The organism is Undibacterium sp. 5I1, assembly GCF_034314085.1.
Taxonomy (GTDB): domain Bacteria; phylum Pseudomonadota; class Gammaproteobacteria; order Burkholderiales; family Burkholderiaceae_D; genus Undibacterium.
Window position 1 is genome coordinate 807,401 of record NZ_JAVIWI010000001.1, and the last position, 461,373, is coordinate 1,268,773.

The 461,373-nt window shown below is 46.6% G+C and carries 446 protein-coding genes, 14 tRNA genes, 3 rRNA genes and 7 pseudogenes (2 of these 470 only partly in view); 334 read left to right on the forward strand and 136 right to left on the reverse strand.

Features of this window, described 5'->3' with window-relative positions; translation table 11 throughout:
* The 8 genes from RGU72_RS03400 to RGU72_RS03435 all read left to right on the forward strand — a co-directional run.
* Positions 1–608: the 3' end of a serine hydrolase gene (locus RGU72_RS03400; RefSeq protein WP_322121558.1), read on the forward strand. Its footprint begins 655 nt before the window's first position; the window shows 608 of its 1,263 coding nt (coding positions 656–1,263); its start codon lies beyond the left edge, outside the window; it ends in the stop codon at positions 606–608.
* A 7-nt stretch (positions 609–615) separates the two neighbouring features.
* On the forward strand, positions 616–1,617 hold the full coding sequence (locus tag RGU72_RS03405) for an NADP-dependent oxidoreductase (RefSeq protein ID WP_322118387.1): 1,002 nt from the start codon (positions 616–618) through the stop codon (positions 1,615–1,617).
* Positions 1,618–1,752: 135 nt separating this feature from the next.
* Positions 1,753–2,688 carry a glutathione S-transferase family protein gene (locus tag RGU72_RS03410; RefSeq protein ID WP_322118388.1) on the forward strand — a complete coding sequence of 312 codons (936 nt, stop codon included), beginning with the start codon at positions 1,753–1,755 and terminating at the stop codon, positions 2,686–2,688.
* A 74-nt stretch (positions 2,689–2,762) separates the two neighbouring features.
* Positions 2,763–3,665 (forward strand): SDR family oxidoreductase, encoded by a 903-nt coding sequence (locus tag RGU72_RS03415; RefSeq protein ID WP_322118389.1) that lies wholly within the window; start codon positions 2,763–2,765, stop codon positions 3,663–3,665.
* A 272-nt stretch (positions 3,666–3,937) separates the two neighbouring features.
* Entirely contained in the window at positions 3,938–4,834 is an 897-nt protein-coding gene (locus tag RGU72_RS03420; RefSeq protein ID WP_322118390.1) for an alpha/beta hydrolase, read from the forward strand.
* 1 nt (position 4,835) lies between these two features.
* On the forward strand, positions 4,836–5,285 hold the full coding sequence (locus RGU72_RS03425; protein ID WP_322118391.1) for a thioesterase family protein: 450 nt from the start codon (positions 4,836–4,838) through the stop codon (positions 5,283–5,285).
* Between the two features lie 179 nt (positions 5,286–5,464).
* The gene (locus RGU72_RS03430) at positions 5,465–5,908 is read left to right on the forward strand and encodes a GNAT family N-acetyltransferase (RefSeq protein ID WP_322121559.1); all 444 of its coding nucleotides are present in this window, start codon (positions 5,465–5,467) and stop codon (positions 5,906–5,908) included.
* 72 nt (positions 5,909–5,980) lie between these two features.
* Positions 5,981–6,436 carry a hypothetical protein gene (locus RGU72_RS03435; protein WP_322118392.1) on the forward strand — a complete coding sequence of 152 codons (456 nt, stop codon included), beginning with the start codon at positions 5,981–5,983 and terminating at the stop codon, positions 6,434–6,436.
* 124 nt (positions 6,437–6,560) lie between these two features.
* Here the strand turns inward: RGU72_RS03435 and RGU72_RS03440 are convergent, their stop codons facing one another.
* The 5 genes from RGU72_RS03440 to RGU72_RS03460 all read right to left on the reverse strand — a co-directional run bounded on the left by RGU72_RS03440 (position 6,561) and on the right by RGU72_RS03460 (position 10,895).
* Entirely contained in the window at positions 6,561–6,875 is a 315-nt protein-coding gene (locus RGU72_RS03440; protein WP_322118393.1) for a DUF962 domain-containing protein, read from the reverse strand.
* 34 nt (positions 6,876–6,909) lie between these two features.
* Entirely contained in the window at positions 6,910–8,022 is a 1,113-nt protein-coding gene (locus RGU72_RS03445; protein ID WP_322118394.1) for an FUSC family protein, read from the reverse strand.
* Between the two features lie 44 nt (positions 8,023–8,066).
* Positions 8,067–8,678 (reverse strand): LysE family translocator, encoded by a 612-nt coding sequence (locus tag RGU72_RS03450; RefSeq protein WP_322118395.1) that lies wholly within the window; start codon positions 8,676–8,678, stop codon positions 8,067–8,069.
* A gap of 98 nt (positions 8,679–8,776) precedes the next feature.
* Entirely contained in the window at positions 8,777–9,583 is an 807-nt protein-coding gene (locus RGU72_RS03455; RefSeq protein WP_322118396.1) for an alpha/beta hydrolase, read from the reverse strand.
* Position 9,584: 1 nt separating this feature from the next.
* A complete protein-coding gene (locus RGU72_RS03460) occupies positions 9,585–10,895 on the reverse strand; it encodes an O-acetylhomoserine aminocarboxypropyltransferase (RefSeq protein ID WP_322118397.1) in 1,311 nt (436 codons plus the stop codon).
* Between the two features lie 275 nt (positions 10,896–11,170).
* On the opposite strand from RGU72_RS03460, the gene RGU72_RS03465 reads away from it, so the two are divergent.
* The 3 genes from RGU72_RS03465 to RGU72_RS03475 all read left to right on the forward strand — a co-directional run bounded on the left by RGU72_RS03465 (position 11,171) and on the right by RGU72_RS03475 (position 12,845).
* Positions 11,171–11,620: a CBS domain-containing protein gene (locus RGU72_RS03465; RefSeq protein WP_322118398.1), complete on the forward strand. Its 450-nt coding sequence runs from the start codon at positions 11,171–11,173 to the stop codon at positions 11,618–11,620.
* Positions 11,620–11,784 (forward strand): hypothetical protein, encoded by a 165-nt coding sequence (locus RGU72_RS03470; protein WP_322118399.1) that lies wholly within the window; start codon positions 11,620–11,622, stop codon positions 11,782–11,784. The genes RGU72_RS03465 and RGU72_RS03470 overlap by 1 nt, the downstream gene beginning before the upstream one ends.
* 62 nt (positions 11,785–11,846) lie before the next feature.
* Positions 11,847–12,845, forward strand: coding sequence for an NAD(P)/FAD-dependent oxidoreductase (locus RGU72_RS03475; protein ID WP_322118400.1), 999 nt, complete (start codon positions 11,847–11,849; stop codon positions 12,843–12,845).
* A gap of 225 nt (positions 12,846–13,070) precedes the next feature.
* Here the strand turns inward: RGU72_RS03475 and RGU72_RS03480 are convergent, their stop codons facing one another.
* The 6 genes from RGU72_RS03480 to RGU72_RS03505 form a co-directional block, all read right to left on the reverse strand.
* The gene (locus tag RGU72_RS03480; RefSeq protein ID WP_322118401.1) at positions 13,071–13,544 is read right to left on the reverse strand and encodes a cupin domain-containing protein; all 474 of its coding nucleotides are present in this window, start codon (positions 13,542–13,544) and stop codon (positions 13,071–13,073) included.
* Positions 13,541–15,349, reverse strand: a complete 1,809-nt coding sequence (locus RGU72_RS03485; protein WP_322118402.1) for an ABC transporter ATP-binding protein — start codon at positions 15,347–15,349, stop codon at positions 13,541–13,543. The genes RGU72_RS03480 and RGU72_RS03485 overlap by 4 nt, the downstream gene beginning before the upstream one ends.
* A gap of 113 nt (positions 15,350–15,462) precedes the next feature.
* Positions 15,463–17,001, reverse strand: coding sequence for a lysine--tRNA ligase (gene lysS / locus RGU72_RS03490; protein WP_322118403.1), 1,539 nt, complete (start codon positions 16,999–17,001; stop codon positions 15,463–15,465).
* A gap of 121 nt (positions 17,002–17,122) precedes the next feature.
* Positions 17,123–18,227, reverse strand: a protein-coding gene (prfB, locus tag RGU72_RS03495) for a peptide chain release factor 2 (RefSeq protein ID WP_322118404.1) whose coding sequence is annotated in 2 segments (ribosomal slippage) — positions 17,123–18,145 and positions 18,147–18,227 — 1,104 coding nt in all. Because the reading frame shifts where the segments join, the coding sequence is not laid out codon by codon here.
* Positions 18,228–18,490: 263 nt separating this feature from the next.
* Complete coding sequence (locus RGU72_RS03500; RefSeq protein WP_322118405.1) at positions 18,491–18,781, reverse strand: hypothetical protein; 291 nt, start codon at positions 18,779–18,781, stop codon at positions 18,491–18,493.
* A 293-nt stretch (positions 18,782–19,074) separates the two neighbouring features.
* A complete protein-coding gene (locus RGU72_RS03505) occupies positions 19,075–21,156 on the reverse strand; it encodes a M13 family metallopeptidase (RefSeq protein ID WP_322118406.1) in 2,082 nt (693 codons plus the stop codon).
* Between the two features lie 475 nt (positions 21,157–21,631).
* Between RGU72_RS03505 and RGU72_RS03510 the strand changes: the two genes are divergently transcribed.
* Positions 21,632–22,033, forward strand: a complete 402-nt coding sequence (locus RGU72_RS03510; RefSeq protein ID WP_322118407.1) for a nucleotide pyrophosphohydrolase — start codon at positions 21,632–21,634, stop codon at positions 22,031–22,033.
* Positions 22,034–22,126: 93 nt separating this feature from the next.
* Positions 22,127–22,498 carry a hypothetical protein gene (locus tag RGU72_RS03515; protein ID WP_322118408.1) on the forward strand — a complete coding sequence of 124 codons (372 nt, stop codon included), beginning with the start codon at positions 22,127–22,129 and terminating at the stop codon, positions 22,496–22,498.
* A gap of 55 nt (positions 22,499–22,553) precedes the next feature.
* On the opposite strand, the gene RGU72_RS03520 is transcribed toward RGU72_RS03515, so the two are convergent.
* Positions 22,554–22,787 (reverse strand): hypothetical protein, encoded by a 234-nt coding sequence (locus tag RGU72_RS03520; RefSeq protein ID WP_322118409.1) that lies wholly within the window; start codon positions 22,785–22,787, stop codon positions 22,554–22,556.
* A gap of 194 nt (positions 22,788–22,981) precedes the next feature.
* Positions 22,982–23,629: a DUF4272 domain-containing protein gene (locus RGU72_RS03525; RefSeq protein WP_322118410.1), complete on the reverse strand. Its 648-nt coding sequence runs from the start codon at positions 23,627–23,629 to the stop codon at positions 22,982–22,984.
* Positions 23,630–24,244: 615 nt separating this feature from the next.
* Between RGU72_RS03525 and RGU72_RS03530 the strand changes: the two genes are divergently transcribed.
* From RGU72_RS03530 to RGU72_RS03580, 11 genes are all read left to right on the forward strand, one after another.
* Positions 24,245–25,773, forward strand: a 16S ribosomal RNA gene (locus RGU72_RS03530).
* 124 nt (positions 25,774–25,897) lie between these two features.
* Positions 25,898–25,974: transfer RNA gene (locus RGU72_RS03535), tRNA-Ile, on the forward strand.
* Between the two features lie 52 nt (positions 25,975–26,026).
* Positions 26,027–26,102 (forward strand) — tRNA-Ala (locus RGU72_RS03540).
* Between the two features lie 413 nt (positions 26,103–26,515).
* Positions 26,516–29,391 (forward strand): 23S ribosomal RNA (locus tag RGU72_RS03545).
* Between the two features lie 229 nt (positions 29,392–29,620).
* Positions 29,621–29,733 (forward strand): 5S ribosomal RNA (gene rrf / locus RGU72_RS03550).
* Together the 16S, 23S and 5S rRNA genes with 2 tRNA genes alongside form the textbook arrangement of a ribosomal RNA operon.
* 414 nt (positions 29,734–30,147) lie before the next feature.
* Positions 30,148–30,729: a type IV pilus modification protein PilV gene (gene pilV, locus RGU72_RS03555; protein ID WP_322117781.1), complete on the forward strand. Its 582-nt coding sequence runs from the start codon at positions 30,148–30,150 to the stop codon at positions 30,727–30,729.
* Positions 30,730–30,732: 3 nt separating this feature from the next.
* Entirely contained in the window at positions 30,733–31,782 is a 1,050-nt protein-coding gene (locus tag RGU72_RS03560; protein ID WP_322118411.1) for a PilW family protein, read from the forward strand.
* Positions 31,783–31,865: 83 nt separating this feature from the next.
* Positions 31,866–32,474 carry a pilus assembly PilX family protein gene (locus RGU72_RS03565; RefSeq protein ID WP_322118412.1) on the forward strand — a complete coding sequence of 203 codons (609 nt, stop codon included), beginning with the start codon at positions 31,866–31,868 and terminating at the stop codon, positions 32,472–32,474.
* Between the two features lie 41 nt (positions 32,475–32,515).
* Positions 32,516–36,484, forward strand: coding sequence for a pilus assembly protein (locus RGU72_RS03570; RefSeq protein ID WP_322118413.1), 3,969 nt, complete (start codon positions 32,516–32,518; stop codon positions 36,482–36,484).
* A gap of 11 nt (positions 36,485–36,495) precedes the next feature.
* Positions 36,496–36,954, forward strand: a complete 459-nt coding sequence (locus RGU72_RS03575) for a type IV pilin protein (RefSeq protein WP_322118414.1) — start codon at positions 36,496–36,498, stop codon at positions 36,952–36,954.
* A gap of 4 nt (positions 36,955–36,958) precedes the next feature.
* On the forward strand, positions 36,959–37,498 hold the full coding sequence (locus RGU72_RS03580; RefSeq protein WP_322118415.1) for a GspH/FimT family pseudopilin: 540 nt from the start codon (positions 36,959–36,961) through the stop codon (positions 37,496–37,498).
* Positions 37,499–37,563: 65 nt separating this feature from the next.
* Here RGU72_RS03580 and RGU72_RS03585 read toward each other — a convergent pair.
* A pseudogene (locus RGU72_RS03585) lies at positions 37,564–37,712 on the reverse strand (IS3 family transposase); the annotation flags it as partial.
* Between the two features lie 148 nt (positions 37,713–37,860).
* A complete protein-coding gene (locus RGU72_RS03590) occupies positions 37,861–38,367 on the reverse strand; it encodes a hypothetical protein (protein ID WP_322118416.1) in 507 nt (168 codons plus the stop codon).
* A 210-nt stretch (positions 38,368–38,577) separates the two neighbouring features.
* Between RGU72_RS03590 and istA the strand changes: the two genes are divergently transcribed.
* The 5 genes and pseudogenes from istA (at position 38,578) to RGU72_RS03615 (ending at position 44,339) form a co-directional block, all read left to right on the forward strand.
* Entirely contained in the window at positions 38,578–40,077 is a 1,500-nt protein-coding gene (istA, locus tag RGU72_RS03595; protein WP_322118417.1) for an IS21 family transposase, read from the forward strand.
* The gene (gene istB / locus RGU72_RS03600) at positions 40,067–40,834 is read left to right on the forward strand and encodes an IS21-like element helper ATPase IstB (protein ID WP_322118371.1); all 768 of its coding nucleotides are present in this window, start codon (positions 40,067–40,069) and stop codon (positions 40,832–40,834) included. Before istA ends, istB begins: the two co-directional genes overlap by 11 nt.
* A gap of 446 nt (positions 40,835–41,280) precedes the next feature.
* Positions 41,281–42,399, forward strand: a complete 1,119-nt coding sequence (locus RGU72_RS21370; protein WP_416200099.1) for a glycosyltransferase — start codon at positions 41,281–41,283, stop codon at positions 42,397–42,399.
* 3 nt (positions 42,400–42,402) lie between these two features.
* Positions 42,403–43,167, forward strand: a pseudogene (locus RGU72_RS21375) (IS3 family transposase); the annotation flags it as partial.
* 30 nt (positions 43,168–43,197) lie between these two features.
* Positions 43,198–44,339, forward strand: a pseudogene (locus tag RGU72_RS03615) (IS3 family transposase).
* 307 nt (positions 44,340–44,646) lie between these two features.
* On the opposite strand, the gene RGU72_RS03620 reads toward RGU72_RS03615, so the two are convergent.
* From RGU72_RS03620 to imuA, 3 genes are read right to left on the reverse strand one after another with little or no spacing between them, the layout of a single operon-like run.
* Positions 44,647–47,958: an error-prone DNA polymerase gene (locus RGU72_RS03620; protein ID WP_416200100.1), complete on the reverse strand. Its 3,312-nt coding sequence runs from the start codon at positions 47,956–47,958 to the stop codon at positions 44,647–44,649.
* 6 nt (positions 47,959–47,964) lie between these two features.
* Entirely contained in the window at positions 47,965–49,506 is a 1,542-nt protein-coding gene (locus RGU72_RS03625) for a DNA polymerase Y family protein (RefSeq protein WP_322118418.1), read from the reverse strand.
* Positions 49,433–50,185, reverse strand: coding sequence for a translesion DNA synthesis-associated protein ImuA (imuA, locus tag RGU72_RS03630; RefSeq protein WP_322118419.1), 753 nt, complete (start codon positions 50,183–50,185; stop codon positions 49,433–49,435). The genes RGU72_RS03625 and imuA overlap by 74 nt, the downstream gene beginning before the upstream one ends.
* Before the next feature lie 340 nt (positions 50,186–50,525).
* On the opposite strand from imuA, the gene RGU72_RS03635 reads away from it, so the two are divergent.
* Complete coding sequence (locus RGU72_RS03635; RefSeq protein WP_322118420.1) at positions 50,526–50,753, forward strand: hypothetical protein; 228 nt, start codon at positions 50,526–50,528, stop codon at positions 50,751–50,753.
* 297 nt (positions 50,754–51,050) lie between these two features.
* On the opposite strand, the gene bamE is transcribed toward RGU72_RS03635, so the two are convergent.
* From bamE to RGU72_RS03665, 6 genes are all read right to left on the reverse strand, one after another.
* Positions 51,051–51,563 carry an outer membrane protein assembly factor BamE domain-containing protein gene (bamE, locus tag RGU72_RS03640; RefSeq protein WP_322118421.1) on the reverse strand — a complete coding sequence of 171 codons (513 nt, stop codon included), beginning with the start codon at positions 51,561–51,563 and terminating at the stop codon, positions 51,051–51,053.
* Between the two features lie 543 nt (positions 51,564–52,106).
* Positions 52,107–52,802, reverse strand: coding sequence for a hypothetical protein (locus RGU72_RS03645; protein ID WP_322118422.1), 696 nt, complete (start codon positions 52,800–52,802; stop codon positions 52,107–52,109).
* A complete protein-coding gene (locus tag RGU72_RS03650) occupies positions 52,789–56,841 on the reverse strand; it encodes a Pls/PosA family non-ribosomal peptide synthetase (protein ID WP_322118423.1) in 4,053 nt (1,350 codons plus the stop codon). The genes RGU72_RS03645 and RGU72_RS03650 overlap by 14 nt, the downstream gene beginning before the upstream one ends.
* Before the next feature lie 340 nt (positions 56,842–57,181).
* Positions 57,182–58,507, reverse strand: a complete 1,326-nt coding sequence (gene chrA, locus RGU72_RS03655) for a chromate efflux transporter (protein ID WP_369124354.1) — start codon at positions 58,505–58,507, stop codon at positions 57,182–57,184.
* A gap of 58 nt (positions 58,508–58,565) precedes the next feature.
* Entirely contained in the window at positions 58,566–59,558 is a 993-nt protein-coding gene (locus tag RGU72_RS03660; protein ID WP_322118425.1) for an IS30 family transposase, read from the reverse strand.
* Positions 59,559–59,803: 245 nt separating this feature from the next.
* Entirely contained in the window at positions 59,804–60,451 is a 648-nt protein-coding gene (locus RGU72_RS03665) for a DsbA family oxidoreductase (protein ID WP_322118426.1), read from the reverse strand.
* A 236-nt stretch (positions 60,452–60,687) separates the two neighbouring features.
* On the opposite strand from RGU72_RS03665, the gene RGU72_RS03670 reads away from it, so the two are divergent.
* From RGU72_RS03670 to RGU72_RS03695, 6 genes are all read left to right on the forward strand, one after another.
* Positions 60,688–61,260: a ProQ/FinO family protein gene (locus RGU72_RS03670; protein WP_322118427.1), complete on the forward strand. Its 573-nt coding sequence runs from the start codon at positions 60,688–60,690 to the stop codon at positions 61,258–61,260.
* Positions 61,261–61,416: 156 nt separating this feature from the next.
* Positions 61,417–61,665 carry a GIY-YIG nuclease family protein gene (locus tag RGU72_RS03675; RefSeq protein WP_322118428.1) on the forward strand — a complete coding sequence of 83 codons (249 nt, stop codon included), beginning with the start codon at positions 61,417–61,419 and terminating at the stop codon, positions 61,663–61,665.
* Positions 61,666–61,676: 11 nt separating this feature from the next.
* Positions 61,677–62,315, forward strand: a complete 639-nt coding sequence (locus RGU72_RS03680) for a DUF938 domain-containing protein (protein WP_322118429.1) — start codon at positions 61,677–61,679, stop codon at positions 62,313–62,315.
* Between the two features lie 245 nt (positions 62,316–62,560).
* Positions 62,561–63,679, forward strand: a complete 1,119-nt coding sequence (locus RGU72_RS03685; protein WP_322117783.1) for a transposase — start codon at positions 62,561–62,563, stop codon at positions 63,677–63,679.
* A 358-nt stretch (positions 63,680–64,037) separates the two neighbouring features.
* Complete coding sequence (locus RGU72_RS03690) at positions 64,038–64,460, forward strand: hypothetical protein (protein ID WP_322118430.1); 423 nt, start codon at positions 64,038–64,040, stop codon at positions 64,458–64,460.
* A 37-nt stretch (positions 64,461–64,497) separates the two neighbouring features.
* Complete coding sequence (locus tag RGU72_RS03695; protein ID WP_322118431.1) at positions 64,498–65,676, forward strand: hypothetical protein; 1,179 nt, start codon at positions 64,498–64,500, stop codon at positions 65,674–65,676.
* 148 nt (positions 65,677–65,824) lie between these two features.
* Here the strand turns inward: RGU72_RS03695 and RGU72_RS03700 are convergent, their stop codons facing one another.
* Positions 65,825–67,444 (reverse strand): ATP-binding protein, encoded by a 1,620-nt coding sequence (locus RGU72_RS03700; RefSeq protein WP_322118432.1) that lies wholly within the window; start codon positions 67,442–67,444, stop codon positions 65,825–65,827.
* Positions 67,445–67,887: 443 nt separating this feature from the next.
* Between RGU72_RS03700 and RGU72_RS03705 the strand changes: the two genes are divergently transcribed.
* Positions 67,888–68,124: a hypothetical protein gene (locus tag RGU72_RS03705; protein ID WP_322118433.1), complete on the forward strand. Its 237-nt coding sequence runs from the start codon at positions 67,888–67,890 to the stop codon at positions 68,122–68,124.
* 286 nt (positions 68,125–68,410) lie between these two features.
* Here RGU72_RS03705 and RGU72_RS03710 read toward each other — a convergent pair whose 3' ends face one another.
* On the reverse strand, positions 68,411–70,522 hold the full coding sequence (locus RGU72_RS03710; RefSeq protein WP_322118434.1) for a methyl-accepting chemotaxis protein: 2,112 nt from the start codon (positions 70,520–70,522) through the stop codon (positions 68,411–68,413).
* A gap of 337 nt (positions 70,523–70,859) precedes the next feature.
* Here RGU72_RS03710 and RGU72_RS03715 point away from each other — a divergent pair, with 337 nt between their 5' ends.
* Positions 70,860–71,102 carry a hypothetical protein gene (locus RGU72_RS03715; RefSeq protein ID WP_322118435.1) on the forward strand — a complete coding sequence of 81 codons (243 nt, stop codon included), beginning with the start codon at positions 70,860–70,862 and terminating at the stop codon, positions 71,100–71,102.
* Positions 71,103–71,177: 75 nt separating this feature from the next.
* Here the strand turns inward: RGU72_RS03715 and RGU72_RS03720 are convergent, their stop codons facing one another.
* The 4 genes from RGU72_RS03720 to RGU72_RS03735 form a co-directional block, all read right to left on the reverse strand.
* Positions 71,178–71,969, reverse strand: a complete 792-nt coding sequence (locus tag RGU72_RS03720) for a tetratricopeptide repeat protein (RefSeq protein ID WP_322118436.1) — start codon at positions 71,967–71,969, stop codon at positions 71,178–71,180.
* 190 nt (positions 71,970–72,159) lie between these two features.
* Positions 72,160–74,310, reverse strand: coding sequence for a bifunctional 2',3'-cyclic-nucleotide 2'-phosphodiesterase/3'-nucleotidase (locus RGU72_RS03725; protein ID WP_322118437.1), 2,151 nt, complete (start codon positions 74,308–74,310; stop codon positions 72,160–72,162).
* Between the two features lie 218 nt (positions 74,311–74,528).
* Positions 74,529–74,909 carry a YXWGXW repeat-containing protein gene (locus RGU72_RS03730; RefSeq protein WP_322118438.1) on the reverse strand — a complete coding sequence of 127 codons (381 nt, stop codon included), beginning with the start codon at positions 74,907–74,909 and terminating at the stop codon, positions 74,529–74,531.
* Between the two features lie 308 nt (positions 74,910–75,217).
* The gene (locus RGU72_RS03735; RefSeq protein ID WP_322117783.1) at positions 75,218–76,336 is read right to left on the reverse strand and encodes a transposase; all 1,119 of its coding nucleotides are present in this window, start codon (positions 76,334–76,336) and stop codon (positions 75,218–75,220) included.
* 408 nt (positions 76,337–76,744) lie between these two features.
* Between RGU72_RS03735 and RGU72_RS03740 the strand changes: the two genes are divergently transcribed.
* Positions 76,745–77,746: a hypothetical protein gene (locus RGU72_RS03740; RefSeq protein WP_322118439.1), complete on the forward strand. Its 1,002-nt coding sequence runs from the start codon at positions 76,745–76,747 to the stop codon at positions 77,744–77,746.
* A gap of 63 nt (positions 77,747–77,809) precedes the next feature.
* Here RGU72_RS03740 and RGU72_RS03745 read toward each other — a convergent pair whose 3' ends face one another.
* Positions 77,810–79,066, reverse strand: coding sequence for a DUF1501 domain-containing protein (locus tag RGU72_RS03745; RefSeq protein ID WP_322118440.1), 1,257 nt, complete (start codon positions 79,064–79,066; stop codon positions 77,810–77,812).
* Between the two features lie 296 nt (positions 79,067–79,362).
* Positions 79,363–81,054, reverse strand: a complete 1,692-nt coding sequence (locus RGU72_RS03750; RefSeq protein WP_322118441.1) for a DUF1800 domain-containing protein — start codon at positions 81,052–81,054, stop codon at positions 79,363–79,365.
* 356 nt (positions 81,055–81,410) lie between these two features.
* Between RGU72_RS03750 and fumC the strand changes: the two genes are divergently transcribed.
* Both fumC and RGU72_RS03760 read left to right on the forward strand, forming a co-directional pair.
* On the forward strand, positions 81,411–82,796 hold the full coding sequence (fumC, locus tag RGU72_RS03755; RefSeq protein WP_322118442.1) for a class II fumarate hydratase: 1,386 nt from the start codon (positions 81,411–81,413) through the stop codon (positions 82,794–82,796).
* A gap of 162 nt (positions 82,797–82,958) precedes the next feature.
* Positions 82,959–83,996, forward strand: coding sequence for a zinc-dependent alcohol dehydrogenase family protein (locus tag RGU72_RS03760; protein WP_322118443.1), 1,038 nt, complete (start codon positions 82,959–82,961; stop codon positions 83,994–83,996).
* A gap of 42 nt (positions 83,997–84,038) precedes the next feature.
* On the opposite strand, the gene RGU72_RS03765 is transcribed toward RGU72_RS03760, so the two are convergent.
* Together RGU72_RS03765 and RGU72_RS03770 are read right to left on the reverse strand one after the other, a co-directional pair.
* Positions 84,039–84,848, reverse strand: a complete 810-nt coding sequence (locus tag RGU72_RS03765) for a Crp/Fnr family transcriptional regulator (protein WP_322118444.1) — start codon at positions 84,846–84,848, stop codon at positions 84,039–84,041.
* A gap of 242 nt (positions 84,849–85,090) precedes the next feature.
* The gene (locus RGU72_RS03770) at positions 85,091–85,837 is read right to left on the reverse strand and encodes a Crp/Fnr family transcriptional regulator (protein ID WP_322118445.1); all 747 of its coding nucleotides are present in this window, start codon (positions 85,835–85,837) and stop codon (positions 85,091–85,093) included.
* Between the two features lie 297 nt (positions 85,838–86,134).
* Here RGU72_RS03770 and RGU72_RS03775 point away from each other — a divergent pair, with 297 nt between their 5' ends.
* The 3 genes from RGU72_RS03775 (at position 86,135) to RGU72_RS03785 (ending at position 89,426) form a co-directional block, all read left to right on the forward strand.
* A complete protein-coding gene (locus tag RGU72_RS03775) occupies positions 86,135–86,332 on the forward strand; it encodes a hypothetical protein (protein ID WP_322118446.1) in 198 nt (65 codons plus the stop codon).
* Positions 86,325–88,418, forward strand: coding sequence for an EAL domain-containing protein (locus RGU72_RS03780; RefSeq protein ID WP_322118447.1), 2,094 nt, complete (start codon positions 86,325–86,327; stop codon positions 88,416–88,418). Before RGU72_RS03775 ends, RGU72_RS03780 begins: the two co-directional genes overlap by 8 nt.
* Before the next feature lie 264 nt (positions 88,419–88,682).
* Positions 88,683–89,426 (forward strand): Crp/Fnr family transcriptional regulator, encoded by a 744-nt coding sequence (locus RGU72_RS03785; RefSeq protein WP_322118448.1) that lies wholly within the window; start codon positions 88,683–88,685, stop codon positions 89,424–89,426.
* A gap of 67 nt (positions 89,427–89,493) precedes the next feature.
* Here RGU72_RS03785 and RGU72_RS03790 read toward each other — a convergent pair whose 3' ends face one another.
* The 4 genes from RGU72_RS03790 to RGU72_RS03805 all read right to left on the reverse strand — a co-directional run bounded on the left by RGU72_RS03790 (position 89,494) and on the right by RGU72_RS03805 (position 92,024).
* On the reverse strand, positions 89,494–89,667 hold the full coding sequence (locus RGU72_RS03790) for a DUF1289 domain-containing protein (protein WP_322118449.1): 174 nt from the start codon (positions 89,665–89,667) through the stop codon (positions 89,494–89,496).
* Between the two features lie 25 nt (positions 89,668–89,692).
* Positions 89,693–91,012: a CDF family Co(II)/Ni(II) efflux transporter DmeF gene (gene dmeF, locus RGU72_RS03795; RefSeq protein WP_322118450.1), complete on the reverse strand. Its 1,320-nt coding sequence runs from the start codon at positions 91,010–91,012 to the stop codon at positions 89,693–89,695.
* A gap of 55 nt (positions 91,013–91,067) precedes the next feature.
* A complete protein-coding gene (locus RGU72_RS03800; protein ID WP_322118451.1) occupies positions 91,068–91,343 on the reverse strand; it encodes a metal/formaldehyde-sensitive transcriptional repressor in 276 nt (91 codons plus the stop codon).
* Positions 91,344–91,841: 498 nt separating this feature from the next.
* Entirely contained in the window at positions 91,842–92,024 is a 183-nt protein-coding gene (locus RGU72_RS03805; protein WP_322118452.1) for a CsbD family protein, read from the reverse strand.
* Positions 92,025–92,523: 499 nt separating this feature from the next.
* On the opposite strand from RGU72_RS03805, the gene RGU72_RS03810 reads away from it, so the two are divergent.
* Positions 92,524–101,565 (forward strand): GH36-type glycosyl hydrolase domain-containing protein, encoded by a 9,042-nt coding sequence (locus RGU72_RS03810; protein WP_322118453.1) that lies wholly within the window; start codon positions 92,524–92,526, stop codon positions 101,563–101,565.
* Positions 101,566–102,270: 705 nt separating this feature from the next.
* Positions 102,271–103,332 (forward strand): OmpA family protein, encoded by a 1,062-nt coding sequence (locus RGU72_RS03815; protein WP_322118454.1) that lies wholly within the window; start codon positions 102,271–102,273, stop codon positions 103,330–103,332.
* Between the two features lie 142 nt (positions 103,333–103,474).
* On the opposite strand, the gene RGU72_RS03820 is transcribed toward RGU72_RS03815, so the two are convergent.
* Positions 103,475–104,347, reverse strand: coding sequence for a YihY/virulence factor BrkB family protein (locus RGU72_RS03820; RefSeq protein WP_322118455.1), 873 nt, complete (start codon positions 104,345–104,347; stop codon positions 103,475–103,477).
* A 359-nt stretch (positions 104,348–104,706) separates the two neighbouring features.
* Between RGU72_RS03820 and RGU72_RS03825 the strand changes: the two genes are divergently transcribed.
* Positions 104,707–105,276 carry a BON domain-containing protein gene (locus tag RGU72_RS03825; protein WP_322118456.1) on the forward strand — a complete coding sequence of 190 codons (570 nt, stop codon included), beginning with the start codon at positions 104,707–104,709 and terminating at the stop codon, positions 105,274–105,276.
* A gap of 17 nt (positions 105,277–105,293) precedes the next feature.
* On the opposite strand, the gene egtB is transcribed toward RGU72_RS03825, so the two are convergent.
* The 8 genes from egtB to RGU72_RS03865 all read right to left on the reverse strand — a co-directional run bounded on the left by egtB (position 105,294) and on the right by RGU72_RS03865 (position 116,290).
* Positions 105,294–106,598: an ergothioneine biosynthesis protein EgtB gene (gene egtB, locus RGU72_RS03830; protein ID WP_322118457.1), complete on the reverse strand. Its 1,305-nt coding sequence runs from the start codon at positions 106,596–106,598 to the stop codon at positions 105,294–105,296.
* Positions 106,599–106,685: 87 nt separating this feature from the next.
* Positions 106,686–107,612, reverse strand: a complete 927-nt coding sequence (gene egtD / locus RGU72_RS03835; RefSeq protein ID WP_322118458.1) for an L-histidine N(alpha)-methyltransferase — start codon at positions 107,610–107,612, stop codon at positions 106,686–106,688.
* Positions 107,613–107,635: 23 nt separating this feature from the next.
* The gene (gene gor, locus RGU72_RS03840; protein WP_322118459.1) at positions 107,636–109,018 is read right to left on the reverse strand and encodes a glutathione-disulfide reductase; all 1,383 of its coding nucleotides are present in this window, start codon (positions 109,016–109,018) and stop codon (positions 107,636–107,638) included.
* A gap of 288 nt (positions 109,019–109,306) precedes the next feature.
* Entirely contained in the window at positions 109,307–109,855 is a 549-nt protein-coding gene (locus RGU72_RS03845; protein WP_322118460.1) for a cytochrome b, read from the reverse strand.
* Between the two features lie 54 nt (positions 109,856–109,909).
* Positions 109,910–112,501 (reverse strand): cation-translocating P-type ATPase, encoded by a 2,592-nt coding sequence (locus tag RGU72_RS03850; RefSeq protein ID WP_322118461.1) that lies wholly within the window; start codon positions 112,499–112,501, stop codon positions 109,910–109,912.
* 832 nt (positions 112,502–113,333) lie between these two features.
* Positions 113,334–114,452 (reverse strand): transposase, encoded by a 1,119-nt coding sequence (locus RGU72_RS03855; RefSeq protein ID WP_322117783.1) that lies wholly within the window; start codon positions 114,450–114,452, stop codon positions 113,334–113,336.
* 157 nt (positions 114,453–114,609) lie between these two features.
* Positions 114,610–115,341 carry a hypothetical protein gene (locus RGU72_RS03860; RefSeq protein ID WP_322118462.1) on the reverse strand — a complete coding sequence of 244 codons (732 nt, stop codon included), beginning with the start codon at positions 115,339–115,341 and terminating at the stop codon, positions 114,610–114,612.
* Positions 115,342–115,741: 400 nt separating this feature from the next.
* Positions 115,742–116,290, reverse strand: coding sequence for a sterol desaturase family protein (locus RGU72_RS03865; RefSeq protein WP_322118463.1), 549 nt, complete (start codon positions 116,288–116,290; stop codon positions 115,742–115,744).
* A gap of 214 nt (positions 116,291–116,504) precedes the next feature.
* On the opposite strand from RGU72_RS03865, the gene RGU72_RS03870 reads away from it, so the two are divergent.
* The 5 genes from RGU72_RS03870 to RGU72_RS03890 all read left to right on the forward strand — a co-directional run bounded on the left by RGU72_RS03870 (position 116,505) and on the right by RGU72_RS03890 (position 123,540).
* Complete coding sequence (locus tag RGU72_RS03870) at positions 116,505–117,779, forward strand: acetate/propionate family kinase (RefSeq protein ID WP_322118464.1); 1,275 nt, start codon at positions 116,505–116,507, stop codon at positions 117,777–117,779.
* Complete coding sequence (locus tag RGU72_RS03875) at positions 117,766–120,162, forward strand: phosphoketolase family protein (protein WP_322118465.1); 2,397 nt, start codon at positions 117,766–117,768, stop codon at positions 120,160–120,162. The genes RGU72_RS03870 and RGU72_RS03875 overlap by 14 nt, the downstream gene beginning before the upstream one ends.
* A gap of 343 nt (positions 120,163–120,505) precedes the next feature.
* Entirely contained in the window at positions 120,506–121,627 is a 1,122-nt protein-coding gene (locus RGU72_RS03880; protein ID WP_322118466.1) for an MlaE family lipid ABC transporter permease subunit, read from the forward strand.
* Entirely contained in the window at positions 121,627–122,517 is an 891-nt protein-coding gene (locus RGU72_RS03885) for an ABC transporter ATP-binding protein (RefSeq protein ID WP_322118467.1), read from the forward strand. Before RGU72_RS03880 ends, RGU72_RS03885 begins: the two co-directional genes overlap by 1 nt.
* Positions 122,518–122,529: 12 nt before the next feature.
* Positions 122,530–123,540 (forward strand): MlaD family protein, encoded by a 1,011-nt coding sequence (locus RGU72_RS03890; RefSeq protein WP_322118468.1) that lies wholly within the window; start codon positions 122,530–122,532, stop codon positions 123,538–123,540.
* A 40-nt stretch (positions 123,541–123,580) separates the two neighbouring features.
* Here RGU72_RS03890 and RGU72_RS03895 read toward each other — a convergent pair whose 3' ends face one another.
* On the reverse strand, positions 123,581–123,781 hold the full coding sequence (locus RGU72_RS03895; RefSeq protein ID WP_322118469.1) for a hypothetical protein: 201 nt from the start codon (positions 123,779–123,781) through the stop codon (positions 123,581–123,583).
* Between the two features lie 19 nt (positions 123,782–123,800).
* Between RGU72_RS03895 and RGU72_RS03900 the strand changes: the two genes are divergently transcribed.
* Positions 123,801–124,340, forward strand: coding sequence for an ABC-type transport auxiliary lipoprotein family protein (locus tag RGU72_RS03900; RefSeq protein ID WP_322118470.1), 540 nt, complete (start codon positions 123,801–123,803; stop codon positions 124,338–124,340).
* On the opposite strand, the gene pgm is transcribed toward RGU72_RS03900, so the two are convergent.
* The 10 genes from pgm to RGU72_RS03950 all read right to left on the reverse strand — a co-directional run bounded on the left by pgm (position 124,312) and on the right by RGU72_RS03950 (position 135,510).
* Positions 124,312–125,976, reverse strand: coding sequence for a phosphoglucomutase (alpha-D-glucose-1,6-bisphosphate-dependent) (gene pgm / locus RGU72_RS03905; protein WP_322118471.1), 1,665 nt, complete (start codon positions 125,974–125,976; stop codon positions 124,312–124,314). The genes RGU72_RS03900 and pgm overlap by 29 nt on opposite strands.
* 168 nt (positions 125,977–126,144) lie before the next feature.
* Positions 126,145–128,319: a transketolase gene (gene tkt / locus RGU72_RS03910; RefSeq protein ID WP_322118472.1), complete on the reverse strand. Its 2,175-nt coding sequence runs from the start codon at positions 128,317–128,319 to the stop codon at positions 126,145–126,147.
* A 110-nt stretch (positions 128,320–128,429) separates the two neighbouring features.
* A complete protein-coding gene (tal, locus tag RGU72_RS03915; RefSeq protein ID WP_322118473.1) occupies positions 128,430–129,518 on the reverse strand; it encodes a transaldolase in 1,089 nt (362 codons plus the stop codon).
* A 37-nt stretch (positions 129,519–129,555) separates the two neighbouring features.
* Positions 129,556–130,251, reverse strand: a complete 696-nt coding sequence (locus RGU72_RS03920; RefSeq protein WP_322118474.1) for an HAD family hydrolase — start codon at positions 130,249–130,251, stop codon at positions 129,556–129,558.
* An 85-nt stretch (positions 130,252–130,336) separates the two neighbouring features.
* Positions 130,337–131,422 carry a phosphogluconate dehydrogenase (NAD(+)-dependent, decarboxylating) gene (gnd, locus tag RGU72_RS03925; protein ID WP_322118475.1) on the reverse strand — a complete coding sequence of 362 codons (1,086 nt, stop codon included), beginning with the start codon at positions 131,420–131,422 and terminating at the stop codon, positions 130,337–130,339.
* Between the two features lie 17 nt (positions 131,423–131,439).
* Entirely contained in the window at positions 131,440–131,943 is a 504-nt protein-coding gene (locus RGU72_RS03930; RefSeq protein WP_322118476.1) for a DUF1269 domain-containing protein, read from the reverse strand.
* Positions 131,944–132,110: 167 nt separating this feature from the next.
* Positions 132,111–132,764 (reverse strand): BON domain-containing protein, encoded by a 654-nt coding sequence (locus RGU72_RS03935; RefSeq protein WP_322118477.1) that lies wholly within the window; start codon positions 132,762–132,764, stop codon positions 132,111–132,113.
* A 73-nt stretch (positions 132,765–132,837) separates the two neighbouring features.
* Positions 132,838–133,056, reverse strand: a complete 219-nt coding sequence (locus RGU72_RS03940; protein WP_322118478.1) for a heavy metal-associated domain-containing protein — start codon at positions 133,054–133,056, stop codon at positions 132,838–132,840.
* A gap of 455 nt (positions 133,057–133,511) precedes the next feature.
* Positions 133,512–134,486, reverse strand: coding sequence for a cation diffusion facilitator family transporter (locus tag RGU72_RS03945; RefSeq protein ID WP_322118479.1), 975 nt, complete (start codon positions 134,484–134,486; stop codon positions 133,512–133,514).
* A 328-nt stretch (positions 134,487–134,814) separates the two neighbouring features.
* Positions 134,815–135,510, reverse strand: a complete 696-nt coding sequence (locus RGU72_RS03950) for a VIT family protein (RefSeq protein ID WP_322118480.1) — start codon at positions 135,508–135,510, stop codon at positions 134,815–134,817.
* Positions 135,511–135,899: 389 nt separating this feature from the next.
* Here RGU72_RS03950 and RGU72_RS03955 point away from each other — a divergent pair, with 389 nt between their 5' ends.
* The 8 genes from RGU72_RS03955 (at position 135,900) to RGU72_RS03990 (ending at position 143,001) form a co-directional block, all read left to right on the forward strand.
* Entirely contained in the window at positions 135,900–136,859 is a 960-nt protein-coding gene (locus tag RGU72_RS03955; protein ID WP_322118481.1) for an oxidoreductase, read from the forward strand.
* 89 nt (positions 136,860–136,948) lie between these two features.
* A complete protein-coding gene (locus tag RGU72_RS03960; protein WP_322118482.1) occupies positions 136,949–137,788 on the forward strand; it encodes a universal stress protein in 840 nt (279 codons plus the stop codon).
* A gap of 133 nt (positions 137,789–137,921) precedes the next feature.
* Entirely contained in the window at positions 137,922–138,254 is a 333-nt protein-coding gene (locus RGU72_RS03965; RefSeq protein WP_322118483.1) for a hypothetical protein, read from the forward strand.
* 278 nt (positions 138,255–138,532) lie between these two features.
* Positions 138,533–139,234, forward strand: coding sequence for a PRC-barrel domain-containing protein (locus RGU72_RS03970; RefSeq protein WP_322118484.1), 702 nt, complete (start codon positions 138,533–138,535; stop codon positions 139,232–139,234).
* A 244-nt stretch (positions 139,235–139,478) separates the two neighbouring features.
* On the forward strand, positions 139,479–141,428 hold the full coding sequence (gene dnaK / locus RGU72_RS03975; RefSeq protein ID WP_322118485.1) for a molecular chaperone DnaK: 1,950 nt from the start codon (positions 139,479–139,481) through the stop codon (positions 141,426–141,428).
* A 185-nt stretch (positions 141,429–141,613) separates the two neighbouring features.
* The gene (locus tag RGU72_RS03980; protein WP_322118486.1) at positions 141,614–141,823 is read left to right on the forward strand and encodes a hypothetical protein; all 210 of its coding nucleotides are present in this window, start codon (positions 141,614–141,616) and stop codon (positions 141,821–141,823) included.
* A gap of 186 nt (positions 141,824–142,009) precedes the next feature.
* A complete protein-coding gene (locus RGU72_RS03985) occupies positions 142,010–142,186 on the forward strand; it encodes a helix-turn-helix domain-containing protein (protein WP_322118487.1) in 177 nt (58 codons plus the stop codon).
* The gene (locus RGU72_RS03990; protein WP_322118488.1) at positions 142,159–143,001 is read left to right on the forward strand and encodes an IS30 family transposase; all 843 of its coding nucleotides are present in this window, start codon (positions 142,159–142,161) and stop codon (positions 142,999–143,001) included. Before RGU72_RS03985 ends, RGU72_RS03990 begins: the two co-directional genes overlap by 28 nt.
* A gap of 151 nt (positions 143,002–143,152) precedes the next feature.
* Here the strand turns inward: RGU72_RS03990 and RGU72_RS03995 are convergent, their stop codons facing one another.
* Entirely contained in the window at positions 143,153–143,449 is a 297-nt protein-coding gene (locus RGU72_RS03995; protein ID WP_322118489.1) for a hypothetical protein, read from the reverse strand.
* A gap of 28 nt (positions 143,450–143,477) precedes the next feature.
* Positions 143,478–143,855: a hypothetical protein gene (locus RGU72_RS04000; protein ID WP_322118490.1), complete on the reverse strand. Its 378-nt coding sequence runs from the start codon at positions 143,853–143,855 to the stop codon at positions 143,478–143,480.
* Positions 143,856–144,190: 335 nt separating this feature from the next.
* Here RGU72_RS04000 and RGU72_RS04005 point away from each other — a divergent pair, with 335 nt between their 5' ends.
* The 4 genes from RGU72_RS04005 to RGU72_RS04020 all read left to right on the forward strand — a co-directional run bounded on the left by RGU72_RS04005 (position 144,191) and on the right by RGU72_RS04020 (position 148,266).
* The gene (locus RGU72_RS04005; RefSeq protein WP_322118491.1) at positions 144,191–145,120 is read left to right on the forward strand and encodes a DnaJ C-terminal domain-containing protein; all 930 of its coding nucleotides are present in this window, start codon (positions 144,191–144,193) and stop codon (positions 145,118–145,120) included.
* Positions 145,121–145,131: 11 nt separating this feature from the next.
* The gene (locus RGU72_RS04010) at positions 145,132–145,455 is read left to right on the forward strand and encodes a chaperone modulator CbpM (RefSeq protein WP_322118492.1); all 324 of its coding nucleotides are present in this window, start codon (positions 145,132–145,134) and stop codon (positions 145,453–145,455) included.
* 202 nt (positions 145,456–145,657) lie between these two features.
* The gene (locus RGU72_RS04015) at positions 145,658–146,800 is read left to right on the forward strand and encodes an SLC13 family permease (protein ID WP_322118493.1); all 1,143 of its coding nucleotides are present in this window, start codon (positions 145,658–145,660) and stop codon (positions 146,798–146,800) included.
* 359 nt (positions 146,801–147,159) lie between these two features.
* Positions 147,160–148,266: a hypothetical protein gene (locus RGU72_RS04020; protein ID WP_322118494.1), complete on the forward strand. Its 1,107-nt coding sequence runs from the start codon at positions 147,160–147,162 to the stop codon at positions 148,264–148,266.
* 367 nt (positions 148,267–148,633) lie between these two features.
* Here RGU72_RS04020 and RGU72_RS04025 read toward each other — a convergent pair whose 3' ends face one another.
* Positions 148,634–150,385, reverse strand: a complete 1,752-nt coding sequence (locus tag RGU72_RS04025; protein WP_322118495.1) for a methyl-accepting chemotaxis protein — start codon at positions 150,383–150,385, stop codon at positions 148,634–148,636.
* A gap of 693 nt (positions 150,386–151,078) precedes the next feature.
* Here RGU72_RS04025 and RGU72_RS04030 point away from each other — a divergent pair.
* Positions 151,079–152,065 carry a fumarylacetoacetate hydrolase family protein gene (locus RGU72_RS04030; protein WP_322118496.1) on the forward strand — a complete coding sequence of 329 codons (987 nt, stop codon included), beginning with the start codon at positions 151,079–151,081 and terminating at the stop codon, positions 152,063–152,065.
* Between the two features lie 91 nt (positions 152,066–152,156).
* On the opposite strand, the gene RGU72_RS04035 is transcribed toward RGU72_RS04030, so the two are convergent.
* Positions 152,157–154,427 carry a patatin-like phospholipase family protein gene (locus tag RGU72_RS04035; protein ID WP_322118497.1) on the reverse strand — a complete coding sequence of 757 codons (2,271 nt, stop codon included), beginning with the start codon at positions 154,425–154,427 and terminating at the stop codon, positions 152,157–152,159.
* A gap of 245 nt (positions 154,428–154,672) precedes the next feature.
* Here RGU72_RS04035 and RGU72_RS04040 point away from each other — a divergent pair, with 245 nt between their 5' ends.
* Genes RGU72_RS04040 through RGU72_RS04050 form a run of 3 tightly spaced genes read left to right on the forward strand, consistent with a single transcriptional unit; the run spans position 154,673 to position 157,059 of the window.
* Positions 154,673–155,614, forward strand: a complete 942-nt coding sequence (locus tag RGU72_RS04040; protein WP_322118498.1) for a CysB family HTH-type transcriptional regulator — start codon at positions 154,673–154,675, stop codon at positions 155,612–155,614.
* Positions 155,611–156,420 carry an HAD family hydrolase gene (locus RGU72_RS04045; protein WP_322118499.1) on the forward strand — a complete coding sequence of 270 codons (810 nt, stop codon included), beginning with the start codon at positions 155,611–155,613 and terminating at the stop codon, positions 156,418–156,420. The genes RGU72_RS04040 and RGU72_RS04045 overlap by 4 nt, the downstream gene beginning before the upstream one ends.
* Positions 156,421–156,429: 9 nt before the next feature.
* Positions 156,430–157,059 carry a class I SAM-dependent methyltransferase gene (locus RGU72_RS04050; protein WP_322118500.1) on the forward strand — a complete coding sequence of 210 codons (630 nt, stop codon included), beginning with the start codon at positions 156,430–156,432 and terminating at the stop codon, positions 157,057–157,059.
* A gap of 76 nt (positions 157,060–157,135) precedes the next feature.
* Here RGU72_RS04050 and RGU72_RS04055 read toward each other — a convergent pair whose 3' ends face one another.
* On the reverse strand, positions 157,136–157,603 hold the full coding sequence (locus RGU72_RS04055; protein WP_322118501.1) for a VOC family protein: 468 nt from the start codon (positions 157,601–157,603) through the stop codon (positions 157,136–157,138).
* Between the two features lie 64 nt (positions 157,604–157,667).
* Here RGU72_RS04055 and RGU72_RS04060 point away from each other — a divergent pair, with 64 nt between their 5' ends.
* Entirely contained in the window at positions 157,668–157,964 is a 297-nt protein-coding gene (locus tag RGU72_RS04060; protein WP_322118502.1) for an SCP2 sterol-binding domain-containing protein, read from the forward strand.
* Between the two features lie 137 nt (positions 157,965–158,101).
* Here RGU72_RS04060 and RGU72_RS04065 read toward each other — a convergent pair whose 3' ends face one another.
* Complete coding sequence (locus RGU72_RS04065; RefSeq protein ID WP_322118503.1) at positions 158,102–158,440, reverse strand: hypothetical protein; 339 nt, start codon at positions 158,438–158,440, stop codon at positions 158,102–158,104.
* A gap of 146 nt (positions 158,441–158,586) precedes the next feature.
* Here RGU72_RS04065 and RGU72_RS04070 point away from each other — a divergent pair, with 146 nt between their 5' ends.
* The gene (locus RGU72_RS04070) at positions 158,587–158,913 is read left to right on the forward strand and encodes a 2Fe-2S iron-sulfur cluster-binding protein (RefSeq protein ID WP_322118504.1); all 327 of its coding nucleotides are present in this window, start codon (positions 158,587–158,589) and stop codon (positions 158,911–158,913) included.
* A gap of 107 nt (positions 158,914–159,020) precedes the next feature.
* Here the strand turns inward: RGU72_RS04070 and RGU72_RS04075 are convergent, their stop codons facing one another.
* A complete protein-coding gene (locus tag RGU72_RS04075) occupies positions 159,021–160,028 on the reverse strand; it encodes a CapA family protein (RefSeq protein ID WP_322118505.1) in 1,008 nt (335 codons plus the stop codon).
* Positions 160,025–160,495 carry a hypothetical protein gene (locus RGU72_RS04080; protein ID WP_322118506.1) on the reverse strand — a complete coding sequence of 157 codons (471 nt, stop codon included), beginning with the start codon at positions 160,493–160,495 and terminating at the stop codon, positions 160,025–160,027. Before RGU72_RS04080 ends, RGU72_RS04075 begins: the two co-directional genes overlap by 4 nt.
* Before the next feature lie 334 nt (positions 160,496–160,829).
* Here RGU72_RS04080 and RGU72_RS04085 point away from each other — a divergent pair, with 334 nt between their 5' ends.
* Positions 160,830–161,033, forward strand: a complete 204-nt coding sequence (locus RGU72_RS04085; RefSeq protein WP_322118507.1) for a cold-shock protein — start codon at positions 160,830–160,832, stop codon at positions 161,031–161,033.
* A gap of 132 nt (positions 161,034–161,165) precedes the next feature.
* Here the strand turns inward: RGU72_RS04085 and RGU72_RS04090 are convergent, their stop codons facing one another.
* On the reverse strand, positions 161,166–162,071 hold the full coding sequence (locus RGU72_RS04090) for a LysR family transcriptional regulator (protein ID WP_322118508.1): 906 nt from the start codon (positions 162,069–162,071) through the stop codon (positions 161,166–161,168).
* A 202-nt stretch (positions 162,072–162,273) separates the two neighbouring features.
* Between RGU72_RS04090 and aceB the strand changes: the two genes are divergently transcribed.
* A complete protein-coding gene (gene aceB / locus RGU72_RS04095; protein WP_322118509.1) occupies positions 162,274–163,860 on the forward strand; it encodes a malate synthase A in 1,587 nt (528 codons plus the stop codon).
* 112 nt (positions 163,861–163,972) lie between these two features.
* Here aceB and RGU72_RS04100 read toward each other — a convergent pair whose 3' ends face one another.
* The gene (locus RGU72_RS04100) at positions 163,973–164,233 is read right to left on the reverse strand and encodes a hypothetical protein (protein WP_322118510.1); all 261 of its coding nucleotides are present in this window, start codon (positions 164,231–164,233) and stop codon (positions 163,973–163,975) included.
* A 36-nt stretch (positions 164,234–164,269) separates the two neighbouring features.
* Here RGU72_RS04100 and RGU72_RS04105 point away from each other — a divergent pair, with 36 nt between their 5' ends.
* From RGU72_RS04105 to kdpE, 10 genes are all read left to right on the forward strand, one after another.
* The gene (locus RGU72_RS04105; protein ID WP_322118511.1) at positions 164,270–164,836 is read left to right on the forward strand and encodes a DUF1415 domain-containing protein; all 567 of its coding nucleotides are present in this window, start codon (positions 164,270–164,272) and stop codon (positions 164,834–164,836) included.
* Positions 164,837–165,298: 462 nt separating this feature from the next.
* Entirely contained in the window at positions 165,299–166,549 is a 1,251-nt protein-coding gene (locus RGU72_RS04110; RefSeq protein WP_322118512.1) for an aspartate kinase, read from the forward strand.
* 99 nt (positions 166,550–166,648) lie between these two features.
* Positions 166,649–166,742: transfer RNA gene (locus RGU72_RS04115), tRNA-Ser, on the forward strand.
* A gap of 323 nt (positions 166,743–167,065) precedes the next feature.
* Positions 167,066–167,554: a GNAT family N-acetyltransferase gene (locus RGU72_RS04120; protein ID WP_322118513.1), complete on the forward strand. Its 489-nt coding sequence runs from the start codon at positions 167,066–167,068 to the stop codon at positions 167,552–167,554.
* Between the two features lie 303 nt (positions 167,555–167,857).
* On the forward strand, positions 167,858–167,947 hold the full coding sequence (gene kdpF / locus RGU72_RS04125; RefSeq protein WP_322118514.1) for a K(+)-transporting ATPase subunit F: 90 nt from the start codon (positions 167,858–167,860) through the stop codon (positions 167,945–167,947).
* The gene (gene kdpA, locus RGU72_RS04130) at positions 167,947–169,755 is read left to right on the forward strand and encodes a potassium-transporting ATPase subunit KdpA (RefSeq protein WP_322118515.1); all 1,809 of its coding nucleotides are present in this window, start codon (positions 167,947–167,949) and stop codon (positions 169,753–169,755) included. Before kdpF ends, kdpA begins: the two co-directional genes overlap by 1 nt.
* Before the next feature lie 19 nt (positions 169,756–169,774).
* On the forward strand, positions 169,775–171,925 hold the full coding sequence (gene kdpB, locus RGU72_RS04135) for a potassium-transporting ATPase subunit KdpB (protein ID WP_322118516.1): 2,151 nt from the start codon (positions 169,775–169,777) through the stop codon (positions 171,923–171,925).
* A gap of 13 nt (positions 171,926–171,938) precedes the next feature.
* Positions 171,939–172,517 (forward strand): potassium-transporting ATPase subunit KdpC, encoded by a 579-nt coding sequence (gene kdpC / locus RGU72_RS04140; protein ID WP_322118517.1) that lies wholly within the window; start codon positions 171,939–171,941, stop codon positions 172,515–172,517.
* A 488-nt stretch (positions 172,518–173,005) separates the two neighbouring features.
* A complete protein-coding gene (gene kdpD / locus RGU72_RS04145) occupies positions 173,006–175,756 on the forward strand; it encodes a two-component system sensor histidine kinase KdpD (protein WP_322118518.1) in 2,751 nt (916 codons plus the stop codon).
* Between the two features lie 91 nt (positions 175,757–175,847).
* A complete protein-coding gene (gene kdpE, locus RGU72_RS04150; RefSeq protein ID WP_322121561.1) occupies positions 175,848–176,546 on the forward strand; it encodes a two-component system response regulator KdpE in 699 nt (232 codons plus the stop codon).
* A gap of 322 nt (positions 176,547–176,868) precedes the next feature.
* Here the strand turns inward: kdpE and RGU72_RS04155 are convergent, their stop codons facing one another.
* The 5 genes from RGU72_RS04155 to RGU72_RS04175 all read right to left on the reverse strand — a co-directional run bounded on the left by RGU72_RS04155 (position 176,869) and on the right by RGU72_RS04175 (position 185,113).
* Positions 176,869–177,264, reverse strand: coding sequence for a hypothetical protein (locus RGU72_RS04155; RefSeq protein ID WP_322118519.1), 396 nt, complete (start codon positions 177,262–177,264; stop codon positions 176,869–176,871).
* Positions 177,265–177,457: 193 nt separating this feature from the next.
* Positions 177,458–180,550, reverse strand: coding sequence for a CusA/CzcA family heavy metal efflux RND transporter (locus tag RGU72_RS04160; RefSeq protein WP_322118520.1), 3,093 nt, complete (start codon positions 180,548–180,550; stop codon positions 177,458–177,460).
* Positions 180,540–181,724: an efflux RND transporter periplasmic adaptor subunit gene (locus RGU72_RS04165; RefSeq protein WP_322118521.1), complete on the reverse strand. Its 1,185-nt coding sequence runs from the start codon at positions 181,722–181,724 to the stop codon at positions 180,540–180,542. Before RGU72_RS04165 ends, RGU72_RS04160 begins: the two co-directional genes overlap by 11 nt.
* Complete coding sequence (locus tag RGU72_RS04170; RefSeq protein ID WP_322118522.1) at positions 181,721–183,106, reverse strand: TolC family protein; 1,386 nt, start codon at positions 183,104–183,106, stop codon at positions 181,721–181,723. The genes RGU72_RS04165 and RGU72_RS04170 overlap by 4 nt, the downstream gene beginning before the upstream one ends.
* Positions 183,107–183,571: 465 nt before the next feature.
* Entirely contained in the window at positions 183,572–185,113 is a 1,542-nt protein-coding gene (locus RGU72_RS04175; RefSeq protein WP_322118523.1) for an outer membrane beta-barrel protein, read from the reverse strand.
* A gap of 570 nt (positions 185,114–185,683) precedes the next feature.
* Between RGU72_RS04175 and RGU72_RS04180 the strand changes: the two genes are divergently transcribed.
* Positions 185,684–185,908: a hypothetical protein gene (locus tag RGU72_RS04180; RefSeq protein WP_322118524.1), complete on the forward strand. Its 225-nt coding sequence runs from the start codon at positions 185,684–185,686 to the stop codon at positions 185,906–185,908.
* A gap of 117 nt (positions 185,909–186,025) precedes the next feature.
* On the opposite strand, the gene soxR is transcribed toward RGU72_RS04180, so the two are convergent.
* Positions 186,026–186,487 (reverse strand): redox-sensitive transcriptional activator SoxR, encoded by a 462-nt coding sequence (gene soxR / locus RGU72_RS04185; RefSeq protein WP_322118525.1) that lies wholly within the window; start codon positions 186,485–186,487, stop codon positions 186,026–186,028.
* A 119-nt stretch (positions 186,488–186,606) separates the two neighbouring features.
* Between soxR and RGU72_RS04190 the strand changes: the two genes are divergently transcribed.
* A complete protein-coding gene (locus tag RGU72_RS04190) occupies positions 186,607–187,560 on the forward strand; it encodes a questin oxidase family protein (RefSeq protein ID WP_322118526.1) in 954 nt (317 codons plus the stop codon).
* A 205-nt stretch (positions 187,561–187,765) separates the two neighbouring features.
* On the opposite strand, the gene RGU72_RS04195 is transcribed toward RGU72_RS04190, so the two are convergent.
* From RGU72_RS04195 to RGU72_RS04215, 5 genes and pseudogenes are all read right to left on the reverse strand, one after another.
* On the reverse strand, positions 187,766–189,145 hold the full coding sequence (locus RGU72_RS04195; protein ID WP_322118527.1) for an LLM class flavin-dependent oxidoreductase: 1,380 nt from the start codon (positions 189,143–189,145) through the stop codon (positions 187,766–187,768).
* Between the two features lie 6 nt (positions 189,146–189,151).
* Positions 189,152–190,048, reverse strand: a pseudogene (locus RGU72_RS04200) (MetQ/NlpA family ABC transporter substrate-binding protein).
* A gap of 316 nt (positions 190,049–190,364) precedes the next feature.
* On the reverse strand, positions 190,365–191,027 hold the full coding sequence (locus tag RGU72_RS04205; protein ID WP_322118528.1) for a methionine ABC transporter permease: 663 nt from the start codon (positions 191,025–191,027) through the stop codon (positions 190,365–190,367).
* Positions 191,020–191,976 (reverse strand): methionine ABC transporter ATP-binding protein, encoded by a 957-nt coding sequence (locus RGU72_RS04210; protein ID WP_322118529.1) that lies wholly within the window; start codon positions 191,974–191,976, stop codon positions 191,020–191,022. The genes RGU72_RS04205 and RGU72_RS04210 overlap by 8 nt, the downstream gene beginning before the upstream one ends.
* A gap of 14 nt (positions 191,977–191,990) precedes the next feature.
* Positions 191,991–193,256 carry an acyl-CoA dehydrogenase family protein gene (locus RGU72_RS04215; protein ID WP_322118530.1) on the reverse strand — a complete coding sequence of 422 codons (1,266 nt, stop codon included), beginning with the start codon at positions 193,254–193,256 and terminating at the stop codon, positions 191,991–191,993.
* Between the two features lie 343 nt (positions 193,257–193,599).
* Between RGU72_RS04215 and RGU72_RS04220 the strand changes: the two genes are divergently transcribed.
* The 8 genes from RGU72_RS04220 (at position 193,600) to RGU72_RS04255 (ending at position 201,063) form a co-directional block, all read left to right on the forward strand.
* Positions 193,600–195,450 carry a potassium transporter Kup gene (locus tag RGU72_RS04220; protein ID WP_322121562.1) on the forward strand — a complete coding sequence of 617 codons (1,851 nt, stop codon included), beginning with the start codon at positions 193,600–193,602 and terminating at the stop codon, positions 195,448–195,450.
* A gap of 92 nt (positions 195,451–195,542) precedes the next feature.
* A tRNA-Arg gene (locus tag RGU72_RS04225) sits at positions 195,543–195,619 on the forward strand.
* 244 nt (positions 195,620–195,863) lie between these two features.
* Positions 195,864–196,133, forward strand: coding sequence for a hypothetical protein (locus RGU72_RS04230; RefSeq protein ID WP_322118531.1), 270 nt, complete (start codon positions 195,864–195,866; stop codon positions 196,131–196,133).
* Between the two features lie 14 nt (positions 196,134–196,147).
* Positions 196,148–197,590, forward strand: a complete 1,443-nt coding sequence (locus RGU72_RS04235; RefSeq protein WP_322118532.1) for a DUF2325 domain-containing protein — start codon at positions 196,148–196,150, stop codon at positions 197,588–197,590.
* A complete protein-coding gene (gene fur / locus RGU72_RS04240; protein ID WP_322118533.1) occupies positions 197,590–198,057 on the forward strand; it encodes a ferric iron uptake transcriptional regulator in 468 nt (155 codons plus the stop codon). Before RGU72_RS04235 ends, fur begins: the two co-directional genes overlap by 1 nt.
* 676 nt (positions 198,058–198,733) lie before the next feature.
* Positions 198,734–199,786: a YjgN family protein gene (locus RGU72_RS04245; RefSeq protein WP_322118534.1), complete on the forward strand. Its 1,053-nt coding sequence runs from the start codon at positions 198,734–198,736 to the stop codon at positions 199,784–199,786.
* A complete protein-coding gene (locus RGU72_RS04250; RefSeq protein ID WP_322118535.1) occupies positions 199,786–200,811 on the forward strand; it encodes a M48 family metallopeptidase in 1,026 nt (341 codons plus the stop codon). The genes RGU72_RS04245 and RGU72_RS04250 overlap by 1 nt, the downstream gene beginning before the upstream one ends.
* Before the next feature lie 175 nt (positions 200,812–200,986).
* Positions 200,987–201,063, forward strand: a tRNA-Arg gene (locus RGU72_RS04255).
* 185 nt (positions 201,064–201,248) lie between these two features.
* Here the strand turns inward: RGU72_RS04255 and RGU72_RS04260 are convergent.
* Both RGU72_RS04260 and RGU72_RS04265 read right to left on the reverse strand, forming a co-directional pair.
* The gene (locus RGU72_RS04260; RefSeq protein WP_322118536.1) at positions 201,249–202,346 is read right to left on the reverse strand and encodes an SGNH/GDSL hydrolase family protein; all 1,098 of its coding nucleotides are present in this window, start codon (positions 202,344–202,346) and stop codon (positions 201,249–201,251) included.
* A 183-nt stretch (positions 202,347–202,529) separates the two neighbouring features.
* The gene (locus RGU72_RS04265) at positions 202,530–204,056 is read right to left on the reverse strand and encodes a family 43 glycosylhydrolase (protein WP_322118537.1); all 1,527 of its coding nucleotides are present in this window, start codon (positions 204,054–204,056) and stop codon (positions 202,530–202,532) included.
* Between the two features lie 412 nt (positions 204,057–204,468).
* Between RGU72_RS04265 and RGU72_RS04270 the strand changes: the two are divergent.
* Positions 204,469–204,651: pseudogene (locus RGU72_RS04270) on the forward strand (SDR family NAD(P)-dependent oxidoreductase); the annotation flags it as partial.
* A 25-nt stretch (positions 204,652–204,676) separates the two neighbouring features.
* Here RGU72_RS04270 and RGU72_RS04275 read toward each other — a convergent pair.
* On the reverse strand, positions 204,677–205,138 hold the full coding sequence (locus tag RGU72_RS04275) for a thioredoxin family protein (protein WP_322118538.1): 462 nt from the start codon (positions 205,136–205,138) through the stop codon (positions 204,677–204,679).
* Positions 205,139–205,245: 107 nt separating this feature from the next.
* On the opposite strand from RGU72_RS04275, the gene tsaB reads away from it, so the two are divergent.
* The 4 genes from tsaB to RGU72_RS04295 all read left to right on the forward strand — a co-directional run bounded on the left by tsaB (position 205,246) and on the right by RGU72_RS04295 (position 208,611).
* The gene (tsaB, locus tag RGU72_RS04280) at positions 205,246–205,980 is read left to right on the forward strand and encodes a tRNA (adenosine(37)-N6)-threonylcarbamoyltransferase complex dimerization subunit type 1 TsaB (protein ID WP_322118539.1); all 735 of its coding nucleotides are present in this window, start codon (positions 205,246–205,248) and stop codon (positions 205,978–205,980) included.
* Positions 205,980–206,435, forward strand: a complete 456-nt coding sequence (gene rimI, locus RGU72_RS04285) for a ribosomal protein S18-alanine N-acetyltransferase (RefSeq protein ID WP_322118540.1) — start codon at positions 205,980–205,982, stop codon at positions 206,433–206,435. The genes tsaB and rimI overlap by 1 nt, the downstream gene beginning before the upstream one ends.
* Positions 206,436–206,674: 239 nt before the next feature.
* Positions 206,675–207,547 carry a uracil-DNA glycosylase gene (locus RGU72_RS04290; RefSeq protein ID WP_322118541.1) on the forward strand — a complete coding sequence of 291 codons (873 nt, stop codon included), beginning with the start codon at positions 206,675–206,677 and terminating at the stop codon, positions 207,545–207,547.
* Positions 207,548–207,591: 44 nt separating this feature from the next.
* Positions 207,592–208,611 (forward strand): DUF1853 family protein, encoded by a 1,020-nt coding sequence (locus tag RGU72_RS04295; RefSeq protein WP_322118542.1) that lies wholly within the window; start codon positions 207,592–207,594, stop codon positions 208,609–208,611.
* A 62-nt stretch (positions 208,612–208,673) separates the two neighbouring features.
* Here the strand turns inward: RGU72_RS04295 and lplT are convergent, their stop codons facing one another.
* Positions 208,674–209,954 (reverse strand): lysophospholipid transporter LplT, encoded by a 1,281-nt coding sequence (gene lplT / locus RGU72_RS04300; protein ID WP_322118543.1) that lies wholly within the window; start codon positions 209,952–209,954, stop codon positions 208,674–208,676.
* Between the two features lie 330 nt (positions 209,955–210,284).
* Between lplT and radA the strand changes: the two genes are divergently transcribed.
* Positions 210,285–211,670, forward strand: coding sequence for a DNA repair protein RadA (gene radA / locus RGU72_RS04305; RefSeq protein WP_322118544.1), 1,386 nt, complete (start codon positions 210,285–210,287; stop codon positions 211,668–211,670).
* Between the two features lie 187 nt (positions 211,671–211,857).
* On the opposite strand, the gene hpnE is transcribed toward radA, so the two are convergent.
* Both hpnE and hpnD read right to left on the reverse strand, forming a co-directional pair.
* Positions 211,858–213,240, reverse strand: coding sequence for a hydroxysqualene dehydroxylase HpnE (gene hpnE, locus RGU72_RS04310; RefSeq protein WP_322118545.1), 1,383 nt, complete (start codon positions 213,238–213,240; stop codon positions 211,858–211,860).
* Positions 213,233–214,066, reverse strand: coding sequence for a presqualene diphosphate synthase HpnD (gene hpnD, locus RGU72_RS04315; protein ID WP_322118546.1), 834 nt, complete (start codon positions 214,064–214,066; stop codon positions 213,233–213,235). Before hpnD ends, hpnE begins: the two co-directional genes overlap by 8 nt.
* A gap of 357 nt (positions 214,067–214,423) precedes the next feature.
* On the opposite strand from hpnD, the gene RGU72_RS04320 reads away from it, so the two are divergent.
* Complete coding sequence (locus RGU72_RS04320) at positions 214,424–215,272, forward strand: hypothetical protein (RefSeq protein WP_322118547.1); 849 nt, start codon at positions 214,424–214,426, stop codon at positions 215,270–215,272.
* A gap of 172 nt (positions 215,273–215,444) precedes the next feature.
* Here the strand turns inward: RGU72_RS04320 and RGU72_RS04325 are convergent, their stop codons facing one another.
* The 3 genes from RGU72_RS04325 to hpnC form a co-directional block, all read right to left on the reverse strand.
* Positions 215,445–216,149: a M24 family metallopeptidase gene (locus RGU72_RS04325; protein WP_322118548.1), complete on the reverse strand. Its 705-nt coding sequence runs from the start codon at positions 216,147–216,149 to the stop codon at positions 215,445–215,447.
* Between the two features lie 119 nt (positions 216,150–216,268).
* Positions 216,269–216,478: a hypothetical protein gene (locus RGU72_RS04330; protein ID WP_322118549.1), complete on the reverse strand. Its 210-nt coding sequence runs from the start codon at positions 216,476–216,478 to the stop codon at positions 216,269–216,271.
* A gap of 162 nt (positions 216,479–216,640) precedes the next feature.
* The gene (gene hpnC / locus RGU72_RS04335; protein WP_322118550.1) at positions 216,641–217,450 is read right to left on the reverse strand and encodes a squalene synthase HpnC; all 810 of its coding nucleotides are present in this window, start codon (positions 217,448–217,450) and stop codon (positions 216,641–216,643) included.
* A 344-nt stretch (positions 217,451–217,794) separates the two neighbouring features.
* Here hpnC and RGU72_RS04340 point away from each other — a divergent pair, with 344 nt between their 5' ends.
* The 7 genes from RGU72_RS04340 (at position 217,795) to lon (ending at position 228,526) form a co-directional block, all read left to right on the forward strand.
* Entirely contained in the window at positions 217,795–219,000 is a 1,206-nt protein-coding gene (locus RGU72_RS04340; protein ID WP_322118551.1) for an efflux RND transporter periplasmic adaptor subunit, read from the forward strand.
* Positions 218,997–222,089 carry an efflux RND transporter permease subunit gene (locus RGU72_RS04345; RefSeq protein WP_322118552.1) on the forward strand — a complete coding sequence of 1,031 codons (3,093 nt, stop codon included), beginning with the start codon at positions 218,997–218,999 and terminating at the stop codon, positions 222,087–222,089. Before RGU72_RS04340 ends, RGU72_RS04345 begins: the two co-directional genes overlap by 4 nt.
* 225 nt (positions 222,090–222,314) lie before the next feature.
* Positions 222,315–222,401, forward strand: a tRNA-Leu gene (locus RGU72_RS04350).
* Positions 222,402–222,429: 28 nt separating this feature from the next.
* Positions 222,430–223,773, forward strand: coding sequence for a trigger factor (gene tig / locus RGU72_RS04355; RefSeq protein WP_322118553.1), 1,344 nt, complete (start codon positions 222,430–222,432; stop codon positions 223,771–223,773).
* Between the two features lie 15 nt (positions 223,774–223,788).
* Positions 223,789–224,415, forward strand: a complete 627-nt coding sequence (gene clpP / locus RGU72_RS04360; RefSeq protein WP_322118554.1) for an ATP-dependent Clp endopeptidase proteolytic subunit ClpP — start codon at positions 223,789–223,791, stop codon at positions 224,413–224,415.
* Between the two features lie 216 nt (positions 224,416–224,631).
* Positions 224,632–225,903, forward strand: coding sequence for an ATP-dependent Clp protease ATP-binding subunit ClpX (clpX, locus tag RGU72_RS04365; RefSeq protein WP_322118555.1), 1,272 nt, complete (start codon positions 224,632–224,634; stop codon positions 225,901–225,903).
* Positions 225,904–226,111: 208 nt separating this feature from the next.
* The gene (gene lon, locus RGU72_RS04370; RefSeq protein ID WP_322118556.1) at positions 226,112–228,526 is read left to right on the forward strand and encodes an endopeptidase La; all 2,415 of its coding nucleotides are present in this window, start codon (positions 226,112–226,114) and stop codon (positions 228,524–228,526) included.
* Between the two features lie 391 nt (positions 228,527–228,917).
* Here lon and lexA read toward each other — a convergent pair whose 3' ends face one another.
* Positions 228,918–229,592 (reverse strand): transcriptional repressor LexA, encoded by a 675-nt coding sequence (gene lexA, locus RGU72_RS04375; protein WP_322118557.1) that lies wholly within the window; start codon positions 229,590–229,592, stop codon positions 228,918–228,920.
* Positions 229,593–229,857: 265 nt separating this feature from the next.
* On the opposite strand from lexA, the gene rpsF reads away from it, so the two are divergent.
* The 7 genes from rpsF to RGU72_RS04410 all read left to right on the forward strand — a co-directional run bounded on the left by rpsF (position 229,858) and on the right by RGU72_RS04410 (position 234,851).
* Positions 229,858–230,226, forward strand: a complete 369-nt coding sequence (rpsF, locus tag RGU72_RS04380) for a 30S ribosomal protein S6 (RefSeq protein WP_322118558.1) — start codon at positions 229,858–229,860, stop codon at positions 230,224–230,226.
* 30 nt (positions 230,227–230,256) lie between these two features.
* A complete protein-coding gene (priB, locus tag RGU72_RS04385; RefSeq protein ID WP_322118559.1) occupies positions 230,257–230,556 on the forward strand; it encodes a primosomal replication protein N in 300 nt (99 codons plus the stop codon).
* Positions 230,557–230,565: 9 nt separating this feature from the next.
* Entirely contained in the window at positions 230,566–230,850 is a 285-nt protein-coding gene (gene rpsR / locus RGU72_RS04390) for a 30S ribosomal protein S18 (protein WP_322118560.1), read from the forward strand.
* Between the two features lie 27 nt (positions 230,851–230,877).
* Positions 230,878–231,330 (forward strand): 50S ribosomal protein L9, encoded by a 453-nt coding sequence (gene rplI, locus RGU72_RS04395; protein ID WP_322118561.1) that lies wholly within the window; start codon positions 230,878–230,880, stop codon positions 231,328–231,330.
* Positions 231,331–231,593: 263 nt separating this feature from the next.
* The gene (locus RGU72_RS04400) at positions 231,594–232,982 is read left to right on the forward strand and encodes a replicative DNA helicase (RefSeq protein WP_322118562.1); all 1,389 of its coding nucleotides are present in this window, start codon (positions 231,594–231,596) and stop codon (positions 232,980–232,982) included.
* A 90-nt stretch (positions 232,983–233,072) separates the two neighbouring features.
* Positions 233,073–233,699 carry a DUF47 domain-containing protein gene (locus tag RGU72_RS04405; protein WP_322118563.1) on the forward strand — a complete coding sequence of 209 codons (627 nt, stop codon included), beginning with the start codon at positions 233,073–233,075 and terminating at the stop codon, positions 233,697–233,699.
* Between the two features lie 141 nt (positions 233,700–233,840).
* Entirely contained in the window at positions 233,841–234,851 is a 1,011-nt protein-coding gene (locus RGU72_RS04410) for an inorganic phosphate transporter (RefSeq protein WP_322118564.1), read from the forward strand.
* A 160-nt stretch (positions 234,852–235,011) separates the two neighbouring features.
* On the opposite strand, the gene RGU72_RS04415 is transcribed toward RGU72_RS04410, so the two are convergent.
* The 3 genes from RGU72_RS04415 to RGU72_RS04425 form a co-directional block, all read right to left on the reverse strand.
* Positions 235,012–235,767 carry a LytTR family DNA-binding domain-containing protein gene (locus tag RGU72_RS04415; RefSeq protein WP_322118565.1) on the reverse strand — a complete coding sequence of 252 codons (756 nt, stop codon included), beginning with the start codon at positions 235,765–235,767 and terminating at the stop codon, positions 235,012–235,014.
* Positions 235,768–235,795: 28 nt separating this feature from the next.
* Positions 235,796–237,133, reverse strand: coding sequence for a sensor histidine kinase (locus tag RGU72_RS04420; protein WP_322118566.1), 1,338 nt, complete (start codon positions 237,131–237,133; stop codon positions 235,796–235,798).
* Positions 237,134–237,605: 472 nt separating this feature from the next.
* The gene (locus RGU72_RS04425) at positions 237,606–239,846 is read right to left on the reverse strand and encodes an EAL domain-containing protein (RefSeq protein WP_322118567.1); all 2,241 of its coding nucleotides are present in this window, start codon (positions 239,844–239,846) and stop codon (positions 237,606–237,608) included.
* A 307-nt stretch (positions 239,847–240,153) separates the two neighbouring features.
* Here RGU72_RS04425 and aroC point away from each other — a divergent pair, with 307 nt between their 5' ends.
* From aroC to RGU72_RS04540, 23 genes are all read left to right on the forward strand, one after another.
* The gene (aroC, locus tag RGU72_RS04430) at positions 240,154–241,233 is read left to right on the forward strand and encodes a chorismate synthase (RefSeq protein WP_322118568.1); all 1,080 of its coding nucleotides are present in this window, start codon (positions 240,154–240,156) and stop codon (positions 241,231–241,233) included.
* A gap of 551 nt (positions 241,234–241,784) precedes the next feature.
* The gene (gene leuC / locus RGU72_RS04435; RefSeq protein WP_322118569.1) at positions 241,785–243,188 is read left to right on the forward strand and encodes a 3-isopropylmalate dehydratase large subunit; all 1,404 of its coding nucleotides are present in this window, start codon (positions 241,785–241,787) and stop codon (positions 243,186–243,188) included.
* A 21-nt stretch (positions 243,189–243,209) separates the two neighbouring features.
* The gene (locus tag RGU72_RS04440; protein ID WP_322118570.1) at positions 243,210–243,332 is read left to right on the forward strand and encodes an entericidin A/B family lipoprotein; all 123 of its coding nucleotides are present in this window, start codon (positions 243,210–243,212) and stop codon (positions 243,330–243,332) included.
* Between the two features lie 2 nt (positions 243,333–243,334).
* A complete protein-coding gene (gene leuD / locus RGU72_RS04445; protein WP_322118571.1) occupies positions 243,335–243,982 on the forward strand; it encodes a 3-isopropylmalate dehydratase small subunit in 648 nt (215 codons plus the stop codon).
* A gap of 39 nt (positions 243,983–244,021) precedes the next feature.
* The gene (gene leuB / locus RGU72_RS04450; protein ID WP_322118572.1) at positions 244,022–245,092 is read left to right on the forward strand and encodes a 3-isopropylmalate dehydrogenase; all 1,071 of its coding nucleotides are present in this window, start codon (positions 244,022–244,024) and stop codon (positions 245,090–245,092) included.
* A gap of 54 nt (positions 245,093–245,146) precedes the next feature.
* Positions 245,147–246,274 (forward strand): aspartate-semialdehyde dehydrogenase, encoded by a 1,128-nt coding sequence (asd, locus tag RGU72_RS04455; RefSeq protein WP_322118573.1) that lies wholly within the window; start codon positions 245,147–245,149, stop codon positions 246,272–246,274.
* 368 nt (positions 246,275–246,642) lie between these two features.
* A complete protein-coding gene (locus RGU72_RS04460) occupies positions 246,643–249,351 on the forward strand; it encodes a FimV/HubP family polar landmark protein (protein WP_322121563.1) in 2,709 nt (902 codons plus the stop codon).
* 304 nt (positions 249,352–249,655) lie between these two features.
* Entirely contained in the window at positions 249,656–250,492 is an 837-nt protein-coding gene (gene truA, locus RGU72_RS04465; protein WP_322118574.1) for a tRNA pseudouridine(38-40) synthase TruA, read from the forward strand.
* Between the two features lie 198 nt (positions 250,493–250,690).
* Positions 250,691–252,484, forward strand: a complete 1,794-nt coding sequence (gene lepA, locus RGU72_RS04470) for a translation elongation factor 4 (RefSeq protein WP_322118575.1) — start codon at positions 250,691–250,693, stop codon at positions 252,482–252,484.
* Positions 252,481–253,386, forward strand: coding sequence for a signal peptidase I (lepB, locus tag RGU72_RS04475; RefSeq protein WP_322118576.1), 906 nt, complete (start codon positions 252,481–252,483; stop codon positions 253,384–253,386). The genes lepA and lepB overlap by 4 nt, the downstream gene beginning before the upstream one ends.
* A gap of 22 nt (positions 253,387–253,408) precedes the next feature.
* Positions 253,409–253,807, forward strand: a complete 399-nt coding sequence (locus RGU72_RS04480) for a DUF4845 domain-containing protein (RefSeq protein ID WP_322118577.1) — start codon at positions 253,409–253,411, stop codon at positions 253,805–253,807.
* Positions 253,808–253,818: 11 nt separating this feature from the next.
* Complete coding sequence (gene rnc / locus RGU72_RS04485) at positions 253,819–254,706, forward strand: ribonuclease III (protein WP_322118578.1); 888 nt, start codon at positions 253,819–253,821, stop codon at positions 254,704–254,706.
* Entirely contained in the window at positions 254,703–255,605 is a 903-nt protein-coding gene (gene era, locus RGU72_RS04490) for a GTPase Era (protein WP_322118579.1), read from the forward strand. Before rnc ends, era begins: the two co-directional genes overlap by 4 nt.
* Before the next feature lie 7 nt (positions 255,606–255,612).
* Positions 255,613–256,485 (forward strand): DNA repair protein RecO, encoded by an 873-nt coding sequence (gene recO, locus RGU72_RS04495; protein ID WP_322118580.1) that lies wholly within the window; start codon positions 255,613–255,615, stop codon positions 256,483–256,485.
* Positions 256,482–257,240 (forward strand): pyridoxine 5'-phosphate synthase, encoded by a 759-nt coding sequence (pdxJ, locus tag RGU72_RS04500; RefSeq protein WP_322118581.1) that lies wholly within the window; start codon positions 256,482–256,484, stop codon positions 257,238–257,240. The genes recO and pdxJ overlap by 4 nt, the downstream gene beginning before the upstream one ends.
* 11 nt (positions 257,241–257,251) lie before the next feature.
* Complete coding sequence (acpS, locus tag RGU72_RS04505; RefSeq protein WP_322118582.1) at positions 257,252–257,659, forward strand: holo-ACP synthase; 408 nt, start codon at positions 257,252–257,254, stop codon at positions 257,657–257,659.
* A complete protein-coding gene (gene uvrC / locus RGU72_RS04510; protein ID WP_322118583.1) occupies positions 257,652–259,520 on the forward strand; it encodes an excinuclease ABC subunit UvrC in 1,869 nt (622 codons plus the stop codon). Before acpS ends, uvrC begins: the two co-directional genes overlap by 8 nt.
* Positions 259,521–259,582: 62 nt before the next feature.
* Positions 259,583–260,167, forward strand: coding sequence for a CDP-diacylglycerol--glycerol-3-phosphate 3-phosphatidyltransferase (gene pgsA / locus RGU72_RS04515; RefSeq protein ID WP_322118584.1), 585 nt, complete (start codon positions 259,583–259,585; stop codon positions 260,165–260,167).
* A 41-nt stretch (positions 260,168–260,208) separates the two neighbouring features.
* Positions 260,209–260,284, forward strand: a tRNA-Gly gene (locus RGU72_RS04520).
* A 26-nt stretch (positions 260,285–260,310) separates the two neighbouring features.
* Positions 260,311–260,386: transfer RNA gene (locus RGU72_RS04525), tRNA-Gly, on the forward strand.
* 33 nt (positions 260,387–260,419) lie between these two features.
* A tRNA-Gly gene (locus tag RGU72_RS04530) sits at positions 260,420–260,495 on the forward strand.
* 141 nt (positions 260,496–260,636) lie between these two features.
* Positions 260,637–260,710, forward strand: a tRNA-Cys gene (locus tag RGU72_RS04535).
* 180 nt (positions 260,711–260,890) lie between these two features.
* Positions 260,891–262,075 carry a site-specific integrase gene (locus RGU72_RS04540; protein ID WP_322118585.1) on the forward strand — a complete coding sequence of 395 codons (1,185 nt, stop codon included), beginning with the start codon at positions 260,891–260,893 and terminating at the stop codon, positions 262,073–262,075.
* On the opposite strand, the gene RGU72_RS04545 is transcribed toward RGU72_RS04540, so the two are convergent.
* Both RGU72_RS04545 and RGU72_RS04550 read right to left on the reverse strand, forming a co-directional pair.
* Positions 262,076–262,372, reverse strand: coding sequence for a helix-turn-helix domain-containing protein (locus tag RGU72_RS04545; protein ID WP_322118586.1), 297 nt, complete (start codon positions 262,370–262,372; stop codon positions 262,076–262,078).
* 362 nt (positions 262,373–262,734) lie between these two features.
* Positions 262,735–263,211, reverse strand: coding sequence for a helix-turn-helix transcriptional regulator (locus tag RGU72_RS04550; protein ID WP_322118587.1), 477 nt, complete (start codon positions 263,209–263,211; stop codon positions 262,735–262,737).
* A 318-nt stretch (positions 263,212–263,529) separates the two neighbouring features.
* Between RGU72_RS04550 and RGU72_RS04555 the strand changes: the two genes are divergently transcribed.
* The 65 genes from RGU72_RS04555 (at position 263,530) to RGU72_RS04875 (ending at position 311,926) form a co-directional block, all read left to right on the forward strand.
* Positions 263,530–263,700: a hypothetical protein gene (locus RGU72_RS04555; protein ID WP_322118588.1), complete on the forward strand. Its 171-nt coding sequence runs from the start codon at positions 263,530–263,532 to the stop codon at positions 263,698–263,700.
* Between the two features lie 132 nt (positions 263,701–263,832).
* Positions 263,833–265,800 (forward strand): cobaltochelatase CobT-related protein, encoded by a 1,968-nt coding sequence (locus tag RGU72_RS04560; protein WP_322118589.1) that lies wholly within the window; start codon positions 263,833–263,835, stop codon positions 265,798–265,800.
* Positions 265,801–265,903: 103 nt separating this feature from the next.
* Positions 265,904–267,106 (forward strand): MoxR family ATPase, encoded by a 1,203-nt coding sequence (locus RGU72_RS04565; protein WP_322118590.1) that lies wholly within the window; start codon positions 265,904–265,906, stop codon positions 267,104–267,106.
* Between the two features lie 3 nt (positions 267,107–267,109).
* The gene (locus RGU72_RS04570; RefSeq protein ID WP_322118591.1) at positions 267,110–267,874 is read left to right on the forward strand and encodes a hypothetical protein; all 765 of its coding nucleotides are present in this window, start codon (positions 267,110–267,112) and stop codon (positions 267,872–267,874) included.
* A 79-nt stretch (positions 267,875–267,953) separates the two neighbouring features.
* Positions 267,954–268,544, forward strand: coding sequence for a hypothetical protein (locus tag RGU72_RS04575; RefSeq protein ID WP_322118592.1), 591 nt, complete (start codon positions 267,954–267,956; stop codon positions 268,542–268,544).
* Positions 268,545–268,582: 38 nt separating this feature from the next.
* Positions 268,583–272,014: a DNA polymerase III subunit alpha gene (dnaE, locus tag RGU72_RS04580; protein WP_322118593.1), complete on the forward strand. Its 3,432-nt coding sequence runs from the start codon at positions 268,583–268,585 to the stop codon at positions 272,012–272,014.
* A 70-nt stretch (positions 272,015–272,084) separates the two neighbouring features.
* Positions 272,085–273,014 carry a hypothetical protein gene (locus tag RGU72_RS04585; protein WP_322118594.1) on the forward strand — a complete coding sequence of 310 codons (930 nt, stop codon included), beginning with the start codon at positions 272,085–272,087 and terminating at the stop codon, positions 273,012–273,014.
* A 168-nt stretch (positions 273,015–273,182) separates the two neighbouring features.
* Positions 273,183–273,971, forward strand: coding sequence for a hypothetical protein (locus tag RGU72_RS04590; protein ID WP_322118595.1), 789 nt, complete (start codon positions 273,183–273,185; stop codon positions 273,969–273,971).
* Positions 273,972–274,041: 70 nt separating this feature from the next.
* Positions 274,042–275,058 (forward strand): hypothetical protein, encoded by a 1,017-nt coding sequence (locus RGU72_RS04595; RefSeq protein ID WP_322118596.1) that lies wholly within the window; start codon positions 274,042–274,044, stop codon positions 275,056–275,058.
* A gap of 2 nt (positions 275,059–275,060) precedes the next feature.
* Complete coding sequence (locus RGU72_RS04600; RefSeq protein ID WP_322118597.1) at positions 275,061–276,137, forward strand: hypothetical protein; 1,077 nt, start codon at positions 275,061–275,063, stop codon at positions 276,135–276,137.
* A 60-nt stretch (positions 276,138–276,197) separates the two neighbouring features.
* Positions 276,198–276,548, forward strand: a complete 351-nt coding sequence (locus RGU72_RS04605; RefSeq protein WP_322118598.1) for a hypothetical protein — start codon at positions 276,198–276,200, stop codon at positions 276,546–276,548.
* A complete protein-coding gene (locus RGU72_RS04610; protein ID WP_322118599.1) occupies positions 276,548–276,865 on the forward strand; it encodes a hypothetical protein in 318 nt (105 codons plus the stop codon). Before RGU72_RS04605 ends, RGU72_RS04610 begins: the two co-directional genes overlap by 1 nt.
* Positions 276,865–277,236 carry a hypothetical protein gene (locus tag RGU72_RS04615; RefSeq protein ID WP_322118600.1) on the forward strand — a complete coding sequence of 124 codons (372 nt, stop codon included), beginning with the start codon at positions 276,865–276,867 and terminating at the stop codon, positions 277,234–277,236. Before RGU72_RS04610 ends, RGU72_RS04615 begins: the two co-directional genes overlap by 1 nt.
* 49 nt (positions 277,237–277,285) lie before the next feature.
* A complete protein-coding gene (locus tag RGU72_RS04620) occupies positions 277,286–277,693 on the forward strand; it encodes a cell wall hydrolase (protein ID WP_322118601.1) in 408 nt (135 codons plus the stop codon).
* A gap of 11 nt (positions 277,694–277,704) precedes the next feature.
* Positions 277,705–278,757, forward strand: coding sequence for a metallophosphoesterase (locus RGU72_RS04625; protein WP_322118602.1), 1,053 nt, complete (start codon positions 277,705–277,707; stop codon positions 278,755–278,757).
* The gene (locus RGU72_RS04630; protein WP_322118603.1) at positions 278,754–278,954 is read left to right on the forward strand and encodes a hypothetical protein; all 201 of its coding nucleotides are present in this window, start codon (positions 278,754–278,756) and stop codon (positions 278,952–278,954) included. Before RGU72_RS04625 ends, RGU72_RS04630 begins: the two co-directional genes overlap by 4 nt.
* Positions 278,951–280,903: an AAA family ATPase gene (locus tag RGU72_RS04635; RefSeq protein WP_322118604.1), complete on the forward strand. Its 1,953-nt coding sequence runs from the start codon at positions 278,951–278,953 to the stop codon at positions 280,901–280,903. The genes RGU72_RS04630 and RGU72_RS04635 overlap by 4 nt, the downstream gene beginning before the upstream one ends.
* The gene (locus RGU72_RS04640; protein ID WP_322118605.1) at positions 280,887–281,480 is read left to right on the forward strand and encodes a hypothetical protein; all 594 of its coding nucleotides are present in this window, start codon (positions 280,887–280,889) and stop codon (positions 281,478–281,480) included. The genes RGU72_RS04635 and RGU72_RS04640 overlap by 17 nt, the downstream gene beginning before the upstream one ends.
* A 70-nt stretch (positions 281,481–281,550) precedes the next feature.
* Positions 281,551–282,162, forward strand: coding sequence for a hypothetical protein (locus tag RGU72_RS04645; protein ID WP_322118606.1), 612 nt, complete (start codon positions 281,551–281,553; stop codon positions 282,160–282,162).
* 123 nt (positions 282,163–282,285) lie between these two features.
* Positions 282,286–285,678 (forward strand): ribonucleoside-diphosphate reductase subunit alpha, encoded by a 3,393-nt coding sequence (locus tag RGU72_RS04650; protein WP_322118607.1) that lies wholly within the window; start codon positions 282,286–282,288, stop codon positions 285,676–285,678.
* A gap of 68 nt (positions 285,679–285,746) precedes the next feature.
* Positions 285,747–286,370, forward strand: a complete 624-nt coding sequence (locus RGU72_RS04655) for a hypothetical protein (protein WP_322118608.1) — start codon at positions 285,747–285,749, stop codon at positions 286,368–286,370.
* Positions 286,367–287,371, forward strand: a complete 1,005-nt coding sequence (locus RGU72_RS04660) for a ribonucleotide-diphosphate reductase subunit beta (protein ID WP_322118609.1) — start codon at positions 286,367–286,369, stop codon at positions 287,369–287,371. The genes RGU72_RS04655 and RGU72_RS04660 overlap by 4 nt, the downstream gene beginning before the upstream one ends.
* Before the next feature lie 81 nt (positions 287,372–287,452).
* Positions 287,453–287,707 carry a hypothetical protein gene (locus tag RGU72_RS04665; protein ID WP_322118610.1) on the forward strand — a complete coding sequence of 85 codons (255 nt, stop codon included), beginning with the start codon at positions 287,453–287,455 and terminating at the stop codon, positions 287,705–287,707.
* A 60-nt stretch (positions 287,708–287,767) separates the two neighbouring features.
* Complete coding sequence (locus RGU72_RS04670; protein WP_322118611.1) at positions 287,768–288,277, forward strand: hypothetical protein; 510 nt, start codon at positions 287,768–287,770, stop codon at positions 288,275–288,277.
* A gap of 121 nt (positions 288,278–288,398) precedes the next feature.
* Positions 288,399–289,259, forward strand: coding sequence for an FAD-dependent thymidylate synthase (locus RGU72_RS04675; protein WP_322118612.1), 861 nt, complete (start codon positions 288,399–288,401; stop codon positions 289,257–289,259).
* Positions 289,260–289,321: 62 nt separating this feature from the next.
* The gene (locus RGU72_RS04680; protein ID WP_322118613.1) at positions 289,322–289,945 is read left to right on the forward strand and encodes a hypothetical protein; all 624 of its coding nucleotides are present in this window, start codon (positions 289,322–289,324) and stop codon (positions 289,943–289,945) included.
* 651 nt (positions 289,946–290,596) lie between these two features.
* Positions 290,597–291,235, forward strand: coding sequence for a hypothetical protein (locus RGU72_RS04685; RefSeq protein WP_322118614.1), 639 nt, complete (start codon positions 290,597–290,599; stop codon positions 291,233–291,235).
* 106 nt (positions 291,236–291,341) lie between these two features.
* Positions 291,342–291,593 carry a hypothetical protein gene (locus tag RGU72_RS04690; protein WP_322118615.1) on the forward strand — a complete coding sequence of 84 codons (252 nt, stop codon included), beginning with the start codon at positions 291,342–291,344 and terminating at the stop codon, positions 291,591–291,593.
* Between the two features lie 287 nt (positions 291,594–291,880).
* Positions 291,881–292,297, forward strand: a complete 417-nt coding sequence (locus RGU72_RS04695; protein ID WP_322118616.1) for a hypothetical protein — start codon at positions 291,881–291,883, stop codon at positions 292,295–292,297.
* Positions 292,298–292,306: 9 nt separating this feature from the next.
* Positions 292,307–292,738, forward strand: coding sequence for a hypothetical protein (locus RGU72_RS04700; protein ID WP_322118617.1), 432 nt, complete (start codon positions 292,307–292,309; stop codon positions 292,736–292,738).
* A 7-nt stretch (positions 292,739–292,745) separates the two neighbouring features.
* Positions 292,746–293,033, forward strand: a complete 288-nt coding sequence (locus tag RGU72_RS04705) for a hypothetical protein (RefSeq protein WP_322118618.1) — start codon at positions 292,746–292,748, stop codon at positions 293,031–293,033.
* A complete protein-coding gene (locus RGU72_RS04710) occupies positions 293,030–294,547 on the forward strand; it encodes a hypothetical protein (RefSeq protein ID WP_322118619.1) in 1,518 nt (505 codons plus the stop codon). Before RGU72_RS04705 ends, RGU72_RS04710 begins: the two co-directional genes overlap by 4 nt.
* 36 nt (positions 294,548–294,583) lie before the next feature.
* Entirely contained in the window at positions 294,584–294,838 is a 255-nt protein-coding gene (locus RGU72_RS04715) for a hypothetical protein (RefSeq protein WP_322118620.1), read from the forward strand.
* A gap of 27 nt (positions 294,839–294,865) precedes the next feature.
* Positions 294,866–295,054 carry a hypothetical protein gene (locus tag RGU72_RS04720; RefSeq protein WP_322118621.1) on the forward strand — a complete coding sequence of 63 codons (189 nt, stop codon included), beginning with the start codon at positions 294,866–294,868 and terminating at the stop codon, positions 295,052–295,054.
* An 85-nt stretch (positions 295,055–295,139) separates the two neighbouring features.
* Positions 295,140–295,448, forward strand: a complete 309-nt coding sequence (locus RGU72_RS04725; RefSeq protein ID WP_322118622.1) for a hypothetical protein — start codon at positions 295,140–295,142, stop codon at positions 295,446–295,448.
* A 339-nt stretch (positions 295,449–295,787) separates the two neighbouring features.
* Positions 295,788–296,384 (forward strand): Nmad5 family putative nucleotide modification protein, encoded by a 597-nt coding sequence (locus tag RGU72_RS04730; protein ID WP_322118623.1) that lies wholly within the window; start codon positions 295,788–295,790, stop codon positions 296,382–296,384.
* A 102-nt stretch (positions 296,385–296,486) separates the two neighbouring features.
* Entirely contained in the window at positions 296,487–296,915 is a 429-nt protein-coding gene (locus RGU72_RS04735; RefSeq protein WP_322118624.1) for a hypothetical protein, read from the forward strand.
* A 4-nt stretch (positions 296,916–296,919) separates the two neighbouring features.
* Entirely contained in the window at positions 296,920–297,345 is a 426-nt protein-coding gene (locus tag RGU72_RS04740; protein WP_322118625.1) for a hypothetical protein, read from the forward strand.
* Positions 297,342–297,896 carry a 3'-5' exonuclease gene (locus RGU72_RS04745; protein WP_322118626.1) on the forward strand — a complete coding sequence of 185 codons (555 nt, stop codon included), beginning with the start codon at positions 297,342–297,344 and terminating at the stop codon, positions 297,894–297,896. The genes RGU72_RS04740 and RGU72_RS04745 overlap by 4 nt, the downstream gene beginning before the upstream one ends.
* The gene (locus RGU72_RS04750; protein ID WP_322118627.1) at positions 297,893–298,288 is read left to right on the forward strand and encodes a hypothetical protein; all 396 of its coding nucleotides are present in this window, start codon (positions 297,893–297,895) and stop codon (positions 298,286–298,288) included. Before RGU72_RS04745 ends, RGU72_RS04750 begins: the two co-directional genes overlap by 4 nt.
* Complete coding sequence (locus tag RGU72_RS04755; RefSeq protein ID WP_322118628.1) at positions 298,285–298,512, forward strand: hypothetical protein; 228 nt, start codon at positions 298,285–298,287, stop codon at positions 298,510–298,512. Before RGU72_RS04750 ends, RGU72_RS04755 begins: the two co-directional genes overlap by 4 nt.
* Before the next feature lie 13 nt (positions 298,513–298,525).
* Positions 298,526–299,086: a hypothetical protein gene (locus RGU72_RS04760; RefSeq protein ID WP_322118629.1), complete on the forward strand. Its 561-nt coding sequence runs from the start codon at positions 298,526–298,528 to the stop codon at positions 299,084–299,086.
* On the forward strand, positions 299,073–299,384 hold the full coding sequence (locus tag RGU72_RS04765; RefSeq protein WP_322118630.1) for a hypothetical protein: 312 nt from the start codon (positions 299,073–299,075) through the stop codon (positions 299,382–299,384). Before RGU72_RS04760 ends, RGU72_RS04765 begins: the two co-directional genes overlap by 14 nt.
* Before the next feature lie 25 nt (positions 299,385–299,409).
* Positions 299,410–300,033 carry a hypothetical protein gene (locus tag RGU72_RS04770; protein WP_322118631.1) on the forward strand — a complete coding sequence of 208 codons (624 nt, stop codon included), beginning with the start codon at positions 299,410–299,412 and terminating at the stop codon, positions 300,031–300,033.
* Positions 300,030–300,377, forward strand: a complete 348-nt coding sequence (locus RGU72_RS04775; protein WP_322118632.1) for a hypothetical protein — start codon at positions 300,030–300,032, stop codon at positions 300,375–300,377. The genes RGU72_RS04770 and RGU72_RS04775 overlap by 4 nt, the downstream gene beginning before the upstream one ends.
* On the forward strand, positions 300,331–300,828 hold the full coding sequence (locus tag RGU72_RS04780) for a hypothetical protein (protein ID WP_322118633.1): 498 nt from the start codon (positions 300,331–300,333) through the stop codon (positions 300,826–300,828). Before RGU72_RS04775 ends, RGU72_RS04780 begins: the two co-directional genes overlap by 47 nt.
* A gap of 12 nt (positions 300,829–300,840) precedes the next feature.
* Positions 300,841–301,380 (forward strand): hypothetical protein, encoded by a 540-nt coding sequence (locus RGU72_RS04785; RefSeq protein WP_322118634.1) that lies wholly within the window; start codon positions 300,841–300,843, stop codon positions 301,378–301,380.
* 265 nt (positions 301,381–301,645) lie between these two features.
* The gene (locus RGU72_RS04790; protein WP_322118635.1) at positions 301,646–302,497 is read left to right on the forward strand and encodes a hypothetical protein; all 852 of its coding nucleotides are present in this window, start codon (positions 301,646–301,648) and stop codon (positions 302,495–302,497) included.
* Positions 302,498–302,550: 53 nt separating this feature from the next.
* Entirely contained in the window at positions 302,551–302,889 is a 339-nt protein-coding gene (locus RGU72_RS04795; protein ID WP_322118636.1) for a hypothetical protein, read from the forward strand.
* 494 nt (positions 302,890–303,383) lie between these two features.
* Positions 303,384–303,671 (forward strand): hypothetical protein, encoded by a 288-nt coding sequence (locus tag RGU72_RS04800; RefSeq protein ID WP_322118637.1) that lies wholly within the window; start codon positions 303,384–303,386, stop codon positions 303,669–303,671.
* 88 nt (positions 303,672–303,759) lie between these two features.
* On the forward strand, positions 303,760–304,413 hold the full coding sequence (locus RGU72_RS04805) for a hypothetical protein (protein ID WP_322118638.1): 654 nt from the start codon (positions 303,760–303,762) through the stop codon (positions 304,411–304,413).
* Between the two features lie 35 nt (positions 304,414–304,448).
* Positions 304,449–304,838, forward strand: coding sequence for a hypothetical protein (locus RGU72_RS04810; protein ID WP_322118639.1), 390 nt, complete (start codon positions 304,449–304,451; stop codon positions 304,836–304,838).
* Positions 304,831–305,133 carry a hypothetical protein gene (locus tag RGU72_RS04815; RefSeq protein ID WP_322118640.1) on the forward strand — a complete coding sequence of 101 codons (303 nt, stop codon included), beginning with the start codon at positions 304,831–304,833 and terminating at the stop codon, positions 305,131–305,133. The genes RGU72_RS04810 and RGU72_RS04815 overlap by 8 nt, the downstream gene beginning before the upstream one ends.
* Positions 305,134–305,141: 8 nt before the next feature.
* A complete protein-coding gene (locus RGU72_RS04820; protein ID WP_322118641.1) occupies positions 305,142–305,357 on the forward strand; it encodes a hypothetical protein in 216 nt (71 codons plus the stop codon).
* A 17-nt stretch (positions 305,358–305,374) separates the two neighbouring features.
* Positions 305,375–305,671, forward strand: a complete 297-nt coding sequence (locus RGU72_RS04825; RefSeq protein WP_322118642.1) for a hypothetical protein — start codon at positions 305,375–305,377, stop codon at positions 305,669–305,671.
* A gap of 82 nt (positions 305,672–305,753) precedes the next feature.
* Positions 305,754–306,101: a hypothetical protein gene (locus tag RGU72_RS04830; RefSeq protein WP_322118643.1), complete on the forward strand. Its 348-nt coding sequence runs from the start codon at positions 305,754–305,756 to the stop codon at positions 306,099–306,101.
* Positions 306,086–306,475 (forward strand): hypothetical protein, encoded by a 390-nt coding sequence (locus RGU72_RS04835; RefSeq protein WP_322118644.1) that lies wholly within the window; start codon positions 306,086–306,088, stop codon positions 306,473–306,475. The genes RGU72_RS04830 and RGU72_RS04835 overlap by 16 nt, the downstream gene beginning before the upstream one ends.
* A complete protein-coding gene (locus tag RGU72_RS04840; protein WP_322118645.1) occupies positions 306,472–306,801 on the forward strand; it encodes a hypothetical protein in 330 nt (109 codons plus the stop codon). The genes RGU72_RS04835 and RGU72_RS04840 overlap by 4 nt, the downstream gene beginning before the upstream one ends.
* A 1-nt stretch (position 306,802) precedes the next feature.
* Positions 306,803–307,075 (forward strand): hypothetical protein, encoded by a 273-nt coding sequence (locus RGU72_RS04845; RefSeq protein ID WP_322118646.1) that lies wholly within the window; start codon positions 306,803–306,805, stop codon positions 307,073–307,075.
* 27 nt (positions 307,076–307,102) lie between these two features.
* On the forward strand, positions 307,103–307,375 hold the full coding sequence (locus tag RGU72_RS04850; protein WP_322118647.1) for a hypothetical protein: 273 nt from the start codon (positions 307,103–307,105) through the stop codon (positions 307,373–307,375).
* 628 nt (positions 307,376–308,003) lie between these two features.
* Positions 308,004–308,420, forward strand: coding sequence for a hypothetical protein (locus RGU72_RS04855; protein ID WP_322118648.1), 417 nt, complete (start codon positions 308,004–308,006; stop codon positions 308,418–308,420).
* Between the two features lie 1,096 nt (positions 308,421–309,516).
* Positions 309,517–309,837 carry a hypothetical protein gene (locus tag RGU72_RS04860; protein WP_322118649.1) on the forward strand — a complete coding sequence of 107 codons (321 nt, stop codon included), beginning with the start codon at positions 309,517–309,519 and terminating at the stop codon, positions 309,835–309,837.
* A 2-nt stretch (positions 309,838–309,839) separates the two neighbouring features.
* The gene (locus tag RGU72_RS04865; protein ID WP_322118650.1) at positions 309,840–309,983 is read left to right on the forward strand and encodes a hypothetical protein; all 144 of its coding nucleotides are present in this window, start codon (positions 309,840–309,842) and stop codon (positions 309,981–309,983) included.
* A 485-nt stretch (positions 309,984–310,468) separates the two neighbouring features.
* Entirely contained in the window at positions 310,469–310,696 is a 228-nt protein-coding gene (locus tag RGU72_RS04870; protein ID WP_322118651.1) for a hypothetical protein, read from the forward strand.
* Between the two features lie 537 nt (positions 310,697–311,233).
* Positions 311,234–311,926, forward strand: a complete 693-nt coding sequence (locus RGU72_RS04875; RefSeq protein ID WP_322118652.1) for a hypothetical protein — start codon at positions 311,234–311,236, stop codon at positions 311,924–311,926.
* Between the two features lie 276 nt (positions 311,927–312,202).
* Here the strand turns inward: RGU72_RS04875 and RGU72_RS04880 are convergent, their stop codons facing one another.
* Positions 312,203–313,066 (reverse strand): DUF2806 domain-containing protein, encoded by an 864-nt coding sequence (locus RGU72_RS04880; RefSeq protein WP_322118653.1) that lies wholly within the window; start codon positions 313,064–313,066, stop codon positions 312,203–312,205.
* Between the two features lie 181 nt (positions 313,067–313,247).
* Between RGU72_RS04880 and parA the strand changes: the two genes are divergently transcribed.
* Together parA and RGU72_RS04890 are read left to right on the forward strand one after the other, a co-directional pair.
* Positions 313,248–313,880: a ParA family partition ATPase gene (parA, locus tag RGU72_RS04885; protein WP_322118654.1), complete on the forward strand. Its 633-nt coding sequence runs from the start codon at positions 313,248–313,250 to the stop codon at positions 313,878–313,880.
* Positions 313,873–314,097, forward strand: a complete 225-nt coding sequence (locus tag RGU72_RS04890) for a plasmid partition protein ParG (RefSeq protein ID WP_322118655.1) — start codon at positions 313,873–313,875, stop codon at positions 314,095–314,097. The genes parA and RGU72_RS04890 overlap by 8 nt, the downstream gene beginning before the upstream one ends.
* Here the strand turns inward: RGU72_RS04890 and RGU72_RS04895 are convergent.
* The 4 genes from RGU72_RS04895 to RGU72_RS04910 all read right to left on the reverse strand — a co-directional run bounded on the left by RGU72_RS04895 (position 314,057) and on the right by RGU72_RS04910 (position 317,115).
* Entirely contained in the window at positions 314,057–314,410 is a 354-nt protein-coding gene (locus RGU72_RS04895) for a hypothetical protein (protein ID WP_322118656.1), read from the reverse strand. The genes RGU72_RS04890 and RGU72_RS04895 overlap by 41 nt on opposite strands.
* Before the next feature lie 52 nt (positions 314,411–314,462).
* The gene (locus RGU72_RS04900; RefSeq protein ID WP_322118657.1) at positions 314,463–314,729 is read right to left on the reverse strand and encodes a hypothetical protein; all 267 of its coding nucleotides are present in this window, start codon (positions 314,727–314,729) and stop codon (positions 314,463–314,465) included.
* 201 nt (positions 314,730–314,930) lie between these two features.
* Positions 314,931–315,218 (reverse strand): hypothetical protein, encoded by a 288-nt coding sequence (locus RGU72_RS04905; protein WP_322118658.1) that lies wholly within the window; start codon positions 315,216–315,218, stop codon positions 314,931–314,933.
* A 160-nt stretch (positions 315,219–315,378) separates the two neighbouring features.
* Positions 315,379–317,115, reverse strand: coding sequence for a DEAD/DEAH box helicase (locus tag RGU72_RS04910; protein ID WP_322118659.1), 1,737 nt, complete (start codon positions 317,113–317,115; stop codon positions 315,379–315,381).
* 60 nt (positions 317,116–317,175) lie between these two features.
* On the opposite strand from RGU72_RS04910, the gene RGU72_RS04915 reads away from it, so the two are divergent.
* The 54 genes from RGU72_RS04915 (at position 317,176) to RGU72_RS05180 (ending at position 367,059) form a co-directional block, all read left to right on the forward strand.
* Positions 317,176–317,832, forward strand: coding sequence for a ParB/RepB/Spo0J family partition protein (locus tag RGU72_RS04915; protein ID WP_322118660.1), 657 nt, complete (start codon positions 317,176–317,178; stop codon positions 317,830–317,832).
* A 1-nt stretch (position 317,833) separates the two neighbouring features.
* Positions 317,834–318,040 (forward strand): hypothetical protein, encoded by a 207-nt coding sequence (locus tag RGU72_RS04920; RefSeq protein ID WP_322118661.1) that lies wholly within the window; start codon positions 317,834–317,836, stop codon positions 318,038–318,040.
* Entirely contained in the window at positions 318,040–318,708 is a 669-nt protein-coding gene (locus tag RGU72_RS04925; RefSeq protein ID WP_322118662.1) for a ParB/Srx family N-terminal domain-containing protein, read from the forward strand. Before RGU72_RS04920 ends, RGU72_RS04925 begins: the two co-directional genes overlap by 1 nt.
* 10 nt (positions 318,709–318,718) lie before the next feature.
* On the forward strand, positions 318,719–319,159 hold the full coding sequence (locus RGU72_RS04930; protein WP_322118663.1) for a hypothetical protein: 441 nt from the start codon (positions 318,719–318,721) through the stop codon (positions 319,157–319,159).
* The gene (locus RGU72_RS04935; RefSeq protein WP_322118664.1) at positions 319,156–319,806 is read left to right on the forward strand and encodes an adenylyl-sulfate kinase; all 651 of its coding nucleotides are present in this window, start codon (positions 319,156–319,158) and stop codon (positions 319,804–319,806) included. The genes RGU72_RS04930 and RGU72_RS04935 overlap by 4 nt, the downstream gene beginning before the upstream one ends.
* On the forward strand, positions 319,803–320,150 hold the full coding sequence (locus RGU72_RS04940; protein ID WP_322118665.1) for a thioredoxin family protein: 348 nt from the start codon (positions 319,803–319,805) through the stop codon (positions 320,148–320,150). The genes RGU72_RS04935 and RGU72_RS04940 overlap by 4 nt, the downstream gene beginning before the upstream one ends.
* Positions 320,151–320,159: 9 nt before the next feature.
* Positions 320,160–320,315, forward strand: coding sequence for a hypothetical protein (locus tag RGU72_RS04945; RefSeq protein ID WP_322118666.1), 156 nt, complete (start codon positions 320,160–320,162; stop codon positions 320,313–320,315).
* A 1-nt stretch (position 320,316) separates the two neighbouring features.
* The gene (locus RGU72_RS04950) at positions 320,317–321,279 is read left to right on the forward strand and encodes a hypothetical protein (RefSeq protein WP_322118667.1); all 963 of its coding nucleotides are present in this window, start codon (positions 320,317–320,319) and stop codon (positions 321,277–321,279) included.
* Positions 321,280–321,696: 417 nt separating this feature from the next.
* Entirely contained in the window at positions 321,697–322,014 is a 318-nt protein-coding gene (locus tag RGU72_RS04955; protein ID WP_322118668.1) for a hypothetical protein, read from the forward strand.
* 90 nt (positions 322,015–322,104) lie between these two features.
* The gene (locus tag RGU72_RS04960; RefSeq protein ID WP_322118669.1) at positions 322,105–322,764 is read left to right on the forward strand and encodes a hypothetical protein; all 660 of its coding nucleotides are present in this window, start codon (positions 322,105–322,107) and stop codon (positions 322,762–322,764) included.
* Entirely contained in the window at positions 322,765–324,009 is a 1,245-nt protein-coding gene (locus RGU72_RS04965) for a terminase large subunit domain-containing protein (protein WP_322118670.1), read from the forward strand.
* Between the two features lie 38 nt (positions 324,010–324,047).
* Positions 324,048–325,670, forward strand: coding sequence for a hypothetical protein (locus RGU72_RS04970; protein ID WP_322118671.1), 1,623 nt, complete (start codon positions 324,048–324,050; stop codon positions 325,668–325,670).
* Positions 325,671–325,745: 75 nt separating this feature from the next.
* Positions 325,746–326,630, forward strand: coding sequence for a DUF6651 domain-containing protein (locus tag RGU72_RS04975; protein WP_322118672.1), 885 nt, complete (start codon positions 325,746–325,748; stop codon positions 326,628–326,630).
* A 123-nt stretch (positions 326,631–326,753) separates the two neighbouring features.
* Positions 326,754–327,665, forward strand: a complete 912-nt coding sequence (locus RGU72_RS04980; protein ID WP_322118673.1) for a major capsid protein — start codon at positions 326,754–326,756, stop codon at positions 327,663–327,665.
* Between the two features lie 76 nt (positions 327,666–327,741).
* Entirely contained in the window at positions 327,742–328,005 is a 264-nt protein-coding gene (locus tag RGU72_RS04985; protein WP_322118674.1) for a hypothetical protein, read from the forward strand.
* A complete protein-coding gene (locus tag RGU72_RS04990) occupies positions 328,005–328,427 on the forward strand; it encodes a hypothetical protein (RefSeq protein WP_322118675.1) in 423 nt (140 codons plus the stop codon). The genes RGU72_RS04985 and RGU72_RS04990 overlap by 1 nt, the downstream gene beginning before the upstream one ends.
* 3 nt (positions 328,428–328,430) lie before the next feature.
* Positions 328,431–329,270 carry a hypothetical protein gene (locus tag RGU72_RS04995; protein ID WP_322118676.1) on the forward strand — a complete coding sequence of 280 codons (840 nt, stop codon included), beginning with the start codon at positions 328,431–328,433 and terminating at the stop codon, positions 329,268–329,270.
* Between the two features lie 53 nt (positions 329,271–329,323).
* Positions 329,324–329,947 carry a hypothetical protein gene (locus tag RGU72_RS05000; RefSeq protein WP_322118677.1) on the forward strand — a complete coding sequence of 208 codons (624 nt, stop codon included), beginning with the start codon at positions 329,324–329,326 and terminating at the stop codon, positions 329,945–329,947.
* Positions 329,940–330,290: a hypothetical protein gene (locus RGU72_RS05005; protein ID WP_322118678.1), complete on the forward strand. Its 351-nt coding sequence runs from the start codon at positions 329,940–329,942 to the stop codon at positions 330,288–330,290. Before RGU72_RS05000 ends, RGU72_RS05005 begins: the two co-directional genes overlap by 8 nt.
* On the forward strand, positions 330,287–330,667 hold the full coding sequence (locus RGU72_RS05010; RefSeq protein WP_322118679.1) for a minor capsid protein: 381 nt from the start codon (positions 330,287–330,289) through the stop codon (positions 330,665–330,667). The genes RGU72_RS05005 and RGU72_RS05010 overlap by 4 nt, the downstream gene beginning before the upstream one ends.
* Position 330,668: 1 nt before the next feature.
* Positions 330,669–331,148, forward strand: a complete 480-nt coding sequence (locus tag RGU72_RS05015) for a hypothetical protein (RefSeq protein ID WP_322118680.1) — start codon at positions 330,669–330,671, stop codon at positions 331,146–331,148.
* 94 nt (positions 331,149–331,242) lie between these two features.
* A complete protein-coding gene (locus tag RGU72_RS05020) occupies positions 331,243–331,758 on the forward strand; it encodes a hypothetical protein (RefSeq protein ID WP_322118681.1) in 516 nt (171 codons plus the stop codon).
* Positions 331,759–331,840: 82 nt separating this feature from the next.
* Positions 331,841–332,164, forward strand: a complete 324-nt coding sequence (locus RGU72_RS05025) for a hypothetical protein (RefSeq protein ID WP_322118682.1) — start codon at positions 331,841–331,843, stop codon at positions 332,162–332,164.
* A 74-nt stretch (positions 332,165–332,238) separates the two neighbouring features.
* Positions 332,239–332,493, forward strand: a complete 255-nt coding sequence (locus RGU72_RS05030; RefSeq protein ID WP_322118683.1) for a hypothetical protein — start codon at positions 332,239–332,241, stop codon at positions 332,491–332,493.
* 13 nt (positions 332,494–332,506) lie between these two features.
* Positions 332,507–336,871: a hypothetical protein gene (locus RGU72_RS05035; protein WP_322118684.1), complete on the forward strand. Its 4,365-nt coding sequence runs from the start codon at positions 332,507–332,509 to the stop codon at positions 336,869–336,871.
* Positions 336,868–337,230 (forward strand): hypothetical protein, encoded by a 363-nt coding sequence (locus RGU72_RS05040; protein ID WP_322118685.1) that lies wholly within the window; start codon positions 336,868–336,870, stop codon positions 337,228–337,230. The genes RGU72_RS05035 and RGU72_RS05040 overlap by 4 nt, the downstream gene beginning before the upstream one ends.
* Before the next feature lie 41 nt (positions 337,231–337,271).
* Positions 337,272–337,904 (forward strand): hypothetical protein, encoded by a 633-nt coding sequence (locus RGU72_RS05045; RefSeq protein WP_322118686.1) that lies wholly within the window; start codon positions 337,272–337,274, stop codon positions 337,902–337,904.
* A complete protein-coding gene (locus tag RGU72_RS05050) occupies positions 337,897–338,271 on the forward strand; it encodes a C40 family peptidase (protein ID WP_322118687.1) in 375 nt (124 codons plus the stop codon). Before RGU72_RS05045 ends, RGU72_RS05050 begins: the two co-directional genes overlap by 8 nt.
* The gene (locus tag RGU72_RS05055) at positions 338,258–344,710 is read left to right on the forward strand and encodes a phage tail protein (RefSeq protein WP_322118688.1); all 6,453 of its coding nucleotides are present in this window, start codon (positions 338,258–338,260) and stop codon (positions 344,708–344,710) included. Before RGU72_RS05050 ends, RGU72_RS05055 begins: the two co-directional genes overlap by 14 nt.
* Positions 344,707–345,336 (forward strand): hypothetical protein, encoded by a 630-nt coding sequence (locus RGU72_RS05060; protein WP_322118689.1) that lies wholly within the window; start codon positions 344,707–344,709, stop codon positions 345,334–345,336. Before RGU72_RS05055 ends, RGU72_RS05060 begins: the two co-directional genes overlap by 4 nt.
* 194 nt (positions 345,337–345,530) lie before the next feature.
* Positions 345,531–349,430 (forward strand): hypothetical protein, encoded by a 3,900-nt coding sequence (locus RGU72_RS05065; RefSeq protein WP_322118690.1) that lies wholly within the window; start codon positions 345,531–345,533, stop codon positions 349,428–349,430.
* Positions 349,431–351,950 carry a hypothetical protein gene (locus RGU72_RS05070; protein WP_322118691.1) on the forward strand — a complete coding sequence of 840 codons (2,520 nt, stop codon included), beginning with the start codon at positions 349,431–349,433 and terminating at the stop codon, positions 351,948–351,950. It begins immediately after the preceding gene.
* Positions 351,950–352,285 carry a hypothetical protein gene (locus RGU72_RS05075; RefSeq protein ID WP_322118692.1) on the forward strand — a complete coding sequence of 112 codons (336 nt, stop codon included), beginning with the start codon at positions 351,950–351,952 and terminating at the stop codon, positions 352,283–352,285. Before RGU72_RS05070 ends, RGU72_RS05075 begins: the two co-directional genes overlap by 1 nt.
* Before the next feature lie 370 nt (positions 352,286–352,655).
* Positions 352,656–353,009, forward strand: a complete 354-nt coding sequence (locus RGU72_RS05080) for a hypothetical protein (RefSeq protein ID WP_322118693.1) — start codon at positions 352,656–352,658, stop codon at positions 353,007–353,009.
* 2 nt (positions 353,010–353,011) lie between these two features.
* Complete coding sequence (locus RGU72_RS05085; protein WP_322118694.1) at positions 353,012–353,491, forward strand: glycoside hydrolase family 108 protein; 480 nt, start codon at positions 353,012–353,014, stop codon at positions 353,489–353,491.
* The gene (locus tag RGU72_RS05090) at positions 353,484–353,879 is read left to right on the forward strand and encodes a hypothetical protein (protein WP_322118695.1); all 396 of its coding nucleotides are present in this window, start codon (positions 353,484–353,486) and stop codon (positions 353,877–353,879) included. The genes RGU72_RS05085 and RGU72_RS05090 overlap by 8 nt, the downstream gene beginning before the upstream one ends.
* An 81-nt stretch (positions 353,880–353,960) precedes the next feature.
* Complete coding sequence (locus RGU72_RS05095) at positions 353,961–354,275, forward strand: hypothetical protein (protein ID WP_322118696.1); 315 nt, start codon at positions 353,961–353,963, stop codon at positions 354,273–354,275.
* Positions 354,276–354,373: 98 nt separating this feature from the next.
* Positions 354,374–355,699 carry a metallophosphoesterase gene (locus RGU72_RS05100; protein WP_322118697.1) on the forward strand — a complete coding sequence of 442 codons (1,326 nt, stop codon included), beginning with the start codon at positions 354,374–354,376 and terminating at the stop codon, positions 355,697–355,699.
* A gap of 90 nt (positions 355,700–355,789) precedes the next feature.
* The gene (locus RGU72_RS05105; protein ID WP_322118698.1) at positions 355,790–356,527 is read left to right on the forward strand and encodes a PhoH family protein; all 738 of its coding nucleotides are present in this window, start codon (positions 355,790–355,792) and stop codon (positions 356,525–356,527) included.
* A 164-nt stretch (positions 356,528–356,691) separates the two neighbouring features.
* The gene (locus tag RGU72_RS05110) at positions 356,692–357,402 is read left to right on the forward strand and encodes a hypothetical protein (RefSeq protein WP_322118699.1); all 711 of its coding nucleotides are present in this window, start codon (positions 356,692–356,694) and stop codon (positions 357,400–357,402) included.
* Between the two features lie 59 nt (positions 357,403–357,461).
* The gene (locus RGU72_RS05115) at positions 357,462–357,962 is read left to right on the forward strand and encodes a hypothetical protein (protein WP_322118700.1); all 501 of its coding nucleotides are present in this window, start codon (positions 357,462–357,464) and stop codon (positions 357,960–357,962) included.
* Positions 357,959–359,413 carry a DnaB-like helicase C-terminal domain-containing protein gene (locus RGU72_RS05120; RefSeq protein WP_322118701.1) on the forward strand — a complete coding sequence of 485 codons (1,455 nt, stop codon included), beginning with the start codon at positions 357,959–357,961 and terminating at the stop codon, positions 359,411–359,413. Before RGU72_RS05115 ends, RGU72_RS05120 begins: the two co-directional genes overlap by 4 nt.
* Complete coding sequence (locus tag RGU72_RS05125) at positions 359,413–359,571, forward strand: hypothetical protein (RefSeq protein ID WP_322118702.1); 159 nt, start codon at positions 359,413–359,415, stop codon at positions 359,569–359,571. The genes RGU72_RS05120 and RGU72_RS05125 overlap by 1 nt, the downstream gene beginning before the upstream one ends.
* A 1-nt stretch (position 359,572) precedes the next feature.
* Entirely contained in the window at positions 359,573–360,646 is a 1,074-nt protein-coding gene (locus tag RGU72_RS05130) for a hypothetical protein (protein WP_322118703.1), read from the forward strand.
* Positions 360,647–360,740: 94 nt separating this feature from the next.
* Entirely contained in the window at positions 360,741–361,211 is a 471-nt protein-coding gene (locus RGU72_RS05135; RefSeq protein ID WP_322118704.1) for a hypothetical protein, read from the forward strand.
* Positions 361,212–361,223: 12 nt separating this feature from the next.
* The gene (locus RGU72_RS05140) at positions 361,224–361,877 is read left to right on the forward strand and encodes a hypothetical protein (protein ID WP_322118705.1); all 654 of its coding nucleotides are present in this window, start codon (positions 361,224–361,226) and stop codon (positions 361,875–361,877) included.
* Positions 361,874–363,277: a hypothetical protein gene (locus RGU72_RS05145; RefSeq protein ID WP_322118706.1), complete on the forward strand. Its 1,404-nt coding sequence runs from the start codon at positions 361,874–361,876 to the stop codon at positions 363,275–363,277. The genes RGU72_RS05140 and RGU72_RS05145 overlap by 4 nt, the downstream gene beginning before the upstream one ends.
* Positions 363,278–363,305: 28 nt before the next feature.
* Entirely contained in the window at positions 363,306–363,500 is a 195-nt protein-coding gene (locus RGU72_RS05150) for a hypothetical protein (RefSeq protein WP_322118707.1), read from the forward strand.
* Positions 363,493–364,221, forward strand: a complete 729-nt coding sequence (locus tag RGU72_RS05155) for a hypothetical protein (RefSeq protein ID WP_322118708.1) — start codon at positions 363,493–363,495, stop codon at positions 364,219–364,221. The genes RGU72_RS05150 and RGU72_RS05155 overlap by 8 nt, the downstream gene beginning before the upstream one ends.
* A complete protein-coding gene (locus RGU72_RS05160; RefSeq protein WP_322118709.1) occupies positions 364,218–364,844 on the forward strand; it encodes a guanylate kinase in 627 nt (208 codons plus the stop codon). The genes RGU72_RS05155 and RGU72_RS05160 overlap by 4 nt, the downstream gene beginning before the upstream one ends.
* A 36-nt stretch (positions 364,845–364,880) precedes the next feature.
* Positions 364,881–365,525 carry a hypothetical protein gene (locus RGU72_RS05165; protein ID WP_322118710.1) on the forward strand — a complete coding sequence of 215 codons (645 nt, stop codon included), beginning with the start codon at positions 364,881–364,883 and terminating at the stop codon, positions 365,523–365,525.
* 41 nt (positions 365,526–365,566) lie between these two features.
* Positions 365,567–365,673, forward strand: a tRNA-Cys gene (locus RGU72_RS05170).
* Positions 365,674–365,744: 71 nt separating this feature from the next.
* Positions 365,745–365,837, forward strand: a tRNA-Leu gene (locus RGU72_RS05175).
* A gap of 199 nt (positions 365,838–366,036) precedes the next feature.
* A complete protein-coding gene (locus tag RGU72_RS05180) occupies positions 366,037–367,059 on the forward strand; it encodes a site-specific integrase (protein ID WP_322118711.1) in 1,023 nt (340 codons plus the stop codon).
* A gap of 2 nt (positions 367,060–367,061) precedes the next feature.
* On the opposite strand, the gene RGU72_RS05185 is transcribed toward RGU72_RS05180, so the two are convergent.
* From RGU72_RS05185 to RGU72_RS05255, 15 genes are all read right to left on the reverse strand, one after another.
* Entirely contained in the window at positions 367,062–367,334 is a 273-nt protein-coding gene (locus tag RGU72_RS05185) for a hypothetical protein (protein WP_322118712.1), read from the reverse strand.
* A complete protein-coding gene (locus RGU72_RS05190) occupies positions 367,331–368,752 on the reverse strand; it encodes an RNA-directed DNA polymerase (protein ID WP_322118713.1) in 1,422 nt (473 codons plus the stop codon). The genes RGU72_RS05185 and RGU72_RS05190 overlap by 4 nt, the downstream gene beginning before the upstream one ends.
* On the reverse strand, positions 368,722–369,072 hold the full coding sequence (locus RGU72_RS05195) for a four helix bundle protein (RefSeq protein ID WP_322118714.1): 351 nt from the start codon (positions 369,070–369,072) through the stop codon (positions 368,722–368,724). Before RGU72_RS05195 ends, RGU72_RS05190 begins: the two co-directional genes overlap by 31 nt.
* A 49-nt stretch (positions 369,073–369,121) precedes the next feature.
* Positions 369,122–369,736 carry a DUF1566 domain-containing protein gene (locus RGU72_RS05200; RefSeq protein ID WP_322118715.1) on the reverse strand — a complete coding sequence of 205 codons (615 nt, stop codon included), beginning with the start codon at positions 369,734–369,736 and terminating at the stop codon, positions 369,122–369,124.
* A gap of 33 nt (positions 369,737–369,769) precedes the next feature.
* Complete coding sequence (locus tag RGU72_RS05205; RefSeq protein ID WP_322118716.1) at positions 369,770–370,249, reverse strand: hypothetical protein; 480 nt, start codon at positions 370,247–370,249, stop codon at positions 369,770–369,772.
* Entirely contained in the window at positions 370,246–370,470 is a 225-nt protein-coding gene (locus RGU72_RS05210) for a hypothetical protein (RefSeq protein ID WP_322118717.1), read from the reverse strand. Before RGU72_RS05210 ends, RGU72_RS05205 begins: the two co-directional genes overlap by 4 nt.
* On the reverse strand, positions 370,467–370,664 hold the full coding sequence (locus RGU72_RS05215; RefSeq protein ID WP_322118718.1) for a hypothetical protein: 198 nt from the start codon (positions 370,662–370,664) through the stop codon (positions 370,467–370,469). Before RGU72_RS05215 ends, RGU72_RS05210 begins: the two co-directional genes overlap by 4 nt.
* Entirely contained in the window at positions 370,661–371,506 is an 846-nt protein-coding gene (locus tag RGU72_RS05220) for a DUF2303 family protein (protein ID WP_322118719.1), read from the reverse strand. Before RGU72_RS05220 ends, RGU72_RS05215 begins: the two co-directional genes overlap by 4 nt.
* The gene (locus RGU72_RS05225; RefSeq protein ID WP_322118720.1) at positions 371,506–371,853 is read right to left on the reverse strand and encodes a hypothetical protein; all 348 of its coding nucleotides are present in this window, start codon (positions 371,851–371,853) and stop codon (positions 371,506–371,508) included. Before RGU72_RS05225 ends, RGU72_RS05220 begins: the two co-directional genes overlap by 1 nt.
* 20 nt (positions 371,854–371,873) lie before the next feature.
* On the reverse strand, positions 371,874–372,062 hold the full coding sequence (locus RGU72_RS05230; protein WP_322118721.1) for a hypothetical protein: 189 nt from the start codon (positions 372,060–372,062) through the stop codon (positions 371,874–371,876).
* Between the two features lie 118 nt (positions 372,063–372,180).
* Positions 372,181–372,324 carry a hypothetical protein gene (locus RGU72_RS05235; RefSeq protein ID WP_322118722.1) on the reverse strand — a complete coding sequence of 48 codons (144 nt, stop codon included), beginning with the start codon at positions 372,322–372,324 and terminating at the stop codon, positions 372,181–372,183.
* A gap of 52 nt (positions 372,325–372,376) precedes the next feature.
* On the reverse strand, positions 372,377–373,000 hold the full coding sequence (locus RGU72_RS05240) for a hypothetical protein (protein ID WP_322118723.1): 624 nt from the start codon (positions 372,998–373,000) through the stop codon (positions 372,377–372,379).
* A 175-nt stretch (positions 373,001–373,175) separates the two neighbouring features.
* A complete protein-coding gene (locus RGU72_RS05245) occupies positions 373,176–373,832 on the reverse strand; it encodes a hypothetical protein (protein WP_322118724.1) in 657 nt (218 codons plus the stop codon).
* Positions 373,833–373,863: 31 nt separating this feature from the next.
* A complete protein-coding gene (locus tag RGU72_RS05250) occupies positions 373,864–373,998 on the reverse strand; it encodes a hypothetical protein (protein ID WP_322118725.1) in 135 nt (44 codons plus the stop codon).
* Positions 373,999–374,461: 463 nt separating this feature from the next.
* A complete protein-coding gene (locus RGU72_RS05255; protein WP_322118726.1) occupies positions 374,462–374,911 on the reverse strand; it encodes a helix-turn-helix transcriptional regulator in 450 nt (149 codons plus the stop codon).
* Between the two features lie 97 nt (positions 374,912–375,008).
* Here RGU72_RS05255 and RGU72_RS05260 point away from each other — a divergent pair, with 97 nt between their 5' ends.
* The 32 genes from RGU72_RS05260 (at position 375,009) to RGU72_RS05415 (ending at position 402,851) form a co-directional block, all read left to right on the forward strand.
* Entirely contained in the window at positions 375,009–375,221 is a 213-nt protein-coding gene (locus RGU72_RS05260) for a Cro/CI family transcriptional regulator (RefSeq protein ID WP_322118727.1), read from the forward strand.
* 26 nt (positions 375,222–375,247) lie between these two features.
* Positions 375,248–375,727, forward strand: coding sequence for a YmfL family putative regulatory protein (locus RGU72_RS05265; protein ID WP_322118728.1), 480 nt, complete (start codon positions 375,248–375,250; stop codon positions 375,725–375,727).
* Entirely contained in the window at positions 375,724–376,161 is a 438-nt protein-coding gene (locus RGU72_RS05270; protein WP_322118729.1) for a hypothetical protein, read from the forward strand. Before RGU72_RS05265 ends, RGU72_RS05270 begins: the two co-directional genes overlap by 4 nt.
* Positions 376,158–376,469, forward strand: coding sequence for a hypothetical protein (locus RGU72_RS05275; protein ID WP_322118730.1), 312 nt, complete (start codon positions 376,158–376,160; stop codon positions 376,467–376,469). The genes RGU72_RS05270 and RGU72_RS05275 overlap by 4 nt, the downstream gene beginning before the upstream one ends.
* On the forward strand, positions 376,469–377,254 hold the full coding sequence (locus RGU72_RS05280; RefSeq protein WP_322118731.1) for a hypothetical protein: 786 nt from the start codon (positions 376,469–376,471) through the stop codon (positions 377,252–377,254). The genes RGU72_RS05275 and RGU72_RS05280 overlap by 1 nt, the downstream gene beginning before the upstream one ends.
* Positions 377,255–377,256: 2 nt before the next feature.
* Positions 377,257–378,033 carry a hypothetical protein gene (locus RGU72_RS05285; RefSeq protein WP_322118732.1) on the forward strand — a complete coding sequence of 259 codons (777 nt, stop codon included), beginning with the start codon at positions 377,257–377,259 and terminating at the stop codon, positions 378,031–378,033.
* Between the two features lie 23 nt (positions 378,034–378,056).
* Positions 378,057–378,575, forward strand: a complete 519-nt coding sequence (locus tag RGU72_RS05290) for a hypothetical protein (RefSeq protein WP_322118733.1) — start codon at positions 378,057–378,059, stop codon at positions 378,573–378,575.
* A gap of 128 nt (positions 378,576–378,703) precedes the next feature.
* Positions 378,704–379,282: a phage tail protein gene (locus RGU72_RS05295; RefSeq protein ID WP_322118734.1), complete on the forward strand. Its 579-nt coding sequence runs from the start codon at positions 378,704–378,706 to the stop codon at positions 379,280–379,282.
* Positions 379,283–379,385: 103 nt separating this feature from the next.
* Entirely contained in the window at positions 379,386–379,676 is a 291-nt protein-coding gene (locus tag RGU72_RS05300; protein WP_322118735.1) for a hypothetical protein, read from the forward strand.
* Between the two features lie 117 nt (positions 379,677–379,793).
* Positions 379,794–381,908, forward strand: coding sequence for a phage terminase large subunit family protein (locus RGU72_RS05305; RefSeq protein ID WP_322118736.1), 2,115 nt, complete (start codon positions 379,794–379,796; stop codon positions 381,906–381,908).
* A gap of 3 nt (positions 381,909–381,911) precedes the next feature.
* The gene (locus RGU72_RS05310; protein ID WP_322118737.1) at positions 381,912–382,472 is read left to right on the forward strand and encodes a hypothetical protein; all 561 of its coding nucleotides are present in this window, start codon (positions 381,912–381,914) and stop codon (positions 382,470–382,472) included.
* Positions 382,472–384,145, forward strand: coding sequence for a phage portal protein (locus RGU72_RS05315; RefSeq protein WP_322118738.1), 1,674 nt, complete (start codon positions 382,472–382,474; stop codon positions 384,143–384,145). The genes RGU72_RS05310 and RGU72_RS05315 overlap by 1 nt, the downstream gene beginning before the upstream one ends.
* A gap of 68 nt (positions 384,146–384,213) precedes the next feature.
* The gene (locus RGU72_RS05320; RefSeq protein ID WP_322118739.1) at positions 384,214–386,295 is read left to right on the forward strand and encodes a phage major capsid protein; all 2,082 of its coding nucleotides are present in this window, start codon (positions 384,214–384,216) and stop codon (positions 386,293–386,295) included.
* 104 nt (positions 386,296–386,399) lie between these two features.
* Positions 386,400–386,594: a hypothetical protein gene (locus RGU72_RS05325; RefSeq protein ID WP_322118740.1), complete on the forward strand. Its 195-nt coding sequence runs from the start codon at positions 386,400–386,402 to the stop codon at positions 386,592–386,594.
* 2 nt (positions 386,595–386,596) lie between these two features.
* A complete protein-coding gene (locus RGU72_RS05330) occupies positions 386,597–386,884 on the forward strand; it encodes a hypothetical protein (protein ID WP_322118741.1) in 288 nt (95 codons plus the stop codon).
* Position 386,885: 1 nt separating this feature from the next.
* The gene (locus tag RGU72_RS05335) at positions 386,886–387,314 is read left to right on the forward strand and encodes a hypothetical protein (protein WP_322118742.1); all 429 of its coding nucleotides are present in this window, start codon (positions 386,886–386,888) and stop codon (positions 387,312–387,314) included.
* A gap of 102 nt (positions 387,315–387,416) precedes the next feature.
* Positions 387,417–388,169, forward strand: a complete 753-nt coding sequence (locus RGU72_RS05340; protein WP_322118743.1) for a hypothetical protein — start codon at positions 387,417–387,419, stop codon at positions 388,167–388,169.
* A complete protein-coding gene (locus RGU72_RS05345) occupies positions 388,166–388,507 on the forward strand; it encodes a hypothetical protein (RefSeq protein ID WP_322118744.1) in 342 nt (113 codons plus the stop codon). Before RGU72_RS05340 ends, RGU72_RS05345 begins: the two co-directional genes overlap by 4 nt.
* 246 nt (positions 388,508–388,753) lie before the next feature.
* Positions 388,754–391,417, forward strand: a complete 2,664-nt coding sequence (locus RGU72_RS05350) for a phage tail tape measure protein (protein ID WP_322118745.1) — start codon at positions 388,754–388,756, stop codon at positions 391,415–391,417.
* Positions 391,414–392,013: a DUF2460 domain-containing protein gene (locus RGU72_RS05355; protein ID WP_322118746.1), complete on the forward strand. Its 600-nt coding sequence runs from the start codon at positions 391,414–391,416 to the stop codon at positions 392,011–392,013. The genes RGU72_RS05350 and RGU72_RS05355 overlap by 4 nt, the downstream gene beginning before the upstream one ends.
* The gene (locus tag RGU72_RS05360; RefSeq protein WP_322118747.1) at positions 392,010–392,954 is read left to right on the forward strand and encodes a DUF2163 domain-containing protein; all 945 of its coding nucleotides are present in this window, start codon (positions 392,010–392,012) and stop codon (positions 392,952–392,954) included. Before RGU72_RS05355 ends, RGU72_RS05360 begins: the two co-directional genes overlap by 4 nt.
* A complete protein-coding gene (locus tag RGU72_RS05365) occupies positions 392,951–393,394 on the forward strand; it encodes an NlpC/P60 family protein (protein WP_322118748.1) in 444 nt (147 codons plus the stop codon). Before RGU72_RS05360 ends, RGU72_RS05365 begins: the two co-directional genes overlap by 4 nt.
* Positions 393,391–393,852, forward strand: a complete 462-nt coding sequence (locus RGU72_RS05370; RefSeq protein ID WP_322118749.1) for a hypothetical protein — start codon at positions 393,391–393,393, stop codon at positions 393,850–393,852. Before RGU72_RS05365 ends, RGU72_RS05370 begins: the two co-directional genes overlap by 4 nt.
* A gap of 25 nt (positions 393,853–393,877) precedes the next feature.
* Entirely contained in the window at positions 393,878–398,194 is a 4,317-nt protein-coding gene (locus RGU72_RS05375; protein ID WP_322118750.1) for a phage tail protein, read from the forward strand.
* Entirely contained in the window at positions 398,195–399,187 is a 993-nt protein-coding gene (locus tag RGU72_RS05380; protein ID WP_322118751.1) for a hypothetical protein, read from the forward strand. It abuts the gene before it with no gap.
* Positions 399,184–399,624, forward strand: a complete 441-nt coding sequence (locus tag RGU72_RS05385) for a hypothetical protein (protein WP_322118752.1) — start codon at positions 399,184–399,186, stop codon at positions 399,622–399,624. The genes RGU72_RS05380 and RGU72_RS05385 overlap by 4 nt, the downstream gene beginning before the upstream one ends.
* 10 nt (positions 399,625–399,634) lie before the next feature.
* On the forward strand, positions 399,635–400,762 hold the full coding sequence (locus RGU72_RS05390) for a hypothetical protein (RefSeq protein ID WP_322118753.1): 1,128 nt from the start codon (positions 399,635–399,637) through the stop codon (positions 400,760–400,762).
* Between the two features lie 8 nt (positions 400,763–400,770).
* A complete protein-coding gene (locus tag RGU72_RS05395) occupies positions 400,771–401,334 on the forward strand; it encodes a hypothetical protein (protein ID WP_322118754.1) in 564 nt (187 codons plus the stop codon).
* Between the two features lie 70 nt (positions 401,335–401,404).
* The gene (locus RGU72_RS05400) at positions 401,405–401,572 is read left to right on the forward strand and encodes a hypothetical protein (RefSeq protein WP_322118755.1); all 168 of its coding nucleotides are present in this window, start codon (positions 401,405–401,407) and stop codon (positions 401,570–401,572) included.
* A complete protein-coding gene (locus tag RGU72_RS05405; RefSeq protein ID WP_322118756.1) occupies positions 401,569–402,051 on the forward strand; it encodes a glycoside hydrolase family 108 protein in 483 nt (160 codons plus the stop codon). The genes RGU72_RS05400 and RGU72_RS05405 overlap by 4 nt, the downstream gene beginning before the upstream one ends.
* Entirely contained in the window at positions 402,044–402,457 is a 414-nt protein-coding gene (locus RGU72_RS05410) for a hypothetical protein (protein ID WP_322118757.1), read from the forward strand. Before RGU72_RS05405 ends, RGU72_RS05410 begins: the two co-directional genes overlap by 8 nt.
* 142 nt (positions 402,458–402,599) lie before the next feature.
* On the forward strand, positions 402,600–402,851 hold the full coding sequence (locus RGU72_RS05415; RefSeq protein WP_322118758.1) for a hypothetical protein: 252 nt from the start codon (positions 402,600–402,602) through the stop codon (positions 402,849–402,851).
* 37 nt (positions 402,852–402,888) lie between these two features.
* Here the strand turns inward: RGU72_RS05415 and RGU72_RS05420 are convergent, their stop codons facing one another.
* From RGU72_RS05420 to RGU72_RS05435, 4 genes are read right to left on the reverse strand one after another with little or no spacing between them, the layout of a single operon-like run.
* Complete coding sequence (locus tag RGU72_RS05420; protein ID WP_322118759.1) at positions 402,889–403,107, reverse strand: helix-turn-helix transcriptional regulator; 219 nt, start codon at positions 403,105–403,107, stop codon at positions 402,889–402,891.
* Positions 403,104–403,334, reverse strand: coding sequence for a hypothetical protein (locus RGU72_RS05425; RefSeq protein WP_322118760.1), 231 nt, complete (start codon positions 403,332–403,334; stop codon positions 403,104–403,106). The genes RGU72_RS05420 and RGU72_RS05425 overlap by 4 nt, the downstream gene beginning before the upstream one ends.
* Positions 403,331–403,585 (reverse strand): hypothetical protein, encoded by a 255-nt coding sequence (locus RGU72_RS05430; RefSeq protein ID WP_322118761.1) that lies wholly within the window; start codon positions 403,583–403,585, stop codon positions 403,331–403,333. The genes RGU72_RS05425 and RGU72_RS05430 overlap by 4 nt, the downstream gene beginning before the upstream one ends.
* Before the next feature lie 39 nt (positions 403,586–403,624).
* On the reverse strand, positions 403,625–403,867 hold the full coding sequence (locus RGU72_RS05435) for a hypothetical protein (RefSeq protein WP_322118762.1): 243 nt from the start codon (positions 403,865–403,867) through the stop codon (positions 403,625–403,627).
* Positions 403,868–404,058: 191 nt separating this feature from the next.
* On the opposite strand from RGU72_RS05435, the gene RGU72_RS05440 reads away from it, so the two are divergent.
* The 16 genes from RGU72_RS05440 to nadC all read left to right on the forward strand — a co-directional run bounded on the left by RGU72_RS05440 (position 404,059) and on the right by nadC (position 416,313).
* Entirely contained in the window at positions 404,059–404,397 is a 339-nt protein-coding gene (locus RGU72_RS05440; RefSeq protein WP_322118763.1) for a hypothetical protein, read from the forward strand.
* Between the two features lie 391 nt (positions 404,398–404,788).
* Positions 404,789–405,379 carry an Arm DNA-binding domain-containing protein gene (locus tag RGU72_RS05445; protein WP_322118764.1) on the forward strand — a complete coding sequence of 197 codons (591 nt, stop codon included), beginning with the start codon at positions 404,789–404,791 and terminating at the stop codon, positions 405,377–405,379.
* A gap of 114 nt (positions 405,380–405,493) precedes the next feature.
* Positions 405,494–406,060: a site-specific integrase gene (locus tag RGU72_RS05450; protein WP_322118765.1), complete on the forward strand. Its 567-nt coding sequence runs from the start codon at positions 405,494–405,496 to the stop codon at positions 406,058–406,060.
* 506 nt (positions 406,061–406,566) lie between these two features.
* Positions 406,567–406,707, forward strand: coding sequence for a hypothetical protein (locus tag RGU72_RS05455; RefSeq protein WP_322118766.1), 141 nt, complete (start codon positions 406,567–406,569; stop codon positions 406,705–406,707).
* Positions 406,697–407,026: a transcriptional regulator gene (locus tag RGU72_RS05460; protein ID WP_322118767.1), complete on the forward strand. Its 330-nt coding sequence runs from the start codon at positions 406,697–406,699 to the stop codon at positions 407,024–407,026. The genes RGU72_RS05455 and RGU72_RS05460 overlap by 11 nt, the downstream gene beginning before the upstream one ends.
* Positions 407,019–407,303 carry a helix-turn-helix domain-containing protein gene (locus RGU72_RS05465; protein ID WP_322118768.1) on the forward strand — a complete coding sequence of 95 codons (285 nt, stop codon included), beginning with the start codon at positions 407,019–407,021 and terminating at the stop codon, positions 407,301–407,303. The genes RGU72_RS05460 and RGU72_RS05465 overlap by 8 nt, the downstream gene beginning before the upstream one ends.
* A gap of 6 nt (positions 407,304–407,309) precedes the next feature.
* Complete coding sequence (locus tag RGU72_RS05470; protein WP_322118769.1) at positions 407,310–407,600, forward strand: helix-turn-helix domain-containing protein; 291 nt, start codon at positions 407,310–407,312, stop codon at positions 407,598–407,600.
* Positions 407,601–407,612: 12 nt separating this feature from the next.
* Positions 407,613–408,380 (forward strand): hypothetical protein, encoded by a 768-nt coding sequence (locus RGU72_RS05475; protein WP_322118770.1) that lies wholly within the window; start codon positions 407,613–407,615, stop codon positions 408,378–408,380.
* 107 nt (positions 408,381–408,487) lie between these two features.
* Positions 408,488–408,694 (forward strand): helix-turn-helix transcriptional regulator, encoded by a 207-nt coding sequence (locus tag RGU72_RS05480; RefSeq protein WP_322118771.1) that lies wholly within the window; start codon positions 408,488–408,490, stop codon positions 408,692–408,694.
* Positions 408,691–408,984, forward strand: a complete 294-nt coding sequence (locus RGU72_RS05485; protein ID WP_322118772.1) for a hypothetical protein — start codon at positions 408,691–408,693, stop codon at positions 408,982–408,984. Before RGU72_RS05480 ends, RGU72_RS05485 begins: the two co-directional genes overlap by 4 nt.
* Positions 408,981–409,373, forward strand: a complete 393-nt coding sequence (locus RGU72_RS05490) for a hypothetical protein (RefSeq protein ID WP_322118773.1) — start codon at positions 408,981–408,983, stop codon at positions 409,371–409,373. Before RGU72_RS05485 ends, RGU72_RS05490 begins: the two co-directional genes overlap by 4 nt.
* A 279-nt stretch (positions 409,374–409,652) precedes the next feature.
* Entirely contained in the window at positions 409,653–409,961 is a 309-nt protein-coding gene (locus RGU72_RS05495) for a hypothetical protein (protein WP_322118774.1), read from the forward strand.
* Positions 409,954–410,331: a hypothetical protein gene (locus RGU72_RS05500; protein ID WP_322118775.1), complete on the forward strand. Its 378-nt coding sequence runs from the start codon at positions 409,954–409,956 to the stop codon at positions 410,329–410,331. Before RGU72_RS05495 ends, RGU72_RS05500 begins: the two co-directional genes overlap by 8 nt.
* Positions 410,332–410,409: 78 nt before the next feature.
* On the forward strand, positions 410,410–413,382 hold the full coding sequence (locus RGU72_RS05505) for a DUF927 domain-containing protein (RefSeq protein WP_322118776.1): 2,973 nt from the start codon (positions 410,410–410,412) through the stop codon (positions 413,380–413,382).
* A 925-nt stretch (positions 413,383–414,307) separates the two neighbouring features.
* Positions 414,308–415,441, forward strand: a complete 1,134-nt coding sequence (gene nadA / locus RGU72_RS05510; RefSeq protein WP_416200101.1) for a quinolinate synthase NadA — start codon at positions 414,308–414,310, stop codon at positions 415,439–415,441.
* A complete protein-coding gene (gene nadC / locus RGU72_RS05515; protein ID WP_322118777.1) occupies positions 415,438–416,313 on the forward strand; it encodes a carboxylating nicotinate-nucleotide diphosphorylase in 876 nt (291 codons plus the stop codon). The genes nadA and nadC overlap by 4 nt, the downstream gene beginning before the upstream one ends.
* A 189-nt stretch (positions 416,314–416,502) precedes the next feature.
* On the opposite strand, the gene nadB is transcribed toward nadC, so the two are convergent.
* Entirely contained in the window at positions 416,503–418,107 is a 1,605-nt protein-coding gene (gene nadB, locus RGU72_RS05520) for an L-aspartate oxidase (protein ID WP_322118778.1), read from the reverse strand.
* Between the two features lie 147 nt (positions 418,108–418,254).
* Positions 418,255–419,469 carry a formate-dependent phosphoribosylglycinamide formyltransferase gene (purT, locus tag RGU72_RS05525; RefSeq protein ID WP_322118779.1) on the reverse strand — a complete coding sequence of 405 codons (1,215 nt, stop codon included), beginning with the start codon at positions 419,467–419,469 and terminating at the stop codon, positions 418,255–418,257.
* A gap of 379 nt (positions 419,470–419,848) precedes the next feature.
* On the opposite strand from purT, the gene RGU72_RS05530 reads away from it, so the two are divergent.
* The 4 genes from RGU72_RS05530 (at position 419,849) to RGU72_RS05545 (ending at position 421,705) form a co-directional block, all read left to right on the forward strand.
* Complete coding sequence (locus tag RGU72_RS05530) at positions 419,849–420,121, forward strand: HU family DNA-binding protein (protein WP_322118780.1); 273 nt, start codon at positions 419,849–419,851, stop codon at positions 420,119–420,121.
* 52 nt (positions 420,122–420,173) lie between these two features.
* A tRNA-Val gene (locus RGU72_RS05535) sits at positions 420,174–420,249 on the forward strand.
* A gap of 29 nt (positions 420,250–420,278) precedes the next feature.
* Positions 420,279–420,355: transfer RNA gene (locus RGU72_RS05540), tRNA-Asp, on the forward strand.
* Positions 420,356–420,880: 525 nt separating this feature from the next.
* Positions 420,881–421,705: a formyltransferase family protein gene (locus RGU72_RS05545; RefSeq protein ID WP_322118781.1), complete on the forward strand. Its 825-nt coding sequence runs from the start codon at positions 420,881–420,883 to the stop codon at positions 421,703–421,705.
* 237 nt (positions 421,706–421,942) lie between these two features.
* On the opposite strand, the gene RGU72_RS05550 is transcribed toward RGU72_RS05545, so the two are convergent.
* Positions 421,943–422,620, reverse strand: a complete 678-nt coding sequence (locus RGU72_RS05550; protein ID WP_322118782.1) for a Bax inhibitor-1 family protein — start codon at positions 422,618–422,620, stop codon at positions 421,943–421,945.
* A 178-nt stretch (positions 422,621–422,798) separates the two neighbouring features.
* Entirely contained in the window at positions 422,799–423,344 is a 546-nt protein-coding gene (locus RGU72_RS05555; RefSeq protein WP_322118783.1) for a YybH family protein, read from the reverse strand.
* Positions 423,345–423,870: 526 nt separating this feature from the next.
* Between RGU72_RS05555 and RGU72_RS05560 the strand changes: the two genes are divergently transcribed.
* Positions 423,871–424,836 (forward strand): DUF808 domain-containing protein, encoded by a 966-nt coding sequence (locus RGU72_RS05560; RefSeq protein ID WP_322118784.1) that lies wholly within the window; start codon positions 423,871–423,873, stop codon positions 424,834–424,836.
* 131 nt (positions 424,837–424,967) lie between these two features.
* Here RGU72_RS05560 and RGU72_RS05565 read toward each other — a convergent pair whose 3' ends face one another.
* On the reverse strand, positions 424,968–426,074 hold the full coding sequence (locus tag RGU72_RS05565; protein WP_322118785.1) for an alpha/beta hydrolase: 1,107 nt from the start codon (positions 426,072–426,074) through the stop codon (positions 424,968–424,970).
* Between the two features lie 143 nt (positions 426,075–426,217).
* A complete protein-coding gene (locus RGU72_RS05570) occupies positions 426,218–427,102 on the reverse strand; it encodes a type II CAAX endopeptidase family protein (protein WP_322118786.1) in 885 nt (294 codons plus the stop codon).
* Between the two features lie 417 nt (positions 427,103–427,519).
* Here RGU72_RS05570 and RGU72_RS05575 point away from each other — a divergent pair, with 417 nt between their 5' ends.
* The 4 genes from RGU72_RS05575 to RGU72_RS05590 all read left to right on the forward strand — a co-directional run bounded on the left by RGU72_RS05575 (position 427,520) and on the right by RGU72_RS05590 (position 431,954).
* On the forward strand, positions 427,520–427,969 hold the full coding sequence (locus RGU72_RS05575; RefSeq protein ID WP_322118787.1) for a hypothetical protein: 450 nt from the start codon (positions 427,520–427,522) through the stop codon (positions 427,967–427,969).
* Positions 427,970–428,280: 311 nt separating this feature from the next.
* Entirely contained in the window at positions 428,281–429,291 is a 1,011-nt protein-coding gene (locus tag RGU72_RS05580; protein WP_322121565.1) for a M14 family zinc carboxypeptidase, read from the forward strand.
* Complete coding sequence (locus RGU72_RS05585; protein ID WP_322118788.1) at positions 429,251–430,063, forward strand: alpha/beta hydrolase; 813 nt, start codon at positions 429,251–429,253, stop codon at positions 430,061–430,063. Before RGU72_RS05580 ends, RGU72_RS05585 begins: the two co-directional genes overlap by 41 nt.
* Positions 430,064–430,673: 610 nt before the next feature.
* A complete protein-coding gene (locus RGU72_RS05590) occupies positions 430,674–431,954 on the forward strand; it encodes a haloacid dehalogenase-like hydrolase (RefSeq protein WP_416200153.1) in 1,281 nt (426 codons plus the stop codon).
* 37 nt (positions 431,955–431,991) lie between these two features.
* Here RGU72_RS05590 and murI read toward each other — a convergent pair whose 3' ends face one another.
* The 3 genes from murI to RGU72_RS05605 all read right to left on the reverse strand — a co-directional run bounded on the left by murI (position 431,992) and on the right by RGU72_RS05605 (position 435,230).
* A complete protein-coding gene (murI, locus tag RGU72_RS05595) occupies positions 431,992–432,924 on the reverse strand; it encodes a glutamate racemase (RefSeq protein WP_322118790.1) in 933 nt (310 codons plus the stop codon).
* A 28-nt stretch (positions 432,925–432,952) separates the two neighbouring features.
* Positions 432,953–434,476, reverse strand: coding sequence for a fumarate hydratase (locus RGU72_RS05600; RefSeq protein ID WP_322118791.1), 1,524 nt, complete (start codon positions 434,474–434,476; stop codon positions 432,953–432,955).
* A gap of 142 nt (positions 434,477–434,618) precedes the next feature.
* Positions 434,619–435,230: a TIGR00645 family protein gene (locus RGU72_RS05605; protein ID WP_322118792.1), complete on the reverse strand. Its 612-nt coding sequence runs from the start codon at positions 435,228–435,230 to the stop codon at positions 434,619–434,621.
* 460 nt (positions 435,231–435,690) lie between these two features.
* Between RGU72_RS05605 and acs the strand changes: the two genes are divergently transcribed.
* Positions 435,691–437,673 carry an acetate--CoA ligase gene (gene acs, locus RGU72_RS05610; RefSeq protein WP_322118793.1) on the forward strand — a complete coding sequence of 661 codons (1,983 nt, stop codon included), beginning with the start codon at positions 435,691–435,693 and terminating at the stop codon, positions 437,671–437,673.
* A 208-nt stretch (positions 437,674–437,881) separates the two neighbouring features.
* On the opposite strand, the gene RGU72_RS05615 is transcribed toward acs, so the two are convergent.
* The gene (locus RGU72_RS05615; RefSeq protein WP_322118794.1) at positions 437,882–438,220 is read right to left on the reverse strand and encodes a hypothetical protein; all 339 of its coding nucleotides are present in this window, start codon (positions 438,218–438,220) and stop codon (positions 437,882–437,884) included.
* Positions 438,221–438,262: 42 nt separating this feature from the next.
* Here RGU72_RS05615 and RGU72_RS05620 point away from each other — a divergent pair, with 42 nt between their 5' ends.
* Positions 438,263–439,903 carry an OFA family MFS transporter gene (locus RGU72_RS05620; protein WP_322118795.1) on the forward strand — a complete coding sequence of 547 codons (1,641 nt, stop codon included), beginning with the start codon at positions 438,263–438,265 and terminating at the stop codon, positions 439,901–439,903.
* Between the two features lie 209 nt (positions 439,904–440,112).
* Here RGU72_RS05620 and RGU72_RS05625 read toward each other — a convergent pair whose 3' ends face one another.
* Positions 440,113–441,231, reverse strand: coding sequence for a transposase (locus tag RGU72_RS05625; protein ID WP_322117783.1), 1,119 nt, complete (start codon positions 441,229–441,231; stop codon positions 440,113–440,115).
* A gap of 341 nt (positions 441,232–441,572) precedes the next feature.
* Between RGU72_RS05625 and RGU72_RS05630 the strand changes: the two genes are divergently transcribed.
* From RGU72_RS05630 to thrC, 4 genes are all read left to right on the forward strand, one after another.
* On the forward strand, positions 441,573–443,939 hold the full coding sequence (locus RGU72_RS05630) for an FdhF/YdeP family oxidoreductase (protein ID WP_322118796.1): 2,367 nt from the start codon (positions 441,573–441,575) through the stop codon (positions 443,937–443,939).
* On the forward strand, positions 443,939–444,220 hold the full coding sequence (locus RGU72_RS05635) for a hypothetical protein (RefSeq protein WP_322118797.1): 282 nt from the start codon (positions 443,939–443,941) through the stop codon (positions 444,218–444,220). Before RGU72_RS05630 ends, RGU72_RS05635 begins: the two co-directional genes overlap by 1 nt.
* A 15-nt stretch (positions 444,221–444,235) precedes the next feature.
* Positions 444,236–445,189: a formate dehydrogenase accessory sulfurtransferase FdhD gene (locus RGU72_RS05640; RefSeq protein WP_322118798.1), complete on the forward strand. Its 954-nt coding sequence runs from the start codon at positions 444,236–444,238 to the stop codon at positions 445,187–445,189.
* A 215-nt stretch (positions 445,190–445,404) separates the two neighbouring features.
* Positions 445,405–446,865, forward strand: a complete 1,461-nt coding sequence (thrC, locus tag RGU72_RS05645; RefSeq protein ID WP_322118799.1) for a threonine synthase — start codon at positions 445,405–445,407, stop codon at positions 446,863–446,865.
* 173 nt (positions 446,866–447,038) lie between these two features.
* Here thrC and RGU72_RS05650 read toward each other — a convergent pair whose 3' ends face one another.
* Together RGU72_RS05650 and RGU72_RS05655 are read right to left on the reverse strand one after the other, a co-directional pair.
* A complete protein-coding gene (locus RGU72_RS05650; RefSeq protein WP_322118800.1) occupies positions 447,039–447,953 on the reverse strand; it encodes an EamA family transporter in 915 nt (304 codons plus the stop codon).
* 65 nt (positions 447,954–448,018) lie between these two features.
* On the reverse strand, positions 448,019–448,252 hold the full coding sequence (locus RGU72_RS05655; RefSeq protein ID WP_322118801.1) for a DUF1272 domain-containing protein: 234 nt from the start codon (positions 448,250–448,252) through the stop codon (positions 448,019–448,021).
* Positions 448,253–448,505: 253 nt separating this feature from the next.
* On the opposite strand from RGU72_RS05655, the gene RGU72_RS05660 reads away from it, so the two are divergent.
* From RGU72_RS05660 to pip, 8 genes are all read left to right on the forward strand, one after another.
* Positions 448,506–448,910: an NUDIX hydrolase gene (locus RGU72_RS05660; protein WP_322118802.1), complete on the forward strand. Its 405-nt coding sequence runs from the start codon at positions 448,506–448,508 to the stop codon at positions 448,908–448,910.
* A gap of 336 nt (positions 448,911–449,246) precedes the next feature.
* Positions 449,247–449,639, forward strand: coding sequence for a VOC family protein (locus RGU72_RS05665; protein WP_322118803.1), 393 nt, complete (start codon positions 449,247–449,249; stop codon positions 449,637–449,639).
* 510 nt (positions 449,640–450,149) lie between these two features.
* Positions 450,150–451,871: a 2-isopropylmalate synthase gene (leuA, locus tag RGU72_RS05670; protein WP_322118804.1), complete on the forward strand. Its 1,722-nt coding sequence runs from the start codon at positions 450,150–450,152 to the stop codon at positions 451,869–451,871.
* A gap of 194 nt (positions 451,872–452,065) precedes the next feature.
* Positions 452,066–453,271, forward strand: a complete 1,206-nt coding sequence (glp, locus tag RGU72_RS05675; protein ID WP_322118805.1) for a gephyrin-like molybdotransferase Glp — start codon at positions 452,066–452,068, stop codon at positions 453,269–453,271.
* A 103-nt stretch (positions 453,272–453,374) separates the two neighbouring features.
* The gene (gene moaD, locus RGU72_RS05680) at positions 453,375–453,632 is read left to right on the forward strand and encodes a molybdopterin converting factor subunit 1 (protein WP_322118806.1); all 258 of its coding nucleotides are present in this window, start codon (positions 453,375–453,377) and stop codon (positions 453,630–453,632) included.
* Between the two features lie 5 nt (positions 453,633–453,637).
* On the forward strand, positions 453,638–454,087 hold the full coding sequence (moaE, locus tag RGU72_RS05685; RefSeq protein WP_322118807.1) for a molybdopterin synthase catalytic subunit MoaE: 450 nt from the start codon (positions 453,638–453,640) through the stop codon (positions 454,085–454,087).
* A gap of 183 nt (positions 454,088–454,270) precedes the next feature.
* A complete protein-coding gene (gene crcB, locus RGU72_RS05690; protein ID WP_322118808.1) occupies positions 454,271–454,663 on the forward strand; it encodes a fluoride efflux transporter CrcB in 393 nt (130 codons plus the stop codon).
* Between the two features lie 120 nt (positions 454,664–454,783).
* Positions 454,784–455,743: a prolyl aminopeptidase gene (gene pip / locus RGU72_RS05695; protein WP_322118809.1), complete on the forward strand. Its 960-nt coding sequence runs from the start codon at positions 454,784–454,786 to the stop codon at positions 455,741–455,743.
* 65 nt (positions 455,744–455,808) lie between these two features.
* On the opposite strand, the gene RGU72_RS05700 is transcribed toward pip, so the two are convergent.
* The 3 genes and pseudogenes from RGU72_RS05700 to RGU72_RS21380 form a co-directional block, all read right to left on the reverse strand.
* On the reverse strand, positions 455,809–456,663 hold the full coding sequence (locus tag RGU72_RS05700; protein ID WP_322118810.1) for a hypothetical protein: 855 nt from the start codon (positions 456,661–456,663) through the stop codon (positions 455,809–455,811).
* Between the two features lie 22 nt (positions 456,664–456,685).
* Complete coding sequence (locus RGU72_RS05705; RefSeq protein WP_322118811.1) at positions 456,686–457,204, reverse strand: hypothetical protein; 519 nt, start codon at positions 457,202–457,204, stop codon at positions 456,686–456,688.
* Positions 457,205–457,258: 54 nt separating this feature from the next.
* Positions 457,259–457,627: pseudogene (locus RGU72_RS21380) on the reverse strand (FRG domain-containing protein); the annotation flags it as partial.
* 253 nt (positions 457,628–457,880) lie between these two features.
* Here RGU72_RS21380 and RGU72_RS21385 point away from each other — a divergent pair.
* Positions 457,881–458,030, forward strand: a pseudogene (locus tag RGU72_RS21385) (type II toxin-antitoxin system CcdA family antitoxin); the annotation flags it as partial.
* Positions 458,031–458,061: 31 nt separating this feature from the next.
* Positions 458,062–458,127: a hypothetical protein gene (locus tag RGU72_RS21390; RefSeq protein ID WP_369124344.1), complete on the forward strand. Its 66-nt coding sequence runs from the start codon at positions 458,062–458,064 to the stop codon at positions 458,125–458,127.
* A 111-nt stretch (positions 458,128–458,238) separates the two neighbouring features.
* On the opposite strand, the gene RGU72_RS05715 is transcribed toward RGU72_RS21390, so the two are convergent.
* Entirely contained in the window at positions 458,239–459,093 is an 855-nt protein-coding gene (locus RGU72_RS05715) for a MoxR family ATPase (protein WP_322118813.1), read from the reverse strand.
* Between the two features lie 318 nt (positions 459,094–459,411).
* Here RGU72_RS05715 and RGU72_RS05720 point away from each other — a divergent pair, with 318 nt between their 5' ends.
* Both RGU72_RS05720 and RGU72_RS05725 read left to right on the forward strand, forming a co-directional pair.
* Complete coding sequence (locus tag RGU72_RS05720) at positions 459,412–459,744, forward strand: c-type cytochrome (protein ID WP_322118814.1); 333 nt, start codon at positions 459,412–459,414, stop codon at positions 459,742–459,744.
* A 26-nt stretch (positions 459,745–459,770) separates the two neighbouring features.
* The gene (locus RGU72_RS05725) at positions 459,771–460,127 is read left to right on the forward strand and encodes a cytochrome c (RefSeq protein WP_322118815.1); all 357 of its coding nucleotides are present in this window, start codon (positions 459,771–459,773) and stop codon (positions 460,125–460,127) included.
* Positions 460,128–460,195: 68 nt separating this feature from the next.
* Here RGU72_RS05725 and RGU72_RS05730 read toward each other — a convergent pair whose 3' ends face one another.
* A complete protein-coding gene (locus RGU72_RS05730; RefSeq protein ID WP_322118816.1) occupies positions 460,196–460,624 on the reverse strand; it encodes a DUF1841 family protein in 429 nt (142 codons plus the stop codon).
* Between the two features lie 184 nt (positions 460,625–460,808).
* On the opposite strand from RGU72_RS05730, the gene RGU72_RS05735 reads away from it, so the two are divergent.
* Positions 460,809–461,373, forward strand: partial view of a malonic semialdehyde reductase gene (locus RGU72_RS05735; protein ID WP_322118817.1) — the 5' portion only. Its footprint extends 17 nt past the window's final position; only the first 565 of its 582 coding nucleotides appear in the window; the start codon lies at positions 460,809–460,811; its stop codon lies beyond the right edge, outside the window.

The following is a 461,373-nucleotide window of genomic DNA, read 5'->3' on the forward strand; positions in this document are numbered from 1 at the left end:
CGTATGATGGTCCCAGAACCTTTTATGATTTTCTGGTTAAGCTGAAAAAAGAAGGTCAACACGACGATGCCTTCGCCTATAAAACAGTAAATGCAGAAGTGCTGGCATGGATCATCAAGCGTGCCAGCGGCAAATCGCTGGCGGATTTATTGTCTGAACGTATCTGGCAAAAATTAGGGGTAGAAAATGACGCCTATTTTGCAGTCGATAGCATTGGTACCGAGCAGGGCGGTGGTGGTCTCAATCTTGGCTTGCGCGATATGGCACGGTTTGGCGAGATGATGCGTTTGGACGGCAAGTTTAACGGACAGCAAATTATTCCTAAAGCTGCCATCGATGATATTCGCAAAGGTGGTGATCAGGCCAAATTTGCTAAAGCTGGTTACGCCACTATCCCCGGTTATTCGTATCGCAATATGTGGTGGATAGGTCATAACAGTCACAAAACCTTTGAAGCACGCGGTATTCATGGTCAACGTATTTACATTGATCCGGTGGCCGAAATGGTCATCGTTAAATTTTCTTCTCACCCCATCGCTGCCAATGGCGCAAGTGACCCCATCACTTATCGCGCTTTTCAGGCAGTCGCTAACCAATTAATGAAATGAGATCAACATGAGCACAACAACTTATCAACGTATAGTCCTCGCATCCCGTCCAAAAGGGGAAGTTCAGCCAGATAACTTTCGTCTGGAGACAGTCCCTGTTCCAGAGATCAAAGACGGAGAAGTCTTGATCCGCAATCACTTTATGTCACTCGATCCGTATATGCGTGGTCGCATGGAAGAGTCGAAAAGCTACGCGGTCCCACAAGCCATTGGCGAGACCATGATCGGTGGCACCGTGGGCGAGATCGTCGCGAGTAAAAATCCTCAGTTTGCCGTCGGCGATAAAGTCGTTGGCATGTTGGGCTGGGCAGAGATGGGCGTATCCGACGGCATCATGTTGCGCAAAGTCGATACGACGCATATTCCGTTGTCGGCGTATCTCGGCTCTGTCGGTATGCCAGGGATGACCGCCTGGTACGGTCTAACACAAATCATTCATCCTAAAAAAGGTGAGACGGTCGTAGTCTCCGCAGCCAGCGGCGCGGTCGGTAGTGTGGTCGGCCAGTTAGCTAAACAAATGGGCTGCCGTGTCGTCGGTATCGCCGGTGGCGCAGAAAAGTGCGCTTATGTTGTCAACGAATTAGGCTTTGACGCCTGCATCGATTACAAAGCCGGTAACTTAGAAGCCGACCTCGCAGCAGCGACGCCAGATGGTATTGACGGCGTGTTCGAAAACGTCGGCGGTGAAGTATTCGACGCTAGTCTGGCACGCATGAATCAATTTGGTCGTGTTGCCCTATGTGGCATGATCGCCGGGTACAACGGTGAAGCAATTTCTATCCGTAACGCGCGGGTATTCTTGACCATGCGTGTCACTTTACGCGGCTTCATCGTGTCAGAACATATCGACATGTGGCCACAAGGCTTGAAAGAACTGGGCACGCTGGTTGCTACCGGCAAACTCAAATTCCGTGAATCGATTGCACCAGATTTGGCTGGCGCACCAGAGGCATTTATTGGTTTGCTCAAAGGTAAAAACTTTGGTAAGCAGTTGGTGAAGTTGGTGTAACGGGTCTAACGGATTTAATCAATTTTTCTGCCTCTCACATAAGCGGAGAGGCAGAAAACACAGAAAATTGTTAGAGCTACTGTTGTGCAATTTGATTTGAAAAGCCAATTCCAATAGCCGCAAAAAGAGGTGTTCATGTCCGATATTATTTTTCATCACTATCCAGTGTCACCGTTTTCAGAAAAAATACGTCTGATTTTCGGATTTAAAAATCTGAACTGGAAGTCAGTGATGATTCCGTCCATCATGCCAAAGCCCGATGTGGTCGCGTTGACTGGCGGTTATCGCCGTACGCCGATCATGCAAATCGGCGCAGATATTTATTGTGATACCGCCTTGATTGCTGATGTGTTGGAAACTCTCGCACCAACGCCGTCACTTTATCCAGAAGCGATTGCTGGCTTGTCTAAAACGCTGGCACATTGGGCGGATACGACCTTATTCTGGACTGCGATTGCCTACACATTTCAGCCGGCTGCGATGAGTGGCATCCTGGGTGATGTCACGCCAGAACAGATGAAGGCGTTTGGTGCTGACCGTGCAGCGATGCGCGCCAATGCACCGCGTATGTCTCTGCCAGAGGCGACCGGACAATTGCAAGAGTATCTGCGTCGCTTGGACGCTATGTTGGCGGGTGGTCAAGCGTATTTACTCGGTGATCAGGCGAGTATCGTTGATTTTTCTGTGTATCACGCTTTGTGGTTTATCCGGCGTGTTCCCGCAGTGGCAGGGATTCTGGATGCGCATCCTCTGATTCTTTCGTGGATGGATAAAATCGCTGGCTTCGGTCACGGTCAATCTGAAAAAATGCGCAGTACCGAAGCCATTGAACTCGCCAGTACATCAACGCCAGCTGCTGTCACAGCCAGTTTTATTGATATCCACGGCATTGCGTTGGGTGAGCAAGTCACCATCATGCCTAACGATTACGCACTGGACCCGGTGCAGGGCGAGTTGGTGATATGTAGCGCCAATGAGCTCGCTGTGCAACGCCATGATGAACGCGCTGGTAACGTGACTGTGCATTTTCCACGTGTAGGTTTCCAAATGAAACGCGTAATACCGGCTTGAGCTTTGAGCAAACCAAGTCTTAATTGATCCTTTTGCATTAATCGTTTTTTCCATAAAAATAGCTGGAGACACCCATGAAAAATTTTCAAAATAAAGTAGCCGTTATCACTGGTGGTGGTAGCGGATTTGGCCGTGAATTTGCGCTGATCGGTGCCAAGCTCGGTATGAAGTTGGTATTGGCCGACGTGCAACAAGACGCATTAGATAAAGTCCAAGCCGAGCTAGAGGCAATGGATGCCCAAGTCCTGACAATGCGTTGTGATGTGCGCCATGCGGCAGAAGTGCAGGCTTTGGCCGATGCCACGATGGCAAAATTTGGCGCCGTGCATTTAGTCTTCAATAATGCTGGTGTCGGTTCTGGTGGGCTGATCTGGGAAAACACCCAAGCCGACTGGGAATGGGTATTGGGCGTCAATTTATGGGGCGTGATCCATGGCGTGCGTATCTTCACACCGCTGATGCTGGAATGCGCAAAGACCGACCTTGATTATGAAGGTCACATTGTCAACACAGCGTCCATGGCAGGTTTGCTCAACGCGCCGACGATGGGCGTGTACAACGTTTCCAAGCATGCCGTCGTGTCCTTGTCCGAAACCTTGTTCCAGGATTTAAGCCTAGTCGAAGCACCGATAGGCGCATCCGTCTTATGTCCTTATTTTGTTCCAACCGGCATCAGCCAGTCGCAACGTAATCGTCCCGACGACGTACAAGCATCAGCACCGACAGCAAGCCAAAAAGCCTCGCAAGCGATGTCGGATAAAGCGGTCTCGTCAGGAAAAGTGACTGCGGCAGAAGTTGCGGAAAAAACCTTCAAGGCGATCAGCGATGGACAGTTCTACATCTACTCCCATCCAGCTGCGCTAGGGAATGTACAAGAGCGTATGGAGGATATTATTACGCAACGCAATCCAAGCGACCCATATAAGGCAGTGCCGCACATCCGCGATATGCTGCGCGCAAAGCTGAAGTCCGCCTGATAGCAGTTCCCGATAGTTGACCTGAAGTCTGGCACGGTAATCAAGTTCAATGCCAGACGGATGGGATACAAAATGCGCAGCTTAAGTCGTAAGTAAAACAACGCAAACACGAGATAAGCACAATGGATAATCAATATACTCCTTCCTAGTAATTATAAATCGTCTATATATTATCTGGACAATGAGTTGGTTTTTATAATGATCACGGGGGAGTATGTGTAATTATTAGTTTTAATGCCCAAATATCCAATCAATTTTATGGTGGTGAAATTATGAGTGCAGTCATACAATCAAATCAATTTGCATCACTGTCTAACGGTACTCGTCTGCATTACGCCAGTGCCGGTGAAGCAGGTAAGCCTTTGCTGCTTTTTGTCCATGGATTTCCGGAATTCTGGTACGAGTGGTCGGCTCAGCTGGCCGAGTTTGGTCAGGATTATTTTGCCGTCGCACCGGATCTGCGGGGTTTTAATTTATCGGATATGCCAGCTGATTTGTCTGCCTACAAAGCACGTCACATTGTGGAGGATTTGCGCTTATTAGTTGCGCATCTTGGCTACGAAAAAGTCGTGATCATCGCCCACGATTGGGGCGGTGCGATCTGCTGGAATCTGGCAATCTCCTTCCCGGAGTTGCTGCACAAGTTGATTATCATTAACTCACCACATCCGTACTTGTTTATGCAGGCGCTCAGTTCGGATCCTTCCCAAAAATCGGCAAGCGAATACATGAACTGGTTGCGGGCGGAAGGTTCAGAGAAAGCGCTCGCCAAAGATGATTTTGCTTTGATGGAAGGATTCTTTAACGGAATGGGGCAAGCCAATACGGGCTGGTTTGATGCAGAGACTCGCGCCAAATATCACGAGTGCTGGTCACGTGGCTTGACTGGCGGCGTCAATTATTATCGCGCCTCGCCTTTGCACCCACCGACAGACAGCAATAAAGGACCATTACAACTGCAACTCAATCCTGACGACTTCAAAATCAAAGTGCCGACCCGCGTGATCTGGGGCGAGACCGATAAGGCTCTGCCAAAAACTCTGCTCGATGGGCTAGAGAACTTTATCGACGATTTAGAAGTCGTGCGCATACCAGAAGGTAGTCATTGGGTTATCCATGAACAGCCTGCGCGTATTAATCAATTGATCCGTGGATTTTTAGAGCAATAAAATGGCACGTACTGATTTTACTTTTTTTCATTCGCTGCGGGTACGCTGGTCAGAAGTCGACATGCAAGGCATCGTTTTCAATGGCCACTACCTGACGTATTTTGACGTCGCTTTTACTGAATACTGGCGTGCTACCAATTTGCCTAATGTCACGGTGCAAGCGGAGCAGGGCAAAGAGCTGTTCGCCCGCAAAGCCACTGTCGAATATATGGCGCCCGCCAGATTTGATGATGTGCTGGAGATTGGCGTACGCTGCGCAGCAATCGGCAATTCATCCCTGCGCTTTGTGCTAGAGATATACATCGGCGATCAGCATCTGATTTCTGGTGAGTTGTTCTACGTCTATGCTGACACTGCCGTGCGCAAAGGAGTTGCCGTACCCGAGCAATGGCGTGCGATCATTTCCAAACTGGAAATTTGTAAGCCAGAGACGAATCAGGCTAAAGTCTGAATTGATTGATCCGCTGATATCGGCAGGAGTCCGTTCTCTAGTTGAAAAATCAGTGCCACTACATTTCTGCTGCAAGCGCAGAATGACAGGCTTGATATTCGCTGAACTTCATGTTCAACTCTATCCTCATTGTCGTATGATAATGACAAAATCTTAGATATCCATCCCTAAACAATATGATGACTACAACAGCAGATAAAGACGCAGTGCGCGTCACCTTGGGTTCTTGGGCAGAACTACAAAAAGAAGCACAGGCAATTCGCTATGACGTCTTCGTCATCGAGCAGAATATCCCTGTCGAATTGGAGTGGGACGAGATGGATGCGCAATGCTTGCATGCCGTCGCCTATGACGCACAAGGTACAGCCGTTGGCACAGGGCGATTGCTGCCAGATGGTCATATCGGACGCATGGCGGTCAGAAGTGCCGCCCGCGGTCTGGGTGTCGGCGCAGCGATACTACAAAGCTTGATGCAACAAGCCCGAAACCGCGGCGACAAAGCAGTCAAACTCAATGCACAGACCTCAGCAGAACCGTTTTATGCCCGCAATGGCTACAGCCGTGAGGGTGATGTGTTTGAAGAGGCAGGGATTCCGCATATCAGTATGTCACATGAGTTTTGAGCTGAACTGATTCATTTACCAGATAACCTGATGATGAGAACTCGACTAAAAAGTTGATATTACAAAAGCCATATGTATGTTGTTTTTTTAGATGAAGGCGCAAATAATTTTGTGAAACCATTACAAGTCGGCAGTGCTGCTGCGCTCTTCGCGTTTACTTTTTTTTCTGTTATGTTGAATCTTTCCGGTCCCGGTTGGCTGGGATGGTATGAGATGTCGGAGAAAGGTCAAAAGATTGAAGCAACGATTACTCAGATACAGCCTGAAAATCACCAGCGTTGTTATTTTCGTTATTCCATTGCGGGAAGAAATTTAGATGGGACAGGCGACGGATGCGCAGACCTTGGAGTAAACGGAAAATTACTTGTGATTTATCTGCCTGGCGACCCAAAATTCGTAACAACCCGCAATCCAAACGAAGAGTTAGCTTTGACGATTATTGTTCCGCTCTTATTTTCCATAATTGCTGGCGTAATAGTTGCATTAAGGCAATTTAGGAAAATCGATGTACACCCAATTCGTTATTGAAAATAGACTCTTTTCTCAATAACTTCATTTTGAAATGTTTCCAATGGGGTATAAGTGGATAGGCAAAACATTGAACTTGTTCACCTTTATTATCAGGTGCTACGTTATATGAAAATCTCTTGATTCAACCTGCCTGAAACCCAATCTTCCCAGTCCACAGCTGCCAGTACATCACCCAGTCGCCCATGAACGAATATAGCGGTTGTTTGAATGAGGCCGGCTTATTTTTCTCAAAACCAAAATGACCGACCCAGGCGAAGCCATAACCACATAAAGGTGCGGCGATTAACCATACTCCGGCGCCGGTACCAATAAACATTGCCACACAGAGCAACACTAGGGTTGATCCAATAAAGTGAAGTTGGCGACAGTGGCGGTTGCGATGTTCACTTAAATAGAGGGGATAAAATTCGGCGAAACTGCTGTATTTTTGACTCATGATGGTCTCCTTAGATTGTTTTACGTACGTTTCTTTATTCTAGGTCTTTGTCGGTTTTGACTTGTATTGTCGTCTGTGTTTTTGATTTCACCTTACCAGCAACATAGGTCAAAATTTTAGGATGATGCAATACCCATCCTCCGGCGACGCCGATCAGACTACCCAAAATAATATCGAACAAGCGTGTCAGTACCAACGAATCGGGAGGCACTCTGACAGAGGCACCTTCTGCAAATAACATAGTCAGTGGGGTAATAAAAATCACGGCAACGCCGTAATTTCTGACGATCAGCATTTCAACGATAAATTGTAATACCGTGATGGCCAGTGCATAGGTCCAGACGTTTAATGGCAATGAAAAAATAATGGATGTCAGCCCCATACCCAATGCGGTACCTATAATGCGATGGACTTTCTTATGCCAGATCAAGCGGAAGGTAGCACCTTGCATAATCGCCGCACAGGATACCGGTACCCAATAGGGATTATTTAAATGCAGCAGGCGTGAGAGTAAAAACGATCCGCCGACGAAGCTGGCAATAACCAAGGATTCGAGCAGGATCGCAAAGATGTCGCGGTCTACCGGCGGCACTGGTGAGAGTTTGATGGGTTTGTTTGCGATGGCCAAAGAATAGATCAAAGCGATTAAGCAAGCCAGCATGCCACCGATCGAAATCAGTCCTACCCGCATTGGTATCCCAGCAAGGTTAAACGGCATGGTGCTTCCGACTGCGATCATCAGGATAAAAAAGAAGCTGGCGGGTGGAGGCAAAGAATAATAGCGACAAATGACGTCGATCAGCAGAACGGTGAGCGTCATCACCGCGACTGATACATAGGGATCAAAGCTGGCGCATAAGCCTAAGGTAAAACAGACCGAAAAACCGAATGAACATGCGACTAGCGTCAGCATGCGGTGCGCAATAGACGTCTTAGGCAAGTATAAAATCACCAGCGTTCCCATACCAACCAGAATGCCGAAATCTTGCTTACCAAAATAGGCGCCAGCAAATACGGGAATTCCCATACACAAGGAAACGATTAAGGCGATATGCCAAGATCTGCTAGGCGTATTCCAGACCAGTAATTGTCTGACCTCAGTCAGAATGACCTGCCATATTCGATGCATCGCGTTATCGTTTTGCATGTCGTATCGTGCTCCAACTAAAGCAGATTGATCTAGTTGACGGTTTAAACTAGGGCTACCAATACGCCGGCGGCCAACACCAGACTACCGGCAATTCTTTCTGTAATCACACTGTACTTGGGTTGCGTTGCTAAATGGCTAGCTTTGTTTGCCAGCATGCCGTAGCCCAATAGAATAAAAAATTCTGGAATGATGGAGCATGCAGCAAGGATACTCATTTGTGGGATGATGGGTTTTTGTGGATCAATAAACTGCGGCAGAATCGCGACAAATCCTAGCAGGGCTTTAGGATTCGTCATTTGCAGCATCACTGCGGTGCTGAAGATCCGTTTGCCGCTCTGTGGTTTGCTATCTAATTTGCTCAAGGTGATCGGGGATGGTCTGCCAAAAATAGCGGATAAGCCCAAGTACACCAGATATGCTGCACCTGCATATTTGATCGCCATAAAGATCTTGGGAGAGGCCAAAAGGAGCGATCCTATCCCTGTCGCAGAGATGGCAAAGTAAACGGCATTCCCGGTCAAAATCCCCAAAGTGACGAACAGCGAAATACGCCATCCGCGTGCGATGCCGTAGGCAACGACCATCATCACGGCGGGACCTGGCGATAATGAAAGCGCTGCTTCAGTTGCAGCAAATAATAGCCAGTTATTCATGCAATGCTTTTTCTCTATTTGGCAAAATGATGTGATTTAAGCAGGTCTTGCATTCTCTCCTAACTGCCGCGGGCAGGGAATGCACAACGTACTCGTACTTACGATTTTATAAAATCAAACAAGGCTGTAAGCACTGCGTCGCCTCGTTCTGCCATCAGCGAGTGTCCGCAATTTTCTATCAATGTCGTTTTGCTGTGCGGGATCGCAGTGCGCAGCGTGGCTGCCGCTTTGGGCGGCGTCATCATGTCTTTTTTTCCTAAAACAAATAGGGTTGGACAGCTAACCGCCTGCGCCGCCTGCTCACCGTTAGCATAGGCATTGCATGCTGAAAAATCGGTATAAAAGACTTTATCAGGATTGATCTTAGAAATACGTTGCATCAGACGCTGGCTGCCGCCCATGACATAAAATCCCGGCCCAGGGCAAGATGGTTTATGCGCGATGGAGGTATGGGACCAGATATTCACCATATCGATGGCGGTCTGCTCCTCGTCGCGTGCAGCATTGAGTAAGGTGTCTGATACCTTCATCGGATAGGCAGTACCGATGAGGGCTAATTTGCTGACTTTTTCTGGTGCGCGCGCACTGGTTTCCAAGGCAATCAGAGACCCCATGCTGTGACCAACCAGCATTGCCTTCTGCCCGCCAGCGGCATCTAACAAGGCGATCAGCCAATCTGCCATTTGTTCGACTGTCGTCAGCGCCGCACCTTTGCTGCGGCCATGTCCAGGCAAATCCACTGCCAGAACATTAAAGCCGTGATGAGCGATGTAACGAGTTTGTAATGCCCATACTGAATGGTCGTTTTGTGCGCCATGGAGGAAGACAACGGTTGCTTGCCCTGGATTGAATTGTTTGCCGCCTGTGTAGCAGAATGCGATGTGGTCATGAACGGTGAGTAGCATCTCAGGCTCCTTTCTGAGCAGCTTTTAAGCCACGCGCCAAGTCTTCAATCAAATCATCGACATTCTCTAATCCTATCGATAAACGCATGGTGCCTTCGGTAATACCGGAGGCAAGCAATTGTTCTGCCGGGACGCGGAAGTGCGTCGTTGACGCGGGATGAATCACCAGTGATTTTGCATCACCGACATTCGCGAGGTGCGAGAATAAATTTAAAGATTCGACAAAACGCTGACCAGCGGCGCGGTTGCCTTTAATACTGAAAGAAAATACAGCACCACAACCTTTGGGTAGCAAGGTTTTAGCCAGTTCATAATCAGGATGAGATTCCAGTTCTGGATACGAGACTGATTCGACGGCTGGATGGGCGACTAAAAATTCGACTACTTTGCGGGTGTTAGCAACATGCCTGTCCATGCGTAGTCCCAGCGTTTCTATTCCCTGCAGAATAGCGAAGGCATTGTGTGGGCTCATGCTGGCACCAAAGTCACGCAAACCCTCGCGCCGTGCGCGTAATGAGAAGGCTGCGACGGTGGATTCTTCTGAAAACACCATGCCGTGAAAACCATCATAAGGCTCACACAGCTCGGCAAAATGTCCGGTTTTTTCATACGCTTGTTGCCAGTCGAATGTACCGCCATCGACCAGTAGGCCTCCGATCGCCGTACCGTGACCACATAAGAACTTGGTTGCCGAATGGAATACCAGATCAGCGCCATGATCAAATGGGCGCAGTAGATAAGGCGTCGTGAAGGTGGAGTCCAGCATCAATGGCAAATAATGGCTGTGAGCGATTTCTGCGACCGCCGCAATATTCAAGACATCCAGGCCGGGATTGCCCAAGGTTTCTGCAAACAGCACTTTAGTATTAGGGCGGATAGCCGCACGCCATGCATCCAGATTGCGAGGGTCAACAAAGGTCGTCTCTATGCCAAAGCGCTTCATGGTGTAAGCCAGCAAGTTTTGCGAACCACCGTACAGGGCGCGTGAGGCTACTACGTGAGAGCCTGCGCCGGCAATCGTTGCGAGGCCTAAATGCATGGCGGCCTGGCCGCTGGCAACCGCAATCCCAGCGACACCACCTTCCAATGCGGCAATACGTTCTTCTAGCACGGCATTGGTCGGGTTAGAGATACGGGAGTAAACATGACCAGCGCGTTCCATATTGAATAAGGATGCCGCATGGTCAGAATCTTTAAAGACAAACGAGGATGTCAGATAAATTGGCGTTGCACGTGCGCCGGTTACCGGGTCTGGTGCCGCGCCAGCGTGCAGGGAAAGAGTGTCAAAGCCGTGGTATTTTGGACCGCTCATGATGTTGTTGTTCTCCTGATTTTTAGTGTGCTAATGCTACCATCGAAACACCGATGTTTGGGATGCGCTTGCGCCCCTGTTCTGCTATGAAAATGAGGCGGTTTACTTGAAATTGTTATGCCTTCGTGCAAATTAGTTGGCATCTGTGCTGGATTTTTTGCGATGCTTGCGATACATTGAACATACAACATCAAATGTGTTGACCAATCTTGCGTTCGTTGGCACAAAAAATTAAACATCAGTCAATGTCAACTGATGACAAAGAGGAGAGCGGTATGAAAGTCTCAGAAATTCTTCAGGTAAAAGGCAATATTCTTTACACCATTACTCCCGATACTCCGATTTCAGAAGCGGTCAGTGTGATGGAAGAAAAGGATATTGGTTCGCTGGTGGTGATGGAATACGGCGATTTGTCCGGCATCCTTACTTTCCGCGAAGTGATCCGTGCGATCCATGCCAATAACGGCTCCTTAGGTAACGGCACTGTGCGCAAATATATGGATGATCATCCATTGACTGTCACTCCAGATACCGAGGTCAATGAAGTACGCCGTATGATGCTGGAAAAACATTCCCGCTACCTGCCAGTGATGAATGCGAAAACACTGCTAGGTATTATTTCCTTCTACGACGTGGCAAGAGCAGTGCTCGAAGCGCAAAGTTTTGAGAACAAAATGCTGAAAGCGTATATCCGTGATTGGCCAGTAGAACAGCAGGAAGAATAATGACTTTGCGGATCGACGCAAAACCGCCTTTGCGGCGTGATTTGGCGGTGCAGTACTTTTTGCATTGCCGCCGCCGACGTGCGTTGCAGGGGCAATTTTTCGTCACTCCCCCAGTTCAAGCCTTGCTCAGTTTGTCGCAATTTTTTAATACCCGTACAGAATAAAACGACGCCTGCAGATCTGATTTGCGGGCGTTTTCTTTTGCTCAAATTTTTGAAGGAACTATATGCAAATCGCCATCGTTGGAGCAGGATTAGCAGGACTCACTGTCGCCCGTCAATTACAGTCCCAGGGTCATCATGTGACGGTGTACGAGAAGAGCCGTGGTGTTAGCGGACGTATGAGCACCCGTATGACAGAGCTAGGTGGTTTTGATCATGGCGCACAGTATTTCACGGCGACTTCGGATCGCTTTAAAAAAGAGATTAACGATTGGCGCAAATTAGGTTGGGTTGTGCCTTGGGAAAGTAAGCTAGTGACGTTGGATCATGGTCTGAGTAAGCCAACTGGAAACTCCGCCAAACGATATGTCGCGGTTCCCGGGATGAGTTCTTTGGGTAAGCAACTGGCACATGGTCTGGATGTTCGCACCGAGCAGCAAGTGGTTGCGATTGTAGCTTTCGAAAAGCAATGGATACTATCGATCAAATCCGACATGGTGCCTGTCCCGGCATCGGCAGGGCCTTTTGATGCGGTACTGCTGGCGATTCCGCCAGAGCAGGCAACACCTTTGCTGCGAGTGGCTCCTGCCATGGCGAAGCAAACTGCCAAAGTTCATCTGACACCGTGCTGGACTTTGATGTTGGGTTTTCAGACGCCGCTTAATTTGCCATATGAGGGTGCCTGGGTCAGCAATTCACGCCTGGGCTGGATCGCCAGCGACACTGCTAAACCATCACATCGGGTGGGCGAGCGTTGGGTTTGTCATGCGACGCAAGAGTGGAGCATAGAACATCTGGAAGATGATAACGAGCGTGCCAAAGAGAAGTTGTCCAGGGCTTTTCATGAGGCAACAGGATCACTAATCCAGCCTATTCACGCCGTCGCCCATCGCTGGCGTTATGCGCAAGCAGTGGAGCCAATCGCAGAGGATTGCTTATGGAATGCGAAACAGGGGATAGGCGTGTGCGGTGACTGGTTTGCAGCAGGGCTGGCAGGATCGGGACGTGTTGAGAATGCCTTCACCAGTGCATTGGCATTAGCGAGTAAATTTTCCGCTGCATAGCCCCTAGGATTGATAAAAAAAAGGGGAGTATAGGCATAAATCATGGTTGAAGTCCAGATTATATATGGACGTTTAAAAATACAGTGAGTAGTATATTTCTGAATGATTTGTAGGAATTTGTCGTTTCTGGATCATAGAAACGACAAATTGGTTTTCTGACTTTGGGGCTGCCTTAGTGGTGATTCAGTGCGGTTTCGGTTTGCTTGCCTAGTTGCTTCGACAGAATTATTTACTCAGACGTCCTAGCCAGTGAGCTAGTTTGCCCGGATTGTAAAGCGTCCAGGTTTTTTTGATACCCACTGGCACATGCCACAATGCCACCGTGCCAGCGCGGAAAAATGCCGTATCGCCTTCCTTTAAGGTGAAGTGCTGGCCGAGATAATCAATCTCCACGCCGCCACTCAAGACATAAATCGACTCGTCCAATTGGTAATGCCACTCAAAGGTGGATGGTCCTTCAGCTTCAAAAATGCCTGAGCTTGAGCTGCCGTCCGTTGCCGCTGAAAACTCAACGGCTTTAAAGTTGGGTTGGCCCGACTTGACCCAACTCGGATCGACCGCAAATGCTTGAATCGGCATGCTAACGGTGCTACTGGTCGCAGGCGCTACATGCGTTACATAGGCGACGGCACCGTAAATAGCGACACCGATGACACCAGCGAGTATTCCTACAATCCCGTATTTGAATGATTTGTTCATGTTGTCGTCATCCTTTCGCCTGTTTGTAAACGCCATAATGACGCATAGCCGCCATTGAGCGCCAGCAATTGTTCATGCGTGCCGCTTTCAACGATCTCACCCGATTCTAAGAGATAGATGCAATCAGCCTGACGGATTGTCGATAAGCGATGTGCAATCACGATGGTTGTGCGGTTGCGACTGACGACATCCAGACTGCGTTGGATCGCGGCTTCAGTTTCATTATCGACCGCGCTAGTCGCCTCATCCAAAATAAGGATAGGCGGATTTTTTAAAATTGCTCTTGCCAATGCTAGACGCTGACGCTGACCGCCAGACAATTTTTGGCCGCGCTCACCGATGCGGGTGGCAAATCCTAACGGCAGTTTGTTGATAAATTCAGTCGCCTCCGCCGCTTGTGCTGCATCAGCAATTGCCTGTTCCGATATGCCACTCAGACCATACGCAATATTCTCGGCAATCGTACCATCGGTTAAAAAACTATCCTGTGCTACGTAACCGATCGAACGGCGCAAATCCTGTAAGTTGATGTCATTAATGGGTTGGCCGTCCAGCAAAATCCGCCCCGACTGTGATTCATAAAAACGTAATAGCAGTTTCACTAAAGTTGATTTGCCCGATCCAGTTGACCCGACAAACGCCACTGTTTTGCCTGCAGGAATATGCAGGTTGATATTCTTCAGCGTGGTCGTGTCACCATAGGCAAAGCCGAGCTCTTCAAAGCGTAATTCACCTTGGACCTGATGCGGTGGCAAATGCGCACCCTCATAGGTAATCTTGATCGGCGTGTTCAGTAAATTCATCGCACGATCAATCGCCGACATAGATCGCTGATACATATCGGCCACATCTGCCAATCCGGTCATTGGCCATAGCAAACGCTGGGTTAAAAATACGAGCACAGAATAAGCACCAACTGCCAACTGTCCATGGATTGTCAGCCAGCCGCCATACACCAAGGTCGCGGTAAAACCAGCCAGAATCGCCATCCGTATGACTGGCGTGATGGCTGAATTTATTGCAATCGCGCGCCCATTCGCATCGCGATAGGCGTTACTAGCTTGGGCAATATGGGCGCTTTCAAAATTCTCTGTAGCAAAGGCTTTGATGGTGGCGAGTCCGAGCAGATTATTATTCAGGCGCGCACTGACGTCACCTGCGGCCTCACGCACTTCTGCATAACGTGGTGCCAAGCGTTTTTGGAACCAGAATGCACCAATCAGTATCGCCGGTACGGGCAGCAAAGAAATGATGGCTAGCGAAGGTTGCAAGGCGAAGAACACGGCACTGACCATCAAAGAGGAGCAGATCACCTGAATGATCTGATTAGCGCCGCCATTTAAAAAGCGTTCCATTTGATTGATGTCTTCATTCAGTATCGACATCAGATTGCCGGTGCGCTGATTTTCAAAGTATGCCATCTCCAGCTTTTGCACATGGTCATAAGTATCTAATCGCAAGTCATGCTGCAAATTTTGGGCGAGCTTGCGCCATTTCAGACAAAGTAGATATTCAAACCAGGACTCTCCGCCCCATACAATGGCATTCACAATACCCAGTAATACTAATTGATGCCAGGTATCAACGACGCCAAAGTTACCGAGGATTTTTTTTGCTAAAAAGCTTTTATCACCATTAACGACAATATCAACAGCGACGCCAATCAGAACTTCTGGCAAGACATCAAAAAATTTATTCAGAACCGAATATAGCGTCGCCAGACGAAAATCAGTACGGTATTTTTTTGAATAGCTAAGTAGTTTTTTGAGAGGGTGTATGGGAGTCGTGCCTGCAGTTGCTGTCATCGGAGTTTTTGTCATAGCGCTCGATCAATTTGACGAAGGGTTTTGCAAATGAAGCAAAATAAAAAGGGACTGCAAATTTTACAGTCCCTGAGGATTTCTAGCTTACAGCACGATTATTCTTCGCGACGCAGATGCGGGAACAAAATCACATCACGGATATTGGGCGAGTCAGTGATCAACATCATCAAACGATCAATACCAATGCCGCAACCGCCGGTCGGTGGCAAGCCGTATTCCAATGCGCGGATGTAATCTGCATCGTAATACATGGCTTCTTCGTCACCAGCGTCTTTTGCTGCTACCTGCGCCTGGAAGCGTGCCGCCTGATCTTCCGCATCATTTAACTCAGAGAAGCCGTTAGCGATTTCACGGCCAGTCATAAATAATTCAAAACGCTCAGTGATACCAGCGACGGTGTCAGAGGCGCGCGCTAATGGCGACACTTCAACTGGATAGTCGATGATGTAGGTCGGCTCCCACAGTTGTGCTTCTGCTGTTTCTTCAAACAAAGCTAGTTGCAATGCCCCCAGACCTGCTGTCGTAAACGGTTTTACGCCAAACTTGAGCAATTCTGTTTTGATGAAGTCGGCGTCATGCAGTTGTTCATTGGTGTAACGCGGCGCATATTTGTTGATCGCACCGACAATGGTCAAGCGTTGGAAAGGCTTACTCAGATCCAGCTCTTTGCCTTGGTATGTCAGGACTGCTGTGCCATGCGCATCCTCTGCGGCCTTGCGGATGACTTGCTCAGTAAAATCCATCAGCCATTTGTAATCCACATAGGCTGCGTAAAATTCCATCATAGTGAATTCTGGATTATGACGCGGCGAGACACCTTCGTTGCGGAAGTTACGATTGACTTCAAATACACGATCAAAACCGCCGACCACCAGACGCTTCAGATACAGTTCTGGCGCGATACGCAGATACATTTGCATGTCGAGCGCGTTGTGATGTGTGATGAAAGGTTTCGCCGCGGCGCCGCCAGGGATGACGTGCAACATCGGTGTTTCTACTTCCATAAACTCATTATTGATCATGAAATTACGGATCGAAGTCATCGCAGCGGTACGCGCTTTAAACGTGCGACGCGTTTCCTCGCTCATGATCAGATCAACATACCGTTGACGATATTTCGTTTCTTGATTTGCCAGTCCATGGAATTTATCTGGAAGAGGGCGCAGTGATTTAGTCAGCAAGCGTAATGTCGTGACTTTGATCGTCAGCTCATCTGTCTTGGTTTTGAAGAGCGTACCTTCGATACCTAAAATATCACCCAGATCATAGTGACGGAACGCTTCCATCTCGGCTTCGCCAGTTTTGTCGGAGGTGACGTACAACTGAATACGACCATCTGCTTTAATGCCAGAGGCATCTTGCAGAGTAGCGAAGGCAGCTTTTTTGCCAGCCTCGCGCTTTAGCATCATACGACCAGCAACCACCACCGTAATATTCAACTCTTCCAGCTCTTCACGCGTCGTCGCGCCATATTGCGTTTGTAAAGCAGCAGCTTTATGTTGCGGACGGAAGTCATTTGGGAAAGCAATACCTTGCTTGCGAATGGCATCCAACTTAGCGCGACGCTCGGTGATGATGGAATGTTCATCGACTACGACTTCTGCCGATACTGCGTTATGAGTTTGGTCTGACATGAAATTTCTCTCAGTATGTAATTTATTTACTTATCCGTAGCTGGCAAATTCAGTGATGGACTTTGCAACCACCAAATTTGCGCTGAGCTCGTGCTGAATTTGCACTAGATTGGCACTAGATTTAGACGCCTTGCTTGAGTGAGGCCGCGATAAAGTCATCCAGATCACCATCCAGAACTGCTTTGGTATTGCCCATTTCAAAGTTCGTACGTAGATCTTTGATGCGGGATTGATCCAGTACGTAGGAACGAATTTGATGACCCCAGCCGACGTCGGTTTTAGTGTCTTCCAGATTTTGTTTTTCGCTCATACGTTTGCGCAATTCCAGCTCAAACAATTTGGCTTTCAACATCTCCCATGCTTCGGCGCGGTTACGGTGTTGACTGCGATCATTTTGACACTGCACTACGATACCGGACGGGCCGTGGGTCAGACGCACGGCGGAATCGGTTTTATTAATATGCTGACCACCTGCACCGGAGGCGCGATAGGTATCTACGCGGACATCAGCAGGGTTGATATCAATTTCAAACGATTCATCCACTTCAGGGTAGACAAACAAACTTGAGAACGAGGTATGGCGACCGTTGGCAGAATCAAACGGTGACTTACGAACTAGTCGATGCACGCCGGTTTCGGTGCGCAAAAATCCGTAAGCGTATTCGCCTTCCACCTTCAGAGTTGCGGTCTTGATACCGGCAACTTCACCATCAGATTGCTCCAGAATTTCGACCTTGAAACCTTTACGTTCGCAATAACGTAAGTATTGACGTAACAGCATCGATGCCCAGTCTTGTGCCTCAGTACCGCCAGCACCTGCCTGAATATCGATAAAGCAGTTATTTGGATCCATCGGATTATTAAACATCCGGCGGAACTCCATGCCTTCAACTAAGCCTTTGAGTGTTTGTGCGTCCGCTTCGATCGCTTCTAAAGTGTCGTCATCACTCTCTTCACGCGCCATTGCGAATAAGTCGCTGGCATCACGCAAATCGATATCGATTTTAGTCAGCGTATGCACGATGGCTTCAAGGGATTTTTTTTCTTTGCCCAGTTCTTGGGCACGCTTAGGTTCTTCCCAGACTTTGGGATCTTCCAACTCGGCGTTGACTTGCTCTAGTTTCTCTGACTTGACATCGAAGTCAAAGATACCTCCGAAGTTCGGCTTCACGACCAGTCAGGTCGATGAGCAGGGCGGACAGGCTATTGAGGCGTTCGGCTTCCATATTTTTCTTCTAAAGTATTTAAATCAAACCCTAGATTATACCCGAGGGAGAGCTTGATCTAATTTAGATTGCTGAGGATTCAACCCGAAAAACAAGGACTACATCTGATCGCCACTAATAAAATAATTATTTGTCAATAATACAGTTTGCGGTTGACAGAGCACAGCCGTTCAAAGTCGTTTTAAGATCTAAAGTCAGGCTGAGCTAATAAAGCTTTGTTAATAAGTTCTGTTAATACAGCCCGGTACTAAATAAACTCAGCTTTACCAGACCGACTTTATTTCGCTTGGTTTGTTATTTCTGTGGCTTTCAAACCATTTTGACAAATGATCTTTAAAACATTTTGGGCAAATATGATATTGGGTTTGGGTCGATTGCCCTCCACTGGCGAGAGAAACTTCTTCGTATAACTCGATCGTAGTTGTGACTTTTTGACTTTCTTCAGTGCTCCAGTCCTCATCCCATTTTGACTCTGCGCCGCAGACATCGCAAGTCAATTTTTCAAATACTTCTTCTGTATGTTCCAGTATCAAAATCGTATTCATGTGCTTCATGCTGACCTCCGTTTAGTAGGGTGATGTAGTCTTTCGAACATGTGTTTGCAAAAAAAATTGTACTACTTGATGTCTTAGCTGTGCGTTAATTTTCTGAGAACGGAATTCCCCTTCGTTTCGAGACTTACGTAAAACTGCTCCAAGTGCGTTACATCTCTAAAACATTACCCCGCCGCCATGCCTTACTGAGATAATTTTGAGTAAGTCTTGAGTTTTATAAAAAAGGGACGCAATTTTTGCGTCCCTTTTTGTTGTCTAAACCGCTTAGTTTTTGAGCGATTGAGCAATTTGCGTTACCAGATTGATACGCGCTCTGCTGGCGCCAAATACATCTTGTCTCCTTCTTTCAAATCATAGGCTTTGTAGAATGGGCCCATGTTGCGCAAGCTGCCATTTGCACGGATTTCGCCAGGTGAATGTGGATCCGTCTTCAATTGAACGATCATTGATGCTTCGCGCATTTTGCCGCGCCATACTTGAGCAAAGCCCATGAAGAAGCGTTGGTCACCAGTTAAGCCACCGATGACAGGTGCAGGTTTGCCGCCGAGGGATAAATGGTAGGCTTTGTAAGCGATTGCCAGACCAGAGTTATCAGCAATATTTTCACCCAGAGTCAGTTCACCATTCACGAAATAACCAGGAATAGGGCTGAATGCACTGTACTGCTTGACCAGCGTAGCTGTTTTTGCCGCAAATTTTTCGTGGTCGTCTTTGGTCCACCAGTCACGCAGATTTCCTTTGCCATCATATTGCGCACCTTGGTCATCAAAACCATGGCTGATTTCATGACCGATTACCGCGCCGATACCACCGTAGTTGACTGCGTCATCTGCTTTAGCATTGAAGAATGGAGGCTGCAAAATCGCTGCCGGGAAGACGATTTCATTCATCTCCGGGTTGTAATAAGCGTTGACGGTTTGTGGTGTCATACCCCATTCGTCGCGATCGATTGGCTGGCCTAATTTATTCAATTCCACTTGAGAAGCGAACAAACGAGCATTGCGCAAGTTGGCAACTGCATCACCTTTGACGATGTTCAATGCAGAGTAATCACGCCATTTGTTTGGATAACCAATTTTGGGCATGAAGGTCGCCAGTTTTGCTTGCGCTTCTTTTTTGGTCTCTGGACTCATCCAATCCAATGTGTCGATACTTTGCTTGTAAGCCAGCAGCAAATTATTGACCAGTTTCTCCATCTTCGCTTTGTTCGCTGCAGGGAAATACTGTGCAACATACAGTTTTCCTAAGCTTTCGCCCAAACTAGAGTCGACCAGTCGTACGCCGCGTTTCCAGCGATCTTCTTGCTTTGGTACACCACGTAAAGTCGTGCTGTAGAAACCGAAGCTTTCATCCACGAATGCTTTTGGTAACTGGCTTGCAGCAGAGCTTAACAAATGCCATTTGAAATACGTTTTCCATGTGTCCAGTGATGTATTTTGCAAAAGGGTATTGAACGCCGTCAGATAAGTTGGCTGACTGACGATCAGATAGTCGATCTTGCCTTGCACGCCCAACGTGGTTAGATAGCTTTTCCAGTCGTAACCCGGAGTCAATGCATCAAGTTTGCTGAGTTCAAATTTGTTGTATGCTTTGATCGGATCACGCAGTTCCACTTTACTCCATTGAATCTTGGCGAGTTCTGTCTCTAATACCAAAATTTCAGCTGCATTTTTTGCTGCATCTTTATCGCCAGCCATGCTCAGCATTTTTTCTACATGGATGAGATATTTAGTACGCGCATCTTTGAGTTTGACGTCGTCATCTTTCAAGTAATAATCGCGGTCGGGCAAGCCGAGACCAGATTGACCGATATCCAGTACATATTTAGTGGAGTCTTTGTTATCTTGATGCACACCCACGTCGAGTGGTGCACCAACGCTGATGCGATTGAGGCTAGCGATGAATGCTGGAATTTGCTTTTTATCCGTCAATGCAGCGACTTTGGCAAAGTCGCTTTCCAATGGTTTCAACCCCATAGACTCAATCCTGTCGGTATCCATATAGGTGGTATACATATCACCGATTTTGGCCGCTTCTGTTCCGGCTTTCGGCTTTTGCTTCGCTAGGCCCTCTATGATGCTGCGCATACGTGGAACAGTCGCTTCACGCAAGTCGATGAACGCACCTGCAGACGATTTGTCCGCAGGGATTTCGGCGGTTTTTAACCAGGAGCCGTTGACATGACGATAAAAGTCGTCTTGCGCGCGTACACTTGTGTCATTGAATTTGTTGTCAATGCCAGACAATAAGACTGATGCAGAGGATGAGGCTGCTTTGGCAGGTGTGGCAGGTGAAGCTTTTGCTGGTTCATCAGCATAGACGCTGGTAGCGCCGGCAAACATGAGCGCGATAGCGCTGAGTACGTGAGCTTTCACTAATTGATCTCCTGGGGTGATGGAATGAAGTGTTTGTCTTTATTGCTACGATCTTTTTTACTGAATGCGTTTTCCAACTTGTTTTGAAAATTTTGGTCGGACCTCGCTATTGCTGGCTGATGACTTAATGTCAACCATACTATTAATTGACTTTGTTCGTCAGCTCTATAGCAGACAATTCAGCATCTAATTGACCAAAATACGATCAAAGAGTTCGCCGATTTGCCTAAAAATTCAATTATATTTTCAAGTACGTGACTCTGTTTGAAAATAAAATCAGCAAAGTATAGTAAATCGCGGCAATTCCCCTGTCCATACTTACATTATTTAAAAGCAATGAAAATCAGGTTTGGTGGCGTCGCTTTGCAACATAAGAGTGCTAGATCCCCGAACGCATAGATTACAATGCCGAACTTAAGGACTGATTTATCATGCATAACTCAACAATCTTCCGACAATTAGAACAAAAAACGCCATGTCTGATCTTCAATCGCTGACTGACTCCTTGATCCAGTTTAGAGATCAACGCAACTGGAAGCAGTATCACGATTTAAAAAATCTGATTATCTCGTTGCATTTGGAAACCGGTGAATTGCTGGAACTAACGCAGTGGAAAAGCGAAGAGCAAATCGCTAACTTGCAAGACGACCCACGTTTTCAACAAGAGTTGAGGGAAGAATGCGCTGATGTATTGCATTATCTGCTTCTCATCGCAGAGAAAAATGGGATTGATCTGATCGCTGCGGCAACAGAGAAAATTGCAAAAAACGAGCAGCGTTATCCGGTCGACCAATTTTATGGCTCTGCTGCAAAATATACCGTTTTGGACACGGAGACAGGTGCTGTTTTAGACTTGGCGCCAACAAAGAGAGAATAACGCATCAGGCAGTTCCCTCATTTGCTTAGGGCAGATGAATCGACTGTTTCGAGCAGTAAGCATCGCGAAATACCTCATTTTTAAGGACATACTATGAACGACACCCTCACTATCGACGAATTTAATGCGCTGGAGCTAATCAGCAAATTACGTAAAAATGAGCGCCCCAACGCATGCATCGGCAGAAATTCCAAACGCTTAAACGGTTTGAAATATATCAAACACAATAAGGACGGTAGTTTCGATATGACAGAGAAGGGGCTGCAGACCTTGTTTGTGAAGAAATGTATTGAGGGTTTGCGTTTGATTTCCAACGATCCGATGGCGCAGATTGGTAATGATGTAGCAACGTTTTTAGGTAAAAAAGCACACATCGTTGCATTGCCGGAGGGTGGTTTTGCGATCACCGATAAGGGGCGGGAATCCTTAATCGACATCGATAGCGCACCAGCAGTTCGGGTGTGATTTCTTGTTGTTTAGTTTGGTTTTTCTGCGCGGTCTAAACTACGGAACAGATCGCCTAGTCTTCAATATCGTCTTTGATCAGAGTGATACGTTGGATTAAAAACTCTCCATCGATCACTCTGCGAAATGGCACCCCCGTCACACGAAATCCCTCGCCACCTTCAGCAATCCATTGCTTGGCCTGAAGATCAAAGGCGGGGATGCTCATCCCCAGCATCTCTGCAAAAACGACAAACTTAGCACCCGGCTTTTGTCGCTTTACTATGGCTTCTAATGCGCTGATATTCATATTGTTAATTTAGATACTCATAGTGGGTATATTTAATCGTCCAGATGCTTTCTGCTCTGCAGGTCATTTTTACTAAAATAGAGGGGGAGTATATCTATTTGGTAAGTATTGCGAAGTCGAATCCAGATGATTTTGTGTTTTCTCGTTGTTGTTAGCGTTGGCGCTAAAATTTTAGCCTCCACTTATCTACTTAATCATGTGTCCGTTTCAACCAGATCCCAATTGTCTTCTTCGTTATAGGAAGCGATCCAATTGACTGCATGATGCCACTCTGGAATAACATCGCAACGAATATTGCCGACGGTTGTCTTGCCAATCAAATTAGCATGGTGTACTGCCCAATGCACCCGGTATAGTAAGTCAGCCCAATCCAGAATGCGTGATTTGGATCGCAGCTGTATCGCTTTCTCCAGAACGCTAGCCTGTTCCATCGCTTGCGGGAAAAAACGCTGTAGTTTGCTGACGTCCGATGCATGCAAACTCAATTCAATCTCATCATTGATGCCTGCACACCAAGCGAGGAAAAACAGACGCTCTTTCTGGAGTGCAAATCGCGATCTATCCTGACAAGACATTACATCGCTAAATAAGAATGCGTGTTCTTGTTCAGATAAATACGAAGCCATTTGATGTGTTGTTATGTATTTACGAAAATAGCTTGGGTGCTCTGCCTCTGCTGCCCCAGTCACCGCCCACAATGCTATTAAACGCTGGAATAAGGCATCCTTGCTGCGCAAATCCACCTCCTCATCTGATTCAATCAACGGTAGCTGAAGATTGATGCGGATACCTCGCTTATGCAACATGGTCTCCGAGAGAAATTTACGGCTTTCTGGATTCATAAAAATTCAAAATAGATTGTGGTCAAGCCAGTATTGTCAGGTAAGTAGAAGGACTTTGTTGATTAATTTATGTAATGATTTATAAAATATGAATGGAAAGCGCTTGCCAAAGGGAGGTGTAGTTTGCTATAGTTCGGCTCCCGTCGAGAGGCGGGGAAATAGAGGTAGAAAGACAGTGAAACACGAGAAGTGAGTACGGTAGTTTGAAGGCAGAGAATTGAACAAGATCAGGTAGAAGAAACCGGATGGGATTTAAAAAGAAGCTTCAAAATAGGTATTGACGGAAAGCGGTAAGTGGTTCATAATCTTGCTTCTTTGCTGCTGACAAACAAAACGCTTTGTCAGAAAGTAGAGAGAAAAGAGTGGTTGATTCGCAAGAATCCTAGTCTTTTTAAAGCGACACAGAATACAGATCTTTAACAATTAACAGTCAATAAATGTGGGCACTTGATAGAAGGCACCGTGATTTAATTTATTAGATCATGATACTTAAAAAATATCAAATGTTCGCAAAAGTAATAAATAGGATATCTCGCAAGAGATAGCCTGTCAGTTATTTGAGTGAGCGACACTGTTCGAAAGAACAGAGTTCAGCAATGAACAAAAACAGAGATTAAACTGAAGAGTTTGATCCTGGCTCAGATTGAACGCTGGCGGCATGCCTTACACATGCAAGTCGAACGGTAACGCGGGGCAACCTGGCGACGAGTGGCGAACGGGTGAGTAATATATCGGAACATACCCTAGAGTGGGGGATAACGTAGCGAAAGTTACGCTAATACCGCATACGAACTCAGGTTGAAAGTGGGGGATCGCAAGACCTCATGCTCATGGAGTGGCCGATATCTGATTAGCTAGTTGGTAGGGTAAAAGCCTACCAAGGCGACGATCAGTAGCTGGTCTGAGAGGACGACCAGCCACACTGGAACTGAGACACGGTCCAGACTCCTACGGGAGGCAGCAGTGGGGAATTTTGGACAATGGGCGCAAGCCTGATCCAGCAATGCCGCGTGAGTGAAGAAGGCCTTCGGGTTGTAAAGCTCTTTTGTCAGGGAAGAAACGGTAGTTCCTAATACGGACTACTAATGACGGTACCTGAAGAATAAGCACCGGCTAACTACGTGCCAGCAGCCGCGGTAATACGTAGGGTGCAAGCGTTAATCGGAATTACTGGGCGTAAAGCGTGCGCAGGCGGTTATATAAGTCAGATGTGAAATCCCCGGGCTCAACCTGGGAACTGCATTTGAGACTGTATGGCTAGAGTGTGTCAGAGGGGGGTAGAATTCCACGTGTAGCAGTGAAATGCGTAGATATGTGGAGGAATACCGATGGCGAAGGCAGCCCCCTGGGATAACACTGACGCTCATGCACGAAAGCGTGGGGAGCAAACAGGATTAGATACCCTGGTAGTCCACGCCCTAAACGATGTCTACTAGTTGTCGGGACTTAATTGTCTTGGTAACGCAGCTAACGCGTGAAGTAGACCGCCTGGGGAGTACGGTCGCAAGATTAAAACTCAAAGGAATTGACGGGGACCCGCACAAGCGGTGGATGATGTGGATTAATTCGATGCAACGCGAAAAACCTTACCTACCCTTGACATGGAAGGAATCCCGAAGAGATTTGGGAGTGCTCGAAAGAGAACCTTTACACAGGTGCTGCATGGCTGTCGTCAGCTCGTGTCGTGAGATGTTGGGTTAAGTCCCGCAACGAGCGCAACCCTTGTCATTAGTTGCTACGAAAGGGCACTCTAATGAGACTGCCGGTGACAAACCGGAGGAAGGTGGGGATGACGTCAAGTCCTCATGGCCCTTATGGGTAGGGCTTCACACGTCATACAATGGTACATACAGAGGGCCGCCAACCCGCGAGGGGGAGCTAATCCCAGAAAGTGTATCGTAGTCCGGATTGTAGTCTGCAACTCGACTACATGAAGTTGGAATCGCTAGTAATCGCGGATCAGCATGTCGCGGTGAATACGTTCCCGGGTCTTGTACACACCGCCCGTCACACCATGGGAGCGGGTTCTGCCAGAAGTAGTTAGCTTAACCGCAAGGAGGGCGATTACCACGGCAGGGTTCGTGACTGGGGTGAAGTCGTAACAAGGTAGCCGTATCGGAAGGTGCGGCTGGATCACCTCCTTTCTAGAGTTGTGCTGAAAGTTAAGTGTCCACACTTATTGACTGTTACTGTAAAGAACAAGGTAAGTTGCCAGGAAACTGGCGACAAGCTGTATAACTCACTCACGTGAGAATCGAGCAAGCACCTGGGTCTGTAGCTCAGTTGGTTAGAGCACCGTGTTGATAACGCGGGGGTCGTTGGTTCGAGCCCAACCAGACCCACCAAACTGGTGGAGCAGGTTGCAGGCAAGTGAGTGCAGGAAGACATCCAAGTTTCGGGGGTTTAGCTCATCTGGTAGAGCACCTGCTTTGCAAGCAGGGGGTGAACGGTTCGATCCCGTTAACCTCCACCAAGATTGAAACATTGAAGCAAAGTACAAACCTAAGTCAAGCAGCGCGCTCAACAGCGATAGCGGCAAGCGATTTAGGTTTGATCTTTCAACAGAGATTAAGCAAGACAGTATTACCGTTCTTTAACAATTGAGAAGAAGTAAAGTAGAAATAATCAAAATTATTTCTGTAAAGAGAAGTTAGCAACGACAGTTGTTAATGGAAATTATGGAAGGGTTGTGATTGTATCGAACAAACATAGTATTACAAAGAGTTTGAAAAGCACTGCTGCAAAGCAGAGTTTTAGAAAAAATCAAATTCCTTGAGATACGGCAAACGCTAAAGAAATACTCATAAGTAATAAGAACTATAACCGGTTTTTAGTGATGAACCTGGGTTCAGTAATGAACACAGACACTAGAAGCTAACGTTATAGGGACAAGTGACTAAGTGCACATGGTGGATGCCTTGGCGATATCAGGCGATGAAGGACGTAGTAGCTTGCGATAAGCTGCGGGGAGCGAGCAAACACGCTTTGATCCGCAGATTTCCGAATGGGGAAACCCGGCCGTAAGGTCATTGCAACATGAATACATAGTGTTGCAAAGCGAACGTGGCGAACTGAAACATCTAAGTAGCTACAGGAAAAGAAATCAACCGAGATTCCCAAAGTAGTGGCGAGCGAAATGGGAACAGCCGCAAGTGATAGCAGACTTGATAGTAGAACGGAATGGAAAGTCCGGCCATAGAGGGTGATAGCCCCTTATACGAAATCATATCTGTGGTACTAGGCTTGCAACAAGTAGGGCGGGACACGAGAAATCCTGTCTGAACATGGGGGGACCATCCTCCAAGGCTAAATACTCGATATCGACCGATAGTGAACCAGTACCGTGAGGGAAAGGCGAAAAGAACCCCGGAAGGGGAGTGAAATAGATCCTGAAACCGTGTGCATACAAACAGTAGGAGCGGACTTGTTCCGTGACTGCGTACCTTTTGTATAATGGGTCAGCGACTTACATTCAGTGGCAAGGTTAACCGCATAGGGAAGCCGTAGAGAAATCGAGTCCGAATAGGGCGAAATTAGTCGCTGGGTGTAGACCCGAAACCAAGTGATCTACTCATGGCCAGGTTGAAGGTGCGGTAACACGCACTGGAGGACCGAACCCACTAATGTTGAAAAATTAGGGGATGAGCTGTGGGTAGGGGTGAAAGGCTAAACAAACTTGGAAATAGCTGGTTCTCTCCGAAAACTATTTAGGTAGTGCCTCAAGTATCACCATCGGGGGTAGAGCACTGTTATGGCTAGGGGGTCATCGCGACTTACCAACCCATTGCAAACTCCGAATACCGATGAGTGCGAGCTTGGGAGACAGACGTCGGGTGCTAACGTCCGGCGTCAAGAGGGAAACAACCCAGACCGCCAGCTAAGGTCCCAAAGTATCGCTAAGTGGAAAACGAAGTGGGAAGGCTAAAACAGTCAGGAGGTTGGCTTAGAAGCAGCCACCCTTTAAAGAAAGCGTAATAGCTCACTGATCGAGTCGTCCTGCGCGGAAGATGTAACGGGGCTAAGCGATACACCGAAGCTGCGGATATATCTTAGGATATATGGTAGGAGAGCGTTCTGTAAGCCTGCGAAGGTGTCTTGTAAAGGATGCTGGAGGTATCAGAAGTGCGAATGCTGACATGAGTAGCGATAATGGGGGTGAAAAGCCTCCACGCCGTAAGCCCAAGGTTTCCTGTTCAACGTTCATCGGAGCAGGGTGAGTCGGCCCCTAAGGCGAGGCAGAGATGCGTAGCTGATGGGAAGCAGGTTAATATTCCTGCACCGTCGTATGATGCGATGGGGGGACGGATCACAGAAGGTCGTCAGGCGGTTGGAAGAGCCTGTTCTTGACTTGTAGAAGGCACTTAGGCAAATCCGGGTGCGTAATTCAAGGGGTTGAGACGAGTGAATTAATTCATGAAGCGATCGGAAGTGGTTCCAAGAAAAGCCTCTAAGCTTCAGTCATACGAGACCGTACCGCAAACCGACACAGGTGGGCGAGATGAGTATTCTAAGGCGCTTGAGAGAACTCGGGAGAAGGAACTCGGCAAATTGGTACCGTAACTTCGGGATAAGGTACGCCCTTGTAGTTTGACCCCCCTGCGGGGGAAGGATGAAAGGGTTGCAATAAACTGGTGGCTGCGACTGTTTAATAAAAACACAGCACTCTGCAAACACGAAAGTGGACGTATAGGGTGTGACGCCTGCCCGGTGCTGGAAGATTAAATGATGGGGTGCAAGCTCTTGATTGAAGTCCCAGTAAACGGCGGCCGTAACTATAACGGTCCTAAGGTAGCGAAATTCCTTGTCGGGTAAGTTCCGACCTGCACGAATGGCGTAACGATGGCCACACTGTCTCCTCCCGAGACTCAGCGAAGTTGAAATGTTTGTGATGATGCAATCTACCCGCGGCTAGACGGAAAGACCCCATGAACCTTTACTGTAGCTTTGCATTGGACTTTGAACCAATCTGTGTAGGATAGGTGGGAGGCTTTGAAGCGGGGACGCCAGTTCTCGTGGAGCCAACCTTGAAATACCACCCTGGTTTGTTTGAGGTTCTAACCTTGGCCCGTTATCCGGGTCGGGGACAGTGCATGGTAGGCAGTTTGACTGGGGCGGTCTCCTCCCAAAGTGTAACGGAGGAGTTCGAAGGTACGCTAGTTACGGTCGGACATCGTGACGATAGTGCAATGGCATAAGCGTGCTTAACTGCGAGACTGACAAGTCGAGCAGGTACGAAAGTAGGACATAGTGATCCGGTGGTTCTGTATGGAAGGGCCATCGCTCAACGGATAAAAGGTACTCTGGGGATAACAGGCTGATTCCTCCCAAGAGTTCATATCGACGGGGGAGTTTGGCACCTCGATGTCGGCTCATCACATCCTGGGGCTGTAGCCGGTCCCAAGGGTATGGCTGTTCGCCATTTAAAGTGGTACGTGAGCTGGGTTTAAAACGTCGTGAGACAGTTTGGTCCCTATCTGCCGTGGGCGTTGGAAGTTTGAAGGGGGCTGCTCCTAGTACGAGAGGACCGGAGTGGACGAACCTCTGGTGTATCGGTTGTCACGCCAGTGGCATTGCCGAGTAGCTATGTTCGGAAGAGATAACCGCTGAAAGCATCTAAGCGGGAAACTCGCCTTAAGATGAGACTTCCCAGAGACTAGATCTCTTTAAAGGGTCGTTCGAGACCAGGACGTTGATAGGCTGGGTGTGGAAGTGCAGTAATGCATTAAGCTAACCAGTACTAATTGCCCGTAAGGCTTGTCCCTATAACCTTAGCAGGTTATCTGTTACAAGTATTTGTGAAGTGTTTGCCTGAACCTTACGTCAGTAAGTTGTTCGACAACAGTCACAACCACCACAGCATGCCATGGTCTGGCGTGCTGTGAAAAAAACATTGATTAGTGCGATTCAACCCGTACACTCTACTGCGCTTCTTCCCAATTGGATTTGTTGACCCTCACAGAATAGCGTGACTTAACAGATCAACAAGTTATGCCTGATGACCATAGCAAGTCGGTACCACCCCTTCCCATCCCGAACAGGACCGTGAAACGACTCCGCGCCAATGATAGTGCTGCAACCAGTGTGAAAGTAGGTCATCGTCAGGCTTTTATTCCGCAAAGCCCTTAACTCCATCCGAGTTAAGGGCTTTTGCCTTTTTAGAATTTTGCCTTTTTTTGTCTTTGCTTTCGCCTTCGTCTTTTTAGACGATTCAAACAATACCCCTTCCTTATCACATGACACCGCACTGGCTACGCTGCCGCTGTACCTATCTCTCATTCTTCCTTCTCGGTAAACTCCCCAACCATTTCACCGCCGCTCTCGTATTGGCCTTGAGTGTGTAATCTAATGACGCTACCTGTTCTTGTAGCGCTTCTTTAAACATACTGGATGCATCCGCCGGCAGTAGTTTTGCCAGTTAAATTCTAGATTCGTCGGTAAGTTTCAAGTGATAAGCGGTTGCTGTAGGAAATTATTTATATGTAGAATAGTATTCAATCAAAATGTTAATACGAAATATTATGTTTATTGCAAATATAAAATATAGAGTAGGATTTTCGTTAGTCGAAGTATTAATCGCTGTTTTCGTGCTTGTACTAGGCGTCATCGGTGCGGCAGGATTGCAACTCGCAGCGATACGTACTTCACAACAGACGAATTTCCAGACAAATGCAGTACAACTTGCGAATGAATTAGCCGATAAAATGCGTTCAAATTCCGCCCAGATGGATTTGCCTGACGCTTCTAATTTATTCTTGAACATGAACTACAATTCCGCCACAGACCCAGCTCCCACAAAACCCGTTCTTTGCTATACGAGTAGCGCTAATTGTAGTGGTGCGAATTTGGCAGCAGCTGATATTTATGAGTGGCAAATGCGCCTTAATGCAGCTTTACCGAGCGGACGGGTCGTTGTTTGTCGCGATTCTGCACCATTTGATAGTACCGCCGGTGCTTTAACCTGGACATGTACTCCCGATGCTAACGCAGGCCTTACTATCAAAATAGGTTGGAGAACTAAAAACCCTGATGGTAGTTTTAATGATACCGCTGGAGTTACTCCCCCAGGTTTTGCCCTCACTGTTGAATCTTACGTGAAGTAAATTATGCCTATTGCTTTTTGTCAATTTCGCTCCCCCTTAAGAGCATCTATACGACAAGATGGGCTAACTATTGTCGAATTAATGATTTCGCTTACCCTTGGTCTTCTAGTGATATTGGGTTCTACCGCACTGGTCGTTTCAACTAAAACTTTATTTATTACGCAAACCGATGGAAATGATACGCAAGATACCGCTCGTTTTGCGCTCGACAATATTGCACGTCAGTTACGTCAAACTGGTTACGTGAATTATGACTTTTCTAATCCTAGCAACGTTCAAGTAACCCCATCAACGGCAAGTGCTGATTTGGCCGGAATGGATGCTAATAGTGTTAGTGCTACAAGTACTGATATTTCTACTCCTTTAAATACCTCAGTGAACTCAAGCGATGTACTGGCAATACGGTTTTTTGGATCCGGTACGGGTGCCAGTGGTGATGGCACAATGTCAAATTGCGCTGGTTTTTCTGTCCCAGCACCGATGTCGGCTAGTAAAGCAGATACTGATAGAGGTTGGAGTATTTATTATGTATCGTTGGATGCGAATAATGAACCTCAATTGATGTGTAAATATTTGGGAAGTAATGGAAGTTGGTCTGCTCAAGCACTAGTTAAAGGTGTTGAGTCCTTTCAAGTTCTTTATGGGCTTGATACCAATACTCCATCAGACGGATTGTCGAATCAATATTTAACAGCATCGGGTATCAATGCTTTAGATGCCAATCTGACTTTGACTGGTACTACAGCCGCACAGAAGCAACAAAGTTTATATTTGCAAACCTATTGGAAGAGGGTTTTAGTCGTGAAAATTGCTATTTTGGTAAGAGGTAAGGAAAATTCTCGCACTGATACAACCAGTACTATCTACAATTTATTTGGAGCAGATTATGCCACTGTGAATGGCGCTAACGATCCCGGAACTACCATTAATGAGCAGAGCTTGCCAGCATCCACCATTAATAGAGTAAGGAAAGTATTTTCTTCTACTATACAACTTCGTAATAATTGCCTGGTCGATCCAGCCAGAAATATCTGTCTCCCACCAAATATTTAAATAATATGCAGAATTCTTTTATGGTCAATCGCTATCCATATATCCGAGTAAATCAGTTTAGCTCGTACGAGAGAGGAGCCTCTTTGATTGTTTCTCTATTAATGTTGATCGTTGTTTTAGTACTTGGAGTTTCTTTGGCAAACATGTCTTTGCAAGGAGAAAAATCTTCTCGCAGTGATCGAGACAGACAAGTTGCTTTGTCTGCAGCAGAAGCCGCCGTAAAAGACGCAGAGCTTGATATTGACCCGCAAGGTACTCCCTCAGCAAATTCACGAGGAGCAACATTTGACCCCACATCAAATATTGCATTTGTTGCTGGTTGTGGTTCAGGAACTGGCAATATAACTCAAGGTTTGTGCGCGCCTGCTGTTGTTGGTACAGGTAAACCAATTTGGCAGACCGTAAATCTAGCAGATGATAGTTCTAATGGTATATCTGTTGCATATGGAACATTCACGGGGCAAACCATGGTTTTAAGTAAGGCGTCATTTCCTGTCAAGGTACCCAGATATATTATTGAGGCAGTTCCAGACATCATCCCACCTGGTGTTGCTGATGCCGGACAAGCTGAATACGCTAACGATGCAAAAAGTGGTAAAAAATTTCTTTACCGCATTACCGCAATTGGGTTTGGCGCTAATTTGACTACGCAAGTTGTTTTGCAATCCTTTTATCGTAAAGCAATTAACTAACTGGGCATGTCAAATATATACGCAATATGGAGTGGAAAAAAATGAAATCATTATTAAAGAACGTGCTATTTGGAACGCTAATACTTAGCCACTTACAGGCCTTTGCAGGTGTCCCTACCGTGGCCTTAGCTAATATTCCTCTTTACGCAGGCGGGGGGACTTTACACCCTAATTTGTTGCTTGATTTATCGGTAGAGTTTCCTACCGTGAAGGCTGCATACACCAACTCTAATGACTACAATAAAGCAGTCGAGTATTTAGGTTATTTTAATGCTAAGAAATGTTATGTAAATGGTAGCCAAAAACTTTTTTTACTGGATCAGAACAAAAAAGCCTTAAACAGAACTGTTTGGGTGTCAGATCAGACTAATGGTTATTTCTCAGTCTCTCGAGATGCCGATGCAAACCACGAATGCCCTGCTAATGGTGGTTTTTTTAGCGGTAATTTTATGAACTGGGCCGCTTCCTCGTCGATTGATATGTTGAGGTTAGCATTGACAGGGGGCGATCGTATTGTAGACTCCACAACGCAGACAGTATTACAACGAGCTTACCTATATCCAGGTATTTATAATTCTGGTAATTTCCAAAAGAAATATATAGACGGCTCTGGCAATATGAGCGCACCGTCTGCAGTCACTCCATTTTCTTCCGCGACTATTTATATTTTAAATTGCGATAACAAAATTGTTTTTAGTGATGTCAGTGCGAGCGGTGGGTGCGGAACTAAACGTACTTTACCAAATAATGATTGGACTAAAGATAATCAACTTGATGTGACTACTGATCGCGTCCTTGGTGAATATTTAGCTAGAGTGCAAGTTTGTGACACAGCTGAGGCCACCGCACGTACTGATTTGTGCCAACAATATCCAAATGGCAGTTATAAGCCGGTAGGTCAAATGCAGAGAAATCAAAATACGGTACGTTTCGGTGCTTTTGGCTACCTAATGGATAATTCTGAGTCGCGGTATGGTGGTGTCTTACGTGCGCCGCTTAAATATGTCGGTAGCAAACAATATCGTGCCGTAAATTCGTTTGTTGAGGAGACTAATGATAGGCCTGAATGGGATGCCAATACAGGCATATTTGGTGCGAATCCAGAAAATGATGCTTTAGGAGCTAGTGGTGTAATTAATTACCTTAATCAGTTTGGCAGAACGGATCCCTCTGCTCCAGGCACGTATAAAACTTACGATCCTATTAGCGAACTGTATTACGAAAGTATTCGTTATTTGCAAGGTAAACAGCCTACTCCTGATGCTTACTCCGGTATGACCGATGCGATGAAAAATAAATTTCCTGTGATTACTACTTGGACGGATCCTATAGAAGCATCGTGTCAAAAAAATTATATTATTACTATTGGTGACGTTAACACATGGGACGATTTATATATACCTGGTAACACCAGAACAAATTCCTATCGGAATGCTCGTTCTGCGGATACTGCTGATGCAACATGGCCTGCTTTTAACGTTATGAATCAAACAAGTACTGTTGCTGCAATGGAATCTACAACGACTTACGGTAATTCGGCGCCAAATAGTTCTTTATCTAATTTGGCAAATGCCAATACAGGTGTTGGTAACGCTACTTTTTATGTCGCTGGTACTGCTTATTGGGCACACACAAATGACATTCGTTTTGATAAGCGCGTTCGCGTAACAAGTTTTTCGATCGACGTTGATGAGGGTGGTAATGGCACATTAGATAGCAGTCCACGTGGTGTAAAGCCACGTCAATCGTCATTATATTTGGCAGCCAAATACGGTAGTTTTGTTGATAAAAATGTGGATGCTAATCCCTTTAAAACATTTGATACTGATAATAAGACTGTTATTACCAACAATACAGAATGGACGGGTACTGCTACCGGAACTGATCCATCAAATTATTTTTTAGCGAGTAATCCTAAGCAAATGATTACTGCAATTAATAATATATTTGCGACTCTATCAAGCAACGCAGGTACTCTTTCTGGTGTGGGCATTTCATCAACGAGTAATAAAGATAATCCTTATGTTTATGAGCCCGGTTTTGATGGTAACCGTTGGTCTGGTCATTTATTTAAAAAATCTGCGACGGCTGCCGCAACAGATTTACCTGTTTGGGATGCAGGTTTAATTTTAAGTGGTGATCCAACTAATAATGTTGCCGTGACGGCACCCGCCAGCAGAAAAATTTATACATCTAAAGTTGCCGCTGACGGCTCTTTATCTACTGTTGAATTTAGCTGGGGTAGCAATGGCACTAATTTTAGTACGGCTAACCAAATAGCCTTAAACACCAACCCTCATACTAACGTCGTGGACAATCGCGCTAGCGATAGGATCGATTTTTTAAGGGGTGTAAGGACCTTAGAGCTAGGAAAAGTAGATCCAGTAACTAAAATTGATCCTGGTATTTTTCGTACACGCAATGATAAGACAGGGGCTTTTGGTGACATCGTAAATAGTGCACCACTATTTTATGGTGTTCCCGCACAAAATATTTCAGATGCTGGTTACAGCACGTTTTATGCAAATAATGCATCTAGACAAAAAGCAGTATATGTCGGTGCAAATGACGGTATGTTGCACGCTTTTAATGCCGATGATGGAACTGAATTGTTTGCTTATATTCCTAACATACTGATCCCCAAGCTTAATCAACTGACAGATCCTTATTATCAACATACTGCGTATGTTGATGGGAAAATGACGATAAGAGAGGCGCAGGTCAGCGGTAGTTGGAAAACAGTACTTGTATCTGGCATGGGATCCGGTGCAAAAGGTGTCTTTACGCTTGACGTTACAAATCCGACTAATTTTGTTGGTAATGGCGGCGCGTTATGGGAATTTTCTGACGCAAACGATCCAGATATGGGTTACATCTTAAATCCGCCAGTAATAGGCAAGTTTCTTACGGGAACATCCGGTACAACGCCCATATATGGTAACTTTGTCGTCGTATCCAGTGGATATAATAATTATGATCCCAATTCTACTGCTACTACCGCAGGGGCAGGGGCTCTGTTCATTTTATCTCTCGATAAAAAGCCTGGAGACCCTTGGGTCAAAGGAAGTAATTATTTTAAATTATCTACTCCTATTAGCGATTCTACTAAAGCAAATGGGCTTGCTACTCCAACGATTGTTCTTGATTCAAATGGTGCAGTTCAATATGCTTATGCTGGTGATTTACAAGGTAATTTATGGCGTTTTGATTTTACCTTAGGCAATATATCTGTTGCTAAGTCACCAACAAAGTCAGTTTTTACGGCAATAACTCCAGTTACTAATAAACCACAGCCTATTACCGTTCAACCGAGGGTGATTTTTGCTCCTGGTGGCGGATATATTGTTTATTTTGGTACAGGTAAGTATCTGGAAAGTTATGACACGCTCCCTGCAAACTATGATGTTAGTTCATATTATGCAATTTTTGATACAACTGCCGATGCTGACAGGGTAACGAGTCGAGCACAGTTGGAGCCTCGCACGCTAAATGTTTCAGGTGGAGGATTTACTCTTACCGGAAATAGTTTTACCTACGGCACGGTGTCACCGTCAAAAAAGGGTTGGTACTTTGACTTTAATAATTCTAGTACTACGGGAGAAAGAATTATTACAACGACAGCGATTGCTGGAACTACTCTTTATTTCAATTCTTTAATTTTGAGTTCTGATCCTTGTAGTAGTGGAACTGGTCGTAAGTATCAATTGGATTCACTTACTGGTTTAACGGGTGTTGATTCTAGTGGAAATGCGATTGTTACTGGAACATTGTCAACTATCGGTTTACCTACATCCCCTCTGGTAATAATCACTAGTACAACAGTAACTGATAGAAATAGCGTAGGCTCTCGAAGAATAGTGACAAAAAATAATATCCGTACATCAGGCACTGGTGGGGCAAGTGGTTCTAGCGAAAATGCTACGGCTCAAGATACGATACAGCGTGGTGGGCGTATTAGTTGGCGTGAATTGCAAAATTGGCAAGAACTTCAAAAAGAAGCTAATAAATAATTGGATTTGTTATGAAAAAAAATAATTCAAAAGGTTTCACTTTGATCGAAATGATGATTACAGTTGCTATCATGGCTATTCTTTGTGCGATTGCTTATTCAAGTTATACGTCGAGCGTCGTCAAAGCCAGGCGCTCAGAGGCAAAGACTGCCCTTTTAAAGCGTATGCAACAGGAGGAACAATTTTATACCCAAAATTCAACGTATATTGTGTTTTCAAAAGCGTCAACAAATGCTAATCAGTTAAAATTTAGTTGGTTCAGTGGAGACGCGGCTACAAGTAGTTTGTATGAATTACAAGCGACTGCATGCACGGGTGATGTCATACAAAGTTGTGTTTTACTTACCGCCACCCCTGGCACTAGTAACGTTAACTCGAGCTTTAAAGATCCTATATGCGGGAACTTTACATTGACTAGCACTGGAGTAAAAGCCTACACGGGTACCGGTACAAAAGATACTTGCTGGTAAATATATGAAAACCAAATTTATCCTGCGACCCCCAACTCAAGGTTTTAGTCTGGTGGAGTTAATGGTTACGATATCCGTAGCCGCTATACTTTTAGCTATTGGTGCCCCTAGTTTTTCCAGTTTCATTAACAATCAAAAATTAGTTTCGACCGCTAGTGAGTTTTATGCAGCAATTAATATGACGCGATCTGAAGCTATCAAGCGCGGTAGCAGGGTAGATATGGTGCCAAATGACGGGGCTAATTGGAGTTCAGGATGGACGGTATTTATTGATGCAAATAGCAATCAAATTGTGGATCCAGGAGAAACTATTATTTTTTTTCATGAGGCTTCTGCAAATATAATTACTATCGCAAGTACATTTGTTGCACCATATATCTCATATACGGGTAATGGGCGCACGCGAACAAATGCTAGTAGCCAAACACCTAATCCGGGTACTGTATCGTTTACATCGGGAAGTACTGTTAGGATAGTAATTATCAATTTTCTCGGGCGTTCACAAATTTGTGATCCGAGCAAGTCGGTTTGTACTGCAAGTTAGGTATATTGCATGTTGGCGCGCACTCAATATTGACCAGCGGGGTGCGGCGTAAAACTTGGACTGGTTTATGGCATAAATCCGAGACTTTCTCGGTATTCGATGGGACTAAGTGATCTAAGGGATATCTTAATCCGCTTTTCGTTATACCAGTGAATCCCTCGTGGGCCGCGTTATCCGGTGAACACCCTTTGTGTGACATCGATCGAATCAACTTAGTCGTCCCTGGAATAAACCTCAGCATCAAGCAGGAAGCGGTTTACAAGACGAATAAGAACCTATAAATTCACTAGGAATTGCAAATAACTGTGCGAAATCTGGTGAATTGATGACTCCCAATCAGTCATTTTGTACTTTATAAAAATTTATTTAGAAAATAGATCCATGCTATATAAGCAAGCATAATCTTTTCCCTCAGCAGAGATAAGCGTTAAAGTTTCATTCGTGGATTTCTCATATCTAGTTTCAAATATATCATTCCGCTCTGGATGTCCTTTTGAATGAAACTTCCAACCAGCTTTTTCAAGATCTGTCCTAATTTGATTGACATCGATACACAGACTATCTGGACGAGATTGTATGTATCCAAAGGGTGAATGCTTCCAAGAAAACTTAAAATATTTAGTTATCGACTTTTCTACATCCATTGATAGAGCAAAATACCAATCACGGCCATCAAGGGCCTCAATAACGGTTGGATTTAACTCAGTGCGAGAATTTATTGTCCCGATAGCCTGAACCATTTTTATTCCCCACATTTTTTCAACGTTTTCTCTAGATCCACTCTCAGGGAATTTCGCTGCAATTGTCAGCAAATTTGCCCATAGTTCTTGGGCAGTAAATGGGTATGGCGCATGAAATTTTGTATCCATTGACTCTTCTTTCGTGTGCGTTGATTTACCAGCGCTCAAATCTCCTTGCGACTTCGCCGTGATTGGCAGAGCACATAGGAGAATAGGTAGCATAATCTGTCAAACAGCGTGCAATACTTACCAGATTAGGGGTGGAAACAGCGTCCAAAAGTTTCCACCCTAGTGTGTCACCATCCGGTGTTTTAGCCGGAGGTATCTGGAGTGATTTATATGGACATCATTTACGAAATAAGAAGACGTCATTCAGTACAGAAACAATCGATTTCTGCCATTGCGAGAGAAATGGGACTCTCCCGGCCGACCGTACGCAAACATCTCAATACCGTCGAACAGCCTAAATATCAGCGGCTGCTAACGGTTTCACCCCGCCTCGATGAATATAAAGACCAGCTAACCTCCTGGTTAGAAGAAGAATCCAAACTACCCCGATCACGGCGCCGAACAGCGCAACGGCTATTTGAGGGGCTACAGGAACTAGGTTACGGCGGGGCCTACGACAGCATTCAACGATTTGTAAAACAGTGGAAATCCAGCGCACATGGTCCAAAAATCACCGAAGCGTTTATTCCGTTGGTGTTTCTGCCAGCCGATGCCTGCCAGTTTGACTGGAGCCAGGAACAGGTGGAAATCGCTGGTATCGTGCAAACGATTAAAGTCGCCCATTTCCGGTTAGCCTATAGCCGCCAAATGTTTGTGGCCGCCTATCCCAGAGAAACGCAGGAAATGGTCTTTGATGCGCACATCCGGGCATTTACCTTCTTTGGCGGTGTGCCTGCCCGTCTGATTTACGATAATCTCAAGACCGTCGTCGACACCGTCTTTGTCGGTAAAGAACGTCAATTTAACCGGCGCTTTTTAACGCTGGCCAATCATTATCTGTTTGAACCAGTGGCCTGCACTCCTGCTTCTGGTTGGGAGAAAGGTCAGGTCGAGAATCAAGTTGGCAATGTACGGGAATGGCTGTTTACCCCGTTGGCCCGCTTTGCTTCCTTTGCGGATTTAAATGCGTGGCTCACAACCCGCTGCCAGGAATTAGCGCAACGTATGCACCCGACACAAAGTCAGCGCACCATTGCAGACTGTTATGCTGATGAGCAGCCTTTGCTTCGACCTGTCAGCGCGCACTTTGATGGCTATGTAGAAAAAATGATGCGTGCCTCGTCCACTTGTCTAGTGAAAGTAGACCGGAATAAGTACAGTGTGCCAGCGCGGTTTGCCGGGCAGGCGGTATCTGTTCGCACGACAGCAAATCTGGTGCGGGTCGTCGCACAGGGCGAAGTGATTGCCGCCCATGCCCGTCAATTCAGTCGTGACCAGTTGATTTGTGATCCCTGGCATTACCTGCCTGTTCTGGAGAAGAAGCCTGGCGCTTTACGGAATGGCGCACCATTCGTTGAATGGACATTACCCAGAGCGGTTGTGCAAGTACGCGACCGGATTCTGAAGCAACCGAAAGGAGACCGAGCCTTCGTAGAATTACTGATGCTTGCCGGTGAAGCAGGACTTGATGCGCTTACTGTGGCATGTGAGTTAACTCTGGAGGGCGGCGTCATCAGTGCGCCTATCGTGATGAATGAATTGCGCCGTCTCATTGCGCCGCATTTACCCGCGGCAGCAATCCAACTGCCAGACACCATTGCTTTGACGATGGAACCTCTGGCGAACTGCCACCGTTATGATTATTTGCTGGGAGCGGCCAATGTCCACTGACCACGCTACCAGTTTAAAAACACTGCAACTCTATGGGATGGCTTTGGCATGGAGTGAGCTGCAGGCAGAAAAGCCCAGGCAAGCACATCGACCTGAAAGCTGGATGGAGCGGTTAATCCATGCAGAACAAACCGATAGGCAACTCAAGAGCTTACGCTATCAACTCAAAACAGCACGCTTCCCGATTCACCGTGACTTAACTGGCATTAACTGGGCAGAGACTCCCTTATCGCAAACAGTGGTTGAGCAATTGGCGACCGCAGGATTTATGGAAACAGCGCACAACCTAATTCTGGTGGGTGGTACTGGCACCGGCAAGTCGCATTTGGCCACTGCCATCGGTGTCGCGGCAATCCATCATGGCAAGCGGGTGCGTTTCTTTAATGCGGTCGATCTGGTCAACCAGTTGGAACGAGAGAAGAGTCAGGGAAAGGTCGGCAATCTGGCGAAACAGCTCTGCCTGATGGACGCTGTCATTTTAGATGAGCTGGGATATTTGCCGTTTCCCGCTTCTGGAGGTGCATTGCTGTTCCATCTGATCAGCCATCTCTATGAAAAAACCTCGCTCATCATTACGACCAATTTGTCATTCGGCGAGTGGGTACAGGTCTTTGGTGATGCAAAAATGACTACCGCTTTGCTTGACCGTGTTACGCACCATTGCGACATCTTGGAAACCGGGAACGATTCTTACCGATTTAAGCACAGCAAAAATCGTTCTGAACAAGCCGATAAAGTGGAAAAATTTGGACGCTGACAGGTGGTAAATATTGGACGCTGTTTGACAGCATAATCTCAAAGACGTTTTTTAACTTCATGTACACGAATCTCCGCCGTTTTATCTCTATAAATTATTTATAAAATAATATTAAATCTATTTAACGATGTAACTAAACCTTACTAAATTTACAAAATCCAGTGAATGTATCAAATCACTTTCTTTTCATATGTAAGTTTTTGTAAGGTTTCTTTATTTTGGCTTGGGCACTATTTTTATTGCAACTTAGTTCTTTATTGTTATGATTTTTATGATCTAAATAGGTTGGTAGACTGATAATAGAAGTTATTCTTTTTATGTAGGTTACCTCACTATACTTTTGCTACTAATTCAGCAAAACTTATCTGGGCAGTTCCGGTAATTTCTTTCTAAGTGCGTAAAGCATCATCCACAGTCAATTCATTGGTCTGGGTGAGATGACATAAGTGCGCGATAATTTTCGTGATGCAATGCCGGGTGCTTATTTGGCTGGTTATGAAATGCCAGCAGATGCGATGCTCACGCATCCTTGGCTTGATTCATTAGAGCTCGCTGTTCGTCGAGGGCAAGCGGTCTATCGTGGTTTGCTGGATTTAAAAAAACGGGGTTTCATCCCTGACGTGGTATTGGTCCATCCTGGGTGGGGCGAGGCTTTATTTGTGAAGGATGTGTTTCCTGCTTGTCGACTGGTGAGTTTTTGCGAGTTTTATTATCAGGCGGAAGGACAAGATATAGGATTTGATCCAGCCTTGCCTACGTCTGAGGACGATAAGCTTAAGCTCAGGCTACGCAATATGGTGCAACTGCAATCCTTGTCATGTATGGATGTAGGGATCAGTCCAACACAGTGGCAACGTCAAAGTTACCCTTCAATTGTTCAGGATCGTATTGAGGTTATTCATGATGGGATTGATACAGATACCGTCAAGCCAGATCCTGCTGCTCGGTTCCAATTACCTGATGGTCGTTGGCTAACTTCTAACGATGAGGTCATTACTTTCGTTAATCGCAATTTGGAACCTTGTCGTGGTTTTATGAGTTTTATGCGTTCTTTGCCAGATTTACTGCGTGCCAGACCTCATGCGGAAGTGCTTATTCTTGGGGGAGATAGTGTCTCTTACGGTCAAGGCCTACTCAATATGACATGGCGTCAAGCACTGTTGGAGGAAGTTGGATCGCAACTAGACTTAAAACGCGTTCATTTTTTAGGAAAAATACCCTACACAAATTTCCTTAAAATGCTGCAAATTTCATCTGCCCATATTTATCTGACGTATCCATTTATATTGTCATGGTCAATGCTAGAGGCGATGGCGGCTGGCTGTGTGGTGGTGGGCTCACGTACGGCACCAGTTGAAGAGGTCATCCTGGATCAAGAGAATGGTTACTTGGTGGACTTCTTTGATACGGATGCTTTGGTTCGTATAGTCGCATCCATCTGCAGCGCAAGAGAAAGTCAGGCTCAGATTAGACTCGCTGCGCGCCAAACAATCCTAGACAAATTTGATCTGAAGCGTCATTGCCTGCCAAAACAAATCGTTCTGCTTGAACAAGGCGTCAACTGAAATTTTTACCATAGGTCGCGCCAACAGATTGCTGACAAGTACGCAGAAGTACGGCGCACCATGACCGTAATCTTCGAGGACAATCACCGATCCTACGGATATCGTCGGATACAAGCCTCGTTGAATCGACAAAGGATGTTCGTCTCAGAGAAGGTTGTTCAGCGCCTGATGAAGCAGGACAGTCTCCATGTTGCCGGACCTAAACGACGTAGATTTCGATCCTATGTCGGAGAAATAACTCCAGCCCCGGAAAACATCATCAATCGTGATTTCCATGCTGTAGCACCAAACGAGAAGTGGCTCACAGACATATCTGAGTTCCATATCCCTGCAGGGAAGGTTTATCTATCACCCATGATTGACTGTTTCGATGGCATGGTTGTGAGCTGGTCGATTAGTACAAGCACGGACGCAGAACTGGTGAATGGGATGTTGGATGCTATCGAGACGGTCACTAATGACACTGATAAACCGATTGTCCATTCCGATCGAGGTGGTCACTACCGATGGCCGGGTTGGCTATCACTGGTTGAGAAGGCTTGTCTGATCCGTTCTATGTCCCGTTAAGCATGCTCGCCGGATAATGCTGCTTGTGAGGGATTCTTTGGAAGGTTGAAGACTGAAATGTTCTATCCGAGCGATTGGCGTTCGACCACAATTGCACAATTCATTGAGGCGCTTGACGCCTACATTCGCTGGTACAACGAAAAACGTATTAAGATGTCTCTTGGCTATCTCTGGACTTCCCCTAATTCAGTAGACATTTAATAATGTCAAAAACTGAGAAGGAAGTACATCATGAGAAAAGGTCGATTTACGGAAGAATTTAAAGCGGAAGCGATTAAACAAATAACGGAACGCGGCCATAAAGTAGTCGATGTTGCGCAACGGTTGGGTGTATCTGATAAGAGCCTTTATTTGTGGCTGCGGCAGAGTAGCGGTGAGCAGTCGGCGGCCTCTAGCGAAAATGTTGCCGCACTAAAAGCAAAAATGGCTCGTCTTAAGGCAGAGTTAAGAAGGGCAACAGAAGAACGAGATATCCTAAAAAAGGCCGCTGCGTACTTTGCCAGGGAGTCAGAGTTAAGTACGCATTCATCGATACGCATCGATGCCAATATCGTCTAACGAGCATGTGCCGCGTTCTAAAGGTAAATCACAGCGGATACTACGCTTGGAAGAAAAATCCTTTATCTAAACGTGCGATGGCAAATGCGCAAATTCTGAATGAAATAAAACAATCTTATGTCGAGAGCGGCGGAATTGATGGCAGCCCACCTATCCACAGAGATTGAAAGGAAGCAGGTGTCGCATGCGGTGAGAACCGAGTCGCAAAGCTGACGCGTGATGCTCAACTTAAGTCTGCCCGTGGGTATCGTAAGCCACGATTTAAGGCAGGCAAGCCAATGATTGCAGCACCGAACAGATTAGAGCAGCGTTTTAATATAGACCAAGCCGATACTGCATGGGTAACGGACATTACCTACATTCGCACTTATGAGGGTTGGCTTTATCTTGCGGTTGTGATCGATCTTTATTCAAGAGCGGTAGTTGGTTGGTCGATGAAATCAACGATGGCGACAGAAATTGTTCTCGATGCGTTATTGATGGCTGTTTGGAGGAGACGTCCTAAGCTACCTATCATTATTCATTCAGATCAAGGCAGCCAGTTTGGTAGTGACGATTTTGCACGTTGGTGTAAAGAGCATCAACGTATTCAGAGCATGAGTCGAAGTGGAAATTGTTACGATAATGCGGTGGCTGAATCATTCTTTAGTAATTTAAAGAAAGAACGAGTCAAACGGAAAATTTACGTAACAAGGGAAGAAGCACGATCTGATATCTTTGATTACATCGAAGTGTTCTACAATCGCAAACGGCGACACAGTCATTTGAATCAGATGAGTCCCCTAGCTTTCGAGCAACAACAATTTGGAAGTTAAGAGTTGTCTACGAAATTAGGGGAAGTCCCCTCAGCCCGATCAAATACCGAGAAAGTCTCGGATTTACGGCATAAACCAGTCCAAGTTTATGTCCGCACCCCCAGCTAGTCAATATTGAGTGCGCGTCAACACAATCAGGTCTTCAGGCTTTTTATAGTCGGCCAGCAGTGCATCAAGTAATTCGGCTGGCAGCGGTTTCTTCTCTACGGCCATCATTGCTCCTCGCAATAGGGCAGTTTCCTGCAAAATGTCCGTTTACACAAAATTTCTTACACCCCCTAGTTAGGGCATTTTTACGTAAGTCTTATTAACAAAAGTCTCTGCTTGCAGTTTGTAAAGCACCTAATAGATACGACATATCAACCAAACGTTTTGCGATCAGATGACGTACATCACCTTCGCATTGCCAGATGCCATACACACCAAGTAAGGGTGCATTTAAGACTTCTTGCCGTTGCTGCTCCACCAGACTTGGCCAGATGATGACATTGACTGGGCCGGTCTCATCTTCTATCGTGATAAATAACACGCCGTTGGCGGTGCCGGGACGTTGGCGTACTGTAACGATGCCGCAGCCACGGGCAAATTGACCTTGCTGAAATGTATTGAGCATCTCGGCTGGTAAAAATCGTTTGGCGAGTAATTGTGGACGGATGAGGGCCACCGGGTGACGTTGTAATGTGAGTCCCATCGCATGATAATCGCTGACAATTTCTTGACCCTCTGTTGGTGCTGTCAACATAGGGATGGACTCTTCTACGCTGACGACACCGAGCAAATCTTTATCCGTTACTGCGCCGATGGCTTGCCATAACGCCTGTCGTCTATGACCTGCTAAAGCAACTAAGGTATTGCCTGCTGCCAGGATGTGCAAATCATGGCGTGACAATTGAGCGCGGCGTGCCAGATCGTTTACGTCGCTAAATGGGAGTTGACGACGTGCTTGTGTAATGCGCTCTGCTGTTTGTTCCGACAAACCTGATAGTAGTGACATACCAAGCCTGACAGCTGGATGCTTGCCATCACTTTTTTCTAAGCTGGAGTTCCATTCGCTGAATCGGATGTCGATATCTAATACGATGATCTGATGTCGTTTTGCATCTTGGATTAATTGTGATGGAGAATAAAATCCCAACGGCTGGGAGTTTAACAAGGCGCATAAAAAGACCGCTGGTTCGTGACACTTTATCCAGCTACTGGCATAGACTAATAAAGCAAAGCTGGTGGAGTGACTTTCTGGAAAACCGTATTCACCAAAACCCAGCATTTGTTGAAAAATACCTTCCGAAAATTCTTTCGTATAACCACGCCTGACCATGGTGTCGACGATGCGATCATGATAGTGCTCTAGTCCGCCTTTACGTTTCCACGCCGCCATGGCACGACGTAATTCATCTGCTTCGCCCGGAGAAAATTCAGCCGCGATCACGGCGATTTGCATGACTTGTTCCTGAAAAATCGGGATGCCTAAGGTTCGTCCTAGTGCTTCCCTGAGTTCCTCCTTAGGATAAGTGATTGCTTCTCTATTTTGTCGGCGTTGCAAATAGGGATGCACCATACCGCCTTGAATCGGGCCAGGTCGTACGATGGCAACTTGTACTACGAGATCATAAAATTCTTTGGGACGCAGACGCGGCAACATACTCATTTGTGCACGGGATTCAATTTGAAATACACCTACTGTGTCGGCCTTGCAAATCATCTGATAGGTCAGCGGATCTTCACGTGGAATGTCCTGCAAACGTGATGGTCTGCCGGGTAGCGTGGCCATCAAAGCCAGTGCTCGTTTTAAGGCAGAGAGCATGCCCAAGGCCAATACATCTACCTTAAGCAAACCTAAAGATTCCAGATCATCTTTGTCCCACTCAATCACGCAACGGTCTTTCATGGAGGCGTTTTCTATCGGAACCAAGCGCGATAATTTGTCACGCGCAATGACGAAGCCACCGGTATGCTGCGATAGATGGCGTGGAAAGCCACGTAGTTGGCTGGCCAGGCTTGCCCATTGCTGTGCCAGTGCGCCTTCAGGATCAAGCCCGCTTTCAGCAAAACGTAAGAGCAGATCCTGTTTGCTATCAAACCAGCGATGTGATTTGGCGACGGTATCTACTAGCTCCAAATCTACTCCTAAAGCCTTACCAACATCGCGCAGTGCACCACGGGATCGAAATGTATGTACTGCTGCGGCTAAAGCAGCGCGGTTTCTGCCATATTTGTTATAGATGTATTGGATCACGTCTTCACGTCGCTGATGCTCAAAATCGACATCAATATCAGGCGGTTCATTTCTTTCCTTTGAAAGAAAACGCTCAAACAACATGGTGCTGCTTTCAGGATCGACTTCCGTAATATGCAGGCAATAGCAGACGACAGAGTTCGCTGCTGATCCACGTCCCTGACATAAGATGCCAATTGAGCGTGCATATTTAACGATATCGTAGACCGTTAAAAAATAAGGCTCATAGGCGAGATCGTTAATCAGATGAAGCTCATAGTCGATACGATCTGCGACCTTTTTTGAGATCCCGTTGGGAAAGCGCTGTGCTGCTCCATATGCGACTTCTTGTTTGAGGTAGGCTGCAGGTGTGTAGCCCTTTGGTACTAATTCATCGGGATATTCATAACGCAATTCATCTAAAGAGAATTGGCATAGGGAGGCAATTCGTATCGTTTCGGCCAATGCCGCTGCTGGATAAATATTGGCCAGACGTAGTCGTGAACGTAAGTGTTGCTCTGCATTGGGCGCCAGATCATAACCACATTCTGCAACCGAGCGTTTAAGTCGGATGGCAGTCAGCACATCTTGCAGTGGCTTACGTGAGCGCACATGCATATAGACATGACCTGTTGCTACAAAAGGGATACGATATTGGTTAGCGAGAGCGATGATCGTTTTACGGTGTTGCTCATCCATCGCCTGATAGAGCAAAGTCAGACTGATCCAGGCTCGTTGTGGGAAATGTACCGTCATCCATCGCAGTTGTTTTGTCAAGATCGCCGCATCAGCGGGATAGTCTGGAATCAGAATCAGCAGGCAATCGGGAAGCCCTTTCAGATGCGCATAGTCTTTAGGAGGATGACTAAAATCCTCTGGAGTTATCAGATAACTTCCCTTGGTGGTACGTGTTCTTGCCAATGTGATTAGTTCAGATAAATTGCCATAGCCTTGCCGGTTCTGTGCCAGTACTATCAGGGAAGGCGGTTGCATAGAGTCCTGCTTGTGCGTTTGAGTGTCCGTTTGGAACTCAGCCTGAATCGTCGCAGGATTGTTAGCGGCGCTTTTCATCAAAAAATCAGGAAAATCAAGTGTGCCGGAGAGTTTGAAATAACTACCGACAATCAGAGGGAGCTTAGATTTCTTTGCCGCGACATGCGCACGTACAACACCGGCTAATGAGCATTCATCCGTGACTGCTAAAGCGGAATAATTGAGTTGTGCAGCGCGTGTTGCCAACTCTTCTGCATGAGAAGCCCCTAGCAGAAAACTGAAGTTGGATTGGCAAAACAGCTCAGCATATTCCGGCAGTGTATAGGGCAGCGACAGTTGTGCAGATGTTGACGGCGTGGGTGACGATGGTGGTGTTGGTGGTGTTGGTGGTAATAATGGAGTGGTTGTCATGATAGATCAACCAAAGACACCATGTACAAACCAGCTTGCGTTGGTATCGGTCTGCTCACCTAGACGTTCTCTATAAATCCAATAGCGGATATGTGCTGGATTTTCCGCGACGAAGTAATCACGTGTTACTAACTGCCCATTCCACCAGCCAGCTTCTATTCTTTCTGCACTTGTCAGTAGTTTGAGTGGCGCCTGGTAATAAGGTCTGTGTTGCCGTATTTCGATAGCGATCGCTTTTTCTAAAAGCCACATAGGGCGGGATGCCTGTAGGGGTGGTTGCTGTTGTTGACATTGTTTTTCTGTTGCCTGCTGGTGAATCACCGATGTCCAGTGATTTGCTATTTCAGGCCGATGATCGGCTAGTGGTGCGGCCTGCAAAACCTGATTGTCACCCAAACGTGCTACCAGCAATTCCAGTAAGCGATGGTGATTTTCGGCGTGAGCTTTGGGTTCCGGGAACAGTGTCGCATTGGGGACATGCATTGCTTGAACCTGGCTGGCATCCAAGCTGACGGCGATGACAGGCGCCTCAAGCTTCACTTGTGCCAGACGTTCTTTGAGTAAGCGTATCAGGTGATCTTCGCGCCAAACTGGTTCGGCTAACAAAATACTTAACAGAGTGGGCGCAATAGCTTGTCGACCACGTTCATGTTCTAGTTGTAAATCGACTTGCGATACTGCGAGTTGCTTGGCAGTCAGCCATCCCATCAATTGTGTTAGCAGACTACGAATAAAAGCTAGGACCATTTCTGCATGTTCTATCCGGTCGGGCATGTCAATACGGACTTTGAACTGAGGCGGAATTGCGATCCACTCGAATAGCTCGACTTGTTCACCATAGGCTTGGTCTAGTACATCGAGAATCTGTTTGCCACAACGACGTTTCAATCCGGCGCGTGGTAATTTTTGTAGCGTTCCCAAGTCATCACAGGCAATACCGCGCAGCCAGTCCAGCCAAGGAGTCGCAGCGGGGAGCAGATGCACAGGCAGACTATCCAGACTTTGCACTAGCTTGTTCAATTTTAAAATTCTTGTTGCCGGAGGTCGTTGCCGTCTACTTTTGCTGGAATGCTTGTTGAGCTTGTCGGCAGTGCTAGCAGCATTACGTGCAAGCAGCCATGCACCCATCGCGGTTGGTGCGCAACTGAGTGTGATGGTCATTCCCATCACGCGCATGGTTTCTTTAATCCGGCGACATAAGGCACGGATGCCACCAAACAGCCGCAAGCTCGCTCCGATATCCATCAACAAACAATCATGTCCGGCATAAGCTACTTGCGGCGTGTAGTTTAATAATGCCATCGCCACTTGTTGTAGGGCGCGTGTTTCCAGTGCTGGCTGGCGCTGATAGAACAACGCGGATGGTAGCAACATTTGCAAACCTGCTTTACGCATACCGATCTGCGCGCCAGAATGGCATGCTAATACGGATGCGCAGGTGATCCGATTTTGCTCCAGCACGACTGCAGCCTGCTCAGTTAACCAGTTCGGACGAAAAATTTCTAGCTGCAACAGTGGCAAGTGCAGGGCGATCCAAAGGCGTGTCATTGGTCAATCCGGTAGACAAAACAGGTGAATGGGAGGCAATTGCTGAGTCAGGTAACAAAAGCGAGGGAATTCTCAGCAGCAAAGGCTGTTCTCGCCGGATACCGCGTCGTTTGATAAATTGAATTTGTACGCCTTCTAAGGTAGGTGCGACTTGCAGGCGTAATGGCGCTGGCGAAGGTGTGTCGGCACAAGTGCTTGGTCGCATCATGAAAAAAACTGCTTCCCCACCTTGCGCAGCAAGATGCAGACGACGTAAGGCTTCTGAACGGATCTGCGTTTGCCACAATAACAAGGCAGCGCAACTGCCGCTACGTAAAACCTGCTCAGCCGCCCACAGAGCATCGGCTTGTTTTTTACTCCGTATCCAGACACATTGAGAGAGTGGAATGCCAAAAGCATTTAAGGCTAACAATTGCGGCGCATAAGGCGGCTGTATGAACATAATCGAGCCTCCATCTTGTCTGGCAAGTCTGGACAAAACAGGATGCAATAAGCGCAATTCAGCACTGCCGTGATGCTGGAGCAGTAACTCAATCAAACAACTTCGCGGCCAGCCACCACCGGGCAATTCGGCCGACAGCGTCGGAAAACTGCTTTCTACACAAGCGACATGGCTACGCGCCAACTGCGATGCGCGCCATAAAGAGGGATGAATTTGATCTGGGGTGAGGGAAGACATAGATACTGAAATAAACACTTTAATAGATGGGACTTACGCAAAACCGCCTCAGTTGTGTTGCCGCGCTTAAGCGTACTTAAAGTACTGCTTTCGTCGCTGCGTCTTGCCGGGACAATTTTTTATAAGTCCAAATAAATACTGTATGTATATTTAGTATAATATTTAAATCATCTATTTTTCAATCACTTAGCGAAATAATGAAATAAATAAAATACTGATTGCATATACAGTATTTTGTGCTAAAGTATGTTTTGTCGTATCGCTTTAGCTCTATCGCTTTTTTTATTCAACAAACTTATTACCACTTTTTATTCATTTACTGATTTGGAGACGGTTCAATATGGCACACCTTGATAATTCCTTTGACGGACAATTTAGCTTGCAACTCGCCCCAACATCATTTTTGATGCGATTGGGTAGCCGTGAAATTTTTGTCTGTCGTGATTTCCGCAAACGTTATTACCACGTCAATCCGTTGATGGATTTTTCGACAGGGATAGAGGCGGGACATCTGGAACTATTGTTGTTCCGCAAGTGGTTGATCATCTTCTCTAAGGCAAGATGGTAGTCGGCAGGTGATCACAAGTCACGGGTGTATGTTCCTGCCCTTGCTTCTGATCGTTGGATTAAACCTAGAAACGGCAGTTGGACGAGTTTGAGTGTGCATTTTTTCGGTTCTCCAGCAAGGCGAGACGCAACCTTCATGTTTCAACTAGGAGCAACGCAGTTGGGGGAGCCGAAAAGTATGCAATCAGATTGGTAGCGCTCTCACCAGAACGGCGACGGTGACGGTGAAAACGCTGACATGAGTCAATTGAATCAACTACTTATTTATACTGACAAGCGGTCAACGGCCGTTTCCAGGTTAATGGCGGGATCGACGCTCGCTAGGGTCGCGCAAAGGATCTGGTCCGTTTTCTAGCTTGCTCACAATTCCGGCTTGATCAAAATAGATAGACATCAGTGAGTCCCACACACCGCTTTCTTTATAGGGATAAGACCAGGTTTCTAGTTGTACTCGCGGAAAAAAGCCAGTTTCGCTCGGTGCTCCGATGATTTTTAGTACGCTGGCTTTGTCGGATTGTCCTACTTTGACTTGAGCAAATTTTTGCAGAGTTAATACCTGCTCATAAGAGATCAGCTTGCCATCAGAGCCGATACGCGCCATGTGTGTTGCCTGTGCCATCCTACCGCGCATGTATTCCAGCAAATGCTGATCGCCGTCCTGGTAGATATGCGTTGGCTGACCCAATTGTGCGATGACTTCTGCCTCGGTTTGACCGATCTTAATTGTTCCAACGCCCCAGCTTACACAGGAAGATAAACTGAGTACGGCGAGTAGTGGGCCAAGCATCTTTAATAAGCGTGGGGCTATCATCATGATCTCCATTCTGGCTTTTATCAAGCCAAGCTATTATTTATACTGATGGTGAGTATATTTTTAACGTCCAATAAATCATTGGACGTTAAGCTATGTTTTAAAGAATTAATAGGGGAGTATATTAATTCACCAAGCTAATCATAATGCGGCATGTTTGTTTGACGCTACTTAGGCCACTTAGCGTTAAGCTTAGATCTCTTACCCAATAAATTCCAGTTCTTATCCAGACAATAAGCTCCAGTCATTTTTTAAGTTCTGGTGCGCGTCTGAACCATTTCAGGCTTTAACCCAGATTTTCCATTGGAACAGCGAGAAGTGTGCCTTTGGCGGACTGACTGGCTAGACGCGACGACGACGCAAGCTGCATCTTGCTAAGAGGAGCAACAACACCAGGCAGTTCGCCAAAGGTGCACTTGTCGCTGTAGCGCTCCCACTCAAATCGCGGTGGTGTTATCCCTCTGAAGACCGCACGCCGTCCGCGTTTTTTGCGAAGTGATAGCGGTCTAATGGAAAATCTGGGTTTAACTATTTTTACCGTTTTTAAAAGGCGATGGCACCCACATAGCCGGATGGCAAATCTAACAATATCGTTCTGCATTTTTTTAAACGTGCTGCCAGATCAGGATGCCATTCTGATAAAGCCAACCCTTGGGACTTCAGTCTAGCCTCTTGCATAGTCCATTCTTGTGCAAACATCAGCAGCTGATGCTGAACTGTTTGTCCGGCAATTTTCTTATAGACCTCATCGCCTAAATAAAGTTGTGTTACATCCCGCCAATCCAGGGACAAATCGACCCGCATTAGATCAATGCCGATATTTTTTTGAAAACTGATCGCCGCAATAGATAAACCCGGCTCATGACTGATTGACACGCCTAGCGCGATCTCTTGTTCATGAGCATATTTGTCTGTGTCGCTGGAATTAATACAGATACTTAAAGCTTGTCCTGCCGATCCTACAATTCGCACTTGTTCCTGTGGGATAGAGAAGGCTTGCGAGAACAGATCCCGCAAGGCGTGGCGTATTTGTAGTCTGGCTTGATCACGCAGCGTAGTTATCTCTGTAACTACAGAAATAACTACGCTTTTGTGTTGATGGAATGCTTCTACCGCTTCTGGCAATAAATCAGGCCAGGAATAGACAGCTAGCTTGGGTGCTGTAGTAATAGCTACCAATGCCGTCGGCATCGGATTGGACGAATCTGCTTCAGCCCTCATCTCGTCAGGATTGCGCAATCGCTGCCGGGCAGCCGCGCCAGCTGGATTTGGCGGGGATAAATTCGCCCTTCATTACCAGAGTCAGCGCGCCGAGTTTGGCTTCGTCACCCACGACGGCGCTATATAACACCGAGCTGCGGGCACCCATGTAGACGCGTTCACCGATGATAACTTCGTCAATCTTCATCACGCGGTCTTCAAACAAATGAGTTTGTGGGCAGGCCAGTGCATTGATCTCACTATATGCACCGATGCTGACGCAATCAAACTCGGTAATATCCGTCGTATCCAGATAAACACCACGACCAATTCTGGCACCCAACAAATTAAACGCCAATGGCAACCATGGTGTACCGCGCAAATAGCGCATGAAGTTGGGGACAGCGATTCCTTCGTACAAATTGGTAATGCCTTCAGACAGCCAGACAAACGAGGTCCACATTGGCATGCTGCTCTTTTTGTAGCGGAAAATGAACAACCATTTCAAGGCCATGACAAAGGCAAAACTGCCAACACCATACCAAAGTCCGGCAATCGATAAATAATAGGCGACATCGCCCCAGCGGTCATCACCGGCCAAAGGCATCAGATTGAGCACAATGGTGTAGCCAACAGAAATTACCATCGCATGGGGAGAAATAATCCGGAATGCTTCAATCAGACCACGACCAAGACGACGCATTGCTGATGGGCGGAAGGTGAGTTCTTCGGGAAACCCTTTGACTTCTTCCCGCGCCGGCAAATGCATAGGCGGCGAACCTAACCAGGTATCACCCTCATGCATTTGATCATTGCGCGGCGCACTGGTGTGAACACCGATCAAAACGTTTTCAGGCAAGATCGTGCCATCTGGAATATACGCGCCGTTACCGACAAAGCTCCGGCGAGAAATTACGGTCGGCTGCATACTCATCCAGCCGCCATCAATTTCTTCATCCCCTAATAAAACTGCATCAGCGATAAAGGTGTCATCCCCCAGTGTCAGCATATCTGGCACGACGCCCAAGGCGGTTGAAATCTCTGCGCCGCGTCCCACTTTTGCGCCCAATAGCCGGTACCAGTAAGGCGCATACACCGTGGCATATACGCCGTGCAAAACATTCAGGCTCGATTCCTGAATCTGATTGACCAGCCATTTGCCGCAATAAGTATTGCCATGTACCTGGTACGTTCCCGCTTTCAATTTCGGCAAAATGCTCCAGCGTATACCGGCCGATAACAGCGCGGTACAGACAATCAAGATCGCTGTAGCGGGGAAGGCGAGGATGAAATACTTGGTCAGCTGGAAAAACATATTATTACTTTGCAGCCAAGGCAAACTATCCAGATTGTCAAACCAATCGATCGTAATAAAGCTAGGGAACACTGGCAAGAAAAATAACGCGGTAATCAACAAGCTACCAAAAATAAAGAACACAGCTTCAGTGAAAAATCGTAATTCAGATACAACTGGTCGTTCCGGGCGCGATGCCGGATCAAATACACCCACATCAGCCGCAGGCGATCCGCGCCAGATTCTGTCATTGGGAATAGATTGACCTTCGCTCAACGCAGACTGACCTTCCAGATGGGCGAAGTTGCCAAGCTCAGTACCGCCTTCCAGAACCGAATAGGAACCGACATAGGCTTCGTTGCCCAGCGTGATCTTACCTAAACGCAGCAGACCGCGTTCAACACGGGCATTTTCAAAATTGCAGGCGTTACCAATACTAGCGCCATCACCAATTTGTAATAAATCAGGTGAGCGCAAGGTGATCGAGCCGATGTTCACATCCTTACCGATCTTTGCACCCAATGCCCGCAGCCACCAGGCATACATCGACGATCCACTCAGCATGTAGGTCGGTGCTGCTTCTACCAGCCGGTCTGCCAGCCACCAGCGATAATATGTGACACCCCACAACGGATAATTGCCTGCTTTAAGTCGCCCCACGATCAGCCATTTGCCTGCGATCGCGATTACAAACTCAAACAGGGTCAGCAATAAAAAAACACCAACGGATAAAAAGGTTGCACGAATAATCGAGTCGTCGGGGTCGCCAGTAAAAAAGTGATAAGCGAAGAAAGGCGCTAACCACTGCATCATGCGCATGGCCACCAAAAAGGGAATCATGACCGCCTGAGCAGCACCACATATCCAACGCTTGACGTCAGATGGCTGCTCCCAAGTGGTGTGAATATTTTCTGAGGTAATCGCGCCGGCAGTCATGACGCCAGCAATTGTCCCGACCAGCCGTGATTGATAGATGTCACTGATTTTGAAATAGGCATATCGGGCATCTGCTCGCAGCATCGACACCAGACGTGCTGCCAGCAAGGAGTGTCCACCCAGATCGGAGAAAAAATCGGCGCTTCTGTGGATTGCTTGTCCTGGCAAAAGTTTATTTAAGGCCGCAAATAAAATTTCTTCTGCCGGCGTTTCTGGAAGATCGGATTCTTCCGTGCTCACCGTTTCTGAAAGCGTTTGTGCTTTCAGTGTCTTTCTGTCGATCTTGCCTGAAGTAAGCCTTGGCATTTCGCTCAAAAATTCATAGCGGCTTGGCACCATATACGAAGGCAAGCTTGCCAATAAGGCTTGTCGTAAGTCGCTCGGTTTAATCACGTGAGAAGAGTCGTTCACAATAAAAGCGATCAACTGATCAACACCTTGCTCTGAACGTAAAATGACCGCGACGGTACCAACACCCGCTTGCTGCGCCAGTACGGCTTCTATCTCGCCCAACTCAACCCGAAACCCGCGGATTTTGACCTGATCGTCGGCACGCCCCAAACATTGGACCGAGCCATCCTCCGCAATACGTGCCAGATCACCCGTTCGGTATAGCCGCTGATCATTGAGACTGTTCGATGGAGCAGACCAAGGATTGGCGATGAATTTTTCTGCCGTCAGGTCAGGTCGTCCCAGATAACCATCGGATACGCCCGGGCCAAAAATACACAGCTCCCCGGTTTCACCACGCGCTAATAGCCGCAAACCCTTTTCCACATCCGCATCAATCACCAGCAGACCGTAATTGGGTAGCGGGTGACCAATCGTCACTGGCATATCTGGCTGTAATACCGCCAGACTGGCGGATACTGTTGCTTCTGTCGGGCCATAGGTATTAAACATCTGGCGTCCGGGCTTGCTCCATTTGGTCACAAGACTTTCCGGACACATTTCACCACCCAGATTGATCAGGCGCAGGCTAGGCACATCCTCATTAAACAGTGCTAGCAACGTCGGTACTGCATGCAAAACAGTGACCTGATTTGCGATTAAGGCCATTGGTAGTGCATCCGGATCGACTGCGATTTCTTTCGGCGCTATCCATAAAGTCGCACCGACCAGATAGCTGATCCAGATTTCTTCAAACGACATATCAAACGCGACTGAAAATCCTTGATACACCTTGTCTACGCTGGTAATGCCTAAAACCTGATTTTCACTCCGTAAGAAATGACAAATGCTGCCTTGGGTAATCGCAATCCCTTTTGGCTTACCTGTTGAACCCGAAGTGTAGATCACATAGGCCGGATCGGTAGGGGCGGTCGCTTGGCGTCGCAGTAGTGGTGCGTCGATGGCCGTCATCAACTGCATTGCAGTCCAGATATGACAAGCAGGTGATAGTTGATGTGCTGTTGATGTAGTTGAGGTAGTTGAACGTAGCTGAGATGCGAGAGCATCTGCCGTCAGTATTCCAAATGCCTGCGCATCATCCAGACAAACAGCAATCCTGTCGACGGGCACATCGGCATCAAACGGTAGCCAGGCAGCTCCGGCTTTGGCGATGCCTGCTTGCATGACTAATAAATCAATGCCGCGTGGTAGCCATAAGCCAAGAATATGTCCTGGCCGGACGCCTGCCGCGATCAAGTGCGACGCAACCAGATCGGCTCGCTCGTTTAAAACGCGATAACTCAGCGCCACGTCAGCAAAAATCAGGGCAGTCTTGTCGGGGTGGGCGAGAGCGGTGGCTTCAAGCAGATCCGCCAGCGTTTCTTGACGTATCAGTTCTGGTGCAAAAGCACCGTAAAGAATAGGGGATGTGTTATCAATCGCTGGCACGTCAGACATACGGTGTTGAGACATAAATCGCAATGCAAAATGGGTAAATGCGAAGTTAAAATTAGACTAACTTCTTCTATGCGAAGTTTATCACCCGTGATGCGGGACGAAGCAAAAAAATAATATAAAGAATGGTGGGCTGTCGTCTTAAAAAAACATTGACAGATCACGCCAGTTAATTAGATCTAGGGTGAGCAATGTCTCAACATAATTGACTCAACCGAAGACTTATCTAGCTCAATGTATCTATGTGTGATAATTTATACTTGGTGGTAGTATATTTAAAAATCCAATGAATTTATGGACATAAATTGGTATTTTCGCATATACCCCCAAAAATTCTGCATTTTTATTTTATGAACGCCGGAATATATTGCAGCGCCAAGCCAAGCAACGCACAACCGATAATCACATGAATCACATTACGTTTAAACCTTAGCAAGGCAATTGCAGCACCAAGCCCGATCAGCGCCGACATCATATCTAATTTGCCACTGAACCCATTAGGCCACAGCACATTGTAAGCAAAGAACAACGCCAGATTGATAATCACACCAACGACTGCGGCGGTAATGGCCGTCAACGGTGCCGTCAGCTTTAATTGATTATGGGTTGATTCAATAAACGGACCGCCTGCCAGAATAAAGATAAATGATGGCAAAAAAGTGAACCAGGTCGCCAGACTAGCTGCCACTGAACCTGCGAGAAACAGATGCTCAGTTCCTAACAGAGCTTTCAGATAGCCACCGACAAAGGCCACAAAGGCTACCACCATGATCAAGGGGCCCGGCGTAGTTTCTCCCAGCGCCAGCCCGTCGACCATTTGTGACGCACTCAGCCAGCCATAATGCCCGACCGCACCCTGGTACACATAAGGCAGCACCGCATAAGCACCACCAAAAGTGAGCAAAGCCGCTTTAGTAAAAAACCATGCCATCAGGGTATAGGGATGCTCCCAACCGAACAGCATCCACAATAAGGCCATTGGCACACTCCAAAGCACCAAACCTGAGACAGCAACTTTACACAAACCCCTCCAACTGAATAAAGCATGCGCAGGTGTCGCAGTATCGTCGTCAATCAATGCAGCACCAACATGTTTTTGCGCTGCGCCATGACCGCCACCGGTTTGAAAATACTGCGGCATAAAGCGTCCGCCTAGAAAGCCGATAACAGCGGCAATCAATACAATCAAAGGGAAAGGCATATCAATCGCAAAGATTGCGACGAAAGACGCTGCGGCGATTGCCCACAACACAGGATTTTTTAAGGCACGCGAGCCAATGCGATGCGCAGCCTGCACAACGATGGCAGTTACAGCAGGTTTAATCCCATAAAACAAACCAACCACCAGCGGCATGCTGCCAAAAGCGATATAAATCCAGGATAAAAAAATCAGAATAAATAGCGATGGCAACACAAACAACACGCCGGCGATCACGCCGCCCCAAGTACGGTGCATCAACCAGCCGATATACGTGGCGAGCTGTTGTGCCTCCGGACCAGGTAGCACCATGCAGAAATTGAGCGCATGCAAAAATCGCTTCTCACTAATCCATCGCCGGTTTTCTACCAGTTCCTGATGCATGACCGCGATCTGGCCTGCGGGGCCGCCAAAACTGATGAAGCCCAGTTTTAACCAAAACCGGAAAGCCACCCAAAAGCTTACCGACATTGGAGGAGTATCGGTGCGGAGAATGGGATTGACCGGTGGCATAAGTGGGCGGATTCAGCTACGAAGAGCAACGGGAGGTAAGTTTTAGGGGGAGTATATCCAAATTATAAAAAACCTCAAACGGCGTTCGATAGCCGAGGCATTTCCTAGGGCGATGATTGAGTTGATTGACTGCCCGTTGCAACTGGGCTTGAGTGATTTCCTTGAAGTTGGTGTTCTTTGGAAAGTAGTATCGTAATAAGCCGTTCGTGTTCTCGTTGAGCCCCCGCTCCCAGGAATGATACGGATGAGCGAAGTACACTTGGGCTTGCAGATGTGCTGCGATGGACTCATGCCCTGCAAACTCCCTGCCATTATCGAACGTGATGGTATGGCAGTGCTGCTGATGTGGCGTGAGCAGTTGCTCGATGCTGGCAGCAACTCCTTGCGCGTGTTTGCTATGATGTTGCCGGGCTAAGGTAAAACGAGAGACACGATCGACCCGCGTAATGACGATACCTTGCTGTTTCTTGCCAATGATCGTATCGCCCTCCCAGTCGCCTAAGCAGATTTTTTGATCCACGATCGCGGGTCGTTGGTCAATGCTGATACGGTTCTTGAGCATGCCCCGGCGCTGTTGACCACTACCGTAGCGTTTGCGGTAGGGCTTCTGACCCCGCAGATGCTTGAAGAGAGTGCCGCCCGCTCTGCGGTCAGCGTAGATGCGCAGATAGACGGTTTCATGACTGATCTTCATTTTTTCCTGCCGTTCCAGGCTTAACCGTTCGATTGCTTGCTGCGGCGATAAGTCCATGCGCAGGTAGGTCGAGACGGCGAGCCAGTCGTTGTCATCAATACGTCGTGCGTTACGACTATTCTTTTGTCGTTCGTCGGCTATTTTTTTCGCTTGTAAGGGGCGCCACCCGCTTCCTCCGGTATTGCGCTTGAGTTCCCTGTGGATGCTGGACTTATGACGATGGAGTGCGGCAGCAATCTCGCTGACTGTCTTTTTTTCTAACCGCAGTGCGTAAATTTGGTATCGTTCGTCTTGGGTTAGGTGTGTGTAGCGCATATTCGGCAACTTTCGACTGGCTGGTCAAAAGGCAGAATGCTATCGCATCTGACCCTTTGACTTTTTATTCAACGTTGCTCTTCGTACTTGAATCCGCCGTGTTTTGATAAATATAGGACCTACCCAAAACTGCCCCAGCTGCGTTGAATCGACTAGCTAAAGTACTGTCTTCATCGCTGCGACTTGCTAGGATGATTTTGCCTGAGTCCTAAAATACGGTTAAATCAAATTAATAATTGCCGCTATCAGGCCATCGCTACAATTTGTTTTAACGCGCGCTCAAATACATCGGAGGTTTGTCCGCCTGAAATCAAATGTTTATCATTGATGATGACTGCCGGAACCGAGTTAATGCCACGGCTTAAATATAATTTCTCTAACGCTCTGACATCATCAGCATACAACTCAGAGTTTAAAATCGCACGCGCTGCGATCTTGTCTAATCCGACACTTTCTGCGATACGGATCAAGGTTTCGTGATCGCTAGGATTGTCGCCATCCGTAAAGTAGGCGGCAAATAAGGCGTGCTTCAACGCCAGTTGCTTGCCCTCAATCTCGGCCCAGTGCAACAAGCGATGCGCATCAAAGGTGTTGTAGATACGGCTTCTTTTATCCATCCCAAAAACAAATCCTTCCGCCGCACCGCGGGCACGGATTGCCTCCCGGTTACTTGCGGATTGTTCTGGTGTGGCGCCATATTTTTCCGCCAAATGTTCATTGATATCTTGACCTTCCGCCGCCATGCGCGGGTTTAATTCAAACGGCTGAAAGTGGATATCAGTCGTGACCTCGCTACCCAAAGTTGCAATTGCGGTCTCTAATGATTTCAGTCCGATGATGCACCAAGGACAAGATACGTCAGAAACAAAGTCAATTTTGATGTGATTTTTCATGGTTTTAATAAAATAAGTTGGTTATTAAATACAGGTCGCCAAGAGCGAAGATCTATGCAAAATTCGTATTCTATACTTGCGCTATCTCTACTTTATTGGCCTTAATTGATAGCTCCGGTAGGACTAAAACGTTGCTCAAACAACGATGTATGTTGATTTACAGCAGCCAAAATACCCTTTGACTCTAACGCATGATATTCTGCGTCCTGCAATAGTAACCATATCAGATTATTTTCATGACCACATCGACATCAGTAGTAACAGAAGTAACCGCGTCAGACGCAGTTAACCCAGCACATACAGCAACGGAATTAGCAGACGTAGTTGCGGTAGCAACGACAACAGCAGTTGCAACGTCAGATCAACCAGCAACAACGTCGACCGCGCCAACTGCTACGCCAAACCAGCTTGCTCGTAAATTGTTGAAAAAACTGCAAACTGAGTTCTCCGTGTTTGATGAACATCTGCCTTTGGCAATTGGTATTGATAAACAATTACAGAAAAAAATGCCAGAGCTGGATCGCAAAGTGTTACGAATCGCCCTGGGCATTCATACCAACTCTGTACGCTATTTGTTTAATGCTGCCAAAGCACAAAAACGTGTGGATCTGGAAGGCAAAGAAGTTGATGCCATCACAGAAGAGCATCGCACTCATGCGTCAGGTATTCTGCGCGAGCGTTCCAAGAAAAATGCAGATGCACGCAAACTCAAAGCCAATGCCGAGAGAATACAAAAGCAAGAAGCCGAGGCAGAGCGCCAACGTCAGGACAAGCTGAATCAACTGGCGGCTAAATTTGCCCGCACCTGATTTACGCATAGTCCCGCATAGTCCAGTCTTTGTTTCAATGCTGTTCATGTATAGATATAACGAAATGACGTTTTATTTTGTGAACAGCAAGTCTTCTTGCTTCTCCATCACTAAAACTATATTTCCAGCCACCTTAGCTGAAACTCCTATTTAATGATGTCATGGTTTCTCTATCTGTTGGAATGTAATGATGGCAGCATCTACACGGGCATTACGACCAATGTAGAGAAACGATATGCCACCCATGTCAGTGGCAAAGGCGCACGTTATACCCGCTCACACCCGCCACAAAAAATACTTGCTGTCTTTGAATACGATGACCGGTCATCCGCATCAAAAGCAGAACACGCTACCAAAAAACTGAGCGCACAACAGAAGCGCGCGTTGTCAAACTCATTAATTTGAAAACCATCGGTTTGAAACCCATCATTGATATGACTACCAATATGACGAATAAGTTGTTTTCTGCCGCCTGTGAACGTAACGCTGATCCAATCTTACTAACGATTACTCCGTTTTTAAATAACAGCAAAACGGTGTTTGAGATCGGTAGTGGTACAGGTCAGCATGCAGTCTATTTTGGAGCGCGTTTGCCGCATATCACGTGGCAATGCAGTGACCGGATACAAAACCACCCCAGCATCAGCGCCTGGCAAGAAGAGGCAAAACTCCCCAACTTGTTAGCACCATTATGTTTAGACATCGGCCATTCAGCTTGGCCAGAGAACAAATTTGATGCAGTTTATACCTCTAATACTTGCCATATCTTGTCATGGCAAGAGGTGCAAATCATGTTTGAAGGCGTAGCATCTATCTTGGTGGAGCGGGGATATTTTTTTATCTACGGTCCGTTTAACTATGACGGACAATTCACCAGCGCCAGCAATGCGCAATTTGACGCTTCGTTAAAATCACAAGCCCCACATATGGGCATCCGCGCGATCGAAGATATTATTGCGCTGGCAAATCAACACCAGTTACAACTGCAAGAAGATTTTGCAATGCCAGCCAATAATCGCCTTTTAGTTTTGCAAAAAATAAATTTAAAACGATAGCTAATTACCAATGTGCATTTAATGCGACAGACCTGCAAAAAATCAGTGACAAACACAAATGGCAGCAGGTAATCTCAATCATCAAAGTGATTAATTAAAATCACGTTTTAAATACAAAACAATAGAGGTTCTTGCAAAACGAAACACCGGAGAGTAATTTTATTGCGAGAAGCGCAAAATAGATGAGAAAGGAGCGGCCATTTCTGGCAAGATGAAAGTGACTAAACAACCATCTGCGCTCCGCTATGAATCCTACACAACGCCTGCTGATAATGCAACGCTGGAATTTACTGCAACACGATTTGCTACCGGAGATAAAACAGCAATGCGGGTCACTGACGCCGAAGCTGGAAAAATTGATTCATGTACTAGACTGGGTGCGCATCGAAGAATTTGTGTCGGACCAATGGCAAGGGATAGGACGCAAACCGCATGACCGTGGTGCATTGGCCAGCGCCTTCATCGCCAAAGCTGTGTTGGGGCTCAATACAACAGCGGCCTTAATAGAACGATTGACGATGGATCGCAGTTTAAAACGGCTGTGCGGCTTTGAGATGTGGAAAGAAGTTCCGAATGAAGCCACTTTTTCGCGCGCCTTTGGCGAATTTGCCCAAGCCAAATTAGCGGAGAAAGTGCACGAAGCGCTGATCAAGAGTTATTTAGGCGACAGCCTCATTGGACACATCAGCCGTGACGGCACGGCGATTGCGGCGCGCGAGAAGCCGAAGAAACACATGAAAGTTGTTTCCGTAGAAAAGGCCCAAAAGCAGCGCCGTGGACGGCCAAAGAAAGGCGAGATAAGGCCGCCAAAGGAAGAGAAAGTGACCAAGATAGGCTGGCAGTTGACGCAAACTTTACCGAGCATCGTCAATGCTTTACCCAAAGAGTGTGACCGCGGCACTAAATGCAATGCGCAAGGTTATAAAGTGAGTTGGAACGGCTACAAGCTGCATATCGACACCGCTGACTGCGGCGTTGCCATCAGTGCGCTATTGACCAGCGCCTCGGTGCACGATAGTCAAACGGCGGTGCCGTTAGCAACGATGACGGCCGCACGAGTAACGAATTTGTACGATTTGATGGATGCAGCGTATTGCAGTGAAGAGTTAAGGGCACACAGCAAAAGTCTTGGCCACGTGCCATTAATTGATCACAACGCACGCGGCGGGGAGAAGAAACCGTTCGCCCCGCATGAACAACAGCGTTATAAAGAACGCACGCAAGCTGAACGTACCAATGGCAGGCTGAAAGACGAATTTGGTGGCACGACAGTACGGGTGCGTGGTAGCGAAAAAGTGATGTCGCATTTGATGTTTGGTTTATTGGTATTGACCGCAGATCAGTTGATGCGTTTATTTACGTAACAGCTTTGCTTTTAAAGAGTCGAAAAAAACAACGTTTCCCAACGTTCATAGGGGCAGTGATGGTCACATAGGGATTGACACGCCATAAAACGATAATCCGGCACAAATTCATGTCACATGTGCCGCTTCAAACAAGAAAACCAATCGCAACAGTGGCCACACCCATGCTCGACTTTACTGGTTTGGGTATTTTGCAAGAAGCTCAATAAACATAACAATAAATACTGCAACAGTAAAACCGTTTTCTGATTTTTGGTTGCATAAGGTTTTTTAACAGAACCTGGTGGCTTTACCTCAATAGTTCTTAACGAAGGACGTCCGTTATATGACGGCGTCTATTTGGATTATAGGAATTCAGATGAAACGAAAAATTTTCCTGCGATTTTTCCTGGCTACCCAAGTCTTACTGTTGTTGGGAATCGCCTCACCTGCCTTCGCAGAACTCGTCATTGTGGTCAATCCTCAAAACCCGGCGACCAAAATGTTCCCGGCACAAGCCGCCCAGTTTTTCCTTGGAGGTTCAGTCTTATTTACTCCGGTAGACCAAGCTGAAAATTCTCCTATTCGTGCTGAGTTTTATAAAAAAGTGCTGGAAAAAGAACCTGCACAAGTTCAGGCAATTTGGTCACGAATTGTGTTTACTGGCAAAGGTAAGCCGCCCAAAGAATATAAGTCCAGCGATCAAGTAAAAAAAGCAGTAAGTGAAAATGTCAATGTAATCGGCTATATAGAAAAATCGGCGGTTGATGACACCGTAAAGGTCATCGCCATAGTTCCCTAATGCCGTCCTCTTTTCTTCGTTTTAAGGAGATTGCTTGATGAAAAAAATATTCCTTGCAACACTTGCACCACTCGTTCCGTTGCTGTTTGCTGGCAGTGCTTCAGCGATTGATTTGACTGAAGACGGCTCACTCAGATTAACAGGTTTCTATAGCCTGACCGGCGCTAAAGTGTTGAGTGGATCTGCTTTAGGCAGCAGTGCGCCATGGACGTATCAGCAATGGAAATGTCCTTGCACTATCCAAGGTTGGGAATACGGTGCGGTGTATGAAAAAGATAAAGGTTTTCAGTTCGATCAAGAGTCATTGATTGGTTTTCAAATCAAAAAGGATTTTTCACAAACCCTTTCTGCTACGACACAATTAGTCAGTCGTGCGCTTAATCCCAACGACGGATCACGTCCGACGATTGATTGGGCATATTTGACCTGGCAACCATCGGCCGATTCTAGCTGGACATTTCAGGCGGGTAAATTCCGTATTCCTCTGTATTACTACAGCGATTTTCTGTACATCGGTTACGCCTATCCTTGGGTAAGACCAGCACCAGATGTCTATGGCTGGCCCATCTATTCCTACAACGGTGGCAATGTCAGTTATCGTACCCAACTAGGCGCGTCGGATTGGGCTGCCACGGTACTTGCGTGGACCGGTAGTTACACTCAAAAAAATGATGCCTACGATACTAAGATCTATTACACAACGCCAACGCATGAGTCCTGGAAAAATATTTATGGTGCATCGGTAACGGCAAATAACGGCATCTTTGATGTACGCGGGATGATGATGTGGTACAAGGATTCGCTATGGCAAGACAATCCTGATGGCACCAGAAATACTTTTATTGATAGTCAGGCCACGCGCATTATGGGCGTCTCTGCCAATATGGATTATAAAAATTGGCTGGTCAAAGCGGAGGTTGATCGTTATGAACAGATTGATGCTTCTAAGGGGCTGAATAACGTCTATAAATATGCCTTGGTGGGAGTAGGGTATCAATACGGCGCATGGCTACCGATGTACACCGTGTCACGGTATCGCACGATCACAGAACCAATTGAAGGACGGGATACTCAAAACGTTTCACTGCGCTGGGATTTTCGCAAAAATATGGCGCTTAAAGTGCAATACGACATTAGTAAAGATAAGTCGAATTATGCTTATCCGTTCTTTGGCGATTCTAAATTGCTGTCAGTGTCATTGCAGGGTACTTTTTAAGCTTGGCTTATAAAACAAAGCAGCTCTCAGCCTGATTTTGTGAGTGAAAAAATACAGCGACTGATCAGGTCGCTTTATTTTTATGTCAGATCGTCTGGTGTGAATATAGGATATGGATAAAGATAAAAAAGATTTGTGTAAGCTCCGATTAGCTCAGTTCAGCAATGATTGTTTTATGCGGTGCACTGCTTGGTATTCGAATCTTGAACTGCGTTCCAACACCCAATTCTGAGCTTACAGAAATATGTCCGCCCAACAAACCCTCAACAATGTTGTAGCAAATATTTAAACCAAGCCCCGATCCTCCCTGACCTAATTTGGTGGTATAGAACGGGTCAAAAATTTTCTCCAGATTATTTTGTTGGATACCGATTCCATCGTCTTTAAAAGTCAACACTACAAATGAGGGATCGGTCGGATCTTGTCCGCCGCTTAAGCTCATCACGCCAATGTCTCTTCCTTCAAACGCATGGACAATCGCATTATTAAACAGGTTGGTAATCACCTGAATTAAAGGGCCAGGATAGCTGTCCAATAAAATATCCTCACTAATCTGAATCTCATAAATTAGCTTCGTTTTTTTTAGTGTTGGTCTTAGGGTAACGGCGAGTTCGCTCATCGTTTGCAGCAAATTAAATCGCCTGCGCTGTTCGCTCGTCTGATCGACGGCTACTGTTTTAAAACTGATGATTAATTCCGATGCGCGGAGTAAATTTTTGCTTAATAAGTCCCCAGCCTCTTCGGCAGCTATTAAAAATTCGTCCAAGGTTGATTTTTTTATTTGTCCATGTTGATAGACTTGTTTTACCTCGCCCGTTTTATGTGACAAGGTTGTTGAGACGGTTAAAGCGTTACCAATCGGAGTATTCAGCTCGTGTGATACACCCGCCACCAGAGCGCCGAGGCTGGCTAATTTCTCTGATTTGATCAACTGAGTCTGAGTCTCTTTCAGTTGATCAAAATTCTTCCCCAGCAGGCGATTGGCTTCCTCCAATTCTTTAGTCCGTTGTGATACGCGGGTTTCTAATGTCCGATTTAATTCTGTGATCTCCCGAATTTTTGTTTGCACTGCCTCAGCCATAAGATTGAAGTTGCTTGCCATAATCGCCAGCTCATCGGTGCCGGACACTTTGACATTGCGTTCATAACGCCCAGATACGATTTCCTTACTGGCTCGTATCAAATCATTTAAGCGTTTGGCGATACGTCGCCCTAGCAACAAAATAACAATCATTGTGCTTAGCATGACCAGACCCGTCCGGATGAGCGAATTGGTCTTTTCTTTGGTCGCTGCATCAACCAGATTTTTGGTGGACAAACCATATTGTAAAAAGCCAACTTCTCTACCAGGTAATAGCAATGGGCTTCGTATATGAATAAATCCGCGTAGTGCAGCGACATCTAAGTTATTTGTCGTGTCAGGTGTGGGGATGGTGTCGACAGACTCCAGGGTAGTGAGTAAAACCCGGCCTTCTGCATTGCCAACAATCAGATAGGTCAATCCATTTTGTGAGTTTTGATCCAGCATTTCATGGAAAAAAATGCGTACTGTTTCTAAATCATTTGCACTTGCGTAGGTCGATACGGTGAGGTTAAGAATTTGAGATGTCTGATCAATACTGGATTTGACGTTTTCAAGTACAGCGACTTTCAAAGTATGACTACTATCGTATAAAACACCACCGACTAAAAGACAGGACGACATAATTGTCGCCAAAGTGAATTGACCAATAATTGAAGAAGTGAGGCTTTTCAAACTGGCTTTCATGGCAGGCCCCGGGCATTTTCTGTAATAACGTGGTAGCTACACTAGCGCTAATCACTACACGGTCAAGATTTTTTATTGATCGTTCAGGGATTAATTCAAGTAATCATTTGACAGGCATTTTTTTACTAAAAAGACATGTGTTGATTTAATATTTACAACATCAGACTAGCTATTAATTCTGCAGATTCAATGAATTCTTAGCTCTCGCTTTTGCCCATAATTGTGGCTACTATACCTGCACAAATTGTTCGCAATTCGTTCAAAATTCATACACAATTTGATCTTAAACGAATATATTGCGCTGTGTTAATTATCGTTTTTTTGTCGCTGAATTGTCTCAAAATTGTCCCAGTAATTTTGTGCTACTCGTTTCATTTTCATCTTTCTTCCTAATATCTTCCTCAGTTGAATCACTTGTATCTTTGTTTATCAAGGAGACTTTCATGCCAGGCTTACAGCACAACCTCAAGCAAGTTAATACCGATTCGAGCGAATTAAGTAGTATTGGGCACGCTCAGCGGCGCGATTTTATTACCGAAAAAACGGTAGATAGCGGTATCTCGTTACAAAGTTCTCTAGGTACTTTGTGTGCGATTGAATACATGAAATCAGAGGGCGTGCCAGGTAGCGTAACCCAGCGCGTATTGTCACAGCCGGCGCAACGGCGTTTGCGATCCTGAGTGTTGAGTTTGAGTAGTTAATCCAGACATTCGTCAGACAATGCTCTCGGATTTTAATATACTCCCCCTATTTTTTATTAAAAATGCTTTACTCTCAAGTGATTACCTGGACGGTTAAAATATACTCACTATGAGTAATTCTCATTGGCATAAAATTTATATGAGCCTTTGCTATTGCAAAGACAGAGATTCAGTATCTTTCTAAGCCAATTTTTCTTGCTAGCTTCTGGCAAAATCTCAACAAAATTCAACTAAGTGATTCTTTGTATTTCATAATATTTTTTGTCTAGGCTGTTTTTTGATCTCTTGCACTTACCCTAATTGACATTGAGCTTGGTGCAGAACTATTTTTTTGACGTAATCTCACCGAGCTATTGGTCGTGTATGGGTGTTGGTCAGTTTTTGCAAAAGCATCATGAGATTCTTTCTCCATCATACCTGCGGTTTTAAATGCAGAGACGGCTTTGGCTAGATGCAAAGCTTGATCGTGCATGCTTTGTGCCGCCGCGGCGGCTTGCTCGACTAAGGCCGCATTTTGCTGGGTAATATCATCCATTTGCCCTAGCGCCTGATTGACTTGTTCAATGCCTGAACGCTGCTCCACACTGGCGGTAGTGATCTCGCTCATGTTATCGGCCATGCTGTGAATAGCCGTGACGATATGCGCCATCGTATGTTCTGCCGCTGTCACTTGCCGACTACCGACCCCGACTTGTTCTACCGATGTCGTGATCAACACCTTTATTTCTTTAGCCGCACTGGCAGAGCGTTGTGCCAGGTTGCGCACCTCGCTGGCGACTACCGCAAATCCCCGTCCTTGTTCTCCGGCACGTGCTGCTTCGACTGCGGCATTTAGCGCCAAAATATTAGTTTGAAAAGCGATACCGTCAATTACCCCGATGATGTCATTAATACGTTTGGATGATTGCTGAATTGCTGCCATCGTATTGATAACTTCGGCGACCGCTATTCCGCCATCTTTAGCGACGGCGCTTGCCGTGACTGCGTTTTGATTTGCATGTTCTGCGCTTGCGGCGTTTTGTTTAACGGCATTGGTTAATTCTTCCATGGAGGCTGAAGTTTCTTCCAATGATCCGGCTTGCTGCTCGGTACGCGTAGAGAGATCGGCATTGCCATGTGCAATCTCGCTGGAGGCACTGGCGATTGCTTCAGTGCCATGCCGGATATTATTAACTAGTGTCGCTAAATTGATGCGCATCAGATCAAATGCGTGCAGTAATTGCGCGACTTCGTCGGTGCCTTGGGAATCAATCGACGTGGTCAAGTCACCACCCGCAACACTGGCGACTGAGGCGCTGAGTTTTCTGACTTCTTGCGAGAACGAGGCATAGAATCCCGCCAATAAATAGGCAGATACTAATAATCCTATGAGGCTTAGCCCCAACAATATATTGCGATGAAAAATGGCTCGGTCAATACGTGCCGTCAGCGTCACATCTAACAAATCTGCCGCCGCGTCAGCATAGTCATACAAGCCTTCTGCACTTTTGCTTCCCGCAGCTAAAAACTCGGTACCAGAAGTTTGATTCAGCGTATTTAAAATTTCATTTTTTGCACGCTCCAAAAACGCAAGATTATTTGCCAGTAGCTCTTGTGGATTTTTTAACTGTGTTTTAAAAGTAGGATTTTCCTGGAACATAGCCTCAAATTGCGCAGGGATGCGAGCGATATCACGCTTAGCAAGCATCACGTCGGCATTGAGTAAAACATCCTCATTCGCTTCTAATAAACCAGTATCAATATATGGCGCACCTCTGCTAGCAATGTCAAAAATTCCTTCAGCTAACTCAGGGAAGGTTTTGGCAAATAATCCAATTAAATAATAAGTATCTACCTCTGGATCCAGGCTCAGTTTGGAGTGATTGGCAATCGTGGTCGATAACTTATTTAACTGATCAATCAATACGGTATGGTCAGCATAACTCTCGCTAGCCTTCGAGGACGTCAGCTTGCGCACTATATCAAGCCATGATTGTTTAATTTTGCTAACAGCATTTTCTGACTCAGACGCTGGGGTTTTCAGTTGTCCAGTTGTTAGTTGCGATGTGCTTATTGGGTCTAAATTAGTCTTTAACTTTGCGCTCAACGCATTTTGGATTTTAGAGGCATTATCACTAGCTGCCGCATTGCCTGCGAGTGCCAGACGGCGCAGCGCACGATGTTGTTGGGCTAGTTTGCTTAGTTCATGAATTTTTCGTATCTGCTGTAAGCCCAGACGCTCTTGCTCGGTGAACGAAATTGATTTATCTAGTTCATTGATCAGCAATCCAGTGACGAGGATAACCGGAACAGCAAATAACACGGCCACCAAGACAAACTTAGGGAATAGACGTAATCGCTGCATTAGTGCAATTGACGGTTTTAGAAAAAAATCCATATAAAGACTCCACACTTAAAAACAGGATTGCAAATAGAAGACTGCAAACAAATCACGGCAAATAACTTGTAATAAGTTATTTGTTGCACTGCGGAAATGATGCGCCCAAATTATGACGTGAGGATGAACTTGTTTTATATGCGGCGGAACAAAGTGGGGCGCTAAGCCGGTATGCATTTAATTATTGCGAGCTGGGTGGTGTCACATCGCATGCGGTGCTGGACACTACTATTGAAAAAGACAATCTGTTACAGAATCGCCTGATCGGGAACGGTAATCTAGGCTAAGCTCTTTTCGATATTGAACAACAAATTTGCGCAGCAGATTTTTATACAAAATGGATGATCTAAACACCCTGAGCAGTTTGGGCTTAACTCTTCCCACACCGGCTTATCTCATCGGCATGATACTGTTCAGTATCATCGGGATTGCCGCATACCGCTACGGCAAAAAAACTTCTCGCACAAAAACTAAATGGATCGCCGTTGGTTTAATGCTGTATCCCTATGCGGTATCAGACACCTGGTTGCTCTATATCGTTGGCATAGCTTTATGTGCTGCCTTATATTTTTACGACTGACTTTGGCATGCCTACCAAACAAGCTTTTAAATGGAGAGCGATGGGGGATTGATGTTAATAGGAGGGAGTGATTCTTTAAAGATTATTCCAGTTGTTATGTCGTTCTTCAGTCGCTTCTTTGAGTAAGTGACCAGCACGAATATCATCCTTGGGGATTTGCATGTCGCCGCCTTGCAAGGCCATCGCCAAGGCGTGAATCGCAACCGGGTAATCCAGTTTTGCCGACATTTCTAGTAGCTCGCGGGCTTTGCTTGGATTGGCTTTGACGCCTTGACCTGCGAGGTAGGCATTCGATAATAAAAACATCGCTTGCGGGCTCCCAAGATCGCTCGCAATCGTCAGCCACTTTACGGCTAAGACGTCATCACGTATAACGCCTTCTCCATTTTTTGCCATACGTGCCAGCATAAGTGCGGCGTTGGGGCTGTTGCCTTCTGCTGCTTTTTGGTACCAGGACCATGCCTTAGAAAAATCGCTGGGATGATCTACATGCGGCAGGCGATATAACTCACCTAACTGAAACGCCGCCTCGGCATCACCACCATTTGCCGCTTGCTCAAATAATGCCATTGCTGCTGAACGTTGTGCGGGGCGTGTCATATACAGCAAAGCTAATTCTCGTTGGGCGACAGGCATACCTGCTTCTGCCCATAGTCGTAACTGCGTTTCTGCTTTGGCTTGTCTGCCATGCATGGCCAGCATACCGGTCGATTCTATCTCTGCCGAATTGACTTGCTTGTCTAGTTGCGTACTGACTTGATTATTGAAGGGGTTATTCGATTCGATCTGGCAGGCAGATAAGCTAAAGCCCGTAGCTAAAACTAAAAGCGACGATGCGAGCCGGAAGTGGTGAATAGGTGAGGGCATAAAGACGTAGAAATAAGGGTGAAGCGAGTTTGAATCAAAAGACGTAAATCGTAAAAGACTCCGCTACAAAGACGCAAAGAAAATCAAAAGAAAGCTATTAAACTAAAATGAGCTTTTCTTGATTTCCCCCTGTCTTGACGCGTCTGTGTTTAAAAGTCTTTAAACGGGATTTAAACTCATATGTTTAAACTTACTTACTCAGATCAATCGTATATTTACTAAAGCCACTGGCATCCAATCCACCTTCAAGCGTCACCAGATTGAGACCGGCATTTTTTGCTAGTGCCAAATGTCCAGGTGAGGAGCGTAGGATCACTGGACCCGCAGTAGCGGTTTTGACGAAGCTCCAGCTTTTCGCGCTACCGTTGCTGGCTAAACTCACTTTGCCCGTTTGTGTGCCCAGTTTTTGTAAATAATTACTGACCACAGTTTGATTGGCATCTGGTGATTTGATTATAGTTTTGCTGCCGTCAATACCAGGGAAATTACCACCACCACCAGCACGATAATCGTTGGTTGCAACGATAAAATCATCGGTATCTGCGACTGTTTTACCCAGATAAGTTAACTTGGCAATGCGGCTTCCTGCTGGCTTAGTCACGTCAATTTGGTATTGCAGTGCATTGTTCTCGGCATAGAATACATCGTAGTTATAAATCGTAGAGTAAGACGGCACCAGATCTTGTTCTGCGGCTTTTGTGATGTCAATTTGCGCAAATTGTTTGGCTGATGTTTCTAGCCAATTTTTAAGATCAGCGCCCTTGATTTTGACTGCCTGCAAATTATTATTGCTATACAAATACAGATCACCAGGATTACGCACTTGCAAAGCAAATGTTGAAGCAGGCGCTGCACCCGGCGCTACATCAGTAAAGTCAGTTGGTCCGTTGCGTCCTGCTTTAAACGGTGCACTGCAAGAAATCACCGGGATATTTTTGTAACTAGCCAAGGTTGCATCGGTGCTGCTAGCGATAAAGTTTTTTACATAATCAAGCTGCGCCTGATTGACCAATTGGATGGCACTGACGTCACCGACCAGAGAGAAATAAGACGACATTTCAAAATCAGTACTTACACCAAGCGGTTGTTTGGCATAGGCAATAGTGGCTGCATGTTCAGTGGCGACCAATGGCGCAATCTTAGCGTCAGCGTCGACGATATTGTTACCGTCGAGGTATTTAAAGCCACGTGATTCAACCGTCGTTTTAGCAGGTTGGACTACCCATTTGCCACCTTGGAAGATTAAGGTCATTTTGATGATGCCTAGACGACGGCCCCAGCTTTGCGCCATCACCGTTGGTACACCATTGACGAAACCATTGACGGCATCCACATTGGCGCTGGCAGGGAATGCAGTGAAAGAAGGGTCAAGCGCTGCGGCTCCAATTTCTTTCCCTTTTGGGAAGATTAAGTGAGCATGACCGATCATCAATGCATCAATCCCGGTGTTGGCTAAGTAGAGGCTACCGTTTTCCATTTTAGGGCTATAAGCAGTAGCGTCTAAGCCACCATGCGAGAGTGCGACGACTAAATCAGCACCTTTGCTACGCAATTCAGGCACGTATTGTTTGGCGGATTCTTGTACGCCATTGACATAGACTTTTCCAGCCAGATTTTTTTGATCCCAATCCATAATTTGTGGCGGGACAAAACTCATGATGCCAATGTTAAGTTTGACGCTGACTTTACTGCCATCCGGCGCTGTCGCGGTGAATTGCTTAGGCAATACTGCGTACGGTTGAAAAATCGGTTTTTGGCTGGAGACGCTATTTACGTTGGTCAGAACCACCGGGAAGTTAGGTGCGCCGCAAGTGCCAGCAGGTTTGGACACGCCGGTAACACCAAAATCAGTATTCGTGATTTGACTTAAGAAACCAAGGCCATAATTAAATTCATGATTGCCCATGCCGCCACCGTCAAACTGTAAGCCATTCATGACTTTATGCACGGCCAGCGTAGAGCTGCAAGTGATCGGTGCGGCTACCGCCTGATAGTCGCCTAGCAAGGTGCCCTGAATAACATCACCGTCATCTAGCAAAACATTGTTTGGATTTTCTGCACGGGCAGATTGAATCAAAGTGGATGTACGCTCTAAGCCAAGACTGGTATCGGCGGCTAAGGAATAATAGTTATAGCTGAGAACGTTAGAATGAATATCGGTCGTTTCCAGCAAGCCAATTTGCAAGGTCGTACCTTCTGCAACGCTTGGTAAGGATGGGGTAGTGCTACCGCAACCCGCCAGACCGATGGTCAGTGTGGCAATCGCTGCAGCGATGGGAGTTAAGCGAGTTAACTTTGGCGCTACATTCAGAGTTAAATTCGTTGCAAATTTAAAAGTCATCACATCCTCAACATCAATAATTAAGAATGGCGAACTCTACGGGGTATTCATTACAAGCATGTGACCAACATTAACTTGCGAACTCGCTAACTGGTTTTATTAAGCCCCTGAGATGCCATAGCGAAAAACAGATTATCTATATTAATTCGCTATGGTACCTAAATGTCACTTGAGTTTGAATTGAGGTTGAGCCGACGCCAGCTCAACCCTTCATCAAATCACTCTACCCAACGACCTTTTTCCCAAGCCCAGTCATTACCGCGCCAGTGCCAATGACCTGGTACCCAATAATGACGAGGGCTAGGTGCTGCATACATTTGTTCTACGATCAAAGCTGGCATAGGACGAACCGCACCTTGGTACCAATGGCCACGTTGCCATACCCATGCATTGCCATGCCAGGCCCAATGTCCTTGTACCCATGCATAACCAGGACCTGGCTGCACATCGATCACTTCGGTAATCGGCGCTGGCATTTGCCTGACGATGACTTGTGGTGGTTGTTCTCTGACGACAACACGTTCTCTGACGGTGGTGGCACAACCAGCCAATGAAACTACGGCCAGCGCGAATAAAATTTTATTCAGTTTGTTATTCATTTTTTGTCCTTGCTCCTTATTTCTTAATTCAATTATCAACTCGGCTATTTCAATCATCGTGCAATCATCTTGATTTGAACATAAGTGAATTTTGCCTCACTGATGAGCTTCTTGCAAAATACCCAAACCAGTAAAGTCGAGCATGGGTGTGGCCACTGTTGCGATTGGTTTTCTTGTTTGAAGCGGTACATGTGACATGAATTTGTGCCGGATTATCGTTTTATGGCGTGTCAATCCCTATGTGACCATCACTGCCCCTATGAACGTTGGGAAACGTTGTTTTTTTCGACTCTTTAAAAGCAAAGCTGTTACGTAAATAAACGCATCAACTGATCTGCGGTCAATACCAATAAACCAAACATCAAATGCGACATCACTTTTTCGCTACCACGCACCCGTACTGTCGTGCCACCAAATTCGTCTTTCAGCCTGCCATTGGTACGTTCAGCTTGCGTGCGTTCTTTATAACGCTGTTGTTCATGCGGGGCGAACGGTTTCTTCTCCCCGCCGCGTGCGTTGTGATCAATTAATGGCACGTGGCCAAGACTTTTGCTGTGTGCCCTTAACTCTTCACTGCAATACGCTGCATCCATCAAATCGTACAAATTCGTTACTCGTGCGGCCGTCATCGTTGCTAACGGCACCGCCGTTTGACTATCGTGCACCGAGGCGCTGGTCAATAGCGCACTGATGGCAACGCCGCAGTCAGCGGTGTCGATATGCAGCTTGTAGCCGTTCCAACTCACTTTATAACCTTGCGCATTGCATTTAGTGCCGCGGTCACACTCTTTGGGTAAAGCATTGACGATGCTCGGTAAAGTTTGCGTCAACTGCCAGCCTATCTTGGTCACTTTCTCTTCCTTTGGCGGCCTTATCTCGCCTTTCTTTGGCCGTCCACGGCGCTGCTTTTGGGCCTTTTCTACGGAAACAACTTTCATGTGTTTCTTCGGCTTCTCGCGCGCCGCAATCGCCGTGCCGTCACGGCTGATGTGTCCAATGAGGCTGTCGCCTAAATAACTCTTGATCAGCGCTTCGTGCACTTTCTCCGCTAATTTGGCTTGGGCAAATTCGCCAAAGGCGCGCGAAAAAGTGGCTTCATTCGGAACTTCTTTCCACATCTCAAAGCCGCACAGCCGTTTTAAACTGCGATCCATCGTCAATCGTTCTATTAAGGCCGCTGTTGTATTGAGCCCCAACACAGCTTTGGCGATGAAGGCGCTGGCCAATGCACCACGGTCATGCGGTTTGCGTCCTATCCCTTGCCATTGGTCCGACACAAATTCTTCGATGCGCACCCAGTCTAGTACATGAATCAATTTTTCCAGCTTCGGCGTCAGTGACCCGCATTGCTGTTTTATCTCCGGTAGCAAATCGTGTTGCAGTAAATTCCAGCGTTGCATTATCAGCAGGCGTTGTGTAGGATTCATAGCGGAGCGCAGATGGTTGTTTAGTCACTTTCATCTTGCCAGAAATGGCCGCTCCTTTCTCATCTATTTTGCGCTTCTCGCAATAAAATTACTCTCCGGTGTTTCGTTTTGCAAGAACCTCTGATTACTCAAAGTTATTGAGCCCAAACTGTATTACATTCAAATTGTTTCTGAAGTAAGCAATTGTTTCTTTGATGTCAGCGATATGCCAGAAGGGCTTACACAAAAAAGCCCCATTTGTGTTCCAACGCCGGTTCTTGGTAAATTAGTTACTAAATGCTGTCATCGTCGCTAAAGCTTGCTCGGGCAATTTGCGTTAGTGATGTAAACATTAAAAACCTGTTATCTTTGGTTGCGATTTGTTTATAAGTTTCTGCGTTCCCGCCCTCAAACTCACCTCTTAAAATCATGACCACTAAAACTGCCTTAGTCGCTGCAACTCTGTTCAGTTCTGCTACCGCACTTACAGTTAATTCTGCATTAGCCGCGCCAGCTGGCTTGTCTGGCTACGCTCTGCAACAGCAGTTTTCTTTCGGTGCTCCGACTAAATGGGACTATGTCGATATCGATAGCGTGCGACATCGGCTGTACCTTAGTCGTGGTGATCATGTGCAGGTGCTTGATCTGCCCTCTGGTCAGCAAGTCGCTAATATTGCCAATACCAAAGGTGTCCACGGCATCGCATTTGCGCAAGACCTAAAGTTGGGGTTTACGAGTAATGGTGCAAGCAATAGCGTTACCGTGTTTGATCTGGACACCATGCAGACAAAAGCAGAAATTAAGTTATCGGGCATCAATCCAGACGCCATTTTTTACGAATCTGCGTCACATAAATTATTTACCTTTAATGGAAAGAGTAAAGACGTTAGCGTGATTGATGCAATCAAGCTGACAGAGATTGCCAGCATCAAAGTCACGGGCAAGCCAGAGTTTGCAGTGAGTGATGGCGCAGGAAAAATTTATCTTAATATTGAAGATAACGCGGGCATTAATGTGATCGATGTGGCGTCTAATACGCTAGTCTCTAAATGGCCATTAAGCGGTTGTGAAGAGCCGACTGGCATGGCGATAGATGCCGCGAATGCACGTTTATTCTCGACCTGCCAAAATAAAATCATGGCAGTGACCGATGCCAAGACAGGTAAGCGCGTAGCCGATGTAGCGATTGGAGAACACCCGGACGCCGCGATCTTTGATGCAGAAACAGCGACCATATTTACATCCAATGGCGGCGGAACCGGAACACTAACGGTAATCCATCAGGATGACGCAAATCACTATTCCGTAGTAGCCAACGTACCGACCAATAAAGGTGCCAGAACCATGGCGATGGACCATTCGTCCAATACGATTTATCTGCCAACGGTGATGAATAATACGTTTACGGTATTGGTCGTCAACAAAAAATAAGTGTGCCAGCTTGGTTTACGTTTTAATTTACGCTTTAACTTAGACTACAACTTAGGCTACAACTTAGGAGGTAAACAAGGCCAAACCCGCATCGGCACGTGGCATTAAGGGGAAGACCGTAGCGAGTTGTTTGTCGCTGAGTTGCAGATGGCGTTCTGCAACTTGCGACAAGACGCTACGAAAGTCCGTTGTAATTGCCAGATCGCGGCCTTCGTACAAACTGTTTTCATCCAAGCCGCTCCAGCGTCCGTGGACTTTGCCTCCAGCGACTTTGCCGCCTAATACCCACATCACATTGCCATGCCCGTGATCTGTACCGCCGGTGCCATTTTCATGCGCGGTGCGGCCAAATTCTGACATCACGACGATCGTAGTGTCGTCAAATAAAGGTCCAAGTTGTTTGGATAGTGTGGCTAATCCTTTTCCTAAAGGACTTAGCAAGTTTGCCAGTTTGCCTTTATCGGACCCCTGATTGACGTGCGTATCCCAGCCACCTAAGGCAAAAAATGCCATCTGAATTTTTGGATCATTCTTCATTAATGTAGCGAGGCGCGAGGCGTCACGGGGGAATCCATTCGGTAGCGGGGCGCCATTGCTGGCTGCCATTTCTACTTTATCCATGTGATCCATTTTTTCCATCGATGCCGTCATGATGTCTTTATGCGCAGATTTGGCGTCCTGATATTGCTGCGAATAGGCCGCTTTGCCTTGGTACATTTTGTCAAACGCGTTGCCAATAGCCGGATTATCCAGCAAGGTCGCTTTGCTGCCTGCGGCACCGTTGGCGATATTGGTGACTACGGCATTGCCGCTTAAAATCCGCGGCATTACCGGACCAATGGCGAGCGAGCGGGTAGGGTATTTGTCACCAGGCAAAGTAGACAAGAGGCGATTCATCCAGCCATCTTGCGTGCTTTTTCTGCCAGGTGTGCCCGTCTCTAAATAGTCTTGCGCATCAAAGTGCGAACGCGTCGTGTCCGGTGATCCGCTGGAATGGACGAAGGCGAGTTTTTTCTCATTCCATAAATCCGTCAAATCTGCCAAGGCGGGATTCAGTCCAAAATAACCGTCCAGATTGATCGCGCCAAATTCTGTTCCCGGTTTAGCCAATCCTATACTTGGGCGTAAGCGGCGGTAGTTGGCGTCGCCCACTGGCGCCACCACGTTTAAACCATCCACTGCACCGCGCAACATAATCACAATCAGCTTTTTCTGGGCGACATCACCGTCCGACGATTGCAGCGCAAAAGCGCTACGTGACAGCGGCAACATAATGCCTGACGATAGCGCCAGTGTTTTTAAAACGTGTCGACGTAACATGGAATTTCCTTCAGGTTTTTCGCAAACGGGTCAGTGGTGCTTCGGTACAGATTCAGTACGGATTAAATGGGTAGGGAGATATGTTGATAGATGAATACACGTCTATATAAGCATATACTCCCCATTATTTTTACATAAATTGCCGTATTGTCTATAGATTGCATGGACGATTAAAATATACATGCTGGGAGTATGTTTAATCATCCAGACAATCACTACAAAAATTATCGGTTGTCATGCCAGCGCAGGCAAAAATCTAGTATTTTCAATTAGCTTATCCAAACAGATGATCTAAATTAATGATGCATAAAATCAGGACTACCCAACACCAACGCACCGCGTAATTGCTCTTTATTGCCATTAATTAGCTCACGCGTCGGTGCCGAGATTGAACTGCCTAAGGTCGCCAATAAAGCGTTTGCGTCCAAGGCTGGCAGGTCGGGGCGATTTTTCTGATTGCCGTCGGCTTGTTTCTCTAATTGCTTTTTGCCCATCGTCTGGCTAGTCTCATCCAGCTTTTTATCCAGCGGCAAACGCCCGGATGCTAAGGCTGTCGCAAAATTAATTCTGCGGGTGATGGCATCGGGATTGAGCCAGGCTGCCTCGGTATTTTTATAGCCATCGGGTGTGACGCTGCCATATAAAGGCATCCCCAATTGCGATAAAACACCTAACAAAGGACGGATATTATTGATCGGCAATGCGCTGGCACGGGCGGAGGATAAGACAAACTGGTACGGTGTTTTAAACTTATTGCCGATGGCAGTTTTATCGAAAAATTCTGGGCTATAAAATAACACTTCCAGCACCGGGCGAATTTCTCCTCTGGTATCTAAATAGCGTTGTGCCATTCTGTTGACTAAGGCCTCTGGCGGATTGTCGCTGACAAAATATTGTGCCAGTTCAAACGCGATGTGATGCGCGGTGTTCGGGTGCATTGCCAGAATGTCGAGTGCAAATTCGCCTTCTTGCTGACCACGCGGATTGATGTCTTTCCCCATCCATACTTTGTGGCCGTTGTCATGTGCATCGGCATTAAAGGTGAACTGGACGCCGTTGCGGACTAAATCACGTTGGTTAAAAGTCCATCCAGTGAGCATGCGCGCCAACTCCGTTACATCTTTTTGGCTATACCCACCGTCCACGCCCAAAGTATGAAGCTCCATTAACTCGCGGGCATAGTTTTCATTCAAACCTGTGGGTTTATTTTTAGTCGGACTAAGCTGGCCGAATTTGCCACCTCGGCCACGGCGAGGCTGGTAGTCAGCCGAGGTTGACATCCAGTTGTCTAAATAAAATAACATCGCCGGATGCTTAGCAGTTGCACCTAATAAAGTGCGGAAATTACCAAATACGTTGGGGCGAATTGCATCGCGCTCATAGCTGAGGATGAGTGCGCGATCTAAACCCTTGCCAGCGAAAATATTGAAGTGATTAAACCAGAAATCGACCATCACTTCTTCTAATTGCCGCGGGCTTTCTATAGCGCGTGCCAATCGGGATTCTGCAGTATTTTCTGCCATCCGGACCAAGATCTCACGGCCTTTTTGCTTGTCGTCTTTATTGTCCGCATTCTCCTTACCGTCTTTGTCACTCTTAGCTTCCTTCACTTCTTTACGTGCCATCAAATAGTCGCCCAGCATTTGACCGGTAGTGCTTTCTTCGGTGCTTAAGGAGTCTAGTCGTCTGACCAATGTGTCAGGCAGGGGAATCGTTTCTGGATGAAGCTGGGTTTGAATGTAATTTTTTACCCCCGTTTGCAGGACTTTATTGATGTCGCCTGGTTTGGGTCCGTAGCCTAGACGGTTAAGCACATGCAGTGCGGCGTCCTCGGTATTGGGGATGACGCCGACGTCGCTCTTGGTGGACTGCATATCGGTTGTCACTGAGCTAGCTGTAGCAACAGCGGCAGGAATACTGAAGGCCAGGCTTAAACTGGTCGTTAGCAACTGTCGTACTAATTTAGTTGACCAGCTCGCAAAGTACATAGAAGACTCCAGATAAAAGGGTGAGGACGAATAATTATTATAGTTACTTGATTAGCTAAGGCAATTTGCTTTTTTTCAGACCGGTGTTAGCTGATGTATTGGCTGATGCATTACCTGATCATTGCTACATAGTTGCATCATGGAAGTTGACGCAAAAAAATGCCAATAAAAAGTCGTAAAAGAGTGTTACGAGTGTAAGAGCGGATATGCTCAAGCCGACGTCATAAAACTAGCATCTTTAAAACTATCCACATGACAGCTGATTGAATGCTGATAAAAATATTGATTAATTGCCTATACTAGATGCTGGATGCCAGAGGCAAGCAGATCAAGAACAGATAAAAAAGGACAAGACCATGAACGAAGAAATAAGAATAGAACACGATTCATACGGCGATATTGAGGTTCCTGCAGATGCGTTGTGGGGCGCACAGACACAGCGCTCGCTGCATCACTTTGCGATTTCTACTGAGCGTATGCCGACTGCCTTACTAATGGCTTTGGCGCGTGTTAAGCGTAGCTGCGCGGTGGTCAATGATGATCTGGGTTTGCTAGATGCCAGCTTGGCGTCGGCGATTATCCGGGCTGCGGACGAGGTGCTGGCAGGTATGCATCCTGATGCTTTTCCCTTATCGATATGGCAGACCGGATCGGGTACCCAAACCAATATGAATATGAATGAAGTGCTGGCCAACCGTGCTTCTGAGATATTAGGCGGCAGCCGTGGTACTGCGCGCCTGGTTCACCCTAACGACCATGTCAACCTGGGACAATCATCGAATGATATTTTTCCGACAGCCATGCATGTGGCAGCGAGCCTGAGCATTGTTCATGATTTACTACCTGTGCTGGGTAATTTGCGTACCACTTTACATAACAAGGCAGTGGCATTTGTAGATATCGTCAAAATCGGTCGCACCCATTTGCAAGACGCAACGCCACTCACTTTAGGACAAGAAATGTCGGGCTGGGTGGCGCAGTTAGATTACGCCGATCAAGTGATTACCAACAGTTTAAGTTCGCTGGTTGATCTAGCGGTTGGCGGTACCGCGGTGGGCACGGGTTTGAATACCCATCCAGAATTTGGCGATCGCGTTGCGACAGAATTGGGGGCCGAAACAGGGCAGGGATTCCGTTGTGCCGGCAATCGCTTTGCCGCGCTCGCATCCCATGATGCTTTGGTCAGCGCGCATGGCGCACTCAAAACTCTGGCGGTTGCTTTGATGAAAATCGCCAACGACATCCGCTGGTTAGCATCTGGCCCGCGTTGTGGTTTGGGCGAACTACATATCCCGGAAAATGAGCCAGGTAGTTCTATCATGCCAGGCAAAGTTAATCCAACCCAATGCGAAGCCGTGACGATGGTCTGTTGTCAGGTGATGGGCAATGATGTCGCCTTAAGCATCGGTGGCGCATCGGGTAATTTTGAGTTGAATGTATTTAAACCCATGATCGCGCACAACTTTTTACAAAGCGTACGCTTGCTGACCGATGCCATGATGAGTCTTGATCTGCATTGTGCACGTGGCATGGAGCCAGACCGCACACGCATCGCCGAACTACTAGGCAACTCCTTGATGCTGGTCACCGCACTAAATCCCCACATAGGCTACGACCGTTCAGCAGAAATCGCCAAGTACGCACATGCCAACGGTAGCTCTTTGCGGGAGGCGGCATTGGCATTGGCTTATGTGACGCCAGAACAATTTGACGAGTGGGTACGACCGGAAAATATGGTGTGAAATTATTTTACTTCACAGCTAACTGTTTTTTAAAAAGACACATAAAAAAGACATATAAATAAAGCGATTCCATAAGTTAGACACCGAACAGACACAACCGATACCAACGGCGCATTGTCGCCTCTATTGCAGAACAATTTGTAAGAACAATAGGGGACGATGATGAAAGCATTTGTATACCGTGGTTCAGGACTGAAGGCGCTTGAAGAGCGGCCCAGACCGGTCATACAAGTGCCCGGTGATGCCATCGTCAGGATGCTAAAGACGACTATCTGCGGCACTGATTTGCATATTCTCAAAGGCGATGTAGCAAGCTGTGCACCAGGGCGCATTCTCGGGCACGAGGGGGTAGGCATAATCGATAGTATCGGCGCAGGTGTCACCGCTTTTCGGGTTGGTGATCATGTCTTGATTTCGTGTATCTCGTCTTGTGGTAAATGTGAATACTGCCGTCGTGGTATGTATTCGCATTGCACAACAGGCGGCTGGATTTTAGGGAATAAGATCGATGGAACACAGGCAGAATATGTGCGTATTCCGCATGCAGATACCAGCCTCTACCCAATACCGGCTGGCGCAGATGAAGAAGCTTTAGTGATGCTTAGCGATATTTTGCCAACCGGGTTTGAATGCGGTGTCCTTAACGGCAAAGTCGCTCCCGGATCAGCCGTCGCGATTGTCGGCTCTGGCCCCATCGGGCTAGCTGCTTTGCTGACAGCGCAATTTTATTCACCCGCAAAAATCATCATGATTGATCTGGATGATCATCGTCTGGAAGTGGCAAAACGGTTTGGCGCCACCGATACGATTAATAGCAAGAATGGTAAAGCGGTCGAATCCTTGATGGCGATAACCGATCAGCGCGGGGTGGATACCGCAATCGAAGCTGTCGGTATTCCTGCCACATTTGAACTATGCGAAAAAATCATCGCAGCAGGTGGCACTATCGCCAATGTGGGCGTGCATGGCACTAAGGTGGATTTATTTCTGGAAAATCTCTGGGATCGGAACATCACCATCACCACGCGACTGGTTGATACGGTTAGCACGCCAATGTTGATGAACGTAGTGCAGTCAAAAAAGATCGACCCCAAATTATTGATTACCCATCAGTTCAAACTCAACGACATCATCAAAGCCTATGATACTTTTCAGCATGCGGCAGAGACTCAGGCGTTGAAGGTGATTATTACCATGTAGTTGCTGGACTAGATTGATCTGCCTGCAGATTTGCAGGCGGTTTTAGTTATCGTTTTGCCGATTATTAGTATCGACTTTATCGGATCGTTTGGGATTAGTTCTTCTATCGGAGGCGCCTAATATATGTTTTGGATCGCCTTTAGGTATATCGGTGATTAAGCGATCAAATTCTGCTTTAACGACGGCATAACATTCGCAAACAGTTTTTTCTAATCGAGGGCGATCAATAACTTCGATGTTGCCACGAGCGTATTTGATTAATCCCATTTTTTGTAGTTTACCTGCGGCCTCGGTCACGCCTTCGCGCCTCACACCCAGCATATTAGCGATCAGTTCTTGCGTCATTTTTAAATTATCTGACGGTAAGCGATCCAGACTTAATAATAACCAGCGGCATAATTGCTGTTCAATAGAATGATGTCGGTTGCATACCGCTGTTTGTGTCATTTGTGTGATCAATGCTTGGGTATAGCGTAACAACAAGCGCAACACTGGCCCTGCACGGTTGAATTCTTCTTTCAAATGCTCCGCTTTAAGCCGATAGCCAAAGCCTTCACTTTGAACTATGGCGCGGCTTGGCGTTGTTTCTCCACCCATAAATAAGGAGATGCCGAGTATGCCCTCATTGCCGACAATAGCAATCTCAGCTGACGCTCCATTTTCTAAAACATACAGCAAGGACACGATAGACGTCGTTGGAAAGTAGACGTGTTTTAACTGTCCACCAGCTTCGTACAATATTTGGCCGAGCGGCATTTTTATCAGTTCTAAATGACGAAACAGACGGTCAAATTCAGCAGCAGGAAGAGACGCAAGTAAATGATTTTGCGTCGGGCTATGAGATGTCGTCATTGGATAGTTGAAAGTAGAAATCCCATTGTAGGGATGACATAGATTATTTAGACTAAAGTATCTGTGTGCAGAATATCAAAAAACACCGCGCGTGTATGTGCGTTATGCCACATAATTTATGTTGGTTTGCTGGCCGCGAAAAGCGAAGAGAGAAAATCGGCTTCAGTCCTGTACAAGCCGACCAAGCCGACTAAGCCGACGCTGTAGCTTGATGATTAAGGATGGTATTGCGATGAAAAGTGCTATGACGATCTGGTCACTGGCTCAATATCTAAATGCGGGATGTCATTAAGCAGGCGGTCAAACTCATGTTTAATTACTGAATAGCATTCGCATACAGCGTCTTCCAGACCGGATCTGTCGATTATTTCAATTGCACCGCGACTGTATTGGATGAGTCCGGCACGTTGTAAATTGCCTGCTGCTTCAGTGACTCGCTCACGACGTACGCCCAGCATATTGGCGATCATTTGCTGAGTCATGATCAAAGAGTCGGAGGACAAGCGATCAACACTGAGCAGTAACCACCGGCATAATTGTTGTTCAATAGAATGATGCCGGTTACATACCGCGGTCTGTGTCATTTGTATGATCAATGCTTGCGTATAGCGTAGCAGCAACCGCAACACCGGGCCGGCACGATCAAATTCTTCTTTAAGTAAATTCCCACGCAGGCGATAAGCGTAACCTGCACTTTGTACCAGGGCACGGTCGGGGGTAGTGTCGCCACCCATAAAAATAGATATGCCAACGATCCCTTCGTTACCGACAACAGCGATCTCCGCAGACTCGCCGCTCTCTAAAACATATAGCAGCGAGACAATACAGGTAATCGGGAAATACACATATTGCAAACGCATACCAGATTCATACAGAGCCTCTCCTTGATGCAGCGATACCAGTTCCAGCTGATCAGACAGGCGATCAAACTCAGCAGCAGGTAAGGCTGCTAGAAGATGGTTTTGCATCGGACTTTGAGAAATAAGCATTAATGATTTGTGGAGCTTTGCTTCAAATTTGGTTTAAAAGTGTGAGATGAGACCGAAGGAAGGTGCAGAGAAATTCAGATTGAATTCCTCTTTTTAGCCTACCACGAAGTGTAAAAAATCTATGCGCGATAGAGCACACATGCAGCCATGAATTGAATAAATAAAATCGCTGTCGCGATTGAGACAAATACTTGATTTTATAAACGTTTTTTCTCACTATGTGCGTCGACGCACAGACGATAGATTGTTCAATAAGTAGCTTTATCAGACGATTGAAAAACAATTCTAGGAATCTATATGTGGTCTCTATTTCTGATCCAAAAAAATCAAAAGACTAAATCCATGGGGTTGTTTGTCAAGGGATCGCAGGAATTTTTTTACAACATCTTTGATCTGATTATCCAAATTACCTCTGCCAGCAAACAGCTTTGTAGCGGTGCTGGCTGGCTATCGCTTACCCGCACTTATACTGCCGGGAGCAAATCGTATGGTTAATCGTATTTTGATTATTACTAGCATTCCCGCTGATGCTGTCACATTGAGTGACATACTTGATCGTGCCAGAGATGGTCCGTTTGAGATCGAATTGCAGACACAGCTTTGTACGGCATTGCACTATTTAACGCTTAATAAAACAGACGCTATTTTGGTAGATTTAAATCTATCTGATAGCCAGGGAATTACGACTTTTGACCGGCTATATTCGGCTGTACCGCATATTCCTATCCTCACATTGTCAGCAGAAGAGGCTGAAGCAGTCTCGATTGAAGCCGTACAAAAAGGAGCACAGGGTTATCTGACGAAAGGTCATTTTGGCAGCTATTTAGTACCTCAATCTTTACGCAATATTATCCATCGCAAAGCGGTAGAAGAAGCCAATTATCTGGAGAAAGCTTTGGCCGAGATAACCCTTAATTCGATTAGTGATGCGGTCATTGGTACCGATCTGTCAGGTAATGTCGAATATCTAAACATGGCAGCCGAACGAATGACTAAGTGGTCCAGGGACGAGGCACGCGGACATCCGATTAGCACAGTTATGCCCATCATCAATGGACAAACACGAGAGCCAGTACAAAATCCGGTTAATCTGGTATTACAGCAAGATACAGTCGTAGTCTTAGCGCCAGATACCGTTCTAATTCGAGCCGATAAAACCGAAGTGGCGATTGCAGATTCGACCTCACCTATTCATGACTCCACCGGAAAAATTGCTGGCGCAGTGATCGTATTTCACGACATTACCGCGGAGCGAGCGATGAAGCTTAAAATGGTACATCTGGCTCAATATGACTTTCTGACCAATTTGCCTAACCGTGTGTTGCTGAATGATCGTATTGAGCAATCCATCAGTCTGGCTAAGCGACAAGGTACGCATCTGGCTATTTTGTTTCTTGATTTAGATAATTTTAAGCATATCAATGATTCTTTAGGTCACGCTATTGGCGATAAATTATTGCAGTCCGTTGCTACACGCCTGACCTCTTGTGTCCGTGCGTCAGACACAGTGAGTCGGCAGGGTGGCGATGAGTTTGTGATCTTGGTAGCGGAGGAGCAAGGCGCAGAATTTGCATCACTGACTGCCGACAAAATTTTGCTTGCTTTGGCCGAATCACATGCGCTGACAAGTAATCCGGAAAATGAGTTGTATATCACTACCAGCATAGGAATCAGCGTTTATCCAACGGATGGACAAGATGCTGAAACCTTAATTAAAAATGCTGATACTGCCATGTATCAAGCCAAGAAAAAAGGTCGGAACAACTTCCAATTTTTTAAAAATGAAATGAATGTAAAAGCAGTGGAGCGGCAGTTAATTGAAACCAATTTACGGCGTGCGCTTGAGCGCCAGGAATTTGTTTTGTACTATCAGGTAAAAATCAATCTAGCCACGGGAGCTATCACCGGCGCAGAGGCTTTGTTGCGATGGGATCATCCCAAATGGGGTATGGTGCCACCCGGACGTTTTGTGGCGATTGCGGAAGAATGTGGTTTGATTGTACCGATTGGTCGTTGGGTACTGCATGAAGCCTGCACACAAATCAAACGTTGGCAAGATCAAGGCTTAAAGCTGGAGTCAATTGCAGTCAATATATCGGCGGTAGAATTTCGTCGATATGATTTTGTTGATGGCGTTGCCGAAGTATTAAAGCAAACAGGATTAGCGGCAGATCGTCTGCAACTAGAAATTACCGAAAGCGTGTTGATGCGCGATGCAGAGTCCAGCACGGCGATACTGAAAGAACTTAAAGCAATGGGAGTACAGTTGGCGGTGGACGATTTTGGTACGGGTTATTCTAGCTTGAGTTACCTAAATCAATTTCCAATTGATGTACTCAAAATTGATCAATCATTTGTAAAAGACATTGGCTCTGCTACAGATAGTGGTGTAATTGCTAGTGCAGTGATTGCGATGGGTAGCAGTCTAAAACAAAAAGTCATTGCAGAGGGTGTAGAGCAACAGACGCAATTAGATTTTCTGCAAGAGAAACAATGTGAAGAGGGACAAGGATATTTTTTTGGGCACCCACTGCCTGCTGATGCTTTCGCCAGTATGCTCGCGAATGGATTAGCTCAATGATATCTATAGCCGTAACGCTGCAATAGCGCAAAACATCACGACCACTGCCACGCTGCTGGCAGCTAAGCTAATACCTCAGTCAATGACTAAATTAATACCTACGCTAACGACTGGCAGGGTAACTGATTAAAATTTCTAATTATTTGACCTGTCCAGATAGTTTCTCGGTTCTGTTCGTTATCGTACATACGGTGTCAGATGGCTTAGGTATTCTCTAAAACATACTCCGACCGTAAATTGTCGAATACTAATGAGGAATACTTGATGAAGTTTTATACTCCTCTGGCCAATCGTTTGCTCGCTGGTTTATCCAGCGACGAACAAGAGCACTTAGGTAAGCATTGCGATGTCGTTCATCTGGAATATGGCCAGGTATTATTTGAGCCTGGGCAGCAGATTGAGGACATTTATTTTCCAGAGGATTGTCTCATTTCTCTTCTCGGCGTATTAAATATGCGAACGAGTCTTGAGGTAGGATTGGTCGGTAATGAGGGTGTCGTTGGGATGTCACCGAATTTGATTGCACCCGCAACTCACGACAACGCACTTAACGCTGAAAATAGAGTAGTAGCATTCAGAGTGCAAGCCAGAGCGATTGTCCAGAAAGCTGGCAGAGCGATCAAAATTTCTTCTGAAAATCTGATTGTAGAGTGTAAAAAAAATCCTCAGTTGCAATTAATTTTATTTAACTACGTTAACCGGTTTTTAGCACAGACAACCCAAATTGCCGTCTGTAGCACATTTCACATGTTGGAAGCTCGGCTGGCACGATCTCTGTTGACGACCAGAGATCATTTACAGTCGCTAGAATTTCATTTAACCCATGAGTTTATTGCTCATTCACTCGGTGTAAGACGGGTCGGTGTCACCAAAGCGGCTAGTGCGCTGCAACGACGAAATTTAATCGGTTATAGCAGAGGACAAATAAAAATCCTTGATGAGGCAGGCTTAGCATCGGTGTCTTGTGAGTGCTATCAGATCATCAAGGATATTAATAACATGCATTGAGATTAATCCAGACTAATTAAGATTGATTTAAATCATTGGTTAATTTTTTTAAGATATTTGATCTATCTTATTTTTGTAATTTAACTTCGCGTTTTGGACGATCTTGCAATATCTGATGGCGTCGATTGTCTTTCATTTTTTTCCAATCTTTACATTCTTCGCGTGTCCTCAGGCACGCGATGCAATATCCTGTTTTACCATCAAACTTACAGACCTCAATACAAGGTGATTTGGCACTCATTGGGTATATTTTCTATGGTCGGTTTTCAAATTGCTATTGGACCAATAAGCGCTTCTGGATGGACTTCAACCGTAATATGTGACAGCCCTTTTACCCGCTTTAATTCGGTATGATAAAAAGCTGGATTACGCTGTGCGACTTTAGTGACGACTGATACTACTGCACCAAAGTGCCCGGGACCAAGACGCCATACATGTAGATCGACTAATTTATCACCAGCATTTTCTACCGCGATGCGCACTTTATTTGCCAGCGCATCACTTGGGCTAACATCCATCAAAATCGCGCCAGTATCGCGGATCAGGCCATAAGACCAGTTGGCGATGACAAGAGCGCCGATAATACCTGCCAATGGGTCCATCCATAACCAGCCATATATTTTCGCTAAAACTAAGCCGATGATAGCCAGTACAGATACGGCAGCGTCCGCAATCACGTGGACGTAAGCGGCTCGCATATTATGGTCGCGCGTATCGATACCATGATCGTCATGTTCCGCATGTCCATGTTCATCACCATGCGCATGCTCTTCAAACGTAGCACTGTGTTCACTATCAGGTAGTGCGAGAAGTATTTTAAATTCGTGCGGCTCGGGAATCGCCATCGTTGATTCAAGATAATCAGATTTTTTTACAAACCCAAAAACTTGACGTGTGCCATCAGAGCGGATCGTCGTCACTGTTACATCTTGCGCTAATAATGTGACTTTTAAATCGTTCAAGGCGATACGAAATACCGGTGGGACTCCATCTTCAAAAATTGAGAGCGCAATAACACCAGCGGAGGTCTTAATCTGTTGAACTTCTTCTGCATGATCGTGACTATCTTCGTGTTTTTCATGGTGTTTGTGGTCATGATTATGGCCATGAGAGTGCCCGTGGTGATCGCCACTTAACAACCATGCACTGACAATATTCACTAATAAGCCTACGACTGCGATGGGAATTGCTTCATCAAAATGAATTGGCACTGGCGACAATAGACGAGCAATCGCTTCATATCCAATCAATAACGCAATCATCGCTAAGATAATCGCGCTGGTAAAACCTGCCAGATCACCTAACTTGCCGGTACCAAAGACAAAGCGTGGATTGTTCGCATGTTTGCGGGCATAGGTATAAGCAAGCGCCGCAATTAACATCGCACCTGCATGGGTTGACATGTGCATGCCATCGGCTACCAGCGCCAAAGAACCAAATAGGCTACCACCGATGATCTCTGCAATCATCATGGCGCTACAAAGCACAATCACTGCCCAGGTTTTACGACCATTTTTGTCGTGACTTTCACCTAAAAAAACATGGTCATGACCAAGCGAAAAGGGCGTTTCGTACAAACTGCTCATAGCGTTACCTTTAATAATTATTTCAACTAATTTTTAATAATCTCTAAGCTTCAGTCTACTTAAAATAGCTGTGAATGATTTCTACCAACTGTTCTTTGCCGTCACTCTCTTCTCCATCATGTGGCTCAGCATCGACCAGATGAGTGCGGATGTGATCTTCCAGTACAACGGCAAGCAAGCCGTTCATCGCGCCTCTGCAACTCGTGAGCTGCTGCAGTACGGTGATACAGCTACTTTCTTCAAGCAAAGTACGCTCAATCGCATCGATTTGTCCACGGATACGGCGTACACGGTTAAGAAGCTTCTGTTTATTGCGGACAGTATGACCCATGTCTGATCTCTAAATATAGGGTAGGGGACTATATTATAGTTTTAAGAAAGCCTTAAGTCAGAAGAATTTATTTGGAGTAAAAAATGAAGAGGAAGTGAGCGAAGATGTCTCATGTGGAAGACAAAAAAACACAGAAATAGTTTGATGTCCTTATATTTTTACACTGGGTTTTACTTTGTCTCAGCGTTATTCTCTATGTTACCAATATATATACTGGTAGTGTGTATATTTATATTGTCCATAAATTATATGGCCTATCGTTGATATTTATTATAAATAGAGGGGAGTATATGTAGCTGATCAATATTAAGTAGATGTCGACTTCATCTTTCTGATCTAATTACTTATATGTTTTTGCAGGGAGTTGTATACGTGGATTTATATGCAGTTTCTCGATAAAACCAGACGAAAAAAATTAAGGGGCATCGATCATTCAATCAATGCCCCCTCCAACGTAACTTGGCTTCTTAGCTTATTACGTCACTCGTTTTACCCAAATTACTTTTTGAGTGAATCTTTAATTGCTTCTTTGGCGTCGCCAACACTTTTCTCAACTTTGCCTTCGACTTGCTTCAACAAACCTTTAGCTTGCTGTTCTTTATTGCCGACTAATTTACCAGCATTTTCTTGAGCGATACCAGTAATTTCTTTTGCTGCGCCTTTGACTTGGTCTTTATTCATGATTGTTTCTCCTTTAAATAATGGACGATTCCACCAATTTACTTCGCAATGAATTGAATAACTGATGAGGCAGCTTGTTAGCGGAACGCTAGTTGCGGTCTGTACTGAATACTGCTAAAGCTGTCTCAAATCCAGTAGTTACAGATTAAAGAGTGTTGATTAAATGATCTGTACGATAGCGCACGTTTGCCTCAAAAACCTCCTCAAGCTTTGCTCTTATTAAAGCGCACCGCTGAAATATTTAAGGATATTTCTGCACATCAATTTATGTAACTCATTTTGATCAAGATAGTTTCTATGTACGTTGGCGTACCGAGTTTTTTAAAGTTAAAGCCTATAAGAAAGTAATAGCTATTTGTAATTTATTTACTTATGCCTTGCATTAACTTTGCACTAATTTTGCACTCACTCATGGTCAATTCTGCATAACTTACCTGTCCGGATTTTAAGTATCTGGACACCTTAAGTGCACGAACCATCATCGTAAAGCCCGACTCCCATGTTAAAAAAAATTACTGCCCTCAGATTTAATTCAGACGATGAGAGCGCATTGCCGCCATTAAAGTCAGAGTTGTTTAGTGCCGCTCAGATGGAACATCATGGTGGCGTACTGGCAAAATCCCACAAAGTACATCATGACAAAAAGCCCGATCAGCTTTTATCTCGTCTGGCTGATAATGAAGAAGCACTGATCAGTGCTTGTGCCGCACTGACTTCCGCATTAAAAGATAATCGTCAAATTACGCCTGCGGCTGAATGGTTACTGGATAATTTTTATTTGATTGAAGAGCAGATTCGTACGGCAAAGCAGCATCTCCCCAAAGGGTATAGCAAAGAGTTACCGCGCTTGATTAAAGGTACGTATAGCAATCGCCCAAGGGTATATGACATTGCGCTAGAGACTATTTCACATGGTGACGGCAGGGTTGATCCTGAAGGCTTAAGTCGATTTGTCGCCGCTTATCAACAAGTGACCGTGCTCAAATTAGGTGAGCTATGGGCTATTCCTATCATGCTGCGCTTAGCGTTGATTGAAAATTTACGTCGTGTAGCGACTCGTATTGCATCTAGTCGCGTCGATAGAAATTTAGCCGATAGCTGGGCCGATCAGATGATCGAGGCGGCAGAAAAAGATCCGAGTAAATTAATTTTATTAGTCGCCGATATGGCGCGTTCGGAGCCAACCTTAGACAGCGCTTTTGTGGCCGAAGTAGCGCGCCGTTTGCAAGGTCAAAGCCCTGCGTTAACGCTGCCTTTGACTTGGATATCGCAACGCTTAGCGGAATCCGGTACCACGATAGAGCATCTGGTCCAGGTAGAAAGCCAACGGCAGGCGGCGGATCAAGTATCGATCAGTAATAGCATTTGCAGTTTGCGTTTTTTAGGGACGATGGACTGGCGTGAGTTTGTAGAAACTATGAGTCATGTTGAGTATGTGCTCAGTCTTGACCATGCAGACATCTACAATAAGATGGATTTTTCTACCCGCGATTCTTACCGGCACGTGATAGAAGATCTTGCAAAACACTCTGTATTGACAGAGGTTGAAGTCGCACAGCAAGCTTTGTTGTTATCTGAGTTGGCCGCCAAACTTAGTGGTGATGAGGCTAGTCTTGATATCCGCACTGCGCATATCGGTTATTACTTGATTGGGAATGGCTTACCCGCGCTAGAAAAGCGCATTAATGTCCGGTATGGTGTATTCAGGAATCTGGCCCAAAAGAGTAAAAAAATTCCCCTACGCCTTTATCTAGGCTCCATCGCTTTACTCACTACCATTTTCACCTCTGTTCTACTGACTCATTCTTACGGCGATGGTGTTCGTGACTATATGCTTGCATTGCTGGGGGTGATTGTGGTTATTGCCAGCAGTCAATTGGCGATTGCTTTAATCAATTGGCTGGTCACCGTATTAGCAACGCCACAGGCTTTGCCGCGGATGGACTTTTCTAAGTGCATTCCATCGTCGGCGCGTACTCTAGTAGTTGTACCGACGATGTTGTTTCATGTTCAGAATATTGAGAGTTTATGCGAGGCTTTAGAGGTGCGTTACCTCGCTAACCGGGATGATAATCTGAGGTTTTGTTTATTGACGGATTTGCCAGATGCACAGACTGAAACAACGCCGGCCGATGATGCTTTGGTGGAGCAAGCCGTAGCATTAATTACTGAGTTGAACGAGCGCTACACTAAAAATACGGGCTCGAATAAAACAAGTCCATTTTTATTATTACATAGAGCACGTCGCTGGAATCCTCAAGAACAAATGTGGATGGGATATGAGCGAAAACGCGGCAAGTTATCTAACTTAAATGCGTTTTTACGCAATGGTTCTTGCGACATATTAACTGGCGAAGGATGTGAGCAACGCAATACATTGTTTGAGAGAATTGTCGGTGATGTATTCGCTCTGAGCAGCGTTAAGTACGTCATTACCTTAGATTCAGATACGCAATTACCACGGGACTCAGCGCGCCAGTTTATTGCAACGATGGCGCATCCGCTGAACCATGCACATTACGACGAAGTCAAACAGCGTGTGGTGGAGGGCTATGGCATATTGCAACCGCGTGTAGTAGCTAGTCTGCCTAGCGCCAACGCCTCAATTTATGAAAAATTATGTGGTGGAGAGGCCGGGATAGATCCTTATACGCGCTCGGTGTCCGACGTCTATCAGGATTTGTTCCAGGAGGGGTCGTTCATCGGTAAGGGTATTTATGATGTGGATGCGTTTGAGCAGGCATTGCACCAGCAATTGCCAGAAAATCGCATACTCAGTCATGATCTGCTAGAGGGCTGTTATGCCCGTGCAGGCTTAATCAGTGATCTTCAATTGCATGAGGAATATCCTTCACGTTATAGCGCAGATGTCAGTCGTCGTCACAGATGGATTCGTGGCGACTGGCAACTGATATCCTGGCTCATGCCTAAAGTACCTGTTGTATTAAGTAGTCCTGATGGTTTGGGTGCTGCATCAACTTCTAAAAAATCGTCCGCTGCTCAAAGTGAATCTATCGCTGATCAAAATACGAAGTTTGAAGCTGGCTCCTCAACTGCGCCAATCAAAACAAGTAATAGCATCCGCAAACCAAATCCGCTGTCTACCTTGTCACGTTGGAAAATTTTAGATAATTTACGACGTAGTTTGACGTCGTCTGTCTTGCTAATGCTATTGGTGCTGGGTTGGATTAAATTACCATCGCCGTGGCTATGGAGTATTTCTGTTCTTGCCGTTTTATTTTTGCCGTCGTTGGCTGCATCCGTACTGGAGTTACTACGAAAGCCGCGTGAAGTACTAATCCGTCAGCATCTGGTTGCCAGCTTCCGGTCTATGGAGCAACACACGACGAATGCGCTACTAAATCTCGCCTTCCTTCCTTACGAAGCTTTTTATAGTTTGGATGCGATATTCAGAACGGTATGGCGAAAATGGATTTCACATCGCCGTTTGCTGGAGTGGAATCCCTCTAGCGAATCAAATCAAAAAGCCGGTACAACGCTGTTTGCATCACTACGCACTATGTGGAGCGCACCCGTATTTGCCATTCTGGTTTTAGTGTCCATTGTTAGCTTACGTCCAGGTTCTTTATCCTTAGCATTGCCATTTTTATTGTTGTGGATGATTTCACCTGTAATTGCCTGGCGTATAAGTTTGCCTATTCCTGAGCGGCGCTCTGTTTTAGAGGCGAATCAGCTGGTATTTTTACATCGTCTGTCACGTAAAACCTGGTCGTTTTTTGAAACCTATGTAGGTCCAGAGGACAACTGGTTACCACCCGATAATCTGCAAGAACACCCGGTTGCCGTGGTCGCTCACCGGACCTCGCCCACCAATATTGGATTGGCGCTACTGGCAAATTTTTCTGCCTATGATTTTGCGTATATCGATATGGGGCAACTGCTGATCCGTACTGAAAATACGATGCGCAGTATGGGGCAGTTAGAACGTTATCAAGGCCACTTCTATAACTGGTATGACACACTAAGTCTAAAGCCTTTAAATCCTGTCTATGTATCAACCGTCGATAGCGGCAACCTGGCGGGACACCTGTTGACAATGCGTGCTGGGTTATTATTGCTGCCAGATCAAAGTATTTTGTTACCAACCATATTTACCGGATTGGGTCATACATTTAGTGTGTTACTTGACCTGACAAAGCAAAATATAACAGATGCTATTTTTAGCACCAATACTATTGCAGCCGTTGTTAGCGATGGCATGCTTGAGTTTAAAAAACAACTAGCTATGACATCAGCGACGCCACCAGTCACTTTATCTGAAGCTAATGAGCTGCTAACCATATTTTCTACTAAGGCCAGCGATTTAACTACCGCGATCGCATCTGACGCCAGCATCAATAATGATAAAAAGGCCGAGATGCTCTGGTGGGTAAATGCGTTAATAAAGCAATCTCATGAGGCGCAGCAGGATTTATTATTTTTAGCACCTTGGCTCGCGTTGTCCAATGTAGGAAGTTTGATTCAAGATTTGCCCGAATTAAATAGCCTTTTAAGTCTGAGTGATTTGGCAAGACTAGACGCAAAAATGCGGGCACAAATACAGACATTGGTCGGCAGCGTAGGGGACTCTCCATCAGCGTTAGTGTCGGATCTGCAAACGCGTTGGAAAAATCTGATGGACTTCGTAGCAGAAGGTAGCCGGCGTGCAAATGAGCGCATGGGCACAATTACACGCTTGGCTTTGCAGGCGACAGAGTTTGCGCGTATGGAGTATGAATTTTTATATGACGCAGCTACCCATCTGTTAGCGATTGGTTATAACGTTACGGAGCGTCGGCGCGATACTGGGTCTTATGATCTGTTAGCATCAGAAGCAAGATTGTGCAGTTTTGTCGCTATCGCACAAGGCCAGTTACCGCAAGAAACCTGGTTTGCGTTGGGACGCCAGTTAACGATTGCCGGTGGCGAACCGATTCTCTTGTCGTGGAGCGGATCGATGTTTGAGTATTTGATGCCGCTGTTGGTGATGCCAAATTATCAGAATACTTTACTCGATCAAACGTATAAATCAGTCGTTGAGCGACAAATTGAATATGGTGCGCAGCGCGTTGTCCCTTGGGGGATTTCTGAATCGGGCTATCACGCTTTTGATGCCAGTCTTAATTATCAATATCGTGCGTTTGGTGTACCTGGTCTGGGATTGAAGCGGGGTCTGGGAGATGACCTTGTGGTTGCGCCTTATGCTTCTGCAATGGCGCTGATGGTCGCGCCAAATCAGGCCTGCACTAATCTACAGCGATTAGTGGACGAGGGCGCTGAAGGACGTTTCGGTATGTTTGAGGCGATCGATTACACGCCGTCCCGTCTGCCACGCGGACAAACGCAGGCACTGATACGGTCGTATATGGCACATCATCAAGGCATGAGTTTGCTATCGCTTGCATATGTGTTGCTGGATAGGCCGATGCAAAAACGTTTTGAATCTGATCCTCTGTTTCAGGCAACGCTGTTATTGCTAAAAGAGCGGATTCCAAAACCGAGTAGTCACTATTCAAACACCACAGAACTGGCGGATATCCGCTCTACTGCCAGCGAGCAGCAGATGCCTATGCGCATCATCAACCGAGTCGATACACGTTTGCCTGAAATTCAATTATTGTCCAACGGCAGATATAACGTCATGGTGACCAATACTGGCGGCAGCTATAGTCGCTGGCGCGATTTGGCGATTACACGCTGGCGTGAAGATACTACCTGCGATAACTGGGGTATGTTCTGCTATGTGCGCGATCTGTCTGACTCTAGTTATTGGTCCACTTCATATCACCCGACTTTAAAATCACCTAAAACCTATGAAGTGATTTTTTCAGAAGGTCGGGCAGAAATTCGGCGTCACGATAATGGCTTTGATATGCATACCGAAATCGTCGTGTCGCCGGAGGATGATATCGAATTGCGTCGCACCCGTATTACCAACCGGACCCGGTTCACAAAAACAATTGACCTGACCAGTTATGCAGAAGTGGTGTTGGCACCTGCTGCCGCAGATACGATGCACCCTGCTTTTAGTAATCTGTTTGTGCAAACAGAAATCCTGTCACAACATCAGGCTATTTTATGTGTCCGTCGTCCGCGCTCTGAGAATGACTTTACCCCGACCATGTTCCATCAGATGGTGGTGCATGGCGCGACTAGTGACGCGGTCTCTTACGAGTCAGATCGCATGGCATTTATCGGGCGCGGCAATACCGTAGCAGCGCCTGTTGCAATGACGACAAAAACGTTATCTGGCAGCCGGGGATCAGTCCTTGATCCTATTGTCGCGATCCGTCATCAGATCACCTTAGCGCCAGAACAAACTGCGATTATTGATATTGTGACCGGCGTTGCAGAGACGCGTGATGCGGTGCTCGGTATGATTGAAAAATATCAAGATATGCATTTGGCTGACCGTGTATTTGAATTAGCCTGGACCCATAGCCAAGTGGTATTGCGCCAGCTTAACGCCAGCGAAGCTGATGCTCAATTGTATGAGCGTTTGGCTAGTTCAATTATTTATCCGAATGCTTTGTTGCGTGCCGACGCCAGTATTTTGGTAAAAAACCGCCGTGGTCAATCTGGTCTTTGGAGTTATGCAATCTCCGGCGATTTACCTATTGTTTTAGTGCATATTAGTGATGCAGAAAATATTGAATTAGTACGTCAGATGGTGCAGGCCCATGCCTATTGGCGTATGAAGGGTTTAGCCGTCGATTTGGTAATTTGGAATGAAGACCGTGCTGGTTATCGTCAAATATTACAAGAGCAAATCATGGGCTTAGTTGCGTCAGGTATTGAGGCACATGCGATGGAGCGTCCGGGCGGTATTTTTGTACGTCTTGCTGATCAAATACCTAATGATGACAGGATCTTATTGCAATCTGTTGCACGCGCTATTTTGTCTGATAGTCGTGGCACCTTGGCAGAACAAATCAACCGACGTGGACAAGTGGAAGTCCGTCCGCCACAGCTGATAACGACCAGACAGTTGTCAGCACCTTTGCCCGCATCATTTGCGGCAAATTCCGCAATCTCAACATCCTCATCGTCAAGTTCTAATCAGATGTTTGTTTCAGACCGACTGAATGATACGACTGACTTAATTTTGCCGAATGGTTTAGGTGGATTTAGCAAAGACGGTCGCGAATATATTATCCGTACCAATGAATCCAATCTGACTCCTGCACCGTGGGTGAACGTGTTAGCTAATCCACATTTTGGAACCGTGATTTCAGAGAGTGGTCAGTCTTATACCTGGGGTGAGAACGCCCATGAGTTCAGACTGACCCCTTGGTCTAATGATCCAGTTTCTGACAATGGAGGTGAAGCATTTTATTTGCGCGATGAAGATAGCGGACACTTCTGGTCGCCAAGCTCCTTGCCGTGCCGCGGTCAAGGAGACTATGTTACGCGCCATGGTTTTGGCTATAGCGTGTTTGAACATACCGAGGCAGGTATTACCTCCGAATTATCGGTCTTTGTTGCACCGGATGATGCGGTTAAATTTTCGGTACTTAAAATACGCAATGACACCGGTGAGACAAGACGTTTATCCGCTACCGGTTATGTGGAATGGGTCTTGGGCGATGTGCGTCAAAAATCCGTCATGCATATCGTGACTGAGGCCGATCCTGCCACAGGCGCTATATTTGCTCGGAACTTTTATAACTCTGAATTTTGTGATCGCACGAGTTTCTTTTACGTCGATGCGATGAAATTGACGATGAGTGGCGACCGGACAGAATTTATTGGTCGCAACGGCAGTCTGCAAAATCCTGCTGCAATGAGCCGATCCCGGTTGTCAGGAAAATTAGGTGCCGGGCTTGATCCTTGCGCCGCGATACAGGTGCCATTTGAATTAGGTGATGGTGAGCAGCACGAGATTATTTTTATACTAGGTGTTGCCGGACAACGTAGCGCGGATGTCAGCAATTTAATACAACGCTTCCGCAGTAAATTAGCGGCGCAGGAAACACTCACCAAAGTCAAAAATTATTGGCAAGATACTCTAGGCGCAGTGCAAGTAGAGACACCAGATATTGCCCTCAATATGCTGACCAACGGATGGTTGATGTATCAGACCATCGCTTGTCGCTTGTGGGCGCGGAGCGGTTTCTATCAATCCGGCGGCGCTTTTGGTTACCGCGATCAGTTACAAGATGTAATGGCGATTATGCATACCCGTCCGGAACTGGCTCGTGAACATATCCTGGTTTGCGCCGCGCATCAGTTTATTGAGGGCGACGTACAGCATTGGTGGCATCCGCCCATGAACCGCGGGGTACGCACTCATTGCTCTGATGATTATTTGTGGCTACCGCTAGCGACTTGCCGCTATCTGACAACTACTCATGATCATCGGATATTAGATGAGTCGGTTACTTTTATTGAAGGTCGTCAGTTGAATGCGGATGAAGATTCTTATTACGACTTGCCCGGACAATCTAATCAATCGTCTTCTTTGTATGACCATTGTGTCCGCTCGATCTTGCATGGTCTGCGCTTTGGAGTACATGGATTGCCGCTGATAGGTTCATGTGATTGGAATGATGGCATGGATAAAGTCGGTGCCGGAGGCAAGGGAGAAAGTGTCTGGTTAGGATTTTTCTTATACGAAGTCTTGATGCAATTTTCAGTGATTGCACAGCAACGAGGTGATCAAAGTTTTTCTTACCGATGCCAGCTAGAAGCTAAAAAAATACAAACTAATATTGAGCAGCACGCTTGGGACGGCGCTTGGTATCGCCGTGCTTATTTTGATGATGGCACGTCTTTAGGTTCTGCCAGCAACGCTGAGTGCAAGATTGATTCAATCTCACAAAGCTGGTCTATTTTGTCGGAAGCCGGCGACCCTGTTCATGCCAATACTGCTATGCAGGCAGTCAACCAATATTTGGTTCGTCGTGACCATGCTTTAGTCCAATTGCTCGATCCACCATTTGATAAATCTGATCAAAATCCCGGCTATATCCGGGGGTATGTCCCGGGTGTGCGTGAAAACGGCGGGCAATATACTCATGCCGCAATCTGGACGGCGATGGCATTCGCCAAACTAGGTGACAGCGAAAAAGCTTGGGAACTAATGACCATGATTAATCCAATCAATCACTCGCTCACTCCCGCCGCAGTTGCCACTTATAAAGTAGAACCCTACGTGATCGCAGCTGATGTCTACGCAGTATCACCACATATCGGACGGGGCGGTTGGACATGGTATACCGGATCATCTGGCTGGATGTACCGCTTTATCATCGAGTCATTATTAGGTTTGACACTCGATGGAGAAAAACTATATTGCGTACCTTGTATGCCTGTCGATTGGATTACATTTAAATTACGCTATCGATACAAACAAACCAGCTACCAGATCACCGTGACACAAAAATTTGCTGGCGAAGTTAGTAAAGGAATTTCAGTGGATGGTGTTACGCAAGACTCCCCATTTATACCGTTGATCAATGATCAGCAAGAGCATACTGTCGAGATTATGTTAGTCAACCTGAAACCGCTTGTGCTGGCTGATGGCAGTATTAAAGCTTAAGTGGATGACTCCGGTAAAGCAATACACAAAGCACTACAGTAAGTAGAGAAAATGTCCGATACTTAATGCGTAGAAGATGCATGAAATAATGCATTTTATACGTCATTGTGCTCAACATTCTTAGGGTTTTTAATCTAATGGTTATATACTGGTAATGAGTATTTACTAGTCATCCATTATTTATGTGGTCATTGGAGTATGTTTAATAAAATAAATGGGGAGTATAGGTAAAACGACTAACAGTTAGGAATCAGTTTAATTTATTCTATAAAAAGAGAACTGTCGATTGATTTGATTGCTCATGTGCAGGTTTTTTCTATCGCGAACGATATATAACAATCAAAATTGTTCAGAATATTCCTCAGTAAATTCAGTGTCAGCCTTAAATTTTTTAGCGGCCGGACAGGACTAATTCCCTTTTAAATTCCTCACAACTACCTTGGTTAGATCAGCATGCACCACCTCATGTGCATGCTGTAGTTGTGTACTTTTTTAAAAAATTTACTTTTTTAATTTCTATGTTGGTTAGCGCACAGAAGCCATATGTACAACTCCGTAAGCTCCGTTCTCATGCGTTGCCGTGAGATCGTCTCTAGTTCTTTGTAGGAAGAATTTTTAAATCTCTCCGTCATCAATATTTTTAATATTAGTTTCAATTTGTTTTCTAATTCATTTTTATTTCTAACTTTCTACTCAGGGTCTTATATGCATAAATTTAATAAAATCGCGCTCGCTGTTAGCTTATTGTGCGGAGTAGTATCCAGCAGCATGGCACAACGCGCGCCAGAAAATTATGACTACAATCCATCTTGGTATGTCGCACCTAGTTTGGGCGTATTGGATGCAGATACGCACTATGGCGTGACGGGACATGGCGAAGCCGCTGCAATTCGTTTCGGTAAAGCGTTCTCCCAGGATTGGGATTTGCAATTCGGTACCAGCTATGGTCGTCAGCGCACAAACGGAACACGCTACCAGCAAAATACATTAGGCGCAGATGCTTTATATATGTTTTCTCGTAAGAGCTTTCGCCCGTTTGTGTTAATCGGCGGCGGCGTTGAGTATGACAAAGTAAATATCAATGCGCAGGCACTTCAAAGAGATGCAAATTCTGCTTATTTAAATGCTGGCGTTGGTTTTCAGTATGGATTCTCAGACCAGTGGGCAATGCAAGCTGACTTGCGCCGGGTACATGGTTTTGTACATGGTAACGACTTTAACTTTAGTAACTCAAACAATAATTATTTGAACGTTGGTCTGGTCTATACCTTCGACAAACCTGTGCAACGTGTTGCTCGTGTAGAACCCGCGCCAGTGGCCGCACCATTGGTCATTACAGAGACAATGCCCCAACCACCAGCGCCACCAGCTCCACCACCAGTTCGCTTTGAAAAAGTCACATTGTCAGCGACGGAGTTATTTGGTTTTGACAGCGCTAAACTAGGTATGCCACAACAAAAATTAGATGAAATCGCTAACGTACTGAATAACAATACGCAAATCAATGATGTAGTCATCAGTGGATACACTGATCGTATTGGTACGACTAAATACAACATGAAATTGTCACAGCGTCGTGCCGAGGTCGTCAAAGCGTATTTGATCGATAAGGGTGTTGCTGCTACACGTTTAACGGCGCAAGGTAAAGGCGAAACAAATCCAGTCGTACAGTGTACTGAAAAGAATAAGGCCGCTTTAATTACTTGCCTGGAACCAAATCGCCGGGTAGAAGTAGAACAAATTACTGTTGAGCGTCGCGTTCAATAATATTTTGAGTATGTGAGTAAAAATAGATGGTAAGAATATAGCTAAATTATTTCTTACAAAAAAATGGCTAGAACAGATAATTGTTCTAGCCATTTTCTTTTTAACACAACATTCTCTATTCAACGTCTAGGCAAAGATTGTTTTACAGTTTCGTGATTTTAGTTAAGGTCTTATCTGAATTGAGGTCACGCAAGCTACCAAAACACAGAGCGTATTGACGGGTAAATTCTGCACCTAATAAAAATATTTGCGCTGAATAATAAACCCACAGTAATAATGCAATCATTGATCCGGCTGCACCAAAACTATTTGCTATGCCGCTGTTCCCGATGTACACACCGATACCATATTTGCCGATGGTGAATAATCCAGCGGTACCGGCCGCACCAATCCACACATCTCGCCAGGATAATCTTACTTGTGGCAACATTTTAAAAATAACCGCAAAGAGCGAGGCAATAACACCAAACCCGATTAATGAAGACAGTGGTATTAAAATCACCGCAACATCAATTTGCAATGCACCCCAATAATGCTCCAGGAATACCAATACCGCACTGACAACCAGCGATACAAGCATCAAAAATGCGAGTACCAATATCAGGCCGAATGATAATAGGCGCGTACGTATCACCACCCAAATACTGGATTGACGTGTTTTGGGTACTTGCCAAATTTCGTCCAGACTCTCTTTTAATTCTGCAAAAACGCTAGTGGCTCCAATTAATAACAACACGCTGGCAATTATGGTTGCCATACGCCCATCTTCTGGGTTGCGCGCACCAGCTAACATTGTCTGAATCGCCTCGGCACTATTACGACCGACCAAGCTTTGTAACTGATTAAATATCTCGCCCTGAGCTGCCTGTTTGCCATAAAAGAAACCCGCAATTGCCAGCACCAATACCAAAATCGGCGCCATGGAAAATAAGGTATAAAACGCTAACGCTGCACCTTTACTTGCTGCTCTATGGTTTATCCATTCTTTTATCGAAAGGAAAATGACTTTGATCATTTTTTTGATGGGGGACGAATTTGGTTTCATTGGTTGATCAATCGATTGAGTCATTATTTGATTACGAGTTTGCCTGTTAAGTTCTCAGCTTATTTTATTTTTTGCACTTTTTGATAATGCTTTAATTTAATTGGAATATGTTTATTTTTCCAAAAATAAAAATTTGTGTACGTTAGCGAACAGAGTATCAACATGGCTAAAGGCATGATTCAGTCAGCAGTGGGGATGAATTCTACTGTTCTGAACAGGATCATAAATCATTAGTAAGCAGCCTCTCTAAAGCACTGATGGATGTTATTTACAGGTAGGACTCTGTTTTGCTGATCAGTTTATCTATTCATAAAATCAAAGGACATGTCATGAAAAAATTATCCACTGGACTATATTGGGGCGCAACCGGCGCATTGTTAATCTTGCTTGCTGGCTGCAATAAACCAACCGATGTTGCTGGTAGTTCTGCACCACAGATCTCCGTCGGTACGCAAGTTGATGATACCGTTGTCAGTGCGAAAGTATCTTCTGCTTTATTGGCTGACAATGAGGTAAAAGCGTATGACATCAAAGTCGCAACTCGCAAAGGCGAAACAATGTTGAGTGGCTTTGTTGATAGCCAAAGTCAAATTGATCACAGCGTTGCAATTGCAAAAAATGTAGAAGGCGTTAAGTCTGTCGATAATAAATTAATGCTGAAAGAATCAAGAACTATCGGCAACAAAATTGACGATGGTGTGATCACAGCAAAAGTGAAATCTGCCTTGATCGCTGATGCCTCGATCAAAAGCTTAGATATCGCCGTGATTACGAGCAAAGGCGATGTTCAACTCAGTGGTTTTGTCGATAGCGATACGCAAATCATGCGTGCAACCGAAGTAGCCAAAACGATTGAAGGCGTACAAAAAGTGACTAATCAGATGAGTATAAAAAAGTAGCTTGGTCAGATATTGAGCTACCGTGCTAGGCGGATGCCAGAGAACTGCCAGCAAGCATGTGCTGGAAAAAAATTCCGATAACTAGCCCGGAGGTGGTTCACTGGCGTCACACAAGAGCCACCTCGCAATACATACTGGTTGACCATAAATTTGCCGTTGTACTCTCCAACGGCGTCTGCTTTGGCGCGAAAACCGGGGTAGGGCGCATAACTGGATTGCGTCCACTCCCATACATCACCAAACATTTGTGTCAGCCCATCCGGGGACAATAGATTGTAAAGATCCTGATCAGGCATAGGATGAAATAGTCCGCTGTCAGAAAAATGACCTTTTAACGGCAAGTTCGCAGCCGCATTTTCCCATTCAGCCTCCGTTGGTAGTCGTGCCTCTGCCCAACGAGCATACGCATCGGCTTCAAAATAAGAAATATGTACGACAGGTTGATCAGGATTGAGTGGAGCTAGTCCGTTCAAGGTAAATTCATTCCAAACGTTATTTTCTTTCACCCAATATAAAGGGTGATGGCGATCTTGTGCTTTACGCCAATCCCATCCTTCTGATAACCAATATTGCGCTTGCTGATAACCACCTTCAGCAATAAATTGAGCGTATTCGCTATTGGTCACTAAACGGGAAGCTAGTTTATACGCTTGTAAATAAACCTGATGTCGTGGTGTCTCGTTATCAAAGAAAAATTCCGTATTTTCTGACTTATTTTCTGAGCTATTGCGACCTAGCTGAACAAGCCCTGCATCAAAATTACACCACATTAAATCTTTTGTAGATTTGGGCAATTTAGTGCGCAGTTCGTTTGGTGGTTCAACTGACTCGGAAATATTTTTATAGCTTGGGAATAACGGGTTGAGTGAAAGTAAATATTTAATATCACTCAGCATCAATTCTTGATGTTGCTGCTCATGATGCAGTCCCAGTTCTATCATTTGCAGCAGCGCTTGGTTGTCGATATTGGACACTAACAATGCTTGAATCCGCTGATCGACATTGGCGCGATAAGCCATGACTTCATCCAAGCTGGGGCGACTTAACATGCCGCGTTGCGAACGAGGATGTTTGTCACCAATGGCGTTGTAGTACGAATTAAACAGAACACGAAATGCCGAGTGATAGGGCTTAAATTCAAGCTCCCAAGACTCCAACACAAAGGTCTCAAAAAACCAGGTGGTATGCGCCAGATGCCATTTGACAGGACTGGCATCTGGCATGGCCTGAACGCAACAATCCTCGGCTGACAGTGGTGCAGCCAGAGACATCGTTTGATTACGGATTGAAGTGTAATTTAGATGTGAATTGATAGATGTCATTGGCAGGACTGTTAGCATTTGATTTGGTTGAATTAACGGAATATAAATAGTTGTAGCGAACTAACAGAAATTTTTGATAAAGAATTTTTAAGGTCTGGCTAGCATCACAGCGAATAAACCATTCTCATCAGTCCACATCTGAGAATGTTTAAATCCGCCTTGCGTTAATAGATCCATAAATACTTCAGGCGTGTATTTGTAGCTGTTCTCTGTATGAATTTTCTCACCTGTTTTAAAATAACGCTTGCCATCAGGCCAAGACACTTGAGTATCTTCGATTGCTTCCAGATGCATTTCAATCCGTGATTCGTCCGTATTAAAAATCGCCAGATGCCGCCATTGCGTGAGCTTGAAATCACTTGCAATAAGACGGTTGATATGATTTAAAACATTGAGATTGAATGCCGCTGTAACACCTGCTGCATCGTCATAGGCAGCTTCCAGAATCGCACTATTTTTTCTTAAATCAACGCCAATCAATAATGCGCCGTCGACATCAATCAATCTCCGGATGCGGGTTAGCAAAGCCAATGCATCCTGGCGATCAAAATTACCAATAGACGAGCCTGGATAAAATACTAAGCGTTTTCCCATAGGTAAATCTTCTGGCAATATGACGTCAGAGGTAAGATCTGCCACCACCGGACGGATGTCAATCTCTGGGAACTCCTGTCGCAAATTACGCACTGATTCGACCAAGAAATCGGATGCAATATCAACGGCAATAAATTTGGCAGGTTTTATAGAGTGGAACAGGCGACGGACTTTTTCACAACTGCCGGCGCCTAATTCAATAATGGTCTGGTCTTTGCCAACTGCTTGTGCGATTTGTTCGCTATAACTGGCCATGATGGATTGCTCTGTTCTGGTCAGATAATATTCAGGCAAAAGCGTAATAGCTTCAAACAGTTCGCAGCCTTTGGTATCGTAAAAATATTTTGGTGAAATCTGTGCGGATGGCTGGCTTAGTCCTTCAATGATTTCGATACGTTGGAGACTTTCTGTATTTGGCATGATGGTGTTAATGTCCATGTGTTTTAAGATCCATGCTTAAGCTTCGTTTTCTTTTCGCGCATCGTCATAAATTCTTCAGCTGCTGTGGGGTGAATGCCGATTGTGTTGTCAAAGTCTGCTTTGGTCGCTCCCATGCGGATTGCGACTGCGAGTCCCTGAATGATTTCCGGTGAATCGGGACCGATCATGTGTGCACCCAGTATTTTTTGGGTTCTTGTGTCAACAATCAACTTCATCAATGTTCGCTCGTGATTGCCGGATAAGGTATTTTTCAGCGGCTTGAAGTTGGAGCTGTAGATATCGAGTTCTCCATATTGCTCTAGCGCGTCGGTTTCTCCTAAACCAACGGTACCAATCGGGGGCTGACTGAATACGGCAGAAGGAACAATACTGAAATCGGGTAAGCTGGGGGTCGGGCCAAACAACGAGTTCGCCAATGCAGCGCCCTCGCGAATTGCCACAGGAGTAAGGGCAATACCATTGGTCACATCGCCAACAGCAAAAATATGTGGAACACTGGTACGTGACGTATGATCAACGCGCACGCCGCCTGATTTGATATCGACACCAATCTTCTCTAGATGCAGATTGTCAATTTGTGGAATTCGGCCAGTCGCATACATGACAGTATCGAACAAAAGATGACCGTGATCACCTTTGTCCATGTTGACTTTGATCAGTCCGTCGTCTTGTTTGATCAATTCGCTTACGGTGCTGTTGAGTACAATCGTGATTCCCTTTTTACGCATTTCCTCTTGCAGATGCAAGCCAAGATCGGGGTCAAAACCACGTAGTACCTGCTCGCCTCGATAAGACAGAATCACCTCTGCACCAAGCGCGTTAAAAATGCCTGCAAATTCGACCGCGATATAACCTCCGCCGACAATTAAAACTTTCTTTGGTAGCTCGGCCAGTTCAAAAGCTTCGTCCGAGGTTATGGCATATTCAATTCCAGGGATTGATGGACGGTAAGGTCTGCCACCAGTTGCGATCAAAATATATTTTGCACGGATACGTTGACCATTCACCTCAACAGTATGATCGTCAACAAAATGCGCACGACCGTTTAGCACACTCACACCAGAATTATTTAACAAGTCCTGATAAATCCGACTAAGACGATCAATTTCTTTGTCCTTAGCGGTAATTAATTTTTTCCAGGAAAAAGTTGGCTTAGAAATTGTCCAGCCGTAGCCCTCTGCATCGGAGAAATCATCAGCGAAATGTGAGGCATAAACTAAGAGTTTCTTGGGAATGCAACCTCGGATAACGCAGGTGCCACCGTAACGGTCGCTTTCTGCAATCGCGACTTTCACGCCATGACTTGCTGCGACACGTGCGGCCCGAACACCGCCGGAACCGCCACCAATCACAAAAAAGTCAAAGTCAAAATCAACATTGCTCATGGAATTCCTTTCGTCTTAAAACGGATTTGAACGATCCATACGGTAGTTGATTTCACTATCAGCCATTATTCTTGGATCAGTCAGGAGAAAATCTTGGCAATAACAAGGAAGTCTATTTTTAAAACGGAAAATGCGCACGTCATATCCAGCAAACAACCTGTGAGCGTTTATTTGCATATGCTTATTCCGGAATGATTATAAACGGCTTAGATTAATGTCACATGACAAGAGAATATTCTCGAAGAGATCGAGAATATTTTTGAGGAGTGTTGGATAGATTGTCGTCAATCAATCACGGCGTGGCAGCATCCTGATCAGAGTATTATCCTTAATAATATAATGATGAAATAGGGCAGCTAAGGCATGTAGTCCAATCAAAAAATATCCTATTGTTGCGGCTGTTTCATGCGCTTCCTTGATTAACCCTGCTGTCGATTTATTTTCTCCAATTAACATTGGTAGTTGCAAACCGAAAAATGGGACTGTTTTCCCTTTCGCACTGAGTATCAGCCATCCTGCAATTGGCATACCGATCATTAAGACGTACAGCGAAATTTTCATTAATTTGGCGAGTATTTTTTGCCAATTGGCTGGCTCAGGTGTAATTATCGGCGCTGTCTGAGTCGCTCGAATTATGACGCGAGCCAATGCAAACAACAGGACTGACATACCTAGCATATAGTGCCAGGTCTTCATCGCGTCCCGCTCTTGACTTCCTTTCGGGAATATATCGCGCAGTTCCATACAGGCGTACACGGCCACAATCAAGATCAACATAAACCAGTGCAGTCCAATCGACAGCGAACCGTAGTTCGAATTGTTATTGCGTAATTTCATACATACTCTTTTTTAGTAGGTTAAAAATATTCAAAGATAAATTTGATTTTTGAATCAAACTTCTCTGGGAGAGAGAAATTTGGTTGCAACGACGAACAAGGTCAACAGCATATTGACACTGATCAGCATCAGCAATAAAACACTGGATGGTGGGGACACAAAATGGAATAACTGACTCATAAAGGGTACAAATAGGGCTAGTCCCAGCATGGTTACTCCTGAGGCGATCACCCACCATAATGCAGGATTGGGTAACTTTAATGAGGCGAAAAAGGGTAATGATGAGGATCGGTTGATCAAGATCAACCAAATGTCACCAACAATCATTGCTGAAAAAGTTAAAGCTCTGGCTTGCTCAGTATGAAGTCCTAATTGCGTAGATCCCATATAAACTGCTACTAAAATAAGTAACAAAAAAACGCCTTGCTGTAGCCCCATCATGAACAACGGCCTATCGAATATTTTCGCCTTTGTAGAGCGTGGAGGGCGGTTCATTACATTCGCTTCCTCTTGCTCCGCCTCAAATACAATCGAACAGGTTGGATTAATCATCAATTCAAAAAAAACGATATGTACCGGCAACCAGATCAAGGGCCACCCCATCATTACGGACAGTATCGACATACCTGCTATCGGGATATGTGCGGCAATGACAAATACGACGGCTTTCCGTACATTATCAAAAATCCGGCGCCCTAAAGAAATCGCCGCCACAATAGAACTGAAATCGTCATCGAGTAACACCAAGGCGGATGCCTCTCGCGCGACATCCGTGCCTCGTCCGCCCATGGCGATACCGATATGAGCTGCCTTTAGCGCGGGTGCATCGTTCACGCCATCACCCGTCATGGCTACAATTTCTCCGATATTTTTTAATGCGACGACGAGCCTTAATTTTTGTTCTGGTTGTATTCGACAAAATACGTTGGCTGAATTCGATGGATTGCTTTGTATACGCTGCTCCAAGTCAATATCGCTCATCCCCTCTAATTCTGATCCTGTAATGGCACCCGACGTAACGTCCAGTCCACTTTGCATTGCGATACTAAGAGCAGTCGCCGGATAGTCACCAGTAATCATCATCACACGAATGCCAGCAGCATGACATTCCGTAACAGCCTTCCTGACGCTAGGTCGCAGGGGATCAGCCAGAGCGATTAATCCGGTTAGCTGAAATTTAAAATCATGTTGAATTTCGGGCAGGTCGCCACGCCGGAAGCTTGCTTTGGCCACGGCGAGTACGCGTAGTCCTTGCTTTGCAACCTGATTAACCTGAATGTTAATCTGTTGCGTCGCGCTTTCCGATAGATGGCATAAATCAATGATTGCTTCGGGGGCACCTTTTGCTGCGATCACATAATCCACAAGATCAGGGGATTGCCACACGCGTGACATTGCAAGCAATTCAGGTGACAGAGGATAGTCCTCAATTAAGCTCCAATTTGCGTGTAGATGTTCGGTTCCACGCAGCGCGATTTTTCCAGCTTCGTTAATGGCTTTCTCCATCGGATCAAACGGATTTCTATGACTCGATAGGATGGCAAATTCCAAAGTTTCATGGAACTTCTCTGGAAAATGTTCTGGTTTTAAGGACTGCATGTCATTAAATTGCTGCACTAGATCTTGTTCGTCAGGGTCTTTTGCAGGAAGTATGATCTGGGACAAAGCCATGCGATTTTCAGTCAAGGTGCCAGTTTTATCGACGCACAGAACAGTCGTCGCACCTAGCATCTCAATGGCAGAAATACGTCTTGCTAAGACTCGCTTTTTTGCGATACGCCACGAGCCTATCCCTAGAAAAATCGTCAGAATCAAAGGTAATTCTGCGGGCAATAATGACATTGCTAAGGTCAATCCCGCTAAAATTCCGGTCATCCAGTCGTTACGGGAGATGCCATACCATGCCATCAAAAAGAGAACCAGAGCGATGCTCGATAATGCGATGACTTTGACAGCGTGCTGAGTCTCAGTTTGGATTCGACTTGGCTCAGTTTCCAATGTAAATAAGGCATTGCCCACACGTCCAAGCGCGGTATTGCCAGCAGTTGCCACTACTTGTGCCTTGCCGGTACCCTGCACCACCAAAGTTCCTGAATAGATACAGGGGTGATCATCGCCACCAGGCATCACCATGTCTTCGCTGAATAGCTCGCTTGCTAATTTTCTAACGGGAATAGATTCACCGCTTAACAGAGACTCATCAACGGTCAGACCTTGACTTTCGATAAGAAAGGCATCTGCCGGAATACGGTCACCTTCAACTAGTAAGATGATGTCTCCCAGAACAACATCTCGTCCTGGAACTCTCTGTTGTGTAGAGTTGCGTAAAACAAGTGCCTGTGGACTAGAAAGATCTCGCAACGCCTCAAGAGCACGTTCACTTTTTTTCTCTTGAGAAAAGCTCATTCCTATAATGATGAAGACGGATCCAAGCAAGATCGCGGCATCTTCTATATTGCCCAACACCAAATAAATAGCTCCACAGGCAATCAATAAAACAAACATAGGCTCGCTAACGATTGTCCACGCGATCGCTTGAAACGAGCGCGGCTTAGCTGACGGTAAATCGTTCCACCCGTTTGTGTGCAATTTTGTTTCTACTTCATTGGTAGTTAAACCGCTTGTCGAATTGGTTAAGATAGACATGAGTTTTCTTTCCTAACATTGATGCGCCGCATAAGAGAGAGCATTCTTGATATAAAAAATGCGAATGAAAATACATCTTTAGGTAATACCAGCTCGAACCCAGATTTTCTAGTAGTACATCTACAATTGTCTTTATAGCGTCAGCACGCAAATCACGATGGTGTTATTGCTCTCAACATCGTACGCTTTTAGGGACTCTATGAGGCGATAGCGATCCAGCCGAAAATCCAGATTCAATATAGTGTTGGGCTATATTTTGGTTTGCTCGATACCGAACAAGCTTGATTGATGAGTCTGCATTATGAATCTTCATTGCGAAGATAATCGTGTCATAAAAAATCTGAGTAACGCTTGATCTAGCTCAAGTAATCTAGTGTTAGGAATTGGCATCCCAGGACAATTTGTCTAAGGTAAAGTCTAAGGCTGAATTGTGTTTGGAAGGCGAATGTGATGTTGGAATAGGTCGAACTATGATTTAGACAAAATACGCGGTGTCATTCATCTGTTTCGCAATTCAATAAAGTCAATTTAAAAAATAAAAACTCAGTTACACAGTAGTAGGCACTGCTAACACTAACTTCAAAACACGCGTTTTAAGTTACGCATAATCTTTATTTCAATGTTAACAGAGCTTCTTGCAAAATACCCAAACCAGTAAAGTCGAGCATGGGTGTGGCCACTGTTGCGATTGGTTTTCTTGTTTGAAGCGGTACATGTGACATGAATTTGTGCCGGATTATCGTTTTATGGCGTGTCAATCCCTATGTGACCATCACTGCCCCTATGAACGTTGGGAAACGTTGTTTTTTTCGACTCTTTAAAAGCAAAGCTGTTACGTAAATAAACGCATCAACTGATCTGCGGTCAATACCAATAAACCAAACATCAAATGCGACATCACTTTTTCGCTACCACGCACCCGTACTGTCGTGCCACCAAATTCGTCTTTCAGCCTGCCATTGGTACGTTCAGCTTGCGTGCGTTCTTTATAACGCTGTTGTTCATGCGGGGCGAACGGTTTCTTCTCCCCGCCGCGTGCGTTGTGATCAATTAATGGCACGTGGCCAAGACTTTTGCTGTGTGCCCTTAACTCTTCACTGCAATACGCTGCATCCATCAAATCGTACAAATTCGTTACTCGTGCGGCCGTCATCGTTGCTAACGGCACCGCCGTTTGACTATCGTGCACCGAGGCGCTGGTCAATAGCGCACTGATGGCAACGCCGCAGTCAGCGGTGTCGATATGCAGCTTGTAGCCGTTCCAACTCACTTTATAACCTTGCGCATTGCATTTAGTGCCGCGGTCACACTCTTTGGGTAAAGCATTGACGATGCTCGGTAAAGTTTGCGTCAACTGCCAGCCTATCTTGGTCACTTTCTCTTCCTTTGGCGGCCTTATCTCGCCTTTCTTTGGCCGTCCACGGCGCTGCTTTTGGGCCTTTTCTACGGAAACAACTTTCATGTGTTTCTTCGGCTTCTCGCGCGCCGCAATCGCCGTGCCGTCACGGCTGATGTGTCCAATGAGGCTGTCGCCTAAATAACTCTTGATCAGCGCTTCGTGCACTTTCTCCGCTAATTTGGCTTGGGCAAATTCGCCAAAGGCGCGCGAAAAAGTGGCTTCATTCGGAACTTCTTTCCACATCTCAAAGCCGCACAGCCGTTTTAAACTGCGATCCATCGTCAATCGTTCTATTAAGGCCGCTGTTGTATTGAGCCCCAACACAGCTTTGGCGATGAAGGCGCTGGCCAATGCACCACGGTCATGCGGTTTGCGTCCTATCCCTTGCCATTGGTCCGACACAAATTCTTCGATGCGCACCCAGTCTAGTACATGAATCAATTTTTCCAGCTTCGGCGTCAGTGACCCGCATTGCTGTTTTATCTCCGGTAGCAAATCGTGTTGCAGTAAATTCCAGCGTTGCATTATCAGCAGGCGTTGTGTAGGATTCATAGCGGAGCGCAGATGGTTGTTTAGTCACTTTCATCTTGCCAGAAATGGCCGCTCCTTTCTCATCTATTTTGCGCTTCTCGCAATAAAATTACTCTCCGGTGTTTCGTTTTGCAAGAACCTCAACAGTTCCTAATTTTAAATTAGAAGTACCAGCGATTTAAACTTTTGTGCTAACTACATTGCCGGTTGGTGTCGCACCTTGCAGATTTTTTTCTATATTGGTTAGAAAACTGCTCAGAGTTGCGCTGCTACCTGATTGACCATCTGCCGCCAGTAAATTTGTGAAGCTTTGTTTAAGTGCGTCGATAGCAGAATTAGATGATCCTGATGTGCTTGTTCCTGCGCTGGTAGAGTCCGAGGTGTCAGTGCTTGAGGAGGATAGTTGTTGTATCAGATTTTGTATGCCGCCTTCAAGCTTGCTGATCCCGCCACCGCCATGGTGGTGATGTCCACCGCCACCAGAACCAGATACTGCGCTGCTTGGATCTGTACCTGAGTCCGAGCTTGAGGACGATGTGCTTGAGCTTCCTGAGCTGGATTGTGATTGAAGCGCCGCAAATAAACTTTGCGCAAATGCAGCTAATGCCTGCTGTGGATCTTGTGCCGATGTTGCGTCCGAGGTGCTAGAAGTACTAGAGGTACCAGAAGTTGGCGAGGTGGCTGATGTACCAGATGTGCTTGTGCTATCCGTAGTAGAGGTGCCGCTGATGCCAAGCTGCGCTAGCGCTTGAGTCAGGGCGGATGCAAATTTGCCACCGCCACCACCGCGAACTCGTCCACCGTCTCCGTCACGATCGACGGTCGGCGTTGCGGAGTTGATTGCTGAGACATTGGATGTTTGTAAAGCTGAAAGAGGCGATATGTTTCCACCAATTGACGATATAGACATGATCTTTTCCTTTATTCAATAATTTATACGTGAGTGAATACATCACTAAGCACACCATTTAATACAGCACCAAGAAGACCCTGGGGCATCTTGTCTATATATCGATTTTTACGGTGGTTTAAATCGAAGAATAAGGGGGATTTTCCAATTGATTTGTATCTCTAAGTAGGTATTTAGTTACGTTTTCAAGTAAGTGTAACAATGTACTGTTTTAAGATAAATTCCGTTTGGATTTGATTTTTTATTGAAACATCTGTGAAGTTTTTCAAACACTTCGTGTTGGAAATTCGCTTTGTAGCATAACGATCTTCGTCACCACTTGGAGCAGATTTTCAAAAAATTCTTCAGGAGCATTTAGTGATGTCGGACTAAACGCTGACAATCGGGAGTTCAAGTTCAATTAATTTGAATCGCTTCCAAAAATCTTATCCCAGAAAGCGTTTGTTACACCAAAGTGGCTGATTTTTTTTGATGGATGATGATGCACTGCATGCCAACGTTTACGTCGAAGTAACCAAGCATAATTCGCTCGCCAATGGTGTGTTGCATGATGTGTGATTGTGTATAAAAGATAGCCAGTCAGCAGACCTAAGGTAAGAGACGATGCTCGCCATAAATCAGCTATCACTAAAGTCGGTAAAAAAACCAATCCAAATATGAGCATTGCACTCAAGATCGTCGGTGTACAAATTAAGGCTGTCGGACGTTGATGGTGTTCTTGATGCCATGTACTAAAAGGGCGCACACCATGCAGAACAAAACGATGCAATACGTATTCGATCAAAGTCCAGCTTAGTAAACCAGTAAGTACAAAGGTGATTGTTTTTAAAAATTGTTCTGATGGACTTAATGTAATCAGAAAAGTCGCCATCAAGATGGATGTAATGCTGTAGAAAATAAAATCAACGCGGTACGCCAGCTTGCTTTGTTCCAGGCTAAAAATTTGCATGTTGATCCTAATTATTGACTAAATAGTTGTCAATAATGATCGCGATTATACGACGGGTCTGTACGTTGTCGAACATACAATAAATAAGATCAGGTATAGGCTTAGCTTGAATTGTTATTTTGTATCCAGCTAGGTCAAGAGCGTTTTTTTCAGCATATTTTAGCTAACGTCATTGCTACTCCAGGTTTTTAATTCATCGCGGAAGGTTCTTGATATGAATCCACCTAAGTCATGCGTGTTAACGATTAACGGTGGTTCTTCTAGCATCAAGTTTGCATTATTTGAATCTGGACCGGATTTATACCGAGTTTTCTATGGACAGTTAGAAGGCATAGGGCAGGCAACTGGCCGTTTTATATCCAAAGGTCTGGCACCCGAGGATAACTTCACTCATACGGCCCATCTCCCTGACTATACCAACGCAATTAGCTTACTCATGGCGTGGCTGCAAAAACGGATTGATCCCGCAAGTTTGACCGCAGTAGGACATCGCATTGTGCATGGTGGACCGGAGTATTGGGAGCCACAAATCATCACACTAGCGATGATTAAAACCTTGTTGCATATGAGTCCGTTTGATACTGAGCATTTGCCAGAAGAGATTTTATTGGCAGAAGCCTTCCATCGTCGCTTCCCTCAATTACCCCAGATCGCTTGCTTTGATATGGCGTTCCATCACGATATGCCGCGTATGGCACATCTGTTGCCGATACCCCGTCGTTATCAGGACAAAGGGGTACAGCGTTATGGATTTCATGGATTATCTTGTGCTTTTTTAATGGAGGAATTAGTACGACTTACTAACCACGCCACAGCACAAGGCCGGATAGTGCTCGCGCATCTTGGTAATGGTGCCAGCATGACTGCGGTACACGGCGGCAAAAGTATCGATACCAGCATGGGATTTACACCAAGTTCTGGTTTGCCGATGGGCACACGTTCCGGTGATCTTGACCCGGCATTAGTGTGGTACCTGGTGCGCACAGAAAAAATGGCGATCAAAGATTTTTATCATATGGTGACGCACGAATCAGGTCTGCTGGGTGTATCAGAAATCAGTTCCGATATGCAGGTTTTGATTTCTAAAGAACTAGATGATGTTCGTGCCGCTGAGGCTATTGGTTTGTTTTGCTACCAGGCTAAAAAAACACTCTGCGGCTTAATCGGTGTATTGGAAGGATTAGATACCTTGGTTTTTTCAGGAGGTATTGGTGAAAATTCAGCAGAAATCCGCGCCAGAATTTGCAGCGGATTAGGCTTTTTAGGAATTGAAATTGATCCCGTAAAAAATACCGCCAACAACGAAGTTATCTCTTCTGAGCATAGCGCAATCACGGTGCGTGTGATTAAAACAGATGAAGAATTAATGATCGCCAAAACTGTTTTTCGAATGTTAGGTAAGCATCAGAATACTGCTGAAACTCCACATAGCATTTCCACCGACGCCCCTCCAGTTACTTTTACTAAAGATAACAATGACACCAATTGAATCTGAACAAGTTCAAGGCGAAAAAAACCAGCCTTTAGATCCAGCACACTTAAAAAAGATGCAGGAATATTGGGCGGCTGCTAATTATCTCTCCGTCGGACAAATTTATCTCTACGATAATCCTTTGCTCAAGTTGCCTTTAGAACTTGGACATATTAAGCCGCGATTGTTGGGGCATTGGGGTACGACGCCAGGACTGAATTTTATTTATGTGCATTTAAATCGTGTGATTAAACAACACGATCTGAATATGATTTACGTCACCGGTCCCGGGCACGGAGGCCCGGGCTTAGTTGCGAATACCTATCTAGAGGGAACGTATAGCGAAGTTTATCCGGTCATTACACAAGATGAAGATGGCTTAAAACGCTTGTTTAAACAATTCTCTTTTCCTGGCGGCATACCTAGCCATGTTGCGCCGCAAACACCGGGGTCGATTCATGAAGGTGGCGAGTTGGGATACTCACTCTCGCATGCGTATGGTGCTGCGTTCGATAATCCTGATTTGATTGTCACATGTGTAGTGGGCGATGGGGAAGCAGAGACTGGCCCGCTCGCTACGAGCTGGCATTCAAATAAATTTTTAAATCCGGTATGTGATGGGGCAGTGCTGCCGATCTTGCATTTAAATGGATACAAAATTGCAGGACCAACCGTGCTTGCACGCATTCCGCATGATGAGTTACAGGCTTTGTTCCATGGCTATGGCTACAAACCGTATTTTGTCGAGGGTGACGATCCAGAAGCCATGCATCAGTTGATGGCAGCCACATTGGATACGGTGATCGCTAGCATCAAAGCAATTCAAACAGATGCACGGACAAATGGTTTTACACAGCGCCAGCGCTGGCCAATGATTATTTTGCGCTCCCCCAAAGGTTGGACTGGCCCTAAATTTGTAGACGGCAGACAAGTAGAGGGGACTTTTCGCTCGCATCAAGTACCGATTAGCGATATGAGTCATGCTGGCCATATAGCGATTTTAGAAAGATGGATGCGGAGCTATCATCCCGAGGAGTTGTTTGATACAAGCGGAAAACTACGTGCCGATTTAGCCAAGCTTGCACCCAGCGGTAATCGGCGCATGAGTGCCAATCTACATACGAATGGTGGCATACTCTTACGCGATTTGCAGATGCCAGACTTTAGGGACTATGCGGTTGATTTACTTTATCCCGGCGCTGTTGATATTGGATCCACTACGGTGCAGGCCAAATTTATCCGCGATATTATCAAACGTAATCCGACTAATTTTCGGGTATTTAGTCCAGACGAAACTGCCTCTAACCGTTGGTCTGCAATATTCGATGTGACTAATCGTTGTTCTACAGCCGAGATCATTGCGATTGACGATCATGTCGCCGCCGATGGCCGGGTGATGGAAATGTTAAGTGAACATCAATGTGAGGGGTGGTTGGAAGGCTATCTACTGACCGGGCGGCATGGATTTTTTTCTTGTTATGAAGCCTTTATCCACATCGTTGATTCTATGTTTAATCAACATGCAAAATGGCTTAAAACCGCAAATCATATCCCTTGGCGAAAACCAATCGCATCACTTAATTACCTGTTGTCGTCTCACGTATGGCGGCAAGATCATAACGGCGGTAGTCACCAAGACCCGGGGTTTATCGACCATGTAATGAATAAAAAAGCCGAAGTGATCCGAGTCTATTTGCCGCCAGACGCCAATACCTTGTTGTCCGTTACGGATCACTGTCTGCGTAGCCGTAATTATGTGAATGTGATCGTCGCGGGCAAGCAGCCAGAACCGCAATGGCTGACGATGGAGGCTGCAATTTTGCATTGCAATGCAGGGATCGGTATTTGGGATTGGGCCAGCAACCATACCGATCAAGAGCCGGATTTGGTCATGGCTTGCGCAGGGGATGTACCAACATTAGAAACCTTGGCCGCCGTTAAATTGCTGTGGGAATTTTTTCCGGAAATAAAAATCAGAACCATCAACGTGGTGGACTTGATGAAGTTACAGCCAGACAGCGAGCATCCACATGGATTAAGTGATCAGAATTTTGATGCCTTATTCACGTCGGATAAGCCGATTGTTTTTGCTTATCACGGCTATCCGACCTTAATCCATCGTCTGACTTATCGCCGCACTAATCATCACAATTTGCATGTACGCGGTTTCAAAGAGGAGGGCACAACCACGACGCCATTTGATATGGTGGTGTTAAATGAGATGGACAGATTCCATTTATTTGAGCTGGCAATTATGCGGTTACCACAACTGACCTCAAAGATCGCCGAGGCCAAACAGTTTGTGCGTGACAAACTGACCAAGCATAAGCAATACATAGATGTGCATGGTGAGGACTTACCCGAAATTAGAAATTGGCGTTGGATGGAAGTAAATACATAAACAGACTTTTTCCTTTGCTACCGCATTTGCTATCTGGCACGGCTCGGTAGTACTAAAGACTACATTTCGACGCTAAGTATAGTTTATTTAAATATATACTCCCCAATAGTATATTTAAATTGTCCATAGAATCACTGGTCAATAGGTCAATTTTTTAAATAATATTGGAGAGTATATGTTTTTATATTTCATAAAACTTAAAGGGAATTGTCTCGGAAAAACGTCGTGACGAACATGGCGTTGCAGCATCGTCTTGTGAACTACGTACGCTGCCGAACAGATGAGGAGTCGGCCTTAAGGCACTGTGAGGATAATTATTTATTCCTGAGAGATGTCGCGTTTTATGCCAACTACTGAGACATTCGTTGCCGCAATTACTCAGCCTGCGCCTGGCAAGCTGGTTCTTTCAGGTAGCTGGACCGCATGCGCTATTGGCGATATCGATCAGCATTTAGCCCGCTTGCTGTCATCTGATCAGACCGTTATTCAACTCGATGGTTCGCAATTAATTAGTATTGATAGCATCGGCATTTGGGTCTTACAGCGGCGCTTACAAAGCTTCCTTGATCAAGGGGGCGTCATCCAGTTATCAGGATGGTCGCCGCAATATCAAAAAATGTGGGACATCGTCAGCCAGCAAAAACATGCTGCGCCACCAGCATCGGCAAGTTCTTCTTTTGTTGAAAATATTGGAAAAAAAGTCGAGAACGTGCGGCAGGACAGTCTGGCATTGCTCAGCTTTGTCGGCGAAATCGCCATGACCTTTGCACGATTATTGCCGCACCCTCAACGCTGGCGCTGGCGACCAGTGCTACACAATATTCAGCTTGCCGGATTTGAGGCATTGCCGATTGTTGGCATTACCTCTTTTTTATTGGGCATCGTGGTCGCTTATCAAGGCGCGGACCAACTCAAACATTATGGTGCCAATATCTTTGTGGTCGAACTGGTCGGCTACTCCATGCTGCGTGAATTTGCGCCTTTGATCACGGCCATCATTATTGCCGGACGCTCCGGCTCTTCTTATGCTGCGCAAATCGGCACCATGGTGGTGACAGAAGAGGTCGATGCTATGCGTACCATCGGCATCGTACCGATTGATTTGCTGGTCATACCCAAAGTGATTGCTTTATTGATCGCCTTACCTTTGCTCACCATTTTTGCTGATGTGATTGGGGTCTTGGGCGGGATGGTGATGGCAAGCTTGCAGCTGGGTGTCGGTTTTCATGAATTTGCAGAACGATTTGGCACAGAAATCCCGTTAAAGACTTTGTTAATTGGTGTTGGTAAAGCTGCTATGTTTTCAATTGCGATTGCAGTGATTGGCTGTTTTCAGGGCTTCCGCACAGAAGGCAATGCCGATAGTGTTGGCCGCCAGACGACACGTAGTGTGGTGCAGGCGATTTTTGTGGTGATTGTGTTGGATGCGCTGTTTTCCGTCATTTTTAATTTATTGGATTTGTGATGGAATCGGAAAATATTTCAACAGATCTTAGCGATAATAAAGCGGACTTCAAGCCCGATACCAAGCCCGACAACATTATCGAGATGCGGAAGGTATCCACCCGCTTTGGCAGCAAGATAGTACATACTGATCTTGATTTGGATATCCGGCGCGGTGAGATTTTTGCGATTGTCGGCGGTAGCGGATCGGGCAAATCAACTTTGCTGCGCGAAATGATTTTGCTGCATAAGCCTGACTCTGGATCAATCAACATTTTTGGAACCGACCTTGCCACAGCATCGGATGAAGAGGCCAATCTATTGCGTCAGCGTTGGGGCGTTATGTTCCAAAAAGGCGGCTTGTTTAGTACGCTCAAAGTAATAGAAAATATTGGACTGCCTTTACGCGAACACACCGCATTAGACGATCAAATCATTGATGAGATCGCCGCTTGGAAATTGTCTCTCAGCGGACTAGAACCAGAGTCAGGCTCGCGTTATCCCTCTGAATTAAGCGGCGGTATGCTGAAGCGTGCAGCACTTGCACGTGCTCTGGCACTTGATCCCGAATTGCTCTTCCTCGATGAGCCCACCGCCGGGCTAGACCCAGCTGGTGCGGCGGGTATTGATAGCTTAGTTCGGGACTTACACGCTTTGTATAACTTAACCATTGTGATGATCACGCATGATCTGGATTTATTGTGGCAAGTGACTGATCGGGTAGCTGTATTGGGTGAGGGCAGAGTGCTTGCTGTGGGCTCTATGAGTGAATTATCCACAATGGATCATCCGATTATTCGCCAATACTTTGATGGTGCACGTGGACGTGCGGCACAGCAACAGGATGGCCAAGAGCAAAAAAAACAGCAGCAAGTATCGAAAACAACGCAAACCGTAATTGAAAAAAAGTAAAAAGGAAACATGATGGAAACAAAAGTCAATTACGCAGCAGTAGGTGCATTTGTCTTGGCGCTTGGTGCGGTATTTATTGCAGGTATTTTGTGGTTGTCGGTTGGTTTAGGCAAACAAAAACAATATGAAAAATATCTTGCGATTGTGAATGAATCGGTTGCCGGCCTGAACGTTGATGCCCCTGTTAAATATCTGGGAGTCGATATTGGAAAAGTGAAAGATATCAAACTTGATCCTGCTAACCCGCAGCAAGTGCTATTACAATTTGCGATTGAGCAAGGCACGCCGATCAAGATCGATACCTTAGCGGTACTGAAGACGCAAGGATTGACGGGTATCGCCTATGTTGAGTTAAGCGGTGGTTCGCCCAATGCGCCAGCTTTGGTTGCTACCGGGCCAGATGAGTTGCCGGTGATCCGCACTAAACCGTCATTAGGTGCCCGCTTAGAAAATGTGCTTAGCTCGGTACTGGCTAATCTTGATCGTACTGCCGCCAATATCAATGCGGTGTTAAACGATGAGAATCGTGCTGCATTTACCAAAATTCTAGCAGATACATCGGCTGTCACCGGTACTTTGGCAGCGCAAAAAAATGCGATGAGCAGTGGTATCGCCAATGCGTCTAAGACGGCTGACAATGCGGCACGCGCATCAGCACAGCTTGATCCGCTGTTACAACGTATCTCCAGCAGCGCAGAGGCAATAGAAAAATTAGCGAAAGAGGCGACATCGGCCAGTATCAGCACTAAAAAAACAGTGGACGATGCTGGTTCTGCGGTACGCCAGATCAGCAATGACACAGTGCCAGAGTTAAATCGATTGCTGACAGAATTAGGCGACTTATCAAGTTCTCTAAAAAGTTTAATTGAGCAGACTAAACAAAATCCAAGCAGCTTGATACGAGGTCGCCAACCAGTTCCTTATGGTCCAGGTGAGGGATTGGGTGATAGATCGGTAGGCAGTACTAAAGATGGCTCTGGCGAGAGTTTTGGCAAAAAAACGGGAGAGAAGAAAACACCATGATCAATTTAGCTAAACCAAAAACAGGTACGTCATTGCAATATCAATTCAGCAAACTTGCTTCGCGTAAGGCCATTGGCTTGAGCATAAGTTTGACTGTAGTGGCAATAGTGACATTGAGCGCCTGTTCCTCCCTATTGCCAGCCAATGTGCCACCACCGATGCTGTACTCTTTTGATGCGGTACAAACGAATGTAAACACCAAACCAATAGTGTCGCTACCAGCGAAATCTGCTAATGCCATAAGTGGACCAACATTAACTGTGAGCATCCCGCGTGCGGCCGCCGGTTTTGATACGCAGCAAATGATGTATATGCGCCAGCCGCATCAACTTGAATATTTTCGTGAAAGCCAATGGGTAGATACGCCTGCGGCTATGTTGTTGCCACTAGCGGTCAATGCGATAGAGCAAAGCGGGCGATTTGGTGCGGTAATGCAATCGCCTACCACCATAGTCAGTCAGTACCGGCTAGATTTAGAAGTGGTAAGGCTACAGCAAGAATTTTTTAGCCAACCAAGCCGTGTTCACTTCACTTTACGTGCGCATTTGTCCGATACCGCAAGCCATAAAATCATCGCCTGGCGTGAGTTTGATACCAACGTCAATGCGGAGAGCGATAATTCCTATGGTGGCGTAGTGGCCGCAAATCAGGCGATACGTACGATGCTGATTGAGCTTGCCAGTTTTTGTGCTGATACGCTTAAAAACTCATCCGAATCGTCGGCTGAATCAGCTACAGTACCAGCTATACAATCAGCTACTGGATCAGCTTTTAAGCGGCCAGCGCCTGATCGACGATAACTTGTGCCTCGTTCAGTATTTTTTGCAGATGCACATCGCCGAGAAAACTCTCGGCGTAGATTTTATAAATATCTTCTGTACCTGAAGGGCGGGCAGCAAACCAACCATTTGCTGTAATCACTTTTAACCCGCCAATGGCAGCATCGTTACCAGGTGCACGCGTCAAAATAGCCTGTATGGTTTCGCCGGCTAAGCTGGTTGATTGCACTTGTTCCGGCGACAGTTTAGATAACTTGGCTTTTTGCTCGAAGCTAGCATACGCCTGCTTACGGTCAGCCACAGGCTCACCAAACTCATGGGTTAAATCGCTATACACATCGCCAAGATCATGTCCCATTTTTGCAGTGATTTCGGCTGCGAGCAAGGCTAAAACCATACCGTCTTTATCCGTCGTCCAGGCGCTGCCATCACGCCGGGCAAAGCTGGCGCCAGCGCTTTCTTCCCCCGCAAAAGCCAGACTACCATCGGCTAATCCTGCAGAAAACCATTTAAAGCCAGCGGGCACTTCAATTAATTGTCGCCCCAGTTTGGCTGCCACACGATCAATCATCTGGCTACTGACGACTGTTTTTCCTACAGCAGAGTTTTTACTCCACTGAGGTCGGTGTTGAAACAAGTAATAGATAGCTACCGATAAATAATGATTGGTCGGCAATAGTCCCACTTTGGGCGTGACGATTCCATGTCTGTCGTGATCGGTGTCACAGGCAAAGGCAATATCAAAGCAATCCTTCAATGCAGTCAGGTTATGCATTGCATAAGGTGAGGACGGATCCATCCGTATTTGCCCATCCCAGTCAACTGTCACAAAGCGGAATGTGGTGTCTACCAATGGATTCACGACGCTTAAATTGAGTTTGTAATGATCGGCAATCGCCGGCCAGTAATGCACACCGGCACCTCCGAGTGGATCAACACCCATGTGGATATTCGCCTCACGAATCGACTTCATGTCGATCACGTTCTCTAGATCATTAATGTAGGTGTTTAGAAAATCGTAGTAATGCGTGGTCGATGCCCGCAGGGCTTTTTCAAATGGCATGCGTAAAATGCCGGGCGAATCACCCGAGCCACCTTCAGCACTTTTTTGCAAAAAATCATTTGCCTGTTTTTCTATCCAGCCGGTGATGATCGTATCCGCTGGTCCGCCATTGGTGGTGTTGTATTTGATACCGCCATGCTCTGGCGGATTGTGTGAAGGCGTGATGATGATGCCGTCTGCCAGACCAAGCTGGCGCCCACGGTTATACGTCAAAATCGCATGCGATACGGCCGGTGTCGGCGTGTATTCTCCTTTGGCTGCCATCATTAACTCAACCCTATTTGCAGCTAAAACTTCTAATACGCTGGCAAATGCGGGTTCGGACAAAGCATGGGTATCAATTCCGATAAAACATGGCCCGGTAATACCTTGTTGCTTGCGATAGAGACAAATTGCCTGACTAATCGCCAGCACGTGCATCTCGTTAAAACTATGAGTAAATGCTGAACCACGATGACCTGATGTACCAAACAACACTCGTTGCGACGCGATAGACGCATCGGGTCTTTCTGTGTAATACGCCGTCACGAGTTTAGCGACATTGATGAGTAATTCTGGCGGTGCTGGTTTGCCAGCTAGAGGGCTGATTATCATAAGCTATGTTGTGTTGGGTTGAATTGACGAAAAAAATGGAACATACAAAGGAGTGGAAATGAGAATTCTTATATACTCCCTAAATAATTTAAAAAAAGCTCTATATTGATCAATGATTGTATGGACAATTAATATATACATCCACTCAGTATTAAATCTGTCCTATCATTACCCCTTCAGTGCTGGGGCTTCAATGCGATGTGGTGTCGGATGCAGGATCATTTGTACTTTAGCCGATGCCACTACATGTTCGGGCTCAAATCCGAATTGTCTTAGTAGAACTTTGATCGGTGCCGACATACCAAAAGTGTGCATCCCTAAAATGCTGCCATCTACACCAGCATAGCGTTCCCATCCAAAAGTAGAGGCTGCCTCTACCACGACACGCGCCTTGATTGAAGGTGGCAGTATTTTGTCTTTATAGGCTTGAGTCTGACTTTCAAATATTTCCCATGAGGGCATACTGATGACTCGGGCGTGGATGCCCTCCGTTTTCAGCTGCTCGTATGCCTTGATGCAAATTCCCACTTCGCTGCCGGAAGCGATTAGTAAGACGTCAACTTGATTGTCCGTGGTCTCGGCCAAGATGTAAGCACCAAAAGCAAGGCCGCTGGCGCTGGCATAAATCGATCGATCTAAAGTTGGTACCGCTTGTCGCGTCAACACTAGGCAGACTGGGGTCTGTTTAAATTGCATCATCACTCGCCAGGCCTCTACTACCTCATTCGCATCTGCCGGTCGCAACACCACTATGCCGGGCATTGCGCGTAGTGATGCCAATTGTTCTATCGGCTGATGGGTGGGGCCATCTTCTCCCATGCCAATTGAATCATGCGTCCAGACAGAAATCAGTGGCAACTCCATCATGGCGCTCAGCCGGAGCGCGGCACGACAATAGTCGGTAAAGATTAAAAAACTGGACACGAACGGACGCAGACCAGACAAACTCATTCCATTTGCAATGGCGCACATCGCATGTTCACGCACGCCAAAATGAAAATTACGGCCTGCATAATTGCCTTCCGCCGCTTGTCCAATCGCTTGAAAATTACTCGGTCCCAATAAGTTCAGTTGCGTTTTGGTCGATGGCGAAAGATCCGCAGCACCGCCCATTAGCCAAGGTATTTTGAATGCCAGCGCATTTAACACGATACCTGAGGAATCACGCGTTGCCATTCCTTTTTCATCCTGACCGAAAACCGGTAAGACTGTCTCCCAGTTTTCAGGCAAATTACGCACTTGTATCTTGTCAATCTCTGAAGCCTGATCTGGATATTCGTTGCGATATGCCAGATATAAAGCGTTCCACGTCGCATGTGCAATTGCCCCACGCAATCCAAATCGCTTCTTAAAATGATCAATAACCCCATCTGGTACATCAAACTGTAGATCAGGATTGCAGCCATAGAATTGTTTTGTCAGACGGGCTTCCTCGACTCCGAGCGGTTCGCCATGCGCTTCACGTGTATCTTGTTTGTGTGGCGCACCATAACCAATATGGCTTTCCACAATTATGAGAGTTGGTCTGTCCTCATTCGCATCATGCGTGTGCTGCTGATGATCACCGCGTTCGTCGGGATCGGCAAAAATCTGGTACGCCTTGGTCAATGCTGTCAGATTATTGGCATTCTTGACCCTCAATACCTGCCAACCATAAGCGAGGAAACGCGCTGCAACATTTTCGGTAAAAGTGATTGACGTCGCACCTTCAATACTGATGTGATTATCGTCATAAATCCAGCATAGATTGGCTAGTTTTAAATGTCCTGCCAGCGATGCAGCCTCGCTGCTAACGCCTTCCATCATGTCGCCGTCACCGCATAAAGCATAGACATGATGGCTGAACAACTCGTAACTAGGGCGGTTATAGGTCGCTGCCAGCCAACGCTCTGAGATCGCCATGCCGACGCTGTTTGCCAGTCCTTGTCCTAACGGTCCGGTTGTCGTTTCTACTCCAGACGTCCAGCCAAATTCAGGATGTCCGGTGCAGCGACTTCCTGCTTGCCTAAAATTTTTCAGATCCTCTAAAGTCACTGCCAGACGATCGCCGGGTGGATAGCTCGACGATTTCGCTTTTACGCCTGTCAGAAAAAGCAGGCTATAAAGCAAAGCGCAGGCGTGACCAGCCGACAAAACAAACCGGTCACGATTGATCCATTCGGGATTATCCGGATCGTATCTCAAGAAGCCTTGCCACAAGCAATACGCGGTTGGAGCCGCGCCCATCGGAGTGCCGGGGTGACCTGATTGCGCTTTTTGTACAGCATCGATAGACAGCGTACGTAAGGTGTTAATACATCGCTCATCGATTTCTAGCTCGGCAAATTGTTCTGGCTCGTTCACAAAAGACTCCGGTTAAAAACGCAATACAATAATTTGGCGACAATTTTGACAACCCATCTTTACAAAGGATTGCTTCCTTATTCAAAGGGATTGCTGTCAACTATTTTTTCCTACATATCGACATGAGCAAGTTGCCGTCCCTTTTCAGCGATTAGTAAGATCAGGGCTTCCCATGATTTTGCAAACGATGCAACGCCTTCAGTTTGAAGTCTTTCTGCCAAAGCCTCATCATCGACGCCTTCGCGCCTGAATTCCTCCAGCACCGCTGGAGCGAAGCCACCATCGGTAGGTAACACGCCGTCGGGCTTGCCGTGATCTGCAAAAGCTAATAAGGTCTTTTCAGGAACGGTATCAATACTGCCAGGAGCGATTAAGGCATCCACATACAAGGTATCTGACGCAAGAGGATCTTTGGTACCTGTGCTGGCCCATAAAATTCGCTGAGGACAAGCACCAGACTGCAGAATTTTTTGCCAGCGTGCGGAGACCATCAAAGTTTGATAATTCTTATAAATCAGCATTGCCATCACAATGCCAAGCCGATTGTGGTACTCCGGTGATATTTCCTGTTTGACTGCTGTATCCCAACGACTGACAAAAATCGATGCAACAGAAAATACTTTGGCATCCAACCCGACGGCGATGCGCCGCTCGATGCCGCACAAATAAGCTTCTGCCGCTGCAAGATATTGCTGGCTTGAAAATAATAAGGTTACGTTCACCGGCACTCCAGCAAAAATAGATTCTTCAATCGCTTTCAGGCCTGCGGGCGTTCCCGGGATTTTGATGAATAAATTAGGACAATTTGCTGCACGATAAAGCCGCTTTGCCTCTGCTATCGTACCCTTGGCGTCATTCGCTAATAATGGTGACACCTCGAGCGATACCCAGCCATCTAAGCTGTCTGTAACCTTGAAAATAGGAAGAAGCAAGGCTGCCGCTTGGGTTAAATCGCTGATCGCCAATTCAAAAAATACAGCCTCAGCAGATTTTCCTTCTTCCAATTTTTGATGGATATCTGCATCGTAAGCATTGGTGTTTCGGATTGCCTGCTCAAAAATGGTGGGATTGGATGTCAGCCCCGTGATAGAAAATTCTGCAAGATATTTTGCTAAGGTACCGCTGCTTAACAGGTCTCTTGTGATGTTATCTAACCAGAGACTTTGTCCTAGCTGATGTAGTTGTATTGTTGGTTTCATGATCGTCTGAATGAGAGGAGGTGGTAGAGAGTGGTCGTTATGGAGGATCGGATGATTTAGGCGCATGGATGACCTCAAGAAAATCAATATCGATTAAATCTGCTGTATGATCAATCGTGACATCAGCTGCTGGAAAATTGGCGATATTCTCCGGATCAAGTGCGTAGTGACCCTGACGAACAAAGATTGTCGTCAGTCGATCACCCCAATGACTTTTCATCGTCGACAAAATACGTAATTTATCGTCGACCATTACATAATGTTGCGCGGGGTACTGCGCCTCTACTACATCCAGCATGTCTTCTTTGTGGACGTAGACCAGTACTCGTCCTGCAACCGCATTCCACAGCCCAGAGCGTTGTATTTTTCTCGGCTGAAAAACCACATCACCATCCGATAAGATTACACTTTTTCCCCAGGTTGACAGGTGTGAAATCGCTGCTTTTACGTTGGGGTACAGCAAGTCGGAGAAGGGGAAATCCATTAGATATGCCGACATTAGTAATAGCCGCGGATCACTCATATCTTGTACTCGATACCGCTGTAATGCCCCCAAATAATCCACATAGCCTAATTCTTCACGCAGCTCTTCCAGAATAGTGTTGTAGCGATCCTCATTTTCAGGGCCAAATTCTTGAGAAAGATGGCAGCGCAGATCACTACGCAGGCGATCGTTATCCAGCAACGTATTGTCTACGTCCAATAGAAAAATAATCTCGTCGGGTTCTGCCATTAGTCATCTTTCATCGAACAAAAATAGGTTCACTAAAAAGTCGAGGTCAGCGCAAAATAGTAAAAAAGATCATTAGCTATATTGATCAGGAATCTGTATCCAATTTCTCAACATGTCCACCAAATTGATGCCGCATCGCGGACAATAATTGATTGGCGAAACCAGCATTCCCCCGAGAGCTAAAACGCTCAGATAGAGCTGCGTTCAGTACAGGGGCGGGGACAGCTTCATCAATTGCAGCAATCATCGTCCAGCGTCCTTCGCCAGAATCTGACACATGCCCTTCAAATGTACTTAAGGAGGGATCTTTTTGTAGCGCCTTCGCAGTTAAATCGAGGAGCCAGGAACTAATGACACTGCCACGTCGCCAGACCTCAGTGATCTCAGCCAAATCAAATGGGTATTGATAAAATTCTGGATTGCGTAATGGTGTGGTTTCGGCATCTGTCGCAGTTTTTGAGTGACCGGCAGAGGTACTGTTCATGGCACCTATATTAGCGTTATGTAGAATATTTAGGCCCTCTGCATAAGCCGCCATCAAGCCGTATTCAATGCCGTTGTGCACCATTTTTACGAAGTGGCCAGCGCCATGCGATCCACAATGCAGGTAGCCATATTGAGCTGTACTTTTGTTTTTTTTATCACTGATCGCTGCTTCTTCGGACATCCCACTTTTTGTCCGGTCATTCGCAGTGTCGTGTGATGCCGCGCCTGGCGCGAGTGACTCAAAAATAGGGGAGAGATAATTTACGATGCCAGACTCGCCTCCGATCATCAGACAATAGCCACGCTCCAAGCCAAATACACCGCCGCTAGTTCCGACATCGACGTAATGAATGCCGCGTGAACTCAAGGCAGTGCTGCGTTGAATATCGTCACGGTAATATGAATTGCCGCCATCAATGATAATGTCGCCAATGTCGAGTAATGGTGTCAGAGTCACCAGCTCTTGATCAACCAGTCCAGCGGGCAGCATCAACCAGATCACTCTGGGTTGTTCTAATTGCGATACCAGAGCTGCAATCGAGTCGGCGGCCACCGCACCTTGCCGTTGTAGTTTTTCTACCGTAGCAGACTGTATGTCAAAGACAACGCAGCGGTGATCTTTTTGAATTAACCGCAATGCCATATCGCTACCCATGCGACCCAAGCCAATCATGCCTAACTGCATAGATCTTCTCCAGTGTATTACGCGGTTTTCCAGGAAGAGGAATTAGCTAAGATGGAATACGCTTTTGCCACTTCTTCGGTATCGCCATGAATGAGCAAAACATACTTATCCACTTTGAGCGCAGTCTCATATTTAATGATTTGGTCGTTGGGTACTCCGATGTTCACTAATACGGCTCCCAGAGCAGAGACACCTCCGACAACGACAGCGCCCTCAAGCGCTCCCACGAGCGCAGCTGCAATTGGGCCTGCCATCGCCATCACACCTAGGCCAGGTAAAAAGAACACAGCAGGAGCCAATAGCAATCCCCAGATAGCGCCCCAGAATGCGCCATTGCCACCCCAAGTTTTTACCCGGTCGCCTAAGGTATAAAACCCTAGAGGATGTTCTTCGGAGTGATAGCCCTTACCGATCAAGGATAGATTTTTCATATCAAAGCCAGCTTTGCTGAGTGTCTGTATGGCTTCCTCTGCTTCAATGTGGCTATTAAAAATATGCACTGGTGAATCTTTGGTTTCCATGTTGTTACTCCGTAACGTAATTAATATTTCGATTTAATATTTCGATTTAATATTTCGATTTAATATTTCGATTTAATATTTCGATGATGAGACAGGCGGACATCGTCAGGCGCAATGCAATGCAGTTCAATGTCCGTTATTTAGCAATACGGCTCACTTTTACAAAATCAATATCGAATCGTTGTATGATCCACTACGTTTTTTACACCAGGTGTTCCCCAAGCCGAATGCATGACCAGATCGCGCTCTAGCCAGCTATGCACGGTTCCCGCCAAAGTCACCTCTGCGCCGTTGACGCTGACTGAAACATTCTTTGCGTCGTTATGAGCACGCCGTTTCAAGGCTGCTTCGATATCTGATTTCACTGCATCCAGGGAGACTTTTGGTTTGATGATAATTTGATCGCTGAGGCCGGTAACACCCATCAGATTGCGCACGGCATCAGTCACCGCTTGCCGTTGATATTCCCAGTCAACTTCGCCCGTTAAGGTGATGAAGCCAGCCTCGACAGTTACGTTCACTGCCTTGGTTGGCACATAGGTCAACCATTCAAGTGCATTTTTTGCGGTACGCGCTATGTCGCCATCAGTTCTTTGGCTGGTTCCTGGTAACCGAACATCCATTTCGATTGCCAGCGCCTTTACACCATAAACCCGCTGTGCTGCTCGCTCTGCATCCCACTTTTCTGCAAAGCTGCTGACATGACCTGCTAGTGTGACCACGCCGTCAGATACTTCAACGCCGATATGGGAGGAATCGACAGAAGGTTCCCATTCCAACTCAGCGAGAACGTCTTTTTGAATTTGTGTATCGGTATTCATTTTTAACTTTCGTTTAGGTTAAAGAACAGTCAGCTTGTGCTAAACGAAAATCTTAATCTGTGCGGTGTGCCGCTTACGCCAAATGAATGTTGGCATGGTAGCCAAGTCGTTCAATTACTTCTTCTACTTGCGATGCAGTAACGCATGTCGGATCAGTAGATACGATAGCTTGCCCATCGCGTAAAGATAGTTCTGTATCGCTGACCCCATCCATGCCTTCCAACGCGCGGTAGATATGACCTAAACAGGCACCGCTGGTCATGCCCTGAATATCAAAAATCATCGTTTCCATTGCTATTCTCCATCATTAAAAAATAACCAAGTTCAGAAAAAATCGTCGATGTCTCATGGAGAATTTCCGTTTTGAATTCTCTATTGATGCTTGTATGAAAGCAGGCTAGGCGAGCAGAGTAAGACCTGTCTGTGCGCTATCTAACCGATAGGGAATAGTTGAACCCAGATTTTCCATTAGACCACTACCACTTCACCGAAACGCAGATGGCGTACGGTGTTCAGAGGAGTAGCACCAACGCGATTTGAGTGGATGCGCAACAGCGGCAATTACAGCTTTGGCGAACTGCCTGACGTTGTTGCTCCTCCTAACAATAGGCAGCTTGCGTCGTCGGCGCGTCTAGCCAGTCAGTCCGCCAAAGGCATACTTGTCACTGTTCCAATAGAAAATCTGGGTTGAACTAAGATTTCTATTACGCCAACCTTAGGTGCCGCATGAGAGAGCGATCAATATCCTTATGTGGAATTTTTTACCAAAGAGTCAAGCAGTCCAAAACGCCGCTGTACAGACGCTTTAAAAGCCGCTGCTGTTTGTGGCTTTACAAAAAAAGTCACGACCTCTGGATGGCTGGCGCGGATCTGGGTTTCAATATCTACGACCAGGGTTTCAATCTGTGATGTTGTAAGGTCATCAGCAAATTCGATACTCATCGCGGCCAGTATTTGATCTGGCGCAAGCTGTACCGTCAATACACCATTGGTTTTTACTGAGGGAGAAAGTTGATTCGCAATACTCAACATCGAGTCACTTAGCTGGCGGTCGGCACGTTCTCCGATCAGCAGACTTTTACTTTCGCGGGCGAGTAATCCTGCAGTACCTGCGAGTATTAGTCCTATCAGAACAGAAGCAATCCCGTCTGATGCCAGCATACCCAAATTAGTTGCTAGGTAAGTAGAAAATGCAGCAATCACGATCCCGATCAACGCCACGCTATCTTCAAATAAAACAATAAAAGAGGCAGGATCTTTGCTATGACGAAATGCTTCGTAATAACCCAATGTGCCCTTGGACGCTTTAAACTGTTTTAGTGAGATTAACCAGGATGTACCATCAAATACAAACGCCAGTCCCAGCACAACATAACTGACGATGGGGTCATGGATTGCTTGAGGCGCCAGCAGATGTAAAATGCCTTCATATATCGAGACGCCAGCACCTAGCGCAAATACCAGCAGAGCGACAATAAAGCTCCAAAAATATAACTCGCGGCCATAGCCAATGGGGTGCTCCGCATCGGCCTGTCGTTCAGCGCGACATATGCCATACAGCAGCAATAATTCATTGCCAGTATCCACAAATGAATGAACCGCCTCGCTCCACATAGCTGCACTACCAGTCCAGGTAGCGGCGCTGGCTTTGGTAATGGCAACTAAAATATTTCCGATTAGTGCGGCGTAGATGACCTGCTTTGAAGATGCATTCGTTGCCATATCAGTTCATTTTCATCATCTTAGGACTACGTAAAAGCATAAAGCTATTTGCAGCAGTTCACTTATAGCGATTAGGCGGGATGCAAAACGTCAAGACCTCTCACCACCGAGGCACAAAGGTACCGAGGAAGAATAAATAGCGAGAAAATCTGGAGAAGAGCGAAAACATGCATTTCTCTTTTTTTGTCACTCCGTCTTTACGTGTTTCTGTGTCTCGGTATCTATATGATGAGAGGTTTTAGTTTTTGCGTCAGTCCCATTTATTTGATGACACTCCTTGGTACCCCAAAATTCACCAATTGCAATCAATCACTGCTGTGTTTGAGACTTATTGCATGCCTCCAAATATAGAGCCCACAGCATAGGTTAAGCCCATCGCTAAAGCGCTCCAGAAAGTTACCCGTACCGATCCTTGTACGACATTAGCACCACCAACATAAGCAGCAAGCCCACCAAGAACTGCGAGAAAACCTATAGAAGTCGCTGCCACGAGCCAACTCAAATAGGGGTTAGGTATCAGAACCGATACCAATAAGGGCAGCAATGCACCAATCGTAAAACTACCGGCAGAGGCAAAGGCGGCCTGCAATGGACGGGCGCTCAGAGTTTCAGAAATACCTAACTCATCTCTGGCATGGGCATTCAGCGCATTATTTTTCATCAGATCGATAGCGACCTGTCGCGCTAAGGAGGTATCTAGCCCTCGATTAATATAGATCTCAGTTAATTCTCTTAACTCACCCTCGGGATCAGTTTTTAATTCTCGTCTTTCGGTCTCCAGCGCCGCATTTTCTGTGTCCGCCTGGGACTGAACGGAAACATATTCTCCGGTTGCCATGGACATCGCGCCCGCCACCAGACCCGCTACGGCCGCAATCAAAATACTAGTATGGCTGGCGTTAGATGCTGCAACACCTAAAATTAAACTCGAGGTAGAAACGATGCCGTCGTTCGCACCCAGCACAGCAGCTCGCAGCCAGCCGATATGTTCAAGTTTATGTTGCTCAGGATGCTTTCTTCTCATGATCTCATTTACCGTATTTGTGTTTCGTACTCATTTTTTTACTTCTATTTCCATGACGTAAGATAGTTTCTGATTAGGAGTTATGCAAAATTGTTCCAGCAAGGCGTAGTGACGACAGTGCTTTAGTGCGGCTAGTCGCTGCAACGCAGCTGGGGCGGTTTTGCGTCAGTCCTACTAATACTTTTCTTGATTCATACGTCAACAACTTTATACGAGTATGTCGCAAAAAATAATTTATTTACTCGCTATTTTTAGCCTGTATCAATTACGTCAACCGACTAACTGATTCTGTGTGCCACCTGATATTGGCTAAGCGAACTACCGCACAGACGACTTGATCTTGTCAGGCTCAATATGAGCTAACTAAAACGCCTGCATGAGAGTTCGCCATGACATCCATAACGTCCATAACATCGATAACACCCGCAACATTTAGTGAGGTGAACACATCTACCAACACAATTACGGCTGCAAGTCCAAGTAATCAAGCCGGGATAAATGCAAAACCAGTATGGTTTGTTACTGGTTGCTCCACAGGCTTTGGCAGGGAATTAGCGCAACATCTGATCGGTCTGGGCTATAACGTTATTATCACCTCGCGTAATACAGATGACTTAAAGGAGCTGGCACACCATAAAAACGTGCTGATCTTGACCTTAGATGTGACCGACCAGCAGCAAATTAATCAGGCGATTAAAGCCACAGAAGACAAGTTTGGTCGTATTGATGTGCTAGTCAACAATGCTGGAATAGGCTACTTCGCAGCGGTTGAAGAAAGCGAGGAAGAAGAGATCAGGAAGATGTTTGAGGTCAATGTCTTTGGCTTGGGCAATATGATCCGTGCGGTGTTGCCTGGAATGCGGCAACGACAATCGGGTTTTATCGTCAACATCTCTTCAATTGGCGGTATTTGTGCTTTTCCAGCAGTGGGTTATTACAACGCGACCAAATTTGCGGTAGAGGGTTTGTCCGGCGCACTGTGTCAGGAAGTGGAACCTTTAGGTATCAAAGTCATGCTAGTCGAACCGAGTGGTTTTCGGACGGATTGGGCGGGGCGGTCAGCCAACGAAAGTAAGCTACAAATTGAGGATTATGCCTCCACTGCAGGTGTCTGGCGTAGTCAGGTAAGAGCGATCTCCGGCAAACAACCTGGCGATCCTGTTCGCGCTGCACATGCGATTGTTCTGGCGGTGGAATCACCCAAACCACCGCATCATCTGTTGCTTGGTAACGCTGCATTTGAAGGCGCGATGGCTAAACTGACCGACTTGCGTAAAGATTTTTTAGCATGGGAAGACGTTACACGCGCTGCTGATTTTCCTAAAAATCAATCCAAAAATATGACTTGATCTTGGTTTGATCAAAGCGAATAACTAACTTTGTGATGTTTTTTTCTGTCGATAATTCAACAGACCAGATTGACAAATGGAGCAATAAAATGACCTATGCAAGCTTGATGGTTAACGTTGAATTAGGACGTTCAAATAAGGGACTTTTGACAACCGCTACCGGTCTTGCCAATCGATTTAATGCTCACTTGATCGGTATTGGTGTTTGCAAGCCTATGCAATTTGCTTACGGCGATGGCTATATTTCTGGCGATCTGATCAGACAAGATCAAGATGAAATTAATAAAGAAATCCATGAGGCGGAAACAGAGTTTCACGCTGTTTTAAAAGAGGGTATGGCTGAAGGTTTGCAAATATCCGAATGGCGTTCTGCGATTACTCTGACGCAGTTATCAGACTATGTCGCACAACAGGCTCGATGCGCCGATCTGATTATTACCTGCGCTAAATCTGGTTCTATATTTGACGATGCGCGGGTTATGAATATTGGTGATCTGGTTATGCAGACTGGCAGACCTGTTCTGATCGTTCCACCAGATATGGCACGGCTGGAGCTTAACTGTGTCGTCATTGGATGGAATGACACACGTGAGTCCAGGCGAGCCATTATCGATGCTTTACCTTTGCTCAGGCAAGCAACTAAGGTTGTGGTAGTTGAGATATCTAAGGACGATAATTTATCGGATGCCCATGCAGATTTAGATGATGTCGTCGCCTGGCTGCACCGGCACGATATTAAGGCAGAATCTCTTGCATCTTTTTCGGTCAATGACGATACCAAGCAATTGCTCGCAATTATCCAAGACTATCGAGCTAACATGATTGTGGTAGGCGCGTTTGGTCATAGTCGCTTTCGGGAATGGGTATTTGGCGGCGTCACCCATGATCTGTTACTGCGCGCTGATTGCTGTACTTTTATATCACATTAATTTCCGGATATTTTTCTCGATGCAGAAAGTGCAATCTCCGGTTTTATTTTTGATTTTTATGAAGGGTTGGATGCTTTATGTGTCCAAATATCTAAGCATTCAAACGCAAACAATTTCAAGTTTGGGAAGTCTAATGGAAGAGCTAAAATCAAATCCCCTTAATGGTTGCCTGACAAAGGCAGATTTACAATTTTCATATTCTCTCGATCTGAGTGGCGATATTAGTGATCCCCATGCTGAAAATAACTTTAAACAAGACAATACCGTTCTTGATAGAGACGATGGGGATCAGGTTTTATGTTTTGTGAATGAATTTGCTAAACAGCATCCCGACCTGGGAGAAGAGAAAGTGGTAGCGCTACGTACCGAACGTATTCTCAAAACTATAATTCCCGACGATATCAGCAGCTGTAAGGACATGACCAGCTGGCTAGTTCATAGCTGGCATCGTTATTCTTCTATTTGATTATATTTTCTAAGCAAGCTTATTTAGCAAGCTTATTAAACAACCTTAATAAGAAAATTCACTGAAAATAGTGACTAAGCATGCAGTCAGATATCAACTCTATTCTTTGATCTGGATCAACAAAATCGGAGAATCAATGGGTATGTTGGATGACCAACAGACGAAATAAGTCTCAAAAGTCTACAAGTAGTACGTCACCAAAATACGACGAAAAAATCCTACAGGTGTTACGCCCGTTTTGATTTTCCTTGTTACCTAAATTGATAGAAAAGAAAAAAATGAAACTCACAAAAAATAGAATTCTCATCGCCGTTGCAAGCACGCTGGCAATCTCAGGCGCATTAATGTTCACAGACACTGGCGTTGCTAGCGCACAAGTTGCTGGATCTACCACCATGATCGGTATGACAGTATCGGAAGTGCAGCAAGTTGCGACTGGTTGGAGTGCCAAAAAAAGTATTTTAGGCAAATCAGTTTATAACGAGACTGGAGAAAAAATCGGTAAGGTCGAAGATCTGATCATCACACCGGAAAAGAATGTGTCTTATCTGATTATTGCTGTAGGCGGGTTTATCGGACTTGGTCAGCATAATGTGAGCATCCCCTCACCGCAAATTATCGAACAGGACGGTAAATTAATTTTACCGGGTGCATCTAAAGAGGCTGTAAAGGCAATGCCTCCATTTAATTACGCTAGTGACACCGCAAAACGCGATCTGTTTTTAGCAAATGCTGAGCAAGATCTGAATAAAGCAAAAGCAAAAATCGCAGAGATTCAAAAAAAATCTGCAACCCTCTCAGGTGAAGCAAAAACTAAGCTTGACCAGCAATTACAGACTCTGCAGCAAGACGTTAAATTGGCTGAAGATAAGCTGACTGCAATGAAGCGTGCAGAGGCAAAAAAATGGAAAAATTTTGAGGCTGATGTCAATAAAGCGTTCGTTCGCATGAAGCATTCAATGGAAAGCATCATTACCTGATTTATCAGGAACTCAGTGATCTATATGGTCTTGAGTTACGGTGTCAATGTCGAAAAAACGTTTGCACCAGCGACACGATTTTCTCTTCTCAGTTAATAACAATAGGACTTACGCATAATGGTCTAGGTAAGGCGTAGTGGCAAATCAGTATTTGGTGCGTTAGTTAGTACCAAAGGCAGCTACAAGGCAACTGGGGCGGTTTTTTGTAAATCCTGAACAAGTATCATCTAAAGGACGACATATCATGAGCAAAATTATTGGCATAGATCTTGGAACAACTAATTCCTGCGTTGCAATTATGGAAAATGGCCAACCAAAAGTCATTGAAAACGCAGAAGGCGCGCGTACCACTCCATCCATCATCGCCTATCAAGAAGACGGAGAAATTTTGGTCGGTGCCTCCGCAAAACGGCAGGCAGTGATTAATCCCAAAAATACGCTATTCGCGGTCAAGCGTTTGATCGGACGTAAATTTGATGAGAAAGAAGTCCAAAAAGATATAGGACTCATGCCATTCCAAATTATCAAAGCGGATAACGGTGACGCATGGATTAGCGTCAGAGATAAAAAGCTTGCACCACCGCAAATTTCAGCCGAGATATTGCGCAAGATGAAAAAGACCGCAGAAGATTATCTTGGGACAGAAGTGACCGAGGCAGTGATTACTGTGCCGGCTTATTTTAATGACGCTCAGAGACAAGCGACTAAAGACGCCGGACGCATTGCTGGGCTAGATGTCAAGCGCATTATCAACGAACCGACTGCAGCGGCTCTAGCATTTGGTCTTGATAAAAAAGAGAAAGGTGATCGTAAAATTGCGGTCTATGACTTGGGAGGTGGTACGTTTGACGTATCGATTATAGAAATTGCAGAAGTCGATAACGAAAGACAATTTGAAGTACTGTCCACCAACGGCGATACCTTTTTAGGTGGCGAGGATTTTGATCAGCGCATTATTGATTTCATTATTGACGACTTTAACAAAATCAATGGCATTGATCTCAAAAAAGATCCGATTGCGTTACAACGGATTAAAGCCTCTGCGGAGCGCGCAAAAATTGAATTATCTTCTGCCCAGCAGACAGAAATTAACGAGCCGTATATTGCCATGGCTAATGGTGCACCGGTGCATCTGACCATGAAAATAACCCGTGCCAAATTAGAATCTCTAGTAGAAGAATTAATCGAGGCCACCATTGCCCCTTGCAGAACGGCGATGAAGGATGCCGGCATCAGTGTGGCAGATATCGACGATATTATTTTAGTGGGTGGCATGACACGTATGCCAAAAGTACAGGAAAAGGTAAAAGAATTTTTTGGTAAAGAGCCACGCAAAGATATTAATCCTGATGAGGCGGTAGCGGTTGGCGCAGCAATTCAGGGTGCCGTATTGTCGGGTGATCAGAAAGATCTTTTGCTGCTCGATGTCACGCCTTTATCGCTGGGGATAGAAACGCTGGGTGGCATGATGACGATGATGATACAAAAAAATACCACGATTCCGACTAAATTTAGCCAGGTATTTTCCACTGCAGATGACAATCAGAATGCGGTGACGATCAAAGTGTTTCAGGGTGAACGGGAAATCGCTGCCAAGAACAAAGCATTGGGAGAATTTAATCTGGAAGGCATTCCACCATCCTCGCGCGGCACGCCACAAATTGAAGTGAGCTTTGACATTGACGCCAACGGTATTTTGCATGTCGGTGCCAAAGACAAAGCGACCGGCAAAGAAAATCGAATTACGATCAAAGCCAATTCGGGTCTGACTGAAGTAGAAATCCAGAAAATGGTGAAAGACGCCGAAGTCAATGCAGAAGAAGACAGGAAGCTAAAAGAATTAACAGAGTCCAGAAATCACGCAGATACTTTGATCCACAATACCAATAAATCGATGCTTGAATACGGTACAACATTGGATGCTTCGGAAAAAGACGCTATTGAAAAAAATATTGCGGAATTGGAGTTATCCTTAAAAAGCTCAGACAAAACCGATATCGATAGCAAGATTTCTGCTTTATCCAGCTCAGCACAAAAGTTGGGAGATAAGATGCAAGCCAATGCGGCTGCAAAACAGTCTGCTCAGCATTCCGGCGCGGCAAGCAACGATTCTGCCTCCCACTCTTCTAAGCAGGAAGCACAGTCAGATGATGTGGTTGATGCGGAGTTTGAAGAGGTCAAAGAGCATAAATAAGTTGTGGTTATTTATTCGCTCAGCGGTCGCCTATTCTTAGCTAAAAATGTTCGTTGCGCCTGAGGATGATCAGATCCAGAGACCTTGATGTTGGAAGTCTCTGGCCTCTCTCGCTGTGACACTGAATCGGTAGCGTTGTTGATTATTGTCATCCTCGTATTAGTCACTCCCTAAAAGGTATCCGATTGAAAACCAAAAAAACACCTTCCCCGTTGCCAACGCATAAAGACGATAGCAATGTATTGAAAGGGGAGAGTCATGCTGACAGCGCGCTAGATGAGGCGTTAAAAGAGAGTTTTCCTGCCAGCGATGCGATTGCAGTCGAGATATCGGTTCCGCCATCACTACCAAAGACAACAGTGCAGTCAAGCACGCTTAAAATCAAGAAAAAATAAACGCAAACTGGTCTGACAAATACGGGGAAAAATATCCATTTTTGCCAAGAGAGTTTTATATACTCCCAGAAAAAATTAATAAAAATGCGGTGGATTCAAGTACGAAGAGCAACGTTGAATAAAAAGTCAAAGGGTCAGATGCGATAGCATTCTGCCTTTTGACCAGCCAGTCGAAAGTTGCCGAATATGCGCTACACACACCTAACCCAAGACGAACGATACCAAATTTACGCACTGCGGTTAGAAAAAAAGACAGTCAGCGAGATTGCTGCCGCACTCCATCGTCATAAGTCCAGCATCCACAGGGAACTCAAGCGCAATACCGGAGGAAGCGGGTGGCGCCCCTTACAAGCGAAAAAATAGCCGACGAACGACAAAAGAATAGTCGTAACGCACGACGTATTGATGACAACGACTGGCTCGCCGTCTCGACCTACCTGCGCATGGACTTATCGCCGCAGCAAGCAATCGAACGGTTAAGCCTGGAACGGCAGGAAAAAATGAAGAGCAGTCATGAAACCGTCTATCTGCGCATCTACGCTGACCGCAGAGCGGGCGGCACTCTCTTCAAGCATCTGCGGGGTCAGAAGCCCTACCGCAAACGCTACGGTAGTGGTCAACAGCGCCGGGGCATGCTCAAGAACCGTATCAGCATTGACCAACGACCCGCGATCGTGGATCAAAAAATCTGCTTAGGCGACTGGGAGGGCGATACGATCATTGGCAAGAAACAGCAAGGTATCGTCATTACGCGGGTCGATCGTGTCTCTCGTTTTACCTTAGCCCGGCAACATCATAGCAAACACGCGCAAGGAGTTGCTGCCAGCATCGAGCAACTGCTCACGCCACATCAGCAGCACTGCCATACCATCACGTTCGATAATGGCAGGGAGTTTGCAGGGCATGAGTCCATCGCAGCACATCTGCAAGCCCAAGTGTACTTCGCTCATCCGTATCATTCCTGGGAGCGGGGGCTCAACGAGAACACGAACGGCTTATTACGATACTACTTTCCAAAGAACACCAACTTCAAGGAAATCACTCAAGCCCAGTTGCAACGGGCAGTCAATCAACTCAATCATCGCCCTAGGAAATGCCTCGGCTATCGAACGCCGTTTGAGGTTTTTTATAATTTGGATATACTCCCCCTAAAACTTACCTCCCGTTGCTCTTCGTAGCTGAATCCGCCATGTCTTATTGTCGAATGATTATATGGACGATTAAAATATACTAATAGGGGGTATTTTATATTCGCGCATAGTATTTTATACGTGGCGTCAATAATAGTAGGGAGTGTTAAGCGTGCTATATACATTTTTATGCACGTTTTTATGTGTGCTTTTGCGTCTTTTTTGGCTTGATGCCTGGCTCGGTTTTCACCGCAATTTCTCGCTTATTTTTCAGCATCTTTTTTGATGTCACTACCTCTTCAACGCCACGTTCTCCGCGCAAATCGGTGTCTACTAAGCCGCGTTCTAGGTCAACAAATGCCTGCTTCATTTTTTTATCAGGTTTGATAACGGCGTTCGCTGATACCTCATCATGATCATGTGGTAACAAAAGATTAGTACCGTTATTGACATCTTTCTTGACGCTACTCTTGCTGGATTTTACTTTTATCGTCATGGTATGTTTATTAGATCCTATATCTGAATTAAGATTGCATTGAGGCTTTGTTTAATTCGGGTGATTTAAGCGGACCAAAGTCCTGCCAATTGCCGTCTGTAATATTGCATTCGGCTCTTTCGATCTGATTGGCACCCAATTTTAGAAGTAGGGTAATTGCGGCGTTTTCTTTGTCCGCACCATTTACACTAACGGCGACCACCATGCCGGATTGTCGTATGTTGGATTTATTTTCTTCGTCTTCTTCTTTCTCGCCTTTCTCTTTGGTTTTGGATAATCCACCGATCAGAGAGCCGATATGCGCTCCGACTAATGCACCCAGTACAGCACTGACGGGACCAGTTAAAGGTACTCCTGCGATACCGACAGCTGCGCCAACAGCACCGCCAGTCGCGGCACCGTGCATGGCACCTTCTCCAGTTTCTCTGGCGCCAGGCGATACCTCCTGATCACCGCCGATGGGATATAAATTATGTTGCCCTGAAGGGTTAACTTAGAAGGAACTTATTTGTTGTTCGGCAAAACCGGCATGTATTAATTGATTGATTGCATGCTCAACCTGCGCCTTCTGTTGCAATCGTCCCGCAATAATGTGTGTCATGGCATCTCTCATGATGTTTGATTTAAATCAAAAATACGCTAACTAATTTGACTAGTCGGTGCGATGCCGCACGCATATTTGTTGGTATCCCATTTAAAATCAGAAGCTATCCAGCACCTGGCGATCACTCAAGGCTTCTAATGAAATTCAAAGATTATTATCAGATCATGGGATTGGAGCGCACGGCGACAGAAGCGGATATTAAGAAGGCTTATCGCAAGCTTGCGCATCAATATCACCCCGATATTTCTAAAGATCCGAAGGGTAAAGAGAAATTTCAAGAAATCGGGGAAGCCTATGCTGTTTTAAAAAATGCTGAAAAGAGACAAGCCTACGACGATTTGGGTAAACGGTCGTCGGGTGAAAAATTTACGCCCCCACCAGACTGGCAGCAGCATTTTAATGCGGGTGAAGCCGATTTCAATGATGTTGATTTATCCGATCTGTTTGCCAACTTTGGCGCTGGTCGACGGACTCATCATCCGCGACAAGCGATGCCGCAAGCCGGGCAAGATTATGAGATTACTGCGCCGGTGTCATTGGAACAGCTTGTCAGCGGCGCAGAAATTGATGTCCGTGCCGAATTGCCTGAGTATGACCAAAATGGCTTGGCGCATAGAGTGACGCGTACTTTTCGTGTCACGATTCCTAAGGCGGCAATGGACGGACAACGCTTGCGGCTAGTCGCCAAGGGTGGGCCAGGGGTGAACGGCGGTCGGGCTGGCGATTTGTATGTTGCTTTAGCGTTTCAAGCGCATCCTCTGTATCGACTGAGTGGTCGTGATTTATATATGGATTTGCCGCTGACGCCTTGGGAGGCGGTATTAGGAAAAATCATACAGCTCCCAACTCTGGAGGGTGCGGTAGAGCTGACCATCAAACCTGGCACGATCGCCGGACAAAAATTGCGGCTGGCTAAGCGCGGTCTGTTATCGGCCAATGGTGATATCGGCGCGCTCTATGCCGTCGTCCAAATTCAAGTTCCAAAAACAGTCAGTCCGCGCGAGCACGAATTATTTGAACAATTAGCGGCTGTATCTGACTTTAATCCACGTCGGCATTTTGCATAGTGAGCCAATACATGAATAGAGAAATAGACCAATCCATCTGGCTGAATCATCTTGATGTTTGCCAGATCGATCATTTGATCGAAGTCTCAGGTTTATCCTTGGAAGAAATCGAGGAGTTAATTGACCATGAGATTATTGTTCCGCAAGATCGCAGCGCCAATCCGAGGTTGTTTTATCTTCAATATGTGATGACAGTCAAAATGGCGCGCAGACTGAGAGACGACTTTCAACTTGACCGTAATGGACTGAGTTTAGCGCTCACGTTGCTGCAGCGAGTTCAGGCTTTAGAGGCAGAATTAAAGCAGCCTACATTAGCAGCTTCAACAGAAAATTAGTAAATAAACGGCATGTGGATTATCGTAAAATCCATATTCCTTATCGATTGCCACGTTCGTCCTGTATAGATACACCATATGAGTATATTGTAGATGTCCGTATAATCATTGGACAATGAGGCATTATTTTTAAATATAATAGGGAGTATATTAATTAGTAGACCTTAGCTGACCTCAAGTGAACGAACCAAGAATATCGTCCATGCTTACACCAACCCTGACAGATTACATCAAGCGTCATTTAAAGCGCACCGTATCCGCACTGATTGAGGATGTCTTATTGCTGATTTTGCTTGTGGCGTTGATCGTACTGACCTTGATCGCGCCAGATAAAATTAGTAGCTATCCGAGCTTAGTTGATTGGCCAACCATTGCCGCCTTAACTGGTTTACTGATTTTGACTAAAGGACTAGAGGTCAGCGGATCATTGCATCGCCTTGGCTTGTATCTGACTACCTTGATGGCGACTGAACGTGCGACTGCGCTGTGTTTTGTGATGGCAGCAGCGATGTTGTCAACGCTTTTAACCAATGACGTCGCATTGTTTGTTGTCGTGCCACTCACACTGGGCGTGTGTCGCTTAAACGGTATGCCGGCGTCCAAGCTGATTATTTTTGAGGCACTGGCAGTTAATGCGGGTTCTGCTTTAACGCCAATTGGTAATCCACAAAATTTATTTCTATGGCAGTTATCGGGCGTGTCCTTCGGCCAGTTTGTCTTGCATATGCTGCCCTTGGTGCTGCTACTTGTTGCAGCAATGATTGCGCTGACGATCTTTATATTTCCGAATAAAGCTGTCTCAGACAATCAAGATAAATCAACGGCGCAAGCGCTTGATCGCCACTTATTTATTGCTTCAATCGCGCTATATATTCCATTTTTGATTGCTACCGATTTGCACCAGACCGTATGGGCCATTGCTGCGGTGATTTTGATTTTTCTATTAGTACGCCCGAAGGTATTGACCCAGGTTGATTGGGGTTTGCTGTTAGTATTTATCTTGATGTTTATCGACTTGCGTTTATTCGTCAGTCTGGATGTCGTCCATCATTTAATCTCCAGATTAGATTTAAATATCACACGGCGTTTGTATTGGACCAGTATCGTCGCATCACAAGTGATCAGTAATGTACCTGCTGCGATCGCTTTGGCAGAATATTCTAAGGACTGGCGCGTACTTGCTTACGGCGTAAACATCGGCGGCTTTGGTTTTATGGTTGGCTCTTTGGCAAATCTGATCGCCTTGCGCATGGCAAGAGATCGCAAGGCCTGGCTGGTATTTCATTACTATTCGGTGCCGTTTTTATGCTTTGCAATGGCGGCAGCTTATGTACTGATTTTTTAATTTATAGGACTTACGCAAAACCGTCCAAGTTGCGTTTTAGTTCCTAGCTGTAGAGTCTTATCTTATTCGCTTTGCTTCGCTTCGCTTCGCTGAGACAATTTTGCGCATCTCCTAAAGTAAATTTCATTGCAATGTACACCAAAATGATAGCGGTAGCGTTATACCTGCATGTGCACAGCCATATAATTTTGATGAGTATTCTTTGCGACGTATCTTTATAAATTGATAGCCAAGATATTACTTCTGACAATGGAAAATGTTTAACGTACGCTGCCGTACTGAACCTGTTTGCTGATGAATGGCAAACTACTATTAAAGCAGGTCTTACTTGTTTTACTAAAAGATTAAAAGGATAAAAAATGAAAATCCGTTATCCACTGATTGCGCTCTCAATGCTGATCGCTTCGATCACATCAGCGCAGGCACAAGTTGATATTGATGTGCAATTACCTGGCATTAGTATCGGCGTTGATATGCCTTCTTATCCTGAGTTAGTTCAAGTGCCAGACTACCCAGTTTATTATTATCCGGGTTCAAATTCCAACTACTTTTTTTATGATGGTTTGTATTGGGTATACCAACGCGATCATTGGTATGCCAGTAGCTGGTATAACGGCCCTTGGGAATTAACTCAGCCTGAATATGTACCTCTGTATGTATTACGCGTCCCAGTTCGATACTACGTTAGTCCGCCGGTATATTTCCGTGTCTGGAGCTACGATGCTCCTCCGCGCTGGGGTGAGTATTGGGGACGTGATTGGGAAGCGCGCCATCGTGGTTGGGATCATTGGGATCACCGTGCAATTCCACAACCTGCACCGTTGCCGATTTATCAGCGCCAGTATTCAGGCAACCGCTATCCTCGTGCGATAGAGCAGCAACATGCAATCCGGGTAGAAAATTATCGCTATCAGCCGCATGAATTCATCACACAACAACGATTTCAACCGCAGCACAATATGCCCAATACACCAAATCAACGCATTGAGCAAAATCAACGTGTAGATCAAAATCAACGCTTGGCCCAACCGTTGCAGCCGCAGCAATCGCAGCGTATCGACCAAAACCAACGCGCTGAGCAGCAGCAACAAAACCAGCGTTTTGAGCAGCAACAGCGCGTCGAGCAACAGCAACGTGCCGAACAAGCCCAGCGTGTTGAGCATCAACAACGTGCCGAGCAAGGCCAGCGTGTAGAGCAACAACAACGCGCCGAGCAAACTCAGCGTGCGGAGCAAGATCGTGCAGAGCAACAAGCACGATCGCGTTCAAATCAGCAAATGCAACCACAGCCGATGAAAACTAATCAGCCAGTGCAACCAGCAGTGCCAGTCCAAGTACAGCGACCTCCAAATGAATCTCGTGATAACAGGGGTGAGCCACCAAGAGAAAATAAAGCTGAGAAAAAACCTGAAGTTGAGCGTGGCAGAGATAATCGAAATGGTGAGCGTGAGCCGGATCGCCGTTGAACTAGGATATGTAACTATCGCTAAAGCACTTAGACTCAAATCGTAATAATAAAAATGCCCCAGTTTATGCTGGGGCTTTTATTTTTTTCAGAAGCTTAATTCTTTTCTGTTTTCTAATAAAAGGAAAAAAGCTCACTGTCAAAGCACGTTATTCAACTATTCATCGGGCAAGCATTTTTCAAATAAGCCAGCGATAGCATATGAAATTCTCTTGCCAGCTTATTCTAAATACTCATAATTAGTATATTTTAGTTGTCCATACAATAATTGGCTTAGAAGTTGGTTTTAATAAAAATTATGGGGAGTATATGTAGCTTGGTGTCAAATCCATATTCAATTCATATTCAATCCATATTCAATGCAGTTGCTAAAACTCTTCCCAGCCCTCGGTAGATTCAGTCTGCAAAGATTTCTTCGTCGGAGCTGGCTTTATCGATGATTTAACGGCCAGCTTTTTCATTGGTGCTGGTTTTGCGCTTGATACTCTGTCCGGCGCTTTGTTGATTGCGGAGGTAGTACTGGTGGCTCTGGTCGATTTTGGCGTGCTGATGTTTGGCGTTACAAAACCTGAAGATGTATTGAGTTTGAACACGCTGACTGCATTGGTCAGGGCTGCGGCTTCTTCTTGCATGCTCTCAGCGGCAGCGGCAGCTTGCTCGACCAGCGCTGCATTTTGCTGTGTCATTTCATCCATTTGTGTGATGGCTTGGTTGACTTGTTCAATGCCAGAACTTTGCTCCTGGCTGGCCGCAGTGATCTCGGCCATGATGTCGGCGACATGGCGCACAGACTCGACGATTTCGCCCATAGTCTGGCCAGCCTGATCGACCAATTTGCTACCGTGATCAACTTTTTCTACTGAGTCACTGATCAGTTCTTTAATCTCTTTTGCCGCACCTGCGCTGCGCTGAGCAAGGTTGCGGACTTCTGATGCGACCACCGCAAAGCCACGTCCTTGCTCACCAGCACGGGCAGCTTCTACGGCAGCGTTTAAAGCGAGGATATTGGTCTGGAAGGCAATGCTATCAATTACGCCAATAATGTCCACAATCTTGCGTGAGCTTTCCTTAATCGATCCCATCGTTTCAACCACCTGTCCAACGACTTCGCCGCCTTTGACCGCAACGCCGCTAGCAGAAATGACTAATTGATTTGCCTGTCTGGCGTTGTCGGCATTCTGTTTAACGGTGGAGGTGAGTTCTTCCATTGAGGATGCAGTTTCTTCCAGTGATCCGGCCTGTGATTCTGTGCGTGCAGACAGATCCGCATTACCGGACGCGATTTCGCCGGAGGCCGTGGCGATGGTTTCTGTGCTCCGGTGTACCTGGCCTATGGTCATCACCAGGCTGTTGTTCATGTCGGCTAAGGCGCTGAGCAGTTGCCCGGTTTCGTCACGTGATTTGACTTGGATGCGGTGGGTTAAATCGCCTTCTGCCACCAGACGCGCAACAGACACCGCTTCTCCCAACGGTCCGGTAATCGAGCGCGTAATCCAAATGGCAAAAAATATCCCGGCAATCAGACCAGCAAAACCCAGACTTAATACCAGCGTACGTGAGAAAGAAATATCCTCGGTGATTTGGACACCATTAACATCCATCTCTTTATTTTGTTCTTGAATAATCGTATTCAAATCAGTCAATAAAACCTCCAAGGCCGGGAAGGTCTGGCTACTCATCATCTTGGCAGCGTCATCACGCTGATCCAGTTCGATCAGGTCGGCAACTTTAGAAAACGACGCAACGAAGGCAGTACGGGAGACCAGCATTTTTGCCAATACATCCTTAGCGCTTTGGCTAGTCGCCAGTTTGGTCAGCTGGTCTGTCCACTCGACAATCTGTTTTTTATTTGCATCTATCGAGGCATATTGTTTTGCCCGCGCTGCTGGGTCAGACATGATAAATAATTCCATCGTCCGGCTACCGTTTTCCCGCATTTTGGCGTCAATCTTAAAGGCCAGTGCGGCGCTAGGCCAGTTCTCGTTGACGATGTGTTTGTTCGCACTGCCGATGGAGGTTAAACGGATTGCGCTGATGGCAATCAGCAAGATCAGTACTATCATCAAAGAACCAAATCCAACCGCGAGGCGAGTACCGATTTTGAAGTTATTGAAGTTCATTGTTCTTCCTTTTGGCTCACCACAGCTAACAGTAGCGGTGGGAGCGGTTCGCTGGAATCAAAACACTTTAGACAGGCATGAGCGTGCAAATTGAGAGTACGGCTTCAGGTAAAGATTAAGGTAAAGATTGAATGCCAAGACTGACGCAAAACGGCTCTGGCGGCGTGAGTCTTAAATACAAAACTATGTTGCCACAGAATTTGCCTGATTAGATGTTGATTCTGCTAAGTCGTGAAATTGATTCAAAACTTACACAAAAATTATATTAAATTCTGATATGAAGTAAAGCCTGGATTATTTACTTGCCGAGAGCAGATTGCTATCCAATAATGATCGACCTTAATATACTCCCCATTATTTTTATAAAAAATGCTTTATAGTCCAATTAATGTATGGACGACTAAAATATACTCAGTGATTGTATAAAAAAACGGAAATAATAAAGAAGAAAAAATAGGTGGGAGTTCAAGAGAAAAACAGAGTCCGAATATCTTGTCAAGCTGGATTACGATACCGTCATTAGCTTGCATAAATGACATTCATGCGAGCTTGGCTGGGATACTCAGATCAGGGTTTTATCAGCACTGCCAGTGTAAAATGGCGTAATAAATTTTGCTGATACCAGTATGACTATTCATGCAGTGTCGGTTCAATCTTCTCAAAATACAAACGAAAAATACAGACGAATAAATTATGAAACTTGCGACCCTTAAAGATGGTTCTCGTGATGGTCAGTTATTGATTGTTTCACGCGATTTAAAAACTGCCATGATTGCCGATGGCATTGCGCCTACCTTGCAACGGGCTTTAGATGACTGGGGTTTTATTGCGCCGCAACTGGACGAGGCCTATGAGCGCTTAAATGCGGGGAGGGCGGTGAATACGTTTGATTTTGATGCCGCTAATTGCATGGCACCGTTGCCACGCGCTTTCCAGTGGGCAGATGGGTCGTCTTATGTTAATCATGTGGAGTTGGTGCGTAAGGCACGTAATGCGGATATGCCAGATAGTTTTTGGCATGACCCTTTAATGTATCAAGGCGGGAGTGATGATTTTATTGGCCCTAAAGACGATATAGAAATGCTGTCAGAAGAGTGGGGCATCGATTTTGAAAGCGAGGTCGCTGTCATCACTGGTGACGTCCCGATGGGCGTCAAGGTGCAGCATGCAGCAGAGCATATCCGCTTGTTAATGCTGGTCAATGATGTCTCATTACGTAATTTGATTCCAGCGGAATTGGCGAAGGGATTTGGATTTTTTCAATCCAAACCTGCCTCAAGTTTTTCACCAGTTGCGGTGACGCCAGATGAATTGGGCGACGCCTGGAAAGACGGCAAAGTGCATTTACCTTTGCGTTCAACCTTAAATGGCACGCTGGTTGGCCAGCCCAATGCGGGTGTTGATATGGTGTTCTCTTTCACCCAATTGATTACGCATTTATGCAAAACGCGCAAGGCACGTGCGGGCACGATCGTTGGCTCCGGTACGGTATCGAATAAAGATGCCAGCAAAGGGTATAGCTGCATTGCCGAAAAACGTGCATTAGAAATGATCGCTGGCGGACAACCGATTACGCCGTTTATGCAATTTGGTGACAGCATTAAAATTGAGATGCTGGATAAAAATGGTAAGTCGATTTTTGGCGCTATTGAGCAGAGTGTGGTCGAATACCATCGCTAAATATGCAGCATGAATATCTGAATTGAGCCGATTACGTAAATAAGGCGGACAAATTAATTTGTCCGCCTTATTTATTTGTTCGCTCTATTGATTATTGTCTGCCAAGTTGGAAAAAGATGTTTCTGGTACCCGCAGGTGCAACAGCAACACCCAGATAAATCGGCCCCATAAAACTATTAAATCCAACAAATACGCTGGCGCTTTTTCGCAATGAGGGGAAAGATATTTCACTGCGCGAATTCCAGACATTACCTGCCTCAAAAGAGGTACCTAAGAATAAATTCTGTCCCGCCATCTCAAATTTTACGGCGCGTAAAAGATACGTCACACTGCCATACAGCAGGTAATTGCCTGCAAACTGATCTGGCTGATAGGCCGATAATTGCTGGAAGCCGCCCAGCGTAGTGCCAATGCCGCGGATTTCTGTGTCGTTTTGGAATAAACCTGCACCGCTTAACTTTAAGTTGATGCTCTGATTGTCGATACTTTGTGCCCAGATGCTATCGAAAGTAAACTCCTGATAATTGCTACGACTTTTATCTACGCCGACAAACAGGCTAGATGCTAATTTATAACCATCGCGTGGGAAGGCAGAGTCACTTAATTGGTCAATCACAAACGAGCTTTTGAAGCCCGCTTGTTGAAGATTTGCGCTAGGTAAGGGCTGAGACCCCAAGCTGCCATCGCTATTTTGAACTAAGACACCACCCAGCTTAGGACGAACGCGGTAGCGGGTGCCTGCGATACCGAAGCGGACTTCACCCAAGGTGCCGAGCTCACCTAATGGAATGCCGACATCCAGGCCGAGCTGAACTTTTTGCAGATTGTATTCAGCAATCCGGACATCATCGTTATACAGATTGCGGGCATTTTGTCCCAGTTCAATATATGGCGACAGGTAGGAGCCTTCACGCTCAAAAATAGGTTGGCGCAATTCAGACCGAATGCGAATAAGACTGCCAAATTCTGCATCATTGCGCCACTCTAATCCGCTATCTGTCAGCCAAGGGCGGCGATGCCCGACTTGCAGACGGAATCCACCGGCACCTTCAAAGCCGCCAGATAGCGCTAACCCAAAACGTAAGAAATGCGGACCCCAATTTCTGCCGTTAGCGTTGATCTGCACGCCGTACTCGCCATTGCGTTGTATAAGCTGGTGGTTGATGCTATCAAATTCTCGGGTGATATTTAATACTGCTAACTTACGATTGATCTCTTCGGCGTTATATTTGCTACCGATTTTGATAGATACCTGACGGCGGATATCCATTTCTGGTATCGCACCGTCCGTCACTACATCGACAAAAGCGATATCGATACTAGGTAAGGGCGGACGTAAGCGTGTTTGTTGTTTAGCCGCATACAGATGCGGTTCTAAACTTAATGACAGTAATTTTTCTTGGATGGCTTGCGCTGCATTTTGCCCAATCACGGATGCTTCGGCCGAGCGGCCGAAATCCATAAAACTGATCGACCCTAAATCAGGTTCGATCAAAATATCAGAGTCCTTAAGTCCCGCTTTTTGCATTTCTACATTTTGCTCAGTCAAGATATTGATCATCTGCTGACTGACATTAAACAAGCTTTGTAATTTATCGCGTGGGAGCAACGGCGTACCAATATTGACGGCGATGACGATATCTGCCCCCATACTACGGGCGATATCTACTGGTAGATTACGTACCAGACCACCATCAGTGAGCAAGCGGCCATTGACTTCTACCGGCGCAAAAACGCCGGGTGCGGCCATACTGGCGCGTATCGCGGTGTAGAGTGGACCTTTGTCAAAGACCACCATTTTTCCGGATTCAAGATCGGTAGCAACTGCACGAAATGGGATGGGCAATTTATCAAAGTTGATATCAGGCTGAATATGCACAGTCCAGTTCTGCAATAACTCTAAAAATTGGGTTGCCTGCACCGCACCGCTAGGTAAGCGCACTCCGCTGGCGCTCAAACCTAGTGTTGCTCCCAGCGGATATTGTGTATCTTCTTCACGCAAGGCTTCTGGTAACATGCGCCTTTGCACCCGATCCAGCGCAATATCGTCTAGCTTTAATGCTTGCAATCTTTGTTCGATCTCGGTTGCAGACAGTCCTGCTGCATACAGACCACCAACTACCGCACCCATGCTGGTACCGGCTATGCAGTCAATCGGTACATTCAGTTCTTCCAGCGCTTTAAGTACACCCACATGCGCAAAACCACGTGCGCCTCCGCCTGATAGAGCAACACAGATTTTGGCTGTTTTTGTAAGCGGTTTGGTAGTGGTGAGGCGCTCGGCGAGTGCGCTTTGACTAAAAAGCGAGGTCAAGCTGATCAGACAGACTACGGCAAGACAAAGTTTTTTTGCGGTGGGCATGGGATTGTTTTTGGAAATTAAGCAGAATTAGGCGGAGCGGACGACATAGTACGATACCTAAGTTTGTATTGCATAGCTGCCGATCTGCTTGAATAGAATATATACTATGGCAGGCATTATTTTAATGCGCAAAAATGTCATTTAACTGCCAATTCACCCGTTTAGCAGACGTTTTGTAGCAAATCTCCCGATTTTTTTGCCGTTTTTTGCGCAAAAAATATGATCCGAAATACCAAGGTATATTCATGAACTTACACCAACTGCGCTTTGTTCGCGAAGCTGTCCGGCAAAATTTTAATCTGACCGAAGCCGCCAAAGCGCTGTTTACTTCACAACCTGGTGTTTCCAAAGCGATCATCGAATTAGAAGAAGAGTTAGGCGTCGATATCTTTACTCGTCACGGCAAGCGCATCCGTGGTTTGACCGAGCCTGGCCGTGAGGTATTGAAGTCAGTTGAGCTGATTATGCAAGAGATTGATGGTCTAAAACGCATCGGTAAAGAATATGCCGCCCAAGATACGGGGAGTTTTACGATTGCAACAACGCATACGCAAGCACGCTATGCCTTGCCAAAAGTAGTGCAGGCGTTTATGCAAAAATATCCTAAAGTCAGACTCTCGCTATTGCAGGGTAATCCAAAACAGATCGCAGAGATGGTGATGCGAGATCAGGCAGATTTGGCGATTGCGACCGAGGCAATTGCCGGGATTGACGGCTTGATCTCCTTCCCTTGTTATCAATGGGAGCATATGGTAGTGGTACCACCTGATCATCCTTTGCTCAAGACAAAAAACATTACGCTGGAAGAGATCGCTCATTTCCCGCTGATCACCTACGACAGTGCGTTTGCAGGCCGTAGCAAGATTGATCATGCTTTTGAAATACGCAGTTTAAAACCTGATATTTTGCTGGAGGCGATTGATGCCGATGTCATCAAAACCTATGTAGAGCTGGGGATGGGCGTCGGTATTATTGCGGGTATGGCGTTTGATACAGAGCGTGATAAAGATTTGCGCGCGATCCCGGTTGGACATTTATTCGGAATGAATGTGTCGCGTGTGGCGGTCAAGCAGGGTGCATATTTACGAAGTTATATCTATACCTTTATCGAACTGATGACCCCCACTTTAAACCGCAAGTTGATTGATCAGGTGATGCAGGGCGGTAAAGATACCTACGATTTATGAGTGACCCGTTGACGTCGCGCTTGCAGCCTTTAGCTAACTGGCCGCAGCATGAGCGCACGCAGATCAAAGGTATTCTCACCGATATTGACGATACCTTCACGACACACGGTAAACTGACTTTAGAAGCTTTGGACGCGATGCAAAGCACCAGACAAGCAGGTTTAAAGGTGATTGCGGTAACAGGTCGGCCAACGTACTGGACTTTACCTTTATTGCGCTTGTGTAGTTTTGATGCCGTGATTGCGGAAAATGGTGCTAGTGCTTTTTGGCTAGATCAGCATGGACGACAACAATCGATGTTCTATGCTGATGCCGCCACGCGACTTCAACACAGACAACAATTGCAGGCGTTTGCGGTAACAATGACAGCACATTTCCCCAAAGTGCAGGTGGCAGAAGACGCCCCGCAACGGGTGGGCGATTTAGCGTTTGATATTGGCGAATGTATTTCACCAATAGCGTTGGATGAGTTGAATCAGGTCGTTGCTCTGATACGCTCACACGGTTTGCACGCAACCACCAGCAACATCCATGCGCACGCATCGGTGGCACCGTTTTCTAAACAAAGCATGAGCCAGCGGGTATTGCAGGATGTATTTGGCGTCAGTGATGAACTGGCAAGGCAACAGTATGTATTTATTGGCGACTCTGCCAACGATGCCAGTATGTTTGCACATTACCCGCATGCGGTCGGCGTTGCTAATGTGCGTAAATATGTAGATCGGTTTGACGCGCATCCTGCTTATATTACCGAGCAAGAATACGGCGCAGGATTTGTAGAATTAATTAATACCCTATTCAATTGAAAGAAAAACATGCGCGACTATTACGCACAAAGAGCGAAGAATTACGACACCATTTACGCCAAACCAGAGCGTCAGAACGATCTGCAAGAATTGGCCGAACGGGTCAGTGTAGTACTAGAGAATCACACAGTATTAGAGGTCGCTTGCGGCACCGGTTATTGGACCGAGCGTTTTGCAGCCAGCGCGCAATCAGTCTTGGCAACGGATATCAATCAGATCATGCTGGATATTGCGCAAACTAAAAATCTGCCCGAAGGCAAAGTCAAATTTGCGATTGCTGATGCCTTTGATTTACCTCAGGGTGACTACAGCGCTTGCTTTGCGGGCTTTTGGTGGTCGCATGTAAAAAAAGAAGAGCAGGCTGATTTTTTGAAAAAGCTACGCGCTAAAGTCGGACAAGATTGTGTTTTGGTATTGATCGACAATAATCATGTCGAAGGCAGCAGTCTGCCAATTGCCCGCACCGATAGCGAGGGCAACACTTACCAACAGCGCATGCAAGAAGATGGCACTCGTGTAGATATCGTGAAAAATTTTCCAACAGATAGTTTTATGCGCAAAAAATTTGCTTCATTTGCTAAAGATATCCGCATACGCCGGAACGATTATTTTTGGATGCTGACTTGTGTGCTGCGGTAGTTAAATTTGAGTGATGGTGTGCTGACAAATAAAAATCTTAATCACTATATTGACCTTGTATGATTATTTATGTCACCTACTGCCATGGGTCATAAGTCCCGATATTCCACAAGTGTCCTTCCAGATCGAAGAAGCTAAAGCCTCTGCCACCGTATTCTTCATCTTTAATATCGATGGCAATACGTGCTCCAGCTTTGATCGCTTTGGCATAGATTGCATCTGCGTCGCGGACTACGATATAAGTTGATTGCGTTTGCGCACCGCCTAGCTCATCCGGTTGCTTTATCAATTGGCCGTAGGCGTTGTTATCATTGATGTCCTTATTCGCCGAACCCAGCATGATCATGCTGCGTCCCAGCGTGAGCTGAGCGTGGGCGATACGGCCGTCATCTTGTTGGACTACCAGATGTTTGCTCAATCCAATAACTTCACAAAGCCATTCAATTGCTACGACCGCATCGCGGTAACGTAGGCAGGGGATGATGACACCATTTTTTTCTTCTGCCATTTCTTCGGTCGTTTTGCTGGCCATTTTGTTGATCATTTTGTTCTCTATCATGGTAAATTGCGCAAGGTTTTAATTTTCAATTTTTTCTAGGAGATTTTCAATGGATTTACAAGCATGTACCGATGCGATTCGTGCAAAAGTAGGTGATGATAGCGGCTTAAATGCCTTATTGAAATTTGATTGCGGTAACGATGGTGTTGTATTTGTTGAGGCAGTTACCGTGCCGAATAAGGTCAGCAACGATAACCTGGATGCAACTTGCACTGTGACACTCGCTTTAGAAAGTCTGAGTGCTATGCTGACCGGAGAATTAAATCCTGTAAATGGCTTTATGTCTGGCAAGCTCAAAGTCACTGGCGATATGAGTGTGGCAATGCGCTTGCAAAAAGTGCTGTAATGCTTGCCGTTTAGTTTTTTTAAAGTTCAAAAAAGAATGTCCAATAATAATGCGGCTTTCCAGTCAATATCGTGCCAGAAGCCGCATTATTATTGGACATCTTATTTAGAAAATTTCTTCGTCATTCAGACATTCATTTATACCAGGGATACCGCACCTAATACCAAGGCAGAACTGCCGTCGGGGTATAGCGCGTCGTAGCATCGGGTGCAGCAGTCACAAAACAAATGGGCGCGTTTGACGTGACGAAAGCGTAGTATCAGTTGTAATGCTACGCCGTTGCAATGAGGGCAAACTTCGCGCATGGTGCCGGATGATTGTGCATCGTCAGACAAATAACCTTGCTCTAACATGACACCATCAATCACATCGCGCGGATCAATTTCTATCAGGGTAAAAAATGGGGCTCTGGTTCCTCTGCGCTCGTTGTAGGGTAAGCTGTCTTCAGATTGCATATAGGATGGTGAACTAATCATTTTTTTTGCTCCTTTGGAAACAATTGCTAGTGATCTGATAGCGATTGATGAAAATATTACCCGAGCTTTTAATCTAGTCAAGATTGCTGGATAAGACAAGGAGTCATCAGGTAAATAAGCATCTTTCAGGATTTAACAGGTGGAGAATGAGTGATACAGAACAAGGTTTTCAGGTACATCTGCTAAAGCAAGATTTGGTCTTTCCGATAAGATCGTCGATGAGTGTATTAGAGGCCGCACAATTTGCTGGTATCAGCTTCCCTAGTTCATGTCGAAATGGTACTTGCCGTGCCTGCCTTTGCCATATGCTGAGTGGTAGCGTTGACTATCGTATTGAATGGCCTGGATTGTCGTTTGATGAGAAATCAGATGGTGCGATTTTGCCCTGCGTGGCGCAGGCAAGATCTGATCTTGTACTGGATGTGCTGAATGTGACGTATGCAGTTTCGGTTGCAGGTCATACAGATAGTTAGTTGGCTATGAATGCCGTCAGCCAGATAGTCTGGCCAACGGCACACTGTAATTATCAAATGTAATTACACTGTTTGCAGGTTGCTACAGCGACCTACTGCTTGGCCTGTTATTTTTGTCCGGCATCATAAGCGCATGGAGTTACTTTGTTGTCCGTCCGGTTCCAGCATGAGGTTTGCGCATTGGCAACCGGATGCGGTATTCCATCGTCATCAATTTTTGCTAATCGCGTATCCCAAGCCTGTACACCTTGACGATTGACATGCAGTCGCACTACCCAACCTTTTGTTTGCGCCTCGTTGTCTAGCGCATCAATCATAAAATTTCCTATGCTATAAATGATAGGCTTGCCTTGGTAATGTTCCACGTCTTGTATTACATGTGGGTGTCCACCGATTACGGCATCCGCACCGGCTTTAATCATGATATGAGCCAGCTTGCGCTGACGATCATCTGCGAGAGATTCGTTTTCCCAACCCCAATGCATAAATGGGATGACCAGATCAGCCTTGTAAACAGATCGTGCTTTGCGTATATCATCCGCAACTTGTTCATCCTCGCTCCAGGCGATCCCGGCAGCTTTGGCATCCGCTTCAAAACTACGTGGCATAAATTCGTTATAAGCGAGGAAAGCGATACGTAATCCTTTGCGTTCTATAATTAATGGCGTATGTGCTTCGTGCAAATTTTGGCCACCACCAAAATGCGGTATCTTCTGCTGATCAAGCAGCCCCAGCATTTCGCTAAATGCCTCCCTGCCAAAATCGCCAGAGTGATTATTCGCAATGCCGACGGCATCAAAGTGACGTTTTAAGACAGCAAGACTACGTGGATGTGCCCTGAAGTTGAAATTTTTATCGACTGGGTTGCCAACAGTGGCGACTACGCATTCAAGATTGCCAATGCGTATATCCGCATTCGCTAGAATGGGGGCAAAATCTGCAAACGGATCGCGCCCATCTTCAATCATTTTCCCCGGTTTACCGTCGAGAACAATGTCACCTGCAAATAAGATACTGACCAGCCCGTCTTCTGGACTTTTATCCTTAGCCCAGCATGGAATACAAAACGCTAAACCAACAACTATAGCGAAAAAAATATGAACGCTACGCATCATGGCTTTGCTCCTTGCAATGTGCAGTGATACTGCAATTCGCGTTCTACTTCACCCGCATACAGACTGTTCAGCGGTGTTAGCGGGGTAGGTGAGTCAGAATAGCTAAATGGCGGTAAATAGGTCGCCTGGTGAATAGGCACATCATAGTGGCGCCCTTGGAAGTATACATACAACTTAATGTAATCAATCAGTTTGGCATTCGGAAGCTTCGCTCCGACCATCACTGCTTTAAACAAAAAGCGACCGCCGATATCAACTGACTCCACGGCGTAAGGATCACTTACCGGCTTTGTCTCCACTATTTGGGTGCTACCTGCATAAGTGACCTCACAACGTAAAACTGGTGTTGCCATCGCGACATCGCAGCAAAAAAATAATCCAGCCGCTAATGTAACGGGAAAGCTCTTCTTTAAAATCTTTGCTGAATTGAAGTGTTCGGAATGGTTGGGGCTTGAGCTTGATGACATTATGGGTTTGTTCTGATCGAGGATTGGTAGCAGGAAGAAAGCATGCAGATTTGCTTTGAGTCGTCGGCATAGTCTAACGACTTTTACTTTCCCTTAGTATTAGTTTTGGATTACAAGCAATTTAAGCATCCAACGTTGGAGCGCTGTACTTATTGTGTATAAAAGCATTTTTTGTGTTGCTGCCATCAATTTATTTTACTTTGTCTAAAATTTGTAGGTATAATCAAATAATCGTTGAGATTCTAGGTCGTAGTGCAGTATCAGTCTGTCATTTCTTCTTGGTTGAAACGATTTACCGGGCATTCGCCCACATTAACTGAAATAGGAAATTGTAATGGCAACAGGTATTGTAAAATGGTTCAATGATTCTAAAGGTTTTGGTTTCATTACTCCAGACGAAGGCGGCGAAGATTTGTTCGCTCATTTCTCAGCGATCGTATCCTCCGGCTTCAAATCTTTGAAAGAAAACCAACGCGTTTCTTTCGACGTAACAACTGGCCCAAAAGGCAAGCAAGCTTCTAACATTCAAGGCATCTAATCTCTGATTAGAACGCTGAATGTGACTTGTTAAAGTCGTTAAGTAAAAATCCTCGACATGTCGGGGATTTTTTTCGCCTTGTTAAATATTCGCAGCATTGTGGTCTTTTGTAATGTCGAGTCTATTTTATTGTCAGGTCTTATGCCAATAGTTTGGTTTGCTGTACGCATGACGTAAGAAATCAACGAAGGCGCGTATCCGCAGCGGTAAATGACGGCGTTGCGCAAAAATCGCGTAGATATCATTGCCCGGTGCAGTGAAATCATCGAGCACGGTAAGCAATTTGCCGGACTCAATTTCTGTACCGACTTCCCACATTGAGCGCCAAGCCAGGCCTTTGCCTGCGAGTGCCCAGTCATGCAAGACCTCGCCATCATTACAAACCATATTGCCATCGACTTTAAGCACGACATTTTTTCCGTTTTGCCGAAACGTCCATCCACGCTGGCTACCATCATTATTAAAAGCAAGGCAGTTATGATGGCTTAATTCATCCAAAGACATGGGCGCACCAAAGCGTTTGATGTAGGCGGGAGAGGCGACAACTACCCGTTTATTGTCGGCCAATTTAACCCCGATCAAATTGGAGTCTGTTAAGGATGCGATACGTATGGCGACATCAACACCTTCGCCGATCAAATCTACCACCCGGTCATTCAGGCTGAGGGTCAGCTTAACATCTCTATGTTCGCTTAAAAAAGAAGGTACCAGCGGTGCGACATGCTGCCGGCCAAATCCTGCCGGCGCAGAGATCGTCAGTTGTCCGCTGGCTCGTGCACTGCGTTCGGATACCGATGTCTCGGCTTCCTCCAGCTCTGCTAATATCCGCTGGCAATCCTCTAAAAATGCAGCACCCTCATTGGTCAATGCGATTTTACGGGTGGTTCTTTGCAATAATTTGACGCTCAGGCGCTCTTCTAATGCATCCAACCGGCGGCCTATCATCGCTGGTGCGACACCCTCTGCCCGCGCCGCAGCGGACAGGCTACCGCGAGTTGCGACTTCTGCAAATGTAGAGATTTGTTTGAATTGGTCCATGTGATCGCCATTAAAAATGAGTCATTGCCAAGCACCGGTGCGTAGCCATATATGACAAATATAAATGATGTTTGAGGGTTTTGTCATTTATCTTTAACTAAAACGCAAAGATAAAATGATAAAACATCTTGTTTATTCAGGTTTTTGCTGAATATACTTTGTATCCAGATCTCGACTTTTACTTTAATCAACGGAGAAACGCATGACACAAATCAAATTGCCAACCGGTATGGAAATCAAGGGTGAAATCAAACCAGGCTTTGAGCAAATCTTGACCTTGGAAGCCCTGGAGCTAGTCGCTAAACTGAGCCGTGCATTTGAGCCGCGTCGCCAAGAATTACTGGCCGCACGCGCCGCACGTGCGCTGCGCCTAGATGCCGGTGAATTGCCAGATTTTTTGCCAGAAACCAAACACATCCGCGAAGGTGACTGGAAGATCGCTCCTATCCCTAAGGCTCTGGAATGCCGCCGGGTTGAAATTACCGGACCAGTAGAGCGCAAGATGGTGATCAACGCACTGAATTCCGGTGCCGACAGTTACATGACGGATTTTGAAGATTCCAACACGCCAAACTGGGACAACCAGATCAGCGGCCAGATCAATATGCGCGACGCCGTGCGCCGCACGATCAGCTTGGAGCAAAATGGCAAAAGCTACAAACTCAACGATACGATTGCGAACCTGGTAGTGCGCGCCCGCGGCTGGCACTTGGACGAAAAACATGTGTTGGTTGATGGCAAACGCATCTCCGGCGGTATTTTTGATTTCGCCTTGTTTTTGTTCCATAACGCCAAAGAACAATTAGCTCGCGGCGCTGGTCCTTACTTTTATTTGCCAAAATTAGAGTCCCATTTAGAAGCGCGTTTGTGGAACGATATTTTTGTTATGGCACAAAATGAGATCGGTTTGCCACAAGGCACGATCAAAGCAACCGTATTGATCGAAACCATCGTCGCTGCATTTGAGATGGATGAGATTTTGTACGAGCTGCGTGAACACAGTGCTGGTTTAAACGCAGGTCGCTGGGACTATATTTTTTCTTGCATTAAAAAATTCAAGAACGATAAAAATTTCTGCCTCGCGGACCGAGCCAAAGTCACCATGACAGCTCCGTTTATGCGTTCTTATGCATTGCTGTTGTTGAAGACCTGCCACAAGCGCAATGCACCGGCAATCGGTGGCATGGCCGCGTTGATTCCGATAAAAAATGATCCGGCAAAAAACGATATTGCCATGGGTGGTGTGCGGGTTGATAAAGCGCGTGATGCAACGGATGGTTACGACGGCGGCTGGGTTGCTCATCCAGGTTTGGTTGAACTGGCGATGACCGAGTTCAAAAAAGTATTAGGCGACGCTCCAAATCAAATTTCTAAACAGCGTCCAGATGTTGAAGTTACTGCCAAAGACTTGCTCAACTTCCAACCAGAAACACCAATCACCGAAGCGGGTTTGCGGTACAACATCAACGTCGGTATTCATTATCTCGGCGCATGGCTGGCAGGCAACGGTTGCGTGCCGATCCACAACTTGATGGAAGACGCCGCCACCGCAGAAATTAGCCGTTCACAGGTTTGGCAATGGATACGATCCAGCAAAGGTGTGTTCGAAGATGGTACAAAAATCACCGCTGATATGGTGCGCGCGATGATTCCCGAAGAACTGGCAAAAGTGAAGGACCTGGTCGGCTCCGGCGCAAGCTATGACCGCGCTGCGACGATTTTTGAAGAGATGTCTACTTCAGATTCTTTTGCAGAATTTTTAACTTTGCCTTTATATGAAGAGATTTAAGTTATTTTCGGCAAGAGTTTAGTTCTTCGTTAAAAAATTGATCGGTAAAAAGTAGCTAGTAAGTTATCAAAAAACGGCCCTCAAGTAATACGGGTCGTTTTTTTATTTTAGATCATATAAAAATATACTCCCCATAAATTCTTTGATAAAGCCCTTGATGTTCAATGATTATTTGGGCGATTAATATATACATACTAGGAGTATATTTTAACGGATCATTACTTAGTTCAGTGTCGTTAAAAATAACAAGCAGGATTGATATCCGGCATCTCTGCATTGCTTCGATAGCCGTCATTCGCTGATCAAAACCCAGCAAGGCTCTTAAGTAGTTCGTTTTATCTTTATGGTGCAATGCGCCATGAAATAATTGCATGCTATTCTTGAGCCTTCTTTTATTTCAGATAATGCCATGCCTGAACAATTTATTAGTACTACGGACGTCATTGCCAACACCGAGCGTTGGTTAGAGAAGGCAGTGATCGGACTGAATTTATGCCCGTTCGCCAAAGCAGTGCAGGTCAAGCAGCAAATTCGCTTTACGGTAAGCGAGGCACATACGCCTGAAGAATTATTAGTAGAGTTGATCCGCGAATTAGAGGTTTTGGCAGAAGCCAATCCCGAGAAAATCGAGACTAGCTTGTTGATCCATCCCTACGTTTTGACGGATTTTTTGGATTACAACGATTTTTTGGATGTGGCCGACGCTGCGCTGCATGAACTGAATCTCGAGGGTATCGTCCAAATCGCCAGCTTCCATCCAGATTACCAATTTGCCGATACGGAATCTGATGATATTGAAAATTTTACCAATCGCTCGCCTTACCCAACGCTGCACTTATTGCGAGAAGAAAGCATCGACAAAGCTGTTGAGGCTTTTCCTGATGCAGACGCGATTTATGAAAAAAATATTCAAACGATGCGCGACTTAGGTCATGAGGGCTGGCGCAAATTGTTCTCTGCATACCGCAAAAAATGACCTGACGTCGCGATGGCTGATGATCTTCGACACTGATTTTGCAATCTTTTATTTATATCGATATGCGAAAAAGTAATTTGTATCGATCGTGGTTTTTGATTGAATCAGTTTAATTATTTAACTTGGTTTAGTTAATATACTGGGTAAGTGTATGTGGTTATTTTTAATATTTCCCCAATAAAATATTGGAGCAGACCAAGATGAATTCATATACTCCCTATATTATTAATTATTGAAGAGTTAAATTAATTCTGTCTTTACATCAGATGCCGAGATTAATTTCAGCCAGCTTGATGGTTTTGTAAACACTCTGATCAAATTTCGATATCGCAACCTGCGTCACGCCAGATAGCATCGCCTCATCTGCTTAAAAAATAGGCAAGTCAGGCTTGTTATTTTGCGTAGCAGCATGTAGAGTAAAGGGTTGTTTTTCCGCATTTTTCACCCTTTAGGTTTTTATCTATGGCTCTAATCGTCCACAAATACGGCGGTACGTCGATGGGTTCGACAGAACGCATCAAGAACGTCGCCAAGCGCGTCGCCAAATGGCATGACGCAGGCCACCAGATTGTGGTGGTGCCGTCAGCCATGTCTGGTGAGACCAATCGCATTATCGGCCTCGCTAAAGAAATTATGGATCAACCTGATCCACGCGAACTCGACATGATTGCCTCTACCGGAGAACAGGTTTCTGTCGGTCTGCTTGCAATGGCGCTGCAAGCCATCGGCAAGCAAGCAGTATCTTATGCAGGCTGGCAAGTCGCGATTAAAACTGACTCTGCACATACCAAAGCACGTATTGCATCGATCGACGACACGAAGGTACGCGCCGATCTGGACTCAGGCAAAATCGTCATCATCACTGGTTTCCAAGGTGTGGACGAAAAAGGCGATATTACAACGCTGGGACGCGGCGGCTCTGATACCTCTGCCGTTGCAGTTGCCGCGGCCCTCAAAGCGCAAGAGTGCCTGATTTACACCGACGTAGATGGTGTCTACACAACAGATCCGCGCGTGGTGTCGGATGCCCGCCGTCTGAATACAGTCACGTTTGAAGAAATGTTAGAAATGGCATCGCTCGGTTCTAAAGTGCTACAAATTCGCTCTGTCGAATTTGCTGGTAACTACCGCATGCCAACCCGCGTTTTGTCTTCATTGACAGACCCATTAATTTCGCTGGAAGAAGAAATGAATTCCGGCACCCTGATTTCGTTTGAGGAAGACACCAACATGGAACAAGCAACCATCACCGGTATCGCGTTTAATCGTGATGAAGCAAAAATTACCGTTTTCGGTGTGCCGGACAAGCCAGGTATTGCCTATCAAATTCTTGGCCCGATTGCGGATGCAAATATTGAAGTTGATATGATTATTCAGAATCAATCGGTTGACGGCAAAACTGACTTCACTTTCACCGTGCCGCGTGGCGAATACGCCAAGGCCATGTCGGTATTAGAAGCGAGCGTTAAAGCTCACATCGGCGCAGGCAGCATCATTGGTGACCCTAAAGTGTCTAAAGTGTCCGTCGTTGGCGTGGGTATGCGTAGCCACGTTGGCATTGCTTCGCAAATGTTCCGCACTTTGTCGGAAGAGAGCATCAATATTCAGATGATCTCTACGTCAGAGATTAAGATCTCAGTTTTGATCGACGAGAAATACATGGAATTAGCAGTACGTTCGCTACATAAAGCATTCGGTTTGGAATCTGCGTAAAAAAATAGTCCTTGTTTGGTTCTAGTGGTTGACCAAATGAAAGCTAGCGGCTATTATCTCGGTCTCTATTGTGATTGAGATAAATGGTCGCAATAGTGTGGAGGCGTGGCCGAGTGGCCGAAGGCACTTCCCTGCTAAGGAAGCATATGGGCTTAAACCTGTATCGTGAGTTCGAATCTCACCGCCTCCGCCAAAGAATATGTGCCCACCTAACGAGAGTTAAGTGGGCATTTTTCTTTTTGGCTTTCTGGTATGTAATAATCTCTTTTCTGCAGCCGGTTTGGATGGATACTTTGAATCGCCAATGACGTGGACTTTTTGGTTTTATAGTTAAGACGTCAGATCAACGAATCCTCTTGCTCATTTAGTTATCCCGCTAATATAAATGTCCAAACGCTTGTGCCTGCCGCTAGTTTGGCAATCAATAATGAATTCTCTTATTATTTTTGGAGAGGTCGCGCATTAGCTTAGTACCTCTTTGTCATTTTAGTCATCCAACATTACAACAAAAAATCTATGTCAATTCTTGTCCCGATGTCATCTGATACTTTTACGATTTATCTTAAAAGTGCCATCATGTCTTATGCAGAGCAAAATATAAAATCAGGTCGCTGGCCCGTAGAAAACGCGATGACGCAGTCACGTGTTGAGCACGAAAAGTTGCTGCCTCAGGGATTGGAGACGCCGGACAACTATTTGTTTGAAATCCGTGGCATCAGCGGCAGTAGTGACTTCACTGTCGGCACACTTTGGCTGGCGGTGATTGAAAAAGGTGGCGTGCGTAGCGCGTATATTTACAATATTGAAGTGGCTGAGTCGTATCGCCGCCAAGGGCATGCAAAACGTGCGTTTGCCGCGCTGGAGTTATTTGTTCGCTCGATAGGGTTGTCTGTCATTGGTTTGCATGTATTTGCTTTCAATAGCGGTGCTCAAGCTTTGTATGCCTCGCTTGGTTATGAAGTCACCGGCATTAATATGCAAAAGCAAATACCGTTAACTGATTGACTTGATCCTAGTCGGCTATTAATCTCTCTGAACTGCCTCGCTAAATCATCTCCTCCTTGCAGATTTCTAGCTAAAAAACACCTCCCTCATCAAGCGCTTCAAATTTTTACATCTCGTTTACACCCCTCCTAGCAGTCTTTACAAAATCTTTAGACTCTTCTGGCTATCCTTCCGGTTGTTAAAACTAAACCGTGGAAACATGATGAGCGATCTTCTGGATATTTTTTATGTCGGCGGCATTTTGATCTTTTTTATATTGGTCGCTTTGTTCGCCAACGTTTGTAACAAGTTGGGAGAAACGAAATGAGTATGTTCACTATTTTAGGCGCAGTCGTAGCTGCTGCCTTGTTGGTGTATTTGGTGATTGCATTGTTGAAAGCAGAGGAACTGTGATGACGACTCAGGCGATTGTCTTATTGCTGACATTTTTAGCAATATTGTTGGTGTTGTCCTTTCCGCTAGGAAGCTTCATTGCCAAGCTGTCAGGTAATGGTCGTGTCCCAGGTTTTGGCTGGTTATCTGGCGTGGAAAAAGTCTTGTATCGCGCTGCTGGTGTTAATCCAGAGCAGGGCATGGGTTGGAAAACCTACGCGTTTGCGTTGTTGGTGTTCAACACACTGGGCGCGCTGGCGGTGTACTTGCTGCAACGTGTGCAGCAATGGTTGCCGTTGAATCCACAAGGTTTTGCCAATATCAGTCCTGATTCCGCATTTAATACAGCGGTGAGCTTTGTCAGTAACACCAACTGGCAAGGTTATTCAGGCGAATCCGCCATGAGTTATCTGACTCAGATGCTGGTTTTGGTTGGACAAAATTTCTTCTCCGCAGCGACCGGTATTGCGGTTGTATTTGCGTTGATTCGCGGTTTTTCACATCATTCAGTTAAAGCGATCGGTAACTTCTGGGTCGATATCACTCGCACGACTTTGTACTTGTTATTGCCATTGTCTGTGATCTTCGCTGTGTTCCTGATGGGGCAGGGCGTGATCCAAAACTTTGATGGTTACAAAGAGGCGACGTTGCTTGATCCGGTCACTTACAGTCAGCCTAAAGTTGGCGCTGATGGTCAGCCTTTAAAAGATGCACAAGGTGCGCCAGTAATGGAAACCTTGACGACTAAAACCCAAACGATTGCGATGGGTCCAGTGGCGTCGCAAGAATCAATCAAAATGATCGGCACGAATGGAGGCGGCTTCTTCAATGCCAACTCATCCCATCCTTATGAGAATCCAAACTATCTGACGAACTTTGCGCAGATGTTGAGTATTTTCTTGATTCCAGCGGCATTGTGCTTTGCCTTTGGTCGCATGGTTGGTGATATTCGCCAAGGCTGGGCGGTACTGGGCGCTATGACAATTTTATTTGTCGTGATGACGATCGGTGTTTTGATGGCAGAGCAGCAAATCCATCCGCTAATGCAAGCCTTGAATGTTGATCAGGTGACGAGTGTGCTGCAATCCGGCGGCAATATGGAAGGTAAAGAAACTCGCTTCGGTATCAGTGCGTCTGCCTTGTTTGCAGCAATTACGACTGCAGCATCTTGCGGTGCTGTAAATGCGATGCATGATTCTTTAATGCCACTCGGTGGTCTGGTACCTATCGTCCTGATGCAGTTTGGTGAAGTGGTATTTGGTGGTGTCGGTTCTGGTTTGTACGGCATGTTGATTTTCGCCATCCTGGCCGTGTTTATCGCTGGTTTGATGATCGGTCGTACACCAGAATATCTGGGCAAAAAAATCCAGTCTTATGAAATGAAAATGACCGCGATTGTGATCTTGGTGACGCCAGCATTGGTATTGGTTGGTACTGCGATTGCCGTGATGGCGGATGCAGGCAAAGCAGGTATTGCCAATCCTGGTGCGCATGGTTTCTCCGAGATGCTGTATGCCTTTACCTCCGCTGCAAATAACAACGGCAGTGCGTTTGCTGGCTTGTCTGCTAACACGCCGTTCTACAACATCATGTTGGCGATTGCGATGTGGTTTGGTCGCTTTGCGATGATCGTGCCTATCTTGGCGATCGCTGGTTCTCTGGCATCTAAAAAACGTTTGGAAGTGAACGCAGGCACCATGCCGACCCATGGCTGGATGTTTATCTCATTACTGGTTGGTACGGTGGTGTTGATTAGCGTCTTGAATTATGTTCCGGCATTGGCGCTTGGACCGGTTGTCGAACATCTGCAATTGTTCGCGGCTCATTAAGTTCACAAAGGAAAAACTCATGTCTAGCGTTAATTCTCAAAATACAAATAAAGCCATAGCTGAGCAAGGTGATGCCTCCGCAGATAAACTGCGTAGCGCAAAATCACTCAGCATGATGGATAGCACACTGATGTGGCCTGCAGTTGTCGATGCGTTTAAAAAGCTGAATCCAGCGACACAATTGCGCAGCCCGGTGATGTTTGTGGTGTATGTCGGCAGTATCTTGACGACGCTGTTATGGCTGCAAGCCTTGTTTGGTAAGGGTGAAGCCAGTGCTGGTTTTATCCTGGCGATATCAGTCTGGCTGTGGTTCACCGTCTTGTTCGCTAACTTTGCCGAAGCATTGGCCGAAGGTCGCAGCAAAGCGCAAGCCGCCTCCTTACGCGCTTTAAAGCAAACAGTGATTGCCAAGAAACTGGCAGTGCCAAAACACGGCACAAGCTGGTTGCCAGCCAATGCCAGCGACTTGCGTAAAGGCGATGTCTTGTTGGTAGAAACTGGTGATGTCATTCCTATCGACGGTGAAGTGATCGAAGGCGTAGCAACCGTGGACGAAAGCGCGATTACAGGTGAATCCGCACCGGTGATCCGTGAATCTGGTGGCGATTTCTCTGCTGTCACCGGTGGTACTCGCGTGTTGTCAGACTGGTTGGTGATGCGTGTTACGTCGAATCCTGGCGAAGCATTTATTGATCGTATGATCGCCATGGTAGAAGGCGCAAAACGCCAAAAAACACCAAACGAAATCGCATTGACGATTTTGTTGGTAGCACTGACGATTATTTTCTTGCTCGTTACCGTCACTCTGTTGCCATACTCTTTATATAGCGTAGAAGCGGCGAAATTGGCAGGTATTGCATCTAGCCCTATCTCTATTACGGTCTTGATCGCTTTGTTAGTGTGTCTGATCCCGACCACGATCGGTGGCTTGTTATCCGCCATCGGTGTTGCTGGTATGAGCCGCATGATGCAAGCCAACGTTATCGCGACATCAGGTCGTGCAGTTGAAGCAGCTGGTGACGTTGACGTCTTGATGTTGGATAAGACAGGTACGATCACTTTAGGTAATCGTCAAGCGTCTGAGTTTTTCCCTGCGCCAGGTGTAATCCTTGCTCAATTGGGTGATGCAGCACAACTCGCATCATTAGCTGACGAAACACCAGAAGGTCGCAGTATCGTTGTATTGGCAAAGCAAAAATGTAATTTACGTGAACGTGAAATGGCGAGCCTAAATGCGCAATTTATCGAATTCACTGCGCAAACTCGCATGAGCGGTGTCGATATCGGTACTCGTGTTATCCGTAAAGGTGCGGCTGATTCAGTGAAGAAGTTTGTTGAGAGCTTAGGCCGTCCTTTCCCAGCTGAAGTCAGCAAAACAGTGGACGATATTTCTCGTCGCGGTAGTACACCACTGGTGGTAGTGGACGATGGCAAAGTGATGGGTGCGATTGAGTTAAAAGATATCGTCAAAGGTGGCATCAAGGAGCGTTTTGCCGAGCTGCGCCGCATGGGTATCAAAACTATCATGATCACTGGTGACAATAAGCTGACTGCAGCTGCGATTGCTGCAGAAGCCGGTGTAGATGACTTTTTGGCAGAAGCAACGCCAGAAGATAAGCTGAAATTGATCCGCAGCTATCAGTCCGAAGGCCGTCTGGTTGCGATGACTGGTGACGGTACCAATGATGCGCCAGCACTGGCACAAGCAGACGTCGCAGTTGCCATGAACTCCGGTACTCAAGCAGCGAAAGAAGCGGGCAACATGGTGGATTTGGATTCTAATCCAACCAAGTTGTTAGAGATCGTAGAAATTGGTAAACAAATGCTGATGACACGCGGTTCTTTAACCACCTTCTCGATTGCGAACGACGTAGCGAAATATTTTGCGATTATCCCTGCCGCTTTTGTCGCCACCTATCCGCAGTTGAAAGCGTTGGACGTGATGCATTTGTCCAGCCCAGCCTCGGCGATCATGTCTGCCGTGATTTTTAATGCGCTGATCATTGTGTTCCTGATCCCGCTGGCACTCAAAGGTGTGAAGTATCGTGCAATCGGTGCAGCGCGTTTGTTACGTCGTAATCTGTTGATCTACGGTCTGGGCGGTATCGTGTTGCCGTTCGCAGGCATCAAGTTGATTGACATGATTCTTGCTCTGTTTAATTTAGTGTAATGAAGGATTGAAAATGAATTCTCTATTTTCCCAATTTCGTCCTGCCGTAGTGTTGTTTGTTGGCTTTAGCCTGATCGTTGGTGTCGCGTATCCCTACGCAATTACCGGCATCGGCAAAGTGGCGTTTAACAAGCAAGCCGAAGGCAGTCTAGTGGAGCGTGACGGTAAGATGATCGGCTCTAGCCTGATCGGTCAGGCATTCAGCTCAAACAAATATTTCTGGAGCCGTCCTTCTGCGACATCGCCGATGCCGAATAATTCAACGGCATCGAGCGGTTCTAATCTGGGGCCATTTAATCCAGCACAGATGGATGCGGTTAAAGGACGCATTGCGACCTTACAAGCAGCTGATCCAGAAAATAAACAAAAGATTCCAGTCGATTTAGTGACCGCATCAGCCAGTGGTCTTGATCCAGAAATCAGTATCGCCGCAGCACAATATCAAGCGACTAGAATTGCCCGCGAGCGTAAAATGACTAATGAGCAAGTCATGGAATTGATCGAGAAATTTGCACAACGCCCAGTGATGGGTGTGTTTGGCGAGCCACGGGTCAACGTATTAGCCTTGAACCTGGCACTGGATCAGAAGTAATCTGTCATTGTAGATTTACGTAAAATCACCCCGGCTGCGTAGCAGCGACTAGTCTTACCGGAGATCGCGGTCGTCGCTACGTCTGGCCGGGACAATTTTGCGCAAGTCCTGTAGTTGAGTATCGATATGCGGGATGCACCATGTGTGTCCCGTCTATTCGATCAAGAGTATTTCTAAAAGTGTTTTAAAGACGTGATGCTTGCTTAGTTTTTTCTCGATCAGTTGATTAATGAGTTGATTAGTTAATTAGTTAATTAGTTACTAGCCGTAAGTGGTATCAAGCATTTTTAGAAGTAATTTGATTATTCAGTTATTAAATATACTGCTACCTGTATTTTTAATCGTCCAGGTAATGTCTGGACAATAATGGTGGTTTTGGCATATACCCCCCCTAATTTTTAGTTTAATTTATTAATCTGACCGTTCGCAAAAGCAGACTCCATAAGCTGAATCCCGAAGCACAAACCAGAAGCTCAAGAACAACCTAGATGGCTAATATTCACGATCAACGTCCCGACCCCGACATCTTGCTTGCACATGTGCAGGCACAAGAGCGTCGCGCTACCCGTGGCAAGTTGCGTATTTATTTCGGCGCATCAGCGGGTGTTGGCAAGACCTATGCAATGTTGAGTGCCGCGCACAAATTGCAGAGTGAAGGTCAGCCAGTATTAATCGGTGTGGTAGAAACCCATGGCCGCCGTGAGACGCTGGCTCTACTCGATGGTTTAGAAATCCTGCCACCGAAAGCCATTAATTACCGCGACAAGACGCTGACCGAATTTGATCTCGATGCGGCGCTGGAACGCAAACCACCGTTGATTCTGATGGACGAACTGGCGCATTCCAATGCACCGGGTTCGCGTCATCCTAAGCGATGGCAAGACGTAGAAGAATTACTCGATGCAGGGATTGATGTCTATACCACCGTCAATGTTCAACATTTAGATAGTTTGAATGACGTCGTCGGCGGCATCACCGGTATCCGCGTGGCAGAGACGGTACCCGATACCGTATTTGATGAGGCCGATGAAGTCGTGCTGGTCGATGTCCCCGCTGACGAATTGCTGGCACGTTTGCAAAGTGGCCGCGTCTACAAACCGCAGCAGGCAGAGCGTGCCGCAAAAAATTTCTTCCGTAAAGGCAATCTGATTGCACTGCGCGAGCTGGCCTTACGCCGTACCGCTGATCGGGTAGAAGAAGACGTGCAGGCTTACCGGATAGAAAAATCCATTGGCAAAGTCTGGAAAACAGATGCTGCCTTACTCGCCTGTGTAGGTCCGGGTTTTGGTGCTGATCACTTAATACGCAGTGCCGCCAGATTAGCCAGCCAGCTCAGTGCTGAATGGCATGCGGTTTATGTAGAGACGCCGCAATTACAACGCCTATCTGCGGCGCAACGCGAACGGATTTTAAAAAGTTTAAAGCTGGCGCAAGACCTTGGTGCCAAGACGGCGGTACTGACAGGCCAGGATGTGGCAACGGCGGTAGTCGATTATGCGCATAGTTTGAATTTTTCTAAAATTGTGGTGGGGCGTCGCGGCACCTCTTGGTCGCAAACCTCGATTCATAAACGCATTGCTGGTTTAGCTCCTGATCTGGATTTGATCGAAATTGGTCGTGCCGTATCGCATGATGAAAACGCCGAACGCGCCGAAAAAGAAGAACGCGTCGAGCAGTTCAACGCCGCCGGTAGCGATTGGGACAGGGCAGAAGATCCAGTCAGATCAGCCCGCGGATTTCGTAAGCAGTTACGGTATTTATATGCGCTGCTAGCGATCACCGGAACGTCAGTTTTATGTACGCCATTATTAGACCATTTGCATCTGGTCAATATCGCCATGCTGTTTATGCTGGCGGTGGTCTTGGTCGCATTGCGCTTGGGACGTGGTCCTTCTGTACTAGCGACAGTGATCGGGGTAGCGACCTTTGATTTCTTTTTTGTTCCGCCACGATTTACGTTTGCCGTTAGCGATTTACAGTACTTAATTACCTTTTGTGTGATGCTGGCGGTAGGACTAATAACGGGACATCTGACTGCGGGATTGCGTTATCAGGCCAGAGTCTCAGCCCATCGCGAGTCACGTGCCAGGGCACTGTATGAGTTCGCACGCGACCTGTCCGGTGTTCTGCAATCTGAGCAAATTTCTGAAAGTACTCAGGCGATTATTCAACGCGCTTTCCGTGCAACGGCGACTTTACTGTTACCTGATGATGCAGGCAAATTACAAGCGCCGCAGACGCCGGTAGAAGGTCTTGATTTAGGTATTGCGCAGTGGGCATTTGATAAAGTTGAGGCAGCAGGCATGGGCACAGATACTTTGCCTGCCAGCAGTTTCTTCTATTTACCCTTGGTGGCGCCAATGCGTACTAGAGGCTTGCTAGTCATACGGCCTGACAACCGGCGCTGGATTTTGATTCCAGAACAACGTCAACAGTTAGATACCTTTGCTGCATTGGCCGCGATTGCGTTGGAGCGAGTGCATTACATCGAGGTCGCGCAGAATGCATTGATCCATATGGAGTCAGAGCGTCTGCGCAATTCTCTATTGGCGGCTTTATCACATGATTTGCGCACACCGTTAACTTCGCTGGTCGGCATTTCAGAATCACTGACGATGTCCAAGCCCACTCTGTCCGATGCCCAACAACAAATGGCGCAAGTGTTGCATGACGAAGCAATACGGATGAGCGCACTGGTATCCAATTTGCTGGATATGGCAAGAATCCAAAGTGGCGAAGTGAAATTGAATTTGCAATGGCAACCGCTGGAAGAGGTGGTTGGTAGTTCTCTGCGTGCCAGCACTGCGGCATTGGCGCAATATCAGGTACAAACAAAGTTACCGCGTGATTTGCCTTTGTTACATTTTGATGCCGTACTGATTGAGCGGGTTTTGTGTAATTTATTAGAGAACGCCGCCAAATATTCTCCACCACAATCACTCATTGTGATCCGCGCCGAAGTAGATGCCCATAACAGCGTGGTCAGAGTGATGGTGGATGATAACGGCCCTGGTTTACCAATAGGGCGCGAAGAAGCGATTTTTGAAAAGTTTACTCGTGGCGAACGTGAGTCCGCCACCCCCGGAGTTGGTCTTGGCCTCGCAATTTGCCGCGCCATTATTGAAGCGCATAACGGGCGCATCGCGGCAGCGCATTCGCAAGAAGGTGGGGCATGTATCTGCTTCACTCTCCCGCTAGGAACGCCGCCCATGTTGCCCGAGCCAGAATTGCTGGTCTAGCTAGTTTAAATACTGGCTGTATAGGATGAGCTAAAACTGATTAAAACGACGTGAACAATTTGCGTTAAAAATACAAGTTAGAAAAATTATGATGACAGAAACCACTCCCACTGCCTTATTGGTCGAGGATGAGCCTCAAATACGTCGCTTTGTACGCAGCGCCTTGGAAGAAGAGGGCTGGCAAGTAGAAGAGGCTGGCAGCTTACAACGCGGCTTAATTGATGCTGGAACCCGTCAGCCCGATTTAATTATATTAGATCTTGGCTTGCCAGACGGCGATGGTGTCGATTTTTTAAAAGACTTGCGCAAATGGTCCACTGTACCTGTGATCGTCTTATCCGCGCGCGTGAACGAGGCCGATAAAATCAAGGCGCTGGATGCTGGTGCAGATGATTTTTTAAGTAAGCCATTTGGTGTCGGTGAGTTGCTGGCGCGTGTGCGCGCCACTTTGCGCAGACAGCGCCAGCCTGGTGCTAATACAGATGGGGTTGTGCAATTTGGTGACATCCGGGTGGATCAGCAAGCGCGTATGGTCACCAAAGACGGCACGATGGTACATCTGACACCGACGGAATACCGTCTGCTCAGCGCGTTGGTGACGAATGCCGGACGGGTGGTAACTAATCCGCAATTGCTGCGTGAAGTATGGGGGCCGTCGCACTCAGAACATGGGCATTATCTGCGTATTTACATGGGACATTTACGGCAAAAACTGGAAGATGACCCTACCCAGCCACGCTTCTTCTTGACGGAGACCGCAATCGGCTATCGGTTACTGATACCGAGCTAAAAGCACTCTGAATTTTTTTGCCGTCTTGCCTATATTCGTCAGTATATTAATTTGGTTAGCGACGCGCGCGGTTTTATTGCTGCTGAACAAGGCCTGTCCTAAATACTGCTTGCTTCAAAAATGCACGCTTCTCTTTTTTGTGCCCGTTCTATTTTTTGATTTTAGAGAGCCTAGGTATAAGTATTACTAATTGATCCATTGATTTTTGAATAAATTAGCACTGATGACCGGGTGTAAAAAGCTGAGCAAACATTTTTTTAGAAAGTCTGCTATGCCAGCACATCAGGTAGTTACTTATCTTATTTTTGAGACGGTAAGAACTTTACTTGGCCGTTAGGATCTTGACGATATGCGCGAATTTCCCTTTGTCGCAATTCTCGGGGACTACGTCGACTTCATCATCCAATTTTAAACTCATATACTCTGGCACCTCAGCGATGGTACTCAATCCACGACGTGCGTGCTTGTAATGAATTTTGGCAAAATGCTTATTTTCGCGCTCAGAGTCCGAGAGTTTTTCCAGGCACTCAGGTAAATCTTTACGGTCTGATTTGGCATCGTAGAGATGTGTTACCCAGCCATGCTTAAAATTGTCTTTCGTCGCTTGCTCCATATCAGTTTCTTGACTAAATGCATTTGGCGCACAGATTACAAGCACAGTACAGATACTAAGCGCGCTAATCATCAATCTTGGCATTGTGATTTCTTTCTTGGACATCGTATTCTCCTAAGTCGATAAATTGACCTTTAAGTCACTCATTTCGTCAGAGTTTCGCTAATAAAATCCATATACTCCCTATAAGTGGATCAAAAAAATCTAAATTGACTAGGGAATATATGGACGATTGAAATATACGTATAGGGAGTATTTTATTTATTTAAATTTGGTTTGTATTTCTCAAACTCACTATTTACTCTTCTTCCTTTACTTTATCCTTAAATAAGCTGTAGCTCAACGGCAGTAACAGCAGGGTAAAAAAAGTTGCTGAGACAATGCCGCCAACAATCACTACTGCAAAAGGGCGTTGGGTTTCTGAGCCGATTCCGTGCGATAACGCGGCTGGCAATAAACCTAAACCTGCCATCAACGCAGTCATCAATATCGGTCTGAGCCTGCTGACTGCGCCTTCAATTGCGCTAGAAAAATCAGCACGGCTGGTTTTCTCAAATTCTAATATTTGCTCAAGCATGATCACACCGTTCTGCACAGAGATGCCCGCTACTGCGATGAATCCTACTGCAGCAGAAACAGAGAAGTGCAAACCCGCCAGTGCTAAACCAGCGATTCCGCCTATCATCGTAAAAGGTACCATCATCAAGATAAGCATTGCCATACGGATGGAGCGAAAGGCCCAGAACAGTAATGCAAAGATTAGGAAAATCGTTATTGGTACAATGATTTCTAAGCGCTTGACTGCACGTTGCTGGTTCTCAAACTGACCACCCCAGACGATGTAATAACCGGTCGGTAAATTGACTTGTTCAGCAACTTTTTGCTGCGCTTCTGCTACAAAACTGCCTTGATCCCGTCCTAACAAATTCGCTTTGACCGAGGCATTGCGGCCACCAGCTTCGCGGCTGATACGTGCCGCACCCTGCCGCACCTCAATGCGCGCAAGATCAGCCAGATCAATCGTGCCTGCACCGTTAGGTAAGTTGATTTGCAGACTACCAATGCCATCTATCGATTCTCTGTAGGCAGCTTTTAATCGGATGGTGATGTCAAAGCGTTTGTCGTCTTCATAAAACGTACTGACGGGTGTGTCGGCTAAGGCGGTCTGTATCGTATTATTGACATCCGACACGTTGATACCTAAGCGTGCAATTTTTTCTCTGTCAATCACAATATTGAGTTGTGTTTGACCACCGCTTTTGATCGCATCTACATCGCTTGCGCCACGAATGCCTTTGAGTATTCCAGAAATCTGCTCACTCTTTTGTGTCAGGATATCCAAGTCTGGACCAAAAATTTTGACCGCGATTTCACCTTTGACGCCCGATAGAGCTTCTTCCACATTATCTTGTATCACTTGGGAAAAATTAGTCGGCACGCCTGGTAGTGTCCCGATCTTGGCGGTCATGCTTTCGATCAGACTTTCTTTATCGGCGAACTTCCATTGATCATGTGGTTTTAGATCAACCAGTATTTCCATACTGTTAGGACCTTTCGGATCAGTGCCATCATCTGGGCGGCCGACTTGGGATACCACGGTGCTGACTTCGGGATAACTCAGCAAAATAGCTCTGACCTGACGCTCTACTTCACGCGTTTTCTCTAGTGCAGTGGAGGGCGGTAAGCTGACGGTCAACCAGATATTTCCTTCATCCAGCTTAGGCAAAAATTCACTACCAAGCCGGGGCGCCAGTAACAAAGTGATCGCAAGTACGATGCAAGATACGATCATGACTGTGCGTTTTTGTCCATCAGCTTTGTAGAGTAGCTTGCGGTACCAGTCCTGTATGGCTTGCATCCAGTTGCTATGCTTTTCTGCCAGGCTATGACGCTTCATCGTCAGCGCCAGTAAGGTCGGGATCAGGGTCATGGTTAAAATCAAGGCACCCAACATTGCAAAGCTTAACGTTAAGGCGACAGGTGAGAAGATTTTTCCTTCAACCCGCTGGAAAGTAAAAATTGGAATAAACGCCAGAATGATGATGGCTTTGGCAAACAGAATAGGGTGTCCCATTTCAACCACGGTTTTTTTCAGTACCTGTTTGCGCCAGAGGAAGAGATTACTCTGATGTTCTAAATCATGGTGTTTCAGGGCCAGCCTCACCATTAATGCTTCGACCAGCACGACCGCACTATCGATGATGATCCCAAAGTCTACTGCCCCCAAAGAAATCAGGTTGGCAGGAATCCCTTTTAGATCGAGCATGATAAAAGCGCATAGTAGGGATAGCGGTATCACCGTTACCACGATTAACGCAGCGCGCCAATTGCGTAAAAACAGGATCAATATCGTCATCACTAATACCGCACCGACGACTAAGTTTTCAAATACTGTTTTGACCGTATGGTTGAGTAGCTCGGTACGATCATAGATCTGATGCAGACGTACACCTTTTGGCAACTTGGTATTGACGACTTCAATTTTTTTCTTCAGATCAGTAATGATCTTGGCCGCGTTACCGCCTTTGACCATTTGCACGATGCCAAGAACATAGCTGTCACCTTGGTTATAAGAGATGTTGCCAGAGCGTGGGCGGCTACCAATTTCTACATCGGCTACATCCGAGAGTAATACTGTCTTGCCGTTTTTTGCATTGACAATGACGCGACCAATATCTTCTTTATTGTTGAATAAGCCGACTCCGCGGACGATCAGCGTTTCGTCACCACGACGAATAGCGCCGCCACCAACGTTAACATTATTATTTGCCAGTGCTTGATTGACTTGGTCTAGAGTGATGCCATAACGTCGTAAGGCATTAGGATCTACCTGGACTTGGTATTCTTTTACAGTGCCACCAAAACTGACGACATCTGCAACACCTGAGACGATTCTTAATTCAGGCCTGACGACCCAATCTTGTAAAGTGCGGATGTCGTTTTCTGACATGCCTGCCGGTGCATCAATCACATAACGATAGATTTCACCAACCGAGGTCGTTAACGGTGCAATGCTGGACTGAATGCCATTCGGTAGTGTTACGCCTTGTAATTTTTCCAGTACTTGCTGGCGCGCAAAGTAGTCGTCCGTACCGTCATTAAAGGTAATGGTAACAACCGACAGACCGATAATCGATACCGAGCGTACTTGAGTCTGGCCTGGCACACCACTCATCTCGCGCTCTATCGGTAAGGTGATGGCTCGCTCAACTTCTTCCGCCGCTTGTCCCGGGAATTGAGTGACAATTTGTACTTGTACATCCTGCACATCGGGGAAGGCTTCAATCGGTAAGTTGCCTAGTGCGCGATAGCCAAATACAACTAGCGCTACTGTCAGTACTAATACAAATACGCGCTGAGTCAGAACAAAATCAACAAACTTATTGAGCATGAGAAGCCACCTCAGCATTGAGTAACAAGCTGCCTTCAGTGACTATCCGTTGACCCGCATTTAAGCCGCTATCGACATAGCTATTTTTCTGGCCACGTCGAACAACGTTGACACGCTGTTTTTGGAATTCACCTTCTTTTTTCTCAACAAAGACATAGCTATAAAGCCCCTCCGCGATCAGGCTTGTATTCGGCACCTTGATGGCTTTTTTGTCGCTGTCACTGAGAAAAGAAATTCGGGCGAACATCTCAGGACGTAGTTTTTGATCGTGATTAGATAATACGCCGCGCACTTGTATGCGTCTGGTGTTCGGGTCCAATGCTAAGCCGACCCGATCTACTGTGGCGTCGAACAATTGATCTGGATAGGCATCAAATGACATTGCCATTTTTTGGCCTGGATGAATGCTGGCGATGTAACGTTCAGGTACATCAATCAAGACCCACAGTTTGCTTAAATCACTAATCACGAATAATGAATTTGGTGCATCAGGACGCACCTCCATACCGGGATTGATTTGTTTGTCTGCAACCAGGCCAGCGATCGGCGCTTTTAATGAGAACTTGCCGTTTTCGTTACCGACTGCGTTCAGGTTGCGCATATGCAGGCTGCACCGCTTAGTTTCTGCTACGGCTTGTAAAAAATCGGCTTCGGCGGATTCAAAATCTTTGCGCGCAATGACTTCGTGCTCGAACAGATTTTTTGCCCGGTCAAAGGCTAATTTCTTACGTTGCTCATCCGCTTTTGCTTTAGCCCAGTCGGCATCTGCAGTGGCTAAATCTGGTGAGTCCAGTTCAGCCAGTGATTGGTTCTTTGCTACTTTGTCACCTGCTTCAACATGCGATGACAATACGCGTCCAAGAACGGGGGAGCTTACTCGTGCGGTGACGTTTTCGTCGTAGGCTATTTTGCCATTCATCGCCTCCGCGATTGGAATACTAACTTCGCTGACGGCGGCCACTTTGATTGAAGACAGTTGAGGTGCATTGTGGGGGTAACTAATTTTCCCTGTATCGGGCTTTACATCTGACTTCGATCCAGCTGATAAAGTAGCTGGCGAATCAGTTTTTTTCTCTGTTGCTTCAACGGAGGTAATGATATAGCTGATGGCACAAACTACGATGATGGTTATTACAATACCAAAACCTAAATTCATTATTTTATTGCGCTTCATTTCTTTTCTTCTTCCTCTATGCTGATACGTAGGGCAGCTTGTACTTTGGCGAAGTCAGCTTGGGCATTAATCGCATCCATCTCAATGGCGCGATAAGTTCGCCTTGCATCAAGCACATCCATTACACCAAGTGCACCATTTTTAAAGGCGAATTCCGCCGCCTCGGCAGAATTGCGGGCAGCGCTTAATAATTCACCCTGAAAACGTGCGGTCATTTCTTTCGATGCCTGGGCAGATTCGATTAAAAGTACTAGCTCATTGCGAGCTGCTTCTTTGGTTTTTTCTAAGCTCTCATTGGCGGCATCTACTGCGCTCTCTGCTACGCGTATTTCGCCCTGAAATTCATAGCGGGTAAACAAAGGAATCTGTACGCCAATGCCGAAACTGTTACCTGAGCCTTGAGGATTGCTGGCGCTAACCGGGTAATGTTCAAACTGAACGCCGACAGAGATATCTCTGGTTCTTGCTGCCAGTGCCAGCTTACGTGCAGCCAGTGCCGCATCTAGCCGCGCTTTTGCAGCCAATACATCAGGACGTTTTTGTATGACCAGATCCAGCTTATCCTGCACCTCAGGCAGTATTTGTGCGGGCCAATCATCGACAGCATGCACGCTGTTAGCAGATACTGTTAGACCTAATAAAGAAATCAGATTCGTTTGTGCATGCAGCAGATCGGATGCTGCTTGTCGTGCGTCGTTCTCGGCGCGCAAGGCATCTACCCGGATTCTGGCAGCGTCTGCTCCTGCGATATCACCAGCTTTCTTTCTCTTTTCTGCGGCGGCTTGTGTGATAGAGAACAAATCTCTGGTCTCGTTGGCAATGCGTAGTTTATGTTGTGCTGCTATCAGATCAAAATAGGCTGCGCTGACGATTTGCTTGGTTTGTCTGCGGACATCGTGCCAGTCTTGGTGTGCTGCGGTTTCCAGATAGCCGGCATTCTCAATCCGTAAATCACGTTTGCCGCCTCGCTCTATTAATTGATCTACTCTGATCGTACTGTCGACCGTTTTGTCTTTAGGCTTGCCTGCACCGATCCCCAGCTTGGGATTAATACCAGCGGTCTGCAGCGTCAGCATGGGATTAGGCGGTGCTGACGCTATCGTTTTCATCGCGCTGGCGGTATCAATCGCAATGTTGCCAAGTTTTAGGTCACGGTTGTGCTGTAGTGCATATTCCAGTGCCTGCTGTAAAGTCAATCGTGGCAGTGACGACACAATGTTTTGCTCTTCATACAATGACGAGACAGGACTATTTGGAGTGGAGTAAGAAGTGGCGCTATCGATTAAATTTGCTTGCGCTGATATGGGGGCTGCAAGACCCATCGTAGCAACACCCATTAAAACGACGGCACACTGGGCTTGCCATGTGTTGAACGAAATCATTGCGGTTTCTCTATACAAAAAGGCAGAGATGAAAAAGCATTTTTTGCTTTTAAAAAGATATTAGGCCTTACTTAGCGTCTGTTGCGCTTGATAATTTAAACAATTTTTATTGCTTTTAAGAAGTTTTTTCAATCCTTGTTAAAGGCAACATGATACTCAATTTCAATACGATAAAAGACCTGAATCCATGGCATTGATCTGATATCGCGCAACAAAGATGTTTCAAAATGTTTCAAATATTTTGGGCGGAACTTACATAAAATTGCTTTGGCAATATGGTTTGATGACGACAATATAATTACTTTGTCATCAGATATTGATTTAGCTAAAACAGTTTTATGTAAATACTATTTTGTTCAAGACATTTAGTCATAGATTGAGATGCTTGATCAAGCCTGAAGAAATATTCAGGCTTGATTCATGATGCTTACAGGATAGTATGCTTTAGTTATTACTTTGTACAAATTAGAAATGGATTACGGCATCTATCGCAAACATTGTTTGATTAAATTTGCCCGCACCTGCTGTCGCAGTTGGATTATCGTATGCATCAATATCTGTAGAACGCTCATAACGAAGTTCTGGGCGAATAGTGATCGCTTTACCGATCCAATGTTGCCAGCCCAAGCCAAATTCGTAGTAACGGGTTTTGAAGCCCGTACGCTGACCAGTTGTGTCATCCAATACATCCGTACGGAAGGTGACTGAATCACGCGGAGAAACCTGATAACCAATATAGTTGACGAAAGCCCATTCATGCGATTTACAAGTCGCACCGTCATTAGGTCCGCATTGCGCACCCGATGGAGCACCATATTTTAAGTTGCCATAGCGTGCAGCCAACAACGCCGGTCCCGCACCTGTTACGTCATTCACGTTGGGCGTATCGTTCTGGAACATTCTCCAGTACTCACTAGACATATGCCAATTTTCATTGAACTTGTGATACCAGGTAACGACTTCGTGCTGAAGATTATTCCAGCCAAATTTTCCGTTATTTCCCAAGATAGGATGCGCGCCATTCAAACAAGCATAGAAGTTATCGTTGGCTGTATCAGACGTCCAGCCCAAGCAAGCTGCTGGCGTGAACTGACGTTCAGCTTTATTCCAGATCGCGATGTCATTACCGGCAGAGACTTCACCTTGAATCAGCCAATTTTTGTTTAGTTTGACTGTCGCAACAATACCTTGTTGCGTATAAGGATCAACCGCGTAAAGTAAGGAGTGGGTAAAGGTGTAATTGTTCGGTGCAAGCTGCGCCTCAATATCTGGTACAGAAATATAGCGACCTACACGTACATTCATCCCATCTGCAACAAATGGGGTATACCACTCGCCATACATCATGACTGGATCAAAGCCGTATTTCCGGCCTTTATCTGTGTATTGATCGCTAAATACGCCTTTGGAGAAAGTATATTTATAGTCAGTACCGTACAAACCAGTCACACGAAAACCCCAATCGTTGTGATCTTTTTGTACTACGTCAGGCACACGCTCAACATAGACTGCAACTTGATTCAATTGAAACGAATTAGCTGCATAGTCGTAAGCAGCAGGGTAATTTCCGCCAGTGCCAGTTGCAAAATTAAATTTTGATTTTGATGTACTAATGTTGTAACTAGGTGCTATCCAGCCATAGACAGTAATGCGCGAATCTTTCCAGGCTTTTCCATTTGGACCACAATAAATTGTGTCCATTAGCGGGCCATAGTATTGGTTGTCATAACCAATCGTTTCAGAACCACCAATCGGCCAAGTTGCGAATGGATACGGTGGGCTGGACACGGGAGGTGCCTGCACATCTTTGCGCCAGCTCGGGGCTGCGTCAGCAGGATCGCCATTCCATTTCAGGTAGTCGCTATAGGTTGTGCTAAACCTCTCTGAGAAACTCTTTGAAGCAGAATTTTCTGGGCATCCCTCTGCTGCACCACTCTGTGCTAACGCAATATTGTTGAAGGCTAAGGTAGTAGCCGCAACGAATGCGAGTGACAACATTTTTTGCATTTTATTTTCCCTGGAGTTATAAATTCAAATGTATCAACGACGTGTTGTTACACCAGTTTAAAAATCAGTAATCGATTAATTAAATGGTCATGCTTTGTGCCTTAAAAATTTTTTTAGGACCAAAAAAACTGCCAATTCAATTTATTCTGAACGAGGAGAAGATTACTAGGATCGATATAAAAAAAATGCAAAAAGTCAGTTGATGCTTGTAAATTTTATGTAAACGAACCGATTAATTTGTCATTAGTGAAAAATAGATATTAGGTGCATTAAAATTTTTTTTATAAAAAATTTACGAATAAATTCCATTTTTTTTCAATTTATTTATATGGATTTTGTTAAATTTGCTATGCAGTTTTTATTCCAATATCAGCTATTAATTATTGTCAAGATTAAGAATATTTAAATCAAAAAATTTCAAATAATATTCTGATCAGTATTTTTTATTCTATGAAAATTGGAAATCGTCATAGAGAAAATTATGTATTTAGTCAAATGTCATTCTTTGTTTTTCGCATAAATCCAAAGAATTTTTAAGTTAGTAGTAAAGTCAAATATTGAAAGTACCAAATGAAATATATTTCTATCTGCGTTACCTGCATCATAGCGGCGAGCTTCTCTTTAAATGTTATCGCTGCGGAAGATCAGTTTTTAGTTCAGCAGGCACATAAGAATCAATTAGCACACGAATCTAAAAAAACAAAAACTATTGAAAAGTCAGCAGAAGACAAAAAACACGCTGCATTAACATCTGAGATAAGTAAAGATAGTGTTTCACCAAAAACGTCAAAGTAATGTTTTTTTGTGATTAAATTTTCTTAGCCAGAAAAATAATTGTTTTACTTTTCTTTATTAATCTCTATTGCTTTGACCAAGTGTGCAGATATAGCGAAATATGAGAATGCGTTTCAGTCATTTTATTGCTGTATCTCCGTTTAAATAACGCGCACCGTTACCACGTTGAGCCGCAACGTCGCCTGGGTTATACAGCGAGCAGGATTTCAGTGAGAGGCAGCCGCAGCCTATGCAGGACGTGAGTTTGTCCCGTAGCGCAACTAAGGCATCTATGCGCTGCTGGAGTGTCGTTTGCCATGAGGATGACAATTTTTCCCAATCTTGTTTTGTCGGTGTGCGTTGTTCGGGCAGTGACGCTAATGCTGATTTGATTTCGCTCAGGCTCAGACCCGCAGTTTGCGCGGCACGAATAAAAGCGACACGCCTCAATACTTCTTTTGGAAACTGTCTTTGTTGCCCCGCATTGCGTGAGCTGGTGATCAATCCTTGTTCTTCGTAATATCGTAATGCACTAGCTGCGAGTCCAGAGCGTTTCGCCAAGTCACCAATGCTAATCAGATTCTCGGTTGATTTTTTCACCGTAATTCCCTTTGTCTCAGCTTTTAATACACGCATCATAGTTAACAAAAATTATCCTTGACTTCAAGTGTACTTGAACTTGTATGCTTATTTCATCAAAAATTGTTAAGGACATTGCGATGAAAAAAGGTTCAACAGAATCTGTCAGGGATTACTCCTCATCTGAGCTTTTAGACCAGCTGCTGGATGCCAGTGCTCATTTTGCGTTGGCATCAAAAGGTACGACTAATCACTGTCCTATGGCATTGATCGCGTTAGCGAAGATGGGAGCCAGCCCAGAACGTTTACAACAGTTTTTTAGTATGTGGCAAAACACTTATGCGCTGCCAATGCGAATGAGTCAATGTAAAGTGACTGCTGATAACTGGCAACGGCAGCTAGGAAAAGTGGATAATTTCATGCCCTTGCGTGCTTATTTTATGACGGCGATTTCTGCCCGCAGTGCTGATGAGGTATTGATCGAAGTGTTAAGTCAGATCCCTTTTGCGCCAGCAACGGCGGCGTTCCATGCCTTGATTCGCCTCGCATATGGTTTAGATGCGCATCATATTGGAGAAATTGCCGCCGGACTGGCACATCTTATGGTGTCGAATCTGGACATTAAGATAAAGAGCAATCAGCCGCAGTTTGCTGTTACAGCGGAGCAAGCATTGGCCCAGTTGTCGCTATTGTACAAAGCCAATCCAAATCTGTATGTGGGTGATTCGATTGTCGGTAGTCTTAAAGCGGTGGTCGCCGATCCGCGCTTTGCTGATGGCCTCTACCTGATCGAAAATCAGTCTCAGTTATTGAATGAGATGATGCTTGAGATGACAAGCTTAGCAATCGTCGCCTACTGGAAAAGTAAAAATTTTACTGTGCTGCATATGGTCACGGCGATGCATGCTGCGCGTATTGTATTTGCTCGTTTGCCGCAGAATTTAGTCGTCGTCTTATTGCCGCAATTGTGGGTGGCTTTTTGTGCCGCCTATGTGTCGGTAGGAGCACCCTCGCTACCATCACTCGTTTCTGCCGAGCGTGAGGCAGAATTAATACTCAATTCGTTGTACCGAACATCTCCAGAACAAGCCTAGTCAGATTTATTTGCTAAGGCGATTCAGAGTGATAACGACCATGTCATCAAGTTGACTCATACCTGCTATGAACAAAACCGGATTTATCCATCTCCGTTGTATCTTGCGACCATAATCAGGCTGTTGTCCAAAACTGATTAATCTATCTTGTGGATTTCTCAACACAAGTTTTTTAGGATACATTCGACCCGATCTTAAAAGTAATTTATGCGGATTCCTGAGACTGGATTCTGATCTGCCGTCCAATATGATTTTCAGACAGTCGATTCCCTGCACCAAATAACTGGTCGCGCAGTGTGCCGCCGATATATTGGTTACGATAGCGTCCGCGTTTTTGGAGCTCGGGTACGATGAAATCAACCACGTCGGCCATACTGTCATGTGACACAGCAAACGCCAGATTGAAACCGTCTATCCCGGTTTCTTCTACCCAATCGATCAGTTGATCGGCGATTTGCTGTGGGCTACCGATCAACACCGGACCACGTCCGCCAAGGCCGATAAACTCTGCCGCTTCTCTCACTGTCCAGCGACGTGTAGGGTCAGCCTGGCTGAATGATGCTAATGCCGATCGGCCGGCATCGTTTTCCATATATTCAATTGTGGCATCCGGGTCATATTTACTAAAATCCACACCAGTCCAGCCCGACAGCAACGCGAGTGCTGCGGTAATGTCGATATGACTGCGGTAGTCGGCATATTTGGCTTGGGCTTCTTCTTCGTTTGCGGCTGTGATGATCAAGGCCTGGGCGTATATCAAAATGTCATCGGCATTGCGTCTGGCTGCTAGTGTGGCAGCGCGCAAGTCTTGTACATAATGTTTGACTACCGCTTTGCTGGGTCCGCTGACGAAAACGCATTCGGCATGTTTGCCTGCAAAGTTTTTACCGCGTCCCGATGTACCAGCCTGGAATAACAAGGGAGTGCGCTGGGGCGAAGGTTCACACAAGTGGAAACCTGGCACGCGATAGTTTTCTCCATGATGATGAATCGCGTGAACTTTGCTTGGATCGGTAAATATGCCGTTGACTTTATCGCGTACGACTGCATCGTCTTCCCAACTTTGTTCCCAAAGTTTGTAAACGACTTCCATATATTCTTCTGCGATGTCGTAGCGTGCATCGTGACCAATCTGATGTTCTAATCCCAGATTTCGTGCTGCGCTGTCAAGATAGCCGGTGACAATATTCCACGCAATCCGTCCTTTGCTCAAATGATCCAGCGTCGAGATGCGGCGAGCAAATGAGTAGGGATGTTCATAGGTCAGTGCACAGGTCACTCCAAAACCCAGGTGCCGAGTGGCATGCGCCATCAGCGGCACCAGTGCTAAGGGATCATTCAGCGGAACTTGCACACCGCCACGCAATGCTGCGTTGGCATTCGATTGATAGACGTCATAGACACCAAGTACATCGGCTAAAAATAGTCCGTCAAATAAGCCACGTTCTAGTAATTGCGCCAGACTGATCCAATGCTCTGGATCTGTGTAACGATGGGACTGGTCACGTGGATGTGTCCAGAGACCTGGCGACTGGTGCCCGACACTATTGATTTGAAATGCGTTAAACCGGATCTGCTTTGCCATGGTTGATTATTTTGCACTCACAGTTACAGCCTGCTGATTTAAGCGGCTTTGATTCAATGCTTGCTGATAGTCTGTTTTAACAAAGCCAGCAAAGTGCTTGTTAGTGATCTCAAGAAATTCACGTGAACGGTAGGCGTCCGCTAAATCCTGAACCCATTTACTTCCTTTATCGGCAGTACGCACTGCGACTAGATTTTGGTAAGTCGCGGAAGTTTTTTCTAATGCCAGAGCCTCACTGATTTTGAGCCCCGACGCAATCGCAAAGTTACCGTTGATGAAAGAGTAGTCCGTATCATCCAGTGAGCGCGGTAGTTGTGCTGCTTCTAACGGGACTAGTTTGATCTTTTTGGTATAGGACGCGACATCTCTTTCTGAGACGCGTATTGGGTCATAGCCTGCGCGCAATTTCAGCCAGTTTAATTGTTCTAGCACGACCAGTGCTCGCGCTTGATTAGTTGGGTCATTTCACAGCGCCACGGTTGCGCCATCTTTGACTTCATCCAGCGTTTTATGTTTTTTACTGTAGATCGCAATCGGTGCAGTGGGTACTTTGATGACTTCAGTCAGCGCCAATTTATTTTCAGTAGAAAACTTGGTCAGATAAACGATATGCTGAAAAACATTCGCATCGAGTGAACCCTGTGCCAGTGCGAAGTTAGGTTGGATGTAGTCATTAAATTCGACAATCTTTACCTGATATCCTTTTTTCTCCAGGATCGGTTTGATACCTAATTTGACTTGATCCGAGTAGGGCCCTGCAGTTGCGCCGATCACGATTTCTTTTTTTTCTTGTGCCAATGCGAGTGGACTAAATATGGTCGCTACCGCGATAGTGGAGCTGATGGCAATATTAGCGAATAAGCGCAAACTAGAGCGACGGCGATTGGATGAGGAGAGTGACATGGAAATTCCTCTTGATAAAAATTTTAGGGTCTTAGTAAGCAAACATATTGGGAATAAATGATTCAGAAACAGGATGCTGCGTGCTTTAGATCAACAGCGATGATGAACGACGATGAGGAACACCACCGGAGCACCAAAACTTAGGTCGTTTAATTGCTGAAATTGGTGCATTTTTAATATACTCCCCATCATTTTTATAAAATATGCTCTATTGTCCAATGATTATATGGACGCTTAAAATTACTCCTACTCAGTATATATTTTGGATATGCTTAGAGAATCATAGAAATCAGCATGCGCTAGACAATTAGAGCGCTCAGCGGTGATCAATACGTCGCGCAACTGTATTGCCGACAAACTGAATTATTTGTACCAGTACCACCAAAATAGCGATGGTAAAAACCATCACGTCGGTTTGAAAACGGTAGTAGCCATAACGTATCGCCAGATCGCCGATACCGCCGCCACCCACCACACCCGCGACGGCGGAATAAGACAAAAAGCTGATCGCTAATACGGTAAATCCCAGTACCAGGCCAGACCTGGATTCCACCAGTAAAACGCGCCATATAATTTGTAATTCTGATGCGCCAATGGCGTGGGCTGCCTCGATCACACCGCGCGGAATCTCACGCAAGCTTTGTTCTACCAACCGGGCAAAGTAAGGAATGGCAGCAATCGACAATGGCACTGCCGCCGCAGTTGGGCCAATTGAAGAGCCTACAATCGAACGGGTAAACGGCACCAACGCGACCAGCAAAATAATGAAGGGAAAAGACCGCACCGTACTCACAAGCCAATCCAGTACCGTAAACACCGGACGGTTGGCTAGCGATTGCCCCGGTCCAACCAGGTATAACAAAATACCCAATGGGCCACCAATTAGGACTGCCGCAGTCAAACCAATGCCGAGCATCAAAAACGTTTGAGCGATAGAGACCCAGAGCTCAGGCAAGATATTCAGAATATTCTCAGACATGCGCTAGCTCACGTGACTGCTGTTCTTGCAATTGAGATGGGGCATCTTGATTGGATTGAGGCAGCGTTTGCTCTTCACTGTGCTGCAGTTCCAAAATGCTTTGTGCAAATCTGGCGTAATGCACTAGCTCTTTTCCTAGCAAGGTTTTGCGTGGAGTGATGTAATCTGAGATGGAAATTTGTTCCGCGATGACACCGTTTTCTATGACTGCGACGTGCTCGCACAACTCATGGACGACCGATAGTTCATGCGTGACGATGACAATTGTGACGCCTAGCCGGGCGTTGATATCGCGCAGCGTCGCCAATAATGCACGCGTGGTTTCGGCATCTAAGGCAGAACTGGGCTCATCACACAACAAGACTGCCGGGTGGCTAGCTAGCGCGCGGGCAATCGCCACACGCTGTTTTTGGCCACCCGACAATTGCGATGGGTAGCTATCGGCTTTATCGACCAGATCGACGAGGGCTAAGCATTCACGCACGCGTTCTGCTATTTGAAGACGATTGAATCCGCCATGGATTTTTAAGGGGAGGGCAATGTTCTGAAATACACTGGCATTCTGCAATAAATTAAATTGCTGGAAGATCATACCGATGGACTGACGCGCTTTGCGTAATGCCGATTTATCCAGTGCGGTCAGATCAAGCTGATTCACGGTGACAGTTCCGCTATCGGGTTGTTCTAATAAATTGATCAGGCGCAGTAAAGTTGATTTGCCTGCGCCACTTTTTCCGATCAGACCAAAGATATCGCCGGATTGTATTTGCAGCGAGACGTCTTTGACAGCGTCAAAATGTTTACCAGCTGGCAGTGCGAACGATTTTGAGATTTGATCAAGCTGAATCACGACGTTTTTTTTCGTCGCTTGCTTACCGTTTGCCGTGGTTGCAATCTGGGCGAATTTGCCAGCATCAAATGGTGGAAACAATTGAGACAATTGAGACATGAGGCGCGTCCTGATCACGAGTAAGGTGTGGGCTCTGGCAAACTGCCACTGAGAACATAGCGACCCAAATCCCGCAGTTTGTAGTCGATTGGGTCGTGTAGCGTATGTACCCGGACATTCCGCCAAAAGCGGTCATAGCCATAACGTGCGCTGGTCGAGCGTGCGCCAGTGATGTCAAACATTTGATTTGATACTTCTAATCCGGCTTGATGCGACAGGCATTTTGCTTCTGCCACACTGATGGCGAGTTCGCCACGATCCTGTGCCGTGATTGTTTCGCCTTTACTCCAGACCCGCTGTAGATGCTCTGCAGCTTGATCTGCCAAAGCAATCGCTGGACGAAGTAATAACCAAAGGCTGCCGAAACGATGTTGGACATAAGGATCATCAACCGTGCTTGGTACGCCAGAAGCAAACCAGGGACGTGCTTCGTCGCGACTATATCGTCTGGCTTCATCAAATGCGCCTAAGCCAATTCCCAAGTACAAATTAGCCATGATTAATTGTGCGACCTGGGAACGCACGCTGGCTTGCGCCGTTGCCACGGCACCGGGGGCAAGCAAAATATCTTCTTTGTGCAAAATCACATCGGTAAAAACGACATTGCCGCTATCGGTCTGGCGCTGGCCAAATGCATCCCAGTCAGGATTGATCTGGATGCCACTTCGATTGCTTGGTACCGCGGCAATGAGTGCGCTCTGGCTTGCTTCATGCCATGCCGATATTGTCAGCAAATCTGATCCGACTGAGCCGGACGAAAAACTTTTGATACCGTTAATTTTGTATATGCCATCAGCCGCTTCAGCGGTAAGATCATCTGCCAATTCATGGGCAATAACGCGTTTGTCCAAGGGATTTAAAGCATTGCCCCAAAACCAGCGGTTGGTGACGGTATTGGTGAGTAAAGTGCGTTGTTGCGTTTTATTGCCATAGAGTTGTACGCCTGCCACTTGTAGATGATGAAACGCAAATACATGTGCCAACGCGCTATCAACTTTGGCTAACTCGCGAATGGTCTGATAAATCTGCGGCCAGGGAGCACCTAAACCACCGTATTCTGTGGGAACCGATAGAGTGAGTAAGCCACTGTCACAAAGTAATTCTCGCTCTGTCGCTGCATGACCTCCAACCCGATCACGTGCAACTGCGTTTGCCGCTAGCGCTTTTGCAATTTCTGCTATTACGGCAGATACTTCAAACAGTGTGCTTGCGTGGAGATGGCGTTGGACATCAACCGGAAAAGCGTTCGATGTTAATGCGGAGTGGAGTGGCAGCGGCATAGCGTTCTTTACAGAGATCAATGTCAAAATTATTCCATTGTGTCCGCCGCAGTAAAACGAATCATTTCAACTTTAGTTATGCGAATTCTGGATTCGGCCTTCCGTTTCATTCTGTTGTCAAGAATTTCCCTGAGTCAAAAACAGGTGCTCCGTTTATTGTTTTTATTGACAGTTCAAGAGAAACTTTGCAGAGTGTGGGCTGTTGTTGCATGACTCCCACAATTGGTCGATTCCCGAATTGATGCTTGAATTTCGTTACGGAATCACCTATTGTGCAACGCACCAAGAATAACAAGGTACACAATTGGCTAATTTAACAACTGATCATCACGCAAAAAGCAGTATGGCGGGACTAACGCTGGCAGCAGTCGGCATTGTCTACGGCGATATTGGCACTAGTCCTCTTTACACGATGAAAGAGGTATTTTCAAAAGAACATGGTCTTCCTCTGAACGAGGCCAACATTTTTGGCGTGGTATCGCTGATCTTGTGGGGATTGTTCATTATCGTCGCGATTAAATATGTCACCCTGATTTTGCGGGCAGATAACCGGGGCGAAGGCGGGATTATGGCGCTGACGGCATTGGCGTTGGAATCAGTTGGCAAAGCCTCCAGATGGCATTTTTTACTCTTTGTGATTGGTTTGTTTGGCGCTGCGCTGTTTTATGGCGATGGTGTAATTACTCCCGCTATCTCTGTGCTATCAGCGATTGAGGGGCTAGAGGTTGCTACCCCCGCATTTTCTCCTTATGTGGTCCCCATTACTTTGGTGGTGTTGATCGCTCTGTATGCGGTGCAAAGCAAAGGATCTGCGGGTATTGGTAAATGGTTTGGCCCGATTATGGTGATCTGGTTTGTCGCCTTGGCTGTGATGGGCGTAATTAATATCATCAAAATGCCAATGATTCTGGGTGCGTTAAGCCCGTTGCATGCAGTACGTTTTTTAGTGTCTAACGGGTGGCTAGCATTTTTAGCACTAGGCGCAGTAGTGCTGGCATTTACCGGTGCTGAGGCTTTGTATGCAGATATGGGACACTTTGGCCGCAAGCCAATCAGAATGGCGTGGTTTATGGTGGTGTTTCCTGCGTTGGGTCTAAATTATTTAGGGCAGGGCGCATTATTGATCGTCACGCCGGACGCTGTTAGCAATCCGTTTTATCAGCAATTGGGTGCCTGGAGTGTTTATCCTTTAGTCGCTTTGTCTGCTGTTGCTACTGTGATCGCATCACAGGCAACTATTTCTGGCACTTTCTCCATGACTAAGCAGGCGATTTCTTTAGGTTTTATGCCAAGAATGAAAATCGTCCATACGTCATCGCAAGAGATCGGTCAAATTTACATCCCTGCGGTCAACTGGTTGCAGTTATTGGTGGTGGTGGCAGCGGTAGTCGGTTTTGGTAATTCTTCTAATCTGGCGTCTGCATACGGCATTGCTGTTACTGGCACGATGTTGGTGACGTCGATCTTAACTTTCTTCGTGATCCGTTACGGCTGGAAATACAATCCGATTCTTTGCTTTGTTGCGACCGGATTTTTTACCACGATTGATCTCGCATTTTTCTCGGCCAATGGCTTGAAATTCTTCCATGGCGGCTGGTTCCCGGTGGTATTGGGCATCATCATGTTTACCGTAATGGTGACCTGGAAGCGTGGCCGTGAGCTGGTATTTGATAATCTGAAAAAGCATGCGATTCCGCTGGAAGCGTTTTTATCCTCTTTGTTTGTATCACCGCCTGTACGGGTCGCTGGGACAGCCATCTTCTTGCGCGGCGAGTCCGACGGTGTGCCACATGCGCTGTTGCACAACTTGTCGCACAATAAAATTCTGCACGAACGGGTTATATTTTTAACTTTGCATAACGAGGATATTCCTTGGGTGCCGGCCTCTGACAGAGTCAAAGTGACTGATCTGGGACATGATTGCTACCAGATTGATGTGTTTTATGGCTTTAAAAATGAACCAGATATTCCCAAAGCGCTGGATTTGTGTGAGCCATTTGGGCTGACATTTGAGCGGATGGAAACTTCTTACTTCATCGCGCGCCAGACAATTATTTCAAGACCGAATAGCGGTATGGCCTTGTGGCGCGAATGGTTGTTTGTCATCATGTCTAAAAATTCACGCGATGCAGCAGATTATTATCAAGTGCCAACTAATCGCGTAATTGAAGTCGGTTCTCAGGTTGAAATTTAAGCTACTTTAGTTTGCTGAGAGCCTCAAAAACGCTTGAAAAATAGCGTGGGGGCTTATCAAGCGAATTTGGCTATGCTATACTCTCGTTTTTCGCGGCTGTAGCTCAGCTGGATAGAGTACTTGGCTACGAACCAAGGGGTCGTGGGTTCGATTCCTGCCAGCCGCACCAGATTCAAGGGACTAGATGCAAATCTAGTCCCTTTTTTCTTTGGTGGATTGGGTTCATGCGGTTTTTGGGGGATATTCTTCTTAGAACTCTAATTTGCTTCCTCGTTATCAGTTTTGATCAGTTGATATTCTATAAATCTCATCTCTAGACGATCAATCAAACATAGCTCCATTTAAAATATAAATGCGAATCATTATCATTTATTGATACAATAACTTCTCATTTACCCGTGAGGAGTTATTTCATGTCACACAAAACCAACTATGTAGAATGTCGCCAGACCTTGGTCGCTGCCAGCGATGTAGGTCATGTGACGACTTGTCCCGAGTGCGGACATGTGCATTTGAATTTGCGCGCGGTGACGGTCAGATTTGAATTAGATGCTTTTCGTGAATTGACCGAGATGCTGAGTTTTGCCCAAAAACGTTTAGATGTTGATCCCGCTTTACACGATTCTGAATCGTCTGAATCTCGGGTGCTTGCCACTGACGGTGGCAACAACATCAGACATTAACCGGAGGGCAGCTCATGTGCGAACTAGGTAAAAAAGCGAATAAACCAGCAAATCTGAATTCTAGCCCGAACTCTAGCCCGAATTTCAACCTCAATTCCAAATCAACTTCAAATGCTAATTCCAGCCTAATTGATCTCGATACGATTTCTCAACGCTTGGCTGCCAAGGGATCGCGTCGCCGTCGCTTATGGGAGTTGCCATATCATGCGTTATGTCCTGTTATCGGGGTTTGTTTGCCCATCACGGTCTTGCGTCGTCTGGTGGATAAGGCATTAGGCGGGCAGACGGTTGCTGATGATTACGAATTACATTGTGGTGCGATAGCTGATTGTAAATTTCGTAGAGCGATGACGGAGCGTTTGCAGGCAGAGTTAGAGCGCCGTTACGCGATTGCTTTGCGTCAGTCATCACAGATTAAATCAAGCGAGGCGTTGTCTGCCTGGTGGTCGCAGGGACAGCACAGCGCAGATGTTGCTGGCGTATTGTGGGCAACGCTGACTCATGCGCGTTGCGATAACTCTTTAGAAGAAAGGGTGTTAAGAGAAATTCATATGCTGCAACATCAGGTCGGCACAACTGATCGTGTCAGTAGCCGGCGCTTTATTGAAATGCAGGCTGATTATGAACATGTCAGTAAAGAGTTGGCCGCGCATCAAGAGCGCAATACCCGCATCATCGCTGCCAAAAGTGCCGCTATAGAGCAATTGCAAACTGATCAAGTGCAATTGCATGCCAGCTTGATTGGCAAAAATACGGTGATCGCCAGTTTGCAAGATCAGATCAAGGAGCTGGAAGCGGGCTTCCCTGATTTACGTGCAAGACAAGAGCAAGCACGTCATATTGATACGCAAATGGCACGCATTCATGATTTAGAGAAGCAGCTTGCCAGCATGCAGCGGCAGCAATCCCAACTGGAGCAAGTTCAGCAAGTCCATCAATTGCAGCAGCTCCAGCAAAAAGCAGAAGCAGATCTAGCGGCCTCATTATCTGATCGCTCAGCACAGTATGAAGCGAGTAATACCTCTGCTAATTTACAAAACCTTGGCCTACAAAACCGGTCGATATTATGTGTCGGCGGACGTCCGAACATTGTCCCGATGTACCGACAAATGATAGAGCGTACTGGCGGACATTTTTTACATCATGACGGTGGCGATGAAGATAATGCCTCTTTACTTGGCGCTAGTCTTGCGGCGGCCGATTTAGTTATTTGCCAAACGGGTTGCGTCAGCCATGGTGCTTACTGGCGAGTTAAAGATCATTGCAAAAGAACAGGCAAGCCCTGCGTGTTTGTTGAGAAACCCAGCGTTAGCAGCATGGCACGCTGCCTTAAGGATATCCAGCTAAAAAGTCAGTCTAATCAATCCAATCAAGCAGCTAAACACAGCCGATCAGTCGCTTCCCAAGATGAACAGCTAGTCTCAGAAGGCCAGAATGACGGCACAGGCGGCGAATGATGCGATCCACACTACAAAATAAAGAGACACAGGTGGTTGAGCGAACTTGCGATCAGGATTTGAAAAATCTTGGCTTAAAAAGTACCATTCCAAGGCAAAAAATATTAGAGGTGATACGCAATAGCAAGCAGCGCCACCTCAGTGCGGAAGACGTGTATCGACGCTTGCTGGAGCAAAACGTGATGATCGCCTTAGCAACCGTTTACAGAGTGTTATCGCAATTAGAGGCAGCGGGAATTCTGGCGCGCAATGTATTTGAATCAGGTAAAGCGATTTATGAAATTAGCGAGGGCGGTCATCACGACCACCTGATTTGCCTCGACTGCGGCATGGTGATTGAGTTCGCCGACGATGTAATTGAATCGCGCCAATTACAGGTTGCCCAGACACACGGATTTCAATTGCTTAGACACCGGTTAGCGCTGTATGGAACTTGTCCGGCGTGCTGCAAGATTCACCATACTTAGGCCGCTATGCTTAAGTCACCATCATTCCAGGCTTAGCTTGTTTAAGGACTGAGTTAGTGTAATCGGGTGCTCAATCAGAGCGCGGCCTTTACCCATTTCATTACCCGGCTCAATTATCGAATTATCCGCACGAATTAAATTGCATATGTATATACTCATTACAGTATATTTTTATGTCCAATAAATCATTGGACATAAAGGGTATATTTGGCATATACCCCCTAATTTTTACTTATTTCAACTCGAGTGGATAAGCTATTCAGTCGATGTCAGCCATCAAAGAGAGCAATAAAACGACCACCGCAGAGAAAGCGAATGATTTGGCGGAGATGTACTAAATATGCAACATAGCTACAATATTGACGAGTTTGCAAGGTTTTTGTTGCTCTGAGTCTCTTTTACTGTGTGCGCCTATGGCATAATTAAATGGCAAGCTTATTGTTAGGCAATACAAACGATGCGCCTGACAAAAGACCATAAAAAAGCTTGATGTCTAAGTAGTCGCCCCATCCAAACAAAAGCGAACTTCATTTCACCTCCACTTAAGGTTTTAATCCATGCAGAATCTATTCGATCACTCTTGTGACAGGTTTCTGGGCGTCTGTTTTGAGACGACTGCCATCAATAATTATGATAACAATGTCGCAATGATTAAACTGGCAAACGAGGTGGCATGATGCAAACCAATACGGATTCCTCAAAAGTCTCTTTAAGTTTTACCGGAACAGGCGGCGAATATTTTCGTATCTGGATCGTCAATCTTTTACTGACCATCGTCACCTTGGGCATTTATTCAGCCTGGGCTAAAGTAAGAAGAAATCATTATTTTTATTCGAGTACCCAGCTTGCAGGGGCTAGTTTTGAATATCACGGTAATCCGATTGCGATTTTAAAAGGTCGTATTGTGGCGTTTGTTTTTGTAACGCTGTATCACTTTGCTTTTAAGTTTTCTACCGGTTTTGGCTTTTTGATGTTGATTGCGCTAAGTGCAGTGATGCCTTGGTTGCTCTGGAAAAGTCTGCAATTTAAACTGTATAACTCCAGTTTCCGCGGTGTGCGTTTTGGTTTTCGTGGTACCGCCAAGCAGGCTTATATCAATTATTTAATGTGGCCATTTTTTGCCTTGATCAGCTTGTACACCCTGGTACCTTTGGTGCATCAACGGATTAAGCAGTTCCAGCATAATGAGAGTCGTTTTGGTACAACGCATTTTTCTTTCGACGCAAAAATATCGCGCTTTTATCTGAATTATTTAATCGGATTTTCTATTTTTATTGCGGGTATTATCGTGATATGTCTAGCGTTTTCGGCGCCAATCGCGGCGGTAATTGCTGCCAAACAGGCAGGGCAGTTTGCGCCACATCTAATAGTTGGTCTGATTGGGTTGGTATTTTCACTTTATTTTTGGTTGTTCGCGATTGTTCCCTTGTTTTTAAGCTTGATACAGAATCTGATCTGGAATCACACTAAGCTTGGCAATCGACAAATGTATAGCCATATGAAGTGGGGACGTGTCACTTTCATTTATCTCACGAATTTGCTCGCTATTGTTTGTACCTTGGGTTTGTTTATTCCCTTCGCTCAAATACGTATGATGCGTTACCGTCTGGAATCTATCTCGATTGAAATTGGTGATGGTTTAGACCAATTTGTAGCCGACGAAGCCGCGCAGGTCTCTGCTACCGGTGAAGGTATGGCGGATTTATTGGACTTTGATTTATCTCTATGATGCCAGTTGCAGCAAATTATTTTGATGGCAGAACATCGCGTGCCCACCACGTCTATTTAGAAGTGGTCGGGCAGATTGCGCAGTTGACTGGCGATGTGCAACTAGAGTGTCCGCTGGATCAATTGCGTGTATCAGAACGCACCTCCAATAAGGTGCGTAAAGTTACTTTCCCTGACGGTGCTTACCTCGAAGTAAGCGACCCAGAAATGCTGGCAGCCTTAGCTAATTTATTGTCAGCCACCGGGCATAGTGACAGCCTGATCGTACGCATGCAACAAAGCTGGCGTGCGACCTTGATTGCTGTTGTCAGTACGGTGGTGTTGATTAGCTTGCTGTATGTTTATGCCTTGCCTGCAGCTGCAAAAATAGTCGCTTTTGCTCTGCCAGAAAAAGTAGAACGGGCTTTAGGTGATGGCGCACTGACATTTTTAGATGAGCATTTTTTTAGCCCGACTAAGCTTTCTGTGGAAAGACAAAATGAGCTGAGTACACGCTTTGCTCGCCTGCGACCAGTCGAAGACGATAGTCCAGCTTATCGACTATTATTTCGCAAAAGTAAAATTGGTCCCAACGCACTGGCCTTGCCTTCGGGCGAAATTATTTTGACCGATGAGCTAGTTAATTTATCTCATAACGATGATGCAATCATGGGCGTACTAGCGCATGAACTGGGGCATTTGCACGAACGTCACTTAAGCCGTCGGGTGATACAAAGCTCGGCCGTTGCCGCCGTTGCCGTCGCCTTGTTCGGCGATGTTTCTACCGCTGTTGCCAGCTTGCCGCCTTTGCTATTAGATTTAAAATATTCCCGCGATGCCGAGCGCGAAGCGGATGCTTATGCCTTGGCGATGTTGGAAAAAAATGGTATCAGCTCCAATGCGCTAGCAGATTTATTTGCCGATTTAGAAAAAAATCATAGTGCAAGTAATCCTTACTTATCCAGCCATCCAAGTAGCGCAGAGAGGATTATGTTTTTGCGTAAAGGCGATCAAGATGGAAGCAGGCTAAACAAAGCAGCGCAATAAATCATTGAATAATTAGCATAGTATTTTATTCATTTGGAAATGTAGTAAGTCCTGCTTTAAATTAGTTTTTGATACTTAATTTTGGTGATGTTGGCCATTATTAATGCAATGTAGAGGATTTTTGCCACCGCTTAGCTTTGTATTTTTCAATTGCTATGCTATGCTGTCGATCTTCGCGGCTGTAGCTCAGCTGGATAGAGTACTTGGCTACGAACCAAGGGGTCGTGGGTTCGATTCCTGCCAGCCGCACCAGATTCAAGGGACTAGATGCAAATCTAGTCCCTTTTTTCTTTTGTCCTAAGGATTTTGTGACTCATTTGTTCACTCAATGCTTGAATACCGTATTGCCTGGGCCTGTCCATATCAGTTCCGCGATTTATCCATTTAAGGCATGCAAGCAATTTAAATCCCAACACGTTTAAACTAAAAAGCCGAGCTCACCATTTCATTTTTTGTTTGATCAAAGTGCTTAGCAAAGCGGCATTAGTTTGATGTTGCTTTACTCGTGGATGCGCGTCATAACCGGTGTATGGGAAGAAAATAGTGTCTATTTTTTCCTTGTTATTTTCGTTCTTAATTCGCGTCACTGCCGCAGTAATATAGCCTGGCCACTTCGATCCGTCCTTGGCCGCATCCATGCTGCCTAAGGCGCACACAATATACGCGTCACGATATTTGCTACGAATAGTTTTTACAAAGTCGACATAGGCCTGAATGCGCTGCTCATCCGAAGGTTCAGGGTTTAAGCGATGCTCTATCTCAATTAACCAACGATCATTCTGGAATAAATTGATCACCACCACATCAGGCGTCCAGCTTGAAAAATCCCATTTAGTATCGTTGCGTCCATACGCGTTTAACTGATCGTAGAACTGCGGCATGACAAATGGAAACCAACTCACCATCACGCCTATACCGCTTTGCGACGTGACATGGACTTCTGCATTGAGATTGCGCGCCGTGATTGCGCTATACGCCATAAAGTTATTTTTATCTTTCGCCAGATTATCTGGGGCACCATCGGGGGATTCATTGCCCATTCCACTGGTGATCGAGTCGCCAAAAAATTCAATCTTCCGTTTTAGTCTGACGGGTGGCGGTAACAATCCGGCACCATCCGCTAATATAAATTCTTTGATTGCAGTCGCGCCATCCTCACCCTCAGTGCGTTTTGTCAGCAAAAAGCTGTGTTTTCCTGGCGCCAGATTGTCAGCAATTAGATAGGTTTTTTCACCTGTTTCTGCTTTTAATATCATCGGGTGGTTTAAGTCGTGATCGATGAAGACATTGAAGTAATTTCCTCCAAATTGATCGACCAAAGTGACTGATAAATATTGGCCGGTAAAGTTTCCAGCAACGCTGGAACCTGGCCAAGACAGGCTTGGTGCATAGACATTGCTGAAATCAATCCGCCCCGTGTATTGTAAATTTTTATCGCTACTGGATACTTTGGTAGTCGCATGAACCGGCGATAAGATCGCCAGGAATACGATCGTTACTATAAGATTTTTGGTCAAGCAAAATAAATTCATCATGTCATTGTCAATTCAATTTACATCATCAGGATTGCAGCGATATGCATTATGCATCGCTCCGTCAGCAACGTCATATGAACGCGATATATTTGCTCACTGATGCTAAGTGATCATCCGGGATGCTTTATCCAGAATGATCATTGCGCATTAAGCGAGTAAGTTCAAATCCTTATCGTACAGCGCTCAGTTTTTTATCAGACTGAAGTCATCAGCGATCACCCAATTATTCGCGCTGGCAACCGTATAGAGTCCCAAGTCGATCTTTCCGTTGCTAACGACGATGTTCGGTATTGTCACTTGCTGCCAGTTTGAAATCGCTGTGTTGAATCCCACGTTCAGCTCTGATCCGCCAAAATTCTTGACATAGATCTGAGCGATACTTTGTCCACCGCTGCTCATGACCCAGGCTTTCAGAGTATAGGTTCCATTCGGCAGGCCAGTCAGACTCTGATAGCGGCTGGCGCTATAAGCTGTCGTGTAGCTTAGCTTCATCGACCAGCGTCCAGTATGTCCACCGAGTACATTCGAGTTCGGATTTGCGCCGCCTGTCAGATTAGTCCAGGTCGACCAGCCAGCCAGATCGTTCTGCGCGACCCTGTCGGCTTCAAAGCTGGGGTTGAGAATATAGTTATTGCCCGCACCCACTGTCCAGACGCCAGTTGCCGCATCCAGATTAAACTGGCTGACGGAGTTGAGCGTCGGTGTCGTCCCGCTAAACGATATTGGCATCCATTGATTGTAGCCTAGCCCGTTACCAGCGAAGTCGCTCCAACGATCACCTGCAAATAGGATTGTCGTACCGGATCTACCATTAACTGGAATAAAGAAACCGGTTTGAGTCACATGCGAGAAGTCGGCATCTGTTCCACCCATCACAGCCTCTGCTGTGTACGGCCCCAGTATTGAATTGGCCTTGAGATAATACGTGTGCGAAGCGTTCCATCCATGTAAGTCTGACGAGCAGAAATAATAGGTACCGTTGTATTTGAACATGGCATTGCCTTCGCGCCCTCCAGTGGTACTGGTCGAGATTAGCGAAGCTGGCTCTATATTGAGCGAATCAGAGGCACGCAAAGCGGCTACATAAGCGTTAGCGCGTCCACCCGCGTTACTGAAAATCAGATAGGACAAACCAGTATCGTCAGTAAATACGGTCTGATCACCTGTACCGGTTGAGCCAACATTGGTGATCTGTGTCTGCACATGATGATAGATGAAGGACCCGGCAGGTGAGTCGCTGGTTGCAAACAAGATTGCATTACCGGTTGCCGTGCTGTAGTACTGGGTAATCAACACATATTTTTTGGTATTACTGTTATAAACGACGCCCATACGGCCGATCCAGTTGGACGGATCGAGCACGCTGCCCGCCGCACCGGCACTCATCATATTGCCTTCGAATTTCCAGGTCGCCAGATCGGTCGAAGAATAAGCGGTAATCGCATTGAAGCTGATATCAGAGTTCTTGGCGACAGGGTTGGCAGCATAAGTCACCGCGCCGTTGTACTTGACCCCATACCAGTAATAAATGTCTCCTACTTTAAGAATGCCACCGCCTTGAGAATAGATGGGATTTTTGCTTGTATCCTTCCAAAATACGTCGTTCTGTATGGTCTTCGGCGCGGCCTGCGCGGGTGATACAACTGCACATACCAACGCAACACTGACGATCGCCATGCAACGACCGATGAAGCTCAGATAGTCATTCATTTTTTGTCTCCTCTGTGAACCACGGATGAGCACCGTCTTATTCTATGTAAGACGTGAAATGCAAATCCGTAGTTGAATCTGCAATACCCGCAGAGTCCATAAGCTTCGGCACATATCGCCACACGATTATGCGAAGCAATAAGGATTTTTCACAAATCCCATATTCATATAGCAAAAGAGATTTTTTATATACGTGTGGAATTACTTAGCAGATTGTGACTGGTGATATTCGGTGCGGTCACATTAAAACGATATAGAGCACAGAGAAAAATTTACTTTGCGCTCAGAAAAGGAAAGGTTTTCTTACTTTTTCTACGTGTTTTATAAAACGATGCTTAAGGATTTAAGGCAGTTTTTAAGCTCGTCGTTCCTCTATGTGAATGACGAATTTATCATCAAACAGGAGTTATTCATGAGCAATAACATCGAAGGAAAAGTTGTCGTCATTACCAGCGCAAGCAGTGGTTTTGGCGAAGCGACTGCTTTGCATCTTAGTGAACTGGGAGCAAAGCTCGTACTCGGCGCGTGACGCGTAGACCGCATCAATGCCCTGGCAGATCAACTCGCAGGCAAGGGTGGCAAAGCCATCGCACTGGAATCAATGCTGCGCAAGTCCAGCCTCAGGCATCATTAACAATCAATTGGCGCAAGCTCCAGCCACTTGGTATGCCTTGATGTGCGGTGGATTTTGTGGCGGCTGTGTCGTTCCGGGTAGTATTCATTGCGATCTTGCCAGCCTCTTGCTGAGTACCTGTATGAGACGCCATGATTGACTTTAACAAGCGATGCAATTGCATTGTGTCTGGCAGCATGGTGCCAAAAAAATGCACTGTGTCTTGATGTTGTATCAAGATGGTAGGGAAGTTTTCAATATCGATTTCGTCCACTAAGTGCGCCTGATCTTCTATGTCTATCCAGGCGAAACAGACATCGGGATGCTGTTCGGCCAATTGATCGAATGCGATCCGATAGGCTGTGCAGGTGTCGCACCAGGCTGCGCATAAGCAGGCTACTAGCCATTGTTTGCTCGTTAATTGGCGTTTGATGAGTGCCAAGTCTTCAGTGTTCGTTGCTAAGTTCATGCCTGACATTTTAACCGAACTGATGTTATTCCGGCTTGGCGCGCTTGATTTAAGCGGATTCAAACATCAGAGTTTGGGATTGCCTTCGCGCCCTGTAAAATACGGGTATGACAACACTTCTTGCTATTGAAACTTCGACAGAACTTGCTTCTGCTGCTTTGCTAATCGGCGATACTCTGATCATTCGTGAACTGACGGGGGTACAGACCCATTCCCAAGGTATTTTGCCTGCCATACAAGCCTTATTGCTGGAGGCAGGTTTGTCGCTAAAACAATGTGATGCGATTGCTTTTGGTTGTGGTCCCGGGGCTTTTACCGGTGTACGAACTGCATGCGGGATTGTGCAAGGCTTGGCTTTTGGTGCCAACTTGCCGATATTGCCCGTCGTGAGTTTGCAGGCAATGGCAGAATCCGCGCGCCAGCAACATGTCTTATCAAATGATGTCGTTGATTATGTTGCGGTACTTGATGCCCGCATGGGCGAGGTGTATTGGGCGCAATATCGCTATCTAAACAGCGTATGGCAGGTGACGGTAGCGCCGACTTTATCAAAAGTGGAGGAGGTCAGGGCTGTCGTTGATAGCGACTTATCAGATAGTAGCTCGCTGGTATTTGCGCTTGGGCAAGGCGTTGTGCTGCCTGAAAATGTCAGCATTGCTGAATCGTTTTCGGCACATCTGCAGATAGCTTGCATGCCGCATGCAAGGCAAATAGCGCAACTCGCTTTACCCGATTATCTTGCGGGGCGTGGTCTGGATGCATCGCAAGCGCAGCCGCTGTACTTGCGTAACAAAATCGCATTGACTACCGCAGAGCGCATGCAATTGAAAGCGGCGAGCTAATGCAGGGCAACTTGATTTTTAGCCGGCTTGGTTTTGAGGATATCGATGATGTCTTAGCGATAGAAAATCAGGTCTACTCACATCCCTGGTCGCGCGGCAATTTTTTAGATTCTTTGTATAGCGCTTATCATTTGACCGGTTTGCGTGATCCGTCGCAAAAACTGATCGGCTATTTTTTATTAATGCCTGTCGTCGATGAGATGCATTTGCTGAATCTTGCCGTAAGTGCCGAGCATCAGGGTTTGGGTTATGCTCGTTTGATGTTGGACAATATGGTAGCAATGGCACGGGAGAAGCAGTGTCTGGCGATTTTGCTAGAAGTGCGGATCAGTAATCAGCGCGCGATTGAGGTGTATCAGCGGTATGGCTTTAAAGAAATCGGGCGTCGCAAAGCCTACTATCCCGCCCACGACAATCTGCGTGAAGATGCGATTGTGATGCGAATAGAGTTGTAAATCTCGTTATTTTAAATTGTAGTGAATTATTATACTGGTGACGAGTATGGTTAAGTTGTCCATGGATTCATTGGTTAATAAGGCATTTTTAGTAAAAATAATGGGGAGTATATTTAATTTGGGGGAAGGATTTCGTAATATCCCAAACGCCCCTGCTATTTTTATCATAAATTAGACTCGTTTCAACTTTATTCAATCTTATCTAATTTGCTATCAACTAAGCCGTCAACTAAGCCATCATGAACACCCCAGAACATAACAATCCAAAGCAACACGATGCAATGCTGGCAGAGCTGGGTATCGGACCTGTCTGGAAATTGCGTGAAGCTAACGTCGATGCTGATGCCCATTCTGGCATTGACGCTGCGCAGGCAGGTGCCATCATATCCCCGGAAATCATTGCCCGCGCTGGTCGCGAGTCTGATCTATCGTCTGAGCAATCCCCAGATCAAGCACACCGGTCATTAACAGCAATCTCAGTCAACCCATCAACGCCTACTGCCGAACTGGATTGGGTCGCATTAGAAGCCAGAGTCTCTAACTGCCGCGCCTGTCATTTGTGCGAAGGTCGCGCCAAGACGGTGTTCGGTGTCGGTGATCAACATGCGAAGTGGTTGTTTGTTGGTGAAGGGCCAGGCTATAACGAGAATTTACAAGGGCTACCTTTTGTCGGACCCGCCGGGCAGCTACTAGACAACATCCTGCGCGCTTTGGGTATGCAACGTGGCACTAATACTTATATCGCCAATATCGTCAAGTGTCGTCCGACCGATGCCCAGGGCAAGGACCGAGCGCCCGCACCCGAAGAAGTCGCTGCCTGCTTGCCGTATTTAAAGCGTCAAATTGCATTGATACAGCCAGAAATTATTATTGCGCTGGGTAAGACGGCAGCGATTTCATTGCTGGATTTAAATCCTGAAACTCCCGTCGGAAAGTTGCGCGGCTCGATTCATCATTATCAGGATTTACCTTTGGTCGTGACTTACCATCCAGCGTATTTACTACGCAAGCCAACTGAGAAAAGTAAAACCTGGGAAGACCTTTGTCTGGCGCTACAGGCAATCGCACAGACCACTGCGGTGGCATCGTCGACTATGTTGGCATCGACCTGAAGCTATCAATTTTTGGAACTGAGTTTTTTTGAAACTGAGCTTGGATGCAAACCTACCAGAAACAGTTTCATCAACAATGGCAGCATCTGCAAGACCCGCATGTGCGCGCGCTGGTATGGATGCTGACCTCGCCCAACTTGCTTGCGAGCGATACCGCTGAATACGCAACACCAGATTCAACCGATCCAACAGGTTCAATCAGCGCATCCCGCTGGCATGGACAGATTGCCCACATTGCGCTGCCTGATCCACAACAATTATTAAGCTGGATTAACCAGCTTGATCAATATCCCCAGGTTTTGCATGACGCCTTGGCGGTACACAAGCATCGCAGGCTAGGACATTATGCTGAAAACTTACTGGCGTTTTTTCTGAATCATCAAAGTTTGTCAGGGCTACAAAATTTACTCTTTGCCCAAAATCTGCAAGTACAAGGTGCAAAGCAAGTGACATTGGGTGAGTTTGATTTTTTATTAAATGACGCCCGGGGATTCGTCCACTGGGAACTGGCCACCAAGATGTATTTGTTCGTCGGTGATCTGGATCAGACCCGTAGCAAGTTTGCACTAGACGACTATATTGGCCCCAATCAGCTTGATACCTTTGCCAAAAAAGCGGACAAACTTTTTAATCAACAATTGCTGTTATCTCACCACGCTGCTGCGCAAGCTTTATTGCAGCGAGCCGTGATCAGTACTCAGGCATTGATCAAGGGCTGGTTATTCTATCGTCAGCCGATGATTGCCTCTGCTAATGCGCCGCCAGAGATCGCGCCTGAACACTGCTGTGGTTATTGGTGGACGCTGCAAGATATGGCGGCTATGGCGATAGAGCATGGCGTGGTTTTGGAGCGTATGTCATGGCTGGCACCAGCGCAAACCAAGCCGGAGCAGGTGCTGAATCAGGCAATGTTATTGGATGAAATACAGCGCCGTTTTCAATTGCAAAACATGCCGGTGATGTTGGCAATCATGCGTGAAAACGGCGATCTGATGCAGGAAACGCATCGCGGCATGGTGGTACCGGAGCAGTGGCTAGATCTTGCGCAGGACAGATATCAGTGATCACATTGAAGTGATTAGCGTTACTTGTGCTTGACAAGACCTGTCTTAAAAAATGGGATTTTTTAAGGCGTTGGCTGACAAGGGTGCTTATGCTCACCAATCAAAGCAACTGAATCAAACTCCAGTTGGTTCAACTGATGTTTGCGCATCACTAAATACATCGTGCTGGCCATAAACAGACCAAACAGGATGATCACAAAATAAATACTGACGTTGAGAGAAATCAGCAGGGCATACAGTCCCAGCATAGTCAGTACTGAGAGGTTCTCATTAAAGTTTTGTACCGCGATGGAATGTCCTGCGCTCATCAACACATGTCCGCGATGCTGCAATAAAGCATTCATCGGAACCACAAAGTAACCGGCCAGTGCGCCAATTACGATGAGCAATGGATAAGCCACCCACACATTGGTGACTAAAGTCATGCTCATTACCGTCAAGCCCATCGCAATACCTAATGGCATTACCGTCAATGATTTTTTTAACGGAACAAATCGCGCTGCTGCTACTGCGCCTAATGCAATCCCGACTGCGACTACGCCTTGTAATGCTGCTGCTTTGTCTAATGGCATTTTCAACGCACTTTGCGCCCATTTCAAAACGATAAATTGCAGAGTCGCACCGGCACCCCAAAATAAAGTCGTGATGGCTAGAGAAATTTGGCCTAATTTATCTTTCCATAAATTGACGAAGCAGTTAGCAAAATCTTCTACCAATTTTGCTGGGTTGCGTTCTTGATGTACGTAACAGACGCCGGTATCAGGTATCCGTAAATTGAATAAAGCGGCCAGAGCATAGCAGGCGGTAATCACACAAATCGCCGCTTGCGTCGCTGTAGAAATATTAAAATCGATGAAGGGGAAATCTAAGTTCAGTAACATTGCCGCATTGTGCGGGTTGACTAGCGCACCACCTAATACCGTGCCAAGAATGATGGAGGACACGGTTAAGCCTTCAATCCAGCCATTGGCGGCAACTAATTTCTCTGGGGGTAATAATTCGGTCAAGATGCCGTATTTAGCTGGGGAGTAGGCCGCGGCGCCAAACCCGACCACCGCATAAGCCAGTAGAGGATGAACTCGGCAATACATTAAGCCGCAACCAAACACTTTGATCAGGTTGGTAAAGAACATGACTTTGCCTTTGGGAAGCGAATCTGCAAAAGCGCCGACAAAAGGTGCCAACAGCACATACGACAAGACAAAGAAGAGTTTGAGGAAGGGAGGCATCCATTCGGGTGACTCCATGGACACCAACAAAGCGATGGCTGCAATTAATAAAGCGTTATCTGCGAGCGACGAAAAAAACTGCGCCGCCATGATCGTATAAAAACCGCGTTTCATTCTTTTTATATGCCTGTTACGTAATGTCACCGACTCGCTTTATACCATGAAAAACCAAGAATATTTGTGATTTACATGGGGCAAGTTTTACAATACTGGTTAAACTATCAGTAGTTTTGTCAATATACCAAACTAGCTTTGCTAAGTTTAGTTTGCGATTGATTGGCAATTTATTGGCAAGCGGATTTATTGTTGCGACGCACCAAATTTAGATTGTATTGTCGCTGTAGTTAGAGCTTATTTTTTAAAGCGTATTTTTTAAAGTTTATTTTTGAAGCTAATTGTTAAAGTCGACATCCACGTTTTTTGATGAATTTATTTGTTTAGACCATGGCCAAACCAAAAACCAATTACACCTGTACCGAATGCGGTGGCATCGTCAATAAATGGGCAGGGCAATGCCCGTCCTGCCAGCAATGGAATACCTTGGTAGAAACCATTATCGAAACCAGCGTCAATCGCTATTCTGCCAAACCACAAAGTCTGGCGCAGACTGCGCCTGTACTGAATCTGTCTGAAATCGATGCAGAAGAAATTCCACGTTTTGGTACCGGTATTGATGAATTTGACAGGGTGCTGGGCGGTGGTCTGGTTGCCGGCGGAGTAGTGCTAATCGGTGGTGATCCGGGGATTGGTAAATCGACCTTGCTGTTACAGGCGCTGGCCAATTTATCTAAGGTCAAAAAAGTGCTATATGTCAGCGGTGAGGAGTCCGGCTCCCAGATTGCCTTGCGTGCCAAACGTCTGGCGGTTGATGCCAGTGATTTAAAGTTACAGGCAGAGATTCAGCTGGAGAAAATCCTCAACACGCTGGCAGACCACAAACCGCAGGTGGTGGTGATTGACTCCATTCAAACCATGTATTCGGATGCTTTAAGCTCCGCACCCGGATCGGTAGCGCAAGTCAGAGAGTGCGCAGCGCAACTGACGCGGATTGCCAAGACCATGGATATCACGATGATTCTGGTCGGCCATGTCACCAAAGAGGGCGCACTGGCGGGACCGCGCGTGCTGGAGCATATTGTGGACACCGTGCTGTATTTTGAAGGCGATACCCATTCCAGTTTCCGTCTGGTGCGCGCGATCAAAAACCGTTTCGGTGCGGTCAATGAGCTGGGCGTTTTTGCCATGACTGAACGTGGCTTGAAAGGTGTTTCCAACCCGTCCGCTCTGTTTTTGTCGCAGCACGACACGCAGGTTGCGGGTTCTTGCGTGATGGTGACGCAAGAAGGTACCCGTCCTTTGCTCGTTGAGATACAGGCCTTGGTCGACAGTTCTCACGCGCCCAATGCCAAACGTTTGTCAGTCGGCCTGGAGCAAAACCGGTTGGCAATGTTGCTGGCCGTCTTGCACCGGCACGCAGGTGTTGCGGTGTTTGATCAGGATGTCTTTATCAATGCGGTTGGAGGCGTCAAAATTACCGAACCTGCCGCCGATCTGGCGGTGTTGCTGGCAGTCAATTCCTCGATGCGCAACAAGCCATTGCCGCGAGGTTTAGTCGTGTTTGGTGAAGTCGGCTTAGCGGGTGAAATTCGTCCGGCACCGCGCGGACAAGAGCGTCTGCGCGAGGCCGCCAAGCTTGGATTCTCGATTGCGATGATCCCCAAATCCAATGCGCCCAAGCAGCCGATTGAAGGTTTGACCTTAATACCCGTCGACAGGATAGAAGAGGCATTGAATAAAATACGGGATGTCGATAGTTATGTAAAAGACTAGTGTAAAAGATCATGGAATATCGATCATTCTCATAACCAGTGCGCCATGCTTGGCATGTCTGTGAGAATATCGATTTCCATATACTCCCCCAATTTTTTATGAAATATGCCTTATCGTCCAAGGATTCTATGGACAACTTAAATATACTTGTTGGGAGTATATTTTATAGTGCTGTCTGTATATCGGCTTAAGACTTCGCTTGCAAACACAACTTTGCCGCCGCAACGCCACTGCGTACCGCGGCCTCCAGCGTCGCCGGATAATCGCCCTTGGTGTAATCGCCAGCGATAAAACAGTTGCTCAGACCAAGATTATTATCCGGTCTGTCTAATGCGGGTGTGCAAGAAAACGTGGCGCGTTTTTCTGAAATAATTTGATGCCATAGTGGGTTTGCCAGCTGCGGCAGTTGGAATACCTGTGCCAGTTGTTGAGCAATAGCGGTCGCTAAGGCCGAATTGCCCAGGGCAATCGCCTGTTCAGACGCGCTGACAACCACCGCTAATAAACCGGCTTGCGAGGGATGTAACTGGCCTCGATCAAAAACAAACTGTCCCCAGTGCTGGCGCTCTGGTTGATCCCGCAGCGCGAAAAAAGTCCGTGAAAGTTGCAGCTTGGTGTCGTATTGAAGATAACAAGTGGTGATAGCCTCATAGCCAAAACCGGAAAGCTGGCGGGTAGTTTCTTCCCTCAGATTGCCCCCCAAAAGACGCGTCGCTTGCTCAGGATTTGTCGCTACGATCAGCGCATCAAACTCTTGCTGATGGCTAGTATCCGCACTTGTAAAATCTAATTGCCAGCCGTGCTGTGCGGTGGGCGTGATGTGCTTCACGGTGGTACCTAAGTGCACATTGCCACCCGCCGCTTCAATCCATTGTCTGGCTTGTTCAGGGAAGAGGGCGGACAAGTCTAGTTTGGACAGCAGCATGTCGGATGCCGCTCGTTTTGCTCCCAGACTATCGCGTAAAACATTTAAAAATACTTGTGCCGAGGCACGTTCTGGTGGGGTATTCAAGGCGGCAATGCACAAGGGATTCCACATTAGCTGACATAGCCGGTCAGTCTGATCAAAGCGCTCCAGCAGCTCGGTCACGCTGCAATCTTGATTCAGCTGCCATCCCATCCAGCGCGCTGTCGTTGAGAATCTGGCCAGCGCGAGTTTGTCTTGCTTATCCAGTCCTTTAGCACGCAACAGCGCCAGAAGCAAATGGAAAGGCGCGGGCAGTTTGGGCGCGATAAATTGCATGCCATCGGTGTAGTTTGGATAAACCATCTGCAAGGGCAAGCGCAAAAGCGCCGCGTCCAGATCAATCCCGACTTTGCGCATGATCGCCAGGCTGGCGCTATAAGCACCTAGCAAAATATGCTGGCCGTTATCCAGCGCATGTCCATGCAAATCCACCCGACGCGCCCGACCACCCAAGGTGCGTGCCGCTTCAAACAAGCTCACTATCGCGCCTTGGCTGGTAAGCTCGGTAGCCGCTGCGCAGCCTGCCCAGCCAGCACCGATTACGGCGACGTGTCGAGCAATTCGTAGATTTTGTTTGCGATTGATCTGATCGAGCTTAGCCACGGATGTAAGTTTTCCAGGCCAGCCAGAGTTTGCGGATGGGTGTCAGCGAGATGCGTTGCGTCAACACTTTAAAGTGGTCGTCTTTAATTTCTACCAGCAAGGCGCGATAAATGGCGGCCATAATCAGACCGGTGCGCTGCGCTTTACGATCTTCCGCTGGTAGCAGGGCAAAGGCGTCGTCATAGAGTTGCTGCGCCCGTTCGTACTGGAATTGCATGAGAGCTTCAAATTCAGGGCTGTGGCGCGCATTCAGAATGTCGGCGGCGGTGACTTTGTGTTGTTGTAACTCATTGACTGGCAAATAAATCCGGCCTTTACGTGCATCTTCACCGACATCGCGAATGATGTTAGTCATCTGGAAAGCCAGCCCTAATTTTTCAGCAAATTGTTTGGTTTGCGGATTTTTGATGCCAAAAATACTGGCGGACAAAATACCGACGACGCCAGCCACATGCCAGCAATATTTTTGCAGACCGATAAAATCGAGATAGCGTGTCTGGTTTAAGTCCATCTCCATGCCATCAATGATCGCCAGCAAATGTGCTCCATCCAAAGCATAGGTTGCCATGTGCGGCAATAAGGCTTTGGTGACGGGATGGGTGGGTTGATTATTCAGCATGGCCTGGATTTCACCACGCCACCAACTGAGTTTGCTGCGGGCAATGCCATCGTCAGTGCTCTCATCCACGACATCATCGACCTCGCGACAAAACGCGTATAGCGCCGTGATGGCTAAGCGTCTTTCATTCGGTAGAAATAAAAAACTGTAATAAAAACTGGAGCCGCTTTGTGCTGCTTTTTGTTGGCAATATTCGTCTGGAGACATGCTTAATGAGTGAGTTTGGCTGGAGAGGACTGATGAGTCCGCTGTTGGCTGCGTGCAATGCAGCAATAAGCCAGTATGTTATCCGAAGTGACAGAGACTACAAATAGACAAGGCAGAATTAGCGGGTGGGGCGTTGCTTTAATCGGTGTTGTGATGCGCTTTTAGTAAATTAATTGAATGTTTTGACTTAGAAATACATGTAATGCTTTGTAATCTGATACGGTTTTTTGTATCTGGCGCACGCTTTTTTCGTCAAGCTCATATACCATTACGCAATTACTCAAATTAAGCAGTGTATATATTGCAATAGTATTGGGTTTGATTGATTTTGACCAAATGGAATAGCGAATGAAAATGATGAAAAAAACGAGCCTGGTTCTTTTAGCGAGCAGCTTGCTGCTGGTCTTGGTAGCGTGCGGCGGCTTTGTCTACACGACGGTCGGCGGCACAGTTACTGGTCTTGGCAATAGCACCACCTCTGGCGGCACCTTGGTGTTGAGGAATGAAGGTAATTTTGTTCAGCAATTGACAGTAGATGGTCCTTTCTCCTTTAAAGTCGCAAGTAATGCTAGCTATACCATCAGTGTTGCGACACAGCCCGCCCAAGTTAATTGTGCGGTAGCCAATGGTACAGGCACCATGACCAGCGATGCCGCAGTAACTAATATTGCGGTGACATGCGTACCTAAGGTGCCTGTGATTGCAACTGTTTCGGGATTAACTGCGGGCTCATTACTCTTGTATAACAATGCGAACGTTAATCTTGATGCCTTGACCTTCACTACCAATATTGCAGGAACTTTTTCTTATTACATTCCAAATGGTTCCGCTTATGCGGTGACTATTGGTTTGCAACCGGCAGCACAGACTTGTACTGTACAAAATGGTAGTGGCACAGCGAGTACTACTAATCCGCAACTAGCTGCCAATGTGCTCGTTAACTGTGTGCCAAGTGTTCCGGTTTCTGTGATTATTACTGGTTTAGGTAGTGGCAAATCAGTGGTGCTGGCCAATGGTGCGGATAGTTTGACTGAAGGTGCAAATGGCACCTTTACTTTCGCTAATTCAGTCTTAGATGGTCAGCCATATGCTGTAACAGTGACGACACAACCGGTTGGACAAACTTGTACCGTGGTTGGTGGTTCGGGTACGGCACGACTAAGTAATCCGACTGGCGCAAGCAATATCCAGGTTAATTGTATATAAGCTCTGATTTAAGCTTGTATAGAATTTAGTAGATGGTTTCTATATAAGTTCCGTTTCTATATAAGTTCTATAACTGAGTTCTATAAATAAGTTTTCCAAAGAAGCCCAGCAAAAGTAAAAAGCCGATCTTTGTAAAGATATCGGCTTTTTACTTTATGAAGCAGGTTAGCTTTTATACGCTTTCGAGTGCGCCATCCTGATTGAAGAAAAACATATCCTCATGTTTAAATCCCCAGCGCCCACCTTTAAGCCTGACAAAAGGCTCGAAGGTAAAAAATGGCACATCTCCCAAACACAAAGTATTACTGGTCTGGATATATTGTCGTTCATCCCGATTAGTGGCAACGCTGTGGCCTACATTGCCGCGGTAATCTAAGTTCACAAAACCACTCTCGCGTATGCGCACGTTGGCCCATTCAAACAACTGTTCAAACGTGGTATCCGGTTTTACGAAGCGTGGCATTTGCTGGTGTAGCTGGTGCAAAAAATGTAAGCCATTTTTAAATTCGAGCTGCTTAGGTTTTTCGCTGAGTTTGCCATCTTCGATGACAAATGAGCGAGCGTAATCTCCCCAGCAATTATCTTTGATCGGACTGAGGTCTATCGTAATCAGGTTGGACATGCCAACCGCTTCCTCACTGGCGCTGTAGTTGTTGCCAGCAATAGATACGCAACTTCTGGACCCCAATAACACCAGGGCAGGGCATTGGTAATACCAGGTTTCCGGGTAACCAGATTCAGATAACAGGGCGTGTGCTTTTGCCGCAAGACTCTGCTCGGTATCTTCTGGCGTAATTAAGGACCCCAAACGCGCCAAAGCGAACTTAGCCGCATGTTGCGCTTTACGGTGCTCTGCAATTTGCAGTTCGGTTGGCATGAGCTAGCTCTTAATGATGTTGAGTTGCGGGTTGATGTACCTAGTGACGTGCCAGATGGTGTATTGGCCGGATAGTGTGATGCGTCAGCAGATTAAAAACAGAATCTGATTTGCCCTACTTATTTTTTACCGCTGCCTGTCACCGCGTGTACCCCAGCCGCCGTTACATCAACCGCAGTACCCACCACCGCACTACCTACTTTGACCGTTGTAGATACCGCCGCGTCTGCAATTGCGATTACGGTGCATCCACTGGCACTCAGACTGCCAAGCAACATGCTGAGGCAACATAATAAGCGGGAGGAAAAAAGAGGAAAAGAATTTCGCATCATTATGCCCGAAAAGAAAATTGCATCGTATTGATCATTGGTGTACGACATGGTATCCGCATAGTAAGGTGCTGTACGCGGCAAAGCTATAATAATTTTGCAACAGCCTGTAATTTATTTGTACTACTCACGCGTACAGAGTTTGTGTTTTTACCCCGACGCTTACATCCAGATTGCGCGCCAGGCAATCACCAACCAATCACTTTTTCCTATGGATGGACGGTGCCTAAAAACATCGCCATGAACAGCGTCAATTTTTTCCAAGATACGTAATCCACCTTGTACAACAAGACGTAATTCCCAACCTATCCTACCTTTTAAACGTTTACATAGTGGGCTTCCGCTTAACAGCATCGTACGTGCTCTGTCGGTTTGAAATCGCATCATTTGCTGCCAATTTTCATTCACTTGCTTATTTGCTATTTGTTGTTCAGTAATACCAAATTGCGTCAGGTCGTCTAAGGGTAGATAGATTCTTTGTTTATGCCAATCGACAGCGACATCTTGCCAAAAATTGATCAGTTGCAGCGCAGAGCAAATTACTGCGGAGTCTTTTAGATTGTCCGGTGTTGTCGCCTTATAGAGATGCAACATGAGCGTTCCGACAGGATTGGCAGAGCGTCTGCAATAATCTAATAATTCAGTAAAGCTTTGATAGCGGGTAATCACCACATCTTGTTTAAATGCGGACAGCAAGTCCCGAAAGGCTTGTAAAGGCAGGCGATATTGCGCAATATAATAATTAAGCTTTTGAAACAAGCCAATGTCACTTATTTCATTTAATTCTATTTTGGTCAATTCCGTTTCATATTGGTTAAGCGCAAACAAACGTTGTTCTGCGGTTGCATCACCTTCATCTGCAATGTCGTCCGCCGTTCTGGCAAAAGCATAAATAGATTCAACTGCTGGACGTAAGTGTTCGGGCAGCAAAATTGAGGCTACAGGGAAGTTTTCGTAATGATCTATTGACATAGCATTGGTTGAAATTGCAATAAAAAATAAATGACTCTAAAGTCATTGGCAAAAAAATGTTGCGCAACTATAATTACTAACCGTTTAGTCAGTAACTGATTGAGTCACTTGAAATGATATTCAAATGGTCTACCCAAAGTATTTTGTCTATCCGTTAGCAGTCAGTAAGTGTTTTGTCATTCATTCCGTTAGAACGTTTAAAAAAAGCTGGGATAAGATTTGAGCAAGACGTAAATAAGATTTAAGCAAGATTTAAGCAAAACTTAAAAGTAATAAATTTTGATTGCCATCCGGCAAACGCATATTCTTGGTATTTACAGCCAGCATAGTAAAGGAAACCCCACGTGCCAACCGTACAAAAAAACTATTTCAGTGAGTTCACTGATGCAAACAAAGCATCTGGCATACGTTTATCTATTGCAAAACATACTCTTGTACTCGGTGTGAGTACCGTACTGTTGCTAACTGCATGCTCAAAGCCAGCAGAAAAAGTAGAAGATATTCGTCCAGTACGAGTCGTCAAAGCTAGTGCAAATAGCGCTGACTCGGCTACGGAATTTTCTGGCGAGGTGCGCCCACGGATAGAGTCACGCCTTGGTTTTAGAGTGGCAGGTAAAATCGTTCTCCGCAAAGTTGATGTGGGTAACTTGGTAAAACGTGGTCAGGTATTGATGCAGCTTGATCCGCAAGACCTGGCGTTAGCGCAAACGCAGGCAAAAGCTGGATTAATGGCGGCGGAGAGCAATCGTGATTTGGCCAGAGCAGAACTCAAGCGTTATCAAGAATTGCGACAAAAGAATTTTGTCGCTGCTACTGTATTAGAGTCCAAAGAAACTACTTATAAAGCGGCTCAAGCGAGTTATGAGCAGGCGCAGGCATCATATAAAAATCAGGTCAATCAATCTGGTTACACGACCCTAATTTCTGACGTAGATGGCGTGGTTACCGGGATTGACGCGGAGGTAGGGCAGGTCGTTGCAGCAGGTACACCGGTAGTGCGCGTCGCGCAATCCGGTGAGATGGATGTGGTTGTAGGTATTCCTGAGGATAAAGTAAATACGATACGCCAAATTTCTGATATCCGGGTACGTTTGTGGGCGAATCAAGGCGAAGTGTTAGAGGCGAAGCTACGTGAATTGTCGCCAATTGCTGATGCGGTGACTCGCACTTATACAGCCAAAGTCGCTCTTCCAGCTAATTCTAAAGATGTCAGATTAGGCATGACTGCTTACGTCACTTTCTCTGCTAAAACGCCTAATGCAATGATACGTCTGCCGATGACGGCATTATTTAATGATAAAAATATGACTTCGGTATGGGTCGTTGAGGGTGGTGCTGTTAAATTAGTTCCAGTCATCATTGCGGGTTCTGCCGGACAAGATATATTGGTTGCCAAGGGTGTTGTAGCAGGACAAATGGTGGTGACAGCTGGTGTGAATTTATTAAAAGTCGGACAAAAAGTATCGATTCTTGGAGGCGAGCTTGCGAGTGCCAGTCCAACTACTGATTCCGTTAAAGCAGCTAGCGATGTAGCAGGAGTGGCTAAATGAGCGATTCCTCCCGAGGTTTTAATTTATCGCGGTGGGCTCTGGAACACATTCCATTAACCCGTTACTTAATTGTGGTGCTGTTATTAGGCGGCATTTTGAGCTATGGACGGCTGGGGCAAGATGAAGATCCTCCATTCACTTTCCGTAATATGGTGGTTAGGGCCGTTTGGCCTGGTGCAACTGCTTTGCAGATGGCGGAGCAAGTAACCGATAAACTTGAGAAGAAACTACAAGAGACGCCGTATATAGACAAAATACGCAGCTACTCCAAGCCTGGTGAGACCCTCATCATTTTGCAATTACGCGAATCGACTCCACCAAAAGAGACCGCACAATCCTGGTATCAAGTCCGTAAAAAAATTGGAGATATCAGCAGCACTTTGCCATCTGGTGTGCTCGGTCCATTTTTTAATGATGAATTTGGTGATACCTACGGATCTATCTTTGCTCTGTCTGGCGATGGATTTACCTATGAGCAGGTCAAAGAATATGCGGACTTTGTACGTCAGCAATTTTTGCGCATACCGACAGTTGCTAAGGTTGAGTTGTTTGGCGTGCAAGATGAGAAAATCAATATTGAATTTTCTCAAAAAAAGTTTTCTCAGTTAGGAGTTTCTTTTGACACGATTGTTAGTCAAATTAATTCCCAAAATACGATTAATGCCACAGGTATTCTAACGACCGCAGCAGATAATTTACAGGTCAGGATTTCTGGTGCGTTAGTGACAGTAAAAGATCTAGAAAATCTGCAATTACGCGCCAATGGAACCACTTTTCGTTTAGGTGATTTTGCGACAGTTAAGCGAGAGTATAAAAATCCTCCGCAGGATAAAATGCGCTTCAACGGTAAAGAAGTAATTGGTCTTGGTATTTCCATGGAGCGAGGCGGGAATATTATTGACCTAGGTAAAAATCTCGAAAAAGCGACAGCCGAGGTTAAGAGCAAATTACCTGTTGGTATTCAGATTGAACGCGTTTCTGATCAACCTAAAATGGTTGCGTCTTCTGTTGGCGAGTTTGTCCATACTTTAATTGAGGCCGTGGTTATTGTCTTGGCGGTGAGTTTTCTCGCTTTGGGTTTGCATACTAAACCATTCCGTTTAGATGTATGGCCTGGCTTAGTCGTCGGCTTGACTATTCCTTTGGTGCTGGCAGTGACGTTTTTGTTTATGCGGATATTTGATATTGACCTGCATAAAATTTCTCTAGGTGCCCTGATTATTGCACTTGGACTGTTAGTCGACGACGCCATTATTGCCGTTGAGATGATGGTGCGCAAAATGGAAGAGGGCTTCTCTCGTTTTGATGCCGCGACTTTTGCTTACACGTCAACCGCGATGCCGATGTTGACGGGGACCTTGATTACAGCGGCAGGATTTTTGCCGATTGGTTTAGCTAAATCTGCCGCGGGGGAATACACATTTTCGATGTTCTCAGTAAACACGTTAGCTTTGATTATCTCTTGGTTGGCGGCGGTGTTATTTACTCCTTACCTTGGTTACTTGCTACTCAAGGTGAAGCCATCCTCTAATGCTGACGGTCATCATGAATTATTTGACACACCATTTTATTCACGTTTCCGTAAGCTGGTTACCTGGTGTGTTGAATGGCGAAAAACTACCATCCTCATTACGCTTGGTGTCTTTGGCTTAGGTATTTTCGGTTTTAAATTTATTGAGCAGCAATTTTTCCCTGATTCTAGTCGCCCTGAACTGATGGTGGAGTTGTGGTTGCCAGAAGGAAGTTCCTTCGGGGCGACCGAGGCACAGGCTAAAAAGTTTGAGCAGTTCATTCAAAAACAAGAAGGTGTTGAGAGCGTGACCAGCTATGTTGGTACTGGCAGTCCACGTTTTTATTTGCCGCTAGATCAAATCTTCCCTCAGACGAATGTGGCGCAAATCGTTGTGTTGCCAAAAGATCTTGAGGCTAGAAACGCGCTACGTTTAAAAATCGTCAATGTGTTTAAAGTTGATTTTCCTGAAGTACGTGGACGCGTTAAGGTGTTGCCTAGTGGTCCACCTGTTCCTTATCCTGTGCAGTTCCGCGTGACAGGTTTAGAAGTCGCCAAGGTTCGTGAGGTGGCAGATCGGGTTAAAGATGTCATGCGTGCCAATCCTAATGCTATTGGCGTCAATGATAATTGGAATGAGTCAGTGAAGGTTGTGCGTATCGATTTGGATCAAGATAAATTGCGTGCCTTAGGTGTTACTTCGCAATCAGTAATGCGGGCGGCGAATACTATTTTGACAGGTTCAACTGTTGGACAATTTAGGGATGGCAATAAGCTCATTGATATCGTGGTTCGGCAACCTGTTGATGAGCGATCAACCATCAATGCGTTAGGCGATGCAAATATTCCTACGGCAAGTGGTAAGTCTGTTCCCTTATCTCAAGTAGCAAGAATTAATCTGGTTTGGGAGCCTGGTGTAGTCTGGCGCGAGGGACGGGAGTGGGCAGTTACGGTTCAGTGTGACGTTGTCGATGGCATACAGGGTCCGACGGTTTCCAGCCAGATTTCGCCTAAGTTAGAGAAAATTCGCTCTGAGTTATTACCTGGCTACAAAATTGAATTGGCTGGTGCAGCGGCAGATAGTGGGAAAGCGCAAGAATCAATATCGGCAAATGTACCTTTAGTGATATTCATTATTTTTACTTTATTGATGTTGCAATTGCATAGCTTCTCACGTTCTTTATTGGTATTTTTGACTGGGCCACTTGGTATTGCCGGCGCAGCGATGGCTTTATTACTATTGCATAGACCGTTCGGCTTTGTTGCGCAGCTAGGAGTGATTGCCTTGTTTGGAATGATTATTCGCAATTCGATTATTTTGATTGATCAGATTGAGCAAGATATTCAAGCAGGCGCTTCCGCTTGGGACGCGATTGTGGAGTCGGCTGTGAGGCGTTTCCGTCCAATTATTTTGACAGCCGCCGCAGCAGTTTTAGCGATGATTCCGTTGTCCCGATCAGTTTTTTGGGGGCCAATGGCAGTCGCGATCATGGGTGGATTGATCATTGCGACAGCTTTAACTTTGCTATTTTTACCTGCTTTATATGCTGCATGGTTTAGGGTGAAAAGACCAGTTTGATAGGCTCTGATTGTGAATGCGAGTCGGGCTTGCTACTGTTTATATAGTGAGCCTGACTAAATAATTGCAAAGCAAACTCTAAAAAAGAGCCACATCGGATTAAAATCCAGTAGAATACGCGGCTGGAGTTGAAATGCCACATGCAATAGTCTTGGGCGACACTTGAATTTCGGGTCGCCCTTTGCTTTTGTGCCAGTTTTTAATTTTGGCAAGTGTTCTCATCCCGCGAGGATGGCGAAATTGGTAGACGCACCAGGTTTAGGTCCTGACGCCAGTAATGGTGTGGGGGTTCGAGTCCCCCTCCTCGCACCACAGAATTTTTTTTATTTGGACGATTTTCATGGCAACTGCAGTCGAAACTTTAGATAAATTGGAACGCCGTCTTACTATTTCTTTTCCGATCGCCGATGTGCAATCTGAAGTGGAAAAGCGTTTGAAATTGCGCGCACGCACAGCGAAAGCCCCTGGCTTCCGCCCTGGAAAAGTGCCGATGAAAATGGTCGCCGCGCAGCACGGTTATCAAGTCGAAAATGAAGTCTTAAATGATAAAGTTGGCCAGGCATTTAATGTCGCTGCTAACGAGAATAAATTGCGCGTCGCTGGATATCCACGCATTGAACCAAAATCTGGTGAAGGCGTAGCCGAAGGTAGTTTAGCCTTCGACGCAACGTTTGAAATATATCCAGATGTTGTAGTTGGTGATTTGTCTTCTGCAGAAGTAGAACAAGTTAAAGCTGAAGTATCCGATGCGGAAATTGATAAAACTATCGATATTTTACGCAAGCAACGCGTTCACTTTCATGTCAAAGGTGAGCAAGGTGCTCATGGAGACGGTGGTGACTTATCGGCAAAAAATGGTGATCGTGCGACTTTAGACTTCGTTGGTAAAATTGATGGTGTAGAGTTTGCTGGCGGCAAAGCTGAAGATTTTGCTTTTGTGCTAGGCGAGGGTCGTATGTTGCCTGAATTTGAAGCTGCTACGTTAGGCTTGAAATCTGGCGAGAGCAAAACATTCCCATTGTCGTTTCCATCAGATTATCACGGTAAAGATGTAGCTGGTAAAACTGCAGAGTTCACTGTCACTCTGAAAAAACTAGAGTGGGCACATCTTCCTGATGTTGACGCTGAATTTGCAAAAAGTCTAGGTGTAGACGATGGTGATTTAGTCAAAATGCGCGCTGATATCAAAGAAAATCTTGAGCGTGAAGTTAAAGGTCGCGTTAAAGCTAAAACTAAAGATAGTGTAATGGATGCTTTAGTTAAAGCCGTAGAATTTGATGTGCCAAAATCCTTGGTAGAGCAAGACGGTCAACGCTTGGCAGAGATGACTCGTCAAGACATGGCTCAGCGCGGTATGAATGTTGCAGATGTTCCATTCCCACCAGAATTGTTTACGGCGCAAGCGGAACGCCGTGTTCGTTTAGGATTGATATTGGCTGAGTTAGTAAAAGCTAATAATTTGCAAGCAACTGCTGAGCAGATTAAAGCGCAAGTCGAAGATTTCGCTCAGAGCTATGAAGATCCTCAGCAGGTCGTTAAATATTATTTTAGTGACCGTAATCGCTTAGCTGAAGTTGAAGCCCTTGTATTAGAAGAAAACGTCGTTAACTATGTCTTAGGTAAGTCAAAAGTCACTGACAAGGTGTTACCTTTTGATGAATTAATGGGTAACAACGCGCAATAACTAAAGGGAAATCCAATGACAGGCATTATTCGTGGTTCAGCATTAGATACCAACATGCTCGGTATGGTGCCTATGGTTATAGAGCAAAGTGGTCGCGGCGAACGTGCTTACGACATTTACTCTCGCTTGTTAAAAGAGCGTGTGATCTTTCTAGTTGGGCCAGTAAATGATCAAGCTGCAAATTTAATCGTAGCTCAGTTATTGTTTTTGGAAAGTGAAAATCCTGATAAGGATATTTCGCTTTACATTAATTCTCCGGGTGGCTCTGTATCAGCTGGTATGGCGATTTATGATACCATGCAATTTATTAAGCCTGATATATCCACTTTGTGTACAGGTTTGGCCGCGTCAATGGGTGCATTTTTATTGGCTGCTGGTGCGAAAGGCAAACGTTTCTCACTGCCAAATTCTCGTATTATGATTCACCAACCTTTGGGTGGTGCTCAAGGTCAAGCCTCTGACATAGAAATACAGGCGCGTGAAATTTTGTACCTGCGTGAACGTTTGAATGGAATCCTAGCTGACAAAACTGGCCAGACAGTTGAGCAAATTGCGAAAGATACTGATCGTGACAACTTTATGTCGGCCGAATCTGCAGCGGAGTATGGTTTAATCGATAAAGTCTTAACGCATCGCGCCTGATATACTAAAAATATTGAGTAATTAGAAGACGTCCGCGCTTATTAAGTGCGGACGTTTTTTATTGTGCTCTATAATTAAATTGCTAGCGGGTTTTATATTGATTTGTTATCTTCGTATTTTCGTGTCCTTCTTCAATGACATATATCGGATTTACGGTTAATATCAAAATTATTCTCGCTTAATTTTTGCTTAATTCCTGTTAAAGATATACGTACTATGCCTGATAAAAAATCCTCCACTGGCGAAAAGCTTTTATATTGTTCTTTTTGTGGCAAAAGCCAACATGAGGTTAAAAAACTAATTGCAGGTCCGTCTGTTTTCATTTGCGATGAATGCATCGATCTGTGTAACGATATTATTCGTGACGAAGTTAGCAACTTGGAATCTATTTCCAGTGCAAAAACTGATCTGCCAACACCTTTAGAAATTACAGCTTTGCTTGATCAATATGTAATTGGTCAAGTAACAGCAAAACGTATTCTTGCTGTAGCTGTTTATAATCATTACAAGCGCTTAAAGCATCTTGGTAAAAAAGATGGTATTGAGCTATCTAAGAGCAATATCCTTTTGGTCGGCCCAACTGGGTCAGGTAAGACCTTACTTGCACAAACTTTAGCACGTATGCTCAATGTGCCGTTTGTAATTGCTGATGCGACAACTTTGACTGAGGCTGGCTATGTAGGCGAAGACGTTGAAAATATTATTCAAAAGCTGCTTCAAAACTGCAACTATGAAGTTGAGCGAGCCCAAAAAGGGATCGTTTATATTGATGAAATCGATAAAATATCTCGTAAGTCAGATAATCCTTCAATTACCCGCGATGTTTCTGGAGAAGGCGTACAGCAAGCATTATTGAAATTGATTGAGGGTACGATGGCATCCGTGCCACCGCAGGGAGGGCGCAAACACCCTAATCAAGATTTCATTCAGATCGATACCACAAATATTATGTTTATTTGTGGCGGTGCATTTGATGGTTTGGCTAAGATTATTTCTGACCGCTCTGAACGCAGCGGCATAGGATTTTCTGCTAGCGTGAAAAGTCAGGCAGAGAAGAGTGCTAGCCAGGTTATGCAAGATGCAGAACCGCAAGATTTGATTCGTTTTGGTTTGATCCCTGAGCTTGTCGGTCGTTTGCCTGTGATTGCAACTCTCAACGAGCTTGATGAGACGGCATTAATTCAAATCTTGGTCGAGCCGAAGAATGCGCTGATCAAGCAATATTCTAAATTGCTTGAAATGGAGGGTGCTGAGCTTGAAATCAGGCCAGCAGCTTTGCAAGCAATTGCAAAAAAAGCAATCGCACGTAAAACAGGTGCACGAGGCTTAAGATCTATTCTTGAGCACGCGTTGCTAGATGTTATGTATGATTTGCCTAGCGAGCAAAATGTTTCTAAAGTGGTTATTGATGAAAATACTATTACCAATGGCGCAAAACCTTTGTTGATTTACGACGAGCAACCGAAGGTGTCAGGTATAAAATCTTAATCCTTTAAAATTGTGGGTGAATGTCATAATTGATCCACGGTATTTGGAATAAGCAGTACAATTAATTACACAATAAAATTGAGCTTCAATCGAAAAGCTACCCGGAGTTTCTCTCTGAGTGGCTTTTTTTATTGTTTTTCGGATGACGGGCTTGAGATTTAGCCTAGTGCGCCAATCTATATACTAGAAATTTTGAATAAGGTGCGCCATGACAACTTCTATAATTACTGAACAAACCGAATTGCCTTTATTGCCACTGCGCGATGTGGTTGTGTTTCCACACATGGTTATTCCTTTATTTGTGGGGCGTCCAAAGTCCATTAAAGCTTTGGAAGCAGCAATGGAGCAGGGCAAGAGCATCATGTTGGCGGCACAAAAAGCTGCAGCAAAAGATGAGCCATCTGCTGACGATATTTACGAAATCGGCTGCATTGCCAATATTTTACAAATGTTGAAATTGCCAGACGGCACTGTTAAGGTGCTGGTCGAGGGTGCGCAGCGTGCACGTATCCACAAGATTACTGAAACAGAGTCTCACTTCACAGCAGAGCTCACTCCTGTTGCGCTGGAAGAGGGTGATGACTCTGAAGTAGAGGCAATGCGCCGTGCAATCGTTCAGCAATTTGATCAATATGTAAAACTGAATAAAAAAATCCCACCTGAAATTTTGGCATCACTTTCCGGAATTGATGATGCGGGTCGGTTAGCCGATACGATTGCTGCACATTTGCCTTTGAAGCTAGAGCAAAAGCAAGTCATTCTGGAAATTTTTAGCGTTGCCAAACGTTTAGAACATTTGCTTGGTCAATTGGAGGGTGAGCTTGACATTCTGCAAGTAGAAAAGCGTATCCGTGGCCGTGTTAAGCGTCAGATGGAAAAATCTCAGCGTGAATACTATTTGAATGAGCAAGTAAAAGCGATTCAAAAAGAACTCGGTGAAGGTGATGAAGGTGCTGACATCGATGAGTTAGAAAAGAAAATTCTAGCCGCAAAGATGCCGAAAGAAGCGCATAACAAAGCGATGAATGAGTTGAAAAAGCTTAAAATGATGTCGCCTATGTCTGCTGAGGCAACTGTTGTTCGCAACTATATAGACACGATCGTTAATTTACCTTGGAAGAAAAAATCCAAGGTAAACAATGATTTAACTAACGCTGAAAAAGTGTTGGAAGATGATCACTTTGGTTTAGATAAGGTCAAAGAGCGTATTCTGGAATATCTTGCCGTACAACAGCGCGTTGATAAACTGAAAGCGCCAATATTGTGTTTGGTCGGCCCCCCAGGTGTGGGTAAGACCTCCCTTGGTCAATCTATAGCACGTGCTACTAATCGTAAGTTTGTACGTATGGCGCTGGGCGGTGTTCGTGACGAGGCGGAGATCCGCGGTCATCGACGCACTTATATTGGCTCTATGCCCGGTAAGATATTGCAAAGCTTATCGAAAGTAGGCGTGCGTAATCCATTATTTTTACTGGATGAAGTAGATAAAATGGGGGCGGATTTCCGTGGCGACCCGTCTTCTGCGTTACTTGAGGTGCTAGATCCTGAACAAAACCATACTTTTTCTGATCATTACATCGAAGTTGATTTCGATTTATCAGATGTTATGTTTGTAGCGACCTCTAATTCATACAACATTCCGCCAGCTTTGTTGGATCGTATGGAGGTTATTCGTTTGTCGGGTTATACCGAAGACGAAAAAGCTAGCATTGCCCAGCGTTACTTACTTCCTAAACAAATTAAAAATAATGGTTTGAAGGATGGTGAAATCAGTGTTGCTGAAAGTGCTATTCGAGACATTATTCGTTATTACACTAGAGAAGCAGGGGTACGTTCCTTAGAGCGTGAGTTATCAAAAATTTGTCGCAAAGTCGTTAAAATGCTCTTACTTAAAAAGAGTGAAAAGAAAGCAACGATTACATCAAAAAATCTTGATAAGTTTTTGGGTGTTCGTCGTTACGATTTTGGTGTGGCGGTCAAAGATAACCAGGTTGGACAAGTCGTTGGTCTTGCGTGGACTGAAGTCGGCGGCGATTTATTGACAATTGAAGCAGTTGCAATGCCTGGTAAAGGTGGCGTGATACGTACCGGTACTTTAGGCGATGTGATGAAGGAGTCGATTGAAGCTGCTCGCACCGTAGTTCGCAGTCGTGCGAAGCGCTTGGGTATTAAGCCAGATGTGTTTGAAAAAAGTGATATTCATATTCACGTTCCAGAGGGGGCAACGCCAAAAGATGGTCCTTCCGCTGGTATTGCTATGACGACAGCTCTGGTATCTGTTTTTACCGGGATACCGGTACGTGCAGATGTAGCGATGACTGGTGAGATTACCTTGCGTGGTGAAGTATTGCCTATCGGTGGTCTAAAAGAGAAATTATTGGCCGCTCATCGAGGCGGAATTAAGACGGTTTTAATTCCTGAAGAGAATGCTAAAGATTTAACTGAGATTCCTGATAACGTCAAAAATAAGCTAGAAATCATTCCAGTGCGTTGGATAGATAAAGTCTTAGAAATTGCTTTAGAACGTCAGCCAGTTGCTTTGACTGATGAAGAAGTTTTAGTAGCTGCTACGGCCACTAAAGTTGAAGGTGGCGTTGATGTTGGTGGTGTTGTAAAGCATTGAGCCTGATCCGAAATTTGGTTTTAATCAGATAGTTTTCTCTGATTAAAAACTAAAGAAATTAAAATGGCCGCTAGTTACCTAGTGGCCATTTTTTATTCATAATTGATTTTCTGGGTTATCTAATCTTTAAATCATTGTCTAAATAGTAAATTAAATTGACCGATAATTTAACTTTTGTCGAGACGATGAAAGTAGGCTCGAAACATAAAATTTTATGCATTTAATCGGAGTGATTGCATACTATGGGTGAGTATATTTTAATTGTCTATGCACCAATTGAGTAAAATCATGTTTTTCAAAAAGATTGTGGGGAGTATATTGATTGAGTTGGGACGTGACAGATGGAATTTTTTTAATTTCCTGATATTGCCAATACCTAGTAATACATAACTTAAGTCCAGGTTCTGAGCAGCCCAACGGCTAAACCTTCAAGTGAAAAGTCTTGATCAAGTTCATTAATCTTGATATTGGGATAATCAGGATTTTCTGCCAATAGCTCGATCATATCCCCTGATTTTTTATAGCGTTTAACCGTAACATCATCCCCCATACGGGCAATCACGATTTGTCCATTTTTTGCTTCGTTAGATTTTTTTACTGCGAGCAAATCACCATCAAAAATACCGGCATCACGCATAGACATACCACGCACTTTGAGCAGATAGTCTGGAATAGCTGAAAATAAGGCTGGATCAACTTGATAGGTCGTATCCACATGCTCTTGCGCAAGAATGGGAGATCCTGCTGCTACTCTGCCAACTAGCGGCAAACTAAGTTGCATTAGTGATGGATGAGGTAGCGCTAATTGAGCACTATAGTTAGGCCTAGCCTTGGTGCTTCCACTGCTTAGTATGGAATCGAGCAATCGTATGCCGCGTGAGGTACCCGGAGCAATTTCAATAACTCCTTTGCGTGCTAGTGCTTGCAAATGCTCTTCCGCTGCATTGGTGGAGCGAAAACCTAATTCATTCGCAATTTCTGCTCTTGTTGGCGGAAATCCAGTATTTTGGATCGCGTCCTTAATTAAATTTAAAATCTGTTCTTGGCGAGCGGTGAGTTTTAGCATGATCGAATTCCAATCGTGTAGTTGTGAGACTGGGTTTATATGCAGCCTGTATTTTTGTACAGTATAAACCTAAAATCTTTTTTATCTCAAAATTTTTTTAAGTCCTCTCAATGGTTGTGTTACGCATAAATTGGTAGCAGTAAATGTAATAAGCTATTGAAACTATTGAGTAAATTATCAAAGTGCAGTATAGTTATGGGCTTTCCTCTTCCCGCACTCGTCTTGACGCCGAGGCGGGCTACTAAATTGTCCACAAGGAGAATATATGCGTCATTATGAAATCGTATTTATCGTACATCCGGATCAAAGCGAGCAAGTGCCTGCAATGATCGAACGTTACAAAGCCACAGTTGTTGCACGTAGTGGTCAAGTACACCGTATTGAAGATTGGGGCCGTCGTCAATTGGCTTACATGATTCAAAAACTGGCAAAAGCACATTATGTTTGCATGAACATTGAGTGCGATGCTGAGACTCTGATTGAGTTGGAAACCGCATTCAAATTCAATGATGCAGTTCTGCGCCACCTCACAGTCAAAATGAAGAAAGCTGAAACAGCGCCATCTCCAATGATGAAATCTGTTCAGAAAGAAGATGCTGCTAAAACGCAACGCGTAGAAGCGCCAGCAGCATAATTGACACGTTAGAGGACGCTACATAAATCAGTGAATCAGCTTAAAGTCGTTGCCAGCATTGTAGAAAAATCGGCGCTGCGTTTTACACCAGCCGGAATTCCGATAGCTTCTGCGGTACTGATACATAACTCTAAGCAAACGCAAGCAAATGCCCAACGTGTAGTCGACTTTGAAATCAATGCGCTAGCCGCAGGAGAAATTTCAAAGCGATTTATGGAAATAGAGTTAGGTGTTGTAATGCAATTCACAGGTTTTTTGTCGCGCAAGAACCGTAACAGCAAAAGTCTCGTATTTCACATTACTGAATTCGAGACAAATTTACTAGATTAGGAGCCACAAATGGCATTCGGTAAAAAATTTGACAAAAGCAAACTGAAAAATAAGCGCCCACAACAAAATCCATTGTTCAAGCGTAAAAAATTCTGCCGCTTTACAGCCGCACATGTAGCGCAAGTTGACTACAAAGACGTCGATACATTGAAAGATTTCGTGCAAGAAAACGGCAAAATCATGCCAGCACGTTTGACAGGTACTAAAGCTTTGTACCAACGTCAAGTCGACACAGCGATCAAACGCGCACGCTACTTAGCGTTGCTGCCGTACACTGATTTGCACACAGCGTAATTGACGACAAGGTACTAGGAGAAAAATATGCAAGTTATTCTGATTGATAAAGTCGTTAATCTCGGCAATCTGGGCGATGTAGTTAAAGTTAAAGATGGTTACGCACGTAACTTCTTGATCCCACAACGTATGGCTCGCCGTGCTACAACTTCAGCGATTGCTGAATTCGAAGCAAAACGCGCAGAGTTGGAAAAAGCAGCAGCAGCACGTTTGGCTGCAGCACAAGCTCAAGGCGAAAAATTGTCTGGTTTGACTGTGCAAATCTCGCAAAAGTCTGGTGTTGATGGTCGTTTGTTTGGTTCCGTAACCAACTTCGACATCGCTGAAGCATTGACCAAGCAAGGTTTTGCTGTTGAAAAAGCGCAGATTCGTTTGCCACAAGGTCCGTTGAAGATCGTTGGCGATCACTCTGTTGCCGTTGCATTGCACACAGACGTAGTTGTTGATGTGACCGTTGCTATCTTGGGCGAGCACGCTTAAGTTTTAGTTGCATAGCATTAAAAAAGCCGGGTTCGCCCGGCTTTTTAACGTTTACGTCGTTAAGATTGAGCGATCAATTACTCTTGGCAGTCAGGTATTGATTTAATTAATTTGGTATTTTAAAGCTTGCAGCATAAATGGTATTTACTATTTTTTAATAGCGGCTGTGCCTGTTATCTTAGTAATAAATGGTCAGAGTTATGTATTTCATTAAGGCATGTTCTGTTGATTTCGATATTGAATAAAAAGGTATAATGCGCGCCATGAAAGCACCTTCCGATCCGCAATTAGATTCCATTCGCGTCCCGCCACATTCCATCGAAGCCGAGCAATCTGTTTTGGGCGGCTTACTATTAGATAATGCTGCGTGGGATAGAATCGCTGACTTTATCCGCGAGGATGATTTTTATCGATATGACCATAGGATTATTTTTCAGGCCATTGTTAAGCTGATTAACGCGACTAAGCCCGCCGACGTTATTACTGTCTACGAGGCATTGACTGGCCTGAATAAAGCAGACGACGCTGGTGGATTGACGTATTTAAATGCGCTAGCACAAAATACTCCCTCCGCCGCAAATATTCGTCGTTATGCCGAAATTGTGCGTGACCGGGGTGTATTGCGCAAATTGATTTCAGTATCTGACGAAATCGCTGGTAATGCCTTTAATCCGCAAGGCAAAGAAGTAAAGCAAATGCTGGATGAGGCAGAGTCTAAAATCTTTGCGATTGCAGAGGAGGGCTCCCGTGGCGCTCAAGGCTTCACTGCTATTCAACCTTTGCTTACACAAGTGGTTGAGCGAATTGATGAGTTGTATAACCGCGATCACACGAGCGACATCACCGGCGTACCAACGGGCTTTACGGATCTGGATCGGATGACTTCCGGTTTGCAACCTGGTGATTTGATCATTGTTGCAGGTCGCCCATCAATGGGTAAAACGGCGTTCTCTATCAATATCGGTGAAAACGTCGCAATTGAAAGTGGTTTGCCAGTCGCTGTGTTTTCGATGGAAATGGGTGGCGCTCAATTAGCCATGCGTATGCTTGGCTCTGTCGGTCGCTTGGACCAACACCGACTGCGTACAGGTCGGTTGGTCGATGAAGATTGGCCGCGCCTGACCCATGCGATTCAAAAAATGAACGACGCGCAGTTATATATTGATGAGACGCCTGCGCTGAGTTCAATTGAATTGCGCGCTCGCTCGCGTCGTTTGTCACGTCAATGTGGCAAACTGGGTTTGATTATTATCGATTACTTGCAACTGATGTCAGGTAACACTGCAGGTGAAAACCGTGCGACAGAAATATCCGAAATTTCCCGCAGCTTAAAAGGTTTAGCAAAAGAGTTGCAGTGCCCAGTAATCGCACTCTCTCAGCTCAATCGTTCGTTGGAGCAAAGGCCGAATAAACGTCCGGTAATGTCCGATTTGCGGGAGTCTGGCGCGATTGAGCAAGATGCTGACGTCATTCTATTTATCTACCGTGATCAGGTTTATAACCCGGACTCTCCAGATAAAGGTACTGCCGAGATCATTATCGGTAAACAGCGTAATGGTCCTATTGGCAGTGTTCGCTTAACCTTTTTGGGCGAATACACTAAGTTCGATAATTACACAGGCTCACTGTCTATTTACGGTGACAACGAATAGTCGTACGACTATTTAGCAGTATCCAGACTAATCAGATTCTTCTTTTTGATCTGGAGCGATTTCAGTATTTTTACTTCTAGCGAGAACAATATGTTTGGACGATTGATGCCCACTGAGGGTAAATTTTTTGAGCTCTTTAACCAGCATGCAGAATTATGCGTTAAAGGTGCCAAAGAAATGGTCGCCTTGATGACCAATTTTGATGACCTTGAGCACCGTGTACATGCAATTGAGGGTATAGAAAAACAGGCCGATACAGTCACCTACAACACGATTGAGTTATTGCATAAAACCTTCATCACGCCGCTGGACCGTGACGATATCCACCAGCTGATTACCCGCATGGATGATATTTTGGATTTGCTGGAAGATGCCGGACAAACAATCTCTTTATATGACGTCCGTGAGATTACGCCAGAGGCCAAACGGTTAGCTGAGCTATGTCTAGCTTGCGCTGAAAAGGTAAAAGCTGCAGTCGGACTCCTTAATAACATGAAAAACTCCCGCGAGATTTTGTTGATCTGCGAAGAGATTGATCGCTTAGAATCCGATGCAGATCACGTCATGCGCGCCGCGATGTCTAAATTATTCCGTGATGAACCGGATGTCCGTAATCTGATTAAATTGAAAGCGATTTACGAGATTCTGGAAACCGTGACAGATCGTTGCGAAGACGTCGCCAATATTATTGAAGGCATTATTGTCGAAAACGCGTAACGATGAAACTGGCAAGATATTGCTCTGCTAGTTTAGATGCTACAAATATGTGTATCGGCAGTATCTAAGCATTTAACTTGCCTGTCGTTTTATTAGTATTAACTCTCAGCTCCGAGAGTGCTTAAAAGAGAAGTGATTCCCATGCAAACCTTCCATATGAGCCTATACCTCATCATATTTCTGGTGGTGCTAGCTCTGTTATTTGATTTTATGAATGGCTTTCATGATGCAGCGAATGCTATTGCTACCGTTGTTTCTACCGGCGTATTAAAGCCTCAGCAAGCAGTCGCGATGGCGGCATTTTTTAATGTGCTCGCCATTGTAGTTTTTCCATTGACTGTTGCAACCACGATCGGTAAAGGTACGATCGATCCCAGTGTAGTTGATCATTATGTGATTTTTGGCGCATTAGTCGGGGCGATTTTTTGGAATTTTGTGACCTGGTATTTTGGTATTCCATCGTCCTCATCGCATGCATTAATCGGTGGTATGGTTGGTGCGGCGGTAGCTAAAGCGGGCACTGGTGCATTAATTTCTGCTGGCTTGATCAAGACGATCGTGTTTATCGTTGTGTCTCCTCTGTTGGGGTTTTTTCTCGGTTCTTTAATGATGTTATTGGTGTCGTGGTTGTTCGTTAAATCGACGCCGATGAAGGTTGATAAATGGTTTCGTCGTTTGCAGCTTTTATCCGCTTCCATGTTTAGCCTGGGGCATGGCGGTAACGACGCTCAAAAAACCATGGGTATCATCTGGATGCTGCTGATCTCTGCCGGTTATTCTGCACAAGCAGATACTTCGCCACCGCTCTGGGTGATTATCTGTTGTTATACCGCGATCGGTATGGGGACTTTGTTTGGCGGATGGCGCATTGTCAAAACTATGGGACAAAAAATTACAAAGTTAAAACCTGTAGGCGGTTTTTGTGCAGAGACAGCAGGCGCTGCGACCTTATTTTTTGCCACCGCCATGGGCATTCCTGTCTCCACGACACACACTGTTACTGGTGCGATTGTGGGCGTGGGTTCTGCCCAAAAGATGTCTGCAGTGCGTTGGGGTGTTGCTAGTAATATTGTCTGGGCCTGGATTTTGACTATACCTGCCTCTGCCTTTGTCGCCGCGATTGCATGGTGGGTCGGACGACACATATTATAGATACTCCCCCTGTTTTTTGGTAAATATGCCTTATCGTCCATATTTCTTCTGGACGATTAAATATACACAGGGGTAGTATATTAAAAAGCCTGACAGGCATCACGTTTATCAGGCTTTTTTCAACTGCGTACCGTTTGTTGATCTGATCGCCGCTATTCGCTTACATTTGTTTAAACAGATGCACAAAGCTACGACTGACTTCCAGCTTCTCTGTTAGTCCTTTGACTTGCACTAGATGCCGTCCCCTCATGTCGCGCACTACGCCAGAAATCGCTTTGGCATTGACCAGGGTTGCCCGATGAATTTGCCAAAACAGGGCAGGGTCCAGCTCTTCCGCCAGATCGCGCACGGGCTTCCGGATCAATGCCTCGTAGCTTGCTGTTTGTACCCGGGTGTATTTTTCGTCTGATTGAAAAAACAAAATTTCTTCGACCGGGATCAAACGTAATTCTTGACCAATAGATGCTTGTATCCATTGCAAATAACTCTGTTTGCCGATTCCCATCTGCTTGGCTAATTGCGCCAGCATATTGCTCATGTCATTAGGCTCGGCTTGGCTATGTAGTCGCGTTTTTAATCGCTCTACGGTGCGCGTCAGCCGCTCTACATCCGCTGGCTTCAGCACATAATCGACTGCGCCATGATCAAACGCCTCTATTGCATATTGATCATAAGCAGTGATAAATACGATATGCGCTTTGTTGCCAATTTCTTTAGCGGCTTCTAAGCCTGTTTTTGCAGGCATGCGAATATCGAGAAAGGCAAAGTCAGGCTGTAATGTTTCTACTAACTGCACAGCTTCTTCGCCATTTTTGGCTTCATCGAGAATCTGCAATTCTGGCCAGACTTGTTCTAGGCGTGACCTTAACTGGTCGCGCATCAGTCTTTCATCGTCGGCGATTATGGCGGTTGGCATATCGGTTGGCATAGTTCGTCAATTCCGTTTAGTTGGCTAACTCATAAGGGATTTCTATAGTAACGCAAACGCCTGTCGGTTGATTAGGTGTAATGATCATTTGCCCTTTTTCTTTGTAAATAAGTTTCAGACGCTCACGAATATTTTGCAAACCTAAGCCCGTGCCGTTACTCGGCATTGCACCAAAGCCCAATCCGTTATCTGATACCGATACCCGCAATTTGTTGTGCGCTACTTCTGCATGGAAGCGAATCGTGCCACCTTCGGCTTTGACCTCTAACCCATGCTTAATCGCATTCTCAACCAGCGACTGCAACATCATCGGCGGGAAAGAGGCGCTGCGCAATCCTTCTGGCATGATGAAGTCAACCTCTAATCGTTCTTCCATCCGCATTTTTAATAGATCCAGATAAGACCTGACCATATCCGCCTCGCGTCCCAAATTGGTTGTTGCGGCGTTTTCGCGCATTTGTGGCAAGACAGCGCGCAAGTAAGAGATCAAGCTGCGTTGCATCGCTGCTGCGCGAGGCGGGTCGGTTTCAATCAAATATTCTACCGATGCCAGCGTGTTAAATAAGAAGTGCGGTTCGACTTGCGCTTGCATCATTTGCATCTGTGCCTCGCTAACCTGACGCAGCAATGATTCACGCTCAGCAGAGGCATTGGCTTGTTTGGCCTTTTCTTCCGCTCGGACTTTCCCACCCATTAACGCCTTCATACCAAGCAGGCCAAAAATCAATAACATCACAAAGTTGATAAACCATTTGGATGATTTTTTCTGATAACTCTTTACCTCTTCATCCGCAGCGTCGGCAACGGCATCTTCAATATCATTGCTGATTTCCTGTGCGACCTCTGGCGGTAGCTTGATGTGAATATCATCTTGCCCATTTTTACTGATGATTGGTGCTGCAGGTGCAGCAGGTGCTGCGGCTGAGGCTTCAGAGGCGGCACTTTCTGCTGGTGCGACCGGCGCAGCAGGTTCTGTTGGTGTGCTGCTATTGCCGTTTAAAACGCGAATGCCATTCTCATCGATCTCAATTTGTTTGCCATCACCATCGGTTTTGTTTTTGCGGATATGGATACCAGTCCCATCAATCTCAATATTGGTATCGCCGTCGCTAATTGCTTTGGATTTACTCGCTTTTTTCGCTGCTTTTTTCTTAGTGACGACAACACTCTCTTCAGAACTAAAAAGATTATCTTGAAGGATCGCACCCGCGATCATTGTGACGATGGCGAATAAGAAAAACTTCCACCAGGACAATTGCGTTACCCAAGCGGCAGTTTTGTCAAAAGCCTTGCTGAGCCAGCGTAAAAAACTAGTAGCAAACTCTTTACTTGTTTGAAGTGTATTCGGGTTCATGATGAATTTCTCTCTAAGTTATCTTATTTCTACTAACTGATATTGGCTGATTAGCTTGGTAGCAAAGATAATGTTTTATATGGCATGTTGTGACTTTAGAGAAATGCTGGAGCGATCGCTACAGGCTTGCGACAGTCTGCAAATAAACTGGGACAGAATCAGTAAAAGTGAGCTTAGTGTGCAGGAGCAACAGTATGTTTTTCAAGATATAGCGAAAAAATGATGTCTTACCTGCTATGAAGATTGTTGATGAAGCTCATTGCTGTTCGTGATCATAAGAGTGATGTAAGTTTTTATTTAGATAATAAAAGTAATGAGCAGCATTTTAAAATGATCATGATGGTCGGTAAAAATCAATGAAGTAATTAAATAAGTAATTAAATAAGAAAGTGGCACATATCAGTGATCTGTATGATCACCTGACTGCGCCACTATTGAAATAATTTGATATCAGCAGACCTAGTAAACGGAACTAAGTATTTTTTACTAATTGCTTTTGATTTTCTAACCAAGGATGTAAATCCTGCTTGGTCATAGGTTTTGCATAGTAATAACCCTGCGCCAAATGACAGCCAAACGACATTAAGGTTTGTGCTTGCATTTCGCTTTCTACACCCTCGGCAATGATAGAAAGCTCCAGACTTTGTCCTAATTGCACGACCATCTTGGCGATACTGCCGTCACCAGAATTTTCTTGTATTTCGTTGACGAAGGCGCGATCGATCTTCAGTTTGTCTACATCAAGTTTTTGTAAGTGACTTAGAGATGAGAATCCCGTGCCGAAATCGTCAATCGATACTTTGATCCCTAACTGTTTGATTTGATACAGCGTTTTGATCAGCAGTTCAGGGTCTTTCATCGCCATGGATTCGGTGATTTCTAGTTCTATTCTCTCTGGCGGCGCTTTGGTATCAGCCAATGCATTGTGCAAGGACTGCATAAACAGCGGGTGAGAAAACTGTGCTTGAGATACGTTAATCGCCATTTGGAAATCTTCGTAACCTAGACTGCGCAGATGGACGAGTTCGTGGCACGCCGTACGCAAAACCCATTCACCAATATCAACGATCAAGCCAGAATATTCGGCAATCGGAATAAATTGATCGGGAGGGATAAATTTACCTTCATCGGTCTTCCAGCGTAACAGAGCTTCCGCGCCAACTACCCGACCATTACGCATATCGACTTGCGGTTGGAATACCAAGAATAGTTTTTCGCTCTCAAACGCAGAGCGTAAAGCATGCATCAGACGAACACGTTCGCGGATTTCTACTCCCATATCTCTGGTGAAATAGACAAACCCACCGCGTTGATGTGATTTGGCACGTTTTAATGCAATATTAGTATCTTTTAGTGCCTCTGATCCGTCGCCATCGTAATCGCCGAGGGCGACTAAACCAATTGTTGCTGACAACTGTACATCTTGGCGGTCAACTTGAACAGGAGGGTGGAAGAGCGCCAAAATCGCATCAGGGCAGACCATTTCTTCATCACCTAGTAGCGCAAAAGTATCGCTGCCTACGCGTGCTAGCTGACAATCGTTACCAAAATGTTTTGTCAGCCGTTGCGCGACAGCGCATAGCAACATGTCGCCAAACTGGTGACCAAGCGCATCATTGGTTTCTGCAAAATGGTCAATGTCAATTAAGGACAATGCACTTTGTTTTTTGAGTGGCGATTGCAAGGTTTCATTCAACGTTTGCAATAACTTTAAGCGATTGGCTAAGCCAGTCAGAGGATCGTAAAACGCATAGCTGTGCAAGCGCGAGGTCAGCATGACATTATCTAGGCCAACGGAGACGTTGCTGCAGAACACTTCCAGCAGCCGTTTATCCATGTCATTAAGATCAAGACCTTTATTCAGGTAGACAGTCAGATCCCGATCCGCGACATTACTAAAATAAAGTGTGGTCGATTCAGGTTCATACAGATTGCTACGTCCTTGCATAGAACGCTGCACAATGGCATGCACACTTTCTTGGGCGACGTCACCTAAGGGGCGATCAATCCATTCGTTAAAAGAAAAGGTTGTTGCAATAACGAGTAATTCATTTTCAGGATTTCCACCCTGTTGAGCGCAAACAAAGCCCTCAGGATGTCCACCTAGCAAACCAGATATTTGTGTTAAAACCCCAAGCGCGAAATTTTGTAAGCCCTGCAACGCCATTAACTCCGTACTGGCATTAATGATGAGTTCTAATCCTCGGCGGCTGGAACTGATGGCACAGATTTGTTCATAGGAACGAATTGCTGATGTAACGGCAGTGTATAGCTTGGTGCGTGTCAGCTCTGATTTGGTTTTGTAATCATTGATGTCGTAGTCGCGGATCGCATCAATCTCAGGTGCGTAACCAGGTTGTCCGGTGCGTAAGATAATCCGCACGTCGGATAAGCCTAAGGTTTTTCTGATATGACTAACGAGTTGCAGGCCGGCGTCTTCTTGTTCCATTACGACATCAAGCAGAATAATCGCTATATCAGTTTCGCTCTGGAGAATGTCACGTGCCTCTGCAGCCGAGTATGCATGTAAGAAACTAAGCGGCCGGTGCTGAATCTCCAGGCTGCCGAGCGCAAATGTCGTCGCTGAATGGACATCAGGATCATCATCGATGATCATAATGCGCCATGTTGGGTGAAGCTTGCTCACTGCCGAAGCATCACTAGCCTCTGGTTCATCCAGAAAAACCAGATCATCTTCGGAAGAGTGGATCATTGCATTCATCTGAGGTGCGACTCCAAGAAAGGATTTATATATTGCTACGTGTATTACTTTCTTTGATTGTAACTTTACGTGAACTATCGCATTAAATGATCAAACAGCCAAGTCGGATTTGTTGTATTGAGTCAGTATAAAACAAGACGTACAAATATTTCTCGACTTATGTGGACAAAATTCATAAAACCAAATTTTGTGTCGAGATTTACGTACTTTTCCTCGCGAATGCCTTACCCGAAAGCGACTCTTACGCCGTCATCGCTGTTAAAATCAAGGCAATTTCGAAACAAATCCTGCAAATATTATGTCTGGTAATACATTTGGAACACTGTTCACTGTGACGACTTTTGGTGAGTCACATGGCCCTGCAATCGGTTGTGTAATTGATGGTTGCCCTCCGGGGCTTGAGTTGTCAGAGCTGGATATACAGCCTGAATTAGATCGTCGCAAACCGGGCACATCGCGCCATGTCACGCAACGGCAGGAGCCAGATACGGTAGAAATTTTGTCTGGTGTGTATCAAGGTAAAACGACAGGTACACCGATTGGTCTATTGATCCGCAACCAAGACCAGCGCAGCAAGGATTACGGCAACATTACCGAGACTTTTCGCCCCGGACACGCCGACTTTACCTACTGGAATAAATACGGCATCCGCGATCCACGCGGCGGCGGTCGTTCTTCTGCACGCTTGACTGCTCCCGTGGTCGGTGCCGCAGCTATTGCCAAAAAGTGGCTTTTTCAACAGTATGGTACGACCTTTAAAGGTGGAATGAGTCAATTGGGCGATATCGTGATCCCGTTTGAATCGTGGGCGCATGTGTCTGATAACCCTTTCTTTGCGCCCAACAATAATCCGGCTTTAATTACACAGCTAGAGGATTACATGGACGCCTTACGTAAAGACGGTGATTCGATCGGTGCGCGGATTGATGTGGTAGCGAGCGGCGTCCCGGTTGGTTTGGGAGAGCCAATTTACGATAAATTGGACGCAGAAATCGCTTACGCTATGATGGGGATTAATGCAGTTAAGGGCGTAGAGATTGGTGCTGGTTTTAAGTGCGTTGCCCAGCGTGGTTCCGAGCATGGCGACGAACTGACGCCTGAGGGGTTTGTCGGTAATAACGCTGGTGGTGTTTTAGGGGGGATTTCAACCGGGCAAGATATTACGGTTTCGATTGCGATTAAGCCCACATCGTCTATTCGTACACCACGTCGTTCGATTGATAAGGACGGCAACCCAGTGATGGTGGAAACTTTTGGCCGGCATGATCCCTGTGTTGGTATCCGTGCCACACCGATTGCTGAGGCGATGCTGGCGCTGGTATTGATGGATCATGCTTTAAGGCATCGTGCACAATGCGCTGATGTTAGGCATTCATAAATATTGCTATGATGTGATTTGATACGACTCTACAGTTTTATGGGGAGTATAGCCACTAACGATGGTTATTGACCAGATAATCTATGGACAATTAATTTTACTGGGTAGGAGTATTGAAAATATTCTGTAGATGTTTTGTGGTGATGCAGTTAGATTTTCACGAATCAGCTCAACAGAATAAAAAATGGAAATTTCTTTATTTCTCTCCGATTATCCGGTGAAAGTTTGGCTTTAATTTAATATTTTCTATTTTTCTATGGAAAAACGTATGCCTTAAATTGATGCGCAGTATGGTTCTGCGTTGCACAATTGTGGCATAATCTGAAGCAAATCTTGCATAAGAGTCTCTCCGATTTCACCTGAGTCGACTGCAAATCACCTGAGTAGTGCATATTGCACCGGTTTCCTGTCAATTGTTGTGTCGTTGATCTGGCCAGACCGCACGAAACTTCGTATTTCCCTGCTCCTTTGATTTGCGCTAATCCCAAAAGGATTATCCGGCTTCTTACGCGCGTTGCAGGCTCACGTATCTCATATCAGGTTTCAACATCATGCTTAAAACGCTTTACGACAAACTTTGGGAATCCCATATCGTCAATGAGGACGATGATGGCACCGCAATTTTGTATATTGACCGCCATTTACTTCACGAAGTCACCAGCCCGCAAGCTTTTGAAGGGCTAAAAATCGCTGGGCGCCAGCCTTGGCGATTGTCCGCGAATCTGGTAGTCGCGGATCACAACGTGCCAACCACTAACCGCATCAATGGCATTGATGACCCGACTTCTCGCCTGCAAGTAGAAACGCTGGATGCCAACGCAAAGCAATACGGCTTGACGTATTTTGGTATGAATGACAAGCGTCAAGGGATCGTGCATGTGATCGGTCCAGAGCAAGGTGCGACTTTGCCAGGTATGACGGTGGTGTGTGGTGATTCTCATACATCGACCCACGGCGCATTTGCTTGCCTGGCGCACGGCATTGGCACCTCAGAAGTTGAGCATGTGTTAGCCACACAAACACTCATTGCTAAAAAATCCAAAGCCATGCTGGTGCAAGTCGATGGTGCGATGCCGGCTGGCGTGACCGCAAAAGATATTGTCCTCGCCATCATTGGCAAAATTGGTACGGCCGGAGGTACTGGTTATGCGATTGAGTTTGCTGGCTCAACAATCCGTAGTTTGTCGATGGAAGGTCGCATGACCGTCTGTAATATGGCGATTGAAGCTGGCGCCCGCGCTGGCATGATTGCCGTTGATCAAACCACGATTGATTATGTCAAAGGTCGTCCGTTTTCTCCTGCAGGTCCGCATTGGGATCGTGCAGTTGAATACTGGCGTACTCTGCATACCGATGCTGGTGCAAAGTTTGACATGGTCGTTACCTTAAATGCGGCAGAGATTAAGCCACAAGTCACTTGGGGAACTTCTCCAGAAATGGTTGTCGCTGTCGATGGTCGCGTCCCAGATCCAGATCAGGAAAAAGACGCTGTAAAACGCGATGCGATGGAAAAAGCGCTGATTTACATGGCCTTGAAGCCAAACACCGCGATTGAAGATATCCGTATCGACAAAGTATTTATTGGCTCTTGCACTAACTCTCGCATTGAAGATTTACGTGCCGCTGCCGCTATAGTGCGTGGAAAATTCCGTGCATCCAATGTAAAGTTGGCGATGGTTGTTCCAGGCTCTGGCTTGGTCAAGGATCAGGCAGAACGGGAAGGCTTGGATAAGATTTTCCGTGATGCTGGTTTTGAGTGGCGTGAGCCGGGATGCTCGATGTGTCTCGCAATGAATGCGGATCGTTTGGAGCCGGGTGAACGTTGTGCTTCGACATCGAATCGTAATTTTGAAGGTCGCCAGGGGCAGGGTGGTCGTACTCATTTGGTCTCTCCTGCAATGGCGGCAGCCGCCGGTATTGCAGGTCATTTTGTTGATGTCCGCGCTTTGCGCTAATTTTATTTCTGAGGAACATACATGAAAAAATTATTCACTCTCGCCATTTGCGTAGTCGTTTTAGCTGCTTGCAATACCGTCCAAGGTATTGGTAAAGATGTAAAAAAAGCAGGTGAAGTCGTTGAGGATGCTGGCAGAAAATAATGATGGAAAAATTTACCGTGCTTGATGGTCTTGTCGCGCCGATGGACAGAGCGAATGTCGATACTGATGCCATTATTCCAAAGCAGTTTTTGAAGTCAATTCAGCGTAGCGGTTTTGGCCCTAATCTGTTTGATGAATGGCGTTATCTGGATCATGGTGAGCCTGGTATGGACAATAGCAAGCGTCCGCTCAATCCAGAGTTTGTATTGAATCAAGCACGTTATCAAGGCGCCTCAATTTTACTGACGCGAAAAAATTTTGGTTGCGGTTCTTCGCGTGAGCATGCACCGTGGGCCTTAGATCAATACGGTTTTCGTGCAGTGATAGCGCCAAGTTTTGCCGATATTTTCTTTAATAATTGCTTTAAAAATGGTTTGCTTCCAATCGTTTTGAGTGAGCAGCAAGTTGATCAGTTATTTAATGAAGTCAAAGCTTTTCCTGGCTTTCGGTTGATCGTTGATCTTGAGAAGCAGGTTGTGACAACGTCTAATGGCATTGTCAGCTATCCATTTGAAGTCGATACTTTCCGCAAATATTGTTTGTTGAACGGGCTTGACGACATCGGATTGACTTTGCGCCAGGCGGACAAAATTCGTGCATTTGAAGAGCGGCATATCGCGATGCAGCCTTGGTTAGCGAATACGATCTAATCGAATCGTAATGCGACGATTTATTGAAATGAATAGAACATGAAAATAGCAATTTTGCCAGGTGATGGCATCGGTCCTGAGATAGTCGAGCAAGCAGTCAGAGTTTTAAATGTGTTGGGTGAATCATTTGAAATGGAAACTGCATCAGTCGGTGGCGCCGGCTTTGAGGCAAGCGGGCATCCTTTACCAGAGGCTACGCTCAAACTGGCATTGGAAGCTGATGCGGTGTTGTTTGGCGCAGTAGGTGACTGGAAATACGATACTTTAGAGCGCGCTTTGCGTCCTGAGCAGGCAATTCTTGGTTTGCGTAAAAATCTCGGTCTGTTTGCAAATCTGAGACCGGCAATTTTATATCCTGAATTAGCGGGAGCTTCTACTCTAAAGCCTGAAATAGTTTCGGGTCTGGATATTCTGATTATTCGGGAATTGACCGGCGACATTTACTTTGGACAGCCTCGTGGTGTGCGGGAATGTCCAGATGGTCCTTTCAAAGGCCAGCGCGAAGGTTTCGATACGATGCGCTATGCCGAGGGAGAAATCCGCCGCATTGCTAATGTCGCTTTTCAAGCCGCGCAAAAGCGTTCAAAACGTTTGACCAGCGTGGATAAGGCAAATGTGCTTGAGACGTTCCAGTTCTGGAAAGACATCGTCACGGATGTTCATGAAGAATATCCAGACGTCGCGCTAGATCATATGTATGTCGATAACGCGGCAATGCAATTAGTACGCGCACCGAAAAAATTTGATGTGATCGTTACAGGCAACATGTTTGGCGACATTTTGTCCGATGCAGCGGCAATGTTGACTGGCTCAATCGGAATGTTGCCTTCCGCATCGTTGGATGCAAATAACAAAGGCTTGTATGAGCCATCGCATGGCTCTGCACCTGATATCGCGGGCAAAGGTGTTGCCAATCCTTTAGCGACTATTTTGTCTGCTGCAATGATGTTACGTTTCTCATTTGGCAAAGCCGATCAGGCGGATCGTATTGAGAGTGCGGTTAAGAATGTCTTATCTCAAGGTCTGAGAACTCCAGATATTTATGAGCCAGGAACGACGAAAGTTGGAACGGTCGAGATGGGTAATGCAGTAGTTAAAGCACTTGAATAAGTGTAGTAAGTATATCAATCAGCAGGCGTTGCCCGCAAATTTTAGGGAAAGATGATGAAACTAGTTGGTCTGGTAGGTTGGCGTGGAATGGTAGGTTCGGTTTTAATGCAGCGTATGCAGGAAGAGGGTGATTTCGCTCACATCGAACCAGTGTTTTTTTCAACTTCCAATACAGGTGGCACGGCTCCTGCAATGGCAACGAATGAAAAGACATTAAAAGACGCAAATGATATTGATGCATTGAAGAAGTGCGACATTATTATTACCTGCCAAGGTGGCGAGTATACGACGGAAGTTTTTCCCAAATTACGTGCGGCTGGCTGGAATGGTTATTGGATTGATGCAGCTTCTAGTTTGCGTATGGAAGATGATGCTGTGATCGTGCTCGATCCAGTCAATCTGGACGTGATTAAGTCTGCATTGAATCGAGGAGTTAAAAACTACATTGGCGGTAACTGCACTGTGTCTTGTATGTTGATGGGCCTGGGTGGTCTGTTTCAGCATGATTTGGTCGATTGGATGTCCTCAATGACTTATCAGGCGGCCTCTGGTGGCGGTGCGCAGCACATGCGTGAGCTCTTGACTCAGTTTGGCAGTATTAACGCTGAAGTAAAGGCGTTGCTCGATAATCCCGCAGCGGCAATTTTAGAAATTGATCGTAAAGTGCTGGCTAAACAGCACTCTTTTACTGATGATGAAACGAGGCAATTTGGCGTTCCGTTAGCTGGTAATTTGATTCCGTGGATTGATAAAGATCTGGGGAATGGCGTTTCTAAAGAAGAGTGGAAAGCAGGCGCAGAAACTAACAAGATTTTGGGTAAGGGCGCAGCTTTTGGTTCGGCGCCAATTCCAGTTGATGGTCTATGTATTCGTGTTGGCGCAATGCGTTGTCATTCGCAAGCCTTGACAATCAAGTTGAAGAAAGATGTACCGCTGGATGAGATCAACGACATCATTGCCCAGAATAATCAGTGGGTTAAAATTGTCCCTAATGAACGTGTTGCTTCTATGCGTGATTTAACACCTGCCGCCGTTACTGGTAGTCTGACAATTCCGGTCGGGCGTTTGCGCAAAATGCAAATGGGCGGTGAGTATTTATCGGCGTTTACAGTCGGCGATCAATTATTGTGGGGTGCGGCAGAACCTTTGCGCCGCATGCTACGTATTTTGATTGCCGATTAACTCAACAGTTTTCATTGTCGTTGTTAAAAAAGGAATGATTTTTCATTCCTTTTTGTTTTTTTCCCCATATTTGGTGCTTTTATGACTTGATTGTCAAACTGCAACAACGATTTATCTAAATTGGAAATGGTTTGGCTTCTTAATGTATTTACCATAGTTGCAAATCGAGTTAAGCTTATAGCGCTAATTTTGTAATGTTATCTTGAGACAATATGATGCATTCATCCAAAATTTATTACGATTGCTATCGCTAACTGGATCTGTCAAATTTCCCAAATATGTCCTATAAAATGCATAACCATAAACGCTTACCGATGATCTCTCTCGGACGCAAAGTGCTGGGTACAGCGGTAGCCTCAACTTTGTTCATGTTCTCCAGCGCAAACGCTACAGGTCTTGGCAAGTTGACGGTGTTATCTGCTCTGGGGCAGCCACTACGTGCTGAGATCGAATTAACATCACCGAACAAAGATGAAATTGGTTCGCTAGTGCCGAAGTTAGCTTCTGCTGATGCATTTCGCCAAGCAAGCATCGATTTAAACCCGGCATTATTATCTCTGCGCTTTAGCGTTGAGCAACGTGGATCGGGATATGTCATCCGTGTTAGCTCAAATCAGGCCATGAATGAACCGTTTGTGGATATGTTGTTAGAACTAAACTCTAGCAATGGTAAGTTGTTGCGTGAATACACATTTTTGTTGGATCCTGCAGAATTGAGAAATAGTCAGTCAGCTCAGGTTGCCAATCCGGTCAACGTGCCAGGTGCTACACAATCTAGCTCCAATCAAACATCCGTGCAAAGTAAGGCTGATACTGGTTCGATAAACACCGCGCGAGCGAGAGATAAGAAAGTAACCGGACTAAAAAATGAATCGAGTGTTCCCGCTAAATCGTCTGGTGACTATCAAGTCAAAATGGGAGACACATTAAGCAAAATAGCAGGCGCATATAAGAGTGATGGCGTTTCGCTAGATCAGATGCTTGTTAGCTTGTATAAGGCAAATCCACAAGCGTTTGCGGGGAACAACATGAACCGCCTGAAGTCCGGGCAAATTCTGTCTATTCCTGATGTAGATGCAAGCCGCTCTATTTCCTCCGGCGATGCACACTCTACGGTTATGGCACATGCTGCTGATTTTAGTGCTTATAGAAACAAGTTGGCTGGTCAAGTAGAAAGAGCACCTGCTGAAAAAGTAGTTGCGCCGAAGCAAACAGCCAGCGGAGTGATTACGGCTAAAGTAAAAGAGGTGCCGACCGCTACCAATGAAGCATTAGATAAATTGAAATTATCTAAAGCTACTCCAAGCGCGTCAGCTAAATCTACGACTGGTAAAGTACTAGCAGAGGAAGATAAACTCGCCAAAGATAAAGCAATTGCAGACGCGAATGCACGGGTCAAAGAGTTGGAGAAAAACGTCGAAGGCTTGCAAAAAATACTACAAATAAAAGACAAGGATTTGAGTGACAAACAGGCCGCCGCGAAAAAGATGGCTGCTTCTACTTCTGCCCCAGTGGCACCAATTAATTCCCCCGCTGTTGACAGTGTTGCAGCCAGTACTGTAGCTGCTTTAGTACCAGCATCGTCAACTGCTGCAACTCCAACTCCAGCTCCCAAACGTAAAATTGCGCCTCCGCCACCTCCACCACCTGAGCCAGGGATCTTTGATGGAATTATGAGCAGTGGGTTTGTATATCCCATCGCTGCTATCCTTGCACTATTAGGCGGATACGGCTTTTACTCTAACCGCCGCAAGAAAAGCCTACAGCAATTTGAAGATAGCATCTTGACCGGTTCGAGTATGAAGGCTAATTCTATGTTCGGATCGACCGGCGGCCAGAGTGTTGATACAAATAATAGTGTATTTAACTCTAACTTTGCGCCATCTGCTAGCCAATTGGATGCAAATGAGGTTGATCCGGTCGCTGAAGCTGATGTGTATATCGCCTACGGACGTGACTCCCAGGCCGAAGAGATTTTAAAAGAAGCACTACGTACTCAGCCCGACAGACATGCGGTCAGAGTTAAATTGCTCGAAATTTATTTCACTCGTAAAGATGTGAAATCATTTGAGCGTTTGGCTGGCGAATTGTATGGAATGACAAGCGGTGATGGTGATGATTGGGCGCAAGCTGCATCTATGGGAATTGTATTAGACCCTCATAATCCGTTATACGCAGGTGGAAAAGCTCAGGTTGATTCTAATGCAACAGGCTTGGGTTCTGGCACCCAGCCATTAGAAGATTTGGATCCAGACGCGTTACTGGCAAATTCTTTGTCCCACGATATGTTGGAGTCGATCAGCATTATAGATACAGCTGCTGGTCTGCATAGTGAGCCTGTCGCTCCTGCTTTAGATCAAACAAGCATGAGCTTTAATATGGTTGATACCAAAGATGCAATGGTGCCTTTGGATTTTGATTTGGACACGCCAGAATCAGAGCCGAAACATGAATTTGATGCACCTCAGTTACCTATGAGTACAAAGGGCAACGCAGATAAAATTAAGAGTGATTTTCCTGAAGACCAAGAAGTAGTTGATTTTGCTTCAATTGATTTTGATCTTGGTAATGATTTAGAAGAGGAAATCGTAGCGGATACACCCAAGATAGTTGATCCGAATGAAAAGCAAGATGCTGATAATAAGACAGATCCTTTGGATTTAGACATCAATCCAGTTGAGCAAAATCCAAAGCAGCATGACAACATTGTTTCTTTTGATTCAATGTCATTAACTGCCAGTGATAATACAGTTGAAACTCACGAGGAAACGGTTTCTCAAGTCAGTACTGGTGATGTGGTCGAAACAACCAGTACTTCTCCTGCTGCTTTTGAGTTTGATTTATCAGGAATTGATTTTGATCTCGACAATGAGTCATCTAAACCGGATACACATGACGTGATCGTCGCGGAGACGCCATCTTACAATGCAGAAATGGCAACTAAGCTTGATCTTGCCGTTGCCTACCATGAGATCGGCGATAAAGACGGAGCGCGCGAATTATTGGATGAAGTAATAAAAGGTGGTACACGAGACCAAATTGCTAAAGCACAGGAAATGCTAACGCATTTATCTTGATTTAATTGGTACTTCCCGGCGGGCGCAACTTTTGGTTGGCGCCCGTTTTCGTTTTGATGATTGAAAGGATAAAGTAGAATTTCTGGTCTGATGTCGCTAGCTTGTATAGTTTCCTAGTATACTCCTGGTGAGTATAATTATTCGTCTATATATTAATTGGGTAAGCAGGGATTTTTTGAGAAAAGTATAGGTAGTATATTGAAGTTGTTAATGCTAATAATTACTTTTTCGTTCTTTAATAGTTTGCTTACATTTTATCTAAACCTTGATGTTTTCTTTAAATAATTGAATTTGTGAGTTTGAATTGAAACGTCTTGTTCTTGGTGTGCAGTATGATGGTAGCCGATGGCATGGTTGGCAAACTCAGCCATCCGGTCAGACGGTGCAGGACGCGCTGGAGAAGGCTCTATTTGCTTTTGCTAAAGCGCCTCTCAAGACGACTTGCGCTGGGCGTACTGACGCAGGTGTTCATGCTCTTGAACAAGTAATTCACTTTGATACCGAGTTAGATCGAAGTATGTATTCTTGGATGAATGGGGTGAATGCATTTTTGCCAGATTCAATTGCTGTTCTTTGGGCAACTGAAGTGCTATTTGATGACCCTGATGCCCAAGATAATTTTCATGCTCGGTTTAGTGCTTACGCAAGGACTTACCATTACGTTCTTTACAATAATCCTGTGCGTTCCCCACTTTGGGCGCAGCGAGCTGGCTGGGTATTTCGTCCGCTCGATGTGAGTAAGATGCGCGAGGCAACTTCTTATCTGCTTGGCGAACATGATTTTACGGTCTTCCGTGCTGCCGCATGTCAGGCTAAATCACCAATAAAGCATATGTATGACGTGCAAATACGCCAGCAAGGTGATTTGCTTATCTTTACCTTGCGCGCCAGTGCGTTTTTACATCACATGGTACGCAATATTATTGGTTCCTTACTTTTTGTAGGCATTGGTAAAAAAGAGCCTGATTGGATAAAGCATTTGTTGATGAGTCGTGATCGTAGTTTGTCCGCACCAACTTTTATGCCGGATGGTTTATACCTTGCAAAAATTGATTACGATAAAAAATGGAATTTATCACAAAATAAAAACGATAATTTCTTAGGATCGTTACCGTTTAAAGATTCTCAGTTAGATAGTTAAAGGCGGAAATATATGTGCTGACTGTTAATTTTTTAATGTATTTTTGGCCTTTGCTTTCTTGCCTGAACATGATTTTTGGGCTTTCCCTTACAAAATCCGGTAAAATGTAGCTTTGCATAACCCAAAATTGAGGCGCTCGCCTGGGGACCATTGCCCGGCTCAGAGCGCCTTTTTTTTAACAGGCCTTTCCTCTCCCTAATGAATAACATCCGCAATTTTTCAATTATTGCCCATATTGATCATGGCAAATCAACACTTGCTGATCGAATTATCCAGTTGTGTGGTGGTTTGTCTGACCGTGAAATGGAAGCGCAAGTTCTTGATTCTATGGATATAGAACGTGAGCGCGGTATTACCATCAAGGCTCAGACAGCAGCATTGCAGTACAAGTCTCTTGACGGAAAAATATACAATTTAAATCTGATCGACACCCCCGGACACGTAGATTTTAGTTACGAAGTAAGTCGTTCTTTGTCGGCTTGCGAGGGTGCTCTATTAGTCGTAGACGCATCGCAAGGGGTGGAAGCTCAAACAGTAGCAAATTGCTATACCGCGATCGAATTAGGTGTAGAGGTTGTGCCAGTCCTGAATAAGATTGATTTGCCGTCAGCAGACCCAGACAATGCGATTAATGAAATTGAAGAAGTCATAGGGATTGATGCCAGCGACGCAGTTCACTGCTCGGCAAAAACAGGCTTGGGCGTTCAGGCTGTTTTAGAATCTTTAATTATTAAAGTTCCCCCGCCAAAGGGAGATCCAGATGCCCCTTTGCAAGCCTTGATTGTCGATTCCTGGTTTGACAACTACGTTGGTGTCGTGATGTTGGTACGTATAGTTAATGGTACTTTACGACCAAAAGATAAAATTTTATTCATGGCTACAGAGGCGCAACATCTAGTCGAAAGTGTCGGAGTTTTTACGCCGAAATCTTTGTCCCGCACTGAGTTGTCGGCTGGGCAAGTTGGTTTTATTATCGCTGGTATTAAAGAGCTTAAGTCAGCCAAGGTTGGCGACACCATTACGATTGTAGGCAAAGCTGCTAAAGAGCCTTTGCCAGGCTTTAAAGAAGTACAGCCACAAGTGTTTGCGGGTTTATTTCCAGTGGAGGCAAATCAATATGATGCATTGCGTGACTCTCTGGAGAAGTTAAAGCTCAATGACTCAGCCTTAATGTATGAGCCAGAAGTTTCTCAGGCGCTTGGATTTGGATTTCGTTGCGGATTTTTAGGTTTGTTGCACATGGAGATTGTGCAAGAGCGTTTGGAGCGCGAGTTCGACATGGACTTGATCACCACCGCCCCGACCGTTATTTATGAGGTCGTAATGGCAGATGGTAGTATTTTGATGGTAGATAATCCGTCAAAAATGCCCGAGCCTTCAAGAACTGAAGAAATACGCGAACCTATCGTCACCGTCAATCTTTATATGCCGCAAGAGTATGTCGGTGCAGTAATTACTTTGTGCACGTCAAAACGTGGCGTGCAACTTGACATGAACTATCACGGCAGGCAAGTCAAATTGACATACGAAATGCCCATGGCAGAGATTGTGCTGGACTTCTTTGATAGACTGAAATCAACATCCCGTGGTTATGCCTCTATGGATTATGAGTTTAAAGAATACCGTGCGGCAGATGTTGTTAAAGTGGATATGTTGATTAATAGCGAGAAAGTAGATGCGCTAGCAATTATTGTTCATAGGGCGAACAGTCAGTATCGTGGTCGGGCGGTCGCTGCCAAAATGCGTGAACTTATCCCAAGGCAAATGTTTGACGTAGCTATTCAAGCTGCCATTGGCGCTAACATCATTTCACGTGAAAACGTTAAAGCCTTACGTAAAAACGTTTTGGCCAAATGTTACGGTGGCGATATCAGTCGTAAGCGGAAATTATTAGAAAAGCAAAAAGCGGGCAAAAAGCGAATGAAACAAGTCGGCTCTGTGGAAATCCCACAAGAAGCATTTTTGGCAATTTTACAAGTGGAAGATAAATGAGTTTTCAATCAATTTTAGGTAACTTTGCATTAATTCTTTTTGTATTGATGATAACAACCGGAATCATCTGGTTTCTCGACATGTTTGTGTGGGCTAAGCAACGACGATTGAAGGCAGATCAAGCTTTGGCGAGTTTTGATGCGCGTAATGCAAAACTGACTGCAGATGGGATTCGCTTGCAAGAGGGTGGACGCTTAGAACTAGAGTCGACTTTGCTAAAGCAGCCTACTTGGGTGGAATACTCTGGTAGTTTTTTTCCAGTGATCGCGCTTGTGTTTTTTTTACGCTCTTTTTTGTATGAACCTTTCAAAATACCATCGGGATCAATGTTGCCGACATTATTTGTTGGCGATTTGATTTTGGTTAATAAATATACTTATGGGATTCGTTTACCTATCATTGATAAGAAAATATTAAATATCAATGATCCTAAACGTGGGGACATTATGGTGTTTAAATATCCAAAAGATACCAGCCTAAATTATATTAAACGTGTAGTTGGCGTACCCGGCGATAGAATAGTGTATAAAAACAAGCGTTTATTAATTAACGGTAAAGCATTATCGTACGAGGCTATGCCAGATTTTTTAGACGATACACTTACGTATTCTAAGCAATTTAGTGAGAATTTGACCGGCGTACAACATAGCATTTTGAATGATGATCAGAAACCAGTTTTTGTGGATAGCCCTGACCAATTTCCAAAGCATGAGTCATGCTCGTACGATAGTTTCGGTTTTGCGTGTACGGTACCTGAAAATCAGTATTTTATGATGGGTGATAATCGAGACAACAGCGCTGACAGTCGTTATTGGGGATTTGTTCCAGATCAAAATATTGTTGGTAAAGCATTTGTAATTTGGATGAACTTTAGTCATCCAAAAAGAATCGGCAGTTTTTAATAACTTGTGGAGTTGCATACTTATGCAAAATATAAAAAATCAGCGCTTTGGCCGACAGCTAGGTATTACGTTTATTAGTTTGATATTTATGCTGGTTATCGTTGGGATGATTGCAATGATAGGGATAAAAATTTCCCCAACGGTGATTGAATTTATGTCTATCAAAAAAGCTATACAGTCAGCAAAACAGTCAGGTGCGACAGTACGTGAAATACAGATTGCATTTGATAAACAAGCAGAGATTGGATATTTTGATGCGGTTGCAGGTAAGGATCTTTCCATTGTAAAAACTAGTGATGGCAGTATGGATGTTAGCTTTGCTTATACAAAAAAAATTCCTTTATTTGGACCAGCTAGTTTATTACTGGAGTATGAAGGTACAACGGCAAAAAATGGGACAGTCCCCAAAAAGCAGGAATAAGCAGATCTCGTATGAATGAACAATTATTGCAAAAGAGATTGGGGCATCAATTCAAGAATGCAGCTTTATTGCAGCAAGCTTTAACGCACCGTAGCCACAGTGTTTTGCATAATGAGCGCTTGGAATTTTTAGGTGACTCTATTTTAAATTGTGTGGTTGCTTCGCTTTTATTCGATAGCTTCGCCAATATTGATGAGGGTGATTTATCTCGAGTTAGAGCAAATTTGGTAAAACAGCAATCTTTGTATGAGATAGCGCAAAGAATTGAGTTGTCTCAGTTTTTACGCCTGGGCGAGGGGGAGTTGAAATCTGGTGGCTTCCGTAGGCCATCTATTTTGGCGGATACCTTAGAAGCCTTGTTTGGGGCGATTTTTTTAGATGCGGGATTTGATGCCGCACGTGAAGTGATTAAGTCTCTATACTCACTAGTCCTGGTTACAATAGATCCAACTACTTTAGGCAAAGATGCTAAAACATTGCTGCAAGAATTTTTGCAGAGTAAAAAAATAGCCTTGCCTCAATATAACGTTGTTGCTACACATGGTGCTGCTCATAATCAGGAATTCGAAATTGAGTGCCTGGTTCCAAAATTAGAGATACAAGTATTTGGCGCTGGCGGTAGTCGCCGTGCCGGTGAGCAAGCAGCAGCAAAGCTGGCTCTGGAAACTGCTTTAAATTTACTTGCTAAAACTCCAGCATCTCGCAAAAAGAAACCCCGGACGTCACAACTTAAACTAGCTGGAATAGCAACGGTACAATCAGATGCGCTAGCTAACGCATCGGCTGATGATAATAAATCTAACGGTTCGACACAGAAATCTTTGTTAGACATATCTAGTAATCAGCCCGCTGCAAAAACTGACGTTCTAACGCATCAATCTCAACCTAAGATCGCATGACCGATATCATTAATAACGCAGACTTTCGCTGCGGCTATATAGCCATTGTTGGCCGTCCTAATGTAGGGAAATCTACATTGATGAACGCCTTGATTGGCGCTAAAGTCAGTATAACTTCACGTAAGGCACAGACGACGCGTCACAGAATCACAGGAATTCAGACAAAAGACAGCACTCAATATGTGTACGTTGATACTCCTGGTTTTCAGACCCTTCACTCGAATCCCTTAAATAAGACTTTGAACAGAACTGTCACGACTACTTTGACAGCCTCGGATGTCATTTTATTTATTATAGAGGCAGGTACTTTTGGTGCCGCCGATCAACAAGTAATTGATTTGTTACCAAAAGATGTTCCTTGTATTTTAGTGATCAATAAGTCGGATCGAGTCAAAGATAAAGCAATCATGATGCCGTTTGCGCAAAAAATTATGGCTTTGTATCCTTTTGCTGCAGTGGTGCCTGTGTCGGCTACTTTGAGATTTCAACTGGAAAATCTTGAGGGTGAAATAAAGAAATATCTTCCATTGAATCCTCCTGTTTTTGGCGAGGACGACATTACTGATCGTAGCGAAAAGTTTTTAGCAACTGAGATCGTCAGAGAGAAGTTATTTCGCTTTGTAGGTGATGAGTTACCTTATACAAGCACAGTTTTGATCGAGAAGTTCGAACAAGAAGGTAATTTGCGTCGGGTATTCGTTGCGATTCTTGTGGACAGAAATACTCATAAATCCATGGTGATTGGAAATAAAGGCGCTAGATTAAAAGATATTTCTACTCAATCACGTCAAGATATGGAGAAGCTATTTGGTGGACCTGTTTATTTAGAAATTTGGGTTAAAGTGAAATCTGGCTGGGCCGATAACGAAGCTGGTTTGCGCGCCTACGGCTACGAATAGCGACATCATGAGTGTGCAGGTAATAGATCTGAATGCAGATGTTATATCAATCACAGAGCTTGTGGCTAATGCTTCTGCTGAGCCATCCATAACGGTAAAACCTGCCACAAAATTTCCTCGAAAATCATCTGTAATCTCCAAAGCACCGCGTACTAAACCAATGACCAAAGATGTGCGCATCTTAGGTCAGCCTGGCTTTGTATTACATTCATATCCCTACAAAGAAACTAGCTTAATCATTGATGTATTTACTCGTGATTACGGGCGATTAGCGTTAGTAGCTAAGGGTGCCAAACGACCACATTCTCAGTTGCGTAATATATTGCAAACCTTCCAGCCTTTAACTATGTCGTGGAGCGGTAAATCAGATATTAAAACGCTTAGCGCCGCAGAATGGGTTGGCGGCATGCTCCCGTTAGAAAAATCGGCACTACTGTGTGGATTTTATCTAAATGAATTATTGGTTAAATTTTTGATGCGCGATGAGCCATGCCCATCACTTTTTGATCATTACGTTTCTACCATAAATCAGTTGGCACATCAGGAGCCTGCTTTGATTGTTTTGAGAAAATTTGAGCATGCGTTGCTACGAGAGTCAGGCTTTATAGGCGACTTGACTCGTTGTTACATGACGAAAGCGACTGTGCTGAATCAAGAGCTTTATATAATTGATCCTGAGCTTGGTGCGCGTCCAGCGCGCCCATCAGACACGACTCCCCGCGTCAACGGTAAAACTCTGATTGATATGCATGCCGGAGAATATCAAGATCCCATAACCCAATCTCAAAGTAAAATGTTAATGCGCTTTTTACTGGCTCATCACTTGCATGGCACGCCACTCAACACTCGCCAAATTTTGATTGATTTGCAAAATCTATGAACATACATCAACAAACTCAAACCATTGAACTTGGTATCAATATTGACCATGTCGCTACCTTACGCAATGCACGTGGTACCAATTACCCTGATCCCTTGCAAGCTGCATTAATGGCGGAAGAGGCAGGTGCTGATTGCATTACTTTGCATATGCGTGAGGATCGCCGTCATATCAAAGATGCAGATGTTGAACGTATTCGTCCTCAACTCATTACGCGTATGAACTTAGAGGCTGCAGTAACAAATGAGATGATCGCCTTTGCTTGCAAAATAAAACCTCAAGATGTTTGTTTAGTGCCGGAACGCAGAGAAGAGGTGACTACAGAGGGTGGCTTAGATGTGGTTAAGTATTTTTCTCAAGTGCAGGCGGCGGTACGTCAGTTACAAGCGGAAAGTATTCGCGTCAGTTTATTTATTGACGCCGACGCACAACAAATTCAGGCGGCATCTGAGACAGGTGCAACGGTGATTGAGCTTCACACTGGTCGCTATGCTGATGCGAATGACAATACACAGCAAGCAGCAGAATTACTCCGAATTAAACAAGGAGCTTTGGAAGGCATAAAGCGAGGATTGAAGGTCAATGCGGGACATGGTTTGCATTTTACGAACGTGCAGACAATTGCGGCAATACCTGACATTTCTGAACTCAATATAGGCCATGCTATTGTTGCTCAAGCGGTTTTTGTTGGTTGGAAAAAAGCGGTGAGTGATATGAAAGCGATTATGAGTCAAGCTCGTTCACATGCGCTTTGATTGAATCAGTAATGATCTACGGAATTGGTACCGATATTGTTCAAACAAGTCGCATAGAATCATCTGTGAAACGACATGGTGACCGCTTTGCAGAAAAAATTCTCGGTGTCGACGAACTGACGATATATCATCAACGCAAAGCTAGTACAGAAGTTCGTGGTTTGCAATTTTTAGCTACACGTTTTGCGGCCAAAGAGGCATTTTCCAAAGCAATCGGGCTGGGAATAACCGAGCCGATGAATTGGTCTTCTGTACAAATACTAAACCTAAGTAGTGGCCAGCCTATCATATCGACCATTAACGATTTATCTGACTGGATGAAAGCGCGCGGCCTTACTGCACGTGTATCTATTTCAGATGAAACTGATTACGTAGTTGCTTTTGTCATCGTAGAGAAAAATAGTGACTCTGATGTCTGACGATCAATCAAAAAAATCAGTAGATAATGCTAGCGATATTGTTATTGATACTGTTGCTAAGCTACCTAATTTGCCTGGCGTTTATCGCTATTTTGATTCGCAAGATCAAGTTCTCTATGTCGGTAAGGCACGTGACTTAAAAAAGCGTGTTTCAAGTTATTTTCAAAAAACTGCAAGTAGTCCACGCATTGCAATGATGGTGGAGAAAATTGCACGGCTTGAAACCACAGTCACGCGAAGCGAGGCTGAAGCTTTGATTTTAGAAAATAATCTGATCAAAGCTTTACGTCCGCGATATAACATTCTTTTTCGTGACGATAAATCTTATCCCTATTTAAAAATCACAAATCAAACTTCTCCGCGTATGACTTATTATCGCGGTGCTGTCGATAAAAAACACCAATATTTTGGACCATTTCCATCAGGATGGGCGGTCAAAGAATCAATGCAGATTCTTCAGAAAGTATTTTTGCTGCGTAGCTGTGAAGACAGCGTTTTTTCAAACCGCACACGTCCTTGTTTGTTACACCAGATTCATCGCTGCAGCGCTCCCTGTGTTGACATTATCTCGAACCAAGACTATCTAGTTGATGTGGAAAACGCGTCCAAATTTTTGCGTGGACGGCAATCTGAAGTAATGCAGGACTTAGAAAAGAAAATGCTTGCGTACTCGCAAGAACTTAAGTTTGAACAAGCGGCATTGGTTAGAAATCAAATGTCGGCTTTGTCAAAAGTGTTACATCAGCAAAGCATGGAAACTACCGGCGATGCTGACATCGATATCATCGCAGTGGTCGTTGAAGGTGGCCGTGCTTGCGTCAATCTGGCAATGGTGCGTGGTGGACGTCATCTTGGTGACCGTGCTTATTTCCCGTCTCATGTTGATGATGCGCAGTTTGCTGCGGAAGATTCTATTGAGGACGAAGTCCTTTCAGCATTTTTAGCTCAGCATTATGTCGATCAATTTATTCCTTCCACCTTGGTTTTGAACATGGTGTTGGACGCACCCGATTTAATGATGGCGCTGGCAGAGCAATGCGGACATCGTATCCATCTTTCGTTTCAGCCCCAAGAACAGCGTCGTGCTTGGCTTGAGATGGCGGTAAAAGGCGCGCAACTGGCTTTGGCGCGTATGTTATCCGAACAAGGCTCGCAGCAAGCGCGGACACGTACCTTAGTCAATGTTTTGGAGTTGGAAGTCCAAGACATTGAAACCTTACGAGTAGAGTGCTTTGATATTAGTCACACTCAAGGCGAAGCTACGCAAGCGTCTTGCGTCGTATTTCATCATCATGCGATGCAAAATGGAGAATATCGCCGTTATAACATTAGCGATATCACGCCTGGAGATGATTACGCTGCTATGCGGCAAGTGCTGACCCGACGTTATGAAAAAGTTGCGAATGGTGATGGTGTAATGCCTGACGTCGTATTGATCGATGGAGGCAAGGGACAAGTTGAGATCGCGCGTCAGGTCTTCGTTGAACTTGCGCTCGATATTAGTTTGATTGTTGGTGTCGCCAAAGGGGAGGGACGCAAGGTCGGTTTGGAGACACTGGTGTTTGTCGATGGCAGAGCACAAAAACAGTTGGGAAAAGAATCTGCTGCCTTGATGCTGATTGCACAGATTCGGGATGAGGCGCATCGCTTTGCGATTACTGGAATGCGTGCAAAGCGAGCCAAGGCTAGACAAAGCTCACAGTTAGAGGAAATAGAGGGTATAGGTCCTAAGCGCCGTCAACGCTTGCTGGTGAGGTTTGGTGGCTTAAAAGGTGTTTCCGATGCGAGTGTTGATGATTTGGCTTCTGTGGGGGGTATTTCTCGTCAGTTAGCTGAAGAAATTTACAAGCGATTGCGTTAGCCAAATATAATACGAAGAATAATATGATGATTCACAGGTATATACTTTTTCGATAATTACAGATGCCATTCAACATTCCTATATTGCTTACTTGGTTGCGCGTGGCACTGATTCCTTTGGTCGTTGGTGTTTTTTATTTGCCAAATACATGGCTCAGTTCATTTGACCGAAGCTTAGCATCAACCTTAGTATTTATCGTTGCCGCTGTGACTGATTGGTTCGATGGATTTTTAGCTCGTCGCTGGAATCAAACCTCCGCTTTTGGTGCTTTCCTCGACCCGGTAGCAGATAAGCTAATGGTCGCTGGCGCTCTTTTAGTTTTGGTTCAATTAGATCGGGTGAACGCAGTAATCGCCTTCGTCATTATCGGTCGTGAAATTACGATCTCTGCATTGCGTGAATGGATGGCACAGATCGGAGCATCAAAATCTGTTGCAGTGAGCTCATTAGGTAAGATAAAAACTACTGCACAAATGGTCGCGATCCCGATGTTGCTCTATTACGATAATTTATTTGGCGTGATTGATACGGCATATTGGGGTGCCTGGTTATTATTGATTGCTGCAGTTTTAACCGTGTGGTCTATGTTCTATTATTTGCGCCGTGCATGGCCTTTGATCAAAGAGTCCACGGACAAAATGTCTTGACAGTGAAATTGGCTGATATATAATGTGCCCCTGTCTTTGATGCGGGAGTAGCTCAGTTGGTAGAGCGCAACCTTGCCAAGGTTGAGGTCGAGAGTTCGAGACTCTTCTCCCGCTCCATTAAAGATGAAGTGACGTAAAAATTTGCGGGAGTAGCTCAGTTGGTAGAGCGCAACCTTGCCAAGGTTGAGGTCGAGAGTTCGAGACTCTTCTCCCGCTCCAGATTTTTGTGATTGCTTGCGGTAGATTGTAAATGCGGGAGTAGCTCAGTTGGTAGAGCGCAACCTTGCCAAGGTTGAGGTCGAGAGTTCGAGACTCTTCTCCCGCTCCAGATTTTGAAGGGAAGCAGAGCTTCCCTTTTTTATTCAGTTATATGCTGAATAAAATTTTAGTAAGATTAACCGCGTTTTAATGTAAATAATTTAACTGGCGTCAGCAAGTAAAAATTATTTGAATTAGAATAGTAACCCTTGGCGGGGTAGCAAAGAGGTTATGCAGCGGCCTGCAAAGCCGTTTAGAGCGGTTCGATTCCGCTCCCCGCCTCCAGAATTTACTTGTTAAATCAAGGACTTAGCCCACTTAACCAGTGGGCTATTTTTTTTGTTTCATCGAAAAAAGTTCAATTAAATCCACCTAAAGTCAGCTAAAAACAGTGTTTGGGGTGGCATGCCACCCAACCAAAAGCTCATTGGTCGTCAATGCGGGTTAAAAAGAGGAACGAAAATCATGGCTACAAAGCGTAAGCGAGGAACCGGCTGGGAGTACATCGTCAAACGTAAAGGCTTGCTGCCAAAACCGTGGAGCAGAACTTTTCAAGATGAAGTCGAGGGCGACGAGTTTGTCGCAAAGCTTGAGGCGCTTTTAGACGCCGGTATCGTGCCAAAAGAAATGCTGGATGACGAAAAGTCCTACAAACTTGTTGGCGACGTCATCAGGGACTATCTAATCGCGTCCTCAGTCAACGATTCAGATAAGAAGCTCCTGAATGTTGTATATGCCCGAATCGGCGCTTATAGGCTCTCTGAGGTCAACTACACATGGGTTGAAACATGGATTTACACCATGAAGACGCAGCTCAATTTAAAACCAGGCACAATTCGCCATCATGTAGGTGCTTTGGCGCGATGCTTTGATTGGGCTGCAAGAAAAAATGTTTCGCAGCTAATGACCAATCCTATCAGAATGCTTCCCAAAAATTACGCTCAATATAACGATAGCGACGCAATCGCGGCCATTGCCAATAATGACGAGTATGTAAAGCAGGAAGATGATGAACGCGACCGCCGCTTAGAGTCTGGCGAAGAGAAACGGATTCGTGATGTGCTAGACCGAATTAAGAGCGACAACAAAGAGCGTCCGTTTGCTTTGCCATATCAAGCGGCGTTGGAGTTGCTATTTGACTTGGCGTTGGAAACGGCGATGCGTATGCGTGAAATCTATACTCTAAATATTCATCAAATCGACTTCCAAGAAAAAACAATTTTTCTCTATATGAAGAAGTCAGATTATGCGACTAAGGTCAAAAAGCTTAAGCGCCAAATCCCGCTGTCTTCTGTGGCCATTCCAAAAATCAAAGAGTATATGGAAATTGTGGCCAGACAAGAGCGCGGTATGGCGGGATTTAATTTTGATTCTGGTCGCTTATTTCCTTGGGCTGGCGTCGATGAATCAGAGCGAAAGTTTGCTCAAATTACTTCGCGGCTTTCTGGGCAGTTCACTCGCATATTTGTTGAAGCAGAGTGCTTCGATCTAAAATTTCATGATTTGCGCCATGAAGCCACGTCAAGGTTTTTCGAGCGGACAAAGATGACCGAGTCCAAGATTATGAAAATTACTGGTCACAGCAGTAGTCGAATGTTAGCCCGATATACTAATTTGCGCGGAAGCGAACTAGCTAAAGAAATGTGGTGATTAATATTGGCTTAAATCAGGCAGAGGTTTTCTAGTCTTTACTTTTGACTTTGACACGCTGGGCATAATGTTAGAGACTGCCGCGTCCAAATCTTGCGATACGGTCGCTCGTGCGCGCCGCTCTCTGACTTGCTTACGCACTTCCGCTTGGAGATATTCTACGAGGTCATTCTCTAAGAAGACCCACTCGCGACCGATCTTCGCGCCAGGCAATTCACCACTTCCGGCGAGTGTTAGCGCATGTGTTCTTCCAATGTTTAAAAAAGCCGCAGCTTCGTCAATTTCAAATGTTTTCATATTCCTCTCGCCAACCTGCGAAAGGTGCAATCTTATACAAAAATCCAAGTTATAACAAGTCAGTGCTGACTGATTTATAAAAAGATATGGTTAAAAACATGTTATTTATAATGCGTACTATTACGTAAGTAGTGTAAAAAGACTATTATTTATTTTTGTGGTGAAGTAGACTCAGAGCAAGTTACAAGGTGTAACAATTGACAATTGGTAAAAAATAAACGTGTCATAATTTTTGGTATAAAATTAAAACGAAAACATCTTTTCTAGGCAGCGAATTAAAAAATGAATAAAAAAAAAGGCACTTAATTTAAGTGCCAAATTATTTGAAGTTTAGTAGCGGTCATGAAAATAATTATTTAAGCCTAATTTTTCAGTGCATTTTTTTGGTGACGCTGACTAATCTTTTGAAAAGCTTTTGCTAAAATTTCATGATCTTCCTTGTCTACAAGTCTTGTTTCCTGAATATTAAGATCGCGAACGAGCGCCACAAGATCAAGTTCGTATTTGGTCAAAACGGGTTGCGACAGAATGTCATTTTGAATGGTATTCCAAGTGCCAGGTTCGTATTCCTGCATAACAAGACGATAAAGATAGAGCTTTTCTACGTTAAGCGCTTTTGCCATAAGCGCAATTTTATCAAGCGGGAGCTTACTGGCTCCTTGCTTGATCATTGTGATCATATTTGGCTTTGGGAATCCAACTTCAGAAGCGATTTGCTTTTGGGTCTTTCCGGATATTTCAATTCGGTTGCTGATAAATTCCGCAACGGTAAGTGGAGCAGAGGCAGAGTTGCCTGCATTGATTGATGGATCGGAATCGACGGGAATGTTTGTAGTCATACGGCTCTCCTAAATTTAATTAACGATTTGATATTTTGTTGCCTCGTTTGCATTATAGCTAAAGAAATAAGTCTATGCTTACTTACTTGGGTGATAGTTTAGCAAAAAAAACGAAAATTTAATAATTTTTTATAGCGATTGTATATATATCCAACTGTTTCAATGACGGACTAATAAGACACCTGCGGTAAGACATCAAAGAAATAAGTATAAAAATCACTTTAAAAATAAGTAAGCGCTGAGCTATAATGCAAATGCGTAATTAAGCAAGCAATCTAAAAGAAAGGTACAGAAATGTCGGAGAATATCGGAGCAAGTATGAAAAAAATCACGCATGAGGAATATACAGATTTATATACGGATTCAAGTCTTACAGAAACGATGAATTTAGGTAAGGTTGTCGTGCATCGGATACGTCACGATAAATTAGGCGACGTTACTATTATGATGACGTCCGATGCAGTTTGTGGAATTATCAGCAACAACTAAATAATCAAAGCAGCCCGTGGCTGCTTTTTCTTTGTCAGGCAACATTACAATTATAGATTGCGCATCCTAACTAGCGTCTTTATAATAGATTTAATCAGTCAACGCTGACTTAATCTAAAAAGGGGAAACTAAATGGATGAGCAAATCCACATTATTCGTGAAGCTGTCGTAAGACTTACTCAGATGTTAGCAGGCAAGGGGATTCAAGTAACGCAGTGCGGAATCAGCGCATACGTAAAATCCGATCACACTGGTCGTCCATTCTTAGTCAATCTTCCTTACATACCAGACAACGCCAAGCGTGACTTGATCGATGCTATTCAAGGCTTCTTGGATCACGAAGTCGCTCATATTTTATTTACTGATTTTGCCGTCATGGGTAAGGCTGGCTCAAATGGCGGCCTGCTGAACGCCGTTGAAGACACTCGCATCGAGCGCGAAATGGCTAAAAAGTTTCAAGGTTCGGCACTTAATCTTGAAAATACTGGAAAATTCTTTCTCGACAAATACGTAACGCCGCGTCTGGCTGAAGCGCGTAAAGCTGGCGACACTAATGCAGAAATTGCTTCACTGATGGTTCCGCTCATTCGTGCTATGTCGGGTCAGGCAATCTTCAAAGAATTTATGAAGACGAACATGGGTCCGATTCAGGACGTGTACGACAAAATTAAAGACCTGACGCCAAAGCTTGAAACCATTAAAAGCACAACAGAGGCTCTGGAAATGGCGAAAACAATCTCGAAGCGTATTAAAGAAGAAGAGCAGCCAGAAAATGAAGAGGCTCCATCTCCGCCAATACCGATGCCAAAACCTAAAGCTAAACCGCCGTCATCAAGCAAAGAAAAGCCAGATGACACGGAAGAGAAAAACGAGGACGAAAAAGAAAACGATCCGAACGAAAGTAAGCCTGACGCAGAAGCGGACGACGGTAGCGCTGGAGACGGCAAAGGCGATGATGACTCTGGCGAGGACAGTGAAGACGGCGTATCTGCTTCCGCACCGTCAGATGGCGATGGAGATGACGAAGGTGACGGAGACGACGACCATTTTGCAGAAGCAGATGGGGGAAGCCTTACAAGTGGAGGGAAAGTCGATATTGCTAAATCTGCGGCAGCGCTTTGGAAAGCTATAGACAAAGAAACCTCCAACGACTACGACAAGTCCGTATCGGCGGCAATTACTGATTCTGCCGCAGCGACAGCAAAAGAAGCCGACTACCTGATTTATACCAAAGATAAGGACGTTGTTGAGAAGCTGCATATTGGCAGAGACTACAAAGACACTATGCTGACCACGTTGGAAGATAAGGTCAACCACATGGTCGGCCCATTGCAGAAAGACCTTGAGCGCGCCATCGCATCACGTTCGTTATCTTCTTACACTGCCGGACATCGCAGCGGTCGTCTTCATTCAGCAAATTTGGCGCGCTTAGCTTTAAATGATGATCGTGTATTTCGCCGTAAGCACGAAGCGACAAGCAAGGACGTTGCGGTTGAGCTGGTTGTGGACTTATCAGGCTCTATGCAAGGCGAAAAAATCACTATTGCGTCGCAGGCGGCTTATGCACTGGCTAGCGTTTTAGAGCGCATTGGTATCAAGAGCGAGGTGATATGTTTCACTACCGGCGAAGCATCTGCGGATGTCAGCACATTAACTGCCGAGCGAATAAAAATTGGACGAAGTTTTAGTCGCTATGAATCGCTGTATATGCCCATTTTAAAAGGCTTTGATGAGCGCATGACAACGGAAGTGCGTAAGCGTTTCGCCTGGGTTCCTAACGTCGATGGAATGATGAATAACAATGTCGATGGCGAGTCTATTGAAGTGGCTGCGCGTCGTCTGCTATCTCGTCGCGAGTCCGGCAAGATTATGATGGTGTTATCTGATGGTGCGCCTCATTGCGCTGGGGAAACTCGCACATTGCCAGCGCATTTAAAGCGCGTCATCAAGGATGCAACCAAGTCGGGCATCAATGTTATTGGCATCGGCATCGACTCTCACGAAGTCCAGAAATATTATCCGAAGTATTTGGTTTTGAAAAATGTCGCCGACTTGCCGACGGTAGTAATGAAAGAGTTGCGTGCCTTAATTATTAAGTAATTAGGCTACTTTTAAAATAAGTCAGGACTGACTTGTTATTCCTGACTTTCATCAGTATCATTGAATCTGTTGAACGAGAAATCATCTTTAAATTAATGGTCAAATGACCGGAGGAAATATGAGCGATAAAATCGAATGCCAACTGTGCAAATCAAAAGAACATTCCATTCGGACACATCTTGCGAAGGCTCATCCTGGCGTTACGCTGGAAGAGTACAAGTCGAAGTTCTCAGATGCGCCGCTGTTGTCTGAGGTGGCGAAAGACCTCATCAAGAAGAAGCAAGCTGAAAAAGCAGCCGCAGCTCCAGCAGACGAGACTAAGGTCGAAATGAGCGGCACTGCCGCCTCAGTTACTACACTGATGCCAAAAGGCGCGATCGTCAAGAAGCCACTACATGAAGTTTTTGACTTGGGTAAAGCGACTGCGGCAATGTCTTCACGCGGCGAACCTATTCCTATTTCGGTATTGACGCCTCACAGTCATCAAAATATGGTGCCGGAAATCTCCGACAACTATGTGTACGACATTGACGAATTAAAGAATGTGATTCTGGCGCAAGAGCTGAATATTCCATGCTTAGTATGGGGTCACAAGGGTTCAGGCAAATCAGAATTGCTGGAACAAGTCTCCGCACGAACCAATCGTCCATCACTGCGCATTCAACATACGGTCAACACTGAAGAAAGCCATATTCTTGGTCAATGGACTGTCAAAGGTGGCGAAACGAAGTTCGAGCTTGGCCCTCTGCCTGTTGCGATGATGAACGGCTGGACCTACTGCGCCGACGAATATGATTTTGGTATGCCATCTGTTCTCGCTGTGTATCAGCCAGTATTAGAAGGTAAAGCGCTCGTCATTAAGGAGGCGCCAGAAGAGTTGCGTGTTATTAAGCCGCACAAAGACTTCCGCTTTGTCGCAACTGGTAATACGAACGGTTCCGGCGACGAGACGGGTCTGTATCAGGGAACATTGATCCAGAACAGCGCTAACTATGACCGTTTCGGCATGGTGATCAATAAGAAATACATGGACAAAAAAGCTGAAAGTCAGATCCTTCAGAACCATTGCAAGCTGACGCCGGCCGACGCCGAAAAGATGGTCGAGTTTGCCTCACTGGTGCGCGTCGCTTATGACGGCGCAAAAATGAGCGACACTATTTCGCCTCGCACTTTGATCTACGCAAGCCGTATTGGTGTGATGCGCGGCTCTTTCCGTCAAGGTCTCAACTTATCCTTTATCAGCAAGCTCACGTCACTTGATCGCCAAGTTGCCGAAGGTCTCTCCCAGCGTGTATTTGGCAGCTAAATTATGCATCCGACAATCGAGTTTAAAGATCATGTCGGTCTGGTCCACTTGCAAGCTAAAAAAGGCTTCAAGTGGGCAGATGGGGCTAAAAGTGGTCTGACCTATGATGACATGTTCCAGGAAGCGTCAGTGGCATTTGTAATGGCGAAAGAAGGCTTTAATCCAGATTTGGGTATCAAGTTCTCTGCCTATTTTTCACAAGTGGCGTTTTCGCATTTCAGAAGAGCTATAGGGCAGATGACTGGCGTAAAAAATCTGAACCCTGAGCAGAAGCAAGAAATCGAGGCTTTAAAAGAAGAGAACCAGCGTCGAGCTGCCGCCGCCTTACCTCCATTGATGGGCTGTAACTATGGCATCAAATCGACAAACTTCTCTGAAATAGGCGCCGAAGATGAGAGCTTTGAGGGTTTTGAATCAACGATTGATTCTGGAATGGATACACCTGAGCAAATTCTGGAGTTCCATCAGATTGTTGAACAGTCTATCGAACGCTTGTCACCAATTGCGCAACTGATCGTGGAATGGTTACGCGACCCGCCAGCGCAATTGATCGCCGAGCTTGACTGTCAGATAGCTCACGCTGACCAAATGGAAGAGACGGGCAGCAGTCAAGCGGCTTGGCGTTTTCGAGAAGGTCTAAGTATTAGTAAGGTTGGCAACTTCTTGCAAATGCTTGGCGATATTCCAAGAGGCAAGTTGGTATTGGCAGAAAACGAACTGCTAAACGTAGTCACGGATATTGAAAAGGCGTATCGATATGGAAGTTGAATTGTTGAAAAGCGTGGCGCCAGGTTGTTTCGGGTCAGCAAGCGTGTATGGATCAGATTCTAAGACATGCAAAGCTTGTATGGCTTTTGAAGAATGCGGCGAGCAATCAATCAAGACGCTGGAGTCGATTCGCGCACAGATTGACGTTCGTGACTTGCTGGCTCGTCACTCCAAGACAAGAAGCTTATCGAATATGCAGCCTCCCAATGTCAGTCAGCCTGTCGACTCTTCACCTATTCCAGTTAAGCAGCCAAAACAACTTGCTTCGGTGATAGAAAGAAAAACGCCAACGCAGCGCGTTAATTTTCATATCAGCGAAACGGACTTGGGCGTGCTTGCGCGTATGGAGCAAGCCAGTACAAAAGTCGCTAAGCAGGCGTTGGTTTTATGCAAGCAAGACAAGATCAACGAGTGTCGCAGCCAGCTACCTAAAGGTGTCAATCCCTTTACTGAGAGCGGGCCACGTTTCTTTCGTATCGCATGCGACATGCTGATTAGTGGCGGGTTCACGAAAGCGTCTTTGAAAGCAAAGTTCATAGAGGAGCTTGGTTGGAACGAAGGCACCGCAGGGCCTCATGTTGCCTTAACTGTAGGGGTATTAAACGGCTTTGGTATCGTCAAAGTATCGTTGCCTGACCTCTTTATTCTTAATCCAGAACTCAGTCGATAAACTACAGACTGAGCGCAACAACCACAAAGGATTCTTTAATGGATATATCTCATGCCTTGAGTGTAAGAAGCGACTTCTCAATTGGCAAATCATTACTCCAGGTCGATCATATCGTTGACAGTGCTAAGCTGCATGGATATGAGTCTGTAGCTATTTGCGACAACATGTCACTGCATAGCATGGTGGATTTTGCTAATCGCGCCAATAAAGCAGCGATTAAGCCAATCATCGGCTGCGTTTTACGCGTCGTGAATGACCCGACATATCGTAAGCCAGCAAAATCGACTGGCATTAAAGAGCTACCTAACCGCATGGTGACGATTAAGGCTTACGCCAAAAACGAAAAAGGTATTTCATCGTTGATGAAGTTGCTTTCTAAGGCGAACAGCAAAGAATATTTTTACTACTACTCACGCGTTGGATGGGATGACGTTTTAGATCTCGAAGGCGTTGCGATCACAACCGGCGACTTTGAGAATTTGTGGCATCACGAAAATGCACATGATATTTTGGCGAAACTAATAACTCGCTTTGGTCGTAACGATGTCTTTGTCGAGCTAGTACCAATCAATACGCCACTATTTGATACGCTGAATGAGAAGGCGCTACGCTCAGCAATCACGCATAAAGCGCAAACGCTGGCGACCTATCCTTTCTTATACCGCGATGATGCAGACGCGTCCACGCTAGACGTTCTCAATGTCATTACAACGCAAGAGAAAATGTCTACCACGTATCGTCCTAAACAGTTCATTAAGGACTTCGGCTTCAGACCGCCTCTAGCAATTGCGAAGCGTGTGTCTGAAATGGCAAAGCGTATTGTCACACATTACAAATTTGCGCCGACAGAAATAGCCCCATTAGTACGTGAGTCCGTCACCAACATTGGCGTGTTTGCAGAAAACTGCAATTACAGTTTTAAGAAACAGCCAGTGTCTTTGCCACTAATGGCAGCAAATGAATTTGAGGCACTGGGCAAGAAGTGTATTGAGGGCTGGAAGCGTCGTTTCTCACGTCCGGTTATGGGCTATCTTCCAGACGCGTCTATTCTTCCTGTGTACAAAGAGCGCTTGTCCTATGAGTTGTCGGTCTTGAAAAAGATGGGCTTCGCTGGCTACTTCTTGCTCGTGGAAGACTTAGTTATGTGGGCAAAAAGCAATGACATTATCGTGGGTCCCGGACGCGGTTCAGTAGGTGGTAGCTTAGTCGCATACTTAATTGGCATTACTGATGTAGATCCTATTCGCTTTAATTTGCTCTTTGAGCGCTTCATCAACCCAGAACGCCAAGATTTACCCGATGCCGACTTAGACTTTATGTCCACGCGTCGTCATGAGGTGATCACATATTTGGCGACCAAGTATGGCACCGATCGCGTTGCTGGCATTTCAAACTTTTCTACACTGGCGTCTGCCTCCGCATTGCGTGACGCCGGACGCGTACACGATATTTCAGCGCTTGATTTATCAGCGACGAAGCTAGTGCCTAAAGAGCATGGCATTTCATTTACGCTGACTGAGGCGGCAAAGGTCGTGCCGGAGCTTGAGCGCTTTCGTGACACGCATACGAATATTTGGAACCACGCATTAAAACTAGAAGGCGTTATGCGTTCATTCGGTAAGCATGCTGCCGGTGTTGTTGTTGCTGGTGAGCCGCTGATTAATCGCGCCGTAGTTGAGACACGCGAGTCGGATGATGGTGTTCCAGTAGTCAATTGGGATAAACGGGTTGTCGAGGATTGGGGCTTAGTCAAGATGGATATTTTGGGCTTATCCACACTCGACGTATTGGAAATAGCTCGACGTTACATTAAAGACCGTCATGGCGTAAATGTAGTTTATTCAGAGCTGCCTCTGGAAGAGAAAGACATTATGGATTCTTTTGGTCGAGGCGACACAACTGGCGTGTTCCAGTTTGAGTCGGGCGGCATGAAGAAGCTATTACGTGATTTGGCAACGGGTGGGCGACTGACATTTGAAGATATAACAGCGGCGACCGCTCTGTATCGGCCTGGTCCGATGGACTCTGGCTTGATGGAGGATTTTATTCAGATTAAGCAGGGTAATAGAGACCCATATTACGACCATCCAAATATGGAAGCCGCTCTAAAAGACACTTACTCTGTGATCGTTTATCAGGAGCAAGTAATGCAAGTGGCGGTTGATCTTGCAGGCTTTACTAAAGCAGAAGCGGATAACCTTCGTAAAGCAATGGGCAAAAAAGACAAAGACAAGATGGCGGCAATGCGCGATCAGTGGATTGTTGGCTGTAAGTCAAAGTCAGGACTCAATGAAGTCGAGTCAAGTAATCTGTTTGACAAGATCGAAGCCTTTGCTGGCTATGGCTTTAATAGATCACATGCCGTCGAGTATTCCTGTATTTCATACTGGACGATGTGGGTTCGGGTTCGCTATCCGGCTGAATACTTCGCCGCATGCTTATCAATTGTCGCAGATGACAAGCTAACTGGCTTAGTTAATGACGCTCGCGAATATGGCATTGAAATACTGCCGCCAGACGTGAATAAGTCCACAGACCGATTCACGATTCCTGATGATAAGCATTTGCTTGCGCCGTTCTCGTCGGTAAAGGGCGTATCTGAGAACACCGCCAAAGCGATCATGAAGCTGCGGCATGACGCTCGTGAGGTCTCACTCGATGCGAAGGGTAAGAAGGTGTTTGGCGCACGTCTGGGTCGCTTTGAGTCGTTTGAACATTTCTCAACCTTGGCAGCAACTAAAGGATCGAAAGTGAATGTCGCTGTCGTGGCATCGCTAGAGAAGGTAGGAGCATTTGCCGCAATCGAGAAAGGTTTGCCAGCAAGGCATCCTGACCGTCGCCGCGACCAGACAGAACTCATGCCAGGATTAATCATCGACGCCGTTAAAGCAGACCGGACGACAGACGTGACGGACAAGTTCGTGCGAGCCAAAATCATTCACTTAGTTCAGGACTACCGCTCTTGTAATGGCTGTGATTTAGCAGACCAGCCTCATCCGGCGATTCGTTTGAAGTCGAATGTTAAGTTTATGGTCGTCTCGGACTGCCCTTCATGGCAAGAGGAGAAAGCGGACAAGCTTCTCGAAGGTGAGTCAGCGGAGTTTGTGAAAGCGGCAATCAAAGCGGCAGGGTTGTCTCCTGGCGATGGCTACTTTACGACGTTGGTAAAGGCAAAGAAGAGCGAGAAATTTCTTACTAATGCGCAACTTAATGGATGCTCTCAATTCTTTGACCGTGAACTAGAGCTGATTAAACCGGCTGTAATCGTAGCGTTAGGATCGGCAGCAATCAAGCGGCTCGTGCCGGGCATTAAAGGCAGCACTGCGGAGCTGGCGGGTAAGGTGATCTATGACTCTAAGCTCAACGCATCGATTGTGTGTGGCATTAATGCGCAGCAAATCATCTTTGATGAAACTAAGTTAGACATTTTGCAAGCTGTATTTGAAAAAGTTGCCGATATTATTTCTTAAAATAGTAAGTCATTACTGACTATAATAGTAACACGTTAATTTTAACCGTATAACCCATTAGGAGATCGCTATGGCGACAAATGAAGCTTTGATGCAAGACGACGAACTAGACGCTTTAATGGCTGAACTCGAAGCTGAGACAGCAGATATGGTGACGCAGCCCGTAGTGAGCGCGGCTCTCGCACCAGTATCGACACCGGAACCGGAAGTCGTTAAATCTGAGCCAGAGCCGGTAAAGCCCGTTGTGGCTCAGACAGAGAAAGAAGCACCTTGGGAGGATAAGACGCCAACCAATAGCGAAGACGATCTGGAAGCAATGTTGGCAGAAATAGACGCGCAGCCAGAGGAGCCAAAATTGGCTTCGGCTCCCGCACCTGAACTGAAAGAGGTGGTTGCTCCACCTGTTGAAGCTGAAAAGAAAATCCAACTCGTAACAACGACACCGGCTGCAAAAGTTGCGGCGTCAGAGCCAGTTGCAACATCAGCAACGCCAGCACCTAAAGCCACATTGAAGCATTACATTGATGCAGATCGTTTTGCGCGTGATATGAAGATATCGGAGACGACATTGGATAAAGCAATGATGGAGCAGGCTTCTTTACGTGCTTATCACGGATCGGAAGCCGCTTATGCAGAGGCACAGCATGCTCGTGTAAAGCGACGCTTTGAGGTGAAAGAGGCAGAGTTGTATGCAAAGCACCGTCGTGCCTTCGCAGAATCAGGCGAAAAAGCGACAGAGCGCATGATCGAAGTAGCGGTCAAGCTCGATCCTAGCTGGATTGCTGGCGTCAACACAGTCGTCGAGGCAGAAACTGTCGCCGCAATCTGCAAGACATGTTCTTTGAGTTTGAATGATCGCCGCGACATGATTATTCAGTTGGGCGCTGATCGTCGGGAGGAGGGCAAGGGCGCCGCCCGAATTTTGGCCTCTGCTAACAATTATGACGACACTCGTCAGCGCGCAATGGATGCGGCTCGTCAATTACAGAACGCAGGTTAAATATCCCAAGTGACTTATTTTCCTCTAAAATTAAGTCACCGCTGAGCTATAATAAGTAAGCTGAACGACGAAAGTCTAAAAGCAATCCTCTCACTATCACCACACTACGAAAGACTAAAAATGGATATTAAAAAACTTCAAGAATTAATGGCTCAGAAAAAAGCTTCAATGAAAAAAGCAGAAAAGACCGTCAAGGTTGCTTCTGGCAAGAACCGCATTCGTTTGCTGCCAGGCTGGCGTAAAGGCGAAGAATACGTGTGGTTTCATGACTTCGGTCAACACTTCATTAAAGATGCCGCAGATCAAATTAAGGCAGTTTATCTGTGTACTGACGCCACGTTTGAAAAACCTTGCGAAGTTTGCGCTGCGTTGGCGACTGCACAACATGCCATTACAGATGATGCGACGGCCGAAGTTCTGGCAAAAGCAAAGGCTTCTCGCACTGTGTTGATTAACGCGCTGATGCTAGATAGCACAGAGCCAAATACACCCGTCATTCTGGAATTGAAGCGTGGTGTGTTCGGTCAGTTGGTTGACATCGTGGAAGAGTGGGGCGCAAGCGTACTCGATCCAGTTGAGGGCAAAGAAATCGTCATTACTCGCGACGGTAAAGGCTTGAATACAAAGTATTCGGCTCAGATTAGCCCGAAACAGTATCAAGTGCCAGCCGCTTCATTGACGAAGTTGAATGACTTGGACGCTTACGTTAAGCAAGAGTCCGATGAACAGCAACGTCGTGCAATCGCCGCAGTCAACAGCGTTGCAGGTTTCTTGCCTTCACCAAGCGATATTCCTGGCACTTCACCTTCGCGCTTGGCTTCAAGCTCTCGTCCGTCTGTTTCGACGGACTTTGATGATGTTGCTGAGTTCACGGAGACTCGCGCTGGCTCTTCTAGCGCTGACGCAGATATCTCTTTGGACTCTGATCTGGACGCATTGCTAAGCGATCTCGGCTAATCGGTATCGTCTTACAGGGTCGGTTCCTTAACGGGTTCCGACCCTTTTCAATTCAAGAGCGGGAGAGGCTATGAGCCACACATTATTAATCGACGGTAACTCAATTGGCTATGCAGCGCAATCGGCAGTCAAGTTGACATCTGGCGGAATGGAAACGCAAGCAGCATTTGGGATTATCAAGACAGTGCGCGAGTTACGTCAAAGTTACCCAAAATTTACACCATTGTTTCTCTGGGACGGTCGTGCTGACTGGCGCTTCGCACTTCATCCAGCGTACAAGTCAAATCGCGATAGCGATCCAGAAAAGGTGCGTAACAAAGAAGCTTACGCCAAAATGAGACCTTACATCGCTCGACTTTTACGCCACTTAGGTGTGCGTCAAATGACGGCAACTTTTCATGAAGCGGACGACCTGGCTGGCTACTTCGTACAGAAGCTATCGTCCGATCCAGAAAACCAAATTGGCTTAATCACCGGCGACCGCGACTGGTTACAGTTGGTACGCAAAAACGTGTTTTGGCGTGACATGCGTGACGACAGTCGCCTGATAACCGCTAAGAACTTCTACGACAAAACAGGCTGCAAAACGCCATTCGCTTTTCTCGAAACCAAGATTCTCGAAGGCGATACGTCGGACGTTATCTCTGGCGTGGGTGGGATTGGTGCGACAGGTGCGCCAGAGTTCATCGCTGAGTTCGGGAGTGTGCGCGAGTTTTGGCGTCGCTGTGACAGCGGCGAGTTCGTTCCCAAGTACAAAAACCATAAGAACCTCTGGCAAGGCACTAGCCCGATCACGTTAGAGGAACACATGGGCCAGTTTCCAGCTAATGACGGCAGTGTCGATGAAAAGGTCTACGCCAAAAGCCAAAAAAAGCACCGTGACGCTTGGATAGGTCAGGGTCGCTCGATTTACAAGCGCAATTTCCAACTGATGCAATTGCTTCGCGTCACACCGCCAGAAAAGAAAGACACACAAGTCGATCCTGGCAAATTCGATGTGAGGGCTTTTGCCTCTGTTTGCGAGGAGCTTGCATTCACTTCCATCTTGAGAAATCTCGATGAATTCACTTCCTTCTTTAAAGGTTAAATATGTCCTCAGTTAAATCCAAACCTACCGGTTCCGTCTCTGACTTAATCAGCGCGCTCGACGCTGCATTAGGAGCGAACGATGCTAACGCATCTGTCACGCAGTTCATTGACACCGGCTACGCGCCACTCAACTACGCTATCTCAGGTCGCTATGACGGCGGTCTGCCGTTCGGTCGTATGGTTGAAATGTTTGGCGAGTCATCCTCTGGCAAGACCGCACTGGCAACTGAATGGATGGTCGCGGCTCAGAAAATGGGCGGCGTGGCTGGCTTTATCGATTGGGAGCGCTCATTCGACGTGGGTCTGGCAGAAGGGTTCGGTCTGAACGTTAATCGCCCTTACTGGCTCTACAACAAGGCTGAAACATGGGAAAGCGGTAATACGTGGGCGGCGAAGGCGTGTCGTGCGATTCGCGCCTCTAAAGCTATCCCGGATGACGCGCCAATTCTGTTCGTATTCGATTCAATCGCGTCCGCTATTCCAATGTCGATGCTGTATGACTCAAAAGGCGCCAAGCGTGAAATCGAGTCCTTCACCATGAATGACACGTCGGCGCTGTCTCGTGTGACGTCAACTACTTTGAAAGTCATGGCGCAATACTGCGAAGAATACAACGCCACGTTCTTATACCTGAACCAGATTCGTCTGAAAATCGGCGTAGTGTTTGGCGATCCACGTACAACGCCAGGTGGTAAGGCGATGGAGTATTACGCAACGAACCGCCTGTCACTTGGTCGCGAAAAGATCATGCAAGCCTCTGCCGGCGGCAAAGAGTTTGTCGGTCAGAAGATCAATATTGAAGTGACGAAGTCCAAATTGACTAAGCCTTTCAAAAAGTGCGCGATTCGCATGGACTTTGATGAATTGGGCGTGGCGCGTTTTGACCCGACTTACTCTTTGGTTGAGTTGCTTCTGGAAAAGAAGAAGCTGGTATCTCCCGCCAATGGTTATGTCACATGGGATGGAAAGCGCCTGTCAAAACGTGCGATGGCTGAGCTGATCGATAAAGAAGGTCGGATTGGTGAATTGAACGCGATGTTAGAACCAGAAGCAGAAGATTCCACGCTGCCGGTCTAGCCCAAGTGGAAGTTCTCTCTACAATGTGACTGACAGTGTTGTCACATTATGGAGAGAACTATGCAAGTACAAGTAATTGGATTTATTCCACCAATGAAAGGTCTTGAGGATTCATTTAACACCTTTCGTCTTGGTGGAGCATTAGCAAAACGCCTTGAGGTAGGACATGAAGTGCTATTGATGGACGAAAAGACAAAGATAGTCTTCGGCAGGGCAGAAGTAAAAGAAGTGGTAACGGGAACCTTGGGCGAGCTTTGTTTGGTTCATGCTCACAAAAATCATTTAGAGATTAGTAACGAAGAAAGTGGCGCTTCAGAGCGCTTGTTTAAATATTTACAGCGCGTGTATGGACCTCACATCGCCACTGCGACGAAAAAGGCATGCGTTCTATATCTGAAAAGGCTTGAATAATGGGACTGAAACTAACAGACACGCTTGATTTTGGAAAACATAAAGGCAGCAAGATCGAAGACGTCTATAAAGCGGACGCTGGCTACCTTGTTTGGCTAAGACAGGAGCGACACAGTAAGAACGGCGAGACAAAGTTCTTCGCTTCTGAAATGCATATCTTATTGGATGACTGTATTAGAAATTCAAAGTCTCTTCGGAGTAAATACTCGGTATGGGAAGTGACCGTGCCGGGTATTGAGATTGAGCCGAGCGTCGAAGTGCAGGCGGCAAGATCCTTATCGGCACAAGCCTATCAAGAGCAATGGGGCGTCTACTAATGCCCTCCAAGCGTGAGAAGCATAGCGTCAATGGCAAATTGCTTGGCGTCTGGTATGAAAGCGCTGACGGCAAGAAAATGTATCTTGCGCATAGAACGCAAAAGCAGGTCTATCGCGAGCGAAACGCTTGGTGTATGGATTTGTCTATTTTAGAGCGCGCTAAGCTGCGTGGCGTGACTGCGATCGGAGTAGTGCGCAAAGAAGGTGGCCAGCGTCTTGTTTGGCTTACTCATATCAATGACTTTTACGATTCGCCGCATAGCTTCAGCATCTTTCACGGCTCAAGACAATTAGGTTTGCCAATGAAGCGATTTAGAATTGATCCTCTTCGTAGTGAAGTTGTGATCAATGTTGCCGTGAAAATTAGATAGTCAGTCCTGACTTACTTAACTATAATATTACTTTATAGAGAGGTAAAGAATGATTCTAACAACAGCGGCGTTATGCCTCGCAATTAATATTTATCAGGAGGCTCGTGGAGAGCCAATTCTGGGCCAGTATGCCGTAGCGTCAGTCACGATGAACAGAGCGAAAGAGCCTGATAAAGTTTGTAAAACCGTATTAGCAAGAAAACAGTTTTCGTGGACGACCAAGCTTGTTAAGGGCGAACGACTCTTAAAAGCAGGCGAGCCAAAAGATAAAGATGCATGGAGAACGGCGCAAATCATCGCGAAAGTAACGCTCGAAGGTCGCATGATGGATATGACCAAAGGCGCTACTCATTACCATGCAGATTACGTGCGACCGTATTGGTGCAGCTCGATGAAGGAAACGAACGTGCTAGGTCGTCATATTTTTTATAAAGTAAATCAGTCACAACTGACGTAGATAGGAGCAATATGAAACCTTATGGAGTTATATCTGATACACACAATCACAATTGGTCAGCTTTTGGCGTTGTGAATGCGGACGGCGTGAACAGCCGTCTTCGTTTTACCTTAGACGAAACTAAGCGCTCAGCCGAAGAAGTGAAGAACGCCGGTGGCAACACTCTGTATCACGGCGGTGATTTGTTTCATGTTCGCGGCTCTATTGCGCCAAGCGTATTAAACCCGACGCTTGACTGCTACAGCGAGATTATCAAGTCAGGCGTCAATATTGTGATCAATGCCGGTAATCATGACTTGGAAAGCAAAACGGCAGCACGAGTGTCGTCTGCTATTACGGCGCTTGAAGGCATCGGCTGTGTTGTGATTAATTCGCCTTGTTATTACTTGGATGACGTAGTGGTTATTCCCTGGATTCAGGACTTGAACGAACTCAAGCGCTTGATCGAACATGTTGACCCTGCCGACCGTCCTCATTGCGACTTGCTATTACATGCGCCGATCGACGGTGTCATTCCTGGCTTGCCTGATCACGGTCTCAACGATGCGTATCTGTCGGGTCTCGGCTTTCGCCGTGTTCTCTCTGGTCACTACCATCATCACAAGCAAATGGCCGGCGAAGTCTATTCAATCGGCGCGCTCACACATCAAACATGGGGAGACGTTGACACGAAAGCTGGGTTTCTGATCGTCACTGAGAGCGAAGTGAAGTGGTTCGCCACACATGCACCGTCATTTGTCGAAATTGATGGCTCAACCGATCCAGACGAAATCCCATTGATCGTTGATGGCAACTTTGTGCGCGTTCGTATCGATAACGCTAAAGCGTCGGATGTGGAGAGCATGCGTCAATACATGATCGAGTGTGGCGCAAAGGGTGTCAACGTGCTGCAAATGACATCTGCCGCGATCACCGCACGAGCTGGCGGCACAACGCTGAAAGCTGGCGTAACGGTAGAGGCAAGCATCAATGATTTTGTGAATGCGCAAGCCTTCAAAAACAAAGCAGCGGTTGCGACTTTGTGCCAAGACATTTTGACATCTGTAAGGAGCGCAGAGGCATGACAAAGGGCGAAGAATTTGACGCATGGGTGGACGAGTTCGAAGAGACGCTTTTGTGCGATTTTGGAATTGACGTCGATGACACCGGCTTATCGCATGAAGAGTTGCTTTGCATGGCGGACGAACCGGCGTATCAAGCAGTGGCTCGCTTTGCAGAGAAGCGCAACTTAACCAACAAAAATGAAGGACGCTTTCTATGAACATTACAAAATTAAATATTTGCAACTTCCTGACAATCGGCGAAGCGAGCTTTGATCTGGATGGTCGTGGCTTGATGCTGATTCAAGGTGAGAACGAAGATGACACGAGCGCGAAGTCAAACGGCGCTGGTAAGTCTTCCATTGTTGACGCGCTGTGTTGGGCGCTCTATGGCACGACCGCTCGTGAAGTCACCGGCGATGACGTAGTCAATGAGACTGCCAAAAAGAATTGCAGCGTCAGCGTGGTTCTGGAAGACGGCGATGACGCCTACACCATCAAACGTTACCGCAAAGATAAGACGATGAAAAATCAACTTATCGTCCATCGCATCCCTAACTATGGTGTCGCTGTTGATCTGTCTAAAGGCACAGACAAAGAAACACAGGAAGTCGTGAATAAGATTATGGGTTGCAGCCTTGATGTATTTGTTGGCTCAATCTATGCCGGTCAAGAAAAGATGCCAGATCTTCCCAACATGACCGACAAGCAATTGAAGCTCTTGATCGAGGAAGCAGCCGGCGTTGAAGAGTTGGCGACAGCATACGCAGAAGCGCGGACTCGTTCCACACAAGTCAACTTAGAGCTGTTAGGCGCAGAGACAGAAGCGAACGTACTCACTGCTCAATTGGCGACCTCAGAAGCGGGTCTGCTCAAGGCGCAGACGGACTTTGATCAGTTCGAAGCGAACCGCAAGGATCGTGCGCGTGAAGAGTTAAAAGCGGTATCGCCGATACAAGACAAAATTAACGAAGAAAAAGCGAAGGTCGCCTCAATTGATGCGCCAGCTTTATCAAAGCGTAAGACAGAGCTGGAGTCGATTCTGGCAAAGCGTAACGTTGAAGAGCAAGGCTTGCGTGAACTCGCTATCGCTGAGCGCAGTATCAGCGACAAGGTAACGCGATTTAGATCCACAACCGAGATTGAGAAGGGCGCCCTCAAACGCCAAGAAGACTCTATCGCGTCGATCAATTCACAGGTAGGGACGCCATGCGGTTCATGTGGCAAGGTCTATTGTGAACACGATCTGGAAGAAGCAGTCAATGCGCGTAACGCCGCACTTACATTGCAAAAGAAATCGTTGCTACAAGCCGCCACAGGGCTGCGTGACGCTTTGACTGAGCATGAAGCGGCAAAAGCGAAGGTCGCGACATTTCAAGCTTCGATGTCTGACGTAACGGCGGTGTCCGAAGAAATGCGCAAAATCGACACGCAATTACGCCTTTCGACAATGTTTGATGAGGCGCAAGCAAAGATGCTGGCTGCAATTGATGAGGTGAAGAACAGAGCGAAGGCGAAAATGTCTGAGCCGAACCCCTGGAAGAATCTGATCGAGACACAAGTGGAACAGATTGAAGCGCTCAAGGTAAAAATTCACAATGTCCAAACTAGCATCGCGACTTTAGAAGACAAAGCCGAAGTGTATATGGACGCAGTCAAGGTATTTGGACCTGCTGGCGTTCGCGCTCACATTCTCGATACAGTCACGCCTTTCTTGAACGACAAGACCGGCGAATATCTCGATGCATTGTCAGACGGCAATATTCACGCCGTCTGGTCAACCTTGTCGCGCACAAGCAAAGGCGACATGAAGGAGAAGTTCAACATCGAAGTCACCAATGACAAGGGCGGCAAGACGTTCAAGTCAATCTCTGGCGGTGAGAAGCGCAAGGTGCGTATCGCAACCGCAATGGCATTACAAGACATGGTTGCATCACGCGCAGCGAAGCCGATCAACTTATTTATGGCGGACGAGATTGATCACGCATTGGATGAGCCGGGCTTGGAGCGTTTGATGACTGTTCTGGATAAGAAAGCCAAAGAGCGCGGCACGGTTCTGGTGGTCAGCCATAACAGCTTGTCGGACTGGATCGACTCGGTCATTACGATCAAGAAGACTGGCGGCATTTCAACCGTATCAGGAGCAAACGAACGTGGCGTCATTCTCTAGCGCGCTAGAGGCGTTATTGAATACGCCAGGCATGTCAACAGATTCGTCTAAATACAAAGCTCTTCTTGGCGGCAGCAGGGTGGCGTCAATGTTGGCGCCAGAGAAGCTTCGTGGCGTAACAGCAGACTTGGCAATTGTTGATGATCTTTTAAACTACAAAGGAAAGAATGTGGATTTAGAGCAAATTTCAAATGAGCTTTCGGAAAATCTGAATTTCACCAAGACGCCAAACGTGTCTTTGAGAGCGCCAACTAATCTGACGGTAGTGTGTCCGAAAGGCTTCTCTAAACAGTCACATATTGGGGGTGAGGAGTTCACCATCACCGATGCGCGGGTAGGCAAAAAAGGCAAGATCATTCTGTCTCTGCGTCCAAAAGATGCGACTAATTATTCTCATGCCGAAGTTCTCTTGGATGACGCTAAGCAGCAATTGAATGGCGTCATGGAGACATTAGAGACGGCTCTGCCTGGATTCGATGACTTTATCAAAGGCGTCAAAGTTCTTGAAGTTCAGAAGAAAGAAGTCGCCGAAGTCGCCGTCAAGATGAAAGATTACCAAGACTTCGGATCATGGTAGAGCAAGGCATTTAACCGATTCACTCACCACAACTCAACCAGACTTTTGTGTCTGGTAACAGGAGAAACACATGAATACAAAATTGAACATCGTTGGCTTTGACCCAAGTTTAAGCAATTGGGGCGTCGCTCTTGGAACATTGGACATCGAAACTATGAAGGTCGAGATTACCGACTTAAGCGTGATCCAGACCGATCCTGAAAAAGACAAGAAGATGCGTAAGGTCGTGCGTAAGAACAGCGAAGACTTAGAGCGCTCCAAGATTTTGCACAATGGTGTCGTTGAGGCGATGAAAGATACGTTTATCGCCTTTGTGGAGGTGCCGGTCGGTAGTCAGTCAAGTCGTGCGATGGCGAGTTACGGTGTCTGCATCGGCGTATTGGCTACGATTGCGTCCGCCATGCCGGTGATTCAGGTCACACCGACCGAAGTCAAGATGGCTGGCTGCGGCATCAAGACTGCGACAAAGGAAGAAATGATCGAGGCGATGATGAATAAGTATCCAACTGCACCTTGGCCCACCAAGGTCGTCAAAGGTATCGTCACGCCAATCTTCAGCAAATGTGAACACATGGCAGACGCAGTTGCGGCAATCGAAGCGGGTATCGCAACGGATGAGTTCCAAGCAACAATCGCTATGTTTAAATCGATGCCAATGTTTAAGCGCGCATTCGCCGCTTAGATTGTAAGCGATGACTGTCTATAATTGATTGAACCGAAAATAAGCAATTCTATTTTTTTATCCTTATAGTCAGTCACAACTGACGTATATATAATTATTCTCCACCTTTTACAAAGGAAATAAATGAACGTCACAAAACGCGATGGATCGACAGAACCGCTCAGCATTGAAAAAATTCACAAGGTAGCGCAGTGGGCAACAACCGGACTGGACGTCTCTCAATCAGAGCTAGAAGTCGAAGCGAACCTATTATTTTTTGATGGCATCAAAACAGCGACCATCCATGATGCACTCATATCTGCCGCAGCCGGTCTGAACTCAGTTGAGGCTCAGGACTATACATTTGTCGCGGCTCGACTCTTGCTGCAAAAATTGTATAAAGAAACGTCTGGCTCAATCGAGTATCCACATCTGGCATCCTACATTCATTTTGGCGTATTCATCAATCGCCTCAGTCCCAAGATGACGCAAGTATTTGACCTTGAAGTGTTAGACAATGTAATCGATCCTAGCCGTGACATGCTGTTCACGTACATCGGCTTGCAGACGATTGCCGATCGCTATTTGATACGAGACGACGAGGACGAAATCATTGAGCTGCCACAGCACTTCTTCATGCGTGTGGCAATGGGCTTGGCGCAGAACGAATCGAACCCGACATCGGCAGCGGTGGAGTTTTATAACGTTCTGTCATCGCATGAGTTTATTAATTCCACGCCGACATTATTCAACTCTGGCACTTTGCACGAACAATTGGCGTCATGCTTTCTGAATACGGTGGCGGATTCTATTTCCAATGACGAGGGCAAGCATCGTTACGCTTCGATTTTTGGCACGATTGAAGAGTGCGCTAACTTATCCAAGTATGCAGGCGGCATTGGTACGGACTGGCATCGCGTTCGTGGCACTGGCGACCGCATCAAGGGAACAGACGGCAAATCCTCCGGCATCGTTCCTTACTTGAAGGTCTATAACGATACAGCGGTAGCGGTCAATCAATGTTTTGCGCCAGATACATTAATTCGGGTTCCGGAAGGTGTAAAGCGAATTGCGGACATAAAAATTGGCGATTTAGTTCTGGGTCAACGTGGCGCATATCGTGAAGTACGCGAAGTTATGTCTTACAGCCAGAAAGATGCGATGGTTTCAATAAAGCCGAAATACGCACTAGAGCCATTAATCGTCACATCTGGACACCCTATTTACGCGATTCAAGGTATTGAAGAAAATCAATCACTTGAAAGAACGCTTTCCCAGATCACGGCAGGTAAATATGCGGCAGAGTGGGTAGAGGCTGGCGAGTTGAAGAAGGGCGACTATGTTGCTCAGGTTATTCCTGACGAAATAGTGCCGGTTGAGGGCTTTACCGAAGATGATGCACGTCTTTATGGAATCATGTTAGGCGACGGTCATTGCGCTAAAAAGTCGATGATTGACTTTAAAGGTGATGACGTGACGGCGAAAGAGTGGGGTGTTACAGGTTCTTCGTCAGAGGAAAAGACTTTGGTTTTTGTTGCTGAATATTTGACAGCGCGTGGCTTAAAGTATGGCTATTCGACCGTAGGAAGTGGCGCGACGCAAATTAAGTGGTCATTCGGTGGAAAACAGCAAGAGCGCGATTCGTTCGGAAAGTTTGTCAGCGGTGTAAATTGTCTGCCATTTGATTACGAAGACCTTTATGACGGGGATGGAAATAAGCGTATCAGCCAAAGACTTTCTCATCTGCCACTTAATCAGGCATTAGCGATTGTTCAAGGTTTAATCGACTCAGATGGATGTATCTCTCGCGGTAAAGAAATCTCCTTTACAAATACTTCTATCAAGCTGATTGAAGGCTTGAGATACCAGCTTTTGCGGTTGGGCATTCCTACTGCCGGCAATAAGAAGGTGCGTAGTAACGAGCATCTTGGATACGATTCTATTACAACTTCGTGGGACGTGCGCATTCCGGCGTTTGCTGAATTGGCTCAAATTTTTGGCATTCCGTCAGTGACGAAATTTAACTGGTTCAGAATTGATAATATGATCTTTGGGCGAGTTTCTTCAGTTACCGAAATTGAACCTATTTCAATTGTGCATGATCTGAAAGTGGATGGTGACGCCACTTACTCGACAACTTCCGCCCTAGTTCACAACGGCGGTAAGCGTAATGGCGCTTTTGCCGCATACATTGAGCCAATGCACCCAGATTTGTATGACTTCATCGACTTGAAGAAAGAGTCCGGTGATGATCGTCGCCGCACTCATGACATCTTTCCAGCATTGTGGATTCCCGACCTGTTCATGCAGCGCGTGAAAGATCGTGGCGTCTGGAGCTTCTTTAGCCCTAACGTCTATCCAGAGCTGCATGAAACCTATGGCGACTTATTTGAGGCGCGTTTTGAGCAGTTAGAGCGCGAAGGTAAGTTTGTTCGCCAGGTTCCTGCGCTCGACGTCTGGAAGAAAGTCATTAACGGCTTGTTCGAGACGGGCCACCCTTGGCTGACGTTCAAAGATACCTGCAACCGCCGTAATCCACAACAGCATGCAGGCATGATTCATAACTCCAATCTGTGTACAGAAATCACTCTGAACACGTCGGACGACGAGACTGCCGTGTGTAACATTGGCTCGATCAATATGTCGAAGATCAAGTCTGATGAACATTTACGGAAAGTCGTGAGAACGGCAATGCGTATGTTGGACAACGTGATCGACATTACATTCTATCCATCTGAGCGCGCAGCGAATGCCAACAAGCGTCATCGCCCTGCAGGTCTTGGCGTGATGGGCTACACCGAGTATCTGGTTAAGCGCGGCATTGATTGGGAAAGCCAAGAGCATTTAGAAGCGGCTGACGAATTTATGGAAAAGTTCTCTTACTACGCCATTGAAGCGTCAAGCGACTTGGCGGCAGAGCGCGGTCTGTATGAGTCGTTTAGCGGTAGCTTGTGGAGTCAAGGCATTCTACCGATCGATACAGCCAATGCTAAAGCAGCCAGCTTGACCACTCGCAAGCATGCAATGGACTGGAACGCTTTGCGTGAAAAAGTTCAACTGCAAGGCATGCGTAACAGCAACACGATGGCGATTGCGCCGACCGCGACAATCAGCAACATCGTCGGCACGACCGCAACTATCGAGCCGATCTATCAGCGTGAAGTGGCGAAAAAGAACATGTCCGGTCTCTTCATTGTGACCGATCCTTGCTTGCGTTATGGCGACCCGTCTCTGTGCAAAGAGGCGTTCGACATCGACCCGATCAAGTTAATTCTTGCAGCCGCAGTGCGTCAGAAGTGGCTTGACCAAGCACAGTCCACCAACATTTTCGTCAAAGGGAATGTCAAGGGACGTGATTTGGACAATATCTACATGACCGCTTGGGAGTATGGTTTAAAGACGACGTATTACTTGCGTGGTCAGTCAGCCGAAATGACGAAGTCTGTCATCGCTCCGGTCGCTGCTCCTCAAGAGCCAGATGAGCCAGTCAATAACTTGTGCAGCCTGGACAATCCCGACTGCGAGGCGTGTCAATGAGAATCTTGACAGTAAGTCAGTAGTGACGTAGCATAAGGGGTTGAAACTAACCCCTGAATTGGAGATTTATGAAAATTGTGGATTTAACCGGACGTACATTTGGTCGTTTAAAAGTCATAGCGCAAGACACTTATGTTCCAGGAAAGCACAAACGCTGGAAATGTCTTTGCGAATGCGGTAAGAAGATTTCGTTTCGCGGAACATCTTTGACGCAAGAAGATGTCAAATCGTGTGGCTGTCTTAGAAAGGATCGTGGCTCAAAGTCGCTAACAAAGCATGGTCTCTATTACCACACCTCTTACTCGACTTGGAGCAGAATGATGACGCGTTGTTATAACGTGAAGTCAGCGGACTTTCCAGAGTACGGCGGCAGGGGAATTATTGTATGTGCGAGATGGCACGATGTTGCAAATTTCATTGCAGATATGGGGGTAAAGCCGCTTGGCGCATCTATTGACCGGATTGAGAACGATAAAGGCTATAAGCCTGACAACTGTCGTTGGTCGAATCCAGTTGAGCAAGCGAACAATACGCGAAAAAACGTCAGAGTGTCCTTTGAGGGCGAATCTATGACGATAGCAGAGGTCGCAAGGCGTGCAGATGTTAATTACAAAGCTCTGCACTATCTTATTCACACTAAGGGGCTGCTTGCCGAAGGCGCAGTTCTAACACTTGTAGGGAAGAAAACATGAACGTCAAAGATTTAATCAACCAACGCCGGCTTATTAATGGACCAAAGGACAAGCTTATGTGCGTCAATCCATTGAAGCATAAGTGGGCGTGGGAAATGCTGGATACATTTGAAAAGAATACGTGGTTCCCCAAGTCGATTGCGATGGGTCGCGACATTCAGGACTATAAAGAGCGGCTTGATGATGCTGAGCGCAACATGTTCGACAAGGCGACCGCGTTCTTATCCAATCTGGATGGCATTCAGTTCGATAACCTGATCACCAACATCGGTAGCCACATTACCAGCCCAGAAGTGTCCATGTGCATTGCCCGGCAAGCGTATGAAGAGGCGAATCATGTGCGCGCCTATGCCACCATCATTGAGGCGGTTTCTTTAGATCCTTTAAAGGTGTACGGCATGTATGAAACCGACGACATTCTGGCAAAAAAGAATGCATTCATCATGGCGCAGTCAGCAGCGTTAGGGGAGGGCGAATTCACCGCCGAGAAGTTTGCCTTAGCTGTAATTGGCAATATCGTTCTCGAAGGCATTTACTTCTTTAGTGGCTTTTACGCTTTCTACCTTCTTGCGAAAAACGGCAAGATGCTAGGATCTGCCGATCAGATTAAGTACATCGAGCGCGACGAACTAGGACATCTTGAGCTTTTTATCCACATGTTTCACACGTTGCAGGTAGAGGAGCCGCAAGTCTTTACGCCGGCATTTAAAGAGAAGGCGCTCAATATCATTCGCCAAGCAGTTGAGCTGGAGACGGCGTGGGGTAAGCACATTATCTCAGGTGGCGTATTAGGTGCAACAGACGCAATTATCACTGAGCGCATCAAATACCTGGCGAATTTACGTGTAGCACGTCTGGGTTGGGAGCCTTTGTATCCTAACGTGAAAAATCCAACACCGTGGGTCGAGAAGATATCTGCCATTAATGGTGTGGAGTCGAATTTCTTTGAAGCTCGTCCAACCGACTACCAAGCCGGTGGCGCACTTGAATGGGACATATAATTTCCATTAAAAGATCAGTCAGCACTGAACTATAATATAAGAGAGCGGGGCATAAGATGCCCTGCAATCTAGGAGATATGAATGAGTAACGTGTTTGAGTTTAAAGCGCGCAAAGCAAGCGCGGCAAGTAGTGAACCAGCAAAGCAAGTGGCGAGTGTACAGGTAGCGCAAACGCAGCATAAACCGCAATCAAAAGATGAAGCCGCGTTGACTATTGTTAGCGCACTCTCATTTTACGCCCAACAAGGGTTCGATCATGGGGAGAGAGCGAGACAAGCTCTTCACACGATGAAAGCGGCATCAGAAATAGAAGCACCGCAGGACGAACGAGCGTAGCCGATCACATTCCAACACTCGGTCTGTATCGTCTTATTTATCAACTTTTAAGGGTTAAACATGAAGAAAATACTTTTAGCATTGGCGATTGCTTCCGCATTATCAGCTTGCGGTAGCAGAAACGACGACGCACGACAACCAATTCAGTATGCACAGCAGGCTCAGCCGCAATACGCATCACAAGCGGCGCCCGTAATCGTGCAGCAGCCACAACAAAGCTCTGGCACTGGCGATATGTTGATGGGTGCAGCAATTGGCGCAATGGGTATGCATCTGTTAAGTGGCAACAATAATTCTTCGCAACAGACGCAGGTAGTTGAGAGGCGCACCGTGGTCAACAACTACATCGAGCGGCCAGCAACGCCAGCGTCAACTTCTACGCCTACACCTACACCTACGGTCAAGCCGGTAGTCTCAGTTGTGTCTCCTAAGCCAGCGGCTCCAAGTTACGCCAATGTGTACAGAGCGCCAGCACCGAAGCCTGCCGCACCTTCTTATGTCAGTGTGTACAAGCCTTCTGCGCCGAGCTATAGCAGCCCCTATCGTCCTTCAACTTCATCACGAAAGTAATGTCGGTCTTGATGCACGGAGAAGGACTCGCGATCCTTTTCTTCGTTGGTTTTGTTAGCGGAGTTGCCACGACGATTTACGTGTGGCGTAAATTAAACAAGTCTTACAAGAAAGTATCAGGATGACCTCTACTGTAAAAGTCATAGAACACACTTTAGCCGCTAATGGAAAGCAGTTGATCACTTTCGTATTGCGGTATCCGAGATTTATTCATGCGGAGCTGATGACTCATCGGGTATTCAGTCGTAACGCTTCATCTTCACGAGCCATTCCGGTTAAGAAGATGATCGCTCAAGTCTGGAACGATCCAGCGATGCCTATTCATTGGGGTGCGAATCAGCCTGGCATGCAGGCTCGTGCAGAGTTGACCGGCTTTAAACGAAACGTCGCAAAAGCTTGCTGGCGCTTGGCTGGTAAAGTCGCCGCAAGTATCGCATGGGTAGCGGACAAAGTTGGCTTGCACAAACAAGTCGCTAATCGAATCTTGGAGCCATTCCAGTACATCAGCGTTGTTCTAACTACGACTGAAATGAGCAATTGGAACGAGTTACGCGCCCATCCTGATGCGCAGCCGGAGATTCGTGATTTGGCAATGAAAATGATTGTAGCTGCCGGACTTAGCGTGCCTGAAACTCGCGGCCCAAACCGTCTTTATGCGTCTGGTTGGCATTTGCCTTTTATTACTGAAGCCGAACGCCTTGTGTGTAAAGAATGTCCTATTTTCTTGGCAAAACTATCGGCAGCTCGTTGTGCGCGTGTTAGCTATTTGACACACGATGGGGAAAAACCTAGTGCGGCAAAAGATATAGCGCTCTTTGAGCAATTAGTCGGTAGCGTTCCATTGCATGCCAGCCCGACCGAGCATCAAGGCTATTCGGTTTATAGCGCTAAATCCACATGCAAGAACTTTGTCGGCTTCGGGCAGTTCCGCCATCTGGTCGAGCATTGCGTGTTCCACAATCAAGAATTGGTCGATTGGTAAATTTTATTATTCGTACTTAATAAAAATCGTAGTAATTCTCAACAACACAGAAAGGCAACAACATGAACTCAAAAGACTATATTAAAAACGCCACCGCAACCGAAAGCGTTCCTGCGTCTATTGAAATTGACCAAGTGATGCTACACGCCTCACTTACGCTGATGATTAAAGCAGCAGAGCTAGGCGACCTTATCAAACGCAAAATCTACTACGGCAAGGCATTCGATCAAGCGAAGCTAAAAGAAAATTTGTCTTATGTGACTAGCGTCGCCAATTTTATTAGCGAGGGTCAAGAGGCTGGCGTTGATTTCAATACACCTAAAACGCAAGAAGAGGCAAGACAAGGTCTGCCAGCCGAATTGCGAGGCATAAGCTTAAACAATATTAATCCTCGCTTACTGCATGCAGCGATTGGCTGCTTTACTGAGTCTGGCGAATTACTCGATTCGGTTATAAAACAATATGAGACCGGCGTAATTGATCTGGTGAATTTCAAAGAAGAAGTTGGCGACTTGCAATGGTATCAAGCTATCGGGTGTTCCGAAATTGGCGCTGATTTGGACGAATTGCGTGACGTAAATATCGCTAAATTGAAAGCGCGTTACCCAAATAAGTTTTCTAATGAAGCGGCGCTAAACCGAGACACTTCCGTCGAGAGAGAAATTTTAAATGGCTCCAGTCTGTAATTTGATTGGAAAGCGATTTGGGAGACTTGTCGTCGTTTCGAGAGACCGGTCTCCCAAGAAACATAAAGCGGCGTGCTGGCTTTGCGTATGTGACTGTGGGAAGTCATCAAGCGTCAGGGCGGATGCGCTAAAGGGTGGCACTACTCAGTCTTGCGGCTGTTTCTCTAGCGAAGTTCACGCCGCTATCGCTATCCAAATAGGGCATTTGAATAGAACTCACGGTCATACGCGCCAAGGTTTAAAGAGTAAATATTCAGCAACTTATATGAGTTGGATGGCGATGCGGCAGCGATGCAATTACTCAAAGAATATTAATTACTCAAATTATGGAGGTAGAGGAATTAAGGTTTGTGAGCGTTGGGGTGCATTCATTAACTTTCTTGAGGATATGGGTGAGAGGCCAGAAGACACTCAAATCGACAGAATTGATTCAAATGGTAATTATGAGCCTGGAAATTGCAGATGGGCGACTGTTAAGGAGCAGCAGTCTAACAGACGCGACACCTTCCATATTACGCATAACGGAGTAACTAGAACACTAGAAGAGTGGGGAAGGGTCAGAAATATGGATTCAAGATTAATTTCGATCAGAATTAGAAAGTTAGGATGGAGTGTAGAGCGAGCGTTGAGCTTTGACTTAGAGGCGTCAGCATGAGCTTGATTGGTCTTCTAGGTAGCCACCGCACTGGCAAGACCACGCTTGCAAAAGTCTACGCTGAAAAACATGACTTGATCTTTGTCGAGACTTCGGTCTCGTCAATTTTCAAGCAAATGGGGTTGGACCCGGCTGCAAAGTTCAAATTTAAAGAGCGATTAGAAATTCAGGAAGAAGTTCTTCGTTCTGTGGAGGAGATTTACAACCGGATTGATCCTAGCGTGAGCGCAATCGCTGACAGAACGCCACTCGACATGCTTGCATACACGATGAGCGAAGCGATTGGCGACTCTGTAGGTAAGCGTGAGCAAGCGAAATTCGCTTCCTATGTACGTCGATGTTTTGAAGTGACGAATCGTCGGTTCTCCAGTCTTATCTTGGTACAGCCTGGCATTCCGGTCATTGCGATGCAGGGTAAGGCGATAGCAAATGAAGCCTACATGGAGCATTTGAACTCGCTGATGCTTGGACTCAGTCTTGATGAACGGATAAAAGTTCCTCACTTCTATATTCCGCGAGGTGTACTTAGTCTTGAAGGGCGCGTGACGGCATTGGATGGTGCGGTCAACATGGTAACAAGGTCGGCGCAACATGAAGTCGAGCAGTACACGGCTTCGGGCGGTAAGTTTCAATAGGCAATGTGCTTGGGTATGTTTAAAAGAGTGACTATACCCAAGCGTGAATTTATACAATTTGTTTGTCAGTAAGTCACACGACTTGCAATCACTGGAGATTAATAGAATGAATACGAGCAAGGTATCTACTAGCATTATGAAAATCACGCCAACGATAGCGGCTAATCTTTTGAAAAAGAATAAGCCAGATAATCGTGATGTTAGACCTGGAAATGTCGCCAAGTTTGTCAAAGAATTAAAGTCAGGCAATTTTAAAACAACTCATCAGGGCATTGCCTTTGATCAAGATGGCTTTTTGACTGACGCTCACGCTGCTGCCCTGTATGCGACCGGCGTATTGAGTCGGGTAATTGGCTAGGCTAATTTAAGGTTTGCGTTAAAAGTAAGTCATCGGTGACTATACTTTGTTGACGCAAACCTTTATAATTTAAGAATGAAATGCGCAGCGTTGCGCAAGGGGGCATAAATGACCACATTACAGATTTTTATCATTGCCATCTGGTTGTGCATCTTACTAGGCTTATTTAGCTTCGTCATTGTATCCAGTTTCGGATACAGAATGCTATTGGAAACTATTGCGACCATGATGTTTTATGTGGGCGTGATTGTCTCAGTGATTATCTTCGCTCATGAGTGGATAACAAAATGAGTGACGTTCCAGTCTTACGCGAAGAGTTAGACCGCAAGTCGCTGGAGACAGCTCAATGGTTGCTGAACTCGTTTCAAAACCATAGCATCACTGCCGAGCAGTTCAGCACTGGGCTTGATACGTTATTCATGGCGGTGTCCGGTCTGGTGGATGAAGAATTGATCGACCTCATTACGGCATGCGATCAGTACACCAAGAATTTGAACAATGTCGTAAAGGCGCATTTCTGCAAAGACAGATTCACGCATTCGGTTACTTGGAAAGTGGGCGAGACTTCTTTATTGATAGAGAAACGCCAGGATGGAAGCATTTACGACGAAGAGACAAAACACTTCGGATCAGCCGAGATTGCGAACAAAGCCATGCAACTGATCGAAAACAATTACATCAAAAGCGGCTGTGAAAAACTTTAGGAGGGGCCTATGCCTGTTGCTTCAACGTCTATCGCGGCATTTAAGACAGCGCCGATCAAACCGATGCGTGACATGGTCTATGAAGTGATAGAGAGCTATGGCGCGTCAGGATGCATTACAGACGACGTTATCGCGTTCTTTGCAAAGACGGACAAGACCAACACCGGACGCATCACTGGGCGCTTCTCAGAGCTGGAAAAAGAGAAGCGCATCGTGAGAGTAGGGGATACACGGTCGGGCATATCGGGCAAACAGCAATTAGTGATGCGAGCCACGGTTCACGCTGCCGGTATGAAGGTAATGACGCCAGCGAAGGTTGCGCGGAAAACGGGATTCTTGGCAGGCATGATGTTCGCTGCAAGACTGGTGGCAAAAGAGACTGATATCTCAGTGGCAAAAGGGGCGCTCAAGCGCGAGTTATTAAAAGTGGCGAAAAGGTAGAGCAAATATGGATAAAGATATTAAGTCGCCAATCAAAAGTGGCTGGCGCAATAACATCAATGGGTATGTGGAAGGCTGCGTGAAAACTGAGGTAAAGGTTAGCCAAATTAACCTTTCTCTTGATCAGGAGACCGCATGGGCGCTGTGCAATTTACTGTGTGACAGCGAGTTAGAAAAGTCAGGCGCAATAAATAGACCGCAATTTCCGATGATGTCTAACCTTGGCGCTGCATTGGGGCGAATGATCGACCATAGCGCCGCAAACAACAGCGGTAGAAAGGTGATAAAAACATGAGCGACGATAAACAAATTGATAGGTTTTCAAATTGGCTCGCAACTTCAAGATACAAGCAAGTAATGCGGACGAGCGCCCACGAAGACACCATGATGGAAAACGCCTGGTGTGCGGCGTTGGCATCGCATCCTAAAAAGGATCTCAAATGGAGCAATTTCAAGCCGGACTTACTGATCCAGTTCATCAAAGAAAACTCGAATTTTGATGCCAAGCTGACCGAAGAAATGCTTAATTTTGCCATCAACAATTGTGGCGAGGGTTCGCAGACAAAGCCATACCAAGTCGAGGTTGCGTCATGGATGAAAGCGTGTTTCGGCGATGTAATTTCCGCCGACACAATCGAGCGCAATCATCGCTTTCTTGAAGAGGCGCTTGAACTGGTTCAGGCATGTGAATGCACTCAGAGCGAGGCGCATCAATTAGTCGATTATGTCTTTAACCGACCGATCGGCGAGAAGACTCAAGAGGTTGGCGGTGTAATGGTCACTCTTGCCGCATTGTGTCAGGCGCAATCAATTGACATGCAAGAGGCGGGGAGAGTTGAGCTAGAGAGAGTCTGGACTAAGGTTGAGCAGATTCGAGCAAAGCAAGCATCAAAGCCGAGATATTCGCCACTTCCTATTTCGCAGCCAGTACAGGAAAGCGACTACGAATTTGAGGCTTTTGGTGAACCGCATGTATCAATACCATATATTGAGCTTTTTAATTTACGTGCAGAGAATGCAAGACTTAAATCTGAGTCAGTGCAGGTAAGCGCGGAGCCATCTAATGAAATTATTATCGACTGCATAAAAGATTTTAAATATAAATACGACGATGGCGTGCCATTGTTAAGATTTCAAGACAGCCCACTGTTTGCTGAGTTTTGTGTGCGAATTTATAGAATGGGTTGGGGTGATTGCAATGCGTCCATAAAGTCAAAGCCAGTAAAGGTAAGTGCGGAGCCTGTCGGTTGGCTTTCGTGGGTTGGGGATAAAAACAAAATTCATTCAAGTGCGTCATACACTGACTATGAGCCACTTGCTTATGAGTCACGCGTAAAGATTTATACAGACGCGCCGAATACCGAAGCACGAATGACAGAACTCGAAAAAGAACTGGCGCACTGGAAGAGCAATCATGCCGACGTAGTCAAGCGCCTAGCGATAGCGACACAGCGCCTAGACTTGCCTGTTGAAAGAATTCTGGCGATGCGGGAAATGGAAACGTTGCAAACAAAAGTGGCGGAACTCGAAAAAGAAAACGCGCTGCTTAAAGATGTGGAAGCCAGCTTTGCACATTTAAGCGAGGCGCTTCAAGCTGATTGCGCAGCAATGAAAGAAGAGAATAAGGAGCTGCGAGCTTTATTGTGTATTCGTTCAGCTTCGCCAACACACATACCTTATATGGATGACGGAGAGATGCAGGATAACAGTATGCTACCGCGCATTGACTACAAGCGAGACTCCGTAGAAGCCATTAAGCGAAAGCTGACAGCTCGGACAGTGGCTAAATTGAAAGGCGGTGCAGCATGATCCCGTACTTTAAAAAAACAAAAAAGATGATCAAACATGAAAAAGCTAAAAGTTGGCGACACTGTATCGCTCAATGATCATGGGCTACGCCAAATTTATCTCACGCCAATTGGGTGTGACGTGCTTATCGACACGAACTCCTCTGGCGAAGAACTATGCACCGTCACCGGATACCATGCCTGGGCATCGCTGCATAACAAGGACGATCATCGCGTGTTTGTTGACGTTGTCTATAAAGGTACGACTACGCCTAATGCCCGTCTTTTAAACGAAGTAAAGCCAGCCTTTTAATTAAGAGCGGCTATCAAGGAGTGAAGAATGAAAGCGACTATTAACTCAAAAGGCGTTCTGACTGTAATGGCAGAAACAGAATTGGAAGCGTATGCGCTTCGCATGTGGTGCGTCCAAAATTATGTGCAATCTCCAAACATATCTGAGACTACAGTTGCCGCTTACATGGTCTTTAAAGGTGAATCGATGATTGTGCATGGCTTTCTTGAAACATAAGCATTTATCGACATTTTTTTGCTATAATAAGTAAGTCAGCGCTGAGTAACAAAATTTTATTTAACTAACTAGGAGTAATAACAACATGGCAAAAGTAACAATGCACAAAGCGAACGACGGCACACTGTTTGATAAAGCGAAAGACTGCGAGGCGCACAACTACAAACTTCGACTGACTCCGATTGTGAAAGAGTTCGCCGAAGGTCTGACTAGCGACAACAATTCCGGCGTTTGTGAAGCAGATCATGGAGGTTTAGCTGTATTCGTTTATAACCTGCCTGAATTTATTTGTCATAACGCCGACAAAATTCGCAGCATGTTGGCAAATGCCTCAGTAGTTCGTAAGCCTCGTAAGCCAGCGAAACAGATCGTAACGCAAACAGTTGTCGCCTAACGTAAAGCTTTTACCACTAACATCAGTCAGCACTGATTGACTGATGTTAGGAGTGAACGTTTTACCAGTTTCATAAATCGGCAAAGTTGCCATTAAAGGAGAAAACCCATGAGTCAGTTCGAATGCCCCGTCGTCCGCATCATTATTGAACCACACCCGAACGCCGACGCTATCGAGATTGCGTGAGTAGGCGACTACCAATCAATCGTCAAGAAGCATCAGTGAGTTCTACCTGCTGCGTAAAGGCGAAACAACTGAGTTTCAATAACCCAACACAAATCCAATACTTTAATTTAATAATATATGTCAGTCATTACTGACGTATATAAGGAGAAAACCATGTCGAGCAAACGAATTACAAAAGAACTATTCGCAACAATCGTCAGCAACGCCATAAAAGGAGCTTATCAAAGTGAGTTTGACGAAATCACTAAGCGCCAAAAAGAAATCACATTGAAAGTCTATCGTCTTCTTGTTACGGAAGAGCAAGAGAAGGCTATGAAGAAGTTACCTCATGGCTTCTTCAATGTCACGTCAGGACGGCAGGGCATATATGTTTCTGCCGGTAGAGGCGATGACGCCAGACGCACAAAATTTTCCGCTCATTTCGGCGATGGTTGCCGTATGCCTGCCAATAGTTCTGGCTTTAACTCAATCAACGTAACGAGCGACGAGATATATAAGGAGTTTGAACAACTGAAGCAGGATGAAAGTGAAGTTCGTTCCAAGGTCGCATTATTAGAAGAAAAAGTTAAGGCAATTGTAGGCTCTGTTTTTACCGTCAAAAAGCTCATTCTTGTGTGGCCCGAAGGCAAAGTTTTCATTCCAGAAGAAGCGCTCGTTGATCGCTCAGAGAACCTTCCTGCCTTAATTGTTGATGGCTTAAACAATTTATTGATGTCGGCGCGTCCAGGTCTTGAGCTGACAGCACCTTAGTAGCAAGGCAAAGCGTCCGGCAAGCGTATGTCGGACGCACACTCTCCAAGAGTGAAATTAGATAATTTGTATGTCGAATGACAAACAACTAGCGAGAAAGAAATGACAAAAAATCCTCTTACTTCTACAGCCACACTACAACCTAACTTTGAATTGCTCAAAGACGCCTACGCAATTATCGATGGCATTCCAGATAAGCAATTTGATCTTGACCGTGTCGTGTCTAAGGGTTATGCCAAAAAAGCTGATTGCAATACGATCGCTTGTGCTATCGGATTCTTAGCGATGCACCCACAATTTAACGCGCTTGGGCTGTCATACAGTCCGCCAAATGGTCTTCAATTCAAGGGGAGACAATTAGATAGTTACAAAACGGTAATCAGTAAAGTTTTTGGCGTAAGCGAAGACGACGCTCGAAACCTGTTCGGCGCCGCATACTCAAGCGACTATGATCCGCCTTTCTCGGATCGCTCACATAAGAAGCTTTGGCAGCACCGCGTTATGCGGTTCTTAGAAAAAACGGTCAGGTGAAATCATGAGTGGCCCGAACTTTGAACTTCTGAAAGATGCCTACGCCATCATTAGCGGTATTCCAGAAAGCCAGATTGACCTTGGGAGTATTACGAAGAACGACTGTACTGAGGCAAGCTGCAACACCATCGCTTGCGCTGCCGGTTACTTGGCGATGCATCCTCAGTTTAATGCGCTTGGCTTATCAATCGGCGTACATGGCGGACTCGCGTATCAGAACCAAAATTATGGGGACTTTACCACGCCTTTAAGTCAGGTCTTTAATTTAACTGAGAGACAGGCGATGAATCTGTTTTCGTATGTTGGCGGAAGTGGATATGACGCTGAGATTGGCGCTTCATCAGACAAAACACGGTGGCAAAAACGCGTTGAAGCTTTCTTAAACTATTACGATCAATGGCGCGGTCTTGAAGAAAAGAGCGCAAAATGAAAATCATTGGCTTCGATACAGAGACGACAGGTCTTAAACCGATGGACGGCGACAAGATCATCGAAATCGCCTTGCTGACTTACGATTCCGATACACGCAAGCTGATCGATAAATACGTCCAGCGTATTAACCCAGAGCGTCCAATCTCGGCAGGCGCGCAAGACATTCACGGCATCACGTTTGAATCGCTTGTGTTGATGCCGAAGTTCAAACAGATAGCGCATGAAGTGAAGAGCCGGTTGGACGCTGCTGATTTGCTTGTAGCGCATAACCTGAACTTCGATGCCGAGTTTCTTATCTGCGAGTTCGCCGCATGTGGTCTTCCTATTCGGGATATGCCAAGCATCGACACAATGACAGAGGCGCGTTGGGCATGCGCAGAGGGTAAATATCCAAAGCTGAGCGAATTGTGTTTCGCGCTTGGCGTGACCTACGATCAAAGTGCCGCTCATGCCGCAGATTATGACGTGGACGTCATGATGCAATGTTTGTGGCGCGGTCTGGATCGTGGCTTCTATCAATTACCGGCAGCGTTGAAGGTGGCAGCATGAAGAGCTATACATGTCCTCAATGCGCCAATTACCTGATGGGTAGCGACGGCGAATGCCATGACTGTCACTGTGGTTGGAAGCAGCCAGACGAAGTGATCAATCATGATGCCAGAGTTGAAGAGCTAGAGCGACGCGTCGAAGAGTTAGAAAAGCCTACGAACCTCAATGCGCCATGCCAAGCCAGGCTGACCGCTTATGGCGCACAAGTATGGAATGCGCAATATGCGAAGACTCCGATAGAGTTCAAGCCAGAGCCGGTCAAGGCGAACGATCTGATTAAAACTCAGCTTTGGCTGTTAATGCAGGTTTATGGCGCTGGTTTGTATCTCAGTATGCATAAAAGCAAACTGCCTTTCGTTAACAACGAAATTACGATTGGAAAATCAGTATGAGTTCAACTGCCTTTGCCGTCATGTTCGTCACAGGGTCACTTATCGCCGGGATTATTGGCTTAATTGGTTCTTATGTCTTGCTTTACCGCGCAGTTTTATATCGTCTGAAAAGCTATCGCTGGCGCAGCGAAGATGTGGAAACTACTGCGGCGCTGACAAGCGTTTTTATATTTGGCGTTGTTGCGACGATGATCGGCTTTGTTGGTTTGTGGGCTTCTCAATGAAAGGCGCCAAAGCATGACTAAGCCAACAATCTCAAAAGGCGTAGCCGACGTCTATCACATCAGAACGCCAGATGGTGATTTCGCCGCAGTGTATATCGAGCATGGGTCTTATGCGAGTCACGGAACAACAAATTATTGGGTTCGAGTCGCATCAACGGGATCTTTTGGCACTTATGGCACATATTGGAATTCTGTCGGCAGCGATCATGTCAGCTTCCTAACAGGAATCGACTTCGATTACGCGATGAAAAATCTAACGTCCTACAAGCATCGCGAGTTCGATTTGGACGAGTCGGTTAAACAGGCAAAGGTATGGCTATTTGTAGAACGCCGTAGAGAAGACCTGACGAAAGAAGAGGCGAGAGAGGCTTTTGATGTGTTGCTTGAGGTATCTGGAACAAACTCTAAAGACGCGTTCGTGAACTCTTTACTTGAGTCTAACTTGCCATTCTTTAATGAGTGTTACGAGTGGATTGTCTGCGAACGCTACAAGTCCGACTGCGTTGGCTTCTGGGAAAACATCTGGAGCGTCTTGGTCAAACAATTACAGGAAGAGAAAAATGCAAAACAATGAAACTAAAGCTGCGATGGAGAAAACAATCTGGCTCCCGGACCCGCACCAGATTTTTATCCATCGTAACCGAAACTATTTTCACTCGCTGTTTTTAGGCTTGACGAACCCGCTCTGGCATCTGCCGTTTATGATCTTTCATATCTTGATCAAGCCTGCTTTCAAGGGCGCCTTTTTTATTTTGAGCTATTGGGCAAGAACGACGGTAATGGGCTTGTCTGGCTCGCTCATTACCGTAGATATGAACCGTCCGAAGATAGTTGTTCTTATTGATGGTAAGCCGCACGACGACTCCGACTAAACGGGTTGTAGTTCCAGTTTCTACAATGCAAAATAACGATCTGAGCATAAAACAAAAAGAGGTAACTATGGCGCTACTTAAACGCAACGACAAATACGTTAAAGGCATTCTTTCAGCGCTAAGCATAAAACCGACCGCATTCATCGCCAAAGGTAAGTTCTCGCTGGTCTATCAAGATGCTTTTGAGGATTGCGTATTGAAGTTGTCTGCTGAGCGGCTGACGGATCGTTATTTTGAAACCATGCGCGGACAGCACTTCCCGCAACGCATGGCGGTTCTTTACAAAGGGCAGAGAATGATTAATGGCGCAGACACATTGATTGTGTTGAGCCGGCTTCGCAAGCTCTACAACGTGCGCCAATCAGAAGCAGCCTTGCTATACGCTAAGTTGATCATTAGCGAGGCAAGTGCAGCGCGCAGCCGGTTTATATTCGATCCAAGCGTAAGTGATGCTCAACTGAATTACAGGACGATTATGGAGGTTGCTAAGCATACGGCGTTCCCACATTTGTTAAGTGTCGCATTATGTGAATTGGCAAAATTTGCACGAGACACGCCGAATTGTGCATTGGACTTCCACTTGAATAACTTTATGGTGGATGATAGCGGTCTATTAATTTTCTCGGACCCGTTCCAAACACACACATGAAAAAGATCACTTTTTTGGCATTAGCATTATTGGTTAGTGCGGTCGCGCAGGCAGACGTAACAGGCGATCGACGTTTTAACATGTGTCAAAAAATAGGCAATATCGCACGTCAAAATGTAAAAGCTAAAACAAACAGCAACTACAAGCCGGAGCAGATAGTAGGGCGGGGCTTCCCTCCCAATGTGCGAGAGATAGGATTTTGGGCAGTTGACTTTGCTAAACACACCGATATGGACGAATACGACGCCGAGCTGTATGTGCGCCGAAAGTGTTTGAGCTATATCAATGAAGCGATGTATGGCGACGCAATCGCCAGACCGTTTAAACGAGAAGATATTAAGTGAGGTAAGAATGATTGGCTATTTTGATAAAACAGGCGCCCGTATAGAGAAATTGAAGTGGGCTGCGCTCTCTAAAGACGAGAAATACACGACGGTCAAAGCCTACGACAACGGCGTCGTGAATGTGCATTTGAAGTGGATTGGTCGCGTCCCTATGAACGACTGTTTGCCTGAGTATTATTGGTTGTTTGTGATCTTGGTCAAGAACTACAGGCCCGACGGCACGATGGTCAATGATCCAGTAGATAACGATCAATATTTTCCAACAATGGAGGACGCAGTAGAGGCGTATGAGAAGTTTTTGCTTAAATGGACATCGTCAAGTTTGAATGACGATATGGAGTTTGAAGAAGTAGACAATCGGCTTGCGCCACCGGTTCCAGAGTTGCCACCTGATCCAAATAGACCAGAGGGCGGACAATTTGAAATCGATGGCATGTCTTGCGCTTGGTAAAGGAGAAAATAAATGAAGCTAAATTTAACAGATAAGTACGAAGAAATAATTAACACGCTGTATGTCATGTCGGCTGAATTGGACCTGGACGAAAATTACATGGATATTTTGTCCGATCCAGAGAGCGCAACGCAAGAAATGATCGACGCAATGTTGCCTTTCAAGTCCAGTCTAATGAGTGAACTAGAAACACAGCGATTAAAGCTGGCTGCTTGTGGAGTGTGCGCCATGTCAAACACGGTAGAAAGCACGAAAGAGCGACTTACTTCGAACAACCCGTATTACTCGGCAAGTTATGCCGATGTGTGCCGAACAGTTGACGCCGAGATTCGACTAAGAACAGAGAACGCGGATTTAAAAGCACGTCTGGACAAGCTAGAAAAAGACCGTTTAGCCGCTGACAAACCTGAGTTGGGGATCGACATTACTGTCAATACGATGGCGGGCTTTTTTGGCGCCTTCTTTGTAGAGCATGGTCGCAAACCATCTGAGCAAGAGATATTCAACGCCGGCCGACGTAGTGGACTGGATGAGGCGAAGCGCGCCGAGTAGCCTGATCAACGCACTTTAACGGGCGATCTTCGGGTCGCCTTTTTTATTGCACGTCGCCGCAGTTCCATACGGCGGTAGCCATCAAAAGCGCTTTTTGTCCAATAGTGGTTTGAGATTATATGTCTGTCGGTTGCAGAGACAAACGCGAAAAACGAGATTGAAAGTAGCCAACCAAATCGCTTCTTTGTCCACGATTCGAGTGAGAAACTGAAATTGTTGCAGAACACTAATTGAACATCAAATTAAACTTTTTTGGAGAAACAAAATGACTACATCTACCGCCTTAGTTGGTTCAATGGAAGCAAGCGAAGAGCTGCTGTTGGATTCTTTACTAAGCGAACTCAATGAAGAGGACATCATCGAAGGGCTGGACACGGTTGAGCCAATCATTGTCGTCGCCGCTACTGCAACCGCTGCCGCACCGATTGAAGTGGAAAGCGACGAATCCTTGCTTGACGACGCCATCGCCGAAGCTGAATTGAAGACTGCAAAAGCCGAACTGTACGCTGACCAGAAGTCGCCGGCAGTAGGCGAGGGCGAAGTGCCAGAAGCGCTGACCAAAGGTGCGAAGGCTAAGAAAAGCAAGAAGGTAAAAAAAGCCGCAGAAGAGGGCGCAGAGCCAAAAGCACCGAAAGAGCCAAAAGCGCCGATGGCGACACTGGTCAATACGAAGCCCGGCGCGCTGCTGAAAATTCGCTTAGGTGCCAAGTTGGCAGATTACCTGACCTTTAACGTTGCCGACATGGAAGAGCAGTCCGAACAGAAGCGCGCCAACTTTATCGACAAGATGAACGACCCTGACGCCATCGCCGACAAGGTACGTGAAAAGGTCTTGCAGTTCTTTAGCTGGATGCTCAAAGCTGACAAGCCAAACGAAGTGATCCGTCGTGCCTTAGTAGTCTTGAAGCGTGACGGTGAATTGACGTCTGGCGACAAAGGTAATCTGCAACTGGACTTGTTAGCGAAACCTTATAGCTTGGGAACCGCTCGTAGCCAAGCGAATCAGGTTTTCATGCTGTTTCCACTGTTAGAAATCACGATGAAGGAGAAGGGAAAGATGGTTGCCAACCCTGACTCGACCTTGCTGATGACTGCAAACGCCATGCTCGGTCTGTAATTGAATTGTAAGGGTGGCAGACGCCACCCGTTTTTAACTTTGAAGAGGTAATGATGGAACAAAAGCTTAGATCGCTCTCGGTTGAGGCGCTGATATCGCTAGGTGACGCGGTTCAGGCGGTATTGAAAGAGAAACTGCCTATGATGCTGCGTGTTGGAAAAATATGCACCTTTGTCGATAAACAAGGCAAAACTACCGCGATTGTAATCACCAAGGTCAACCAAACGACATATAGCGGCTACATCTATAACCTGGAGCGCGGAACGCATCATCATAATCAAAGGTGGAAAATCTCTAAGTCAATCTGTAGACCATACTTTCCACCGTCAATACCTAAACCGATGCCAACTGGTGTCGGGAAGGACAAACCGGCAGTTGCCTCTCAATGGTAATAAATGGAGCTTGAAAGCTCCTTTTTCATATCTGGTGTCGTCCGAGGCTTGTACTCACAATCAGCGCTAACTAAGGTCGAAGGCGAGAAAAACGGTTCGCTTAATCGCGCTATGAGCTTCTTCCGGTAGTGAGTTGATATGTGAGTGACAGTACGAAAACAAATAAAGGCATGCTCTTATAAAAATAAGTCACAACTGACTTGTATTGAGCGTCAATGTATAAGATAATTCGGCTGTCGTCGCAAATAAGCGGCAAAGGCTACTTTCTTGGATACGTCACAACTGACTGTAATATCCATAAGTGAGCAGTCATACTAACTCTATCGCGTTGTGCGACAGTGCAGAAAGAGGCAGGGATTACAACCGGCGACGTGGCTGGCTTGTTCTACTCAGGACCGGAAGGCGACGAGTGGGGCGCGAGAGTACGTCATTTTTAAGCCTCTATAAATCAGTCATCACTGAGCTATTCATCCAATTTAATGTAAAGGACAAACATGTTCGATCACAATCCAAATTCAGTCGTTGCTAACGGCATCGACTACCAAATGACAACGCACTTTGGCGCGGTCTTGTTTCATGATCGATCTGAGCCAGTTTTAGAGTTCAAGATTGGCAAGCCTGCCTGTATCGCCATCAGCTCCGCTAAGGGCAAAGTAGGCGATCTTGAGTTTGAAAACGAGCAGTGGACAATGTACGAGTCGCCAATACGCACACGCACACCGCTTGGGACTTCCAGTTCGGTGACGGCGATTCGTCTCGCTGCCGAAATGCTTCTGTCTTAACCAGCCACCGATTAACGCAGGTAGCCACCACAACGCCTCAGTTTGACTGAGAAGATACTCATATCGAAACAACAAAACGAGTTTAAAAATGATACATACGATATTTGAATGGCGCGAAAATAGAGAATATGGCGAAGAGGGCTGGATCTTAAAGGGTTTTCCTAACTTCAACGCATCAAGTGGAAGAGGCGTCGCGCACGACACACTAGAACACTTCAAGGATGGCGACGGCTCTCTGGCTGACGAAATGATGGCTTTCGGCGCAATGCTTCACATAAGGGGCGAAAGCGGCTGGTTTGCCTCTCTTCCAACCCGAGACAATCGCTTAGATAAGCAAATGGGATTCGATATTGCGCGGTTTCTTCAGGAGCTTCGTTCAGGCAATGTTGATCTAAGAAAGCCGCCGCGCACATACCGCCTCAAAGATGCCGACCTTGAAAGTGACTTATTTAACATTATCAAAGAGGGCGTCAAAGAGGCTAATCAAGGAAGAGATAACGACGCAGAAATTTTTCAGCCAGGCTTAGTAACGGACAAGATGATTCATTGGATGCGAGTCGGATACAGAAAAGCGTTAAAGCGCTTCAAAGGCAATAAGCCACACGATATCGCATATTGCTTCGACACAATTGCCAACAGAGTTGATCTTGGATTCGACCTTGGTGATATCGGCGACGAATTGCATGTTTGCGTCAATACTGAATCGTTGGCAGTAAAAATCTACAGTAAAGAAATTTATTAACAAAGTAAGTCACCACTGAGATAGGAGAAGCAAAAATGAGCAATACACCAGTTTACATTAAGCCAACAACAGCGCCAATCGCCGACCTAATTGAGCAGCTTAATAAAGCGATGCAGGAAAAGTATGACGCCGATTACAGTTTAGCAATTACTCACGGCGACGGCGTGATATCGCTAAGAACAAACATAACTGGCTTCGTTTCGCCAATTGTCGAGCCGCCAAAACAAAAGCAACAAGTTGCCATGATTAAGTTGCTGGTTCGGTATGACGCAGGTTGGATTGTGAATCGTTCCGCTCACTTTGACTCGGAAATATGGACGAAACGAGACCAGTCTTGGATCAACACGATGATGGAGTGCGGCGACAACGAATTAATTGTTGGCGACCATGCTTATCAGTTGGAAATAGTTGAAGTTAATGGCTAAGCCTGCTGAAAAAAACTCAAGGCGAGAAAAGCCCATTGAGGACGTGGTGGAGTATGGCGAAGATACTTTTACATGTCATCACTGTAATTCTGCCATTGGCACGGAATGTCTTTTTACGGACGGCTCCTGGCGCGGGCGGTGCTGCCACTGCGGTCAAACCTACGACATTACGACCGAGCTGGAAGATATAGGCGAAGACGACGAGCCGGTATTACGTGACGCCAGTCAATCTGAAATCGAACGCTTGTTCGGCATTAAGCCAAGCCCTTACGGTAAAGACTTTGGAAGCTTCTAGGATAAAAAATGAAACAAGCTCCACTTTTTAAAGTTGGCGATCTCGTTATTTGGACCAACGAGTACGGCGTCAATCTTGGGATAAGAAGAGTGACGGAAGTTACGGAAGATAAATTCTCATATCAATACTTTCTAAGTCCAAATGAAGCAGGTTGGTCGCCTATACGAGAAAGAAACTTGGCGAAGGCAAGCTTTGAATACAAAACATACCTTGGCAGCTTTTAATATTAATAGGATAAAAAATGATTGAAATTACACTTGAAGATTATGGATATCCACAATCTCTCGAAGAAGAAAATGTTATTCGGCTGATGGTGAACGTCGTGCCTCGCATTGGCGAAACTATAACTCTGCACAGAGATTTAATCACCGACTACTGGATGGCTGGAGGTCAAGAGCTTGAGAATTGTCGCGCAGATATCTTCATGCCAGAGAATAACGCACATTTTACCGTGGACTATATCACGCACGATTTCGATAAAACAGGCAAGCAACGCATTCTGCTTGGTGTTGAGATTGAATCGGGTGAAACAGAGTAGGGACTCGAATAAGTTCCCAATGAATCGCCATAAATCGCTTGCGATAATAACTCTATCGAAACAAACAACAGAGAGAAACAAAATGAAATGGATTATCACAGAAGATAAATTAGACTCACTTTCAAGCAGCGTTGTCGGTTATGGCGACTACATCGAAAATGGCATGATTGTGAACATGTCAGAGACAGTGCCGAACCCTAGATCGCGTCTGGAAATTATCAAAAAAGAGCTTTTAAACGAAACAGACTTCCCGTTCGAGTTTCAGCTTTTGGATGACGACGACAATCTGTATTTCGTTGGACGTTGTGGCGACCTGGACCACGCTGATGGCGATCAAGCATTCGCACCGCAAGATTGGGCAGAGAATCTATTTGGCACAACGACAATGACTTATCGCAAACTCGGAGAAACAGAATGGCAAATACTGTAAAGGCTGTGTCAGACGCCGATTTTCTCAAAGAGGCTTTGAAATGGTACTCGGCTCAATTTAAAGCCGAGAAGGGCGATTTCAACAGAATGACCGGCGTTTGCTGGGCGGTTTATGAAGCGGGTAAAAATTTGGCATGTCGTCCGAATGCTAACTATTGGGCTTTATTAAAGACCGAACAGCGTCTTAGTTTCTGGATAGGACAGCTTCTTGGTCCTTCTGTCTATCTGCAAGGCTGGATAGGTAGAGCGCATCCAGAGACAGACCTTCTTTGGAATGAATTATCCAATGAAGAGCTAAACATCAAAATGGCACATACACGCATTGCGTGGATGAAATGGATGATTCAACACTGTGAAGAATTGGACGGCAAATGAACAAAATTACCATCAACGGCTTGAACATTTCAGGCGCTCGCAGTATCTCAATAAATAATGGACGCGTAGTAGTTAACGGCAAAGACGTAACGCCGGACTCTAAAGAGATTCGCATCGAAGTGCATGGCGATATTGAAACCATTAATGCGGACGCATGCGAATCAATTTCAGTGACCGGAACAGCAGGCACAGTAAAAACGCTATCTGGAGACGTTCGTTGCGGCAATGTTAGCGGCTCTGTCAAAACAATGTCCGGTGATGTTCATTGTGGCGCCATCTCCGGTGATGTCGAAACGATGTCGGGCAACATTAGGAGAGAAAAGTAAAATGATTACACCTTTTCAGCGCGCCACCATGATCAGCTTGGCTGAGCGTCAAGCATTAGGGCAGTTCTTAAATGACTGGCCCGCCGGTCTCAACTTTCAGCAAGTCATGAACATGATGCATGGCGACGTACCAAAGAACGAACATGGACGCTACGTGATCACTATTTGGCAACCGCTCGAAGATCATGATTTTAAGCAAGTCGCCAGCTTTATCACAGAAGCCAAAGACAACCTCGTCGGCATGATGGAACATCTGTTCACAGAGCTGGAATAACCAAACACGAATTGAAAGGTAAAGCACATGGACACCGAAGTAGAAGAATGCGCAAAGAACCAGGCTGAACAAGTGGCACTCAGCACATGGCTAGATGAATATCCGAACGACAAATCGTTTGATGAAATCCTCGAAGCGATCGGCAAGGGCGACTATCTTCCGGACGATGAAGGCGATAATCAGATCTTGTTTCGCTACATGGTCGAGAGCCTAGATGGCCCAACCGTCGTAGGCATTATTGATGATACTTATCATAGCGTTTTAGAAGCCATTAATCACACCGTTAACGAAATGTTCTAAGGCTTAAAGTTGTCAAAGAGGCAGGATTATTCCTGTCTTTTAAGCAACTTTATTAATCCAAGGCTAAGTCATTGATTTTAAACAATTATTTCAATGTTGTCCGAGAAGAAACTCGCAGCCAAGTCGTACCTAGCCTGATTAAATCATTAACATCTAATCGCTTCTTTCAAATCATAACCGGAAACCGCATTAATCAGCGCGGCATGACGTTTAAATCTCTTTTACATAACCGACTAAGTCTAACAATTTAAAGCGCTCAAACAGCGTTTAAATCAGTCGGCAATCTTACTTCAAAAGAACTACCGCCTGTCTCATTGTTTTAATATAACTAAGTCAGCACTGACAAACAATTCACCTTTAAACCGATATGAACTTTCCATCACTCAACACTAGAAATCACGCAAGCTTGGATTACTTCTCGATCCAAATTGATAACCTATTTGAACTCAATGAGCCGACACTACCTGGCAACTTCGCAATGAATGAAAGCAAACGCGAAAGAATAGAGCAAGAGCTTAGCGGCTCAGCGGGCGGATTAAGTAAAGAGAATAACAAGCGGAGATAGAAATAACTCAACATTGCAAATTGGCATTACAATTAAATTCTTAACATCTAATGAAGGAACTGTATGAGCAACAACAATAACAGCAATGTCGTTTGGACTTTGGTTGGTTTGTGTATTGGCGTATTAATTCTAGGTTACTTGGCATTAAAATCTGTCGCAGACATGCTAAGCGTGGATATAAAAACTCTTGGATGGATGATTTTCTTCGCCGCAATAATAATTTGTCTGATAGTTTTAGCTATTGCATTTGAGTTTAAATGTTGGCTACCTTTCACCCTTGCAGCGGCGTGGTTCATTATGACGCCAGCTTTGAAATATTGGTCAAGACTCTCCGTTGATGTACTCAGCGAGCGGGCTGGAATTGAAACACTTGATCCAGTATATGACTGGTACGGACGACTTGGATATCAAGGTCTAATCATTGCAGGCTTAATTATTGTTGGAGTAGCGGCTCGTGGACTCTTTTGCCCGAACAGGTAGACAAAGAACTCTACCGGCGTAATTCTCACTCTATAAAGACAACTAGGCACTAGAGAAGACACGTAAGACGCTCAGGCTGACATCGACTATATGCAAACGTCAGGCTTTTTCGCTTGATGTCGGTAGAAGGGTAGGCCTATAGGTAGATGTATGAGGGTGAAGAGGCGAGTGGAGTAAGTTGTTAGTGAGATTAGGATATTGTGTGTTTGCATCTGTGTTTGCATGCGTATGTGGAAGGATTGCCTGGCAAGGTGTTGTATTCATTAAAAATTACAACAGACCCGGCAATCCTTCCACTTTCTCTCGACGTCAATCAAACGTTGAACAACAATCGGCACATCGCCGTTTTATATTCAGCAGCCTGTGCCACTACACACAAGCCACCGTCTCGCCTACACAGAAAAGCTCATAGCGGACACAGTTATTGTAGTCCAGACCCACTAGACCCAAGGAACCCAAGCTTTAATTTGCCACTTGCAAGATAAGTCACGGCTGAGCTATAATCCTGACCATATTGTTTGCCGTTATGTCCCTTGAGCCTGAAACTAGGCTTTAAACAGAGTCGGGAGTGAGTTGGTCTTTTGGGGGATTTGTTCTTAAATGTGGGGTTGCCATACGCAGAGAAGCTTCTGATGTGGCCCTAGCAAGAACGAATCTCTCCTTACTTTTCTATAGCGTTGTTGGCTAAGGGGGGTAAGGGGGGATTTGTTCTTTCCTAGGGTTCCTCATCAGAGGGCAGTTGTAATTCTTCTTGAATGCTGAAATTGTATCCAGAGTCCTTGTAACCCAAGGACTTTTGTTTTAAAAGGCTTTGCCGAGCCGACGGGTTATTCCAAAGTTTTCTACGTACACAAGCCAAGGATTCGACGCCTTGGCTTTTTGCTTACCAGGCTACAAAAATCGTCGCCGCACTCATCCTTGGCATGCCTGATCCGGTGTGTTTGTTTGGTGATCCTAGGCTTTTACCAAATTGAATCGAACAAAACTCGAAGGCTGAGCCTAACAAAGTTCGGTTTGGCTCGTTTTAACCCGCCACGCACATGCCAATATCTTCGCTTCATACTTCATACATCGAAACAACACAACGAAAGAAGATATGAACCAGCACCCAAAGCAGCACCTTTATCCGATTATCGATTCAGAGTTCGGCACCCGCTTTTTTGATCAAGACTTAATATATGCGATCCAAGAGTGTGACGACGACAGCTTTGCTGATCCGATTGTACGTCAACGGTGCGAAGACGCCGGTTTGAAGCCGATGGTCTGGTCCGAGATGTCGTTGCATGATCAGGTCATGGCGCAGATTGGTTTCGTTGCTCCACCGCCGCGTCGTGATGTATCGCCGAAAGAAGAACATGTCAGAGAAGAAGCGTGGGCGACGAAGGTGATTGCTTCCATCAATGCATTGGGAGAATAATCATGAGCCTTCCATTCACAAAAGACCGGATCAAGACATACCGCACAATCAGCAAGCGCTTAGGCGTCCAGGTAGTTGCCAGGCTCTTCGCTGAGTTTAATGTGCCGGTTGAGCTGGCTGTGAAGATTTTGGCAAAGAAGGGCTGATCATGAAAAGCCTACTTACTCTCATCGCAGGCAAATACATCGAAGAGCTGGCGATGTACAGGACACTTCAACGCATAGGCCGTCAGGCTACTCGCAGGCATTACCCTTGACCCTTGCAGGCTGTAGGCACTACCGGTTAGGACGGTAGGCTTTCAGGCTCATCACGCTCTCAGGCCGTATGCGCTCAGGCTAATGAATCACTTCTACATAGATCTCACGCTACAGGCTATGTACTTTGCTAAAGATGCCAAGGATTAGGGCACAGCATTCTCACTTCCAATTATCACTCTTACGCCAATACAGAAACACGGTAAGTCACTTAATCGTTTTCTCGTATATGCGAGCCAATTAAACGCCTTGGCCATTCTTGATTTGTAGCCATCGAGCTTGCCTGCCGCCGCTGACTAACGCCTGAGTGTGATCGTCATACTTCAGTTGTCGAGCAAATAACAACGACCGCAACTAATTAACCTTACGGAGAACCTATGACTAAGCCACTTATCGTCGCATCAAACGCTATTGCAGCACCTACATGGACACATCAGGACCTCTATTTAGCGTCAAGCCGAGCTGAAGCTGAGCTGGTCGGCACCGATCACTTACAAGAGCAGGAAAATGATTACTTAGATGAGATGCAAGAGATGGCGGACGTGTCTCATACGCGTAGTCGTGGACGCTACTTGCGTAGTGCCAAGCTTAATCACATGCATTAAGCCTGAATGATTGAACTAGGGTAGGGCGCATCGGTCGCCCCTATTGTTTTAGCAAGACTTTTCCAAGGCGACATTATTTGCAATAGAAGGCTTTGCCTTGGCGACGATATTTATCAAGATTTTCATGTAGGTAAAGCTGAGCGAAGCCGACAGAATATTCCAAAGTTTTATTAAGCGCCTAGGGAGCGGCGTGAAAGATGCCTTGGCTAATTGCCACCCGCCGACGTCGCCTTGGTGTCGTCAAATTGCTTAAATCCTAGGAAGTGCAAGTCGATCGGCAATCGTCACGTTGCCGCAGTCATTCCAGATATCACACTATATAAATACATGATGCGCGTATGCGTGCGAATAACATTAAATAACGGTAAAAGTAAAGATATATTTTGCATGTACCATATTTACAACGATAAAATAAATAAACATTTTCGTGCAAATAGTTGTTGCACATAAGTCGGTACTGACTTATAATTTAATCACTCGCTAATCACTAGCAAGTAAAAAAAACCTAACTTAATTTAATCTAATCGAAAGCACAAAATGTCTACAATCGCAAAAACATCGAAAGTCACAAAAGCAACTACAGCAACAACAAAAGTAGTTAAAACACCGAAAGCGAAAAAAGCGGTAGTTGTTGCAGTCGATACAGTGCAAGCGGTAGAGCAAACATTCACTACGCGGTTCGTTGAAGTCTTACAAGCACGTAACGCAGAGCAGTACAGCAAAGATACAGACCTTGCAATAAACGCTGTCAAGGGTAGCAAAGCGGTCGACCTTGCTATGTCAAAACCTGAATTTAAAGAAGTGGCATCCAATTTGCTTAAAAATGCGCGCATTGCAAGCAATAAACAAGATAAGTCTAATTTTATTGCGGTCAAAGTATTAGTCAAGATTGCACATTGCTTGAATGCAATCGGTCAAAACATGAAAAGCACACTCGACCCTTATTCGCGCACAATCGCTGAAAACCTGATAGCTTTAAACGGTATCTCAAACAAGTCTTGTCTAGTATCGTTATCTCGTTCGGTAGAGTATAGCGAACTAGAGCAACAAAGCGCACTTGTAAAGCGCTATAACTGTTCAGCGAATACAGCAGGTACGCAAGCAAGCTCCACTCGCATGATGCTGCATTACTTAGATATTGCGAACGTGCAAAAATCGAAAAATGGTGACGTTATAACACTCAAAGAGAACGACCGCGCAACTACTTTCGCAGCGCTTTTTATTAGCTAAAAAGTACGTCACTGCTGAGCTATTTATTACCGCTTGCGATACATGCAAGCGGTATTTAAGTAGTTTGATACGTGCAAATATATTTTACACGTATGACGCAGAGTATGATATAATTGTGACTGAGAAGTGAAAGTCCTAGAAGAATTGCAGACCCTTGGTGGCCCTGCCTTCCTCAACTTCCGGCCTCCAAACCACATCCTTATAGAAATCCCAGGATCGCCACATGCCTATCCTTATAGAAGACAAAATATAAGACTTTGACCTCCATAAGTCGCTTTAATCTGAGGTAACTTTTATGCCAACAGAGTGCCATGTGACAAGAGTATATTCAAAGAACTTCTGATTCATTTCAGAGCTGCAAAGTTTAGCCAATTCTCTGCCAACGTCCGTAAACATGACCGCCCCCATTCTTAGATCATTTTCTATATCTCTGGGAAACTCCAATGCGACCGTTCTCTCGAAATACCTTAACTTGAAATGTGCGCCTTTTATCTTTAAATTATATCCATTATTAACGCCAAGTGTGACTAGGCCGATTACGTCGAGATGTTGCAGGCTTTTATAATCAAGACCGCTTTTGGTATAAATATCATTCGTTATATCAAAAACTACTGGCGATATTTCATCATCGAAAGTCCAAGCATACTGACATAGGCTATTGAATAAGGCCGCTTCAGTTTTATTCAACATTGAGACTAAATTAATTGTTCTCTTTGAAAATGTTCCAGGCGACGTAGCTTCACCCGCTAGTAACTTAGCCCAAAGAGATTGCATTTCCTCGTCTGAGACGATATCGCAATGTTTGAAAAAATGGCTAATCCAATCGTTATCCATTTCTTCAGGCTTGGCGTCAGGTGGAAGCATTTCGATAGCAGAGGCTAAAATAGCCTCGATATTTTTCTGGCTCTTTTCTCGCTGTTTAATAAATGTAGAAATAGCCCTTTCTTGTATTTCGGTAAGCTCAATTTGAGATTTCAGCTCAATCTTATTTGCTTCGGCCTGCGCTTTAGCGATACGTATAATTTGATAAGGTTCAGCGACCATACCAATGGCGCTACTGACTTTTTCTATCAAAACTGGCCCCATTTTTGAGAGCGGCACTGCTAATGAGCCAAGAATGGCGCCTGTTACCGGGTCCATATTTTCTCCAATTAAATAAATTGAAATTCATTTTAGCATTTGGTAAAAGTCAACGCTTTAATCTCAGATTGCCATTAATGAAAGTCGCTAACTAGCAGGCTTTCAAAATTTGATCACACCTCCGACGACTACAATCCACCTGAAATGCGGGTGTCCGTGTTCACGATAATGGGGAATCACGATGATCTTTGGAGTCTTAAATCAAAAAGGTGGGGTTGGCAAAACAACCTTATCAATCAATCTGGCGGCGGAGCTGGCGCGTTATGGGGAACGTGTACTGGTGATCGATGCAGATCCACAACAGAGCGCAACCGCCTGGCAAGCGCAACGTTTTGCAGAGCCACTATTCGTCGTCGTGGGGAAACCTACCGCGACCATTCATAAAGAAATCGACATGATGAGTAAAGGCTATGATCAGGTCATCATTGATGGACCTGCCAGAGTAACCGACATGACGCGCTCCGCGATTATGGCTTGTGATGTTGTGATCGTGCCGGTGCAGCCGTCACCCTATGATGTCTGGGCCAGCGAGGAGGTAATCAAGCTCATTCAGGAAGCGGTCGTGTACAAGGAAAAGCTGAAATGCTGCATTGTGATTAATCGCAAAATCGCAAACACAGCCATCGGGCGCGATGTACGAGAAGCGCTGGCGACCTACGGCGTTAAGGTGTTGAACGCTTCCGTGACGCAACGCGTTGCATTTGCAGAAGCGGCAGCAGAGGGCAAGACCGTGTATGAGGTGGACGAAGGTAGCCAGGCGTCAATAGAAATGGCAGATTTACTACATGAGCTGATGGAGTTTGCAAATGAGTAAGAAGATTAGTTTTGGAACTCGCGCAACCTTACCGACGCCAGATCAGTGGGTAGAGAGCAAGCAGGTTGTCGTAGTGGAAGCAGAACCGACCAAGCGACTGACATTGGATCTACCTAAGTCGCTACATGGTCGATTTAAGGCGGCTTGTGCGCTTAGTGGAGAGTCAATGTTGGAGGTTATTTTGAAGCACCTTGAGGAGAAATACCCTCCAGGCTAGGCTTCTCAAAGAGTAGTTGCGCTCGCCATGTCTGGGCAGAAGCTTTGCCAAATACGTCAAGCTCTAGTCCAGACAGAATGATGAACTCGGCGCCCATGTGAATGACCGCTGCGTCTACCAGTGGAGGAATTAAGTCTTGATTGGCAGAGCCATGTGAGACATCGTATAGGTTCGCCTGGTGAAGTCGGCGACGTAGAAGAGGGTTCTTACACTCACCGAATGCAAGCTCGCCCAGAACCGGATAGACCATCGAGTGACGCCATTTAGGAATTAGCTTACCGTCTTCCCACAGTCTAGTCACCCAAGCTTTCATATTCGCCTCATTTAAATCACTTGGCGAATTATACTGTGAATATATACAGTAGTTACCAGATCTCCGCAAATTGAGTCGTCGGGACATCTTGAGAGATTGGCTTCATGTCTTGGTCAAGCTCAACCCACATGCCAGAAGCCACGCGAGCAACGACGCCAGCAATTTGCTGATCGAGAGTGTGGTTATTCTTGCTTTTTCTAAGCTCCACAGTGCCGTCGTCATAGTGATGAAAGAATTGAAGGTCTTTCGTCACTTCGAGCCACTTGATCGTGTTCGGAAAATGCAGACCTTCTTTATACGTAAAGAAGCGGGAAGGCATTATTTTTTTACAAACATTGAACCGATTATTATGAGCGCAATAAAAAAAATCATTACGTAGCCAAACCAACGCACGAATTTAAGTGGAGCCTTGTCCAGTTCGGTCTTGTCGGGTCGAGCGTTGTATTCTCTCGATTTTTTAATTGCCCCAATAATTGCGAAAATGACAATGATGATAAATAGAAAGTGCATATTATTTTCCTTATTGTTTAGCAGACATTTGTTCGATTAGAGCGATTTGCTCCGGTGACAGCTTTCTCAGTTTGGCAAAGCTCATCTTGCGTTGCTCACGTTGGCTTACCTTATTCTCACGAACGGCAAAGAATTTTGGCGCCAGATCAGCCATTACATTGTCATTACCGATATGGTCGATCAAAACTTCCAGCACTTCTTGCTGACTGATTTTGAACTCCTTGGCAATGCCAGCTAAGCGCTCCTGCTTATCTTTGGTCATGATGATGGTGTAGCGTGTTGTTTCTTTTTCTGTCATGGCATTCTCCGTGTAGTTTATGGACAAGTGCATTATAGCTGACGTGCATTAGTTAAATTAACGTAAAAAAAAGCCCCCAAGTTGGGGGCTGGAGAACAAAAATTCGTTGTCAGTGCTGACTTACTTATTATGCGCCAACGTAATTCACAAAGCAAGCGGTTTATGCAGCAATTGACAACTTTTTACAGCCGAGCGCTTCATAATCAAAACCAGCGCCACGCTCATGAATATAGCGGTCAAATCCTGGCGTCGCTTTGATAATTGCCAAACGCTGCATCGCATGACCTTTCAAGTGTTCATTAAACCCATCAGCGAAATCGATAATAAGCGCGATGTTTGGGCCGGACTTCTTCTCACGTAAGCCGCGTCCGATACGCTGACGCAACGCAACCTCTGCTTTACCACCGCCGGCAATTATCACGACACCAACCGCAGGAACGTCAACACCGACGTCCAAGATGGTAGAACCAATCAGAACATCAATTTCACCTTTGGCAAGTTGAGAGAGAGCTTGCTTGCGCCCCGCTTGATCATCTTCACCCTGAATAAATGCAACGCGTAACCCTGCATCGGTCATTTTCTGCAACAGTGTTTCGCCATGCTTTGTTTGCTGGATCAATACCATCGTAGACATGTGGTAGGACGCAGCAGCATTGCACTCGTCAACGATAATCTTGTTCCGGTATTCGTTGTCTGTAATGCCGATACGGTATGCTGATTGCCAGCCAGTATTACGCATCAGCTTTGCTGGCTTATGACGAAGCTCAACGATCTTGAAGTGCGGCTGAGCAAGAATGCCTCGATCAATCAGCGTTTCTTCTGACACAGAAATACCAATCGGGCCAGAGCAAGCCATTAAACGCATGTTTGACTCTTCTGAATCCTTCATAAATGGCGTTGCCGTAAGTGCTAACCGATAGTAGGCATTTTTGCAGTGACGCAGAATCTCGTAATAAGAGTTTCCAGACGCCTCATGTGCCTCTTCGAGAATAACTAGACCAAAAGTTCCAAGCAAATTAATCGTTTTTTGGCGATCTTGCATGTGCGCTGTCACTTTAGCGGCAGCGGTAGCGCGCATAAGTTTTTCACTTACTCGACCTGCTTCTTGTTTTTTCTCGAATGAAGCCACGAACTTCTTAATTTCGATGAAAGTATGACCAGCCGCTTCCAGTTTTTTAGCGTAGGCATTACTTTCTTTAATCTCTTTCTTGAGCATTGAGTCAGTCATGCGCTCCATTTCGCTCTCGACCGTCTTTTCTTCTAATCGCGCAATCAAGGTTTGCACCATGCCGACCGACATCTTTTTGACAGCCTGACGCTCAATGCCATTCTCAATCACGGTATGACCGAACTGACCATCGCCCAAGACAGAGACTTTGATACCCAAGTCTTTTTCGAAAGTGTCACGCATCTGGTACATCAGCAAGCCGCGAGTGGTCAAGAACAGTGTCGGCATATTGAAGCGCGCAAACGCAAGACGGGCAATGCGTGATTTACCGCCACCGGTCGCGATTCGGGCAATGATCTGACCATGTTTTGCCAAACAGCGAACGACTTCCATTTGATAGTCGTAACGAGGGTCATCCAGAAAAGCATCCACTACTGGATTCTCTGGGCCAAGCGGCGCAGGAAGAGGGCGGCGTACATGATTGACCTTGTATCCAAGCTTACGCAAGTGCGCAGAGACGAACTGTACAAAGCCGGCCGGAAAAGTTCCGGCGCGAAAGTCCATAAAACTGCTACGACCGTCCCAACTGCCGCGCTTGAACGCAATGGCATGCTCAGCGCCTTCCACCGCATACGACAAGATCGTCTGAACTTGTAGCTTTACTTCGCGAGAGGCGTCATGCAGCTTTGCAGTCGTAGCATTTGAAGCGATGGTGATATTTTGAGTCATAGGCTTGCCAAGTAAAAAGTTGTACTGTAGTATAAGTCACCACTGACTTATAATCAATTCATGTTACCAACACCTCAACAGTCGTTCGCCGATCCAAAGACGTTAATTCCTAACCCTTGGAATACCAACGTAGTATCGCCCGACAACGAAGCCAAGATTGACGAAAGCTTGCGTCGCTTCGGCATGTTCAAACCTATTGTAGTGCGGACGTTACCGAACGGAACCTTGCAAATTCTTGGGGGCGCGCATCGGCGCGACTCCGCTATTCGTCTTGGTATGAAATCCGTACCGATCATCAACGTAGGCGAGGTTGACGACAAGCACGCCAAAGAGATAGGGCTGGTTGATAACGGGCGATACGGCGATGACGACACCTTACAGCTTGCCGCACTGTTGGAAGACCTTGGCACACCTGAAGACCTGTCTAAGTTCATGCCGTACACCGATAGCGACTTCGCCTCAATCTTCGCCAGCGTCAACATCGCCTTAGATGACCTAGATTTGCCTGAAGACGACGAATCGACATCACCCAAGCTACCGGCAGAGCGTCAAGTCCAGACTCACCAAATCATGCGTTTCAAAGTGCCAGCAGGCGATGTGGCAACAATTACAGACGCCATTGAAAAGACGATGAAGTCGCAGAAATTCACAGACGAAGACTCGCTCTCTAATGCTGGCAATGCGCTGGTACACATTTTTAGAGGCATTGAGGTCTGACATGAGCGACAGCGTCAAAGGCAAAGGGTTCGATCAATGCGCGGACTGCGTGAACGCGGAATATGACCCTTTCCAATGCAAAAAGTGCAAAGAGGGCAGCAGATTTGAGCCGTTTAACTCCACCGATTGCGAAGATGAGCCGGACGACGACGCCGACACGTCTGGTTACAAGACCGTAAAGACATTTTTCTCCAAGAAAGACCTGTAATGGAAAACCAAGTAACAGTAAAGCCGCGAATTGAAATCTGGGACATCAGTCGCGTTATTCCTTACGAGTTAAACGCAAAAATTCATGATCTTGTGCAGATAAAGCGCATCGCTAAGTCCATTAAAGATTTTGGTTTTGATCAACCGATCGTTGTCGATAAAAACGGCGTCATTATTAAAGGACATGGTCGTCGTGGAGGCGCTGAATACCTAGGCATGAAACAAGTGCCGGTATGGATTCGTGACGATCTTACTGACGATCAGGTGCGCGCATCCCGCCTAGCTGATAACCGTGTTGCCATATCCAATTTGGATACAGACATTCTGCAAAAAGAGCTGGCCAGCCTTAATTTTGACTTAGTTGGAATCTTTGACGCTAAAGAGCTGGACTTCGTCATTGCTGACTTAGGCGAGATCGATACAAGCGCCTTTGTAAATGACTTAGACGGCGCTATCCAAGATCAGGCAGATGAGACCGCTAAGACATTAGAAGAGTCCACTCAGCGCGCTGTACGCATTGACAAGGCCCTGGGCTTTAAAACGATCAATGGCAAAGATGAGCGTGCTGTGGCGATGTTTATGGCGCAATTGGAAACAGAGTCAGGATTGCCCGCAGACAAAGCGTTTGTGGAATTTGTTCGTTCGTTTGATCAAAAAACTACGTCATAGGTGATCGAGTATGAGTAAAAATCTTTGGATTAACTCCGCGCTGTTTGTTTCTCCAATTTCGATGTGCTTGTGTTTGGATGAAAAAGCATTTGAGGACAGACTTGACGAGCTTAGCATCAAAAAGAATCGCCCTGAGTTTGACGATATGAAGTCGTCAGACGCAGTTGTTCACTTTTTTGATAATGACGATGGAAATGTTTGCGCCGTTGTAGCGCTGCCAAACAGTGATCAAATTGACGATGACATCATTGTGTCGCTCCTCATTCATGAAGGCGTTCACATTTGGCAAGAGGTTCGTAAATACGTCGGCGAAGAAGCGCCTTCTGCTGAATTTGAGGCTTACTCGATTCAGAGCATCTGCACTGACTTGATTGCATCCTATCGCGAACAGGTAAATCAAAAGCAAGAAGCCGAAGCCGCACAAGAGACAAAAGAAAAGGTATCGGAATGATTTACGTTGTAGACAAGCGCTTTCATACGGAAGTCGAACGCACTGAACGCGTCCTAGAGGTTGCAGAAGCATTTGGCTTGGGTCTCGATGATAAAGAGTTTGTCGTATTTAATCATCAAGACATTGACATTAAAATTGGCGACGTTGTGTACGTTACTGGTCAGTCCGGTGCGGGTAAATCAACCGTGTTGCGCGAACTGTCAAAGCAAATAGAAGCATCCGGTCTAAAGGTTGCCGATATTGATTCAGTGCCGCTAGAAGATAAACCACTGATTGATCAAATAGGCGCCACCACAGTCGAGGCACTTAACCTGCTATCAATTGCAGGACTTAATGACGCGTACTTGTTTATTCGCAAGCCGCAAGAGCTGTCTGACGGTCAACGCTACCGCTTCAAGCTGGCCAAACTAATTGAATCAGGCGCCTCAGTTTGGGTTGCAGATGAATTTTTGGCAGTGCTTGATCGCACTACAGCGAAAGTTTTGGCGTTTAACTTGCAGAAAGTTGCACGTCAACACGGCGCTACGCTAATCGTTGCCACCACACACACGGACATGGTTGCTGACTTAGCGCCGACTTTGTATATCGAGAAACGATATCGCGAGAAGATCAAGATCGTCTACGCGCCAGAAGGATACAAGCAATGAAGAACACTACCGAACAGCAATTCTCGGCAGATGTTCTTGCGCTTTCATACAAAGAGCCAGTTGTCGTTATGGTGCATACGTCTTGGTGCGGCCCTTGTAAGTCGTTAAAGCCGCTGATTGAGCGATTGTCGCAAGAGTTGCAATTTTCACTGATCGGCATAGATGGCGGAAAAGAGAAAAGTTTGGCTGCTTCTCAGAGTGTTCGCGCCGTGCCGACCTTACTGGTATTCAAAGACGGCAAACAATTTCCCACCACGATCGCTGGCGCAAAAACAGAAACACAGATTAAAGATTATCTGTTTAAAGCTGGCGTTACGCAAAACAGTCTCAATTTTGACCTTTAAGGATTAAAAATGGTAATTACGTCCAAAATTAAAAAGCTCAATCCGGCGACGAAGATTGTTGAAACTATCGCCAACAAAAACGGAAACCGCGAGATGGCAAAACTAGCTGTTAACTTGCGTGATTCAGGCGCCGGTATGTCACCGAACAAGAAAGTAGTAAAGTAAAGTGGATATTCTGATTGAGCGCCGGGCGGCTCCGGTTGGCCACAAGATGTCGCTACTGTCCCAAATTTATATTGAGCGCGGCACTAAAGAAGATTGGGAGTTGCTGCACGAGCTGCATTACAAGGCAGACAGTATCGGCATTGGTCCACGCTATTACAGAGCGGTATTAGATGGTCAGACGATCGGCGTTGGCGCGATGACGGTGCCAAAAATGCTATCGTCCGGGCGCAATGAAGTATTCCGTCACTTGCGCCCCAACACAAACGGCAGAGACACGAAGCTGATCAACCGTCACCGCGCCATTTGGATTAACGCTAACCAATGCACGAACAGTCGTCTTGTCCTAGATACGATGTATCGCGGCGTCGGCGTAGCTTACCGTATGCAGAACTTGATGATGCGAATGACAGGTTGCCGCTATGTTGAGTTTCAGTCGTCTATGTCTAAGTTCAATCCGTTCGCTGCGAGGGCAGGGATTCGCTTTACCAAGCCAAAACGATCCGCTAACTACAAACGCGGGCTGGACTTCTTCATGCGCTGGTTTGAGAGCAACCCAAGCGACTATATCGGCGTGATGGCAGAGTTAAAAGCGATGTCACCTCTAATCCGTGAAAAAGTAATCACAGAAATGCGGAAATTCTATTACGCCTGCTCCTCAATGGAAAAGTCGGGCAACAACCGCGCTAATGGAACTTCTCGCGTCGATAACATGGAAGTGGGTTATTTGCTCAAGTCGCTCCAGCAATTAGTCCTGGCAAGCCCTTTATACGGCGTATTTACTAACCCTGACTACGAACAACATGCACTGCCGGTAAGACTGCCGTTACTTGCGTTTGATAACCAGCCAGTAGATGCGCCGCTAGACCTCGATACAGCCGCCACACAGCTTTCAAAAGTGAATATCACTACCGAAGCACTTGATTTAGATTGGGCAGAAGATGCACCTGACAGCGAAACAATTTGAACTTATGCGCGTAATCATTGCCGGCAATGGTGAGAGTGCGTCGGTAGACCTGGATGAGATCCTAGACCGAGTTCGTTACGAGACTACAAAAGCAAGCCTACAATTTTCGATCCGCGCTTTGATTGCTCACAAGCTGATTGAAAAAAAGGCATAGAGAAGCGTCGCGGTCGCCAGCGTCAAGTAATCGAGGCAACAGAGTTGGGTGCCGCCACCTATAACGCACCCAAGCCCGCTCCCGCAGCTAGTTATGTTTCCTCTGTTGAGGACGACGAATGGGATACCGTGATTGAGAATTTGACGTAAAAACTCATACCGCCCTTGGGACTCCCAAGTCGTTTCATAAGAGACAGACTTTTACTTGGGACTCCCAAGCTTCTTCTATATAAATACATATATAAATAAGTAAGTAAGTAAGTAATGAATAATAAATTTATTTTAGAAACGGTTTTGGTTGGGAGCGGTAAGACACCCAAGTCTTGGACTAACAAAGAGATACAGAAATATCTCGGCAGCGAAACACCGGCACACGATTACGTTAATGACGCGGCAGCTTGCATTGAAGCGTTGGAAGAACTTGGTCAATTTTCTTACTTGCGCCCGACCACCGACGGCAAGAAGGTCTGCATTTTCGACTTTAATGGCGAAATACACGTTACCGTGCCATTTTCTAAAGAATCGCACGCACTAGCAACGACTCTTTTTTTTGTCCTAGAAAATAAGTCACGACTGACTTGATTTATATGAAAACTTCAGGTATATTCGGCTTCAATAGTTGTTTCTCCTGGGCGCCTCCCTTGCGCTCATTTTTTTTATGCAGAGGTTTATGTGGCAAGCGCTAGCACATCAAGCACTAAAAAATCTCGCTTGACGGCAAAGCAGTGGGCCGAAGCCGAAACGCTTTGGGCTGCTGGCAATATCACCTACGAAGGTCTGACTAAGAGGTATGGTCTGCACCGGAGTTCGTTCGAGCGCCACTTTCGTTCAAAGAAGGTCATCAAAGGTTCCACGTCTGCCGCACAGAGCAGAGCTGTCGCCGCGAAGGTCGCAGAAGCCAGCATCGGCGAAGCAACAGTCATTGCCGCCCGCATTAAAGAAACCAAAGAAGAGCATTACAAAATGGCTGCGGGTCTGGCCAAGCTGACATGGGCTGAGATCCTTAAAGCTAACCAAAGCGGTTCGCCCGTTGCTGTCGCCTTAAACAATCTCAAAGCGCTTGACTCCGCAATGAACGTGCTGAAAAAAGCGCGTGAAGAGCGATGGGCGGTTCTTGGCTTAGACCGTCCTGATGCAGTTGATCCAGATGAATTGCCAGAGTTGATTGTGTCTGAGTTGACCTCAGAGCAGATCAAAGAGTTGCGTGACCGCGACCTAACTGAATTAGATAGCGCTGAACCCTCTCAAGCGGGCGATAGCGACGCCCAAAGCAATGAAGACGATACAGACGCAGAAAACGATAATGGCGTCGTAGAAGAGGGCGAGGACTAGATGGCGCTTCAGTCTAGGCTGTCGCTACACCCCAAACAAATGTTGGTGTTTCAGTCTAAGGCACGTTTTCGCGTCGTCGTAGCTGGACGCCGATGGGGTAAAACTGCGCTTTCTCGTTCGCTGATGATTGCTCGCGCCAAAATTAAGAAGAGCAAAATTTGGTATGTGGCGCCGACGTATAAGATGGCAAAGCAAATTATGTGGCTTGATTTGCTGGAGGCAATCCCTAAACGATGGATTCGTAAAGTTAATGAGACATCGCTGTCCATTGCGCTCGTCAACGGCACAAGAATTGAATTAAAAGGCGCGGACAAAGCAGATTCTTTGCGCGGCGTCGGCGTAGATTTTTTAGTTCTGGATGAGTTCCAGGACATGACTGAAGAAACGTGGGTAAAAGTTTTACGGCCGACATTGTCCGATAGACGCGGTCATGCAATTTTCATTGGGACACCCAAGGCGTACAACTATCTCTACGATCTTTATAAAAGAGGGCAAGACCCTCAAGCGGTCAAAGCAGGGCGTTGGGAGTCATGGCAGTTTCCAACCATCACATCGCCTTTCATTCCTATTTCAGAGATTGAAAGCGCCAGACAAGATATGGATGAGAAGTCTTTCAAACAAGAGTTTGAGGCTTCTTTTGAGACGATGTCCGGTCGCGTGTATTACCCATTCTCACGTAATGAGCATATTGGCACTTATACGTTTAACCCAAAGCTGCCGATCTGGGTAGGCATGGACTTTAATATCGATCCAATGTCCACCGTGATCTTTCAACCGCAGAAAGATGGCTCAGTGTGGGCGGTCGATGAAATCGTTTTGTTTGGCTCCAACACTGAAGAGATTTGTAACGAGTTGGAGAAACGCTACTGGCGTAATCAGGTGCAGATCATCGTGTATCCCGATCCAGCCGGCGGACAACGCCAACATGCTCGCGGTGAGACCGATTTGGACATCTTGCGAGAGAAGGGCTTTAAGCGTCTTAAATTTCGCAGGAAGCACCCGTTTGTAGCTGATCGTGTCAATGCGATGAATCGAATGCTCAAAGCTGCGGATGGCACCGTCAGATTGCGTATAGATGAGCGCTGCAAGCATTTCATTAACGCGCTTGAGCAAACGATCTACAAGAAGGGTTCGCGTGATGTGGATAAAGCGGCAGGCTTAGAACACTCTGCTGATGCTGGCGGTTATTGCATCGAGTTAGAGTTTCCTGTTCGTAAGATTGAAATTGGCGGCATGTCTCGTTGACCTATTGACATACGTCAGTAGTGACTTATAATGCCAACATGAAAAAGATTATGACACCTGGCTCTACAGCCGTAATTGATCCAAATGATGCTGCTGTCTCTAGTGGCATCGCTCCCGCCACCGATGATCAGAAAAAGCTTAAAAGGCTTATTGCGCGTCGTCATCCAGACTATGAAGACCTGATCAAGCATTGGGAATTTCTGGAAGACACCTACGAAGGCGGTAGAGAGTGGTTTAAAGGCAACATCTTTCGATACGTCAAAGAAGGCGAAGGCGAATATAACGATCGAATCGATCGCTGCTACCGTTTTAATCATAGCCGCGAAGTAGTGGATTTGCTAAACAAATATTTGTTCAAACAGCACATCGTTCGTAATGAAGTAGACGCGCCGGAAGCGGTAAAAGCGTTTTGGGCTAGAGCGACAAAAAATGGGCTTAGCATTCGTGATTTCTCTCGCCAAGTATCAAAGAAAACATCCATCTATGGGCGCATTGCCGTCGTAGTGGACAACAGTAAGAAAGATGGCGGCGGTTCAGTGATATCTGTAGCGGATGAAAAGAAGCTCGACGTCCGCACGTTTGCCTACACCGTTGGGCCAGAGCAGTTGCTCGACTATGCGTATGACCGTGATGGAGAACTTGAATGGGTTCTTATTCAGGAGTGTGTGCGCGACGATCAAGATCCATTGGAATCTACCGGGGACGAAACTGTTCGATATCGTCTTTGGACAAAAATTGAATGGCGCTTATACGAAGAGCGTAAAGGTTCAGGTGGCAAAAAGCAGATCGTGCTGGCAGATTTCGGATTTCATGATCTTGGCGTCGTGCCGGTCATTCTTGTGGACAACATGATCACAGATGAGGACTACTCCGCACCTTCATTGATTGATGACATCGCTTACCTCGACCGCGCAGTGGCGAACTATTTGTCCAACTTGGATGCCATTATTCAAGATCAGACATTCTCACAACTGGCTATGCCGGCGCAGAATGTTTTACCTGGCGACGACAACTACAACACGCTATTGAAGATGGGGACAAACCGCATCTTTATCTACGATGGTGAAAGCGGCGCGCAACCATTCTTTTTGTCTCCTGATCCAAAACAGGCGCAAATGATATTGGCCGTTATCAACAAAATTATCAATGAGATTTACCACACCGTCGGACTAGCTGGCGAACGCACCAAGCAAGATAACGCCTTGGGTATCGACAACAGTTCCGGCGTGGCTAAAGCCTACGACTTTGAACGCGTCAACGCCTTGCTTCAAGCGAAAGCTGACAGCTTAGAGCTTTTTGAAAACAAACTGACTCGAATGGTCGCGCTCTGGAACGGCACCAAGATAACCGAGAGTTTTGTGTCTTATCCAGACAACTTCGATACGCGTGGGCTTTATGACGAGTTCGACATTGCTGCGCGACTGATGTTGATTTCAGCACCAGATAGCGTTCGCCAGCATCAGATGGAAATGGTGATCGACAAACTATTCCCTCAATTGGCCAAAGACCTGAAAGACAAGATGCTTTCGGACTTGAAGTCATGGCCTCTTGATCCTGTTCAGCTTGCGGCAGATATGGCAGCGGCGACCGCTCCAGATCAGGCTGCTTTACAAAAATCGCAAAATCGTGACACCGCAAAGGCGACTTTGTCACAGAACTAATTTTTACAACCGCCAGCGAAGAGAATCGTTGGCACTTTTAACCATTGACCTAGAGACTGGTCAGAAAGGCATCAAATGAAATTCAGTAAGTTACTCGCGACACTCTTATTTGGCTTTGGCTTCATGAGTATGGGCATCGTAGAAGATGGCGGTGGCGGTTCTGATACAGGCGCAGCAGATGCGGCTGCGGCAGACGCAGCAAAAGCAGCAGCGGCAGCAAAAGAAGGTGAAAGCGCATTAAAGGGAGAGAAAAAACCATCTGACGAAGAAGCCAAACTTCTGAAAGAAGTGATGCAGAAAAAAGAAGCCTTGCAAAAGACGCAAAGCGACTTGCAATCGGCTCAAGAGCGATTAAAACAGTTTGACGGCATTGATCCAGAAGCAGTTCGCAAGCTTTTAGAAGAAAAGAAAAATGCCGAGACCGCACAGCTAGAAGCAAAAGGTGAGTGGGACCGTCTGAAAACTCGTATGGCGGAAGAGCATACAAGTCAGACTAAATCTCTCCAAGATCAGATTGCTGAGCTGCAAGGCCAGTTATCTCAAAAGACTGGCGCAATTAATGAATTATCTATTGGCTCGCAATTTGGTCAAAGTGCATTCATTGCAGAGGAAATGGTCATGCCCGCAGCCAAAGTGCGCGTCGTATATGGCGATCACTTTGATTTGGTGGAAGGTAAGGTAGTCGGTTATGACAAGCCTCGCGGCGCAGCTAGTCGCACAGCATTGATTGATCAAAGTGGCGAGCCTGTAGGTTTTGACGCTGCTTTACGCAAGATTATTGATGCCGATCCTGATAAAGACCATCTGTTGAAAAGCAAAATTCGCTCAGGCGCAGATTCAGCAAGCCGTAAGGCGGATGCATCAAAGACCGTTAAGGCATCACAGGAAACTGATTCAGTTGCAAAAATCTCCGCTGGTTTAAAAGGCTTCAATATGAGCGGTTCTGGGGGCATTGCTTAGTCATTGAAATAAGTCACCACTGACTTTACATTGGCATGATTTTATGTTAATGTATCAGTCATCGGTGACTTAGAGCGACTTAGGCACGATATATGTTTTTTTATCTTTTCTAAAGGACCATACATGCCTCTGTTACGACAAGAAGCCGAACATCTGAGCAATAATCAGCTCATTTCCGGCGTAATCGATCAAATTATCGAACGCGATGATTTGTTCAGCATTCTGCCATTCGCGAAAACCGAAGGCAAAGCATACGTGTACAACCGCGAAAACACTTTGGGTTCTGCCGATTGGCTTGATCCAAATGATCCTGTGAATGAGTCCGCTGCGACCTTCACAGAAGTTGTTGCTAAGTTGCGTATTCTCGCCGGTGACGTGGATATCGACAAATTCTTGAACCAAACTCTGTCTGACACAAACAGCCAGATGGCAGTTCAAATCGCCAAAAAAGCCAAAACCGTTGGTCGTGAATTTCACCGCGCTTTGGCTACCGGTGATTCTACAGCTAACACTAAAATCTTCGACGGCTTGCCAACTTTGGCTGCTGCCGCTGGTGGTTCTCAGATTGTTACTGCTGGCGCAAACGGTAATGCATTGACTCTGACTATGTTGGACGAGTTGTGCGACGCTGTCCCAAACGGCGCTGACGTATTGGTAATGCGCCGTGGCACAATTCGCGCATTCCGTGCTTTGCTGCGAGCTACTTACGGCACTGACGCTGTCATGCAACAGTTGGAAAACTTCGGTCGCCCAATGCTGACACACAACGGCATTCCTATCATCATGAATGAGTTCTTGAGCGCTGCTGAAACTCAAGGTACAAACGCAACCACTGCTTCCGTTTATGCGTTGCGCTTAAACGAATTGGACGGTTTGCATGGTCTGTGGGGTGGTGATAATGCTGGTATCGTCGTTGAGAACGTCGGCACTGTTCAAAACAAAGATGCGACTCGCATCCGCTTGAAATGGTACTGCGGCCTGGCGTTAAAATCGACTCGCTCGATTGCTCGTCTCAAAGGCGTGTCAAACATTTAAGCTTGTAATCAGTCAGTAGTGACTTATAATAGAAGGCGGGAGCAATCCCGCCTTTTTCATATTCAGAAAGGAATACATGAAGATCAAACTTATTCAAGCTGGCTACGAAGCTTTTTCTGGTCCGTTGGGCGATGTTGTTTTCGACAACGGCACATCGGTGACTGACGTTAGCGAGCAGAGCGCGGGCGGCATTGCAAGCATTTATCAGGTTGAGCGCATCGGCGAGCCTGGAGGCGTAGATGTTGGCGTTGACGATGTAACCGACGCCACTGTTAATGTTGAAAGCGACTCCGGTGACTTTAATGCAGCAACGAATGAAGCGCCGCAGGAGTCTCAATAATGAAACTGCGCATTACACAATTAGGCTTTGAGAGCTACAGCGGTCAGATGGGGGTCATCAACTTTGAAGATGGGCTATCTACTGCGGACGTTCTTATGATCGACGCAGTTCGCATGTCTGCCGTGATGCTCTGCGAATGGGAAGACGGCGCGTCAGTTTCGATTACGCAGTCCATTATCGACAACGCGCACTCGCCGGCCCCAATGTTCGTATCTGGCGCAGAAGGACAGCATGACACTGAGAAAGTCGAAACTGCCAAAAACGACCAAACTTCAAAACCTGTGTTCACAGAAGAACAGCTTTCTGTATTGGCAGATAGCGAAGGCATCAAGGGATTGCGCGCTTTGGGTGACCCGATTGGCGTAAAAGGCAATTCGATCAAAGACCTGATCGCGGCATTGATTGACTACAGCAAGGTGTAATTGATGGATATTTTTCTCGCAGGAACCGCAGTCAATCTTATAACTGTACTGAGCGACAAGTCCGGCAATCCGCTTAAAGTGACATCGATTGAATATCGAATCAGTGACGAAAGCGGCACAGAGCTAGTGCCATTGCAGGCGCTTTCTGGCTTCGTCGCTGAGTCACCGCAGGCCGTGATTGAGGTTTCTGCCGAGAACAATATCATCGCAGATACAGCCGCATCAGGGCTTCGTGCTGTAGAGCTGCATTGTGTCGTTGCCGGCAACACCATAGTAATTAATACGGGCTACATCGTCGAGCTGGCAGATCCATTAGTGGTGGGAACGAACTCATTTCAAACATACGCACAGGCTGAGTTTAACGCTGTCTCTTTGCCAAACCTGGCAGGATGGGACAAGTCGTCTGAGAGTGAACGAATGGCTGCGCTTAGCGATGCGCGAGATCACATCGTTCAACTAAGCTTCACTCAATTGAACTCGAACGTCAATTGGGGACAAGACAGCCTAAACTTTGTACCAGAGGGGACTTATTCCACCAACTACGTCTCAAATGGTGACATGTTTCTATTTAACGGCAACCTGGCCTTACTGACGCCGCTGCAATTTTCAAAGCTACCAGACAAGTTCAAGCTCGCCTTGAGCAAGGCTCAAATTGTTGAGGCTGATTCAATTCTGGGCGGTAACGTGGTGGACTCTCGCCGTCGTGAGGGCTTGCTTCTGGAGTCAATCGGCGAGGTAAAGCAAATGTACCGGTCTGGCAAGCCGCTCGATCTACCTGTATCGCGTCGTGCCTTGAGTTACTTATCTTACTTTGTAACTTTTTCTAAAAAAGTGGGGCGATGATGACGCCAGATGAATTTGCCAAAAGCGTAGTAACTGAGCTTGAGCTTTTTCAAATGACTTTGAAAAACATTCACGTTATGCGCGCAAGCGCTGCAACCGCCGGCAACGCTGCCGCGAATTATCAAGCGACCGTCATCATGCATGCGGAGTTAGCCAAAGCGTATTCTAATTTTGAGACGCGCATCAAGCAAATGTCGGACGCTTACTTAGTTCAGTTACATGCTAAAGGACTAGAAGCGCTAGATTTTGAAATGTATAGCTGGATACTTCGAGTACGTCGCGTCATTCGCGATAATGGCTCAGCCGTTGTTCGCAAAAGTAATGCCGGTCGTTTGGCCAACGTCTTTACTCGTGGCTTGGGCGCAATTGGATTACTTCTGCAAAAGAACGTCAACGACATTAAGTTTGTGTCGCATGACAACGCCGGTAGAGTCTGGGATTCAACGGCTTTACTGTGCGGCTACGCAAGAGATTTCGCCTACCAATCACTGATTGAGGCGCAAGCGTTTCTTATTAACGGACTCGCAGAGGTTCGCTATCCAGACTCAAATCACGTCAATAACGGAATGCTTGTCGAGACTAGCGACCGAACTATCAGCGGCGCGACAAAACTAGCCAATATTCGTAATTCGATTTTTCATCCTAACTCTCAAGCCGAACTGGTGAAACATGTTTAGTCCAAACTCTACCTGCGTCATTCAGTCAAGCGACGGCAAATCTGACGACTATGGCATGCCCTTGCCGGTCTTGAAGACTACTGAGCGATGTACAGTAGTAAAGCTCACGCTGACCATTGAGAAGTCGTCTGTGCGCGCCGACAGCTCTGCATCGCGAGGTAATGCGATCGAAGAAGAAGCGCTCTCTAAGATTCTTTTGACAAAGAATACGAAAGCACAAATGAACGACATCATCATTTTGCCTGAATGCAAGTTGCGTATCGTTGGCCGCATACCGCGTTTTGATTTACAGGGGCGACCAGATCACGTCGAGGTGGCGGCGCAGTTTTGGAGTAAAGCATGAATTTGAGACCGCTTGCAAATATACTGGCCGCGAACAACCTTGGCGTTTTGGGTACATCAATGTTTTTCAATATGCTGCCAGCAGAAGCCGAAGAAGCAATTTTGTTGCGCAATCCGTTGTCTGGCACAAAAATCGACTACGAGCTAAAGGGCTATTTTAAGACTGAGTTTCAGCTAATTGTTAGAAGCCACAGCTATGCTAATGGCGAAGTATTGATCAAGAAGGTCATCGATGCGCTAACGCTGGAAAATACTCAGGTTGAGGACCACAACTTTAACTATTCTCGACCAAGAACGGAGGCGGTAGCCTTTCCTTTATCAAGAGGAAACTTATTAGAGTTTAATGTGATGTTTGACGTGTGCTTTGTAAGGAGCTGACGTGGGCGTAAAAGTCGAAGGCTTTATGAGCGCTAATGAATTGCTAATGCGTATCGATACGACCGCCAAACGCAGAGTCGTGAAGTCGTTAATACAGAAAGGCGTTGAACTGCGAGACATGGCAAAAAAAATGGCGCCGCGTGACCATGCGAATCTTGAAGACGCCATTAAGATGCGCCCAGAAGGAGCTGAACGGCTGCGTGACGATCTTGGGCGATTCGCTAAAGTGGAGATCGAAGTTTATATCGATATGGATACGCCGGTTCCTGAAAGACCTGGCAAAACTGTTGGTGATTACGCTTATGAGATTCACGAGCATCAAACGCCAATGGGCTCAATTCAGCTTGGTGAAAAATCTCTTGAGAAGCAAGATAGTAACGGCGGCGTTCAAGTGGGTGGTGGCTTTATGTATCGAGCAGTAGAAGCGGTCGATAAAGAGATCGACTTCGCATTACAAGAAGCGCTAAACGAGGTTTTCTAACCATAACGCTTTATAGCTATGGCTTTTTGTGCTATATTAAGTAAGTCAGTAGTGACGTATTTATAGTATTTAACCTCTTTGCAAGGAGTTTTGTATGGCAAGTGATACCAAAAACGTCAAGATTGGCGTTTGTAAGGTGATTTATGGCGGCGTTGATTTGGGCTATACCCAAGGCGGCGTCGAAGTAACAGTGAAAACAGACACTCATAAGGTGAACGTGGATCAGTTCGGCAAGACCACGATCAACGAATACATCATGGGTCGTGAAGTGATGGTTAAAGTGCCATTGGCGGAAACGACATTAACGAACTTGGTAGCAATTATGCCAGGCGCAACTCTAGTTACAAATGGCGCAGACATTCACGTTGATGTAACTAACGCTATTGGTACTGATTTGTTATCTACAGCAAAACAGTTGCGTTTGCATCCTAAAGCTTTGCCTGACTCTAATGTAAGCGAAGACTTCGTGATTCCTTTGGCTGCAACTGCGGGTGGTTTGACGTTCGCATACAAGCTGGAAAATGAGCGCATTTTTAACTGCGACTTTACTGGCTACCCAGACCCAGTCACAGCAAAGCTTTTTGCTATCGGCTCTCCTGTTACGCCTTAACTGATTGGTCATTGACGACTGATTGAAGAAACCGCCTCGCTGTCACAAGCGGGGCATCTTTTTGCTTAAAGAGGAAATTGAAATGACGAAGATTTTAAACCTGGACAAATTAGACACAACATCGAACCGCGTTCTGAGTATCGGTGGCGTAGACCACAAAATTCATGAAATGACGGTGGAAAATTTTATCGTTACCACGCGCACTGTCGAGGCGTTATCAAAAGGCACCGTAAGCGTGGCTGATCAAGTCGAAGCCACTCTGGATATGATTTTACGCAGCGTACCGACATTGGATCGAGCTTCTTTGTTCGGTCGCGGCTTGGCGCAGCTAAACGTGATTGCTGAGTTCGTTCGTGGCGAAAACGTGGATGAAGCGGAAGAGCGAACAGACGAAGCGGGAAAGTAGACGACTCGAAGGTTGAAGAAGTCGATTTCGGCTTCTTCTTCAGTCGAGTCATTCACTTTTATCACATAGGTTACATGGAAGCAAAACAGCTTCCAATAAAGACTTTCTGGCTACTGAGCGGGAACATCGACCGCATTATGGCTCAGCAAGATATCCGGAATATGCAAGTGGCATGCGCTGGTCAATCAACAGATGAGCAATTGCAAGAATACAGGCAGCGTCTCGTGGTAGAGACCGGCACCATTGTCAAGATGGAGGCCATTACTCCACTCGATGCGAAAAGAGACGAATCAGGCTTCGCGCAATTAAAAGCGCTTTCTAACGCATAGTTTTGGAGTAGATATGGCATTAGGTAAGGAAATTAAGGTAGTTCTGACGCTGGATGATTCTGGCTTCACCTACAAGACTAAGTCGGCGCAGGATAGCGTCAAGTCGCTTGAGATTGGTCTAGGTGACTTTTCAAAATCTGCCGACCGCGTCGAGTCTTCAATTTCCAGCTTAGGCAAAAATGTTGACAGTTTCACTGCCGGCTTTCAATCTCTGCAAAAAGGGCTGCAAGCCGCCGTTGACCAGTTGCAGAAAACTGTCGGCGGTATTCGTGAAGTAGATTCCGCACAAAGAGAAAGCGCAAAGGTTGCAAAAGATAGTGCGACTGCCATTATTGACGCAAAAAAGCGAACGCTTGAAAATGAATTGGCGAGCAATAGCAAGCTCTTAGCAGACAAGGCAAAGACTTTTTCAGAGTTGCGCAAGTTAGAGAATGACGAGCGCGCACAGTCAACTGCTGCGATGTTAAAAGCTGAAGAAGCTGAACGCAGGCTTGGTTCCTTTGGTGGCAAAAACGTCGTCAATGCCTCGTTAAATGATGCAGACCGTCATGAGCGTAGCGCAAATGCCATCCGTGCGGAGGTTCAACAGCTAGACCGCTGGATCATAGCCACTCGTCAAGAGCAAGCTGCTAGAGTTTCCGCAATTGCCGCTTTAGAAGCTGAAAAAGTCGCCGCAACATCAGCGGCGGCAGCTAAAGAAAACCTGTCTCGAATTGCCTTAGCAGTCGGTCGCAATAACGCGGCTGAAATGCAACGTCTTGCGAAGATGGTTGCCGCCACTCAAAAAGAAGCTAACGATACAGCGGCTAAATCAGCAAGCGACTTAACACGCTTAAAGAAGCAATATGCGGAGCAAGAAGTTCGCGACCGTGCAGACGCCGAGCGAGCTATTCGACAAGAAGCGGCTGAGACGGCTGCGCAACAAAAGCGTCAAGCAAGAGAGACTGCGGACGAACAACGCAGACAAGCCGAACAAGTCGCTCAAATGTGGAAGGGAATGGCGCAAGCATACGCGGGCGCTAAAATTGAAAAAGGTCTTGCGAACTCTGTTGATTCTGCCGACAAGTATCAACGCGAAGAGACGTTGCTAAAATCGCTCAACCTGCCAAAAGATCAAGAGGATTATGTTAAGCAAAAAGCTTGGGATGATTCAAAAGCTCTGAAATTTGCATCGTCCCTTGATATGGTGCGCGCACGTTTGGCTGCGATTGGTGGTCTAGGTGAAAACAATGTAAAAGTTATTGACGAGCTTTTGCAGCATGCCGCAATGACGGCGCATAACATTCAGTCAATTACTGGCGATAAATCTGCCGCAGGTTTTGAGAACATGATTCGGAATTTGTTTGGCGTTATTGAATCACGCCAGCAAACTAATGACCCGGCGGCGGCAAAAAGAACGCTCGACTTAGTTCAAAAGATTTATGTTGGGACAGGTCGTAAGATTGATATTGCCGACTTGGAGACTTTCTTACGTCGTGACGCACCTGGCGCCGATAAAATTTCAGACGAAGGTCTTGCCAAAATTGTAGCCTTTCTTGATCAGGCAAAGGTGTCTGGTGGGCATGGTGCTGGCGGTGCTGGCGTATCAACCGTCGGCACGATGGTCAAAATGTTTCAAAAGATGGCCAACGGCGGAACTATGACCGAGCAAGGGGCCAAAGAGTTTGCCGACGCCGGCCTTATGGATCTTTCCGTCATTGATGGCAAGTCGAATAAACAAGCGATGAAAGCGCTTCGACAAGGCGGTTTAACTGTTGCGAGTTTGGCTAACGAAGATCCTGTAGGCGCATTAGAAAAGATTTCAAAAGCGGCATTGTCTTACATGACAAGGCCAGAAAATTTGAAAAAGTATTTTCCAGAAGGCGACACAAAGGACGGAATGGCGATTAAAAACGCCATGATGAAGTTCGCTATTGGCACAGGCTGGTCAACTAACGCCGTCGGTATGCTGACAACAGCAGGCAATAGCTCTGCAATGGAGCGAGCAAACGCAAGCGCGCATACGATCATGAATTCCAAAGGAACGGAAGAAATGAACGACGACGTGATGAAAACGTATGCCGGCAATATTGACACCTTCAAAGCGTCTATGGAGAATTTAAAAATCTCAGTAGGCACTACGCTTCTGCCAATTTTGTCTGACGTAGCGAAAGCTTTGGCGGGCATCATTAATGCGGCAGGAGACTTTGCTAAAAATAACCCTATCATGACTCAAGTGACGGCGATCGCAACTGGATTTTTCGGTGCCGCGCTTGCTGTAAAGGGCTTTGCGTCGATGTTCGGCTTACTTGGGCCAGCATCAACAGTTTTAAGCACTTTGGGATTGAGCTTCGGAAGAGTAGGCGCAGCCGCGTCTGGATTTAGCGCACTCGGCAGCACTGTAGCATCGACGGCGGCGATAGTAGGTCGCGGCTTTATGAGAATGATTCCTTATGTGGGGCTATTGATTGCTGCCTGGGACTTGACTAATCTTATCGCCAACTTTGAAGTTGGTGGGGTAAAAGTAATAGATTGGGCTATCGGTTGGAGTGAACGTTTATTAACGTCATTTAAAAACGGTTGGCTAAACGTTCAAGCGATGTTTTCGGACGAAGCAAAGAAAACTAAGCTAATGGCCGAAAAAGCTCAGAATGATCTTGACCTTCAACGAGGTTTAAATGCTAACGGCATGGGAAAAAAAGCGCCAAATTCAGCACAAGCTCACGCTGATATGGTTGCGCAAGATCGCGAGCAGGCGGAAGCAGATGCGGCGAAAAATGCGCCAAGAAGCCCATTAAAAGTCAAACCGCCTTTAAAGGTTCAAGACACTTCCAAGCTGAAAGATTTACTGAGCGGCAAAGATTCGACACGCGCCGAACGCGTTGATCCTCTTACTCGCGCACTCGAAACTGCCATTGGCGACAGCAAGTCCGAAACATTAAAGCTGGAGTCTCTTTATCGTGATACTCAAGGCGTTGCCGCGCTTCAAGAAGAGGTTTTTGCTGAGCTAAACGGCAAGCGCCTCGCTGGTGACTACAATGAAAACCGCGATAAAAATAAGCCAGTCTCGGAAGATAATACGAAGTTTCGTGCGCTTGTTGATGAAACTACTCAGAAGCGTTTGTTGGCAGAGCAAATTAAAGCCGTTACTTTTGCTAACGAGCGAGGAGCCGCAGCCAGCATAGAGGCGGATTCAGCGCTTGATCGTTTAACTTCTGGCAATATTGAAAAACAAACGGACGCTTTTCGGGCGTTGGGTCGTGAACTTGCGCGTAACGAGGCCCGACTAAAAGAAGGCACTAAAGAGTTTCAATATTACGAATACGCTAAAGCGTCGGCCTTGTATCAGCAATCGCGCTCAGATGCCATCAATTACGGTGCTGATTTGTCTGATAAGACGAACAAAATTAATGCCGAGAATATTCAAGATCCTCGAACTAAGTTAGAGGAAGAGCTGCGTCTCACGAGAGAAACAGAGCAGGCGAAGTTTGATATTCGTATGACTACTCGTCAAAAATCATTTGACGCCGAACAGCAACGCATCAATAGCGAAATTGCGGCAGCGGCAGGAAGCGACGCCAGAACAGAAGCGGCGCTTGAGAAAAAGAAGTCTGCGGAACAGCAATTCAATACTGAGAGTGAGCAAATGACTGAAGCTCATACCGCCTTTTTAATCGCGCAAGCCGAGCAGCAACGCCTCGCTCTTCGTTCGCCTTTAGAGAAGCTGGTTGATGAATGGCGCATTACATACGACACCATTGGGCAGATCGAAGTGAACGCGGCAAATGGCTTTGTGTCGATGCTAACAAGCTCGCTTGGAACAGGGCGCATGGAAGTAAAGGGCTTTTTAAAGGCCATCTTAATGGATATTGCAAACGCAAAAATTAAAGAAGCGTTGGCAGAACCATTTAGAAATATCGCTGGCTCAGCCGGCGGATTATTAGCGCGGTTGTTCGGTTTGGGTGGTCCTAGTACGGCTGCTAACGCACCGTCCTCGCCTTTGATGGGTGGCGGTGAAATATCTGCTCCGGTCAATGTCGGTTCATGGGCTTTCGCTAACGGCGGAATCATGACTGATTTTGGCCCACTGCAATTGCGTAAGTACGCTGGTGGCGGTATTGCTAATAGCCCGCAGTTGGCGATGTACGGCGAGGCAGGCCCAGAGGCGTATGTTCCTTTACCAGACGGTCGAAGCATTCCTGTCACGATGAAGGGCGGTCAATCAGGCGGCGCAGCTCCGGCAGTGACGGTGAATGTGATTAACCAGACAGGGCAGCAAGCAAACGCGCAACAAGGTCAAATGCGATTTGATGGCAAGCAATATATTTTGGACGTAGTTATGACGGCAGCTAACCAACCAGGCGGCTTTCGTAGCGGTATGAAGGACGCATTGAAATGAGTAATCCGGTATTTCCAACGATGGACAAAAGTCAGGACTCCAAGTTCTATGAGAAGAGCTTGGAAGACCCATCTATGCAGTCTGAAATGGACGGCGGTTACGTAGTGTCTCGCGCTAAGCACACGCGAAAACCACGCCGGTCGTATAAAACAGGCTTCTCTAGCATTCTTAATGCTGATCGAATCAAGCTGGAGAATTTCTATGATTCAGTGAGAGGCGGCTCAGTTATTTTTGATTGGGTTGATCCTGTTTCTGGCGATACGATACAGGTTCTTTTTGCCGACAAACTATCATTTAAGTATGTAGGTGTTGGCGCTGCTCAGCTATGGGACGTAACAATCTCGCTCAAACAGCCATAATTGATTGATAAGTCAGTAGTGACTTAGTATAATAAGTCACTATGGCTAAATCACTCTCTGTTGCAAGTGTTATTGAAAAGAACCGGCTGTCTTCGGATACGCCGTTTCTTATCTGTGTGGATATTGACGTAATCGACCCTGCGACGGGTTCAGTGGTGGAGACTCTACACATCGTCCGAAACACAGAGCTAATTCAATTCAACGGTTTTCAATATCAGCCCGCCTCTTTTGACATCGAGTTAAAAGAAGAGTCAGGCATACAGCAGACCGTCAAACTTTCAATCAGAGACTACTCTAAAGCGGTTCAGGCTCGCATGCAGAGCTACGGCGGTGGAGTCGGATTCTCTGTTTCAGTCATGGTCGTCAACGCAGGGGCATTAAACCAGCCGCCGGAAATCATCGAATATTTTGATGTGGTTGGCGCAGAGTCCTCTAACTACGTTTGCTCTTTCACGCTAGGCGCAGAGAACAGCATCTCTAAAGCATTTCCTCGCAGACGCCAAGCTCGTGACTATTGCCAATGGCGTTACAAGGGCGATGAGTGCGGCTACAACGGCACATTAACTTCGTGCGACTTAACGCTTAAGGGTCCAAACGGCTGTGGCGCGCATGAAAACGTTATTCGGTTTGGCGCTTATCCGGGCATCAACACCAGAGACGTTAATTATGGCTAATTTTAGCGATCTGATAGGCACTCCATTTAAAACGGGAGGGCGGGGTCCTGACTATTTCGACTGCTACGGCCTTGTAATGGAAATGGCTAAACGTGACGGCATTGAGTTACCGGATTTTGGCACGCACAGTAATCAAGGTGTTATTTCGGCTCTGGTCGGCGCCAGTCTTCCGCAATGGGAAGAGGTAAGTCAAAAAGCTGGCGCGGTGGTGCTAATTCGCATCGGGCGTTACGTCTCTCATGTCGGCTACATGATTAACGACGACGAAATGATTCACTCTTGGGATCAAGCAAATGGCGTATCGACATTGAAAGTTGATACTTGGAAAAATCGTATTGTGGGATTCTATAAGCATGTCGGAAACTAAGAAGTCACGTAAGCGCGTCAGCAAAGCGGTCAAGCAAGAGGTGCGAGTCATTCGTATCTTGAATCCATTTAACCCGCGTGAGTTCGCTAATGAAGTAGTAATATGGAGCGCTAAAAAGACGCTTAATGACTACTTCCCGCTTGAAACTTCTGAGGTCGTAATATCGGTCAACGGCAAAGTAATTCCTAAAGAAAGCTTTGGTTCAACTTATCTTGATAATTCGGACAATGTTGTCATTTGTCCTGTCCCAACGGGCGGCGGAGATAATAAACAGATTTTCGCAATAGTCGCAATGATTGCTATTGCGGTAGTGGCGCCTTACGCGGCGGGTGCATTAAGCTCAAGTTTAGGCTTAGGATTAACCGCCGGCAGCATTGGAATGGGCGCGTTGACAGCCGGCATTTCGCTCGCCGGCTCGCTGCTGGTGCATGCTTTGTTTGCTCCAAGTGCGGCAACTCAAAACACAAACGCTTCCAGTTCAACCTATGGGATTGACGGAGCAAAAAATACGTCCATTGAGGGAATACCAGTTCCGGTCTGTTACGGCGAGTTTCGTACTGGCGGCAATATCATCAGTCTTCATACCGAGAATGACGGAGATACGCAAACGCTTTACATGTTGTTGTCTGCTGGAGAAGGCCCTGTTGCGAGCATTTCCGATGTAGAGATTAACGACAATCCAATTACGGACTATGTCAACATTGAAACTGTCGTTCGCCTAGGTGCGCAAGATCAGACTTCAATGAGCTGGTTCAATAATACAGTCACGCCACAAAACAAGAACGCCAAACTTACCGTTGACTACACTTATCACACGACGGTGGCAAAAATTGATCAGTTCAGAATGGATCTGGTTGCGCCATCAGGTTTATGTCGAGTGAGCTTAACAGACGGCTCAAGCAGCGTAGTGACCGTACCAATCGATGCAGAGTATCGCCAAGTTGGTTCTACCGCTTGGCAATCACTAATCTCCGGTGACGAAATTAAAGAATGGGTTCCAGCAACCGCCGACAATAGTTCTAACCCTGACGACGCCTCCGCTGCGGTCGCTAACGGCAATCGCGTTCCTGTTTATGAAAACAATATCAGTTTTAGCGGCAGTCAGCGTTCGGCAATGCGAAAGTCATTTACTTCGCCAGTTTTAGCGCCTGCCAAGTATGAGATTCGCGTTAGACGAACTGCGCCAAAATCAACTGAAACAAACGTCATTGATGAGGTTTATTTATCCGACGTTAATGAGATACAAAACGAGCTACTGACTTATCCTAATACAGCGATGTTGGGTGTGAAAGTGCTGCTTGGCGATCAGATATCTGGTCTACCAAAAGTCACCTTCATCAATGGCGGGCGCATTATCCAGGCATACGGCAAGCAGTCTGATAATGCTATCGAAGGATGGTATAGCGTTGCGTCGAAAAATCCAGCATGGATTGTCTGGGATATGCTGACCAATCGACGTTTTGGCGGAGGTATGAATACGAACCGCCTGGATTTTATCGCTTTCAAAAATTGGGCAGCTTATTGCGACGATCAGGCGCTAGAGTGGAATGGCATCATTGATTCCGAAATGAATGTATGGGATGCATGCCAATACGTGCTGCGAGTAGGGCATGCGCAGCTAGTCAATGTCGGCACTCGCTTTACCGTTGTGGTTGAGAAAGCTGCCGATCCGGTAATGATGTTCTCGGTCGCCAACATCGCAGCGGGAACGTACAAAGAGTCCTGGCTTGGGACCGCAGATCGTGCAAACGAAATTGATGTGACCTTCTTTGACAAGACGGACAGCTACAAACAAAGAACTGTCAAAGTCTATGATCCTGCTTCGCTAGTCGCTGGTAATAAGACGCGCAATTCCGCGATCACTCTATATGGCGTAGACAACTATGAAACCGCATTCAGAGAGGGCTTATTTCAGCTCAACTTGAATCGCTACATTCTAAAAACCGTATCATTTTCTGCGCCAATGGAAGCGGTGGCCTGTACAGTCGGCGACTTGATTTTAGTACAGAACGATATGACGGATTGGGCGGTAGCGGGGCGCTTTGACGTTGGTAGCACTACGTCCGTAGTGAAGCTTGACCGCGACGTAACAATGGAATCCGGAAAGCAATACAAGCTTTTGGCGATACATGATTCTGTTCAGCGCAGCTCTGGAATTATTCAAAACATTGCAGGCACCTCTATCTTTCTCACGTTGTTTGATGGCGTTCAGTCCGTCAAGCGCATTCAAAGTAATGGTCGTGATCTTCGCATCGCCGGAACCTTTGGCCAAGGCAATGGCGCCTATGGCGTTATTGTGGATGATGCAACTGGCTTAAAAGTTGGAGATTCTTACGCGCTGTTCGACACTGACGTTATTGAAGAGTTTAACGTGGTTAATCGGGCCAACACCGGCTCCACGCTTACGCTACAGTCGCCTATGTCTGCGGCCCCTCAACAATACGTCAATTGGATGTTTGGCGAGACAAGTAAGGTTAAGTCTCCATTTAGAATTAAATCCGTTGCTGGCGGTCATGACTATCACCGAGATATCGTTGCTTTGCAATACGATCCGCAAGTCTATGACTTCTCGCGTTATAGCTCAGTGTTGGCCCCTCCAGTACCAGTCGAAGGTTCTGCTATTGGCGCATGTCGCAATCTTGAGGCATACGAAGAAACTTATGTGGCGGGTTCAAATATCGTAACGAAAGTTACGGCCAGTTGGCGCATCCCAGAGGTAGGTTTTTACGGTGGTGCCGATATTTACGTAAAGAAGAATGACGGCAAGCTTGAGAAGGTGGACAGTGCCAAAAACGGCACTTCGTACACTATTGGCGATGTTGCAAAAGACGATGTTTTGACAATTCGTATAGTGGCATTTGATGTGTTTGGCAAGCGATCACTGTATGAGTCCGCGCCTCAAATAAACTATGTGGTTGTGGGTGAAATACCTAAAATCAAAGTAGGCCAAGTAACAGGCGTCAACCTTTACTGGGCAGGGCGGGACTGCAAATTAATGTGGCGTTACAACGCGACAACCGCCTCTTATGAGTTTGGTTCTGAACCTACTGGCGCGGATGCCGGCTCACTTGATCCTCATTTCAAGGATTACGAAATCTCTGTCTATGATGCGAGTCATTCGACATTGCGACGCAAAGAGTATGTTACCGCCAGCAACTACATCTACACGCATGACAAAAACTATGCAGATGGACTGGCCAGACGCTTGATCTTTGAAATTCGTATGCGGGACACGTTTAATAACGTAGGTCATCCGGCGACAACAGAGGCATACAATCCTCCACCGACTGTCACTTCCTACAATATTGTGCCAAGTTTTGATAGCGCCGTAGTGAATTACACTCACTCAGATGATATCGATTTTTCAGGCGCACGAGTGTTTCTATCTGAGGTCGCTGCCAATTTAGGTGGAGATCCTGCAAGTGATGTGCAAAAGCCGTTTTTGGTCTATGAGGGGCCGGATTCAAGCATTGTGTTGCCTGGCCTAAAGTTCAAAAATAATTACTATTTAACGATAGCGCCTTTTGATATTTTTGGACTTACAGAATTACAGCCAACGTCTGTTATTCCTTTTCAGACCACTAACTTAAATGTTGCCGCCATCGCAGACGGTACACTTAAAGCGTCGCAACTGATTCCAGAATTGCAGACGACAATTAAGCAGGTAAGTGGCGACTCGACCGTGCCAAACAGCGTTGCGTCTCAAATCACAAAGGCTATTTCAGATGAAGCGGCTCAAAGAGCGGCCGACGTATTAACAGAGCAGCAAGTCCGAGCGGCGGCAATCGCTCAAGAGCAGCAGGACCGAGTTACTGCGATTACGCAAGAAGCTCAAACGCGCAGTCTTGCAATAACGCAGGAGGCGCAGACGCGCCTTGCGGCTGTGTCACAAGAGACTCAAAGTCGAATTGCCGCCATTACGCAGGAGCAGCAAGACCGCGCTCAAGCTGTTCTAGCTGAAGCTCAAGCTCGCGGTGCCGCAATAACGCAAGAAGCAACAATTCGTCAGTCCGCAACCGACTCTCTGGCTTCGCAAATTGCGACCGTTACAGCTTCGACAGGCCAAAATGCGGCTGCGATATCGACAGAGTCAACCGCTCGCACCAGCGCCGATTCTGCGCTATCGAACCGTATAGATACAGTCACGACAAGCGCGAATAACGCATTGGCGGCGATTAGCACTGAGTCAACGACTAGAGCATCGGCAAACACGGCGCTCTCTAATCAAATAACATCGTTAAGCGCTACAGTTGGCCAAAACACGACCGCGATTACTTCGGAAGCGACAACCAGAACGACAGCCGATAGCGCTTTATCGGACAGAATCACCTCGCTTACCTCTACAGTCGGCGTCAATTCTGCCGCTATCACCGCAGAACAAACAGCCAGAGCAAACGGTGATAGCGCTTTATCAAATTCTATTACGGCGTTGACCGCAACTGTAAGCGGAAATTCTGCGGCAATTACTGCAGAACAAACAGCCAGAGCAAACGGTGATAGCGCTTTATCAAATTCTATTACGGCGCTTACGGCGACGGTAGGGCAAAATACCGCCGCAATTACGCAAGAGTCAACTACTCGAAGCGCAGGAGAGTCCGCGCTCTCTAGTCAGATAAACGCTCTAACGACCAACGTTAATGGCAACGCGGCGAACATTATTGCGGAGCAATCTGCGAGAGCGACAGCGGACACGGCCCTGTCTGAAAGAATTTTGACACTTACTTCCACTGTAGGGGTAAATTCTGCCGCTATTACAGCGGAACAAAATGCAAGAGCAGATGGTCTCGGAGCTTTATCTAACTCTATTACCGGTCTCACCGCGACCGTTAATAGGAATACTGCCGCCATCGCCTCAGAGTCAACTACGCGAAGCAGTGCCGATTCCGCGTTGTCCTCTCAGCTCAGCTCTTTATCAACTACTGTTGACCATAACACGGCAGCAATTACCGCAGAGTCTACCGCCAGAAGTACAGCAGATTCAGCCTTAGCAAACTCGATCTCTGCCTTAACAACAACGGTAAATGGCAACACAGCGGCGATTACTTCTGAAGCAACTACAAGAAGCACGGCAAACACGGCCTTAACAAGCCGAATAGACACGTTGACGACAACTGTTGGGCAAAACACAGCGGCAATTGTTTCAGAGGCAACCACTAGAAGCGACGCTAATACAGCTTTTGCCGATAGTCTGAACGTGTTAAAGACCACTGTTGGCCAAAACACCGCCGCAATTACATCGGAGTCTAGTGCTAGAAGTTCGGCAGATTCCGCGCTGTCCTCAAGAGTTGATACGTTAAGCGCTACAGTTGGCCAAAACACCGCGTCGATCATATCCGAGACCACCGCCAGGGTCGCTCTGGATTCTTCTACCGCCAGCCAACTAAGCGCTTTAACAACCGCGTATCAATACAATGATTGGGTAACTCTGACATCTGCAAAGACTTACGTGCAGAATTACACCTACACGCGAAGCGATAGCGACGCGGCCTTGGCAACGGCTTTCAACGCTTTGAATACTGCTTTTCAGTCTGGGGATGCGGCCTCTGTCAATACGGCACAATCTTATGTGCAAAATTATGCCTACAGTAAAGCGGCGTCCGATTCCGCTATCGCGAGTCAAACGACTTCGCTGCAAACGCAATATAGAGATGGCGACACGGCTACTCTAAGCAGCGCCCAATCTTACGTGCAGAGCTATTCGTACAGTAAAAGCGCGGCAGACTCCGCCATCGCCACACAGATTAACACGGTCACTTCGACGCTTAATGGAGCAACGACAGCGATACAGCAATTGTCTTCTAGCGTGAATGGCTTATCTGGTCAGTACACCGTCAAGATCGACAATAACGGCTATGTCTGCGGATATGGTCTGGCGAGCTATACGGTCAATGGCCAAGTCGTTTCAGAGTTCATTATTCGTGCCGATACCTTTGGCGTGGTATTGCCAGGTTACGCTACCGTAAAGCCGTTTGTTGTAGGCGCAGTAAATGGCATCCCTCGCGTGATCATAAGTAACGCCTTAATCGGCGACGCATCAATCAACACAGCGCAGATCGGCACACTGGCTGTTAAGTCAGCAAACATTGATGACCTGACAGTGGGAACGAACAAAATCACGGGCGATGCGGTGACTGAGGTGGATAACTTTACCTCCGGCGTGTCGAACGGGACAGGCTTCTATGTGAATTTCCCATCAAAGGTCTTGATTGTGGCTAATTACGCCGGCGCATATACGGGCGATAGCAGTAGTGGTGACTTTACATTTGGCGTTTGGAATCAGTTTAGCTCTACCGTTTCTCTATCTAGTGTCGGAAGCTACAACGGCTCAATTACCTGCTCTGGCTTTTTATATCCAGGGTATTACTCGATTGTTCTGACGCCCAATAGCCAAGTTTCCGTAAGTATTACCAAGTGCTTTATTTTGAAGGTGAAAAAATGATGGTCTTTCCAGAAAACGAGTCTGGTGCTGAAGTCACTTTATTTGACGAGACAGGCGCAGTCAGCGGGCATGCTACGTTGTCCAGATCGACGTTTGAACACTACGCCGCTAACAACGTATCAATGTCTTTTGGCACTCTGTCCGCTGACGAATGCTACTTTAAAGATGGCGAAGTGGTTCAGTTCACACCGGCCCAGAAAGCAATCCGTTTGCTTAAACCATTTGGATTCACTTGGGATGCGTCTCAATTTAAGTGGGTTGACCATAGAGACATCGAGACCACTAAGAGAAACAAATTAAGCATTATTAATGCCGACTGTTCGCTTGCCCTTGAGCGCATTAAGTCAAGCTATCCTCGTGGCGAGGTTGATTCTTGGTCTAAGCAAGAGCTGGAGGCTCGTAATTTTATTGCGTCATCTGACGCAAAAACGCCACTACTGTCAGCACTGGCAGAAGCGCGTGAAATAGACATGCCGACACTCTGTTCTAAAATTATTGCCAAAGCTGACGCGTTCGCTTCTGCGTCAGGCGCGCTGATTGGCGAGCGTCAACGATGTGAGTCGTTAATTAACGCCGCCACTACAAACGAAGAGGTTGATGCCATACAAATGACTACACAGGCATAACATTTTATGTGCGTGATAAGTCATTACTGACTTATTTATGATAATATGCCATTCACTTCATTATGGTGGAATGAATGGCACAGATCAAATCAACATGCGCGGTAACTCAAGGCAGTCAAACAGTTACAGTTGCTGGCGTCAATTTAGCGTCAAGAATATTGCAGAATTTCACTTTCATAGTGGAAGGAAAGCTTGTGCCGTACACGGTAGCCAACGACGCTACGTTCGACGGCACAAATACGGTATTCACATTAACTGGAGCTTACGCTCAAAGCTCAGATCCGCTTGCTGGCGGGGTAGTCGTTTCCGATTACACATATCCCGATCTTATTCCAGTCATTTCGCAAGGCGACGTTGGCACGGCAGCGATCTTTACGAGCGCCATGTACAAGGTTCAACAAATGATCCTCTCGGTAAGTCCGAGCGGCCTTTCGGACTTTTCCAGCAAGTATTCAGCGGCACTAGCGAACCTTAATAATGCCAATACCGCTTCTGCCAATGCAGTGACTCAGGCTGGTCTAGCTGCGAGGGCTGCGACCGCGTCTCAAGTCAGCGCTTCATCTGCCGCTGGCAGTGCCACTAATGCAGCAGCCGGCGCGACCAATGCAGCAACTAGCGCCACTTCGTCTACAGCAAGTGCTTCTGCCGCCGCCACTAGCGCGACAAGCGCAACAGCAAGTCAAACTAGCGCGACCAGCTCCGCTACAGCGGCAGCTTTATCTGCATCGACGGCAGCAACGCAAGCTACAAATGCAAGCAATAGCGCAACATCAGCCGCCGCCAGTCAAAATGCCGCAGCAACAAATGCGACCACTGCAACCACTCAGGCAACAAACGCTGGCGTGAGTGCTACCAATGCAGCCAACCAAGCTACCACCGCAACCAACCAGGCGGTTATAGCAACCAATCAAGCGACTGCTTCTGCGGCACAAGCGACGACTTCTGCAAACTCGGCTACGACGGCGACCAATCAAGCGACAATCGCTACCAATGCGGCAACGGCAGCGTCCAATTCAGCGAACTCGGCATCAGTCGCAGCGACGGCAGCAATTGCAAATGAATTAGCATCCGAAACGCAAGCAAGTAATGCTGCCGCCAGCGCGACTACGGCAACAAACAAGGCTACAGCGGCAAGTACAAGCGCAAGTGCGGCAGCGGCAAGTCAAACTAGCGCCAGCAACTCCGCCGCAACCGCAACCACTCAAGCAAATACAGCGACGGCACAGGCCGTTATTGCGACGAATCAAGCGACGGCAGCAGCAACATCGGCAAGTAGTGCGGCTACCTCTGCAACTACTGCCACTAATCAGGCTACAGCGGCAACAAGTGCGGCAACGGCATCAGCAAATTCCGCGACGACTGCCGGGACTGCCGCAACGACAGCGACCACGCAAGCAACCAACTCAAGCGCCAGCGCCACTGCTTCATCAACCAGTGCAGCGGCAGCTTTAGTGAGTCAGACGAATGCCGCAACAAGTGCCACCACCGCGACAACGCAAGCGACGAACGCTGCAACAAGCGCCACTACCGCGACAACGCAAGCCGCGACAGCGACCACGCAAGCGAACACAGCAACGAGTCAAGCGGTTATCGCAACAACGCAAGCGAACAGCGCTGCAAGCTCAGCTACGACCGCCACCAATCAAGCTGCTATCGCGACGACGCAAGCTACATTGGCAACCACTAGCGCTGCGAACGCGAAAATAAGCGAAAACAATTCCGCATCAAGTGCCGCGCAGACGGTCGCAGCTTTAGCCGCCTTTAGAGCGCGATTTATCGGCACTTTTTCAGCCGATCCAACAGTGGACGGTAACGGCAATGCGCTCTCGTCGGGAGCTGAGTATTTTAACAACAGCGGGCCTACAGGCAAGCTACGTGTTTTTGGAACTGACGGAAAGTGGGCTGACTACGACATCGACGTACAAACTCAAATCGTCAATGCGACGCTTGCAGCAAGTCAAGCGTCTGGAAGTGCAGCGGCAGCTTTAGCCAGCGCTAACACTGCGTCAACTCAGGCGACTCATTCGACTGATTCTGCAACCGCTGCCGCATCTTCTGCAACAACAGCAACATCGCAAGCGACAACGGCAACGACTGCGGCGACTACGGCAACAGCGCAAGCAATAATCTCCACAACGCAAGCAGCCACATCTACTGCCAAAGCGACCGCCGCCGCGACCAGTGCGACTAATGCAGCAACTAGCGAGACCAACGCTGGAAACTCAGCTACAAGCGCCAGCGGGTCCGCAACAACAGCAACCGCTCAAGCTACTACGGCGACAACGCAAGCGAGTAACGCGGCTGCGGCGGCTACAACTGCGACCAGCCAAGCAACGGCTGCGGCAGCAAGCGCGACAAGCGCTGCTAACCAAGCGGCGACAGCGACAAGCGCCGCCAACACCGCAACCTCTAAAGCGAGTGATGCTGCCGCTTCTGCCACTTCTGCGGCAAATTCCGCATCGGTGGCATCAGGTAATGTTTTGGCTGCTGCGCTCTCAGGCTTAGATACAAGTAGCACGGCAGCGGTAGTTGCCTCAGACACGGTTCTTACCGCGTTTGGCAAATTACAAGCAAAAACTTCCACATTCGCGCCTAAAGATTCTCCGCAATTTACCGGAACTGTTAGCGGCATTACCGCTTCAATGGTTGGGCTAGGTAACGTAGAGAATAAATCTTCTGCAACGATCCTAAATTCGCTTACCGGAACTCAAGTTCTTGCTTCTCTTGGCTATGTTCCATTAAGCAATACATACGTGCCAGATTGGTCTTCTTTGACAGGTAAGCCCGCCTTTAAAGCGGTTGCTACATCTGGTAAGTATTCCGACCTGACCAGTATTCCAATATTCTCTACCGTCGCCTCAACCGGCAGCTATGCTGATTTACTGAACATTCCCGCGTTCTTGCCGATAGCGACATCGGGCAAATACTCTGACCTGACCGGCACACCTGTTTTATCGACCGTGGCAACAACAGGAAGCTACGCCGATTTATCTAATCGTCCTGCGTTAGTCACTGTTGCAACAACTGGCAAATATTCAGACTTGACGGGTACGCCAGCATTGCTACCTATTGCCACAACAGGCAAATACTCTGACCTCGTTGGTGTGCCGGCTTTAGCGGCTGTTGCCACTACAGGGCTTTACTCCAGTCTTACAGGGAAACCAACCTTATCAACTGTAGCAAATACTGGCAATTATTCTGACTTGATCGGATCTCCTGCTTTAGCTCCGGTAGCTACCACTGGCACTTACGCTAGTTTGACTGGCGCGCCAATTCTGGTAGCTGTCGCCACATCGGGAAAATACTCCGACCTGACAGGAACTCCAACGCTGTCAACAGTTGCAGGCACAGGAGTTTATTCAGATTTGACGGGTAAGCCTGTTTTGGCGACTGTGGCAACTTCTGGGAGCTATGTCGATCTTGCCAATAAGCCTGTTTTAGTGACGGTGGCAACAACTGGCAAATATTCAGACTTAACAGGTACGCCTACATTAGCCACGGTTTCTAGCACCGGAAGCTACTTAGACCTACTCAATCGTCCTACTTTAGCGACAGTGGCAGCATCGGGCAGCTATTCTGACTTGTTGAACAAGCCAACATTATCTACGGTCGCTGGCACAGGAAGTTATACCGACTTATTAGGCAAACCAGCACTTGCAGCGGTGGCCACTAGTGGCCTTTATTCCAGTCTGACCGGAACGCCAACATTAGCTACGGTCGCAACGAGCGGCAGCTACGCTGATTTAAACAACAAGCCCGCAACCTATTCTCTGCCTACGGCATCAACGACCGTTATAGGTGGCGTTAAAAGCGACGGCGTATCGACAACCATCAATGCGTCAGGCGTTATCACTGCCATTACTGCGGTTAAGCCGAACTCTGGCGGATCGTTAAGCACATCCGTGACTTACTCAAACAGTCAAGTGTCACAAGTCACCGAAACGATTCTTGGAGTGACCTACACCACGACGATGACCTACAACACTGACGGCACGATCGCCACTGTTGTGATATCGGACGGCACAAAAATACGAACTGAAACACTGTCTTACTCAAACGGACAATTTACTGGCTTAACAGCTACGGAGCAATAAATGAGTGGTGCATTAGATTACGTAAATAACCTGGCGATTAAAAACTCAGGCTTGCCGATTGGCGCGCAAGTGACGATGGCTGGCACAAACTCGTCCGTTTTTACGGCGCCAAGTGGAGAGGTTTTTGTAAAGAATAGTATTGCGGCGGTTATTCCTGCCTCGCAGTGTAACTCGCTGCTTCCCGCCTTAATGAATGCCGTCAACGACATCACATTTCCGACTACGATTAAAGTAGATTTAACGACATTTGGCAGCTCAGTATCGGGCATACCTAGTTTGTTTAGTGCCAGTAGAGCTGTGGGCGGTACGACAACTTTAGTCCCGTCTATTGGCGTGTACGCTAACTCAACTTACTATTTGTTTAGTCCTAATGTAGCTAATCTTGGCTCAAATATTGGCTATACATCCACAACCGATCAAGCCTTCTTCACGGCGAAAAAATCAATACCGCAGCTTGCTGGACTAACTATTGTTGACGTGAAATTCGTCAATGGCGTTTGGTATTTCATTGACTCCTCTGGCTATATTGCCAGCATGACTGATTTATCAGGTTCAAACTTCACGATCATACAAACGGTCATGATGCCGAATGCCGCCTCTTATGGTTATACGGGAGCGGCCTACATTAATGGTGTTTGGTACTTGTACGGTAGTTCTCGCACAGGATATTCAGCAGGTAGCATCATAGTTCGATCGACCGATATGGTGACATGGACAATCATATCTGAAGTCACTAGCGGCTCTGCGCCAATTACTAGCCTTTGCCAAGGATCTGGGACGACAACTACTACTGAAATTATTGCTGGTTGCTTGGGCGGCGATTACATCTTTAAGTCTGTCAATAACGGCACCACCTTTACGCAAGTTTCTGCATTTTCAGGCAAGTCGTATATTCGGTCAGTTTTCTACTCGACGCGCACGAGCAAATATTATGCGGTTGCGGCTGACACCAATCTAAATCTGTATCTTTTAACCAGCAGCACAGGCACGTTGGCTACCGCAACATTTACGTCTTTGTTAATAGGCGCAATATCCGATTACGGTTCGCCTGGTTACGGTATAGCAACCATCGTTGATACAGGCACAAATGTCGGAATAGTCTACTCGAACGGCTCTGCCGTGTTTGGATATAACAATGCCGGCAGCGCCGCTAACGTAACCATTACGAACGACTTAAACACAGGCGTCGTATCGGGAAGTTATCTTTCTTGTCTGGCACTAACGATGAACGGCAATATTTGGGTGCTTGTTTGTCAATCAGGCTCAATCACGGCATCACAGATGAGCGGCAAACAACTGATTTTAGTTTCCGGCCCTACATTAGCAACAGCTTCAAAGATGCTTTGGTTTCCAACTACTCAAGCTAACTTCACGCCGCCTGCTGCAATTAGTGGTGTTCAGTATTCGGTAGTGACGGGTCTATCTTATGATTCCGCCAATAACTTTTCAAATTTGTATAAATTCGGCACAAATTTTGCGAGCATAGCGCTTGCAAGCAATACGGTATTAAGTCAAAACTACTCAGGCTATGTTTTTACCGGAATTGGAAGTATGTTCGCGGCACCTTCTTTACTTCAGCCAGGCGTGTTGACATGGACTGGCATTAATAATGTTAGCAATAATGTGGTTACAACATTGAAGTATGACGGCACGACGTTTAGCGCCAGTCAATTAAATGGTGCCGCTCCTTATCCCGCCGGAAACGCTCAGCTTGCCGACTCAAGCGATGTTGGGTGTACTGCATTCGCCGCAAAATGGAGTTCTCTATTTTCGGCCTATTTGTATAGCGGCTCTATTTCGACAACCGGATCAAGTGCGGCGATGACTGTGCTAAAAGCGGCAACGCTTGGAGGCGCGTCATCGAATGTATATACACTAGGAGAAACTAATTCTAGTTACCACGGATGGATGTATTTTTTGGATGTTTTGTCGGGTGGGCAGGGGATTATGGGATACACCCAAAATACTGGGAATGGTCCTTACGCCGGATTGACAATTTTGACTCCAACGGCGAATTATCTTATTCCGCTGTCAGGCATTCCAAGTATAAATACCTGCTATTTATCCGCTTATGATATTACGGGAACAGATGGCAATCGTTATTTAGCGGTCGTTTATGCTTTAACGGGAGGAGGAACTCCGACAAATGGTCAGTTCTTGTCCGTGTTTCGGATTTTTACTAATTCTGCCCCCGTTTGCGTGCTGAATACCAGCATCGCTGGCTATTTAGGATTCAACACTTCTTCCAAAATGCGTCGTGTTGTTGCGACCGGCAATAACTTCTATTTGTGCGACTTCACCTCTGGCACATCGACTAAAAACGCTTTATTGCTTACGCAATCAGGAGGCGCATTTTCGTTTGCAGGGGCCGCTTATTGCAATTTGCCAACAGACAATGTGCCATCAGGCGTCGCAGGCATTACAGGCTCTTTTAACTCTGCGACGGTTGCTGCAACCAGCGCCACCGCAGCAGTGTACTTACCTCCCGCCACAAGTGGAAACTACGTGAAAGTGAAATGATGGATATCGACACAACTGCCGTCGAGCAATTCGACATCGAGTTTATTCCGAAACCACCAACGCCAGCTCCGTTTTTTACGAAGATGACGATAGGCGCATGGATGAAAAGAATCGCCCCTGAACTACCTGGCATTTACAAGTTGGCGGCTACCGACATCTATGCTCAGATATTCCGAGACATGACTCTACAGTCTTTATATATCGATATTAACGATCCTGATCTTGCTAAAGGGCTGGACTACTTTAAAGCCGCCGGTATTTTTACAGACGCTCGCGCACATGCGGCGCTAACGATGGTCATTACTTTTAGTGAGGCATACAAAGGTGAAGTCTAAAATATTGCTTCTAGGAATATGGTTTCTGTGCGTCATAGCAGGCTTTGCTTCTATCGTTCAAATGCTCTGGTCAATCGTTGTCGGTTCGCCAAAAGCATGGCGACTCGCCAAGTCATTCGATAGAGTAGGGAACGCTGCAACTGGTGGCGATGATAAAGAGACAGTATCAAGCCGCGCTAATCGCGCCAGACAAGAAGGGCGAAGGTGGGGTTGCGTTCTTTGTCAAATGTTGGATTGGTTCGAGCAAGATCACTGCGAAAAATCGTCTGGCATTTAATAATTAAATAAGTCACTACTGACTTGATTTAATGAGAATGTTTTGGTAGACTCCATTTAATTTGCCTTTGCGAGCGAGCGATAAAGGATTCACATGAACACAGAATTTGAAATACAAGGATATGAAATGCCCCCAAATTCGACAGCGCTAGAGCAGCAAATGGCAGAAGTGCGTATCAGTGTGGGAAAGATGGCAGACGCTTTGACTAAGTTAGCCATTCTTGAAGAGCGCCATCAAGCAACGATTGCGCGTGTCGCCAAGATGGAAGACCGCATCATTGATGTCGCCAAAAAAAGTAACGACATGGAGCTTGCGCAAGTGCGGCATTTCGCGACCCTGGACGGCATCACAAGCACCATTCGCGTCTTGTGGGTAGTGGTCGGCACCACCTCCATCACTTTTATTGGCAAATTTGTAATGAGCTTTTTACATGTGGGAGCCATATAAAGATGAATTTTGATATTTGCGTATATCGGCTTCTGGGTAACGAAGGCCGTTACGTCAACGATTCGCGAGACCCAGGCGGTGAAACAAATTGGGGTATTTCCAAGCGAAGCTACCCATCATTAGATATTAAAAATCTGACGAAGGCACAAGCTGCTGCAATCTACAAGCGAGATTTTTGGGACCCTATTCAGCTAGATAAAGCACCACTAGGCGTCGCAAACCAGTTACTTGACTTCGCTGTCAATAGCGGGCTACAGACGGCTATTCGCGCCTTGCAACGAGCTGTAGGCGTTGCCGATGACGGCATTCTTGGTAACTACAGCAAGCAAGCAATCGCCAAGATGCAACTGCACGACATCATCATGCGGCTAATTGCAGAGCGAATCTTGTTCATGACTAACTGCAAAAATTGGGATTCTGCCGGTAAAGGCTGGATGCGCCGCATTGCACACCAACTTCAATATGGAGCTGACGATGTTTGAAAAATTAGGACTGTTTTACAACGTGTTCCGTCAAGGCCAAGCGGTCGCTGACGCAGCAAAGCTGAAAAACAAACAATTGCTTGCAAGCGCCTTAGCTATTTTTCTGGCTACGGTTGTCGGTATAGGAAAACAATATGGCTATGACTTTCACTTGTCGTCCAGCGATCTTAATAGCATTGCTGGCTTTGGCGCTGTCTTGTTCGGCTTGTTCAATGTTGGAGCAACGGTTGCATCTTCCGACAAAATCGGATTGCCCGCCAAAGAACCAGTTTCAACAAGCGACCCATCAATGCCAACAATACAAGAGGCTGTACGAGCCGCGCAACCGATGCAGTCCGAGCCTGATCTTGGAAACATCTGGCTTAATCCACCTCAACCAGGCGGCTGAATACGTTCGGTCAATCGACGGGTTGACCATCAAGACACATTGCAATTTTTAGACACACCACCAACAACGAAGGGCAACAAAATGGATATTCTGGGACTCATTAGCGCAGTACGCCAAGCTGAACAAGTAGCGGTAGCAATGGCGCCAACTTTAAACAATCTGGTTGCGGAAGCGGCAAAAACTTTTGGCTTAGATTCTTCGACCAACACACAAAAGCTGCAACACGTTCAAGATCGCCTTCGCGCTTATTGGCAATTTGCGGGAGAAGTTGGCGTTGATTTCGACAAAGCCTGGCCTGTCTTGTCTGTAGTAATTACCGGCATCGTAAAAGCGTATAACTTTAGCGGTGGCTGGACTACCGCGATCGCCGCTTTGAATGTAATCGCAGCAGCGTAACCTCTACTTGCGACATGCACAGACTTACTAAGTCGCAAATGTAGATTTTAAACAGCAGGCTCTTTAGCCTGCTTTTTATTGACCAAACGAAACCATACATGACAAATCCAGTAACTCCAAAGCGCTTTCTTGATGCGTTTAACGACCCAGATACGTTTCCAACGCTGGTCGATGTCGCTGACGAGCTTGGCTTATCGGTACAGACCGTTAAGAACCGCGCAGTGCTGTTGCGGCAAGACCCAAGCTACAAAAATGCCGTAATTCATCGCGGTAGAGGTTCAGTCCCAATGTCGGAGAACCTCGAAAAAATCACAGATGACTGGACAAAAGAAGAGTGCATTGAAGAGCTGCAACGCATCGCAAAAATAGACCCAGATAGAGTGATGACGCGCAATTATTTTCGCGTTAATGGGCGCATTGCTGAGTCTGTATGGAATCAATATTTTGGAACCTTTGAAGAGTTCCGCCGTCAAGCCGGATTAGTGCTGTCTCGTCAGCAGCATCAATTTGAGCGCCAAATTGCCAAGCACGTCTCGGTTGATCATTATCGCAAGGCAAATGATGAGCGTCGCAATTACGATGTAAAATATTTGCGTGATAAGTCAGGACGTTTTAAGACAGTCATGATCTGTTCCGACTTGCATGATATTGAGATTGATCCATTCTATTTGCGCGTATGGCTTGATACTGTCGCTCGCGTACAGCCAGACATTATTGTGTTTAATGGCGATATTTTCGACTTACCAGAGTTCGGCAAATACGGCGTTGATCCTCGCGAGTGGGATGTAGTAGGGCGCATTAAGTTTGCGCATGACAAAATCCTTGGACCAACAAGGGCGGTCGCGCCAGAAGCCCAAATCGATTTTATCGAAGGTAATCACGAAGCGCGCATGTTGCGCCATCTTTCAGATGAGACTCCGGCAATGCGAGCGGTTCTAGCGGAGCTTCATGGTTGGACTATTTCTAAGCTACTCGGCTTAGATCAGTTTGAGATCAACTATATTGCAAAGGCTGATTTGGCAGCCTTCACTAAGCGCGACTTCGAGAAAGAGTTGGCTCAAAACTACAAGGTGTATTTCGACACATTTCTGTGCCATCACTTCCCGCATGCTAGAAACCTCAAACTGCCTGGCGTTAATGGACATCACCATAAGCATATCGTCTGGTCAGACTTTACGCCGGTTTATGGTGCATTTGAGTGGCATCAGTTGGGTTCGGGTCATAAACGCGCCGCTTCTTATTGCGAAGGCGAAAAATGGCACATGGGCTTTGATATCGCACACATCGACACTCACACGAGAGCCACAATGCATGACTATGTGACTGTAACAGATATGTCAGTTTCGGGAGGCAAGTTTTATCACCGTCTGCCAACTGAGATCGATCATGCGGTTCCTAAAATGTTACTCATGAACGGTCATTAATTTAGCCAAAATAAAGTCTCTTTTCATATTGTTAGATAAGTCACCGCTGAGTTATAGTAGTGACTTGTTTAACCTCTTGTGGAATAGTTTATGTCACGTAACTTTGCAAAGAAACAATCTAAACGCTCATCCAACAAGCAAGAATTTCAAGATCAATCCATTGATCAGCGCTTTCACAAGATTCCAGACAAAATTGATCGTTCACCGATCACAGCATTAAAACCCAAGCAGCAGCAGTACATTAACGCCATTAAAAACTTTGACGTTACGTTCGCAACTGGACCTGCCGGCACTGGTAAAACCTACCTATGCGCAGCTCTAGCAGCACAGGAGCTTGACGCAAAGCGCATTGACAAGATCATCATTACTCGACCGGCAGTCGAAGCCGGAGAATCGTTAGGTTTTTTACCAGGCGAATTAGAAGAAAAGTTTGATCCATATCTCACACCATTCCGCGAGATATTAGATTTACGCCTAGGTAAAACATTTGTTGACTACTTGATTAAGAACAAGCGTATCGAGGCGGCTCCATTAGCGTTCATGCGTGGTCGTACCTTCACAAACGCTTGGGTGATTTTAGACGAAGCGCAAAACACCACACCGATGCAGATGAAGATGTTCCTGACTCGTATCGGCAAAGGCTGCAAGATGATTATTAATGGCGACGTTGACCAAAAAGACATCCCAGGCAAAAGCGGATTGGCGGACGCAATTGGGCGATTCAATCACATACCAGCAATTAAGCATGTGAAGTTCGATCGTGAAGATTCAGTCCGTCATGATTTAGTTCAAGATATTCTCTTGGGTTACGAAACAGAACCAGTGTAGCGCTTGAGTGTACTTGGATGAAAAGGGCGGTCTCGTGCCGCCTTTTTACTTGGGTGAGCTTGCTTGGGTGCCGCCGCTGTCTTCTATAAATACTTAACTATTATATAAACATGTAATACAGAAATAATTAAATACAGAATTAATGAAAAACGAGGCGAAACCTAATGACACACCCAATTAATATCGAGTTTTATGGCTCACAAGTCGGTTTCGACGAATGCGAAGTATTGGCCATTCAGAATATACATCACAAGCTTCTGATAAAAGAGGCGGCACTGTTCTCTAAAAAATGGTTTGACTACCGCTCAATGCATCCAACATTAGCGACTTACCTAGCGGTACATCACTACAACCGCGCTTATGGCTATTTTATGGGCGTAGCGATGGACAAAGGTAAGAAATACATGGCCGGCTTTCGCGGCAAAGACTTCATGCTTTCACGCGAAAAGCAATCCTTCTGGAAATTAAGGCAGCAAGCGGACGACACCGGAATACGATACGACTTCTTTATGTTGGAGGCGATGAAGTGGTGTATCGAGAACGGCTGGAGACAACCGCCGCGTCCAGCTCATATTTCAACGAATAATGACTTACTTATACAGGTAATGAATAAGTGGGAAATGGAAAGCAGGGCGAAGATTCAGTGGGCGACAGACTGTCGTTATCGCGCAGAGCTATTTGTTGGATCGCCAGACCAGCTCGCCTATGAGAATCATATTGCCACTCGCATCATGCAAAAGCCACATCCAAAATTCGCAATCTATGCAGCGCTGTACCAATATGACGCGCTTCGCATTGAGGAAGCGTTAAGACGTTTCCCTACCGAGACAATTAATGACGCTATGCATGTTTCCGTGATTTTCAGTCAAAAGTAAGTCACAACTGAACTATAATGTGACTGTTCTAATTCACAAACTAAATCGAGGTAAATTAAATGACCCCAGTTTCATCATCCGAAGTCCAAGCTAAACGTCTGCGGGAAGAGCAAATCGAAGAAGGGCGACGAATGGCAGTATCCAACTCAACAGATGAGTCGGCACCTGAATCAAGTAATCGCACAACGATTAGTCTTCCGTTCGGCAGCGTTCGCCCTAACTCAGCGACGTTAGAGCATTCAGTTTGGAAAGGCGATTCCAAAGAATCAGTGAAGCGCTACACGCCGGCAAAAGTGCCAAACAAAGTTCCGCTCAAGGGTCATGAAGCGTTTTTGAAAGCGCTTGAAATCAACAACGCCACAGTGCGTATTGAAAAGGCATCGACGGGAGAAATTATTGTTGGACGAGTAAAGCACTCTGATAAGTTTAGCGTCACGATTAATGCGCCAATCGCTTCAGCAGATTTTTTGTCTAATGTTACTCCAATTGACCGCGTCATATTCAAGCATGACATCAGCGAATTTGCGGCACTGACACCTAAGTCGGAATCAGCGCAATGACAACAGATGTCCTAGAAGTTGCAGAACAAGCTGTCTCGGACATGATTGCAGGCTCTTTTACGGGAGTTTCGCCAACTGCCAGTGCGCCGAGCGTCACACTTGAAGCAGATAAATACGAGTTCGATGCTGACTTTCAGCTCAAAGTCGCCACACATACTTTACGTGATCTGAACTTTATGCGTAAAGCTGGCCACTTGATCAAGCCAGAATACTTTGAAGATGTTGGCGTGCAAGCGATGGTCAACATGGCTTTGCGCTTCTATCAAAAGTGGGGAACAGTTCCGCAGACAGCGATTGCAGGCAAGCAGTTGCTTAGTGAAGACTTGACCGCAAAAGTGATTCGCGCCGACGTAAAGCCTTTAGCTTTAAGTGCTTTTAAGTCGGTGTTTGGCGCCAGCGCAGATTTAAGTAACGGTGATTGGGTTGCGGCTCAAGTTGCTGAATTTGCCCGTCATCAGGCCGTCTCGCAAGCCATCTACCAGTCCGTGAACCTTCTTGAAAAGAAGAGCTTCACCAAGATTGAGCAATTAATCAAGATGGCTACGGAAGTAGGCGTCAACGTAGATAGTAACGAGTATGACTACTTTGAAAAAATCGAAGAGCGTACACGCAAGCGGATAGACAAGGCAGCAGGAATATTACCGCCGTCCGGTATTACAACCGGACAGAACATGATTGATAACTTGTTGTATCACCGAGGTTGGGGTCGCAAAGAACTCTCAATCATCTTAGGGGGTGCCAAGTCAGGTAAGACCACCGCGTTAATCAACTTTGCAAAGGCGGCGGCATTGTCAGGTTTTAACGTCTTGTATGCGACCTTAGAGGTTGCGTCCGAGATTTTATCGGAGCGTCTTGATGCAACGATAACCGATATTGCCATTAAAGACCTTGGCTTAAAGATGCATGAAGTGCGCTCGAAAGTAGAAGCGGCGGTCGCTCGTTCAGGCAAATTTAAGGTACATGAGTATCCATCAGGAACTTTTACGCCAAACCAACTGCGTCAGCTAATCGAGCGTTACAAGTCACCGGCGCTGATGCCCGACGGCTCAACTCGCGATCCAATTAAGTTCGACTTGGTCGTAGTGGATTACGCAGACATTATGGCGCCAAACTTTCGTAGTACGGACACGATTGAAAATTCCAAAAACGTATATCTGGATTTACGGGCAATCGCTTTTGATGAAAACGTAGCGATGCTGTCCGCAACGCAGGGTAATCGTGAAGGCGCCAAAGCAACTGTACTGAATGCCACGCACGTCGCGGATGACTACAACAAAGTCCGCACCGTTGACATCATGATTTCTATCAACATGACGGAAGAAGAGCGCGCTAACGGCGAAGCCAGGCTGCACTTTGCTGCGTCAAGGAACCAAGAGGGCGGTATTACGATTTTCATTAAGCAAGAACTTGCCAAGATGAAATTTATAGCTTCTATTTTAAGGATCGAATAATGAACATTAGCTGCGTTTTATTGGTGGCTTACTTGAGCCTAATGGTGGGTCGTGCATTCGCTGACGGAGTTGGCACCGCTCTCGTATTTTTGCTGTGCTTGGGCATTCCAGCCTTGCTCGGCGTGTTGGCGGGTCTTAGCTTTAAAAAGCGTCACTAGCATGCGTTCTGACAGAGGCGATCTCAATGAGGCGATTGCTTCTCTCGACATGGAATACTGGCTTGACCGTGAGGGCGTGAACTACAAACACACTCGCGGATCAAGCGGTCGCCAGGCTAACGTAAAAGAGTGCCCTTGCTGCGGTAACTCCAAGTGGAAGGTCTACATTGGTCTTGAGTCGGGCTTAGGCAATTGCTTCGTCTGTGAGCAGAAATTTAGTCGTTGGGGGTTCATTCAGAACTACCTTGGCTTGTCGAATGTAGATACGGTCAACCATATCTTCGCGGCAGCAAAAGATCAAGGTTGGAGACCGCCACGCGTAACGTCGGTCGCAACATCGAACACAAATAAGCTTGCTTTGCCAGCATCGATCGCGTTGCCACATAACGGTCGCAATATGAAGTATTTGGAGAATCGCGGCATTACTAGCTCGATTGCGTCCTATTTTGGATTGCGTTACTCGCATGAGGGAAAGTTTAAATACAGGAATGATGATGGCAAAAGCATGGTTCAAGACTATGCCAAGCGAATCATTATTCCTATCTTTGATTTAGAAGGCGATCTGGTCAGTTTTCAAGGGCGAGATATCGCCGGCGACGCAGAGAAGAAGTATTTATTTCCACCTGGATTTTCGTCAACTGGAACGCAGCTTTATAACGGACAAAACGCCATCGGTGCGGAGCATGTAGTAATCGGCGAAGGTGTGTTTGACGTGGCAGCGACCAAGATTGCGCTTGATGGCGATATGAAGTTGCGTGACGTAGTGCCGGTCGGAAGCTTCGGTAAGCATTTGTCGCATGGAGATAACGAGAGTCAGCTAGGCAAGCTCATGACGTTAAAAGAGCAAGGCTTAAAGTTCGTTACATTCATGTGGGACGGCGAGGACAAAGCGATTGATGCGGCGGTAGAAGCGGCGCTGATTGTGCATAAGTTTGGTCTGACGGCGCGAGTAGCAATTCTGCCAAAAGATAAAGATCCTAACGAAGTGGCGCCTTCGGTTGTTCGTGCTGCTTTTTGGCAAGCCGAGACAATTAATGCAGGCGTGGCGACGCGGTTACGGTTAAAGAAAAGGTAGTTTCGGCTATCTTTAAAATAAGTCATAACTGACTGTTAAAGCCTGAATCTGGTCAATATACTGTGACTTATAGAGAAAACTAAGCGAGGGCTAAATGTTCATGATTACAGAATCGGTGTACATGTTGCACACGCATGGCACCAAATTTTATGAAATGGTTTTGTTTGAAAAAGAGGGCGAAAACTCTGCGGTATTAATTAAGCGTTATGGGCCAGTCGGCGATAAAGGTCTTGGCACACATGGACAAATAAAGATTGAGTCCGGCACAAACAATGAAATGCGTAATGCGTTTCAAGTGACATTAATAAAAAAGAACAGCATTCGAGATGGCGGTAGATACAACGCTAATCGAATTGGTATCCCTGCGATTCATAATGAACTGGGTAAAAAGTTTGGACACGACTCGACGCCATATTTGAAACATTACGGGCCGGGTAAAGCATTCAAATACTTACTAAATTGGACACTTAATTGGAATAGCACAAAAGATGAGAACCCAATTATTGAAGAAGGTTTGAACCAAGAAATTAAACCACCACGCGACGCCAATTGGGGCAGTTGGTAAAGAGGAGCAGCTATGAATGAAACTACAAAAAACTTTCCACCTTCTGCGTCGCATGGAGGCGATAACGCTTACTACCTAAAAGGCTGTGATCAGGTCGGGCATCAACCTTCTTATGCGGCATGTTTGTGGAAGATCGCAGAGACGGAAGCTAGCCGCCCGAACTCGCTGTTTGGCTCTTGTCCAGATGAAATACGAAGCGGTCGTTGTCAGGCGATCAATATGCGTCAGGAAGAGCAACTTAAAGGCGTTGCGCTGTACTACTTTCCGCGTCAGTTTATTCAGCATCAGGTCATCACTAACCTGACACCGGCAGAGAATATTCCACGCGTCAGTAAGCCAGTATCGCGTCCGGTGACGACTCTCGCAGCTACGACAAGCAAAGCGCCTCAAACCGCACAAGATAAAGAGTTCGACGGCGATCAGGGCTACGCGGCAGCAATTAATGCGGCAATGCAAGAGACGCTTGCAAGTGCAGGTCCATCGCCAGGCGATACACCCATCGACAGAACTATTAAAGCAGCCTCTTTGCCAAATTTTACTCAGCCAGAGTCGCAACCAGCTTTACGTACCAATACTCGACTGCCGATCAATCCTGGCGAATCACCTTTGCAGTATGCCCGCCGTATCGCAGCAACAAAAACCACTACCACTTTGGAGAATATATGAAACTGACCATGAACACGAATGAAGTATTAGCGTTAATTGATAGCATTGCCACAACGTCGGGCAAAAACGACAAAATTGCGATGCTAAAAGCGGCTGAGTCGTCAGACACGTTGAAGAAAGTATTGCAGGCGACCTACGACCCGACAATAACTTATGGCATTCGTGCCGTGCCCAACCGCACGGCTCTGCATGATACCGGCGAGCTATTTAATGAGCAGACCTGGAACATCCTGTCGCAGATGCGCAATCGCACACTGACCGGCAGCGCGATGCTCGCGGCGGTCGCCTATGAACTAGACCGCCTGTCGGTTGCGTCAGCCGAGCTATTAAAGCGCATCATGCTCAAAGACATGCGCGCTGGATTCTCAGAAGAGACCTGCAATAAAGTTTGGCCCGGATTGGTGCCGGATTTTCCTTATCAGCGTTGCTCTTTGCCAAAAGACGCTAAGTTTGAAGAATGGGATTGGGAAGGCGGCGTAATCAGTCAAGAGAAGGCTGATGGCATGTTCACGAACGTCAACTATGAGCATGGCGGCAATGTGTTTATTTTCAGTCGCGCTGGCAGCATGCTACCGATGGACAAGTTCGAATCTCTGGCTGCGGCAGTTCAGTCTTCGTTCCCTTCTGGAACGCAATCACATGGCGAGCTAATCGTGTATCGCGGTAGTGAATTACTGCCACGCGAAATCGGTAATGGCATCTTGACCAGCGTCTTAAAAGGCGGCGATTTTGGTGAGGGCGAATATCCGGTCTTTTTGGTGTGGGATCAAATTAACTTAGAGAGCGTCAAACCAAAGGGCAAATACATTACGCCGTACAAAATGCGTTTGGCTAACTTGATCGACCAATTACGCGGGAACACTAATAAGTCCATCAAAGTGATTGATACGCGTATCGTGAAAAGTCTGGAAGACGCGTACAAGCATTATGGCGAATTGCTGGCAAAAGGCAAGGAAGGCACGATCTTGAAGAAGAAGACTGCTATCTGGAAAGACGGTACAAGTAAGGAGCAGATTAAGCTCAAGCTGGAGTTCGAGTCTGACTTGGAAATCGTAGCAATTGTGCCAGGCAAGGACAACGGTAAAAACGAAGGACGCGCTGGCAGTCTGACATGCAAAACTGCATGCGGTGGCTTAGTGGTTGACGTCTCAATCAAAGGCGAAAAAATGCGTGATCAAGTAGACGCCAACCCGGACGACTGGGTCGGTCGCATTATGCCGGTCGTTGCAAATATGATTATGCGTCCATCCGAATCGAATCACCTTCACTCGCTTTTTTTGCCGCGCTTCTCTCAGCCCATCTACCGTACCGACAAAACAGTCGCCGACAATTTGAGCCGCGCTTACGAAAACGAAGCCGCAGCAAAAACGGGCGCCGCAATCTTGAAAAAAGCAGCGTAATTTTTCTAACAAATACAGGAATACGACAATGAGTGAAGACGAATTAAATGCACTGAAGGCTACAATGCCCTGGCAAGAGCGACTTTTTAACACCAATCGCGGCGCCATCGTACAGGTAGTTGATGTGAACGGTATGGAAGTGCCGCTGTTCACGATGACAAAGTTTCTTATTATGATCACCAACAAGCTGGCGCAACCAGTAAAGGAGCGTTCAAATGCGTAGCAGTCAGAAACCCACGCTGAAACACGAAACAATGGGAAAGTGTGATCCTCATGAAGTGTACGAGCATCCCGCTTTTGGCATGATCGGCATGGGCATCGTCAATGGTGGCGACTCTACGTTGTTTGGCTCCGATATTAAGCATGGTCAACGCATCACCATCACAATCAAAAAGGCAGAACATAAGCGCAATCTGTCGAATGATTGGTATTTCGGACGTGAAGAGCTAATTGAGGTTGAAATGAGCCATTCTCAGTTTGCTGAGTTCATCACGAACCCAAACCGTGGCGATGGGATTCCCTGCACGATTAAGCATGTTAATCACACTATTGTGCCAAGCATTGAACAAGTAGAAACCAAGCATGAAATGCTTCGCCGCGAAATCGAGCGCTCTGCAAAAGAGCGGTTGGCAAAAGCAGTAGAGAAGTGCGAACAGCTTGGCGCACTCATTGAGTCGGGTAAATTGCCAAAAGCCGAACTTCGTCAGATTCATGCAGACCTAAAGCGTGAATTGGCATATTTGCCAGGATCAGTTGGTTTCGTTGTAGAGCAGGGGCAAGAGGCGCTTGAAAGAGCGACGACCGCAGCAAAAATCGATATCGAGGCAACGATCAACAACCACGTCAACCGCTTAGGCTTAGAGACAGCAAAGGCATTAGGCATCGTCGGCCCTAATTACACTCAATCAACCGATTTAACCATCATAGAGGAGATTCAAGTATGAAGCGTATCACGACTCTCACAGGACCATCCTGTGCCGGTAAAAGCACTCTCGAAAACATGTTGGCGGAGCGGGGCTGTTTGAAGGGTGTATCAACTACAACTCGTTCGCCACGACCAGGCGAAAAGGAAGGTGTCGATTACTACTTTGTCAGCAAGTCTGAGTTTAAGCGTTTGGCGGCTCAAGGCGCGTTTATTGAGGCTGTGCCTTTTGGCGATCACATGTACGGCATGTCTGTCATGGAGGTAAATCGCTTATTCGCGCAAGGTGATCATATCGTTATCGTCTGCGAACCAATTGGTGCGGCTCAGATTCGCTTATGGGTTTCAGGGCAAGAAGGCATTAAGCTGACACAGGCTTTTGTAGACAATCCTAACTCTGTGATTGCTGAGCGCTTTTTGGACCGCGTTACAAAAGAAATGGCAGAAGTCGCTTCTAAAGGCAGTTCTGCCGACGCTTACGCTAAAGTCAGCAAGACTTACGCCGACCGCCTTAACATCATCATGACAGTAGAAAGTCACTGGCGTGAAAAAGCAACGGAGTACGATATGTATCTATCTCGCTTCGACGCTCAAAATTGTAATGCCGCCGCAGACCTTCTAGCAATCGGCGCTACGCATGCTTAGCTGATGTCATGTTATCCTTGAGCGCTGGAGGAAATTATGCCAATGCTCAAGGATGTAGGAAATTTAAGTAGTGTCGTCGGCGTGTCGCCGATATCAAAATCACCGATCTGGCATCAGTCGGTCGAAAAAATCACAGTTGTACAACTCCACGCTTTTATTAGGCGTATGAAGGACTTAGGTCTTCGTGACGAGGCTGAGACAGCAGTGGAAATTGTATTACGCGAAACCAAAAAGGCGGTCATTAGCAATCAGATCGCACCGCCACCATATCTCGACTTTCAACTAAAGCGAACCATCCAGCTAACAATCGGTGAGTTACGCAGAGGTCTTACTCACGCCGGTCAACCATACGCCTCGGCGATCATGTTCGCGCTAGAGCTTGGCTTAACGTCGAAGCAAGTTGCGTCTTTGACTTGGAAGCAGTTTCAACAGCTAGAAAAAGAGAATACTCTCACTCCGCTGGCGAGAGAAGCTTTCAAAGCGGCAGTGCGTAACATAGCAACGCCATATTTGTATTGGGTAGAAAATGACTCAAAGCCAGTTGGCTTGTTCTCGCTTGACGCAGTTGTCTTTGATAGCTTTGGTTTGGTTTGGGGTGAGCTTGAGGCTGGATACGCCAATCTTATTATGATTGATGGTGAGGCCAATTTACAGTCAATGGATTGTTTTTTACGAAGATGATTGATATACTCCGGTTTCTTTGTTTCGGGCTGTTTAGCCGAGACGGGGTGGATTAAAGAGTGGATAGGCTTATAAGTCCTTGATTTGTATAGCGGAACGACGGCCTGCAAAGCCGTTTAGAGCGGTTCGATTCCGCTCCCCGCCTCCAGAATAAATACGTCGTTTGACGTATGTTCGGCTTTAATGAGTAGCACACTAGTGCTGCTCGTTGAGTAGCGTGCCCGAGTGGTGAAATTGGTAGACACATCGGACTTAAAATCCGCCGCTTCGTTAATAGCGGGCGTGCCGGTTCAATTCCGGCCTCGGGCACCAAGTGTATTCGGTACTTAGTACCATAAAACCCCGCAAACCTAGATAAATCAACGGTCTGCGGGGTTTTTTAATGTTTGGGTAAAACCGCAAATACCCGCATTAAAACACTATTTTCTGTTATTCATTCCCCGAAATTTCCCCACAAATTCCCCGCGTACCTCTATTATTCGTCGATTGATTATATTGTCGGGATAGTACGATGGCGTCATTTACAAAAACTGCTGGTGGTTGGCGAGCGCAAATTGCGATTAAAGGTGTCCGGGACTCTCGTACCTGGTCAACTAAATCACAAGCAACCGCGTGGGCATCGGAGCGCGAAACTGAGCTGCGATCACAAGCGACCACCGGCATCGTGGCAGGTAAGACGTTTGAAGACGCTTGTCGGCGTTATGAGCTGGAGGTATCTAAATCAAAGCGTGGCTATCGCTGGGAGGCTTTGCGACTTGCGGCGATGGTCGATGTCAGATTTGACTCTGAACGCCTCGGAGACGTCTTGTTGATTGATCTGAGTGCGGATGTAGTAGGGCGTTGGCGCGATACGCGTTTGGCCACGATTAGCAAGTCTACGGGCAAACCTGTTAGCGGGTCGACCGTGAATCGTGAAATGAATCTCTTATCCCATGTTTTATCCACTGCGCGCAAAGAGTGGGGTTGGATCGCCAGCAGTCCGACGACGGACGTGCGTCGCCCCAAAGAATCTGCGGCCAGAGATCGTCGTGTGTCAGATGATGAGATTGAGCGTCTTTGTTTGACCTGCGGTTTTGATGAGCAGCTGGTGCAAACTAAAAATCAAGCAGTAGCTGTGGCATTTTTATTTGCCATTGAGACGGCTATGCGCGCCGGTGAGATCTGCGGTCTGCTGGCCAACCACATCGATGGCCAAGTAGCGCACTTGCCCATGACAAAGAACGGTACTAAGCGTGATGTGCCGCTTTCAAAACGCGCTGTGCAACTACTCTCATTTTTGCCGGAGCCAGAAAATCCGCTTGACCCAATTTTTACTTTGGGATCTGACAGCCTCAGTACATTGTTTAGAAAAGCAAGGATGAGATGCTTGATTGATGATTTGACGTTCCATGACAGTCGTCATGAAGCAATTACGCGCCTAGCCAAGAAGCTTAATGTTCTCGACTTAGCGCGGATGGTCGGGCATAGGGATTTGAGGCAATTGCAGGTGTATTACAACGAGTCTGCTGCTGATATGGCAGCAAGACTCGATTAATGTCATGCTCTTCGTTCCTGGTGCTTCTCTGCCCACTTAATTACTTCTGTGGCTTTGTAAAGTGGATGGCCACGCTTCCCAGTTTCTGTCGGCAAGCGGATTGCTGCTGGAAAATCAGGTTTGCATGCAATGCGCTCACGCACTACTGACTCATTTCGTTTGAAAAATTGAGCAATGGTTGCTATGTCCCATAAATCAATATTTAATGGGATTGATGGTTTGATATGTTGAGCAACCGCTGCTGCTAATTTCTCGATTAAATCAGATTCGCTCATGATGTTTTCCTAAATGTTTTTGTCAGGTCCCGATCAACACTAAACCCACGGCAAAGCGCTAATCTGGCAAGCAATGCACGGTCGTGATGACTACTGGATGATTGGCGTAATAGCCCAAAATAACTGTTCGCTTTGGTGTGAAAATCCTGCTCTTTGGCTTGCTGCATTTGTCGAAGTGCTTCGCCCACGGTACGTCTGCGAGTTGTTGTGTGAAATGGCTTGATGACGTGGCCTACGAAGTCAACGCCACGCGCTACAGGTTGCAATATGGTCTTGCTGGTGTTAAGTCGTGCGCCTAGTTTTGCTGGTAGCCATGTGCTTATTTTTTCTAATGCATCGTTCAAAAAATCGGTTGAGTCGTGCAAGATAATGAAGTCATCGACGTAGCGGATATAGTGCTTCGCTTTGATCTGATGTTTGCAGAATTGGTCTAGCGCATCTAAATAAACGTTGGCAAAAAACTGGCTGGATAGGTTGCCGATGGGTAGCCCTAAGTGCGCAGGCTGGTTGGTTAATCGTTTGTGCGCCGGTACGCGTGACATCAGTGCGCGTGCGCCGCGCAAATCGTAGTGTTGGCGTGGATCGTGCCAAAGTATGGTGCTGGCCAACTTGATCCAGAATGGCTCTGTAATGCGTTTGGCAAGTTGGTCTTGCAGCACTTGTTTATCGATACTGACAAAAAAATTAGCCAGATCGCACTTTAAATAGTACGTTGGGCGTGACCAATTTTGTGATGCGCTGCGGATTTTGGCGGCAAGTCTATTGGCTGCATACAGCGTGCCGCGCCCAGGGATACAGGCGCAACTGTCGTGGATGAAAGCGGCGTAAAAACGCGGTGCTACTTTGTTATATAAAAGGTGATGCGCGATACGGTCTCTAAAATCGGCGGCCCATACTTCACGCGCTTTGGGCTTGGTGACGACGAAGCATATTGATTTGCCTGGCGTATAGCTGCCGTCGATCAGATCAGCATAAAGGCTAATTAGATTCCTTTCTAGGTTCTGCTCAAAAGCGAGTGCGGTTGGCGTGTTGCGTTTGTGCTGGCGACAATCGTGGTACGCCTGCACTAGGTCTTCAAAAGAAAATTCAGCATGATTTACATCGGTTTGATCTGCGGACTGCCCGGGCACTGTACTCATTCGACTTGTGATTGTTGTTCTGGTTGCCGTTGTTGAAATTCTGCATCCATGCGTAATCGGCGTTGTCAGCGTTCTGCGTCGGTACGTGCTATTTATGTCATCTTGCCGAAGGCTAAACCGATCAGCAAGAGAACTGCGCCAGACCTGCTGGTACGCCACCAGTGGTGTCTGCGATGCGCTTGGCGGTACGCTCTTGGCGTAGCGGCACGACCAGATAAAATTTCGCACTGTCAAGATGGCCTTAGTCATCATGCTGCTGGCGACGATGCTTTGCGCCATCCATTGGCTTGCTTGCCGATGGCGTCGGTGAGCAGGACTGATGATGCATACTGGCTGATGGAAATAAATTTCATATCCTTGGCTAGTCTGATCAACAGTTCTGCTTCCATTACGCGCTCTAACATTTCATCTAAATGCGCTAATTTGTTGCGTGCTGCATTTGCTTTTGCAACTAATAAAACGATGCGAACGCATGCATCTTGAATTGCCTCACCTATCGATCCTTTGACGGAGCGTGGGAAATTCTTGACCAATAAGCTTGCCGCTTGCAATAACTCGTAAGATGATTTGTAGATCGGTAAATCTGTATGAATGGCCATGCTGAATCTTTAAAAAATTTTAAGCGCTGCGCGCTAAATTATTGAATGATTAAATTACTGATTCTCTGCGGACTGCCCGGGCACTGTACTCAACCGACTTGTGACGGTTGAGCTGGCTGCCGTCGTCGAAATACTGCACCCATGCGTAAACGGCGTTGCCAGCGCCCTGCGTAGAACTCCAGTGCCAAGTAGTATCAAATGCCTCTGTGCCGCCTTCTTTAAATTCGTTTGCGACAGTTTGGGTTGGTGATTGTTCTGTGTATGGATAGCCTGGGGGTACACTGCTCGGATTGTCGCCAGCGCGGAACATATTGTCGGTGTAATTGCTGGGCTTCAGATAGCGGTAACACAGCTCTAATTCATCACGGCTTGGCAGATGCCAATCTTGGAAACCACCGGCATTCATACGTAATATATTTTTCGCTAAATTGCTATGAGCAACGGCCATTGCCAACGTATTTGATCTACCGTCGTTGTAGCTAGATGCGTCACTACCATCTTTGCCATCGCTTGGTTTATTACTCCAAACATCAACAAAACCACCCTCTTTCTTTGGACTAACGATCAGTGCGTATAAATCTCCCTTCAGCATAAAGCGGCCTACGTAATAGCCGCCTTGTAATGGTGTTCCCGGTGTTGTTGGTACTTCGTTGAGTTTTAACATTTCATTCGTCTTTTAATTTTTAGGTATAAAAAACTACTTGGTTGGCTCTGCGTAGACCAAACCTTGGTCTACGCGGTCCCGTACTTCATAAATCACTTTGACCATGCGGCCTTGTGTGACTGATGCGCATTGCTGGTCGTGTATTTGCAGTGCGTTGCGGATGGTGTCGATGTCTGCACCTGCGTAGCGCCATGCGCCTGTGCGTTCGCCGCGTAGGCGGGCGGCGAATGAGGCGTCTAGGGCGCGCTTGAATACATCGATGGCTTCTTCGTTGACGCCTTCTTCGCACATCACTACGCCGATATTTAAGCTGCCTGTGACAATGTTCCAGTCGTACTCTGTGCTGTCGTGGAACAGCATATTGTCGAAGGCGAGCCAGTAGCCAAGGCCAAGATCAGTCAATTGATTTTGGCTCATGGGCTGTTTGTCCGTGAGTGTGCGCAAGCCTCCCATGGGGTCTATCGTGCGTTGGCGATATGGGCTGCACCGTTTTTGTTTTGCTCGTTTGCTCATGACGTTGCCTTGTGGATTGCACGATTAAACCAACGGCGAATCACGTAAGACCGGGTGATCGATATCGCTGTGTAGAACACACCTAAGATCAGGTTTTGTTGAAGCGATATTTGCCAGCCAAAAATAGGGAAAATAAAAAAGTTGGCGAGCATGTTGATGGTGTAGCCGATCAGCACATTGATGATGGCTTCTAGTAGTGATCCCTTCTTGGTCTGACTCATGCTAATTTCCTCAAGTTGATTAGTGGTTCGCAGCAATCCATTTCAGCTTCGCCCGACAATGTCACTTGTACGATGGCATGTTGCTGACCGTTGGTCAGGCAGCGCATGAGCTGGTGAATCGTGCCGGTGACTTCGCCAAAAATGTGGCACCGGAATGCCACTTTGTCGCCCGTTTTTAAATCAATTGGAATCATGGCTTGCCGAGAAGTACCGTGTAGCCTGAGTCTGCCGCTTTGGTGATGTAGTCCTTGAAAGCGTCTTCAATGGCGTTATCTGCGCGGTCTAATTCATACCAAAATTTGACCTTGCCGCCACCTAAGCGGTACTTGAGTCGCGCGCGTAATTTGTAGCCACTACCGTTTTTGAATAGGCGCACGCCGATAGAGAATTCACGCGGTATGTCGATGTTGCCGTTGCCTGCGCGAGCGTCAATATTTTCTGTGTATGCTAGTTGCACTTGTCCGTTATCTAAGCGGCGGCTGCTGCTAAAATTGACATCTGTTTTAGCTTGTAGAGTCAGGGCAATACTGAGCAATGTCTCGCCCGATGGTTCGGCAATATCGGCAATGTTGTCTTCTAAAAAGACAGCGAATGCTTCTTGCTCTTTTGGCTCTTTATTACTGTTAAGCCAAATTAAAAATTCACGTGATTTTTCAGCTTTGAATACAGCACGATGGTCGCGCCAGCCGGTTGATGCACTTTCTCGATAGTCATTAAAAACAGCGGTCAGCGTGCAGGCTTCGGGATCTGCATAGATGTAGCCAAGATGGCTCATATTTTGGTCTTTGACGTACTGAATAAAGCTGTCTATATCCGATAGATGCGCGGTCCCTTTTTTGCGATTTGGCGCTTGTTGTGCGCGCTCAACTACATCAGTAATATCGATATGCTTGTAGCCGTCTGGCACGATCAGATGATCTGTTCCAGCATAAGTTTGTATTGCTACGGAGGCATGCGCTAGCTCTGTAATCCGGTCAATCGTATCTGCGCTGATATGTAATTGATCGGCAGTTGTTCTGGTGAGTATTTCAGTCATTATTTAGCCTCTTTAAATTGAGCTGGTGCGGTTGGTGTGGCGTCGCGCAATTCGAGATTGCCTTGACGCGGATGATTGCGGGACAGATCGCCGTCGTCGGTGAGCCAGTAAATATCCTCGCCCCGCTCTGGCTTGGGCTGCGTGATCGTTATCACGTCGGCGATCGTGATTTTGTCAACGTCTGCGCCGCGCGTAGCAGGTTTGATCTTGAGTTTTAAGCTGATCTCACCGCCTTTGCCGGTTTCTTTTACCTGGGCGACTAGTTCGCCAAAGAGCTTGGTAAATTCGGCATGGACTCTTCCATCCCGAAGGTCTTGCAGCACGACTGCAAATGCTTTGTGTGACATGGTTTTACTCCTGTTGGTTGTTAATCGTTGTCGTTGGCTTGCATTTTTTTAAGATCAAATCGGTCGCGCTGGCGCATGTGGATGCGGGCGCGGTTTTCAATAATTCTTTTTAAAATCGGGTCTTTTAAGGCGGCATCCAACGGCTTGGCAATCGGCAAATTGTTATAAGCGATTTCCAGTGCGGCGCGGTCGGGTTGGATGCGTGCCATGGTTATCGTGCGATGATCGCTTGCAGTGCGGATTGCACAGCGTGCAGGCGTGATTTGCCGAACTTGCGTTCGATTCTGTAAATCTCTGTTGCTATGCTCAATTTGGCGCTGTAGCGGTTCATTTTTGGGCGACTTTCTGCGTTTGTGCTGCGTTGTCTTCGGCAGCTATGCGTTTGTCGTCGGCGACGACGTAGCCCGCCATAAATGCGGCAAATAACGCTAATAAGACGATCCAAGGGAATTCGAATAAATTGTTTTTCATGCGAGTACTCCAAAAAAAAGTCGAGTCTGGCGGTGCCAGACGAATGATTAAATTACTCAATGATTAAGATTCTGCGGACTGCCCGGGCACTGTACTCATTCGACTTGCGATAGTGGCTCTGGTAGCCGTTGCCGAAACCCTGCACCCATGCGCAACCGGCGTTGACAGCGAGCTGCGTTGATGTCCAGTACCAGTCATCTAAGTCAAACAGGCCTGGCAGGTTGATGTACATCAAGCGTGCTTCGTGGCGGGCGGGTAGATAGAAGTCGGATAGACCATCTATGCATAATTTGCTTGCCCATTGCGCGGCGGGGTGATTGATCGCGGATGCGCAGAGGTAGAGGGTGTTGGCGATGCCATCGACGTCACTGCATGCGCCGTGTTGTTTGTCGTAGCCATCTGCCCAGGCGATATCAGAGACGATGGCGAGTGGGTCAACGGCGGTGATGAGGTGGTAGTCAGGCAAGCCTTTTTCACCGCGCATGATGCCGGTGTAGACGCCGCCGTGACCATGCCAGTATTTGCCGATGCGGGGAAGGTCGCCAAATGGTTTGATCGTGGCTGGTTTTTGTAGTGATGGTGGACCGTTGCCGATGAGGCCCCTTGGGATTCTTTCTAGTTGGGGTTGGGTTGTTGATATCAGTAAAGCTGCTGCTTTGGGTTGGATGGTTTGCATGTTGGCTCCGTCGGTTAGTGACAAAGCCAATATTAGGTGTACCTAAATTCAAAGTCAAGAAATAAATTAGGAACACCTTAAATTAGGTCGATTGTGAAAAATTTATTTTAGATTTACCTTAGACTTAGACGAAAAAAAGCACCTAAGGTGCTTTTTAACATCACTGTATTCTTGGTCAGGCTTGTGTTAGCTTTTCTAAAAGTAGGCTTGCAAACGGCACATCGGGCCTTGGTAGACAAACCATGTGAGATTTTGACCCGACGTGGAATGTAATGCCGTCTTCGATTGTGAAAAAGCTGGTTAGTTTTGAGTAGGGAATCTCGAAGCTCTTTATTTCACCAGCAAACACAACTCTTCCGCTGGTCAGGGCAAATTCGCCTTTTGAGACGCCGACATATCCTTTTACTGCTTTGGCTTTAGTACCCGCTTTTCCTACGGTTACGCCTTTGGCTATATTGACTCTCACTGAGGTGGTACCAGCTTCATAACCGGTCACTTGCTCTTCCATCAAAATCGCGCCTCGGCTTGAGAGGTGAGCTGTTTCGCCAGATCGCAATATCACGGACTTGACACTGACAACTGGAAGTTCGCCATTCTTGATTTTAAATAGCTGTTGATCCCGCTTCATTTGAATATCTTGAATCATCAGCGCTTCTTGTTGTTTTTCTAGCTTTATTTTTTTAGCAAGAGGAATAAAGCACCAGATCCCGAGCGCGCCAAATACGATTACTTCAGTAATGCCAAGAAATAATTGACCATCCAAAATCACTTTTAAGCTGAATAGTGTCAATACTCCGAAAATACCAGTACCAGCTTTTCTTAAAAAATCCATTTTCCATTCCTCTTTAGTTGAATATCAAAACCTATTGTTTACAGCCTTTGCGCTCCCACTTATCCTTTGCTTTTCCTTCTTCTATAGTCTGCCATTGCATATTTTCTGGCGTGTCTGGACCACCGCAAGCGAGTGCAATTACGTGGTCTTTGACATAGTCTGCCATTGCATATTTTCTGGCGTGTCTGGACCACCGCAAGCGAGTGCAATTACGTGGTCTTTGACATAGCCTGGGCATGCACCCTTTTTTTTGCCTGTTGATGGGCATGGGTGCGAGTGTTGGAACTGTTGTTTAGTTTTGGCGCTGCGAGCAAGCTTGGCGTCGGCGCTTGTCGTTACGACTACGCAAAGCAGAAATACCGCGCAAAGTTGATGAGTAAGGTGGCTCAATGTAATCTGCCGCTATTTTTAGTGGAGGGCGTGATTTGTAATTCGGATAAAACATACAAAAATATACACTACATTTACAAATTAGTTACATATGTGAACTGTTTTAATAAACTTTTTACATCAAAAGGAATCTGCAATGAAGACGACGCATCAAGAGCTTATTAAATTATTTGATGGAATGGATGAACCGGCGCAAATTTGGTTGCTGGCGAAAGCAGCTTTGTTGGTGCAGAAATTTCCTACTGGGACTTGTTCTTGTGACGTGGTGACGCTGCATTGACGACGTCGATTGCTGCGGTATCAGATTCTTGGATAAAGTCGTCAACCTCTTTTATTTGCTCGATAAGCTGGGAGGATGGCATTGGTTGAGCAATGGAATCTACGATCTGCGCGGCTAAGTGGCGCTGGTATTCGGTCATATTCTGCATGACCTGAACTACATGGATGGTCTCAACATCCAATGCGTGATAAGGGTTGATTGTTTTTAATTCACGACCAGTGACTAGCCATTCTGCGGACACGCCTAAAATTTGGCAGATGCGGATCATCTTTTCCGCATCTAGCTTTTTGATATCTCCCGCTTCCCAATCTGTCACGGTTGCAGCGGACACGCCCACGCGTTTCGCAAAATCAGATTTTTTGATTTGCGCATTTGTTCTCGCGATAGTAAGTCTTTGATTCCAGCTCATTAGCTTTTCCTAAGTTTCCGTAATCGTAGATCAAAACAATTAAGGTGTGCCTAAACTTTCTCTTGCGTTTAAAATTAGGAACACCTAAAATTCAGCAATGGAAAATCTACTCGACTCTAAGATCATTGATAAGCTAGGCGGTACATCTGCTGTAGCTAAGATATTTGATATCTCTCCGCCCTCAGTTTCTGACTGGAAAAAAACGGGCATCCCAAAAGCTCGCCGGATGTACTTAGAGCTGAAATATCCAGACCTCTTTTCAACAACTCAGCCGAGCGACAACTGCAGTCTATCGCCGGTTGTCCAGTAAAAAAACCACAACAAACGGGGGAAGTAGTGAATCTACGTCAAGCATATTTAAGAATGATCAAGGCGTTTCCTGGCGGCTGGGATGCGATGTGCGGTGCGCTGGGTATGTCGCGTGATTCGCTGGAAAATCGTATTTATGAGCGTAAGGGACAAGATGTTGGGGTGCAGACTGCCATGCTGATGCAGTCTTTTACTGAGACTACTTTCTTCGCAGATGCGGTTTGTGCTTTGAGCGGAGGGACGTTTTCTAAGCTGCCATCGGTCGAGCACATTAGCAATGAAGAGATTGGTGTCAAGTTTCATGAGCTGTACGAAGAACTAGGCATGTTGTCGCAGGAATACCGCGAGGACACAAAGAACGGCTCCATTAATCCGCGAGAGAAAGAGCGCTTTAATGCCTTGGTCGACAAGATTCATAAAACGATGGACGAATTACGTGCGTTGACCTTCAGAGTCTACTGCCATGAGACGAAGCGTAAAACGATGGCTGAGGGTGAGCAGGTATGAGCCGCCACACCGGGCCGCGTGCAGGGTCTGCTGCATGCAAGGTGATTTGCCGCTTGGTTGATTTGGGCGGTACCGCAAAAATATCAGTGTTGATGGAAGTCGTCGGTGCTGAGTATTCTCGCGTCATCACGTTCAAAGAAAAGATCGCTAATGTACTCGATGGCTTTAGTTTTGCGGAGCTGCATGGGGATAGCCTGACTGCCACGCTCAAGGGCAAAGAGTACGCGGCTGACATCGATGGCACGTATTTGCCATTACCGCAAAAGTATGTGGGCCAGATCGCGCCACCACGCTTGCCAAGCCCTCAGAAGCCATTGGACTTGGCAAGGCTGTTTACGCCAACGTTGGTGCGCGATGGTGCGTTTGATCATCAGCAGATACCGTCGCTGATGGGTGGTACTCGCAAGCTGCCTAGTGGCAAGGTGGTGTCATGACATCGTTTTGTTATACGGCGTCACGTGGTCGGCCTAAGTCTAAATTGGTGTTGCCGCATGATGATATTAAGTACCGGATTTTGACTAAATTGTTTCTGTGTCGTGGGTATCGCGCCTATGGCATTTCTCTTTTAAATACCTTCCCTGATTGTTTGCGTGACTTGATGCATGTGCATAACGTGTGCGTGGTCTTATTCCGTTTTGGCTTGCTTGAGAAGCAGCGGGGCATGTACTCGTTGACGGATGCGGCGGTGGCGTTCTTGCGGTCGGGTAGCGGGGTGTTTGTGCGTTCTGTTGGGGGTGTTTGATGGATTGGTTCCGGTTGTATGGCGAGTTTGCTGCTGACGCTAAAGTGCAGAGTATGAGCGAGTCAATGCAACGGCGTTTAATCATGTTGTTTTGCCTCCGTTGCAGTAACGCTCTGGTAACGTTACATGATGATGAGATCGCATTTGCATTGCGAATAAGTGACGACGACCTTGCGCAAACGAAAGTGCTGTTTATGCGTAAAGGCTTTGTTAACGAGGATTGGGAAATACTCAATTGGGACAGGCGTCAATTTAAGTCAGACTCAAGCGCAGAGCGGGTTCGCAGGAGTCGGGCGAAGGAAAAAGAGGGCAAAAAACAAGATGAAACATCATGTAACGTTACAGTAACGCCCCAGAACAGAACAGAACAGAACAGAACAGAACAGAACAGAGCAGAGCAGAAACCCCGTGTAACCCCGGAGCCTTCGGAAAAAAAAGAGGTAACGGCATCGGATGAGCCAAAGGCACGCGGGGTAAGCGCTGCGGATTTGAGCATTGCTTTCAGGAAAAACGGAGTGAAGTCGCAGCCAGCAGACCCTCGCTTGATCAAGCTGGCAGAGCAGGCCATCACGCCAGAGATTATCGATTCTGCTTGCGCAACTGCCAAGCAATCGAAGCCTTCTGAGACGATCAATGCGGGTTATGTCATCGCCATTATCGAGCGATGGGCAGGGGAATCAGCGGGCATCAATGCCACGGGCGCAACGGTGCCGCAAGCACGTGCCTCGCCTTCGGGAGCGCAGAAATTTAATGCCACCGCGTACGTCAATCAAAACCGAAAATAGCTATGACAGCCGAGATTAAAAACAGGATCAGCACTGCGCCAGTGTCGCCTTGGTTTGAGGTGCATCCGGCACTGGGAATTACACCGATCGATCATCTTTACAACCGCTTAGATGGGGCTTATCCGAAGCGTTGGCGTGAACTTTTTCCGGATGCGCAATCGCTGCAAAATTGGCGTGAGAGTTGGGTTGAAGCGTTGGAGGATGAGCGGATCACGATGGATGAGGTGAAGTTTGGCATCAAGGAATGCCGCCGCGTTTGCATTCATCCACCGTCGATCACGGAGTTTTTAAAAGCCTGCAGGCGGTCGCTTGACCCTTTGTCTGCGTACCACGAGGCGATAGCCGGGCTGGCAGCGCGTGAGCGTGGCGAGGTGGGTTCGTGGAGCAGTTTGGCGTTGTACTGGGCTGCGGTGTCGATGTCGTATGACTTGAAAATGCTGACGCATGGACAGATCAAATCACGCTGGGAATCGGTGCTGGCTTATCAGTCGGCGCTTGGTGTTTGGGAGCCAATACCGGACATTGCTTTGCGTGTTGAGTATGTTCCGGCTGTGGCGTCGCCAGAGGTTGTGCAGGCGGCACGTGAAGTCCAGAACAGTTTCACAAAAGAGCCTGGCTTTGATCATTTGCGCTGGGCTAAACGCATCATTGAGCGGTGGAAAGCGGGCGACCAGACAGTGCCATTGGTATCGCTTGAGAGTGCGCAGGTTGTGATGGGCTACAAGGCGCGACCAGACATGAATCAAGCGCTACGCAGCAGCAATGAGTCTTTGCATTGATCAATTTATTTTGGAGTTTAAGAATGCTTGAGAGCCCATGCGCAGCAACAAGTTTTGAAAACAGAATGGCAAATTGGGCTAGTACCGTTCGTACGAAGCATGGTGCGGGCGGTGGATGCTGCTGTGATTGGGCGGCATCCTACGTGGCTTGCAGAAATAAGCGTGAGGAGGCTTTGGCTGTGGCTTTGCAGATCACTGAGCCAAGTTCGGAGCTTTATCACGCTCACGTGGATGAGCTTGATGGCTGGCTGGTGGAATTTGCCTGGCGCACGTTAATTCATTTTGACCAAAAGCAGATATTGCGGTTTAAGTACGTTTTTGGATATCCGAACCATTTTATTAAATCAAAGTTGCATATAAACGACAGTTCTATACGCATTGTGCTTGGCAGAGCGATAAATAATTTGACTTTGGTGCTTGATAGTTTGGAAGTTCCTGCTAGAATTCGGCATTACAACTTGCACGCACGGTGTGTTCCGCGCCTAGAGGCATTAGCCGTCCCTTTGGGGACGGTTGCGCCTCTAGGAAGCGAAATAACCTGAATAAAGCCCTGAATGACTGAATCAGTCTTCGGGGCTTTTTGCATTGCTTTTTTGGTTTTGTCTCCTTGTGTGCTATTGCACTTTGCCCCGGTCGTGTAATGCGACTGGGGCTTTTTTATGGGCGCTTTATGGCTATCAAGATTGACGTTAAAAGCAATATCGATAGCGTATTAAGAGACATGCAGCGGGTAGAAGCCGACGTGCGTCAGAAAGCGACTGTGCGTGCTTTGAACAAAGTCATCGCGCAAGTGAAGACAGACGTATCACGCCAGATACGTGACGCTGGCTATAACCTGAAGGTGTCTGACATCAAGAAGGGGCTGGCAACGTTCAACGCAACCAGTGGCAACCTTACTGCTAGGTGTGTTGCATCTGGCAGGCCGATACCGCTGATCAGGTACAGCGCACGTGAAACTTCTAAAGGTGTATCAGTAAGCGTGCTCAATGGGCGTAAGGTAATCAGTGGTGCGTTCATCGCCACGATGCCGAGCGGGCATAAGGGCGTGTACACGCGCACAGGCAACGCACACAAGAAGATCGTAAAGAATGGCCGCACCACATGGAGCGGCCTGCCGATCAAAGAACTGTTCGGACCAAGCATACCGGATGGCATGGCAAACAAGGCAGTGCAGGACTCATTGCAACGCTTGGTCGATGACAAGTTCCCATCGATCCTAGCGCAGCAGATCAAGTACCTAATGCGCTAAGCATCGCCGCCAAGAATTTCCAAGGTACTTTCCAGAGACAACACAGAGCGGGTGCGAAGACCCCGAGTTTCGTCTAGTTAGCTGAATTGCTAGGGGGCTATAAATGAGCGTTACTCAACAACAGATCGCACACCATCTAGACATATCTCAAGTCGAAGTCAGTAAATTCCTAAACCAGTCTGGCATCGATTGGAAACAAACAACGCTTGATGTCATCCGCGTCGAATACATCCGCAAGTTACGCGCACAAGCATCAGGCCATCGCAGTGAGGATGGCCTTGATCTTGTACGTGAGCGCGTTCTCAGTGAGCGGGTTGACCGCGAGTTAAAGCAGTTCACCCTGGCTGAAAAAAAGGCCAGCTCATCAACGTCGCGCAGCTCGAACCAGAACTGATGCAAATGGTTGGCGCGTTTAAATCTGAATTGATGGGGCGAGACGACAGACTCAAGGCCGCGCTTGATGCTCTTTACGGAGTCGATGTCGATATCCAAATCCTAAATGAGTTCACTAATGCAGCCTTCAAACATCTTGCTCGATACGATGCTAGCAGTAGTGCAGCTCGTAACACGGCTGACGACGGCGCTAGTTCCGGCGGAAATAGTCAGCCTGTATATCTGGTCGAAAACGCACCGCCGGTTATCGGCTAAAGCCTCAGCGCTACCAGGCGCGTACGACCCAGATTTAACACCATGGATCAAGGGCATTCACGACGCGATTGATGATCCAACTGTACGCAAGATCGTCGCCATGAAGTCCGCGCAGGTTGCCTGGACTGATGGCGCAATCCTAAATTTCATTGGCAAGATCATCGACATCTGTCCGGTGCCGATCATTATCATGTTCGCCAAGGCGCAAGCCGCCAAAGAGTTTAATGATGAAAAGCTCATACCGATGGCAGAAGTGACACCACGTGTCGCAGCCAAGTTACAGATTCACAAACGCAAAGACCGCGACAATCGCTGGGATTTTAAAAGTTTTCCGGGTGGCTTCATCAAGCTCGTCGGCTCCAACAGCCCCAGCTCTGTGAAGTCAACACCGGCGCCCATCGTCATCGTGGAAGAGCCGGACGATTGCAATGACAATGTGCGTGATCAGGGCGACACGATCACGCTGCTAGAAGAGCGCGTCAAGACCTTCGCCCGTAGCAAAGTAATCTTTGGCGGCACGCCAACGGTCAAGGGAATTTCACGCATTGACGCTGCATACCAAGCCAGTGACAAGCGCGTATTCATGGTGCCATGCCACCACTGTGGTGAGTCGCACGTGCTTATGTGGGAAAACGTCAAGTACACCGAAGAGCCAGAATTTAATCATGAAGTCTTCGGCAAGGTCAGGCCAGATTCAGCACGCTATGCCTGTCCGCATTGCACCTGCTTATGGACGGATGTAGAAAAAAATCGCAACGTCAAGAAGGCGGTCTGGATCGCCACCGCCCCGTTTTACGGCGTCGCTGGCTTCTACATTAACGAACTGTATTCGCCGTTCCCCGGAAGCGTTCTACAAAAGTTGTTAGAGAAATTTCTTACGGCGCAGCATCTGCTCAATCAGGGTGACGACACCAAGATGCGTGCGTTCCGTAACAGCAGCGAAGGCCTGCCATACGAGTACAAAAGCGATCTACCCACCTCCGACAAATTGTCAGAACGCGCAGAAGAGTACGACGAAAGAACGATCCCATGGGGCGGCATGGTGCTCACCGCAGGCGTCGATGTACAACACAACCGGCTTGCAGTGGTCATACGTGCATGGGGTAGGGGGAGTGAATCTTGGTTAGTCTACTGGGGTGAAATCCACGGGCAAACTTTGATCTCCAATTCTGGGGCATGGGACGATCTTGACACTTTATTGACCAGCGAATTTACGCATGCCAGCGGCAACAGCATGACGATTCGCGCCGTATCCGTTGATTCATCTGACGGTGTAGCAACTGATGCTGTCTATGACTACGTGCGTGATCGTAAGGCCAAAAATTACATGGCGATCAAAGGCGCGTCTGAACAAGGCAAAGTATCACGAGAGATTTTTGCCCGACCCAGTTCAGCAATTGATTATGACAAAAAACACAAGCCGCATCCATCAGGTGTGCGTCCTTATATCGTTGGTACCCAGAGGGCAAAAGATTTAATCATCACTGGCCGCCTAGCACTAACAGGCAACGGACCCGGACGCATGCATTGGTACAAATCCGTGCGCCCCGATTACTGGGATCAGATCACCTCAGAAATCAAAGCGCCGCATAAGACGATTAAGAATCACAAGACGTGGCAGAAAAAATCGGGCGTCAGAAATGAAGCACTGGATTGCGAAGTCTATGCACTCCATGCGGCAATGTCGATCAAGCTGCATCTATTAAAACCTGCTCACTGGGATGCGATTGAAAAGCAATTACGCCAGCGTCAGATTTTTTCAGAGCATGCGCCGCAAGAACAACCGCTAGTGCATACGTCTGCACAAGACGATGCACCCGATATTGATCAAGACAGTAATGACGATGCAGGACAGCAGGCCAGTCCGGCACCGATCAGGACTATAACCAAACCAATCGAACCAAAGCCAGTGCTAAAAGCGCAGCCAAAACAACGGCCACGCCGCAGTACGTCCGGCTATTCCGCGAAGAACTGGTAACCCATGAACATAATTAAAACGCTCACCGCTGGTGATACAGCGCAGTGGAACGATGACGCGTGGTTCGATACCCAATCTCGCATCCGCATGTCCAGTGCAGATTGGACTTTGAAGTACGAACTGCGCGGCGCGGTACCGCTCACGCTAACAGCAGGTGCCAATGGCGATGGCTGGACAACATCCATCACACTGGCACAAAGCCAAACGTTGGTCGCAGGCACCTACGTCTGGGGCGCCTATCTGTCACAGCAAGGTCAGCGCAAGACCATCGGCGGCGGCACGTTGCAAGTGATGGCGGATCTCACCGGCATCACCGCAGCGATGGATAGCAGAACCGTCGCAGTCAAAGCCTTGGCAGATTGCGAGGCCGCGCTAGCCAGCTTCACCAGCTCCGGCGGCAAGATCAAAAGCTACACCATCGGTACCCGCCAGACAGAGTTTCACAGTCTCACCGAGCTGATGGCATTGCGCGATTTTTGGCAGCGTCGTGTCAATGCAGAAAACGCGAAGCAATCCATCGTCAACGGCCACGGCAACCCGCGCCGCCTTCTAGTGAGATTCTAATGAATCAAAAATTTTACAACGAAGCCAGAGTAAGTCAGCCTGGCAGCGTCATCCTGCGTGACTGGAACGCGCAACGCTCAGCACAAAAGGCGCTACTGTCCAAGGCCACCACCGCCAAGCGCATGTATGCCGGTGCCGCCATGAGTCGCCTTGATTCTGACTGGAGCGCACTCAACACCTCGGCTGACAGCGAGATCATCACCAGCCTGCGCCCGTTACGCGCTCGCTCGCGCGAGCTGCTGCGTGATAACGAATACGCCAAAGCCGCCGTGCGCATTATTAAAAATAATGTGATCGGCACGGGCATCGGACTGCAAGCGCAAGTCAAAAGCGCCAGTGGCAAGCTCATGGCGCGCTTCAATGATCAGATCGAGGCAGAGTATGAAGAGTGGACTGACAAAGATACCTGCGACCCCGCTGGCAAATTGTGCTTCGCTGATATGGAGCGTCTCGCCATTGGGTCGTTAGTTGAAAACGGCGAAGTCATCATCCACAAAATCCGCCGCCCGTTCGGTAGGGGCAAGATTCCCTATGCATTGGAGCTGATCGAGTCAGATCGCATCGCCGATCAATGGAGCGTGGTACGTGCCGACAATGGCAACACCATTCGCATGGGGATTGAGCAAGACAAATGGGGGCGACCAGTTGCCTATTGGCTTTACCCGAATCACCCTGGCGATTACCAGTTTAGTGCCTTCGTTGAAAGCGCTTTGCTACGCATACCCGCTGAAGACATTATCCATCTATATATCCCAGAGCGTATCGGCCAGACACGCGGTGTGCCTTGGTTCCACGCCACCTTAAAACGCCTGCGCAATATGCAAGGCTACGAAGAGGCAGAGATCGTCGCAGCACGCGCCTCCGCCTCTATCGTCGGCATTATCGAATCGGGCGATGGCTTGGTACCGGATGCAGATGATTTTGTGGATGGCGACAGCAGACCGCAACCCACGCTCACGATGGAGCCCGGCACATTTCAGCAACTTGCACCAGGTGAGAAATTTACCGGCTTTAATCCAAGTCGCCCTAATTCGGCGATGGACCCGTTCATGCGCTTTATGTTGCGGGCATTTGCCACTGGCATTGGCGTGTCGTATGCCAGCGTATCCAGTGATTACTCGCAGACCAATTACAGCAGTTCACGCTTGGCGCTCCTAGATGACCGTGATCTCTGGCGGGTATTGCAGGGCTGGTTTATTCGTAACTTCCGGCGTGAGGTGCATCGGGATTTTGTCAGTGCAGCAGTGCTGGCAGGTGCATTAAGTTTTCCGGACTACTACACCAATACCAAAAAGTATCTAGCGGTGCGCTTTAAACCGCGTGGTTGGTCTTGGATTGATCCGACAAAAGAAGTGCTGGCTTACAAGGCCGCCGTGCGCGCCGGATTTATGACGGTCTCCGATGTCATCAGCCTCACCTCAGAACATGCCGATGCCGAGGATGTATTCAAAGAACGCCGCCGAGAGCTAGACATGATGGCCGAAAGCGATCTCGTCTTTGATACCGACCCAGCACAGACCGACAATAAGGGCGCTGTGCAAGGCGCAGAAACCGACGTGCCATTAGATGCCGAAGGCAACAAGCAAGGTCAGGACAGTCCGTCGGATAGCGCTGCCGGTGAAGACGATACAGACAAAGGAAGCAACAGCGACAGCAAATCCACCGACGACTAATCCCAGTTTTACCAACCCCAAAAAAGCCCACCCGGTTCGCCGCGTGGGCTTTTTGCATTGGAGCCGCAATGTCCGACAAGAAAAAACTTGAACTCGGCGTCAACAAGTTAGGACCAAGAAAACGCTTTATCAGCCTTGGCTCTGGGTCAGCCGACACCGCCGATGTGCAAGTCGGTGTGGTTGACCCAGACACCCGGCAAGTCACGTTCTCTTTTTCTAGCGAGACGCCAGTCACCTGCGACATGGGTGACGAAATCCTCAGTCACTCCCCCGGCGCACCCGATCTGCAACGCATCGACGGCAACGGCAATTTGCTCTTTAACCACGACATGAATGACCTCTTGGGCGTCATCGAAAAAGCGTGGTTAGGCACAGATCGCCGCTGCTATTGCACTGCCAGATTCAGCACCGATGAGCGCGGTGATTGGGCGATGCAGCGCGTGATCGAGGGCGTTTTAAAAAACGTCTCTTTCAAATACCGCGTCTACGAAATTGATCTCTACCAAGGCCAGACCAGCTACGTCGTCACGTCATGGGAAGCGCTCGAAGTATCGCTAGTCACCGTGCCTGGCGACCCCTCAGTAGGCATCAACCGCTCAGCAACAGATGAAGAAATGGACGTGGTTGTCACCCACTCCAGCAACACCAGCAACACCGACACCCCGAGCAGCACAACTTCCATCACCACCACGGCATCCGCCGACAACACAGAAGGATCTGAAATGAAATTCAAGAAAAAACACGTCATGCAGGATGCCGCCGAAGCAGCAACCTCTGCAAGCGTCAATTCAGCACCAGCAGCACCAGCCGCAGCGCCAGCGGTCGTAATCAATCCCGCGCTCGTCGAGTCCGCACGGGTGACCGAGATTGATGCGATGTGCCGCGCACATCAAATCAGCGATGACGTACGCAATCACCTCATCAACTTAAAAGCACCGATCGAATCCGCACGCGGCATCGTCTTAAATCAAGTCCTGGCGCGCAGCAATGGCCAAGCTTCATTAACGGGCGGCTCTAACCCAGACCTGACCGAAAGTGAAAAAGCTAAATACAGTCTGATGCGCGCTATCAATGCCTGCGTCAATGAGCGTATGGGTGAGAACAACGCTTGGAAAACGGCAGGTTTTGAGCGTGAAGTCTCACAAGAAATCGGCAAGCGCTCTGGCAAACAATCAGCAGGCCTCTTCATGCCAACCAATCTCACGTTCTATTCAAAAGAACGTGCGGCGGATTACAGCTTCGGTACTGGCAGTGGCCTCAGTGCTACCTCTGGCGGCGCAAGTATTGTTGCAACCAACCTGTTATCAGGTAGCTTCATCGACATGCTGCGCAATAAAGCCCGCGTGTTTGGATTAGGTGCGCAAATGTTGTCCGGCTTGGTCGGTAACGTAGACATCCCACGTCAAAAAGCAGCCGGGCAAGTGTACTGGGTTGGTGAGGGGCAAACACTCTCACAAACCGGCGCACAGTTTGACAAGGTGAGTTTGTCCCCAAAACATCTTGGTGCACTCTCCGTCATCACCCGCAACATGCTGCAACAAACATCACCCTACATCGAGCAATTGGTGCGTGCCGACATGATTCAAACGATGGCGCTGGGGATTGATGCTGCATCGTTGTATGGCACTGGCACCAGCTTCCAACCGCTGGGTATTGCCAACCAATCGGGCATCGGCTCTGTCATTGGTGGTACCAACGGTGGCGCATTAACAATCGATAACCTGATTGATCTTGAAACTCAGGTCACCATGTCGAATGCGGACGATGGTTCCCTCGCTTATTTGACCAACGCCAAAGCAGTCGGCGCACTCAAGAAAGTCAAATCCACAACAAACCAATACTTGTGGACGAACAGCCCAATGGGTCAACGTTCTGGTACACCGGGCGAGATCAACGGCTATACAGTCGCCCGTACTAATCAAGCCCGTGGCAATTTGACCAAAGGCACTGGCACCAATTTATCCGAAGTCTACTTCGGTGACTGGTCACAGTTGTTGATCGGTGAATGGGGCGTCGTAGAGATTCTCCCTAACCCATACGCTGCTGGCATTTACGAAGCAGGCGGTATTGAACTGCGCGTCTTGCAAACCATCGACGTCGCCGTACGCCACGCCCAATCCTTTGCCGTGATGAGCGACGCCATCGCCTAAGCGCGAGCATCAAACGATCAATAGCACGACTCAATGGCTTGAATCAAAGCGAATCAAGCCATTTCTAAGCCAAATACAACCCTCAAAATTCTGGAGCAAACAGCATGAAGACATACAAAATCCGCGAAGGCTTTTCTTTCGTCATGGACGACAACACGGTCAAAATCGGCGGTGATTTGATCGACGTAGAAGACGACGTGGCAGCCAATCACTCGCACAAGTTAGAGCTGGTAGACAGTCCAACAGCGGACAAACCTGCCGCCACTAAAGATCAAGCCGATCCTGCCAAAACCGCATAGCCATGTTTGACGAAAACAGAGCTGCGCTACTGCAGGATCACGGCGTGCCGTGTCTTTGCGGCGCGGTGAGTTTTATGGGCATCAAAGATACGCCGGATGAGGATCTGCAAGGACCCGTCATCGGTGCGCAATCCAACATGCCCACATTGCTGGTAGACAGCGCTGTGATCATCGCTGCCTCCATCAAGGCTGGAGTCGCAATACAAGTGGATGGCGTGGCGTATATCGCACGCAATCCGGTTCTCTTGGACGATGGCGCTTTCTCCAATATCCCATTATCAAAGGGCTGATATGTCCAGCATTCCAGAGCAAGTCATGGTCGTAATGTTAGGCGCGCTCACTGGCAATACGGCGGCTGGGGGCAACGTATTCAGGTCTCGCGCTACTGCGATTGCGCATGGTGAGGTGCCGTGTATTGCGATCATGTGTACGGACGAAGAGAGCAGTGTTTTCAATAGCAGCGTTGATGAAAACACGCTGGTCGTCACGGTAGAAGTCCATACCCGTGGTGACCCTTTCGACACCTTGGCTGACCCCATCTTGATCGATATTCACCGCCTATTGCTCGGCAATGCTGGCTTACGTTCTCTGGTCGATGACTTGCGAAAGAAGTCCAAATCATGGGAAGAGCATGAGGCAGAGCAGACCGCAGGCTTTGTCACCACGCGATACCAAATGCGCTACCTGCAACCGGCTAACGATCTGACTACTACGATTTAAAACGCACCAACAATAGATCCACAAACCACCGCCGCTGGCGGTTTTTTTTTCGTCCACCAATCCCGCATCCCAACCGATGCGGGATTTTTTTTAGGAAAATTTATGGCACGCCATTTTGGTTCCGGTGTTATGTGGGCTACGCCCCTCCAAGACGCCAACGGCAATTCAATTGCCGTCCCCACGCCGTTTCAGTTCGGCATTCTGCAAGACGTTTCCATCGATGCCAGCTTTGACGAGAAGCTGTTGTACGGTACGGGTTCTTTCCCCGTTGATTCAGGGCGCGGCAAGGGCAAGATTGGTCTCAAAGCCAAGTTTGCCAACATCAATATCTTGCCATTCACTGCCGCCTTTTTTGGTCAGTCTGTCACCTCTGGCTTAATCACATCGGTCAATGACACAACGGGTGTCGTGGCTGCCGCCTCGGTCGTTATCACCCCACCAAACAGCAATACCTTCTTTGCTAACTTGGGCGTTCGTTACGACGGCGTAGGCACGCCGCTGATCCGGGTAGCGTCTGCGCCTGCGTCCGGCCAGTACACCACGACGGGCAACGGCACGTATGTCTTTGCCTCTGCCGATTTTGGCAAAACGGTCTTCATCGATTACCAGCACATGGCGGCGGCATCAGGCCAGTTGCTCAATGTTGCCAACTTGCCGATGGGTCTCAATCCTACGTTTAAAGTGGACTTTTCCATGCAGCGTAACGGCAAAGTGTTGACGTTCAGTTGGCCTAAAGTCGTCTCTAACAAGCTGGCTATGTCCAGCAAACAAGAAGACTTCATTATTCCAGAACTGGATATGTCGGCTCTGGCAGATGACAGCGGTTCTGTGTGGCGTTGGAGTTCAACAGAATGAGTGGCGCTGTTAAGGTGCCTGGCACAACCATTAATTTATGTGGACGTCCCTTCGTACTGGCTGCGCTCAATGTCGCTGCTGTTAAAACTTACCGCGAAGAAGTTAAAGCGGTGTTTTTGGGCGGCATTCCAGACATTGAGTTGGTTGCCAAGATGGCGCATGCCAGCCTGTCGCGTAACTACGACATCACGCTAGAAGAGGTCGAAGAGTTGATCGATTATGGTAATTACTTCGATGTCTGGGAAATCCTGCTCAATCTCTCTGGCCTCGCAGTCTCAGCGGGAAAGATGGCGGCGCGGTTGAAGGAACAGATGGCGGCTGCTGGCTTACAGAGCTAGTCTGCCACATCGTTGCTTGTACCGGCTGCACGCCACAACAAGCTTGGAATGACTGGGACATCCCCAGCTTCCAAGCCCAAAGCCGCTACTGGCAACAACACCCGCCAGTCCATTTATTAGTTGCAGGTTATCTAGGTTATGAGGGTCCCTCTGAAGAGAGTGAGGGCGAATTAACCTATGACGACCTGATCAATATGTTCCCCCAAGCCACCTGATGCAGGTGGCTTTTTCTTTTTGGATTCCATCATGAGCAACGATAAAACCATCGAATACGCCATCACCGCCGAGGCCGCAGGCTGGACAGCAGCCATGCAAAAGGTGCAGGAATCCAGCAAGGTCGCAGCCAAACAAATTCAAGACAGTTTTAAAGAAGTCCAAAACCAGATGGACAAACTGGCGTCCGCCTTTAAATCCGTCACATCCGTCATCGGTACCATGACCGCGATTATCGCGGGCGGTTCCGCATTCAAAGCAGTGATCAGCGAGTCTGTCGCATGGACAGGTGAAGCTAAAAAGCTCTCAGTACAGCTAGGCGTCACAACAGAGCGGGCAAGCGTCCTGATGGTCGCCATGCGCCATCTGGGTATCGACTCAGAAGTATTGACGATGGCCGCTGGCAAGATGTCCAAGCAGATCGCTACCAATGGTCAAGCGTTTGAGAAGCTAGGCGTCAAGGTCAAAGACAGCGCAGGCCAGTACCGCCCCACGCTCGACATCATGGGTGAGGTCAATGCCAAGCTCAAAGAGATTCAAAACCCGATTGAACAGAACATCGCGGGTACGCAGGTCTATGGTAAGTCGTGGAATGATGTGCGCGCAACCCTCAAGCTCACGACTGAAGAGATCAAAGCAGCCGAACAAAAGACCAAAGACTTAGGCTTAGTCGTTGGCGATGAAGGTGTTGCACAAGCCAAAAAATACAAAGAATCTATCAATGACATGAAGCTGGTCATGACGTCGTTAGAAGTCCAGGCAGGTAATGCTTTGCTGCCCACGTTTGTCAAGTTGGGCGGCTGGCTAAGCGGCGTCGGGCCCGTCGCTGGTAAGGCAACTGGAATGGTGCTGGAGTCGTTGACCAACATCATGCAGACGGTTGGCCAAACCGTCATGGAGCTATGGGAAATCATCCGCTCTGGCTTTAGCAATATTGGCGATCTAATCGCCAGCGTCATGGGCGGCGACGCTCCGGGCGCAATGGAGATTTTTAGTAACGCATGCAAGGTCGTCGAGATTGCGTTTGTCGGATTAAAGGTCAGCATCAATCTGGCTGTGGAAGTCATACAAGGCGTCATCGAGGCGCTGGTGGTACACATCATGCGCATGGCAGCAACGGTCGAACGTGCGTTGCATGGCGACTTCGCTGGCGCCAAAAAAGCATGGGCAGCCGGTACCGCAGAGATTGAGGAAATCGCTGCACGTCATGCTAAGAAAATGGTCGATATCGCCAGTGCTGCCAAAGACAAAATTGATGACATCGCGATGCGTCCGCAAAAGCAAACAGCCGACATCAAAGACAAAACCATCAAAGGCGGACCCACTTACGACTTTGGCGGTGATGACAAAAACGCCAAAGAAAAAACCCGCGTCCATGAGTGGGAGGCCAAGCTAGGGGCAGACAAAGACGGCTACGCTAAAGAACAAGCCATCGCGGGTACAGCGCGTGAGTACGATCACACGATGGAGCGTGATTATTGGAAAAATATTCTCGATACCGTCAAGCTCTCCAAAGAGGAAAAAGCTCAGGTAGAAAAGAAGTACTACGCAGAGACAGCGCTCATCCGCAAAGATGGTTTTGAAGCGGAAATGGCAGGCGAAAAAGCCAGCCTGGAGAACTACAAAAACAACCATCTAGCACGCTTAGACATCGCTCAAAAAATCTATAACGCCAATGTGGCGCGCTATGGCGCAGAGAGTAAAGAAGCCAAAGCCGCCATGGCTGAGATTTATAAAGAGCAACGCGCTTATGCAGAACAGTCACTGGCCACCAGCAAAGTGATCGCAGAAGCCAAGCGCAATGCAGAGTTATCTGGCATTGATGCTGCGGAGCAGGCAGCAGAATTGGCAGTGTCTTTGCATCAATCGACCAATGCCAAACTACTGCAACAGCAGGAGGAATTTGAGGCCAAACGCTATCAGATAAAAATGCAAGCGTTGATCGATCAAGAGCAGATGATGCGTGGATCTGATGAAGACCCCGTGGCACTGGCACAAATCCATTTGCAGATCGAAGCACTAGAGCAAGCGCATCAACAAAAGCTAGGTGCTATTCGTGGCAAGGCGGCGCAAGAGCAAAACAAATACACCACTGAGATGTACGGGAATATCCAGTCGGGCATGCAAAGCGTGATCGCGCAAACGCTGCAAGGCACGCTCACCCTCAAAGGCATGATGCTGGGCGTGTTTCAGGCAGTCACTAATGCCATTATCGACATGCTGGCCAAGCAAGCCGCTGAGTACGGCATGAACTTGATTTTAGAAAGACTGCTAGGTAGTACCAACGCAGTCAGTCAAGTCACGGCTAATGCCGCGGTGGCTGGTTCTGCCGCGTTTGCGTCTACCGCCGCAATCCCGATTATCGGCCCCGGATTGGCGCCTGCAGCAGCTCTGGCCGCCCAGGCTGGCGCAATGTCATTCGCACCCATCGCCGCATCAGCAATGGGCGGTTACGACATTCCAGCCAATCTCAATCCAGTTGTGCAGACGCATGCACGCGAGATGATTTTGCCGTCCAAGCACGCTGATGTGATTCGCAACATGGCAGACAACGGCGGTGGCTCGAGTAGTGCAATGCATTTCAATATCACGGCGATGGATGCCCAAAGCGTCAAGCGCCTGCTGATGAATGAGGGCGGGGCGCTGGTCAGTTCGCTCAAAGCACAAGCGCGCAATTTTAGAGGGATCACTAAATGAGTAATGCAGTCTTTCCGACGCTGGCAGGGCTGGCTTGGGGCAATACAAAAAAGCCCCAGTTCTCTACCCGCATCCAGCGCTCGGTCAATGGTCGTGAGTTGCGCACGTCGCTGATGTCGTCGCCGCTCATGACCTTTACGCTCAAGCATGAGTTTTTACGTGACCGCAATGTCAATGATGATCTGCGCTTGATTCAAGGTTTTTTTATGACTTGCCAAGGGTCGTACGACAGCTTTTTGTACACCGACATTACAGACAGCACAGTGACCAACCAGGTCATCGGATTGGGTGATGGAGCGCGTACGCAGTTCCAGTTGTTACGCGCCTATGGTGGCTTTCTTGATCCGGTCATGAACGTCAATGCAATCACCGATGTCAAGCTCAATGGCACGGCAACGGCATCTTATGGCATCGATACTTTTGGCATGATTACCTTTGTCACGCCACCAGCAGCGGGCGTTTCTGTCACCTGGACTGGCAGCTATTACTACCGTTGCCGTTTTGTGGATGATGGTGCCGAATTTGGCGGATTGATGAACAAGGTCTGGGAGCTGCGCACGATTGCGTTTGTCGGCTCACTCGGGGGCAAAATATGAAGTCCGCTAGCACAGCCTTGGTCAATTATTTAAACACGACGCGCCAGCTACTGATGGCGGATCTGTACACCATCACCTTGGTGGGTGGCTATGTGGTGCGCTACACCGGCGCTGATATTGATCTGGTCTATCAGGGCAACACGTTTAAAAAGTTCAACATCGCTCGCAGTCGCACAAGGTGCAGTGTCGGTGTTGAAGTTGATACGCTCAAGGTCACGGTAGACGCCTTGCCGATTCACTTGCTCAATGGGGCAAGCTGGCTCAATGCAGCGCAGCGCGGCGCGCTCGATGGCGCATCGTTGCAGCTCCAGCGGGTGTTTATGCAGACCTGGGGCGATACGTCTTTGGGTGGCGTATTGCTATTCCAAGGTCGGGTGTCAGATGTGCAAGTGGGTCGTACGCAAGCACAATTGCAAGTCAAGTCCGATCTGGAATTGCTCAACACAAAACTGCCGCGCAACCTGTACCAGTCTGGCTGCTTAAATACCATCTATGACAACGGCTGCGGGATCAACAAAGCATCAGCGGCGGTGTCCGGCATCGTCACAGGTGGCACGCTCACGACCGTGGGCGGCATACGCGTATTGACTGATGCCGCAAGCTCACCAGGTTCCATCACTGTCGGTAACAGCACCGGCGCGTATGACGTGATCGACAACCGCTTGTATGCCAGCGCGACCGGCTGGACGGATGACTACTTCACCCTTGGCACCATTCGTTTTAACAGCGGCGCTAATGCGGGTGTATTGCGGTCTGTGCGGCTGTTTAGCAGCAATGTATTCACCTTACAGATTCCGCTTGTTGGCTTGTGCCAGTCCGGTGATTCATTCACCGCGTGGCCGGGCTGCAATCGCACACTGGATTCCTGCATCGGCAAGTTTAACAATCGGCCTAATTTTAAGGGCTTCCCGTTTATTCCTTCGCCTGAGACAGTTCTATGAGCGATCAGATCAATCCAAAACGTGCGCAAATCGTTGCCGAGGCACAGACATGGTTGGGGACTAAATATCATCACCAAGGCCGCGTCAAGGGTGCTGGTGTGGATTGCGCGATGTTGTTGATTGAGGTTTATCACCGTCTAGGCTTAATCCCCGATATAGATCCGCGCCCTTATCCGCATGACTGGCATTTTCATCGTGACGATGAGCGGTACTTGGGCTGGGTCAAGCAGTATGCCAAGCCGGTCGATGTGCCCATGCCTGGCGATGTGGTGCTGTTCCAGTTTATGCGCTGCGTTAGTCACGGTGCCATCGTCGTGCAGTGGCCGCAGGTCATCCATTCGTACGTGACTGAAGGTGTCGTTTTAGCAGACGCATCATCCGGCGTGCTGGGCAAGCGGGTGCGTGGTTTTTATTCGTTAATTGATGAAGGTACTTTATGAGCGGACTAATCGGCGGGGGTGGCAATGCAGTCAATTCCACGTCACCCATTATCAGCTCCATGCGCTTGCAAACGTCCACGCGTGGCAAGCCTATCCCGCTGGTCTATGGCAAGACGCGTATCGCCCCTAACCTCATGTACTACACCGACTTTAAAGCCACTGGCCACACCACCAGCACATCCACTGGCGGCGGCAAAGGTGGCGGCGGTGGTGGGTCATCGACCAACACAACCTACACCTACAGCGCCACCATCTTGCTGGGGTTGTGCGAGGGGACGATTAATTACATCCCCCGCATCTGGCGCGGCAAGTCGATATTTCGGGGCAACTATGCCGACTCGCAAGATGTCGGCGTGGACTCAGAGGCACATCTGGTTGGCGCAGATGGCACCGTCACTTTAAACAACAACACCACGACCCCTGTCACACGCGTGCAGATTGAGCAGTCGTGGTCATAAATTTGGCACTAATGGGAGCAAGCATATGGGTAGCGGTCGCATCACGTTAGGACCAGGTGATTACACCCAGAGCGGCAACGTCATCACGCTGCTAGACAGCAGCTTAGTGGGTGAGCAAGTCTGGGTGTCGTACAAATACAAAGTTGGCGCAAGATCAAGCGACGCACTGGGGCAAATCGGTTTAAGCCTGTTCAATGGCAGTTATCAGCAAGTACCTTTCGGAAGCGTGCAGACCACGCACCCGACCGAGGCACTGGGCTATCGCGGTACCGCTTATGTCGCGGGTGCTGCTTACGATCTCGGCGACAATGCAGAGCTGCTGAATCACGCGTTTGAGATCGATACACAATCGGGATTTTCTAGCGAGATACGGGACGCCTGCCCCAAAGATATTCTGATCGACTTTTTAACCAACCCGCATTATGGCGCTGGGTTCCCCGCTGACAAGTTTGGCGATCTGGATATGTATCACCGGTATTGCGTGTCGAACTATTTATTTTTCAGCCCGGCCTATTTAGAGCAGGCGCCAGCGCATGAGATGTTGACGCGTCTCATGACGCTCACCAATTCCGGCATAGTGTATTCAGAAGGACAGTTAAAAATCATCCCTTATGGCGACGTACCTGCCGCCGCGAATGGTTTGACGTATACGCCGAATCTCACGCCGATTTACGATCTGACCGACGACGATTTTTTAGCCGACGGTACTGATCCAATCACCGTCACTCGGACGACCAATGCCGATGCGTTTAACCAAGTCCAGATCAAGTTTTACAACCGGGACAACAGCTACAACGACGAAGTCATGCCAGCGCAAGATCAGGCCAACATCGAGTTATATGGATTGCGTGCCAGTGACGTGATGGACGCGTATGAGATTTGCGATGCAGGCGTTGCCAGACAAGTAGCACAGCTACTTTTGCAGCGATCGCTTTACATCCGCAACACGTACGAATTTAAATTGGGCTGGAGCAAATGCCTGTTAGAGCCGATGGATTTAGTCACCTTGACTGATCCCGGCTTAGGCTTAATTAAAACGCCAGTCCGCATTATCAGCATTGAAGAGGATGAGGTTGGTGAGTTAAGTGTGGTGGCAGAAGAATTTCCAAACAACGTGTGCAACGCCGCACGTTACCAAGTCCAGCGGGCGGCTGGGTATCAGACCAATTTCAACATTGCACCTGGTCACGTCGTACCGCCAATTATTTTTGAACCACCAGCCGAACTCACTGGTGGCAAACTGCAACTATGGTGCGCGGTCACTGGGCAGTCCACGATGTGGGGCGGTTGCACGATCTGGGTATCGTTAGATGGCAATACGTATAAGCGCTTTGGTGTAGTTGAATCCGGCGCGCGCTATGGCTATTTAACATCGGCATTAAACACAACCGACGGATCTACATTTAATTTAAATCTGGTCGGTAACGGCGGACATTTATTGTCCGGTACCTCTGACGAAGCCAAGGTCGGTGCAACAGCATGTCTGGTCGGTGATGAGTACCTTGGCTATACCAACTCAACGCTGGTAGACGCCAACAGCTATAAGCTGGATGGCTTGCAGCGTGCAATGTATTCGTCCACCAAAAAAGTACACATGCCGACAGAACGGTTTGTCAGGCTAGACGGTGCGATATTTAAGAGTGAGGATTTGCTAGACAGTTACATCGGCAAGCAATTGCACTTTAAATTTACATCGCACAATGTGTATGGATCTGGCTATGAGGGCTTGGCAGATGTGGCAGCTTATACCCCACCTGCAGGTGTCAGTGGCACGGCGGCGGTAGATGGTAATTACTACGCCAATTCAAGCACTGCAGCGGATGCATCAAGCAGCTTGACGTACTACGCACGGTCGAATGATAGTGTGATGTCAGTTGCGGATTCGCAATACACTGCGCACTCCAATATCGTTGCCAGTGCATCGTCCGGCATCAATTATTACGCTACCAGCAATCCGTGGGTGGGTAGCAATGTCGATGTGCCGTATTACTCGCGGTCAGATGTATTTGTGGGCACGGCGGTGGATGTACCGTATTACGCCAATGCCAGTCAGTTGGCGCAATCTGCAGTCAATGTGGCGTACTACGCTAACGGCCAAGTCATACCCGGCACATCAGCCAGCACGCCGTATTACTCCAGCACCGGCGCGTTGCAATCCGCTGGCAGCAACGTGCTGTATTACGCCAATGGCGCGTCGATCACCACGCCTGCAGGCAATGTCACGTACTACGCCAACGGCACTACGTCAGCGCAAAATACTAGCGGTGTGGCGTATTACGCTAATGGCGTCCTGGTGTCCGGTACCGCGATTGATGTGCCGTACTACAGCAATACCAATCCGTGGTTTCAGTCATCAGTCAATGTGCCTTATTACAGCAATGGTGTCTTGGTCAACGGCTCTACTTCCGGTGCTGCGTATTATTCAAATGGCGTTCTGGTTAGCGGCAGTAATTCTGGCGCTGCGTATTACAGCAATGGGGTGTTGATCAATGGATCAAATTCGAATACACCGTATTATTCCAACGGTGTATTAGTGAATGGGAACGGATCAAACATACCCTATTACAGCAATGGCGTTTTGATCAATGGATCGTCGTCGAATACACCTTATTATTCGAATGGCGTTCTGGTCAACGGCACTGGATCAAATACGCCTTACTACAGCAATGGCGTGCTGGTCAACGGGTCATCATCAAGCACGCCGTATTATTCAAACGGCGTGCTGGTGAATGGCGGTGCAGCGGGATCGTCGTACTACGCAAACGGGGTGCTGGTTAATACCAATGCCAGCAATTCTAGCTACTACGCCAGCTCAACGGCGCAGTCAGAGACATCGGCTGGGTCGCTGTATTACGTCAACAGTGATGGTGGCGCAGCGGCCTATGCGGCGGGTTCTTACTACGCACACTCTGACGCTGCTAAAGAGTCACTAGGCGACGTGCCGTCATACTCGTATGTCGTCAAAGGACCAGCGACAACGACCGCCCCGCAAGGCAGTGTCACAGCAGCGGGTGCGCTGGCGATGACCTTTACTTTGACGGACACTGGCGCTGTTATTTTGACGGTCAATTCACCGCCGGATGCATCGATTAAAAATTATGAAATGCGGGATTATTCAGCGGCGACTTTCCCAGAGTCGGCGCTGGTCGCGGTATCTGACGCGCAGAATAATTTTTATCTGAACTTTGCCAATTTGCTCGGCAAGACCTTCCGCGTACATGGTGTGTATGTGGCGGGTGGGTATGCCGTCAAAGAAGCGACGATCTCGTTTTCATCCGGAGGCTTGGCGGCGATTGGCTCAGTCAATTGGAGTATCGAAGAGCCAAACATGAAGTTAGTCTGGCCAGCGGTACCGGATGCAGATCAGTACGCGGTCTACATCGAAGAGGGCGGCGTGACCCGCTTCTATCATCAGACAGCGACAGAGCTACGCATACCGATTCCTAAGTACGCGTTGAATGTGCGGATCATCGCAGTCGCTGTTGATGGGCGCGTCTCTGCGCCATTTGATAAGTCGATTGGCATCACTGGTCTATACAAGCTAAATGAGATCGTCAACGTGCCAATTAGCGTCGGCACAGGCAACTTCTCTGGCCTTGGCCACATCGGTACAACGGCGGTAGAGCGGCCAGATTTGCTGGGACCATCACAAATGGTATTCCCGATTGCGGACAGCGATTCTGCATCGCTTTATGCGTTCGGTTACAACCTGGACACCACGCTAGGCACAGTGCTCGATACCGTGCCTGGCGCATGGTTCCGCGATGGATTCTGGCGCGTAAAAAACGGGTACTACGAGTCACCACCGTATGACCTGGGCGTGTTTTTAACCGGCACGATTAAAGCGTCACTGACAAAGATAGTCGAGTTTCACGGTGATGCGGGTACTAGCTTCCAAGGCGTTCTTGGTGATTATCTGGCCGAGTACACAGGCTTGCAAATGGAAGATCCACAAGCGTTTTTATCAGCCAAGCTATACATCACATCCGACCCGCCACAAGCAGCTAATTGGGCGGAAGTGATCGAAGGCCAACCCACTGCCGGGCGCTACATCAAGCTAGTCATAGAAGCCCTGAGCGTGGGGCCATTAACGCGGGTGCGCGTCACGTCAGGCGCGATCACCTTAGATGTGCCTGACCTCACTCAAACAGGCAGCGCCAGCATGACCAGCGCCACGATGTTTGTTGGTTTGTCTAAATTTAATGTGGTCAGCACCGTACTGGCAACACCCAGTTTATCGGCGCGTATGTGGGTCACCAACGTGACTAAAAGCGGCTTTACGCTCAACACCGATTCGTCCACGTTTCCACTGGTGGCTAATTATTTTGTGAAAGGATATTAAATGGCTTTTGATCCAACCAAGCCCGCAAAAGCGCAAACCTACGGTGATGCGCTTTTGAGTACGCAAACCAATCTGGGCGCGCTTAACGATGCACAAAACGCGCACATGGCGGATGAGCTGGCACATAACTTAACGCCACTCAGGCAATCGCGCACGGACTTTATTGCCCATGCGGTAGACACCGAGGCGCACGGCCTGACAACACAAAAAGCACGTATCACTGCGCTGGAGTCAGAGACGATTGCATCAAGGGGCAGTATGCCTTCTGTGGCATCGCGCCTCAGTGTTGGCTTGCTGGCATCTGGTGCGGTGCGGCTAGCGAGTATTGCAAATAAGTGGATTACGCCTGGCGATGTTCCAGCCTTCGTCAACACCACCACGTTCACCGTGACGGGTGATCGTCGTGGCGTGTTTATCGCTGGTGCTAATCTGCGATTTACGGTCGCTGGCCAGCTGGTGTACGCACCCGTCACGTCAAGCAGCTTCGCCTCTGGCGTGACGACGGTGTTGCTTGATCCGGCTTATCCCGTCCTGACCAGCGGACTCAGTGGCACGTTAGACCTAGCACTGATCGCTTTTGATAACAACATCGCCAGCGCACTGGCAACCACCAATGCCAGCCTCACACTACTGACCACCCAGATGAATAATCTGATGGTAGAGCAGATCGAGGATTGGTTACCCGGCAAGCCAGCGGCATCCGCAGTGATTAAACGGTTTATCTCTGCCAGACCGTTCTCAATACCGATCAGTGCGGCGGGTAGCCAGTGCAAAGCAGTCACCGCCGCCACTGCCAGCACTACGTTCAGCATGGCAAAAAACGGCGTGACGTTTGGCACCATCGTGTTTGCGGCGGCGGGTACCGTTGCCAGTTTTACCGTGGCGGCATCCACCACGTTTGCAGCTGGTGACATGCTGGCCATTACAGGGCCAGCAACGCAAGATGCGACGCTCGCCGATATCGTTTTCTTCATTAAGGGGATTCTGCAATGACAGAGCCAGAACTGATTACCGCGCTGACCAATGCCAGCGTGGACGCCCGCGCATCGCTGGCATTTTTGGCGCAATACGCGGGGGCAAACACCGATGTCACTTTGACGCTAAGCAACGGCTGGACATTTACCATCCCCGGCATACAAAAGCAGCGGGCGCAAACGACCACGGATTTTGCCGCGCAAAAGCTCGCCTTCACGCAGGACTTCGGCGGCGCGATCTCTGCACAAACGATCACGCGCAATGCGTTCGGCATCATCCAGACCGTACGCACCACCTTCGCCAGTGGCTATCAATTACAGCATGACTATGCGCGTAACACGGCTGGACAGATTGCGACCATCACAGTCAATATTTACGATGCGCTTAACAACGTCTTGGCAACCGTTGTAAAAAATATCGTCCGTACTAATGGTCTGGTGACCAATATCAACTAAGGATTTGATCATGTTAGAAGCGGTTATTTTAGATTTACTCGAGCAGCAAAATGCCAGCGTGGTACCCACGATACGCTCGATTAAAAACACATGGAATGCGCAGGGCGATGGATCGGTGGTGGGTACGACTGCAGAGTTTATTAAGAACTATATGAATCTTAATTCGACATCGTATTCAGTGCCAATTGTCACAACTCGCTCTGGAGGCGGTGGCGGACGGCATCCTCAATGGACTGTCACTGCTGCACGTTGGTTTTTACAGCTGCCTAGCTCTGGAAGTGGGTTGTTATCGATGTCGTTTGATCCGGTGACCGAGACGTTTTCAACTGAGGATTCAGTGCGCGGCTTGGATATGATTCAAGAAGACAATTCTGGTGTGATTTGGGCGATCAGTAACAAGTCAGGCTATTACGGGCTTTGGAAGCGCACAGGTGTTGGCGCATGGACGAATGTGCTTTCAGATTCTGCATCTGGCGCGTACATGATGAAGTGGACAAACGGTAGTTTGTATTATCGTAGCCAAGCAGGTAACTGGTACATTTTATCGAGTGGTGCAGCGACTCTGACCACTGACCCTGGCACAGCCTATTCGGCTTGGTATCAGTACAGTACTAGCACACCTTTTGGTCACTACCGTGGCTTCCATGTTGACCTTACCAACGGCGTTGGTAGTCTTCCGATTGACGATATTGCAGCGACAACTTACTCAGAATCCACGGACGCATTTTATATTTGGAAGTGGCCTGACAAAATCCGTTTGATGAAAAAGCCCAAGATTTTGTTTGATGCAAAAGCGATGGTGCCAACGGGTAAATACATTATGTACTACCCCGTCGTCAACAGTAATTACACCTTGGCGATCTTGTGCAACGACGTGTCGGCATCGACCGGATCGTATCTGGAATGTACAGCGGTTATCCAAAACTGGAACGCAGGCACAGAACAGTATCTGGGTAAATGGCAAGTCGCCATGCCGTCGGCCATTTGGGCTGCAACCAGTGTCGCCGTGCCGTTTTGTCCGGTAATGGCAATCCAAACGGCGGGCATCATCAAGCTGTATCACTTCGGCCAAACGCCTGTTGGCGCCACCCAGTTTGGCTTTATCCGTCAGGACATCGACGCCCGTATATTCATCTAAGGATCATCATGACGATAACTAACAGAAACGGCGTGATCATCGTTGATCTGCCGGACTTCCAGCTACATCAAGAGGGCAACCCACAAACAGGCTTGCCCTTCACGTCTGAAGCGGATGCGCAAGCATGGTTAGACGGCGTGCTGCCAAAGCTGCAGGCGGACTTGGCCAAGCAGCTGACCACCGCGCCGGTGATTGATCTGGCAGCTGTCCAGCAGCTGCGTTTTGATCGCCTCATGGCAATCAACGCGCAATGCGAGGCGGCGATTGAGCAAGTCAAAATGACGTACCCGATCACCGAGCGCGAGACATGGGACATTCAAATCGCAGAGTCTCACGCGTACCAGGCTGATCCGGCAAACGCCATCACCCCATTCCTGACCGCGCTGGGCGATACGCGCAGCGAGACAGTGGCTTCGCTAGCGGTCAAGGTGCTGGCCAATGAATCAGCGTTAAAACAATTCAGCGCGCGCAATATCGGCAAGCGTCATTTATGCGAACGGGCATTGAAAACGATTGCCGATACCGACCCGGATGCACCCGAGAAAATTGCCGCCGTAGCGTGGTCTGAATAAGCCGGTGTTTGATCAAAAAAACACTCACATCACAACCCGCTTCGGCGGGTTTTTTATTTAAAGGAAGCCAATGCCCATCGACAGAGAAGCAGAGAAAGAGGCAATAAAAGAAGCGCTGCAAGAGTGGCTAGATAAGCAGTTCGCCATCTTCGGCAAATGGACGATTGCAGGCTTAGTTGCGCTTGCTTTCGCGGGACTGGTGTACATCGCATTGATAGGGCAGGGGTGGCATAAATGACTAATTTTGAAGTGAGTATTAACCGGCTGCTAAAAAGTGAGGGCGGCTACACAAGCAACCCAAACGATCCGGGCGGCGAGACCAACTGGGGAATCTCAAAGCGAAGTTATCCCAATTTAAATATCAAGGACTTGACGCGCGACCAGGCAGTCGCGTTGTACAAGCGTGATTTTTGGGATCGCTTAAAACTAGAAAATCTGCCTTTGGGTGTCGCTTACCAGATCCTAGATTTTGCGGTCAACAGCGGCGCAGGCGTGGCAATCCGTACGCTGCAAAAAGCGATTGGCGTAGCGGACGATGGAGTGATTGGCGATCACACGATGGCTGCATTCAAGGCTATCGAGCCACATGACTTGATCATGCGATTCACTGCCGAGCGCATGATCTTTATGACTAATTGCGCAGGCTGGCCAACATTTAGCAAGGGCTGGATGCGTCGCCTGGCAGCTAACTTAAAAATAGGAGCTGATGATGTTTGACAAACTCGGCGCGTTTATCAATCTGTTTCGCAAAGGTAGCGAGGTCGCTAATGTCGAAGCTTGGAAAACTGGCCAGATCACTGGCACGGTCGTGGGTGCGCTCATCATCGCTATCGTCAACGTCGCTGCATCGCTGGGGCATTCATTGCCGATCGATGTCGATACTGCCAACCTTATTGGTGGTGGCATTGTTGCCGCTGCTAACGTCGTGCTTACGGCTACCACTTCTACGCGAGCCGGACTACTGCCAGCAAAGCCCGCAGATCCAGCTCCAGTCGAAGATCATTCAAGCCCAGCGCCAGTGCCAGCAGTGGCAGCAACAAAACAACCAGCCGCTGTGCAGCCTGTCCGGCACGCCCGCAACGGCGACCCGCTCGATGGGCTTGACACAACCTACATCGGTTGACGTTGTAAAAAATTATGCGCAGTCAATCGACGGCGTGCAATTGCAGTACAAGTGCAAGACGTTTTAAAGCAGTACCCAAAGAGCAGTACAACCTACCCGCGCCCAAGAGGCGTTTTTTTTCGTCCATTTTTAGGAGCATCACATGCAACAACTATTAATTCTTCTGCAAGCCATCCACTTGATCATGCCGCTGATCCTCGACGCATTCAAGATCGCAGAAACCGCCTTCCCTGAGTCCGGTACCGGGCAAGCCAAGCTAGAAGCCGCCCGCGTGTTTATCTCAGAGAACTTTAATAAGATCGAAGGGGTGACATTGAATTTGGAACAGTTATGGCCGCAAGTCCAGACTGTGCTGAATGCTATTGCCGCTGGCAAGAAATTGCTGAAAGCTTAAGCAAAGTAAAAATATCCGGTTAACTAAGAAAATTATTTTAGTTAACTGGATTTTTAGAATATTCGCTCAGATTCGCAACTAAAGCAGCGCAAGCCAAGCCGGTGCGCTTGTCAATCGAAACGGGCTTTCCAGTTGTGCGCGACATACCATTGATCCAGTCTTTATATGCTGACAAGCCAACACCAAGCGTTTCTGCCGCCTGGGCTTGTGTGTAGCCCATTTGGGATTGCCAACCGCGAAGATCATCAATAGTCATGATGCGACCCACTCAGCAGCTTCACGCGCAAGCCGCATAGAACGAGCAAGCAAGTCATGTTGAGGAACGCCCCGCGCAAACTCAAATGCTTGCCAAGCTTCAAAGGTATCATCGCAAGTCACCCAGCCGAGATCATCATCAAACTCAAACGCAAGGCCAGAATCATGCACACGTCGATTACCTATTTGATGCCAGGCATGGTGCCAGTTATAGTGCTTGTTGGTCATGCTGTCCAGCCTGTTACAGATTTGAATAATTCCAACGTCAGATCGCCGCTCTTGCCAGCCCAGACGGGCGTCTCAGACTGCTGGGTGATGTGGGTTGTTTTATTACTCTTCGTAGCTTGATATCCGGCGCCCTTCGCAAGGGCAACTTGATCATCTATTCCATGAAATCCAACAGCGACCCAGCCAGTAATGTGGGCGCGGCCAGCTTGATTGACGATGACGTTTTGATTGCGGTCAATAACGATACTCATGAGATTCCCCAAGTAAGCCCGCCGAAGCGGGCGGGTTGATTATTTCGATACCGAATTCAGGACGGCTTCCAAGTCTGCCCAAGATTCAAATATCCAAGCCTTGTTTTCACCGTCGAATTTAGCGCCAGCCGCTTTCAAGGCATCTTTGATAGGGAAGGTATTGCCGATCAAGCCAGGGCGACCATAACCAGAAGCGCCTTTGAGTGCTTCGCCAGCTTTGCAGCCGATGGACGCAGCCAATGTGTTGATGGATTCTTTACCTGAGATATTTGCTACGAACATTTTGATTCTCCTCGGAGAGCCATCTACCGGATGGTGTCGTTCTTCAGCGATGCGCTGTCGATATATGAATAATAGTTCAAATTGAACTAATGCGCAAATACTATTCGAATTATTTTTATTTATTCATTTGAGCGAATCTGAAAATAAAAAAACCTGCATAATGTACTGATTATTTATACAGTATCTTACGCATGAATATCTATTTAATAAGAATGCGACACAACGGGGTCGAAGTGCCTAAAAAATCGTTGTTTGATCGCTACACGGGCATCAGCAAGGGCGAGTTGGCAATCTTTGACAAAATGGATCAATCATTGCGCCGGACGGTGCGCATCGCAGAATTGTCAAACACGAACTTGGCTGATAAAAAATCCATTTTTCTGTTTGAGCCGCACATCGTCTGGATGCAAGAAAAAAGATTTGTCTTAGCTGGCTTTGAGCGAGTGCAGGGCGCTGACCGTGTTGTTGATTACGCACAGTCTTGGCTTTGTATGACTGAGTTGCCGCCAACGCCTGAGCAGCGTCGATAAGATACTAATGGTTCCTATATTCACCACAAGGTTCAATTCCCGTTATAATTTCACAACGGGAAAAAGTGGGTTTTATTAATTTATTTTATGGTTCCCCAAAATTTACCCGGGGCGTTGATAAGTTCATGTTTATAAACATGTTTCTTTTCCGGCCTCGGGCACCAATTGTACGTTTCAGGTAGTACCAGCAAGAACATAAAACCGCATCGCTCACTATGAGAATGCGGTTTTTTTGTTTCAGGACGTGCCAGCAGATTCCTTGACAGCCCACGTTTTTGACGGTATCAGTGACGGTATACCGGAAAAAATCCGATACCGTAAAAACCGTATACCGTCAAAACTGCCAGATTTTGGCGGTATTCGATCAATCCTCATAGGGAGATCGTCCATCATGCCTAAGCTCATTACCCCTTTGACTGACCCAGCCCTGAGAAATGCCAAGGCTAAAGATAAGCCGTATAAATTGTCTGATGGCGGCGGTTTATATTTGCTGGTCAAACAAGATGCTAAGTATTGGCGTATGGATTACCGCTTTAATGACAAGCGCCTTACCTTGGCGTTTGGTAAATACCCTGACGTGTCGCTATCTGCGGCCAGAGCTAAGCGTACCGATGCCATAGCGTCAATTATGGCTGGTATAGACCCCAGCGAATCACGCAGGGCGGCAAAAGTTGAAAAAACGGAGCAAAAGGAAGCCGACAAGCGAGAATCAGACGGATTGCCTATTGTTGGCTCGTTTGAAGAGATCGCTTTGATTTGGGTTGATGAGGCGTTTAAAGAATCCTCTAAAAGTCACAAGATGCGGGCAATGGCTTATCTAAAAAATGATTTGTTCCCTTATTTGGGCAGATTGCCTATGGCTGATATTGAGCCACCTGATTTATTGAAATGTTTGCGCCGTATAGAAGATAGAAAAAATAAGCAAGGTAACCCCGTGACTGAAACCGCTAATCGAGTGCGTGAACTGATGGGGCAGCTATAGCGCTTTGCTATTGGTAGAGAGGGTTCCTTGGTCAAGCGTGATATCGCAGCTGATTTAAGAGGGCAGTTGAAAGCCCATAAATCAAAGAACTTTTCTCACATTACAGACCCTATCGTGCTAGGACAGCTTTTGCGCGATGTAGAGGGCTATGGTGGCGCTCCGGTGACTGTGGCTGCATTGCGATTGCTGCCCTTGCTGTTCACGCGACCTGGTGAACTTAGAATGGCACGCTGGCAGGACATTAACCTTGATGCATGTGAGTGGCGCTACCATGTCGGCAAGACTGATATAGATCATATAGTCCCGCTTGCCTCACAAGTCGTCGCACAGTTACGTGCTTTGCAGCCGCTTACTGGTATGGGTGAGTACGTATTTGGTGTGAGGGCAGGACAGCGCCCCTTATCTGAGATCACAATCAACCAAGCCCTTAAGACACTAGGGTATGGCAGTGACATCATTCACCCGCATGGGTTTAGGCATACAGCGGCGACCATGTTGGCAGAGCAAGGCTGGGACACAAATATGATAGAGAAGCAGCTAGCCCACAAGTTAAACGGTGTGAAGGGCGTATACCAGAAAGCACTGTATTTAAAAGACCGGCGTAAGATGATGCAGGCATGGGCAGACTATGTTGACCAGATCAAGAAGGGGGCGATTATCATCCCGATACGCACCGCTTAGCCAATACCAGTAAGCCAATACCAGCCGCCTGACCAGCGGCTTTTTTATGGCTGTGCGTAAAATCTCTAGGTTCCTTTTTGATGCTTAGGACTGCGGGCGCGTAGAGCCCGAGTTTTGCCCAGATGTTTTTTAGCAGCCTACTTCCTTCCTTTGATCGGCAACTCAGCTTGGTCGCTCTAGTAATTTCCAAGGTACTTTCTCAGCACATTGCACTGCGGGCGCGTAGAGCCCGGATTCTCGCTAGTGAGCTAACTTGGCAGGGGGCTATAAAACTATCCTAAGAGGGCAAAGCAGATGATGGCGACAGCAATGCATAAAATAAAAATCCTAGCCGACACAAAAAGCAGGTGTTACGGTGTTACAGACAAGGTAACAGGCTGGAGAGTAAGGCTAGGCTTAGTTCTTGCTGTAACACTTTATATATAAATAGGTGTTACAAAGGTGTTACGGTAGTGTTACAGCTAGATATTCTTAGGCGTTTCCTCTGCCCTTGCAAAGCAACGCCGGTGGCACGTTGTACCTTTCTTAGGTTTGTAGTTGGTGGCTTGATGCTGGACTTGCTGGAACTGTTTGAAACCAAGCGCGAGCGGGTTTTCTGGTGCACCACACCCAGCGGCGCATTGATTAAATCCGTCTATGACGTATAATCAAGCAATGCATACAATATCTGAAACAGAAATTTTCCAACGTTATGCAGATCAAGTATGGTCTGAAGCTGAGCGCATGGAATTTATTAACTGGATTGCGGTTAACCCATTGGCTGGCGATGTCATACCAAATTCTGACGGCTGCCGAAAGGTTAGATGGAGCCGCGCCGGTATGGGAAAGCGTGGTGGTGTACGGGTAATTTATTTTAATAGTAACGATGCACATATCTGGTTATTAATCGTTTATGCGAAAGCAAAATTTGATAATCTGCCAGCGCATTTTTTAGCCAATTTAAAGAGTGAGGTAACAAATGGATAAGGAAACGGAGCAATTCCAAAATGATCTTCTGGAGTCGGTAAGGCAAATGAAGAAGGGAAAAGCGGCAAGAGTTACACAAGTAACCCTATCGCCAACGTCTGAGGCTCGCGCCAAGGTGGGCATGTCGCAAAGTGCATTTGCCAAACTGCTAGGCGTATCTGTGCGCACCTTACAGGAATGGGAACAAGGCAGGCGCAAACCCTCAGGGGCGGCGCAAACCTTGCTGACTATCGCACAGCGCCACCCAGAATATTTGCAAGAATTAGCCGCTGGCTAATTAGACATGCTCACTACAGACACCCGCGCCAGCGTTTGGGATGCTATAGCAGACACACCAGAGCAAGCCGCTAATATGCGCACCAGATCAGAACTGATGCAGCAGATAGCCGCTATCGTCAAAGACAAAGCATGGACGCAGACAGAGGCAGCCAAGCAGTGCGGTGTGACCCAGCCGCGTATAAATGACCTTTTACGTGTGCGCGTGTCTCGCTTCTCACTTGATGCACTAGTCAACATTGCAACCGCTATTGGGCGGCGTGTGCATGTTGAACTGGAGCGAATAAATCATGGATAAGGAAACGGCGCTATGCCAAAGAAAATTAAACCACGGCAATTGATACCATTGCCAGCAGATGAAGAAACTCCTGAATGGGATCTGAATAAACATTTTTGGATAGAGGATATTTTGACACTGAAAAATCGGACATCCCTGATTAATTCGCTAAATGGTATTTGGCCGAAAAAATTTAGCGACGTTGAGAAAAATGCATTTTTGGATTCTGCAAATAAGGGCTTAAATTGGTGGAAGCATAGTAAAAAAGCCACTTTTCAACGTGCAACACCAGCACAGCAGCGCAAAGACCTTGCCGCTATTGCTGATACTGTAACCAAGCTAAAGCAACAACTAAAATCCTTGGAAGGTGAGGCAGTTCAACAAGCTGATTTTGCTTTTATGAATGCTAAATATTTGACGAATCCACCATTTGAATTGCTGCGAAAACAGGAATACGGGCTTCATGTAGGTTCACTATTTTTCAACACATGGATTCAACTTAGTGACTTAGAAAAAGTTCTGATATCAGCCGCAAATCGCATCCATGTAGACGTTGGCTATCGACCAGAGAACTATGCAAATGACGTCATCGTTAATGAGCTAGGACTTTACTGGAGAAGAAAAAAAGGGAAATTTCCACCACGAACTAAAACCGGATGGTTTGCAAAATTCGTTGAAGAGCTAGGAGAAACCATCAATCTTAATTTGTCGATTGACATGGCTGAGCGCTGCATCGAAGTCATGGAAAAAGTAGACAAAACCATCAGAGATGAGGCAGCCGAATTTAAAAAGACGGGTTAACCGGTCAATTTGTTTTAGTAAACCGGATTTATTAATCCCGTAAGAAAGACCACCATTCGCCTTGTTGTAGTGCCACTCCGTCGCTACCAAACCCAACAAGGGCGAATATGCAAAATCAATCCAGTCTCTCCTCAAAACTACTACGCCTTCCTAGCGTGCTAGATCGTGTTGCCTGTTCCAAAACTGAGCTGTACCGAAAGATGAAATCAGGTGAATTTCCTGCCTCTGTTCGTCTTGGTTCTAAGTCTGTGGCTTGGCTGGAATCAGACATCGATGCTTACATTCAAAAGCTGACACAAGGGGCGGCAAAATGAACAACATCCTATCTAACGCCAGCAACATCATTGCTGTTACTAACGCGCATCTGCAAACCCATTCTAAGGTGTGTGTCGAAGAGAACATTGATACCACTACCTTGTTTGAATACGCATCAAAACTGTATGCGCAATTGTTGGTTGATACCTGTGCAATCGGTCAACCCGTACCTGATTCTGGTATTGCTTTTACCTACCAAGGGCGACTGTTTTTTTACAAGCTGCAAGGTCAAAAAATGATGGTAATTGATGATCTGGGCTATTTGATAATAGAAGGAGCTACACAATGAATCTCAAGCAAAACAAAACAATTCATACCGCACAGCCGGGTTATTTTGTCCTTGAGTTGGCTTATGGTGAAAATGGGGATTTACCACATGGGATTGTCCACCATCCAGTAATTGCATGGGCAATCGAAGATAACCCAGAAGACCCGTATAACTTTTTAATTCCAGATGCAATTCTTTTAAGTGGCAGCGTTGAAGCTGGTGACGGCTATCTGATGAATGCACCAATTTTATGCCCAGATGGATTTATTTGTATGGGTATGGATGAACAATGGGAAAGTGAGCGAGATTACTTGAGCGACTGCATCAGAAAAAAACAAGAAGAGTTGCAATATAAGGCGGAACAAAAGGCGGCTGAACAAGCGAAAGCAAAGGCGAAGTTTCCATCATGAAAAAACGACCCCTTGCAATCCAGCCAAACAAGGTTTACTCTTCGCTTGTCGCAAAGAAAAATGCGACCGAGTTTGACAGCTTGAATTACCTACAGCGCACGAACGGCGCAATGCCGTTTTTTTACGTGTGTCTACCTTTGTTGCGCCTTCTATGGTCGGCAATGGTGGGGAGCCTTCGGGCTGCCGGATGCTGTAGGTTCCGGTCTGTCAACCCTGCTATTTGCCGCCCACCCCGTTTGACAGCGGGGCGCGGATTAACCGCTACCTACGGAGGCCATCATGCCTAGCAACGCCACACCCAAAGCACCCAAAACAGCCTCAACCGATTTTAAACAGCTAGCCTTAGACCGCAGCTATGATGCCCTGTGTATGGCTGAGTTTGGACAATCTGCCGTCGGTGACCTCATGGCGATATTAAATGCCATTACCAAGTTAGGGCAGTCTGAATTAGCCTCTGGCAGTGATGTCATATCCCGACTTGCCAAAGTGGGTGCACAGTTGGCTGATACGCATTATCAAACCCTAGATGATACGGTGGTCGAGATGCGTAAAAAAGTGACTGCCATCGAGGAGTTACGTCATGCATAAATCAACTGACACAGCCTTCCTACAACAAGCGACATTACCTAATTTGTCCGGTGTGCATTTACCACCTATGGCATTGGCAATTGATGCCCGTTATCAGTTTGCAGTGGACTGTGGCGCTTATGCCGCGATGATCTTTTTTGAAGAGCATCCAGACATTGCTTTGCATACCCACTTGCCCGCTTCTCTGGCATGTTTTCAGGAGAACTTGGGCCACCGTGTTGCTGGTTTGGAAGTGGCTATTCATGGCAGAGATCAGCCTGTCATCGATGCGTTTGTAGCGGGCTATCTGGGGCGCATACAGCAAGAATTGCGCGCCATGCACACAGCACCGCAAAGCGCCCGTCACGACGACGAACCCGCCTACCACTAACAGGACATTCATCATGCAAATTAAAGCTGCTATAGGCAGTAAGGGCTTTCTGTTGCCTAAAATATTGAGAGGTCAATCATGAATGGAGCATTTCAAGAGCGCCCCAGCCGCGACACGATACAAGCCGCGCTCAGTTTTATCCCGCCGGATGATCGTGAGGTGTGGCTTAAAATCGGCATGGCACTCAAGGCAGAGCTTGGGGACGATGGTTTAGACTTGTTTGACACATGGAGCCAGCGGGGAGAAAGCTACGCACTAGATGCCGTTCAACAAGTCTGGAAAGGCTTTAAGGCAGGCGGCAAGATCGGTATAGGGACGTTGTTGTATGAGGCCAAGCAACGCGGCTTTAATCTCAAAGATCATAAGCCTGCACCACCTGTTTCAGCAGAAGAGGCAGAGCGCCTGCAACGTGAGCGGCAACAGCGTAACGACGACGAACAGGCAGAGGCAGAGCGCCTGCAAACCCTTGCAGCAGAGAGTGCCGCCAGCGCGTGGGGCAAGGCAGTAACAAACGGTGAATCGCCCTATCTGACCAACAAGAAAATAGCTGCCCACGGCATCGGGTTTGCCAAGGCGGTAGCTGGTCACACGGTGCTAATTCCAGTACGCGACCAACACGGCAAGCTGTGGAACCTGCAACGCATCTTTGCTAACGGTGACAAACGCTTTTATAAGGGCGGCAAAGTGACTGGCTGCTTTCATACCATTGGCGACGTGGCGGTGTCTGAATGGCTGTTAGTGGCAGAGGGCTACGCGACAGCCGCAACGCTACATGAAGCTACGGGGTTTGCAGTAGTGATCGCATTCAGCGCCCACAATCTCAAGCAGGTAGCAGGCATCATGCGAGAGTGCTACCCCGATAAACGCATGCTCATTTGTGCTGACGACGACAGCGAAACAGAACGCACCACGGGCAAGAATACAGGCGTAGCCGCAGCGACCGAGGCGGCATCATTGGTGAATGGAGTGTGGTGCAAACCCACAGGCTTTCAATACGGCGGTAACGACTTTAACGACCTCATGCATTCCTCTGGAATAGACGAAGTTAAACAACAAATTGCAACGGCAATGCAATTGCCAGTACCGATACCAGTAACGACACCAGCACTGATACCAACAACCAACGAAGCCACAAGCAATCCACCACAACCCGACCAGATCAACGCACAAGCAACGATTGCCACACCGTTGATACTTGACAAGGCAAGCACAGAAAAACCGCCTGCCAAGCCGCGCCAAACCAACAGCCGCAAACCCGCCGGTGAAGGGCAATCATTGAAGCCATTTTTTATGAATCATCCGAATGGTGAGGGCGTATTTTTCCACAACTTCCATGAGGGTGAACCATTACCTGCTTTAAAAATCTGTTCGGCCTTAGCCGTGATTGCGAAGACACGTGATTCTGCAAACGGCGAATGGGGTTATCTATTGGAATTTAACGACCCAGACGGGCATAAAAAACGATGGTCGATGCCAGCAAAAATGTTGTCCGGTGACGGTACACAATACCGCGCTGATTTACTCTCAATGGGCTTGATGATTGAACCTGGCCTCAAGGTAAAAAATCATTTGACCACGTACATACAAACAGCCGATGTAAGCAACCGTGTGCGCTGTGTTGACCGTACTGGCTGGCATGGTGATGTGTATGTGATGCCTGACAAAACGATTGGTGATGGCGACGAGCAGGTACTGTTTCAGACAGTGGGCGGCGCAGTGTCGCCATTCAAACAGCGTGGCACGTTAAAAGAATGGCAAGCCAATATCGGAGTGCATTGCCGTGGCAATTCCCGCATGTTGTTTTTTGTGTCTACCGCATTTGCTTCTATTTTGCTTCATCATGGCAACGTGCCTAGCGGTGGTTTCCATATTTGGGGCGATAGTTCTACCGGAAAAAGTACGGCGGTAATTATTGCCGGTTCGGTCTTTGGTGGTGTGGATTATAAAAAGAGCTGGCGGGCGACTGACAATGCGTTAGAGCCAACGGCGCAGCAATACTCTGATGCATTGCTCATACTCGATGAACTGGCGCAAGCAGACCCTAAGACAGTCGGCAATGTGGTGTACATGCTAGGCAATGAAGCTGGAAAAGGGCGAGCTACACAGAACGCTACCGCAAAGCGCATTGCCACATGGCGGCTACTGTTTGTAAGCGATGGCGAGATACCCTTATCAACCCACATGGCAGAGGCCGGTAAGACCATCAAAGGTGGGCATGATGTCAGGATGGTGCATATTAACGCCGATGCTGGTAAGGGTTTAGGTGTGTATGACACTACCCATGATTTTGCAGGTGGTGCGGCCTTGTCAGCTCACTTAGTCAAGATGGCGCAGCAGTATTACGGTGTTGCAGGATTGACCTTCATCGAGTGGGCAGTATCGCAATCAACGGGTTTGCGTTCTATCTTGGAACAGGAGATAAGCGATTACATGAAAGTGATTTGCCCAAAAGACGCCCACGGCCAAGTATCAAGAGTCGCTATGCGGTTTGCGCTAGTCGGTGTGGCTGGCGAGTTAGCGACCGCAAGAGGTATTACAGGCTGGTCAACGGGGGAGGCAAAAGAGGCGGCAATCACTTGTTTTAATGATTGGCTTGCCAGTCGCGGCGGCGCTGGTGATCTGGAGCATGACCGCATGTTGTCTTTGCTACCTGATTTTATCCGCGTTCATGGTGGTGCGCGGTTTGGCTGGAAGCATAGAGAAATGGATGACCATGCACCTAAGATCATTAACCAAGCAGGTTTTAGGCGCATGGTCAGCAAGGGCGGCAATCCGATTGACAGCAATACAGACCATCACAAAGAGTATGGCGATAAAGTACACCCAGACGAATCAGACGGGGCAACGGTTGAATACTTTATCGATCCCAAAGTATTTAAGGACGAAATCTGCAAGGGCTATGATGCCAGAGCGGTAACAGCCAAGCTAGTTGCAGCCGGTGTGCTAGAGCTAGGTAAAGATGGCAAGAGTAGCAAAACTTTTCGATATGCTGGCACGACGAATCGGTATTACAAAGTATCAAGCGAAAAGCTGGGGGAACTGTATGCTTGATTGATACTTAACAAACCGCCTCACAAAACAGCGTAGCGACCGGCGGCGCGGCTTTTGGGGTGTGGTGGGTGAGTCCCCATTGCGCGGTAAAAATCAGACATTCATTGTATCAATACCAATAAACATGGTCTTAGTGCAATGAATGTCTTTTTTGTTTTAACTTTGATATCGTTTATATTCATTTTTAGTAAATTAATTCAGAATAAGAAGTACGTGTAACACCTGTAACACCTTTTTTTATTCTGTAACACCTTCGAGGTGTTACGCTAAGAGTCAATACCAGTAAGGCTTTCAAGAGAATTGATGCCCTCTGTAACACCGTAACACCAAAAAAGTAAGCTAGCGAGATTTAATGCACAGGTAAGCCAATGATCTTCTGGCGTGATTTTAGATGTCAATATCATGCGGGTTTGCAGATCAAAAGCCTAGTGCGGGTGCATGTAGGTAGATTGGCGTGACGGGAGGGGCGGTGCAATCCCTAAGCAATTTCAAAAGCAAGACCGGCTTGTAACAGTATTTTTGTGCACGCATGTTTTGAGGGTGGGGGGTATGCCATGTATTTGTTATAAAGCAACATTTAAACAAACCAACGTAAGTAGCTAAGCGCAAACCCAAAATCAAGACAATCTCACAAAGCAACAGTTTTACGATATCATCGCCACGGTTTTTTTATTAACGCAGACTAAGCGGTTTTTGAGGTCAAATAGGCAATAAATCAGGGGTAGCATTTCGTTTTGACGGTACTAGTGACGGTACTTGCGAATTTCCAAAATGCAATGTCATTGATTTATAAGGGTTTTTTGTAAGACTTCTATTCCGGCCTCGACCAAATTAATCTGTAATAAAACGACCCGTCTTCTGGTTTCAGAAGCACGGGTTTTTTTATAACTGCTAGACTGAGTTTTTCACCTTGATGAGAATAGAGATGGAAGCAACCAAAGTCATTGAATTTGAGCGCCCGCAGATGGACTTGGGGACGAGTTGCACGGCTGCTGCCTGGGCTCGTATACCTGAGGCTCCTGGCTTGGCAGAAAAAGAAATATTGAAGTCGCGCATCAAGCAGCTATTGCGTGAGAAAGAAGCGGTTTTGGTAGCGCATTATTATGTCGATGCTGACTTGCAAGACCTTGCTGAAGAAACTGGTGGTTGTGTTTCTGACTCTTTAGAGATGGCGCGTTTTGGGCGTGATCACTCAGCAAAGACTTTGATAGTCGCTGGCGTTAAGTTCATGGGCGAAACCGCCAAAATACTGAGCCCTGAAAAAACGATCTTAATGCCCGATCTGGATGCAACATGCTCGCTGGATCTTGGCTGTCCTGCGGGTGAGTTTGCAGCATTTTGTGATGCGCATCCTGATCGTACTGTCGTCGTGTATGCCAATACCAGTGCTGCGGTGAAGGCGCGTGCGGATTGGATGGTGACTTCGAGTATTGGTTTGGATATCGTCGCGCATCTGCATGCGCAGGGTAAAAAAATTCTATGGGCTCCTGATAAGCATTTGGGTTCGTATATTCAAAAACAAACCGGTGCTGATATGTTGCTGTGGCAGGGTTCGTGTCTGGTGCACGACGAATTTAAAGGCATTGAGCTGGATATATTGAAGGCAGAGCATCCTGATGCCAAGGTCTTAGTCCATCCAGAGTCACCTGCTGCAGTCGTGGCATTAGCGGATATGGTCGGCTCTACCTCGCAAATGATCCATGCAGCGAAAACCATGGACGCTACTGAGTTTATCGTGGCAACAGATAACGGTATTTTGCATAAAATGCAGATGGCAGCCCCTGGGAAAAAATTCATCGTCGCTCCAACTGCGGGTAATAGTGCTACCTGTAAGAGTTGCGCGCACTGTCCTTGGATGGCAATGAATGGCCTGCGTAATTTATTGCAAGTATTAGAGCAAGGGAATAACGAAATTCTGGTCGATCCTGCCGTGAGTGTAAAAGCCAAATTGTGTATCGACCGTATGCTTGATTTTGCAGCAGCGAAAAAAGCGAATGTGCGCCCGGGCGCTGATTTGGCTCAAGAGCAAAAACTATTTTCGGGTATAGGTCCAGCATGACTCATTCAATAAGTAATCTTAAAAATCCGTTCGAGCCATTCGATGCGGACTTGATGGCAGCCTTTGAGCGCAATATCAGCACAGCCTTGGCGGAAGACGTCGGTACCGGTGATCTGACGGGCTTACTGGTGCCAGACCAGCAGTTAGTGCAAGCCCAAGTAATTGTGCGCGAAGAAGCTGTTTTGTGCGGTGCGCCGTGGTTTGATGCTGTGATGGAGCGCCTGGATGCAAGAATTAAGATTGTGTGGATGGCAGAGGAGGGGGCGTTGATGCTTCCGAATAGTCTGGTCTGTAAGATCACAGCGCCAGCCCGGGCGTTATTGACTGCCGAGCGCAGCGCACTCAATTTTTTGCAATTGCTATCTGGCGTGGCTATGGCAACACGTGACTATGTGCGAATCATTGAAGGCACAGCCGCAGCGATTTTGGATACCCGAAAAACCTTACCTGGTTTGCGTCTGGCTCAAAAATATGCAGTGCGTGTTGGTGGCGGTCAGAATCAGCGTCTGGCTTTGTATGATGGGATTCTGATTAAAGAAAATCACATCGCAGCAGCCGGCGGCATTGAGGCTGCGATGCAGGCTGCTCACGCCTTGCAGGCGGATGTCAGCATACAAATCGAGGTGGAAACGCTAGATCAGCTCAAACTCGCGCTAAAAGCGGGAGCAACGTCGATTCTATTGGATAACTTTACGACTGACATGATGCGTGATGCAGTCAATCTGAATGCCGGACGCGCATTGTTGGAAGCATCTGGTGGCGTCGATAAAAGTTCTGTGAGGGCGATTGCTGAAACCGGTGTTGACAGGATTTCGATTGGTAGCCTGACAAAAGATATCAAGGCTATTGATTATTCTTTGAGAATTATCTAACTTATTGCCTATACTCCCCCTTATTTTTAAAAAAATACCCTTATTGCCCAGAGACTACTTGAACAATTTTAATTACTGGGTGGGAGTATTAATTTATTGGTTTTATGCTTTAGATTTATTTTTGCAAAAAAAGCGCCGCAAATTCGTTTTGATACGAACTTGCGGCGCTTTTTTATCCGGTGAGCTTTGTTATTTTTTCCGTTTAGGCGATAGCACGGTAGGCAAGGCTTTCGGTAAAGTGTCCGGATAATCACGACTAAAATGCAGGCCGCGGCTTTCGCGGCGAGACAGTGCGCTATTCACGATCAGCGAGGCGACATCAACCAGATTGCGCAGTTCCAGCAAATTATTTGTAATGCGGAAATTAGCGTAATACTCATCGATTTCTTCTTTCAATAAACGTATCCGGTGTTTTGCGCGCTCCAGTCGTTTAGTGGTGCGAACGATGCCGACATAATTCCACATAAAGCGACGCAGTTCGTCCCAGTTGTGAGCGATGACGACTTCTTCGTCTGCATCCGATACACGGCTTTCGTCCCATGCCGGTAAGTTGAGAGACGGTCGTAATTCTTGTGCCGCGATGTCTTGCGCCGCAGCTTTGCCGATAACCAGGCATTCCAACAAGGAATTGCTGGCTAATCGATTGGCGCCATGCAGACCGGTGTAGGCGGTCTCTCCTACGGCGTATAAACCAGGCAAATCTGTTCTGCCGGTCGTATCGGTCACAATCCCGCCGCAGGTGAAATGTACTGCAGGTACCACGGGAATGGCTTGCTTAGTAATGTCGATACCCAATTCCAGGCAGCGGGCATAAATCATTGGGAAGTGTTCTTCTAAAAATTCCGGTGATTTATGCGTGATATCGAGCTCTACAAAATCTAAACCACGTTTTTTCATTTCGAAATCGATCGCTCTTGCGACCACATCGCGCGGTGCGAGTTCTGCCCGGCTATCATGATCTAGCATAAAGCGCGCACCTGCGCTGGCACCTGCCTCTGCTGGCAACTTTAAGATGCCACCTTCACCGCGTACCGCTTCAGTGATCAGAAATGATTTGGCATACGGATGATATAAACAGGTCGGATGGAATTGCATAAACTCCATATTCGCTACGCGACATCCAGCACGCCATGCCATCGCAATGCCATCCCCCGTCGCGGTGTCTGGATTGGTTGTATACAAATATACTTTGCCAGCGCCGCCCGTCGCCATGACTGTGTGTGGCGCCTCAAAGGTGTGGACTTTACCCGTTTTGACATCTTGCACGTACAAGCCTAAACAGCGCGGTGTCGCCGATGTTTCTCCCAGCTTGGCTGAGGTGATTACGTCGATCGCGTAATGATGTTCAAACAAACTGATGTTCGGATGCGCCCGAACTTTTTGTTCCAGTGTCTGTTGTACGGCATGGCCTGTGGAGTCAGCAGCATGAATAATCCGTCGTTGACTGTGACCGCCTTCGCGCGTCAGGTGGAAGCCTAATTCAGCATCGTCGTCACGCGTAAATGGCACACCTTGTTCGATGAGCCAATCAATTGCTTCGCGTCCGTGTTCAATGATGTAACGGGTTGCACCTTCATCACACAAACCACCGCCAGCGATCAGCGTATCTGAAATATGCTGCTCGTGACTGTCGTGCGAATCCAGGACGGCGGCAATACCACCTTGTGCCCAGTCACTGGCACCATCGAGTAAAGCACGCTTAGAAATCACCGCAACTTTGCGGGTCTTAGCGAGATGAAGCGCGACTGATAAACCTGCTAAGCCACTACCTACAATTGCGACGTCAAATTTCATTTGGATGACCGTTAATTCAAGCACTAGCTTGTACTGCACTAAAAAATATCTTAACTAAACTCACCATGTTGAATTTATCGAATTTAGTTATCGGGATAAAGCGGGTTGTTTTTTTGCGTTGGTTGGTTTGTTTGTTTGTTTGTTGCGTTATTCATCAACAACCACAGGTTTCACTTTGGCAGCAGCAGCTTTCGCCAGCACGCGCGCCGTATCGGTATCCGCCGCAGTGGCTAGAGCAACACCCATGCGGCGGCGACTAAATGATTCTGGCTTACCGAATAAACGGATATCGATGCCTTCCACTTGCAAAGCTTCTGCCACACCTTCAAACGCAATTGCTTTGTGATTATGCTGACCGTAGATTACCGCAGATGCCGCGGGCGTGCGCAGCGCTACGTTAACCGGCAAGCCGAGGATTGCTTTGGCGTGTAACTCAAATTCATTCTGGACTTGGCTGGACATCGTCACCATGCCGGTATCATGCGGACGTGGGCTGACTTCAGAGAACCAGACCATGTCGTTTTTCACAAATAGTTCGACGCCAAATAAGCCAAGGCCGCCAAGATCGTCCGTGACTTTTTTAGCGATATCACGTGCACGCTCTAATGCCTTACTGTGCATAGCTTGTGGCTGCCATGATTCGACATAATCGCCTTGTACTTGCACATGGCCGATAGGCTCGCAGAAATGGGTTTCGACTTCTCCGTTGCTCCCGATCGAGCGCACGGTCAACAAGGTGATTTCATATTCGAAGTCGATGAAACCCTCAACAATCACGCGACCAGAATTGACGCGACCACCTGCTGCAGCGTAGTTCCAGGCGGCTTCCACTTCTTCTGCACTATCAATTTTTGATTGACCTTTTCCTGATGAGGACATCACTGGCTTGATGATGCACGGAAAGCCGATTTCGCTTGATGCTTGTTGTAATTCAGCGAGACTATCAGCGAACCGGTATGGTGAGGTTGGCAGGTTTAAGGTCTCAGCCGCCAGGCGCCGGATGCCTTCACGATTCATGGTCAGCCATGCGGCGCGAGCAGTCGGGATGACGCGCGTTTTGCCGGCCTTCTCAAGCTCCATTAACATGGTGGTGGCAATCGCTTCGATTTCCGGCACGACTAAATCGGGCTGCTCTAACTCAATCAAGCGAGCGAGTGCTGCGCCATCAGTCATGTCAATCACGTGCGCTCTGTGCGCAACCTGATGTCCCGGCGCATTTTCATACCGATCTACTGCGATAACTTCGACGCCAAGACGCTGCAAAGAAATAATAACTTCTTTACCGAGTTCGCCAGAGCCAAGCAGCATAACTTTAGTTGCGGTAGCAGATAAGGGGGTGCCGAATCGTTTGATCGTTTTCATGGTCATTTGGAATAAAGAGATTGAGTGAGGATAATAAGGATCGCCGAGCTAATTTTTGCGCTTTAGATTGTGTATATGCCGGTGGTTCAATTTGGTGCCGAACCAAATATTGTCAAACAACATCTGCAAGCACGCCGTATTCGAGTGCATTTTTAGATGCGATGATGGTGTAAATCAATTATTTGAAATTATACTTTTGATTTGAAGAAGAAAACCCAAGAAGATTGTAGGGAAACGCTGCAAACCGCTTGACACAAGGGTTTCCGGCTTGATTTAATACCGGATGCAGATTTTCTGCTTGGCGTGATCGATGCCCGACCAATAAATAATCGAATACATCATCGCGGAGTTAAATTGGACTTTTGTGAGGGGGACGTAAGTGAATAAAACTGAATTGATCGAACACATTGCTAACACGGCTGATATTTCCAAAGCAGCATCGGCACGAGCATTAGATGCAATTATTGGTGCTGTAAAAACGACATTAAAAAAAAGCGGTACTGTTACTTTGGTCGGTTTTGGTACGTTTACAGTGGGTAAACGCGCTGCTAGAATAGGCCGCAATCCACGTACTGGTGAGGCAATTAAGATCAAAGCAGCCAAGGTTCCTAAATTTAAGCCTGGCAAAGCATTGAAAGATGCTGTAAACTAATGGACTTCGTGACGCGGTGATAAGCGTCACAAGTATTGGCAGTAGATGGTTGGGGCGCTTAGCTCAGTTGGTAGAGCGGAGCCCTTACAAGGCTTAGGTCGGGAGTTCGAGCCTCTCAGCGCCCACCATGATTGTCAATATAAGTTGTATCAAATAAGGAGTGGTAGTTCAGTTGGTTAGAATACCGGCCTGTCACGCCGGGGGTCGCGGGTTCGAGCCCCGTCCGCTCCGCCAATATAAAAGAAGGCATATAACTTAATGGTTATATGCCTTTTTCCTTTTGTATTGCTAATAATATCTCCGTGGTCTGCTGACCGCATTTCTTCTTATAAATACTCAATCAAATTATTTGTTCACTAAGTCAAAAAATCATTTACGACAATTCGATATAACAAGCGTGCATTAGGATAAGCTAATAGTGTGAATACCTATATTTTAAACACTCAGCTAAAAATGGGAAAAGAAAATAGGATTTTTTTACCTAAGATTTAAATTTGTAACAGTATTACCTATATTAGCGAAGCAAAAAAACGCCATTCTAAATACAAAATTGTTCAATATCCAGATAAAAAATCTTAATCTGATTCTGGGAGTAAGCGACAATCTCAGACGATGCGTAAATGCGCTTCTACAAAATGATCCAATAGGTTACAAAGTGTGCTCGGTAATGCTGCATCATTGATATCGATAACCACTTAATATTAGGACTAACGTAAAACACCATGTGTAATTTCTAGTAGTCCTTATCGAAAGAAAATAATGCGCTTTGCATTTGCAGGATGCGATAGAGATCTTCCCTTATTTCAAACCTGGATCGCAGAGGGTTGGGAGCCGGTTAAATTATTCTCCGTACCAGAAATTAATCATCTCAGTACTAACAAAGATTTGCTCGCGCTTGCGCAAGCTAAAAAAAATTCTATTCAGCTCTCTCGTATGAACGAGCACGATCTTGCTGAGTTAAACGAGATGCAGTGTGACATCTTGGTCGTTGGCAGTTATAACTGGCGTATTCCAGAATGGAAAAACTATTTGTCGTACGCGATTAATTTTCATCCTGCGCCGTTGCCGATGGGGCGCGGTCCTTATCCTATAGTGAACGCGATTTTGCAATCACATAAAACCTGGGCGGTTACTTGCCACAAAATCGCACCGGATTTTGATACTGGCGAGATACTCGATAGCGAAGTCTTCCCGCTTTTGCCACATGAGATTCATGATAGTTTGGAAATCAAAATTCAGATCGCAAAGAGCAAGCTGGCAAGTCGTATTGCCAAGAATTTTCCAGCGCTCTGGCAAGACGCGCAGATACAAACAGGCGGTGAGTATTGGCCGCTGTTCAAAGATGACGATAAAACTATCGACTTTGCTCAACCGGTTTACAACATAGACAGGCAATTACGTGCTTTCGGCCCGATTGAATGTATTGCGCGCATTAACGACAATAAAATTTTAATTAAAGCCGGATACGTCTGGCCAGAACCACATAGCCATGTGCCAGGACAAGTCATACACGTCAGTGGAAAAACAGTCGTCATCGCCTGCAAAGATGGTTTTCTTGCGGTGACGGATTGGTATTCGGTGTAAGTACAACAAGTAGGTTCTGCTAGCGATTTATTTTTGGCTCGTATGCATTGTTCACAACGCTTAAAAGCGGTAGCTGATGCAGCAAGTGATGGGATTGTTTAGCAGGGAAAAGAATTTGAAGAGAACAGAATTGATAAGATCAGCCAGATGATCATTTTGGACGTGGTGTTGAGCTTTTAAAACTTAACACCACGTTGTTACATCTACAGTACGCAGGGCGCACCTTAGCCTGGATAATTAACGCAAACGCATCAGTATCCGCAATACGTACCAGAACATCATCGCAACAGAGGCAAACAATTGCAGCGCAGCGCCGACATAGCGGTCTTCCGGATAATGGTTGATCACATTGGAAGCGTCATACAAAATAGCTGCACCTGCTAAGCCGACCATCGCCACGCTAAAGAACAAACCTAACTGGAAACCAAAAATAGCGCCGCAGACGATCAAGATCAGCGCCATAATTCCGCCCCATTTCAATAGGCTGCCAAGAAAAGAAAAGTCTTTACGCGACACATACGCTACACCGACCAGACACACAGTCGCCAAAATCGTGATCAAGCCAGCGTCAGAAATCGCACCTGGCGCAATGGTGTTGGCAATTACCAGCATCGGTACAAAAATAATCGCTTCTGCCAGCACATAAGCACCCAGCGCAGCGTATTGCAGAGGCACGCTTTCAACGGTATGCGCTGCACGTGAAGCCAGCCAGCCGACGAGCATAAACGCGCCCATGATCACCAGCCAAGGCAAGCCCAACATCGCTTTTGCCAATACTTCAGCGATCCCCGTTTTGAACAAAATAACCTCGATTGCAGTGAACGCAAGAATAGCGCCGCCGAGGTGATTAAAAGTCTTACTAATAAAACGCTCACGCGCCGGACCATAGCCTTGTTGGGTGCTTGTCAGTTCCATGAATTTCCCTTTTGGATTTATGTTTTCTATGTTTGTACATTGTTGCAGTCAACTGTGCTGCAAACTACTGATGCAATCAATCACCTGTTAAAAGAACAAGTCCCTCATTCTACAACAGGCCATTGTGCCTTTTTGTTTAATTGCATCGCGGTTTTAACTACGAAGTAGCAAGTGAGATTTACTTCGCAGACGATTCAACTGGCTTTGGCATAAGATGAGTTGTCCACAATACGCTCAATATCTTCCATTTGCCCTCGCTAGTTTTCATCATTTGCCAAGTCTCGACACCATAGTTTTGTACCTGATCATTGAGTAAAAACTCGTAGTCGAACATGACCCAGGCGATATGTCCGTCTTGCGTGATTTGGATATTACTAAATTTTTCGTCCAAAGCACCTTTTTCGCTACCGATAAATTGTGCAAAGTTAGCGTAGCTGCCTGTCGCGGTGCCATCAAAACTTGCATCAAATTTCTCTCGCACGTTTTTTACCATTTCTGGTGAGCTGGGAGATTCGAACATGATTTTTGAATTGAGCATCAGGCTCGATAACATCTTCAAATCCTTGCTGCGTACTGCTGCTTGAAAATCTTGTGTTACCTGTGTGATTGCCTGTATATCCTCTGGCGTACTGCTGCGTAAATGCACTGGCGGACTGTCAGCAAAGGCAGAAAGTGAGGAGAGTAAAGTACAAGTTAAAACCGCTGCAGTGAGATGTCGGATCATGGGAGGACTTTCGTTGGAGAGTAAACGCAAATCGTAGGTGATCTCTGCTGGTAGATCAATACAATTTTGATTTTTGGCGTAGCGCGAATCCAGGCATTTAAATTAGATGAGAGGACTGTTCATGAACCTCAGTAAAGAACTCCTTCCCTATTCAGGCAAAAAAGAGAGCGTTTGACTGAGCGTTTATAGGATTTTCCTTAACACTAATAAATGTAAATTAAATATACTCCCCATCATTTTTAATTAATATGCCACATTGTCCAATAATCATATGGACAATTAAAATATACTAATTGGGAGTATATTTGGAAGTGTAAATGTGAGTATAGATAGAAGTAAGTAAGCTAATAAGTCTTGAATCACAGAGCCACAAGCTACTCTGCGTCATCGATATCAGCTATTTTTTATACGCTATCTGATGATGAAATGATTGAATGAATTAGAATGCCAGGCAAGCGATGCGTTGTCACGATGACCCACATCAATGTTTGAATAATCTGACGACTCTTTACAAAGGAATCTCTCAATGGCTGGCGCAAGTCTTTTAACACTACTCGACGACATAGCAACCGTACTCGATGATGTGGCATCCATGACCGGTATGGCAGCAAAAAAAACCGCCGGGGTGTTAGGCGATGATCTTGCCTTAAATGCCGAACAAGTGAGTGGCGTCCGAGCTAGTCGTGAGTTGCCTGTGGTGTGGGCAGTTGCTATCGGCTCCTTAAAAAATAAATTGATTTTGGTGCCGATGGCTTTATTGCTAAGCGCATTTGCGCCTTGGGCGATTCCTCCGCTGTTAATGTTAGGTGGCGCATATCTGTGCTATGAAGGTTTTGAAAAAGTAGCCCACAAGTTTTTACATAGTGATGCTGAAGACAAGGCACATGAAGCGGAAGTGTTAAGTGCAGTGATGCAACCCGAAGTGGACATGGTCGCATTTGAAAAAGACAAAATCAAAGGTGCAATTCGTACCGACTTCGTACTCAGTGGTGAAATCATCATCATCACCTTAGGTGCCGTCGCAGAATCTGCATTTAGTATGCAAGTTGCGGTGTTGTGCGCGATTGGACTGATCATGACGGCCGGCGTGTATGGCTTTGTCGGTCTAATCGTTAAGCTTGATGATATTGGCTTGTATCTGAAGATGAAGGAGGGTAGCAAAGCCCTCAACGGCTTGCGCCAGACGACTGGTAACGCCTTGCTGGCATTTGCGCCCCGCCTAATGAAGTCGCTCACTGTGATCGGTACGATCGCTATGTTTATGGTGGGGGGCGGCATTCTGACGCATCAGATTCCCTTTGCGCATCACCTGATCACCGATCTCACCGCAGCGGCCAGCAATGTGGGTAGTTTGGGTGGTCTGGTCACGACGATCTTGCCGTCCTTGCTGAATACAGTTGCAGGTTTGATCGCAGGTGGTTTGGTGTTGTTGGTGGTTAGTACATTACAAGCGCTGTATAAAAAATTGAAACCGCAAGCCACTGCTGGATAAAGTGAATTGAATTTAATAGCGAAATGCATTGAATAGTTCAAGCTTGGTTCAAAGTTAGGTAGCACATGCGCTCAATTAAACGCATGAATGACAGCGCAGTGTGCTACCAGCGAGTTGATCGACAAGCGACTTTATTTTTTCAAGTAAGTAGTCTGCGGAACGCTTTCTTTAAGCAACTTATATTGTGCATCTAGCGTCACTTGATTTGGATCGTGGCCGGCATGCGGTACCAGGACAAACGCTTTTTTCGGTGCGGTGATGCTATCAAAATACCGTTGTGCTATCTCTGGCGTGGATAGCAAATCCTCTACTCCCTGGACGAGGAAAAATGGCACGTCAAACTGAGTCCCCAGTTTGGGTAAATCGACTTTTGAAAACATCCCGTCGCCATTCATTCCCACAAACTGAACGAAAGAATATTCTTCACTCTCTTCAAAGTCCGCGAGTATTTTTGGCGTTGAATACGCTGCCGCGGGTACCCACCAGTTGGCTGGCGGTGGAGTACTGACCTTCGCTTCATATTTGCGCAGGATGCGGCGCACGATGCCAAAGTTACGCGGATTTGTCCAAGGTGGAGCGCCCATGGTATCGAGTATCGTGAGCGTCGCCTTATCATCTGTGGCGCGTGCCAGCGCCTGTAGTTTGGAATATGTCGCGGTCTGGTTATCGCGATAACTCACCACTTGCGCAGTACCGATATACGCTTGAAAAAGTGCCGGTTGCGCTTTGACCATGTACACACCCAATATAGAGCCCCACGATCCGCCCATCAGGATGAGCTTCTTTTGCCCTAAATAATGGGTCAGATAAGCTGCCAGTTCGACGCCATCATTGCTCAATTGCTCTAACGTCAGTGTCGCGCCAGCTGCTGGTTTGTTCTCACCATAAGTTAAGCCTGCGCCACGCTGATCCCATAGCACCAGCGTGAAATCATTCTCCCAGTCAGCATACATGTTCGCTGCATAAGGTGTGAGAGGATTGCCGGGCCCACCATGCACAATCAGTATCACTGGATTAGCGCAGCTATTTCCCTTGATCGTCACCCATTGTTTGATCCCGCCAATAAGGACGAACCGTTGTTCATTAATTTTTTGTGTCTTTGATTGGCATACCAATGGCGGTATTTTGTCTGATGCCGTTGCCGTGCTTGCGGTGCCGCTTTGCGCTTGTGCGAGCGAAGAAAACAAAGTAACGGCGCTGGCGCACAATACACAAAATACAGCAGATAGTTTTTGCATTAGCTACTTTCGAAACGATGCCATTCATATGGAAGACAGCAGGATTGATTGCGTATTTTTACAGCGCGGTCTTATCGTCTCAGCGTTGCAATCTTAGTTGATCGGTGACGATAATGATCACTATTTTCGATCAAAAATTGCAATCAAAAATTGCGATCGATCCTCTTCCAAAAAGGTTGTACAATGCGGCCGTCTCGAGCTGCTTGATATAACAAACCGACGGTGACTACCACCACGATGGTGAATGCAATCGCAGAACCTTCAATGCCAAAAGCGCCGCCCGTCATCCAGTCCGGCCCATTGATTTTGCTGATCCATAAGCCATTGCGTACCGGATGACCAGACACCGCTACCGAAAAGATACCGCCTTGAAAAAAATTCCACGCGGCATGCATTGCCACACACATCCACAATCTACCAGTCAGCATAAAAGCAGACGCGAGCCATAAACCGGCAGCGGTGATGCTAGCAAAGCCTAGTACCGTGATGTTGTCGTTCACCAGATGCATGGCACCAAAGAGCACCGCAGATGCTAACAAGGCTAACCAGCTTCCCAATGATTGCTGAACAATGCGGAAGAATACGCCACGCAGAAGTATCTCTTCTACCAATCCAATCGTCAGATGCATCAACAGAGGGATCAAAATCACAGTCCATGAGGATGTGGCCGTGATCTGAAATCCGCCCATCAATGCGATGATGCCCACGGTGACGCACACCATCAAACTACCGAGTAAAAAACCAACGCCAAATTCTTTTGTCAACCCACGCAAAGACAGCTCGGTAACGGCACGTTGTTCGATCTTGCGTACATACATTGCATAGCAAAGATAGCCAATGAGCGCGCCAGTCAATTGTCCGAGTTTGATAAATAATTTGTCGTCGAACAGCTTCGATGAGCCGGCCTGTATTAATAAAAACGGTAACATGAACGCGATCAGCGCAAGCACAATCCGTATCAGAGGGAAGCGCAAAATACGGTGACCAAGTGGGAGGGTGATGCCAGGTTGTAGGATGCTGGAGGACATAGAAGTGTCTCTTAAAAATAGTCGTGGACGGGATGAATAAAGTGAATAGCCGCGACTGTAACCTCCACCCTTTTAGCAAACAAGCCTTATGCGACCAACTGCAGAATACGCAGGATGGGTTGTCGATCGTTGTGATTTACCTGAGAGGAAGGGGCGGCTAGCGCATGGCGGGGTGGGGTATATGTTTCTGTAATTTCCGCATATTCTGACAAGGATATGTTGCTCAAGCTTGATGAGTGATCTAGATTTAATTGAATCACAAAAAAAAGATTTATTTTGGGGATTAGATCTTTTGTGATTTCGATGATTTTGAAATTAAGTGTCTGTCAATATTCGTAATATGATGTTGGGTAACATAGGTTCTTTTGCTGTAAGAAATTTTTCATACTGATCCCCGTTTATTTTGAGGAGCTACTAATGATCCAACTATTCGCTCGTACTGCATTGCTGATGAGCTTATCCGTTTATGCCTCAATTGCGTACGCGCAGACTGAAAAAACGATGGCCAAAGCCGCTCCATCTAAAATATCTGGCACCGGATTTAAGACCGTCGCTTCAGCGTTGGAGGCGGTCAATGCAAAGCCTGATGTATCGGTCAATACCACGCCTGACGCATGGACTATCATCACCGAGGCTGATGGGATGACGATCTGGTCGTTCACACCACCAACTTACCCGGCCTATCCCGCAGTAGTAAAGCGGACGTTAAAGAATCGGTCGAACGGCGATCTTTACGTCGAGATGGGCGTGTTGTGCGAGGCGAAGAAAACTATTTGTAATAAGCTGGTTAAAGACTTCGAGAATCAAAATAAAAAAATGACGAAGCAGGTTAAAGAGGGCGTTAAAAATGCTCCGGATCAAAACTGAGACAAGCTGATTATGAACCGTTGAAGACGAGATTGACTAAGAAGAGTTTATAGATAGGACTTACGCAAAACCGCCCCGGCTGTGTCGTAGCTCCTAGCTGTACTCAAGTACTATCTTCGTCGCTACGCCTTGCCGGGATAATTTTGCGTAAGTCCTAATTGACAAATTAAGTAAAACTTCTCTATGCATCTTTAGAGATGATCCGTATTTTTCACTGGAAAGTGGCAATTTCTGCATTCGCCTTGCTTTCCTTGCAGTTGTCTACTAGCATCGCAAATTCTATTTCTACCGCCATCGCTGCCGCTACTATCATGCCTGCTCTGCCTGAAATGCAAGAATTGGAACGCATCCTGACCCTTGGGCGAGGGCATCTGGAGGCGTCGGTTGCTTGCGAGGTGAGTGTCAAACATAAACGCTTTCCGGTCTACAAACTTTGTCTGGGCAATCCTGATCCTGCCGTGCCGGCGATAGGGTTTTTTGGTGGCATTCATGGTTTGGAGCGGATCGGCACTCAGGTCTTGTTAAGTTTTTTGCGTGGTCTGATCTCGCGGCTGGCATGGGATAAAAGTCTCCATCATATGCTGCAAGACGTGCGTCTGGTGTTTATGCCGTTGATTAATCCGGGCGGAATGTGGCAGGCGACACGCAGCAATCCACAGGGCGTGGATCTGATGCGTAATTCTCCGGTAGAGGCGGCGGATAAAGTGCCTTTTTTGTTGGGTGGCCATCGTATCAGCCGCCATTTGCCTTGGTATCGAGGTGTTGCCGGCGCGGAGATGGAACTAGAAAATCAAGCTTTGTGCAAAATCGTTCAGGATGAATTGTTAAGTCGTCAGTTTAGTATCGCAGTTGATTGTCATTCGGGCTTTGGTTTGCGTGACCGGGTATGGTTTCCACATGCGCATAGTGTGCATCCAATCGAGCACATCGCCGATATTCTCTCGCTGGAAGAATTGTTTCAGCAAACTTATCCCAATCATCGTTATCTGTTTGAGCCTCAAAGTCTGCAATATCAAACCCACGGCGACATCTGGGATTATCTCTATTTACAGGCGCAGCAAGATCCTTCTAAAACTTTTTTGCCGTTTACTCTAGAGATGGGGTCATGGTTGTGGGTGAAGAAAAATCCGCGCCAATTATTTTCGCGTCACGGCATGTTTAATCCGGTGGCCGAGCATCGCTTACAGAGGGTGTTGCGTCGCCATACGGTCTGGCTGGATTTTTTAATGCGGGCGACTTGTGGTCACGAGCATTGGCTGACCAAAGGACCGACACGTTGCCGTGTTCAGGAGCGGGCTGTGGCGCGCTGGTATCGGCCATGAAGAGATCAGCCTGATGGCAAGCTGGGTGTTGCTACGAGGTTTGATGCGAGAGCAGCGTCATTGGGGTGACTTTCCTCAAATGTTTCAAGTTATTGCGGCTGATGCTGCCGTAGTGACTTTAGATTTTCCGGGCAATGGACACTTGTGCGAACAAGTCAGCGCGACCAGTGTTGAGGCAATGGTCGAATCTGTTCGTCTACAATTGTTGGCGTTGTCTCATCCACCTCCTTATCACGTCGCCGCCTTGTCACTTGGCGCGATGGCGGCGGTGGCCTGGAGTCGTTTGTATCCGGGCGAAGTCGAGAAGATGGTGCTGATCAACACCAGTCTGGCGCCGCACAATCCGTTTTATCATCGCCTGCGTCCCCAAAATTATCCTGCGTTACTTGGTACTTTACTGCGTGGCGCGGTCGAGCACCGCGAGGCGCTGATTATGCGTATCACCAGCAAGCAAGCAGACACGCAGCAAGCTCCGGCGCTGTTAAAGCGATGGGTTGCTTATGCTGAGGAATATCCTATTCGCCGCGGCAATATCCTGCGGCAATTGGCGGCGGCGCTGCGATATCGCGCACCTTATGCCGCGCCACCAATGCCGACCTTGTTGCTTGCGGGTTTGGGAGATGACTTAGTCAATCCAGCATGCTCTCGCCAATTAGCAGAGTTATGGAGTTGTGAGATCAAACTGCATCCAAGCGCCGGGCATGATTTGCCATTGGATGATGCAGGGTGGGTGATGCAGCAAATAGCCAATTGGTTATCTACCCAACGCTAGTTTGAATAGTCTTACCGGACTTCTGCGTAGATGGCTGTTCAAATAAAATTGGGGAGATTGATCCAATTAAATTAAACCTAAATTACCAAGCGCGTCATCCCATCACAGCCTGGGATCCGGTATCGCATCGTCGCTGGTCATATAGAGTTACACTCAAACCCAATCTTTGCATAGTGATTGGATCGGTCATGATAACTATGCTCGAAAATATACTCCCATCTAGTAAATGTAAAGTGTCCATATAATTATTGGACAATAAGGGGGAATTTATAAAAATAAGAGGGAGTATATGAAATATCTCGGATTTTTTTGAGTTGAAATTCTCTATTTGTCTGCATTGATGCCAGTACTTCGCAGACTTGCTGTATGGAAAATGGTGTGACACTCAGCAATGATGAGAATGATGTTTGATTGTCGTTAGCCAGTCATAAATCATTCTTACACTTGGGCTATTTATTTTCTGTCGAGAATCGTCATGCTCAAGCGTCCAAGTCAACTAGCAAAATTATTAGTCAATCAATCGACAGCTGAATTGGTCAAGCCAAAAATAGCGCCCCCCGCAACACAACCCATCATTCAGCCTACGCGTGCAGCAGCGACTAAGCCATCCATTCAACGCCGTCATCTCTTGCAAGGCATTTTGGCAGGTGCGGCAAGTGTTGGCATGGTCGCCAGCGCTGAAGCACAAACCAAACCTGTGCGTGCAGTCGCTGAAGTCAGTATCGATAGCGCTAAATGGTCGCCGCGTAACAGAGAGTTGATCGAAGCGCTAATCGCTAAACATGGCAATACCTCGAAAAAGTACTCTGCTAAGCGTCGTCCTTATGCCGTGTTTGATTGGGATAACACCAGCATCATGAATGATTGCGAAGAAGCTTTGTTGATGTATCAGATCAATACCTTGTCCTTCAAACTGACACCAACAGAATTCTCAGCGATTATTCGCCAAAATGTCCCTGTTGGAAAATTTATGCCTGACTACAAAAACGCGGCAGGCGATGTCGTGGATTTGGAATCGATTTGTAGCGATCTGGATGCCGATTATGCATTCTTGAATGCGAATTTCAAACTCATGAACGGCAATAAATCGCTGGAAGAAATTACCCAGACAGAACAGTTCCAGGATTTCCGTGCCAAGCTGTATTTCTTATATGAAGCAATTAATGATACTCATGGTGTTGCGGTCGGTTATCCATGGATTATCTATTTCTTCACCAATATGAGTATTGCCGATTTGAGCAAATTAGCGGAGGCATCCAACGACGCCAATCTGGGTATGAGTCTGACCAAGACCAAATATACGAGCCCACTTGCTTTGTCTGGTAAGGCCGGTGTGATCATGACTAGTCATTTCCATGGAATACGTTTGGCGACCGAGATCGCCAGTTTGATGAGCGCGTTCCGCACACATGGTATTGACGTTTATGTCAGCACCGCTTCGTTGGAAGACGTTGTTGCCGTGTTTGCGACTCAACCCAAATATGGTTTTCATGTTGAACGTCAGAACGTATTGGGATTGCGTTTAGAGAAAGACGGCGAGATCTTTAAAAATGTCTATCGCAAGAATTGGCCGATCAATTGGGGACCAGGAAAATCCGAGGTGATCAAGCGGGAACTGGTCGCGAAGAAGGGCTATGGTCCGATCTTTGTTGCTGGTGATAGCGACGGTGACTACGATATGCTGCGTGATTTTTCAGATACGGAATTGAGTCTGGTCGTGAACCGGCTTAAAAAAGGCAAGATCGGAGAATTGTCTAAACAGGCGGCCGACAATTTAGCTCAAGCGCATCCTCGCTTTGTTTTGCAAGGTCGCCAGGAATCAACGGGTAATTGGCTGCCGGCAGAAACCACGATTAAGTACGGTAAAGCCGTAGCTGCGTTGCTAGCGTGAGGAGTTGCGCTAGCGTTAGGTTGCTTGATGATCAGGGCTAATTGACTTTAGCGAGTTTGGAAGAGACCGATAAATGCATAATTTCTCGGTCTTTTTCTTTGATGTGAAGTAGTCGATCAAGTGCATATGCCAATGTCGTTGAGCTTCCTGTGGTATAGACAATTAACTTGGTTGCAGCATCAACTATGGAGTGAGACTTTGAGCCTGATGCTGTTTTTGTATCCGATGCTGCTTTTGAATCTGATACGGTCTCAGTCGCGTGTTTACTGCTCGCCAACAAGCGTGTTAATTGTTTGCTGACCGCTTTGCCGGTGTCGATTAATTTCACGCTCGGTTGTGGGTTGCCGGTTTTGAATTCAGCAATAATTTTTAAAATCAGCTCAGCGACAAACGGGTAGTGGGTGCAGCCAAGTACGATCGTATCTGCACCTTGTTGCAATAACGGAGTCAGGTATTGGTGTAGCAGGCGGACAGTCTCTGCTGAATGTAGTTCGGCTTTTTCGATCTGATTGACTAAGCCTACGCAGGCTTGTGAAAAAAACTGTACTCCGGTTTCTGCCGACAACTGATCGCGTAGTGCAGTGAACTTTTCACTTTGCAGGGTCGCTTGGGTCGCTAATACACCGACGATACCGTTTTGACTTTGTTGTGCAGCAGGCTTTAAGCCTGGCTCTACACCGACGAGGTTCAGATCGGGATACGCCTGTCGTAAGGCTTTAATCGCCGCGGCAGTGGCGGTGTTGCAGGCAACTACCAGCGCCTTACAACTATGTTCAGTTAAGAATTGGGCGACCGCAAGACTACGTTCTACGATCAGCGATTCTGGTTTGTCACCATAGGGCGCAAAGCCCGAATCGGCGAAGTAGATCACATGTTCGTGGGGAAGGTCTTTACGGATATGCTGAAGTACCGACAGACCGCCGATACCAGAATCAAATACGCCTATGGCTGCATCAATTTTTACGATCATAGGCGTATTTTGACTTGAGAGATTTAAATTAAGAATTTGCGACTGGGATAATGCCGATCTTGGCTTGCCATTCTTTTGGACCGGTGTTGTGCACCGAGGTACCGTTAGAATCGACCGCAACAGTCACAGGCATATCGACTACGTCAAATTCATAAATCGCTTCCATACCCAAATCGGCAAAGCCGACCACGGTGGCAGTTTTAATTGCTTTCGAGACGAGGTAAGCCGCGCCGCCCACTGCCATCAGATAGGCTGATTTGTGATTTTTGATGGATTCGATTGCGGCCGGGCCGCGCTCTGCTTTACCAATCATCGAGATCAGTCCGGTTTTTTCCAGCATCATGTCGGTGAATTTGTCCATCCGTGTCGCGGTGGTAGGACCTGCAGGGCCAACAGCCTCGTCGCGTACCGGATCGACCGGACCAACATAATAAATGACGCGGTTTGTGAAATCGACTGGCAAGCTCTCGCCTTTGGCCAGCATGTCTTGAATGCGCTTATGGGCAGCATCGCGACCGGTTAACATTTTGCCGTTGAGCAGCAAAGTCTGGCCCGGCGTCCAGGATGCGACTTCTTCTTTGGTCAGAGTATTGAGATCGACGCGTTTGGATTTTTCTGTATCCGCTGTCCACTGCACTTTGGGCCAGGTAGAAAGCGATGGCGGATCCATATAGACCGGACCAGAGCCATCCATTACAAAATGCGCATGGCGTGTCGCCGCGCAGTTAGGGATCATTGCGACTGGCTTCGATGCTGCGTGAGTCGGATACATATTGATCTTGACGTCCAGTACGGTAGTCAAACCGCCGAGACCTTGGGCGCCGATGCCGAGGGCATTGATCTTGTCGCAGAGTTCAATACGCAGCTCTTCCGTTTTGTTTTGTGGGCCACGCAGCTTTAATTCATACATGTCGATGTCTTGCATCAAGGATTCTTTTGCCATCAACATGGCTTTTTCTGCAGTACCACCAATACCGATACCGAGCATGCCCGGTGGACACCAGCCTGCACCCATGGTCGGGACGGTTTTCATCACCCAGTCAATCAGAGAATCGGACGGATTGAGCATGACAAATTTAGATTTGTTCTCAGAACCACCGCCTTTGGCTGCGACCTGAATATCAATCGTATTCCCCGGTACCAGCTCCATATGGATCACAGCGGGTGTATTGTCTTTGGTGTTTTTACGGTCGAACAATGGATCAGCGACGATCGATGCGCGTAAGACGTTATCTGCGTTGGCATAACCCTGACGCACACCTTCATTCACGGCATCCGTGATGGAAGTGGTGAAACCTTCTAGGCGCACGCCCATACCAATTTTCATAAATACATTGACGATGCCCGTATCCTGGCAAATCGGACGATGGCCTTCCGCGCACATACGCGAGTTGGTCAAGATTTGTGCGATTGCATCTTTGGCTGCAGGACTTTGTTCTGCTTCATAAGCACGTCCCAGATGGGCAATGTAATCGGCAGGATGGTAGTAGCTGATGTATTGCAAAGCAGCGGCAACGGATTCGATCAGGTCGTCTTGTTTAATGACTGTCATGATATGGCTCTTGGCTAGGTAGAAAAATCGGTGTGATCAGCTTAAAAAATAATGGTGCATTGATATTGATCTATATTCTTCATTACCGTGTGCATGACGATTCTTTGTTGGTCATTACACGCGTGAAGTGCTATCGATCGTCTTAATGGCTGAGCTTTTTATGTGTTTCGTTATGCGTCTTAGTCAGCAAATTATCGCAGTAGGCAATTGACAGTGCGGATAATAAGAATGCGATATGAATGACTGTTTGTGCAATGAGTGTTTTTGGATCATAAGCGGACGCATTAATAAACGTTTTCAGCAAATGAATAGAAGAGATGCCAATGATCGCCATTGCCAATTTGACTTTCAACACCGTTGCGTTGACATGCGATAACCACTCTGGCTGGTCCCTGTGACCCTCAATGCCAAGCCGAGAGACGAAGGTTTCATATCCGCCAATAATCACCATGATCAGCAAATTAGAAATCATCACAACGTCGATCAGGCCAAGTACCACTAACATGATCGTGGTTTCATTGAGTTTGGTAGGGCGAGTTGCATTGGTAACGCTGACAGCATCCAAAATGTGATCAAGTGCCGATTGGTTACCTAAAGCAGCGCCGACTAAATCGCTGAGTTCAACCCAAAAATGAAATACATAGACTGCTTGCGCAAGTATCAATCCTAGATACAGAGGTAGTTGCAACCAGCGGCTAAAAAAAATTATGCCGGCGATAGGAGAAAGTTTGTGCGGTGCGTCAGGTTTTGACATAGTCGGAATCGTAAGTGGTAAAAAACTGAGTTAGCCCGTATTTTACACGGCGATAGCATGATTGGTGAGTGCTGGTTTCGGCGAATTTTCCGACCGTAAGGCTTAAGTAAGTCTCTGCGCCTATGGTATGAGCTGTCGTTATGTACTGTTGTCTTGCGCCAATACTGCAATGTTATCTATTGTTTGCCGATCACGCTGTTAGCAATAGACCGCATCTACTACAATTATGATGCCGATGAACATTGATATGAGGTCTTACCCAAAATCGCCCAACTGCGTTGTAGCGGTGAGCGGCAATAAAATACTGCCGTCGTCGTTACGCTTTGCGGGAACAATTTTGCGCAAGTCCAGGTATCTGAGTCTGTTGAATGACGGTAATTTATGGCAATTGCAATAAGCTCAGTCAGCCTAGACTGAGCCTGAACGATACTCAACTAATTACAATAAGCTGGAGATAATCATGTCTGACCTCGACGCCGTCAAAGCCGAAACCCGTGTTTTTCCACCGCCTGCTGCATTTGCTGCCAATGCGACAATTTCTGGGATGGATGCCTATCAGGTGCTATGCGCTGAAGCCGCGCAGGACTATGAAGGTTTTTGGGCCAGACTGGCGCGAGAAAATCTCCACTGGCATACACCTTTCAATAAAGTATTAGATGAATCCGAAGCGCCATTTTATAAATGGTTTGAAGACGGTTTATTGAATGTGTCCTATAACTGTTTGGACGTGAATCTGCAGAACGGAAATGCCGATAAAGTTGCCGTGATTTTTGAGTCGGATGATGGTGATGTGACTAAAGTCACCTACAAAGAGCTACATCAAAAAGTTTGTCAATTTGCGAATGGTTTGAAGTCCCTTGGTATCAGTAAGGGTGATCGCGTCGTTATTTATATGCCGATGTCAGTCGAGGGCGTGGTCGCTATGCAAGCGTGCGCACGGATAGGCGCCACGCATTCGGTCGTGTTTGGTGGCTTCTCTGCGAAGTCGCTGCAGGAGCGGATTTTAGATGTGGGCGCGGTAGCCGTCATCACGGCAGACGAACAGGTGCGCGGCGGTAAGCACTTGCCGCTGAAAGTGATCGTCGATGAGGCACTTGCTCTGGGTGGTTGCGAGAAGGTCACAAATGTGGTGATCTACAAACGTACTGGCGGCAACGTGCCAGTGGTTGAAGGTCGCGATCTATGGATGCATGATCTGGTCGCAATTCAATCCGATGTGTGCGAGCCTGAATGGGTCAGCGCTGAGCATCCTTTATTTATTCTTTACACCTCAGGGTCGACTGGCAAACCGAAAGGTGTTCAGCATTCCTCCGGCGGCTATTTGCTGTGGGCGATTCTGACAATGAAATGGACCTTTGATCTTAAGCCAGACGATGTCTTCTGGTGTACTGCTGACATTGGCTGGGTCACTGGTCACACCTATATTACTTATGGGCCGTTAGCCGCAGGTGCTACTGAAATCGTCTTTGAAGGTATTCCTACCTTCCCGAATGCCGGTCGCTTTTGGGACATGATCCAAAAACATAAAGCCACGATTTTTTATACCGCACCAACAGCGATCCGCTCCTTGATTAAAGCGGCAGATGGTGACGAAAAAATTCATCCTAAACAATATGATCTGTCCTCCTTGCGTTTGTTGGGGTCAGTTGGTGAGCCAATCAATCCTGAAGCCTGGATGTGGTATTACAACCATATTGGCAACCAAAAATGTCCTATCGTCGATACTTTCTGGCAGACCGAAACTGGTGGTCACATGATGACGCCGTTGCCAGGAGCAACGCCCTTGGTGCCGGGGTCTTGCACCTTGCCATTGCCAGGGATTATGGCGGCGATTGTAGATGAAACAGGACATGATCTGCCTAACGGGCAGGGCGGCATTCTGGTGGTCAAACGTCCTTGGCCATCGATGATACGAACCATCTGGGGCGACCCTGAGCGGTTTAAGAAAAGTTATTTCCCGGAAGAGTTTGGCGGCACCATGTATCTTGCAGGCGATGGTGCGATTCGGAATAAAGAGTCCGGATATTTTACGATTACCGGCCGGATTGACGATGTGCTGAATGTCTCCGGACATCGCATGGGTACGATGGAGATTGAATCAGCTCTGGTCGCACATCCTCTAGTGGCAGAAGCCGCAGTCGTAGGCAAGCCGGACGATACTACTGGCGAAGCAATTTGTGCCTTTGTAGTCTTAAAACGTACTCGTCCGATTGGTGATGAAGCCAAACAAATTGCGACTGAGTTGCGTAACTGGGTTGCCAAAGAAATCGGCCCTATCGCAAAGCCAAAAGAAATCCGCTTCGGCGATAATTTACCCAAAACCCGTTCGGGTAAAATCATGCGTCGTTTGCTGCGCTTGTTGGCAAAAGGCGAAGAAATTACGCAAGATATTTCTACACTAGAAAATCCTGCAATTTTGGAGCAGTTGAAGCAGGCGCAATGATTTTACGTTCTTGATACTGGCGCTAAAAAGCTACAGTTATCAACGGCCATACAGCTCGATATTGATTGTCAATTTCCTAAAACAATTAGAAAAGCGCAAATTTATTCGGTTCAATTTGTATGGGTTTGAATAAGTTTGCGACAGATTAGGGCTGTCGTTACACACAGGCAGTTGTGTGGAGTGGCTGAGCAATATCTTGGGTTGCACTTTAGGTTTTTTTATATACTCCCATTTTAATTTTATTAAATGCTCTTATTCTCCAATGAATTATTGGGTGGTACATAAATACTGTAGCCAGTATATTGATTTTGTCTGCGTATTTTATCGTCGGTAGTTTCGTAATTAAGCGAAAATTAAGCAAAATAAATCGTTTAGATTGCTCAAGTTTTTTCTCAAATTTAAAACTGGGCAAAAAAAGAACAAACATATTTATTTCTTGATGGAATGTTCTAATATTAGTAACCATAACAAATAAAATTATTGCTGAAAAGAATTTCTCATAAGACAATACTAGCGCTAATGGGACAGCTACATCTTTGTTAGGCATAGGCTATTTTTTTGATTACCTTCAACGTAAAGGCAAGTATTTATGTCGCAATCACAATTTTCTTTGCTAGCTAAGGAGCGCACCATTGCTGGTAAAGGCTTCAATCGTTGGCTAGTACCGCCTGCGGCTTTGGCGATCCATCTTTGTATCGGTATGGCGTATGGTTTCTCTGTTTTTTGGTTGCCGCTTTCGAAAGCGATCGGTATCGATAAACCGCTTGCCTGTGCCAGTGATGTTGGTCTGTTGCAAGAGCTGTTTTCCAGCGATTGCGATTGGAAAATCTCTACTCTGACGTTGATGTATACCTTGTTCTTCATCTTCCTCGGCTCCTCCGCTGCTTTATTTGGTGGTTGGCTGGAACGTGCAGGCCCACGAAAAGCTGGTGTGGTTTCCGCATTGTGCTGGTGTGGTGGTCTGGTGATTTCCTCCTTTGGTGTGTACACGCATCAAGCCTGGCTGTTGTGGTTGGGCGGTGGTGTCATCGGTGGTATTGGCTTGGGTTTGGGCTATATTTCACCAGTATCGACGCTAATTAAATGGTTTCCGGACAAGCGTGGCATGGCAACTGGTATGGCGATCATGGGCTTTGGTGGCGGTGCTTTGATTGGATCACCATTAGCTGATTGGTTGATGCGTCATTTCGCAACACCTACCTCTGTCGGCGTATGGCAAACCTTTTTGGTCATGTCTGCGATTTATTTTGTATTTATGATGGCTGGTGCATTTGGTTACCGTGTACCCGCTTCTGGTTGGAAGCCAGCCGGTTGGACGCCTCCAGTACAAACGAACAATGCAATGATCACGAACAAACATGTTCACTTGAATAAGGCTTGGAAGACTAAGCAATTCTGGTTGATCTGGGCTGTTTTGTGCTTAAACGTGTCTGCTGGTATTGGTATCTTGGGTATGGCATCGCCTTTGCTGCAAGAAGTATTTGGCGGTAAATTGATTGGTGTCGATCTTGGCTTCAATGACTTAAATCCAGATCAAAAGAAACAGATTGCGACTATCGCAGCCGCATTTACTGGTTTGCTGTCCTTGTTTAACATCGGTGGTCGCTTCTTCTGGGCGTCGATTTCAGACTATATCGGTCGCAAAGGTACTTACTTCGTCTTCTTTGTACTTGGCTTCATTCTTTACGCATCGATTCCTACTGTTGCACATGCAGGTAGTCTGGCGTTGTTCGTATTATTTTTCTGCATTATCTTATCTATGTATGGTGGTGGTTTTGCCACTGTGCCAGCGTATTTGGCAGATATGTTCGGCTCGCAAATGGTTGGTGCTATCCACGGTCGTTTGCTGACTGCATGGTCAACTGCGGGTGTGCTCGGACCTTTGCTGATTACGTATATCCGCGAATACCAATTGGCGCATGGCGTAGCAAAAGCCCAGGCATATGACATCACCATGTACATCTTGGCGGGTATGTTAGTTCTCGGCTTTATTTGTAATTTATTAGTGCGCCCTGTTAAAGACAGTACTTTTATGACAGATGAAGAGCTGGCGACTGAACGCAAGCTGGCACATGATCGTGTTATCGCCAGCTCTACCGATGGCAGCGTCGTTGGAAAAGGCGGTTCGACTAGCCAAGCAACCGTATTGTTTGCCTGGGCAGCAGTAGGTATCCCATTAGCAATCGGTATTTGGATCACTTTGCAAAAAGCTGTTTTGTTATTTAAATAATAGATGAGCTTCTTGCAAAATACCCAAACCAGTAAAGTCGAGCATGGGTGTGGCCACTGTTGCGATTGGTTTTCTTGTTTGAAGCGGCACATGTGACATGAATTTGTGCCGGATTATCGTTTTATGGCGTGTCAATCCCTATGTGACCATCACTGCCCCTATGAACGTTGGGAAACGTTGTTTTTTTCGACTCTTTAAAAGCAAAGCTGTTACGTAAATAAACGCATCAACTGATCTGCGGTCAATACCAATAAACCAAACATCAAATGCGACATCACTTTTTCGCTACCACGCACCCGTACTGTCGTGCCACCAAATTCGTCTTTCAGCCTGCCATTGGTACGTTCAGCTTGCGTGCGTTCTTTATAACGCTGTTGTTCATGCGGGGCGAACGGTTTCTTCTCCCCGCCGCGTGCGTTGTGATCAATTAATGGCACGTGGCCAAGACTTTTGCTGTGTGCCCTTAACTCTTCACTGCAATACGCTGCATCCATCAAATCGTACAAATTCGTTACTCGTGCGGCCGTCATCGTTGCTAACGGCACCGCCGTTTGACTATCGTGCACCGAGGCGCTGGTCAATAGCGCACTGATGGCAACGCCGCAGTCAGCGGTGTCGATATGCAGCTTGTAGCCGTTCCAACTCACTTTATAACCTTGCGCATTGCATTTAGTGCCGCGGTCACACTCTTTGGGTAAAGCATTGACGATGCTCGGTAAAGTTTGCGTCAACTGCCAGCCTATCTTGGTCACTTTCTCTTCCTTTGGCGGCCTTATCTCGCCTTTCTTTGGCCGTCCACGGCGCTGCTTTTGGGCCTTTTCTACGGAAACAACTTTCATGTGTTTCTTCGGCTTCTCGCGCGCCGCAATCGCCGTGCCGTCACGGCTGATGTGTCCAATGAGGCTGTCGCCTAAATAACTCTTGATCAGCGCTTCGTGCACTTTCTCCGCTAATTTGGCTTGGGCAAATTCGCCAAAGGCGCGCGAAAAAGTGGCTTCATTCGGAACTTCTTTCCACATCTCAAAGCCGCACAGCCGTTTTAAACTGCGATCCATCGTCAATCGTTCTATTAAGGCCGCTGTTGTATTGAGCCCCAACACAGCTTTGGCGATGAAGGCGCTGGCCAATGCACCACGGTCATGCGGTTTGCGTCCTATCCCTTGCCATTGGTCCGACACAAATTCTTCGATGCGCACCCAGTCTAGTACATGAATCAATTTTTCCAGCTTCGGCGTCAGTGACCCGCATTGCTGTTTTATCTCCGGTAGCAAATCGTGTTGCAGTAAATTCCAGCGTTGCATTATCAGCAGGCGTTGTGTAGGATTCATAGCGGAGCGCAGATGGTTGTTTAGTCACTTTCATCTTGCCAGAAATGGCCGCTCCTTTCTCATCTATTTTGCGCTTCTCGCAATAAAATTACTCTCCGGTGTTTCGTTTTGCAAGAACCTCAGATGTAAGCAAAAAAAAGGTCGCCTCAGTGCGATCTTTTTTTTTGGCGTAGACTTAGAAAATATTACGAAATTTGGATTTCTATACTTATCGACTTTATTGATAATGTAGAAAAATTTAAGTTCTCAAAGCCCGTATTAAAGTCCCAATTTTTAAACTCCAAGTTTTCAAAAGCCACGTTTTCAAAGTTCAAACCGTTAGTAAAATGAAGAGCGCAATTATGAGCAAAAAAATAGTTCAAGTGTATGACCGTCCTGCTGGTGGCTGGGGTGCCTTAAAAAGTGTTGCTGAGCAGATTTTCCAGCAAGGTATTCCCGGTAAAGGCGCGCGTACTTTATTGTCGGCGAATCAGCCAGATGGCTTTGATTGCCCTGGTTGTGCATGGCCTGATCAAGACCATACATCGACGTTTGAGTTTTGTGAAAATGGTGCAAAAGCAGTCGCGGCAGAATCTACAGCGCGCCGCGCTACACCAGAGTTAATTTCCAAACATACAGTGCAGTGGCTAAGCGAACAAACCGATTTTTGGCTGGAGGGGCAGGGACGCTTAACGCAACCTATGCAATACGATCGTGCCACGGACAAATATCAGGTAATCGAATGGGCACAAGCATTTGATCTGATCGCTAAGCGCCTGAATGCGCTGGCATCACCTAACGATGCTATCTTTTATACATCAGGCCGCACCAGCAACGAGGCTGCATTCTTGTATCAGTTATTTGTACGCGAGTTTGGTACCAATAATTTCCCTGACTGCTCTAACATGTGCCACGAGCCTTCTGGCTTTGCAATGAAGGCTGCAATTGGTGTTGGCAAAGGCACCGTTCTGTTGTCAGATTTTGAAGTCGCAGATGCGATTTTAATTTTTGGACAAAATCCTGGCACTAATCATCCGCGCATGCTCGGTGAGTTGCGTGCGGCGTCTAAACGTGGCGCATCAATTGTTTCTTTTAATCCTTTGCGTGAACGTGGTTTAGAAAAATTCCAAAATCCGCAAAACATGGTGGAGATGATCGGAGATCAATCAACCTCAATTTCTTCCGATTATTTTCAGGTAAAAATTGGTGGCGATTTAGCCACGGTTAAAGGCATGATCAAATGCGTGCTGGAGGCTGATCTAGCAGCTCAACAAGCTGGTAAAGCGCGCATCATTGATCTTGATTTTATTGCCGAGCACACCGCTAACTTTGATAGCTTTGCTGCCGATGTCATGGCTGAGCCTTGGGATGTTGTGTTGCGTGAATCTGGTTTAGAGCGCGCACAAATCCAGCGTGCTGCTGATATTTATATCGGCGCAGGTAAAGTGATTGCCTGCTGGGGTATGGGTATCACTCAGCATAAACATTCTGTCGCCACAATACAGATGATCGTCAATCTGTTGCTACTACGCGGGAATATTGGGCGGCCTGGTGCTGGTCCTTGTCCTGTGCGTGGTCATAGCAATGTGCAAGGCGATCGCACAATGGGAATTTATGAGAAACCTAGTCCGGCATTTTTGGATCGGCTAGGACAGGTATTTGATTTTGTACCGCCACGTGAAGACGGTTACGACACCGTTGGTGCTATACAAGCGATGCTGGATGAATCAAATAAAGTGTTCTTCGCAATGGGCGGTAATTTTGCCACCGCTACACCTGATACCGACTTAACACATCGCGCTTTGCAAAATTGTGCTTTGACTGTACATGTAGCGACCAAGCTCAATCGTAGTCACTTGATTTGCGGACGTGAGGCCTTGATCTTGCCATGTCTTGGCCGTACCGAGATTGATATACAAGAGACTGGTCCGCAAGCAGTTAGTGTTGAGGATTCTATGAGTATGGTGCATCTGTCGTCCGGGATTAATGCGCCAGCCTCCAATAATTTGCTGTCAGAACCTATGATCGTGGCGCGCATGGCAGCAGCGACACTGAAGGGTCGTAGTAAAACTGATTGGATGTGGCTGGCAGCTGATTATGACCGTATTCGCGACAAAATTGCCGCGGTGTTTGATGATTTTGCTGATTTCAATAGCAAGGTAAAAGTGCCTGGTGGCTTCCATTTGCGTAACACTGCATCCGAGCGCAATTGGGTTACAGCGAATAAAAAAGCCAACTTTTACGCACATCCGGTACCGACGGATTTGCCAATACATCAGGCTCGCCAAAGTCGTACCTCCCCAGTATTTAATCTGGGTACCATGCGTTCACATGATCAGTACAACACCACAATCTATGGAATGAACGATCGTTACCGGGGTGTGTTTGGCGAGCGCAGAGTTTTGTTTATCAATAAAGAAGACATCGCAGAATTAGGGATGAAAGTCGGTGATTGGGTTGATCTGGAAAGCTTGTGTGACGACAAAATTCAGCGTCAGGCAAAACGTTTCATGCTCGTAGAATACAATATCCCACGTGGTTGCCTTGCCGCTTATTTCCCTGAAACTAATAATCTAATACCGTTATCCAGTTTTGCGGACTTCGCTCGGACACCGACTTCTAAATCGATCCCAGTGGTATTGACTCCACATACAGCTAGTCAAAATTCATCTGAGAGCAAGGCAGTAAGCAAGCCGCAGATGGCACCGGATGCTGTAAGTCACGCTTGATGGGTAATGATTTAAATGATGCTTCGCTCGCTGTTTCTGTTGATCTGATCGAAGCCTTATTGCTAGAGTTAGCTGCACAGAGCGAGCCAGTGTCACTGGCTCGTTTGAGTAAGCGTCTACGTGTGCGCCAAAGTAGCTTATTGCGTTGTATCGCTTATTTAGGTGACCAGGTCATAGGTACGCAAGCTGGCCCAGGTTTAGTTCAGGTTCAGCAAATCGATGACCGTACTCTCTGCTCTTTGACCGAAAAAGGTCGTATGGCTTGTGCGCCGCAGGAATAAACTAGACATAAAAGTATGAGCCAAGAAATTGAGCATGCCTATCGCGAAATGTCGGTCTTGCGCCATAGCGCAAATCAGAACGATAGTCCGGTGTTACCTACGCCGGACCAGTTGGCAGAAGAAATCCCCATCGCCTTAGTCTTCAACGGTATCTCACATGCGGTGATGATGGCTACGCCTTTGGATCTGGAAGACTTTGCTGTCGGTTTCAGCCTAGCCGAACAAATCATTGATCACGCCAGTCAGATTTACGATATCGAATGCGTTAATAATGACGCGGTGGGTCAATCGGCAAATACTGTTGGCGTAGAAGTGCGAATGACCATCGCCAGTGAATGCTTTGTCCGTCTCAAAGAAAAACGGCGCAGCCTGATCGGCAAGACTGGCTGCGGCGTATGCGGTTTAGAAAGTCTGAATGCGCTCGATCTTAATATACCGACCCTCGTGCCGGTTCTCATGCCTATCGTCGTGCCAGCCCTTATGCCTGGCAATGCGTCTGCCAGCAATGGCGATGTTCAACCGGAAACTCGTTTAGATAAGCAAGCTTTGCTGAAGGCTTTCGACTCACTAAAAAGTAAGCAACCCATCAATGCCATCACCGGTGCCATGCATGCCGCCGCCTGGGTAGACATGACGGGGGCAATCCAGCTGGTAAGAGAGGATGTCGGGCGCCACAATGCCCTGGATAAATTGGTTGGTGCGTTAGCTATTGATGCCAAGCTTAACTCAAAAGGTAAATCAATCCGGCAACCCGGTTTTGCCATCATGAGTAGTCGTGCCAGTTATGAATTAGTGCAAAAATCTGCACGCGCCAATATCGCTATTCTCGCCACAATTTCTGCTCCAACAGCATTGGCAGTGCGGCTCGCTGAGCAGGCCGGGATGTGTCTTATAGGATTCGTCAGGCAGAAAAATTTTGTCGTGTATTCGCATCCCGAAAGATTGTTACTGACTGAGCATGCCGAATAAATAGCAAACACATAGCAGTTTTGACCAAATTTGCGCAGGTTTTTGAGTGTTAAGAACGATATAATAGAGAGAATATTTGTCCAGACACATTCTAAAGGCGTTTCGCTGATTGCTTTCTCAGCACGCGCTCTTATTGATATTTCCAGCGACATTCTCAGCTAGATTTCAAATTACATTCAAATCCCTCCAACTTAGTCTCTTACGATCAATCATTTATGCAATACGCCTCAACTCGCGGACATCCCGCAAGCCCCTATTTTTCTGAAATCCTGTTAGGCGGTCTGGCTCCTGATGGCGGTCTATATCTGCCTAAAAGCTATCCTCAAGTCACTGGCGATGAACTCAATGTTTGGCGCAAGTTGTCTTACGCTGATCTGGCATTTGCCGTACTCAAAAAATTTGCCACTGATATTCCAGAGGATGATCTCAAAGCGATTACTGACAAAACGTATACTGCCGATGTTTACCGCAATGTCCGCGACGGCGAAGACGCCAGCCAGATCACACCTTTGCGTGTGTTGGAAGACAAGGACGGTCGCAAACTATTGTTACAAGCCTTATCAAATGGGCCGACTCTGGCTTTTAAGGACATGGCAATGCAATTGCTGGGCAATTTGTTTGAATACACGCTGACAAAAAAAGAGGCTGAGTTAAATATTTTTGGTGCGACCTCGGGTGACACTGGCAGTGCGGCGGAATATGCGATGCGTGGCAAAAAAGGCATACGGGTTTTTATGTTATCGCCGCATAAAAAAATGAGTGCTTTTCAGACTGCGCAAATGTTCAGCCTGCAAGATCCAAATATTTTTAACATCGCTGTCGAAGGTGTTTTTGATGATTGCCAGGACATGGTTAAGGCAGTTTCTAACGATCTTGAATACAAAGCCCGTCAAAAAATCGGTACCGTCAATTCCATCAATTGGGCGCGTGTTGTTGCCCAGGTGGTGTATTACTTCCGCGGTTATTTGAGCGCCACTAGCAGTAATGATCAAAAGGTGTCGTTCACAGTTCCGTCGGGTAATTTCGGCAATATCTGCGCCGGTCACATCGCCCGTATGATGGGCTTGCCGATTGCCAAATTAGTTGTGGCGACCAATGAAAACGATGTGCTTGATGAGTTCTTCCGCACAGGCATATACCGCGTGCGTAAATCGGCAGAAACCTGGCATACCACCAGCCCGTCAATGGACATTTCCAAAGCCTCCAATTTTGAACGCTTTATTCATGATCTGTTAGACGGCGACAGTACCCGTTTAGCAGCCTTATTCCATAAAGTAGAAACACAAGGCGGATTCGATTTGTCCGGTAATCCGGGCAGTGATGGCGATGAATTTAAAAAGATTGCGCGCTTTGGTTTCGAGTCAGGCAAATCCGTTCATGCTGATCGCCTGACTACCATACGTCAGGTAGAAAAAAATTACGGCATCACGGTAGATACGCACACCGCAGATGGCATCAAGGTCGCTCTTGAACGTATAGAGCCAGGCATCCCGATGATCGTATTAGAAACCGCCTTGCCAGCGAAGTTTAACGAGACGATACAAGAAGTATTAGGGCGCGATGCAGAGCGTCCAGCCGGGTTCGAAAATATCGAGGCTTTGCCGCAGCGATTTGAGGTAATGACAACCGATATTGAAAAAATGAAAGCCTATATCGCAGGTCATACAGGTTTGTAGAGCCTGTTGTTTTCATCCATAAAAAATCCAGAGATATTATTCAACATCTCTGGATTTTTTATGGGTAATTTTTGCATCCTCCAGTATATATGCGGCCTCTGGCACGATATTGGCCTAAGAGCCGCAGAATCATTGGACGATCTAAATTTGGATTTTTATTGATAAATTCTGATTCAGCTCGCAAACAAAACGCGAGTACGCTCTAGCAAACGTGCGCCAAACACATTGATCAGCAAGCCACACATCACGATCAGCGCCCCCACAATTTGCAAAGGCCGTAATGCCTCACCAAGCAAAATCCAGGCGGCAGTCAAACCAATAACAGGCACCATTAAGGTCAGCGGCGCCACCATATGCGTCGGCAGACTGGACAATAAGCGACCCCACAAGGTGTAGCCAATCAGCGTTGCTGCCAGCGCCAGATACACGATCGTCAAAGCAGAAGACAGACTCATATTGCTTAGGCTATGCGCAATCACATCGGGACCTTCAAAAATGAGCGACAGCAAGGCGAAGGGAATAATCGGGATCAAAGCGCTCCACGACACCAGACTTAATACCGCGGTCGGGCCAATTTTTTTATTGATCACATTGCCGCTGGCCCAAGAGAAAGCAGCGCAGATCGTCAGCACAAAACCCAACAAACTCACCTGACTGCCAGAACTTGCAATACTAGCGCTACCAAGAAGTATCAACCCCGCACTAGCGATCAACATACCAATCAAATTGCTGGCGCGCAGCTTGTCACCAAACACGATGGCAGACAGACCGACCGTAAAAAATGCCTGCGCCTGTAGCACCAGCGAGGCTAATCCAGCAGGCATGCCAACTGCCATGGCCGAGAACAAAAAAGCAAACTGACCAAGGCTAATGGTCAAAGCGTAAGCCACCAGCAATTTAAACGGCACCTTAGGTCGTGGCAAAAATAAAATCGCAGGAAAGGCCACCAGCATAAAACGCAGTGCGCCCATCAAAAATGGCGGAATCCCTTTCAAACCAATCTTAATCACGACAAAATTCATTCCCCATAAACAGACAACAATCAATGCTGTTATTAAATGACGAGTGGTGAGGACGTTTTTAGACATGAAAATAGATCTGCATGGAGTGAATAGGAAGTCGTCTTGACCAGAGCTTACAATAAAGCCATCGATCAGTTAACGGGTCTGTGTACACGTTCTTGTGAGGCTGGATATTTGGTCAATTTATTCGCTGGTCGGATTGGTCTGGCGACCAGATTACCTCCGCAATTGGGGCAGATATTCTGGTACACCTGATCAGCACAGTTTGCACAAAATGTGCATTCAAAAGTGCAGATACGAGCCTGCTGGGAATCGTGAGGTAAATCACAATCGCAATGCTCGCAGTTAGGACGAAGTTGTAGCATGTTTTTTCTGATGGATGTGCTTAAGGTGAAAGTAGAATATCACGCATAGTTCAAAAAAACTGATCATAATACTTGTCCGATCAAGCCCTGTTCATTGAACAAATTATTGAAGACTATGCGCCAGCAAATCCGAGACGAAATTTTGTCTATTTCCCCTTTCGACGCTTTGGAGCGTGATGATATTTCTCGTTGCCTGACATGGATAGACTCCGGCGTTGAATTATGCAGAGTAATAAAACCGGCCACACCTCCAATGCACCTAGTGTCTTATTTTGTCGTAATAGATGATGGGTATGTCCTGCTGGTTGACCATCGGAACGCCAAGCTATGGCTACCGCCTGGCGGCCACGTAGAACAAGGTGAACACCCTCGCGTTACGGTTGGTCGAGAATTGGAGGAGGAGCTAGGTTTTGTCGCGTCGCATCCAATTGAGGCCCCTCTATTTGTGACTATAACTGCGACTGTCGGGCTTACTGCTGGACACACAGATGTCTCGTTATGGTACGTACTTCGTGCCAGCCGGCATCAAAACATTAAATTTGACGAACGGGAATTTGAGGGCATTTGTTGGTTTCCGTTTAACGAAGTTCCGTTTGAGCGTGCAGACCCGCATATGAAACGATTCCTGGCCAAATTGGCGATTAGCGAGAAAGTTTAGTCAAGGGCTCACGTGATATCTTCCAATACTGCAGCTAACCAAACATTCATCATAAGGTCGGCACATATTATCAATCTTATTTGCCCGCTTTAATCGTATTTCAGTGTGCGTGATGCTATGGCTGCTCGGCAAAATTGTCTCCATGTTCCGGCTTAGATCGACTGTTTTGTACGCCCATCGTCTATACGTCGCTGTTGTTTGTATTGGTTGAATAGACCGACGGTATCAACCAATACTCTGACTATGTTTCTTTTCGATTCCCGGAACATTCTCTCGCTTGTAAAATATCATTAACTAAACCGGAATCTATCCCACATAACCGAAAAAACATAAACCATGTTTTCCCATATCTCCATCGGCATCACCGACTTCCCAAAAGCATTGGCGTTTTATTCTGCGTTGTTGGATGTACTGGCGTTGCAATTAAAATTCTGTGATCACGACAAACCTTGGGCTGGTTGGATGTCTCCGCTTGCTGCTCGTCCTTTGTTGGTAATCGGCCGACCTTTTAATGGTGAAGTTGCTACTCCGGGTAATGGGCAGATGACTGCTTTATTGGCTTCAGACCGCGCTACAGTTGATCGTGCTTATCAAGTCGCTTTGGCGTCTGGCGGTCGTTGTGAAGGTGCTCCTGGCTTGCGGCCTGAATATCATCCCAATTACTACGGCGCTTATTTCCGTGATCCAGACGGCAATAAGCTGTGTGTTTGTTGTCACGAGCCTTTGTAGGTAGTTATAAATTGTCACCGCTCAAACACAAGGCCAGTATTAAGTAATTTCCGACATTGTTGTAGTCCGCTATTGACAGCCACGCGCATCGTCGCCTACATTAGTGGCATGTATTCCGCAAAAACTCATTCTCTACTAGCTTTATCGCACGGCGCCGGCACTCTGCTAGCGCTGCTGCTACTGGCTGCGCTACTACTAAGCGTTGCTCAGTAATTCTCCCTAGCTGTTGTTGTATCCCTCGGTGCTGCTGCACCAAATCCAAACAAAATAGTCCGACGTTGTAGAAAGCTGGCATATGCACTTTAAGTCCATACTCGTAACGCTCATCTCTGGCGATGTCATCGCTGTGATGATCTTTGCGCGTGCGCTAGCTCTGCTACCACTACCGATCGGTTACCTGGCCTAGTGTTCCGTGGCCGTCAGGTAGCCTGGTGCCACAACAGATTCTCCCCCGATTCAAGATTTTTGCTTCACCCAAATTCACCCGCATTGACCAAAATAGGACTCATCATGATGTTGACTAATCCAGCAGCGAAGTACCGCGCCTTCCCACCTGTGCAATTGACTAACCGTACCTGGCCTGACAAGGTCATTACCCATCCGCCGATTTGGATGAGTACAGATTTGCGCGATGGTAACCAGGCTTTGATCGAGCCGATGAGTCCTGAGAAAAAATTGCGATTCTTCGAGATGCTGGTGCAGATCGGTTTGAAAGAAATTGAAGTCGGCTTTCCATCCGCATCACAAACGGATTTTGATTTTGTCCGCAAGCTGATTGATGAAAATCGTATTCCCGATGATGTCACGATCATTGTTTTGACCCAGTCGCGTGATGAGTTAATCCGTCGTACTGTGGAGTCAGTTGTCGGCGCCAAACAGGCGATTGTGCATTTGTATAATTCCATCGCACCAGCCTTCCGCCGTATCGTTTTTGGTATGTCGCGTGAAGAGATTAAAGCCATCGCCGTCAACGGCACCAAGCTCGTTAAAGAACTGGTCGCACAACATCCGGAGACCAAATGGGGTTTTGAATATTCGCCAGAATCCTTTAGCCTCACTGAACTCGATTTCTCAAAAAATGTGTGCGATGCCGTGTCGGAGGTCTGGCAACCAACACCGTATAACAAAATGATTTTTAACTTGCCATCCACTGTTGAGTCAAGTACGCCCAATGTGTATGCCGATCAGATCGAATGGATGCATCGCAAATTGGCGCGTCGCGATTCCATCATCATCAGTGTGCATCCACACAATGATCGCGGCACGGCAGTTGCCTCGGCCGAGCTGGCCGTGATGGCGGGAGCGGATCGGGTTGAAGGCTGTTTGTTTGGTAATGGCGAGCGTACCGGCAATGTTGATTTGGTGACTTTGGCATTGAACCTTTACACCCAGGGCGTGCATCCAGGTCTCGATTTTTCTGATATTGATATGGTGCGTCAATGCGTCGAAGACTGTAATCAATTGCCGGTGCATCCACGTCATCCTTATGTCGGCGATCTGGTATTTACTGCTTTCTCGGGCTCACATCAGGATGCGATCAAAAAAGGTTTTGCCCAACAAAAACCAGATGCGATTTGGGAAGTGCCGTATTTGCCGATTGACCCTGCGGATTTGGGTCGCAGCTACGATGCAGTGATCCGTGTTAATAGTCAGTCAGGTAAGGGTGGGGTTGCCTATTTGCTGGAGCAAGATTACGGATTGTCTTTGCCACGTCGTTTGCAAATTGAATTTAGCCGCGTCGTACAAGCAGTAACCGACACCAGCGGAAAAGAAATTGTTGCCAGTGATATCTATGCCGTGTTCAAAAAAGAATATCTGGATCAGTTGGCGCCGTATGCTTATGTTGGTCATCGCATGAGCGAAGACACAGCCCAAGCCGAATCGGTGCAGATTGAAGTCGATATTACACATCATGGCAAGAAAAAAACCTTGAAAGGTCATGGCAATGGCCCGATTGATGCCTTTGTAAATGCAATAGGTATCGACATCAAATTGATGGACTATCACGAGCACGCAATTACCTCGGGTGCTGACGCTCAAGCGGCCTGTTATGTGGAATTACGGGTAGAGCAGGGCGCAACTCAGTTCGGTGTCGCGCTGGATGGCAATATCGTCAGAGCGTCTTTTAAAGCGGTGATTGGTGCGATCAATCGTAGTGTGAACATCAGCAACAAAGTGACAGCAATTGTCGCGGATAAAGATCAGCCCATCGCTATCAGTAAGGCAGCGTAGAGTTGCGTAGGCGTACACGGGATACATAACCGGCATGTAAGCGGTTTTGATCCTCACCGGCCACAGTTTGTGCGCTGCACATCGCTATGATGCAGCGCCAAATGGTGTGGAAGGCTACAATGTTGAGCAAATTACTCAACACTCTTTCGTACTATTTCCGCGATGACCGACAAGGCTATGACTGAAAAAAACCGATGCTCAGCGTCGCCCAAGCACTTGATTTTTTATTGAGTGCAGCGCGACCTGTGACTGAGACTGAAATTGTCTCCACGCTAGAGGCCAATGGTCGCGTGCTGGCGCAGGCACAAAGTTCCTTACTGCATGTGCCGCCGATGGACAATACCCAAATGGACGGATATGCCGTGCGCGCTGCCGATTGCGTCGGTGGCACTGCGCAACTGCGCGTGACCCAACGTATTCCTGCAGGGCATATCGGACAAGCGCTGACTGCCGGGACTGCGGCCAGGATTTTTACTGGCGCGATGATACCTAATGGTGCCGACGCCGTTGTCATGCAAGAGCAATGCAGTCTGGATGGCGACATCGTGACAGTGGCGCATGCGCCTAAGTCGGGAGAATGGATACGTCGGCAAGGTGAGGACATTCAATCTGGTGCGATGATTTTGCAGGCCGGTACTCGTCTGCGCGCGCAAGAACTTGGCTTAGCGGCCTCAGTCGGTCTGGCAACCTTGCCTGTGGTGCGCAAACTCAGGGTCGCAATATTTTTTACTGGCGATGAGCTGGCAATGCCAGGCGAAGTCTTAAAGCCCGGCGCGATCTACAATTCCAACCGCTTTACCTTGACCGGCCTGTTGCAAAACATGGGCTGCGAGATCACCGATTACGGCATCGTGCCTGATAATTTGCAATCGACCCGCGACACCCTAAGGCTGGCCGCACAAACGCATGATCTGATCATTACTTCTGGTGGTGTCTCAGTCGGTGAAGAAGATCATATCAAGCCCGCAGTAGAGGCAGAAGGTCGCCTCAATATGTGGCAGATCGCGGTCAAACCCGGCAAGCCACTGGCTTTTGGTGAAGTCCAATCAGCCTTCTTCTTAGGTTTGCCTGGCAATCCGGTCTCCAGCTTTGTCACGTTTTTATTATTTGTGCGGCCGTTTATTTTGGCGATGCAGGGCGTGACTGATATCGCAACAAATATTGCGCCGCAATCGTATAGGATGCGCGCCGATTTTGATTGGCCCAAACCGGATCGCCGCAACGAATTTTTACGCGTTAAACTGAATCAGTCAGACGGGCTGGATCTGTTTACCAACCAAAGCTCAGGCGTACTTACCTCGACCGTTTGGGGCGACGGTTTGATCGACGTGGCGGCAGGGCAGGCGATTGCGAAAGGGGATTTGGTACGCTTTATCCCATTTACCAGTTTGATGTCGTAATACGGTCGGTGGCGCAATTCATAATGCAATGAACGCCGTCGCTTTCAGCGTCAATTTTTTCTCCAGTTAGTCATCCCATAAGTTAAGCAGTTTTAGCTATTTTATGAAAATTCAATTACGTTTTTTTGCCAGCATCCGCGAAGCACTTAATACCTCGGAAGAGACGGTCAATTTACCCGCAGAAGTTAAAACCATCGGCGATGTCCGTCACTGGTTAACCGCTCGCGGTGATGTTTGGGCCGACGCTCTGGCTGAAGGCCGTGCCTTGCGCATGGCCTACGACCAGCAGTTGACAGATGCCGATACCTTGATCGAAGACGGTGGCGAGGTCGCGTTTTTCCCCCCTGTGACTGGCGGTTGATCGCAATGCCTATCTTTGTACAAACCGACGATTTTGATGCCAGTACCGAACTGGCCAAACTCCGTTCAGGCAATCCTGCCATCGGTGCCATCGTCAGCTTTGTTGGTCTGGTGCGCGATCTGAATGACGGCTTGGATATTCATGCCATGGAGCTGGAGCATTATCCCGGCATGACAGAAAAAGCCCTAGAGCAAATTGTTCAGCAAGCCCACGCGCGCTGGCACTTGCTGGACGCTTTGGTGATCCACCGGGTCGGTTCGCTCAAGCCTCTGGATCAGATAGTTTTGGTGGCAGTTGCATCGGCACACCGCGGCGAAGCTTTTGCCGCTTGTGAATTTGTGATGGATTATCTGAAGACGCAGGCACCGTTTTGGAAGAAAGAGCAAACCCCGCAAGGCGCACGCTGGGTTGATGCGCGGGAGACGGATGATAAGGCGCTGGATAAGTGGAAGTAAGAGAGATTTAGCGCCATTAAATTAATACTGGTAATGGGTATATTTTAATCGTCCAGAGAATCATTGGACAATAAGGCATATTTAGTAAAAATAATGGGGAGTATATGTTTTTCTCTCCTGCATTCATTCTCACTCGCTTTTGTATTCACCTGCTTTAACTCTCACCAACCTTGATTGCTCATAATGATGAACACCCTCAGTTTTCTCGCAGTCGGTCTGGGTGCTGCCCTTGGTGCCTGGCTGCGCTGGGGCTTGGGCATCTGGCTTAACGCCACGCATCCATCCTTCCCCATGGGCACCTTACTTGCCAATCTCGGCGGTAGTTACATCATCGGATTATCGGTAGCATTTTTCTCTGCCAATCCGCATCTGTCGCCCGAATGGCGCTTGCTGGTGATTACCGGATTTTTGGGCGGCTTGACGACGTTCTCCACTTTCTCGGCAGAGTCCATGGGGCTATTACAGCGCGGCGATTATGCCGTCGCCCTATTGCACACCAGCCTGCATTTGTTTGGTTCTATTTTGTTGTGTTTCGCCGGATTTGCCAGTTGGCGTGGATTGACTCATTTATCCTGAAATATGGTATTTACAGGGGAGTATGTGCCAATTCATACCTTTACGTCCAAATAATCATTGGACGATTAAAAATACAGTCCCCTAGTATTTATTTTCTATTTAACCTGATTGCACTCACTTATGACTAACTTATCACTGTTCCCACCAATAGAACCCTACAAAACTGGCAGCTTGCAGGTCGATGAATTGCATACCCTGTATTGGGAAGAATGCGGCAATCCCGACGGGCAGCCAGTGCTGTTTTTACATGGCGGACCAGGCGGTGGTACGTCGCCTACGCACCGGCGATTTTTTGATCCGACGCATTACCGTATTGTCCTGTTCGATCAGCGCGGCGCTGGCAAATCTACACCGTTAGGCGAATATCGCAACAACACGACGCCGCTCCTGATCGACGATATTGAAAAAATTCGCGTCATGCTCGGCATCTCCGACTGGCTGGTCTTCGGCGGATCATGGGGCTCCACGCTGGCGCTAGCCTATGGCGAAGCGCATCCGGAACGCTGCCTCGGCTTCATCCTGCGCGGCATCTTCTTGTGCACCAAGGCGGAAGTCGATTGGTTCGTCAACGGCATGGGCAATTTTTATCCCGAAGTGCATCAGCGCTTTGCCGACGCCATTCCCGCAGAAGAACGCCACGATCTGCTGCAAGCCTACGTAAAGCGCCTGTTTTGTGACGACCCGGCAATCTACATGGAAGCCGCCCGCAACTGGAGCCGCTACGAAGGATCATGCCTGTTCCTAGAGCCGCAGCCGCAAGCGATTGAAGACTTTGAATCCGACGCCATCAGCCTCGGCATCGGTCGTTTAGAAGCACATTACATGCTGCACGCAGCCTTCATGGAAGAAGACCAGTTGATTCAGCAAATTGGCAAAATCCGCCATCTGCCAGCCGTTATCGTGCAAGGCCGCTACGACGTCATCTGCCCACCAGTATCAGCCTACCGCCTGCATCAGGCCTGGCCAGAAGCCGCCTACCACGTGATTGGCGATGCGGGGCATGCTGCGATGGAGCCGGGGATTGCGAGTGCGTTGGTGAAGGCGACGGAGGAATTTAAAACTGGTGGGCGGTTTTTTTAGGGAATTCAATTTTGTGAGCTAGATCGAATTTGCTCCATGGCAATGCGTAACTAGTTGAAGTAAAGCTAATCGGACTGCGTAGCTTCTTGCGCAGGTTCGATCGACCATAGGGTTTGAAGATATTCCCAATGAATATCCAACCATTCAAATACCGCCGCCAAGCGCAATGAGAAAAGCGCTGAGTTATCGCGTTTCTTTTCTAAAATTATTCCCGCGGGATAAGCGATATCAAAACCATCCGTGGTTGGATTATAGTCGGTAACTTTCTGCAGCAAGCCGCCGCTAATCCCGTGAAGATCAGGAATGTCCGCGTGAGTACGCGCTCCTTGAATCTGGCCGGTTTTTGTTAAGCATGTTGCAATGTGGTATCGCTCGCAAAAATTCTTATATGGAAATGACCGCGCGCTAACGTCCGTGACGGTATAACGCATACCTTCGGATCGGAACTCTCCAAGAATTTTTGCTGTTTTATTAACCGCCTTTGTATTCCTTGAATGGGGGAAGCCAATTGCCTGAAACAATGGTGAGGGAACTGAATTGCCAGCCAGATACTTATCAATCGTTATGAATTTATCCAGAATGCAATCCTTAACAAGCCCTTCTGGAAGAGGGATAGCCGCCAAATCGAGAGGGTCATCATCCCTGCTCGGAAATATTGAGCAGTCTGAAAGAAATGCGGGAAGCCCTCCGACTTCGTAGAACGTTTTCTCGAAATATATGAATGTCTTTTCTCCTTTTAGGCTCTCCATGACGTGTGCAGCAGTTATGAAAAACATTTGGGTACGGTGCATTACAAGTACTGCGCTACCAACGGATTGGTATTTTTTTTTGTCGTTATTATATGAATAGAAAGGTATTACTGAATCGCTGTACATGGGTTTTTCTAATGTTTGAATTAACCGGTCTGCACGGCTTTTCACGCATGTCCGGTTGAATGATGGGTTATACCTTTGTGTTATCCAGCGGAGGCGGCACAATATCTCTGAAGTATGAAAATTTCGGATTGTAGTTATATGCGTTTTTTACATCTAACGCCACACCATCAGCGCTATCGTAGAGGTTACCTCCCGTTATGTTCATCAATTCTAAACGGGTAAATACATCTGAAGTCGCTGCTTGGTTTATGAATATTTTCGTAAGTATGGGCTTGCCGGGTCTTGTTTCCACACCGTTAAAGAAGGAAGTCTCTACTTTCTTTTCTATGTAGTCTTCAAGGTCTACTAAGCCCATATTCCCATAACAAAGCGTGTCGTAAATAAAGCAACCTAGCTGCCGTTGCATTCGTTTGTTAGAACGTCCAGGGAATGGAATGAATTGTAGACAATTTGTGGGAAATCCGTTCTTGAAGTCTTCAGCCTTGGTATATTGAAATTCATGGATCGCTTTATAGTATTTATCGATGCTGTCCATCGAGTTGTGAATTTCTCTCGCCCATGCTTCTGCGAGTTGCTTAATGTTCAATGCGTAGACCACAGAATATGCCGCTTTTTCCCTTAGCACTCGTGTCCCATTGAACGCAAAAAACAATGCGACGTAAGGAGAGTAGGAAAAATCTAAGCAAGGAGTTGGGACGCCATGATGTCTCCCATGCTCCAGTGCTTCAAATCTGTTCGTGTGATCAAATGAATCGATGCCCAGTTTTTCTAAGCCAACTCTGTACGCTGTGAGCGCTTCATCAATATCAGACTTCCAATCTTCATGAGGGGTTGAACAGTGCCTTTGCCAAGTGTTTACGAGACGGTATGAACTATTTTCATGTCCCCGGAATACGAAAGTATCGTTTGGCTCATGAGCCAGTGCCTCAAGAAATGCAATTGCTCCTTTTGCATTTTGAAAACGTTTTGTGACTATACTTATAATTTTGTCATAAAGGCATAACGTGATTTAATTTTCTTTTTGCAATAATAACCGTCCGAGGAAAAATAGCAAACTTGCTCTAGATATCGTGAAACGCTGATGAACGCTAGATATATTTGGTTGTACTGATTAAATGCACAGTATAACCAAATACACAAAAACACAAAAACATCACACCTACAAAATCACGTTTATCAGTTCAACATCACATCTTTATAGGCAGAAGCCACGTGCATGATTATGTCTAAATACTGATCTGCAACTGAATATAGAGTAAGCAATGTCAGCTTTATACGATCAAAATGCACCCAAAAAAACAACAAACCTGAGCATCAATAGTGATTTTCTCAAACGTGCTGGCGACTTGGATATTAATTTTTTCAGCATCTTAGAAGTGGCGCTGATTAATCAAATGAAGTTGAAACAGGCTGAACTTTGGTTGGCGCAAAAACCGGAATGCTATTACTGCACAAAACGAATCCATAGACAAGGGCGGCGTGTTCAGCGATGGTCTTCGGAGTTTTTGATGTCTCAGTTCATCGTTGATGAAAATAAAAATCCGTAAATTGATTGGCGCTGCTGCCACGGCAATTAATTGATGCAGTGGCAGCGCAATGGCAACATATTGCGGTAAATTTTTAGCGGTTGTTCCGCGACATAAATACCAGACGTTCGAACAGATGTACGTCTTGCTCGTTCTTGAGCAAGGCTCCGTGCAGTGGCGGCACTGCTAGTTTGTTGTCTTTGCTGCGCAGTGCTTCTGCCGGGATGTCTTCTGCCAAAAGCAGTTTGAGCCAGTCGATCAGTTCTGATGTGGATGGTTTCTTTTTCAGACCACTGACTTCGCGGACTTCATAAAAAGTTTGTAGCGCGCTGGCGAGCAGATCGCTTTTTAATTTTGGGAAGTGGACATCGACGATTTTTTGCATCGTCTCTTTTTCCGGGAACTTGATGTAATGGAAAAAGCAACGACGCAGGAAGGCATCGGGCAATTCTTTTTCGTTATTTGATGTGATGATGACCAACGGGCGATGTACGGCGCGCACCATTTCGCGGGTTTCGTAGACATAGAATTCCATGCGGTCTAATTCGCGCAGCAAATCGTTCGGGAATTCAATATCTGCTTTATCGATTTCATCAATCAGCAAGACGACTGGCTGATCGGCGGTAAATGCTTGCCACAAGACGCCTTTGACGATGTAGTTGTGGATGTCTTTAACGCGCTCGTCACCTAATTGCGAATCGCGCAGACGCGATACGGCGTCGTATTCATACAAACCTTGTTGCGCTTTGGTGGTGGATTTAATGTGCCACTGCAGGAGCGGCATATTGAGTGCCGCCGCGACTTCTTCTGCTAGCATGGTTTTGCCGGTGCCGGGCTCACCTTTGATCAGCAATGGGCGTTGCAGGGTGAGGGCGGCATTGACTGCCAGTTTCAAATCATCGGTCGCGACATAATTTTGTGCGCCATCAAAGCGGGTAGGCTGTGTCATGGTCTGGTCGGATTCAGTGGTTTATAGGGAAGTGGTCTAGTTGGAGCAGATTGATCATTAGCTTGTTGTTGTGCAACAGCGATAATTGAGTATAAGCGAGAACGCCATTTGTTGTGAACGACTGTTCTATTTTTGCTGCTGTTGCCTAAGGCTAGATGGTCGCCTGAGCTGCTGTCTGTCGTTTTTATTACGTAAAAACGTTCAGAAATTGGTAGTTTATGTGTGGCAAGCGCGCTATTCATAGGCAAATTGCAAGGTAATCAGCTAAAATACTGCTTTGGATTAACCCGCCCTTTAGATCATTCACTCCTCGATAATATGAAAAAATTGTTCACACAGTTGTTCGCAATTCTCACCCTGGTGAGTGTCGCCCAGGCTGCTTCTGCGGCAGATGTGGTTGGCAATGCCAAGGCCGCTGAAAATAAAGTCGCTATGTGTATTGGTTGCCACGCTATTGCTGGTTATAAGGCAACTTATCCTGAAGTTTTCCAAGTGCCGATGATTGGTGGTCAATCTGCCAAGTACATCGAAAGCGCTTTGCAAGCGTATCGCAAAGGTGACCGCAAGCATCCAACGATGCGCGGTATTGCTGGCAGCATGTCTGATCAAGATATTGCTGATTTGGCGGCTTATTACTCAATGCAAAAATAAGTATAAAAATAAGAATAGGAGCCATTATGAAAAAATTCACTTTATCGGTTTTGTTGTTGTCCGCTATCTCAGGAACGTCAGCCAGTGCTTTTGCGGGTGGCGATATTGCAGCGGGTAAAGCTGCTACTGAAAAAGCAGCGTGTTTTGCTTGCCACGGTAAGGATTACAATTCGCCAATCGATCCAACTTATCCAAAATTGGCTGGTCAGCATCAGGATTACATCGCTCATGCGTTAAAGGCGTATCAGCATGGTGTCAATGCACCGAATGGTCGTGGCAATGCGATCATGGGTGGACAGGCAAAAGCCTTGTCTAATACCGATATCGAAAACATCTCCGCATATCTGAGCAGCTTGCCCGGTAGCCTGGTGATGAAGAAATAAGTATCGTCTGTTTGCTTGATGCAAAAAAAAAGCCACGGTCGTCGTGGCTTTTTTTATGTGAGATTGGATCAGCGTGCGCGTTGATTTAAAGCGTCGATATACGCCGCACCGTCGGGCGGCATGCCTGTGCGTTGCGAAGTCCAGATCATTTCGCCCAGACACTCCATGATCTGATGATGGGCGTCATGTTCGGAGTTGGTTTTTTGCGCCAGACGCTGAAATGCGAACCGCACGCCTGCAGGTTGATCTACCGAGATTTGTTCGCTGATCGTTAAGTGCATGGACAAATGCAAAAAGGGATTCGTCTCTCCTTGCATGACGCTGTAATCGGCGGCCAAGGCGGAATCCAGATCACTAAATACCTCGTGGTATTCAGGATGCTGATTGATCCAGTCGGCGGCAATACTTTCGAGCGGGGTTAAAATTTCTCTTGCATGAGATTTGCGGTGAGTCTCGCAAAAAAAGCGGCGTACATCGTCTTGGCTTGGGGTGAACATGGCAGGCAATAAAATCGAGAATGCCCTTATTGTACGATTATTTGAGTTTGTCGAATTGAGGTTTGGTCTGGAGTATCATTCGCCAGCCATAGGACGCTTCAGAAAGCGCTGCGATACCGCAGCCAACACTGGACTGCCCACGTGAGCTTTCGCTGTGCTTTTATCGATCAACAGGAGAAACACCATGCTGACTACCGAACATCTGGATACCTTATTTACCAAAGCCCGCACCCATAATGAATGGCTGGACAAGCCTGTAAGCGACGCTCAATTGCAGCAGATTTATGATTTGATGAAATGGGGCTCGACCTCGGCAAATTGTTCACCCGCACGTGTGATTTTTGTTAAAAGTACAGAAGAAAAAACCAAGCTACTCGCTTGCATGGCACCAGGCAATGTGGAGAAAACCAAGACTGCGCCAGTGTCCGCCATCATCGGTATGGATATGGCGTTTTATGAACAACTGCCAAAGTTATTTCCGCACGCGGATGCACGTTCTTGGTTTGTCGGCAATCAGGGTTTGATTGATGCGACGGCATTTCGCAACTCGTCATTACAAGGCGCTTATCTGATGCTGGCGGCACGGGCAATCGGTTTGGACTGCGGCCCGATGTCGGGTTTTGATCCGGATAAAGTCAATGCGACCTTCTTCGCTGGCACGGAGGTCAAGGCCAATTTCATTTGCAATCTTGGTTATGGCGATATCGCAAAAGTATTTCCACGTTCGCCACGTCTGGATTTTGAGGAAG

Coding starts and splice junctions, on each gene's coding strand:
- RGU72_RS03405 (WP_322118387.1), top strand. CDS start 616: ATGAGCACAACAACTTATCAACGTATAGTCCTCGCATCCCGTCCAAAA.
- RGU72_RS03410 (WP_322118388.1), top strand. CDS start 1,753: ATGTCCGATATTATTTTTCATCACTATCCAGTGTCACCGTTTTCAGAA.
- RGU72_RS03415 (WP_322118389.1), top strand. CDS start 2,763: ATGAAAAATTTTCAAAATAAAGTAGCCGTTATCACTGGTGGTGGTAGC.
- RGU72_RS03420 (WP_322118390.1), top strand. CDS start 3,938: ATGAGTGCAGTCATACAATCAAATCAATTTGCATCACTGTCTAACGGT.
- RGU72_RS03425 (WP_322118391.1), top strand. CDS start 4,836: ATGGCACGTACTGATTTTACTTTTTTTCATTCGCTGCGGGTACGCTGG.
- RGU72_RS03430 (WP_322121559.1), top strand. CDS start 5,465: ATGACTACAACAGCAGATAAAGACGCAGTGCGCGTCACCTTGGGTTCT.
- RGU72_RS03435 (WP_322118392.1), top strand. CDS start 5,981: ATGTATGTTGTTTTTTTAGATGAAGGCGCAAATAATTTTGTGAAACCA.
- RGU72_RS03440 (WP_322118393.1), bottom strand. CDS start 6,875: ATGAGTCAAAAATACAGCAGTTTCGCCGAATTTTATCCCCTCTATTTA.
- RGU72_RS03445 (WP_322118394.1), bottom strand. CDS start 8,022: ATGCAAAACGATAACGCGATGCATCGAATATGGCAGGTCATTCTGACT.
- RGU72_RS03450 (WP_322118395.1), bottom strand. CDS start 8,678: ATGAATAACTGGCTATTATTTGCTGCAACTGAAGCAGCGCTTTCATTA.
- RGU72_RS03455 (WP_322118396.1), bottom strand. CDS start 9,583: ATGCTACTCACCGTTCATGACCACATCGCATTCTGCTACACAGGCGGC.
- RGU72_RS03460 (WP_322118397.1), bottom strand. CDS start 10,895: ATGAGCGGTCCAAAATACCACGGCTTTGACACTCTTTCCCTGCACGCT.
- RGU72_RS03465 (WP_322118398.1), top strand. CDS start 11,171: ATGAAAGTCTCAGAAATTCTTCAGGTAAAAGGCAATATTCTTTACACC.
- RGU72_RS03470 (WP_322118399.1), top strand. CDS start 11,620: ATGACTTTGCGGATCGACGCAAAACCGCCTTTGCGGCGTGATTTGGCG.
- RGU72_RS03475 (WP_322118400.1), top strand. CDS start 11,847: ATGCAAATCGCCATCGTTGGAGCAGGATTAGCAGGACTCACTGTCGCC.
- RGU72_RS03480 (WP_322118401.1), bottom strand. CDS start 13,544: ATGAACAAATCATTCAAATACGGGATTGTAGGAATACTCGCTGGTGTC.
- RGU72_RS03485 (WP_322118402.1), bottom strand. CDS start 15,349: ATGACAGCAACTGCAGGCACGACTCCCATACACCCTCTCAAAAAACTA.
- lysS (WP_322118403.1), bottom strand. CDS start 17,001: ATGTCAGACCAAACTCATAACGCAGTATCGGCAGAAGTCGTAGTCGAT.
- RGU72_RS03500 (WP_322118405.1), bottom strand. CDS start 18,781: ATGAAGCACATGAATACGATTTTGATACTGGAACATACAGAAGAAGTA.
- RGU72_RS03510 (WP_322118407.1), top strand. CDS start 21,632: ATGTCTGATCTTCAATCGCTGACTGACTCCTTGATCCAGTTTAGAGAT.
- RGU72_RS03515 (WP_322118408.1), top strand. CDS start 22,127: ATGAACGACACCCTCACTATCGACGAATTTAATGCGCTGGAGCTAATC.
- RGU72_RS03520 (WP_322118409.1), bottom strand. CDS start 22,787: ATGAATATCAGCGCATTAGAAGCCATAGTAAAGCGACAAAAGCCGGGT.
- RGU72_RS03525 (WP_322118410.1), bottom strand. CDS start 23,629: ATGAATCCAGAAAGCCGTAAATTTCTCTCGGAGACCATGTTGCATAAG.
- pilV (WP_322117781.1), top strand. CDS start 30,148: ATGTTTATTGCAAATATAAAATATAGAGTAGGATTTTCGTTAGTCGAA.
- RGU72_RS03560 (WP_322118411.1), top strand. CDS start 30,733: ATGCCTATTGCTTTTTGTCAATTTCGCTCCCCCTTAAGAGCATCTATA.
- RGU72_RS03570 (WP_322118413.1), top strand. CDS start 32,516: ATGAAATCATTATTAAAGAACGTGCTATTTGGAACGCTAATACTTAGC.
- RGU72_RS03575 (WP_322118414.1), top strand. CDS start 36,496: ATGAAAAAAAATAATTCAAAAGGTTTCACTTTGATCGAAATGATGATT.
- RGU72_RS03580 (WP_322118415.1), top strand. CDS start 36,959: ATGAAAACCAAATTTATCCTGCGACCCCCAACTCAAGGTTTTAGTCTG.
- RGU72_RS03590 (WP_322118416.1), bottom strand. CDS start 38,367: ATGGATACAAAATTTCATGCGCCATACCCATTTACTGCCCAAGAACTA.
- istA (WP_322118417.1), top strand. CDS start 38,578: ATGGACATCATTTACGAAATAAGAAGACGTCATTCAGTACAGAAACAA.
- istB (WP_322118371.1), top strand. CDS start 40,067: ATGTCCACTGACCACGCTACCAGTTTAAAAACACTGCAACTCTATGGG.
- RGU72_RS03620 (WP_416200100.1), bottom strand. CDS start 47,958: ATGACAACCACTCCATTATTACCACCAACACCACCAACACCACCATCG.
- RGU72_RS03625 (WP_322118418.1), bottom strand. CDS start 49,506: ATGACACGCCTTTGGATCGCCCTGCACTTGCCACTGTTGCAGCTAGAA.
- imuA (WP_322118419.1), bottom strand. CDS start 50,185: ATGTCTTCCCTCACCCCAGATCAAATTCATCCCTCTTTATGGCGCGCA.
- RGU72_RS03635 (WP_322118420.1), top strand. CDS start 50,526: ATGGCACACCTTGATAATTCCTTTGACGGACAATTTAGCTTGCAACTC.
- bamE (WP_322118421.1), bottom strand. CDS start 51,563: ATGATAGCCCCACGCTTATTAAAGATGCTTGGCCCACTACTCGCCGTA.
- RGU72_RS03650 (WP_322118423.1), bottom strand. CDS start 56,841: ATGTCTGACGTGCCAGCGATTGATAACACATCCCCTATTCTTTACGGT.
- chrA (WP_369124354.1), bottom strand. CDS start 58,507: ATGTCGGTAAGCTTTTGGGTGGCTTTCCGGTTTTGGTTAAAACTGGGC.
- RGU72_RS03660 (WP_322118425.1), bottom strand. CDS start 59,558: ATGCGCTACACACACCTAACCCAAGACGAACGATACCAAATTTACGCA.
- RGU72_RS03665 (WP_322118426.1), bottom strand. CDS start 60,451: ATGAAAAATCACATCAAAATTGACTTTGTTTCTGACGTATCTTGTCCT.
- RGU72_RS03670 (WP_322118427.1), top strand. CDS start 60,688: ATGACCACATCGACATCAGTAGTAACAGAAGTAACCGCGTCAGACGCA.
- RGU72_RS03675 (WP_322118428.1), top strand. CDS start 61,417: ATGTCATGGTTTCTCTATCTGTTGGAATGTAATGATGGCAGCATCTAC.
- RGU72_RS03685 (WP_322117783.1), top strand. CDS start 62,561: ATGAATCCTACACAACGCCTGCTGATAATGCAACGCTGGAATTTACTG.
- RGU72_RS03690 (WP_322118430.1), top strand. CDS start 64,038: ATGAAACGAAAAATTTTCCTGCGATTTTTCCTGGCTACCCAAGTCTTA.
- RGU72_RS03695 (WP_322118431.1), top strand. CDS start 64,498: ATGAAAAAAATATTCCTTGCAACACTTGCACCACTCGTTCCGTTGCTG.
- RGU72_RS03700 (WP_322118432.1), bottom strand. CDS start 67,444: ATGAAAGCCAGTTTGAAAAGCCTCACTTCTTCAATTATTGGTCAATTC.
- RGU72_RS03705 (WP_322118433.1), top strand. CDS start 67,888: ATGCCAGGCTTACAGCACAACCTCAAGCAAGTTAATACCGATTCGAGC.
- RGU72_RS03710 (WP_322118434.1), bottom strand. CDS start 70,522: ATGGATTTTTTTCTAAAACCGTCAATTGCACTAATGCAGCGATTACGT.
- RGU72_RS03715 (WP_322118435.1), top strand. CDS start 70,860: ATGGATGATCTAAACACCCTGAGCAGTTTGGGCTTAACTCTTCCCACA.
- RGU72_RS03720 (WP_322118436.1), bottom strand. CDS start 71,969: ATGCCCTCACCTATTCACCACTTCCGGCTCGCATCGTCGCTTTTAGTT.
- RGU72_RS03725 (WP_322118437.1), bottom strand. CDS start 74,310: ATGACTTTTAAATTTGCAACGAATTTAACTCTGAATGTAGCGCCAAAG.
- RGU72_RS03730 (WP_322118438.1), bottom strand. CDS start 74,909: ATGAATAACAAACTGAATAAAATTTTATTCGCGCTGGCCGTAGTTTCA.
- RGU72_RS03735 (WP_322117783.1), bottom strand. CDS start 76,336: ATGAATCCTACACAACGCCTGCTGATAATGCAACGCTGGAATTTACTG.
- RGU72_RS03740 (WP_322118439.1), top strand. CDS start 76,745: ATGACCACTAAAACTGCCTTAGTCGCTGCAACTCTGTTCAGTTCTGCT.
- RGU72_RS03745 (WP_322118440.1), bottom strand. CDS start 79,066: ATGTTACGTCGACACGTTTTAAAAACACTGGCGCTATCGTCAGGCATT.
- RGU72_RS03750 (WP_322118441.1), bottom strand. CDS start 81,054: ATGTACTTTGCGAGCTGGTCAACTAAATTAGTACGACAGTTGCTAACG.
- fumC (WP_322118442.1), top strand. CDS start 81,411: ATGAACGAAGAAATAAGAATAGAACACGATTCATACGGCGATATTGAG.
- RGU72_RS03760 (WP_322118443.1), top strand. CDS start 82,959: ATGAAAGCATTTGTATACCGTGGTTCAGGACTGAAGGCGCTTGAAGAG.
- RGU72_RS03765 (WP_322118444.1), bottom strand. CDS start 84,848: ATGACGACATCTCATAGCCCGACGCAAAATCATTTACTTGCGTCTCTT.
- RGU72_RS03770 (WP_322118445.1), bottom strand. CDS start 85,837: ATGCTTATTTCTCAAAGTCCGATGCAAAACCATCTTCTAGCAGCCTTA.
- RGU72_RS03775 (WP_322118446.1), top strand. CDS start 86,135: ATGTGGTCTCTATTTCTGATCCAAAAAAATCAAAAGACTAAATCCATG.
- RGU72_RS03780 (WP_322118447.1), top strand. CDS start 86,325: ATGGTTAATCGTATTTTGATTATTACTAGCATTCCCGCTGATGCTGTC.
- RGU72_RS03785 (WP_322118448.1), top strand. CDS start 88,683: ATGAAGTTTTATACTCCTCTGGCCAATCGTTTGCTCGCTGGTTTATCC.
- RGU72_RS03790 (WP_322118449.1), bottom strand. CDS start 89,667: ATGAGTGCCAAATCACCTTGTATTGAGGTCTGTAAGTTTGATGGTAAA.
- dmeF (WP_322118450.1), bottom strand. CDS start 91,012: ATGAGCAGTTTGTACGAAACGCCCTTTTCGCTTGGTCATGACCATGTT.
- RGU72_RS03800 (WP_322118451.1), bottom strand. CDS start 91,343: ATGGGTCATACTGTCCGCAATAAACAGAAGCTTCTTAACCGTGTACGC.
- RGU72_RS03805 (WP_322118452.1), bottom strand. CDS start 92,024: ATGAATAAAGACCAAGTCAAAGGCGCAGCAAAAGAAATTACTGGTATC.
- RGU72_RS03810 (WP_322118453.1), top strand. CDS start 92,524: ATGTTAAAAAAAATTACTGCCCTCAGATTTAATTCAGACGATGAGAGC.
- RGU72_RS03815 (WP_322118454.1), top strand. CDS start 102,271: ATGCATAAATTTAATAAAATCGCGCTCGCTGTTAGCTTATTGTGCGGA.
- RGU72_RS03820 (WP_322118455.1), bottom strand. CDS start 104,347: ATGATCAAAGTCATTTTCCTTTCGATAAAAGAATGGATAAACCATAGA.
- RGU72_RS03825 (WP_322118456.1), top strand. CDS start 104,707: ATGAAAAAATTATCCACTGGACTATATTGGGGCGCAACCGGCGCATTG.
- egtB (WP_322118457.1), bottom strand. CDS start 106,598: ATGACATCTATCAATTCACATCTAAATTACACTTCAATCCGTAATCAA.
- egtD (WP_322118458.1), bottom strand. CDS start 107,612: ATGCCAAATACAGAAAGTCTCCAACGTATCGAAATCATTGAAGGACTA.
- gor (WP_322118459.1), bottom strand. CDS start 109,018: ATGAGCAATGTTGATTTTGACTTTGACTTTTTTGTGATTGGTGGCGGT.
- RGU72_RS03845 (WP_322118460.1), bottom strand. CDS start 109,855: ATGAAATTACGCAATAACAATTCGAACTACGGTTCGCTGTCGATTGGA.
- RGU72_RS03850 (WP_322118461.1), bottom strand. CDS start 112,501: ATGTCTATCTTAACCAATTCGACAAGCGGTTTAACTACCAATGAAGTA.
- RGU72_RS03855 (WP_322117783.1), bottom strand. CDS start 114,452: ATGAATCCTACACAACGCCTGCTGATAATGCAACGCTGGAATTTACTG.
- RGU72_RS03860 (WP_322118462.1), bottom strand. CDS start 115,341: ATGTCTATATCGTCAATTGGTGGAAACATATCGCCTCTTTCAGCTTTA.
- RGU72_RS03865 (WP_322118463.1), bottom strand. CDS start 116,290: ATGCAAATTTTTAGCCTGGAACAAAGCAAGCTGGCGTACCGCGTTGAT.
- RGU72_RS03870 (WP_322118464.1), top strand. CDS start 116,505: ATGAATCCACCTAAGTCATGCGTGTTAACGATTAACGGTGGTTCTTCT.
- RGU72_RS03875 (WP_322118465.1), top strand. CDS start 117,766: ATGACACCAATTGAATCTGAACAAGTTCAAGGCGAAAAAAACCAGCCT.
- RGU72_RS03880 (WP_322118466.1), top strand. CDS start 120,506: ATGCCAACTACTGAGACATTCGTTGCCGCAATTACTCAGCCTGCGCCT.
- RGU72_RS03885 (WP_322118467.1), top strand. CDS start 121,627: ATGGAATCGGAAAATATTTCAACAGATCTTAGCGATAATAAAGCGGAC.
- RGU72_RS03890 (WP_322118468.1), top strand. CDS start 122,530: ATGGAAACAAAAGTCAATTACGCAGCAGTAGGTGCATTTGTCTTGGCG.
- RGU72_RS03895 (WP_322118469.1), bottom strand. CDS start 123,781: ATGGCATTAGCAGATTTCGCTGGTAGCGACACTATTGGTTTGGTGTTT.
- pgm (WP_322118471.1), bottom strand. CDS start 125,976: ATGATAATCAGCCCTCTAGCTGGCAAACCAGCACCGCCAGAATTACTC.
- tal (WP_322118473.1), bottom strand. CDS start 129,518: ATGAAACCAACAATACAACTACATCAGCTAGGACAAAGTCTCTGGTTA.
- RGU72_RS03920 (WP_322118474.1), bottom strand. CDS start 130,251: ATGGCAGAACCCGACGAGATTATTTTTCTATTGGACGTAGACAATACG.
- gnd (WP_322118475.1), bottom strand. CDS start 131,422: ATGCAGTTAGGCATGATTGGCTTGGGTCGCATGGGTAGCGATATGGCA.
- RGU72_RS03930 (WP_322118476.1), bottom strand. CDS start 131,943: ATGGAAACCAAAGATTCACCAGTGCATATTTTTAATAGCCACATTGAA.
- RGU72_RS03935 (WP_322118477.1), bottom strand. CDS start 132,764: ATGAATACCGATACACAAATTCAAAAAGACGTTCTCGCTGAGTTGGAA.
- RGU72_RS03940 (WP_322118478.1), bottom strand. CDS start 133,056: ATGGAAACGATGATTTTTGATATTCAGGGCATGACCAGCGGTGCCTGT.
- RGU72_RS03945 (WP_322118479.1), bottom strand. CDS start 134,486: ATGGCAACGAATGCATCTTCAAAGCAGGTCATCTACGCCGCACTAATC.
- RGU72_RS03950 (WP_322118480.1), bottom strand. CDS start 135,510: ATGAGAAGAAAGCATCCTGAGCAACATAAACTTGAACATATCGGCTGG.
- RGU72_RS03955 (WP_322118481.1), top strand. CDS start 135,900: ATGACATCCATAACGTCCATAACATCGATAACACCCGCAACATTTAGT.
- RGU72_RS03960 (WP_322118482.1), top strand. CDS start 136,949: ATGACCTATGCAAGCTTGATGGTTAACGTTGAATTAGGACGTTCAAAT.
- RGU72_RS03965 (WP_322118483.1), top strand. CDS start 137,922: ATGGAAGAGCTAAAATCAAATCCCCTTAATGGTTGCCTGACAAAGGCA.
- RGU72_RS03970 (WP_322118484.1), top strand. CDS start 138,533: ATGAAACTCACAAAAAATAGAATTCTCATCGCCGTTGCAAGCACGCTG.
- dnaK (WP_322118485.1), top strand. CDS start 139,479: ATGAGCAAAATTATTGGCATAGATCTTGGAACAACTAATTCCTGCGTT.
- RGU72_RS03985 (WP_322118487.1), top strand. CDS start 142,010: ATGCGCTACACACACCTAACCCAAGACGAACGATACCAAATTTACGCA.
- RGU72_RS03995 (WP_322118489.1), bottom strand. CDS start 143,449: ATGACGATAAAAGTAAAATCCAGCAAGAGTAGCGTCAAGAAAGATGTC.
- RGU72_RS04000 (WP_322118490.1), bottom strand. CDS start 143,855: ATGCACGGTGCCGCGACTGGCGGTGCTGTTGGCGCAGCTGTCGGTATC.
- RGU72_RS04005 (WP_322118491.1), top strand. CDS start 144,191: ATGAAATTCAAAGATTATTATCAGATCATGGGATTGGAGCGCACGGCG.
- RGU72_RS04010 (WP_322118492.1), top strand. CDS start 145,132: ATGAATAGAGAAATAGACCAATCCATCTGGCTGAATCATCTTGATGTT.
- RGU72_RS04015 (WP_322118493.1), top strand. CDS start 145,658: ATGCTTACACCAACCCTGACAGATTACATCAAGCGTCATTTAAAGCGC.
- RGU72_RS04020 (WP_322118494.1), top strand. CDS start 147,160: ATGAAAATCCGTTATCCACTGATTGCGCTCTCAATGCTGATCGCTTCG.
- RGU72_RS04025 (WP_322118495.1), bottom strand. CDS start 150,385: ATGAACTTCAATAACTTCAAAATCGGTACTCGCCTCGCGGTTGGATTT.
- RGU72_RS04030 (WP_322118496.1), top strand. CDS start 151,079: ATGAAACTTGCGACCCTTAAAGATGGTTCTCGTGATGGTCAGTTATTG.
- RGU72_RS04035 (WP_322118497.1), bottom strand. CDS start 154,427: ATGCCCACCGCAAAAAAACTTTGTCTTGCCGTAGTCTGTCTGATCAGC.
- RGU72_RS04040 (WP_322118498.1), top strand. CDS start 154,673: ATGAACTTACACCAACTGCGCTTTGTTCGCGAAGCTGTCCGGCAAAAT.
- RGU72_RS04045 (WP_322118499.1), top strand. CDS start 155,611: ATGAGTGACCCGTTGACGTCGCGCTTGCAGCCTTTAGCTAACTGGCCG.
- RGU72_RS04050 (WP_322118500.1), top strand. CDS start 156,430: ATGCGCGACTATTACGCACAAAGAGCGAAGAATTACGACACCATTTAC.
- RGU72_RS04055 (WP_322118501.1), bottom strand. CDS start 157,603: ATGATCAACAAAATGGCCAGCAAAACGACCGAAGAAATGGCAGAAGAA.
- RGU72_RS04060 (WP_322118502.1), top strand. CDS start 157,668: ATGGATTTACAAGCATGTACCGATGCGATTCGTGCAAAAGTAGGTGAT.
- RGU72_RS04065 (WP_322118503.1), bottom strand. CDS start 158,440: ATGATTAGTTCACCATCCTATATGCAATCTGAAGACAGCTTACCCTAC.
- RGU72_RS04070 (WP_322118504.1), top strand. CDS start 158,587: ATGAGTGATACAGAACAAGGTTTTCAGGTACATCTGCTAAAGCAAGAT.
- RGU72_RS04075 (WP_322118505.1), bottom strand. CDS start 160,028: ATGATGCGTAGCGTTCATATTTTTTTCGCTATAGTTGTTGGTTTAGCG.
- RGU72_RS04080 (WP_322118506.1), bottom strand. CDS start 160,495: ATGTCATCAAGCTCAAGCCCCAACCATTCCGAACACTTCAATTCAGCA.
- RGU72_RS04085 (WP_322118507.1), top strand. CDS start 160,830: ATGGCAACAGGTATTGTAAAATGGTTCAATGATTCTAAAGGTTTTGGT.
- RGU72_RS04090 (WP_322118508.1), bottom strand. CDS start 162,071: ATGGACCAATTCAAACAAATCTCTACATTTGCAGAAGTCGCAACTCGC.
- aceB (WP_322118509.1), top strand. CDS start 162,274: ATGACACAAATCAAATTGCCAACCGGTATGGAAATCAAGGGTGAAATC.
- RGU72_RS04100 (WP_322118510.1), bottom strand. CDS start 164,233: ATGCAATTATTTCATGGCGCATTGCACCATAAAGATAAAACGAACTAC.
- RGU72_RS04105 (WP_322118511.1), top strand. CDS start 164,270: ATGCCTGAACAATTTATTAGTACTACGGACGTCATTGCCAACACCGAG.
- RGU72_RS04110 (WP_322118512.1), top strand. CDS start 165,299: ATGGCTCTAATCGTCCACAAATACGGCGGTACGTCGATGGGTTCGACA.
- RGU72_RS04120 (WP_322118513.1), top strand. CDS start 167,066: ATGTCAATTCTTGTCCCGATGTCATCTGATACTTTTACGATTTATCTT.
- kdpF (WP_322118514.1), top strand. CDS start 167,858: ATGAGTATGTTCACTATTTTAGGCGCAGTCGTAGCTGCTGCCTTGTTG.
- kdpA (WP_322118515.1), top strand. CDS start 167,947: ATGACGACTCAGGCGATTGTCTTATTGCTGACATTTTTAGCAATATTG.
- kdpB (WP_322118516.1), top strand. CDS start 169,775: ATGTCTAGCGTTAATTCTCAAAATACAAATAAAGCCATAGCTGAGCAA.
- kdpC (WP_322118517.1), top strand. CDS start 171,939: ATGAATTCTCTATTTTCCCAATTTCGTCCTGCCGTAGTGTTGTTTGTT.
- kdpD (WP_322118518.1), top strand. CDS start 173,006: ATGGCTAATATTCACGATCAACGTCCCGACCCCGACATCTTGCTTGCA.
- kdpE (WP_322121561.1), top strand. CDS start 175,848: ATGACAGAAACCACTCCCACTGCCTTATTGGTCGAGGATGAGCCTCAA.
- RGU72_RS04155 (WP_322118519.1), bottom strand. CDS start 177,264: ATGTCCAAGAAAGAAATCACAATGCCAAGATTGATGATTAGCGCGCTT.
- RGU72_RS04160 (WP_322118520.1), bottom strand. CDS start 180,550: ATGCTCAATAAGTTTGTTGATTTTGTTCTGACTCAGCGCGTATTTGTA.
- RGU72_RS04165 (WP_322118521.1), bottom strand. CDS start 181,724: ATGAAGCGCAATAAAATAATGAATTTAGGTTTTGGTATTGTAATAACC.
- RGU72_RS04170 (WP_322118522.1), bottom strand. CDS start 183,106: ATGATTTCGTTCAACACATGGCAAGCCCAGTGTGCCGTCGTTTTAATG.
- RGU72_RS04175 (WP_322118523.1), bottom strand. CDS start 185,113: ATGCAAAAAATGTTGTCACTCGCATTCGTTGCGGCTACTACCTTAGCC.
- RGU72_RS04180 (WP_322118524.1), top strand. CDS start 185,684: ATGAAATATATTTCTATCTGCGTTACCTGCATCATAGCGGCGAGCTTC.
- RGU72_RS04190 (WP_322118526.1), top strand. CDS start 186,607: ATGAAAAAAGGTTCAACAGAATCTGTCAGGGATTACTCCTCATCTGAG.
- RGU72_RS04195 (WP_322118527.1), bottom strand. CDS start 189,145: ATGGCAAAGCAGATCCGGTTTAACGCATTTCAAATCAATAGTGTCGGG.
- RGU72_RS04205 (WP_322118528.1), bottom strand. CDS start 191,027: ATGTCTGAGAATATTCTGAATATCTTGCCTGAGCTCTGGGTCTCTATC.
- RGU72_RS04210 (WP_322118529.1), bottom strand. CDS start 191,976: ATGTCTCAATTGTCTCAATTGTTTCCACCATTTGATGCTGGCAAATTC.
- RGU72_RS04215 (WP_322118530.1), bottom strand. CDS start 193,256: ATGCCGCTGCCACTCCACTCCGCATTAACATCGAACGCTTTTCCGGTT.
- RGU72_RS04220 (WP_322121562.1), top strand. CDS start 193,600: ATGGCGGGACTAACGCTGGCAGCAGTCGGCATTGTCTACGGCGATATT.
- RGU72_RS04230 (WP_322118531.1), top strand. CDS start 195,864: ATGTCACACAAAACCAACTATGTAGAATGTCGCCAGACCTTGGTCGCT.
- RGU72_RS04235 (WP_322118532.1), top strand. CDS start 196,148: ATGTGCGAACTAGGTAAAAAAGCGAATAAACCAGCAAATCTGAATTCT.
- fur (WP_322118533.1), top strand. CDS start 197,590: ATGCGATCCACACTACAAAATAAAGAGACACAGGTGGTTGAGCGAACT.
- RGU72_RS04245 (WP_322118534.1), top strand. CDS start 198,734: ATGCAAACCAATACGGATTCCTCAAAAGTCTCTTTAAGTTTTACCGGA.
- RGU72_RS04250 (WP_322118535.1), top strand. CDS start 199,786: ATGCCAGTTGCAGCAAATTATTTTGATGGCAGAACATCGCGTGCCCAC.
- RGU72_RS04260 (WP_322118536.1), bottom strand. CDS start 202,346: ATGATGAATTTATTTTGCTTGACCAAAAATCTTATAGTAACGATCGTA.
- RGU72_RS04265 (WP_322118537.1), bottom strand. CDS start 204,056: ATGAATGACTATCTGAGCTTCATCGGTCGTTGCATGGCGATCGTCAGT.
- RGU72_RS04275 (WP_322118538.1), bottom strand. CDS start 205,138: ATGAACTTAGCAACGAACACTGAAGACTTGGCACTCATCAAACGCCAA.
- tsaB (WP_322118539.1), top strand. CDS start 205,246: ATGACAACACTTCTTGCTATTGAAACTTCGACAGAACTTGCTTCTGCT.
- rimI (WP_322118540.1), top strand. CDS start 205,980: ATGCAGGGCAACTTGATTTTTAGCCGGCTTGGTTTTGAGGATATCGAT.
- RGU72_RS04290 (WP_322118541.1), top strand. CDS start 206,675: ATGAACACCCCAGAACATAACAATCCAAAGCAACACGATGCAATGCTG.
- RGU72_RS04295 (WP_322118542.1), top strand. CDS start 207,592: ATGCAAACCTACCAGAAACAGTTTCATCAACAATGGCAGCATCTGCAA.
- lplT (WP_322118543.1), bottom strand. CDS start 209,954: ATGAAACGCGGTTTTTATACGATCATGGCGGCGCAGTTTTTTTCGTCG.
- radA (WP_322118544.1), top strand. CDS start 210,285: ATGGCCAAACCAAAAACCAATTACACCTGTACCGAATGCGGTGGCATC.
- hpnD (WP_322118546.1), bottom strand. CDS start 214,066: ATGTCTCCAGACGAATATTGCCAACAAAAAGCAGCACAAAGCGGCTCC.
- RGU72_RS04320 (WP_322118547.1), top strand. CDS start 214,424: ATGAAAAAAACGAGCCTGGTTCTTTTAGCGAGCAGCTTGCTGCTGGTC.
- RGU72_RS04325 (WP_322118548.1), bottom strand. CDS start 216,149: ATGCCAACCGAACTGCAAATTGCAGAGCACCGTAAAGCGCAACATGCG.
- RGU72_RS04330 (WP_322118549.1), bottom strand. CDS start 216,478: ATGCGAAATTCTTTTCCTCTTTTTTCCTCCCGCTTATTATGTTGCCTC.
- hpnC (WP_322118550.1), bottom strand. CDS start 217,450: ATGTCAATAGATCATTACGAAAACTTCCCTGTAGCCTCAATTTTGCTG.
- RGU72_RS04345 (WP_322118552.1), top strand. CDS start 218,997: ATGAGCGATTCCTCCCGAGGTTTTAATTTATCGCGGTGGGCTCTGGAA.
- tig (WP_322118553.1), top strand. CDS start 222,430: ATGGCAACTGCAGTCGAAACTTTAGATAAATTGGAACGCCGTCTTACT.
- clpP (WP_322118554.1), top strand. CDS start 223,789: ATGACAGGCATTATTCGTGGTTCAGCATTAGATACCAACATGCTCGGT.
- clpX (WP_322118555.1), top strand. CDS start 224,632: ATGCCTGATAAAAAATCCTCCACTGGCGAAAAGCTTTTATATTGTTCT.
- lon (WP_322118556.1), top strand. CDS start 226,112: ATGACAACTTCTATAATTACTGAACAAACCGAATTGCCTTTATTGCCA.
- lexA (WP_322118557.1), bottom strand. CDS start 229,592: ATGCTAAAACTCACCGCTCGCCAAGAACAGATTTTAAATTTAATTAAG.
- rpsF (WP_322118558.1), top strand. CDS start 229,858: ATGCGTCATTATGAAATCGTATTTATCGTACATCCGGATCAAAGCGAG.
- rpsR (WP_322118560.1), top strand. CDS start 230,566: ATGGCATTCGGTAAAAAATTTGACAAAAGCAAACTGAAAAATAAGCGC.
- rplI (WP_322118561.1), top strand. CDS start 230,878: ATGCAAGTTATTCTGATTGATAAAGTCGTTAATCTCGGCAATCTGGGC.
- RGU72_RS04400 (WP_322118562.1), top strand. CDS start 231,594: ATGAAAGCACCTTCCGATCCGCAATTAGATTCCATTCGCGTCCCGCCA.
- RGU72_RS04405 (WP_322118563.1), top strand. CDS start 233,073: ATGTTTGGACGATTGATGCCCACTGAGGGTAAATTTTTTGAGCTCTTT.
- RGU72_RS04410 (WP_322118564.1), top strand. CDS start 233,841: ATGCAAACCTTCCATATGAGCCTATACCTCATCATATTTCTGGTGGTG.
- RGU72_RS04415 (WP_322118565.1), bottom strand. CDS start 235,767: ATGCCAACCGCCATAATCGCCGACGATGAAAGACTGATGCGCGACCAG.
- RGU72_RS04420 (WP_322118566.1), bottom strand. CDS start 237,133: ATGAACCCGAATACACTTCAAACAAGTAAAGAGTTTGCTACTAGTTTT.
- RGU72_RS04425 (WP_322118567.1), bottom strand. CDS start 239,846: ATGATCCACTCTTCCGAAGATGATCTGGTTTTTCTGGATGAACCAGAG.
- aroC (WP_322118568.1), top strand. CDS start 240,154: ATGTCTGGTAATACATTTGGAACACTGTTCACTGTGACGACTTTTGGT.
- leuC (WP_322118569.1), top strand. CDS start 241,785: ATGCTTAAAACGCTTTACGACAAACTTTGGGAATCCCATATCGTCAAT.
- RGU72_RS04440 (WP_322118570.1), top strand. CDS start 243,210: ATGAAAAAATTATTCACTCTCGCCATTTGCGTAGTCGTTTTAGCTGCT.
- leuD (WP_322118571.1), top strand. CDS start 243,335: ATGGAAAAATTTACCGTGCTTGATGGTCTTGTCGCGCCGATGGACAGA.
- leuB (WP_322118572.1), top strand. CDS start 244,022: ATGAAAATAGCAATTTTGCCAGGTGATGGCATCGGTCCTGAGATAGTC.
- asd (WP_322118573.1), top strand. CDS start 245,147: ATGAAACTAGTTGGTCTGGTAGGTTGGCGTGGAATGGTAGGTTCGGTT.
- RGU72_RS04460 (WP_322121563.1), top strand. CDS start 246,643: ATGTTCTCCAGCGCAAACGCTACAGGTCTTGGCAAGTTGACGGTGTTA.
- lepA (WP_322118575.1), top strand. CDS start 250,691: ATGAATAACATCCGCAATTTTTCAATTATTGCCCATATTGATCATGGC.
- lepB (WP_322118576.1), top strand. CDS start 252,481: ATGAGTTTTCAATCAATTTTAGGTAACTTTGCATTAATTCTTTTTGTA.
- RGU72_RS04480 (WP_322118577.1), top strand. CDS start 253,409: ATGCAAAATATAAAAAATCAGCGCTTTGGCCGACAGCTAGGTATTACG.
- rnc (WP_322118578.1), top strand. CDS start 253,819: ATGAATGAACAATTATTGCAAAAGAGATTGGGGCATCAATTCAAGAAT.
- era (WP_322118579.1), top strand. CDS start 254,703: ATGACCGATATCATTAATAACGCAGACTTTCGCTGCGGCTATATAGCC.
- recO (WP_322118580.1), top strand. CDS start 255,613: ATGAGTGTGCAGGTAATAGATCTGAATGCAGATGTTATATCAATCACA.
- pdxJ (WP_322118581.1), top strand. CDS start 256,482: ATGAACATACATCAACAAACTCAAACCATTGAACTTGGTATCAATATT.
- acpS (WP_322118582.1), top strand. CDS start 257,252: ATGATCTACGGAATTGGTACCGATATTGTTCAAACAAGTCGCATAGAA.
- uvrC (WP_322118583.1), top strand. CDS start 257,652: ATGTCTGACGATCAATCAAAAAAATCAGTAGATAATGCTAGCGATATT.
- pgsA (WP_322118584.1), top strand. CDS start 259,583: ATGCCATTCAACATTCCTATATTGCTTACTTGGTTGCGCGTGGCACTG.
- RGU72_RS04540 (WP_322118585.1), top strand. CDS start 260,891: ATGGCTACAAAGCGTAAGCGAGGAACCGGCTGGGAGTACATCGTCAAA.
- RGU72_RS04545 (WP_322118586.1), bottom strand. CDS start 262,372: ATGAAAACATTTGAAATTGACGAAGCTGCGGCTTTTTTAAACATTGGA.
- RGU72_RS04550 (WP_322118587.1), bottom strand. CDS start 263,211: ATGACTACAAACATTCCCGTCGATTCCGATCCATCAATCAATGCAGGC.
- RGU72_RS04555 (WP_322118588.1), top strand. CDS start 263,530: ATGAAAAAAATCACGCATGAGGAATATACAGATTTATATACGGATTCA.
- RGU72_RS04560 (WP_322118589.1), top strand. CDS start 263,833: ATGGATGAGCAAATCCACATTATTCGTGAAGCTGTCGTAAGACTTACT.
- RGU72_RS04565 (WP_322118590.1), top strand. CDS start 265,904: ATGACCGGAGGAAATATGAGCGATAAAATCGAATGCCAACTGTGCAAA.
- RGU72_RS04570 (WP_322118591.1), top strand. CDS start 267,110: ATGCATCCGACAATCGAGTTTAAAGATCATGTCGGTCTGGTCCACTTG.
- RGU72_RS04575 (WP_322118592.1), top strand. CDS start 267,954: ATGGCTTTTGAAGAATGCGGCGAGCAATCAATCAAGACGCTGGAGTCG.
- dnaE (WP_322118593.1), top strand. CDS start 268,583: ATGGATATATCTCATGCCTTGAGTGTAAGAAGCGACTTCTCAATTGGC.
- RGU72_RS04585 (WP_322118594.1), top strand. CDS start 272,085: ATGGCGACAAATGAAGCTTTGATGCAAGACGACGAACTAGACGCTTTA.
- RGU72_RS04590 (WP_322118595.1), top strand. CDS start 273,183: ATGAAAAAAGCAGAAAAGACCGTCAAGGTTGCTTCTGGCAAGAACCGC.
- RGU72_RS04595 (WP_322118596.1), top strand. CDS start 274,042: ATGAGCCACACATTATTAATCGACGGTAACTCAATTGGCTATGCAGCG.
- RGU72_RS04600 (WP_322118597.1), top strand. CDS start 275,061: ATGTCCTCAGTTAAATCCAAACCTACCGGTTCCGTCTCTGACTTAATC.
- RGU72_RS04605 (WP_322118598.1), top strand. CDS start 276,198: ATGCAAGTACAAGTAATTGGATTTATTCCACCAATGAAAGGTCTTGAG.
- RGU72_RS04610 (WP_322118599.1), top strand. CDS start 276,548: ATGGGACTGAAACTAACAGACACGCTTGATTTTGGAAAACATAAAGGC.
- RGU72_RS04615 (WP_322118600.1), top strand. CDS start 276,865: ATGCCCTCCAAGCGTGAGAAGCATAGCGTCAATGGCAAATTGCTTGGC.
- RGU72_RS04620 (WP_322118601.1), top strand. CDS start 277,286: ATGATTCTAACAACAGCGGCGTTATGCCTCGCAATTAATATTTATCAG.
- RGU72_RS04625 (WP_322118602.1), top strand. CDS start 277,705: ATGAAACCTTATGGAGTTATATCTGATACACACAATCACAATTGGTCA.
- RGU72_RS04630 (WP_322118603.1), top strand. CDS start 278,754: ATGACAAAGGGCGAAGAATTTGACGCATGGGTGGACGAGTTCGAAGAG.
- RGU72_RS04635 (WP_322118604.1), top strand. CDS start 278,951: ATGAACATTACAAAATTAAATATTTGCAACTTCCTGACAATCGGCGAA.
- RGU72_RS04645 (WP_322118606.1), top strand. CDS start 281,551: ATGAATACAAAATTGAACATCGTTGGCTTTGACCCAAGTTTAAGCAAT.
- RGU72_RS04650 (WP_322118607.1), top strand. CDS start 282,286: ATGAACGTCACAAAACGCGATGGATCGACAGAACCGCTCAGCATTGAA.
- RGU72_RS04655 (WP_322118608.1), top strand. CDS start 285,747: ATGAAAATTGTGGATTTAACCGGACGTACATTTGGTCGTTTAAAAGTC.
- RGU72_RS04660 (WP_322118609.1), top strand. CDS start 286,367: ATGAACGTCAAAGATTTAATCAACCAACGCCGGCTTATTAATGGACCA.
- RGU72_RS04665 (WP_322118610.1), top strand. CDS start 287,453: ATGAGTAACGTGTTTGAGTTTAAAGCGCGCAAAGCAAGCGCGGCAAGT.
- RGU72_RS04670 (WP_322118611.1), top strand. CDS start 287,768: ATGAAGAAAATACTTTTAGCATTGGCGATTGCTTCCGCATTATCAGCT.
- RGU72_RS04675 (WP_322118612.1), top strand. CDS start 288,399: ATGACCTCTACTGTAAAAGTCATAGAACACACTTTAGCCGCTAATGGA.
- RGU72_RS04680 (WP_322118613.1), top strand. CDS start 289,322: ATGAACTCAAAAGACTATATTAAAAACGCCACCGCAACCGAAAGCGTT.
- RGU72_RS04685 (WP_322118614.1), top strand. CDS start 290,597: ATGAGCTTGATTGGTCTTCTAGGTAGCCACCGCACTGGCAAGACCACG.
- RGU72_RS04690 (WP_322118615.1), top strand. CDS start 291,342: ATGAATACGAGCAAGGTATCTACTAGCATTATGAAAATCACGCCAACG.
- RGU72_RS04695 (WP_322118616.1), top strand. CDS start 291,881: ATGAGTGACGTTCCAGTCTTACGCGAAGAGTTAGACCGCAAGTCGCTG.
- RGU72_RS04700 (WP_322118617.1), top strand. CDS start 292,307: ATGCCTGTTGCTTCAACGTCTATCGCGGCATTTAAGACAGCGCCGATC.
- RGU72_RS04705 (WP_322118618.1), top strand. CDS start 292,746: ATGGATAAAGATATTAAGTCGCCAATCAAAAGTGGCTGGCGCAATAAC.
- RGU72_RS04710 (WP_322118619.1), top strand. CDS start 293,030: ATGAGCGACGATAAACAAATTGATAGGTTTTCAAATTGGCTCGCAACT.
- RGU72_RS04715 (WP_322118620.1), top strand. CDS start 294,584: ATGAAAAAGCTAAAAGTTGGCGACACTGTATCGCTCAATGATCATGGG.
- RGU72_RS04720 (WP_322118621.1), top strand. CDS start 294,866: ATGAAAGCGACTATTAACTCAAAAGGCGTTCTGACTGTAATGGCAGAA.
- RGU72_RS04725 (WP_322118622.1), top strand. CDS start 295,140: ATGGCAAAAGTAACAATGCACAAAGCGAACGACGGCACACTGTTTGAT.
- RGU72_RS04730 (WP_322118623.1), top strand. CDS start 295,788: ATGTCGAGCAAACGAATTACAAAAGAACTATTCGCAACAATCGTCAGC.
- RGU72_RS04735 (WP_322118624.1), top strand. CDS start 296,487: ATGACAAAAAATCCTCTTACTTCTACAGCCACACTACAACCTAACTTT.
- RGU72_RS04740 (WP_322118625.1), top strand. CDS start 296,920: ATGAGTGGCCCGAACTTTGAACTTCTGAAAGATGCCTACGCCATCATT.
- RGU72_RS04745 (WP_322118626.1), top strand. CDS start 297,342: ATGAAAATCATTGGCTTCGATACAGAGACGACAGGTCTTAAACCGATG.
- RGU72_RS04750 (WP_322118627.1), top strand. CDS start 297,893: ATGAAGAGCTATACATGTCCTCAATGCGCCAATTACCTGATGGGTAGC.
- RGU72_RS04755 (WP_322118628.1), top strand. CDS start 298,285: ATGAGTTCAACTGCCTTTGCCGTCATGTTCGTCACAGGGTCACTTATC.
- RGU72_RS04760 (WP_322118629.1), top strand. CDS start 298,526: ATGACTAAGCCAACAATCTCAAAAGGCGTAGCCGACGTCTATCACATC.
- RGU72_RS04765 (WP_322118630.1), top strand. CDS start 299,073: ATGCAAAACAATGAAACTAAAGCTGCGATGGAGAAAACAATCTGGCTC.
- RGU72_RS04770 (WP_322118631.1), top strand. CDS start 299,410: ATGCAAAATAACGATCTGAGCATAAAACAAAAAGAGGTAACTATGGCG.
- RGU72_RS04775 (WP_322118632.1), top strand. CDS start 300,030: ATGAAAAAGATCACTTTTTTGGCATTAGCATTATTGGTTAGTGCGGTC.
- RGU72_RS04780 (WP_322118633.1), top strand. CDS start 300,331: ATGGCGACGCAATCGCCAGACCGTTTAAACGAGAAGATATTAAGTGAG.
- RGU72_RS04785 (WP_322118634.1), top strand. CDS start 300,841: ATGAAGCTAAATTTAACAGATAAGTACGAAGAAATAATTAACACGCTG.
- RGU72_RS04790 (WP_322118635.1), top strand. CDS start 301,646: ATGACTACATCTACCGCCTTAGTTGGTTCAATGGAAGCAAGCGAAGAG.
- RGU72_RS04795 (WP_322118636.1), top strand. CDS start 302,551: ATGGAACAAAAGCTTAGATCGCTCTCGGTTGAGGCGCTGATATCGCTA.
- RGU72_RS04800 (WP_322118637.1), top strand. CDS start 303,384: ATGTTCGATCACAATCCAAATTCAGTCGTTGCTAACGGCATCGACTAC.
- RGU72_RS04805 (WP_322118638.1), top strand. CDS start 303,760: ATGATACATACGATATTTGAATGGCGCGAAAATAGAGAATATGGCGAA.
- RGU72_RS04810 (WP_322118639.1), top strand. CDS start 304,449: ATGAGCAATACACCAGTTTACATTAAGCCAACAACAGCGCCAATCGCC.
- RGU72_RS04815 (WP_322118640.1), top strand. CDS start 304,831: ATGGCTAAGCCTGCTGAAAAAAACTCAAGGCGAGAAAAGCCCATTGAG.
- RGU72_RS04820 (WP_322118641.1), top strand. CDS start 305,142: ATGAAACAAGCTCCACTTTTTAAAGTTGGCGATCTCGTTATTTGGACC.
- RGU72_RS04825 (WP_322118642.1), top strand. CDS start 305,375: ATGATTGAAATTACACTTGAAGATTATGGATATCCACAATCTCTCGAA.
- RGU72_RS04830 (WP_322118643.1), top strand. CDS start 305,754: ATGAAATGGATTATCACAGAAGATAAATTAGACTCACTTTCAAGCAGC.
- RGU72_RS04835 (WP_322118644.1), top strand. CDS start 306,086: ATGGCAAATACTGTAAAGGCTGTGTCAGACGCCGATTTTCTCAAAGAG.
- RGU72_RS04840 (WP_322118645.1), top strand. CDS start 306,472: ATGAACAAAATTACCATCAACGGCTTGAACATTTCAGGCGCTCGCAGT.
- RGU72_RS04845 (WP_322118646.1), top strand. CDS start 306,803: ATGATTACACCTTTTCAGCGCGCCACCATGATCAGCTTGGCTGAGCGT.
- RGU72_RS04850 (WP_322118647.1), top strand. CDS start 307,103: ATGGACACCGAAGTAGAAGAATGCGCAAAGAACCAGGCTGAACAAGTG.
- RGU72_RS04855 (WP_322118648.1), top strand. CDS start 308,004: ATGAGCAACAACAATAACAGCAATGTCGTTTGGACTTTGGTTGGTTTG.
- RGU72_RS04860 (WP_322118649.1), top strand. CDS start 309,517: ATGAACCAGCACCCAAAGCAGCACCTTTATCCGATTATCGATTCAGAG.
- RGU72_RS04865 (WP_322118650.1), top strand. CDS start 309,840: ATGAGCCTTCCATTCACAAAAGACCGGATCAAGACATACCGCACAATC.
- RGU72_RS04870 (WP_322118651.1), top strand. CDS start 310,469: ATGACTAAGCCACTTATCGTCGCATCAAACGCTATTGCAGCACCTACA.
- RGU72_RS04875 (WP_322118652.1), top strand. CDS start 311,234: ATGTCTACAATCGCAAAAACATCGAAAGTCACAAAAGCAACTACAGCA.
- RGU72_RS04880 (WP_322118653.1), bottom strand. CDS start 313,066: ATGGACCCGGTAACAGGCGCCATTCTTGGCTCATTAGCAGTGCCGCTC.
- parA (WP_322118654.1), top strand. CDS start 313,248: ATGATCTTTGGAGTCTTAAATCAAAAAGGTGGGGTTGGCAAAACAACC.
- RGU72_RS04890 (WP_322118655.1), top strand. CDS start 313,873: ATGAGTAAGAAGATTAGTTTTGGAACTCGCGCAACCTTACCGACGCCA.
- RGU72_RS04895 (WP_322118656.1), bottom strand. CDS start 314,410: ATGAAAGCTTGGGTGACTAGACTGTGGGAAGACGGTAAGCTAATTCCT.
- RGU72_RS04900 (WP_322118657.1), bottom strand. CDS start 314,729: ATGCCTTCCCGCTTCTTTACGTATAAAGAAGGTCTGCATTTTCCGAAC.
- RGU72_RS04905 (WP_322118658.1), bottom strand. CDS start 315,218: ATGACAGAAAAAGAAACAACACGCTACACCATCATCATGACCAAAGAT.
- RGU72_RS04910 (WP_322118659.1), bottom strand. CDS start 317,115: ATGACTCAAAATATCACCATCGCTTCAAATGCTACGACTGCAAAGCTG.
- RGU72_RS04915 (WP_322118660.1), top strand. CDS start 317,176: ATGTTACCAACACCTCAACAGTCGTTCGCCGATCCAAAGACGTTAATT.
- RGU72_RS04920 (WP_322118661.1), top strand. CDS start 317,834: ATGAGCGACAGCGTCAAAGGCAAAGGGTTCGATCAATGCGCGGACTGC.
- RGU72_RS04925 (WP_322118662.1), top strand. CDS start 318,040: ATGGAAAACCAAGTAACAGTAAAGCCGCGAATTGAAATCTGGGACATC.
- RGU72_RS04930 (WP_322118663.1), top strand. CDS start 318,719: ATGAGTAAAAATCTTTGGATTAACTCCGCGCTGTTTGTTTCTCCAATT.
- RGU72_RS04935 (WP_322118664.1), top strand. CDS start 319,156: ATGATTTACGTTGTAGACAAGCGCTTTCATACGGAAGTCGAACGCACT.
- RGU72_RS04940 (WP_322118665.1), top strand. CDS start 319,803: ATGAAGAACACTACCGAACAGCAATTCTCGGCAGATGTTCTTGCGCTT.
- RGU72_RS04945 (WP_322118666.1), top strand. CDS start 320,160: ATGGTAATTACGTCCAAAATTAAAAAGCTCAATCCGGCGACGAAGATT.
- RGU72_RS04955 (WP_322118668.1), top strand. CDS start 321,697: ATGAATAATAAATTTATTTTAGAAACGGTTTTGGTTGGGAGCGGTAAG.
- RGU72_RS04965 (WP_322118670.1), top strand. CDS start 322,765: ATGGCGCTTCAGTCTAGGCTGTCGCTACACCCCAAACAAATGTTGGTG.
- RGU72_RS04970 (WP_322118671.1), top strand. CDS start 324,048: ATGAAAAAGATTATGACACCTGGCTCTACAGCCGTAATTGATCCAAAT.
- RGU72_RS04975 (WP_322118672.1), top strand. CDS start 325,746: ATGAAATTCAGTAAGTTACTCGCGACACTCTTATTTGGCTTTGGCTTC.
- RGU72_RS04980 (WP_322118673.1), top strand. CDS start 326,754: ATGCCTCTGTTACGACAAGAAGCCGAACATCTGAGCAATAATCAGCTC.
- RGU72_RS04985 (WP_322118674.1), top strand. CDS start 327,742: ATGAAGATCAAACTTATTCAAGCTGGCTACGAAGCTTTTTCTGGTCCG.
- RGU72_RS04990 (WP_322118675.1), top strand. CDS start 328,005: ATGAAACTGCGCATTACACAATTAGGCTTTGAGAGCTACAGCGGTCAG.
- RGU72_RS04995 (WP_322118676.1), top strand. CDS start 328,431: ATGGATATTTTTCTCGCAGGAACCGCAGTCAATCTTATAACTGTACTG.
- RGU72_RS05000 (WP_322118677.1), top strand. CDS start 329,324: ATGACTTTGAAAAACATTCACGTTATGCGCGCAAGCGCTGCAACCGCC.
- RGU72_RS05005 (WP_322118678.1), top strand. CDS start 329,940: ATGTTTAGTCCAAACTCTACCTGCGTCATTCAGTCAAGCGACGGCAAA.
- RGU72_RS05010 (WP_322118679.1), top strand. CDS start 330,287: ATGAATTTGAGACCGCTTGCAAATATACTGGCCGCGAACAACCTTGGC.
- RGU72_RS05020 (WP_322118681.1), top strand. CDS start 331,243: ATGGCAAGTGATACCAAAAACGTCAAGATTGGCGTTTGTAAGGTGATT.
- RGU72_RS05025 (WP_322118682.1), top strand. CDS start 331,841: ATGACGAAGATTTTAAACCTGGACAAATTAGACACAACATCGAACCGC.
- RGU72_RS05030 (WP_322118683.1), top strand. CDS start 332,239: ATGGAAGCAAAACAGCTTCCAATAAAGACTTTCTGGCTACTGAGCGGG.
- RGU72_RS05035 (WP_322118684.1), top strand. CDS start 332,507: ATGGCATTAGGTAAGGAAATTAAGGTAGTTCTGACGCTGGATGATTCT.
- RGU72_RS05040 (WP_322118685.1), top strand. CDS start 336,868: ATGAGTAATCCGGTATTTCCAACGATGGACAAAAGTCAGGACTCCAAG.
- RGU72_RS05045 (WP_322118686.1), top strand. CDS start 337,272: ATGGCTAAATCACTCTCTGTTGCAAGTGTTATTGAAAAGAACCGGCTG.
- RGU72_RS05050 (WP_322118687.1), top strand. CDS start 337,897: ATGGCTAATTTTAGCGATCTGATAGGCACTCCATTTAAAACGGGAGGG.
- RGU72_RS05055 (WP_322118688.1), top strand. CDS start 338,258: ATGTCGGAAACTAAGAAGTCACGTAAGCGCGTCAGCAAAGCGGTCAAG.
- RGU72_RS05060 (WP_322118689.1), top strand. CDS start 344,707: ATGATGGTCTTTCCAGAAAACGAGTCTGGTGCTGAAGTCACTTTATTT.
- RGU72_RS05070 (WP_322118691.1), top strand. CDS start 349,431: ATGAGTGGTGCATTAGATTACGTAAATAACCTGGCGATTAAAAACTCA.
- RGU72_RS05075 (WP_322118692.1), top strand. CDS start 351,950: ATGGATATCGACACAACTGCCGTCGAGCAATTCGACATCGAGTTTATT.
- RGU72_RS05080 (WP_322118693.1), top strand. CDS start 352,656: ATGAACACAGAATTTGAAATACAAGGATATGAAATGCCCCCAAATTCG.
- RGU72_RS05085 (WP_322118694.1), top strand. CDS start 353,012: ATGAATTTTGATATTTGCGTATATCGGCTTCTGGGTAACGAAGGCCGT.
- RGU72_RS05090 (WP_322118695.1), top strand. CDS start 353,484: ATGTTTGAAAAATTAGGACTGTTTTACAACGTGTTCCGTCAAGGCCAA.
- RGU72_RS05095 (WP_322118696.1), top strand. CDS start 353,961: ATGGATATTCTGGGACTCATTAGCGCAGTACGCCAAGCTGAACAAGTA.
- RGU72_RS05100 (WP_322118697.1), top strand. CDS start 354,374: ATGACAAATCCAGTAACTCCAAAGCGCTTTCTTGATGCGTTTAACGAC.
- RGU72_RS05105 (WP_322118698.1), top strand. CDS start 355,790: ATGTCACGTAACTTTGCAAAGAAACAATCTAAACGCTCATCCAACAAG.
- RGU72_RS05110 (WP_322118699.1), top strand. CDS start 356,692: ATGACACACCCAATTAATATCGAGTTTTATGGCTCACAAGTCGGTTTC.
- RGU72_RS05115 (WP_322118700.1), top strand. CDS start 357,462: ATGACCCCAGTTTCATCATCCGAAGTCCAAGCTAAACGTCTGCGGGAA.
- RGU72_RS05120 (WP_322118701.1), top strand. CDS start 357,959: ATGACAACAGATGTCCTAGAAGTTGCAGAACAAGCTGTCTCGGACATG.
- RGU72_RS05125 (WP_322118702.1), top strand. CDS start 359,413: ATGAACATTAGCTGCGTTTTATTGGTGGCTTACTTGAGCCTAATGGTG.
- RGU72_RS05130 (WP_322118703.1), top strand. CDS start 359,573: ATGCGTTCTGACAGAGGCGATCTCAATGAGGCGATTGCTTCTCTCGAC.
- RGU72_RS05135 (WP_322118704.1), top strand. CDS start 360,741: ATGTTCATGATTACAGAATCGGTGTACATGTTGCACACGCATGGCACC.
- RGU72_RS05140 (WP_322118705.1), top strand. CDS start 361,224: ATGAATGAAACTACAAAAAACTTTCCACCTTCTGCGTCGCATGGAGGC.
- RGU72_RS05145 (WP_322118706.1), top strand. CDS start 361,874: ATGAAACTGACCATGAACACGAATGAAGTATTAGCGTTAATTGATAGC.
- RGU72_RS05150 (WP_322118707.1), top strand. CDS start 363,306: ATGAGTGAAGACGAATTAAATGCACTGAAGGCTACAATGCCCTGGCAA.
- RGU72_RS05155 (WP_322118708.1), top strand. CDS start 363,493: ATGCGTAGCAGTCAGAAACCCACGCTGAAACACGAAACAATGGGAAAG.
- RGU72_RS05160 (WP_322118709.1), top strand. CDS start 364,218: ATGAAGCGTATCACGACTCTCACAGGACCATCCTGTGCCGGTAAAAGC.
- RGU72_RS05165 (WP_322118710.1), top strand. CDS start 364,881: ATGCCAATGCTCAAGGATGTAGGAAATTTAAGTAGTGTCGTCGGCGTG.
- RGU72_RS05180 (WP_322118711.1), top strand. CDS start 366,037: ATGGCGTCATTTACAAAAACTGCTGGTGGTTGGCGAGCGCAAATTGCG.
- RGU72_RS05185 (WP_322118712.1), bottom strand. CDS start 367,334: ATGAGCGAATCTGATTTAATCGAGAAATTAGCAGCAGCGGTTGCTCAA.
- RGU72_RS05190 (WP_322118713.1), bottom strand. CDS start 368,752: ATGGCGCAAAGCATCGTCGCCAGCAGCATGATGACTAAGGCCATCTTG.
- RGU72_RS05195 (WP_322118714.1), bottom strand. CDS start 369,072: ATGGCCATTCATACAGATTTACCGATCTACAAATCATCTTACGAGTTA.
- RGU72_RS05200 (WP_322118715.1), bottom strand. CDS start 369,736: ATGTTAAAACTCAACGAAGTACCAACAACACCGGGAACACCATTACAA.
- RGU72_RS05205 (WP_322118716.1), bottom strand. CDS start 370,249: ATGAGCAAACGAGCAAAACAAAAACGGTGCAGCCCATATCGCCAACGC.
- RGU72_RS05210 (WP_322118717.1), bottom strand. CDS start 370,470: ATGAGTCAGACCAAGAAGGGATCACTACTAGAAGCCATCATCAATGTG.
- RGU72_RS05215 (WP_322118718.1), bottom strand. CDS start 370,664: ATGATTCCAATTGATTTAAAAACGGGCGACAAAGTGGCATTCCGGTGC.
- RGU72_RS05220 (WP_322118719.1), bottom strand. CDS start 371,506: ATGACTGAAATACTCACCAGAACAACTGCCGATCAATTACATATCAGC.
- RGU72_RS05225 (WP_322118720.1), bottom strand. CDS start 371,853: ATGTCACACAAAGCATTTGCAGTCGTGCTGCAAGACCTTCGGGATGGA.
- RGU72_RS05230 (WP_322118721.1), bottom strand. CDS start 372,062: ATGGCACGCATCCAACCCGACCGCGCCGCACTGGAAATCGCTTATAAC.
- RGU72_RS05235 (WP_322118722.1), bottom strand. CDS start 372,324: ATGAAAAACAATTTATTCGAATTCCCTTGGATCGTCTTATTAGCGTTA.
- RGU72_RS05240 (WP_322118723.1), bottom strand. CDS start 373,000: ATGCAAACCATCCAACCCAAAGCAGCAGCTTTACTGATATCAACAACC.
- RGU72_RS05245 (WP_322118724.1), bottom strand. CDS start 373,832: ATGGATTTTTTAAGAAAAGCTGGTACTGGTATTTTCGGAGTATTGACA.
- RGU72_RS05250 (WP_322118725.1), bottom strand. CDS start 373,998: ATGGCAGACTATGTCAAAGACCACGTAATTGCACTCGCTTGCGGTGGT.
- RGU72_RS05255 (WP_322118726.1), bottom strand. CDS start 374,911: ATGAGCTGGAATCAAAGACTTACTATCGCGAGAACAAATGCGCAAATC.
- RGU72_RS05260 (WP_322118727.1), top strand. CDS start 375,009: ATGGAAAATCTACTCGACTCTAAGATCATTGATAAGCTAGGCGGTACA.
- RGU72_RS05270 (WP_322118729.1), top strand. CDS start 375,724: ATGAGCCGCCACACCGGGCCGCGTGCAGGGTCTGCTGCATGCAAGGTG.
- RGU72_RS05275 (WP_322118730.1), top strand. CDS start 376,158: ATGACATCGTTTTGTTATACGGCGTCACGTGGTCGGCCTAAGTCTAAA.
- RGU72_RS05280 (WP_322118731.1), top strand. CDS start 376,469: ATGGATTGGTTCCGGTTGTATGGCGAGTTTGCTGCTGACGCTAAAGTG.
- RGU72_RS05285 (WP_322118732.1), top strand. CDS start 377,257: ATGACAGCCGAGATTAAAAACAGGATCAGCACTGCGCCAGTGTCGCCT.
- RGU72_RS05290 (WP_322118733.1), top strand. CDS start 378,057: ATGCTTGAGAGCCCATGCGCAGCAACAAGTTTTGAAAACAGAATGGCA.
- RGU72_RS05295 (WP_322118734.1), top strand. CDS start 378,704: ATGGCTATCAAGATTGACGTTAAAAGCAATATCGATAGCGTATTAAGA.
- RGU72_RS05300 (WP_322118735.1), top strand. CDS start 379,386: ATGAGCGTTACTCAACAACAGATCGCACACCATCTAGACATATCTCAA.
- RGU72_RS05305 (WP_322118736.1), top strand. CDS start 379,794: ATGCAGCCTTCAAACATCTTGCTCGATACGATGCTAGCAGTAGTGCAG.
- RGU72_RS05310 (WP_322118737.1), top strand. CDS start 381,912: ATGAACATAATTAAAACGCTCACCGCTGGTGATACAGCGCAGTGGAAC.
- RGU72_RS05315 (WP_322118738.1), top strand. CDS start 382,472: ATGAATCAAAAATTTTACAACGAAGCCAGAGTAAGTCAGCCTGGCAGC.
- RGU72_RS05320 (WP_322118739.1), top strand. CDS start 384,214: ATGTCCGACAAGAAAAAACTTGAACTCGGCGTCAACAAGTTAGGACCA.
- RGU72_RS05325 (WP_322118740.1), top strand. CDS start 386,400: ATGAAGACATACAAAATCCGCGAAGGCTTTTCTTTCGTCATGGACGAC.
- RGU72_RS05330 (WP_322118741.1), top strand. CDS start 386,597: ATGTTTGACGAAAACAGAGCTGCGCTACTGCAGGATCACGGCGTGCCG.
- RGU72_RS05335 (WP_322118742.1), top strand. CDS start 386,886: ATGTCCAGCATTCCAGAGCAAGTCATGGTCGTAATGTTAGGCGCGCTC.
- RGU72_RS05340 (WP_322118743.1), top strand. CDS start 387,417: ATGGCACGCCATTTTGGTTCCGGTGTTATGTGGGCTACGCCCCTCCAA.
- RGU72_RS05345 (WP_322118744.1), top strand. CDS start 388,166: ATGAGTGGCGCTGTTAAGGTGCCTGGCACAACCATTAATTTATGTGGA.
- RGU72_RS05350 (WP_322118745.1), top strand. CDS start 388,754: ATGAGCAACGATAAAACCATCGAATACGCCATCACCGCCGAGGCCGCA.
- RGU72_RS05355 (WP_322118746.1), top strand. CDS start 391,414: ATGAGTAATGCAGTCTTTCCGACGCTGGCAGGGCTGGCTTGGGGCAAT.
- RGU72_RS05360 (WP_322118747.1), top strand. CDS start 392,010: ATGAAGTCCGCTAGCACAGCCTTGGTCAATTATTTAAACACGACGCGC.
- RGU72_RS05365 (WP_322118748.1), top strand. CDS start 392,951: ATGAGCGATCAGATCAATCCAAAACGTGCGCAAATCGTTGCCGAGGCA.
- RGU72_RS05370 (WP_322118749.1), top strand. CDS start 393,391: ATGAGCGGACTAATCGGCGGGGGTGGCAATGCAGTCAATTCCACGTCA.
- RGU72_RS05375 (WP_322118750.1), top strand. CDS start 393,878: ATGGGTAGCGGTCGCATCACGTTAGGACCAGGTGATTACACCCAGAGC.
- RGU72_RS05380 (WP_322118751.1), top strand. CDS start 398,195: ATGGCTTTTGATCCAACCAAGCCCGCAAAAGCGCAAACCTACGGTGAT.
- RGU72_RS05385 (WP_322118752.1), top strand. CDS start 399,184: ATGACAGAGCCAGAACTGATTACCGCGCTGACCAATGCCAGCGTGGAC.
- RGU72_RS05390 (WP_322118753.1), top strand. CDS start 399,635: ATGTTAGAAGCGGTTATTTTAGATTTACTCGAGCAGCAAAATGCCAGC.
- RGU72_RS05395 (WP_322118754.1), top strand. CDS start 400,771: ATGACGATAACTAACAGAAACGGCGTGATCATCGTTGATCTGCCGGAC.
- RGU72_RS05400 (WP_322118755.1), top strand. CDS start 401,405: ATGCCCATCGACAGAGAAGCAGAGAAAGAGGCAATAAAAGAAGCGCTG.
- RGU72_RS05405 (WP_322118756.1), top strand. CDS start 401,569: ATGACTAATTTTGAAGTGAGTATTAACCGGCTGCTAAAAAGTGAGGGC.
- RGU72_RS05410 (WP_322118757.1), top strand. CDS start 402,044: ATGTTTGACAAACTCGGCGCGTTTATCAATCTGTTTCGCAAAGGTAGC.
- RGU72_RS05415 (WP_322118758.1), top strand. CDS start 402,600: ATGCAACAACTATTAATTCTTCTGCAAGCCATCCACTTGATCATGCCG.
- RGU72_RS05420 (WP_322118759.1), bottom strand. CDS start 403,107: ATGACTATTGATGATCTTCGCGGTTGGCAATCCCAAATGGGCTACACA.
- RGU72_RS05425 (WP_322118760.1), bottom strand. CDS start 403,334: ATGACCAACAAGCACTATAACTGGCACCATGCCTGGCATCAAATAGGT.
- RGU72_RS05430 (WP_322118761.1), bottom strand. CDS start 403,585: ATGAGTATCGTTATTGACCGCAATCAAAACGTCATCGTCAATCAAGCT.
- RGU72_RS05435 (WP_322118762.1), bottom strand. CDS start 403,867: ATGTTCGTAGCAAATATCTCAGGTAAAGAATCCATCAACACATTGGCT.
- RGU72_RS05440 (WP_322118763.1), top strand. CDS start 404,059: ATGAATATCTATTTAATAAGAATGCGACACAACGGGGTCGAAGTGCCT.
- RGU72_RS05445 (WP_322118764.1), top strand. CDS start 404,789: ATGCCTAAGCTCATTACCCCTTTGACTGACCCAGCCCTGAGAAATGCC.
- RGU72_RS05460 (WP_322118767.1), top strand. CDS start 406,697: ATGACGTATAATCAAGCAATGCATACAATATCTGAAACAGAAATTTTC.
- RGU72_RS05465 (WP_322118768.1), top strand. CDS start 407,019: ATGGATAAGGAAACGGAGCAATTCCAAAATGATCTTCTGGAGTCGGTA.
- RGU72_RS05470 (WP_322118769.1), top strand. CDS start 407,310: ATGCTCACTACAGACACCCGCGCCAGCGTTTGGGATGCTATAGCAGAC.
- RGU72_RS05475 (WP_322118770.1), top strand. CDS start 407,613: ATGCCAAAGAAAATTAAACCACGGCAATTGATACCATTGCCAGCAGAT.
- RGU72_RS05480 (WP_322118771.1), top strand. CDS start 408,488: ATGCAAAATCAATCCAGTCTCTCCTCAAAACTACTACGCCTTCCTAGC.
- RGU72_RS05485 (WP_322118772.1), top strand. CDS start 408,691: ATGAACAACATCCTATCTAACGCCAGCAACATCATTGCTGTTACTAAC.
- RGU72_RS05490 (WP_322118773.1), top strand. CDS start 408,981: ATGAATCTCAAGCAAAACAAAACAATTCATACCGCACAGCCGGGTTAT.
- RGU72_RS05495 (WP_322118774.1), top strand. CDS start 409,653: ATGCCTAGCAACGCCACACCCAAAGCACCCAAAACAGCCTCAACCGAT.
- RGU72_RS05500 (WP_322118775.1), top strand. CDS start 409,954: ATGCATAAATCAACTGACACAGCCTTCCTACAACAAGCGACATTACCT.
- RGU72_RS05505 (WP_322118776.1), top strand. CDS start 410,410: ATGAATGGAGCATTTCAAGAGCGCCCCAGCCGCGACACGATACAAGCC.
- nadA (WP_416200101.1), top strand. CDS start 414,308: ATGGAAGCAACCAAAGTCATTGAATTTGAGCGCCCGCAGATGGACTTG.
- nadC (WP_322118777.1), top strand. CDS start 415,438: ATGACTCATTCAATAAGTAATCTTAAAAATCCGTTCGAGCCATTCGAT.
- nadB (WP_322118778.1), bottom strand. CDS start 418,107: ATGAAATTTGACGTCGCAATTGTAGGTAGTGGCTTAGCAGGTTTATCA.
- purT (WP_322118779.1), bottom strand. CDS start 419,469: ATGAAAACGATCAAACGATTCGGCACCCCCTTATCTGCTACCGCAACT.
- RGU72_RS05545 (WP_322118781.1), top strand. CDS start 420,881: ATGCGCTTTGCATTTGCAGGATGCGATAGAGATCTTCCCTTATTTCAA.
- RGU72_RS05550 (WP_322118782.1), bottom strand. CDS start 422,620: ATGGAACTGACAAGCACCCAACAAGGCTATGGTCCGGCGCGTGAGCGT.
- RGU72_RS05555 (WP_322118783.1), bottom strand. CDS start 423,344: ATGATCCGACATCTCACTGCAGCGGTTTTAACTTGTACTTTACTCTCC.
- RGU72_RS05560 (WP_322118784.1), top strand. CDS start 423,871: ATGGCTGGCGCAAGTCTTTTAACACTACTCGACGACATAGCAACCGTA.
- RGU72_RS05565 (WP_322118785.1), bottom strand. CDS start 426,074: ATGCAAAAACTATCTGCTGTATTTTGTGTATTGTGCGCCAGCGCCGTT.
- RGU72_RS05570 (WP_322118786.1), bottom strand. CDS start 427,102: ATGTCCTCCAGCATCCTACAACCTGGCATCACCCTCCCACTTGGTCAC.
- RGU72_RS05575 (WP_322118787.1), top strand. CDS start 427,520: ATGATCCAACTATTCGCTCGTACTGCATTGCTGATGAGCTTATCCGTT.
- RGU72_RS05580 (WP_322121565.1), top strand. CDS start 428,281: ATGCCTGCTCTGCCTGAAATGCAAGAATTGGAACGCATCCTGACCCTT.
- murI (WP_322118790.1), bottom strand. CDS start 432,924: ATGATCGTAAAAATTGATGCAGCCATAGGCGTATTTGATTCTGGTATC.
- RGU72_RS05600 (WP_322118791.1), bottom strand. CDS start 434,476: ATGACAGTCATTAAACAAGACGACCTGATCGAATCCGTTGCCGCTGCT.
- RGU72_RS05605 (WP_322118792.1), bottom strand. CDS start 435,230: ATGTCAAAACCTGACGCACCGCACAAACTTTCTCCTATCGCCGGCATA.
- acs (WP_322118793.1), top strand. CDS start 435,691: ATGTCTGACCTCGACGCCGTCAAAGCCGAAACCCGTGTTTTTCCACCG.
- RGU72_RS05615 (WP_322118794.1), bottom strand. CDS start 438,220: ATGCCTAACAAAGATGTAGCTGTCCCATTAGCGCTAGTATTGTCTTAT.
- RGU72_RS05620 (WP_322118795.1), top strand. CDS start 438,263: ATGTCGCAATCACAATTTTCTTTGCTAGCTAAGGAGCGCACCATTGCT.
- RGU72_RS05625 (WP_322117783.1), bottom strand. CDS start 441,231: ATGAATCCTACACAACGCCTGCTGATAATGCAACGCTGGAATTTACTG.
- RGU72_RS05630 (WP_322118796.1), top strand. CDS start 441,573: ATGAGCAAAAAAATAGTTCAAGTGTATGACCGTCCTGCTGGTGGCTGG.
- RGU72_RS05635 (WP_322118797.1), top strand. CDS start 443,939: ATGGGTAATGATTTAAATGATGCTTCGCTCGCTGTTTCTGTTGATCTG.
- RGU72_RS05640 (WP_322118798.1), top strand. CDS start 444,236: ATGAGCCAAGAAATTGAGCATGCCTATCGCGAAATGTCGGTCTTGCGC.
- thrC (WP_322118799.1), top strand. CDS start 445,405: ATGCAATACGCCTCAACTCGCGGACATCCCGCAAGCCCCTATTTTTCT.
- RGU72_RS05650 (WP_322118800.1), bottom strand. CDS start 447,953: ATGTCTAAAAACGTCCTCACCACTCGTCATTTAATAACAGCATTGATT.
- RGU72_RS05655 (WP_322118801.1), bottom strand. CDS start 448,252: ATGCTACAACTTCGTCCTAACTGCGAGCATTGCGATTGTGATTTACCT.
- RGU72_RS05660 (WP_322118802.1), top strand. CDS start 448,506: ATGCACCTAGTGTCTTATTTTGTCGTAATAGATGATGGGTATGTCCTG.
- RGU72_RS05665 (WP_322118803.1), top strand. CDS start 449,247: ATGTTTTCCCATATCTCCATCGGCATCACCGACTTCCCAAAAGCATTG.
- leuA (WP_322118804.1), top strand. CDS start 450,150: ATGATGTTGACTAATCCAGCAGCGAAGTACCGCGCCTTCCCACCTGTG.
- glp (WP_322118805.1), top strand. CDS start 452,066: ATGCTCAGCGTCGCCCAAGCACTTGATTTTTTATTGAGTGCAGCGCGA.
- moaD (WP_322118806.1), top strand. CDS start 453,375: ATGAAAATTCAATTACGTTTTTTTGCCAGCATCCGCGAAGCACTTAAT.
- moaE (WP_322118807.1), top strand. CDS start 453,638: ATGCCTATCTTTGTACAAACCGACGATTTTGATGCCAGTACCGAACTG.
- crcB (WP_322118808.1), top strand. CDS start 454,271: ATGATGAACACCCTCAGTTTTCTCGCAGTCGGTCTGGGTGCTGCCCTT.
- pip (WP_322118809.1), top strand. CDS start 454,784: ATGACTAACTTATCACTGTTCCCACCAATAGAACCCTACAAAACTGGC.
- RGU72_RS05715 (WP_322118813.1), bottom strand. CDS start 459,093: ATGACACAGCCTACCCGCTTTGATGGCGCACAAAATTATGTCGCGACC.
- RGU72_RS05720 (WP_322118814.1), top strand. CDS start 459,412: ATGAAAAAATTGTTCACACAGTTGTTCGCAATTCTCACCCTGGTGAGT.
- RGU72_RS05725 (WP_322118815.1), top strand. CDS start 459,771: ATGAAAAAATTCACTTTATCGGTTTTGTTGTTGTCCGCTATCTCAGGA.
- RGU72_RS05730 (WP_322118816.1), bottom strand. CDS start 460,624: ATGTTCACCCCAAGCCAAGACGATGTACGCCGCTTTTTTTGCGAGACT.